This is a genomic window from Actinomyces timonensis, assembly GCF_040702965.1.
In the GTDB taxonomy this organism is placed as follows: Bacteria; Actinomycetota; Actinomycetes; order Actinomycetales; family Actinomycetaceae; genus Actinomyces; species Actinomyces timonensis_A.
Genome location: NZ_CP159989.1, coordinates 1,147,097 through 1,608,469, shown reverse-complemented (window position 1 = coordinate 1,608,469; position 461,373 = coordinate 1,147,097). Strand labels below are relative to the sequence as shown.

Below are 461,373 nucleotides of genomic sequence, written 5' to 3'. Positions count from 1 at the left end.
ATGCGCCTGCGCGAGGGCGATCGGATCACCGTGGCCGACGGCGCGGTGCGCCTCGAGGGCGAGGGCGCGATCGTCGCCGAGGGGACCGTGCAGACGCCCGCGAGCGTGGAGGCCTCCATGGAGGCGGCCAAGGAGGGCCTGGCCGTCCAGCTCGAGGCCTTCGCCGCCAACACCATGGAGTACATGAAGCGCGAGCGCGACCTGCTGCTCAACGGGATCGGCATGCCCGAGATCCGCACCTCCATGGCGGGCAAGCACGTGCTGGTCGTCGTGCGCGGCTACTCCTACAAGGAGGACCTCAAGGCCCTGCGCTCCTACATCCGCGACTGCAAGCCCGTCATCATCGGCGTCGACGGCGGGGCCGATGCCGTCATCGAGGCCGGGTTCAAGCCGACCATGATCGTGGGCGACATGGACTCCGTCTCGGATAAGGCGCTGCGCAGCGGCGCGGAGATCGTCGTCCACGCCTACCGCGACGGGCGCGCCCCCGGCCTCGCCCGAGTGGAGGCCCTCGGCGTCGACCACGTGGTGTTCTCGGCCACGGGCACCAGCGAGGACATCGCCATGCTCATGGCCGACGAGGCCGACGCCGAGCTCATCGTCGCCCTGGGCACCCACGCCACCCTCCTGGAGTTCCTCGACAAGGGCAGGGCCGGCATGTCCTCCACCTTCCTGACCCGCCTCAAGGTCGGGGGGCGCCTCATCGACGCCAAAGGCGTCTCGCGGCTCTACCGGACCCGCATCTCCAGCTGGCACCTGTTCTTCCTGGCCGTCGCCGGGCTGCTGGCCCTGTGGGCGGCGCTCCAGTCCACCCCCGCCGGTCAGACCTTCCTTGGCCTCTTCGGCGCCACCTGGGATGATTTCATCAACTTCCTGAGGTCGCTCGTGGGCCTGTCCCCGAGAACCCCGTCCCTGTGACGATCCGCCCCCGCGCTACTCGTCGATTCACGCAAGGAACGCACAATGATCGACTTCCGCTACCACCTGGTCTCCCTCATCTCGGTCTTCCTCGCCCTGGCCGTCGGGATCGTCCTGGGCGCGGGCCCCCTGCAGAACTCCCTGGGGGACGCCCTGCACAACCAGGTGGAGGCGCTGCGCGAGGACCGCAATGCCACGCACGCCCAGCTGGAGACCGCGTCGGCGGCCCTCAACGATCGCGACGCCTACATCACCGCTGCCGCGGCCTCCTACCTGCCTGGCACGCTGAGCGGCCGCAGCGCCGCCATCGTGGCCCTGCCCGACGCCCAGGACGAGGACGTCGAGCTCGTCATCTCCCAGATCGAGGCCGCGGGCGGCAAGACCACCGGGCGCGTGACCCTGACCCCGGTGTGGACGGATCCCAGCCGGGCCTCATTCCGCTCCGCCTACTCGGGACAGTTCGCCGGCAACCTGGGCCAGGCCGTGTCCAAGGACTCCAACGGGATCCTGGGCGAGGGCCTGACCAGGGCCCTGACCATGGACGACTCCAGCGCCACCGCGCTGCGCGACCTGATCACCGCCTCGGACACGCCTCTCATGACCGTCGCCTCCCAGCTCACGGCCAAGGCCGACGCCGTAGTGGTCGTGGGGCCGCGCTCGGCCCAGGCTGACGCCGCAGGCGCCACCCCGACTCCCGGCGCTGACGCCACCGGCACGGCCTGGGCGGCGGCGCTCACCGGCGTGGCCGCGGGGGGGCCCGCCGTCATCGTCGGAGGAGCCGACGACAAGCGCGACATCATCTCCGTCATGCGCGAGAACAAGGCCAGGGCGACGACGATCGACTCCGTGGGCCAGGCGAGCGCCGCCGTCTCCGTGCCACTGGCCATCGCCGCCGTCCTGGGCGGGGCCCAAGGTTCCTACGGCTTCGACGACGGCGCCGACGCCGTCATGCCCCCCATCCCGCCCAATGGGTGAGTCAGGGCCCCTCCCTGTCGATCAGCGGGGGAGCCTCCAATGCGCCAGCGACGCGCCCTCCTGCCGGTAGCCTGGGGCCCATGACCGCCGCACCGCTCCCCAGAGGCGTCAGCCGCCGCCTGAGCCGCCCTCGCTGCGCCGCCTCACCCGCCCGCCAGGCGCTCACCGCCGCGGCGAGCGGCCTGGCCTGGAGCGCCGGGGCCTCCGCGCTCCTGCGAGCCCTACCCAGGTGGAGCCGGCTCGAGCGCTCCAATTTCCATGGGCGCACGGTCTCACTGCGAGGAGGCATCGCCACCGCCATCGGCGCTACCACGGCGGCCGGGCGCGCAGGCGCGCTCGCCCGGCCGAGCGCGCTCACCGGCCGCCCCGGCGCGGCCGCGGTCATCGCCGCCTCAGCCGGAGCCACCGCCGGACTCATCGACGATCTCGACGCCGGCGCCCACGACGGCCAGGCCCCCGCCAAGGGCCTGGCCGGCCACCTCGGCGCCCTTTCCCAGGGGCGCGTCACCACAGGCGCCCTCAAGATCGCCATCATCGGCTCCGGCGCGCTCGTCGCCGGCGCCCTCCTCGCCAGGCACCGGGCCCCGGCCGCCCCCGCCCCCCGGCCGCGCGCTCTCGTCGCCGACGCCGCGGTCAGCGCCATCGTCATCGGCGCCTGGGCCAACGTCCACAACCTCCTCGATCTTCGCCCCGGGCGCGCTCTCAAGGCCAGCGCGCTCATCTCGGCCCCCCTTCTCGCCTGGCCGGGCCGGGCGGCGGCCCCAACCCGCGTCCTGGCCGCCGGCGCCCTCGGGGTCGCCGTCGCATCCGCGCCCGAGGACCTCGGCGAGCGCACCATGCTCGGCGACACCGGCGCCAACTCCCTTGGCGGCCTCGTCGGCGCTGCCCTCGCCGCAGCCCCCTCGCGCGCCTTCCGCCATGGGGCGGCGGTCACCGGCGTCGCCCTCATCCTCGCCAGCGAGCGCGTGTCCTTCTCGCGCGTCATCGACTCCACCCCGGCCCTCGCCGCGCTGGACGCCCTGGGACGCCGGGACCGATGACGGACAGGGCCGCCGACGACGCGCGCACCGAGGGCGGGACCAGCGGGGCGGGGCGAGGCCTGGTGACCGTCGTCGGCGGCGTCGCAGGACTCACCCTCATCTCCCGCGCGCTCGGGTTCCTGCGCTGGATCGCGCAGGCCGCGACCGTCGGCACAGGCGCCGTCGCCGGGGCGTACGCCACCGCCAACCAGGTCCCCAACGTCCTGTACGAGGTCGTCGTCGGCGGGGCCCTGGCCGCGACCATCGTCCCCCTCCTGGCCAGCGCCATCATGGCAGGCGACCGCGAGACGGTCTCCCGAACCGCCTCCGCGATGCTCAGCATGGTCCTGGCCGTCCTCGTGCCCCTGGGCATCCTCCTCGCCGTCCTCGCCGACCCCGTCGCCGCGCTCTTCCCCACCTCGGCCGACGCCGACCCCGGCCTCCAAACGCGACTCGTCGCCGACTTCCTGCGCATGTTCGCCCTCCAAGTGCCGCTCTACGGCATCGGCGTCGTCCTCACCGGCGTCCTCCAGGCGCACCGACGCTTCGCCTGGCCCGCCATCACTCCGATCCTGTCGAGCCTCGTCGTCATGGCCGCCTACGCCCTCTACGGAGCCATCACCCCGGAGGGGGCGGGCCAATGGACGCGGAGCGCCGACTCCGCGGGGCTGCTCGTGCTCGGCTGGGGCACCACGCTCGGCGTGGCCGCCCTCAGCCTTCCCCTCCTCATCCCCGCCTCCCGCCTCGACATCGACCTGCGGCCCACGCTCCGCCTCGACGCCGCCACCCGCCGGCGCGCTTGGAGCCTGGCCACTGCCGGCATCACCGCCCTGGTCGCCCAGCAGGCCTTCATGCTCCTCGTGCCCGTCCTCGCCCGCTCCGGGGGAGTCAGCGGCACCATCGCCGTCTACCAGTACACGCAGGCCATCTGGGTGCTCCCATACGCCGTGCTCGTCGTCCCCGTCGCCACCGTCCTCTACCCGAGGATCGCGGGCCTGCTCGGCGAGGACGCCGCCCGCCCACCGGCCCCGGCCCCCACCAGCGCTGAGGCGGGCGCGGGCGCGCCGGGCAGGCACGCGCTGAGCCCGCGTGAGGAGGCCCTGGGACTGTGCGGCGACTCCACCGCCCTCGTCACCTGCGTCTCCCTGGCCGGCATGGCGATGCTCCTGGCGGCGAGCACCGGGGCCGAGGCGTTCTTCGCGCTCCTGACCGACGACGTACGAGGGATGTCCGCCGCCCTGGTCTCCCTCGCCCCCGGCATCGTCGGCTTCAGCCTCGTCCACCAGGTCACCCGCGTCCTCTTCGCCGCTGGTCGCGCGCGCTGGGCCGCGCGTGCCACCGCGCTGGGCTGGGCCGCGGCGGCCGTCCTGTCCACGGCCGCCGTGCGGCTGCTCGCCCCGAGCGGCGCGGACGGCCCCGCCACGCTGAAGGCGCTCGGCATCGGCACCAGCATCGGCATGACGATCGCGGGTATCGGCCTTCTGACGACCCTGGCCCGCTGCCTGGAGGCCTCGGTGCTGCGCCCCATCGCCCGGGTCGTCCTCGCCGGGGCCCCGGTCGCGGCAGCCTCCGGGTGGGCAGGGAGGGCGCTCAGCCAGATGACCGGAGCGCCCTGGTCCCAGATCCTGCTCTCCGGTGCCTGGGCGCTCCTGGCCGCCCTCGCCACGATCACCGCCGCGCACATCGCCTGCCCCCAGGCCCTGGGAGCGCTGCGCCGGGGGAGGAGGTGACGGGGATGGCTGGGATCGCTGGGACGCGGCCCATGCGCGTCGTCGAGGTCAGTGGGAGCGCCGCCGGGGGAGTGCGCGCGCACCTGGGCCAGTGCTCCCGGGCCCTCAGCGGCGCCGGCCACGAGGTGATCGTCGCCGCGCCGACGGAGGTCCTGGAGGGCCTCGACACCGGGCCCGCCCGCCGGGCCGTCCTCGGGATCGGGCCCAGGCCCGCGCTCTCCGACCGCTCAGCGGTGCGCCGCCTGGCGGCCATCGCCCGGGGCGCCGACGTCGTCCACGCCCACGGCCTGCGCGCCGGCTCAGCGGCCGCCCTCGCCCTCGGCCGGCGCCGGCGAGGGCGGGCCCGCCTGGTCGTCACTCTTCACAACCTCCCCGTCGGCGGGCGCCTCACCCGGCTCGTGGGGGATCGCCTCGAATCGCTCGTGGTCAGGCGGGCCGATGCCGTGCTCGGCGTCAGTCCCGACCTCGTCGGGCGGGCCCGCGCCCGCGGGGCGGCCAGCGCCCTGCTCGCAACCATCCCCGCTCCTGAGGAGGCCGCGGGAGACGCCGGCAGGAGCCGTGGCCCAGAGGGCCGAGGCGCGGCCGAGGCGCTGGCGGGAGCGGGCGGCGGTCCCATCATCCTGACCGTCGCCCGCCTGGCCCCTCAGAAGGGTCTCGACCTCCTGCTCGATGCCGCCTCGATCCTCGCCCGGCGCGCTGGGGGGGATGGCACGCCGCTCACCTGGCTCGTCGCGGGGGAGGGGCCCGAGCGCCCGGCCCTGCAGGCGCGCATCGGCGCTGAGCGCCTGCCCGTGACCCTGCTCGGGCGGCGCGAGGATGCCCGCGCGCTCATGGCCTCGGCCGACGCCGTCGTCCAGACCAGCCTGTGGGAGGGCCAGCCGCTGACCATCCAGGAGGCGCTGAGGGCGGGCGCCGCCATCATCGCCACCGATGTGGGGGGCACGGGCGTCACGGCGCGCGGGGGCGCCATCCTGGTGGCGCCTGAGGCCCGCGCCATCGCCGACGCCATCGGCCGGCTCCTGGATGACCCCGCCGCTCGGCGGGAGTGGAGGGGCCGGGCGCGCGTCGCCGCGGTCGGGCTGCCCACCTCCGCGGACCTGCTCGCGCAGTTGAGCGCCGTCCTGGCCCCGGGATCCTAGGCCCAGGGCCCGGGATCGCCCGCCCCGCTGTCGGCGTCGCGGGCCCGCGCCAGGAGCTCCAGGACGCGGGCGTGCGCCGACGGCGTCGCCGCGAGCACTGATCCGGCGCGGCGCGCGTCCAGGGCGGAGCCGTCCACCCGGGTGACGAGCGCGCCCGTCTCCTGGGCGAGGAGGACCGCCGCCGCCATGTCCCAGGGCTGGAGGCCGCCGTGCAGGAAGGCCACCGCCCCGCCCCTGGCCACCTCGGCGATCTCCAGGGCGGCCGAGCCGTAGGCGCGAGCCGCCAGCGCGGCGCTCACGACGCCGTCGGCCCCGGGCACGCCTCTGAGCGCGCTGAACGGGACGATCGCCGCGCCCCGCTCCAGCGCCAGGTCCGGCGCGATGGGAATCGGCTCATCGTCACGGCCATCGCCGACAGGCCGAAGCGGGCCCACCCAGGCCCCCCGCCCCGCGATCGCCGTCATGAGGCGGCCTGCCACAGGATCGGCGAGGGCCGCGAGCACCGGGGTGCCGTCGTCCACCAGGGCGAGCGAGACCGCCCAGTCGCGATGCGTGGCCACGTAGTTCGTCGTGCCATCGATCGGGTCGACCACCCAGGCCGGGCCCGTGCGCTCCTCGAAACCCTCGACGCGGTGCTGCTCCTCGCCGTGCAGGGGGATGGCGGTGGGCGCGAGGCGCTCGGCGATGATCCGCTCCGCGCCGCGATCCACCTGGGTGACCAGGTCCTTGTCATGCTGCTTGGTCTCGACCCGCGGCTCAGCGCCCGGATCGAGGGCGAAGGCGGCCGCGGCGAGGACCGCCTCGCGGGCCGCGCCCAGCAGAAGGTCCAGATCCAGTCCCCCGGTGCTCATCGCCCCTCCTCGCCCGCGTCCACGGTCTCGATCCTATCCCCCACGAGACCGGTCTCGCTCGTGATAACGACCGGTCTCGCTCGTGGGTGGGGCGGGGGCACAATGGTGGGGCCAACCGCAGTCCCGATGGAGGCCCAGATGAACCGCCAGAACAACGCCGCAGGCGGCCCCGCCGATGAGCGCGACACCCGGGAGGTGCTGAGCGCCCAGCGCGTATGGGCCGGCCCCATCTGCGCCGTCGACGATGAGATGATCCGCCTGTCCCCGGGCGCCCCCGAGCCCATCCGCCGCCAGACCATCGCCCACCACGACGCCGTCAGCATCATCGCCCTGCGGGAGGGGAAGGAGTCCTCCCAGCCCGACGGCGCGGCCGAGATCCTCATGGTCCGCCAGTACCGCCACCCCGTGCGGGCCGCCCTGTGGGAGATCCCCGCCGGCCTGCTGGACATCCCCGGCGAGGACCCGGTCGTCGCCGCCGCCCGGGAAGCTCGCCGAGGAGACCGACCACGCCGCCGAGCGCTGGGAGGCGCTCATCGACTTCTACGCCTCGCCCGGATTCACCACCGAGGGCGTGCGCTGCTTCCTTGCCCGAGGCCTGTCCCCGATCCCCGTCGAGGAGCGCGCCGAGCGCGAGGCCGAGGAGGCGGAGTTCGACCCCACCTGGTTCCGCTTCGACGACGTGCTCGACGCCGTCATGGGCGGGCGGCTACACAATCCCTCCACCGTCGCGGGGGTCCTCGCTGCCGAGCACGCCCGGAAGCGCGGCTACGAGGGGCTGCGCCCCGCTGACGCCCCCTGGATGCGCAGCCCCGAGAGCATGTGACGCGTAGGACCTCAGGCCCTCGCGCGGCGAGGGGAGGGGATCCTCGGCTCAGGTGGCCGGGCGTGCGCCACGCCACGTGGCGCCACGGCGTCATCAAGTTGCGCGGTTCCAATTTAGGCACAAGGATGCTGCTTAAAATGGGTGCCAGGCCGACGGCGCCCCGGGCGCCCCGGTGGCGCCCGCGCGCAGTGCGAGGGACGGGAGAGGGGGAAGCGTGAGTCCTATTAGTCCGATGAGCCCGAGTCCGACCGGCCCGGGCGCTCCCGCGGATGACGAGTCCACCCGCGTCAAGGTCCTCGATCTCATCATTGAGAAGGGGCCCGTCTCCGCCGCCCAGCTCGCCGCCATCCTCCACCTCACGCCCGCCGCCGTGCGCCGCCACATCACCGCCCTGGAGGACAACGGACAGATCGCCGTCCACACCCCCACGGGCGTGGGCAAGCGCGGCCGCGGGCGCCCCGCGCGCCACTACGTCGCCACGGCGTCGGCGCGCACGAGCCTCGGCGAGGGCTACTCCGACCTCGCAGCCCGGGCCCTCAGCTACCTGTCGCAGGTCGCGGGGGACAAGGCCGTCGGCTCCTTCGCCGCCTCGCGGGGCAGGGACCTCGAGCGCCGCTACATGCGCATCGTCGAGGCCGCGGGCAAGGACCCTGCCGACCGGGCCATGGCCCTGGCCGATGCCCTCTCCGCGGACGGGTACGCCGCCACCATCCGCGACGTCGGCGACGGCACCTTCGCCGTCCAGCTCTGCCAGGGCCACTGCCCGGTGCGCGACGTCGCCGGTCAGTTCCACGAGCTGTGCGACGCCGAGACCCAGGCCTTCTCCCGGCTGCTCGGCGTGCCCGTCCAGCGTCTGGCCACCCTGGCCGGGGGGGACCACGTGTGCACCACCCACGTGCCCATCGTTCTGCCCGCCCTGCGCAAGCGCGCCGCGCGGACCATCGCTCACACGCGGGGCAACCGGCCCCAGCGAACGGAAGGAACCCGATGACGTCAACCACGACCGAGCCAGTCACGCGCAGCGACGACGAGATCATCGACTCGATCTCGGCGTCCTACGACTTCGGCTGGCATGACTCAGACGAGGCCGGCGCCAACGCCAAGCGCGGCCTCGACGAGCAAGTCGTCCGGGAGATCTCCGCGATCAAGGGCGAGCCCGAGTGGATGCTGGCGAAGCGCCTCAAGGCCTACGAGACCTTCGAGCGCAAGCCCATGCCCACCTGGGGCGTGGACCTGTCCCAGCTCGACATGGACGCCGTCAAGTACTACGTGCGCTCCACGGACCGGCCCGCCAGCTCCTGGGACGACCTGCCCGAGGACATCAAGAACACCTACGACCGCATCGGCATCCCCGAGGCCGAGCGGGAGAGGCTCGTCGCGGGCGTCGCCGCCCAGTACGAGTCCGAGGTCGTCTACCACCAGATCCGCGGCGACCTGGAGGAACAGGGTGTCATCTTCGTCGACACCGACACGGCCGTGCGCGAGTACCCCGAGCTCGTCCAGGAGTACTTCGGCACAGTCGTCCCCGCCGGCGACAACAAGTTCGCCGCCCTCAACACGGCCGTCTGGTCCGGGGGGTCGTTCATCTACGTCCCCAAGGGCGTTCACGTCGAGATCCCGCTCCAGGCCTACTTCCGCATCAACACCGAGAACATGGGCCAGTTCGAGCGCACGCTCATCATCGCCGACGAGGACTCCTACGTCCATTACGTCGAGGGGTGCACCGCTCCGATCTACTCCACCGACTCCCTGCACTCGGCGATCGTGGAGATCGTGGTGAAGAAGAACGCCCGCGTGCGCTACACGACCATCCAGAACTGGTCCAACAACGTCTACAACCTCGTCACCCAGCGCGCCACCTGCGCCGAGGGCGCCACCATGGAATGGGTTGACGGCAACATCGGCTCCAAGCGCAACATGAAGTACCCGGCCGTCTTCCTCATGGGCCCCAACGCCCGCGGCGAGGCCCTGTCCATCGCATTCGCTGGTGAGGGCCAGCACCAGGACACCGGCGCCAAGATGGTCCACATGGCCCCGCACACCTCGAGCCACATCGTCTCGAAGTCCATCGCCCGCCACGGCGGCCGCTCCGCCTACCGGGGCCTGGTGCAGATCATGAAGAACGCGCGCCACTCCAAGTCCAACGTGCTGTGCGACGCCCTGCTGGTCGACGAGATCTCCCGCTCGGACACCTACCCGTACGTGGACGTGCGCACCGACGACGTGGAGATGGGCCACGAGGCCACCGTCTCCAAGGTCAGCGCGGACCAGCTCTTCTACCTCATGCAGCGCGGCCTGACCGAGACCGAGGCGATGGCCACCATCGTCCGTGGCTTCGTCGAGCCCATCGCCCGCGAGCTCCCCATGGAGTACGCCCTCGAGCTCAACCGCCTCATCGAGCTCCAGATGGAGAACTCGGTCGGCTGACGGCCCCGCCGCGCCGAGCCCATCACCCACCCCGATCAGGAGCACGACATGACCGACTTGCGCACCGACCACTCGCGCGCCACCACCCAGGGCGCCCACAGCCACGGCGGCGCCCCGCTGCCCCGCTACGTGGCCTCCCGGGCTGACCGCCCCACCTCCTTCGACCCGGCGGACATCCCCGTGCCCCGAGGGCGCGAGGAGGAGTGGCGCTTCACCCCGATCAAGCGCTTCGCCCCCCTGTTCGATCTCGACGCGGTCGCCTCCGGGACCCGGGCCGGGGTCGTGGGCACCGGCGTCGACGCCCCCGACGGCGTCGTCGTCGAGGAGCTCGACCGGGACGACGCGCGCCTCGGCGGCGTCGGCGAGCCCGTTGACCGCACCGGCGTCGTCGCCTGGGCGGCCTTCTCCACCGCCACCGCCATCACGCTGAGCGCCGGCGCCCGCCTCGAGCGCGCCGCCCGAGTGGCGATACGGGGCGATGACGCCGAGCTGGCCAGCCCCAGCGCCCAGCACCTGCTCATCACCGCCGAGCCCGGCTCCGTCGGCACCGTCATCCTCGACCACACCGGTGCCGCCGCCCTGACCCAGACGGTGGAGATCGTCGTGGCCGACGGCGCAGAGCTCACCGTCGTGACCGTCCAGGGATGGGATGACGCCGCCGTCCACGCCTCCAACCACCGCGCGCGCGTCGAGGGGCGCGGCGCGCTCAAGCACGTCGTCGTCTCCCTGGGCGGGGACACGCGCATCGCCCCCGACCTCGGCTTCAGCGGCGAGGGCGGGTGCATCGACGCTTACGGCGTCTACTTCACCGACGCCGGCCAGCACCAGGAGCACCGCCCCTACGTGGCCCACACCGAGCCGCACTGCTACTCCCGCGTCACCTACAAGGGTGCCCTCCAGGGCGACGGCGCCCACGCCGTCTGGGTGGGGGACTGCCTCATCGGGGCGGGGGCGCGCGGCACCGACACCTACGAGCTCAACCGCAACCTCGTGCTCACCCCGGGCGCCAAGGCTGACTCGATCCCCAACCTGGAGATCGAGAACGGCAATATCGAGGGTGCGGGCCACGCCAGCGCCACCGGCCGCTTCGACGACGTCCAGTTGTTCTACCTGCGCGCCCGCGGCATCCCCGAGCGCGAGGCGCGCCGGCTCGTGGTGCTGGGCTTCTTCAACGAGATCGTCTCCGAGATCGGCGTGCCCGAGGTCGAGGAGCGCCTCATGACCGCCATCGAGCACGAGCTTGAGCTCACCGGCCTCATCTCGGCAGGCCCCGGCGCCCCAGCCGACGGACGGTCGTGAGCCCGTCCCCGAACAACCCCGCGCAAGCCGCGCGTCCACCAGGCACCAGAAGGCAGCAGAACAGAATCATGAGCACCCTCGAGATCACCAACCTCCACGTCCAGGTCGCCACCAACGACGGCCCCAAGCCCATCCTCAAGGGCGTCGACCTGACCATCGCCTCCGACGAGATCCACGCGATCATGGGGCCCAACGGCTCGGGCAAGTCCACCTTGGCCTACTCCATCGCTGGCCACCCCGACTACGAGGTCACCGACGGCCAGGTCCTCCTCGACGGCGAGGACCTGCTGTCCCTGAGCGTGGACGAGCGCGCCCGCGCCGGCCTCTTCCTGGCCATGCAGTACCCCGTCGAGGTCCCGGGCGTGTCGGTGGCCAACTTCCTGCGCACCGCCAAGACCGCGATCGACGGCCAGGCCCCCAAGGTGCGCCAGTGGGTCGGCGAGGTCGGCTCGGCCATGGAGCGGCTGCGCATGGACCCGTCCTTCAACCAGCGTGACGTCAACGCCGGCTTCTCCGGGGGTGAGAAGAAGCGCTTCGAGATCCTCCAGATGGAGCTGTTCAAGCCGCGATTCGCCGTCCTGGACGAGACCGATTCCGGTCTCGACGTCGACGCGCTGCGCATCGTCTCCGAGGGCGTCAACCGCCTGCACGACTCCTCCGATGCCGGATTCCTCCTCATCACGCACTACACGCGGATCCTGCGCTACATCAAGCCCGACTTCGTCCACGTGTTCGTCGACGGCCGCGTGGCCGAGCAGGGCGGCCCCGACCTGGCCGACCGGCTCGAGGAAGAGGGCTACGACCGCTACCTCAAGTGAGCTGATCATGAGCGCCCCCATGCCGATTGAGCCCCCCGCCGCCGAGCCGCTGAGCGCGGTGGAGGTGGCCCGCGCCCGCAAGGACTTCCCCTACCTGGGGCGCCCCGCGCGCAACGGGCGCGAGCTCGCCTACCTCGACTGGGCCGCTACCGCGCAGAAGCCGCAGTGCGTGCTGGACGCCGAGGCCATGTTCTACAGGATGAGCAACGGCGCGGCCGGGCGCTCCACCTACCAGCTCGCCGACGAGGCCACCGCCTCCCTGGAGGACGCGCGCGAGGCGATCGCCGCCTTCGTGGGCGCCCGGGCAGGCCAGCTCGTCTTCACGAAGAACGCCACTGAGGCGATCAACCTCGTGGCCCTGGCCATCGGGCACGCCAGTCTCGCCCGCCCCGCCGCCGGGGGGCCCGGCGCGGCCCCCGAGGCGGACCCCGCGCGGCGCCTCGCCCTCGGCCCCGGGGACGAGATCGTCGTCACCCGGGCCGAGCACCACGCCAACCTCGTGCCCTGGCAGGAGCTCGCCGCCCGCACCGGCGCCGCCCTGCGCTGGCTCGACCTCGACGACGCCGGCCGCATCGACCTGGCCACCCTCGGCGTCATCACCGAGCGCGCGCGGGTCCTCGCCCTCGGCCACGCCTCCAATGTCACCGGCGCCCTGGCGCCCCTGGGTCCCATCCTCGACGCCGCCCGGGCCGCGGGCCGCGCCGGGGGCCGCGAGCCGGTCGTCGTGCTGGACACCTGCCAGACCGCGCCGCACATGCCCCTCGACTTCGCCGCGCTGGCCGCCGCGGGCGTCGATGCGATGGCGCTGTCCAGCCACAAGATGTGCGGGCCCACCGGCGTCGGCGCACTCGTGGCCACCGAGGAGCTCCTCGACGCGATGCCGCCCGTCCTCACCGGCGGGTCCATGATCGAGGTCGTCACCATGGATTCCTCCACCTACATGCCTCCCCCGGCGCGCTTCGAGGCCGGCAGCCAGCCCCTCGCCCAGGCCGCGGGCTGGCACACCGCCGTCGACTACCTCGGGATCCTGGGCATGGACCGCCTGCGCGCCCGCGAGGCCGAGCTCACCGCCCACGCGCTGGACGGCATGAGGCGCGTCCCCGGCCTGCGGATCATCGGGCCCGACGACGCCTCCGACCGCCTCGGCGTCATCGCCTTCGTCATCGAGGGGGTCCATCCGCACGACGTGGGCCAGGTGCTCGACGCCTCCGGCGTCGCCGTGCGCACCGGCCACCACTGCGCCCAGCCGATCCACGCGCATTTCGGGGTCCACGCCTCCTCGCGGGTGTCCTTCGGCCCGACGACCACCATCGAGGAGATCGACCGCTTCCTCGAGGCCGTGGCCGGTGTCCAGTCCTATTTCCGGAGGTGACGGCTATGAACGAACTCGATCAGCTCTACCAGCAGGTCATCCTCGACCACTCCCGCGAGCGGCACGGCGAGGGCCTGCCCGCCGATCCCGCCGGCCTCAGCCACCAGGTGAACCCCACCTGCGGGGACGAGGTGGACCTGGGGCTGAGAGTCGAGGACGGGCGCCTGGTGGCCGTGGGCTGGAAGGGCGACGGCTGCTCGATCTCCCAGGCCTCGATCTCGATCATGCACGATCTCATCGATGGCGCTGACCTGACGACGGTCGCCAGGCTCTCCCGGGACTTCGATGAGCTCATGCACTCGCGCGGGCGGGGCGTCGACGGGGCGATCCTCGACGACCTGGAGGACGCCGCCGCCCTGGAGGGCGTCTCGAAGTATCCCAACCGCGTCAAATGCGCGCTCCTGGGCTGGATGGCCCTCAAGGACGCGCTCGCTCAGGCGGGGATCGCCCTGCCCGCCGTCGAGGACTGACTCGCGGCACCGAGCGGGCCGCGCGAAGAACGCGCCCCGCGCCGACTCACCCGACCCCGGACACCTCCCAGGAGGGATCATGACCGACCACCCGACCGCCGCCGAGGCCGCCACCGCCAACCCCATGGCCGCCCAGCACTCGCCCGCCCCCGTCCCGCCCGGCGTGGACGTCGCCGCCATCGAGGAGGCGCTGCGCGACGTCATCGACCCCGAGCTCGGGATCAATGTCGTGGACCTGGGCCTGCTCTACGGCGTCTCCTTCGACCCCGACGGGACGGTCGTCCTCGACATGACTCTGACGACCGCCGCATGCCCGCTTACCGACGTCATCGAGGAGCAGGCCCAGCAGGCCCTCGCCCTCATCGCCGACAAGGTGCGCATCCAGTGGGTGTGGCTGCCGCCGTGGGGCCCGGACAAGATCACCCCCGAGGGCCGCGAGCAGCTGCGTGCCCTCGGCTTCAACGTCTGACCCCTGGCATCGAGACCGGTCGAAAACAGGATCGAGACCGGTTCACTCGGGCACGGCGTCCCCTGATTCACCGGGACGGTGCTCCCGATCGCTGGCCAGCTCGGCGCCCCAGGCCCGGGCTTTCCCAGCCTGCCCGCCAGCGAGCGCTCCACTGTCTCCAGCCTCCACGAGGAAGCTGCGGATGGCGGCGCCCCGATGGCGCGAGAGCCTGGCGATCCGCTTGGCGGCGGAGCCGTTGATCCAGCCGGGCCCGGTCACCGTGTCGAACGCCGCGATGCGCGCCGAGGCCGGCAGACGCGCATCCGTGAGCCATTCCCGCAGGCCTGGATCCTCGGCCCTGCCGCCGCGCTTGACGGCGGTGGCCCGGGACCCCGGTGTCGGCAGCCCCCGGTTGTGCGTCGGCGCGCCGAGCACGAGGAGCCCCGCGCGGCCGATCGCCTCGGGGGTGGCCTCCCGAGGGGCCAGGACGGCGGCGCTCATGCCCGAGTCGCGCAGGCCCCGCGCGATCTCCTCGGCAGCGGCCAGGGTGGCGCCGAAGCAGGACTCGACGACGATCACAGCGCGCATGGTCGCTCTTCCTCTCGGTGAGGCGCGGCTGGTGGTCGGATGCCATGGGGAGGGTGGCGGCGTGAACGGGATGAGGACGCCAGCGCGAGGTCACGGCGCCTCACGCGCACGACGGCGATTCCGACCAGCGCCGCGGATGCGCCGAGCAACCACCACGAGCCGGGCCGACCGGCCTGCGCCAGAGGATTGGCGGCGCGGACGCGCTCCGGCACGTCGAGCGTGGCGCCGAACTGGATGAGGCCCACGCAGATCGGCGGCGCCAACCAGGCGATGCCGCGCCAACGGGGCAGGGCCCCGCAGATGGCGGAGGCGACCGACGCCGCGGCGAGCGCCGCGGGCCACTGCCCGGCCACTAGGCGGACAGCATCACGGGCACCGGTCCCCAACGCGCCGTCCCCGGCGCCAGCCGCCGACGCGGCGGCGCAGCACAGGGCGAACCCTGATCCGGCCGCGGCGGCGCACCACCAGGCGAGCAGGAGCCGGGCGGGTCGAACGCCGGTCGAGGCGAGTGCCTCCGCGCGCCCCACCAGCTCATCGGCCCCCGCGCGATTGGCCAGCGAAACCGCTTGGAGGGCGGTGAGCGCGCCGATGAGGGAGCCGACGTATCCCAGGAAGGCCTCGCCGGCGTCGTCGCCACCGCCGAGAATCGCCCCTAGGCCGCTGTCGGGGTCGAATGCCCCCTCCTGAGCTCGAGCCACGACAGCCCCGCCCATGTCGATGAGGAGCCAGGCGGCCGCCGACAGCGCGAGCGCCCATACGGTGATCCCGCCCCGTGAGAGCCGCAGCGCGAGGGGGACAGGACCTCCGACGCCCAAAGGGCGGCCCGCACGCGGCGATCGCATGGTGACGAGTCCCTGCCCCAGGTCCCTGCGCCGGGCGGTCAGGATGGTGATGATGACGAGGAGCATCCACGCGCAGCCTCCCCATAGCGCGGGTAGCCAGGCGTTCTGCCCGCCTGGCGAGAGGGCCTGGCGAAGATGGAAGGGGGAGAGGCGACCCGGCAGGTCGGCCCACCCCGGCTCCTGGGAGCAGGAGAGCCCGTAGACGAGGTAGGCGGCTGCTAGGACGGCCAGCCCCAGCCAACGGGCGCCCGGGGCGTCGGAGGCGATCTGGGCGGCGAGATGGGCTTGCGCGGCGAGCAGCAGGCAGGTGAGCGCCACCGCCGTCCCATAGGCGCGGGCGTCGGCCAGGGCGGCGCCGTCGAGGGCGAGCAGCCCCGTGCCCGCGCCGACCCCGATGAGCGCGCTGAGCAGGGCGAGCGTGAGGGCCTGCCCCAGGACCCGCCGCGCCGGCCCCACGGACGCGGCGTGCAGGAGCTCGGCGCGGCCCCGGTCCTCCTCGCCCCGCGTGAGGGACGCCGTGCGGAGCACCACGACGATGCTGGTCCCCAGGCAGGTCATTGCTCCCAGCTCCCACACGGCGATCTGGACGGGATCGGCGCCATGGGACAGGCTCCCGTACAGCAGGAGCATGGTGTCGTTGGCACGGGCCGACGCCACCGCTCTCGCCATGGCGGCCTCGCTGCTGTAGGCAGTGCCGTAGCTGGGGCTCAGGAGCGCGGTGAGCACCAGGACCACCGCGGGCAGGGTGATGAGCCAGGTGCGCTCGGCGCGCAGGCGCAGCCGGGCGTGGGCGCCCCACGCGCGCGTCCCGCTAAGACGGCGCGGGCTCATCGGGCATCCGCCCGGTAGTGCTCGAGGAAGAGCTCGTCGAGCGGGACCGGGGCGCAGGTGATCTCCCGCGCGCCAGCATCGATCAGGGCGGTGAGAAGCCCCGGCACCTGCTCAGCGGGCACCGACGCGGTGAAGCGCCCATCGGCGCCGGGAGCGGGCGAGGTCAGGGTCTCATGCGCGGGGAAGCCATCGGAGGGGCCGTCAGGGGGCCCGCCACGAGGCTCCCAGTCAGGGCTCACGCGGCTCCCCTGAGGCAGCCGGCAGGTGATGCGCGACGCTCTCAGGTGGCGCAGTTCGGACATGGAGCCGGATTCGACGGCGCGGCCGTCCTTGACGATCGTCACCGCGTCGCACAGCCGATCCACTTCCGCCATGATGTGGCTCGACATGAGGACGGTCCGCCCCTGGCCGGCGGCCTGGCCCACCGCCTCGGCGAAGACCTCCGATTGGAGGGGATCGAGCCCGGATGTCGGCTCGTCGAGGATGAGGAGCTCGCAGGGCGCCGCCAGGGCGGCGACGAGCATGACCTTCTGCCGATTGACCTTGGAGTAGGAGCGTATGGGCTTGGAGGGGTCGAGCCGGAAGGCCTCGATGAGCTCGGCCTCGCGACGCTGATCCCGGGCGCCGCGCAGGCCCGCCAGGGCGTCGAGCGCCTGGTCGCCGGTCAGGGCCGGCCACAGGGCGACGTCGCCGGGCACGTAGGCGGTCCTCCTGGTGATCGTCCCCGCGTCTCGCGCGGGATCGAGGCCGAGTACGCGCGCGCTGCCGGCGTCCCGCCGGTACATGCCGAGCAGTACGCGGATCGTCGTGGACTTGCCCGCCCCGTTGGGACCCAGGAACCCGTGGATCTGTCCCTGGGGGACCGTCAGGTCGAGCCCGTCCAGCGCCCTGCGGGGCCCGAAGGCCTTCACCAGGCCCGCGACCGCGATGGCTGGGGAATCGGATGCGCTCATGCCCCTAGCGTCGGGTGCGACGCCGCGTCGCACGCAAGCCCCGTGCGTGGAGGCTTCCCTCCTCGTCCTAGCCAAGGCGTCAACGGAGCCCGACAGCGCCTCCCTGAGCCGCCGTCGCCGCGTGGGCGTCAGGGCGCTGACGGCGCGCCCTCATGGTCGGTGCCCGGGCCCCGCCCCTGCCCCCAGTCGTCGATCGCCTCCAGCAGCCCGCGCTCCAGAGCACGGGCGTAGGCGGAGCCCAACTGCTCGAAGGAGGAGAAGAGCTGGAAGAGCGCGCGGATGGCCTCTCGGTCCGCGGACCGGGCCAGCGCGCGCAGGCGCTCGGGCCCCGCGCGCCGCATGAGGCGGTTGAGCATCTCGGCGGCCATCGCCTCGGCCTCCTCCTCGTCCAGCCCCTCGCCGGCCCTCCCGTAGTCCGCCAGGGTGGCGGCGTCATCATCGGTGCCCGGGTCGGGGAAGAGGAGCTCCGCCTCCGCGGGCATCTGCCCTCGGTAGCAGGCCAGGTCGACGGCGTCGCGATCCGCCCTCACCGCGGCCCGGGTCCGCTCATCCGGTGCCGCCGCCTCCATGCGATCGAAGAACGCGGCCATGCGCGGAGGCATCGGGCTCACCGACATCCCCTCACGAGCGCGCTCCAGCAGGGCGGCGAGCATGTCGCGCTGAGCGGCGACCTCCTCCAAATGGGCCTCCACGGAGGTGAGGGCAGCGGCGAGATCGCGGCTCACCGGACCATCATCGGCGCCGGTCGGCGCGTGATCGGCTCCGGGACCGCCGTTCTCCGCGCCGTCGAGCACACGGGCGACGGCGCTCAGCGGCACCCCGGCCCGCACCAGCCAGCGGATGCGCGACAGGCGCGCCACGTGGCTCAGGTCGTAGTCCCGCCAGCCACCGCGCTCGGCGGGAACCGGCAACAGCCCGAGGGAGTGGTAGTGGCGCACAGCGCGCACCGTGGTGCCCGTCAGCCGGGCGATCTCCGCGACTCGCATGCGCCCAGTCTGGCAGGGAGACGGCAGCGGCGCCGAGGAGGAGGGCGCCCGGCGCCGCGCTCCCGAGCGGCCCCTGAGCGCCCCCGGGGCGCCCGTGTGCAGCGCTCCCCATCAGTGCCCAGGCGTTTTCCGCGATCTCGCGGCACCGGATTGCTAGCCTCGAGTCATGCCCTCCCTCTACGGTCTCAAGCACTGGTACACCCGGAGACTCACCTTCCTCATCAACGCTTCGGTGAGGCACGGCATCAGCCCTGACACGTGGACCCTCGTCGGCGTGATCGCCGGGGCCCTCGGCGCCGGCGCGATCGCCCTGGGCTGGTGGCCCCTCGCCTTCCTCCTGCTGGCCGCGCGGCTGGGCGGGGCCAACCTCGACGGCGCCGTCGCCCGGGCCCGGGGCGTGTCCCGGCCCTTCGGCTTCGTTCTCAACGAGATCGGCGACCGCGCCTCCGACCTGCTCATGATGGCGGGGCTCGTCGGCCTGGGCGTGCGGATCGGGGCCCCACGCGCCACCATCGTCGCGCTGCTCATCGCGGCGCTCGCGGCCACCCTGCCCACCTTCATCAGCCTGTCCGCCGCGGGCGCGGGCGCCCCCAGGCTCAACGGCGGACCGCTGGGGAAGACCGAGAGATGCCTCATCGCCGTCGTCGCCTCCGCCGTGCCCTCGTGGCTGGCGCCCGTGGCGTGGCTGCTCATCGCCGGCTCGATCCTCACCGCCGGGGCTCGACTGGCGCGCGCCCACCGCCTGCTCCCCTCGCCCGGCCCCCTGCCGGAGGGCGTGAGCCCGCTGGGCGCCGGCCCCGCGGAGTGAGGGCCCCATGCCCGGACTACCGCTCCTCCCACTAGGACCGATATCCGCCATCGCATCGGGCGGAGCCGGATGGGCGCTCGGCGGTGATCGCTCCTGGTCCGTCACCATCCCGTGGATCGGGCTGACCCTGACGGGCAGGGCTGTTCTGCTGGCCTGTGCCACCCTGGCGGTACTGGCGCTCAGCGGTGCGGCGGTCGCGCTCTCCCACAAGGCCGAGCTGCGTGAGCGGTGGATGACCTGGGCGGTCATCGTGCCCGTCGTCGGGCTGCCGATCTGGGCAGGGAGGGGCACGACGGCGCTGCTCGCCGCTGCCCTGGCAGCGCAGGCCACCCGCGAGCTCGCCCGTCTGGCGCGGTTGCCCAGGGCCGAGACCCTCCTGCTGCTCCTGCTGGCGGCGGCATACCCGCTGTCCGCATGGCTCCGTCCCAGCCTCCTCGCGCTCGCCCCGGTGATGGTGCTCGTGTGCGCCCTGCCCGCTGTCCTTGAGGGGGACAGTGCCGATGGGCTGCGCCGGGCGAGCATCACGGGCTTTGCCTCCGTGTGGATCTGTTGGTCCCTGGCCCACCTGGTGGTCCTGTGGCACGACGCCTTCCTCATCGCCTTCGCCGCCGCGGCAGCTGACGTCGCCGCCTGGTGCGGTGGGATGGGCCTGCGCCGCTTCGCCTGGGCGCGCCGCCCGCTGTCGCCCCTGTCCCCGAACAAGACAGTCGGCGGGCTGGCGGGAACGCTCACCGGCACGGTGATCGTCCTGACCCTCCTGGGCTCGCTGAGCCCGGGGGCGGTCGTCGCCATCGGCGTGGGCGGTGTGCTCGGCGACCTCCTGGAGTCCCTCATCAAGCGCACCGCCGGCGTCAAGGACGCCGGCGCCTGGCTCCCGGGCTTCGGGGGCCTCCTCGACCGCGTCGACTCCCTCCTCCTCGTCCTCCCCCTGGCCGCGGTGCTCGCCTGATGGCCGCGGCGGGCATCCCAGCAGACCGATCAACCGAAGGATCTCCCATGCCACTGCCATCCTCCCTCTCAACCTTGCCGGGCGCCTCCGAGATCGGCAGGGCCGGCTCCCGCCTGCGCTCGGTGGTGCGCACCCCGGCGAAGGTCACCTGGCGGGCCGTCGCCCGCCAGAAGCTCTGGTCCGCCGTCATCGCGCCCTTCGGCGGGGTGCGAGTCGAGGGCGAGTTCGATTCCACCGGCCCCTACGTCGTCGTCGCCAACCACGGCTCCCACGCGGACACGATCGCCCTCATGAGCGCCTCGCCGACCATGATGCGGGTGGTGACGGTGGCCGCTCAGGACTACTGGTTCGTCAAGCGATCGCGCCGGCTGGTGGCCCGCGGCCTGCTCGGCGCCTACCCCGTCAGCCGCGACGGCGAGGGCGCCTACGAGGAGCTGCGCGGCGTCCTGGAGGACCGCGTCGCCGAATCCATGAGCGTTCTCATCTTCCCCGAGGGAACGCGCAGCGTCGACGGCGAGCTCGGCCGCTTCCACTCCGGCGCGGCCCGCCTGGCCAGGGATTTCGGCATCCCCGTGCTCCCCGTCGCGCTCGTGGGATCGCGCGAGCTCATGCCGAAGAAGGGCGGAATGCCCCGCTATTCGCCCGTCGAGGTGCGGGTCGGAGAGCCGATACCCCCGAGCGACGACGTCGTGGCGGTGAGCGAGGAGGCCCGAGCCCAGATCGCGGGCCTCCTGAGCGAGCCGCGCCGGCCCTACCCGGTCTCCGACATCCACACCATCGCCGCGCAGGCGATGAGCGGGGCGCGCGGGGACGCCGTCATGTTCGCGTGGGGGATGGCCGAGGCCCTCTCCTTCCCCGTCATGGCGGAGATGAGCCAGGTCTGGCTCGGCATCACCCAGCCCGGCCTGCTGTGGCGGCGGGGCGCCTCCGTCGTCGCCGGATCAGTCAGCGGAGTGCTCCTGGGCCACGTCCTCGCCTCCCATGGAACGCGCCTGCCCGCCCCGTGGACGCGGCCCGCCATGCGCGGGGCCACCGCGCGCTACTTGGATCGGGGCCCGAGAGGCTACTGGATGCAGGCGCTGACGGGCATCCCCGTCAAGCTCTTCGCCGCCGAGTCGGGTCGGCGCGGGCTGCCCCTCGGGCGGGTCGCCCTCCACGCGACGGGGGAGCGGGCGGCGCGCATGGCGGCGTCCACCGCCCTCATCGTCATCGCGGAGAAGCCGCTGGGCCACCTCGTGCGCCAGCACTTCGGCCCCTACCTCGTGGCGACGGGAGCGACCTTCGGCGTGCTGCTGAGCCGCGTCATCAAGCACTGGGAGCGCTGAGCCCGTCAGCGCCCGTCAGCGCTGCGGCCGCCGCGCGGTCCTCAGAGCCGGGAGGCGTCGACGGCGAAGGTGTCGCAGGCGCTGAGGTCGCCCCGCTCCAGGCCTGTCTTGAACCAGCGCACACGGGACTCGGAGGAGCCGTGCGTCCAGGAGTCCGAGTTGACGCGGGCCCCGGAGCGCTGCTGGATGTGGTCGTCGCCCACGGCGGAGGCGGCGTTGAGGGCGGTCTGGATCTCCTCATCGCTGGGCGTGTTGAGGAAGGGCCTGCCGGTCTCGGGGTCGTTGGTCGTGGAGGCGTAGTGGACCCAGGCGCCGGCGTAGCAGTCCGCCTGGAGCTCGGTGCGCACAGAGTCGGAGTCGGCGCCGGTGCCGGAGCGGTCGGTCTTGCGCATCGTTCCCTGGAGGTTCTGGATGTGGTGGCCGAACTCATGGGCGACGATGTACTCCTCGGCCAGGGGCGTGTCATTGGCGCCGAGCTGGGACTCCATGTCGGAGAAGAAGGACATGTCGAGGTAGACGGTGGAGTCGCCGGGGCAGTAGAAGGGGCCGACGGCGCTGCTGGCGGACCCGCAGGCGGTGGAGACCCTGCTGCCATCCCACAGGACGAATTCGGGCCTGGCGTAGGCGCGCCCATCCTGGGCGGGCAGCTGCTCGCCCCACACCGCGTCCAGGGACTCGGCGGTGGCCACCATGCGGCACTGCGTGTACGTGTTCGCCGCCTCGCCAGTGGTGCACATCGAGGTGTCGATCGAGGATGGGCCCGTCTGAGCGGTGCCCCCGCCGCCGTCCGGGCTGACCAGGCCGGTCAGGTCCACGCCGGTGAGCTGGGAGAGCAGCATGACGGCGATGACCGCCACCACGGACCCGCCGCCGATGGCGGCGCCGCGGCGCCCCGTCGATCGCGTCGAGACCCGGTTGGGGTCGAGCTCGATGCCAGAGTTGAAGGACACGGTTCCTCCGATGCGGTGCGGGAGCCGGACGACTGGTCCTCCGGCGCGGGACGGCACCAGGGTACTGGCAGAGCACAGGTAGGCTGGCCACGTGCTCTACGACCTGCTGTACAAGACCGTGCTGACGCGAATCGATCCCGAGGTCATCCACGACATCTGCATGGACGCGATCGAGGCCACCGGGCGCGTTCCCATCGTGCGCGACGTCGTTCGCCAGATGTGGGGGCGCCGCCCGAGCCTGCCCGTGCCCAGCGCCTCCCAGGGCGGCCCCTTCGCCCGCCCGGTTCCCGGGATCATGGGCCTGGCCGCGGGCATGGACAAGGAGGGCAGGGCCATCGAGGGCCTGGACATGCTCGGCTTCGGCTTCATCGAGGTCGGCACCTTCACCGCCCGCGCCCAGCCCGGCAACGACAAGCCCCGCATGTGGCGCTACCCCGAGATGCGCGCGATCCGCAACCGCATGGGATTCAACAACGACGGCGCTGATGAGGCCGCCCGCCGCCTGCGAGCCCTGCGCTCGACGCCGCGGGGCCGCTCGATCGTCGTGGGCGCCAATATCGGCAAGACCAAGGCCACCGCGCTCGAGGACGCGGTCGAGGACTACCGCTACTCGGCCTCCCGGGTGGCCCGCTGGGCCGACTACATCGTCGTCAACGTCTCCAGCCCCAACACCCCCGGCCTGCGTGACCTGCAGAGCGTGGAGTCCCTCAGGCCGATCCTCGTCGCCGTGCGCGAGGCCGGGGACGCCGCCGCGCGCAGGCGCGTGCCGCTCCTGGTCAAGATCGCCCCGGACCTGGCCGACGAGGACATCGACGCCGTCGCCGACCTCGTCCGCGAGCTGGAGCTCGACGGCGTGGTGGCCACCAACACCACCATCGCCCATGACCTGGGCGAGGGGGGGCTGTCCGGCTCGCCGTTGCTGCCCCGGGCCCTGGAGGTCGTGCGCCGCCTGCGCGCGCGACTGGGGGAGGGGCCCACGATCATCGGCGTCGGCGGCATCTCCTCGATCATGGACGCCGAGCTCATGCTGGAGGCCGGTGCCGACCTCCTCCAGGCCTACTCGGCCTTCATCTACAACGGCCCGGCCTGGCCCGGCCGCATCAACCGCGCCCTGGCCGTCTCCCACGCCCGCCGCCCCGTGCGCTGAGCCGCCATCTCCGACCGGAGGGGCGGGATCTGGCGCACGGGGCCAGCCGGCCCGATCAGGCGGGGCGCGTGCCCGCGGGCGGCTCCGCGCCCGGCAGGTACTTGCCGGACAGGACCCTCTGGGCCATGGGGGAGAAGACGATCTGCCCGATCCCCAGCTCGGTGGAGGCGGGGAAGGCCTCGCCCTCGATGACCCGCCACAGCGCTGAGTACTGGGGCTGGTTGGACAACAGACGGAAGCCCGTCTGGGAGGCCAGCCCCTGGCCGGCGCGGATCTGCTCGGCCGTGCATTCCGAGACCCCGACGTAGAGGGCCTTGCCCGCGCGGATCACGTCCGCGAAGGCCTGCATGGTCTCCTCCAGCGGGGTCTCGTAGTCGTAGCGGCGCGCCGCGCTGGAAGGGCTCGCGCGCTGGCGGCGAACGTGGACGGCGCGTCAGTCGGGGAACTGGCGGCGGGACACCTGCGGCCTGGGCTGGCGCATCCGGCGCATGCTGACGCAGCGGGCCATGATGTACCAGAAGACCCGGCCCTGGGACGACCACGCCTCGCGCCCGAACTTGGCGTCGAGACGGCGGCGCAGGATGAGCCAGCAGGCGATGACGTCGAGGATCATGACGAGGGTCAGCGCGTACAGGCCGACCAAGAGCCCCAGCATCAGCCCCCGCATCGACTGCCCGAAAAGGCCCAGGATCAGGACGGCGAAGGCCACTGGGATGAAGAACTCGCCCACGGAGAAGCGGGCGTCGATGTAGTCGCGGACGTAGCGTTTGACCGGTCCCTTGTCCCGCGCGGGGAGGTAGCGCTCATCCCCGGTCTCCATCGCCCGGCGCTGGCGCTCCCACGCCTCGTCGCGCCTCGCCCGGGCCTCACGCTTGGCGGCCTTGCGGTCCGTGGGCACCACCGGGTGGAGGCGCTTGGCCTGGGCGTCCCTGCGCTTGGGGGTGGGGCGGCCCTTCCCCCCGGCCTTGGACGGCGTCGTCTCGGGCTCGGGAGCGGTGGCGGGAGCCTCGTTCTTCTTGAAGAGCTTCACCGGCCCAGGGTAGCGGCTCATCCGCGATACCCTGCAAACCATGATCACCGTCGACTCGATCCGCGCCGCGGTGCGCGACGCTTTCCCCTCCATCGTCTCCGACCTGACCGATCTCGTGGCCATACCCTCGGTCTCCGCCTCCAGCCACGACCAGGCCGAGGTGCTCCGCTCCGCCGAGCACGTGGCCGGTCTCCTGCGCGATGCCGGCCTGGCGGCCGAGGTGACCAGCGTGGACTGCCCCGACGGCACGCCCGGCCGCCCCGCGGTCCTCGCTCACGCCGATGGCCCCGCCGGCTCCCCGCGCGTGCTCATCTACTCCCACCACGACGTCCAGCCCGTGGGCGACCCCTCCGCCTGGCAGCAGGCCGACCCCTTCGTCGCCGAGCGGCGGGGCGAGCGCCTCTTCGGGCGAGGGGCATCGGACGACGGCGCCGGCGTCGTCACGCACATCCACGCCCTGCGGATCCTGCGCGAGCTCGGCGGCGGGGAGCTGCCCTGCTCCGTCACCGTGTACATCGAGGGGGAGGAGGAGGTCGGCTCGCCGTCCTTCGAGGCCTTCCTCGCCGCCCACCGCGACCGGCTCGACGCCGATGTCATCATCGTGGCCGACTCCTCGAACTGGAGGGTCGGGGTCCCGGCGCTCACCACCTCGCTGCGGGGCGTCGTCCAGGTCGACGCCCGCATCGACGTGCTCGACCACGCCCTGCACTCCGGCCAGTACGGCGGCCCCGTCCTCGACGCCGTGACCACCATGTGCCGACTCGTGGCCACCCTCCACGACGACGTGGGTGACGTCACCGTCCCCGGGCTGGTCAGCGAGTCGGCCGCCGCCCCCGACTTCCCCGAGTACGCCGAGGAGGACTTCCGCGCTGACGCCGGTGTGCTGCCCGGCGTCGAGCTCATCGGCACGGGGGACCTCACCGCCCGGCTGTGGACCAAGCCGACCATCACCGTCATCGGCATGGACGTCACGCCCCTGGAGCGCTCCGGCAACGTGCTCGCCCCCTCCTGCACCGCCCGGATCTCCATGCGCATCGCCCCCGGCCAGGACCCCGGGCTGGCGATCGAGGCGCTCACCTCCCACCTGGCGTCCCACGCTCCCTTCGGCGCGCGCCTGACCGTCACCGGGCGCGAGGCCGGCCCCGCCTTCCACGGCTCCTCGGACACGCCCGCCGGCCGCGCCGCCCACTGGGCCCTCACCACCGGCTTCGGGGCCAAGGCCGTCGACATCGGCCAGGGCGGCTCCATCCCCTTCATCGCCACCCTCCAGTACACGTTCCCGGGCGCCCAGGTCCTGGTCACCGGCGTCGAGGACCCGGACACCCGCGCTCACGGCGAGGACGAGTCGATGCACCTGGGGGACCTGGAGCGCATCGTCGTCTCCGAGGCCCTCCTCCTGGCGCGCCTGGGCGGTGCCATCGAGGCATGAGGGTCCTCCTCGCCCCGGGGGCGATGCGCCCCGAACCCGGGGGCGCCCCCATCGCCGAGCTCGGGCTGGGCGCTCGCGCGGTCGCCGAGGCGCTGGCCCGCGGATGGGCGCGCGCCCGCCCGGGCGATGCCCTCGCGCTCCTGCCGATTCCCGACGGCGGCCCCGGACTCGTCGCCGATATCCAGCCCGGGGCCGTGGAGGACCACGCCGTTCTCGACGTCCCGGGCCCGCTGTGCCAGGCGCGGCAGGCGCCCCTCGTGCGCCTCGCGCACGCTGCGGGCGCGAGGGGCGGAGGCGCCGCGGGCGCCACATGGGTCCTCGACGCCGCGAGCGCCAGCGCCGTGCCCGCCGATCGCCGGGAGGCGGGCCGTGAGGCGGAGCACGGCAGCACTTGGGGCCTCGGCGAGGCCGTGCGCCAGGCGCTGGAGCGGGCCCGTGAGGGCGACGTCCTCGTCGTCGGGCTCGCGCGCGCCGCGGCTCACGACGGCGGCGCTGGGCTGCTCGACGCCCTCGGCGGGCCCGAGGGTGCCCGCGCCTTGATCGCCGGGCGCGACGTCGTCCTCGCCCTGGCCGACACCACCCCCCTGGGCGGGATCAACGGGGCGGGACAGGGCCTCGTCGCCCTGACCGGGCTCGCCCCAGCCGTGGTCCAGGATCTCGACCGCCGAGCCTGCTCCCGGGCCTCGGCGCTCCTGACCGCCCTCGCCAGGGGAGATCTCGTCCCCAAGGATCTCCTGCTCGGCCAGGCGCCAGGCGCCGGGACAGGCGCGGAGGGCCGCCGGGACGAGCCGCTGCGCCCCTCGGCGTGGGGGACGGGCGCTGGGGGAGGGGCGGCGATCATCCTCCGGGCTCTCGGGGCCAGGGCGCTCCCGGGGGCCCGTGTCGTGGCGGGGCTGACGGGCCTCCAGGCCGCCGCGGAGGAGGCCGACCTGGTCATCACCGCCGTCGGTGAGGCTTATGACATCCTGGCCGACTCTGTCGTCGACGTGGTCGGCGCGGCTGCGTCCCGACTGGCGCTTCCGGCGGTCCTCGTCACCGGGCTCTCCGCCGTTCCCCGCGGCGAGCTCGCCGGGGCGGGCATCGTCTCGCAGTACGCGCTCACCCCCGCCGGCGACGGCCGGCAGTGGTTCGACGGAGGCGCCCCCGGGATCGCCCGGGGCCTGGAGGACCTGGGGGGGGCGACTGGCGCGCACCTGGTCCCGCTGAGCGGTGGGCCGACGGCGCCGCCTCAGCGCAGCGCGGCGATCCCCGGGGCCGTGGCGGTCGAGCCCCGCACGATGAGGTCCGGGATGAAGGTCATCTCCACGTCCACGGGCCTCTCCCCGCTGATCGCCGAGAGCAGCGTGGACACGGCCGCCCGGCAGATGGCCTCCACCGGCTGGCGGACCGTCGTCAGCGGCGGGTGCGTCATCGCCAGGAGGGGGGAGTCGTCGTAACCGATGACGGAGATGTCCGTGGGGACCGCGCGCCCGGTGGACTGGATCCCCTTGATCGCGCCCAGAGCCATCATGTCCGACCCGCAGATGATGCCGGTGCATCCCTGCTCCGCCAGGGCGGCTCCCGCCGTCGCCCCGCCCTCATAGGTGTACAGGCTCTCCGCGATCCGCAGGTCCTCGCCCGGGCAGCACGCCCGCATCGCGTCCTCGTAGCCTGCGCGCTTGCGCACGGCGGGGACCATGCGCGCGGGGCCGGTGGCGAATCCGATCCGCCGGTGCCCGAGGCTGGCAAGGTGCTCCACGGCCATCACCGCCGCCGCCCGATCATCGGTGGTGAACCCGGGCGCCTTGATCATGGGCGCGTTGCCGTTGAGCGTCACCAGGGGCACGCCCCGGGACCGCAGCCTCTGGTAGCGGGTGACATTGCCCGTCGTGTCCGCGTGCCGCCCGGAGACGAACACGATGCCGGACACGCCCCGCTCGACGAGCATCTCGATGTACTCGTCCTCGCTGACCCCGCCGGGCGTCTGGGTGCACAGCACCGGCGTGTGCCCGCTGGGGGTGAGCAGCTGCTCGATCTCCTGGGCGAAGCGCGGGAAGATCGGGTTGCTCAACTCGGGGACGATGAGGCCCACCAGGCCGCGGGAACGGTTGTCCACCGACTCGGGGCGCTCATAGCCCAGCACGTCGAGTGCAGCGAGCACCTGCCGCCGGGTCTCGTCGGCCACGTTCGACTTGCCGTTGAGCACGCGGGAGACGGTCGCCGTCGAGACACCGGCCTGCTCGGCGATGTCCGTCAGCGTGATGCGCTGCGCCACAGGTACCCCTTCGCGAATGGGTGATCGGCCCGAGCCGATGCTTGGTTGCTGGGATGACTCTACGTCCCGTTGGCCCGGGAATGCTCACGATCCGGCGCCACCCGCCGAGATGAGGGCCGCCCGTGTACCCGGCGGGCAGGGGTGCGGGGACACCATTTCGTGGGGCGGGGGTCGTGGGCTGGGGCGGCGGGCCCGGCTCAGGCGACGGTGTCTGCCACGCACCACACCGTGGTCGTGGGCGGCACGACGAGGCGGCCATCGGCATGGGCGAGCTCATGCGAGGCCAGCAGCACCTCGGCGCGCTCCGGGAGGCTGATCGAGGCGCCGGTGGTGTTGGTCAGGACGAGCGTGTCCCGCACCAGGATCGACAGGGCGTCATCCGGGCACCACCCCATCCCCGAGACGAAGGCCATGGGGGCGTGGGGGAGCTGCCTCTCCCTCCGCAGATGGGAGGCGTGGCGGACGGTCGCCACCGGGGAGCCGAGCAGATCGCCCTGCTCGGCCGCGAGGCGGTTGACCTCGCCGACGAGCGCCAACGGGCTGTCGTCCTTGTCGTCGTCGAGGATGCCGACCTCGTCCCCCTGGCGGAGGTAGACGGCTCCCGGCAGCGCCAGCATGAGCGTCTGGAGGGCGGTCCCACGGCGCAGGCGCGTGGCTCGGTCCGTGACGAACCAGCGGCGGTCGTCGCTCGGCTCGAGGTCGGGACGGTATCGGTACGGGGGCATGACGCGCCAGGCGGGAGGGGCGCCGAAGCGCTCGTACTCCTCCAGTGAGGCCTTCAGGTGCCGGGCGATCGAGTCGGCGTCCCAGCGCGTGAGGAAGAGCCTGTCATTGCGCAGGTGGTGGAACCAGTCCTTCTGCAAGTGGTGGCGCAGGCTGTCCCCGTACTCCGCGGTGACGTCCGCGCCGAGGATGCCATCAGGCGTCGAGGAGCTCACGAGCATGAGCAGCTCCGCGCACGTCCGGCTCAGCACGTCGAGATTGGTCTCCTCGCTGGCCTCGGGTGGGAGGATCGCGCCCAGGTCGATGCCGTCGACACCCGCGGCGATGAAGCCCTCCGCGCGCTCGATGAGCCCGGGGCCCAGGGCCTCCTGACCGGCTGTCAGCGGGTTGTCGTCATGCGCGTGCCGACCGGTGACCGGCCCGAGAGCGCCCGAGAGCCGGGTGATGACCCGCAGGCCCCGCGCGTGGGCGGCATCGGAGAAGCGGCGGAGGTCCTCCAGGGCGGGGTCCCCCAGCCTGAAGAGGCTGGGGCGCACGAGGACACCATCGAAGCTGAGCGACTGGGCGTGGTCCAGCAGGCTGACAGCCTGGTCATGATCGACTTGGCCGATCACCGGGGCGTTGAGCTCGTAGACCTGGGCGCCTCTCCACCAAGCGCGATCGTTGCTCTGGGGACGATGGACCAGGGTTGTCGTCGTCATGACAGCCGGCTTCCTTCCATCGAGCGCGAGCGCGGCGTCGACCCGGCAGCGCGCCAAGGATAGAGTTGGAGGAGAGGACCCGTCGGGGATCAGGGCGCCTCAGGTGCACCGACCATACCAATGCCGGGCGTCCGGCGCAGGTCGTCCCATCTTTTCCCGGCAGGCGTCGCATCACGCGCCCGTCGGCGCGCGGCTCCCGGGCCCGTCGCCCCGGCACGCCCGAGTCGGTCGTCAAGGGCGCGTGCGCTACCTTGGGCGGATGACCCTGCCAGCACACAGCGATGACAGCGGCCCCCTGCCACCGGCGCCCGGCGGCCGAGCGGGCTACAGCCAGCAGGATGCCGAGCGCTTCTGGGCGGAGAGGGCGAAGAACTCCCAGCGCACCCCCTTCGAGCGCGATCGCGCCCGTGTGCTGCACTCCTCAGCCCTGCGCCGCCTGGGGGCCAAGACCCAGGTGCTCGGTCCCGCCTCGGATGACTTCGTGCGCACCCGGCTCACCCACTCGCTGGAGGTCGCGCAGGTAGGACGGGCTCTCGGTCAGGAGCTCGGCTGCGATCCCGACGTCGTCGACGCCGCCTGCCTGTCCCACGACCTGGGACATCCGCCGTATGGGCACAACGGGGAGAAGGCGCTCAACGAGGTCGCCCGCTCGATCGGCGGCTTCGAGGGCAATGCCCAGACCTTCCGCATTCTGACCCGCCTGGAGCCCAAGACCATCGACGCCGCCGGGCGCGGACTGGGGGTCAATCTCACCCGTGCCAGCCTCGACGCCGTCGCCAAGTACCCCTGGGCCAAGGGGGAGGGGCCCGGAGGGCCCGACGGGAAGAGCGCCCGGAAGTACTCCGTCTACGACTCCGACCGGGATGTCTTCGAGTGGATGCGCGCCGGCGCGCCCAGCGGTCGGCGCTGCATCGAGGCCCAGATCATGGACCTGGCCGACGACATCGGCTACTCCGTCCACGATGTCGAGGACGCCGTCGCGCTGGGGCGCATGGACCCGGGGTCCCTCGACCGCCCTGGCGAGATCGACGGCATCGTCGGCGCCACGCGGGCCTGGTACGGCTCCGCCTTCAGCGCCGACGAGCTCGGCGCCGCCTGGGAGCGCCTGGCCGGGACCCCGTACTGGATCGACTCCTACGATCACGGCGTCGCCGACGCCGCCGCCCTCAAGAACCTCACGAGCCAGCTCATCGGCCGTTTCGTCGGCGCGGTGGCCCAGGCCACCAGGGCGCTGGCCGGCGACGGCCCGCTGACCCGCTACGCCGCTGACCTCGTCATCCCCGCCTCCACGGCCGCCGAGATCCTCGTCCTCAAGGGCGCCGCCGTCCGCTACGTCATGGCCCCCCGGGAGCACGAGCGTGTCTACCTCATCCAGCGCACCGAGATCTTCGACCTGGCGGACGCCCTCCTGGAGTCGGGGGACAAGCACCTCGACCCGATCTTCGCCGGCCTCTGGCGGGCCGCGGACGACGACGCCGGGCGCGCCCGGGCGGTCATCGACCAGATCGCCTCGCTGACCGACACCTCCGCCCGCGCCTGGCACGCCCGCATCTGCGGGATGCTCTCCGAGATCCCTGACGGGCTGTGAGCGCGAGGCGCCATCAGCCGGGATCTGCCGCGCCCCCATCCCCGCCCCCTGGCGCCCGGTCCGTTCCCGTCGGCGCCCGTCGGTGCCTGTCAGCGCTCGGACGTAGGATGACGCCATGGCGGGACTGATCAAGCGCGAGGACATCGACGCGGTGCGCGAGCGCGCCCGAATCGACGAGGTCGTCGCCGAGCACGTCACCCTCAAGCCCGCCGGCGTCGGCTCGCTCAAGGGCCTGTGCCCCTTCCACGATGAGCGCACCCCCTCCTTCCACGTCCGGCCCCAGGTGGGCATGTACCACTGCTTCGGCTGCGGTGAGGGCGGGGACGTCATCTCCTTCGTCCAGAAGATCAACCACCTGCCCTTCGCGGAGGCCGTCGAGCACCTCGCGGGGAGGGTCGGCGTGCGGCTGCGCTACGAGGAGGGCGGCGGTCAGGTGCGCCGAGGCGTCGAGCCGGGCACCCGGCAGCGGCTCCTGGACGCCAACCGGCTCGCCGAGGCCTGGTTCATCGAGCAGCTCGCGACACCAGCCGCCCAGCACGGGCGGGACTTCCTCACCTCACGGGGCTTCGACCGCCTCGCCGCTGAGCGCTTCGGCGTCGGCTACGCCCCGGCTGGATGGGACAACCTCGCCCGCCGCCTGCGCGACGCCGGGTACACCGAGGCCGAGCTCGTGGAATCCGGCCTGTGCTCCCAGGGCGGTCAGGACGGCCGCCGCGTCTACGACCGCTTCCGCGACCGCCTCATCTGGCCCATCCGCGACGTCACCGGCGCGACGCTCGGCTTCGGGGCCCGACGGCTCTCCGATGACGACAAGGGCCCCAAGTACCTCAACACCCCTGAGACGGCCATCTACCACAAGGCCCAGGTCCTCTACGGCCTCGACCTCGCCAAGCGGGACATCGCCCGCGAGCACTCGATCGTCGTCGTCGAGGGGTACACGGACGTCATGGCCGCCCACCTGTCCGGCGTGCCCACCGCCGTGGCCACCTGCGGCACCGCCTTCGGCGGCGAGCACGTGCGGATCGTGCGCCGCCTGCTGGGGGACATCGCCGATCCCTCCGCGGGCGTCATCTCCGGCAACCGGGCGCGCGGCGGCGAGGTCGTCTTCACCTTCGATGGCGACGCGGCCGGCCAGAAGGCGGCCATGCGGGCCTACGCGGAGGACCAGCACTTCGCCGCCCAGACCTTCGTCGCCGTCGACCCCCACGGCTACGATCCCTGCGACCTGCGCATGGCTGAGGGCGACGAGGCCATCCCGCGCCTGCTGTCCCGGCGCATCCCCCTGTTCGAGTTCGTCATCCGCACCTCCCTGGGCAGCGTCAACCTGGACACCGCCGAGGGGCGCGTGGCCGGGCTGCGGGCCGCGGCGCCCGTGGTCGCCGGGATCCGCGACCGGGCCCTGCGCCGCGAGTACACGCGGCGCCTGGCCGGCTGGGTCGGCATGCCCGACGATGAGGCCCGCGCCGCCGTGCGCGCCCACGAGGGCCGCGCCCGGCGCATCGAGGATCCGCCTCCGGAGGACGGCGGGCAGCCGGTCACGGCGGCGCGCCCGGGACTGCCCGCGGCGGATGACCCTGTGGCCGCCCTGGAGCGCCAGGCCCTGGAGGTCATCCTGCAGATGCCGCTCGTCGCCGAGCGGGCGGGCGCTGACGACATCGCCCCGGCGTCCTTCACCCTGCCCATCCACCGCGCGGTCTTCGAGGCCGTGCAGGCCGCTGGCGGTACCAGCGTGGCGCCGGGTCTCGTCGAGCGCGCCAGCGCCGCCGGCATGGAGCCGCGCGAGGCCCGGTCCCGCGCGGTCCGCCACTGGATCGACCTCGTGCGCGGCGGGGCCATCGCCTCCGTCGACTCCGCCATCACCGAGCTCGTCGTCGCCCCGCTGCCGCTGCCCGCGCCGCGCGGCAAATCACCTGAGCCCGACGCCGAGGCGGTGCGCCGCTACGCCGAGGGGGTGCTCGCCGCTCAGGTGCGGCTCGACATCAATCGCCGCCTGGCAAGGCTACGCGCCCGGCACCGGCGCATGAGCCCCCAGGACGAGGGCTACCGGGACCTCTTCGAGGCGATCACCGGCCTGGAGCGCCGTCGCCTGCGGATCGGGCAGCGCGCATGAGCCCAGCGCGCTGGCCCCGATCCCACGGGCGCGATGAGGGGGAGCGGCTCCTGCGGCGCTGGCGGCGCAGGGGGCTCGCGCCCGCAGCCCTGCCCGCTCCCTGCCGGGGCCACCTGCCCGCGGGCAGGCTCCTGGGCGCCGTGCCGATCGATGGGGCGGGGGAGTCCTGGGCCGTCGCCATGGCGAGCGGGCTGATCATCGTGTCGGCCGACGCCCTGGTCGCCGACCACCCCTGGGACAGCATCGACAAGGGCTCCTGGGACGCCGGGGCCCGTGCCTTCACCCTCACGCTCTCCGGCGCCCCCGAGCGGCGCCTGGCCCTCACGGTCCCCGCCCGGATCGAGCAGGGGGGCGCGGTCCGCCCCGTCGCCGTCGACCGCTTCGCCCGAGCGCTGCGCCAGCGCGTGGAGGCCTCCCTCGTCCACCTCGTCACCAGGATCCTGCCCAGCGGCGCCCAGGCGAGGATCGCCATCAGGCGGGACGCGGACGGGGGCCTCCACGCTGTCGCCTCCCCGGAGCCCGCCAGCGCGGCGACGGCGGAGGACCGCGCCGAGCTCGAGGCCCTCCTACGGGAGGCCTGCGACAGTGTGGGTCTGGACACACGCTGACTTTGCCGCGGTCTGGCGCGCATTCACGGGCGCGGCGCGATTCGACGCCCCGGCTCGGTGTTGCTAGAGTTCTATCCGCGCTCAGCGCCTTTCCCGCGTAGCTCAATGGCAGAGCATCCGACTGTTAATCGGACGGTTGCTGGTTCGAGTCCAGCCGCGGGAGCGGACAGAGCCCCGGCCCCCGAGGGCCGGGGCTCTTCTCGTTTCTCTCATCGGCGAGCCGGGCCACTGGTCTGCCCGACGTCCTGCGCGGGACTCAGTCCGGACGCGGCTGGCTCGTTGAGAGCGGCTCTTGAGCGATCGGCGCCTCATCACGGCCGGCACCACTGCGACCAGCGGGGACCGTCCTATCCGCCCGCCAGCCGAGCCGTGGGGGAGAGAAGGGCGCGCCTCACACCTCTGTGAGCCATCCCCCGCCCACGCGACCGCCTCCCCCGCCCACCGGGGCGCGGGAACGCAGGTGAGAGCGCTATCGCGCGCAAGGCACCGCCTCCTACCTGGTGGTTTGGTCGATAGATCCTGAAAAGTCCCTGATCAGAGCCTTAGTTAGGGTGGTCTAGCATGGGGAGCACGACCCAGTGGTGCTGGACGGCAGGGGAGGGACCTCTCCGCCGCTCGCCGGCATCATCACGACACAGGAAGGGAACCCGTGCCACGAGCCGAAAGCCTGGGCGAGAATCCGATGAGCGATGCCCCCGCTCCAACCAGCCCCCGTCACGCGGGAGGCGCCACCGCCAGCCCCCTCGGATCGCGGCGCGCCGCGCTCGCCGCGCTGAGCACGGCGGCGGTCGGCGCGGCCGGCGGGCTCAGCGCCCTGCTGCGGGAGGGCGGCCCGGGGGGCGATGCGTCCTCCACGCCCGCGGGCGGGCCGGCCCCGGGCGAGGGCGGGCCCCTGGCCCTGCCGGACTCCCTCAAGCGAACCGTGGCCGGGGGCAACGAGGGGGACGCCGGCGACACCAGCCCTGACCCCTCCGCCGCGGGCGGCGGGGCGAATGGCGCCGACGGCGCCCAGGCCCCGTCGCCGGCCCAGGGCGGTGCCGGTGGCGCGGCCCAGGGTGGCGCTGCCCAGGGCGGCGCCAACAGCGGTGAGGCCCCGGCGTCCTCCGGCGCTGGTAGCGCCCCGGAGACGGCCAGGACCGATGCCCTCGACGTCTACCGCAGGGCCCCGGGAGCAGCGGACCTCGAGGCCTCCTCCGAGCTTCGCCCCCGGACTCCGGCTGCGCACCTCCTCGGCATGGCACCTCGCCAGACGCGCCTCCATCGCCGCCACCGCCGAGATCGCCTCCGATATCGAGTCGATGGGCGCCACCGCCTGGATCGACAGGCAGCTGGCCCCCGAGGGCATTGATGACACCTACGCCGAGAGCCTGGTCTCACGCCACTACGGGTGGTCCCGGCTCTCCGCCCTCGAGATCAAGCGCATCACCGGCGACCACTCCGCCAAGGCCTCGCCGTCGGTCATCAACGCCGCCCTGACCCGGATGCGCTTCGGCAACAGGGTCCTCGCCGAGTCCGTGGTCGAGCTCATGGCGGACCACGTCTACGTCCCGATCCACGGCAAGGGAGAGCCCTTCATCACGGAGTTCGATGTCCTGCTGCGCGAGCACGCGCTGGGCCGCTACGCCGACTTCCTCTACGCCGCGGTGACCAGTGCCGCCCTCCTGCGCGAGCTGGACAACACCGCTTCGACCAAGGAGAACCCCAACGAGAACCTGGGGCGCGAGCTCCTGGAGCTCTACACCGTGGGGCGCCACTCCTACTCGGAGGACGACGTCAAGGCCTCCACCCGCATCCTGACCGGCAACGGCATCGACTGGTCCAGCATGGGCTACGCCTACCGGCCGGAGGACCACGCCGTCGGGAGCGTTGACGTGCTGGGCTTCTCCGACGCCAACACGGATGCCTCCGCCGGTCAGGACATGCTCAAGCGCTATGTCGAGCACCTGTGCCACCTGCGGCCCACCGCTCTCAGGCTCGCCAAGAGGATCGCCCGCCGCTACATCGCCGACGAGCCCTCCGACGCCGCCGTGGAGGCGATCGCGAAGGCCTACTTGGACAACGACACATCCATCGCCCCCGCCGTCAAGGCCGCGCTCACCCATCCCGACTTCGCCGCCTCGGTGGGCAAGAAGTGGCGCCGCCCCACGGAGCTCTACATGACGATCGCCCGTGCCGCCCACGCCCAGGTCGCCGTCGCGCACGGGGACGTCAACGCCGGCGACTACTTCAACCTGGGCACCTACGGCTGGCTCATCAAGGAGGCTGGCCACGAGCCCCGGATGTACGGGAGCGTGGACGGCTACCCGGACACCGCCGAGTACTGGATGTCCGCGGGCACCACCATGGCCCTGTGGGACGGCGCCCAGAACGCCGTCGACGGCGACAAGAAGGAGTCGGGCAGGACCGACTGGCCCACGGCGCTGTCCATCACCGCCGGCCAGCCCGCGCTGGAGACGGCGCGGCGCATCAGCTGGCACCTCACGGGCTACGCCTGGACCGACGCCGAGCTCTCCGGCGTCGCCGAGCTGCTCGCCGGCCTGCCCGGCACCGGCTCCGCGGCCACGTGGACCGTCACTGGCAAGAACCTCACCGCCTTCGCCGAGCACGCGGTCCGCCTGTGCTTCTGCAGCCCTTACGCCTTCCTGCGCTGAGAGGAGACGAGACGACCATGGAGCGCTCAGAGACCAGGAACCGCAAGACCCGCTTCACCCAGGGTGCCGCCCTCATGAGGGAGGACATCGTCACCCCCGTGCACCATCACGACGAGGCCCAGGACGCGCTCCTGGTCGACGTCGACGGGCGGGTCGAGCGCATGACCGGCTGCCAGGCCGACGACTACGTCACCGAGAAGCACGATCTGCCCGAGCTCACCGAGGTCGACCACGTCGACGGCGGCCCCTCGAATGTCAAGCGCCGCCACATCCTGGCCGGCGCGGCCGCGGGCTTCGGCGCGCTGCTGACGGCCACCTCCATGCCCCGCTACTCCTTCGCGGCCCCCTCGGCCGACAGCGGGAACGAGCTGCTCGTCTGCGTGTTCATGCGAGGCGGCTTCGACGGCCTGTCCGCCGTCGTCCCCCTCAACGACCCCGCCTACTACGCGGCCCGGTCCACGATCGCCGTGCGCGCCGAGCAGACGACGCCCCTCGACCCCACCTGGGGCCTCAACAACCACATGAGGTCCCTCAGGCCGATCTGGGACGCCGGGGAGATGGCCATCATCCAGGGCTCGGGCTCGCCGGACGTCTCCCGCTCGCACTTCACCGACCAGGTCACGGTGGAGCGGGCCGCCCCGGCGTCGGTCCGCTCGGGCTGGCTCGGCCGCCACCTCCAGACCAAGTCGACGGGCACGGGGACCTTCCGGGGCGTCACCATCGGGGCCTCCACGGTCTTCTCCCTGACCACCAACAACCTCGACACCCTGGCGGTATCCTCCATCGACGAGTTCGACCTGCGGGTCTGGGGCGGGGACGACCTGAAGTCCCGCGTCCGGCGGGCCCTGGATGAGATGTACGGGGGCGCCGGGGGAGAGGTCCAGCGCTGTGCGCAGTCGGCCTTCGACGCCGCGAGCACCCTCCAGCGGGTCCGCTCCTCCTACCCCCAGGCCCTGAGCGCCGGCTACCCGGACTCCGACTGGGGCAGGGGGCTGGCGGAGATCGCCCGAATGGCCAAGGCCGGGGTGGGCATGGAGGTCGCCTGCATCGACATCGGGGACTGGGACATGCACTCCGGCCTGGGCCAGGCCGCCGACGAGCACGCCTGGTTCTCCCGGCGCGCCCGCGACTTCGCCGACGGCCTGGCGGCCTTCCGCAAGGACCTGGGGGGCAAGTGGGCGACGACGACGATCGTCACCATGAGCGAGTTCGGCAGGCGCGTCGCGGAGAACGGCTCAGGCGGGCTCGACCACGGCCAGGGCAACACGATGTTCGTCATGGGCGGGGGGATCAAGGGCGGCCGCGTCCTGGGCACGGTCCCGAGCCTGGTGGAGTCCAACCTCTCCCTGGGGGACGTCCCGATCACCCTGGACTACCGCCAGGCGCTGTCCGAGATCGTGTCGAACAAGCTCGGCAACAAGGCCTCCGTGGGAGAGGTCTTCCCCGGCTTCACCCCCGGAACCCCGCTGGGCATCGTCTGAGGAGCTCATCGGCCGTGAGAGGATGGGAGCATGGCATATCGCGACATCCGCATCATCGGCGACCCGGTCCTGCGCACGGAGTGCGCGTGGATCACTGATATCGACGACTCCGTGAAGTCCCTCGTGGAGGACCTCCTCGAGACGGTCGATGAGGATGGCCGCGCGGGCCTGGCCGCCAATCAGATCGGTGTGGGCCTGCGGGCCTTCTCCTGGAACATCGACGGCGAGATCGGTTACATCCTCAACCCCCGTCTCGATGAGCTCGTCTGGGACGAGTACCAGGACGGCGACGAGGGCTGCCTGTCCGTGCCGGGCCTGTGGTTCCCCACCAAGCGCGCGTGGTACGCGCGAGCCACGGGCATCGACCTCGATGGCAAGGAGGTCGTCGTCGAGGGGGAGGAGCTCATGGGCCGCTGCCTGCAGCACGAGTGCGACCACCTCGAGGGCCACCTCTACCTGGACCGCCTGGACCGCAAGAACCGGGCGCGCGCCATGAAGCAGCTGCGCGAGCAGGGGCTGTGAGCCCGATGCCCTCCGCGGGCGAGGCGCCTTGAGCGCGGGCCCGTATCCTGGCATGATTCAAGAGCGCGCCGCGCGCATCATGATGACCGCCCTGGAATCGCTTGGCGAGATCGTTGGGGAAGACGACCCTCGACCAATCCAGGAGGCTGTTGATCGTGAACGGTGGTTACACCCGCGGTGTACTTTTCGTGCACTCCGCCCCCCGGGCGCTGTGCCCGCATATCGTCTGGGCGGCTCAGAACGCCCTGGGTGCCGAGCTCCGCCTCGACTGGACCGAGCAGCCTGCCGCTCCTGGCATGATGCGCGCTGAGACCAGTTGGGTGGGGCGGGTCGGCATGGGCGCGGTCCTCGCCTCCGCCCTGCGGGGGTGGGCCAACCTGCGCTACGAGGTGACGGAGGAGGCCAGTCCCGGTTCCGACGGCGGGCGCTGGTCGCACACCCCGGACCTCGGGATCTTCCACGCCCAGACCGATGTCCACGGCAATGTCGTCGTCCCAGAGGACCGCATCCGCGCCGCCCTCCAGTACGCCTCCCAGCCTGAGGCCATGAGGCGGCACCTCGACCTCGCCCTGGGCCAGGCCTGGGACGACGAGCTCGAGCCCTTCCGCTACGCCGGCTCCGGCGCCCCCGTGCGCTGGCTTCACCGGGTCGGCTGAGGGGCTCGCGGTCAGGGCCTGCGCAGCACGAGGGCGGCGTTGTGCCCGCCGAACCCGAAGGAGGTCGACGCCGCGCTGCCCAGCCCCGGTGCCTCGCGACCATCCGGGCCGACGACGTCGAGCCCGAGGTCCGCGATCTCAGGGTCGATCCCGCCGGGTAGGAGCGTGGGCGGCAGGAACCCGTCGATGATCGCCATGGCGGCCAGCACCGCCTCCAGGCCACCGGCGCCACCGAGCAGGTGCCCGGTGGCTGATTTCGTGGCGCTGAGCGCCGCTCCGGGGGCGACTCGAGCGATCATCCGCGCCTCGACAAGGTCGCCCGCGGGCGTGGAGGTGGCATGGGCGTTGATGTGGCCGAGCTCGTCCGGGGCGATGCCGGCTCGGGCCAGGGCCTGGCGCAGGGCACGCTCCTGCTGGGCGCCGGTGGGGTCGGGCCGCGCGACGTCCATGGCATCAGCGGTGGTCGCGCTGCCTGCGAGACGGGCGAGCGGTAGCGCGCCCCGCGCGTGCGCGTGCGCGGCGGACTCCAGGACGACGACGCCGGCCCCCTCGCCCAGGACGAATCCATCGCGGTCCGCCGCCAGGGGGCGCGAGGCGCCGGTGGGGTCGTCGTTGCGAGTGGACAGGGCCCGCATGGCGGCGAAGGCTGCAACGGTCATGGGGTGCAGCGCGGCGTCCGTGCCCCCGGCCAGCACCATGTCGGCGCGGCCCAGGGCGATGAGGTCGGCGCCGTGGGCGATCGCCTCGGCGCCGGAGGCGCAGGCGGCCACGGGGGAGTGGATGCCCGCCCTCGCCCCGAGCTCGATGCCGACGGCGACCGCCGGGGCGTTGGGCATGAGCGCAGGCACCGCCGTGGGCGCCACCCTGCGGGGGCCCCGCTCCCTCAGCGCGTCCCAGGTCTCCATCACGGAGAGCACCGGGCCCATCCCGGGCGAGATGGACACCGCTAGCCGCTCCTGGTCGACCTCGGGGGAGCCCGCCTGGGCCCAGGCCTCGCGGGAGGCGATGAGCGCCAGCTGGCTGGCGCGGTCGAGCCGGCGCAGCTCTCGGGGCCCCAGGACCTCGGCGGGCTCGATGGCCAGGGGCGCGGCTATGCGCACCGGCAGCCCCATGCCCTCCGCCCAGTCCTCGGTGATCGCCCGCACGGCGCAGGCGCCCGAGCGCAGCGCGCGCCAGGTGCTCGCCACGTCCCCGCCCAGCGGGGTGGTGGCGCCCAGACCGGTGATGACGACCTCCCGCTCCGGGGCCTGTCCGGGTGGTTGGTCGGCTGGGCGACGGGGCTCCTCACCGGGCACGGGTCAGGCCTTGCGCGCCGTGACGTGCTCGGCGAGGGCGCCCACGGTCGGCAGCGCGGGGATGAGCGAGTCCTCAAGGGTGACCCCGAGGCGCTCCTCGACCTGCGTGGCGATGGTGAGCAGTCCCAGGGAGTCGATGCCAAGGTCCTCGGCGAAACTTCGAGCTGCTGGTGATCAGGCCGGGCGCCACGCCGGCCTCCTCGGCGGTGAGCTCGATGACGACGCCCAGGACGTCGGCGGCCTGCTCGGTGTTGTCGGCCATGGTGGTCTCCTTGGTGTGGGTCGGGGCGGCATGCGCCGCCGGGTGGGAGGAACAGTTGTGGGGCGGAGGGGGGGCGGCTGGGGCCTCGGGCCCTGCGCTGGGGCGGGGTCAGAGGCGTGAGGCGGCGGCGAGCCGACCGACGAGCACCGCCATGTGGAGCATGAGCCCGTCGCGAGGATTCGTGGCGTCCCAGCCGACCTGCTCGCTCACCCTCCCCAGCCGGTAGCGGACCGTGTTGGCGTGGACGAACAGGGCGCGGGCCGTCGCCTCCAGGCTCCCGCCGAGCGCCAGGTAGGTGGCGACGGTCTCCTCGAAGGGATCGCCCATGGCGTGGAGCGGCTCGTGGACGAGGGCGAGGATCTGCTCGTGGGCGAAGCTCGTCGCCGGACAGAAGGCGCTCGGGGAGGAGGTCATCGGCGCGCACGGGGTTGGGGGCCTCGGCCCAGCCCGGCAGCGCCCGCAGCCCGGCCAAGGCCGAGCGCAGGGAGAGCCCCGCGTGATCGACCTCGGCCACCACGGGGCCCACCACGGTCGGGCCCTCGAGCGACGCGGCGATCTCCAGGGCGATCTCATCGACGCCGCGCTCGGCGCGGCCCTCGCGGATGGGATGGCTGTGCTGACAGAGCTGGCCGTGCTGGCCAGCAGGCCCACCGGGCACCTCGGGGGAGGCTCCCAGGATGATGATGACCGAGTCCCCGCGCACCGAGACGAGGCAGTCCTCGGCCTGAGCCCGGCAGGCGTCACGCAGGCGGGAGGTGGCGATCGCGCCCAGCGCCGTTCTTGACGCGATGGCGACCACGGGGCCGCGATGGGTCCATCCGGCCGAGCCGGCGCGCGTGGCCGCCTCCGTGGGGGTGCCGTGGAGCATGGAGTCCACGGCGACCGACTCGAGGCGGGCGTCCCATGCGCCGCGGGCCTCGGCGGCGCGGGCGTAGACCTCCGCCGCGGCGAAGCCGACGTCGCGGCCGAAGGTGAGCACGAGGATGCGGACGGTGTCATGGTCCTCCGTGGGAACCGCCTGGGGCGCCTCCTCGACGACGACGTCGAGAACGGTGCGCACGAGGTCGAGGGTCTGGCCCAGGGTGATCGTGCCGGTCAGGGTCGCGGGGGCGACGGAGAAGATCTGGGAGGGCTTCGCCGCGCTCTCGGGCTCCTCGACGGAGTCGACGAACATGGTCACGCCCAGGTGGGAGACGTTCTCGATCTGCTTGCGCGAGGCCTCGGGAAGCGTGCGGTACCAGGGATGGGCTGCGCTGATGCGGTCGAGGGAGTGCTCGATGATCGTGTTCTGCGCCCGCCGGAGGGCCGCGACAGACGCCTCGCTCAACTCATCCATGATCAGATGCTACCCAGTGCGAGGCCGCCGGGGATAATGTGGGCACCCGATTGAGGCGCGATGGGGCGGGTAGAACGGGACCCACGCCGTCGGCCCTGAGATCCTGATGGAGGACATGGACATGCGACCGGCGACTCGTACTGAGGTGGATCTCCTGGGATCGCGCGAGGTGCCCCTCGACGCCTACTGGGGCATCCACACGCTGCGGGCCATGGAGAACTTTCAGATCTCCGGGACCACCATCGGCGATGTCCCCGAGCTCGTCCGGGGCATGGTCCAGGTCAAGAAGGCCTCCGCCCTGGCCAACGCCGAGCTGGGGACCCTGGCCCCCGATCTCGCGGAGGCCATCTTGTGGGCATGCGATGAGATCCTCGTGGGCGGCCGCTGCATGGACCAGTTCCCGGTCGACGTCTTCCAGGGCGGCGCCGGCACCAGCCTCAACATGAACACCAACGAGGTCGTGGCGAACCTCGCCCTGGAGCGCCTGGGCTACGCCAAGGGCCGCTACGACGTCGTCAACCCCAACGACCACGTCAACAAGTCCCAGTCGACGAACGACGCCTACCCCACCGGCTTCCGCCTCGGCCTCTATCAGGCGGTGGCCGGGATGGAGGCGGACCTGTGCGACCTCATCGACGCCTTCCTCGATAAGTCCCGCCAGTTCCGCGATGTCCTCAAGATGGGGCGCACCCAGCTCCAGGACGCGGTCCCCATGAGCCTGGGGCAGGAGTTCAAGGCCTTCGCCGTCCTGCTCGACGAGGAGATCACGCGCCTCATGCACAACAGCGCCCTCCTCCTGGAGGTCAACCTGGGGGCCACCGCCATCGGCACCGGCCTCAACACGCCCCCCGGCTACCCTGAGACCGCCGTGCGCCACCTCAAGGAGGTCACGGGCCTGCCGGTCTCCGGGGCCCAGAACCTCCTGGAGGCCACGAGCGACACCGGCGCCTACGTGTCCATGCACGCCACGATCAAGCGCCTGGCGGTCAAGCTCTCCAAGATCTGCAACGACCTGCGGCTGCTCTCCTCAGGGCCGCGCGCCGGCCTGGCGGAGATCCGCCTGCCCGAGCGCCAGGCCGGCTCCTCCATCATGCCCGCGAAGGTCAACCCCGTCATCCCGGAAGTGGTCAACCAGATCTGCTTCAAGGTGATCGGCAACGATCTCACGGTGACCATGGCCGCTGAGGCCGGCCAGCTCCAGCTCAACGTCATGGAGCCCGTCATCGGGCAGGCGGCCTTCGAGTCGATCCGCCTGCTGCGCCGGGCCATGCGCGTCCTGCGAGACCTGTGCGTCGTGGGCATCGAGGCCAATGAGGAGGTCTGCCGGCGCAACGTGCTCGACTCGATCGGCATCGTCACCTACCTCAACGAGGTGATCGGCCACCACAACGGGGACCTCGTGGGCCGCGAGTGCGCGCGGTCGGGGCGCTCCGTGCGGGAGGTCGTCCTGGAGATGGGCCTGCTGGAGGAGCCGGTTCTCGACGAGCTCCTCAGCGTGGAGAACCTGCTGCGCCCCAAGTACCGGGACGCCCAGCACTACTCGGGCGCGGATCCCTCTGCCGCCACCGAGGCCTCTGAGGCGGTGGAGGGCACCGGGGTCCCGCAGGAGGCCTGAGCCCCGTGCGGGCGGGGGCTTCCCGGAATCCGCGGCCAACGCGAGGGGCCCGGCTGGTGACAATCACCAGCCGGGCCCCTCGCGTTGGGGAGGGCGCCGCGCTCAGGCGTCGCCGCCGTCGGAGCCGGAGGTGCCGGCGTTGACATTGGTCAGATCGTAGCGGGCGATGGCCTGGGCGACGACGTCGCGCCCGAGCTTGCCCTCATCCGCCAGCGCCTGCAGCGCCTTGACCACCACGGAGGCCGAGTCGATGAGGAAGAAGCGGCGCGCGGCCGGCCGGGTCTCGGAGAAGCCGAAGCCGTCGGCTCCCAGGGTGTGGTAGCTGCCCGGGACCCACTTGCGGATCTGGTCGGCGACGAGGTGGTCGTAGTCGCTCGTGGCGATGAAGGGGCCCTGCGCCGCCTGGAGGCGTGAGGTCACGAAGGGGACCCGCTGGTCGCCGGTGGGGTTGAGGAAGTTCTCCCTCTCGGCTGCCAGAGCATCGCGGCGCAACTCGTTCCAGGACGTCACGGACCAGGTGGAGGCGCGCACGCCCCAATCCTCGGCGAGCACCCGGCGGGCCTCCTCGATCCAGGGCAGTCCCACGCCGGAGGCGAGGAGCTGGACCTCGGGTCCATCGCCGTCGGCGGGGCCGGACAGGCGGTGGATGCCCTTGATGATGCCCTCGACGTCCACGTCCTCGGGCTCCGCCGGCTGGCTGATCGGCTCGTTGTACACGGTGAGGTAGTACATGACGTCGCGGTTGCGCCCTGAGTCGGGCCCGTACCAGCGCTCGAGGGCGTCGCGCACGATGTGCCGGATCTCGTAGGCGTAGCCGGGGTCGTAGGTGATGACGGCCTCGTTCGTGGCCGAGATGAGCGGCGAGTGCCCGTCCATGTGCTGGGTGCCCTCGCCGGCCAGCGTGGTGCGACCGGCGGTGGCGCCCATGATGAAGCCGCGCGTGAGCTGGTCACCGGCGGCCCAGAACTGGTCAGCGGTGCGCTGGAAGCCGAACATCGAGTAGAAGATGTACACGGGGATCATCGGCTCGCCGTGGGTGGCGTAGCTGGTGCCCACCACCTGGAACAGTGCGGCGGAGCCCGCCTCGTTGATACCGGTGTGCATGATCTGACCGTCCGTGGACTCGCGGTAGGACAGCATCATCTCCGCGTCCACGGGCGTGTAGTCCTGGCCCTGGGTGTTGAAGATCTTCTTCGTGGGGAAGAGGGATTCCAGGCCGAAGGTGCGCGACTCGTCAGGGACGATCGGCACGATGCGCCGACCGATGCCGTCCTCCTTGATAAGCTCCTTGAGCAGCTGGACGAAGGCCATGGTGCTGGCCACCTCGCGCTTGCCCGAGCCGCCCTTGAGGACGTCGTAGGGGCGGTCGCCGGGCAGCTGGACCTGCCTGGGGGCGTCGCGGCGCTCGGGGAGGAACCCGCCGAGCTGGCGCCGACGGTCCATCATGTAGAGCAGGGCCGGGTCATCCGCGGCGGGCCGGTAGTAGGGGGGCATCTTCGGGTTGGCCTCGAGCTGCTCGTCCGTGATCGGGATGCGCAGCCGGTCGCGCAGGCCCTTGAGGTCGTCCAGGGTCAGCTTCTTCATCTGGTGGGTGGCGTTGCGGCCCGCGAAGTGAGAGCCGAGCAGGTAGCCCTTGACCGTGTGCGCCAGGATGACCGTGGGCTGCCCCTTGTGCTCAGTGGCGGCCTTGTAGGCGGCGTACATCTTGCGGTAGTCGTTGCCGCCGCGCTGGAGAGCCCAGATCTCCTCATCCGTCCAGTCCTTGACCAGGGCGGCGGTGCGCGGGTCGCGGCCGAAGAAGTGCTCGCGGACGTAGGCGCCGTCGTTGGCCTTGAAGGTCTGGTAGTCGCCGTCGAGCGTCTCCATCATGAGGTGCTCCAGGGCGTGGTCCTTGTCCGCGGCGAGGCTGGTCCCAGCCGCGTCCCCACAGGACCTTGATGACGTTCCACCCGGCACCCTTGAAGGAGGCCTCGAGCTCCTGAACGATCTTCCCGTTGCCGCGCACCGGGCCGTCGAGGCGCTGGAGGTTGCAGTTGATGACGAAGGTGAGGTTGTCGAGCTGCTGGCTGGCGGCGAGCTGGAGCATGCCGCGCGACTCGGGCTCGTCCATCTCGCCGTCGCCCAGGAACGCCCAGGTGCGCTGCTGGCTGGTGTCCTTGATGCCGGCTCCCGCGAGGTAGCGGTCGAACCAGGCCTGGTAGATCGCCTCGGCCGGGCCCAGGCCCATGGAGACCGTGGGGTACTCCCAGAAGTCCTCCATGCGGCGCGGGTGCGGGTAGGAGGGCAGGCCGCGGCCCTTGCCGCGCGCCGGGTGGGAGACCTCCTGGCGGAAGCCGTCGAGGTCGTCCTCGCTCAGGCGGCCCTCGATGTAGGCGCGGGCGTAGTTGCCGGGGGAGGCGTGGCCCTGGAAGAAGACGTGGTCCCCGCCGCCGGGGTGGTCCTTGCCGCGGAAGAAGTGGTTGAAGCCGACCTCGTAAAGGGTCGCGGTGGAGGCGTAGGAGGAGATGTGCCCGCCGACGCCGACCCCCGGGCGCTGGGCGCGGGTGACCATGACGGCGGCGTTCCAGCGCAGCCAGCGGCGGTAGGCCCGCTCCATCGACTCATCGCCGGGGAAGTAGGGCTCATCCTCCACGGGGATGGTGTTGACGTAGGGCGTGGTGGTCTGCCCCGGGACCGTGACGTTCTTCTTGCGGGCCTCGGCGAGCATCGACAGCAGGATGAAGCGCGCGCGGGGGGCGCCCTTCTCCGCGATGAGGGCGTCGAGGGACTCGCGCCACTCCCGGGTCTCCTCGGGATCGTTGTCGTTGACCTTGGTCAGGAGGCCGTCGATGAGGGGGGTGGCATCACTGGTGGGGCTCACGGAATCCTCTTCCTTGCGTCGTTCCGATGGATTGGAGGGCGCTGGCGGGCTGGTCGGCCCGGCGTCGCTCCCGCGCGCCCGGTGACCCGGTCCGCCGCGAGCCCGGGGTCGGCCCGCGTCCTGTTGGGCCCTAATCTACGGCGTTCGAAGGCGCTTCAGGACGGGCAAGGGAGGAAAGAAGTCCCAAGCGGCCTGTGAGGTCAGGCACGTGGCGTGGCGCCGTAGGGGGCGCCGCGGCGTGCCGAGGAACGGACAGGAGCTTGCGCGGGCGGCCCTCATGCGGTGGGCTATGCACAGGTCCCGCAGGGGGGCCGTAGCAGGGGCGCTGAGCCCGGAAGGACGGTAGAGGGATAGTGGCGAGCGCAGCGGGCGGGGCTTTCGGCTTCGCCTCAGGTCTCATCATCCAGGAGTTCGGGTACGACGACGATGTCGACCCCGCCCTGAGGCAGGCCGCCGAGGCTCTCACCGGCACGGAGCTGGTGGACGAGGACTACGAGGACGTGGCCGACTCCGCCATCGTGTGGTGGCGCGCCGACGACGGCGACATCGACGATCTGACGGACCTGCTCGTTGACGCGCAGGCCAACCTCGACGGCGATGGGACCATCTGGGTGCTTACGCCCAAGGCGCGCACGGCGGGCGCCGTGGCGGCGGCCGATATCGAGGAGGCGGCGGCGACGGCGGGCATGCACGCCACGTCGACGGCCTCGATGGGCGACGCCTGGAGCGGCACCCGGGTCTCCAGCCGGCGCCGCTGAGGCACTGGTGGCGGACCCCGCCCGGGCGCGCTTGGCGCGGGGAGCGCCCCACTGGACCTGTAGCTCAGCTGGTAGAGCAACGCGCTTACACCGCGTCGGTCGTCGGTTCGAGTCCGGCCGGGTCCACTATCGCGCGGAGGGAGGCGGGGCCGCTGGATCCGCATGACCGGGCGTCGGCGGCCGGGCGCGCGCCGCGCAGGCCCTGTGGGTGGCAGGCGCGGGACAGGGCCGTCGTCGTCGTCCTCGGGCACGCCGATGCCGGGCCGACAGCGGGCGGCGTCAACCGGCGCCGCGCCAGGGCCGCCGTCGCCGCCCTGCGCCCGGGGGACCTGCTCATCTGCTCCGGAGGCGCCGTCGTCGGTGAGCGCCCCGAGGCGGAGATGCTCGCCGAGCACGCCCGCGGCCTCGGTTGGCGGGGCACCACCTGGACGGAGACCGCCTCGCGCTCCACCTGGGAGAACATCGGCGCCCTGTCATCGCTGATCGAGGCCGCGGGCGGAGACGGCCCCATCATCATCGTCTCCGATCCGCTCCACGCAGCCAAGGCCAGGCTCATCGCCGGGCGCCGGTTCCCGGCCCTCGTGCGCCGGCTCGCCCCCATGCCCCCGCGCGCCGCCGCCCTGGCGCGCCCCGGGACGGCGAGCGCGGCGCTGGCCGCCGCCGACCTCGCCCTGACCTCCGCCCTCCCCGCCTGGGCGCCGCGCTCGGCCACTGGGGTGGCCGGGATCCGGGCCCTCGGCGGTACCGTGGTGGGACAATGGCGGTGTCAGCGCTCACGTGGGCGCGAGAGCGGCGCGGCGATGGAGCAGGGCGAGCGCGGGAGGGAATGACCGGTATGAGCAGGAGCGCCACCGGGGAACCCGACGGCGCCGTCGCGGGCGACGACGGCGCCGAGCAGGGGATGGAGGCGGCTGAGGCGATCGCGGCGGTCATCGAGGGGCGGCGGACGCTCATCATCACCGGCGCGGGCATGTCGACTGATTCCGGACTTCCCGACTACCGGGGCGTCGGCACCACCCCGATCGAGCCCGTCGATCTTCCCTCCTTCGCCACCGACCCCGTCTGGTACCGCTGGCTCTGGTTCCGCAACGAGACCACCTGGCGCTCCCTGGAGGCCCTGGAGCCCAACGCCGGGCACCGCGCGCTGGCGCGCCTCGAGGCCGCTGGCGCGATCATGGGCGTGGCCACTCAGAACGTCGACCGCCTCGACGCGCGCGCAGGCGTGCGCAACCTCTGGGAGCTCCACGGCTCCTACGACACGGTGGTCTGCCTGCGCTGCGGGGCGCGGAGCACCCGCGCCGAGGTCTCCGAGCGCTTACGAGCCCTCAACCCGGGCCTGATCGAGGACCTCGACCCCATGCGCCTGGAGATCACCCCCGAGGCGCGCCGCGCTGAGGCGGAGGCCTGCGACTTCCGGACTGTTGACTGCGAGGCCTGCGGTGGCCTGCTGAAGCCGGGCATCGTCATGTTCGGCGAGGGCCTGCCCGAGGAGGCGATGGAGGGCGCGCTCGCCGCGGGGCGCGAGTGCGAGGCGGTCATCGTGGCTGGGACGAGCCTGGCGGTCTCCACCGGCATGTGGGTGGTCCAGTCCGCGCTGGCCGGCGGCGCGAGCCTCGTCGTCATCAACCGCGGGCGCACCCAGGCCGATCCGCTGGCCGAGGTCATCGTCGACGGCGGATGCTCGGAGGTGCTGCCGGCCCTGGCCGACCGGCTCGCCCGAGGGGCGTGAGCCGACCAGGGCGCGCCCCCGACGGGCGCGGCGTCACCCGAGGGCGCAGTAGCCCCCGTCGGCATCCACGAGCTCCCGGTTGCAGGGGTAGGACGGGGCCGCGATGAGGACGTCGTCCCCATCGTCGACGGTGGCCAGGGTCGTCAGGAGGAGTGCCGAGGAGGTGCCGTTGGTGATGATGACGCGGGCGGGGTCCACGACGGCGCCGTGGCGCTCGCGGTAGAAGCCGGCGATGGCCTCCCGCGGCGCTGGCAGCGTAGGCAGACTGCCCGGGGCGCCTGGCCCGCTCATCCACGTGTGGACGCGGCGCCATGACTGGTAGCCTCGCTCAGGCGCGGGTCCCGCCCGCCGCCAGCCCCCATAGCTCAGCGGTTAGAGCAGCGAGCTTATACCTCGTCCGTGCCTGATAAGCACAAGGTCCCGGGTTCGAATCCCGGTGGGGGTACCGCGCCGCGTCCAGGGCCCGCGGGCCCTGGACGCGGCGCGCGCCCCCGTGGTGGAACCGGTAGACACAGCGGCTTTAAAAGCCGGTGCCGCGAGGCGTGCGGGTTCGAGCCCCGCCGGGGGCACCACGACTCCCCTCCACCAGCCCGCGCCAAACTGACCCGTCTCGGGAGCGGGCTCAGCCGAGGAAGCGCGCCCACCCGTCAGGGCGGGCGCTTCTCGTTGGGCGACGCTCGATGGTTGAAAGCGCCTCCAGGCGTTCCAGAGCACGCGCAGGCCGTTGGCGGCACCCCGTCACGGGGCGCCGCCAACGGCCTGGAGGCGCTTGAGGGGCCCTGCGGACGCTCAGGACGGGAAGCCCGCCAGCGCCCGGCCCCGGCGCGTTCTCACGCGGCGGTCAGCTCAGCGGCGCCGAAGGAGACGTCGAAGTCGTCGCACCACAGAACCACGCTCTTCCACGCGCTCGGGTCCGTCCCGGCGGGCAGGTCGTACACCTGGTTGCCGAGATTCCCCTTGATCGGCGCCACATCCAGGTGCTCGTAGTCCCCGGCCGTGAACCAGCCGTCCCTGCCCTCGATCACCGGCGCGGCGCTCAGCCAGACCCGCACATCCGGGCCGTTCGACGTCGCGAGGTTCTCCAGCACCAGCTGGTGCGAGCCGTCCGGCTTGCGCAGGATGCGCGCCGTGCCACTCGTCGAGTGCTCGTGAGAGATGAACGATCCGCTCGCCACCTGGACGGGACCCTGCTGCGCGGGCTGCTGCTGCGCGGGCTGCTGCTGCGCGGGCTCCTCGGTGGCGCCGTTGGCACTCTCCGGCCCGGCCGACCCGCTCGACTGCGCCTGGGGCGCCGTCGCCACCGAGTAGGTGGGGATCTCGTCGTTCACCGTCTCATCGATGAACAGCAGCCACGGCTTGAACACGGCTAGCCCGACGCCGGTGGCGGCCAGGACGATCACGGCCAGGGAGACTGTGAGGCGCTTGTGTCGGGAAAGGAATCGGGGCATGTCGATGGCTCCTTGGAGTCATAGGGGCCGGCGGGGTGCACCGGACATCGATGAGGTTCGTCTTATCAACGCGTCCGCGCTCTGGAATCATCGCCGCGCGCCGCATGATGCTCCTCACTTCTCGCCATGACTGTCCGAGCCCCCTGATGCCGCGGGCGAGGCCCGCATCACGGATCGCCTCGGAGGCCGACGGGTAGGCGTCGTGGAGATCGACGCGCTCGCCGCTAGCCTTGCCGCATGATCGACTCGCCGCTCCACCAGCGATCCGCCGCCGGGGAGGCCTCCTCGGCCGCTGAGGCGCTGACCGTCGCCGACGTCGCCGCCCTTGTCGAGGCTGCGGCCCCGCCCGGGCTCGCCGAGTCCTGGGACTCCAACGGGCTCATCTGCGGGGACCCCGAGGCTCCCGTGGCCTCGATCCTGCTCGCCGTCGACCCGGTGGCCGCCGTTATCGACGAGGCCATCGAGCGCGGCGCCGACATGATCATCACCCACCACCCCCTCTACCTGCGTGGAACGGACCATGTGGCCGCGACCGACCCCAAGGGGCGCGTCATCCACCGCCTCATCCGCAGCGGCATCGCCCTGCTCAACGCCCATACCAGCCTCGACGCCGCTCACGGCGGCGTCGCCGCGGCGCTGGCAGCCTCTATCGGCCTGCTCGGCACGGTCCCGCTCGAGCCCAGCCCCGCCGACCCCACCCAGGGCATCGGGCGCATCGGCTCCCTCCCCGCCCCCGTTCGCCTGCGCGATCTCGCCGACGCCGTCGTCGCCGCCCTGCCCGACTCGCCCCCCGGCATCCTCGTGGGCGGCGACCTGGACGCCACGGTGGAGACCATCGCCGTCTCCGGAGGAGCGGGCGACTCTCTCCTGGCCCGGGCCCGCGAGGCAGGCGCGGACGCCTTCCTCACCGCTGACCTGCGCCACCACCCGGCCAGCGAGCACCTGGAGGCCGGGCGTCCCTACCTCATCTGCGGCACCCACTGGGCCACGGAATGGGTGGGCCTGCCCCCGCTCGCCCAGCGGCTGGCCTCCACCGCCGAGCGCGGTGGACGTAGACTCTCCACGCACGTGTCCACGATCTGCACCGACCCCTGGGCCCTGCGCCTGAGCCCCGGCACCACTCCAGCGGGCTGACGCCCCGACATCCCTCCCCACTCTCGACGACCGGAAGGACATCCCGTGACCAGCGCCCCCCTCGCCGAGCAGCGACTCCTCATCGACCTGCAGGACATCGACACCGCGCTCGCGAGGCTCGCGCACGAGCGGCGCGCCCTGCCCGTCCTGGCGCGCATCGAGGCGACCGTCGCCCGCCTCAAGGACAACAAGCGCTCCGCCCTGCTGGCCACCGCCGCCCTGACCGAGGCCAAGCGGAGCGCCACTCACGCCGAGGACGAGGTCGGGCAGGTCGTCCGACGAGCCGCCGCCCTGCGCGAGCGCCTGGCCGCGGGCAGTGACGCCGCCCGGGACCTGGCCGCCATCCAGGGGGAGATCGATCAGCTCGGGCGCCGCCAAGGCGTCCTCGAGGACGCCCAGATCGCCGCCATGGAGGCCCTCGAGGCGGCCCAGGCCGAATCCGACCGGCTCGCCGATGAGGAGCGGGCCATCCGCGCCGCGGGCCGGGAGCTGACCGCTGAGCGCGACGCCGGGTTCACCCGGATCGATGAGGAGACCGAGCGCCTGCGCGCCCGGCGCGATGAGCTCGCCGGCACCATCTCGCCCGCCCTGCTCGCCGACTACGACGCCGTGCGCGCCGCGACCGGGGGCCTCGGCGTGCTCGCCCTCCACGGGCACCGCCTCGAGGGAGGCTCCGTCGAGCTCAGCCCCGCCGAGCTCGCCCGCATCGACGCCGCGCCGGCCGACGCCGTCATCCATGCCGAGGAGAACGACGTCATCCTCGTGCGCATGGATATCTGAGCCGGCCCGGCTCCCGCCAGGCCCATGGCTCCGGGGCCGGGGCGGACCAGGACGCCGTCGGCCCACCCGCCAGGCTGGGCTCAGGCCAGGACGAGGGTCAGGTCGCGGCGCCCCAAGCGATCTGGGGCGGACAGCTCAGCGTCTGCCACACCGTCCAGGCCGGCGCCCACCTCCGCCACGCCGTTCGCCGTCGACGGCGCGCGGCCGGCGGTGCGCCGGTCGATGAGCTCCCCGGCCAGCAGGCCTCGCGTGTGCTTGGCATGGTGGGAGATCACTTGACGTCGGCCCTCACGGACCCGGACCGCCCGGACGCGGAGCAGCTCTCCGCCCCAGGATCGATCAGGCTGCCAGGCTGCGGCATAGGCGGAGGAACGGGCATCGATGACGAGCCTCGCCTCCTCGGCGATCGGGTCGAGAACCGCGGCGAGCTCCCGCTTCCAGAACGCGCTGAGCCTCCCGCATCCCGGTAGGGAGGCGCCCATCGCCAGGCGGTGGTCGGGCAGCAGGTCCGTGGCCCGCACGGCGCCCCACAGGCCCGAGAGGATGACCACATGGCGCGACAGCGCCTCGGCCTCGCCCGGCGTGCCCGCCCCTCCGAGGCGCGCGGCCTCGTAGAGCACGCCCGTGTACAGCTCATGGGCCGGCGCGCACGGCGCTGCGTCGAGGACGAGGTTGACAGCGGTGTCCGCCCCGGAGCGCGGGCCCAGGCCGAGCACCGCGGCGGCGTCCGCGGCGGCGCTCACCCGCGCCAGCTCCTCCATCACCGCGCGGCGCGCGGTGGTGAGCCTGTCGGCCGCGAGCAGGGAGGGCATGCTGAGGCTCGGCCCGGAGTGAGGAGGGGTCTTTCCCTCGCTGGGAGGCAGGAGGATGAGCACGTGCACATGCTAGACGCTCGGCTCTCGTCTTCCGGAGGCTATGCTTGGCGCGCGGACGAGCCGACCGGGCGGCCGCGGTACCCCCATGGGGATCCATGAGGGATCGAGGAACGTCCGGGCTCCACAGAGCAGGGCGGTTGCCAACAGCAACCCGGGGCGACCCGCGGGACAGTGCCACAGAGAGAAGACCGCCACCAGGCCACTGGTGGTCAGGGTGAAAGGGTGGGGTAAGAGCCCACCAGCGCGCCGGGTGACCGGCGCGGCTCGGCAAACCCCGCCCGGAGCAAGACCGCGCAGCAGGCGCCCGAGGGCTGCTCGCCCGAGCCTGCGGGTAGGTCGCGCGAGACCGTCGGCGACGGCGGTCCAAGATGGATGGTCGCCACCGCCCGGGCCGGCAACGGCGGGCGGCAACAGAACCCGGCGTACAGGTCGACTCGTCCGCCTCCCGTCCTTCTCCTGGCAAGCGCCGGTGACGGTCGGAGAAGCGTGGTGGGCCCCTCCCGGATCGGGAGGGGCCCACCACGCTTCTCTGTGCTCGACCGCCCGTCAGGTGATCCTCGGGGCAGCGGGGCGCCGGGTCACTTCGCCGCGATGTAGCCCTCGTCGGCGGTGGAGAACGCGGTGACCGCGAAGACGCCCTGGTTGACGGAGCCCTGATCGATGAGGAAGGTGGCGTAGCCAGTGGCCTTACCGCCATCGCGGGGCATGGCCTGGTTGGTCAGCTCGCCCTTGTCGGAGTAGCTCTCCGTGGCGGAGGTGGTCGTCCCGTTGTGGACGAAGTCCACCTTGAAGGAGTACTTCGCGTACTGGCCCTTACCGTGGTACGTGATCTCGATCGGCACCCGGATGTACACCTTGCCCGCGCCGGGCTCCCTGTAGCTGTAGCTGCTCATGGTGCTCTTCACGTCGGCGGTGGCGTCCCAGTTGACCTTGCCGAACGTCACGTCGAGGCTCGCGTTGGGGTCGTTGTAGTCGTACTTGGCGGCGTGGAGGACCAGCGGGTCGCCCGTTGTCGTGTCCTTGGGGTTGGTCATCGAGGTGCCCTCGGCGCCGTCCGCCGGCTTGGCCGGGCCAGAGGGCGTGGGGGACGACGCCTTACGGGTCGGCGGCTCGGGCTCGTCACCGGTGGGCTTCGGGCTGGGCTCGTCACCGGTCGGCTTCGAGCCGGGCTCGTCCGTCGTCCCGGGCGCCGTTGAGGCCTGCGTGCTTCCGCCGGCCTTCTCATCGCCGTCGCCGCCGGTGAAGGCCCAGGCGAGGACGCCGATGAGCGCGATCACCAGAACGCCGATGATCGTGAAGAACCACCACTGCTTGTAGACGGGCTTGGCCGTGCTGACGCCGCCGGGCGCATCCAGCGGCTGCCAGCCACCGCCAGCGGCGGGGACGGGCTGGCCCTGGCCGTGGAAGGGGGTGGGGGCCTGGGCGTAGTTCATCTCCGCGGCGTAGGGGCTGCCGGGGGCCGAGGAGCCCATCGGGGCGGGCATACCGGTGGAGGCGTAGTCCGCGGACGGCGCGGAGGCCGACTGGCCGGTCGGGTCGGCCACGGGACCCGACTGGCCGGTCTGGACCGCCTGGGTCGGGGCCCAGGCGGGGTCCGAGGCGCCGGGGGCGGAGGTCGAGACGGGGGAGGCGTCGCCCGAGTCCTCGACCCAGAACTGCCAGCCCTCGGGAGCCGGGCCCCAAGCGGGGTCGGGCTGCCACCCGGCGGGTGGGACGAAGCCCTCTGGAGGGGCGGGCCAGTTCGGCGGTGGGTTGAAACGAAGAGCCATTGGGACCTCCGGGGTGGGAATGCTTGCTGAAGGAGTCGTCATGGGGCACATCTCCGGCGGCGAGCGCTCGTCCTGTCCGTGCCGTACCTGATAAGTCGAATCTACACCGAACAGCCGGAGCGGCGGGTACCGGATCAGCGCCGCGCGCGGGGCAACCGTCCACGGGCACCGCTCCCCATGCGTGGTGCCGCCTGATCCGTGGGCCGGGTGCGGCGGGGAGGCGCCCGCCGGGGCGGCTCAGGGCAGGGTGAGGACGTCCGCGCCGTCCTCGGTGACCACGAGCGTGTGCTCGAACTGGGCGGTGCGGGATCGGTCCCGGGTGACCACCGTCCAGCCGTCCTCCCACTGGTCCCACTCGATCCCGCCCAGGGTGAGCATCGGTTCGATGGTGAAGACCATGCCCGGCTCCATGACGGTGTCGTAGCGGGGGGCGGAGTCGTAGTGCGGGATGATGAGCCCCGAGTGGAAGGCCTCGCCCACGCCGTGACCCGTGTAGTCGCGCACGACGCCGTAGTCGAAGCGCTTGGCGTAGGCCTCGATGACCCGCCCGATGATGTTGACCTCGCGGCCCGGGCGGACGGCCTTGATGCCCCGCTCCATGGCGGTCCGGGTGCGCTCGATGAGCAGGCGCGTCTCCTCATCCACCTCGCCGACGGCGTAGGTGGCGTTCGTGTCGCCGTGGACGCCGTCGACGTAGGCGGTGACGTCCAGGTTGATGAGGTCGCCCTCGGCCAGCGCCGTGGAGTCGGGGATGCCATGGCAGATCACCTCGTTGATCGAGGTGCAGATCGACTTCGGGAAGCCCATGTAGCCCAGGCAGGAGGGGTAGGCGCCGTGGTCGCACAGGTACTCGTGGGCGATGCGGTCCAGCTCATCGGTGGTCACGCCCGGCGCGATCGCTTCCGCGGCGGCCCGCATCGCCCGTGCCGCGATCCTGCCCGCCGCCCGGATGCGCTCAACGGTCTCGGGGGACTTGATGTCCGAGGCCGTCACCCTCTCGGGCCCATCGTGGAACATGTACTCGGGGCGGGCGATCGACTCGGGCACGTCGCGCCGGGGCCCGACGATGCCGGGCACGAGGGTTCCACGCGGCGCCCGATCGGCGCCGGAGCGATGGGGGGATCCAGGAGGAGTAGGAGCAGTCATGCCCCCAGCATAGGAGCCGGGCGGCGGACGCACAGCCCGACTGCCGCCACTGCGGGACGCGCGCGATCCGACCCGTCCCGAGCGACTCTTCCCAGGCAGCGGCGTGACCTACGATGCGACCATGGCAAAGATCCACTTCGTGCGCCACGGCCGCACTGTCCTCAACGAGCAGCGCCGCACCCAGGGCTCAGCGGACTCGCCCCTGACCCCCTCGGGGCGCGAGGGCGCCGTGATGGCCCGCGACTTCCTGGCTGGCTACCCCCTCACCCGTGTCTACCTCAGCCCCCTGGGGCGGGTCGTCGAGACCACGGACATCCTCACCGAGGGCCGCGACCTCCCGCGCACCACCCTCACCGGGCTGCGCGAGTACGACTACGGGATCTACGACGGCGGCCCCGACCCCGAGATGATCGCCGCCCTGCCCGCGCGCACGCTGCTGCCCGGGGTCCTGTCCGGCCGCTTCGAGGGGGCGCCCGGCGGCATCAGCGCCACCGACTACCTGCGCGACATCGACGGCGCCCTCGCCCGCATCCTGGCCGACCTGCGCGCCGACGCCGATGCCGGCAAGAGCGACGCCGAGGCTCTGGCGGTCTCCCACGGCATGACGATCATGACGATCATGGCCCGCTGGATCGGCCTTGAGGTCTACTCCAAGGCGCCGATGGCCAACTGCGCCATCACCACTGTCGAGGTCGACCCGACGGCCCCCGGTGGCTCCCCCCGCCTCCTGGACTGGGCCCTCGACCCCGGCAACCAGGGCGTGACCTTCCCGACCGAGGACATGAGCGGCGTCTTCGACGGCGTCGACATCGTGCCCATCGACTTCACCCGGCCCGAGGGGCTGTGAGCCGCGCGGCCCGCGCTCGTCGCGGCGCGGAGGCGTCACGACGAGCGCCGGCCGCCACTCCGCTCGCCCCGGGCGCGATCAGGAGGCGAAGCTCTCCTCGGCGCTGGGGAAGGATCCGTCGCGCACCGCGGCGTTGAAGTCCTCGGCGGCCCGGCGCAGCGCGGCGCCCACCCCGCCGAACGCGCGGGCGAAGCGGGGCTTCCAGTCCGTCATCCCCGCCATATCCGTCCACACGAGCACCTGCCCGTCGCAGCCCGCCCCCGCGCCGATGCCGATCGTGGGAACGTCGAGAGACCCGGTGACGGCTGCGGCGAGGTCCTGCGGCACCATCTCCAGGACGAGGGCGATCGCCCCAGCGCCCGCCAGGGCCGAGGCGTCCGCCAGCAGCGCCTGGGAGGCGGCCTCGCCGCGCCCCTGTACGCGGAAGCCGCCGAGCATGTTCACCGACTGCGGGGTGAAGCCCAGGTGCCCCACGACCGGGATCCCCGCCTCGCTGAGCGCGCGGACCGTCGCCGCGCGCGGCGCGCCGCCCTCCAGCTTGACCGCGTTGGCCCCGGCCTTGACCAGCCGGGCGGCCGACTCCAAGCCCTGGGCGGGCCCCGCCTCATAGGTGCCGAAGGGCAGATCGGCGACGACGAGCGCGCGCTTCGTCGCCGTGGCCACGGCCCTCGTGGCCACGGCCATCTCATCGAGGCTCACCGGCAGCGTGGAGCCGTGGCCGAGCATGACATTGCCGATCGAGTCGCCGACCAGGAGCATGTCCGTGCCCGCCGCATCGAGGATCGACGCCGTCACGGCGTCATAGGCGGTGAGCATGGTCAGGCGCTCGCCCCGGGCCTTCGCGGCCGCGAGGTGGTGGACGCGCACCGGCTTGCCGGCCGGCGGCAGGGCGCTCGGGGGAGCGTAGGGGGAGTCCGTGGTTGCCATGATTCCAGCCTAGCCGCCACCACCGGGCCCCTCGTGCCACCCGCACCCGCCGGTCCGCCGCGCCGGTCCGCGCGCCGAAACCCGGCCGACTCCCGCTCCCGATAGAGTCGGGGCGTCCCGGCACCGCCGTCGGGATCCGAGCGCTGATCAGAGATGGGGAGCAGGCATGGACAAGCAGCAGGAGTACGTGCTCCGCGCGATCGAGGAGCGGGACGTCCGCTTCGTGCGACTGTGGTTCACAGACGTCCTCGGCCAGCTCAAGTCCGTGGCCATCGCGCCGGCCGAGGTCGAGGCCGCCTTCGAGGAGGGCATCGGCTTCGACGGCTCCACCATCGAGGGGCTCACTCGCGTCTACGAGTCCGACATGCTCCTGAGCCCCGACCCCTCTACCTTCCAGATGCTGCCCTGGCGCGATGACCGGGACCGCGTCGCGCGCATGTTCTGCTCCGTGCTCACGCCCGACGGCGAGCCCGCCCGCACCGACCCGCGCGCCGTCCTCGAGCGCCAGCTCGCGCGCGTCGCCGACGCCGGATTCACCTGCTACATCCACCCCGAGATCGAGTTCTACCTCGTCAACCGCGACGATCGGGGCCGCATCACCCCCACCGACGACGCCGGCTACTTCGACCACGTCCCCGGCGGCACCGCCCATGACTTCCGCCGCCGCGCCATCCTCATGCTCGAGCAGATGGGCATCTCCGTGGAGTTCTCCCACCACGAGGGGGGACTGGGCCAGAACGAGATCGACCTGCGCTTCGCCGATGCCCTGTCGATGGCGGACAACATCATGACCTTCCGCGCCGTCATCGAGGAGGTCGCCATCCAGGAGGGCTGCATCGCGACCTTCATGCCCAAGCCCTTCGTCGGCCAGCCCGGCAGCGGAATGCACACGCACTTCTCCCTCTTCGAGGGCGACCACAACGCCTTCTACGACCCCGCCGGCCAGTACCAGCTCTCCGCCACCGGTCGCGCCTTCATCGCCGGGGTACTGCGCCACGCCAAGGAGATCACCGCGGTCACCAACCAGTACGTCAACTCCTACAAGCGCCTGTGGGGCGGGGACGAGGCCCCGAGCTACGTGTGCTGGGGCCACAACAACCGCTCCGCCCTCGTGCGCGTCCCCATGCACAAGCCCGGAAAGGCGCAGGCCGTGCGCGTCGAGTACCGCTCCCTCGACCCCGCCGCCAACCCCTACCTCGCCTTCGCCACCATCCTCGCCGCGGGCATGAAGGGCATTGAGGAGGGATACGACCTCCCCCCCGAGACCGAGGACGACGTGTGGGCACTGACCGACGGCGAGCGCGACGCCCTGGGCATCGAGGCCCTGCCCACATCCCTCAAGCGGGCGGTAGCCGCGATGAGCGGCTCCGACCTCGTGGCGGACACCCTGGGGGAGGACACCTTCGAGTACTTCCGGCGCAACAAGAGGCATGAGTACCAGGCCTACGACGCCCAGGTCACCGACTTCGAGATCGGCCAGTTCTTCCGCCGCGCCTGAGGCGGGCCGTCGCCCGGGAGCCAGGCGCAGGAGGGATGAGCTGATGGCCAGCGAGAGTCGGCGCGCCGGCGGCATGACCCCGCTCATGGGAGCGCCGCCGCCCAGCCCGCGCCGCAGCCTCCTCGGCGCCGGCTTCGCCGAGCCCGACCGCGCCCTGCGGGCCCTGGAGGACCGGGCGCTCGCGGACCTCCTCAGCCGCGCGAGCGGGGAGGTCGCCGAGGCGAGGGACCGTCTCATCGACGCCCTGGGCGACACCGCTGACCCCGATCTGGCCCTGCTCTCGCTCCTGCGCCTGGCCGCGGTGCTCGCCCAGGAGGACGAGCCGACCGCCGCCAACGGCCTCGTGGCGGCCCTGCGCGCCGTCGTCGGCGAGCCCGTCCGGGACGGGGCGGGCGGGGGTTCCCGGGCCCACGCCGATCGGCTGCTCGCGGTCCTCGGGTCGTCCCAGGCGCTCGGCGACTTCCTCGTCTCCCACCCCGATCACATCGACGCCCTGAGCCCCGAGCGCGCCTGGAACGCGCCCGGTCAGCCCGACGCCTCCCTCCTCCTCCTCGACGCCGCGCGCGAGGCCCTCGCCGCTCACGCGGGAGCCGATCCCCCCGCCTCGGCCGGCCCCGCCGACCCCGCGGCGATCGAGGCGGCCACCGCCGCGATGCGCCGCGCCTACTACGACCGGCTGCTCGCGATCGCCGCCGACGACCTCGTCTCGACCGCCCCCGCCGCCCACGTGGGCGTCGTCGGGGCCGCGATGGCCGACCTGGCCGACGCCGCCCTCGAGGCCGCCCTCCTCATCGCCCGCGCGGGCGTGGGGGCGGGCGCGCGCAGGGTGGCCTTCGCCGTCATCGCCATGGGGAAGGCCGGCGGGCGGGAGCTCAACTACATCTCCGACGTCGATGTCATCCACGTCGTCGGGCCCGCCGCCGCCGTCGCCGGGACCGACGAGGAGCCCGGAGAGGCCGAGCTCGTGCGCCTGGGCACCGAGATCGCGGGCCACCTGCACCGCGCCACCTCCGCCTCTGGGAGCGAACCCTCCTTGTGGCCCCTGGACACAGGGCTGCGCCCCGAGGGGAAGGACGGCGCCCTCGTGCGCACCCTCGCCTCGCACGTGGCCTACTACGAGCGCTGGGCCTCCTCGTGGGAGTTCCAGGCGCTCCTCAAGGCGCGAGCCGCCGCGGGGGACCCGGTGCTCGGCCGCGCCTACGAGGAGGCCATCGCCCCCTTCATCTGGTCGGCGAGCTCGCGGCCCCACTTCGTCGACGACGCCCGCGCCATGCGCCGCCGGGTGGAGCGCGAGTCCCAGCGGATGGGGGAGGACAGGCGCATCAAGCTCGGCCCCGGTGGCTTGCGGGACGTTGAGTTCACCGTCCAGCTCCTCCAACTCGTCCACGGGCGCGCCGACGCCGAGCTGCGGGTGCGCTCCACCCTCGACGCGCTGGCGGCGCTGTCCGTGGGCGGGTACGTGGGCCGCGATGCCGCCCTCGCGCTCGACGAAGGCTACCGGGAGCTGCGCCTCCTGGAGCACCGCGCCCAGCTCCACCGCCTGCGCCGCACCCACGATCTGCCCGAGCGCGACGCCGATCTGCGCCGCGTCGGCCGGGGGATCGGCATCCTCGATCCCGGCGACCTCCGCGCTTCCTTCCGGGCCCGACGCCGGCAGGTGCGCGCCCTTCACGAGGAGATCTACTACCGGCCCCTCCTGCGCGCCGCCGCGGCCCTGTCCGCCGACGAGATGCGTCTCAGCCCGCAGGCCGCCCGGGACCGGCTGTCCGCCGTCGGCTACCTCGACCCCGACGGCGCCCTGCGCCACATCCAGGTGCTCACCGAGGGCATCAGCCGCCGCGCCGCTATCCAGCGCCAGCTCCTGCCGGTCATCATCGGGTGGATCGGCGAGGGCCCGGACCCGGACAACGGGCTGCTCGGCTTCCGGCGCCTCTCCGACGACATCGGCACCTCCCACTGGTACCTGGCGCTGCTGCGGGACTCGCCCGTGGCCGCCCAGCGCCTGTGCCAGGTGGTCTCCGGGGCCCGATGGACCACGGACCGCCTCGCCGAGCTCCCGGAGGCCGTCGCCTGGCTCGACGACGACGCCGAGCTCGCCCCGCGCAGCGGCGAGAAGCTGCGCGAGGAGATCACCAGGATCCTCGCCCGCCGCGGCATCGAGGGGGCCGCGCCCGCCCAGGCGGAGGCGCGCAGCGCCGAGGCAGTGCGCAGGATCCTGGGCGTGCGCGCCCGCGAGCTGCTGCGGGCGGCCCTGGCCGACTCCCTCGACGGCGTCAACCCGGCCCGCACCGCCCGCATCCTGACCAACACCACGGACGCTGTCATCGACGGCGCCCTGCGGGCCGCGATCAGGCTCGTCGTCGCCCAGCGGGGACAGCGGGAAGAGGCCGGTGGGGGCGGCGGCCGGACCGGCTCGCTGGCCCGGCACGCCGTCATCGCGATGGGGCGGCTCGGAGGGGAGGAGACCACCTACGCCTCGGACGCCGACGTCATCTTCCTCCACGCCCCGCGCCCCGGGGCCGACGAGCGCGCCGCCGCCCGCGAGGCCGATGAGGTGGCCCGCGCCATGATGCGCCTGCTCGCCTCCGGCCCGCACCCGCTCGCGATCGACGTGGGCCTGAGGCCCGAGGGACGCCAGGGCGCGCTCAGCCGGTCGCTGGCCTCGGCCGCCGAGTACTACGGCTCGTGGTCGGCGGTGTGGGAGCGCCAGGCGCTGCTGCGGGCGAGGGCCTGCGCGGGGGATACGGCGCTTGGCGAGGAGTTCCTGGCCCTCATCGCCCCCCTGCGATGGTCCGCCGACGGCCTGGGGGAGGAGGATCTGCGCCAGATCCGCAGGCTCAAGGCCCGCATGGAGGCCGAGCGCCTGCCGCGGGGCGCTGACCCCGCCCGGCACCTCAAGCTCGGCCCCGGGGGCCTTTCCGACGTCGAATGGGTGGCGCAGGTCCTCCAGCTCGCCCACGCCCACGAGGTTCGCGGCCTGCGCACGACCTCCACCCTCGAGGCGCTCATGGCGGCCGCCGAGGCCGAGCTCTACCGGTCGATGACGCCGGCGTTCTCATGAGCGCCTGGATCCTGGCCACCCGCATCCGGGCCGCCACGGTGCTCGGCGTGGGCCGTGACTCCGGCGAGAGGGTGGACGTCCTGCCCTCCGACGAGCGAGGAATCCGGCTGGTCGGCAGGCTCCTGGGGCTCGCCGTCGGCAGGGAGCGGGACCTTGAGGACCTCTACCGGCGCAGCGCCCGCCACGCTCGCGCCGTCGTCGAGCGCGTGCTGCGCTCGGCCGGAGGAGGACCGGGGCTGCCGGATCAGCCGGAGCGGCAGGGCCAGCGGAGCCGACGGGGATCGGCGGGCACGCGGCGCACCGCCCCCAGCCCGGCGGGCGCGGCGCTGCCGGGCCAGGCCGGTGGTGCGGGTCAGGCCGTGGCTCCCGAGAGGGCGTCGTCGTCCCGCTCGACCTCCCCGCAGCGGCGCGTCCACCGCCGCAACGCCGGACCGTACCCGTGGTCCTGAGCGGCCCTCGGCGCGCCCGGGACGGCCTGGAGGCGCCCTCGGCGCGCGCCGGACGCTGGCAGGATAAGGCCGTGAGACTCATCCTCGTGCGCCACGGGCGCACCATCGCCAATGTCATGCGGGCCCTCGATACGGCGTTCCCCGGCCAGCCCCTCGACGAGACCGGGCGCGAGCAGGCCGCCACCATCCCGGGAAGACTGGAGGACGCGGGGCTCCTGGCGGACCTCTCCTCACTATGGGTCTCCCCGATCCTGCGGGCGCGCCAGACCATGGAGCCGGTCGAGCGGGCCACGGGGCTGCGGGCGACGATCCTGCCGGGGCTGCGCGAGGTCCTCGCGGGTGACCTGGAGATGGCCACGGACGAGCGGTCGGTGGCCTGCTACGCGGACACGACGCGCGCGTGGATGGCGGGCAGGCTGGGCGCGCGCATCCCGGGCTCCCTGGAGGACGGCCTCGACACGATCGCGCGCTTCGACGGCGCTGTGCGGGCCATCGCGGAGCACTCGGCCCATGAGGCCCCCGAGGGCGGGCAGGGCGGGGGAGCGGCGCTGCTCGTCTCCCACGGCACGGTGCTGCGCCTGTGGGCCGCGCTGCGCGCGGCGCCGGGAGGTGGCGCCGATCCGCTATGGGTCGCGGAGCACCCGCTGCGCAACACCGGCATCGTGGTGGCCGAGGGCGACCCCGATGCCGGCTGGCGCCTCATCGACTGGAATGACGGCGCGTGGAGGGGCGGTGGAGGCTCCGCGTGACGCGGGGGTGGGGCCGAGACGGTATTTGGGGGCTGAGACCGTTTCCGCGGGCCGAGAGCGCTCCGCGCTGGGGGGAGCCCCTACAGCACGGAGGACAAGAATGCCCGGGTGCGCTCGTTGGCGGGGCGGTCGAGGACCTCGGCGGGCACTCCCCGCTCCACGACCGCGCCGCCGTCCATGAACAGGAGCTGATCGCCGACCTCGCGGGCGAAGCCCATCTCGTGGGTGACGACCACCATCGTCATCCCGTCCCGGGCCAGGTCCTTCATGACGGCCAGGACCTCGCCGACGAGCTCGGGGTCGAGCGCGGAGGTGGGCTCGTCGAAGAGCATGAGCTCAGGATCCATGGCGAGCGCCCGGGCGATGGCGACGCGCTGCTGCTGACCGCCGGAGAGCTGCGAGGGGTAGTGATCCATCCGCTCAGCGAGGCCCACGCGCTCAAGCAGCTCGGCGGCCCGCTCGCGGGCCTGCTCCTTGGGCGTCTTCTTGACGTGGACGGGCGCCTCCATGACGTTCTGGATCGCCGTCATATGGGGGAACAGGTTGAAGCGTTGGAAGACCATGCCGATCTTGGCGCGCTGCGCCGCCCGCTGCTTGTCCGACAGGGCGTGCAGCACGGGCCTGCCGTCACGGCCAGGGACCTCCCGCATGCCGATGAGCTCGCCGTCGATCCACACGCGCCCGGCGTCGATGGACTCCAACTCGTTGATGCAGCGCAGCAGCGTGGACTTGCCCGAGCCCGAGGGCCCCACGAGCACCGTGACGGTGCCCGCCGGGACGGTGAGGTCGACGCCGCGCAGCACGTGGAGCTCGTCAAAGAACTTGTGGAGACCGGAGACGCGGACCTTGGGCTCCACCGCCGGGGCGGCCTGCTGGGGGGATGACTGGCTCACGGGGTGACCTCCAAGAAGGGATCGGCCTTGGTGGTGTGGGCGTCGAGGATGGCCTGCTGGCGCGCCGACAGGCGGCGTCGCTTGCCACCGGCCCCCGGGCGCGAGGAGTCGAAGCCGCGCCCGTAGTAGCGCTCCAGGTAGTGCTGGCCGACCATGAGGATCGAGGTGATGATGATGTACCACAGCGCCGCCACGATGAGCAGCGGGATCGTCTGGTAGGTGCGCGAGGCGTAGGAGCTCGTCACGAAGGTCAGGTCCAGGGTGAAGGGCACCGCGAGGACCAGGGACGTCGTCTTGAGCATCGAGATCGTCTCATTGCCCGTGGGCGGCACGATCACCCGCATCGCCTGGGGCAGGACGATCCGGCGCAGGATCTGGCCCTTGCTCATCCCCAGGGCGCCGGCGGCCTCGGCCTGGCCCGGGTCCACGCTGCCCAGCCCGGAGCGCACGATCTCCGACAGGTACGCGCCCTCGTTGATGCCCAGGCCCAGCACCGCCGCCACGAAGGGCGTGAATACGGCATTCGTCTGGAAGGTGAGCAGCTCGGGGCCGAAGGGGACGCCGAGGCTCAGGTGCTGGTAGAGGGCGGACAGCGCGCCCCAGAAGACCAGCTGGGTGTAGATCGGAGTGCCGCGGAAGAACCACAGGTAGGCGATGGCGACACCGCGCAGCACCGGGTTGGTGGACTGGCGCATGATCGCCGTCGTCACCGCGAGGGTGATGCCGATGAGCATGGCGAGGAACGTCAGGAGGATCGTCCACCCGACGGCGCGGATGACGTGGACCTCCCGGAAGAAGAACCAGACGCGGTCCCAGTGGAAGCTCTCGTTGGTGACCAGCGAGTGCGCGAGCATCGCGCCGAGGACCGCGACGATCGCGGCGCTGATCCACGTCCCGGGCCGGGGCACCGGGCGAGGGTGGTTGAGGACGACGGCGTCGCTCTCAGAACTGGTCAGGGCGTTGTTCTCTGCGGCCGTCATATGGGGTCACTCCGATACGGCTGGGTTGAGGGTGGCATTCTTGAGGCCCGCGCCCTCGACACCCCAGCTCTTGAGGATGTCCGCGAGGATACCCTCATCCATGAGGTACTGGAGAGCGGCCTGGATCGCGGCGGAGGCCTGGGAGCCCTTCTGCAGGACCACTCCCTGGGGCGCGGCGTCCTCCACCTCCCCGATGGTCTCGACGGCGCCGTTCGTGGTCTCGACGGCGTAGCCGGCGACGGTGGAGTCCGCGTAGGTGGCGTCCAGGGTGCTCCCGATGAGCGCGGAGGTGGCCTCGGCCTGCTTGTCGTAGGAGCGGATGTCGATGGCGCCCTGGCTCGCGGCCGCGCAGGCCTGGGAGTCGGCCTCCAGGGCGTCGGCCTGGGCCGTGCCCGTCTGGACGCCCACGACCTTGCCGCACAGGTTGAGGTGGTCGGAGACGTCGAGGCCCTTGGGGTTCCCCTTGGCCACGTTGAACTGGCTGCCGACCTGGACGTACTGGATCATGTCCACGTTCTGCATGCGCTCATTGGTGATGGAGAACGAGGAGATGCCCGCGTCGTACTCGGTGCCCACCTTGGCGATGATCGAGTCGAAGGAGGCGGAGTGCATCGTGGCTTCGACGCCGAGGACCTTCCCAAGGGCCTGGGTGAGATCGGCGTCGTATCCGATCGGCTTGCCGTTGGCGTCCAGGAACTCGGCGGGGGCGTAGTCCGTGGCGGCGCCGATGTCGAGCCTGCCGTCGGCGCCGAGCGCGCCGGCGGGCAGGAGGGCCGCGATCTCGTCCTGCTTGGTGATGCTCGAGACGTCATAGCCCTGGGTCTTGGCCTTGGCGGACCCGGTGGCGAGGTCGTTTGCGTTCGTGCAGGCGGACAGGCTCGCTGCCAGGCCGAGCGCGGCGATGGTGGCGATGGCGCGGTTGGGGGTGGTGCGCATGGGACGGCTCCTCGGGGTAGATGACCGTGGCCCACTCTATCCACTCCGGTGCATATCTATTGCATGGAATGGGTATTGCGCGTGTCACGGCCGGGGGGGGCGGGCGCCCACGCGCCCGCCTGCCTCACATGTCGTAGTACAACTCGAACTCGTAGGGGTTCGGGCGGGCGCGCAGTGGCTCGATCTCGTTGGACCGCTTGTAGTCGATCCAGGTCTCGATGAGATCGGGGGTGAAGACATCCCCCTCGGTGAGGTAGTCGTGGTCGGCCTCCAGGGCCTCCAGGGCGGCGTCGAGCGTGCAGGGCAGCTTCTCGATGTCGAAGTACTCCTCGGGGGCGAAGCTCGTAGAGGTCCTTGTCGATGGGCTCGCGCGGCTCGATCCGGTTGCGGATGCCGTCGATGCCGGCCATGAGGACGGCGGAGAAGCACAGGTAGGGGTTTGCCGACGGGTCCGGGACCCGGTACTCCACGCGCTTGGCCTTCGGCGAGGAGCCGGTGACGGGAATGCGGATGCACGCCGAGCGGTTGCGCGCCGAGTAGACAAGGTTGACGGGCGCTTCGAAACCGGGGACGAGCCGGTGGTAGGAGTTGACCGACGGGTTGGTGAACGCCAGCAGGCTCGGGGCGTGGGCGAGGATGCCGCCGATGTACCAGCGCGCGACGTCGGAGAGCTGGCCGTAGCCGCGCTCGTCGAAGAACAGGGGGCGCCCGTCCTTCCACAGGGAGTGGTGGCAGTGCATGCCCGATCCCGCCGCGCCGAAGAGCGGCTTGGGCATGAAGGTGGCGGACTTGCCCGCCCCCCAGGCCACGTTCTTGATGACGTACTTGAACTTCATCATGTCGTCGCCGGCGGTCAGCAGCGAGGCGAAGCGGTAGTTGATCTCCTGCTGGCCTCCGGTGCCCACCTCGTGGTGGGCGCGCTCGATGTCCAGGCCCGTCTCCTGGCAGACGCGCACCATCTCATCGCGCAGGTCCGCCATCTGATCGGTGGGGGAGACCGGGAAGTAGCCTCCCTGGAAGGCGACCTTGTAGCCCTGGTTCCCGCCGGGCTCCTCGCGCCCGGAGTTCCAGGAGGCCTCGTCGGAGTCGACGGCGTAGAAGGCGCCCTGGGGGGTGGAGTCGAAGCGCACGGAGTCGAAGAGGTAGAACTCGGCCTCGGCGCCGATGAAGCAGGTGTCGGCGATGCCGGTGGAGCGCAGGTAGTTCTCGGCCTTGGCGGCGATGGAACGGGGATCGCGTGAGAACACCTCGTCGGTGAAGGGGTCGACGATCGAGAAGTTGATGATGAGGGTCTTGCGCGCGCGGAAAGGATCGAGGAACGCCGTCGTGACGTCAGGGACGAGCTTCATGTCCGACTCGTGGATGGCGGTGAACCCTCGGATCGAGGAGCCGTCGAACATCAGGCCGTCGGTGAGGGCGTCGGACTTGAACGCCGCCGCCGGGATCGTGAAGTGCTGCATGACGCCGGGAAGATCGCAGAAGCGCGCGTCGACCAGCTCAACCCCCTCCCGCTCGATGTACTCCAGTGCCTCGGTGGCGTCCTTGAACATGCGTTTGCTCCTCGACGATCGTTGGTTCCGCTGAGGGTGCGGCAGGCGATGAGCCTAGCCGCGCGGCGATGACGCGGCGGTGCCGCGCGTGTGTCCCCGGTGTTTCGGCCGGGGCGCCGTCATCCGCCGTCAGCGCCCCGGGGCCGCGGCCGGGCCGGGCTCAGCGGCCGCGCAGCGCCCGGCGGTCCGGGCGGATCTTGGACGGGTCGGTCCCCTTGGGGATCGGCAGGCCCTTGGCCCCCAGGGAGGAGAGGCGCTTGGAGACCTGGGAGATCTCGGAGTCCGTGAGGCGGGTCGGCTTGGTGGGCAGCTTGCGCAGCGCGGCCGGCAACTCGCCGAGGCGGACCTGGCCCTCATCGGTGCCGACGTTGATGACGTGGAGGGGGACCGTGGACAGGATGCGGTTGACCTTCTTGCGCTCATCGGCCACCAGTCGCTGCGTGCGGCCCGTGGGGCCCTCCACGACGAGCACGACGCCGGGGCGGCCCACCAGGCGCCAGATCACGTCCTGGGTCTTGGGGTTGACGGCGGCCGGCTGATCCTCCAGGTACCAGCCCCTGCCGACCTGGTCGAGCACGGCCTTGGCCGCGCCGGGGACGCCCTCGATCTGGGAGTAGGAGGCCCGGCGCACCGCCCACGACAGCAGGATCATGTCGAGGAGGAAGGCGAGCATGATCCCGAGGATCACCCAGTACCAGACCGCCATCCCGGTGCCCAGGGCGATCGCGATCGCCAGGAGGATCGAGGCGGCGGTGGTGCCGATCAGCGCCCAGCCGATCCACGGGTAGGTGCGCCGCGAGATCGTGTAGGCGTCCTTGAGGTTCTGGGCGTAGGCGGCCAGGCGGCGCTTCTTCTTGGGCTGGGGGCTTCGGGCTGTGCTCACGGTGAACAGGATAGACGACGCCGCAGGCGCGGCCCGGTGGTCAGTCGATCCTCGGCCGTGTCCTGCGGCTCCGGGGCCCTCGCGGGGCGGGCGCCGGCTCAGGAGGCGGCGGTCAGGGCGGGGGAGGGGGCGAGGAGGGCACTGGCCTCCTGGCGCGCGGTCGTCGGCTCGGTGAGGGCGCGCAGGTGCTCGGGCACCTCCCAGCCGCGCTTGACCACGGCCCTGCCCCACAGCATCCCGGCGCGGTAGGAGGAGCGGACCATCGGCCCGCTCATGACGGCGGCGAAGCCCATCTCCTCGGCCAGCGAGGACAGCTCGATGAACTCCTGCGGCTTGACCCAGCGGTCGATGGGGTGGTGGAGCTTGGAGGGGCGCAGGTACTGCGTGATCGTCAGGATGTCGCAGCGCGCCTCGACGAGCCCCGCCATCGCCTCCTCGATCTCCTCGCGGGTCTCGCCCATGCCCAGGATGAGGTTCGACTTGGTCACCAGGCCCGCCTCGGAGGCGGAGCGGATGACGTCCAGGCTGCGCTCGTAGGAGAAGGCGGGGCGGATGCGCTTGTGGATGCGCGGGACCGTCTCCACGTTGTGGCCCAGGACCTCCGGGCGCGAGGAGTAGACCTCGTCGAGGGCGCCCGGGTCCCCCTTGAAGTCGGGGATGAGCAGCTCGACGCCGGTGCCCGGGGAGAAGCTCGTGGATCTGCCGGCAGGTCTCGGCGTAGAGCCAGGCGCCGCCGTCGGGGCGGTCATCGCGGGCGACGCCGGTGACCGTGGCGTAGCGCAGCTCCATCTCCTTGATGGAGATCGCCACGCGCCGGGGCTCATCGACGTCGTACTCCGTGGGGCGGCCCGTGGCAATGTCGCAGAAGTCGCAGCGCCGGGTGCAGATCTCCCCGCCCACGAGGAAGGTGGCCTCGCGGTCGTTCCAGCACTCGTAGATGTTGGGGCAGTTCGCCTCGGCGCACACGGTGTGCAGGTTCTTCTCGCGCACCAGGCCGCGTACGTCCTGATAGGTCTCGGAGACGACGGCCTTGGTGCGCAGCCACGAGGGCTTGGACTCGATGGGCGTCTCGGCGTTGCGGGCCTCGACACGCAGTAGCCTGCGCCCCTCGGGGGCGACGGCCGCGCCTGTCCTGGATGTGACCTTGGGGGCGATCGTGTCAGCCACGTGCTCTCCTTCTGAGTGCGTTCGCGCGAGCCCTCGTAGTTTATTGCCCCACGCGACATTCTGGGATTGAGGTCCTATGTGATTCTCCAGCCAGCGCCTCCGCGCTCAATCCGCCCGCAGCGGGGCGAGATGGCCCTGGAGGGCGGCGACGACGCCGGAGGCGAGCGCGCCCGCCGCGAGCGCGCCCGGCGGCCTTCCGAGCCTCGGCGGCGACGGAGGTGACCCCGGCGTCCTCGATCCCGCAGGGGATGATCCGATCCAGGGCGAAGGCATCGAGGTCCGGGCTGACGTTGAGCCCGATCCCGTGCTTCGTGACGCCTCTCGCCACGCGCACGCCGAGAGCGCAGATCTTCCGCTCCGCGCGAAAGAAGGGCCCTCGGGCATCGTCGGGGCGGCCCGGTGCCCACACGCCCGAGCGGCCCTCGACGCGCGTCGTGGGGATGCCGAGATCCGCGCAGACATCCATGACCGCGGCCTCCAGCGCACGCACGTACTTGATGACGTCGATGGGCTCGGCCAGGCGCACGATCGGGTAGACGGTCAGCTGCCCCGGCCCGTGCCAGGTCACCTTGCCGCCGCGGTCGACGTCGACCACGGGCACTCGATCCGGGCCCGCGACGTCCCCCTTCGGACGCTCCCAGGAATGCGCGCGGCGCCCCACCGTGTACACCGGCTCGTGCTCCAGGACGATGATCGTCGAGCGCCGCCCCCCGGAGGCGACGGCGGCGTGGACCTCGTCCTGGAGGCGCGACCCCTCGCCATAGGGGACGAGCCGCTCGCCCAGATCAACGTCCAGGCGTTCCATGGGGAGCGCCGGGGCACCGGCTGTCATGCGCTGCACGGGACCAACAGTAGGCCACGGGCAGCGGTGGGGGCGGCGCGCGGGCCGGGGGCCGCCGGGGAGGCCCCCGGCGTAAGCATCCGATGAGTTATCCACAGATTCTCCGGGGTACTTCCGCTGGGCGCCGCGGCCGCTGACCATGGGTCCATGAGGATCGCATCACCCACTACCGCGCCGACGCGGCGCCGCGGGTTGCTGCTGGCCCCGTGGCGACGGGTCCAGAGCGAGGACGGCGCCCCCTCGCGGGGCCCGGGAGGGATCACGCGCGCCGAGGTGAGCGCCCTGGCCAGGAGGGGGATCTCCCTCGGCGAGGCGCTGGGGAGGGACGGGCGGGCGGATGGTCGCCCCATCCGGGGTGTGGACGGCGAGGGGCGCGATGTCGTCGTGCGGGTCATCGAGCTGCCGGAGCGGGGCACGCGCGCCATGCGCCGCCTGGCGGCGCTGAGGGACCTGCGGCACAGCGGCATCGCGAGGATCCGCTCCCTCGTGCCCCTGGCAGGAGGGCGACTGGCCGTCGTCACCGATCTCATCGATGGCGCTGACCTCGCCGTCGTCCTCGGATCACGGGGCCGCCTGGGCGGTGGGGAGAGCGCCGCGCTCCTCGACGGAGTGGGCTCGGCCCTGGCCGCCCTCCACGACGAGGGCCTGGTCCACGGGGACGTGTCCGCGGCGAATGTCATGATCGCCTCCTCGGGGGCCCCAGTGCTCATCGACCTGCTCGGCGGGATCATGGAGATAGGCACGCAGGGGACCGCCGCCCCGGAGCGACTGGCGGGAGGGACCGCGACGCCGTCGTCCGACGTGTACTCCCTGGCCGCCCTCGTCCTGGAGTGCCAGGGGGCCGATCCCTCCTCGCGGGAGGAGGCCGCTTCGCTGCTCGCCGACGCCCTCCGGGAGGACGCGAGGGCGCGCCCCACCGCGCGGGACCTGGCTGCCCGAGCCCCGCAGCTCGGATGGCCCGAGCCGATCAACCTGCCCGAGGGCGCCCGCCTGGCCTCGGGCGCGCTGCGCGCGGCGGCGCGCACCCCCACTCGAGTGGTTCCGTCGCGGAGGTCCCTCAGCCCCGGCGGGGTCGGGCGCGCCTCGCGCGGCCGGCTCGCCATGGCTCTGGCCACCGGGGGCGCCGTGCTCGCGCTGGGGGTCGCTGGGATCATGGCCTGGGCGGAGAGGGGCGATGATGCCGGCGGCGCAGCCCCGGCCTCCTCCGTCTCCTCCGCCGGCCGGGGTGGCGCGCCCGCGAGCGCGGGGGATGAGTCGCTGGAGGAGATCGTCACCGGCCTGGTGAGAGCGCGGGACTCCGCCCTGGTCTCCGGCGATGCCGCGGCGCTCGCCCTGACCTCTGTCGAGGGCTCGCCCGCCGCGCGCGCCGACGCCGATCTGCTGGCCTCCCTTCGGGGCGGCGACGAGCAGGTGGCGGGACTGACGACCTCGGTGACCGGCGTGAGAGAGATGGTGGGCGCCTCCTGCTCGGACCGGCAGTGGGAGGGGGCCAGGTGCGTCCGGGTGTCCCTGCACCAGGGGCCCACCACCTGGACGGGCGACGACGGCGCGCGTGAGGCGCCCGCCCCACGGGCGCGCGAGGTGGTCCTCGTCCTCGTGCCCGGTCCGTGGCGCGTTGCCGAGGTCCTGGAGGCCGGGTGACCCGGCGGGATCGCGGAGGGACGACGACGGGGGCGGGCCCGCGCGGTGATGCGGGCCCGCCCCCGCCGAGGAGGCGATCGAAGCGGTCTCAGGGCCTCACAGGCCGAGCTCGCCGGCGAAGTCGCCGTCCTCGAGGCGCTTCTTGACGGTCATGAGGTAGCGCGCGGCGTCGGCCCCGTCCACCAGGCGGTGGTCGTAGGACAGGGCCAGGTAGCACACGGAACGGATCGCGATGACCTCGTTGCCGTCAGCGTCCTTGATGACGCGCGGCTGCTTGACGATCGCGCCCAGTCCCAGGATCGCGACCTCGGGCTGGTTGATGATCGGGGTGTCGAACAGGGCCCCACCGGAGCCGGTGTTGGTGATGGTGAAGGTGGAGCCGGAGAGCTCGTCCGGGTTCACCTTGTTGTCACGGGTGCGGGCGGCCAGGTCGTTGATGCGCTTGGCCAGGCCCGGGATGTTGAGGTCCCCGGCGTTCTTGACCACGGGGACGAGCAGGCCGCGCGGGGTGTCCACGGCGATGCCGACGTGCTCGACATCGTGGTAGGTGACCTCCTTGCCGTTGATGGAGGCGTTCACCTTCGGGTGGACCTTGAGGGCCTCGGTGGCGGCCTGCACGAAGAAGGGCAGGAAGGTGAGCTTCGTGCCGTTTGCGGCCAGAAACGCGTCCTTCGCCCTGGCGCGCAGCGCGGCGATGCGGGTGACGTCCACCTCGACGACCGTGGTCAGCTGGGCGGAGGTCTGCAGCGAGTCGATCATGCGCTCGGAGATGACCTGGCGCAGGCGGCTCATCTTCTCGGTCTTGCCGCGCAGCGTGGTGTCCACGGCGGGCTTGGCCGACGGCGCCGCGGTAGGCGCGGGCGCGGCGGTGGGGGCCGGCTGGGCGGCGGCTGCCTTGGCCGCGGCGAGCACGTCCTCCTTGCGGATGCGGCCCCCCACTCCGGTGCCGGTCACCTGGGTCAGGTCGACGCCCTTGTCGCGCGCGAGCTTGCGCACGATCGGGGTGACGTAGCCCGCCGCGGCCACGGCGGCGGCCGACGGAGCCGCCGCGGCGGGGGCTGGCGCGGGCGCCTCGGGCGCGGCGGGCGCGGCGGCCTGGGGGGCCGGAGCGGCGGGGGCGGCGGCCTGGGGGGCCGGAGCGGCGGCGGGCTCTCCGATGATGGCCAGGACGGTGCCGACCTCGACGGTCTCGTCCTCGGGGACGCGGATCTCGAGCAGGACGCCGGAGGCGGGGGCGGGGACCTCGGTGTCGACCTTGTCGGTGGCGACCTCGACGAGGGGCTCATCGGCGGTGACGGTGTCGCCCACGGCCTTGAGCCAGGAGGAGACGGTGCCCTCGGTGACGGACTCGCCCAGGGCGGGCATGGTCACCTCCGTGCCCGCGCCGGCGGGCGCGGCGGTGGGAGCCGGGGCAGCCGGCGCCTCGGGGGCGGGGGCGGCAGGAGCCGCCGGGGCCGCCTCGGGGGCGGAGCCGGCCTCGCCGGGCTCTCCGATGATGGCCAGGACGGTGCCGACCTCGACGGTCTCGTCCTCGGGGACGCGGATCTCGAGCAGGACGCCGGAGGCGGGGGCGGGGACCTCGGTGTCGACCTTGTCGGTGGCGACCTCGACGAGGGGCTCATCGGCGGTGACGGTGTCGCCCACGGCCTTGAGCCAGGAGGAGACGGTGCCCTCGGTGACGGACTCGCCCAGGGCGGGCATCTTGACGGATTCAGACATGAGTGGACTCTTTCCTTGGGGATTCTCGGCAGGGCCCTCGTGGGGGACGGGCCCTTGGTTTGTCAGCCGTGGTTGTGCAGAGGCTTCCCGGCCAGGGCCATGGCGGCCTCGCCGAGGGTCTCGTTCTGGGTGGGGTGGGCGTGGACGAGCGAGGCGACGTCGTCGGCGTCGGCCTCCCAGGAGACCATGAGCTGGCCCTCGCCGACCTGCTCGCCCATGCGGGCGCCGATGGCGTGGAAGCCGAGGATGGGGCCGTCCTTGAGGGAGACGAGTTTGACGAAGCCCTGGGTGCCCAGGATCTGGCTCTTGGCGTTGCCGGCGACGTTGAACTCGGCCGTGGTGACCGCCTCCTCGCCGTGGAGCTCCTTGGCCGCGGCCTCGGTGAGGCCCACGGAGGCGATCTCGGGCTCGCAGAAGGTCACCTTGGGGACGAGGACGTCGTCGACCGGGGTGGGGTCGAGGCCGGCGATCTTCTCGGCCACGACGATGCCCTGGGCGAAGCCGCGGTGGGCCAGCTGGACGCCGGGGACGATATCGCCCACCGCCCACACGCCGGGGACGTTGGTGCGGCCGAACTCGTCGGCGAGCACGAATCCGCGGTCCATCGACACCCCGACCTCCTCGTAGCCGAGGTTCGCGGTGGCCGGGCCGCGGCCCACGGCGATGAGCAGGACCTCGGCGTAGTAGGTGGTGCCGTCGGCGGCGCGCACGGTGACGGAGTCCTCATGGCGCTCGACGGACTCGAACATCGTCGAGGTGCGGAAGGCGATCTTGCGCTTGCGGAAGGCGCGCTCCAGCTGCTTGGAGATGGCCTCGTCCTCGTTGGGGACCAGGCGGGGCAGGCCCTCGATGATCGTGACCTGGCAGCCGAGCGAGGCCCATGCGGAGGCGAACTCGACGCCGATGACGCCGCCGCCCAGGATGACCGCTGAGGCGGGGACGTGGTCGAGCTCGAGGGCCTGCTCGCTGGTCATCACCGGGCCGGAGATCTCCTGGCCGATGTCCTTGGAGTAGGAGCCGGAGGCGAGGATGACGTTCTTGCCGGTGATGCGGCGGCCGTCGACCTCGACGGCGTCGGGGGCCACGAGGCGGCCCCAGCCCTGGATGAGGTCGATCCCCCGGGAGGCGACGAGGCCCTGCAGCCCCTTGTACATGCGCGAGATGATGCCGTCCTTGTAGGTCTTGACGGCGGGCATGTCGATGCCCTCCAGGGCGGCGCGGATGCCGAGGGCGGAGGCCTCCCTGACCGTGTCAGCGGTCTCGGCGGCGTGGAGGATGGCCTTGGTGGGCACGCAGCCGCGGTGGAGACATGTGCCGCCCACCTTGTCGGCCTCGATGAGCGCGACCCTCAATCCGAGCTGGGCCCCGCGAAGCGCGGCCGCGTACCCGCCCGAACCGGCGCCCAGGATGACCATGTCGTAGACGGTGTCTGTCACAGAATCTCTCCTCGATGATGAATTGTCCGAGTCGCTCACCGCTCAGGTGGGCGGTTGGTCCCGCACGACATTGTGTCACTCATGCATGGGTGACGGACGTCGGAATGCCCTGTCGATCGCGGACATGAATCCCACGCGACATGTGAAACGAATCACTTGGCGACTGCTCGGAGGTACTCCAGGAGCGTCGCCACGCCATGGCCCGTGCCCCCTGTGGGGGTGGCTCCCCACGGGGCTCGCTCGTTGAAGGCGGGGCCGGCGATGTCTAGGTGGGCCCAGGGAGCGGAGCCGACGAACTCGCGCAGGAAGAGCCCCGCCGTGAGCATGCCCCCGGCCCGGCTGCCGACCACGGCGTTGCGCAGCGCGGCGTACGGGCTGTCGAGGCCCGGGCGCAGCTGCTCGGGCAGCGGCATGGGCCAGAACGACTCGCCGGCGCTGGTCGCCGCGCGGGCGACGGCGTCGCGGACGGCCGGCGTCCCCATGACCCCGGAGACGTGATCCCCCAGGGCCACGATCTGCGCGCCGGTGAGCGTGGCGACGTCGAGCACCGCGTCCGGGGAGTCCTCGACCGCCCGGGCCAGGGCGTCGGCCATGACGAGCCGGCCCTCGGCGTCGGTGTTGGTCACCTCCACCGTGGTGCCACCGCGCATGGTGATGATGTCGCTGGGGCGCTGCGCGCCGGGGCCGGGCATGTTCTCCGCCAGGGCGAGCCACGCGGTGACGCGCACCGGCAGCTCGAGCCGGGCGGCGGCCAGCACGGCGCCGAGCACGGTGGCCGCGCCGGCCATGTCGGACTTCATCTCCGGCATCGAGGCGGGGGGCTTGAGGGACAGGCCGCCGGAGTCGAAGGTGATGCCCTTGCCGACGAGGGCCACGTGGGCGCGCGCGTCGCTGGGCGCCCACTCGAGGCGCACGAGGCGGGGAGGATTGGCCGCGCCCTGGCCGACGGCGAGGATGCCGCCGAAGCCCTGCTCCGCCAGCCCCCGCTCATCGATCGCGTCCACCCCGATCCCCGCGGAGCGCGCCACCTCGGCGGCGCGCTCGGCCAGGGCCTCGGGGACCAGGCGGTTCGGGGGCTCGTTGACGAGGTCGCGCGTCAGGGTCACGGCCTCGCCCAGCGCCACGGCCCTGGCCCGGGCATCCTCGGCCCGCGCCCCGCCCGCCAGCGGCGAGGAGATGGTGATCGCCGCCAGGGGCTCGGTGGGCGCGGGGACCCGGCCCCCCCAGGCGTAGGCGCCCGTCATCGCGCCCTCGGCGACAGCGGTCAGGTCGTGGGCCTCCGCGCTGGGCAGCGCGAGCACGGCGCGCTCCACGCCGGCCAGCTCGCGGGTGGCTCGCCCTGCCGCGCGCGACAGCGCGCCGGCGCGCGTGAGGCCCAGGGCCGCCGCGTCGTGATCGGCGCTCTCGGCCAGGGCGAGGCCCCGCCCGGTGCCGACCACCAGGATCGTCCGCGCCCTGATCGCCTGGTCGGCGGGCGCGGCGATGGCGGAGGGGATCCTCACCACCGCGTCGAGCGAGCCGGAGAAGCCGAGGGAGGGAAGCGCCGCCTCCACGGCGCCGACATCGATCCCCTCCAGGCAGGCGCCAGCGGGCAGGATGCCGGCGGCGCCCCCATCGGGGAGCGGCGCCGCGGCGAGGACGAGGACATCGGCGTCGATCCGCGCGGCGGGGTCCTGGATGATCTCGAGAGTGCTCATGGAGGGAGATGGTATGCCCGGTGGTACCGTCATGGTGCCGGAGGAGTCCCGCGCCGCGGCAGTTCCCAGGACGCTGCCCGGAGACGCGCCTCCGGCATCCAGCAACGGGTCGGGCCGGTCGGACGAGGCCGGGCCCGCGCCGCCCGGAGCGGCGCGAGCGCGCCGCGGGCCCGGCGCCGACGAGCGAGAAGGAGCAGCATGGACGATCGCCCCGAGGTCCGATCGACGGAGGACCGTCGTCGGCCCGCGCGAGGCCTGAGCCGTATTCTCGTGGGCGTCACGGCGGTCTTCGGCCTGGTGGTGCTCTGCCCCGCCGTCGTCTCCCTCATCCGGCGCCCCGATGAGGCGCCCGTCCTGGACGCGATCGACGCCGTCGCCGGAGCCCTCTACCTCATGCTCGCGGTGTGCATGGCCCACAACGGCCGCCGCCTACGGGTGATCGGGTGGGTCTGCCTGGGCGGACTGCTCACCGGCGCGATGCTGCTGGGACTGCTGACCATCACCGGCACCGCGCCCGAGCTCGAGGCCTCCTTCCTCGCCCACGGGGGGCGCGGGCACGGATACCTCCCCCTCGTCCTGCCGATCATGGCGGCGATCTGGATGTGGATGAGCGACCCCCGCCGCATCGTCGTCCACGCCGAGATGATCACCGATCTGGCCTCGGCCCGCTCCGACAGGTCCTGCAAGGACCGCGCCAGCGGCGGGGCGCGGGAGTAGCCGCGGGTGTTCTTGACGGCTCACCGATGCCGGTCCGCCCACCACGCCTGGGCGCGCGATCCCAGCGAGGTCCGCGACTGAGAGGCCTCGAGGGCGGCGTGCTGGTGGCGGTAGAGGCGCCTCACCATCTCATCCTGATCCACCCAGCCCAGTAGCGCCCGCTCGCCCCGGGCGGCTCCCGCCTCCACCACCGGGAGGCCGGAGGCCCTGGAGTCGACGAGCTCCTTGAGGACCGCCGTCGTGCCACTGGAGGCGTCGATCACCTCCTGATCGAGCGGGAGATCGCCGACCGTCCGGGGAGCCTGGCCCTGGCGCTCCTCCAGGGCCGCCTGGGCCAGCGCCACGGCGCTCACGCAGCCGAGCAGGAGCCGACGGCCGACGATGGCGCCTGGATCGCCGTCATCACCACCCGAGCCGTCTGCCCGCCCCCGCGCCTCGCCCGAGGCGCTCGCATCGGCCACGACCGGCAGGCTCGTGCTCCCCGAGGCCCGCACGATCCTGGCGGCGCGGGCCAGGGAGGTCGAGGCCGTGAGCACCGCGGGCGGCTCATGCATGAGGTCGCGGGCGGTCGCCCGTCCGACGACGGTCGCGCCGACGGGGTCGTCGATGTCCTCGCCGCGGCGCCGCAGCTCCTCGGTGTAGATCGTGGTGCGGGTCAGGAACCTGCTGGTGACCGTCGCCAGCGCGACGGCGAGCATGAGCGGGGTGAGCAGGCCGTACTGGCCGGTCATCTCGATGATGAGGATGACGGCTGTCATCGGCGCCCGGGCCGAGCCGGTGAAGACCGCCCCCATCCCGACCACGCCGAACACGGCGACGCCGGTGGGGGTGGGGGCCACGAGAGAGCCGAGCCAGGCGCCGAGGGTCCCGCCGATGAGGAGCGAGGGCGCGAACACGCCCCCCACGAAGCCCACGCCCATCGTGAGCGAGGTGGCGGCGATCTTCGCCGCGGTGAGGGCGAGGAGCGCCGTGGTCGTGTACTCGTTGGCCAGGGCGCGGCCCAGGACGGCGGAGGACTCCCCGTACATCTCGGGCACGGCCAGGAGCAGCGCCCCGAGGGCGAGGCCGCCGACGGCCGGGCGCGCCCACTGAGGCAGGCGCGTCGCGTCGAGGAGCTCGCGGCACCCGTCGGCGGCGAGGAAGCGGCAGCGGGAGAAGGCGATCCCCACCAGGCCGCCCAGCACGCCCAGGAGCGCTACCCAGCCGAGCTGGGCATCGCCGTCGAGGGACAGCGAGGGCAGGGACAGGGACAGGGTGGTTCCCAGGAGGTGGTGGGACAGGACGGAGGAGGACACCGAGGCCAGCACGACGAAGGCGAAGGCGTCCACCGTGAAGTCCACGAGGATGACCTCCATGGCGAAGAAGGCGCCGGCCAGGGGCGCGTTGAACGCCGAGGCTATCCCCGCCGCCGTCCCCGCCGCCGTGAGCATCCGCGCCGACCTCACCGGCAGGCCGAGCGCGCGTCCGACGACGCTGCCCGCCGATGCGCCGAGCTCGGCGATCGGCCCCTCAGGGCCCACCGCCCCGCCGCCCCCGATCGTCAGGATGGCCGCTCCTGTCGAGGCGAGGGCCGGCACGGGGGCCACGGTGCCGTCGCCGCGCCGCGCCGACCAGATGACGCCTCCGACGCCGTGGCCCGTCGTCGTGCGCCCGAGGGCCGTCATGAGCGGGCCCACGAGCGCTCCGGAGATCACTGGCGCGAGGAGGACGAACCACTGTCCGGCGAAGGAGAGGACCCCCTGGGAGGGGCCCAGGGCCTCGGTGTAGTCGTCCGCCCCCGTGAGCAGGCGGGTCCAGGAGTCGATGCCGATGCGGAACAGGACCGCGCCGCCGCCTGAGACGAGTCCGACGAGGACCGCCAGGGCGAAGAGCCCCGAGCGGTGGTAGCGCATGAGGCGCAGGGCGGCCCTCCGGGCGCGGGCGGCGGTGCCGGCGCGCCCGGGCGCGGGCGGCGTCACTCCCCGCGGGGCGCGAGGTTCTCCACCGCGATGGGCGTGGCCTCGTCGTCCCGGGCGATGCCCCACACCTGGCTGTAGAAGGACAGCTCGTCGGTCAGGGCCTTGCGGATGTTCGCGCCGAGGCTGAAGCCGTGGCCCTCGCCCTGGAAGACCTCGAGGGCGACCGGCAGGCCCTTGGCCCGCGCCGCCTCGAACATGGAGGTGGCCTGATCGGCCGGGACGATGGGGTCGTTCGAGCCCTGGAGCAGCAGGAGGGGGGCGTGGATGGCCTCCACGTGGTTGATGGGGGAGCGCTCGGCCAGCAGGGGGTCTTCGGCGGAGTCCGCGCCGATGAGCTCCTGGACGTAGTGCGACTCGAACTTGTGGGTCTCCTGGATGAGCCTCCGCAGATCGGCGACGCCGTAGAGCGAGGTCGCCGCGGAGAACACGTCGGAGCGGGTGATCGCCGAGAGAACGGTGAACCCGCCGGCCGACGAGCCGCGCACCGCGACCCTGGATCCATCGACCCGGCCCGCCTCGATGAGGTGGCGGGCGCCGGCGATGACGTCCTCGACCTCGCCCACGCCCCAGGCGCCGTTGAGGCTCCGGCGGAAGGCGCGCCCGTAGCCGGTCGAGCCGCGGTAGTTGACCTCCAGGTAGGCGAAGCCGCGGGACGTCCAGTACTGCACCTTGAGGTCGTAGACCGAGCGGGACATGGCGGACGGGCCACCGTGCACCTGGACGATGAGCGGGGGCAGCGCGTCCTCGGGGCCCGCGTGGTCCACCGAGGCCGGGGGGTAGAAGAAGCCGTGCGCGGTGACGCCGTCGGAGGACTGCCAGGAGAGCGTCTCCGGGAAGGACACGCCGCGATCGGCGGGCCCGAAATCGCCTGAGCCCCGTAGCACGGTCACCTCGCCGCCGGAGATCTCGACGATCCCCGGCAGCTCGCGCTCATTGCCCGCCAGCATGACGACCCGCCCGTCGCTGGCGGCCACGTTGCCCAGGGGCTGCCAGCCGGTCGCCCACTCCTCGAGCTCGCCGTTGGCCAGCTTGATGGTGCCCAGGCGCCACACCGAGTCCCTCGTCCACGAGGCGATGAGGCGCTCGCCGTCGAGGACGTCGAAGGAGTGGGGCCCGAGCTGCCAGGCCGGCTGGGTGAAGGTCGCGTCCGTGGGGTGCAGCGGCCGGGTCCGCAGCCGCTCGCTCCAGCCGGTCTCCGCGGTGCCGCGCCGGGGGAAGCCCTCCGTGCGGTAGAGGTTCCAGAACCCCGAGGCGTCCGAGACGTGGATGAGCTCGCACTCCTCCGTCCAGCGCGGCTCGGCGGCGCCGTGCCCGTCTCCGCCGCTGATCAGCGCCTGCTCGCCCAGGGTCCCGTCGGGCAGCAGGTCACCCACGTGCAGGGCGGCGTTGTCCCAGGGCATCCACGGGTGGTCCCAGGTCAGCCAGGCGAGGTGGCGCCCGTCGGGGGAGAGCGTGGGGGAGGAGACGAAGTCGGTGCCCTCCACGATCGTGCGCACCGGGGCGTCGTCGCGCGCGGCCGAGCCGTCCAGAGGGATGGCGACCAGCGTGTTGACGGCCCTGCCCTCGCCGCGGTGGTCCTCGCGCACGGCGTAGACGAGGCCGCGCTCGGTGTCGATCTCCAGGTCCCCGTGGCGCACGTCGCCGTAGATCGTCAGGGGGACCAGGCCGCGCAGCCTGTGTGCGACGTCGAAGCGGTAGAGGCGTCCGTCGCCCGCGTGGGAGACCACGATGATCCCGGAGTCGACGGCGTAGGCCCGCCCGCCGTACTCGTGCACCCGGGTGCGCGCGTCGACCAGCTCGTCGCCGGGGGTCAGGGGCAGGACCTCCCCGATGCGGCCCGCGCCGTCGCGGCGCAGCAGCACCTGGCGACCGGAGTCGGTGGCGCGCCGCTCCACCCAGTAGGTGTCGGGGCCATCGACGCGCACCTGCGAGAGGTTGATCGTGCGGCTGGTGATCGTTCCGGGCGAAATGGGCGAGGGCCAGCTGCCATAGGGCGCGATCGTGGTCATGCTTCCTCCTCGAGGGCGGCGATGGTCGGCGTGCGGGCGCGCTCCGGGCGCGGTGCGGGGCCCTGGGGGAGCGGGGCCCGCGCCGGTCCCTGGCTAAGACTACGTGCTCGTCAGCACCGCGCGCGATGGCGCGCGGCCGCGTCGACGGCGCCTATGCTTGCCACACCGCCGCGGGGGCTCGCCCACCAGCGGCCATGCTGACCATCACCAACCATCCGCCGTCGAGTTCCTGGAGGTCCTTGGCGATGACACCTCCGACACCTCCGTCGTCCCAGCGCGATCAGGCGCGCCGGGCGGGCGCCGGCGAGGACCCCGCGCCGGCCCCGCTGCTCGCCTCGATCCGCGGCCCCGAGGACCTTCGCAGGCTGACCTCCGACCAGCTCGTGCAGCTAGCCGCCCAGATACGCGCCTACCTCGTCGCCAGCGTCTCCCGGACGGGCGGGCACCTTGGTCCCAACCTCGGCGTCGTCGAGCTGACGATCGCCCTGCACCGAACCTTCCGCTCCCCGGCCGACTCCCTCATCTTCGACACCGGGCACCAGGCCTATGTCCACAAGCTGCTCACGGGGCGCCAGGACTTCTCGGCGCTGCGCTCGCGCGGAGGGCTGTCGGGCTACCCGGACCGTGGGGAGTCCGCCCATGACGTCGTGGAGAACTCCCACGCCTCCACCGCGTTGTCGTGGGCGGACGGCATCGCCCGGGCCAACGGGCTCCGGGGCCACGAGGACCGGCACGTCGTCGCCATCATCGGCGACGGGGCGATGACGGGCGGGATGGCCTGGGAGGCTCTCGACAACATCGCGGACTCGGGGGACAAGCACCTCGTCATCGTCGTCAACGACAACGGCCGCTCCTACGCCCCGACCATCGGCGGGCTCGCCCACCACCTCGACGCCCTGCGGACCAACCCCGGCTACGAGCGCATGCTGTCCGGGATCAAGCGCGGGCTGCTGGCGCAGGGGGCCCCGGGCCGCGCCGCCTTCGACGCCCTCCACGGCCTCAAGGCCGGCATCAAGGACGTCCTCGTCCCCTCGGCGTTCTTCGAGGACCTGGGGATCAAGTACACCGGCCCGGTGGACGGCCATGACATCACCACCCTGGAGTTCGCGCTGACACGGGCCAGGGAGTACTCCGAGCCCGTCATCGTCCACGTCATCACCGAGAAGGGCCGCGGCTACACCCCCGCCGAGGAGGACGTGGCCGATCGCTTCCACGCCGTGGGCCGCATCCACTCCGAGACCGGCCTGCCCGTCGTGCCCTCCGCCTTCGGCTGGACGGCCGTCTTCGCCGAGGAGATCCTGGCGCTGGCCCGCCGCGACAAGAGGATCGTGGGGATCACCGCGGCCATGCAGCAGCCGGTCGGCCTTCAGCCGCTGGCCGATGCCATGCCCGATCGGGTCGTGGACGTGGGCATCGCCGAGCAGCACGCGCTCACCGCCAGCGCCGGCATGGCCTTCGCCGGGCTGCACCCCGTGGTGGCGCTGTACGCGACCTTCCTCAACCGGGCCTTCGACCAGGTGCTCATGGACGTCGGCCTGCACCGGGCGGGGGTGACGATCATGCTCGACCGGGCGGGCCTGACGGGCAACGACGGCGCGAGCCACAACGGCATGTGGGACATGGCGCTGCTGGGCCACGTGCCCGGGCTGCGCCTGGCCGCGCCCCGCGACGAGGACTCCCTGCGCTCCTGCGTGCGCGAGGCGGTGGGCGTCGACGACGGCCCGACGGTCGTGAGGTACCCCAAGGGGGCGCTGCCCGCCCCGCTGCCCGCGGCGCGGACGCTCGAGGGCGATGAAGGCGCCTTCGGACAGGTCGATCTGCTCCTGGAGCACCGGGCGGGAGACGATGGCGGGCAGGTCACCGGTGAGGGGGCGGGCCGGGCGCCCGGCGCCCCGGCCCTCATCGTCGGCGTGGGCGCCATGGCGCCGGCCGCGCTGGCCGCTGGCCGCGCCCTGGCCGCGGAGGGCCGTGACGTGATCGTCGCCTCTCCTCGGTGGGTGATCCCCGTGCCGAGGGCCCTGACCGAGCTCGCCCTGGCGGCCGGTCGCGTCGTGGTGGTCGAGGACGGGCTGGTCGACGGCGGTATCGGCTCGCAGCTGCGCGATGCGATGGATGACGCTCTCGACGTCCTGGCCACTAGGGGCGGGGGCGGCTCCCGGGGCGCGGCGCCGCCCCCGACCACGCGGATCGGGGTGCCGAGGCGGTTCGTGCGGACCTGCGACCGGGCGACCCTCCTGGAGGAGTTCTCCATGACCGCCGAGGGCATTGCCGAAGCGGTCCGCGCGCGGCTCTGACCGGCGGGGCACCCCCTGGCGGGCTCCCCGCCGCCGGCCCTCCGCGAGGGGCGGGGCCGGGCCCGCGGCCGCCCTGCTCAGGAGGTCTCGGCCCATGGGACGGGCGTCCTATTGAACTCATGTGCCCGCACTATCCGCGCCTGTGGGGACGGGTGAAGACCGCGGGCAATCCGATGTCTGACGGCGAGGGTCGACCCCGCGCCAGCGTGGGACTAAGGGCCTAAATCGCGGTGGTCTAGAACGCCGTGTGAGTCATCGCACCGACGCGGCCCCGATCGTCTTGGTCGCGCCGGGGCCGAAGGGCCTAGGCTTGGGCCGACGGCGCAACGATGTACCGCCACGCCTCACGAGGGCGACGACATAGCCGGGCGGGATCACCGCCCACACACAGGAGGACACGGATGACAACTGAGGTCACTTCATCCACCACCGCGGATGGGACCCGGGCCGACGCGTGGGAGGGATTCACCACCGGCCCGTGGACCGAGGACATCGACGTCCGCGACTTCATCCAGCGCAACTACACCCCCTACGATGGCGACTCCTCATTCCTCGCCGGCGCCACGGACAAGACCCTTCGCCTGTGGAACACCCTGGAGGAGAAGTACCTCAAGGAGGAGCGCAAGGTCCGCATCCTCGACGTCGACACCCACACCCCCTCGGACATCGACGCCTTCGTCCCCGGCTACATCTCCGAGGATGACGACGTCATCGTCGGCCTCCAGACCGACTCCCCGCTCAAGCGCGCCATGATGCCCAACGGGGGCTGGAGGATGGTGGCCCAGGCCATCAAGGAGGCCGGCAAGGAGGTCGACCCGGAGGTCGCCAAGATCTTCACCCGCTACCGCAAGACCCACAACGACGCGGTCTTCGACGTCTACACCCCGCGCATCCGCGCCGCGCGCTCCAGCCACATCATCACCGGCCTGCCCGACGCCTACGGCCGCGGCCGTATCATCGGCGACTACCGTCGCGTGGCCCTCTACGGCGTCGACCGCCTCATCGAGCTCAAGGAGATCGCCAAGGACAAGGTCGCCGACCAGCCCTTCTCTGAGCACTGGGCCCGCTACCGCGAGGAGCACTCCGAGCAGATCAAGGCCCTCAAGAAGCTCAAGAAGATGGCGGCCGACTACGGCTTCGACATCTCCGGCCCGGCCAAGAGCGCCCACGAGGCCGTCCAGTGGACGTACTTCGCCTACCTCGCCTCGGTGAAGTCCCAGGACGGCGCCGCCATGAGCATCGGCCGCCTGTCCGCCTTCCTCGACTGCTACTTCGAGCGCGACCTCAAGGCCGGCGTCATCGATGAGACCCGCGCCCAGGAGCTCATCGACAACATCGTCATGAAGCTGCGCATCACGCGCTTCCTGCGGACCACCGACTACGACCAGATCTTCTCCGGCGACCCCTACTGGGCGACCTGGTCCGACGCCGGCTTCTCCGACGACAACCGCCACATGGTCACCAAGACCTCTTTCCGCCTCCTCCAGACCCTGGTGAACCTCGGCCCCGCCCCGGAGCCCAACATCACCATCTTCTGGGACGAGAAGCTTCCCCAAGGGCTACAAGGACTTCTGCGCCTACATCTCCATCACGACCTCCTCCATCCAGTACGAGGCCGATGAGCAGATCCGCGAGCACTGGGGTGACGACGCCGCCATCGCCTGCTGCGTGTCCCCGATGCGCGTGGGCAAGCAGATGCAGTTCTTCGGCGCCCGCGTCAACTCCGCCAAGGCGCTCCTGTACGCCATCAACGGCGGTCGCGACGAGATGACCGGCAAGCAGGTCGTCACCGGCCTGCCCGGCATCGAGGGCGACGGCCCCCTGGACTTCGACGAGGTCTGGGACAAGTACGAGAAGATGCTCGACTGGGTCGTCGCCACCTATGTGGAGGCGCTCAACATCATCCACATGTGCCACGACCGCTACGCCTACGAGGCCATCGAGATGGCGCTGCACGACTCCGACATCGTGCGCACCATGGGCTGCGGCATCGCCGGGCTGTCGATCGTCGCCGACTCCCTGAGCGCGATCAAGTACGCCAAGGTCACCCCGGTGCGCGATGAGACCGGCCTCGTCGTCGACTACGTCACCGAGGGCGACTTCCCGATCTACGGCAACGACGACGACCGCGCCGACGACATCGCCGCCACCGTGGTCCACACGATCATGTCCAAGATCAAGGCGCAGCCCATGTACCGCGACGCGATCCCGACCCAGTCCGTGCTGACGATCACCTCGAACGTCGTCTACGGCAAGGCCACCGGCTCCTTCCCGTCCGGCCACAAGAAGGGCACCCCCTTCTCCCCGGGCGCGAACCCGGAGAACGGCATGGACACGCACGGCATGGTCGCCTCCATGCTCTCCGTCGGCAAGCTCGACTACAACGACGCCCTCGACGGCATCTCGCTGACCAACACCATCACCCCGCAGGGCCTGGGCCGCACCCTCGACGAGCGCGTCTCCAACCTCGTGGGCATCCTCGACGCCGGCTTCGTCCCGGACGACTGCGCCGAGGTCTGATCGCTCCGCGCGATCCCCTGGACCATCACGGCTCAGAACACAACTCACCACACAGAAAGGGGCAGACATGCCCACCTACGAAGAGCGCCTCGAGTCCATGAAGGCGCAGCGCCAGGGCAACGGCGGCGTCAAGGGCCTCTACCACGCCAACATCAACGTCCTGGACCGCAACACCCTTGAGGACGCGATGGAGCACCCGGAGAACTACCCGAACCTCACGGTTCGTGTCTCCGGCTACGCCGTCAACTTCGTCAAGCTGACGCGCGAGCAGCAGCTGGACGTCCTCAACCGGACCTTCCACGCCGGCGCCTGATCCGGCCGGGGCAGGGCTCAGATGACTGAGACCATGACCCCCGCGCAGACGGGCGGCCGGGACCAGGACTTCCTGGCCCCGGCCGCCCGTCTGCGCGGGGCGGGCATCGGTGGGCTCGAGGAGCTCACCGACATTCAGCGCACGGAGCGGCTGGCTCGCATGCGCGAGGGAACCCTGGGCTCCATCCACTCCTGGGAGCTCGTCACAGCGGTGGATGGCCCCGGCACACGGATGACGGTCTTCCTCAACGGCTGTCCGCTGCGCTGCCTCTACTGCCACAATCCCGACACCTTCCTCATGAAGGACGGCGAGCCGGTCGATGCCGACGAGCTCTTGCGGCGTATGAAGCGCTACAGGAATGTCTTCAGGGCCTCGGGCGGCGGCATCACCCTCTCCGGCGGAGAGGTGCTCATGCAGCCCGCCTTCGCGGCGCGGCTCCTGGCCGGCGCCAAGGCGATGGGGATCCACACCTGCATCGACACCTCCGGCTACCTCGGCCGCAACGCCACCGACGAGATGCTCGACAACGTCGACCTCGTGCTCCTGGACGTCAAGAGTGGGGACGAGGCGACCTACAAGCGGGTCACCGGCCGGGAGCTCGCACCGACCATCGAGTTCGGCGACCGCCTGGCTACCAAGGGCATTGAGATCTGGGCGAGGTTCGTCCTCGTTCCCGGTCTGACGGATGATCCGGGGAACGCGGAGAGCGTCGCGCGGATCATCGACCGCTGGGGCTCCGTGGTCAGCCGCGTCGAGGTGCTGCCGTTCCACCAGATGGGCACCGACAAATGGGACGCCCTGGGGCTGGACTACAAGCTGCGCGACACGCGGCCCCCTGAGCCCGAGCTCGTGGAGTCCACCCGCGCGATCTTCCGCTCTCACGGATTCACGGTGCACTGAGGATCGCATGCCCATCGGCGCCGGGCGGCCCGCCCCGGTGCTCACACGCGCCCGAGGATGACTCAAGCGGGCGGCCGGGCCGCTGGGGCGAGAGGAGCGCTAGACGGCCCGGCGCAGCGCTCGGGACAGGGGATCGGCGCATTGCTCGACCTGCCAGGGCCTGGCGTCGAGGTCCTCCAGTCGGGCCGAGACCGCGTCCGGGTCGGTCGCGGGGCGCTCGCCCCGGGCCATCTCATGACCGAGGTCCCAGGCGAGCCGGCGCTGAGACTCGGGGGCGAGGAGCAGCTCTTGGGGCACGCGGATCCTCTCGCCATGCGTCCGCACGCAGGAGCGGACGATCTCCAGGAGCTGCGCGGCCTCGGGGTGGCGGCGCGCCCAGGACCGGGGTTGCGGCAGCTCGCCGGGCGCGAGCGGGGCGCGCAGCGGCGGGAGTTCGTCGTCGGGAAGGCTCAGGCCCCGCTCCACCGCCCGCCACCACACCTCGGAATGCTGGCGCGCCTGGCGCGAGGAGAAGTCCTTGAGGGCGAAGAGCTTGCGGCGGGAGGTCGGGCAGGCGATCGCCGCGGACACGACGGCGCGGTGAGGAAGGATCCTCGACGGCGTCCGGTCGAGCTTGACGGCGAGATCCTCTCGGGCGGTCCACACCTCCCGCAGCACCGCCAGCGAGCGCTGGGAGCGCACGGCGGTGCCCGCGCGCGGCATCTTGCGCCAGCGATCGACCTTCGGGGCTCTCGGGCCCCGAGTGCGCACCGCCTCGAACTCCTGCATGGCCCACTCAAGCTTCCCCGCATCGGCGAGCTCTGAGGCCAGGGCGTCCCTCAGCTCGGAGAGGAGCTCGACGTCGAGAGCGGCGTAGACCAGCCAGGACTCCGGCAGGGGGCGGGTGGACCAGTCGGCGGCCGCGTGGTCCTTGGCCAGTCGCAGGCCGAGTGTCTCCTCGATGACCGCGCCGAGGCCCACGTGCTCGCGGCCGAGCAGACGGGCCGCGAGCTCGGTGTCGAAGACCTCCCGGGGGGTCATGCCGACATCGGCCAGGCAGGGGAGGTCCTGGTCGGCGGCGTGCAGGATCCACTCGGGCCCGTCCAGCGCCGCGGCGAGGGCGTCGAGGGGCCCGGCCGAGACCGGATCGACCAGGATGGTTCCAGCGCCGGCGCGCCGGAGCTGGATGAGGTAGGCGTCCTGGCCGTAGCGGAAGCCCGATGCCCGCTCGGCGTCGACGGCGACGGGGCCGGTGCCATCCTCGATCGCGGAGGCCGCCCGCGCCAGCGCCGCGGGGGAGTCCGTCAGAGGGGGGAGTCCTTCGGCCGGCCGCCGGTAGGGGACGATCTCGTCGGCGGGCACCGGCTCGTCGGTCGTTCCGAATCGGCTGACCGGTACGGCCCGCCTCACCTGGCCCATCCCGCGAGGGCAAGCACGGGGAAGGCCATCTCGGGCTCATGACCCGCCGCCGCGTGGAGCGCTTGGTACCAGGCGGCCAGGTGCGGGGCGAGATCGGTGGTCGAGGGCGACCAGGAGGCGCGGATCTCCGCGTGCGCGCAGGAGTCGGTCAGATCCAGGCCGCCGAAGGTCTCGGAGACGACCCTGGTGACGGTGCCCACGAGGGCGCGGTGGCCCGCGCCGGCCTCATCGAGCGCCTCGGACAACCACGTCCAGGCGGCATGGCCCAGGAGCGGGTCGGAGCTCACCTCGTCGTCGATACGGGACCGCACCATGACGACGACTCGCAGGTCGCCATCCCAGGCGGCCTGCCCCACGGGATCGTGCAGGACGATGAAGCGGCCCGACGCCACGGGCGTGCCGGAGTCGGTCTCCTCCGTCTCAGCGGACAGGGCGGCGGCATAGGGGGCGAGTCGACGGGGAGCGGGGACCTCTTCAAGGACGAGGCCGCGGGGCCGATCGGCCCCCCTCATCGACAAGAGCACCTCTTCGAATCGCTCAGGGATATGGGCGGCCGCCTCCGGGGATGAGACAGGGCCGTTCGTGTCGTTCACGGGCCCAGGCTACCGGCGCCTAGGCCGAGCCGGCGCTGCCACGCCGCGAGGAGCCGCAGCCGGGGGCGCGTCAGGCTCGTGAGCGGGAGGATCGCGGCGCTTCCGGCCCAGGGGCGTGGAGGCCCGGCGCGCAGTGGTGGGCGCGCGTCGGTCTCAGCGGGATCGTCAGGCGCCATCGCCGTGGCGCGTCCTCATCCCCGAGATACCGTCTCGCCCCGAAGAAACCGTCTCGTCCCGGCGTTGCGCCCTCATTCTCGCAGTTTGAGGGCGCAACGCCGGGCTGAGACGGTATTTGGGGGTTGAGACGGTATCTCCCATGGATCCGGGGTGGTTGATCCTGGGCCAGGATGTTGGCGAGGCGCCTTGCTGGGGTCCGCGGGGGCAAGGGGGCGCCCCCCTCTGCCGCGGTTCCACGGGCCTGACGGGGGATGCTCATTCACGGGAGGCCTATCCTGGGCTCTCAGGGGAATCCCTCCACTCATGGTCCTCGGCCCTGATCCATGATTTCGTGGAATACGAGCGATCGTGGAAGCGCCATGCCGCGGGCGGGGCGCGCGACGATCAACGCCGGGCGATGAGCGTCTGGCCCGCCGCGAGGGCGCCCCGGCGGGGCGAGCCGGCGCCCGCCTTCACTGGCTCCCACGAGGCGAGGGCCCCACCGTGATCCGGCGCCGGGCGCTCCTGACCAGACAGGTTGGCCACGACGATCACGTCGTCGTAGGCCACCGTGATGACGCCGTCGGCGTCCTCGATCTCGGGCCATCGCCGGCGCTGCGACCATCCCAGCTCGCGGCGCAGCGCGATCAGGCGCGTGAACCACTGGAGCATCCGGGAGTGGCCCGGCGCGGTGGGCTCGTCCCAGTCCAGGCGGGAGGAGGCCACCGTGGATGGCGCCTGCGGGTCCGGGATGTCCTCCGCCGGCCACCCGAAGCCGGCGAACTCCCGCTCGCGCCCCTGGCTCACGCCCGCCGCCAGGGCGGGATCATCGTGATCGGTGAAGAATTGGAAGGGCCGCCGCGTGCCCCATTCCTCGCCCATGAACAGCATCGGGGTGTAGGGGCTGAGCAGCACGAGGGCGGCCTGCGCCGCCAGCGCGTCGTCACCCAGGGAAGCGGCCGGCCGGTCCCCGAGGGCCCTATTCCCCACCTGGTCATGGTTGGAGGAGAAGACGACGAAGCGCCGGGGGTCCGTGCCCTCTGGGACCGGTGCGCCCCACCGGCGCCTCCGGAAGGTCGACCAGGACCCGTCGTGGAGGAAGGCGCGGGAGTACGCCTTGAGCCAGGCCCCCGCGGCGGCGAAGTCGACGTAGTAGCCCTGGGACTCGCCGGTCAGGCGGGAGTGCAGGGCGTGGTGGACGTCGTCGGCCCACTGAGCGGTCATGCCCAGTGAGGGAGCGCGCGCCGGCGGCTCCTCATCGACGGGCGTGATGACGCCGACGTCGTTGAGATCGGACTCCGCGATGAGCCCCAGCGGTCGGCCGAGCTCATCGGACAGGGCTGCCACGGCGTCGGAGAGCTCGGCGAGCACGTGGCGGGGGGAGTCGTCGACGATGGCGTGGATCGCGTCGAGGCGCAGGGCGTCGACGTGGAAGTCTCTCAGCCAGCGCAGGGCGGCGTCGATGACGTAGGCGCGCACCTGCTCGCTGCCGGCCTGGTCGAAATTGACCGCCTCGCCCCAGGGCGTGTGGTGCGCGGCCGTGAAGTAGGGGCCGAAGGCGCCCAGGTAGTTCCCCGAGGGGCCGAGGTGGTTGTAGACGACGTCGAGGCACACGGCGATCCCCTCGCGGTGCGCCGCGTCGACGAAGCGCGCCAGGCCCTCAGGACCGCCGTAGGGCTCGTGGACAGCCCACAGGCTCACGCCGTCGTAGCCCCAGCCCGAGGCGCCCGGCGACGGCGCCAGCGGCATGAGCTCGACCATGTCCACCCCGAGGCGGGCCAGGTGCTCCAGGCGCTCCGCGGCCGCGTCGAGCGTCCCGTCGGGGCTGAACGTCCCCACGTGCAGCTCGTAGATGACCGCGCCGCGCGCGTCCCTGCCCGCCCATCCGTCATCGGTCCACGCCCCGGCCCAGGCCGAGGGGTCCACGTAGCGGGAGGGGCCGTGGACGCCATAGGGCTGGCGGGCGCTGCGCGGATCGGGGCGGTCGGGGGAGCCATCGACACGGAAGGCGTAGTCCGTCCCAGGCGCGAGCGCGCGGGGGCTCATCCACCAGCCGCCGCCGACGCGGTCCATGGGCAGGGCCTCCCCGGTGGCGGGAAGGCTCAGCTCCACGCGGCTGGCGCCGGGCGCCCACACGGGGACCCGCTCGCCGACGGGCAGGGCGGGGCTCTCCCAGGGGCGGCGCGCGCCCGCACCGGGGGTCCCCGCGCCGGTCATGGCCGGGCCTCCCCCTGCTCGTGGGCCCGCGCCCCCTCGGCCGGATCACCGGATCCCCCCTCATCCGCGGCCGCGGGGGAGGCCTGGCGCGCCAGGACGACGACGGGCGCGTCGCCCATGAGATCGGCCAGGGAGAGCGCGCCCCCGCCGGTCTCGGCGTCGGTGGTCACCGACCGCCAGGTCCCCTCGGGCAGGACGATGGAGTGCTCGCGCCAGCCCCCGAGGGACGCCAGGCGCCTGCCCAGACGCCGCACGACGACGATGACGTCCTCCTCGCCGTCGAGCGTGCGGGCGAAGGCGAAGGCGTGCGAAGTGGTCACGGGGACCGCCCGGTAGCCGGAGCGCGATCCGACGAAGGTCTCGGGGCGGTCCCGGCGTAGGCGCAGCAGGGCGGCGGTCAGCGCGAGCTTCTCCTCGTCCAGGCCGCGCGCGGGAGCGCCGGAGTCCAGGTGGGAGAGCATCCGCTTGAGGCCGGCCCCGCTGTGGTAGTCCACCGGTCGGCGGTTGTCCGGGTCGACGAGGCTGGTGCGGGTGATCTCCGAGCCCTGGTAGACATCGGCCACGCCGAGCCAGGTCAGGGAGAGGGCCTTGTTCGCCAGGACGATCGCGCGGGTCTCCCGGGCGGTGAGCGAGGCGAAGGCCTCGATCTGCTCGGCGACGGCGGGATCGGTGAGCAGGTGGGCGGCGTAGCCGGTCAGAGCCTCCTCGCGGGCGGTGTCCGGACTGGTCCACGTGGTCCAGGTCTTCTGCTCACGGGAGGCCTTGATGAGATAGGCCGTCAGCCGCTCGGGGGTCATCGGGTCGGCGCCTCCGGGGGCCCAGGTGCCCCACAGCGCCTGCCACAGGAGGAGCTCGCTGCGCCCATCGAGGTCCATGGGCCGCGCCTCCGCGGTGAGGAGGCGGAGCCGGTGGACGAGGTCGGTCCACTCATCGGCGTAGGAGGCCAGCACATCGAGGCGCGCGCGCACGTCCTCCCCGCGCTTGGTGTCGTGGGTGGTGGAGGTGACCATGGTGGCGGGCCAGGTGGCCTGGGTTCGCTCGGCCCAGGCATGGGCCTCATCGGGGTCCAGGGCGAAGCCGGAGGGGCTCCCGCCGACCTCGGTCAGGCTGGTCAGGTGCGCCCATCGGTAGAAGGCGGTGTCCTCGACGCCCTTGGCGGTCACCGCCCCGCAGACCTGCTGGAAGCGGACGATCGCCTCGGCCCGCAGGGGGGAGTCGGACATGCCCTCGCTGCCCACGGGCTCGCCGAGCAGGAGCGCGACGACGAGATCGAGGGTCTCGTCCTGGTCCTCCTCCAGGCGCTCACGGGCGCGCTCGGCGGAGGCGCGCAGGACGGCGGCCTGCTCGGGGTCGGCCGGGTGGCCGGGGACGATGTAGGCGCGGTAGCGGTCCGCGGCCACGAGCAGCTCGACGAGGCAGGCGTGCAGGTCGCGCAGGGTGTGGTCGCGCAGGCGCACGTCCAGGGAGGTGAGGCGCTCGAGGATGCCTGCGAGCCGATAGACCTCCGCGGCCAGCGAGCCGCCGATGACCTCCCGCTTGGCGGTCTCGACGACGCGCGGGTAGTCGATCGGGGCCTCACCGGTGAGCTCGTGCATGAGCATGCCCAGGCGCGCCGATCCCGCGGCGTCGACCTGCAGCTGGTCGATGCGCCAGGCGGCGTCGTAGCCCGTTGTCCCGGCGACCGGCCATGAGTGGGGAAGGGACTCATCGGGTGCCAGGATCTTCTCCGCGGCGATCCACGCCTGGCCGGTGGCCTCGCTCAGGCGCGCGAGGTAGCCGCCCGGGTCGGCCAGGCCATCGGGGTGGTCCACGCGCAGCGCGTCGATCGTGCCGTTCCCGATGAGCTCGGTGATGAGCGCGTGGGAGCCCTCGAAGACGGCCGGGTCCTCCACGCGGATGGCCGCGAGGGTGCCAACGTCGAAGAAACGGCGGTAGTTCGTCTCCTCGTCGCCGACCTTCCAGTAGGCCAGGCGGTAGAACTGCTGCTCGACGAGCACGGCCATGGGCAGGGACTCGGTTCCCTCGGCGATCGGGAAGACGTGGTCGAAGTAGCGCAGCACCCACTGCTCGCCCCGCTCGGGCTCGGTGGGCACGACGATCCGCTCCAGGCGCAGCTCGTCGTCGGCCAGGACGCGGCCGATGCGCGCCCCCAGGATCGGCATGAGGATCGGCTCATCGACCGACACGTCGAACCAGTGCGCGTAGGGGGACTCGGGGCCGTCGCGCAGGACCGACCACAGGGGCAGGTTGGACCAGCAGGGAGTGGGAACGGCCATGTGGTTGGGGACGATGTCGACGATGACGCCCAGGCCCGCCTTGTGGGCGGCGCCGGCCAGGCGCTCCAGTCCCTCGCGGCCCCCCATGGGCTCGGAGACGCGGGTGTGGTCGACGACGTCGTAGCCGTGGGTGGAGCCGGGCGCGGCCTGGAGGATGGGCGAGAGGTAGAGGTCGGTGACGCCGAGGTCGACCAGGTAGGGCAGGAGGGCCCGGGCGGCGTCGAAGTCCAGGTCCGCGCCCAGCTGGAGGCGGTAGGTGCTCACGGGGGCGCGCCGCCCCTCGCCCGGCAGGTGGCCGGACCAGGGGGCGTAACCGGTCTGCGGCGCGGCCGGCGCGGGGGAGGGCGCGCCACCGGTCGGCGCGGTGCCCGCGGGGGGCCGACGCGGGTCGGCGTGGTCGGGGGAGGCGGTCGAGGTGCGGTGATCGGTCATGCTCTCGGTCCTCCTGAGGGTCAGGACTGCGTCATGGGTTGGTCAGGGCGTTCGCCCGGACCGTATCAGGAACGCCTCAGGCCCGTGCGGGCGAAGCCTCCCCGATCCTGGCGCTCCGGTCCCTGGTCCGCCCGCTTGTCGGAGACGAGGGCGAGGATCGAGTGCGCCTGGACGACGACCTGCTGGCCGGCCCGCAGCTCCCCGGGGTGGACCTCGTCCGTGGCGGGAACCGTGTCGAGGGCGATCCTCCAGGCCGGCGCGTGGTCGGCGTCGGGGATGGTGAAGGTGATGTCCTCCCCGGCGGCGTTGATGAGGATGAGGATGGAGTCGTCGACGATCCGCTGGCCGCGCTCGTCGGGCTCGGCGATGGCGTCGCCGTTGAGGAAGACGGCCATGGCGCGGGCGTACCAGGTGGCCCAGTCCTCGTCGGTCATGCGCGCCCCGGAGGGGCCGAGCCACTCGATCTCGCCCATGTCCGACTCGCCGCCGTGGCCCGCCGCCCCGGAGAAGAAACGACGGCGGCGCAGCACCGGGTGCTCCTGGCGCAGGCGGATCACGTCCGAGGTGAATCGGAGGAGATCCCGGGCCTCGCCGTCGAGGTCCCAGTGGACCCAGGTCAGCTCGTTGTCCTGGCAGTAGGCGTTGTTGTTGCCGTTCTGGGTGCGGCCCATCTCGTCGCCGTGGCAGATCATGGGCACGCCCTGGCTGAAGAGGATGGTGGCCAGGAAGTTGCGGGCCTGGCGGCTGCGCAGCTCCAGGACGGCCGGGTCGTCCGTAGGGCCCTCCGCGCCGCAGTTCCACGAGCGGTTGGCGTTGTCGCCGTCGGCGCCGCCCTCCCCGTTGGCCTCATTGTGCTTGTCGTTGTAGGACACGAGGTCGCGCAGGGTGAAGCCGTCGTGCGCGGTGACGAAGTTGACGCTGGCCACCGGCGTGCGGCCGGAGTTCTGGTAGAGGTCGGAGGATCCGGTGATCCGCGAGGCGAAGTTGCCCAGGGTGGAGGGCTCGCCCCGCCAGAAGTCCCTGACCGTGTCCCGGTAGCGGCCGTTCCACTCGCTCCACAGGGCGGGGAAGCCGCCGACGTTGTAGCCGCCGTCGCCCACGTCCCAGGGCTCGGCGATGAGCTTGACCTGGGAGAGCACGGGGTCCTGGTGGATGATGTCGAAGAACGCGCTGAGCTTGTCGACCTCGTGGAACTGGCGGGCGAGAGTGGAGGCCAGGTCGAAGCGGAAGCCGTCGACGTGCATCTCGGTGACCCAGTAGCGCAGCGAGTCCATGATCATCTGCAGGACCGCCGGGGAGCGCATGAGCAGGGAGTTGCCGGTGCCCGTGGTATCGAAGTAGTGCTCCTGGGAGCCGTCGACGAGCCGGTAGTAGGCGGCGTTGTCGATGCCCTTGAAGGACAGGGTGGGGCCCAAGTGATTGCCCTCGGCCGTGTGGTTGTACACGACGTCGAGGATCACCTCGATATCGGCCTCGTGGAAGGCCTTGACCATGGATTTGAACTCCTGGACCTGCTGGCCGTCCTCGCCGTGGGCGGCGTAGGCGTTGTGCGGGGCGAAGAAGCCGATGGTGTTGTAGCCCCAGTAGTTCGACAGGCCCTTCTCCTGCAGGTGCGTGTCATTGACGAACTGGTGGACGGGCATGAGCTCGATCGCCGTGATGCCCAGCGCCTTGAGGTGGTCGATGACGGGGCGCTGCGCCAGGCCCGCGTAGGTGCCGCGCAGCTCGGCGGGGATCTCCGGGTGCAGCTTGGTCATGCCCTTGACGTGGGCCTCGTAGATGATCGTCTCGTGGTAGGGGTGGGCCGGCGGGCGGTCGTGGCCCCAGTCGAAGAAGGGGGAGATGACGATCGAGCGCATCGTCACGGGGGCGGAGTCGGACTCGTTGCGGGTCTCGGGAGCGTCGAAGTTGTAGGAGTACAGGCTGGGGGAGGGGGACACCTGGCCGGAGATCGCCTTGGCGTAGGGGTCCAGGAGGAGCTTGGAGGGGTCGCATCGGTGGCCCGAGCCGGGATCGTAGGGGCCGTGGACGCGGTAGCCGTAGACCTGTCCGGGGCGGACCGAGGGCAGGTAGCCGTGCCAGACGCCGGCGTCCACCTCGGTCAGGGGCACGCGGGTCTCGGTCCCGGCGTCGTCGAAGAGGCACAGGTCGACGCCGGAGGCGACGGAGGAGAACAGCGCGAAGTTGGTGCCGGAGCCGTCGAAGGTGGCGCCCAGGGGGGCGGGCCTCCCCGGCCAGACGACCGGCGCGTCGGCGGGCCCGTCAAGGGGGGCGGCGGACTCCGCGGGCTCGGCGGGAATCCCGGGCGCGGGACCCGTCGCGGGCTCAGCAGCCTCGGGGGGCGGCGGCTCGGTCGCCGTCGGCAGTGGCGCGCGAGTCGGTAGGGGGGTGCCCGTGCTGGTGTCCATATGCGATACCTTGCCATGGCGGGCCGCCCATGAGCGGGACCTCGCGGCTTGATGACGCGCACGAGGCGGCGTGACGGAGGTCATGGGCCGGCGGGCGGGGCGGATTTGGCAAGGCTGCGCGCGCCCTGCTACGTTTCTGCCGCGCCGCGATGCGGTGCGAGCAACGCGGATGTGGCTCAGTTGGTAGAGCATCACCTTGCCAAGGTGAGGGTCGCGGGTTCGAGTCCCGTCATCCGCTCGGGCGATTGGCGCAGCGGTAGCGCGCTTCCCTGACACGGAAGAGGTCACTGGTTCGAACCCAGTATCGCCCACCGCGTCCCTTCTAGGCCCGGATGGCGTCGTCAGCCTCCGGGCCCTGCGCGTCTCCGACCAGTGCTCCTGGTCGCGGCCTGGCGCCACTGCCCGCCGCCCCGCGCGCCGCCTCCCTCGTCGCCCTCACGTGCTCATACGGCTCGGGTGCGGCTAGGCTGGCCCCAGTGGGGGCACGGCGCCCGCCCCGCCAGCCCTGAACCACCGACGCCGCCCGCGCCTACCGGCGCCGCCCACCACGATCCCCAGGAGGACCACGGATGACCGCACGGCACGAGCGGATCCTGCCCGTCGTCATCGGCGGCGACATCGGCGTCTACGCCATCGCCCGCCAGCTGCACGAGGCCACGGGCCAGAGGGTCACCGTGCTGGCCAACGCGCCCATCGACGCCATTCGCCGCTCCACCTACATCGACACCGCGCCCCTGCCCGCCCACGCCACCCGGGACGAGATCCGCGACGCCCTGACCGGGCTGGCCGCCGGGCGCGGGCCCCGCAGCGCCGTGGTCATGGCGAACACCGACGCCATGGCGACCATCCTCGCCTCCCTGCGGGGCGACCTCGAGCCGGTCTACGCCGTGCCCTTCCCGGACGTGGACGTCATTGACCGCGTCTCCGACAAGGGCGCCTTCGGCCGTATCTGCGACGAGGCCGGAGTGCGCAGCCCCAGGCAGGTCGTCGTCGACTTCGCGGACGCCGACAGCCCCGACTGGGCCGCCCCCGCCATCGACATCCCGTTCCCCCTCGTGGCCAAGGCAGCCGTGGGCGCCGCCTACGACGCCGTCGAGTTCCCGGGCAAGCGCAAGATCTGGTTCATGGGCAGCGCCGCCGAGCTCGACTCCCTGTGGGCCAGCCTGCGCGAGGCCGGCTTCCGCTCCACCTTCGTCGTCCAGGAGCTCATCGCGGGGGACAACACCGCCATGCGCTCCATCACGGCCTACGTCGGCTCCGACGGCGCCATGAGGCTCATCGGCTCGGCCCGCGTCCTCCTGGAGGACCACGCCCCCACGATGATCGGCAACCCCGTGGCCATGATCACCGAGGCCTTCCCCGAGCTGTGGGCCGGCGCGGAGCGCATCCTCACCGCAGCCGGGTACCGGGGCTTCGCCAACTTCGACGTCAAGATCGACCCCGCCACCGGCGAGCCCGTCTTCTTCGAGATCAACCCGCGCATCGGCCGAAACTCCTTCTACATGACGGCCGCCGGCGCCAATCCCATGGTCCCCATGCTCGCCGACCTCATCGACGGCGCGCCCCTGCCCCGCAAGGAGGTCACCACGGAGATCCTCTACTCCCTGGTGCCCACGCGGCTCCTGCTGCGCTACATCCGCGACGACGCCCTGGCCGCCCGCGTCCGCTCGCTCGCCCCCGGCGCGGACCCCCTGCGCGACCGCGCGGACCGCTCCCTGGTGCGTGCCGCGCTCGTCGAGGCCCAGCGCCTCAACCACTACCGCAAGTTCAAGCGCTACTACCCCAAGCCCACCGACCTGTCCTACTGACGCGTGCCGCCCGGCACCCGCCCAGTGGTTGCCGAGCGCCGCGGGCCCCACCCGGATCCCTGTCAACCCCGCGCGAGGAGAACGACGATGACCAGTAACGATCACTCCGCCACCGCGCGCCCCGAGACCCTCAGGAGGGTCGATGGGCGCGAGATGCGCCTGGCCATCGGCAACACGCCGGTGGGCATCGAGCAGACCGAGGCCTGGGAGCGCTTCGAGGCCTCCCAGGGCCACGCCCTGTGGGGCCGCTACCTCTACGTCGGCGAGGACGGCAAGCCCGTGGCCGCCATCGCCATCTACGCCGACACCATCGGCGGCCGCCCCTTCCTGTGGGCCAAGCACGGCCCCACCTGGCTCAAGGAGCAGTCCCCCGAGCGAGAGGCCCACCTGCGCGAGCTCCTGCGCGCCGAGATCCGCCGCCGCGACCGCGCGATCCCCTTCCTGCGCATGCACGCCCGCTACAGCGCTCCGGACCTCCACGAGCTGCTCAACACCATCACCTACGACCGCACCTTCGTCATCGACCTCACGCCGCGCACGCCCGACGCCATCGCGGCCGCCATGCCCAAGGACGGGCGCCGGGCCGTCAAGCGCGCCCAGCGCGTGGCCGAGGAGGCCGGGTGCGCCATCAGCGACGAGACGGGCCTGGAGCGGGGCGAGTTCGCCGCCGTCTACGAGGTCCTCGCCGAGACCGCCCGCCGCGATGGCTTCCGCCCCCACCCCGCCGACGTCTACTGGTCCATGCTCACCTCGCTCGGTCCCGAGCACGCCCGGCTCTTCGTGCTGCGCCGCGACGGCGTCCCGCACTGCTGGGACCTCATCACCACCTCCGGCAAGGACGCCACCGCCTACTACGGGGCATCCTCCACCGAGTCCCGCGGCTTCCGCGGCGCCGAGGCCCTCGACTGGTGGGCCGCGCGGACCCTGGCCGAGGAGGGCTACCGCGGCCTGGACCTCATGGGCGCCGACTCGCCCCGCGTGCCCGAGCTCTACCAGGTCGGCATGTACAAGAAGCGCTACGCCAAGCATCCCACCGAGGTCGATGGCGCCTGGGACGTGCCCGTCAACCAGGCCGTGTACGCCGCGCTGCGGGCCGCCAAGACCGGCAAGGGCGCCTACAGGGCCCTGCGCGATCGCCTCGGGCGGCATTGAGGGGCGCTGAAAGGCGTTGGGGCGCCGAGGCCCGGGCCGACTGTGCCGCGCTGAGCGGCGCTGGTCAGTCTGAGTAGACTGCACCGCGTGCGCCGGCGGCGCGCCCCGCCCTCACCCGACCCAAGGAGACCGCAGTGCCCTCCCAGATCCCGCAGACAATCGACGTGACCATCGACGGCGCCGCCCGCGCCATCGAGGCGGGGACGACGGGCACCGAGCTCTTCGCCGCGGAGGCCCGCCACGGCGTCGTCGCCATGCGCGTGGACGGCGAGCCCTGGGACCTCGCGCGAGAGATCCCCGCGGGCGCCGCCGTCGAGCCCATCACCCTGGACTCCGAGGACGGCCTGGCCATCCTGCGCCACAGCGCCACCCACGTCATGGCCCAGGCCGTCCAGGAGATTTTCCCCGACGTCAACCTCGGCATCGGCCCCTTCATCACCGACGGCTTCTACTACGATTTCGGGGGGATCGACGCTGTCACCCCCGAGCTCATGCGCGATATCGAGAAGCGCATGAAGCGCATCGTCAAGGAGGGGCAGCGCTTCGTGCGCCGTGATATCTCCGAGGAGCAGGGCCGCGCCGAGCTCGCCGACCAGCCCTACAAGCTCGAGCTCATCACCACCAAGGGGGCGGGCGCCGAGTCCGCCTCCGTCGAGGTCGGCGCGGGTGGCCTGACCATGTACGACAATGTCCGTCGTGACGGCACAATCGCCTGGAAGGACCTGTGCCGCGGCCCTCATCTGCCCACCACCAAGCTGATCGGCAACGGCTTCGCCCTGACCAAGTCCTCCTCCGCCTACTGGAAGGGCGATCAGTCCGGTGACTCCCTCCAGCGCATCTACGGCACCGCCTGGGCATCCAAGGAGGATCTGACCGCCTACCAGGAGCGCGTCAAGGAGGCCGAGCGGCGCGACCACCGCAAGCTCGGCGCCGAGCTCGACCTCTTCTCCTTCCCCGAGGAGATCGGCCCCGGCCTCGTCGTCTTCCACCCCAAGGGGGCGATGCTGCGCCACGAGATCGAGAGCCACGTCATCGAGCGGCACCGTCAGTACGGCTTCGACTTCGTCCACACCCCCGAGATCTCCAAGAGCGGGCTCTTCCACACCTCGGGCCACCTGCCCTACTACGCGGACACCATGTTCCCGCCCATGCTCGCCGACGAGGAGCGTGACGAGTCGGGCACCATCACCAAGGCCGGCCAGGAGTACTACCTCAAGGCCATGAACTGCCCCATGCACAACCTCATCTTCCGCTCCCGCGGCCGCTCCTACCGCGAGCTCCCGCTGCGCTTCTTCGAGATGGGGCACGACTACCGCTATGAGAAGTCCGGCGTCGTCCACGGCCTGACCCGCATGCGCGGCTTCACCCAGGACGACTCCCACACCTACTGCACCACCGAGCAGGCGGCCGAGGAGATCAAGGCGCAGATCGCCTTCTTCATCTCCATCCTCGAGGACTTCGGCCTGACCGACTTCTACCTCGAGCTGTCCACCCGCGACGAGGACGGCGCCAAGAAGGACAAGTTCATCGGCTCCGACGAGGACTGGGCCACCGCCACTCAGGCCCTGGCCGAGGCCTGCGAGGCCTCCGGGCTCGAGGTCGTCCCCGACCCCGGCGGCGCCGCCTTCTACGGCCCGAAGGTCTCCGTGCAGGTCAAGGACGCCATCGGTCGCACCTGGCAGATGTCCACCGTCCAGTACGACTTCAACCAGCCCGAGCGCTTCGACCTGGAGTACACCGCGGCCGACGGCACCCACCAGCGCCCCATCATGCTGCACTCGGCCAAGCTCGGCAGCGTGGAGCGCTTCATCGGCGTGCTCACCGAGCACTACGCCGGCGCCTTCCCCGCCTGGCTGTCCCCGGTCCAGGCGCGCCTCATCCCCGTGGCCGAGGCCTTCGACGAGTACGTCGACGGCGTGGCCGCGACGCTGCGCGCCGCCGGGGTGCGCGTTGAGGCCGATCACTCCAACGACCGCTTCGGCAAGAAGATCCGCAACGCCGCCAAGGACAAGATCCCCTTCACGCTCATCGCGGGAGGCGAGGACGCCGAGGCCGGGGCCGTCTCCTTCCGCTTCCGGGGCGGCGACCAGGTCAACGGCGTGCCCGTGGACGAGGCCGTCGCCCACATCCGCCGCGTCATCGCCGAGCGCCTCAACGACCCCGCTGACGAGAGGCTCATCGCCCATGAGTGACGACGCCGCCCCGATGGCGCCGGTCGGGCGCGCCTCGATCGAGGACCCGCCCTATCACGAGGGAGCGCCGGAGTCCTTCCAGCGGCTGTGGACGCCGCACCGCATGGCGTACATCGGCGGGGCCGACAAGCCCAAGGACTCCACCCCCGGGCAGTGCCCCTTCTGCGCCGCCCCCGGGCGGGGCGACGAGGACGCGCTCATCGTCCACCGCGGCGAGCGCGCCTACGTCATCATGAACCTCTACCCCTACAACACGGGCCACCTCCTCATCTGCCCCTACCGGCACATCTCGGAGCTGACTGAGGCCTCCGACGCCGAGCGCCTGGAGATCATCCAGCTCTCCGCCCGCTCCATGGAGGTCCTGCGCGCCGTGTGCCGCCCGCAGGGGTTCAACCTCGGCATGAACGCCGGGCAGACCGGGGGAGCGGGCATCGCGGCGCACCTGCACCAGCACGTCGTGCCCCGCTGGACCGGCGACGCGAACTTCATGCCGATCATCGGGCGCGCCAAGCCCGTCCCACAGCTGCTGGGGGACCAGCGCGACATGATCGCCGGCGCCTGGGACTCCGCGCCCGCCACGCCCCGCGAGCCCTGACTGGCGCGCGGCGCCGGCGATCCCATACCCGACTGACACGAGACACGAGGCAGCCCATGCTCGGAAACCATGGCAGAGGCCTGACCAAGGCCCTGTTCACCAAGCCGGCCCTGCTCCTGGCCAAGGCCGGGATCACCCCCAACATGCTCACCGTGGCGGGGACCACCGCCTCCGTCACCGCGGCCGTCCTCACCATCCCCCAGGGCCGCTTCGTCCTCGGCCCCATCCTGCTGACCTGCCTGCTCGTGGCCGACTCCTTCGACGGCATCCTCGCCCGCGCCACGGGCGCCTCGTCCGCCTTCGGGGCCTTCCTCGACTCCACCATGGACCGCCTCGCCGACGGCGCTGTCTTCGGCTCGCTCGCCATGTGGGCCGCCACGCACCTTGACCCCGGGCCCTTGAGGACTGCGACGATCGCCCTGGCGCTCGCGGCGGTCGTGCTCGGCGCTGCCGTTCCCTACGCCCGCGCCCGCGCCGAGTCCGTGGGCGCGAAGGCCTCCATGGGCATCGCCGAGCGCACCGACCGCCTCGTCGCCATCGGCCTGGCCGCGCTCGCCGTGGGCCTGGGCGCCCCCCAGTGGGTCATCACCGCAGGGCTCGCGCTCGTCGCCACCGCCTCCCTCATCACCGTCATCCAGAGGGTCCTCGCCGTTCGGACCCAGCTCGCCGGAGTGCCCGCGGGCGGCAGGGCGGGAGCCTCCGGGTGAGGCGGCCCCGCGTCGAGGACGCCTACCGCCTCGCCTGGCGCGGTGCCAGGCGCCTGCCCACCGGGCTCGGCTACGCCCTCGCGCACGCCGTCGGCGACGCGCTGTGGGCCCGCCAGCGGGTGCTGCCCGCCCGAGGCGGGGTGGGCCAGCTCGAGCGCAACCTGGCCAGGATCATGCCCGCCGGCACCCCGAGGCGCCAGATCCTCGCGCTGTCCCGCGCCGGGATGCGCTCCTACATGCGCTACTTCTACGAGGCCTTCGCCCTGCCCGGCGTCGGCCAGGAGCGCATCCGCGCCCGTGTCCGGGCGGACCTGCCCCCCGCGCTGCGCGAGGACCTCCAGCGCGGCAGCGTCGTCCTGGCTCTCGCCCACATGGGCAACTGGGACCTGGCCGGCGCCTGGGCCTCGTCCGAGCTCGTCGGCGTGCTCACCGTCGCCGAGCGCCTGGAGCCCGCCGATCTCTTCGACCAGTTCGTGAGCTTCCGCTCCTCCCTCGGCATGCGCGTCATCGGGCAGGGCCGCGGCGAGCGGGTCTTCGAGCCGCTCGCCGTCGCTGCCGCCGAGCAGCGCCACCTCGTCGCCCTCCTGGCCGACAGGGACCTGTCATCGGCGGGCATCGAGGCGGACCTCCTCGGCCACACGATCCGCGTGGCCGCCGGGCCCGCCGCCCTGGCGCACCGCCTCGGAGCGCCCCTGTACGCGACCACGATCCACTACGAGCGCCTCAGCGGTGAGCGTCGTCGCCGCGCCGGGGCGCGCTGGGGGATCGTCCTCACCCTCGTCAAGGTGCCCGCCCCTCAGGACCGGGAGGGTCCCCGGGGCGACGGTGATGCCCGCGCGCTCATCACCGCCTGGACCAGGGCGTGGGTGGCGGCGCTGGCCCCCGGTCTTGCCGCGCATCCCGAGGACTGGCATATGCTCCAACCCGTCTACGACGCCGATCTGGACCACGAGCGCCTGGCCAGGCGCCACGCCCGGGAGCAGGAGGAACCCGTATGAGGATCGGACTCGTCTGCCCCTACTCCATGGACGCCCACGGAGGGGTCCAGGCCCATGTCATGGACCTGGCCACCGAGCTCATCAACCGCGGATACGACGTCGGTGCGCTGGCGCCCGCCTCGGAGGGCGTCGAGCTGCCCGACTGGATGACCTCAGCCGGGGACTCCGTCGCCATCCCCTACAACGGATCCGTGGCCCGCCTCAGCTTCGGGGCGCGCGTGGCCCGCCGGGTGCGGCGCTGGCTGGCCGACGGCCAGTACGACCTGCTCCACATCCACGAGCCGATCACGCCGAGCGTCGGGATGCTCGCCCTCCAGTCGGCCACGTGCCCGGTCGTGGGCACCTTCCACGCCGCCATGGACCGCTCGCTGGCCCGGGGCCTGCTCTCCCCGATGGCCACCCCCCTCATGGAGCGCATCACCGCGCGCATCGCCGTGTCCGAGGAGGCCCGGCGCACCCTCATCCAGTACCACGGCGGCGACGCCGTCGTCATCCCCAACGGCGTCAACGTCGCCCCCTTCGCCTCCGCCCCCAAGGACGACCCGCGCTTCGCGGGCGCCCCCGGGGCCCCGACCATCTCCTTCCTCGGGAGGCTCGATGAGCCCCGCAAGGGGCTCGCCGTGCTCGCCGGCGCCATCCCCGCCGTCCTCGATGCCGTCCCGGGCGCGCGCTTCCTCATCGCTGGTCGCGGTCAGGCCGAGGACCAGCGGCGCGAGCTCGCCCGGTTCGGGGGCGCCGTCACCTTCCTCGGCGGGGTGAGCGACGATGACAAGGCCGCCATGCTCGCCTCGGCGACCTGCTACGTCGCCCCGCAGACCGGCGGGGAGTCCTTCGGCATCGTGCTCGTCGAGGCCATGGCCGCCGGTACCCGGGTCATCGCCTCCGATCTCACCGCCTTCTCCGACGTCCTCCAGGGCGGCCGGCTCGGCTCTCTGTTCACCAACGGCGACAGCGCTGACCTCGCCCGGGCCATCATCGACACCCTCAACCGGGCCGAGGCCGCGGAGGCCCGCCGCATCGCCGCCACCGAGGCCGTCGGCCGCTACGACTGGGCGCGGGTGACCGACGCCGTCCTCGACGTCTACGACATGGCGCTGTCCACCGCCCACACCCGCGTCACCGTCGCCCCGGGACAGCGCACCGCGCTCGGGCGTCTGCGGGATGCCCTCGACGACTGAGAGAGGACCCCAATGAACGGGATCGACCCCATCCTCCTGGAGGTCATCGTCGCTCTTCTCCTCCTGCTGGTCCTCGGCTGGAGGCTCTACGCGATCGCCGTGAGGGTCGACCGCCTCCACCGGCAGGTCCTCGGCGCGCGCGCCACCCTCGAGAAGCACCTGGCCTACCGGGCGCAGGCCGCGGTCGACCTCGCCTCGACAGGGCTGCTCGACGCCGCCTCGGCGACGCTCCTCCAGCGCGCCGCCCACGAGGCCCTCGACTGCGAGACCCCGATCGTCCCCGACGGCCTCGACCCCCTCGACACCTCCGGGCGGAGGGCGGTCCCCGCCGAGCCCCCCCACGGCGGCGCGGGGCGCTCCCGGGCCGGAGTCGAGTCCGACCTCTCCCGGGTCATCCGCACCGCCGTCGACGGCGAGGCCAGGGCCGAGCTGCGCGCCACCGAGATGGGCGTGGACGCCGTCGGCCGCCTTGAGCGCGCCAGCGCGCGCGTCGTCCTGGCCCGCCGCTTCCACAACACGCATGTCGCCGAGGCCCGCAGGCTGCGCTCCACCCCGACGGTGCGCCTGCTGCGCCTGGCCGGGCGCGCCCCGATGCCCAGCGCCTTCGACATTGACGACGACGCCGAGCCATCCCCTGATCAGGAGGCATCATGACCGCGCCCGGAAGCTCGGGGTGGGCGCCGCGCGCAGGCTACCGGCGCTCGGCATGGGCCCCCCGCCCCACCCGTCACGAGGACGTCTTCGCCTCACCCTCCGCCCCCGACTGGGCCGATCCCGCCGCCATGCGCCGCGCGCGCCGGCGCCGCGTCGTCGTCGGCCTGATCGTGGCGGCCGGCGTCATCGGCGCGGGCATCATGCTCTACGTGCTGGCCTCCATCGCGACCAGCGGCTCCAGCCTCGTCCAGATGACCCTCCTCGCCCTCGTGCCCCTGGCCATCGTGCTGACCACCGTGTGGTGGATCGACCGCTGGGAGCCCGAGCCGCTCGGGATGCTCCTGCTGGCCTTCCTGTGGGGAGTCGGCGTGTCCACGGCGGTCTCCATGGTGGCCAACACCAGCGCCACCATCCTCCTGGCCGGCGCCACCAACGACTTCCAGTACGTCAGCGCCGTCATCACCGCGCCCGTCGTCGAGGAGAGCACCAAGGGGCTGGGCGTGCTCCTCATCTTCCTGCTCTCGCGGCGCTCCTTCAACGGCGCCGTCGACGGCATCGTCTACGCGGCCGTCGTGGCCGCGGGCTTCGCTTTCTCCGAGAACATCCTCTACTTCCTGCAGAACCAGGACAACCTCGCCCGCACCTTCGTGCTGCGGGGCATCATGTCGCCCTTCGCGCACATCATGTTCACCTCCTGCACCGGCGTGGCGATCGGAGCCTCGGCCAGGATGCGCTCGCGCCTGGCCTGGCTGTGGTCCACCCCGATGGGGCTGGCCGGGGCGATCTGCCTGCACGCCTTCTGGAATGGCGCGCTGTCGAGGAACCTCATGCTCTACTTCGTCGTCGAGGTCCCCCTGTTCATCGCCTCCATCGCCGTCGTCCTGGCCCTGCGCTGGCGCGAGAGGCTCCGGATACGCGCGAGGCTGCGCGAGTACGGGCAGTCCGGCTGGTACCACGAGGCCGAGGTCATCATGCTCACCACCTCCGCCGGGCGCAGGGCCGCTCGTCGGTGGGCCAGGAGGCGCGGCCCGGGCGCCAAGCGCGCCATGCGCGACTTCCAGGCCGCGTCCATCCGACTGGCCAACCTCCGCCAGGGCGCCATGGAGGGCTACTCGGCGAGCGACTTCGCCGCCTCCGAGAAGGCTCTCCTCGACCGCGTCATGGGCTCGCGCGCCGCCTACATGGGGAAGCGCTGACATGGCCGCCGAGGAGGGGCCCGCATGACCCCGCGTCCGAGCGCGCCGGGCCTCGCCCCCGACGGGCGCGACCCCGCCCGAGTACCCGCCGACTGGCGGGAGCTGCTCGACTCCGAGGAGTGGCACCTCGGTCCCGAAGGGCTGCCCTCCCGACGCGCCGCCCGCGTCATCGCCCTGCGCGAGGATCCCGAGCCTGGGATCCTCCTCGTCCTGGGCCACGACTTCGCCGACGCCTCCCGCGCCTGGGCCTTCACCCCCGGCGGCGGCATCACCGACGGCGAGGGGCCCCGTGAGGCGGCGCTGCGCGAGCTGCGGGAGGAGACCGGCATCTCCCTGGCGGCCGACCGGCTCATCGGCCCCGTCGTCGAGAGATCCAGTGACTTCGTGTTCAACCTCGTCACCTGCCGCCAGGACGAGGTGATGTACCTCGCCCGCCTGGAGCGCCCCGACACCGCCGCCCTCGAGGGCCATCACGGCGAGCTCGACCGCGCCGGGTGGACGGACTTGGAGCGCGACGTCCTGGACTCGCTGCGCTGGTGGGGCCTGGACGAGCTCGACGACGCCGTCGCCGCGGGCATGACCGTCTACCCCGAGGCCCTTCCCGTCCTGGCCCGCGAGCTCATGGCCGGATGGGACGGCGCCGTCCGCTTCATCCACGAGAGGTCCTGAGGCGCGCGGGCGCGGGCAGCGGGCCCCGGCGCGCTAGGATGGGCGCGGTTCGCCGCGCTCGCTCGCGGCACGTCAGAGACATTGAGCCTGGACACCGAGCCAGTCCGCTACTGCCGAGGAGAACACATGTCGGGTCACTCCAAGTGGGCCACCACGAAGCACAAGAAGGCTGCCATCGACGCCAAGCGCGGCAAGCTGTTCGCGCGCCTCATCAAGAACATCGAGGTCGCCGCCCGCACCGGTGGCGGTGATCCCGCCGGCAACCCGACCCTCTTCGACGCCATCCAGAAGGCCAAGAAGAACTCCGTCCCCGCCGACAACATCACCCGCGCCGTCAAGCGCGGCAGCGGCGAGGAGGCCGGCGGCGCCGACTGGCAGACCATCATGTACGAGGGGTATGGCCCCGCCGGCGTCGCCTTCCTCGTCGAGTGCCTCACCGACAACCGCAACCGGGCGGCCTCCGACGTGCGCGTCGCCTTCACCCGCACCGGCGGGTCGCTGGCGGACCCCGGCTCGGTGGCCTACAACTTCACCCGCAAGGGCGTCGTTGAGATCGCCAAGGCCGACGGCATCGACGAGGACACGATTCTCATGGCGGTGCTCGACGCCGGCGCCGAGGAGGTCATCGAGGGCGCCGACTCCTTCGAGGTCGTCTCCGAGCCTCAGGACCTCATCGCCGTGCGCACCGCCGTCACTGAGGCCGGGATGGACTACAACTCCGCCGAGTCACAGTTCGTCGCGGGCACGAGGATCGAGGTCGACGCCGACGGCGCCCGCAAGGTCCTGCGCCTCGTCGACGCCCTCGAGGACCTCGACGACGTCCAGAACGTCTACACCTCGGTGGACATCTCCGCCGAGGTCGCCGCTGAGCTCGAGGCGGACGAGGACTGAGCGCCGCGGCCGTCGCCCACCCGGGCGGGCGACGGCGCGCCTCCGGCCGCGCCATCGTCGCCCAGCAGCGCGTCTTGGGCATCGACCCCGGGCTCACGCGCTGCGGGCTCGGCTGCGTGGACATCGATCCGAGGCGCCGCGCCCGGCTCGTCGAGGTCGGCGTCGTGCGCACGCCGCCCGCCCAGAGCCCCGAGCTGCGGATCCTGGCCATCGCCGAGGCCCTCGACGACTGGATCGCGCGGCTGGGACCCAGCGCGCTGAGCGTCGAGAGGGTCTTCGCTCAGGACAACCTGCGCTCCGTCATCGGCGTCGCCCAGGTCATGGGCGTGGTCATGCTCGCCGGCGCCCGCGCCGGGATCGAGGTCGCCCAGCACACGCCGAGCGAGGCCAAGGCGGCCGTCACCGGGTCGGGGGTGGCCGGCAAGGCCCAGGTTCAGGCCATGGTCGCCCGCATCCTCGGTCTGGCCGAGCCCCCCAAGCCCGCCGATGCCGCCGACGCGCTCGCCCAGGCCATCTGCCATGGCTGGCGCGGCGGGGGCACCGGGGCGGACGGCGCCACCGAGATGGTCTCCGCCGGAGGAGCCGTGCGCGCCAGCGCCCGGACCCCCGCCCAGCGCCGGTGGGCGGCCGCCCAGGCGGCGGCCCGTCGCACCGGTGCCGTCGATCCCCGCCACGCCGGATGATCGCGCGGGGCCCGCGTCGCGCGCCCCTGCTACTATCCGAACAGCTGTTCGAAGGGAGTCCCCGCCTATGATCGCCTCGCTGCGCGGCGCCGTCACCGCGGTCTCGCTGAACTCGGCGGTGATCGAGACCGGGGGAGTAGGCGTGGCCGTCCTCGCCACCCCCACCACCCTGTCCTCGTTGCGCGTGGGCGCCGAGGCCGTCCTGCACACCGAGCTCATCGTGCGCGAGGACTCCCTGACCCTCTACGGATTCGCCGACGCCGACGAGCGCGACTGCTTCCGCGTCCTGCTCGGGGCCAAGGGCGTGGGCGCCAAGCTCGCCCTGGCCATGCTCGCCGTCCACACGCCCGACGCCCTGCGCCGCGCCATCGCCGCCGAGGACCTCGCCTCCCTCAAGCGCGTCCCCGGCCTGGGGCCCAAGGGCGCGCAGAGGATCATCATCGACGTGGGCGACAAGCTCGGGCCCCCGCTCGGCCAGGATCCCTCCGTGAGCCGCGGCGGGCCCATCGCCGACGGCGCGGCCGAGGCCGGCGAGCCCCACCCCGACGTCGTCGCCGCGCTCATCCAGCTCGGCTGGAACGAGGCGAGCGCCCGCGAGGCCGTCCTCGCCGTCGAGCCCGGCCTGGCCGCCCCCGGCCAGGCCCCGGCCGTCCCCGAGATCCTGCGCGCGGCCCTGAGGTGGCTGGGCGGTGGCCGCCGTGGCTGAGGGCGTGCCGGGCCGCTTCATGGGCGGCGAGGCCGATGAGGCCGAGCGCGCCGCCGAGGCCGCCCTGCGCCCCAAGCGCCTGGAGGACTTCACCGGCCAGGAGGTCGTTCGCGGCCAGCTCTCCGTGGTGCTGCGCGCGGCCCTCGCCCGCGGCGCGGTCCCGGACCACGTGCTCCTGTCCGGCCCGCCCGGCCTGGGCAAGACGACGCTCGCCATGATCATCGCCGCCGAGGTCGGAGGGGCGCTGCGGCTCACCTCCGGGCCCGCCATCCAGCACGCGGGGGACCTGGCGGCGATCCTGTCCTCCCTGGAGGAGGGCGATGTCCTCTTCATCGACGAGATCCACCGCCTGGCCCGAACCGCCGAGGAGATGCTCTACCTGGCGATGGAGGACTACCGGGTGGACGTCGTCGTCGGCAAGGGCCCGGGCGCCACCTCCATCCCCCTGGCGCTGCCCCCCTTCACGGTGGTCGGCGCGACCACCCGGGCGGGGCTCCTCCCCGCGCCGCTGCGCGACCGCTTCGGGTTCACCGGCCACCTCGATTACTACGCGCCAGGGGATCTGGCGCGGATCCTCAACCGCTCCGCCGGCCTGCTCGGCGCGGGCCTGGAGCCCGAGGCCGCCTCCGAGCTCGCCAGCCGTTCGCGCGGCACGCCGCGCATCGCCAACCGGCTCCTGCGGCGCGTCCAGGACTGGGCCCAGGTCCACGGAACCCCCGGGCTCCTCGATCTTCAGGCCGCCCGCGCCGCACTGGAGGTCTTCGAGGTCGACGCCCTGGGCCTGGACCGCCTCGACCGGCAGGTGCTGGAGGCCCTGTGCTCCCGATTCGGCGGCGGCCCGGTGGGCCTGGCGACGCTCGCGGTGAGCGTCGGGGAGGAGCCGGAGACGGTCGAGACCGTGGCCGAGCCCTACCTCGTCCGCGAGGGCCTCGTGGTGCGCACGCCCCGGGGCCGCGCCGCGACCCCCGCCGCCTACGCGCATCTCGGCCTGGAGCCCCCCGCCGAGGGCGCCCTGTTCGCCTGAGCGCCGAGCGGCCCCGGCCGCCCCCTGCCGGGAGGCCCGTCCCGGGTGGAGGAGCGCAGTCGGGCCACGGCGCGATCACGCGTGCGTCTCGGCTCGTGCCGCCCGGCCCGAACGGGGCGCGTGTCACAGCCTGGTCGGGGTTTCGGCCTCCCCGTCGCCCCCGGCGGTGACCTAGACTCGGTGCGGTTTGCCCCACATCGGGGCGTCGTCGCCGCAGGAGCTGCGGATCACTCTCGGAACTGGAGTCCCTATGTCCATCTTGATCATGCTCGCCGCGTTCCTCATCATCATGTGGCTGTTCAGCGGTTTCGCCCGCCGTCAGCAGCAGAAGATCGTCGCAGAGCAGGACCGGCGCCGCGAGGAGGCCCTCGTGGCGGGGACCTGGGTGCGCACCACCGGCGGCTTCTACGGTCAGGTGGTCGATGTCGACGGCGACGTCGTCGTGCTCGCCACCCAGCTGGGCGACGAGTCCCTGTGGAACAAGAAGGCCATCGTCTGCGCCGAGGAGCCTCCCTTCGCCTCCTCCGGCGAGGACGGTGACGCCGACGCCGACGCCGACGCCGACGCCGACGACGCGGCCCACGTCATCGCCGAGCAGGCCACCGCCGACTCGGGGGCCGCCGAGTCCTGATCCCGACAACCCCCGGCCCCGCCCACTCCCCAGGGCCTGCCGGGCGCATCCCTCACCCCATGCATCCCGCCGCCCAGGCGGCCACCTGATGAAAGGGACCCCGTGCCCACCAAGAAGATCAAGCGCCCCGGAGCCAGGATCCTCCTCCTGCTGCTCATCCTCGCCGTCGGCTTCGGCGCCCTCGCCCTCGGCTCGGCGACGAAGCGCACCGCCATCACCCCCGGCCTCGCCCTCGACCTCGAGGGCGGTACCCAGATCATCCTCACGCCGACCACGACCGACGGCTCGGAGGTCTCTGACGAGGACGTCAACCAGGCCATCGAGGTCATCCGCCAGCGCGTCGACGCCTCCGGCGTGACCGAGGCCCAGATCTCCCGCCAGGGCGGGAAGAACATCGTCGTGGCGCTTCCCGGAACCCCGAGCGAGGCCACCCTCGATCTCGTGCGCAAGGCGGCGGTCCTCTACTTCCGCCCCGTCATCCGCACCATTCCGGTCAACGCCGCGAAGATCGCGGAGCGGCAGAACCAGTTGGCGGCGAATCAGAAGGCGCAGGCCACGGCCACCCCGACCGGCGAGGCCACCCCCAGCGCCGCTCCCTCCGCCACCCCCGCGCCGACTGACGAAGCCACCCCCTCTCCGACCGGCGAGGCCACCCCCGCCCCGACCGGCGAGGCCACCCCCAGCGCCAGTCCCTCCGCCACTCCCACCATCCCGATGACCACGCCCGAGGAGGTGGCCAAACGGGCCGCCGACGTCAACCGGGACGGCACCATCAGCGAGGACCCCCTGCCGTCCACCAGCGACGACAACTCCTCGGACTCGTGGATCACCGAGAAGATGATCTACGACGCCACCATGCTCGACTGCACCGCCCCGGAGAACCTCACCGGTGAGGCTCAGGACCCCGCCAAGGCCGTCATCTCCTGCGACAAGCGGGGCAACGGCACCGCCTACATCCTCGGCCCCGCCGACATCGCCGGCACGGACATCGACAAGGCCGTCTCCGGCACCGAGACCACCGAGAACGGGGGGGCCACCAACAACTGGGGCGTGTCCGTCGAGTTCAGCTCCGCGGGAACGGAGCGGTTCGCCGAGGTCTCCAAGCGCCTCCTGGGCTACCGCGACGCCGCCAAGGCCGCGCGGCCCACCGCGGGGGCCAACGGCGCGCCGGCCAGCAACACCACCGATTCCCAGAAGGCCCAGTTCGCCATCGTCCTGGACGGCCTGACGATCACGGCCTCCGGCTTCCGCGACTCCGTCACCTCGCCGATCACCGATGGCCGCGTGCGCATCGAGATCGGTCAGGGGGCTCAGGCCCGCGCCCAGTCCAACACGCTGGCCAACCAGCTCTCCTTCGGCGCGCTGCCCATCAACTTCACCGTCCAGTCCGAGCAGCAGATCTCGGCGACCCTGGGAACCGAGCAGCTGCGCAACGGCCTCATCGCCGGCCTCATCGGATTCCTCCTCATCATCGTCTACCTCGCCTGGCAGTACCGGGGCCTCTCGGTCGTCGCCGTGGCCTCCCTCATCATCGCGGCGGTGGGCACCTACCTCGTCATCGCGCTGCTGAGCTGGCTCATCGGCTACCGGCTGTCGCTGGCCGGCGTGGCCGGTCTCATCATCTCCATCGGTATCACGGTGGACTCCTTCATCATCTACTTCGAGCGGGTCCGCGACGAGGTCCGCAACGGCCGCACCCTCATCGCCGCCGTCGATGAGGGCTGGAAGCACGCGCGCCGGACCATCGTCGTCTCCGACGCCGTCAACCTCGTCGCCTCGGTGGTCCTCTACGTCCTGGCGGTCGGCGGCGTGCAGGGCTTCGCCTTCACCCTCGGCGTGACCACCGTCGTCGACCTCGCCGTCATCTTCGCCTTCACCCACCCGCTGATGGTGTGGATCCTGCGCCTCCGCTTCTTCGGCGAGGGGCACAGGCTCTCCGGCCTCGACCCCGAGCACCTCGGCGCCCGCTCGCTCTCCGCCTACGGCAGGGGCCGGGACGCCCTCATCGAGGGGGCCGCCGGCTCCCTGGCCCGGCGCAAGGCCCGCGCTCGGCGCGGTGAGCCCGATGGCGACGCTCACGGCGACGCCGCGATCGAGGGGGACGACGCCGTCGACTCCCAGGCCTACGATGGGAAGGACGGTGAGTCGAAGTGAAGAACCTCGCCACCCTCGGAAACGAGCTCTACTCCGGAAAGACCTCCATCCCCTTCATCGCCAAGCGGCGCATCTGGTACACGATCGCCGCGATCATCGTCATCGGCTCCGCGACGCTCCTCGGCACTGTGGGCCTCAACACCGGCATCGACTTCAAGGGCGGCTCGGAGGTGACCATCACGGGCCTGGCATCGCCCGCTGAGGGCCCGGCCAACACCGTCCTGTCCGATCAGGGCCGCTCCGCGGGCTCGACGGTCACCAAGCTCGGTTCCTCCTCGGTGCGCGTCCAGACCACCGCGCTGGACAAGGCGGACCTCGACGCCCTGTCCAGCGGCCTGGCCAGCGCCTACGGGGTCGACGCGGGCAATGTCTCCTCGACGACCATCGGCCCGACCTGGTCCTCTGACGTCACGAGCAAGGCCATCCGGGGCCTCCTGCTGTTCTTCCTGCTCGTTGGCGCCCTCATCTGGATCTACTTCCGCGCGTGGAGGATGGCGGCCGCGGCACTGCTCGCCCTGGCCCATGACATCATCATCACCGTCGGCATCTACGCCGCGACGGGGTTCGAGGTCACCCCCGCCACGATCATCGGCGTGCTCACGATCCTGGGATACTCCCTCTACGACACGGTGGTCGTCTTCGACAAGATCCGCGAGAACACCGCCTCCTTCACCTCGCAGACCCGCTCCACCTACGCCGAGCTGGCCAACCTCGCGGTCAATCAGACGTTCATCCGCTCCGTCAACACCTCGATCGTCGGCGTGCTGCCGGTGGCCTCGCTGCTCTTCGTCGGCGCCTTCATCCTGGGCGCCGGCACGCTGCGGGACATCGCCCTGACGCTCTTCATCGGCATGATCGCCGGCACGCTCTCCTCGATCTTCCTGGCCACGCCGCTCCTGGTCGACCTGGGGCGCCGGGAGAAGAGCGTGCGCGAGCAGGCCGAGCGCGTCGAGCGGGCCCGCAGGAGCCTCATCGAGGCCGCCGGCGACGACGAGGGCGCCGTCGAGGCGATCCTGGCCGCCCCCAAGGCCTCGCCCCTCACCCCCGGCCACCACCTCGGACAGGCCGCCCAGCCCAAGAGGAGGAAGAAGCGCCCATGAGCGTCCCCCCACCCCTGCCCGCCGCCCTCACCCGGCTCGTGGCCGACAACCTCCGGGAGATCCCCGACTTCCCCGAGCCCGGAGTCCTCTTCCGCGACATCACGCCGCTGCTGGTCAACGGCCCGGCCTTCGCCGAGCTCATCGACGGCCTCGCCGAGCACTACCGGGGCCGGATTGACGTCGTCGCCGGCCTGGAGTCCCGGGGCTTCATCCTCGCCGCGCCGCTGGCCGTGAGGCTGGGCATCGGGATGCTCACCGTCCGCAAGGGCGGCAAGCTCCCCGGACCCGTTATCGGCGTCGACTACGCCCTGGAGTACGGCACGGCCCGCATGGAGCTGCGCCCCGAGACCGTGCGGGCGGGGGACCGGGTCCTCATCATCGACGACGTCCTGGCGACCGGCGGTACCGCCGCCGCCTCCATCGAGCTCGTCGAGCGCGCCGGGGGCAGCGTCGAGGCGATCTGCATGCTCTTGGAGCTCGCCGGGCTGGGCGGCAGGGCCCATCTGGGCGGGCGGGACGTTGACGCCGTCGTCGTCTACTGACCTCCACTGATATCGCCGCCCGGTCCCGGCCCTGCCGGAGGCGGGATCACCCCCGGCGGGTCCCGCCCCGGCGGGCCTCAGGGCATCAGATGTCCGATGCGTGGCTCCGCTCGTGGCTATGATGTCGGAATGACCGAGACCAAGGGCGCAGCGGACACGGGGAACGACGCGATCGTGCCCGGCTCGCGCGTCCGCAGCCGCCTTGCCTGGTTCGGCTCCCGGGGGCACTCGACGCCCCCCGCGATCGACCCACTCCTGCGCGCCCTGCGGGCCAACCACCCCAAGGCGGACACCGGGCTCATCGTTCGCGCCTACCAGGTGGCCGAGAAAGCCCATCAGGGCCAGAAGCGCAAGTCAGGCGAGCCGTATATCACCCACCCGGTGGCGGTGTCCACCATCCTCGGCGAGCTCGGCATGACGCCGCAGACCCTCGCGGCCGCCCTGCTGCATGACACCGTCGAGGACACCGACTACACCCTCGACAAGCTGCGCGCGGACTTCGGCGATGACATCGCCCTGCTCGTCGACGGCGTCACCAAGCTCGACAAGCTCCAGTACGGGGAGGCCGCGCAGGCCGAGACCGTACGCAAGATGATCATCGCGATGTCCCATGACATCCGCGTGCTCCTCATCAAGCTGGGGGACCGTCTCCACAACGCCCGGACCTGGAAGTACGTCCCCGCTGAGAGCGCCGCCCGCAAGGCCAAGGAGACGCTCGAGATCTACGCGCCCCTGGCCCACCGGCTCGGGATGAACACCATCAAGTGGGAGCTTCGAGGACCGCTCCTTCAAGGCCCTCTACCCCGGCGTCTACGACGAGATCGAGCGGATGGTCCATGAGAGGGCGCCGGCCCGCGAGGAGTACCTGCGCCAGGTCCGCCTGAAGATCGAGGAGGACCTGCGGGTCAACAAGATCAAGGGGACCGTCACCGGGCGGCCGAAGCACTTCTACTCGATCTACCAGAAGATGATCGTGCGGGGGAAGGACTTCGACGACATCTACGACCTCGTCGCCGTACGCGTCATCGTGGACTCGGTGCGGGACTGCTACGCCGTCCTCGGCGCCCTCCACTCCCGCTGGACGCCGATGACCGGGCGCTTCAAGGACTACATCGCCGTCCCCAAGTTCAACCTCTACCAGTCGCTGCACACCACGGTGCTCGGGCCCGGGGGCAAGCCCGTCGAGATCCAGATCCGCACCGCGGAGATGCACCGCATGGCGGAGTACGGCGTCGCCGCCCACTGGAAGTACAAGGAGGACCCCAACGCCTCCGGGCCGGCCCCGGGCGCCCCCGGTGCCGAGGACGCCGGCGAGATGGGCTGGCTGCGCCAGCTCGTCGACTGGCAGAAGGAGACGCAGGACCCCGCCGAGTTCCTCGACTCCCTGCGCTTCGAGATGGCAGGCTCGCAGGTCTACGTCTTCACCCCCATGGGCGACGTCCTGTCCCTGCCCAGCGGCTCCACAGCCGTGGATTTCGCCTACGCCGTCCACACGGAGGTCGGTCACCGCACCGTCGGCGCCCGCGTCAACGGGCGCCTCGTGCCCCTGGACACCCGACTGGAGAACGGCGACACCGTCGAGGTCTTCACCTCCAAGGCGGCGAATGCCGGCCCATCACGGGACTGGCTCAGCTTCGTGGGCTCCACTCGGGCGCGCAACAAGATCCGCGCCTGGTTCTCCAAGGAGCGCCGCGAGGAGGCTATTGAGGAGGGCAGGTCCGCGATCGCGCGGGCGATGCGCAAGAAGGACCTCCCGATCCAGCGGCTCATGAGCCATGACTCACTCACGGACGTCGCCAAGAGCCTCGACAAGGTCGATATCGACGGGCTCTACGCCGCGGTGGGCGAGGGACACATCTCCGCCCAGCACGTCGTCGACACCCTCGTGACCGCCATGGGCGGCGAGGCCGGCACCGAGGAGACCCTCGCTGAGGGCGTCCTTCCCACCCGGGCCTCGGCCTCCTCCAGCCATCGCCGCAGTGGGGACTCAGGAGTCGTCGTCGAGGGCATGGACGCCGACGACGTCTACGTCAAGCTCGCCCGCTGCTGCACGCCTATGCCCGGGGACCCGATCGTCGGGTTCATCACGAGGGGATCCGGGCTCTCCGTGCACCGGGCGGACTGCCAGAACGTCGCCCAGCTCCAGCGCGAGCCCGAGCGGATGCTCCCCGTGACCTGGGCCGAGCACGCGCACTCGGTCTACCTCGTCCAGCTGGAGGTCGAGGCTCTCGACCGCGGCGGCCTCCTGGCCGACGTCACCCGCGTCCTGGCCGACAACCACGTCAACATGATCTCAGCGACGATCAGCACCTCCAGGGACCGCGTGGTCACAGGGAGGTTCGTCGTCGAGCTCGCCGCGGCGAGCCACCTTGACCACACCCTCGCCTCCCTGCGCAGGATCGACGGCGTCTATGAGGCCCGCCGCACCACCTCAGGCGCCCGGAACCGCGGCTCCTGAACCGCGATGGGCGGCAAGCGGCACGGTCCGCCGGCGCAGCGCCCCCGCGCGCTCGGGGAACACCCGCTCCACGCTCAGGATGAGCCGCTGGGCGCGGGGGCGGCCGCGCGCCGCCCCGCCACGGCAGTGCCCCAGGGCCAGGAGCATCCCGCGCCGCGTCGCCCCGGCGTCGTAGGCCGCCAGGATCGCCTCGACGGCCCGGGTCGGAGGCGCGGTCCTCGCCACGTCGACGGCGGCGCGCTCCAGGGTGGAGCACTCCACTCCGGCCAGGACCACCCGGTCCTCCGAGGGCAGCGACATGCGGTGGGACTCCAGGCCCCGCCACGCGCCGGGCCTCTTCGCGCCCGCCACGGACAGGACCTCGGGCGGCCTGAGCCCCGTGTGGACCCAGAGCGCGCTGGGGCCGCAGACCAGGTTGCCCCGCGGAACATGGGGGCCCAGGGCCCGGGCTCGCAGCGGGGGAGAGGTGAGCAGGTCGCTGGGGTAGTGGCCGCCCAGGAGCGGGGTGAGCAGCTCGTCGTCGAGCCCGTGGCAGCGCAGCACCCGCATGTCCTGCGGCGGGAGGGCGCCGAGCGCCGGCTCGATGGGACGGGGGCGCAGCCATGCGAGAGCCGCGCGGGCGGGGACGTGGGGATGCCTGGCCATAGGACAATGCTGGGCCCCCGCGCGGCGCCGCGGAAGGGGGCTCGGAGGATCTGTGGATAACACCAGGGGGCCTCGCGCGGGCGGCGGCCGGGCGGGACGGCTGATGCCCGGCACCTCGATCGGTGCCGGGCATCAGCCGGTTCCTGAGGCGTCGCGCGCCCGGATCAGGCCCGGGCCGAGCGCAGGACCTGGTCGAGCCAGGCGCGACGGGCAGTGAGCGCCGCCTCCGCCTCCGCGACCTTCTTGGCGTCCCCCGCGGCCTGGGCGGCGGCGAGCTCCTTCTCGAGCTCGGCGATCGAGTCCTGCAGCTGACCGGCCAGGCCCTCGGCGCGGGCCTTGGTCTCCGGGTCTGTCCGGCGCCACTCGGCGTTCTCCGCCTCGCGGATCGCGTCCTCGACGGCGCGCATGCGTCCCTCGATCCGGCGCACGGCCGAGCGCGGCACGCGCCCCGCCTCCTCCCAGGCGTCCTGGATGGGGCGCAGGGCCTTCTTGGCGGCCTTGGCGTCCTTGATCGGCAGGAGGGCCTCAGCCTTGGCCACGAGGGCCTCCTTGGTCTTGAGGTTCTCCGCGAACTCGGCGTCCACGGCCTCGTCCTTCGCCTTGCGGGCGTCGAAGAAGACCTGCTGGGCGGCGCGGAAGCGCGCCCACAGGGCGTCGTCCTCCTTGCGCGAGGCGCGGCCGGCCTTCTTCCACTCGTCCATGAGCCCGCGGTACTTGGCGGACGTGCCGGCCCAGTCCGTGGAGCCCGAGAGCTCCTCGGCCCGCTTGATGAGGGCCTCCTTGGCAGCCTTGACCTGCGACTGCTTGGCGTCGAGCTCGGAGAAGAACTGGCGGCGGTGACGGTCGAAGGCGGTGCGGGCGTGGCTGAAGCGCTTCCACAGGGCGTCCTCGGTGGGGCGGTCCAGGCGCGGCCCGCGACGCTGGGCCTCCTTCCACTTCTCCAGCAGGTCGCGCAGCTCGGCGCCGGAGTTCTTCCACTGGGTGCGCGCCGGGTCCTGCCCACTGATCTCCTCGGCGCGCTCGACGATGGCGGTGCGGTCCTTGAGGGCCTGCTCCTTGGCCGCGGCGCGCTCGGCCGCAACGGCCTCGCGGCGCTCCGCGGCGAACCCGCGCAGGGCGGAGAATCGGGCGCGCAGCCCATCGAGGTCCCCGACGGCGGCCGGCTCGACGAGAGAGGCCTCGATGGAGGCGATCGTCGTGTCGATGTCGTGGACCGAGAGGTGCGGCAGGCGCGTGGCGAAGAGGTCGATCGTCGCCTTGAGGTCGAGGTAGCGGCGCACGTAGAAGGCCATGGCCTCAGCGATCGGGGCATCCGGGAACTGGCCGACCTCGCGCTCGGCGCCGCCGTCCTGGACGTAGACCTTGCCCTCGCCGTCGACACGGCCCCACTTGGCGGCGTCCATGGCCTCCTCGGGGTCGATCGGCGCCTCACTCGTCGCCGCGGGCGAGGACTGCTCGACCGGGGCGGGGGCTGCGGCATCCGCGGCGCCGACGGCCGGCTCGATGCTCGCGGCCTCGTCAGAGCCCTCGACGGCGGCCACCTCCTGAGAGCCGGGGGCCCCGGAGGGCGCGGCCGGTTCGGCGGCCTCCTCGGCCGCCGTCCTCTCGGGCTCCGCGGCCCGGGCCGCTGCCTGGTCAGCGGGCGCCTCGGCCTGGGCGGGCTCGGCGGCGGGCGCCGGCGCGCCCGTGGGGGCGGTGGTGGTCTCGGTGGTGGCGGAGGCGGGCTCCGACTCGGACGTGGCGGTGGGCTCCAGCTCGGCGGCGGGCTGCGTCTGCTCAGTCACGTTGTGCTCCTTCGTGGTTGACGGGGCGAGGGAGGATCCTGATCCCTGTTCCGTTCGCGCCCGGCCTCGCCGGCCGGGTGGTGGTGCGCTGGCCCGGGAGGCGCCAGCACGCCGAGCCTACCCGCAACATCACTGAACTCCGAGCCCCGACCGCCCTTGATCTCGGAAGGGGCGCCTGGGTCCCCGGACCATGACTGCCGCCTCCAGCGCCCTTGATCCGGGGGCACCGCTCAGGCGGCCTATGCGAGTCGGGCCGTCGGCCCGGAGCCGAGTCGAGCGCGCGTGGGAGCCGCAATGGCGCATCTACGCGCAACTATGTAGAATTAGGTGCGCAGTGCGAAGGGGCCTTCCCTGGCCTTGGGAGGACTGCGGGAGGCCGCCGGAGCGCCGGCCGGAGAGGATGAGGAGGGCGTGAGATGACCCTGACCGTCGCGGATGTCTACGCCGAGCAGGGCCTCGACTACGACGAGGAGGCCCACGCCCGTCAACTCCGGGCCATGCTGCGCGAGGCGCCACGGGGAATGGCCGTGGGGGAGACGATGCTCGCCGACCTCGTGGAGCGCGGAGGCCTGGACGAGCCCGCGCGTCTGCGCTCCTGGTCGGGGCGGGACGCCGCGAGGCTGGCCGCGGGCCATGCCGAGATGGTCATTAATCGGACCCTCGAGCTCACGCTCTCGGCCGCGCAGGCCGCGCGGGAGCTGGGCATCAGCCCCTCCCGCCTGTCCCACCGCGCCGCCTCCACGCCGCTGGCCTCCACGGTGGTGGGCGGGCGCAAGCGCTACTGGCGCTGGCAGTTCGCCGCTGGGGGGGCATTGCCCCACCTGGGGGAGGTCGCCTCGAGGCTGCCGGGGGACCTGGCGGGGATCGACATCGCCACCATCATGACCTCGCCGGATGAGTCGCTGGCCGACCGCAGCCCCGTGGACCACCTCCTGCTCGGAGGCGACGCCGAGCCCGTCGTCGCGCTTCTCGACGCCGCCGCCCGCGCCGCCTGAGCGCCGCCGCGCCCCCGCCATGGCCCTCCACGCCCCGAAGAACCCCCGTCGCCCTCGAAGGCCGCTCTCGATCGGGCCGGAGGACATCCTCCCCTATCAGGACCTGCTGTGGCGCGTCCACCGCACGGCGGGGGAGTACCCGTCGGCCTGGAACGGCTTCCGCTCCTACGGCCCCCTGACCACCATGCGCTGGGACCCGCATCCTGGGCCCCGCGGCGATCACCCCGGGCATGGCGTGCTCTACGCGGCCACGGACCTGCGCACGGCCGTCGCCGAGTTCTTCCAGGCGCAACGCCGGGTCGACCCCATGAGGGCGGGCGTCGCCGCGACCACATTCGTCCCCGTCCGCCCGCTGCGGCTCCTGGCGCTCCTCGCCGAGGACTCGTCCTGGCTGCTGCGCAGCGGGGCCAGTCATTCGCTCATGGCGGCGCCCCGGGGCACCTGTCGGGCCTGGGCCCGGGAGATCGCGCGGGCCGAGCCCGCCGACGGCCAGGGCCCGGTGGACGGGCTGTGGGCGGAATCCACGATGACGGGGTGCCCCATGGTGGTGCTCTTCGAGCGGGCCGCCTCCGCCCTGCCCGAGGCGCCCCGGGACAGCGCCCTCCTCGCAGCGCCGGTCATGATGGCGGCGCTGGAGGATATCAGCGCCTCCCTCGGCTGGGAGCTCGCCTGGCCGACGGCGTGACGACCCGCGCTCGTACCCCCGCGCGCCCGGCGGGCGCGGATGATCACGTGAGCGGCCCGGGGCGAGTGGCTACGCTGGCCCCATGATCCTCGAGCGCACGATCGCACCCGTCTTCGCCGCCAACTGCTACGTGCTCGCCCCCGCCTCCGGGGGCCCGGCCCTCGTCGTCGACCCGGGAGCGGGAGCCGCGCGGGGCGCGATCGCCCTGCTCCGCTCCAACCGGCTCACCCTCGGCGCGATCCTCCTCACCCACGGGCACGCCGACCACGTGTGGGACGCCGCCGCCCTCATCGAGGCCGCCCGCGACGAGGGGATCCTCTCCATCGCCGATCCGCTCGCCCCGGCGGCCTCCGTCCCCGTCTACGTCCCGCAGCCCGACCTCCACCGCCTCGACGACCCCGACGCCTCCACCGCCATCAGCGCCAATGGCATGAGCTTCGCCGATATGGCCGGCACCGCATGGAAACGGCCCGCCGACATCCGAGCCTTCCCCGCCGAGGGATTCGGCGCCGCCTTCGAGATCCTCCCCGGCCTCGGCCTCCAGGCCGTCCCCGCCCCCGGCCACACCGAGGGCTCCACGCTCTTCTTCTTCAACTCCCGCCTGGCGGACAACTACCTCCTCACCGAGGCCGAGGTGATCGACGACGACCCCAGCCACGCTGATGAGGAGCACGACTACCTCATGGCGCTGGCGGGCGACGTCATCTTCAAGGGCTCCGTGGGCCGCACCGACCTCCCCGGCGGCGACCAGGTCCAGATGTGGGCGACCCTCCGCCTCCTGGCCGGCGCCGTCTCCCCGGAGACCATTCTCCTGCCCGGCCACGGAGCGGTGACCACCATGGAGCACGAGCACCACGGCAACCCCTATCTGGCCGAGGCCAAGATCCGTGGTGGCGATCGCAACGCCTGACACGCACCCCACCCGGCGAGCGCGCCATGACACAATGCCAGCCATGGCATCGAGCGTCCAGGCGCGTCAGGCGCAATCGTCCCTGTCCGGCTTCCCCGAGTGGCTCCCCGCGGGCCGCATCGTCGAGCAGTCCTTCCTGGACGCCCTGCGTGCCACATTCGAGCTGCACGGCTTCTCCAGCATCGAGACCCGCGCCGTCGAGCCCCTGTCCGAGCTCGCCCGTAAGGGGGAGACCTCCAAGGAGGTCTACCTGCTCAACCGCCTCCAGGCCGACCCCGCCGACTCCGAGGAGGCCGACCCCGCCAAGCGCCTCGGCCTCCACTTCGATCTCACCGTCCCCTTCGCCCGCTACGTCCTCGACAACGCCGGCACCCTCACCTTCCCCTTCAAGCGCTACCAGATCCAGAAGGTCTGGCGCGGCGAGCGCCCCCAGGGCGGCCGCTTCCGGGAGTTCATCCAGGCCGATATCGACATCGTCGGCGACGGCTCCCTCCCGCTGCACAACGACGTCGAGGTCCCGCTCATCATGCACGAGGCCCTGGCCGCCCTGCCCATCCCGCCGGTCACCATCCACGTGTCCAACAGGAAGGTCGCCCAGGGGTTCTACCAATCCATCGGCGTAGGCGACGACGAGCTCATCGAGGTCCTGCGCATCGTCGACAAGCTCGACAAGATCGGCCGTGACGCCGTTGCTGCCGAGCTGCACCGAGGCGGTGGGGCTGAGCGCCGACCAGGCGGCGCGCGCCCTCGACCTCGCCACCATCACCGGGACCAGCCCGAGGGCGATCGATGCCGCCGTGCGCACGGCCCTGGGCGAGGCCGCGCCCTCCGAGACGCTCCTTGAGGGCCTGGCCGAGCTCGCCGGCCTCCTCGACGCCGCCAACCTGCGGCGCCCCGGCGCGATCATCGCCGATCTCAAGATCGCCCGCGGCCTCGACTACTACACGGGCACCGTCTACGAGTCCTTCATGGCCGGCCACGAGGACCTCGGCTCGGTGTGCTCCGGCGGGCGCTACGACTCCCTTGCCTCCAACGGCAAGCGCACCTTCCCGGGCGTGGGCATCTCGATCGGGGTGTCCCGCCTCCTCGCCCGCGTCATCGGCGCCGGCCTCATCGAGGTCACCCGCGCCGTGCCGACCGCCGTGCTCGTGGCCGTCACCGACGAGGCCCACCGCGCCGACTCCGACGCCGTCGCCGACCGCCTCCGCCGGCGCGGGATCCCCGCCGACGCCGCCCCCAACGCCGCCAAGTTCGGCAAACAGATCCGTTTCGCGGACAAGCGCGGCATCCCCTTCGTCTGGTTCCCCGGCGCCCCCGGGGAGGGCGACTCCGTCAAGGACATCCGCTCCGGGGACCAGGTTCCCGCCGACGCCGCCACCTGGCAGTGCCCCGAGGATGACCTCGCCCCGCGCCTCGTGGCCCGCGGCGGCCAGGCCTGAGAGACATCATGGTCACCCCTGGCACGCCGCCTGGAGCCCCGGGCCGCTCCAACGGCATCTGCGGGCCCGCCGCCCCCGGCGTCCTGGCCGCCACCACCGCCCTGGAAGGGCTGGAAGCACGACTGGGCCTCGTCGACCTGCCCTACGCGCTGCCCGGCGCCGCCGAGGCCGCCGCGCGCGCGGCCCGGGTCGCCGACCAGCTCGGCGACTACATCCTCCCCCGCCTCGCCAGCATCGACGCCCCACTGCTCGCCGTGGTCGGCGGCTCGACGGGCGCCGGGAAGTCCACCCTCGTGTCCTCCCTCATCCGCAGGCGCGTCGCCGCGGCCTCAGCCATCCGCCCGACCACGCGGCGCCCCCTGCTCCTCCACGCCCCCGCCGACGAGCCCTGGTTCGCCTCAGACCGGGTCCTCGGCTCCCTGGCCCGCGTGCGCGTGCCCGAGGACGCTCCGCCCAGCGCGCCGATCACCACCGCCGACGGCGAGGCCCCCGCCTCCTGGAGGGAGCTGGAGGTCCGCTCCTGCCGCGAGCTGCCCCCGGGGCTCGCGCTCCTGGACGCCCCTGACGTCGACTCGGTCGTCGACGAGAACCGCGAGCTCGCCGCCACCCTCCTCGCCTCCGCCGACCTGTGGGTGTTCGTCACCACGGCGGCCCGCTACGCCGACGCCGTCCCCTGGCAGCACCTGCGGGCAGCCGCCGAGCGGGACATCGTCGTCGCCGTCGTCCTCGACCGCGTCCCCGCCGGCGCTGCCGCCGACGTCGAGGCCGACCTGCGGCGCCGCCTCGCCTCCGCCGGGCTCGCCACGTCACCCGTCATCGCCATCCCCGAGACCCCCCTGGACGCCGAGGGCCTCCTGCCCGTCCCGCTCATCGCCCCCCTGCGGGACTGGCTCACCACCCTGGCCGCCGACGCCGAGGCCCGCCGCGGCGTCGCCCGACGGACGCTCGCCGGGGCCCTGGGCAGCGCCTTGGCGCAGATCGAGCTGCTAGCCGACGAGCTCGACGCCCAGGCCCGGGAGCGCCACGAGCTCGCCGAGGCGGCCTTCGCCGCCCACGCCGAGGCCGCGCAGCGGATCAACGCCGCCTGCGCCGACGGATCCATGCTGCGCGGCGAGGTCCTGGCCCGCTGGCAGGAGTACATCGGCGCCTCCGGGATGCTCAGGGGGCTCGAGACTCAAGTCGGACGCGTCCGCGATCGCCTCAGCGCCGCCCTGCGCGGCCGGCCGGGCCCCGCCCAGCGCGTCGAGGACGCCATCGAGTCCTCCCTGGCCACCCTCATCGTCGCCGAGGCCCAGCGCGCCTCGATCGTCACCGAGCGGGCCTGGCAGCGCGCCGGCACCGCGGCTCCCGCCCTGGAGGCCGCTCGCGCGGCCCTCCCCGGCCAGGAGGCCCTCACTGAGCGGGCCACCGCCCTCGTCCACGAGTGGCAGGAAGGGCTCCTGGGCCTCGTGCGGGCCGAGGGCGCCGACAAGCGCCTCACCGCCCGGCTCATCTCCCTCGGCGTCAACGGGGTCGGCGTGGCCCTCATGATCGTCGTCTTCGCCCACACCGGGGGCCTGACCGGGGGAGAGGTCGGTATCGCCGGGGGCACCGCCCTCATCGCCCAGCGGCTCCTCGAGGCGGTCTTCGGCGACCAGGCCATGCGTGCCATGGCCGAGCGCGCGCGGATCGACCTCGACGCCCGCGTCCACGCGCTCGTCAACGAGCGGGCATCGTTCCTGGCCTCCGCCCTGCGCCAGCCCTCACCCATGGGCCCCGAGCTGAGACAGGCCGCGCGCGCCGCTGCCTCCGCTCTCGAGGCCACCAGCGGCGTCACCGAGGAGGGCCGCTCATGAGCGGGACCGCGCCCGAGCCCGCCAGGCGTGCCACGCGCGAGAACCCCGCGGCCCGGAGCCTCGCGGAGGCACTCGGGGCGCTCCGGAGGATCATCGAGCTCGGCGACGGTCTCGGCCTCGGAGAGGATCTCGACGAGGCCCGCGAGATCGTCGCGCGCGCGGGCGCGCGGGCCTCACTGGCACCGGGGCGCACCGTCATCGCCCTGGCCGGAGCGACAGGCTCGGGCAAGTCCTCCCTCCTCAACGCGCTCGCCGGGGCGCCCATCGCCCGGACCGCCGTCACCAGGCCCACCACCATCCGCCCCCTCGCCCTCCTGCCGGGCGGGCGCGCCGATGGCGAGGCGTCCGCGCTCCTGGGCTGGCTCGGCGTCGATGAGCGCGTCGTCGCGCCGCTGGCAGGGGCGGTCCCCGCCGACGCGATCATCCTCGACCTGCCCGACGTCGACTCCGACGCGCCCGAGCACAGGCTCATCGCCGAGCGCATGGCCGCCCAGGTCGACGCCCTCGTGTGGGTGCTCGATCCCGAGAAGTACGCCGACGCCGTCCTCCACAAGGACTTCATCGCGCCCATGGCCGCCCACGCGGAGGTCACCCTCGTGGTCCTCAACCAGGCCGACAGGCTCGACGCCGCCTCACGCGAGCAGGTGGGCGCCGACCTGCGCCGCCTCCTGGCCCGTGAGGGCCTGGCCGGTACCGCCCCCATCCTGGCCTCCGCCCGCACCGGCGAGGGGATCGACGCCCTGCGAGGCGCCTTGGAGCGCATCGCCCAGGCGCGCACCGCCTCAGCCCTCCGGCTGCGGGCCGATGCGCGTCGGGCCGCGACCCGGCTGCGCGAGCGCTTCGGGGGCGGCGGGGCAGGGGCGCCCATCGACGGCCGGCGCCTCGCCGAGGCGGCCTCCCGCGCGGCCGGCGCCGAGGTCGTCGCCAGCGCCGTTCGCGCGGCCACGATCCATCGCGGGGCGCTGAGCGTCGGGTGGCCGCCGGTGCTATGGGTCCGCCGATTCCGGGCCGATCCGCTCGCCGCCCTCCACCTGCGGGGCGCCTCTCCCTCGCGCTCCAGCAGGGCGGGGGAGGGGCCGAGGCCTCTCGACGCCGTCGCGCGCACATCCCTGCCCGAGCCGAGTCCCGTGGCCGTGGGGCTCCTGCGAACCGAGGCGCACCGCCTCGCCGCGGACGCCAGCGCCCACCTGCCAGGGACGGCCCGGGACGCCATGCTCCAGCGCATGGATGAGCGCGCCGAGGCGATCGGCCGTGCAGCTCGACGAGGCCATCGCCCGCGCCGACCTGGGGATGCGCGCCCCCCGCTGGTGGTCGGTCGCCTCAGCCCTCCAATGGCTCGCCCTGGCCGTGGCGATCGCCGGGGGCGTCTGGCTGGCCGCGCTGTGGGGCATGCGGGACCTGCTGCTCATCGCTGTCGAGCCACCCCGCTGGGGCCTCGTGCCCTGGCCCGTCGTCCTGCTCGCAGGCGGCCTGGCCGGCGGAGCCCTGCTGGGGGCCATCGGCGTGGCGGCCGTGCGCGCGGGCGCCAAACGGCGCGCGGCACGGGCCAGGAGACGCCTGCGGCGGGCGACCGACGCCGTCGTCGAGTCACGGCTCATCGAGCCCCTGCGCGCCGAGCGCGGGCACTGGGACGAGCTGGGCGCGATGGCCGCAGGCCTCAGCCGGCACGAGCGCTGACTGGTCTCGACCGGCGCTGCCCCACGCGCGTCAGGGCTCGACTCTGAGGACCGGGACGCGGATCGCCCCCGGCCGGAGCACCGGCCGGGGGCGATCACGCCTCATCGCTGTGAGCGCGGGCGCTCAGTCGTCATCGCGCCGCGAGCCCCAGGACCCGCGGTTGTCCCGGTTTCCGCGGTAACCGCCGCCGCGGTTCCCCCCGAAGCGGTTGCCCCCACGGTCGTCGCGCCCGGAGCGGTAGCCGCGGTCGTCCCGGAAGCCCGAGTCACGGCCGCCGCGGTCCTCCCAACGACGGCCGCCGCGATCGTCCCGGTACCCGCCGCGGCGGTCGTCGTAGCGGCCGCGATAGCCGCGATCGCCGCGGTCCTCCCAGCGGTTCCCGCCGCGATCACCCCGACCGCCGCGGAAGCCGCGGTCGTCCCGCTCCCCGCGTCGGCGGCGGTCATTGGGGCCGGACCAGCCGTGGCCCGGGCCCTCGTCGGGGCGGATGCGCAGCTCTCGCCCGGAGAAGGTCGCGTGCCGCACGGCCTCGAGCTGGTCCTCGCTCAGCGGCGCGTGGATGGTGACGAGGGAGAAGGACTGCAGGATGTCGATCTTGCCGATATCCGAACCGCTGATCCCGCCCTCATTGGCCAGGGCGCCCACGATCGCGCCGGGCATGACCCGGTCGCGATGGCCGACCTCGATCCGGTAGACGGTGCCGGGGCCCTCGTGCTCGCGGCGCCCGCCGCGCGAGGCGCCCGGCTTGCCCTCGGGGCGCTCGCGACGGCGGCTCTCGCGGCCTCCCTCGAAGCTGGCCGAGACGAAGGCGCCCTCGTCGTCGACGCTCACCTTGCGCCGCTCGCGGCCCCGGCGCGGGCGGTCGTCGTCGTGGCGGCGCTGCGGCCCCTCGTCGCCCACCGCGAGGGCGAGCAGGGTGGCAGCGAGTTCCTCGGCGTCGATGCCCAGATCGGCGGTGGTGCCGGCGATGAGCGGGGTGTACATGCCCAGGCGGCCGCGCTCGTGGCGGGCGGCGGCCTTGGCCAGGAGCTTGCGGGCGCGGTGCGCGGAGACGTCGGCGGGGGAGGGCAGGGTGATCTCCTCCAGGCGGGTGCCGGTCAGGCGCTCGATCTGGCGGAGCTTGCTCTTCTCCTTGGGGGTGAGGAAGGTGACGGCCTCGCCGTGGCGGCCGGCGCGGCCGGTGCGCCCGATGCGGTGGACGTAGGCCTCGGCCTCGCGGGGCACATCGAAGTTGACGACGAGCCCGATGCGGTCCACGTCCAGCCCGCGGGCCGCGACGTCAGTGGCGACGAGGACGTCGAGGGTGCCCGCGCGCAGGCGCTCGACGAGCCGCTCGCGCTCGCGCTGGGGGACGTCCCCGGAGATCGCGGCGGCCTGGATGCCCCGCCCGGCCAGCTCGATGGCGACATCCTCGGCGGTGGACTTGGTGCGCACGAAGACGATGGCGGCCTGCGCCTCGGTGACCGCCAGGACGCGGGAGACCGCGCCGATCTTGTGGCGGAAGGGGACCACCGCGTAGGTCTGGTGAACGGTGTCGACGGTGGAGGACTGGCGGGAGACCTCGATGCGCGCGGGGTCGACGAGGTGCTCGGCGGCCACCCGCTCGATGGCGGGCGGCATGGTGGCGGAGAACAGCGCGGTGCGGCGATCGGAGGGCAGGGAGGCGGCGATGGTCTCCACGTCCTCGGCGAAGCCCATGCGCAGCATCTCGTCGGCCTCGTCGAGGACGAAGTACTTCACCGCGTCCAGGACGAGCGCGCCCTTGTCGATGAGGTCGATGACGCGGCCCGGCGTGCCGACGACGACCTGCGCGCCGGATTTGAGCGCGCCGATCTGGGGGCCGTAGGGGGCGCCGCCGTAGACGGCGACGACGTCGAGGCCGCGCGAGCGCGACGCCATCTCCGTGATCGCGTCGGCGGACTGGAGGGCGAGCTCGCGGGTGGGGGCGAGCACGAGGGCCTGGACCTCCCCGTCGCGGGCGTCGACGGCGTCGAGGAGGGGGAGCCCGAAGGCTGCGGTCTTGCCGGTGCCGGTCTGGGCCACGCCGACGACATCGCGCCCGTCCAGGAGGACCGGGATGGCCTCGCGCTGGATGGGGGTGGGGGTCGTGTAGCCCATGTCGGTGACGGCCTTGAGCAGGTCGGCGGGCAGGCCGAGGTCGGAGAAGGTGGCCTCGGCCTGCGCGCCACCATCGTCGCGGGCGGAGTCCTCGGGCTCGTCATCGGCGTCGGAGGGATCGAAGGGCGCGTGGCCATCGACATCCTCCTCATCGATGTCGGCGCCGTCGTCAGCCTGCTCGGCCTCGTCGGGCGCGTCGTCCTCGGGGTCGGACTCGGGCAGGGCGCGGTCGACGTCGTCCTCCTCGTCCTCGTGCTCGACGTCCTCGGGGTCCTCGGGGGTGTCGGAGGAGGCCGGGGTGTCGAAGGAGGTCGCTGAGACGGCCTCGCCGCTAGCGCCGACGCGGGCCGCGGCGGGCGAGGCGATCCCCTCCGCGGAGGCGCTGAAGAGGGCGTCGATGCTGAGGGGCCCGTGCTCGTCGGAGGCGGACGGGTTCTGAGTGGTCATTGAGTTCTTCCCAGGTTCTGGCCGTGAGGCCCTCGCGGAGTGTGGGGGAGCGCCGGTCGGCCTCCTCTCTTGCCGCACCTGGCCCACCACACTCGCCCACCGGCGCCCGCCGCGCGAAGGCGCGGACACGCTGAGGGGCTTGACGCACAGACTCACGGGCACACTCGTCCGCGCCGCTTCCCAATGCGCTGCCGACCGCCGCGGGGCGGCAGGGGCCCGGGGGTGCCCGGGGAGAAGCTTGGTGAAGGGTGCGGGAGTCCCGAACGGGGTTCTCAGGACGCGGATCACTCCTGAATCCAGCGTAGATGAGGCTGGGAGGTGGACCGGGACGCGCCGCAACAGGTCACAAGTGATATAGGTCTCGGGGGTGGGTGCTGAGTCAAGTTGCGCCGATTCTCACCTGCGGGTATGTGTGGGGCTCTCGGCGAGAGAATGGCCTGGTCGATGACGATTCGCTGATGGCCGGCCCCCGTTCGGGGCTCGATCTGCCGCAGGATCACACGACTGACGCGGCTCGGACGCTACTATATGGCTGTACCCACGTGGCCGCAGCCCCGAGCGGCCTTGACGTTCCCGGGCCCGTCGGAGACGGAGGGCCCGCCTGAGACAGGAAGCGCACCCGCCGAGATGTCCCGATCCCTGTGCCGTCCGGGCCTCGAGCCCCCCCGCGCCGCGATGGTCCTACCCGCGGCGCTAGGCATCGTCCTCACAGCGGGCCTCGGCCTCGGCTCCATCGCCGTGAGCCCCACCGCCGGAGCCGATGAGCTCGGTCCGAAGGCCGCTCAGACCTCCGAGGCGGTCCCTGCCGCCGTGGACGGCGCTAAGGCTTCCACCCCCCGGGTCAACCGCCCCATCGACCAGATCGTCGATCGGTCCGGGGGCCCCGTCCAGGAGTTCGCCGATGGCCCCGCGCGCGATGCGGGAACCGCGAAGGCGACGGCCGATTCCGATGACGTGGATCCGGCCCCGGCCCCCATGAGGGCGCGGCAGGTCAACAACCTCCGCCGTGAGACGGCGGCGCCGAGCCCGGCCCCGAGCCCCACCGCCTCGCCGTCGCCATCTGCGTCCGCCGAGCAGGCCGGCTCCCCCTCGGCCGCGCCGAGCGCGCCCGCCACCGCGTCACCCTCCGCCTCGCCCACGGCCTCCTCGTCGGCCACGGCCGCCGGGGCCGCTGACGCGTCGCCCTCCGCCACTCCTTCCGCCTCTCCCAGCGCGAGCGCCGCGGCGTCCCCCAGGGCGATCACCGGGAAGCCCAGGGTCGAGCTCGGCGACGGGGGCTCGTTCAGCACGACGGCGCTCGCCGTCAAGGGCTCGAACTGGGCCGACGCGAAGGGCAACGCCCTCAACGGCACCATCAACATGACAGTCGCCCTGCGCGGCGCGGGGGGCGCGATTGACCGCCAGGCCACGATTCCGGTGAAGATGGAGGACGGCGCCTTCTCCACCACGGTCGACGCCGAGTCCCTCTTCAAGCTGACCACGAAGGATCTCGTGGACAACGGGAGGTTCCGCCTGCGGGTCTCCTCGCCCGATGGCGGCCGGGTCGAGACAAGGCTGTTCTTCTTCGTCCCGGGGGGCGCGCCCGCTCCTCGGCCGACCGGTGCGCCCACGGCGCGGCCGAGCACTCCCGCTCCCACGGGCGGGCCCACCGCTCCGGCGCCGAGCGCCGACCCCAAGCCCGCCCCCACGGCGGAGCCGACCACGGCCCCGACCACGCGGCCCGCGCCGCCGGTCCCGGAGCCCCCGGCCCCCGAGCCGTCGGCGCCCGCGCCCACCGCTCCGGCGCCGAGCGCCGACCCCAAGCCCGCCCCCACGGCGGAGCCGACCACGGCCCCGACCACGCGGCCCGCGCCGCCGGTCCCGGAGCCCCCGGCCCCCGAGCCGTCGGCGCCCGAGGCGCCCACCCCTGAGGCCTCGCCCACAGCCGGGGCGCCGACCGCCCCAGGCCCGCTCCCGGAGGCGCCCGCGACCGATCCCGCGGCCCCCGTGGCGCCGCCCACCATCATCGCCACCCTGCCCCCCGCGCCCGCGGAGGAGCCCACCCCGGAGCGGCCCGAGGCCTCGTCGAGCGCGAGCCCGTCCGCTCAGCCCACTGAGCCCAAGCCCTCGGACCCGCCCCGCAGCCCCGTGACCGACGGCAGCCAGTTGACCGCCGACAACGCCGGCTCCCTGTCCGGCGGGCGTCAGGGCGACCACGTCAGCCTCGTCCTGCCGAAGGACAAGGCGAAGGAGGGCGACTGGGTCGCGGTCTTCCGCTACCCGGGTGGCAAGAGCGCCGGTTGGGTCCAGGTGGACCACTCCAACTCCGTCAAGGTCGACATCTCCAACATCGACGCCGGATCTCACAAGCTCGCGATCGCGGGCCGCGATTCCCAGCTCCTGGGATGGGTCCAGCTGGAGATCGCCCGCACGGACACGGTCAACACCGACCTCATGGAGAAGGCGAACAGAGGGCCGGTCAATGAGGCCGTCCTCGGCGGCGACGACTGGATGCTCATCAGCGCCGCCGGGATCCTCACCGCGGGCGCGGCCGCCTACATGTTCCTGGCCCGTCCGCGCGCGAGGCGCCCAGTCCAGTGAGCGCCGGGCGAATGAGAAGGCGTCGCCGGGGGAGCGCCGTCGCACTGGCGGTGATGCTCTCCCTGGGCGTGGCCGCGGGCGTGGGCCCCACCGCCGCCCCGCCGGCGGTCGCCGAGGACTCTGTCGGCGGAGAATCAACCACGGGCACGGCATCGACCGTCAGCCCCTCGACGATCGCCTCGGGCGGCTCGCTGAGCTACACCCTCTCCGGATTCCCGCCCGGGGCCACCGTGCAGGTCCTCATCGACGACGGCGCCGTCGGGCCCGGGCAGAGCCCCACCGTGGGCACCGGCTCGCCGACGGGAGGAGCGGTCGCCCAGTTCACCGTGCAGCCCGACGGCACGCACTCCGGGGCCTTCGAGCTCCCCGGCTACGTCCCGTCCGGCACCCACTGGCTGCGGTTCCGCGTCATCGGCGGCCCGGACGTCCCGACCTCCACGGTCCGCACCGCCGACTACACCAACAAGAGCCCGTTCTTCACGGTCGGCGCCGTCACCGTCATTGGCGGCGATGCGCCCACCGCGCCAGCGGCGACCGCCTCCCCGGAAGCGTCCGACGGCGCCTCTGCGACCAATGGCGCCACAGGCGCCCCGGAGACGACCGCGGCGGCGATCGCGGAGGCCAGCAGTAATCCTGGCGACTCCGGCGACACCTCGCCGGTCGAGGTCAAGGAGGATTCGTTCCCCGTCGTGGGCGCCTGCGTCCTAGGCCTGTCCGTCCTCCTGGTCATCCTCGCCGCCACCGTGGGGACCAACCGCTGGATCCTGGCCAGGCAGCGCCGTCGCACCGACTCCGCCATCCCTGAGTACTGACGCCCCGCCGGCTGGGTAGGCTTGCCCCCGGCGCCCGCCCGTCTCGCGGTGCGCCCCGACGGGCACCGGTCTCAGTGCCCCGAATGGGAAGGAACCCAGCTCCATGCTGCGAACCCACACCGCGGGCTCACTTCGCGCCTCCGACATCGGCACCACCGTCACCCTCGCCGGATGGGTGGACCGCCGCCGGGACCATGGGGGCGTCGCCTTCATCGACCTGCGCGATTCCTCGGGCATCGCCCAGGTCGTCATCCGTGAGGAGATCGCCCACGACCTGCGCGCCGAGTACGTCCTGGCCGTCACGGGCGAGGTGAGCGCCCGCCCCGAGGGCAATGCCAACCCCAACCTCCCCACCGGTGAGATCGAGGTCGTCGTCACCGACGTCGAGGTCCTCAACGCCGCCGCCCCCCTGCCCTTCCAGGTCTCCGACCACGCCGAGGACGCCGGGCACGTCGGTGAGGAGGCGCGCCTCAAGCACCGTTACCTCGACCTGCGTCGCACGCCCATGCAGCGGGCCATCCGCCTGCGCGCCAAGGTCTCCGCCGCCGCGCGCCGCGTGCTGGACTCCCACGGCTTCGTCGAGATCGAGACCCCCACCCTCACCCGCTCCACGCCCGAGGGCGCCCGCGACTTCCTGGTGCCCGCCCGCCTGGCCCCCGGCTCCTGGTACGCCCTGCCGCAGTCCCCCCAGCTGTTCAAGCAGCTGCTCATGGTGGCCGGCATGGAGCGCTACTACCAGATCGCCCGCTGCTACCGCGACGAGGACTTCCGGGCGGACCGCCAGCCCGAGTTCACCCAGCTCGACGTCGAGATGAGCTTCGTGACCCAGGAGGACGTCATCGCGGTCGCCGAGGACGTCCTGCGCGAGGTCTGGGCCCTGATCGGTCACGACCTGGCCACTCCCATCCCGCACATGACCTATGCCGACGCCATGGAGAAGTACGGCACCGACAAGCCCGACCTCCGCTTCGGCTGCGAGCTCGTCGACCTCACCGACTACTTCAAGGACACCACCTTCCGCGTGTTCCAGAACCCCTACGTGGGCGCCGTCGTCATGCCCGGGGGCGCGTCCCAGTCGCGCCGCACCTTCGACGCCTGGCAGGACTGGGCCAAGCAGCGCGGCGCCAAGGGCCTGGCCTACGTCACCGTGGGGGATGACGGCGAGCTCGGCGGGCCCGTCGCCAAGAACATCACCGACGCCGAGCGCGCCGGCCTCGCCCGGGCCGCCGGCGCGGCCCCCGGTGACTGCGTCTTCTTCGCCGCCGGCCCCGTCGACTCCTCGCGAGCGCTCCTGGGGGCCGCCCGCCTCGAGATCGGCAAGCGCTGCGGGCTCATCGATTCCGACGCCTGGTCCTTCGTGTGGGTCGTCGATGCCCCGATGTTCAAGCCGAGCACCGAGGCCCGCGCCGAGGGCGATGTCGCGCTGGGCGCCTCGGCCTGGACCGCCGTCCACCACGCCTTCACCTCGCCCAAGCCCGAGTGCCTCGACACCTTCGACGCCGACCCGGGCAACGCCCTGGCCTACGCCTATGACATCGTGTGCAACGGCAACGAGATCGGCGGCGGGTCCATCCGCATCCACCGCCCCGACGTTCAGGAGCGGGTCTTCAAGGTCATGGGCATCGGGGAGGCGGAGGCCCACGAGAAGTTCGGCTTCCTGCTCGACGCGTTCAAGTTCGGCGCCCCGCCGCACGGCGGCATCGCCTTCGGCTGGGACCGCATCGTCTCACTTCTCACCAAGGCCGAGTCGATCCGCGATGTCATCGCCTTCCCCAAGTCCGGGGGCGGCTACGACCCCCTGACCGAGGCCCCCGCGCCGATCACCGCCGAGCAGCGCGAGGAGGCCGGCGTCGACGCCGTCCCCGGCGGCAAGGACTGACCCTGGCGCGGATCCCCACGCGGAGAACCGCGGCGGGCGGCGCGGATTCGCGCCGCCCGCCGCGGCTTCGTATGCGATGGGCGAGGAGCCGTCCTCAGGCCGCGTGGGCGCAGGTGGGGCAGGCGCAGTCCGCGCAGGCGCACGAGGAGCAGGAGTCCGAGCAGTGCTCGCACTGGCAGGTGTTGTGGTTGCAGGTGGGGCAGGCGCAGTCCGCGCACTCGCACACGGCGCAGGCATCCGAGCAGTGCTCGCACTGGCACGCGGCGCACTCGTCGTAGTGGCCGCCGTCCTCGCGGTGGGCGTGGCCGTCGTGGATGTAGTCGACGTGGTCCCCGTGGATGACGGCGAGGTGCCCGCAGTCGGGACCGTGGGTGTGGTTGTGGGCCTCAGCGGGGCGGTGCTCAATGGTGGCAGTCATGGTCATGCTCCTTGGTGTGCTTGATGGCGTCGAGAACGATGTGGGCGACGTGCTCATCGATGATCGAGTAGCTCTGCCGCCTGCCGTCGCGCCGCGCCTCGACGAGATGCGCCTCGCGAAGGACTCGCAGGTGGTGGGAGACGAGGGGCTGGGAGACGCCGGTGAGGTCGACGAGCTCGGTGACATCCGCGCTGCCCTGGGTCAGGCGGTGGATGATCGTGGCCCGAACGGGATTCGCCAGCGCCTTGAACAGACGGATGACCGCTGAGTCCTCGTCGAGCACCACAACCTGCTGCATGCGAGGAACTTTATATCAACGTGCGCGCATATGCAAGTCGATTCATGTGTCGCGCTGCCTGCCCCCCCTCCCGGATCCGCCCCGAACCGGATGGGGTAGGGGCACAATGGTCACCATGTCGCGCTACATCGATTTGCACCCGGTCAACCCCCAGGCCCGTCTCATCACGAAGGTCGTCGAGCGGCTCCGCTCCGGTGCCCTCGTCGCCTATCCGACCGACTCCGGATACGCCCTGGCCTGCGCGCCCGGGAACAAGGAGGGCCTGGACCGGATCCGCGCCATCCGCCAGCTCGACGACAAGCACAACTTCACCTTCGTGTGCGCCGACTTCGCCCAGGTCGGTCCGCTGGCGATCGTCGGCAACAACGCGTTCCGCCTCATCAAGCGGCTCACCCCCGGTCCCTGGACCTTCATCCTCAAGGGCACCAAGGAGGTGCCCCGGATGACCCTCAACGCCAAGAAGCACACGTTGGGCGTGCGCATCCCCGAGCACCCCGTGGCCCAGGCGCTCGTCGCCGAGTTCGGCGCGCCGATCCTCTCCTCCACCCTCATCCGCCCGGGCAGGACCGTTCCCGAGTCGCGCGGCTGGGAGATCGAGGAGGGCCTCGGGCACCTCATTGACGTCGTCATCGAGGGTGAGGTCGCCTCGGTCGAGCCGACGACGGTCGTGGACCTTACATCGGACGCGCCCGAGGTCGTGCGCCAGGGCTCAGGCGACCCCGGTCTCATCTGACGCGGGCGCCGAACCGCCCTCGGGCTCGCGGGCGCCAGCGGTTCCCTCTGTCGCCCCTGGGGCGTCGACCACCCTGACGCCCGCCCAGCGCCGCAGGAACGACGGCGCCCACCAGCCGCGCGGGCCCAGCAGGCTCATCGCCGCGGGGAACAGGAGCAGGCGCACGATCACCGCGTCGATGACGACCATGAGCGCCAGGATGAGGCTCACCTCCTTGACCGCGATGAGCCTGCCGGTGGTGAAGCCCGCGAGGACCACCAGGAGGAGCGACCCCGCCACCGAGAGGATCCTCCCGGTGCCCTGGAGGCCGGCCGCGATGACGGCGTCGCCCTGCTCACCGTGCGCTCTGAGGTCCCTCACGCGCGTCAGGACGATGAGCTCCCGGCTCATGGCGAGCCCGGCTCCCAGGGCGAGCGCCGTGGCGACGGCGTAGCCCTCCACGCCGCCGATCGGCGTCACGCCCAGGGCGCCCGCCAGGTAGCCGTCCTGGAACAGGAGGGTCGCCGCGCCCAGGGAGGCGGCCAGGGACAGGGCCGTGGTCAGGAGCGCCAGCAGCGGGATGATGAGCGATCCCGTCATCATGAGCATGAGGATCATGGCTGCGCCCATGCCGATGACGATCATCGTCGGCAGCGCGCCCAGGAGGGCGGAGCGGAAGTCCACCTGCGTCGCCGCCTTGCCGGTCACCCATGCGTCCGCCGGCGGGTTGAGCGCGCGAACCGCCGTGACGGCCCTCTCGGCGGATGGCGATGACGCCGAGCCCTCCAGGCTGAGGTAGGCCACCGTGTACTGGCCCGCCTTGGTCTGCGTCACGCTGGACACCCCGGGCGCGTGGGCCACCTGGTCGTCGATGAACGACGTCGCGGAATCCCCAGTGGCCTGCATGATGAGTACGGCATCGGTGGCGGCGAAGCTGGGGTACTGCTCCTCAAGGACGCGCTGGTACACCCGCTGCTCGGCGTCCGGGGGGAGGAGGTCGCGATCGGAGACCAGCAGGTGCAGGTGCCCCAGCGGCCACGCCAGCAGTGCCAGGAGAGCCGCGCAGGCCGCGAGGACCGGCCAGGGGCGGGCCTGTGCCCCGCGCGCGAGCGCCGCGAAGGCGCCCTCGTCCCGGGACGAGACGCGGACCGGGCGGACGAGGGCTCGCAGCACCGGCACCCGGCCGAGCAATGGGGGCCTGGCCATGAGTCCGTGCAGCAGGACGAGCGTGGCGGGGACGAGCGTGATCGCCGACAGGGCGGCGAGCGCCGCGACGATCGCCCCCGCGATCGCCGTCACCCGCAGTGAGGGCGCTCCCACCGCCACCAGCGCCGCCAGCGGCAGCGCCACCGCGACGGTGGTCACGAGAACCGTTCGCCCAGCCGTGAGCATCGTGCGCTCCATGGCCTCGGCGATGAGCGGGTCGCGGCGCCCGGCGCGGCGCCGCCGGCTACGGGCGGCGGGGGTCGCGGCCGTCTGCGGATCGGCGCGTCCGAGCTCCTCGCGGAAGCGGACGGTCATGAGCAGGGCGTCGTTGATCGACAGGCCCAGGCCGATCATCGTGACGACGGCGACCTCCAGCCCTCCCGAGTCCTCCGTGAGGCTCGTGAGCCAGAGCACGCCAAGGCTCGAGACGATCGAGGCGATCCCGCCGAGCAGCGGCATCCCCGCCACGAGGAATCCCCCGAGGACCAGGACCATGATGATGAGCGCCGCGGGCAGGGCGAGGGCCTCCCCGCGCGCGAGATCGGCCGCGGCCTGGTCATTGACCGCCTCCGACACGAGGGCATCCGTGGTGACGATGCCGCTGGCGCCCGGCGCGATCTGGCGCAGGTCGTCGGGCACGCGGCGCAGGCGGTCCGTGACGCGCTGGACGTCGCGGTGGAGCTTGCGGGCGTAGGCGGTGTCATCGGGGGAGGCGATGTCGCGGCCGTTGGGGTTGACGGTCACGAACATGAGGAAGCCACTGCGGTCCTGGGCGATGAAGGCCTGGACCCCCTTGTTCCCCAGGGGGTCCGGCACGACGAATGGGTCGGCCACGTTCACCTCGCCGACGAGGTCGTTGAGGTCGGCGTGGACCGGGGCCAGCGCGGCCGTGACCGCGTCGATCTGGGTGTTGAGGTCGAGGCCCGTCACCTGCAGGGTGACCGCCACCCCGTCCCCCTGCAGCGCCGAGTAGATGGCCTGGCCCTGAGCGCTCTGGGAATCGTCGATGGAGGTCTTGGTGGGGTCGAGGCGGTTGAAGAGCCCGTCGATGCCGACACCGCCGAGCGCGGCGGTGAGCAGCACGAAGGCGATGACGGCCCAGGTCGCGATGATGAACCAGGCGTCCTTGACGATGCGGCGGGCGAGCCAGGAGAGCATGGCGGCATTGTCCCACTGAATGGAACCGCCTCGCGGGCCCGGTGACGGCGCCCGGATGAGGATAGGGTCACCCTGTGGACCTGTTCGACGCCGTCGGCACCGATGAGGCGGGCCTGCCCGCCGACGCGCGCGCGCCGCTCGCCGTGCGCATGAGGCCGCGCGATCTCAACGAGGTCCTGGGCCAGGGGCACCTGCTCGGCCCCGGCTCCCCGCTGCGCAGGCTCGTCGAGCCGGCGGGCGGCGCGGGCGGCGCGGGCGTGTCGAGCGTCATCCTCTGGGGACCCCCGGGAACGGGCAAGACCACGCTCGCCTACCTCGTGGCACGCGGCTCGGGCCGGCGCTTCGTCGAGCTTCTCCGCGGTCACCGCCGGGGTCAAGGAGGTGCGCGCCGTCGTCGCCGATGCCAGGAGGCGCCTGGCGGCCTCGGGGGAGGAGACGGTGCTCTTCATCGACGAGGTCCACCGCTTCTCCAGGTCCCAGCAGGACGCCCTGCTGCCCAGTGTGGAGAACCGATGGGTGACCCTCGTGGCGGCCACCACCGAGAACCCCTCGTTCTCCGTGGTCTCACCGCTGCTGTCCCGGTCGCTGCTGCTGACCCTCCACCCGCTCGGTCCCGACGACATCCGCGCCCTGGTGTCCCGGGCGGTCACCGATGAGCGGGGGCTCGCGGGGGCGGTGGTGCTCGACGACGACGCGCGGGAGCAGATCGTGCGCGTGGCCGGATCGGACGCGCGCAAGTCGCTCACCGTGCTCGAGGCGGCCGCCGGCGCCGTCCTCGCGGCCCGGCCGCCGGGTGGGGGCGCCCCTGAGGATGGCGGGCCACCGGTGGTGGGGCTGGCCGACGTCGAGCGCGCCGCCGACATCGCCGCCGTGCGCTACGACCGCGCCGGCGACCAGCACTACGACGTCACCAGCGCCTTCATCAAGTCCATGCGCGGATCGGATCCCGACGCCACCCTGCACTACCTGGCCCGCATGATCGCCGCGGGGGAGGACCCGCGCTTCATCGCCCGGCGCATCGTCATCCACGCGGCGGAGGATGTCGGGCTGGCCGATCCCGGGGTCCTGGCCACCGCGGCGGCGGCGCAGCAGGCGGTCGCCATGATCGGGATGCCCGAGGCCCGCATCATCCTCGCCGAGGCGGCGCTCGCCGTGGCCACCGCGCCGAAGTCCAACGCGGTCATCACCGCCATCGAGTCCGCCATCGCGGACGTGCGCGCGGGCAAGGGCGGCGCCGTGCCCGCCCACTTGCGCGACGCGCACTACGCGGGCGCCTCCGGGCTCGGGCACGGCGAGGGGTACCGCTACCCCCACGACTACCCGCACGGCGTCGTCGCTCAGGACTACCTGCCTGAGGACCTGGCCGGCGCCTCCTACTACCGGCCCACAGGCCACGGCTTCGAGGCCGAGGTCGCCCGGCGCCTGGAGTCGATCCGATCCCTCACGCGCGGGGGGCGGTGATGGGCGATCGTCCGGCCGTTGGCCGACTGGCGCTCGCCGCCTGCGTCGGCCTGGGCGCGGGGGTGCTCTCGGGGCTGTTCGGCGTCGGGGGAGGCCTCGTCCTCGTGCCAGCCCTCGTGGCGATCCTGGGCATGGGCCAGCGCCGCGCGGCGGCGACCTCCCTCGTGGCGATCATCCCGGCGTCCCTGGCCGGGACGGTGACGTACGCGCTGCGCGGTGACGTCTCCCTCGCCGCGGCTCTCATCATCGTTCTCGGCTCTCTCGCGGGCGCGCGGATGGGCGCGTGCCTGCTCGCGGTCCTCCCAGCGCGGGTGCTGCCGTGGATCTTCATCGCCTTCGCCGCCTCAGTGCTCGTCATGGGGCGGGCGCGCGAGCCCGTGCGCGAGGCGGCGCTGAGCCTCGATGGAGCCCGTGAGCCTGGCGCGGTGGCGGCGCTCGTGGGCATCGGCCTCATCGCGGGGCTCCTGGCCGGCCTCGTCGGCGTGGGCGGGGGAGTGGTCATCGTCCCCGGTCTTGAGATGCTCGCCGGGGCGGGGGACCTCCTGGCGCGGGGGACATCGCTGGCGGCCATGGCGCCCACCGCCATCGCGGGGACGGTCTCGAACCTGCGCCGGGGCCTGCCGGACGCCCGCATCGGGATCGTGGTCGGGCTCGCCTCGGTGATCGGCTCGCCGCTGGGCGCCGTCGTCGCCCGGGAAGCTCAGCCCGAGGGCCGCCTCATGGCTGTTCTCCGCGTTCATCGTCGTCGCGATCGCCTCCGTGCTGGGACGGGCGCGGCCGCGCCGGGGCCCGCGGATCCCCCGCCGCGGGAGAGCGGGCGCTGAGGATCTGCTCACACGCCGGCCCCCGGGGCGGTGAGCGCGGGGCGGCCTGCGCTAGAGTACCGGCGCCGCCCAGACGCGAGCCCGTGGACCGCCCGGTCCTCAGAGCCGCGCCGGGCGCCTGGGGTCCTGGCCCGATCGCTCCGATCAGAGGCTGACCCCGCGCCGCGAGCGCCCGCCCGCGGCGTGCGATCACTCCGACAGGAAGAACACAGGTATGAGCTCTTCGCGCTCCCGCCGCCAGGTGCGCCTCTCGCGCGCCCTCGGCATCCCGCTGACCCCCAAGGCCGTTCGCTACTTCGAGAAGCGGCCCTACGGCCCCGGCGAGCACGGCCGCGCCCGCCGCCGCACCGAGTCCGACTACGCCGTCCGCCTCAAGGAGAAGCAGCGTCTGCGTGCCCAGTACGGCATCCGCGAGGCGCAGCTCCAGCGCGTCTTCGAGGAGGCCCGCCGCGAGAAGGGCCTGACCGGTGAGTCGCTCGTCGAGCTGCTCGAGATGCGCCTGGACGCCCTCGTCCTGCGCGCCGGCATCGCCCGCACGATCGCCCAGGCCCGCCAGGCCGTCGTGCACCGCCACATCGTCGTCGACGGCAAGGTCGTCGACCGGCCCTCCTACCGCGTGCGCCCCGGCCAGACCATCCAGGTCCGCAGCCGCTCCCAGGTCATGGTGCCCTTCCAGGCCGCTGCGGCCGGCGTTCACCGTGACGTCCTCCCGGCAGTGCCGGAGTACCTCAAGGTGGACCTCGAGAAGCTCTCCGCCACCCTGGTGCGCCGGCCCAAGCGCGACGAGGTCCCGGTGACCTGTGACGTGCAGATGGTCGTCGAGTACTACTCCCGCTGAGCCGATCGGGCCCGCCCAGCGCGGGATGCCCCGCGCCGGACCGCCGGTGCGGGGCATCCCGCGTTCCAGGGGTAGGCTCGCCCCTGGGCAGAACCCGGTCCTCCGGCCGCCCTCGGCCGAAGGGCCCGGGCCCCGATCAGGCCGGAACCAACCACGTCCCCGCTCCACCCGGCCGCGGGGCACCGATCACCCCCAGAGCACGAGGACCCCCCATGCGCACCTCCGAGATCCGCTCCCGCTGGCTCGACTTCTTCGCCTCCAAGGACCACGAGATCCGGCCGTCGGTGCCCCTCATCTCGCCCGATCCGTCCATCCTGTTCACCGTGGCGGGCATGGTCCCCTTCATCCCCTACATCCTGGGCACCGAGCCGGCGCCCTGGCCCAGGGCTGCCAGCGTGCAGAAGTGCATCCGCACCAACGACATCGATAACGTCGGCCGCACCACTCGCCACGGCACGTTCTTCCAGATGAACGGCAACTTCTCATTCGGCGACTACTTCAAGGAGGGGGCGATCCAGTACGCCTGGGAGCTGTTGACCACGCCCACGAGTGCCGGGGGGTACGGCCTGGACGGCGACCGCCTGTGGATGACCATCTGGGAGAAGGACGAGGTCTCGTGGGACTACCTCACCAAGACCATCGGCGTGGACCCCCTCCACGTGCAGAGGCTCCCTTTCGCCGAGATCTCCTGGTCGACCGGCCAGCCCGGCCCCGCCGGCGCCTGCTGCGAGATCCACTACGACCGCGGCCCGGCCTACGGCCCTGACGGCGGCCCGGAGGCGGACACCGTCGGCGATCGCTTCCTGGAGATCTGGAACCTCGTCTTCGACGAGTTCGTCCGCGGGGAGGGCGAGGGCCATGACTTCGAGCTCGTCGGCAAGCTCGACTCCACCGCCATCGACACCGGCGCCGGCCTGGAGCGCATCGCCTTCCTCCTCCAGGACAAGCCCAACATGTACGAGATCGATGAGGTCTACCCCGTCATCGCCGCCGCCGAGGCGATGAGCGGGCGCGCGTACGGCCGCGGAGCCGCCGGCCCGGAGGCCGGGGTGGCCTACATGGACGACGTGCGCATGCGTGTCGTGGCCGACCACGTCCGCAGCGCCCTCATGCTCATCGGCGATGGCGTGCGCCCCGGCAACGACGGCCGTGGCTATGTCCTGCGCCGGCTCATCCGCCGCGCCGTGCGCTCCATGCGCCTGCTCGGCGTGGACGAGGCCTCCCTGCCCACTCTCCTGACGGCCTCCAAGGACATCATGAAGCTGTCCTACCCCGAGCTCGAGGAGCGCTGGGGAACCATCTCGGAGGTCGCCTACGGCGAGGAGGAGGCCTTCCGCCGCACCCTCAGCGCCGGAACCACCATCCTGGACACCGCCGTCGGGCGGGCCCGCGAGCGGTCGTCCACGGCCGGCGCGCGCCCCCTGGTGAGCGGGCAGGACGCCTTCGAGCTGCACGACACCTACGGCTTCCCCATCGACCTCACCCTGGAAATGGCCGCCGAGCAGGGCGTCGACGTCGACGAGGCCGCCTTCCGCTCGCTCATGGACGAGCAGAAGGCGCGCGCCCGCGCCGACGCCCGCGCCAAGAAGACCGGGCACATCGACGTCCGCCTCTTCCAGGACATCGAGCGCTCCATGGGCGGGGGCTCTGAGTTCCTCGGTTACACCGAGGCCTCCGCCGAGGCCACCGTCACCGGCCTCCTGCTCGACGGCAGGCCCGAGCCAGTGGCCACCGCCCCCGCTCAGGTCGAGGTCGTCCTGGACCGCACCCCCTTCTACGCCGAGATGGGCGGCCAGCTCGCCGACCACGGCGTCATCCGCCTGGCCGGCGGCGGCATCGTCGAGGTGGGTGACGTCCAGGCCCCCATCCGCGGCCTGTCCGTCCACCGGGGGACCCTCACCGAGGGCACCATCGCCGTGGGGGAGAGGGCCTACGCCGAGATCGACACCGAGCGCCGCCTGGCCATCGCCCGGGCCCACACCTCCACCCACATGGTCTACGCCGGGCTGCGCCGCACCGTCGCCCCGGACTCCGAGCAGGCCGGGTCGGAGAACTCGCCCTCCCGGCTGCGCTTCGACTTCTCCCACAACACGGCGCTGACCACCGGGCAGGTCAATGACATCGAGGCCCTCGTCAACGAGAAGCTCGCCGAGGACCTCCAGGTCCGCACCGAGACCATGAGCCTCGAGGACGCCAAGGCCTCCGGCGCCATCGCCCTGTTCGGTGAGAAGTACGGCGCCGAGGTCCGCGTCGTCACCATCGGCGACGACTTCGACCGGGAGCTGTGCGGCGGCACCCACGTGCTCTCCACCGGGCGCATCGGGCGCATCGCCATCCTGGGCGAGTCCTCCATCGGCTCGGGCGTGCGGCGCATCGACGCCCTCGTGGGGGATGGGGCATACGGATTCCAGGCGAAGGAGCACGCCCTCGTCTCCCAGCTGTCCACCATGATCGGCGGGCGCCCCGAGGAGCTGCCCGAGCGTGTCGAATCCCTCATGAACCGCCTGAAGGAGGCCGAGAAGCGCCTGGCCGCCGCCGAGCAGGCCGCGATGGCGGCCCGGGCCGCCGAGGTGATCAACGGCTCCCGGCGCGTGGGCGCCTACCGCCTGGCCGCCGCCGACCTCGGCGCCGTGTCCAACGCGGACCTCCTGCGATCCCTCGTCCTCGACGCCCGCGAGCGCCTCGGCGAGGCGGAGCCGACGGTGATCGTGGCCACCGGGGTGTCGGGTGAGCGCCCCGTCATCGTCGTGGCCACCAACGCCGCCGCCCGTGACGCGGGCGCCAGGGCGGGAGACCTCGTCAAGGCGGCCGCCAAGGCCCTCGGCGGCGGGGGCGGAGGCAAGCCGGATCTCGCCCAGGGCGGTGGCCAGAACGCCGGCGCCATCCCCGAGGCGATGACCGCGATCACCCAGGCCCTGGGCGCCTGAGCCCGGGGGGAGCCATGCGCAGCGGAGTCCGCCTGGCGTTCGACGTCGGCAAGGCCAGGATCGGGGTCGCCAGGTGCGACGCCGAGGCGATCCTGGCCGTTCCGGTGGTCACGCTCAAGCGGGATCGTTACGGTGGCGACATCGATGAGGCGGCCGAACTGGTCTCCGAGCACGGGGCCATTGAGGCTATTGTGGGCCTGCCCGTCTCCCTGGGGGGCAAGCGGACCCCGTCCACGCGTGACGCGAGGGACTGGGCGCGCGCGCTCGCGCAGGCCATCTCCCCTGTGGTGGTCAGGCTCGTCGACGAGCGGCTCTCCACGGTGTCGGCGCATCAGGCGCTCCACGCCAGTGGGCGCCACGAGAAGGACTTCCGGGGCATCGTCGACCAGGCGGCCGCCGTGGTGATCCTCAACCAGGCCCTGGAGGCCGAGCGTTCCACGGGCTCGCCGATCGGTGAGACCGTCACCCCGACCAGGAGAGATTCGCGATGAGCCAGGACGACCTCTTCGAGCAGATCGGCATCACCCCCGATGACCCGCTGCCTGCCGAGCCGCCGTCCAGGCGCGGCAAGGCCCGGCGCGAGAAGGCGCGCAGGAAGCGCCGCCTCCGCCGTCGCGCGCTCACCGCGCTCATCCTCAGCGTCGTCGTGGCTGGCGCGGGCGCGGGCGCCTACTGGGGCTACGGGGTGCTGCACGGCGTTCTCGAGCGGCAGTCCGCCGCGACCGACTACCCGGGTGAGGGCGAGGGCTCGGTGGTCGTGGAGATCCCCCAAGGCGCCTCGGGCCAGATCATCGCCGATCTGCTGTACAAGAACGACGTCGTCGCGTCCTCGAAGGCCTTCATCGACGCGTTCAAGGCCAACTCGGAGTCCGCCAACATCCAGCCCGGCACCTACACGCTCAAGCAGAAGATGTCCGGCGCCTCCGCCGTCGCCGCCCTGCTCGACCCGGCCTCCAGGGCCGACCACTCCCTGACCATCCCCGAGGGATTCACCAAGGACCAGGTCAAGGAGAAGATCATGAGCGTCATGCGGGTCAGTGCGGAGGACGTCGACGCCGCCTACAAGGACCTCAGGGGCATCGGCCTGCCCGAGGGCGCGAAGGGGGACGTCGAGGGCTGGCTCGCCCCGGGCACTTACGGCCTCAAGGAGGGCGAGACCGCCACGCAGGTCGTCGCCAGGATGGTCAGCGCCACGACTGCTCGCCTCCAGAAGCTGGGCTTCGATCCTGCGAGATACGAGGACGCCCTCATCAAGGCATCCATCGTCGAGAGGGAGGCCGGCAGCCAGAAGAACTTCGGGAAGGTCGCGCGCGTCGTCGAGAACCGCCTGACGCAGACCGACGCCGAGACCGGCGGCCGGCTCGAGATGGACTCCACCATCCTCTACGGGCTCGGGCGCACCGGCGGCGTGCCCTCCAAGGAGGAGGTCGCCGACGCCTCCAACCCGTACAACACCTACCGGAACGCGGGCCTGCCCCCGACGCCGATCGGCAGCCCCGGCGAGGCGGCCCTCAAGGCCGTCGCCAGCCCGGAGGCGGGCGGCTGGCTCTACTTCGTCACCGTCGACCTCAACACGGGGGAGACGCTCTTCGCGAAGACGAAGGAGGAGCAGGATGAGAACACCAAGAAGCTCACCGCCTTCTGTCAGGCCCACCCGGATGTGTGCAATGGCGGCTCCGCCACCCCGACGCCGGCCCGGTGAGCCCGGCCCCGTGTGGGCGCTGGGAGGGCATCAGGAGGGCCGCTGAACCGATGACGCGTATCGACTCCCCCGCCGGCGCGCCGCCCGCGCCTGCTCACCGCGCGGCGGTCATTGGCGACCCCATCGCCCACTCGCTGTCCCCCGCGCTCCACCGCGCCGCCTATGAGGGCCTCGGCCTGTCCGACTGGTCCTATGAGGCGCTCCGGGTCGCGCCCGGCGAGCTGGCCGGCCTCGTCGACGCCCTGCACGCCCCTGTGGGAGAGGAGCCCGCCTGGGCGGGGCTGTCGGTGACCATGCCGCACAAGCAGGCCATCATGCCGATGCTCGACCTCATCGATCCTCTCGCCCAGGTGGTCGGGGCGGTTAACACCGTCGTCGCTCAGCGCTCCGGCTCCGGTCCCGGCCTCCTGACGGGATTCAACACCGATGTCGCTGGCGTCTCCGGCGCGCTGAGGGAGCTGAGGGAGGCGCGCGAGAGCCATGGGAGGGCGGCGCGGGCCGATGCCCCCTCTAGGGGCGCGGGGGGTCCGGCGCCCACCGCGCTCGTCCTCGGCTCCGGGGCCACGGCCTGCTCCGCCCTCGCCGCGCTCCCCGAGCCTCGGCGCCCATGGCATCACGGTGGCCGCCCGCCGCCACGCCGGCCCGGGCCGCGCGCTCGTCGCCGCCCACCGCATGGGCCTGGAGATCCAGGCCCTCAGCTGGCGGCCCGGCGAGCCCGCCTCCGACGCCGTCGTCGCCGAGGCCGTGGCCGGAGCCGATCTCGTGGTATCGACCCTGCCCCGCGGCGCCGCCGACACCCTCGCGGCACCGCTCGCCCAGGCGCTCAACGCCCGCGGCGGCGCCCGGCGCGAGGCCGTCCTCCTCGACGTCGTCTACGTGCCCTGGCCCACTGCCCTGGCCCGCTCCTGGAGCGGCGCCGGAGGCGCGATCGCGCCCGGCTGGCTCATGCTCCTGCACCAGGCAGTGGCCCAGGTCCGCCTCATGACCGGCCGCTCGCCGGATGCCAGCGCCATGCGCGGGGCCCTGCTGAGCGCGCTCGGCACTCGGTGACGGCGCGCCGGCGCGCCCGCCCTGTGCGATGATCAACCCATGCTGCGATGGATGACTGCCGGCGAGTCCCACGGCGAGGCGCTGACCGCGCTCATGGAGGGCGCGCCTGCGGGCGTGGCCATCACGAGCGCGCGGATCGGCTCTGCCCTGGCCCGGCGCCGACTCGGTCACGGCCGCGGCGCCCGCCAGCGCTTCGAGCGCGATGAGCTGAGCATCATCGGGGGCATCCGCCACGGCCTGACCATCGGCAGCCCCATCGCCCTGCGGATCGGCAACTCCGAATGGCCCAAGTGGCGTACCGTCATGAGCGCCGACCCCGTCGCCCCCGAGGACCTGCTCATCGACGCCGGCACCGGCGATGAGCGCGAGATCGCCCGCAACCGGCCCCTGACGCGCCCGCGCCCCGGGCACGCTGACCTCCCGGGCGCCCTCAAGTACGACCTCCCCGAAGCCCGGCCCGTCCTGGAGCGGGCCTCAGCGCGGGAGACCGCCGCGCGGGTGGCGCTGGGCGCCGTCGCCGAGGCCATCCTCGAGCAGGTCGCCGGCATCAGGCTCGTCAGCCACGTGGTGAGCATCGGGGAGGTCCGCCTGCCGGCCGGCGCGCCCGCCCCCACGCCCGAGGACGCCGAGCGCCTCGACGCCGACCCCGTGCGCTGCGTCGACCCGGCCACGAGCGCGGCCATGGTCGAGCGCATCGACGCCGCGCGCAAGGACGGCGACACCCTCGGGGGCGTGGTCGAGGTCATCGCCACCGGCGTCCCCATCGGCCTGGGCACGCACACCGTCGCCGGCTCACGGCTCGACGCCCGGCTCGCCGGTGAGCTCATGAGCATCCAGGCCGTCAAGGGCGTGGAGATCGGGGACGGCTTCGAGACCGCTGGACTGCCGGGCACCCGGGCCCACGATGAGATCCTCGCCCTCGTCGACGGCGCCGTCACCCGCGCCTCCAACCGGGCCGGTGGCATCGAGGGGGGCATGAGCAACGGCTCCCCGATCCGCGTGCGGGCCGCCTACAAGCCGATCTCCACCGTCCCCCGCGCCCTGCGCAGCGTGGACCTGGCCACCGGGGAGCCCGCCACCGGCCTCCACCAGCGGTCAGACACCACGGCGGTGGTGCCCGGGGCGGTCATCGCCCAGGCGGCCACCGCGCTCGTCCTCGCCCAGGCCCTCCTGGACAAGACGGGTGGTGACTCGGTGGCCGAGTGCGCCAGGAACCTGCGCGCCTACACCGAGCGCATCGCCGAGCGGACCCACTGGACCGCCTGAGCCCCGACCGATCCACCGCGGGCGCCGGGCGGCGCCACTGGACACCACCGATGAGGAGACGAGCATGAGCCACCACCGCGCGGACCCGGCCGCCACGGAGATCATCAGCCGGGAGCGCCTGCCGCTGGTGCTGGTCGGCCTGCCGGGCGCGGGCAAGACGACGGTCGCCCGCCTCCTCGCCGCCGCCCTGGGCATCCAGGTGACCGACACCGACGCCGAGATCCGGCGCCGGGCGCGCATGACGATCCCGGAGATCTTCTCCGCCGAGGGCGAGAGGGGCTTCCGCGATCGTGAGACCCGGGCGCTGCGGGACGTCCTGGAGTCCCTCGGCGCGGCCCACGGGATCGTCGCCCTGGGCGGCGGCGGCATCCTGCGCCCGGAGAACCGCGAGATGCTGCGGCACCACACCGTCGTCTACCTCTCCGCCCGGCCCGCCACCGCCGCCCAGCACGTCGGCAGCGGGGAGGGCCGGCCCCTCGTCAGCCCTGGATCGGACTCCGACGCGGCCCTCACCGCGGTGCGGGCCTCCCAGGGGGCGCTGACCGGCGTGCTGGCGCGTATGGAGGCGCTCGACGCCGAGCGCCGCCCCCTCTATGAGGAGATCGCCACCGTCACCGTGCCCACCGATGGGCTCACCCCGGCGCAGGTGGCCGCCCTCGTGCTCGTCTCCCTCGGGGCGACGCCTGCCGCCACCGCCCGGGGACTCGCCCATGCGGGCATCCGCTCGGACGCGCCCGCCTGCCGGGCGCCGTCGCCCGAGGCGCCGGCCGGCGCGGGCCCCGAGCCCGGGCGGACCGCCCGCCCCCGCGTGACCGAGGACCCTGAGGGCGTCACCACCGTCCACGTCCCCGGGAGCTCGGGGATACGACGTCGTCATCGGGCGCGGGCTCGCCCCCCGGGTGACGAGGGCGGTCCTCTCCTCGCCGGGCCAGGGCGCGGGCGGCGTCGGGATCATCCACCCCGGCGTGCTCGCCCAGGCCGCCCGGGGGCTCGCAGGGGACCTCCACGCGGCCGGGCTGCGGACGGCCCTCATCGAGGTCCCCGACGGGGAGGCCTCCAAGCGCGCCGACGTGCTGTCCTCCATCTGGGAGCGCCTCGGGCGGGAAGGGGTGGGCCGTGACGGCTGCCTCATCGGCGTCGGCGGGGGGGCGACCACGGACCTCGCCGGCTTCGCCGCGGCCACCTGGCTGCGGGGCATCCCCGTCGTCCAGGCGCCCACCACCCTCCTGGCCATGGTCGACGCCGCCGTCGGCGGGAAGACCGGCATTGACACCGCCGCTGGCAAGAACCTCGTGGGGGCCTTCCACACGCCCAGCGCGGTCGTCGCCGACCTCGGCATCCTGGCCGGCCTCCCGCTCGACGAGCTGCGCGCCGGGCTCGGTGAGGTCATCAAGTGCGGGCTCATCCACGACGAGGAGATCCTGCGGCTCATCGAGGCCGACCCGGCCGCCTGCCTGCGCCCGGACGCGCCCGTCCTGGCCGAGCTCGTGCGCCGGGCGGTCCTCGTCAAGGCCGCGGTCGTGGCCGAGGACCTCACCGAGTCCGGGCTGCGCGAGATCCTCAACTACGGGCACACCTACGGCCACGCCATCGAGCGGATCACCGGCTACGCGTGGCGCCACGGCGAGGCCGTGGGAGTCGGATGCGTCTTCGCCGCCGAGATCGCCCACCACAGGGGGCTCCTGAGCGGCAAGGGCCTTGCCCGCCACCGCGAGGCCCTGGCGGCGGTCGGTCTGCCGGTGTCCTTCCCCGACGGCGCTGAGCGCTGGGACGACCTGCGCGCGGCGATGCGCTCGGACAAGAAGAACCGCGCCGGGCGGCTGCGCATGGTGCTCGTCGAGAACCGCTTCGGCCCGTCCCGTCCCGTCCGGGGCGTCGAGCCCACCCCGGGCGAGCTTCGAGGCGGCCCACCGCGCCGTCACCGCGAGCCCGGGGGGAGCCGCATGAGCGGCGCGGCGGCGGTCGTCCTCATCGGTCCGCCCGGCGCCGGCTGCACCACCGTCGCCCGCGCCCTGGCCGGCCTGCGGGGCGCGCCCTGCCTGGACCTCGGCGCCCAGACCGCCGCCCTGCTCGGCACCGAGGAGGGGCTCGCGCTCGTGGCCACCCCGGAGGCCGAGTACCGGCGCGTCGAGGAGGCGGTCGCCCTCGAGCTCATCGAGGCCGCCCGCGTCTCCGGCGGCATCCTCGCCCTGGGATCGGGCTGCCTGGGATCGGAGCGCGTCAGGGCCGCCCTGGCCGGGCACGGGGGCGCCGTCGTCGGCCTGACCGCCTCTCTGCGGCGCCTGGCCACCCGCAACGGCCTCGACGCCCCGCGCTCGGTGGCGCTGGGCACCGTCCACCACGAGTTCACCCAGATGCTGCGCGAGCGCGAGGCCCGCTGCCAGCGGGCCGCCGGCGTCGTCATCGACACCTCGGAACGGGAACCGGCGGACTGCGCGGACCAGATCGTGACGCTCCTCGACACCCCCGCGCCCCGTCCCTAGCCTGAGCCGCATGTACGTCGCCCAGCACTTCGAGCTGCCCGAGGACTACACCCGTCGCCTCCTCACCGCGCCGCGCCGGGGCAACCTCGTCACCGTCCACGACCACGGCCCCGAGGCCAGTCTCGTCCCCTTCTACTACGACGCCGCCGCGGGCGCCCTCGTCACCCACCTGGTGAGGAACAACCCCCAGGCCGCCGAGCCGCTCGCGCAATCCACCGGGCTCGTCATCCTCGACGAGGCCGACGCCTACGTCTCGCCGGGCACGTACGCCACCAACGCGGTCATGCCGAACGTCCCCACCTGGGACTACATCACGCTTCACGTCAGCGGGCGGGTCCGCGTCGACGCCAGGCCCGACGCGGCCCTGGAGGCCGCCGCGCGGCTCACCGAGGCCATGGGCGACGCCGCCTCGCTGGACGCCGTCGGCCAGGACAAGCTGGAGCGGATGTCGCGGGCGATCGTCGCCGTGAGCGTCGAGGCGACGACGGTGCGCGGCAAGGCGAAGATGAGCCAGAACCGCCACCCCGACGACGTGCGCGGCCTCATCGCCGCCATGGAGGCCCAGGGGGAGGAGGTCCTGGCCCGGTACCTGCGAGAGGTCTCCCTCCCCTACGCCGAGGAGCGCTTCGCGACGATCACCCGCCTGCGTGGCGCGCGCCGGGCTGTCGCAGGCCCTGGCCTGGCACGGTAGACTCACCGCGTCCTAGACGTGCCGGACCCCGCGGGCAGCCCAGGGAGCCCGGCCCCCGACTTGAAGTAGAGGAAACCACTCGTGGCAACGACGAACGACCTGAAGAACGGCCTGGTGCTCAACCTGGAGGGCCAGCTGTGGCAGGTGGTGGAGTTCCAGCACGTCAAGCCCGGCAAGGGCCCGGCCTTCGTGCGCACCAAGCTCAAGAACGTCCTGTCCGGCAAGACCGTGGACAAGACCTTCAACGCCGGCCTCAAGATCGAGACCGCCACCGTCGACCGCCGTGACATGCAGTACCTGTACAAGGACGGCGACGACTACGTCTTCATGGACGTCAAGTCCTACGAGCAGACCAACGTGCCCTCCGACGTCGTCGGCGGCGCCGCCACCTTCCTCCTGGAGAACCAGGAGGTCATCGTCGCCTTCCACGAGTCCTCGGTGCTCTTCGTCGAGATGCCCCCCTCCGTGGTGCTCACCATCTCCCACACCGAGCCCGGCCTCCAGGGCGACCGGTCCAACGCCGGCACCAAGCCCGCGACCGTGGAGACCGGCGCCGAGATCCAGGTCCCGCTGTTCCTCAACACCGGTGACAGGGTGAAGGTGGACACGCGCTCGGGCTCCTACATCTCCCGCGTCAACGACTGAGGCCCGCTGTGCCAGCCGTGCCCGCTGACGACGCCGCCCAGGCGGCCGACCCGCGCGAGGAGGCCTCCGCGCCCAGCGCCGAGCCCCCGTCGGCGCCGCGCTCCTCGAGCCCTTCGGGGGCCGCCTCGAAGCACGCCGTCACCGCCCGCACGAAGGCGCGGCGGCGGGCCATCGAGATCCTCTTCGAGGCGGACCAGAAGGGCCTCCTGCGCCCCTCGCGCGACGGGGACCGATCCGGGGCGGCCGAGCGCCTGCGCGATCTCGCGGTCGAGCGCGCCGTCCACTCCGCCAACCACACCGAGGCGCCCGCCTACGCCCGCGAGATCCTCGCGGGCCTGGCGGACCACCTCGCCGAGGTGGATGACGCCATCGAGGCTTACGCCCAGGAGTGGGCGCTCGCCCGCATGCCCGCCGTGGACCGCGCCATCGCCCGCGTCGCCGTGTGGGAGATCGTCTACAACGACGACGTCGACGCCCCCGTGGCGGTCGACGAGGCCATGACCCTGGCCCGGATCCTGTCCACCGACGACTCCCCGCGCTACCTCGGCGGCCTGCTGGGCCGCGTCGTCGACCTCGCCGACACGCTGCGCTGAGCACGAACGACGGTGGGCGCAATAGCACGGCCCACAGCGTTACCTACCTGCTAGTAGTTATACGATGATGAGATGACTACCGCTCGCACCCCTGTCATCGCCATCACGGGCGCCACCGGTCACGTCGGGAGGGCCGTCGCCTCCCGCCTGCACGACGCAGGCCTGGCCACCCGCCTCATCGTGCGTGACGCCAGCCGGGCGCCCAGTTGGGCTGACGATGTCGCCGTCACCAGTTACGGCGACCGTCAGGCCGCCCCCGTCGCACTCGCTGGAGTCGACGTCCTGTTCATGGTCTCGGCCGCCGAGGCAGCCGACCGCCTGGCACAACACCAGGCCTTCATCGACTCCGCGGCCCAGGCGGGCGTGCGCCACGTCATCTACACCAGCTTCGCCGGGGCAGGACCCGACTCGGTCTTCACCTACGGACGCACTCACGGCGCCACCGAAGCGCACCTGGTGGCCTCCGGCATGACCACCACCATCCTGCGCGACTCCTTCTATCTCGACTTCCTGCCCGAGCTCGCCGTCGACGGCATCATTAGTGGTCCCGCCGGTCCCACGGGCGGCAGCGTGGGCGCCGTCGCCCGGGCCGACGTCGTGCGCTCAGCCAGCGCCGTGCTCACCGACCTTGCCGCCGGCACCAGCGCCCACGACGGCGCCGTCTACACGATGACCGGTCCTGAGGCCCTGAGCCTGACCGACGTCGCCCGCATCCTCACCGAGTTCGGCTCGCCCACCACCTACCGCGCCGAGAGCATTGAGCAGGCCTACGCCTCGCGCGCCCACTACGGCGCACCCGCCTGGGAGGTCGACGGCTGGGTGAGCACCTACACCTCCATCGCCTCCGGCGCCCTCGACGTCGTCACCGACGACGTGCGCGCCCTCACCGGCCGGGAGCCGATGTCCTTCGCCGACCTGCTCGCCGCGCGGGGCTGAGCGCCGCTCGGCCCCCTCGTCAGGGGCGCGCGGGAGCCACCGGCCACCGCATGTCACGTGGCTGGTATCACAGGCCCATGATGCGCTCGCGCCCGGCGGGGCGACCCGCGACGCGCTAATCTCAACCCGCCAGACATCCTTTAAGTCCGTCCGGAGAGGCGGGGAAGGGGGGCCTTCATGGCCATGAATCTGTCAGGCGCCACTGCTGGCGCACCCCCGAGCGGGAAGAGGATCCTCGGCGACGCCGAGATCGCGCGCTCCCTCCTGCGCATCGCGCACGAGGTGATCGAGCGCAACCGCGGACTGGAGGACGTCGTCCTCCTGGGCATCCCCAGCGGGGGAGTGCCCCTCGCGCACCGGCTGGCCGGGGCCCTCGCCGTCGCCGCCTCGACCAACACCGCGATCGATCCCGCCGCCAACGGCGATCCCAAGATCGAGGTCGGCACCCTCGACATCACGATGTACCGCGACGACCTGGGCCGCCACCCCATCCGCGTGCCGCGGCCCACCACCATTCCCGCCGGGGGCATCGACGGGCGCACCGTCATCCTCGTCGACGACGTCCTCTACTCGGGCCGCACCATCCGCGCCGCCCTGGACGCCATGGGCGCCATCGGCCGCCCGTCCTCCGTGCAGCTGGCCGTCCTCGTGGACCGGGGCCACCGCGAGCTGCCGATCCGCGCCGACTACGTCGGGAAGAACCTGCCCACAGCCCGGTCCGAGAAGGTCGTCGTCGCCCTGACCGAGCTGGGCGCCGCCCAGGACGCCGTCACGATCCAGACCATCCCGACCAGCGAGGAGGACGCCCGATGAAGCACCTGTTGAGCGCCAAGGACCTGGGGCACGACGAGACCGTCATGGTCCTCGACACCGCCGAGGCGATGGCCGCCACCCAGAAGCACGCCGTCAAGAAGCTGCCGACCCTGCGCGGCAAGACCGTCGTCAACCTCTTCTTCGAGGACTCCACGCGCACGCGGCTCTCCTTCGAGGCGGCCGCCAAGCGGCTGAGCGCCGACGTCATCAACTTCTCCGCCAAGGGCTCCTCCCTGTCCAAGGGCGAGTCCCTCAAGGACACGGCCCAGACGATCATGGCCATGGGCGCCGACGCCGTCGTGGTGCGCCACAGCGCCTCGGGCGCCGCCCACCTCCTGGCCCACGCTGGCTGGATCAACGTCCCCGTGCTCAACGCGGGCGACGGCACCCACCAGCACCCCACCCAGTCGCTCCTGGACGCCATGACCCTGCGCCGCTGGTACGCCCCCGGCGGGCCGGCCAGCGGGGCCGGGCGCGCCGCTGACGGATCGCCCGCCCCCCAGGGCCGCGACCTCGACGGGGCCCGGGTCATCATCGTCGGGGACGTCCTCCACTCGCGCGTGGCCCGCTCCAACGTGGACATGCTCACCCACCTGGGGGCCTCCGTCACCCTCGTCGCCCCGCCGACCCTCCTGCCCGTGGGCATGGAGGACTGGCCCTGCGAGGTCTCCTACGACTTTGACGACGCCATCGCCTCCGTCGAGCCCGACGCCGTCATGATGCTGCGCGTTCAGCGCGAGCGCATGAGCGCCGCGGGCGGCGGCTTCTTCCCCAGCCCCGCCGAGTACTCGCGCGCCTACGGCCTGGACGCCCTGCGCCGGGCCGCTATGCCCGAGCACGCCATCGTCATGCACCCCGGGCCCATGAACCGCGGCCTGGAGATCACCGCCGAGGCCGCGGACGACCCGCGCTCGCGCATCATCGAGCAGGTCGGCAACGGGGTCTCCGTGCGCATGGCCGCCCTCTACCTCCTCCTCGCCGACGAAGGGAACCAGCTGTGACCGCCCACCTCATCACCGGTGCCCGCCCCTACGGCGAGGACACCGCCGATATCCTCATCATCGACGGCGCCATCGCGGCGATCGGCCCTGACGCCGCCGCCCAGGCGCCCGTCGGTGCCACCCGCCACGACGCCACCGGCCTCGTCGCCCTGCCGGGCCTCGTCGACATCCACACCCACCTGCGCGAGCCCGGTGGCGAGTCGGCCGAGACCGTCTACACCGGCACCCGCGCCGCCGCCGTCGGCGGTTACACCGCCGTCTTCGCGATGGCCAACACCAACCCGGTCCAGGACAACGCCGGCGTCGTCGAGCAGGTCCTGCGCCTGGGCCAGGACGCCGGCTGGGTGGACGTCCACCCCGTCGGCGCCGTCTCCCGGGGCCTCAAGGGCGAGCAGCTGAGCGAGATGGGCGCCATGGCCAGTTCCGCCGCGCGGGTGCGCGTCTTCTCCGACGACGGCAAGTGCGTCTACGACCCCGTCCTCATGCGCCGGGCCCTGGAGTACGTCAAGTCCTTCGACGGCGTCATCGCCCAGCACTCCCAGGACCCGCGCCTGACCGAGGGCTCCCAGATGCACGAGGGCGCCGTCTCCGCCGAGCTCGGCCTGCGCGGCTGGCCGGCGGTCGCCGAGGAGTCCATCATCGCCCGCGACGTCCTGCTCGCCGAGCACGTGGGCTCCCGCCTGCACGTGTGCCATCTGTCCACCGCCGGCAGCGTCGACATCATCCGCTGGGCCAAGGCCCGGGACATCAACGTCACCGCCGAGGTCACCCCGCACCACCTCCTGCTCACCGACGAGAAGGCGCGCACCTACTCACCGCTGTACAAGGTCAACCCGCCGCTGCGCACGGCCGAGGACGTCGAGGCCGTCCGCGAGGCGCTCGCCGACGGCACCATCGACGTCGTCGGCACCGACCACGCCCCCCACCCCGTGGAGGACAAGGACTGCGAGTGGGCCATCGGCGCTTTCGGCATGACGGGCCTGGAGACGGCCCTTCCGATCATCATCGCCACGATGGTCGAGCCCGGCCGCATGACCTGGCGCGACGTTGCCCGCGTCCTGTCCACCACGCCCGCCCTCATCGGGCGCGCCGAGGACCAGGGGCAGGGGCTCGACGCCGGGGCGCCCGCGAACCTCTGCCTCGTCGACCCGTCGGTCAGGAGGGTCGTCGACCCGGCCGCCCAGTGGACGCGCTCGGCCAACAGCCCCTACGCGGGCATGGAGCTGCCCGGCCAGGTGATGGCCACCTTCCTCCACGGCCGCCCCACGGTCCTGGACGGCAGGCCCGTCGAGGCCGCCTGATCCAGCGCCCCTCCGGCGGGCGGCGCCCCTGCGCACCGCCCGCCGGTCAGGCGCGCCCCTGCCCGCGCCCAGGGCGCTCCCTGGGCCCAGGGCCCCTCCCACCCGCTCCACCACCCACCCCTTCAGGAGCCGCACATGGCAACCAATGGAAGCGCCGGGGCCGCCACGCCCCCCGGCCCGACGGGCGCCTCCGCCAGGCCCCCCGCGATCCTCGTCCTGGAGGACGGCTACGTCCTGCGCGGGCGCGCCTACGGCGCTCAGGGCCGCGCGCTCGGCGAGATCGTCTTCAACACCGGCATGACCGGCTACCAGGAGACCCTCACCGACCCCTCCTACCACCGCCAGATCATCACGATGACCGCGCCGCACATCGGCAACACGGGCATCAATGACGAGGACTCCGAGTCCTCGCGCATCTGGGCGGCCGGGTTCATCGTCCGCGACCCGGCCAGGCGGGCATCGAACTGGCGCTCGCGCGGCGAGCTGGAGGACGCGCTCATCGAATCCGGCGTCGTCGGCCTGTGCCACGTGGACACCCGGGCGCTCACCCGCCACCTGCGCGAGCGCGGCGCCATGCGCGCCGGCATCTTCTCCGGCGACGCCCTGCCCATCGGCGCCGCCCATGAGGGCCCGGGCTCGGCCGCCGCCATCGACATCTGCCTGGATATCGTCCGCAGGAGCCCCACCATGGCCGGCCGGGCCCTCGCCGGGGAGGTCACCACGCCGGCCGGCTACGTCGTCGAGCCCAGCGGCGCCTTCGCCGGGCGCGAGCCCGTCGCGATCGTGGCCGCCATCGACCTGGGGATCAAGAGCCGCACTCCCGCCCAGCTCGCCGAGCGCGGCGCGCGCGTCCACGTCCTGCCGCAATCCACCACCCTGGCCGAGGTCCTCGCCCTGGACCCTGACGGCGTCTTCTTCTCCAACGGCCCCGGCGACCCCGCCACCGCCACCGCCGAGGTCGAGCTCCTGCGCGGCGTCCTGGACGCCGGGATCCCCTTCTTCGGGATCTGCCTGGGCAACCAGCTGCTCGGCCGGGCCCTGGGCTACGGAACCTACAAGCTCGACTACGGGCACCGCGGCATCAACCAGCCCGTCCTCGACCGCGCCACCGGGAGAGTGGAGATCACCTCCCACAACCACGGGTTCGCGGTCGACGCCCCCACGGGCGCCCCCACCACGGCGCCCTTCGACTCCGGGCGCTACGGGCGCGTCGAGGTCAGCCACGTGGGGCTCAACGACGGCGTCGTCGAGGGCCTGCGCGCCCTCGACATCCCCGCCTTCTCCGTCCAGTACCACCCCGAGGCCGCCGCCGGCCCCCACGACGGCGAGCACCTCTTCGACCGGTTCATCGGCCTCATGCGCGCTCGCCGCGGCGCCCCGAGCGCCGGCGCCGCGGCCCCCGCCCATCCCGACAGCCCCGTCACTCCCGTCAAGCCCGTCAAGGAGGCCTGAGATGCCATTGCGCGACGACATCCGCTCCGTGCTCGTCATCGGCTCGGGCCCGATCGTCATCGGGCAGGCCTGCGAGTTCGACTACTCGGGCACCCAGGCCTGCCGGGTCCTGCGCGCCGAGGGGATCAGGGTCATCCTGGTCAACTCCAACCCGGCCACCATCATGACCGACCCGGGGATGGCCGACGCCACCTACATCGAGCCCATCACCACTGAGGCCCTGACGACCATCATCGCCCGGGAGCGGCCCGACGCCCTGCTGCCCACGCTCGGCGGGCAGACCGCCCTCAACGCCGCCATGGCGCTCGTCGAGGCCGGCGTGCTGGAGCGCTACGGCGTCGAGCTCATCGGGGCCAGCGCGGAGGCCATCAACGCCGGCGAGGACCGCGACGCCTTCAAGGCCGTCGTCGAGCGCTGCGGCGCCGAGGTCGCCCGCAGCGTCATCGCCCACACGCTCGACGAGTGCCACGCGGGGGTCGAGGCCCTGGGCGGCTACCCCGTCGTCGTGCGCCCCTCCTTCACCATGGGCGGGCTCGGCTCGGGCGTGGCCCACAGCGCCGAGGACCTCGAGCGCATCGCCGGCGCGGGGCTGGCCGCCTCGCGCACCACCGAGGTGCTCCTGGAGGAGTCGATCCTGGGCTGGAAGGAGTACGAGCTTCGAAGCTCATGCGCGACACCGCGGACAACGTCGTGGTCGTGTGCTCCATCGAGAACGTCGACCCCGTGGGCGTCCACACCGGTGACTCGATCACCGTCGCCCCCGCCCTGACCCTGACCGACCGCGAGCTCCAGCGCCTGCGCGACATCGGCATGGCCGTCATCCGGGAGGTCGGCGTAGACACCGGCGGCTGCAACATCCAGTTCGCCGTCGACCCGGCCACCGGCCGCGTCATCGTCATCGAGATGAACCCCAGGGTCTCGCGATCCTCCGCCCTGGCCTCCAAGGCCACCGGCTTCCCGATCGCCAAGATCGCCGCGCGCCTGGCCGTGGGCTACACGCTCGACGAGATCCCCAACGACATCACCGGCTCCACGCCCGCCTCCTTCGAGCCGGCCATCGACTACGTCGTCGTCAAGGTGCCGCGCTTCGCCTTCGAGAAGTTCCGGGGAGCCGACCCGACCCTGACGACCACCATGAAGTCCGTCGGCGAGGCCATGGCCATCGGGCGCTGCTTCACAGAGGCCCTGCTCAAGGCCATGCGATCGATCGACAAGCGCGGCTCGGTCTTCCACTGGGAGGGCCCCGCCCCCGACGCCGAGGCCACGGCCGCGCTCCTGGAGGCCGTCCGCACCCCCACCGAGGGCCGGCTCATCGAGGTCCAGCAGGCCATCCGCGGCGGCGCCACCATCGAGGCGCTCCACGAGGCCACCGGCATCGACCCCTGGTTCCTCGACCAGCTCATGGAGCTGGAGGAGATCGCCGCGGCGGTGCGTCAGGCGCCCGCCCTTACCCCCGGGCTCCTGGGCGAGGCCAAGCGCCACGGCCTGTCCGATCAGCAGATCGCCGTCCTGCGGGGCCTCGGCGAGGGGACGGTGCGCGAGATCCGCCACGCCTACGGGCTGCGGCCCGTCTACAAGACCGTGGACACCTGCGCCGCCGAGTTCGCCGCTCGCACCCCCTACCTGTACTCCAGCTATGACCTGTCCACGGAGGTGGCCCCCCGCGAGCGCGAGGCCGTCATCATCCTGGGCTCGGGGCCCAACCGCATCGGGCAGGGCATCGAGTTCGACTACTCGTGCGTGCACGCCGCCATGGCGCTGGCCGGGCGCTACGAGACCATCATGGTCAACTGCAACCCCGAGACGGTCTCCACCGACTACGACATCTCCGACCGCCTCTACTTCGAGCCCCTCACCTTCGAGGACGTCATGGAGGTCTATGAGGCCGAGGCCGCCGCGGGCCCCGTCGCCGGTGTCATCGTCCAGCTCGGCGGGCAAACGCCCCTGGCGCTGGCCGCCCGCCTCAAGGCCGCCGGCGTCCCGATCCTGGGAACCAGCCCCGAGGCGATCGACGCCGCGGAGGACCGCCAGGTCTTCGGCGGGGTCCTTGAGCGGGCCGGCCTCGCCGCCCCCGCTCACGGCACCGCCCGCTCCCACGAGCGCGCCCTGGCGGTGGCCGAGGAGATCGGCTACCCAGTGCTCGTGCGCCCCAGCTACGTCCTGGGCGGGCGCGGCATGGAGATCATCTACGAGCGCTCCGGACTGGTCGACTACCTCGCCCGCGCTGAGCAGGACGCCGGGGGGGCGGAGGCGGTGTACGCCGCCGGCCCGCTGCTCGTGGACCGCTTCCTCGACGATGCCATCGAGATCGACGTCGACGCCCTCTACGACGGCGAGGAGCTGTTCCTCGGCGGCGTCATGGAGCATATCGAGGAGGCCGGCATCCACTCCGGGGACTCCTCCTGCGTGCTTCCCCCCATGACCCTGTCCGACGCCGAGATCACCCGCATCCGGGCCGCCACCGAGGCCATCGCCGCCGGCGTGGGCGTGCGCGGCCTCATCAACATCCAGTTCGCCCTCATGAGCGGCACGCTCTACGTCATTGAGGCCAACCCGCGGGCCTCGCGCACCGTGCCCTTCGTCTCCAAGGCCACCGGCGTCGCCCTGGCCAAGGCGGCCGCCCGGCTCATGGCGGGGGAGTCGATCGCCCAGCTGCGCGAGTGTGGGGCGCTGCCCGCCGAGGACGCCTCGACGCCCGGCATCCCCAGCGTCATCGCCGTCAAGGAGGCCGTGCTGCCCTTCAAGCGCTTCCGAACCCGCTCCGGGCGCGTCGTCGACCCGATCCTCGGCCCCGAGATGCGCTCCACCGGCGAGGTCATGGGCTGCGACGTCGACTTTCCCAAGGCCTTCGCCAAGTCCCAGACCGCGGCCTACGGCGGCCTGCCCACTGAGGGTGCGCTGTTCGTCTCCGTGGCTGACCGCGACAAGAGGGCGATGATCCTGCCCGTGGCCAGGCTCGCGGAGCTCGGCTTCCAGGTCTACGCCACGAGCGGCACCGCCCAGGTGCTGCGGCGCAACGGGATCAGCGCGACGCCCGTGCGCAAGCTCAGCGAGGGCGTCGGCGAGCACGGGGAGGACACGATCGTCGGCCTCATCGAGGCCGGCGCCATCGACATGGTCGTCAACGTCCCGCAGGGCCAGGGCGCTCGCGCCGACGGCTACGCGATCCGGGAGGCCACCACCAGCGCGGACAAGCCGATCATCACCACCGTCCACCAGTTGCAGGCCACCGTCCAGGCGCTCGAGGCGCAGCTGCGGGGCGCCTTCTGGGTGCGCAGTCTCCAGGAGATGCGCGCCCCGGCCCCGGGTCCTGCTCCCGTGCATCACGATGACTGAGGAGACACGATGAGTCACGAGCCAAGCGCCGGCGCCCCCGCCCGGCCGATCCGAGCCCCCCGGGAGTCCGAGGAGCCCGGCTTCCCCGGCGCCCTCCCCTTCGGCGCCCGGCTGGCCGCCGCCATGGACGACCACGGCCCCCTGTGCGTGGGCATCGACCCGCACGGCGCGCTCCTGGCGGCCTGGGGCCTGACCGACGACGCCGCGGGGCTGCGCGAGTTCAGCCTGCGCGTGGTGGAGGCCATCGGGGGACGGGTCGCCGCCGTCAAGCCGCAGTCCGCCTTCTTCGAGAGGCACGGCAGCGCCGGCATCGCCGTCCTGGAGGAGACCCTTCAGGCGCTGAGGGACGTGGGATCCCTATCGATCCTCGACGTCAAGCGCGGGGACATCGGCTCGACCATGGACGGCTACGCCCAGGCCTATCTCGCCGACGGCGCCCCCCTGGCCGCCGACGCGATCACCGTGTCGCCCTACCTCGGCTATGGCTCGCTCGCCCCCGCGCTCGAGGCCGCCCGCAGCACCGGGCGCGGCCTGTTCGTGCTGGGACTGACCTCCAACCCGGAGGGCGCCACCGTGCAGCACGCCATGACCCCCTCCGGGCGGTCCGTCGCTGCCCGGATCGCCGACGGCGCCGCCGCCTCCAACGCGGCCGCGCGCGCCGCGGGCGCCCTGGGCAGCGTCGGCCTCGTCATCGGCGCCACCATCGGGGACGCGGCGAGGGATCTGGGAATCGACCTCGCGGCGACCAACGCGCCCCTGCTCGCCCCCGGGGTCGGCGCCCAGGGGGCCGGGGAGGCCGAGCTGGCTCGGGTCTTTGGCCGGGCGCGCGCCCAGGTCCTGGCCTCGACGTCGAGGGGCGTGCTCGGCGCCGGCCCGGATGCGGAGGCCCTCCGCAAGGCGGCCGCACGAGCGGCGATGGAGGCCGGAAGGGCCCTGAGGAGGTAAAACGACACGCCACTGACATGTGTCGCTCCTCACTTGTGTGAGGGTGTTGTGTGGATGTAACGCCCCTGACCTGCACGGGTGTCCGGAGCGTTACGGTGTCCGGAACGATACCTCGTAACGGCTTCGCAAAGCTGCCCGTAATGGGGGGTTTCGGGTCATAACCTTTCATCACCGCACAAAGTGACCGATATGAAGGAGATTACAGGTCATGGCGCTTCCCACCCTCACTCCCGAGCAGCGGGCCGAGGCCCTCGCTAAGGCCGCCGTCGCGCGCACCCGCCGCGCGGAGGTGAAGATCGCACTCAAGCGTGGTGCGATGAGCCTGTCAGAGCTCTTCGACCTCGCTGCGACCGATGAGGCGATCGGCAAGATGAAGGTCCTCGACCTTCTCCAGTCGCTCCCTCGCGTTGGCTCGACGACGGCTCACAACCTCATCGAGGAGATCGGGATCTCCGAGTCCCGTCGCGTCCGAGGCCTGGGGGCGCAGCAGCGCGCTGCCCTCCTGCGCCGCTTCCACTGAGCTTCCCCGGGTTCCCTCCCTGACGAACTCAGCACCCTGCGGCTCCCCGCGATCGCCATCGGCGACGCGGGGAGCCGTCTTCTCCGCCTATCCGCGTCGGCCTGCCGGGCGGGGGGCGGACCCGGCCAAGAGGAGCGCGACCAGCGGAAAGCGCTATAGGCGCCTCCCGAGCCCCCACGGGGTTTTCCGGTGATGGCGCCGGATGCCCCATGATGGGGCCATGACGCCCGCGACCCCCGCTCCCTCCCCAGTGACTCCGTCAGCGCAGCCGCCGGCGCGGTCGACGGCCAGGCTCTCCGTGGTCGCCGGGCCGACCGCCGTCGGCAAGGGGACGATCGTCGCCGAGCTGCGCCGCCAGCACCCCGAGCTCTTCGTCTCCGTGTCCTGCACCACCCGCCCGCCGCGCCCGGGCGAGCGCGACGGCGTCCACTACCGCTTCGTCGACGACGCGGAGTTCGACGCGCTGGTCGAGCGCGGGGACATGCTCGAGTGGGCCCTCGTCCACGGCGCCCACCGCTACGGCACCCCCCGGGGCCCGGTGGTCGAGGCCCTCACCCAGGGGCGCCCCGCCCTCCTCGAGATCGACCTCGCCGGGGCGCGGCAGGTGCGCGAGTCCATGCCCGACGCCCTGTTCGTCTTCATCGCCCCGCCCAATTGGGATGCGCTCGTCGAGCGGCTCGTGGGCAGGGGAACCGAGGGCGCCGCCGAGAGGGAGCGCCGCCTGGCGACCGCCCGCACCGAGATGGCGGCGGCCGATGAGTTCGACGTCGTCGTGGTCAATGACACGGTGGAGCGCGCCGCTGCGGAGCTTGAGCGCCTCCTCGGGCTGGGCCCCGCCCTCTCCTAGGACCGGGTCATGGCCCTCCCCGCGCCCCGCTCGCGCCCGGCGGCGGGCCCGGCCGGGGTCAGGAGCGGCGCCGACGCCCATCCGGGCGGGCGCCGCGCCTCCTCGCCACGGGCTGAGACGGGCACCACGGCGTCCCGGGGCCGGGTGGGTGGTGATTCCCCGCTCCCTGAGGCGCTAGGATGTCCTGGCTCGGCCCGTTGGCCAGCACCGGCCAGCACCACGGACGTACCCGGGCCCTCACCCCCGCTCGTCGGAGCGGGGACCCGCCGGGCCCGTCGATACCCGATCGATCCGAAAGAGGAGCTCATGCTCGGAACCTCCCCCCAGCCCGAGGGCATCACGAACCCGCCGATCGACGACCTCCTGGAGAAGGTCGACTCGAAGTACGGGCTCGTGGTGGAGGCCGCCAAGCGCGCCCGTCAGATCAACACCTACACCCAGCAGCTGGAGTCCAACCAGTTCGAGTACTTTGGCCCGCTCGTCGAGGTGGCCCCGGAGGAGAAGCCCCTGGGCATCGCCCTGCGCGAGATCGCCGAGGACAAGCTCCAGGTGATCAGCGGCGAGGAGGCCCGCGCCCGCCGCGCCGAGGCCGACGCCGCCCGCCGCGCCGCCGAGGAGGACATGTTCTCCGATATCTCGCTGGACACGGCCGTCACCTTCGACGAGACCGAGACGAGCGGCCCCGGCGTCGACAGCATCGAGTTCTGACACGAGCGCGTCCGTGCCGCAGCGCAGCGAGGGCGCCCATCGCGCCGCGACCCCCACTGGGCCGCGGCGCGTCGTCGTTGGCGTCGCAGGCTCCATCGCCGCCTACAAGGCGCCCACCGTCATCCGGCTCCTGCGCGCCCAGGGCCACGAGACGCGCGCCGTGGCGACCCAGGCCGCCCTGCGCTTCATCGGCGCCCCCGCCCTGGCGGCCGTCAGCGGCGGGCCGGTGGGAACCGGCGTCTTCGACGACCCGGCGGCCGTCGAGCACGTGGGGCTGGGGGAGTGGGCCGAGCTCGTCCTCGTCGCCCCCGCCTCGGCCGACCTGCTCGCCCGCATCGCGGCCGGCCGCGCGGACGACCTGCTCACCGCCACGATCCTGACCACCACGGCGCCCGTCGTGCTCGCGCCGGCCATGCACACGCAGATGTGGGCCAACGCCGCGACGGTCGAGAACGTCGCCACCCTGCGCCGCCGCGGGCTGACCATCATCGAGCCCGACGTCGGGCCCCTCACGAGCGGGGACTGCGGCGCGGGGCGCCTGCCCGCCCCGGAGCGGATCGTCGCCGAGGCGCTGGCCGCGCTGGCCGGGGCGGCTGCCGCCGCGCGCCGCGCCGGTGGCCCGGAGGCGGCCTCCCCCGGCTCGCTGTCCGGCCGGCGCCTCGTCGTCTCCGCGGGCGGCACCCATGAGCCCATCGACCCCGTGCGCTTCATCGGCAACCGGTCCTCCGGCCGTCAGGGAGTGGCCATCGCGAGCGCCGCCGTCGCGCGGGGCTCCGACGTCGTCCTCATCGCCGCCAACATCTCGCCCGAGGTCCTCGCCCCGCTGGGGGAGTCGACGGCGGCGCCGGGCGCCGGAACCGCCCGGATCGTCGAGGCCCCCACAGCCCTGGATATGGAGGCAGCCGTCCGCTCCGAGGCCACCAGCGCTGACGCCGTCGTCATGGCGGCCGCCGTCGCCGACTTCCGGCCGGCCCGTCCCGGGATCTCCAAGATCAAGAAGCATCGTCTGGCCGACGGCGCCGGCCCTGCCACGGGCGGCGCGGACGAGGCCGTCGGGCTCGCGGGGGGGCCGGCGCCCATCGAGCTGGTGGCCAATCCCGACATCCTCGCCGGGCTCGTCGCCGATCCTCCCCGGCCGGGACAGCTTATCGTCGGCTTCGCGGCGGAGACCGGGGACGAGGAGGGCGACGCCCTCGCGCATGGCGCGGCCAAGGCCCGCCGCAAGGGCGCGCACCTGCTCGCCGTCAACGCCGTCGGCGGCGGCAGGGGATTCGGGGACGTGCCCAACGCCGTCGTCGTCCTGGATCCCCAGGGCGCTGAGGTGACCCGGGGCGAGGGATCGAAGGCGGAGGTCGCCGAGCTGATCCTGGACCTCATCGCCGAGCGGCTCCCCCGCTGATCAGGGACTCCCCGCCCAGGAGCGCGGGGATCGGCGCGGGGCGCGAGGGGGAGCGGGCGGTCATTCCCGTCGGGGGCCGCGGGTAAGATGCGGCCGTGACTTCCCAACTGCGCCTCTTCACCTCCGAGTCGGTCACCGAGGGCCACCCGGACAAGGTCTGCGACCGCATCTCGGACTCCATCCTCGACGCCATCCTCGCCCAGGATCCCGATGCGCACGTGGCCGTCGAGACCATGGTGACCACGGGACTGGTGCATGTGGCGGGGGAGGTCACCACCTCGGCCTACGTGGAGATCCCGCAGATCGTGCGCGATGAGATCGTGCGCATCGGTTACGACTCCTCGGACGTCTGCTTCGACGGCCGCTCCTGCGGCGTGTCCATCTCCATCGGCCAGCAGTCGCCGGATATCAACGCCGGCGTCGTCAAGGCCCTGGAGGTGCGCGATGATTCCTCCGACCTCGACCCCCTCGACTTCCAGGGCGCGGGGGACCAGGGCCTCATGTTCGGCTACGCCTGCACGGACACCGCCGCCCTCATGCCCCTGCCCATCCACCTCGCCCACCGCCTCGCCGAGCGCCTGGCGGCCGTGCGCAAGCAGGGGATCGTGCCCGGCCTGCGCCCCGACGGCAAGACCCAGGTGACCATCGGCTACGACGGCGATCGCGCCGTGAGCATCGAGAGCGTCGTCATCTCCACCCAGCACGATGAGGACCGCAGCCGCGCCTGGCTCACCGACGCCCTGGCGGCCGAGGTCATCGATCCCGTCATCGCGGCGGAGCAGGCGGCGGGGATGGACGTGGCGGTCGGCGGCATCGAGCTGCTCATCAACCCCTCCGGCCAGTTCGTCATCGGCGGGCCCACCGGGGACGCGGGCCTGACCGGCCGCAAGATCATCGTCGATACCTACGGGGGCATGGCGCGCCATGGGGGCGGCGCCTTCTCCGGCAAGGACCCCTCCAAGGTGGACCGCTCCGCCGCCTACGCCATGCGCTGGGTGGCCAAGAACGTCGTCGCCGCCGGGCTCGCCACCCGCTGCGAGATCCAGGTGGCCTACGCCATCGGCGCCGCCCGCCCCGTGGGCCTCTACGTGGAGACCTTCGGCACCCACACCGTCCCCGTCGATCGCATCCAGGCCGCTATCGACGAGGTCTTCGACCTCCGTCCCGCCGCCATCATCCGCGACCTCGACCTCCTGCGCCCCATCTACGCGGGCACGAGCGCCTACGGCCACTTCGGCCGCCCGGGATTCAGCTGGGAGGGAACGGATCGCGCCGAGGCGCTGCGCGCGGCGCTCTGAGCCCGGGGGACGCGCGATGGGCGAGCCGATGACGCACCCCGCCCAGCAGGGCGAGCTCATCGCCGCGCCCGCGCGCCCCGAGCGCACGATCACCCCGCCCGACGGCGTCATCGACCCGGTGGCCAGGGTGCTCCTCGACACCCCCGTGGCCCACCTCGACCGGCTCTTCGACTACCGCGTGCCCGCCGCGATGGACGCCGACGCCCGGGTGGGCACGCGCGTGGCCGTGCGCTTCGGCGGTCAGGAGGCGCACGGGTGGGTCTGGGAGCGCGACTCGACCACCACCCACCCGGGCCCGCTCGCAACCGTGCGCAGGGTCGTGTCCGACCTGCCCGTCCTCACGCCGGCCACCATGCGCCTGGCCGAGTCCGTGGCCGAGCGCGGCGCGGGGGCGCGACCCGATGTGCTGCGCGTGGCCATTCCGCCGCGCCACGCCCGTGCCGAGGCCTCCGAGCGGGAGGGGCCCGCTCCCGTCCTGCCCCAGTGGCCCGCCCCCGAGGGCGGCGGCTGGGCGGCGTACGAGGGCGGCGGGGAGATGCTGCGCGCGCTCGCCGACGGCGGCGCCCCCCGGAGCGTGGTCACCGTGCTGCCTGGGAGGGAGGGCATCACCGCGTCCTGGCCCGAGCTCCTGGCTGACGCCGCCCAGGCGGCGCTCAGCGCCGGGAGGGGCGTGCTCGTGCTTGTCGCGACCGCCGAGATGGCCGAGGCTCTGGCGAGCGCTCTCACGGCGCTCCTGCCAGGCGAGCCCGTGGTCACCCTCGCGGCGGACCACGGCCCCGCGCGGCGCTATCGGGCCTTCACCCGCCTGCTCCTGGGGCGCGCCCGCGTCGTCGTGGGCACGCGCGGCGCCGCCTTCGCGCCCGTGGCGGACCTCGGCCTGGCCGTTATCTGGGACGACGGCGATGACCGCCTCGACGAGCGCCACGCCCCCTACGCGCACGCCCGCGCCGTGCTCGCTCTGCGCTCCAGCCTGGAGCGCTGCGGCCTGCTCATCGCCTCCCACGCGCGCAGCGTCGAGGCCCAGGCCTACGTGGAGCGCGGGTGGGCCGCGAGCCTCGCTGCCCCCAGGAGCGTCGTGCGCGCCGCGGCCCCGCGCGTGGAGGTCCCGGGCGTGGAGCTGGAGGCGGAGGGCGCCTCCGGGGCCGCGCGATTCCCCTCCTTCGCCCACCGGGCGGTGCGCGCGGCCGTCGAGGCCGGGCCCGTCCTCATCCAGGTGCCGCGCGGGGGCTACGCCCCGCTCGTGGCCTGCGATCGCTGCCGGGCGCCGGCGCGCTGCGCCACCTGCGGCGGGCCCATGACCATGGAGCGCGGGGGAGCGGTGTCCTGCCGGTGGTGCGGGAGGTCCCCCCACGGATGGCGCTGCGAGAACTGCGGGTCCGACCGCCTGCGGATGCGCTCCGTCGGCTCGGCGCGCACGGGGGAGGAGCTGGGCCGAGCATTCCCCGGAGTCGGCGTCGTCGTCTCCGGGGCGAGGGAGGATCACGGCGTCATCGCCGAGGTCGATGACTCCCCTCGGCTCGTCGTCGCCACCCCTGGGGCCGAGCCCATCGCCCAGGGGGGCTACCGGGCGGTCATCCTCATGGACGCCGGGGCCCTGTCCTCACGGGTCGACATGGGCGCCACCGTGGAGGCGGTGCGCCGTTGGACGAACGCGGCCGTGCTGGCGGCGCCCGGCGCGCGGGTCATCGTGCTGGGAGGCCCGGAGCCCGTGGCCGCGCAGCACTTCCTGCGCTGGGACCACGAGGGCTTCGCCCGCAGAGAGCTGGCTGAGCGCGAGGAGCTGCACCTGCCGCCGGCATGGCGGACCGCCTGCCTCGACGGGCCTCGCCGCGCCGTCGAGGACCTGCTCATGGCGGGTCAGGCCGAGGGCTATGAGGCGCTGGGGCCCGTGGAGGCGCCGCGCGCGGGAGCCGGGCGAGCCAGGGACTCCGCGCAGGCCTCCCAGGCGACGCACCGAGGACTACTGCGCGCGCCGGCGCCCCGGGGGCGCGAGCTCGCCGTCTGGCTGCGTCATCGCCTGCGGGACCGCTCCGCCCACCGCGAGGACCCCATCCGGGTCGAGCTCGACCCCACGCGCCTCTGGTGACGATTCGGTGACACCGGCGGATCAGCCGGAATCCGGTGCTACTTTCCTCATTGGTGGGCATCCCGGTTCCCCAGGGTGATGTCCCTGTTCCGCGTGGCGCTCACGCCGCGAGGTATTCCCTCCTTCATCCTCCCCAGGAGCCAATCCGTGCTGCCTCCTCGCCGTTCCCTCGCCATTGCCGCCTGCGCAGTGCTCGTCCTTCCCATGCTCGCCGGGTGCGACACTGACACCGCCTCGTCGACGAAGCCAACCCCGAAGGCCGTTGTGACGACTGACGCCGGCGCCGCGGAGGCGAGCCGCGCCGCCGCGGAGGCGGAGGCGTCCCGCCAGGCTGAGGCGACCAAGCAAGCGGAGGCGAAGGCCTCTCAGGACGCCGCCGCGACGAGGGAGGCGCAGGCCGAGGCGAGCCGCGCCGCCGCCGAGGCGAGCCGCGCCGCTAAGGAGGAGGCCGACCGCGTGGCCGCGGAGGCGTCCCGTCAGGCAGAGGCCTCCCAGCAGGTGGAGCAGGACTCCTCCTCCAGCCAGAGCGACCACCGGATCGCCCCATTCGTCGGCGGTGGCCGCTCATCGTCCTCCGGCCGGGGCGGCCACGCCTACTACTCCAGCTGCAAGGAGGCCAGGGCCGCCGGCGCCGCGCCGCTCCACCGAGGCGATCCTGGGTACCGGTCCAAGCTCGATCGGGACGGTGACGGCATCGCCTGCGAGTAGCGACGGGCGGCCCGTCGCGCCCTCAGCCCGCGGAAACCGTCTCACCCCGCTCCTGCGCCCTCATACGGCGAGAATGAGACGGCAACGGCGGGCCGAGGGCGCAAGAAGGGGGCCGAGGGCGCGCGACGCGCCGGGCGGCGGGCGCTACAGTCGGGGCGTGAGCACTATGAGCGCCGATCCGGCGCAGTCTCGGCGCTCGTCGGCCCGGCGGTCCGCGGGGTCGGCCCGCGCGAGTGCCGCCGGCGCCACCGGCGGGGTCGACGCGATCATCCTCGACCTGGGCAACGTGCTCTACGCCTGGGAGGCCGTCGCCGCCGTTGCCGGGCGCGTGAGCCTGCCCGCCTGGGAGGAGTTCTGCGCGGGCGCCGACTTCGCCGCCCTCAACCGCCGCTCCGATCTCGGGGAGGACTTCGACGCCATCGTCGCCGACCTCGCCACCGCCCATCCCGAGAGGCCCGACTGGGCGGATGTCCTGCGCCTCTACCGCGCCTGCTTCCGCGATTCCCTCACGGGCCCCGTTCCCGGAATGGTGAGCCTGGTCGACGAGCTCCTTGCCACCGGCGTCCCCCTCTACTGCCTGACCAACTACGACGGCCCCACCTTCGATGCCACCCGCGACCTCGTCCCGCAGCTCGACCGCTTCGCCGGGATCGTCGTCTCCGGCAAGGAGGGCCTCATCAAGCCCGACCCCGCGATCTTCCGCGTCACCCTGGAGCGCTTCGGCCTCGAGCCCTCCCGCGCCCTCTTCATCGACGACTCCCCGGTGAACACCGCCAGCGCCGCCGGCATGGGCATCCTCACCCACACCTTCACAGGCTCCGGCGCCCTGCGCGCCGAGCTCATCGAGCGCGGCATCCTCCCGGCCCGCGCGGCCCGCCCGTAGACTGGCGCTCATGCGCATCCTCTTCGCCGGGACCCCAGAGCCGGCACTCCCCGTGCTGCGGGCCCTCATGGACTCACCCGAGCACGAGATCGTCGGAGTCCTCACCCGGGCCGACGCCCGCTCCGGCCGCGGCCGGGCCCTGCGCCCCTCGCCGGTGGCCGCTCTCGCCCGCGAGGCCGGCATCGACACGCGAACCCCGGCCACCCTCAAGGACCCCGGGACCCAGGACTGGGCGCGCTCCCTGGGCGCCGACGCGGCAGTCGTCGTCGCCTACGGCCGACTCGTCCCTCCCGCCCTCCTGGACGTCCCCGCCCACGGATGGCTCAACCTCCACTTCTCCCTCCTGCCCGCCTGGCGCGGCGCGGCCCCCGTCCAGCACGCGATCATCCACGGCGACGACGTCACCGGCGCCTGCGTCTTCCGCTTGGAGGAGGGCCTGGACACCGGGCCCGTCCACGCGCGCCTGACCGAGCCTATCGGCCCCGCCGACACCGCCGGGGACCTCCTGGCCCGCCTCGCCGACGCCGGGGCCCTCCTCGTCCTCGACGTCCTCGCCCGCCTTGCCGCCGGCACCGCGAGTCCCGACCCCCAGCCCGATGACGGCGTGAGCCTGGCCCCGATGCTCACCCCCGACGACGGGCGCGTCGACTGGACTCGCCCGGCCGCCGAGATCGACCGCCAGATCCGCGGCGTCACCCCCGCGCCCGGCGCGCACACCACCTATGGGGGCGCCCGCCTCCGCCTCGGGCCCGCCACCCCCGTTCCCGGGGCCGCCGGCGCGGGCGACGACGCCGGCACCGGGGCCCTCGCGCCCGGTGAGCTGCGCGCCACCAAGCGGGAGGTCCTCGTGGGCACGGGCTCCGGAGCGCTGCGCCTGGGCCAAGTGGCGCCGGCCGGCAAGAACTGGATGGACGCGGCCGCCTGGGCCCGTGGGGCCAGGCCCGCGCCCGGCGCCCGCCTCGGCGAGCGGAACGCGTCGACGGCGATGACGGGAGGCGAGCGCTGATGGCCGGGCGGGCGCGCGGCAGCGGCCAGGATGGCCGGGGAGGCGGTCGGCGAGGCCAGCAGCGGGGGCACGCCGCCTCCCAGCGCCGAGGCCAGGGCCGTGAGCGCGGCCACGGCAACGAGGGTGGCCGCCATCACCCGGCCCGCCAGGGCCCCCAGCGGGGGCGCGGCCCGCGGGGCGACGACGGCTCCCGGCGCTCGCTCCCCAACCCCGACGCCGCGCGCCTGGCGGCCCTCGAGGCCCTGACGAGGGTCCGCGAGGACGGCGCCTACGCGAACCTCGTGCTCCCGCCGATCCTCTCCGCCGCGCGCCTCGACCGCCGTGACGCCGGTTTCGCCACCGCGCTGACCTATGGGGCCCTGCGCCTGGCGGGCCGCTATGACGCGATCCTCGCCCTCTGCGTCGACCGCCCCCTGGGCCAGCTCGACGGTGCCGTCCTCGACGCGCTGCGCCTGGGCGCCCACCAGTTCCTCGGCATGCGTGTCCCCGCCCACGCCGCCGTGTCGGCCACGGTGGAGCTCGCCGCCTACGCCGCGGGGCGCGGCGCCTCCAGCTTCGTCAACGCCGTCCTGCGGAAGGTGGCCGCCAAGGACCTCGACGCCTGGCTGGCCGAGGTGCGGGACGCCGCCCCGGACGAGTTGGCCGCCTTGGCGGCCGTCGAATCCCACCCCGCGTGGATCGCCAAGGCCCTGCGCCAGGCCCTCGTGGTCAGTGGGCGCGATCCCAGCGAGCTCGAGGATCTCCTGACGGCGGACAACGCCGATCCCGAGGTGGTGCTCTGCGCCCGGCCCGGCCTCGTCGAGACCGAGCGCCTGGCCGCCGAGGCCCGTCGGGCCGTCGGCGACGAGCCGCGGCTGGGGGACATCAGCCCCTGCGCCGTGGTCCTGCCCGGGGGCGACCCCGGCCGCATCCCCGCGGTGCGCGACAGCCGCGCGGGCGTGGAGGACGAGGGCTCCCAGCTCGTCGCCCTCATGGCCAGCGAGCCGACGATCGCCGGGCGCGACGAGCGCTGGCTCGACATGTGCGCCGGCCCCGGCGGCAAGGCGGCGCTCCTGGGCGCCCGGGCCGCGCAGCGGGGCGCTCGCCTCGTCGCCAACGAGGTCACTCCCCACCGCGCGAGGCTCGTCGAGGCTGCCGTGCGCGCCATCCCCGACGGCGTCGTCGAGGTCCGCTGCGGGGACGGGCGCCAGCTCGGGCGGGACGAGCCCGGGCGCTACGACCGGGTCCTCGTCGACGCGCCCTGCACGGGCCTGGGCTCCCTGCGCCGACGCCCCGAGGCCCGCTGGCGCCGTGGTCCCAAGGATGTCACCGAGCTCGCCGCCCTCCAGCGTGAGCTGCTCCTGTCCGCTCTGGCCGCCGTGCGGCGCGGGGGATTGGTCGCCTATGTCACCTGCTCGCCCCACGCCCTGGAGACCAGCCTCGTCGTCAAGGACGCCCTGAGCCGCGCCACGCGCGGGGGGATGAGCATCGAGACGCTCCACGCCGGCGACGCCGCTACCCGCATCGCGCCGCGGCCGCCCGCGGGGGCCGACCGCGCCCAGCTCCAGCTCTGGCCCCACCTGGACGGCACCGACGCCATGTTCTGCGCCCTCCTGCGCCGCGACCGCTGACAGCGGGCCGACCGCGCGCCACCAGACCTGATACCTCACTGAGGAGAACCCGCCATGACCGCAGCGCCAGCGATCCACCCCTCCATCCTCAACGCCGACATCTCGCGCCTGGCCGATGAGATCGCCCGCATCTCCGGGCCCGGGGGCGCCGACGGCGTCCACGTCGACGTCATGGACAACCACTTCGTGCCCAACCTGTCCTGGGGACTGCCGGTGGTCGAGGCCGTCCGGGGCCGCACGGGCCTGCCCATCGACGCCCACCTCATGATCGAGGACGCCGACCGCTGGGCCCCGGCCTACGCGGAGGCCGGCTGCGCCACCGTCACCGCTCACGCCGAGGCCACGACGGCGCCGGTCCGCCTGGCCGCGGAACTGCACCGTCTCGGGGCTCGCGCAGGCATCGCCCTGCGCCCGGCCACGCCGCTGGAGGCGGTGGCCGACGTGCTCGGCGACTTCGAGACGCTCCTCATCATGACCGTGGAGCCCGGCTTCGGCGGCCAGTCCTTCATCGAGGCGATGCTGCCCAAGATCCAGCGCGCCCGGCGCCTCGTGGGGGAGCGTGGACTGGAGCTGAGCATCCAGATCGACGGCGGTGTCTCGGCCGCCACGATCGAGCGCGCCGCCGAGGCCGGCGCTGACGTCTTCGTCGCCGGGTCAGCCGTCTACGGCGCCGACGACGCGCTGGCCGCCATCGGCGAGTTGCGTGCGCTGGCCGCCGCCCGCACGTGCTGAGGCGCCTCGGCTCGAGACGCCGCCACGGCCCGGGCCGACGCGGGACGCGGTGGAGGGGTGGCTGTCAGTCGGCGATGCCGAGCCGTCTCGTGAGACTTCTGCGTCTGCGGTGGAGGCGCCACCAACTCGCTGTGCGCTTGGCCTGGATCGTGCCCACCTCGTCGAGCGAGGGCAGCCCCAGGCTCTCCAGCTGCGCGGCTATCGCCTCGGTGTCCCCGGGCCGGTGGCCCTCGATGATCTCGTGAGCGCGCCTGACCGATGGATCGGACAGCGGGTGCGCCGCGATCAGCTCATCGACCGAGGCCAGCTCGCTTCGAAGGCTCTGCGTGGACTTGCGCCAGAACATGGTTCTCACTTTCCGAAGATGCGCGCCACCGCGCCGCGCCCGAACGCGGCCAGGATCGACCAGTACGTTCCTCTCAAGGCGATTCTTGTGATGTCCGGACCTTTCAGGCCAGTACCAACGAGGCACTTCACCATCCAAGGGGCGAGCACGATCGGAGCGGCTACGACAGGATATGTGACATCGGCTACCGATACATGATCGACCACCTGAACCAGCTGTGATCCAGATACCTCATAGTGGGTAGGAATGGATTTACCATTGGCGTCGACAGCCCAGGACGCATGGGTGATCGGGCCCGTGCTTGCGAGCGCTAGGCTAAAAGAAGCTGTGGGGAGCGCGATGCCGACGAAACGACGGAATCAAAGGGCGGTGAGAATTGGGGGAGTCCTCCCGGCCGTGGCCGGTTCGCGCTTCATCGCGCCCCTCTAGGTTAGGTTGGGCTACTCTTGACGCGCAAGTTCACTCGCAGTCATCGTCACATCTTAGTAATGAAGTTTGTCCACTGGATGGCTTGGTCGAGCCAGGCTGAGTGGTTTCAGGTGGGCGCGTGCGCTTCAGGCGGCGTCTCGCCAGTAAACAAGGTAACGGGTGACTCCGCGCCCTCCCCCCGAGCGGCGCGGTTCGCTCCGACTGGCGCGGGTGGGACTCGCCGCTCGGCGCGGGGTCGTACCAACCGATGGGCCCGTCGGCCGGACCGGCGCCAGTCCGGCCCGATGACAGATCGACGGAGCGGCGGGCGCGAGCGCCTCGACCGGGGCGGACCGGCCGGGGCGGGGGCGGCGCGGCTCGCGCCGGCGCATCCGCTGACGCCGCGATGAGCTGGGGCCCATGGGGGAATCCGCCCAGACAACGCCCTCGCCACTCTCCCGACACGCCGGGGCGGGGGCGCCCGGCGACGGGGTGAGGCGCTTGTCTCACGGCGCTGTTTCCCAGCTCTGGCGCGGAATGTCTCGGGGTGATCACGCAGCTTCAAGGTGCCCGAGCGCGTTTGTGAGGATTCCACAATCGGTTCTTGGCGGGCCTGGGACGTAGCGTGGGGCATGACCGCGGGGGCTGTCTGTTTCGACAGGCCTCCCGCGCGGTCCGCGCCCGGCGCCCGCTGGGATGCGACGTCGACACCGCCGGCAGCCCGGCCCGAGCCCGCCGCCTCCCGCGCCCACCGCCGGGAGAAGCGTCGGCGATCGGCCGGTCGCGCGACGGCCCCAAGGAGCCATTGGTGACACACGGTCAGTACCCCTCCCGCGTCCTCATCGCCAATCGCGGCGAGATCGCCCTGAGAGTCATCCGCACCGTCAGGGACCTGGGAGGGACCTCGATCCTGCCGTACACGCCCGAGGACCTCATGAGCCCGGCCGCCGAGCTCGCCGACGAGGCCCACGCCCTTCCCGAGGGCTCCGCCTACACCGACGCCGACGCCATCCTCGCCCTGGCCCGCGCCACCGGCGCCGACGCCATCCACCCCGGCTACGGCTTCCTGTCCGAGAACGCCGACTTCGCCCGCGCCGTCGCCGCCGGCGGCATCACCTGGGTCGGCCCCAGCCCCGAGGCCATGGAGGCCCTGGGGGACAAGATGAGCGCCCGCGCCACCGCCGAGCGCGCCGGCGTCGCCCCCGTGCCCGGGATCACCGAGCCCGTCACGTCGGCCTCCACCGTCATCGGCTTCGCCGCCGAGCACGGCTACCCCGTCGCCCTCAAGCGCACCGACGGCGGCGGCGGGCGCGGCATCACGGTCCTGGCGGGCGACGACGAGGCCCGCTCCACCCCCGCGTTCGAGTCGGCCAGCGCCGGCGGCGGGACCCTCATCCTCGAGAAGTTCGTCACCGCGGCCCGCCACATCGAGACCCAGTGCGCGCGCGACTCCCACGGCGCCTTCGCCGTCGTCTCGACCCGCGACTGCACCCTCCAGCGCCGCAACCAGAAGCTCCTCGAGGAGGCGCCCGCCCCCTTCTTGCCCGAGGGCATCCATGAGGCCCTCGTCGACTCCTCCCGGCGCCTCCTGGAGGCCGTCGGGTACGTGGGCGTGGCCACCTGCGAGTTCCTCCTCACCCCCGACGGCGACCTGTGGTTCCTCGAGGTCAACCCCCGCCTGCAGGTCGAGCACTGCGTGAGCGAGGAGGTCACCGGCGTCGACCTCGTCGCCCTCCAGCTGCGCGTCGCCGCCGGGGGGCGCCTCGGCGAGGTCCCGCCGGTGCGCGGGCACTCCATCGAGCTGCGCATCACCTGCGAGGACCCCGCCGCCGGGCTCGCCCCCTCCACCGGCACGATCACCCGCCTGCGCTGGCCCGCCGGCCCCGGTATCCGCATCGAGTCCGGAGTGGTCGAGGGCGACGTCGTCACCCCCATGTTCGACCCCATGCTCGCCAAGATCGTCGTCACCGGCGCCACCCGTGAGCAGGCCCTCGCCCGCGCGCGCCGCGCCCTGGCCGAGACGGTCGTCGAGGGCGTCACCGTGTGCACCGCCCTGCACGAGGCCGTCCTGAGCATGCCCGCCCTCACCCGGCCGGACGCCTCCGGGCTGCTCGGGGTCACCACCCGCTGGATCGAGAACGACGTCCTGCCCGCCCTCGCCACCGGCGCCCCGGAGGACGGCGCCGCGGTGGCCGGCCCGCTCGCCGCGGGCAGCCAGGCCCCGGCGCCGGCCACCGCCTCGACACGGACCCGCTCCACCTACGTCATCGAGGTCAACGGCCAGAGGGTGTCCCTGACGATCCCCGACGGCATCTTCGGCGGGCCCGGCCACCGCGGGGGCCGGGCGGGCTCGGGCTGCGGCTCCCGTCGCGCCCACCGGGGCCAGCCCCTGCGCGGCCGCGGCGCGCGCGCCGCCCGCGCCGGGGCGGAGGGCCCCGAGAGCGCCGAGGGCGTCATCGCCGCGCCCATGCAGGCCATCATCACCCGCATCTGCGTCGAGCCCGGCGCCCGGGTGTCCGAGGGCGACCTCCTCATCGTCCTGGAGTCGATGAAGATGGAGAACTACGTCCACGCCCCCTATGACGGCGTCGTCGAGGAGATCGCCGTGAGCGCTGGGGCGACCGTGAGCGCCGGGGACCTCCTCATCCGCTTCGCCGACGAGACCACCACCGGCCAGAAGGAGGCCTGAGCCATGACAGACACCGCCACCCCGGCGCCCGCCACGGGCGCCGCCCCCGCGGCCGGCGGGGGCTCGACGATGGCCGATTCAGCGGCCACCCAGGCCTTCCGCGAGCGCATCTCCCGCGTCGACGCGCAGGCTGAGGAGACCGCCGCGGCCCGCCAGCACGCCAAGGGCAAGCAGACCGCCCGCGAGCGCATCGACGCCCTCCTCGACGAGGGTAGCTTCCTCGAGATCGGCCGCTACACCGGCTCCGGCGCCGGCGCCAAGGCCCGCCCCAGCGGCGTCGTCACCGGCTTCGGGCAGGTCGACGGCCGCCAGGTCGCCGTCTACTCTCAGGACTTCTCCGTCTCCGGCGGCGCCCTGGGCTCGGTCGAGGGGGACAAGATCGTCAGCCTCCTCGACGACGCCCTGCGCCTGCGCATCCCCGTGGTCGGGCTCATCGACTCCGGTGGCGCCAAGATCCAGGAGGGCGTTGGCGCCCTGCGCCAGTACGGGCGCATCTTCAACCGCACCTGCGCCGCCAGTGGCCTCGTGCCCCAGATCAGCGTCATCCTCGGCCCCTGCGCCGGCGGCGCCGTCTACAGCCCGGCCCTGACCGACTTCGTCATCGCCACCCGCGAGGCCTCCCACATGTTCGTCACCGGCCCCGACGTCGTGCGCGCCGTCACCGGTGAGTCGATCAGCGCCGAGGACCTGGGCGGCGCCCGCGTCCACGGCAGCGTCTCCGGTGTCGTCCACTACGTCGCCGAGGACGAGGCGGACGCCCTCGACCAGGTGCGCACCCTCCTCGCCTACCTGCCCTCCTCGGCCGAGCTCGAGGCCCCGCTGTACGAGTACGCCCCCGCCGACCGCGAGGAGGACGCCGCCTCGGCCGCGCGGGTCGGCGCCCTCGTCCCGGCCTCCACCCGCCAGGCCTACGACGTCGTCGACGTGGTCTCGGCGATCGTCGACCACGGCGAGCTCGTCCAGGTCCAGGAGGAGTACGCGCCCAACGTCGTCGTCGGGTTCGCCTGCTTCGAGGGCCGCCCCGTGGGAATCGTCGCCAACCAGCCCCTCGTCGATGCCGGCACCCTGGACACCGCCGCCTCCGAGAAGCTCGCCCGCTTCGTGCGCTTCTGCGACGCCTTCGGCCTGCCCGTGGTCACCCTCGTGGACGTCCCCGGCTACCGGCCCGGCGCCGAGCAGGAGCACGCCGGCATCATCCGGCGCGGCGCGAAGGTCATCAACGCCTACGCCACCGCCACCGTCCCCCTGGTGACCATCATCCTGCGCAAGGCCTACGGCGGCGCCTACATCGTCATGGGCTCCAAGGCCATCGGCGCCGACCTCAACTTCTGCTGGCCCGGCGCCGAGATCGCCGTCCTGGGCGCCGCCGGGGCCGTGGGCATCATCCACCGCCGCGAGCTCGCCGCCGTGCGCGCCGAGTCCGGCGACGAGGCCGCCGCCGCCGAGCAGGAGCGCCTGACCGCCGCCTACACCGACGCCGTCATCAACCCGGACAAGGCCGTGGCCATCGGGGAGATCGACGCCGTCATCGCCCCGGAGGAGACCCGGGGAGTCATCGTCGAGTCCCTGGCGGCCCTGCGCGGCAAGCGCGGGGCGCGGGCCGAGGGCCACAAGAAGCACGACAACGTCCCCCTATGACACTCCCGAACCAGGGCGCGGCGCCGGCCAGCGGCGGCGACCGCGCCGCGCAGCCGCTCGCGCGGCGCGCCCCTCAGACCATCATGACCGCCCATTGCCGCCACTACGAGGAAGACATGAGCCACTCCACCACCCCGATCGCCCGCACCACCGCCGCCCGCCTGAGCGCCGGCGAGCCCTACGTCCTGGCCTTCGGCGGCCAGGCCACCCCCTGGCGCGCCGTCCTGTCCGAGCTCGTCGGGCTGGATCGCGGGCTCTCCGCCCGGCTGGCCTCCATCGACGCCGCCGTCGCGCAGCGCCTCGCCCCGGTGGCCACTGAGCTGCTCACCATCTCCCCGCGCGGGGCCCGCCTCCTCGACGACGACGCCGCGCCCGTCATCCCGGCCCCGTCCGGCAGGGGCGCCGCCGCCGCGGACACCGCGGACGTCTCCGTCCCCGGCATCCTCCTGGCCCAGCACGCCGCCCTGGACACCATGCGCTCGTGCGGGCTCGACGCCGTCGGCGAGGCCGCCTCGCGCCCCGCGGGCGTCATCGGGCACTCCCAGGGAGTCCTCGGCGCCGCCCTGCTCGATGCCCTTCAGGGCCCCGCTGACCAGCGCGAGGACCGCGCCGTCGAGATCCACGCCATCGCCCGGCTCATCGGCGCCGCCGCCGCCCGCACCACCCGCCGCCTCGACCTGGGCACCGTGGGTGAGTCCACCCCGATGCTCTCCGTGCGCGGCGTGACCCGCAAGGTCCTCGACGCCGTGCTCGCGCGCGTCCCCGCGGCCGCGGGCATCTCGGTCGGCGTCATCAACGGCCGCCAGGCCCATATCCTCTCCGGGCGCCCCGCCGACCTCGAGCAGGTCGTCACGGCCCTCGAGGCGGCCGCCGCCCGCAGCGCCAAGGCCCGCAAGGAGCGCCGCCTCGGTGGCGCCGTCCTCGCCCCCGTCACCGAGTTCCTGGCGACCTCCGTGCCCTTCCACACACCGCTGCTGGCCCCCGCCGTCGAGGACGCCGTGGACTGGGCCGGCCGCTGCGGCCTCGACCAGGCGGCCGCCCGCCGGCTCGCTGCCGCCGTCCTCATCGACGTCGTCGACTGGCCCGCCACCGTCACCGGCGCCCTGGAGGCCGCCAGCGCCGGGGGGGCCCCGGCGCGCACCATCGTCGACCTCGGCCCCGGCGCCGTGCTCTCCCGCCTCACCGAGGCCGTCCTGGCCGGCACCGGCTCGACCATCGTGGCCGCGGGTACCGCCTCCGCCCTTGACGAGCTCGACCGCGAGGGCGCAGAGCCCACCCGCACCGTCGACCGCTCCCGCTTCGCCCCCCGCCTGACCCGCCTGCCCGACGGGCGCGTCACCGTCGACACCGCCTTCATGCGCCTGACCGGCCGCAGTGCCGTCATGCTCGCCGGCATGACCCCCACCACCGTCGACCCGGCCATCGTCGCCGCCGCCGCCAACGCCGGCTACTGGGCCGAGCTCGCCGGTGGCGGGCAGACCACCGGCCCGGTGCTGACCGAGAACATCGCCGAGCTCACCGAGCTCCTCGAGCCCGGCCGCACCGCCGCGTTCAACGCCATGTTCATGGACCGCTACCTGTGGAACCTCCACCTGGGCGCCCAGCGGCTCCTGTCCAAGGCCCGCATCGGCGGAGCCCCCGTCGACGGCATCACGATCTCGGCGGGCATCCCCGAGCTGGAGGAGGCCGCGGCCCTGCTCAAGCGCTTCCACGCCGAGGGCTTCCCCTACATCGCCTTCAAGCCCGGCACCGTCGACCAGATCCGCCAGGTCCTGGCCATCGCCCGGACCAACGAGGACACCCCCGTCATCATGCAGATCGAGGACGGGCACGCCGGCGGCCACCACTCGTGGGAGGACCTGGACACCATGCTCCTGGCCACCTACGACGCCATCCGCGCCGTCGACAACGTCGTCCTGTGCGTCGGCGGGGGCATCGGCACGCCCGAGCGCGCCGCCGACTACCTCACCGGCCGCTGGGCCCTGGCCTACGGAACCGCCGCCGCCCCCGTCGACGGCGTCATGGTCGGCACCGCCGCCATGACCTGCCTGGAGGCCAAGACCAACGACGACGTCAAGCAGCTGCTCGTCGACACCCCCGGCATCGACCCCGAGGACGAGGGCGGCTGGGTCGCCTCCGGCGCCTCGCGCGGCGGCATGACCTCCGGCCTGTCCCACCTGCGGGCCGACCTCTACGAGATCGACAACTCCTCGGCCCGCGCCTCCCGGCTCATCCAGGAGCTCGCCGGCGACGAGGCCGCCATGGCCGAGCGCCGCGAGGAGATGATCGAGGCCCTCTCGCGCACCGCCAAGCCCTACTTCGGCGACGTCGAGGCCATGACCTACCTCCAGTGGGCCACCCGCTACGCCGAGCTGTGCGTCGCCCCCCATGACGGGCGCGCCGCCACGGAGTCCGACTGGGCCGACGAGGGCTGGTACGACCGCTTCCTCGACCTCCTGCACCGCGTCGAGGCCCGCCTGTCGAGCGTGGACCGCGGCTCCATCACCACCCTCTTCGCCGACTACGACGACGTCATCGACGCCGACGCCGCCCTGGCCGCCCTCGCGGGCGCCTACCCGGGCGCCGCCACCACCCGCGTCGAGCCCGTCGACGCCGCGTGGTTCGTCGACCTGTGCCGCAAGCACCCCAAGCCGGTGCCCTTCGTCCCGGTCGTCGACGCCGACATCCTGCGCTGGTGGGGAACCGACTCGCTGTGGCAGTCCCAGGACCCGCGCTACACCGCCGACCAGGTCCGCATCATCCCCGGTCCCGTGGCCGTCGCCGGCATCACCACCATCAACGAGCCGGTCGGCGAGCTCCTCGGCCGTTTCGAGGCCGCCGCCGTCGAGGCGCTGACGGCCGCTGGCGAGCAGCCCGGCGAGGCCGCCGGCCGCATCGGCGCCGCCTGGGGCCCGGACGGCGCCCCCGTCACCGACGCGCTCGCCCTCGTGCGCACCGCCCCGCACGTGCTGTGGAACGGTCACCTGTCCATCAACCCCGCCCGCGTCCTGCCCGACGAGGCCTACACCGTCACCGCCCGCCCAGACGTCGCGACCGACGCCTACGACCTCGACATCCACCTCGACACGCACTGGGACTCCACCCCCGGCGGGGACGCCATCCACGCCGTGCGCCGCCTCGTCATCCCGCTGCGCCTGGCCCGCGCCGCCGACGGCGCCGCCCCCCTGGTGGATCCCGGTCGCATCAGCGAGACCATGAACGACCTCCTGCGGGTCACCGCCGGCGTGGGGGCCACCTCCATCACGGGCGACTTCGTCGAGCAGCTGCCCCAGGTGCGCTCGGCCGCCCCCGGCGCCACTGACGCCCTGGGCCGCCCCGCCGCCCAGCCATTCGGCACCGTTCACGCCCAGTTCACCCTGGCGGGCACCCTCGGTCACGACCACGCGGCCGTGACCGCCGACGCGCTGCCCACGGACCTGTCCGCCGCGCCGCTGGTGCCCGATGCCCTCCTCGGCCCGGCCTGGCCCGTCGTCTACGCGGCCCTGGGCTCTGTCGTGGAGGACGGCATGCCCCTCATCGAGGGACTGCTCGGCGCCGTCCACCTCGACCACACCATCGACCTGCGCCGCCCGCTGGCCGAGCTCGAGGCCTGGGCCGGCGCCGGGGCCCGAGTGCAGGTCGACGGCTGGGTCGCCGCGCTGGAGGAGTCCAGCGCCGGCCGCGTGGTCGACGTGCGCCTGCAGATGACCGACTGCTCCGGCGGCGACGGCGACGGCGAGCTCATCGCCCTGCTGCGTGAGCGCTTCGCCATCCGCGGGCGCGCCTCCGGCTCCGCCGTCCCCTCGGCCCCCGAGCCCGCGGGCGGCACCGGCCGTGAGACCGCCCCGGCCGCCCGCCGCCTCCTGCGCCGCGCCACCGTGACCGCGCCCGCGGACATGACGGCCTTCGCCCGCGTCACCGGCGACTTCAACCCCATCCACACCAGTTACAACGCGGCGAGGGTCGCCGGCATGGAGGCCCCGCTCGTCCACGGCATGTGGCTGTCCGCCACCGCCCAGCAGGTCGCCGCCGCGGCCGCGGCCGACGGCACCCACCACGAGCTCGTCGGTTGGACCTACGTCATGACCGGCCCCGTCGAGCTGAACGACGAGGTCGAGATCAGCGTCGAGCGCACCGGGCTCGTGCGCGGCGGCGGCTACGTCCTGGAGGCCGTGTGCCGCGTCAACGGCGAGGTCGTCTCGCGCGGCACCGCCGTCACGCTGCCCGAGCCCACCGCCTACATCTACCCCGGCCAGGGCATCCAGAGCGCGGGCATGGGACTCGATGAGCGCGCCTCGTCCAAGGCTGCCCGCCAGGTCTGGGAGCGGGCCGACGCCCACACCCGCGCCGAGCTCGGCTTCTCCGTCATCGCCCTCGTGCGCGACAACCCCACCGAGATGACCGCCCGGGGCGTCACCTACCGCCATCCCGAGGGCCTGCTCAACCTCACCCAGTTCACGCAGGTCGCCCTCGCCACCGTCGCCATGGCCTCCACGGCGCGCCTGGCCGAGGCCGGGGCGCTCGTCGAGGGCGCCGCCTTCGCCGGGCACTCCCTGGGCGAGTACACGGCCCTGTCCTCCTACGGGCGGGTCATGCCGGTGGAGACCACCATCTCCATCGTCTTCCAGCGCGGCTCCACGATGCACTCCCTCGTCCCGCGCGACGAGACCGGTGCCTCCAACTACCGGATGGGGGCCCTGCGCCCCAACCAGGCCGGCATCCGCGCCGAGGACGTCGAGTCCTACGTCGCCTCCATCTCCGAGGCGACCGGTGAGTTCCTGCAGATCGTCAACTACAACCTGGCCGGTGTCCAGTACGCCATCGCCGGGACCATCAAGGGACTGGACGCCCTGGCCGCCGACGCGCGCGCCAAGGCCAAGGCCCGCGGCGGCAAGAACCCCTTCATGCTCGTGCCCGGCATCGACGTGCCCTTCCACTCCGAGGTCCTGCGCCCCGGCGTGGCCGAGTTCCGCGCCCGCCTCGAGCAACTCGTCCCGGCCGACCTCGACGTCGACCGCCTCGAGAACCGCTACGTGCCCAACCTCGTGGCCCGGCCCTTCGCGCTGACCCGCGAGTTCGCCGCCTCGATCCTCCAGGTCGTGCCCTCCGAGCAGGTCCGCGCCGCCCTGGATGACTGGGACAGCTGGTCGGCGCGCCGCACCGAGCTCGGCCGCCTCCTGCTCATCGAGCTCCTGGCCTGGCAGTTCGCCTCCCCGGTGCGCTGGATCGAGACCCAGGACGTGCTGCTGCGCTCGCGCGCCGAGGGCGGGCTCGGCATCGAGCGCGTCGTCGAGGTTGGCCTGGCGGCCTCCCCGACCCTGGCGAACCTGGCCAGCAACACCCTCAGGCTTCCGGCCCACGCCGGGCGCCACGTGACCGTCCACAACGCCCGTCGCGACGAGGCCCGCGTGCTCGCCACCGACACCGACCCCGCCGTCGAGCTCGCCGAGCCGGTCGAGGAGGCCCCCGCCCCGGCCCCCGAGACGGCGCCGGCCGAGAGCGCCCCCGCCGCCGAGCCCACTGCTGAGCCCGCCGTCGCGGCGCCCACGGCCAGCGGCCCCATCGACGACCTGGCCTTCGGCGCCACCGACGCCCTGACGGTCCTGCTGGCCCACGCCTCGCGGATCCGCCCCGAGCAGATCGGCGCCACGGACACCACCGAGACCCTCACCAACGGCGTCTCCTCCCGTCGCAACCAGCTCCTCATGGACCTGGGTACCGAGCTCCAGCTCGCCAGCATCGACGGCGCCGCCGACGCCGACATGACGGCCCTGGCCGCCACGGTCGCCAAGGGCGCTCCGGGCTACAAGGCCTTCGGGCCCGTCCTGTCCGACGCCATCCGAACGAGCCTGGGCCGCATCCTCGGCCCCTCGGGCGTGCGCGCCACGCGCGTGGGCGAGCGGGTCAAGGGCACCTGGGGCCTGGGTGACGGATGGGTCTCCCACGTCACCGCCGAGCTCATGCTGGGCACCCGCGAGGGAGCATCCGTGCGCGGCGACGACCTGGCCAGCCTCGGCTCCTCCGCGCCGCTGACCAGCGCCGGCGCCGTCGACGCCCTCATCGACTCCGCCGTCCAGGCGGTCGCCGGCGCCCACGGGGTGAGCGTCGCCAAGCCCTCCGCCGCCGGTGGCGCCGGGGGATCGGTGGTCGACTCCGCCGCCCTGGACGCCTTCGCCGCCACCGTCACCGGCTCCTCCGGCGTGCTGGCCGCCACCGCCCGCACCATCCTCGACGCCCTGGGGCTGTCCGAGAGGGTGACGATCCCCGCGGACGCCGACGACGAGGCCGCCGCCACCCGCGCCGCCCTCGCGGCGATCGACGCCGAGCTCGGCCCCGGCTGGGTCAAGTCCGTCACCCCGGCCTTCGAGCCCGCCCGCGCCGTCCTCATCGACGACCGCTGGGCGAGTGCCCGGGAGGACCTGGCCCGCCTGGGCAACGGCGAGCTCGACCTCGACGAGGCCCACCGCCTCCTGCGTCCCGAGGCCTTCACGGGCCTGGGCCAGGCCGTCGCCGATCAGGCCGACTGGTGGGCGCGGACCCTTCGGGCCGGCGAGCTCGCCGACCGCGAGGAGCGTGCGGGCCTGGCCGCCTCCCTGGCGTCCGCCGCCCGTGCCACCGCCACCCAGGGCGACGCGGCCACCCGCTGGGCCGACGACGTCGCCGTGGTCACCGGCGTGGCCCCCGGCTCCATCGCCGCCGCCGTCACCGGTGAGCTCCTGGCGGGCGGCGCGACGGTCGTGGCCACCTCCTCGCGGCTGAGCCACGAGCGCCTGGCCTTCGCCACGCGCCTGTACCGCGAGCACGCCTCCGCCGGCGCCCGCCTGTGGATCGTGCCCGCCAACCTCGCCTCGTACCGCGACGTCGACGCCCTGGCCGACTGGATCGGCAACGAGCAGGCCGTCACCGCCGGGGGCACGACCACCGTCGTCAAGGAGGCTCTCGTCCCGACCCTCCTGTTCCCCTTCGCGGCCCCCCGGGTCATGGGGACCCTCGCCGACGCCGGCCCCGCCGCCGAGTCCCAGACCCGCCTCCTGCTGTGGAGCGTCGAGCGGAGCATCGCCGCGCTGAGCGCCATCGGCACCGACACGCATGTGGACCACCGCCTGCACGTCGTCCTGCCCGGCTCCCCGAACCGCGGCACCTTCGGCGGCGACGGCGCCTACGGCGAGGTCAAGGCCGCGCTCGACGCCATCGTCAACCGCTGGTCCGCCGAGTCGGCCTGGTCCGGGCGGGTCACTCTGGCCCACCCGCGCATCGGCTGGGTCCGCGGCACCGGCCTCATGGGCGGCAACGACCCGCTGGTCGACGCCGTCGAGGCCGCCGGGGTGCGCACCTGGTCCACTGAGGAGATGGCCGTCGAGCTCATGGGCCTGTGCGACCACGACACCCGTGCCCGCGCCGCCGAGCGCCCCGTCGAGGCCGACCTGACCGGGGGACTGGGCGACGGCATCGACCTCCTCGCCCTGCGCGAGTCCGCCGCCGCCTCCCTTGCGGCCGCCAAGGCCGCCCCGGCCGAGCAGCGCGCCGAGATCCGCGCCCTGCCCTCGCCGGTGGTGCCCACCCAGCCCACCGCCCCCCAGTGGGGCGACGTGGAGGCCGACCTGGACGACATGGTCGTCATCGTCTCCACCGGTGAGATCTCCACCTGGGGCTCGGGCCGCACCCGCCGCGAGGCGGAGCTGGGCATGAGCGGCGGGGAGGACGTTGAGCTCACCGCCGCGGGCGTCCTCGAGCTCGCCTGGGGAATGGGCCTGCTCACCTGGTACGACTCGCCGAAGGCCGGCTGGTACGACACTGACGGCGAGCGCGTCCCCGAGGAGGACATCTGGGCCCGATACCGCGACGAGGTCGTGGCCCGCTGCGGCATCCGGGAGTTCGTCGACGACGGCGTCATCGCCACCATCGCCGACGAGGAGGTCGCCGTCTACCTCGACCACGACATCACGCTGAGCGTGCCCGACGAGGCCGCGGCCCGAACCATCGAGGCCTCCGACCCCGAGCACACCCTCGTGGCCCCCGACGCCGAGACCGGCGAGTGGACCGTCACCCGTCTGGCCGGGTCGCTGGCCCGCGTCCCGCGCCGCGCGGCCCTGTCGCGCACCGTGGGCGGCCAGTTCCCGGTGGACTTCAACCCCGAGCGCTGGGGCATCCCGGCGGCCATGGTCCAGGGCATGGACACCATCGCCTCCTGGAACCTGGTGACCGCCGTCGAGGCCTTCCTCGCCGCCGGCTTCACCCCGGCCGAGCTGCTCACCGCCGTTCATCCCTCCGACGTGGCCTCCACGCAGGGCACGGGCTTCGGAGGCATGGAGTCCATGCGCAAGATGTTCGTCGGCCGCCTGCTGGGCCAGGAGCGCCCCAGCGACATCCTCCAGGAGGCCCTGCCCAACGTCGTCGCCGCGCATGTCATGCAGTCCTACATCGGCGGCTACGGCTCCATGGTCCAGCCGGTGAGCGCCTGCGCCACCGCGGCCGTGTCCATCGAGGAGGGCTGGGACAAGATCGCCCTGGGCAAGGCCGACGTCGTCATCGCCGGCGCCATCGACGACATCTCGATCGAGTCGGTCGTCGGCTTCGGCAACATGAGCGCCACCGCCGAGGCGGCCGCCATGCGCGCCAAGGGCATCTCCGACCGCCACTTCTCGCGGGCCAACGACCGCCGCCGCGGCGGCTTCGTCGAGGCCGAGGGCGGCGGGACGGTCATCCTGGCCCGCGCCTCCGTGGCGGCGCGCCTGGGCCTGCCCGTGGCCGGCGTGGTCGGCTTCGTCTCCTCCTACGCCGACGGCGCTCACACCTCCATCCCGGCCCCGGGCCTGGGGGCGCTGGGAGCCGGCCGCGGCGGCGCCGACTCGCGCCTGGCGCGCGCCCTGCGCTCGCTCGGCGTGGAGGCCGACGACATCGCCGTGGTCTCCAAGCACGACACCTCCACGAGCGCCAACGACCCCAACGAGTCCGAGCTCCACACCCGCCTGGCGCGGGCGCTGGGCCGCTCCGAGGGCAACCCGATCGTGGCGGTCTCCCAGAAGACCATCACCGGTCACGCCAAGGGCGGCGCCGCGGTCTTCCAGGTCGCGGGCCTCACCGAGATCCTGGCCACCGGCATCGCGCCCGGCAACGCCTCCCTCGACGTCGTCGACGCCCCGCTGGCCAAGGACGTCTTCTGGGTGTGGCCGCGCACCCCGATGCGGCTCGCCGGTCGCGGAGGGGAGTCGGGGCGCGTGCCCGGCGCCGGCCCCGTGCGCGCCGGCCTGCTGACCTCCCTCGGCTTCGGGCACGTCTCCGGGCTCATCGCCCTGGTCCACCCCGGCGCCTTCGAGGCGGCCCTGCGCAAGGCCGGCGGCCAGGAGGCCGTTGACACCTGGCTCGCCTCGGCCAACGCCCGCCTCGCTGCGGGCACGCGCCGCCGCCGCGCCGGCATGATCGGCCGCGTCGAGCTCTTCGAGCAGCCCCAGGGGCGCCGCCTCGGCGAGGCCGGTAAGAACCGCGACCCGCACGAGGTCGAGGCCGCCATGCTCCTCGACCCCGAGGCGCGACTGGGCGCCGACGGCGTCTACCACGCGGGGGAGTGACCCCGCTCGGCGCGGGCCCGGCGATCCCTGGGGGATCGCCGGGCCCGCGCCCGTCTCCGTGTTCCTGGACACCCAGGGACTTCGGTCCTACTCTTCTCACGTGCCGGGATCCCGCGCCGTCGTCGGTGACGCGCGCCCGAGAATCGCCCAGCACCGACCACACCCTCCTGGAGGCCCCCGTGAGCGAGACCACCTATCAGGCGATCGCCATGATCATCTACTTCGCCGCGATGATCATGATCGGCCTGTGGGCCTACACCCGCACCAACGACATCGATGACTACATGCTCGGCGGTCGCGACCTCAACCCCTTCGTCGCCGCCCTGTCGGCGGGCGCGGCGGACATGTCCGGCTGGCTCCTCCTGGGCCTGCCCGGCGCCCTGTACGCCTCGGGCTTCGTGGAGGCCTGGATCGCCGTCGGCCTGACCATCGGCGCCTGGGTCAACTGGAAGGTGACCGCGCCGCGACTGCGCGCCTACACGGAGGTCGCCGGGGACTCCATCACGATCCCGAGCTTCCTCGACAACCGCCTGCACGACCCCAGGCGCCTGCTGCGCTGGGCCTCCGGGCTCATCATCCTCGTCTTCTTCACCCTGTACGTGTCCTCCGGGATGGTGGCCGGAGGCGTCTTCTTCCAGTCCTCCTTCGGAATGGACTACCGGCTCGGAATGACTCTCGTCGCCGCGATCACCGTGCTCTACACGCTCGTGGGGGGCTTCCTCGCGGTGTCCTGGACGGACCTCGTCCAGGGCCTCATGATGGTCGCCGCGCTCGTCGCCGTGCCCATCGTGGGGATCGCGCGCGCCGGAGGCCCCCTCCAGCTGGCCGACCGGGTCAGCGAGGTCGATCCCGGCTACTGGGCCCTGTGGGGGCCCTCGGTGTCCACCATCGGCATCGTCTCAGCGCTGGCCTGGGGCCTGGGCTACTTCGGCCAGCCCCACATCATCGTGCGCTTCATGGCGATCCGCACCCCGCGCGAGGCCGTCCAGGGCCGGCGCATCGGGATCGGCTGGATGCTCTTCGCCGTGGCCGGCGCCGCCGGCACTGCCGTGGTCGGCGTGGCCGAGTACGGGCGCGATCCCTCGCGCCTGACGAACCCGGAGGCCGTCTTCATCGAGCTCGGCCGGCTCATGTTCCACCCGCTCGTCGCCGGCTTCATGCTCGCCGCGATCCTGGCGGCCATCATGTCCACGGTCTCCTCCCAACTGCTCGTGACCTCCTCGGCCCTCGTGGAGGACCTCTACCGGGCGCTGCGCAGGGACCCTCCCTCGGGCGGGCACCTCATCATCATGTCGCGCACCTCGGTGCTGGTCGTGGCCCTCGTCGCGGCGGTGATGGCCTGGGAGCAGAACGACACGATCCTCGCCCTCGTGGCCTTCGCCTGGGCGGGCTTCGGGGCCTCCTTCGGCCCGACCGTCCTGCTGAGCCTCTATTGGCGCGGCCTGACCTCCGTCGGAGCCGTGGCGGGCATGGCCGCGGGCGCCCTCATGGTCATCATCTGGGGCAACGTCGACGGCGGCCCCGGCGGAATCTTCGACCTGTACGAGATCGTCCCCGGCTTCTTGGCGAATCTCGCCGTGGCCTGGGGCGCCTCCCGCCTGGGCACCCCGCACCCCGACGTCGACGAGGAGTTCTCCCGCGCCGTCGCCGCCTCCCGTGGCTGAGGCGCCCCGCCTGCCCCGGCTGACCGGCGACGGCGCGCACGGCGCCGACGGCCCAGGCGCTCGCACGGCCACCGTGGGCGCCGTGGGCGCCGTGGGCATGGACCTCGTCCACGTGCCGGGCCTGGCGCACCAGCTGACGATCCCCGGGACCGTCTTCGCCGAGCGGGCCTTCACCGCTCGCGAGCTGCGCGAGGCCCAGCGCCGCGCCGATCGCGCAGGCGCGCTGGTCGCCGAGCCGCTGGCCGCCAGGTGGGCAGCCAAGGAGTCCTTCATCAAGGCCTGGAGCCAGGCGCTCGTCGCCAGGGCCCGGGAGGAGCGGGGCGGCGGTGCCGCGCCGGTCATCGCCCCGGAGTCCGTGGACTGGCGCGAGATCGAGCTCGTCTCCGACCGCTGGGGGCGCCCGTCGCTGAGCCTGACCGGCGCCATCGCCGACGCCGTCGAGTCCAGTCTCGGGGCCGGGGCGGCCTCCCCGGAGCACTGGCCGGTCTCCCTCACCCACGACGGCGACTGGGCCGCCGCCATCGTCCTGTGGGCCGGCGCCTGATCGCCCGATCCGTGACCGCCGGGATGGTGCCGCCTGCGCGCGGAGGCCGATACTTCAGGCAGGAGGGCGAGACGGCGTCGGAGAGGGGACCACGATGACGAAACGTGCGCTCATCATCGTCGACGTGCAGAACGCCTTCTGCGAGGGCGGCAACCTGGCCGTGCCGGGAGGCGCCGCAGTCGCTGGGCGCATCGCCTCCTGGCTCGCCGGCGGGGCGGGGACCCACTACGCCTTGATCGTCACCACCCAGGACTGGCACATCCAGCCCGGTGACCACTTTTCCGCCTCCCCCGACTTCGTGGGCACCTGGCCCGTCCATGGCGCCGCCGGCACCGACGACGCCGCCCTGCGCCCCGAGATCACCTCCGCCGCGCCGGGGGCCACCGCCTTCTACAAGGGCCAGTACTCCGCGGCCTACTCGGGTTTCGAGGGCCTCGACGCGCCGACCTCCGGGACCTACCTCGACCCGTGGCTGCGCGAGCGCGGCATCGGCGCGGTCGACGTCGTCGGGCTCGCCCTCGACTACTGCGTGCGCGCCACCGCGCTCCAGGCGGCGGCCCTGGGCTACACCACCCGGGTGCTCACCGATCTCACCGCGCCCGTGAGCGAGGGCGGCGCGCCGACCGTCCTCGCCGAGCTCGCCGTCGCCGGCGTGGAGGCGCTGGACTCAGGCAGAGCGGATCCCTGAGGCCGCCCGCCCACCCCGCCGGGCCAGGCCCTCGGCGCGGACCACGGGCCCGAGCTCGGAGAGCAGCATCGCCGCCAGAGCCAGCCCGCCGCCCACCCCGAGCCGCCAGGTCATGGGCTCCTGACCGGCGAGGATCGCGAACAGCGAGGCGAAGACCGGCTCGAGGCTCATCACCACCACCGCCCGGGTCGCGCTCATCCGCGCCTGCGCCCAGGTCTGGAGGAGGAGGGCCAGAAGGCCCGAGGCCAGAGCCATCCACAGCAGCGGGCCCCACACGCCCCACGCCATCGGCACCCGTGCTCCGCCCGGCAGCGCCGCCGGCCACAGGACGGCACAGATCCCGAGCATCTGCAGCGCGGTCAGGCTCAGGGGGTCCTGCCCATGGACGAGGCGGCCCAGGAGCACGATGTGCAACGCGTAGAGGAACGCCGAGGCCAGGAGCAGCGGGATGCCCGCGCCCGGAGCGAGGCCGTCGAGGCTCAGCGCGCTGACCCCGCTGAGCGCCAGGACGGCCGCCGGCCACGTCACCCGGGGCACGCGCGTGCGTAGAAGCACGAGCGCGAGCATCGGCGTGATGACCACGTACAGGGCGGTGACGAAGCCCGCCGTCGAGGCCGGGGTGTAGCGCAGCCCCACCGTCTGGGCGATCTGAGCCAGCCCGTAGACCGCGCCCACGCCGATCCCCGCGAGCGCCTGAGCGCGGTTCAGCGCGCGCAGGCGCCGCCAGGACAGCGCGCAGGCCACGCCGCCCGCGATCGCGAAGCGCACCGCCAGGAAGTCCGCCGCCCCCACGAGGTCGAGGGCGTCCTTGAGCATGAAGAAGGTCGATCCCCAGATCGCGGTGACCAGGAGCAGGGTGGCCGTGGGGAGGATCGCGGCGAGGAGCGCCGGTCCCGCCGCGCGGGACGACGGCGTCGCGGCGCTGCGCGGCATGGCGACCTCCGGGGCGGGACGGGATAGGGGACGGCTCACTCCTCCCGATAGTAGATCTGCCAGCGGCCCACACCGCTCCCGGGGCGTCCCGGCGCGCCCGGCCTCGTCACGGGGCCGACGCGTGGATGGCGTGCCCCGACCGCGCCGTTGGGCGGCGCGGGCCCCCTCGGGGTAGAGTCACCTCAGCAACGTGCTCCGGGGTCGGTGGAAGTCCGAGCCGGCGGTGAGAGTCCGCGACCCGAGCCCTCCGCCCGCCGGGCGGATCGGCTCGGCTGAGCCGGTGGGATTCCGGCGCCGACGGTGAGAGTCCGGATGGGAGGAAGCACGGGGCGGCCGCGTGAGCCGGATCGGCCACGCGCAGGCGCTGCCAGCGCCAGCCGCCACGGGAGCCGCGCGCCGCAGGCCCATCACCCCGGAGAGCGCCCCTGGGGCCACCGGGGGAGAGCCCGGAGGAGAACCGACGTGCCAGGCGGCAGCAGCCCCAGCGTCACGAGCGCGGAACGACCCTCGTGGCGCGGCAGGCGGCGGGGCGACGAGCGCCGCGGGCCCCTGCCCGCGCTCCTGGTGGGCGCCGTCGTCCTGCTGCTCTGGCTCACCTCCTCCCGCAGCGGCGCCATCCCGCAGATCCTCCTGCCGGACCCGCTGCGCGTCCTGGAGCGCCTGTGGCTGGCCACCACGAGAGCCGGCCTGCTGGACTACGCCTGGGTGACGCTCCGCGAGGCGGTCCTGGGCTGCGCCAGCGCGGCCGCCTTCGCGATCCCCCTGGCCTGGATGCTGCACCACTGGGAGCTCTTCCGCCGCGCGGTGCTGCCCTACGTGGCGGCCAGCCAGGCGGTCCCCGCGATCGCCATCGCCCCCCTGCTCGTCCTGTGGATCGGCTACGGCACCGTGCCGATCGTCGTCCTGTGCGCCTTCATGGTCTTCTTCCCGATCACCGTCACCGTCCTGCTGGGCCTGCGCGGCCTGGACACCGACGTGCTCGACGCGGCCCGCCTCGACGGCGCGCACGGCTGGACGATGATCATCCACATGGAGGCGCCCATGGTCCTGCCGGCGATCCTCGCCGGCGTGCGCACGGCCTTCACCCTGTCCATCACCGGCGCCGTCATCGGCGAGATGGTCATGGGCGGCGACGGCATGGGACAGCTGCTGTCCATCCAGCGTGACGCCGTCGACACCACCGGCCTGTTCGCCACCATCACCCTGCTGTGCGCCATGGCCACCACCGTCCACTGGCTGCTGCTGGCCGCCGAGCACCGCAGCCGGACCGTCGCCGCCCTGCGCGGGCGGCGCGCCACCTGACCGCCCCTGACCGCCGACCGAACCGCCCCGCGACCCGTGCCGCTCGAGGAGAACACCGTGACCAGCCAGCCCTCCCGCCCCCGCCTCACCCGCAGGGGCCTCATCGCCTCCGCCCTGGCCCTGACCGGAGGCGGCACCCTTGCCGCCTGCTCGTCGGGCACCGCCTCCCAGGCCCTCAGGTCCGGCGGCGCGGCGACGGGCGGCCGGCTGACCATCGGCTTGACCTACACGCCGAACATCCAGTTCGCGCCCTTCTACATGGCCCTGGCCGATAAGGACTACGGGTCGGCCGTCGAGCTGCGCCACCACGGCGGCTCCGAGGGGCTCTTCGACGCACTGCTGGCCGGCACCGAGCAGATGGTCATCGCCGGGGCCGACGAGGCGGTGGTCGCGGCCTCCAACGACTCGCCGCTCGTGGTCATCGGCGGCTACTACCAGCGCTACCCGGGATGCGTCATCGCCCGCGAGGACTCCGCCGTCGCCTCGCTCGCCGACCTCAGGGGCCGGGTCGTGGGCCTGCCCGGGCGCACGGGGGAGAACTGGTACGCCCTCCAGGTGGCGATGCGGAACGCGGGATTGAGCGAGTCCGACCTGACGATCCTCGAGATCGGTTTCACACAGCAGGCCGCCATCGCCCAGCCCAAGCCCGACACGGGTGACACCTCCAGGCCCGACGCGATCATCGGCTTCTCGAACAACGACGCCGTCGGCCTCAAGGAGTCGGGGGTGGCCGTGCGCACCATCCCCGTCGGTGATGACATCCCCCTCATCGGCGCCTCCCTCGTCACCACGCGGGCGGTCCTGGAGGCGCGCCGCGCCGAGCTCGCCGACGCCGTCACGGCCTCCTCGCGCGGCATGGCCGCCTTCGTGGCCGACCCCGACGCCGCGGTGGCCGCGACCCGCCAGTACGTGCCCGACCTGGTGGACCACGCCCAGGCCGCGCAGGCCCGCGCCGTCGCCGTGGCCACGGCCGGGCTCATCGCCCCTCAGGGCTCCGACACCACCATCGGGGCGCTCGAGCGGGCCAGGGCGGCCGCCATGATCGAGTTCCTGGGCGGTCAGGGCATCCTCGGCTCGACGCCGGTGACCGCCGACGCCGTCTGCCAGCCGCTGCTCGCCGGCTGACGGGCGCGCTCCAGGGCCCGAGGATGCGCCCCGGGGCGCGGTCAGAGGCGGCAGGCCAGGAGCTCGGAGACGAGGATCGCGCGAGCGCCGACCTCGTAGAGCTCATCCATGAGGCGGTTCATGTCCGCGCGCGGCACCATGGAGCGCACCGCCACCCAGTCCGGGTTCTGCAGCGGTGACACCGTGGGGGACTGGATGCCCGGTGTGATCTCGGTGGCCAGGCGCAGGCGGCTCACGGGCACGTCGTAGTCCATGAGCACGTAGGAGCGCGCCCGCATGACGCCCTCGATGCGCCGCACGAGCGTGGCCAGCCCCGGCTCGCCGGCGAAGGCCTCGGTGGTGATGAGGACCGCCTCGCTGGCGAGGATCGGCTCGCCGAAGACCTCCAGCCCGGCGGCGCGCAGAGTGGTGCCGGTCTCGACGACGTCGGCGATGAGGTCGGCGACGCCGAGGTGGACGGAGGATTCCACGGCGCCGTCGAGGTGGACGGTGGCGGCCTCGATGCCCCGCTCGGCGAGGAACGCGCGCACGAGCACGTCGTAGGAGGTCGCGATGCGCTTGCCCGCGATATCGGAGAGATCGCTCATGGCTCCGGCGGGGGCGGCGAAGCGGAAGGTCGAGCGGGCGAAGCCGAGGGCCAGGTGCTCGGTGGCCGCGACGCCGGAGTCCAGGAGGAGGTCGCGGCCAGTGATGCCGGCGTGGACCGTGCCCTGGCCGACGTACACGGCGATGTCGCGGGGGCGCAGGAAGAAGAACTCGACGTCGTTGGCCTCATCGAGGAGGACCAGCTCGCGCCCGGTACGGCGCGCGCGGTAGCCCGCCTCCTTGAGCAGCGAGATGGCGGGGTCGGACAGGGAGCCCTTGTTAGGGACGGCGATGCGCAGCATGGTCGTGGTCCTCCGGCTCACAAGTACTTGTAGACGTCGTCGAGCGTGTAGCCCTTGGCGATCATCATGACCTGGGCATGGTAGAGCAGCTGGGACAGCTCCTCGCAGGCGGCCTCATCGGACTCGTGCTCGCAGGCCATCCAGGCCTCCGCGGCCTCCTCCACGAGCTTCTTGCCGATGAAGTGGACGCCGCGGTCGAGCTCGGTCACGGTGCCCGAGCCCTCGGGCCGCGTGGCGGCCAGCTCCTGCAACTGCGCGAAAAGGTCCTCGAAGCGTGTCATGGCGCCAGGCTAGTCCACGCCAGCGCGGCTCCCCTCACCGGTCTCACCGGCGCGGAGGCCCGGGGCCCGGCGGCCGGGGGAGCGGGGGAGCGGCCCGGGCCCCGTCGCACCGGGCGGTCCGCCCTACCGGGTCACGAGGGACGCCGCGTGCCTGCCTGCCGCGGCCGCCGCGATGAAGGCGGCCTCGTCGGCGTCCAGGCGCCGTCCCATGGTGGACAGGCGGACGCCGGTGGCCGCCTCCATGGCCTCCAGCGCCTCGCGCAGCCCCTCGGCTCGCGCCTCGACGAGCCGGTGCCGCTGGCCGCGCCCGCGCTCCGCGCAGACGGAGGCCGCCTGCTCGCGGGTCCGGTCCCAGAAGCCCTCCATGCCGGCGGGGTCGGGAGCGCCCACCGGGACGACCACGTCGGCGCTGGCCAGGGCGACCCGCCCGAAGGCGGTCATCGAGTGGTGGGAGACCCCCAGGTGCCGGGGCCGGGCGTCCGCCTGGGACACGCGCAGGCAGGCCACCGGGCGCCCGCGGAGGGCGGCGGCCGCGTTGATGGCCTCCCCGCAGGCCACCCCTGAGAAGCCCCAGGGGGTGCCCGTGCCCAGGTTCCCCGGGCCCTGGGTGACGACGATGACCCCCGCGCCCAGCACATGGCGGGCCGCGAGCAGGGCGTTGTGGACGGAGACCGCCTCGAGGTCCCCTCCCCAGGCCTGACCGGCGGTGACCGTGCCGGCCAGCCATCCGGCCTCGACGAGCGCGGAGACCACCCGCGAGTAGGGCAGGGGCAGGGCCCCGCCGTCGGTCATGACATAGGCGACCCGCGGTCCGGGCCCGGGAGCGGTGCCGGGGGGGCGCAGGCCCGCGAGGATCGCGGGCAGGCTGGAGTGGAGGTCCGCGACGACCACGGGCGCGCCGTCCAGCGCCCGCTCGCCGATGGGCGCGGCCAGAACGCGGTGGTGCTCGGTGTCCTGCTCATCGACGCCGGTGACCATGACCTGGTCCGGCATGTAGCGGGCCTTGACGAGGTGCCCGCCGGGCGCGGGGTCGGCGGGGAGGACGTCGAGCCGAGTCGTCACCATCGCGTGCCCGCCGGTGCCCAGGCGGCGCGCCAGCGCGGAGACCTCCAGGCGGACGCGCTCTCCGGGCTCCGGCAGGCCGCCGAGCGCCTCATAGGCGACCGCCCGGCAGGCCTCTCCCTCCACGAGCGCGGTGGCGCCCTCGGGGGCGGCGGTGATCCGCGCCTCGAGCTCGGCGCAGCGTCGGCCCGGCGCGCCCCAGGCCCTCCGCAGGGAGGCGATCTCGGCATCGCGCAGCATCATGGCGCCACCATAGATGAGTCGCGGGCGGTGGCGGGGCCTACGCTTGGAGGCGTGCCCACCACCGCCATCCCCGCCGAGGAACGGCAGATCAACCTCCTGCTCGCCCTGCGCGCCACCCGGACGGGCCTGACCGCCGCGCAGATCATCCGGGACGTGTCCGGCTACGACCCGGCCGGCGGCGCCACCGCGTCCCGCATGTTCGAGCGGGACAAGGACGCCCTGCGCGAGCTCGGCATCGCCATCCTCACCGAGGGCCCCTCCGACGCCGTCCGCTACCGGATCGACGACGCCGACTACGCCCTGCCCGCCATCCGCCTCGACTCTGCCCAGGCCAGCGCCATCGCCCTGGCCGCCTCCTCCTGGTCCGACGGCGCCCTGCCCGCCGCTGCCCGCCGGGCGCTGACCAAGCTGCGCGCCGTCGCCGAGACGGGCGGCGGCGCCATGCCGGACCTCACCGTCGACCTCGCCGGCCACGAGATCCCCCTGACGCTGCTGACCGCCATCGAGGAGCGCCGCGCCGTCGCCTTCGACTACGCCTCCTCCTCACCCGGCAGCTCCGGGGCCACGCGGGCCCGTCGGGTCGAGCCCCACCGGATCACCCGCCTTGAGGGCGCCTGGTACCTCGACGCCTGGGACCGGGACGCCGGCCAGCCCCGCAGATTCCGCCTCGCGCGCATCCTCGGGCCCATCACCCCCATCGGCCCCGCGGGCGCCTTCGAGCCACCGGCCCCCGCCGCCTCTGAGCCCAGGACCGCGCGGCTCGCCGTCATGCCCGGGAGGGCCCTCGGCCTACGGGCCCGAGCGCAAGACGCCCCGCCTGAAGGCGCGCCCGGCGAGCGGTGGCGGGGGCGCGACCTCATCCGCGTTCCCTACGCCGATCCCTTCAGCTTCGCGGGCGCCCTGGCCGCGCTCGGCGACGCCGTCGTCGTCCTCGGGCCCGCCGACCTGCGCGAGGCCGTCCTCGCGCACCTGCGTGGCGCGGCCGGGACCGCGGCCGATGCCGTGACCGAGAGGGAGGACTGACATGGCCCGCACGCCCGCCGCCGCGCGCCTCGTCCGCCTCCTCGCCCTGCCAGCGTGGGTGGCGGAGAACGACGGTGCCACCATCGCCGAGGCCGCCGCCCATTTCGAGGTCGACGAGGACGCGATCCGTCGTGATGTGGGGACCCTGTGGGTCTCCGGCCTGCCCGACGGCCTGCACGACGACCTCGTCGACTTCTCCGCGACCGCCTGGGAGGCGGGCCGTCTCAGCCTCAGCCAGGCCCACGGCCTCGACCGCCCCGTGCGTCTATCCCACGTGGAGGCCGTCTCCCTCCTGCTGTCCCTGAGGGTCCTGCGCGGCCTCCTCGGTGCCGACGCCGGGGCCGCCACCGCCCTGGGCGGCGCCGAGAGGGCGCTGGCCTCCCTGCTCGGCCCAGCGGCGCCCGCGCCCGACGACGACGCCCTCGGCGCGCCTGAGGCTCCCGGCGAGCCCGGCACCTCCGGTCCCGCCCCCGAGGCGGGCCCCGCCACGATCCTCGCCCAGGTGCGCCGCGCCCTCGATGAGGGGCGCAGGCTCCACCTCTCCTACGTCTCGGCCACCGACGCCCCCTCCGAGCGCGACGTCGACCCCATCGCCCTGCGATCCGATGGCTCCACGCTCACCCTGACCGCCTGGTGCCTGAGCGCCCGGGCCGAGCGGAAGCTTCCGCCTCGATCGCGTCCTGGCCGCGAGCGTCCTCAGCGCCCCGGGCGCCATCCACCGGAGGCGCCGCGGCGCCGGACGCGATCAGGACGCGATCGAGGCCCCCACGGCAGAGCTCGTCCTCGAGCCCACCGGTCGCTGGCTCATCGAGCAGCTGCCGCGCACCCGCGCCGAGATCCTCGACGACGGGTCCATCCGCGCCGTCGTCGAGGGGCGGGACTGGGACTGGCTGCGCGGCCTCGTCCTGTCCGCCGGGCGCCACCTGCGCTCCGTCGCCCCCGCGCGCCTGGCCCGGAGCGCGAGGGAGGCCGCCCTCGCCGCGCTCGACGCTTACGCCGACGGTGGAAACCCCCCGGCCTGAGCGAAGCGGTGAGCGGGGCCCTCACCCGGGCCCGCTACACTCGGGTGCGATCACAACGCGCATCGTCAAGCGGAAGCAGGAATCATCATGGGAGCCCTCAAGCCCTGGCACTGGATCGTGCTGCTCGTCGTCATCCTCCTCGTCTTCGGAGCCGGCAAGCTGCCCGAGATCGCCTCGAGCCTCGGCCAGTCGATGAAGGTGTTCAAGAAGGAGGTCAAGGAGCTCCGCGAGGACGACGCCCCCGCGCAGATCCAGCAGCCCCAGCAGGGCACGTACTACACCCAGCCCACCCAGCCGGGCCAGGCCGCCCCCCAGCAGAACGCCGAGGGCACCAACCAGCAGTGAGAGCCTGACGCCCCGGAGCGCACCCACATCCACCCGGATCAACGCCGCAGCAGAGCGGCCAGACACACCCGCCGTCGCAGGAAGCAGTTCATGGTCACCGTGCCCAAGGCCTCCAAGGCCCGCCGCAAGGACAACCCCGAGGCGCGCATGTCCATAGGGGATCACCTACGCGAGCTGCGTAACCGCATCGTCATCTCGGCGATCGCGATCGTCGTCGGCTCGATCGCGGGCTACTTCCTCTACGACTCCGCCTTCGCCCTCATCACGCGCCCCATCTCGCAGGCGAACGCCAAGGGCGCCAACCTGTCGCTCAACTTCGGCACGGTGCTGTCCTCCTTCGACATCCGCCTGCGCGTGTCCATCTGGCTCGGCTTCATCCTCTCCTCGCCCATGTGGATGTACCAGTTCTGGGCGTTCGTCGGCCCGGGCATGACGCGCAAGGAGAAGCGCTACGCCTGGCTGTACTGCGGCATCGGAGCCCTGCTGTTCCTCGCCGGCGTCGCCCTGGGCATCTGGATCCTCCCGCACGCCATCGACATCCTGACCGGCTTCATCCCGGCCGGGGCGACCACCGGGTTCATCGATGCCAGCCCCTACCTGTCCTTCGTCACACGGATCATCCTCGTCTTCGGCCTCACCTTCCTGCTCCCCGAGGTCCTCGTGGCGATCAATCAGCTGGGGCTCGTCAAGGGCCGCACCCTCCTGCGCGGCTGGCGGTGGGCCGTGGTGGGCATCGTGGCGCTCATGGCCGTGGCCAACCCCCTGCCGGATCCCTGGTCGATGATCTTCATGTCCATCCCGATCATCGCCCTGTACTTCGGGGCCTGCGGAATCGCCATCCGCCACGACAAGCGCCTCGCCAAGCGCCGCGCGGCCCTTGACGCCGAGCTCGACGCCGCCCTCGCCCGCCCCTCGCGATCCGCGATCGAGGCCGGGCCGGGGTCGGCCTCCTGAGCCGCGCGCTCCCGATGCCGATGACGCCGCCTCGCCACTCAGACGCCCCCGCCTCGCCCGCGGAGCGATACGCCGCCGACCGCCGCCGCCAGGCCGCCTCGCGCACCGAGCTCGCGGCCTTCGCCTCCGGGCTCGGCTTCGAGCTCGACGACTTCCAGGTCGCCGGCTGCCAGGCGCTCGAGCGCGATGAGGGCGTCCTCGTCGCCGCCCCCACCGGCGCCGGCAAGACCGTCGTCGGGGAGTTCGCCGTCCACCTGGGACTGGCCAAGGGGCTCAAGACCTTCTACACCACGCCCATCAAGGCCCTGTCCAACCAGAAGTACCTCGACCTGACGCGCCGCCACGGCGCCGAGCGCGTCGGCCTGCTGACCGGCGACACCTCGATCAACCCCCACGCAGACGTCATCGTCATGACCACCGAGGTCCTGCGCAACATGCTCTACTCGGGCTCGCGGGACCTCGACCGCCTCGGCTACGTCGTCATGGACGAGGTCCACTACCTCGCTGACCGCTTCCGCGGCCCCGTGTGGGAGGAGGTCATCATCCACCTCGCCCCCGAGGTTCGGGTCGTGTCCCTGTCCGCCACCGTCTCCAACGCGGAGGAGTTCGGGCAGTGGCTCGGTGAGGTGCGGGGGAGCACCACCGTCGTCGTCTCCGAGCACCGGCCCGTGCCGCTCACCCAGCACATGATCGTGGGCCGCAGGCTCCTGCCCCTGTACTCCCACAGCGGCGCCGCCTCCGAGGCCGCCCCGGGCGGCGCCCGAGGCGATGACGGCGCCCCGCCGTCGGAGCCCGCCCCGCCCCTCAACCCCGATCTCGTCAAGGCGGTGCGCGCCGCCCAGCGGGCCGCCGCGGCCGAGGGCGCCGCCTCGAAGAGCCGCGGCGGGGACGGCCCCCAGCCCTGGAAGCGCGGCGGCCGGGCCCCCCGGCGCGGCGCGGGGGGCGCCCGGCTGGGGCGCCTCCGCCCGCCCTCGCGCCTGACCGTCATCAGCGCCCTCGAGGGGGCCGGCCTCCTGCCCGCGATCGTCTTCGTCTTCTCCCGCGCGGGCTGCGAGGCCGCCGTCAGCCAGGCGATGGCCGGGGGAGTGGACCTGACCTCCCGGGAGGAGGCCGAGCGCATCCGGGAGGTCATCGACCGCCGCACGGCCGGCATCCCCGCGACGGACCGGGGCGTCCTCGGCTTCCACTCATGGGCCTCGGCGCTGGAGCGGGGCGTGGCCGCGCACCACGCGGGCCTGCTCCCGGTGTTCAAGGAGACCGTCGAGGAGCTCTTCAGCGCCGGCCTCGTCAAGGTCGTCTACGCCACCGAGACCCTGGCGCTCGGCATCAACATGCCCGCGCGCACGGTCGTCCTGGAGTCGCTGCGCAAGTGGAACGGCTCCGCGCATGTCACCCTCAGCCCCGGTGAGTACACGCAGCTCACCGGCCGCGCGGGGCGTCGCGGCATCGACACCGAGGGCCACGCGATCGTCCTCGCTGCCGACGACGTCGAGCCCTCCCTCGTCTCCTCGCTGGCCTCCCGGCGCACATACCCGCTCGTCTCCGCCTTCCGGCCGACCTACAACATGGCGGTCAACCTGCTTGGCCGTACGAGCCGCGAGCGGGCGCGGGAGGTCCTGGAGTCCTCCTTCGCCCAGTTCCAGGCCGACCGGGGCGTCGTCGAGCTCGCCGCGCAGGCCCGTCGCAAGCGCCACGGCCTGGAGGGGCTCGAGGCCCGGATGACCTGCCATCTCGGGGACTTCCGCGAGTACGCCGCCCTGCGCCAGGAGATCGCCGAGGCGGAGGCGGATCTGTCCTCCGAGCGCCGCTCAGCCCGCCGCGTCGAGGCGGGGCGGTCCATGGCCTCATTTCGGCGCGGCGACGTCGTCGTCTACCGCAAGGGGCGGCGCTCCCGGCACGCTGTGGTGCTCTCCGGCGGGGAGGACCGCACCGGGGCCCCGGCGCTGACCGTCCTGGGGGAGGACGGCCGCGTGGTCACCCTCAGCCCGGACACCTCGCCCGACGGCGTCATGAGGCTCGGCTCCCTGCGCGTGGCCAGCAGTGTGGACATGCGCCGCCGTGAGCACCGCGACCGGCTCGTCGGGCGCCTCATCGACGCGATCCGCTCAGGCACGCTCTCCGAGGCGCCCGCGCGCAAGCGGCGCCGCACCAGCCCCGCCCAGCGGCGCGGCGAGGCGGAGGGCCGCGCCCGGGCGACCACAGCCGAGCGCGTAGAGGACCTGAGGCGCCAGTTGCGCGCCCATCCGTGTCACGGCTGCCCGGACCGCGAGGAGCACGCCCGAGTGGGGCGCAAGTGGGCCAAGGCCCGCGCCGAGGCCGCCCGGATCATGTCCCGTATCGAGACCCGCACCGGCACGATCGCCCGGCTCTTCGACGCCGTCTGCGAGGTCCTCCTGGAACTGGGCTACCTCGAGCCCGTCGAGGAGGGGCGTCCTGAGGCCGAGCTGCGGGTCACGAGTGCCGGGCGCCTCCTCGCCCGCGTCTACGCCGAGAGGGACCTCCTCATCGCCGAGTGCCTGCGCTCCGGGCTCTGGGACGCCCTGGGACCGGCCGATCTCGCAGGGGCGGTCTCGGCATGCGTGTACGAGCCGCGCCTGAGCGCGCAGTCCCTGGGCCTGCCCGTCTCCCCTGGCAGCAGGCTGGGGCAGGTGCTGCGCGGGGAGCTGCGGGTGTCCCGGTTGATCAACGACCTGGAGGGCCTGGGACGCATCGCCCACTCGCCGGGCGCCGAGCCGGCCCTGGCCGGGGCCGTCGCCGCCTGGGCGGGGGGAGCCGGGCTGGCCGAGGTCCTCGACTCCACCGATATGACCGCCGGGGACTTCGTGCGCTGGGCCAAGCAGCTCCTCGACGTCCTGAGCCAGCTCGCCGGACTCGTCCCCGAGCCGGGCGCGGACCCGCGCGACGCGGAGGCTCTCACCTCGCTGGCGCTCACCGCCGCGAAGGCGAGCCTCGACGTCGGCAGGGGGGTGGTCGCGTGGTCCGGGGTGTGAGCGCGGGCGCTGGTCCGGGCCGGGGGGAGCGCCTCGCCCGCGCGCTGCGGGGGATGATCCTGCCCACCGCCTGGGCGACCGCCTCGGGCCTGGCCCTCGCCTCGGCCTTCGCCCCGCTGGACTGGTGGTGGGCGGCGGCGCTGGGCGTGGCCGGGCTCGGCATCATCGCGCGCGGGCGGACGTGGGGGAGGAGCGCCTGGCTCGGCTTCGTCGTCGGGCTGGCCTTCTTCGCCCCCCTGCTCCACTTCACGGTGCCCGCCATGGGCAACGCCCTGGGCTGGGTGGCGCTGACGATCACCGAGGCCGCCTACCTCGCGCTGCTCGGCGCCGCCTGGTCCTGGGTGAGCCGGCTCGGGCCGCTCGACGACGGGCGCGGGGCGGGCTGGCGCGGCGCCGCTGCCCGGGTGATCGCCCTCACGGTGCTGTGGGCCGCCGTCGAGGAGCTGAGGTCCTCCTGGCCCTGGGGAGGCTTCCCCTTCGGGCGCCTCGCCTTCGCCATGGCCGACTCCCCGCTCCTGCCCCTGGCCTCCATCGGAGGCGTGGCCGGGCTCGGCCTGCTCGTCGCGCTCATCGGCGCCCTCCTGGCCGAGGCCGCCCGCGCCCTGCGCCACGGCCCGGGCCTGGGAGCGCTGACCGCCCTCATCGTCGCGGGAGCCGCCGCCGTCGCGCCGCTGGCCATCCGCATGCCCTCCCAGGCAGAGTCCGGCACCCTGCGCCTGGCCGCCGTCCAGGGCAGCGTCGCCGACGCGCAGGCCTCCTACGACCGCGCCCTGGAGGTCACCGGCAAGCACGCCGATGAGACCGCCCGCCTCGCGGGCGAGATCGGCCCTGGGGCCGTCGACGCCGTCGTCTGGCCGGAGAACGCCGCCGACCTCGACCCGCGCGACCACTACGCATCAGCGCGGCGCATTGACCGGGCCGCCCGGGTCATCGGCGCCCCGATCCTCGTCGGAGCGGTCAAGTACGAGGACGACGCGCGCTACAACGACCTCCTCCTGTGGTCCCCGATCACGGGAGCGGGCCCGTACTACCGCAAGCACCGCCCCGTGCCCTTCGCCGAGCACGTCCCCCTGCGCCCCTGGATCAGGAGGGTGACCACCCAGGTGGACCGCATCGGCGTCGACATGCTCCCCGGGACCGGACCGACCACTCTCGCCGTGCCATCGGGCTCACAGGGGCGGGACGTGCCACTGGCCATCGGCATCTGCTTCGAGGTCGCCTACGACGATCTCCTGCGCGACGGCGTCCGGCAGGGAGGCGAGGCGATCATCATCCCCACGAACAACGCCAATTTCATCGGCACCTCGGAGACCGGCCAGCAGATCGCCCAGGGCCGGGTTCAGGCCGTCGCCCACGGCCGCGCCGTCCTCCAAGTCTCCACCACCGGCACCACCGCCGTCATCAGCCCCCGCGGGGTCGTCGAGCAGGTGCTCCCCGACAATGAGCAGTCCTCGCTCGTAGCGGATCTTCCGCTGCGCACCACGCTGACCATCGCCGACCGGCTGGGGCACTGGCCCGCGCGTCTCACGCTGATCGCTGGGGCGCTGCTCACCATCACCGGTATGGTGGCAGCTGGACGACGGCGCCGGGCCGCTCGCGCCCCGCGTGGCGGATACCGGGAGCGCCGTCGCGCGTCAGGCTCGGCGCACGGCACTGGGCGATCATCGACCACACGGAGGAAGCGGACGTGAAGGCACTCGTCGTCATCCCCACCTACAACGAGATCGAGTCACTGCCAGCGGCCCTGGACCGGGTGCGCGAGCACGCCCCGGCCGCCGACATCCTCGTCGTGGACGACAACTCCCCGGACGGCACCGGTGACCTCGCCGATGGCCGCGCCGCAGCCGACGAGCAGGTCCACGTCCTGCACCGCACCGAGAAGAACGGCCTCGGCCCCGCCTACCTCGCCGGGTTCTCCTGGGGACTGGGCGCCGGCTACGAGTTGCTCGTCGAGATGGACGCCGATGGCTCCCACCGTGCGGAGGACCTCGCTCTGCTCATCCAGCGCGCCGAGATGGCCGACGCCCCGGATCTCGTCATCGGCTCGCGCTGGGTGGCCGGGGGCGCCACCGAGGGGTGGGACGCCAAGCGCGTGGCCCTGTCCCGCGCGGGCAACCTCTACATCAACGCCATGCTCGGCCTGCGCGTCAAGGACGCCACCGCCGGCTTCCGCGCCTACCGGGCCGACTTGCTGCGGCGCATGGACCTATCGGCGATCCAGGCCCTTGGCTACGGCTTCCAGGTCAATATGACCAAGCTCGTCGACGAGGCCGGCGGGCGGATCGTCGAGATGCCCATCACCTTCCTGGAGCGCGAGGCCGGCCAATCCAAGCTCAGCGGCGGCATCTTCACCGAGGAGCTCGCCCTCGTGACCCGCTGGGGCGCCGCCAAGCGGGGCGCGCAGCTCGCCGGCCTCGTCTCCGCCGCCGCCCAGCGCCTGAGGCGGAAGTGAGCGCGGTCCTGGCTGCTGGGCGAGCGCTCCGGCGCCGGGGGACAGCCGGGGCGCGGTAGAGCGGCCCTGGGAGCACAAGGGCGGCCGGGCCGGCCCCTCATGGGAGCCGCCCGGCCGCGCCTGTCTCTTCGGGGCCTTGCTATGAGGGCGCTCAGAAGCGCTCGCGATAGATCTCGCCGGTGCGCAGCATCTCCAGGCGCTCGTCGAGGAGGACCTTGAGCTCGTCCATCTCCCGGCGCTCCAGGAGCATGTCCCAGTGCGTGCGGGGGGCCTTCTTGGGCTCATCGGACTCCGGCTCGTCCTCCTCGCCGAGGCGCACCGCGGGAAGACCGCACTCGGGGCACTCCCAGGTCTGGGGGACCTCCGCCTCCATCGCCATGGGGACCACCGTGACGTGCGCCTCGGGGCACTCGTAGGTGATCTCCTGTCGCTGGACGAACTCGACGCCCTCCTCGGACTCCATCGACTTTGCGCCGATGGTCATGCCTCGCAGTGCGCGGTCTGCCATGCCTGTGCCTCCTGGGTGCGGTGGATCGGGGCGCCGTCCCGCCCGATCACCGCGCGGGTGAGGGGCCAAGGGGCGGCCGACGCCGTGGGCCTCAACACGGGGAGGGCCGGGAGTGTTCCCGGACCGCGTCGGGCCAGCCCACATCATAGCGTTCGCGGGCGCGCGGCCCCATCACGTGAGATGCTGAGGCCATACCCTGAACGAATGGCTGGAGGAGGCCCTGATGCCCGACGCCATGACAGCCCTGCGGCCCACGGCGCGCGGATCACGGGCGCGCCTGCGGCTCTGCTGGCCCGGGCGCCGCGCCGAGCCCCTGGGTCTGTGCCTCGTGGTTCCCGGCCTCGGTTACACGGCTTCCATGCCGCTGCTGTTCTGGCCGGCCACCGCCCTCACCGAGGCGGGGTGGGCGGTGGTGGCCCTGGAATGGGACGAGCCGCCGAGCGGCCTGGAGGAGCTGGAGAGCCAGGCGCACTGGACGCGGTCCGTGTCCAAGCGCATGACCGGCCGGGAGTCGCCGATGCTGATCGTCGGCAAGTCCTTGGGTACTCGACTGGCCCCCTGGGCGGAGCGCGAGGCGATCCCCGCGGCCTGGCTCACCCCCGTGCTCGACGACGAGGCGGTCCTCGCCGCCCTTGAGCTCGGCAAGACGCCCGCGCTCGTCGCCGGTGGGACCGCGGACCCGGCGTGGCGCGGCGGTCCCCGCCCCCGGATGGACCTGGAGGTCCTGGAGTTCCCCCAGGCGGATCACTCCCTGCTCATCGCGGGCGACTGGCAGCGCTCCATGCGGATCCAGAACCGCATCACCTCGCGCGTCCTCGACCTGGCCGCCAGGGTCGTCGCGCGGGGCTAGAGGCCCTTGCAGTGCGGGCACATCCCGCCGACGACGCTGAACCGCTTGCGCTCGACGACCTTGCGCCCACCGCGCTGGGTCGTGACCGCGCCGCCGCCGGTGACGGAGAGCGCGTTGAAGGCGAAGGTCTGGGGCCGCCGATATGGGGAGCGCCGGGGCGCGCGAGGTGATGGCCGGAGCGGTGATGAAGGACGACTCCGCGCGCGACCCCTCTCATCATTCGCCGATAATGGACATTATGTCATTTCGCGTCAACGGGGGCTCCCCGCCCGCCCGTCAAGCGGCTCCCGTCCCGCCGCCTCGGCCGGGCTCCTCCGCCGTCGTCATGTCGAGCACTAGCCGACGGGCTCGGAAGGTCACCATCATGATCGTCGTCCCCACGACGAGGCCGAAGGCCCCCAGCGGCCACAGCACGAGCGCGACCGCTCCGCGCCCGAGGACGATCGCGAGCAGCCCGACGCACGCCAGGATGGCTCCCGCGCCGATCCCCGTGCGCCACACGGGCGCCAGGAGGCCGCGGCCCAGCGGATCCGGGACACCCTCGGCGAACGCGCCCGGGCGGTCGTCGAACCGGTCGTGAGGCGCCTCGATCGGCACCCCTGACTCGTCGATGTAAATCGTCTCCGACGTCCCTGTCAAGGTCTCAGTGGTCCTACTTCCGGCCATGATCGGACACTAAGGCTGCGACCTTCGTCGAAGCCCTGAGCAACCTGGGAGGAGGCTGGTAGTGATTCGCGCCGACGCGGAAATGACATAAGCGCCTCCGAGCGCGCGCCCCGCTCTCGTGGCGCCGACGCGCCCGCCCGGTCGTTCTCGGTGGCGCGCCGTCGCGAGCGGCCCTGTCGACCTGCGCGGCCCGGGCCATCGGCCTACGCTCTAGCCATGACGTCACCAGGCTCGCCCGCAGGATCCCACGGCCCAACGGTCCCCCGGCTGACAACCCACCCCACCGCCGTCTTCCTGGGAGACTCCGTCGTCACGGGCTGGACCTCGGTCAGCCACCCCCGCAACCGCTTCTCGTCACTGGTCTGCGAGCACCTGCGCTGGCGGGAGGTGAGCCTGGCGGCCGACGGCATCGGCTTCTTCAGCCGGCGCGGCGGGAAGCTGCCCGGGGGCGGCCGCTCCCCTTCCTGCCGGGACACCACCTGGTTGGAGGCGGTCCTTCGGGTCGAGCCCGATGTCGTCACCATCTGCCTCGGGCTCAACGACGCCGCGCTCCTGCCCTCCCAGCGGGACCTCGTGGAGGAGGCCATCGAGCACGACTTCGCCTTCCTGGCTGAGCGCCTCCCGGGCGTTCCCACGATCGTCGCCCCCTACTTCCCCGCCCTCGGCATAGGCCCGCGCTTCGGCATCGTCCACCGGCTCGTCCACGACCACGCCACCCGCCTCGGCCTGGCCTCGACCGACGCTATGAGCACCGCGATCGACGGCAACGAGGACAAGCTCGCGATCGACGGGATCCATCCCAACGACGCCGGTCACGCGGCCATCGCCCGCGCCATGATCGCCGTCTACCGCGAGATGGTCTCCGGCCTGGTCCCCGCTCCCCCGCCCTCCGGCGCGCCGTCGCGTGGCGCCCCGCTGTAGCGCTCCGGTGCGCGCGGGCATAGGCTTGCCCGCGGTTTCCGTCCAGACGTCAAGACATAGGAGTTGCTGTGCCTCAGCGCCGAGAGCCGACGCTCGCCGATGTCGCCGAGGTCGCGGGCGTCTCGCTGACCACCGTGTCACGAGTGATCAACAACCGCGGTTACCTCAGCGAGGCGACCAAGGAGCGGGTCGGCGCCGCCATCGCGGAGCTCAACTACCGGCCGAACCAGGCCGCCCGCGTCCTGCACGGCATGGCCACCCGGAGCATCGGCGTCATCGTCCCGACGGTGGCCCTCCCCTTCTTCGGCGAGCTCGCCGCGCAGCTCGAGATCGCATTGGCGGAGCACGGCTACCGCATCCTGGTGTGCAATTCCCAGGGCCGCGCCGAGCGCGAGCGGGAGTATCTCGACCTGCTCGTCTCGCATCGCGTGGACGGCATCATCTCGTCGGCCCACAACGAGGACCTCGCCGATTACGGCACGGTCCGCATGCCGTTGGTCATGATCGACCGCGACCTCTCCCCCACCATCCCCAACATCCGCTGCGACAACGTCCGGGGAGGCGCGCTCGCCACCGAGCACCTCCTCCAGCGGGGGGCGCACCGCCCGCTGCTGCTCACCTCGCGCACGGGCAGGCGCAACGGCCGTGAGGCCGGCTATCGGTCCACGCTGGCCCTGGCCGGCATCGAGCCCCGGATCGTGGCCGTCGACTTCAACACCCCTGAGCCGGAGCGAACCCAGCGCATCAACGACGAGCTGACCAGCCGCCTCGGTGGTTTCGACGCCGTGTTCGCCACCGATGACCTCACTGCGGCCGGCGTCGTGGAGTGGGCCCGATCGGCGGGCCTGCGCGTCCCCGAGGACCTGCGAGTCATCGGATTCGACGGCACGCGGGCGACCCGCCAGGCGGTGCCGGGGCTGACCACCATCAGGCAGCCCATCGCAGTGCTCTCGCGCCGCGCCGTCGCCGAGCTGCTGGACCAGATCGAGGCGGTCCGCGACGGCGTTGAGCTGCGCGCGCTGGAGATCGCTCCGATCGAGCTCCCCGTCGAGCTCATCGTCGGCCGGACCACCTGAGCCGTGCGCCCCCATCGGCGCCGTGAACCGGTCTCGGCGCTGCTATCGACCGGTCTCGAGCGGGGAGCCGGGCCCATCGCGGGAATGCGATGGGCCCGGCTCCTTGCCAGACGCGGGTCAGCGGCGGGCCCGCTCAGTCGTGGTTGACGCTGAACAGCGTGTCGCCGCGCGAGGCGTCGTGGATCCCGGCCTCGGAGATGCCGGAGAACCTGTCGCCGTTGGACACGACGATCGGCGTGACGATCTGGTACCCGGCCGCCTTGACCGCGTCCCAGTCGACCTCGACCAGCGGCGTGCCGCGGCGGATGACATCGCCCTGGCGGACCTTCGGGCTGAAGTGCCTGCCATCGAGCCGCACGGTGTCCATGCCGACGTGGATGAGCACCTCCACGCCGCTGGCGGCGCGGATGCCGTAGGCGTGGCCGGATGGGAAGGCCACGATGACCTCGCCGTCGACCGGGGAGACCACCGGCCCCGCCGACGGGACGACCGCCAGGCCCGGGCCGAGCAGCCCCTGGGAGAAGACGGCGTCCTCCACCTCGGACAGCGGGACCACGCGCCCCTCGATGGGCGAGGTGACGGAGAAGTCCTCAGCGGCCTCGGCGGGGAGCTCGACCTTGACCGTCTCATGGGGCTGGCCCTCGGCGGTGCGCTCGTGGATGGCCTCCGCCTCCGCCTCGAGCGCGGCCTCATCCTCGACGTCGCCATCGGCCAGGGAGGCGGCCCCCTTGGCGGTGCGCGAGTAGAAGTAGGTCCCGCTGAAGGCGATCACCGCGACGAGGGCCTCGAGGGCGAGGTAGGCCGGGATGTGCTTGGGGACCATGGATACGAAGCCCACGAATCCCGCGGCGCCGAGCGCCTGACTGCGCACGTCGAACAAGGCCACCAGGGCGGCGCCGATGGCCGCCGATCCCATGCCGATGAAGAACGGCCAGCGCAGGCGCAGGTTGACGCCGAAGATCGCGGGCTCGGTGATGCCGAGGAGCGCGGAGACGCCACCGGCGCCGGCCAGGCCCTTCATCTTGGCGTCCTTGGTGCGCAGGAAGACCGCGATGGCGACGGCACCCTGGGCGACGTTGGCCATGGAGGCGATCGGGAAGATGAAGGAGCCGCCGGTGTTGGCGATGTCGGAGATCAGCGGGATCTCGACCGCCGGGAAGGACTGGTGCAGGCCGGTGACGACGATCGGCGAGTAGACGAGGCCGAACAGCGCGCCACCCAGGGGGCCGAGCGTGTTGTAGGTCCAGTCCAGGCCGTCGGTGATCCAGATGGAGAGCTGGCGCGTGATCGGGCCGACGACGACGAAGGTGAGGAAGCCGGTGCCGAGCAACGTGATGAGCGGGGTGAGGAGGAAGTCGGCCGTGCCGGACAGGCGCTTGTGCAGCTGCTTCTCGATGACCGACAGGAGGTAGGCGACGCAGATGATCGGGATGACCATCGCCTGGTAGCCGATCTTCTGGACCTCCAGGCCGAACAGCTGCCGCTGGGCGCCGCCCCCGTGAACTCCCAGAACTTCGTGGCCGCCTCGGGGTTGCTCATGTCGTAGGCGCTCAGCAGGGAGCTGGAGACCATGGCGGCGCCCATGGCCCCGCCGAGGTAGACGTTGCCGCCGAAGCGCTTGGCCGCCGAGAAGCCCACGAGCACGGGGAGGAACGCGAAGGCTGCAGAGGAGATGAGGTTGATGAGGTCGGCGTAGTCGGCCAGCCAGGTCCACCGGTCCTTGAGCGACATCTCGCCGAAGAGGCCCTCGGCCGTCAGGACGTTGTTGATCGCCATCATGAGACCGCCGGCGATCAGGGCGGGGAGGATCGGGACGAAGATGTCCGCGATCATCTTGATGAACCGCGAGGCGAGGTTGCCGGACTGGGCGGCGACCTGCTTGGCCTCATCCTTGGAGACCTCCTTGACGCCGCCGGTCGCGATCATGCGATCGAAGACGTGGTCCACATCGCCGGGGCCGACGATGATCTGGTACATGCCGCCGGCGATGAAGGTGCCCTTGATATCGGGGTCCTTGTCGAGGGCCCTCTGGTCGACCTTGTCCAAGTCCGCGAGGACAAGTCGCAGTCGGGTCGCGCAGTGCGCGGCCGCCGTGATGTTCTCCGCGCCGCCGACGTAGGTCAGGACGTCGGTCGCCACCCGGGCGTGATCCATTGCCACCCGGTGCCTCCTCTCATTGGTCGGCACTGCCAGGCGCCATCCTCCCCGTCACCGGGAGCGGCGAGCCGCGAGACGGGGATCGTCGGGGGGATGAGGCGCGACGGGGGTCATCGATGATCCCCCTGGCAGGGCCTGTGTCAAACGTGAGTCACGCTACCTTCGCGCGCCCGCCCGGGCAAGAGCGGTCTGACTGCTGGTCGATGCGGCCGCCGACGCGGCCCACCCGCGCCCCCGATCATCGCGCCCGCGCCTGATCCTGCCTGCCCTTCGGTGGGGCTCGGCCCTATTCGCCCGGGTCACGCTAGGCTCAGCACCATGACAGCCGAGCGCCCGCGCACCTCAGGGACCCTGCCCGCCTCCTCCGCACGCGGCCGCCGAGCCAAGGCCACGGTCTCCAGCGCTGGTCGGCCCGGCCCCTCGCTCGGCATCGACTTGGGCACCACGCGGACCGTGGTGGCCCGCGTCGACCGCGGGAACTACCCGGTGGTCCCCTTCACCGATGAGCACGGCGACGCCCAGGAGTACCTGCCCTCGCTCACGGCCCTGACTCCGGACGGCCTGGTCCACGGCTTCGCTGCGCGCGCCGCCGCCCGCGAGGGCGCCCCGCTGCTGCGCAGCCTCAAGCGGCGCCTTTCGAGCCCGCGCATCACCCCGGCCACCGAGGTCGAGCTCGGTGGGCAGCGCTTCACCGTCCTGGAGATCCTCACCGACTACCTGCGCCACCTGCGCGCCCAGCTCAAGGCGGCACCCGGCATGGACGACACCGACCCCGGCGCGCGAGGATCACGCGTCTCGATCGCCGTCGCCGTGCCGGCCCATGCCTTCGGCGCCCAGCGCCTCCTGACCCTCGAGGCCTTTGGCGACGCCGGCTTCAACGTCATCGCCATGCTCAACGAGCCCAGCGCGGCCGGATTCGAGTACACGCACCGCAAGGCCCGCACCGTCTCCTCCAAGCGCACCCGGGTGCTGGTCTACGACCTCGGCGGCGGTACCTTCGACACCTCGCTCGTGGACGTGCGCGGCGTCGCCCACGAGGTCCTGGCCTCCCGCGGCCTGGGGGATCTGGGCGGCGACGACGTCGACATCCTCCTCGCCCAGCTCGCGCTCGAGCGCGCGGGCACGCGGGAGGAGGACCTCAATGATCGCGAGGTCTCCGATCTGCTCGACCAGTGCCGCGACGCCAAGGAGGCGCTCGCCCCCCAGACCCGGCGCATCGCGCTGGACGTGCGGGGCAAGGACGTCATCATCCAGACGGCCGAGCTCTACGACGCCTGCAAGCCCCTCATGGAGCGCTCACTGGACGTCATGGAGCCGCTCATCGGCCGTCTCGCCGACGGCGACCCGGATCTCACCGAGGTCGCGGGCGTCCACCTGGTCGGCGGCGGCTCCGCGCTGCCCCTCGTGCCCAGGATGCTGCGCGAGCGCTTTGGCGCGAGGGTCCACCGCTCCCCCTACCCCGGCGCCTCCACCGCGATCGGCCTCGCCATCGCCTCGGACCGCGATTCCGGCTATGACCTCATCGACCGCCTCTCGCGCGGCTTCGGAGTGTTCCGCGAGGCCGACGGAGGCCAGCGCACGACCTTCGACGCCCTCCTCGGGGAGGACGCGATCCAGGCCGGCGCCACCCGCGAGGGCACGGTCATCACCCGCCAGTACACGGCCGTCCACAACATCGGCCGCTTCCGGTTCGTCGAGTGCGCGGGCGTCGACGCCGACGGCGAGCCCCGGGGCGAGCTCGCCCCGTACCAGGAGATCATCTTCCCCTTCGACCCCGCCCTGCGCGATGAGGAGCTTCTCCGGGTGCCCTGTCGAGCGCACAGGCGCAGGGCGCCGCGTTCAGGAGCGCTACGAGATCGACTCCGCGGGACTCGTGCAGGTGACGATCACCGACCTCGAGGACGGCTTCGCGCGCCGCTACGTCCTGGGCCGCCAGACTGCCTGAGGTCCTGGAGGCCCGGTGACGCCCCGCTCTCCCCTGGACCGGGGCGGGGCTTCTCACGGTGCTGTGATGGATGGCGCGGAGCGGGCGCGGTCCAGTGGGATCCCGCCCGCGTCGCCCTTGGGGGTCGCCCTCGCGCGATCCCCAGGAGTGGATCAGCCGGCCTGTCGCTTGGCGGCCCGGCGCTTGGCGAGCTCATCCTCGACGATGGGGGCCTCGGCGTGGTCCACGGGGAGCTCGGCGAGCGATCCCTCGACCTCATGCCAGACCCGGCCGACGGCGATCCCGAAGACGCCCTGCCCGCCCTGGACGAGGTCGATGACCTCGTCGGCGCTGGTGCACTCGTAGACGGAGGCGCCGTCGCTCATGAGGGTGATAGACGTGAGGTCCTCGACCCCCCGCTCGTGGAGGGCGTCCACCGCGGTGCGGATCTGCTGGAGGGAGACGCCGGTGTCGAGCAGGCGCTTGACGATCTTGAGCAGAAGGATGTCGCGGAAGGAGTAGAGGCGCTGCGTGCCCGAGCCCTTGGCGCCGCGCACCGTCGGCTCGACCAGCCCGGTGCGGGCCCAGTAGTCGAGCTGGCGGTAGGTGATGCCAGCGGCGCGGCAGGCGACCGGCCCGCGGTACCCCGAGGAGGTGTCGAGGTCCGGAAGGGTGTCGCCGAAGAGCATGCCCTGGGCGAGCTGCGGTGCGGGTGCGTGAAGACTCGCTTCGTTCGCGCTCACAGGACTGCTCCTCACAGATCGGTTACTGGACTTCGGATCGCGACGGGCTGCCGTCAACGACCGCATGACCCACGATAGAGGGCGATCAGCTCCCGCTCAACGAAGGGCGCGCCGAGTGGGACCCCTCCACTGGATCTCAATCTCAGCCCCAACTCGAGGCCTGACGACGGGAGACCGGGTTTCGCCTGGAATTTGAGGATTTCGCCAGTGCGCCGGAGTAGGTGTGCGTGACTGAGATCACCTCAATAATCACATCTACCACATGCGTCCCGCGTGTCGCGCGGGCTCCGTCGGATCCCGCCCTCACCTGGTCGGGGGATCCTCCGGGACGGCGGTGGCCAGGCTCCGGCGCCAGCGCGCCATCCGCTCATGTGTCGTCTGCTCGCCCAGGTCCACCCCGCGCAGCCTCAGCAGCGTCTCGGAGGCGAGGACCGGCCGGTCCAGGGCGCTCGCCAGGACGAGGGCGTCGCCCGGGGCGCAGGGGACCTCCCCCACCTCTCCGCGCTCGTTCCTCCCGGCGATGGCCAGGCCGCAGACGAGGCGGGCGTCGGCGTCGACCCCGAGCCGTATCTGGAGGAGGGAGCCGCCCAGCATCTGGACGCTGCGCGCCAGTAGGCTCACCCAGCCGGGTCGCGTGGAGGGAACCGGCTCGGAGAGCACGAGTCCCTCGCGCGCGGTGACGGGAACGGCGATCATGCCAGGGCCACCGGCCTCGACGAGGATCGCGACGAGGCCGGTGGAGGCTGCGGTGGATCGGATGCCCACGAGATGCATGGGGCGCATCCCACAAGGCTACGGGTCAGCGGGGCGCCGCGTCCGGCGAATGGGTGCACCGACTCACTGGCGACTGCGGCCCTCGCCGGTGCCGGGCGCGCCGGGGAGGCCGTGCGGCTCAGGACAGGGCGCGCACGGCCAGGTGCAGCAGCTCCCCGTGCAGCTCGCCGATGAGGCCGGCGAGCCGGGTGGCGGAGTCCTCGGCCGCCGTGGCCGAGCGCCGCCGGGCGGACTGCGTGGCCTGATCGATGGAGTCCGCCGCCCGCTCCGCGCTGGTGCGCACCGATCGCAGGTTGCGCAGGGGCAGCCCCAGGCTCGCGGCCTCCAGGGCAAGGCGCGTGACGCGCAGGCTCTGGGGGGCGAAGCGCCCACGGGCGTCGGCGGCGATGAGGCCTGCTGAGATGAGCTCGTTGATATCCGCCTCGGAGGCGCCCGTAAGGGCCCTGAGGTCCTCCAGGCTCATGTCGGCTCCCTCGACGGCGCGCCCCCGCGAGGCCACCACCCGGGCGACGGGGGCGGGATCCGGCGCCGAGGCGGAGGCGTCCATGTCCTCCAGCCTCTCGCGGATGACGCCCAGCGGCAGGTACTCGTCCCGCTGGGCCGTCAGGGCGAAGCGCAGCCTGGCGACGTCGGCCTGCGAGTAGCGCCGGTAGCCGTTGCCGATCCGGTGCGGCGAGATGAGCCCCTCAGCCTCCAAGTAGCGCAGCTTGGACACCGACAGCGCGGGGAACTCGGCCCTCAGCGCCTCGACGACCTCGCTGATCTTCATCGTGGCCTCGCGGGAGACGCCGCGCGGCCACGGCCCGGGAGCCCCCGGTCCGGCGGCGGGGCGCTGCTCGCGGAATCGACTGGGCCGGCTCACTGGGCGGTCGCGGCGGGGCCGGGGTGGTAGGTCATCCGGAACTTGCCGATCTGGACCTCGTCACCGGCTCGCAGGGCCGCCTGCTCCACACGCTCCCTATTGACGTAAGTGCCGTTGAGCGACCCCGAGTCACGCACGGCGTACCCGCCGTCGACGGCGGAGAAGATCGCGTGCTTGCGGGACACCGTCACATCGTCGAGGAAGATATCCGCGCGGGGATGGCGGCCCACGGTCGTCTGCTGGGCGTCCAGGAGGAATCGCGCCCCGGTCACCGGGCCGTGCTCGACGATGAGGAGCGCCGTGCCCGCAGGCAGGGCGGCGATCGCGGCCCGGTCCTGAGCCGAGAGGCCGATGACCTGGACGTCGACATCGGCGGAGAAGTCGATCGCGCCGAGGGTCTGGGTCGACGTGGTGTCCGAATCCGATGGAATGCTCGTCATCGTGGCCCCCTCTGGTAGGGCGGCGCTCGTCGCGCCGCGATGGGCCAACCATACCGGTCCCCGCGCGCCGCCGTCGCGCCGTTCATGCTCTCTCTCCCCCATCGAACGCGGGAATACGGCGCCGGGACGGGGATGGGCGCGTGGGCGCCCGGCGCCCTCGTCCCTCTCGGGCCTCAGGCCCACTTCTCCTCGACGCGCTCGGTCGCGGACCAGGTGACGTGGTAGGTGCCCTCCGGGTCGTCCACGCGGTGGTAGGTGTGCGAGCCGAAGAAGTCCCGCTGGCCCTGGATGAGGGCCGCCGGCAGGCGCTCGGCCCTCAGCTGGTCCACGTAGGCCAGCGAGGAGGCGAAGGCGGGCGCCGCCACGCCGGCCAGGGCCGCCGTGGCGACGATGCGGCGCCAGGCGGGCAGGACCGCCTCCAGCGCGGAGGCGAAGACCGGGGCGGTCAGGAGGCTGCCGAGCGCCGGCTCCTCGTCGTAGGCGCGGGTGATGTCGTCCAGGAAGCGGGCGCGGATGATGCAGCCGCCGCGCCAGATGCGGGCCATGGCCCCCAGGTCGACCTGCCAGCCGTAGAGCCCCGAGGCCGTGGCGATCTCGTCGAAGCCCTGGGCGTAGGCGGCGATCTTCGAGCCGTAGAGCGCGTCCTTGACCGCCGCCACGAACTCCTCGCGCGCCCCTGGCGTGTCCAGGGCCGGGGGCTGGGCGCCGGCGTCGAGGGAGGCGCCGCGCACGGCCAGGCGCGCGCCGGCCGAGGAGGAGGCGGCGCGCGCGAACGTGGCCTCAGCGATGGCGGGCACGGCCACGCCCAGCTCCAGGGCTGTCTGAGTGGTCCACACGCCGGTGCCCTTCTGGCCCGCGGCGTCGACGATGGCGTCGACGAAGGGCCCGCCGGTGGCGGGGTCCGTGCGGGAGAGGACCTCGGTGGTGACGTCGATGAGGTAGGAGTCGAGCTCGGAGTCCTTCCAGGCGCGGAAGACCTCGGCGATCTCGGCCACGCTCATGCCCGCCACGCCGCGCAGGAGGTCGTAGGCCTCGGCGATGAGCTGCATGTCGGCGTACTCGATGCCGTTGTGGACCATCTTGACGAAGTGGCCCGCGCCGTCGGGGCCCACATGGGTGCAGCAGGGGACGCCGTCGACCTGGGCGGAGATGGACTCGAGCATGGGGCCGAGGCGGTCGTAGGACTCCGCCGTGCCGCCGGGCATGATGGAGGGGCCCAGCAGCGCGCCCTCCTCGCCTCCGGAGACGCCCATGCCCACGAAGTGCAGACCGCGATCGCGCAGGGCCTTCTCGCGGCGGCGGGTGTCGGTGTAGAGGGTGTTGCCGGCGTCGACGATGATGTCGCCGGGCTCCATGAGCTCGGCGAGCGCGTCGATGACCGCCTCGGTGGCGGCCCCGGCCTGGACCATGATGATGGCCACGCGGGGGCGGCGCAGGGAGGCGACGAAGTCCGCGAGCTCGGCGGCGGGCACGAAGGCGCCCTCGTCCGCGTGGCGGTCCATGAGCTTCTCGGTGCGGGCCAGGGTTCGGTTGAAGACGGCCACCTCGTGGCCGTGGCGGGCCAGGTTGCGGGCGAGGTTGGCTCCCATCACCCCCAGGCCGACGACGCCGAGGTCTGCGGTTGAGGGGGCAGGGGTGAAGCTGGTCATCGCGTTGCCTTTCGGTGGATCGCGGCCCGGGCAGCCGATGCGGCTGGCGCCTTCGGCCCCGCTGCCCGCGGGGATCGTCGCGTGGGCCGCTGCCAACAGTAGCCCGCGCGGAAGCCCGCGGCGCCACCCGCCCCGGCCCCTTACTCTCGACGTGAAACACGCCGGGGCCCAGCGCTCCGGGCGCCTAGAGTGAGTCCGGCCGCCAGAGCCCTGCGGCCGCCACCACTCCAGGAAGGCCCCCGTGCCCGCATCCACAGAACCGGCCCAGTCCCGTCCCCCTTCGGCGACGGCGCTGCTCGACAGTCGTGACCTGCGACTGCCGAGGATCGCCGATCCTTGCGCCCTGGTGATGTTCGGCATCACCGGCGATCTCGCGCGCAACAAGCTGCTGCCGGCCGTCTACGACTTGGCTAACCGCGGGCTGCTCTCCCCCAGCTTCTCCCTGGTGGGCGTGGGGCGGCGCGACTGGGACGATGGCGCTATGCGCGACTACGTCGAGAAGTGGGCGCGCGCGGGCGCCCGCACCCCGTGGCGCGACGCCACCTGGGAGCAGCTGGCGGCCGGGATGCGCTTCGTCACCTTCGCCTCCTTCGAGGACGATGACGCCTACCAGCGCCTGACCCGCGTGGTCGAGGACCTCGACGCCTCGCGCGGCACGGCCGGAAACCGAGCCTTCTACCTGTCGATCCCCCCGGGCTGGTTCCCCGCCGTCACCGAGCGCATCGCCCGCTCCGGCCTGGTGGAGCGCGATGAGCGATCCTGGAGACGCGTCGTCGTCGAGAAGCCCTTTGGCCATGACCGGGCCTCCGCGCGCGAGCTCGACGCGCTCATCGGCCGCATCGTGCGGCCCGACGACGTCTTCCGGGTCGATCACTACCTGGGCAAGGAGACGGTCCAGAACATCCTGGCGCTGCGCTTCGCCAACACGATGTTCGAGCCCCTGTGGAACCAGCGCTACGTGGACCACGTGCAGATCACCATGGCCGAGGACATCGGCATCGGCACGCGGGCCGGCTACTACGACACCATCGGCTCGGCGCGCGACGTCATCCAGAACCACCTCCTCCAGCTCCTGGCACTGGTGGCGATGGAGGAGCCGATCTCGATGGACGCCGCGGCCGTGCGGGCCGAGAAGGAGAAGGTCCTGGCCTCGGTGCGCCTGGAGCGCGACGGTGTCCTCGACCTGGACGCCACGACCTCCCGGGGCCGCTACGCCCCCGGCTACCAGGGCGGCACCGCTGTCAAGGGCTACCTGGAGGAGGACGGCGTGGCGCCGGACTCGCGCACGGAGACCTTCGCGGCGCTGCGCCTGGAGATCGCCAACCGCCGCTGGGCGGGCGTTCCCTTCTACCTGCGCGCGGGCAAGCGCCTTGCCCGCAGGGTGACCGAGGTCGCCATCGTCTTCCGCCAGCCGCCCTTCCTGCCCTTCGACGACGCCGCGACCGCCGGTATCGGCGCCAACACCATCGTTCTGCGCATCCAGCCCGACGAGGGCGTGACCCTGCGAGTGGCCTCCAAGGTGCCCGGCACCCAGATGGAGCTGCGCGACGTGACGATGGACTTCGGCTACGGCGCCACCTTCAACGAGGAGTCCCCCGAGGCCTACGAGCGCCTCATCCTCGACGCCCTCCTCGGGGACGCCCCGCTGTTCCCCCACCAGCGGGAGGTGGACCTGTCATGGAGGATCCTCGACCCGGTCATCGAGCACTGGTCGGCCTCCGGGGCGCCGCGGGACTACCGCCCCGGCTCGTGGGGGCCCGAGGACGCACACGATCTGCTCGCCCGCGAGGGCCGTGCCTGGAGGCGCTCATGATCACCACGCTCACCGCCACCACCACCGCCAAGATCACCTCGGCGATCCTGGCCGACGAGGGCGCCCACGGTCGCTCCCACGTCCTGACCCTGCTCATCGCCTGCGACGCCGAGCACCTCGAGGCCTCCCTCGAGGCGGCTCACGGGGCCAGCCGGGACCATCCCAGCCGCATCATCGCGGTGGTCCCCGAGCGCGAGGAGGCCCGGGAGCCCTCGAGGCCCCGCAGCCGGGACGGCCACGTCGCCTCCGACATCGGGGGGCACCTCGACGCCGAGATCCGCACCGGCCATGACGCCGGCGCGGGCGAGACGATCGTCCTGCGCCCCTGGGGCGAGGCCGCCGACCACATCGACACGCTCGTCGTCCCCTTCCTCCTGCCCGACACGCCCGTGGTCGTCTGGTGGCCCCATGAGTGCCCGCCCGTGCCCGCCGACGATCCCCTGGGGCGCCTCGCCACCGCGAGGATCACCAACGCCCCGGCCCTCGAGCGGCCCGAGACCGCCCTGCGCGGCCTGGCGCCGAGCTCGCGGCGCGGGGACATCGACCTGGCCTGGACGCGCATCACGCTGTGGCGCGCCATGGTGGCCTCCGTCCTGTCCCCCGCCCTGCGCGGCGCGGGCGTGACCTCGATGGTCATCGAGGGAGAGCACTGCAACGCCTCCGTGGCGCTCATGACCTCCTGGCTGAGGCTCCGCCTGGGCGTGCCCGTGGAGCGCCGCGATGTCGAGGGATTCAAGGGCATCGCCTCCGTGCGGGCCCGCACCCCGGAGGGAGAGATCACGATCACCCGTGTCGACACCGACCGCGTGCGCGTGTGCCGCCCCGATGGGCGCGAGCCGCAGATCGCCACCATGGCCCGCCGCAGCGACGTGACGACCCTCGACGAGGAGCTGCGCCGGCTGTCCCCCGATCCTCTCTACGGGGAGGTCCTCGCAGCCTTCCTCGCCGAGGGCCCCCGGGCCCAGGACCCACGGCTCTCACAGGAGGAGACGCGATGACCGAGCCCACCTCCGCGCGCCCCAGCGCGTGCCACGGCATCGAGTCCCGGGCGGCGGGCCTGCCCGCCCCGGTGGTCGATATCGCACCCACCCGCGCCGAGGCCGCCGAGCGCGCGAGCGCCGCGATCGCCTCGGCGATCGCCGAGGCCCTCACCGCCAGGGGCGCCGCTCATCTCGCGCTGACCGGTGGCTCCGGTGGCAAGGCCATCGCCCACGCGCTGCCGGCCGCTCTCGCCGACGCCGGGATCTCGCCCCAGGACCTGCGGGGGCTGCACATCTGGTTCGGCGATGAGCGCTTCGTGCCCGCGGGCGACGCCGAGCGCAACGACCTGTTCGCCGCCCCCCTGGCGGAGGCCGGCGTGCCCGAGGGGAACATCCACCGGCTGGCCGGGCCGGAGGCCGTCGCCGACGTCCGCCTCGCCGCGGAGGCGCTCGAGCGCGACCTGGCCATCGCGGGTCCCGTCGGCGGGCGCCTCGACGCGATCCACCTGGGCATGGGCCCCGATGGGCACGTCTGCTCCCTCTTCCCCGGGCACCCCGCGGCGCTGACCACGGGGAGGGACATGGCCGCCGTCGAGGACTCCCCCAAGCCCCCGCCCCAGCGCGCCACCCTCACCTTCCCGGCGCTCCACCGCTCCCGGCTCGTGGTGCTCCTGGCCTTCGGGCAGGACAAGCGCGACGCCGCCCGCGCCGGCCTGGGATCGCCCGACGCCGCGCTCGCCCCGATCTCCTGCGCCCGGGGCGAGCGGACCCTGTGGTTCCTCGACGACGCGGCCGACCCCCGAGACCGGTAGTCCTCCCTGCGGCCGCAGTGGTACGGGCTGTTCCGGTCCGCCGCGCGCATCCTGCCCTGAGCCTGTGGATCCAGGCCGGTCAGGCGCACTGTCCACAGGCCTGCGCCCAAGGGACGGCCCGGCGACGTACGGTCGGCCCATGCGCCGTCCCATCCACGCCCTGCCCCTCGGCATGGCGGCGTGCGCCCTCGCCCTGGCGGCCGCCCCTATCGGCACGGCCGCGGAGTCGGAGCCGTCGCCTCCCGCCATGCCCGTCGGCGCCCCCGCCGCCCAGGGATGGCTCGACGGCGTCGCCTGGGACGATCGGGCGAGCGCCACCCTCGATCCGGCCGCGGCGATCGCGGCGCTCGACGCGCTTCCCGCCGATCAGCCCGCCGCCGAGTCCTGGAGCACCGGGGGCAGCCGCACCGGCTGGTTCGGCAAGGCGTGGGAGGACGTCGACGGCGATGGCTGCGACACGCGCGACGAGATCCTCGCCCGTGACCTGTCCCACGCGGACTTCTCCCGCGCGGACGGGCAGCAGGGCCGTGAGGACGGCGTGGGCCAGGGCGCGGCGGTCTGCCCCGATGCCACGGTGTGGAGCGGGGTCCTCCACGACCCGTACACCGGCGCCTCGGTGAGCTTCCAGCGCGGGCGATCGACATCCGACGCCGTCCAGATCGACCACGTCGTGCCCCTCAACTACCTCTACGCCCACGGCGCGTGGGCGTGGGACGCCCGCACTCGCCTGCTGGTGGCCAACGACCCGCTCAACCTCGTGGCCGTCGAGGGCAAGGCCAACCAGTCCAAGGGGGCCTGCGGCCCGGCCACCTGCCCCATCGGCTCCACGGAGACCGGCACGTGGTCCACGGCTGCCCCGCCCGGCTGGTGGCCCTCCAACGACTCGTTCCGGTGCGCGTACGCGCAGCGCTTCGTGAGCGTCGCCGCCGCCTACCGGCTCGGCCTGCCGGACGCGGACCGCCGGGCCCTTCGGTCCGCGCTCGCCGACTGCGCGGCCGGCGGGGATGGCGCCCCCAGCATCATCGAGACCGCGAGGGACGTCGTCGCCCGGGCGCCGGGGGCGCTCCTGAGCGACGGCCGCCACCGGTCGCTCCTCATCGCGGGGATGCTGCTGCTGGGCGCCGGGATCGTGGCGCGGGCCCGCCGATCCCTCCGGCGGGCGTCATGCCGTCGGCGTCGAGGCTGAGGCGCCTGCGAGGCTAGGATGCCGCTGTGGCAACCGACGACGGCTCCGGGACGCGGGAATCCCTCGATCAGGCGCGCCGACGGGCGATCGAGGACGCCGCGGGCTCCGGCGGGCCCGCGGGCGCGCGCGTGGACGTGTGGTTGTGGAGCACGCGCCAGATTAAGTCCCGGTCGGCGGCGACCGCCGCCTGCAGGGCAGGGCACGTGCGCGTCAACGGGGAGGCGGCGAAGCCCGCCCAGCAGGTCAAGGTCGGTGACGAGATCCGCTACCGGGTGGATGGCTTCGACCGCCGACTGCTGGTCACCCGCATCCTCGTCAAGCGGGTCGGCGCGCCCATCGCCCGCACCGCCTACAAGGACTTCTCCGCCCCCAGGCCCTCCCCCCTGGACTCGCCGGCGGCGATCATCCGGGATCGCGGGGCGGGTCGCCCCACGAAACGGGAGCGCCGCAGGCTCGACGCGCTCATGGGAGGCGCTGCGGTGGGGCACGGCGAGCGGGTGATCGTCGATGAATTGGATGCCAAGCTCGCGAGAGCATTCGATGAGGAGGATTGAGATGCCGGGACTCGGCGGGCGCCCGTCGATGGGCGCCGCGGCGTTGGCCGGCATCGCCGCGATCGGCGTCGCCGCGGGCGCGGTGAGCGCGCGGCGACGGGACCTGGGCCCGGCCTTTCACGACGTCGCCTCGGAGCTGCGCGCTCCCCTGCTGGTCCTCGGCCACGGGCCGACGGGCGAGCCCCGGCCCATCACGCCTGACTCCTCCACCGGGATGAGGCGGCTGACCAGCCAGGCCCGGGTCTTCCCCCGCCGTTTGGGCCGCGAGCAGGTCATTGACTCGGATGGCCGGAGCCTGCGCCTGTGGCTCTATGAGACCTCCGCCCGGCGCGAGGGCGGGCCGAGCGGCGCGCTCATCTGGATCCACGGCGGCGGCCTCGTCGCCGGCAGCCCCGCCCAGGACCACGCCCTGTGCTCGCGCATCGCCCGCGAGCTCGGAATTCTCGTGGTCTCGGTGGACTACCGCCTCGCCCCCGAGCACCCCTACCCCGCGGCGATCGACGACGCGCGGAGCGCGCTGCGGTGGCTGCGCATGAGCGCCCCGGCCCTGGACGTGGACGCCTCCCGCGTGGCGGTGGGAGGGGCGAGCGCCGGCGGGGGCCTGGCGGCGGCGCTCGCCCAGCGCTGCCGCGATGAGGGGATCGACCTGGCCTTTCAGATGCTCATCTACCCCATGCTCGATGACCGCACCGGCGTCGGCGGGGTCGACATCCCGGGCCGGGGCGACTTCGTATGGACGGCCCGGCAGAACGCGGAGTGCTGGCAGGCCTATCTCTCGCATCCCTCAGGGGAGCCCGAGGACCGCCCCTGGGCGGCGGCGGCTCGCCGCGAGGACCTGACCGGCCTCGCCCCCGCGTGGATCGGGGTGGGGGGCCTCGACCTCTTCGTCGACGAGTGCGTCGATTACGCGGGTCGGCTGGAGGCCAGCGGCGTGCCCGTGCGCTTGCGCGTGGAGCCGGGCATGTACCACGGGGCGGACATCTGCCAGTGGGCCCGCTCGATGCGGGACTTCCGGGCGGAGTCCATCGACGCGCTCGGGCGGGCTCTGCGCGGTGCCTGACACGGGCCCTTCCCATACCCGCCGGCGGGCCCGGGCGGCTGCTCAGCCGCGGCCGGCGGGAATCCGCGCCATGAGGGCGGCGACGGAGCGCAGCACTCCGTCCTCGGTGTTGGCCGGCGCCGTGTAGTCGGCGGCCGCCAGGACGCTGGGATGGGCGTTGGCCATCGCGAAGCCGAGCTCGGAGCGGTCGTAGAGGCTGAGGTCGTTGAGGTAGTCGCCGAAGACGGCGGTCTGCGCGGGGGTGATGCCCAGGCGCTCCTGGATGGCGGCGACGGCGCGTCCCTTGTCCGCGCCGTGGGACATGAGGTCCACCCAGTGCTTGCCCGAGACGACGGTCTGGACGGTGGGCACGGCCTGGCGCATCGCCTCAGCGGTGCCGTCCTCGACGTCGTCGAAGTCGAACACGGCGACCTTGAGGACGGTGTCCAGCGGGAGGGCCAGGAGGGCGTCGACGCCCTGATGGGCGGTGTAGTAGATGCCGATCCGATCGGTGAAGGGGGCGTCGTCCCTCTCGGTGTAGGCGCTTTCCTTGCAGGCCACGACCGCCCCGAGATCGCGCCCCTCGGAGCGGAGGCGATGGACGGCGGTGATGGCGGCGCGGGCCTCGTCGGGGCTGATGGTCACGGAGTGGATCTCGGCGCCGTCGTGGATGACGAGGGAGCCGTTCTCCGCGATGAGGGGAGAGTCATCAACGGCCGGGCCCAGCACGGCGCGGAGGTTGGCCATCTGCCGCCCGGAGGCCGGTGAGAAGAGGACTCCGCGCTCGCGCATCTCGGCGACGGCGTCGTCGAGTCCCGCGGGGAGGCGCCCCTCGCCGTCGACGAGCGTGCCGTCCATGTCGGTGACCACGAGCCTGAGGTCGACGGTCTCGGGCAGGGCGGCGGACAGACGAGCGTCGAGCGGTTCGCGTTTCACGGCGCTCATCATGTCAGAGGCTCGCCACCATGACGGGAGCCGGGCTCCTTGGGTCCGGCCTCATCGGTCGAGCTCCGCCTCGGGCATGGGGCCGTCGATGCCGTCGGGGGCCTCGAGGCCTATGGTCCCGGGACGGCGGCGGTGAGGGGCCTCGGGACCAGCATCTCCGGACTCGCCGTCGTCCCCGGCATCCTCGGCACTGGCGCTCTCGGCCTGGGCGACCTGCTTGAGGGCGGACTGGCGCGAGAGGGGGACGTCCTTGTAGAAGAACCCGATGAGCATGGCCAGACCGAAGACGGGCACCATGAGCAGGAAGATCGGGGTGAGCGCGTCGGCGTAGGCGTTGGTGATCGCCGTGTGGAGGGCGTCCGGGAGCTGGTTGACGAGGGCCGGCGTGAGCGAGGAGCCGGCATCGCCGCCGTGGAAGCCCCGCAGCGCCTCCTGGATCCGCGGGTCCTCGCTCGCGGCCAGGGCCATGAGCCTGGCGCCGAGCTGATCGGCCAGGTTGTTGGAGAAGGCAACGCCGATGAGGGAGGCGCCCAGTGAGACGCCGACCTCGCGGAAGAAGTTGTTGCCGCTGGTGGCCGTGCCGAGGTGGTGCGGCTCGACGTCGTTCTGCACGAGTGTGATGAGCAGCTGGAAGAACAGCCCGATCCCCGCGCCGAGGACGAAGACGGCGGTCGAGATGATCCACACGGGGGTGGAGGCGCTGAAGGTGCTCATCCACAGCAGCGCCGCGCCGGCGATGACCGGCCCGATGACGAGGTACGCCCGGTAGCGCCCGGTGCGGGTGACGAGGATGCCGGAGCCGATTCCGGCGACCAGCATCCCCACCGTCATGGGGACCAGGAGGATGCCGGAGGCGGTCGCGGAGTAGCCGTAGCTCATCTGGAGGAAGGTCGGCAGGTAGAGGCTGGCGCCGATCATTCCGCCCATGGCCAGCATCCCCTGGACGGTGGTGAGGACGAAGGTGCGGTTCATGAGCACCGTCATGGGCAGGATCGGCTCAGCGACGCGATTCTCGACCAGGGGCAGGATGAGCCAGGCCAGCGCGCCGACGACGATCATGGCGATGAGCGCGGGGCTGGTCCAGTCGAGCTGGTTGCCGCCGAATGTGGCCACGAGGACGATGAGCACGGCCCCGAGGTTCATGAGGCCCAGCCCGGCCCAGTCGATCGAGGCCCGGAAGCTTGCGGGCCGGGAAGCTTGAGGACCACCCACACGGCGATCCAGGCGATGACGCCCAGCGGCAGGTTCACCCAGAAGACCCAGTGCCAGGAGACGGAGTCGGTCAGCCAGCCGCCGATGATGGGGCCGAGGACGGAGGCGATACCGAACATGGCGCCCATGGGGGCCATGTAGGTGCCGCGAACGCGCGGCGGGATGAGGTCCCCGGTGATGGCCTGGGAGGAGATCATGAGGCCGCCGCCGCCCAGTCCCTGCAGGGCCCGCCAGGCGATGAGCGCCGTCATGGACTCGGCGGTGCCGCACAGCGCCGAGCCGACGAGGAAGAGGGCGATGGCGACCAGGAAGAGGGTCTTGCGGCCAACGAGGTCGCCGAGCTTGCCGTAGACCGGCATGGCCACGGTGACGGCGAGGGTGTAGGCGGTGATGATCCACGCCATGTGGCTGGCGCCGCCGAGGTCGCCGACGATGGTGGGCAGCGCGGTGCCGACGATCATCTGGTCGAGAGCGGATAGGAACATGACGACGAGCAGGGAGGCGTAAACGGCCCAGAAGCGGCGGTCGGGCTTGAAGACGTCCGCTGCCCTGATGGCCTCTGGCCCCCCGACCTGCGCGATGGGGGTGTCGGTGTCGCGCTTGGTCACGCGTGGTCCTTTCTCGTGGCGGCGGCGGGCGCCTTGGGGTTGTCGAAGATGCCGCGGAGGCTGGCGGTGACGAGGTCGAGCGCCTCCGCGAGGGTCCCGGGCGCGGCCGATGCCGGGAAGGAGGACGGGGCCGTCCCGTCGCAGGTCGCATCGGCGCCGGGATCACCGCCGTCGCCGGCCCAGAGCTCGTAGGCCGCCCTGTACAACGTGATGGCCAGTGCGGCGGCCGCGATGACCTGAGGGGACCCGAGGTCCGCCCCCAGGCGCCGGGCGAGGGCGGCGCGGACGACCGAGTGGACGAGGCGCACGCGCGACTGGAGCTCGGGGACGATGCTCGGGGTGTCGCGCAGCACGCGGCGCAGCCGCTGGAACTCCTCGGCGTCGCTGCCCATGGGGGCCACGGCGTGAGTGATCAGCTGGAGGAGATCGGGCAGGAGCTCGCCGTCGGAGGCGACGAAGGCCTCGATCTCGGCCTGGGGCGGGACCTGGGGCGCCCGGAGGATGAGGTCGGCCTTTGTCGGGAAGTAGTTGAAGACCGTGCGGCGGGAGACTCCCGCGTCAGCGGCGACGTCCTCCACGGTGGTGGCCTCGTAGCCGCGCTCGGCGGCCAAGCGCAGGGCACTGGCCTGGATCGCCTCGCGGGTGCGGCGCGCGTTGGTGGCGCGCAGGCCCGCTGCGGAGGCGGCGCCGATCGCAGGTGGGAGAGTCATGCAATGAGGATTGCACTCGGTGCAGCCTTGCACCAAGTGCAAAACGTGTGCTTATGAGCACACGGCGTCAGAACGACTGGGAGATGGCGCCCCGCTCCGCCCCCCGCCTGGGAGAGTGCCTGGCTCCCCCAGGGGACGTGGTTCGACCCGCCGACCGGCCGGCGCTACGCGGTCGGGGCTGAGGATGGCGCCTAGCTCGAGCTCTCGCGGCGCCTGGAGCGGGTGCCGGTGCTGGCGCGCGCGGGCGGCCTCGTCGTGCTCGCCGGCGACTTGGCCGAGGTCGCGGGCGCCAATCCCCGGCGCCTCGACGTCGTGGTGGTGCCGGGGGCCGATGAGGTGTTCTCGATCCTCGAACCGGTGGAGATCGATTATGCGGTGAAGGGTCGCGCCTGGGACGTCGTCCAGTCGGGGGCGACCGGCGGGGCGCCGCTCGGCGGCCTGCGCTCCGTGGGAGTCCCCGACGCCGTGCTGGCCGCGATCGCCGAGGTCGCCTGGGGCGCGCTGAGCGCGGCGGCGCCTCCCGCCGGGGCGGCTCGGCCCTCCGTTCCCGCTCCTCACCGCCGTCGGCGCCGAGCCCTCGCCCGTGGCCACGTCGCGGGATGGCTGAATACGGTGGCGCTTTCAGGCCCCGTCGCCCCTATTTTCGCATACAATATGTTTATGGTTGAACGCAGGCTGCGCGGCGAGTCGGTCACTGATGAGCAGATCCAGGCTTGGGCCGATGAGGCGGAAGCCGGTTATGACGTGGGCTCACTCCCCCCACCCAAGCGCGGACGGCCTCCGATCGGCGCGGGGCGCAGCACCGTGGTGACCGTTCGCCTTGACGCGGCCACGATGAACGCGATGACCGAGCGCGCCAGGGCGGAGGGGATCACAACCCGTTCCGAGGCTGTCCGCGCCGCCGTGCGCTACTGGGCGAATGTCGCTTGAGCTGCACAGATCCGCGCGCAAGCACTTTCGTCGGGATCGTCTCACTGACTATGCGGTGCGTTACGCGTTGAGTCATGCGATTAGCTTCCGCCCCTTGGATGATGAGGATGATCCGCGACGTTGGCTTGTCATTGGTGCCGATCCCGCTGGCCGGCTTCTTGAGTTGGTCGTGCTGATATTCGATAGCGGCAACGAGCTCGTTATCCATGCGATGAAAGCTCGGCCGCACTATCTCGAAGTCATCTAGATGTGATCCACCATTCATTGTCCCAGCCGACCAGGCGCGCAGGACCAGCGATTGCATCCTCAGGGCATTGAAGGCGCCCCGTTCCCCCTACCAGGATCCCTTAACGGTCTGGGGGATCGCGGCTTATGCGGCGGTTCGTGGGCTCTTCCGATTTTTGGTGATCAGCTCTCGCGTGAGGGTCTTGCCCTTGGCCCTTTCGGGATGGCGGCGGGCGATGACCATCTTCTGGTGTGCGGTCCAGGCCGCCTCGACCCGGGTCGCAGTCGTGCGCTGGCGCACCACCACCTCCGGCGCCCGGTGCACCGCACGCCGCTACAGGCGGGTCCTGGGCCGTGCCGCCGCATGCGCGCTCTGGCGCCGCATGCGCGCTCTGGCGCCGCATGCGCCCACAGTCGGCGCGGCGGGCAGGGTCGGATTAGTCCCAGCACCACTCCCACACGTTGCCGAGAATGTCGAACAGGCCGAAGGCATTGGGTTGCTCGCGCCCCGCAGGCCGCGCACCGGCGACGGCTACGGCGCGCTCCAGGCGATGGCCTCGAGCGCGCCGTAGCGCGGGCCCGTCGTGCACGCCCGTCCTCTGTGGGCGGCCGGAACCCGTCTGCGCTCGACATCGCAACGCACCTCGGCGTCGTCGGCCTCGTATACCGGAGCGACTCCAGTCTTGGCAGACAGGTCGTCGCACCAGGACCTCCGGGATCCCTCTGCCATGCGGGGACTGGGCTCACCGTCGCGGCTGAGGAGGTTCCGCCCTCACGGCGCTCGGGCGGCCCGACGGGCGGCTCAAGAGGCATGACCCGGCCGCGCACGAGGAGATGCGACCGTGCTGTGAGCGCCGGCGCTCACAGCACGAGGGGAGCCAAGAGGAAGCCCAGCACGATGCACACGACGATTGAGACGGTTCCGGGCATGACGAAGGGGTGCGCGAACACGTTGCGGCCCACCCGTGTCGAGCCGGTGTCATCCATCTCCATCGCGGCGACCGTCGTGGGGTAGTTGGGCAGCAGGTAGTAGTTCGCCACCGCCGGGTAGGAGGCCAGCAGCGCCGTCGCGGGCAGAGAGAGGTTGACCATGAGCGGCATGAAGGCCGCGGTTGTCGCCGCGTGGGAGAACATGAGCGGCGCGGCGAAGTAGAAGAACACGGCGGCCAGCCACGGGTGGGAGGCGAGCGGGCCGGACAGGGCCGTCGCGATCTGGTCGGAGTACTCGTTGACGAAGGCGTTTCCGAGCCAGGCCAGGCCCAGGATGCACACGGCCGCGGTCATGCCCGCCCGGTAGGTGTCCTGCTTGGCGATGTCACTGGGGGGCTTGCGCGCTACCAGCCCGATGACGGCGGCGGCGGTGAGCATGATCGTCATGATCGCCGCGGTGGAGCCCATGGGCGGGTCGGTGACCAAGCCCAACTCCTTGCTCGTGACCGTGGCGTATGCGACCGCGAGGACGAGGGCGATGAGGAAGATGACCAGCGCCGGCACGGCCGCGGGCGCAGCCTTGTAGCTGCTGTCGCCGGCGGCTGAAGGCTTGACGAGGCCGGCAGCCAGGCGTTCTTGGTAGACCGGGTCCTCTTTCAGTTCCTTGCCCTGGCGGGCGGCTACCAGCGTGCCGACGAGGATGCCGATGAGCGTGGTGGGGATGACGACAGCGAGGCACTGGAGGTAGCCGACATTCAGCGGTTCGAGTGCGACGACGAGCGCCACCATGGCGGCAGAGATCGGGGATGCGGCAACACCGATCTGTGAGGCGACGACGGCGATGGACAAGGGCCGTGACGGGCGGATGCCGTGCTCCTTGGACACGTCGACAATCACGGGGATGACGGAGTAGGCGGTGTGCCCGGTGCCGCACATGAGCGACATGAGGAAAGTGACGAGGGGGGCTAGGACGACGATCTGCCTGGGATGCCTGCGCAGGAGGATCTCGGTGAGGTGGACCAAGTGGTCCATGGCCCCGGCGACCTCCATGGCCGCCACCGTGCAGATGACGGACATGATGATGCCGATGACTTCCCACGGGATGTCCTCGGTTGAGGTTGCCACGCCTGTGGCGGTCAGCACGAGGACGCCTGCGGCACCGGCCAGGCCGATGCCGATGCTGCCCAGGCGCGCACCGATGACGATGAAGGCGAGCACAACGATGAGATGGAACCAGATCATGGTTGGGGTCTCCTTTGACTCGGGGAGGCGCTCGGTCGCCTCCGAGGGCTGCGCACCGCTGAGCACGAGTGAGGTCCGAGTGGCAGTGTGGGGAGCTCACACTCACAGAACATGTGATATCTCCCATAGTGCGCGCTTCTTACGATATGGCATTGCGCCTGAGCGTCACCCGATTCGCCGAGATGTCTCACGTACCGGCGCCCACCGTGCCCGCATCATGGTGACCGATGATGCCGTCCCGGGGCGGCGGAGCAGGAGTCGGGCCCACGGTTGCGCGCGGCCGGCGCCGCCGTCGCTGACGTGCAGGGTGTCGCCTCTGGCCTGCGCTGAACCGATGTCATGAACCTGGTCGGCTCGAAGGGGCGCGCGTTGAGGATCGTCCAGGAGCACCTGGGCGTGGGCCCCGAGCAGACGGCGGTCTTCGCGACTATCTCAATGGCCTCGAGCCGTATGCGCACTCCACGCTGGGCTTCGTCATGGCCGGGGCCCATCCTGGGATCCTCCAGGCCGCGCAGTATGTTGCGCCCGCCTCGGCGACGACCTCCTCGCGCGAGGCCCGGGCGCGCCCCCTCGCGACCTCTGGCCCGGTGACCGCGCGAGGTGATGAGCCCACGCTCCCTGTCGCTCCCAGGAAGCGGCGGACTGACCCGGGCCCCGAAACGATCACGGCACTGATTGATGAGCCGGCTCATCTCGCCGTGGGGGCCGTCGAGCTCCGCCGCTAAAAGGTCAAGGCCTTGCGCGCAGTCCCGTTCGCGCTGCGTGGCTCGAGCCTCTCCCCGCGTGGCCTCCGCGCCCGCCCCGACTCATCGGCGCTCATACCTGCCATCGCCCCCTCGCCCGACACATGGACACGCAGCGCACCCACCGGTGCCATCCACACCCACCGGTGCGGGCAGGACGCACCACTCGGTGCAAGCAGCACCACTCAGCGCAAACGGCACCGCTCGATCGCCACACCACCCCTGCCTATACGTCAGTTTGTGCTGGTGTGGGTCATATGTTGATGACGTTGGCAGTTGGGGTTGACCATGTCAGCTTGTGCCAGGCGATGGCCTGGCCCCATTGCCGGCGGTGCTGCTGGTCGTGCTCGCGCTGTTGGCGGGCCGCGGCCTGCTTCAGGTCGCGGACGAGGGCGTCGGCAGGCATGGTCGCGGCGAGCGCGCCCCCCCCAGGCCACCAGCCCGCAGGCGGGCGTTAAGACCCCCTGGCCTCGATCAGCCGGCCGTGGACGTCGACCACGCGCCACATCAGAGGCGACTTCGCCGCATCGCCACGCCGCGAACCACCGATCCCACCAACAAGAACCGCCGTATAAGCCCAAGCATCAGGCGACAAGCAACAACCCGCGCCATGGTTCAACCATGGCGCGGGTTTGATGGTCGGGCTGGCGGGATTTGAACCCACGACCCCTTGACCCCCAGTCAAGTGCGCTACCAAACTGCGCCACAGCCCGTTGCCTCACGTCCCTGCGACTGGATTACCCTCCGCCGCCCGGGTCCGCTCGGAACGTGTAGAACCTTAGCCCACCGCGGCCCCGCAGGCGAAACCGGCGCGCGGTGACGCCGGTCACGGCATGGGTGGCGCCAGGTTCAGCCAGAGCCGCCGCGCCGCGATCCCGCCGCAACCACCCGAGCGAGCGCCTCAGGCGCTCTCGTACCAGGCGCGGGCGCCGCCTTCGAGGTTGGTCAGCGCTCCGGCGTATCCGGCGGCCCTGAGGGCCTCGATGGCCTTCTTGGAGCGGACGCCGACCTGGCAGGTCACGACCGTCTCCCTACCGGCGTCCAGCTCCCCGGCCCTCTCGACCACCTCCCCCAGCGGGATGTGGACGGCCCCCTGAACGGGCATGGCGGCGATCTCGGCGGCCTCGCGCACGTCCAGGAGGGTGTATGCCCCACCGGGCCTCTCCCCCGCCGCGATGCGGGCGCGCAGCTCAGATGCGGTGACGGCCCTCATCGTCTCCTCGTTCCTTAGCGGTGGTTCAGGCGCGGCGCAGGCGTCCTCCACCGCCTCAAGGCTCGTGATCGTCGGGCTCACCCCGCACAGGGGGCAGTCCGGCCTCTTGCTCACGGGCACCTCGCGCGCGCCGGCGCCCCACGCGTCCAGGAGCAGGAGGCGGCCGATGAGGGGCTCGCCTCCCCCAACGATGAGCTTGAGCGCCTCAGCGGCCTGCATGGTCCCGATGATCCCCGGCAGGACGCCGAGCACGCCGGCTTGGGCGCAGGACGGCACGGAGCCCGGTGGCGGCGGCTCGGGGTGGAGGCACCGGTGGCAGGGGCCCCTGGCGGCGTCGAAGACCCCCACCTGGCCCGTCGAGTGCAGGACCGCGCCGTGGACGAGTGGGATGCCGAGCATGGCGCAGGCGTCGCCCACGAGGTAGCGGGTGGGAAAGTTGTCGGTGCCGTCCACCACCACGTCCCAGCCCTCCAGGATGTCGAGGGCGTGAGCGGCGTCCAGCGCCTCCTCGTGGAGGATCACCTCGACATCGGGGTTGAGGGCGGTGATGGCCGACGCCGCCGATCGGGCCTTGGAGGAGCCCACGCTGGCGGTCGTGTGAATGATCTGGCGCTGGAGGTTGGAGGCGTCGACGACGTCGAACTCGACGATCCCGAGCGTCCCCACTCCGGCGGCGGCGAGGTAGAGCGCGGCGGGCGCGCCGAGTCCGCCGGCGCCGATGAGCAGGACCCGGGCGGCCCGGATGCGCTGCTGGCCCGTCACGCCGACCTCGGGGACGAGCATGTTGCGCGAGTACCGGGCGCGCTCGGCGTCGGACAGGGCCCGCAGGCGCCCGTCACTGATGACGGGCGCCCACGGGGCTCGGCCCTGAGGGGGCGCGTCAGCGCTCAATGGCGCAGCTGCCGGTAACGGGTGATCAGGGCGCGCGTGGAGGGGTCCTGGGCCTCCAGCGCGGCCTGGTCGCCCTGGACGGCTGGGGCGATCTCCAGGGCGAGCTTCTTGCCGAGCTCGACGCCCCACTGGTCGAAGGAGTCGATGCCCCACACGATGCCCTGGGTGAAGGTGATGTGCTCGTACAGGGCGATGAGCTGGCCCACCACCGAGGGGATCAGGGCCGGGGCCAGGATCGACGTCGTTGGCCTGTTGCCGGCGAAGACCCGGGCCGGGACGATCTCCTCGGGCGTGCCCTCGGCGCGCACCTCCTCGGCCGTCTTGCCGAAGGCCAGCGCCGCGGTCTGGGCGAGGTAGTTGGACAGGAACAGCTCGTGAACGTCCACTCCCCCGTCCTTGACGGGGTGGGCGGGGTTGGCCACGGCGATGAAGTCCGCGGGGATGAGCTGGGTGCCCTGGTGAATGAGCTGGTAGAAGGCGTGCTGGCCGTTGGTGCCGGCCTCACCCCAGAAGACCTCGCCGGTCTCGGTGGTGACCGAGGAGCCGTCCCAGCGCACGGACTTGCCGTTGGACTCCATGGTCAGCTGCTGGAGGTAGGCGGGGAACCGGTGCAGGTACTGGGCGTAGGGCAGCACCGCGTGGGACGCTGCCTTGAAGAAGTTGACGTACCAGACGTTGAGCAGGCCCATGAGCATGGGGGCGTTGTCGGCCGGGTCCTTGCTGGCGAAGTGCTCATCGACGGCGTTAAAGCCAGCAAGGAAGTCCGCGAAGCCCTCCGGGCCGATCGCCACTGCCAGGACGGTGCCCACGGCGGAGTCCACGGAGTAGCGCCCGCCGACCCAGCTCCAGAACCCGAAGGCGTTGTCCGGGTCGATGCCGAACTCGGCGACCTTGTCCAGGGCGGTGGACACGGCCACGAAGTGCTTGGCGATGGCGCCGTCCGTGGGGACGCCCTTGGCCTCAAGCGCGGCCAGGAACCAGTCGCGGGCCATGCGCGCGTTGGTGAGGGTCTCCAGGGTGGTGAAGGTCTTGGAGGCGATGATGAACAGGGTGGTCTCGGGGTCGAGGCCCTTGACCTTCTCCGCGCAGTCACTGGGGTCGATGTTGGAGATGAACCGGCACTCCAGACCGTCCTGGACGTAGGGCCTCAGGGCCTCATACACCATGACGGGGCCGAGATCGGACCCGCCGATGCCGATGTTGACGACCGTCTCGATGCGCTTGCCCGTCACGCCCGTCCACTCCCCGCTGCGCACGCGGCGCGCGAAGTCGTAGACGCGGTCGAGGACCTTGTGGACGTCGGCGACGACGTCCTGGCCATCCACCGTCAGACGGTCCGACGCCGGGCGGCGCAGAGCGGTGTGCAGGACGGCACGGTCCTCGGTGACGTTGATGCGCTCGCCGGCGTACATGGCGTCGCGCCGCCCGGGCACGTCCACCTCGATGGCGAGGGAGGCCAGGGCGTCACGGACCTCGTCAGTGAGGAGGTTCTTGGACAGGTCGATGGTCAGGTCCCCGACCTGGTATGTGAAGCGCTCAGCGCGCTGCGGGTCCTCGGCGAACCACGCGCGCAGGTCAGGGCGCATCCCGATGTGCAGCTCAGTGAGGCGGGTCCAGGCGGGCGTGGTGGTGGCATCAACAGGTGTCTGCATGGACCCAGACTAGCCGCTCGCTGTTGCTGAGCGCCCCTGTAGCGTCTCAGGCCGGCACCTGCCCAACGGGGCCGTTGTGGCAGACGACCTCAAGGTTGTGGCCGTCGGGGTCCAGGACGAAGGCGGCGTAGTAGCCGGGGTGATAGTGGGCGCGTTCACCGGGGCCACCGTTGTCCCGGCCTCCCGCAGCCAGGGCCGCCGCGTGGAAGGCGTCCACCTGTTCAGGGGTCGCGGCCGTCAGTGCCAGATGGAAGGTCGTGAAATCCTGCCCAGGGTGAAGCCACAGGTCGGGGACAACCGTGCCCGACTGCCCCGCGGCTCCCAGGGCGCGCACGGGCCCTAGCTCCATGAGAACGGTGTAGCCGAGCGGGGCCAGGGCCTTGGTGTAAAAGTCGGCCGAGACAGCAGGCGCGGTAACGGGCAGCGAGATATGGTCGATCACGCGTCCACTGTAGCATACATCACGGTGTGAGGTTCGCAACTCCAGTCCTGGGACGCTGAGCAGGGCTGAGGCTGACGTCAGCACGCTCGGCCATGTCCTCACGTGACAGTACCGATCCCGTCCAGTCCCCCGCCCCGCCGGGTGACGCCCGGACCAGCAGTGACACGCGGCGTCACCGGCGTCTGACCCGTCTGCGCCTGACACCGATGGCGCGCGGTGGAGCTCGTCCTCATCCTTCTCGCGCTCGTCGGCCTCCTCCTGGTATGAGCAGCCCGCTGCTCACCGCCGCTGGCGCTTCTCCCTCACCCGCACGCCGATCTGGATGGGGGTGCCCACGAAGCCGAACTCCTCGCGCAGGCGGCGCTCGATGAAGCGCCGGTAGCCGGCGTCGAGGAGCCCGGTGGTGAAGATGACGATGCGCGGCGGGCGCACCTGGGCCTGGGTGGCGAAGAGGATGCGGGGCTGCTTGCCGCCGCGCAGCGGGTGCGGTGTGGCGGCCTGGAGCTCGCCGAGGAAGGAGTTGAGGCGCCCGGTGGGCACGCGGGTCCCCCAGCCCTCCAGGGCCGCGTCAAGAGCGCGCACGAGCCTGTTCGTGTGCCAGCCGGTGGCGGCGGCGAGGTTGATGTGCGGGGCCCAGGCCACGTGCGCGAGATCGTGCTCGATCTCCCACCTGAGCATCTTCTGGCGGTCCTCGTCCACAAGGTCCCACTTGTTGTTGACCAGCACGAGGGCGCGCCCGGCGTCAACCGCCTGCTGGATGACGCGCACGTCCTGCTCCGTCAGCGGCTCGGAGGCGTCCAGGAGGACGACGGCGACCTCCGCCTTCTCAATGGCCCCCTGGGTTCGCAGGACGGCGTAGTAGTCGGCGCCCCGCGACTGGCGCACGCGGCGGCGGATGCCCGCGGTGTCGACGAACACCCACTGGCGCCCGTCGAGCTCGATGATCTCGTCGACCGGGTCCCGGGTGGTGCCGGCCAGCTCGTTGACGACGACGCGGTCCTGCCCGGCGATGGAGTTCAGCAGTGAGGACTTGCCGACGTTCGGGCGCCCCACGAGGGCGATGCGGTGCATTCGGCCCTCGGGGGCGGCGGGGGCGACGGCCGAGACCTCCGGGAGGACCTCCATGCAGGCGTCGAGGACCTCACCGCTGCCGCGCCCGTGGAGCGCCGAGACGGCATAGGGCTCGCCCAGGCCCAGGTTCCACAGCGCCGCGGCGTCGCCCTCCTGGGCCGGGGAGTCCACCTTGTTGGCCGCCAGCACGACCGGCTTGCCGCTGCGCCGCAGGAGGCGGACCACCTGGGCGTCGGCCTCGGTGATCCCCACCTGCGCGTCGACGACGAGCAGGACGGCGTCGGCGAGCTCCACGGCCACCTCGGCCTGGGAGGCGACGGAGGCCTCGAGGCCCTCGACGTCGACCTCCCAGCCACCCGTGTCCACGATGGTGAAGCGGCGGCCGACCCATTCGGCGGGATAGGAGACACGGTCGCGGGTGACGCCCGGGGTGTCCTGGACGACGGCCTCGCGACGCCCGAGAACCCGGTTGACGAGGGTGGACTTACCGACGTTCGGGCGCCCCACAACGGCGAGCACCGGCAGCCCCGCCTCGAAGGCGGCGTCACCGGAGGGGAGCTCCTCCTCGCCGTCGAGGAGGGCGACGTCCTCATCCTCGAGCTCGTACTCCTCCAGGCCCGCGCGCAGGGCGTCGGCCCGCAGCTCATCATCCTGGTCGCGCTCGGCGGCCTCGGCGCGGGCGGCCTCGATCAGGCCCAGGACGTGCTCGACGGTCTCCTCGAGCGTCATGTCGGAGGAGTCCACGAGGGTGACGCCCTCGGGGGCGGTGAGGAACTGGGAGACGGTGGCGTCGTCCCGGTCGCGGCGCACCACCTGGTCGCGCAGGGCGGCGGCGTCGACGCTCTTCCCCGCGGCCTCCAGGTCCCCCGCACGGCGGGCCAGGCGGGCCTCCTCGCTGGCCGTCACCAGGAGGCGGACATCAGCATCGGGGGCGATGACGGTGGTGATGTCACGGCCCTCCGCGACGATCCCCTCCCCCGCGCTGAACGGGCGGTAAGGACCGACGGCGTCGCGGGACTCGCCCGCGATGATCTCGCGCTGGAGGCGGGCGAGCTCGGCGCGCACGTCCAGGTTGGTGGCGACCTTTGATACGACGGAGGCGATATGCGGGTCGCGGATGGCCTCTGCGATGTCGACGCCGTCGCAGGCCACCCCCGGGGCCGTGGGATCGAGGCCCATGTCAAGGGGCATGGTGAGGACCGCGCGGGTGACGGCTCCCGCGTCCACCTCGTCGGCGGTCAGGTCAATGCCGGTGCGCTCGCACCACCAGGCGGCGGCGCGGTACATGGCGCCGGTGTCGAGATAGGCCAGGCCCAGCGTGGCGGCGACCCGCTTGGCGACGGTGGACTTGCCCGACCCGCTCGGTCCGTCAATGGCGACGACGATTCCCATGTGCTCCCGGCCCTTCCTCGCGATGCGCTAGAGCGCTCAACCGGCCAAGCGTCCCATATCCCCCCGCGCTCGCGCCAAAGCCACCCCGTCCCCTCCCCTCACCGAGACCGGTCGAGAACAGTATCGAGACCGGTCCGACGGGGGCAGCGCTCGCCCCGAGCGCTCTCTCACGCCGAAGAAACCGTCTCGGCCCGCGAACACGCCCTCACGCCGGAAATACCGTCTCGGCCCGGCGTTGCGCCCTCATTCTCGCAGTTCGAGGGCGCAACGCCGGGCCGAGACGGTTTCTGCGGGCTCAGACGGTTTCCACGGACTGAGGGCCCGCCGTGCCTCAGGCGACGACGACCCTCCAGCCCCGCTCATCCAGCGCAGCCTCCAGGGGCTGGGCGGCGCTGGGCAGCACGGAGATCATGGCCAGGCCCGCGCTCTGCCCGGCGGAGTGCTCCATGGCGAAGTCCTCGATATTGACCCCCGCCTCGCCGACATCGGTGAACAGGCGGCCCAGGTGGCCGGGCTTGTCGGGGACGAGGACCTGGACCACCGCGTAGCGCCTGGGCGCCCCGCCGTGCTTGCCGGGGATGCGGGCCTGACCGGCGTTGCCGCGCCTCATGACGTCCGTGATGGCGCTGACGGCGCCGGGCGCGATCTCCTCGGCCCTGACCGGGCCGGCGCCCTCCTCCCCGGCAGCGTCAACGGTGGCCGGCTCGATCCCTCTGATGAGCGCGTCGAGATCATCGCGCAGCTCCCGCAGCAGCCCGGTCACGGGACCGACGTTGCCCACCACGATCGCGGACCACAGCCGGGGATCGGAGGCGGCGATGCGGGTCACATCCCTAATGCCCTGGCCCGCGAGCTTCGAGCGCCGCCTCCGGCAGTGCCTCGAGACGGGCGGCGACGAGCGAGGAGACCAGTTGCGGCATGTGCGAGACGGCGGCGACGGCGTCGTCGTGCTCGGAGGCGCCCAGCCGCAGTGGCGCCGCCCCGGCGTCCATCGCCAGGTTGCGCACGGCGATCTCCGCGGCCGGCTCGGCGCCGTCGGCGACGATCACCCAGGGGCGGCCCGCGAAGAGGTCGGAGTCGGCAGCCCCGGCTCCCGAGCGCTCCCGGCCGGCCATGGGGTGCGAGCCCACGTAGCGGGAGGCGGCCGTGCCGGCCCGGGCCCTCACCTCCGCGCCCACGCGCGCCTTGACGGAGGCGACGTCGGTGACCACCGCCCCGGGGTGGGCCTCCAGGGCCCCCACGACCACTTGCGCGGCCACATCCGGTGGGGTGGCGACGACGACGAGCGCCGGCTCGGGGTCCCCCTCTCTCCTGATGGCGCCGGCGCCCATGTCCCGGGCCAGGGCGAGCGAGGTGGGCGAGGTGTCCTGGAGCTGGACGGGCACGTCGGCCGCCCGCAGGACGAGCGCGAGCGAGGTGCCGAGCAGTCCGGTGCCGATGATGAGCACAGGGCCGCGCGTGGCGGCGGGAGGGCGCGCCGTCGGGCCTCCCCCTGGCCCCTTCACGGCCTCACCCGTTCCCCGACCGGGCGGGCCCGCCTGGATGACGCGCTCCTCCCGGCTCATAGCCCGACCTCCTTCTGGAGGGCGGCGACCTCCTCAGCGGTGAGAGCCCTCATGGCTCCGGGCTTGAGGCTGCCGAGCGCCAACGGCCCGAGCCTGGTGCGGGACAGCCGGATGACGGGGTGCCCGACGGCGTCGAGCATGCGGCGCACAATGCGGTTCTTACCCGAGTGGAGGGTGATCTCGATAATGGACCCGGCGGGCCCGGAGTCCTTGACGACGACGCGGTCCGCCTGAGCGGGCCCGTCCTCGAGCTCGATGCCGCGCTTGAGCTTGCGGGGCACCCAGTGCTCGACCTCGCCCTCGACGATGGCGACGTAGGTCTTGGAGATCTCGTAGCTGGGGTGCATGAGCCGGTGGGAGAGATCGCCGTCGTTGGACAGCAGGATGAGCCCCTCGGTCTCGGCATCGAGGCGGCCGACGTGGACCAGGCGCACGGACTCGGGGTGATCGATCTCGTCGGCGTGCTCGGCGACGTAGCGCTCGGCGAGCTCGGCGACGGTGGTCCGCCCCTGAGGGTCCTCCATCGTGGTGACGACGCCGGCGGGCTTATGCAGCAGCACGGTGATGACGTCGGGGTTGGTGAGGATGCGCGATCCGTCCACGCGGATCTCCTGGGTCAGGGGGTCAACGCGCACCCCGACCTCGGTGACGACGACGCCGTCGACGCTCACTCGGCCCGCGGCGATGATCACCTCGCAGGCCCGGCGGGACGCCACGCCCGCGTGGGCAAGGACCTTCTGGAGGCGCTGCCCGGAGTCGACGTGCGGGTCATCCTCACCGCCCCGGGAGGCCCTGCGGCGCTCGTCGATGAGCCTGAGCTCCTCGTCCTCGGCCAGGGCGCCGTCGTCGAAGGCGGCGATCTCCTCGGGAGTCAGGCCCGCGTCGCCGAGCTCCTCGATGTCGTCCTCGTCGTAGAACTCCTCGGCCCCGAAGTCGCCCAGGGGGACCTGATCATTGCCGGTGCTGTGACCGCGGGTGCTCATCGCGCCTCCGTCTCGTGCTCGATGTCCTCCAGCTGGGAGGCGTCCGGGAGGTGGGGTGCCAGGGGCGGCAGCTCGTCGAGGCCGTCGATCCCCAGGTACTCGAGAAACTCGTTGGTCGTACGGTAGAGGATCGCGCCGGAGGCCTCATTGCCGGCCTCCTCGATGAGCCCGCGGGCGTGGAGGGTGCGCACGACGCCGTCGACGTTGACCCCGCGGATGGCGGCGATGCGCCCGCGGGTGACGGGCTGGCGGTAGGCGACGACGGCGAGGGTCTCCAGCGCCGCCTGGGACAGGCGCGCGGAGGCCCCGCCGACGACGAAGCCCTCGACGATCCCGGCGTGCTCGGGCGCGGAGGCGAGGCGCCAGCCCCCGGCCGAGCGACGCAGGATGAACCCCCGGCGGCGCGCGGCCGCCCCGCCCGCGGCCTCGCCCCGGTACTCGGCAGCCAAGGCCTGGAGCAGCGCCTCGGCCTCATCGGCCCCCAGGCCCAGGGCCCCGCCGAGCGCGGCGGGAGTCACGGGCTCATCGGAGACGACGAGCACCGCCTCGGCCGCGGCCAGCAGCTCATCGCTCACGGCGTCGCCGCCCCCGGGCGCCTCCTGGCCGCCGGCCCCCCGGGCGGCCCGCGCCGCCGCGGCATCCCCGCTCATGAGAACTCCTCCCCCAGGCCGTCCATGTCCGGGCCCATGATGCCTGCCAGATCGTCCTCCCCGCCGCACCACGTCACCGTGATCTCGCCCATGGCCTCGCCCTGCTCCAGGTCGACGCTGCCCTGCCGGTGAAGGATGAGCAGGCCGAGGAAGCGGGCCACGACGACGGCAACGCGCTCGGCGTCGCCCGTGAGCTCGGAGAAGGTGAGCGTCCCGGCGGCGCGCAGGCGCTGGGCGAGCACGGTGATCTGCTCGCTGACCGGGACCGCCTCGTGGAGGTGGACGGTCTGCACGCCCGGAGCGTCGGGGCGGTTGAACGCGGCCACGGCGATGCGGGCGAGATCGGCGGGGCCGACGGTGGCCACGAGCCTGGGCAGCAGGGAGGCGAGCTCGGGGGCGAGGGCGACGACTCGCGGGTGGGCGGTGGCCGCCTCGGCGGCCATGGCGGACAGGGCGGAGGCGGCCCGCTTGTAGGCGCGGTACTGCAGGAGCCGGGCGAAGAGCAGGTCACGGGCCTCCAACAGCTCCAGATCCTCGTCCTCCTCCCCGTCCGCCCGGGGCAGGAGGCGGTGGGCCTTGAGCGCCAGGAGCGTGGAGGCCACCACGACGAACTCACTGGCGTGCCCGAGGTCCCAGTCGGCGCGCATATGGGCGATGAACTCGTCAGTGACCTCGGCCAGGGCGAGCTCGGTGACATCGAGCCGGCGCCTGGCGATGAGGCTGAGGAGGAGGTCGAAGGGGCCCTCGAACTGGGGCAGGCTGACGGAGAAGCCGGGGATCCTGACAGGCCCCTCCTGCTCGGCGCCCTCGCGACCGCCGGCGCGCGCCCTGGCGTCGAGCTCGCCGCCCCCCGTGGGCTCCCCCGCGTCCTCGGGCGTCGCGTGTCTCCCGGGCGCGGCGACCTCCTCAGGCGACACAGCCGCGAGCGATGATCTCCCGTGCCAGGCGCCGGTAGGCCTCGGCGCCGACGTGCGTGGGGGCGTAGGTGTTAATGGGCTCGGCGGCCACGGAGGCGTCGGGGAACTTCACCGTTCGGCGGATCCGCGTGTCGAAGAGACGCTCGCCGAAGGCCTGCTCCAGGCGCTCCAGGACCTCCCGGGAGTGCAGGGTGCGGGAGTCCACCATGGTGGCGAGGATGCCGTCGATGTCGAGGCGCGGGTTCAGGCGGTCCTTGATCCGCTCGACGGTCTCCACGAGGAGGGCCACGCCGCGCAGGGCGAAGAACTCGGTCTCCAGCGGGATGATGACGCCATGGGAGGCGGTCAGCGCGTTGACCGTGAGCAGGCCGAGGGAGGGCTGGCAGTCCACGATGATGGCGTCGTAGTCGTCGACGACGGGGCGGAGCACCCGGGCGAGCGCCTGCTCGCGGGCCACCTCGTTGACGAGCTGGACCTCCGCGGCGGACAGGTCGATATTGGCGGGCACGAGGTCCAGGCCCGGCATGGAGGTCTGCTGGATGACGGGCAGGATGTCGGGGCGGGCGGCCACGAGGAGGTCGTAGATGGTGGTGTCGAGCTCGTTGGCGTTGACGCCGAGCCCGGCGGAGGCGGCTCCCTGCGGGTCGAAGTCGACGATGAGCACCTTGCGCCCGTACTCCACGAGGGAGGCCCCCAGGCTGATCGTGGTCGTCGTCTTGCCGACGCCGCCCTTCTGATTGCACATGGAGATGATCCGTGCCGGCCCGTGGGACTCCAGGGGCGCGGGGACAGGGAACTCCTTCTGCTCAGGGGCGGGAAGGTCGATCAGGCCGGGCTGCTTGGAGTCACTCACAGGGCCAGGGTAGCGGACGGCACTGGAATCATCAGCAGGCATCATCAGTGAGCCCGGGGGTGGCTCGTGGCGTAGACCTCGCGGAGGTGGTCGACGGTCACCTTCGTGTAGATCTGGGTGGTGGTGACCGAGGCGTGGCCGAGCATCTCCTGGACGACCCGCACGTCGGCCCCGCCCGCGAGCAGGTGGGTGGCGAAGGAGTGGCGCAGCGTGTGCGGCGAGATATGGCGGCCGGCTCGCGCGACAGCGTCCTCCCCGACGACGGCGTCGGGGGTGGCGGGGACCTCGCCGGGGAGCCGGCCGACGAGCCCGGCGCGGGCAGCGGCCTGCTGGAGGACGCTCCACGCGGTCTGGCGGGACAGGGGCCGCCCGAGCGTGTTGAGGAAGACCTCGGGCACTCCCCTGCCCTTGGAGGCCAGGCTCGGCCGCCCGCGGACGAGGTAGGCGTCGAGGGCCGCCCAGGCGTACTGGCCCATGGGGACGATCCTCTCCTTGCGTCCCTTGCCGAAGAGCCGGAGCACGCCCGAGCCGGAGTCGAGGTCGTCGACGACGAGGCCGACTGCCTCGGAGATGCGGGCCCCTGTGGCGTAGAGGACCTCCAGGAGGGCTCGGTCGCGCAGGCTCACGGGCGAGTCGTCGACGGCGGCCGCCTCCAGGAGCGCGCGAACCTCCTCGACGCTGAGAGCCTTGGGCAGGCGGCGCCCGACCTGCGGGGGGCGGACGGCCGCGGAGGGGTCGGTCGGCGTGGTGCCCTCGTCGAGGAGGAACCGGTGCCAGCCGCGCACGGCGGTGACGGCGCGGGCTGCGGAGGAGGCGGCCAGGGAGCGCCCCCCGTCCTCGCCGGTGCGGATGGCCTGGGAGAAGGCGGAGACGTCCTCCTCGGCGACGCCGCCGGGCTCTGTGATGCCGCGTCCCCGGAGGAACCCCGCGTATCGGGACAGGTCCCGCAGATAGGCGGCAAGGGTGTTCTCGCTCAGGCCCCGCTCGACCCGCAGATGCGCGAGATACCCGCGCAGGGATCGCTCGAGGGCGTCCCCACGCGGGTCTGCTGCGTGGCTGGATGGGGTGGTCAGGAGAACTTCGCCAGGAGCCCGAGGCCGATGATCGTCACGCTCCACACGAGACCCACGCCCACGGTGATCCGGTCGAGGTTGCGCTCGGCGACGCCGGAGGAGCCGGCCGAGGAGGAGATGCCGCCGCCGAACATGTCCGACAGGCCGCCGCCCTTCCCCTTGTGCAGGAGGATCGACATGATGAGGAAGAAGCTCGATAGAACGAGGAGCACCTGGAGGATGATGCGGAGGATGTCCACGCCGTCGTCCTTTCATTGATGGGGCCCGCGGGGCCCAGGAGGAGCGGATGCGCCGCTGGCGAGCGATCGCGCGGCATGACCGTGGCCGACTTTACCCGAATAGCGCGCCGGGGTCAGGGCGCACCTCCTGTGAGGCGCCCTGACCCCGATCGCGGTTGCGTCACGGGCGCCGCCCCGCCCGCGCGCCTGACGCGGCGGCGGATGGCGCGGCGCCCGATCCCGCTCAGGCGGCGTAGAAGCGGCACATGGCCGCGAAGGAGTCCGCCTTGAGGGAGGCGCCGCCGATGAGGGCGCCGTCGATGTCGGGCTGGGCCATGAGCTCGACGATGTTGCCGGGCTTGGCAGAGCCGCCGTAGAGCACGCGGGTGGCCGCGGCGGTGGCCTCGCCAAAGTCCTCGCGCAGGGCAGCGCGGATGGCTCCGCAGACCTCCTGGGCGTCGTCGGCGGTGGCGGTCTCGCCGGTGCCGATGGCCCAGATGGGCTCGTAGGCGATGACGATCTTGGCGACGTCCTCGGCGCTCCATCCCTTGAGGGCGGCGCGGACCTGGCCGAGCACGAACTCGACGTGCGTGCCGGCCTTGCGGATCTCCAGGGCCTCGCCGCAGCAAAGGATCGGCGTCATGCCGGCGTCGAGGGCCTTGCGGGCCTTGGCGCCGACGATCTCATCGGACTCGTTGTGGTACTCGCGGCGCTCGGAGTGGCCCATGACCACGTACGAGCAGCCGAGCTTGGTGAGCATGGCGGTGGAGATCTCACCGGTGTAGGCGCCGTTGTCGTGGACGGAGACGTCCTGGGCGCCGTACTTGATCTCCAGGTTGTCGGCGTCGACGACGGTCTGCACGGTGCGCAGGTCGGTGAAGGGCGGGATCACGACGGCCTCGCACTTGGCGAAGTCGTGTCCGGCGTCCTTGAGCTCCATGGCGATGCCCTGGACGAGGTGGTTGGCCTCGAGGTGGTCCAGGTTCATCTTCCAGTTGCCGGCCATGAGGGGGGTGCGGTTCGACATTGCGATGGTGTCCTTCGTTGTCAGTCGGGGTGTGGGGCGGTCGGCGTGATCAGCCCTCGAGGACGGCGATGCCCGGCAGGGTCTTGCCCTCGAGGAGCTCCAGGGAGGCGCCGCCACCGGTGGAGATGTGGGAGAACGTGGTCTCGTCGAAGCCGAGGGTGCGCACGGCCGCGGCGGAGTCACCGCCGCCGATGACGCTGAAGGCGTCGGAGTCGCTGATGGCCTTGGCCACGGCCTTGGTGCCGGCGGCGAAGGCGTCGAACTCGAAGACGCCCATGGGGCCGTTCCACACGACGGTCTTGGACGAGGCGATGGCCTCGCTGAAGGCCTCGGCGGTCTTGGGGCCGATGTCCAGGCCCATCTGGTCGGCCGGGATGGAGTCGGCAGCCACGACGGTCGCGGGGGCGTCAGCCTTGAACTCCGGGGCGACGACCGTGTCGACGGGCAGGAGGAGCTCGACGCCGTTGGCCTTGGCGGTGGCCAGGTAGCCCTTGACGGTCTCGACCTGGTCCTTCTCCAGCAGGGAGGCGCCGACCTCGTGGCCCTGGGCGACGAGGAAGGTGTAGGCCATGCCGCCGCCGATGAGGAGGCGGTCCGCCTTGGACAGCAGGTTGGCGATGACGCCGAGCTTGTCGGAGACCTTGGAGCCGCCGAGGACCACGGTGTAGGGGCGCTCGGGGTCGTTGACGGCACGCCCGAGGGACTCGATCTCCTTGACCACGAGCAGACCCGCGGCGGCAGGAAGGATCTTGGCGATGTCGTAGACCGAGGCCTGCTTGCGGTGGACCACGCCGAAGCCGTCGGAGACAAAGGCGTCGGCGAGCTCGGCGAGCTGGGCGGCGAAGGCCTCGCGCTCGGCGTCGTCCTTGGAGGTCTCGGCGGCGTTGAAGCGCACGTTCTCCAGCAGGACGATCTCACCGGCGCTCATGGCGGCGACAGCGGCCTTGGCGGACTCGCCGACGGTGTCCTCGGCCAGCACGACCTTGACGCCGGTGACCTCGGCGAGGCGCTTGGCGACGGGAGCGAGGGAGAAGTCCGGGTTGGCCTGGCCCTTGGGACGGCCGAGGTGGGCGGTGATGATGACCTTGGCGCCGGCCTGGAGCAGCTTGCGCAGGGTGGGCAGGGCGGCCTGGATGCGCCCGTCGTCGGTGATGTTCTTGTCGGCGTCGAGCGGGACGTTGAAGTCGGAGCGGACGAGGACGCGCTTGCCGGCCAGGTCGCCGAGGGACTCGATGGTCTTCATGAAACCTCTCAAGGTGTGTTGCGGGGTTCGAGTGAACGGTGGATGGGGGACGGGTGGCCGACGCCCGCGCACGCTGGGCGTGCGCGGGCGTCTTCTCATCGGGCGCTCACGGCGCTCATCACGCCGCGCCTCCCGATCGTCGGCTCAGCTCGTGCGCTGGTTCAGGCGAGCTTGGAGCCGACCAGGGCGGTCAGCTGCACGAGGCGGTTGGAGTAGCCCCACTCGTTGTCGTACCAGGACAGGACCTTGACGAGGTTGCCGATGACCTTGGTCTCGGAGGCGTCGAAGATCGAGGAGTGCGGGTCGCCGACGATGTCGGTGGAGACGATCGGGTCCTCGGTGTAGGCGAGGATGCCCTTGAGCCCGCCCTCGGCGGCGGCCTTCACGGCGGCGTTGACGGACTCGACGGAGACCTCCTTCTCGGCCTGGAAGGTCAGGTCGGTCAGGGAGCCCGTCGGGGTGGGCACGCGGACGGCGAGGCCGTCGAACTTGCCCTTGAGCTCGGGCAGGACGAGGGCCACGGCCTGGGCGGCGCCGGTCTTGGTGGGGATCATGTTGAGCGCGGCGGCGCGGGCGCGACGCAGGTCGCCGTGCGGGGCGTCGAGGACGCGCTGGTCACCCGTGTAGGAGTGGATGGTGGTCATGATGCCCTGGACGATGCCGAAGTTCTCGTGGAGGACCTTGGCCAGCGGCGCGAGGCAGTTGGTGGTGCAGGAGGCGTTGGACACGATGTTCATCGTGGCGTTGTCGTAGTCGGCCTCGTTCACGCCCACGACGAAGGTGCCGTCGACGTTCTTCGCGGGGGCGGAGATGACGACCTTCTTGGCGCCGGCGTCGATGTGGGCCTTGGCCTTCTCGCCATCGGTGAAGAAGCCGGTGGACTCCACGACGACCTCGACGCCGAGCTTCGCCCCAGGGGAGCTGGGCCGGGTCGCGCTGCTCCAGGACCTTGATGCGCTTGCCGTTGACGGTGATGCCGTCGTCGTCGAAGGAGACCTCGCCGTCGAAGCGACCGAGGATGGAGTCGTACTTGAGGAGGTGGGCGAGGGTCTTGTTGTCGGTCAGGTCGTTGACCGCAACGATCTCGATGTCGGCGCCCTGCTCAAGCGCGGCACGGAAGAAGTTGCGGCCGATGCGGCCGAAGCCGTTGATGCCAACGCGGGTGGTCACTTTGTGTCCTCCTAATGCGCCGGTGAGGCGCACGGTTACGTAATTCGAGCGCATCATCGATGCGCCCCGGCCCACCGGAAGAGCTTTCAAGAGGTTCCGTGAGCCGGCTCTCCGAGTCTACCGGCGCAGCGCGGTGAGGCGCGACTGGGATCCACGCCCTCGGCGAACGCTCCTAGGGCCACCGGCGCGATCTCGTCGCGACGGCCTCGGCATGGGGGACGGACGTCCCAGGCCCCTCCGAGGCGCGGGCGCCGGGCCGACGCCAGCGCCTACAGGTCGAGCATGTCCGGGGTGAGGACGGACTCGGTGTCGGGGATGCCCAGGTCGTGGGCGCGCTTGTCCGCCATGGCGAGCAGGCGGCGGATGCGCCCGGCGACGGCGTCCTTGGTGAGCTGGGGGTCGGAGAGCTGCCCGAGCTCCTCGAGGCTGGCCTGCTTGTTGGCGATGCGCAGTCGGCCTGCCTCGACGAGGTGGGCGGGGACGTCGTCGCCCAGGATCTCGAAGGCCCTCTCCACCCGCGCCCCGGAGGCGACGGCGGCCCGGGCGGAGCGGCGCAGGTTGGCGTCGTCGAAGTTGGCCAGGCGGTTGGCGGTTCCGCGCGACTCGCGGCGGCTGCGCCTCTCGCCCCAGGCCTTGAAGGCCTCCTTGGCGCCCATCCGGTCCAGCAGGACGCCGATGGCCTCGCCGTCGCGCACGACGACGCGGTCAGCTCCGCGCACCTCGCGGGCCTTGGCGGCCACGTCGAAGCGGCGGGCGGCGCCGACGAGCGCCAGGGCCGCCTCGGAGCCCGGGCAGGTGACCTCCAGGGACGAGGAGCGTCCCGGCTCGGTCAGGGAGCCGCGGGCGAGGAAGGCGCCCCTCCAGGCGGCGGCGGCCGAGGTGCGCACGCCGTGGACGACCGCCACGGGCATCCCGCGCACGGGGCGGCCGCGCCCGTCGACGAGTCCGATCAGGCGCGCGAGCTCCTTGCCGCGCTCGCTCACGCGCAGGACGTAGCGGGTGCCGCGGTGCAGCGACCCCCCTTGGACCACCAGGACCTCGGGCTCCATGCCGAAGAGGTCCTTGAGGTCGTGGTGGAGGCGGCGCACCGCCCCGCCGTGGTCGAGCTCGGCCTCGACGACGATGCGCCCGGAGACGATGTGGAGCCCACCGCCGAAGCGCAGCATCGACGCCACCTGGGCGCGGCGCTGCGCGGTGCTCTCCGCGCTCACGCGCGCCAACTCGTCCTTGACGGTGACGGTCAGCGACATACCTTCCGTTTCTCCTCGCTCGTGCCTGGCTGAGGGGCTGGGCCGCGCCCGGGCTCAGCACCCCGGGGATCCGCCGATGCCGACATCGCCCACCACGCCGTCGAAGGCGTCCCGGAAGGCGGCGGCCAGCCGCAGGGGGTCATGGTTGCACATGGAGTCCCCGGTGCGCACCTGCCGCAGGATCACAGTCGCGCCCATGGCCCCCGCGACCTCCTCGAGATCCTCGAGATCCTCGATGGTGGAGGGGTCGGCGAGGACCACGTCGAGGCGCAGCGCGGGCGCGTGCTCGCGCAGGACTCTCAGGAGATCGGCCGCCGTCATGCCGTCGGTCTCCCCGCTCTGCGCCGTGAGGTTGAGGACGACGGCCCGCCTGGCGCGGGTGGTGACGAGGGCCTCTCGCAGGGAGGGCAGGATGACGTGGGGCAGGACGGAGGTGTACCAGGAGCCCGGGCCTAGCACCACCCACTCGGCCTCCTCGATGGCGCGGATGGCCTCGGGATGGGCCTGGGCGCCCTCGGGGACGACGGTGACGTTCTCGAGTCGGCCGCGCGTCTTGGCCACGGCGACCTGGCCGCTCACGCGCGAGCGCTCATCGCCGTCGACGACATCGGCCTCGATGACCAGCGGGGATGCGCTCATCGGGATGACCCGTCCGTGGATGCCCAGCAGGCGGCCCACCCAGCCCAGCCCCTCGACCTCATCGTCCAGGAGCTGCCACAGGGCCAGGATGAGGAGGTTGCCCAGGGCGTGGTTGTCCAGCTCGCCCTCGCCGGAGAAGCGGTGCTGGAGGACGTCGCGCCAGGTGAGGCCCCATTCGGACTCATCGCACAGGGAGGCCAGGGCCATGCGCAGGTCGCCCGGGGGCAGGCAGTCGAACTCCTGGCGCAGGCGGCCCGAGGAGCCGCCGTCGTCGGCGACGGTGACGACCGCCGTGAGCCGGTTGGTCACGTGCCGCAGGGCCCGCAGGGTGGCCGACAGCCCGTGGCCCCCTCCCAGGGCCACGACGGCGGGGCCCTCCTCCCCGCGCCGGGGCCAGCCCCCGGCGTCGATGGTGGTCGGCATGGCTCACTCCCGTCCGAGGTCGCGGTGCTGGGTGTTGACGCGGAAGCCGCGCGAGCGCAGGTGCGCCGAGAGGCGCTCGGCGGAGGCGACGGAGCGGTGCTTGCCTCCGGTGCAGCCCACGGCGATGGTGACGTTGGGCTTGAGTTCGTCGACGTAATGGGGCAGCGCGGGCGCGAGCAGGTCGGCGTACCCGTCGACGAAGGCCGCGGCACCGGGCTGGCGGAACACGTACTCGGCCACGGGGCCGTCGCGCCCGGTGAGGTGGCGAAGCTCGGAGACCCAGTACGGGTTCGGGATGAAGCGGACGTCGAGGACGTGGTCGGCGTCGACGGGCAGGCCGTACTTGAAGCCGAAGCTCATGATGTTGACGCGCAGCGCGAGGTCTGACTCCGTGGCCACGAGGTCTCGCACGCGGCGGGCGAGGTCGTGGACGGACAGGTCGGTGGTGTCGATGACCATGTCCGCGGCGCCCTTGAGACCGCCCAGCAGCGTGCGCTCGTGCTCGATGCCGTCGAGGATGGAGGAGGTGCCCTGCAGCGGGTGGGGCCGGCGGGAGGACTCGAAGCGCCGCACCAGGACGGCGTCGGAGGCGTCGAGGAAGAGGACGCGCACATTGGTCCCGCCCTCGCGCAGCTCGGCGAGGTAGCGCATGAAGTGGGCGAAGAACTCCCGGCTGCGCACGTCGACGACGGCGGCGAGCCGGTGGACGCCCGCGCCGACGGTGGTCATCATGCCGGCCAGCGCCGGCAGCAGCTGGGGCGGGAGGTTGTCGACGACGTACCAGTCGAGGTCCTCCAGGGCGTTGGCGGCCCGGGAGCGGCCGGCCCCGGACATGCCGGTGACGATGATCATCTGGGGGCTGGTGGCGGGGGCCACGGGCGGCGCCTCCTCGTCGATCCGGGGGATCTCGATGGGCACCGTGTCCTGGCGGGGCCCAACGGCCCGGTCGCCGTCGGCGTCGTCCTCGCGCCCGGAGGACCGGGGCCGTGGCGTGCGATGATTCTCCATGGGCCAAGCATGGCATGACGGGCGGGGCCGTACCCCGCTCCCCGCCCCATCGAGACCGGTCGAAAACGGCATCGAGACCGGTCGGCCCTCCACAGACCGGGCCGAGGAGGCCCCTGTCGCGGGGCAGTGGTTCCAGGCGTCCCCGGTATCGCCCGCTACCGCCCCGCTGAGGTGGAGGAGTCGAGGAGCCGTGCGATGTGGATGGCCAGATAACTGATCTCGTCCGGCCGGACCGTGATCCCGATCCGCTCCTGGAGGAGGGAGGCCACCTCCTCGGCGAGCCTGAAGGCGTCGGGATAGCGCCCGCGCAGAGGCGCAGCGATGATATCGGCGGTTCCATCGTCGATCTGGGCGCCGGTGCGCGCGCGGGCGAGGAAGTAGCGCAAGTGGGTGGCGAACCGGGCGGCGTGGATGGAGCCCTGATCGATGCCGTCGGGCGCGGCGCCGTCGATCAGCTCGATCGCCCGGGCCACGATCCGGGACTGCGCCGCGGCCTCCTGGAGGGAGCCGGCCCCGGTGGAGGCGGCGAAGAGGTGGAGCGCGAGGGCGAAGGCCTCGCCGTCGGGCAGGCGCACGGCCTGGGAGGCGTTGAGGTCGGCCACCATCCGCTCGGCCAGGCGCAGTTCCTCGGGGTGGAGGTGGGCGACCTCGGCACGTAGGGGGTAGTCCATCCGCTCGCCGCGCCGGGCGCGCTCGAGGGCCTGGTGGACGTGGTCGACGACGGCGATGAGGCCCGCCGAGGTGATGGTGGCCCCGAGGTCCTTGACCGCCCGGGTGAAGACCTCCTCGATGAGGGTGATGCGGCCAAGCGGGATCTCGGAGAGCATCTGGCCCACGAGGCCGGCGTCCTGCGCGGTGACGTAGCGGCGGGCGATGAGGGACTCGTCGAGGCCCTGGCCCGCCTTGCGCCCGAAGGCGAGTCCCCGGCCCGTGGCGACGACCTCCCGCCCCAGGGCATCACGGGCCAGAACGACGTTGTTGTTGAACACCCGCAGGATTCTCACTCCCCGAGTCTGCCACACCGCGCTCACCCCTCCCATCGAGACCGGTCGAGAACTGGACCGAGACCGGTCCGCTCCCCACAGCCCCGGTCCCGGCCCGGGGCCTTCCCGCGCCGGCCGTGGTTCCCGGGCCGGCGCTGAGGCCGGCCCGGGAACGGTCGTCAGCCGCCGGACACCCGGAGCGTCGCCCCGTTGGACGCGATGAGCTCCTTGTACCAGCCGAAGGACTTCTTGCGGTAACGCGCCAGGCTGCCCGCGCCGTCGTCGTCGCGATCGACGTAGATGAAGCCGTAGCGCTTGGACATCTGGGCCGTGGAGGCCGAGACGCAGTCGATGCAGCCCCAGGAGGTGTAGCCCATGACCTCGACGCCGTCGGCAATGGCCTCGGCCACCTGAACGAGGTGGTCGTTCATGTAGGCGATGCGGTAGTCATCCTCGACGGTAGGCCCGTCGGGGCCCTCGATGAGCTCGTCCTTTGCCCCCAGCCCGTTCTCGACGACGAACAGCGGCTTGCCCCAGCGGTCCCAGAACTGGTTGAGGATGATGCGCAGGCCGATCGGGTCGATCTGCCAGCCCCACTCCGAGGCGCTGAGGGTCGGGTTGGGCACGCCGCCCATGATGTTGCCCGGCCCGTGGCCCCCCTCCGGGTTGGCGGTGTCGCACACGGACATGTAGTAGGAGAAGGACACGAAATCTACCGTGTGCTCCTTGAGGGTGGCCAGGTCGCCCTCGGCGATGTCGAGCTCGATGCCCTTGTCGGCCAGGGTCCGCAGGAGGTAGCCGGGGTACTCGCCGCGCACGTGGACATCGGAGAAGGCGAGGTTGGCGTGGTCGGCCTCCAGGCAGGTGAGAACGTCGCGCGGGTCGGGGGTCAGCGGGTAGATCGGCACGCCGATGACCATGCACCCCACCTTGATATCGGGGTTGATCTCGTGGGCGATCCTCGTGGCGCTCGCCGAGGCGACGAGCTCGTGGTGGATCGCCTGGTAGAGGTCCTTGGGCGCGAGACGCTCCTTGGGCGTGTTGATGCCCCCTGACAGGAGGGGCTCGTGCAGCACGGAGTTGATCTCGTTGAAGGTGAGCCAGTACTTGACGCGGTGGCCGTAGCGCTCGATCACTGTGCGGGCGTAGCGCTCGTAGAAGCCGATGAGGCGCCGGTCGGTCCAGCCGTCGTAGGCCTCCGCGAGATGCAGCGGGGTCTCGTAGTGGCTGAGGGTGACGAGTGGCTCGATGCCGTGCTTCTCGAAGCTCATCCAGGACGCGGTCGTAGAAGGCCAGGCCCGCCTCGTTGGGCTCGGTCTCATCACCGAGGGGGAAGACGCGGGACCACGCGATGGAGAAGCGGTAGACCTTGAAGCCCATCTCGGCGAACAGCGCGATGTCCTCGGCGTAGCGGTGGTAGAAGTCGATCGCCTCGAGCTTGAGGTTGTCGGGGGTCGGCCTCTCGGTGCGAGGGGCGACGATGCCCCTGGGCATGACGTCCTGGATGGACAGTCCCTTGCCGTCGGCGTCGTAGGCGCCCTCGACCTGGTTGGCGGCGGTGGCGCCTCCCCAGAGGAATCCCTCGGGGAATCGGGGCGTGAACGTCGTTGATCCTGTCATTCTGGTCTCCTTGGTCGTTCGCGGATGAGGATGGTCTGCTGGCGGGGCGTCAGTGGTCGATCTCGACGATGGCCTCACCCGCGCGCACATCGCCGTCGACGATGGGCACGACGGCGCCCAGGCCGGCGGAGGAGGTGACCACGACGATAGTGGTGGTGTCATAGCCGGCGGCGCGCACGGCCTCGAGGTCGACGTCGACGAGCGGGTCGCCGGCGATCACGCGGTCCCCCACGGCCACGCGCGGCGTGAAGCCCGCGCCCTTGAGGTTGACGGTGTCGATGCCCACGTGGATGAGGATCTCGACGCCGTCGCCGGTCCTGATGCCGAAGGCGTGCCCAGTCTCCATGGCGGTGATGACCGTCCCCGCTGCCGGTGCGCAGAGGTGGCCGGAGGCCGGGACGATGCCGACGCCGTTGCCCAGCGCCCCCGAGGAGAACACCGGGTCCTTGACCCTCTCCAGCGGGACGGCGGAGCCGCCGACGGGGGCGACGAGCGCGGTGGTGGGCTCGGCGTCGGCGGCAGCGCTGGAGCCGGTGGTCGCGGCGGGCCCGGCGGCGCCGACCGCCCGCTCCCCCGGCCCGGCATCGGCGTTGTCCTTCACGCCGAACATGAAGGTGAGGGTGAAGGCGATGGCGACGGCGACGATGACGCCGATGAGCCACAGGGTGAAGTGCGGGGTCTCCAGGTAGGCGGGCAGGGCGATGAGCGAGGGGAAGACCCCTGCCTGTGAGACCCGTCCTCCGGCGAGGGCCCCGATGGCCCCTCCGACGGCGCCGCCGAGCACGCCGAAGTAGAAGGGGAGCTTCCGGGGCAGGTTGATGCCGTAGATGATCGGCTCGGTCACGCCCGCGAGGAATCCGGACAGGGAGGCGGGGCCGGCGAGCTCGCGGACCTCGGCGTTGCGGCTGCGGAGCATGACGGCGAGGCCGGCGGCGGCCTGCGCGAGGACGGCCGCCTCGATGGGCCCGTAGATGAGGGAGTAACCGTTGGTGGTGATCTCCTGGGTCATGATGGGCACGAGGCCCCAGTGGAGGCCGAACATGACGAAGACCCGCCAGAACCCGCCGATGACGATGCCGCCGAGGAGCGGGAAGTGGACGAAGAGCCACTGGACGCCCGTGGCGATGCCGTTGGCGACGGTGGTGGTGAGCGGGCCGATGGTGAGCAGGGTGAGGGGGACCATGACGAGCACGGTGATCCAAGGGGTCATGAAGTTGCGGAAGGCGCTGGGGATGACCCGGTCGCAGGCCCTCTCCAGATGGCTCTGCACCCACACGGCCACGACGATGGGCAGCACCGAGGACGTGTAGCTCATGATGATCAGCGGGATGCCGAGGAAGCTGTGGGAGCCGCCGTCGTTCATCGCGATGATCGAGGGGTAGACCAGCGCCCCTCCGATCGCCATCGCGGTGAACTGGTTCGCCTTGAAGTGCCTGGCCGCGGTCACCGCGAGCACGATCGGGAGGAAGTTGATGAAGGCGTCGGCGGCCGCGTTGAGAACCGTGTAGGTGTCCGAGGCCCGGTCGATCCAGCCGAAGGTGGCGAACATGGCGAGGAAGGCCTTGAACAGGCCGGTTGCCGCCAGGGTCCACACCACCGGGGAGAAGATCGCTGAGACGAGGGCGATGAATGCGTCCAGCGGGTTGCGCCTCGGCGCCGTCCGGGCGTCATCGTCATCGCCCTTGCCCGCGTCGAGCCCCGGCAGGAGCGCCTGCATCTGGGCGAAGAGCAGCGGGACGTCATTGCCGATGACCACCTGGTACTGGCCGCCCGCCTGCACCACGGTGATCACGCCCCTCATGCGCTTGACCGCGTCGGTGTCCGCCTTGGAGGCGTCCTTGAGGACGAATCGCATGCGGGTGGCGCAGTGGGAGAGCGCGGAGACGTTCTCCCCTCCCCCGATCCGCTCGAGCAGGTCCGGCGCCATTGCCGCGTAATCGACTTTTGCCACGAAGAGCCTCCTTGCCTTCCCGTGATCCGCGCGAAGGCAACAAAAAAGACCCGAGGCGCTCATCACGCGACCGGCGTGAGGCGTCTCAGGTCTTGCCCCCGGAGGGTCACAATCCTGGTGGGCTATCTGCCCATGAGCAACGCTAGGAGGATCGCTCTTGGTGCGTCAAGGGCGCCCTCGCATGCCGGACATCACACCGAAGGAGGAGGGGGCATGGGCATCCCGGCCACGACCAGGATCCTCCTGATCGACGTCGACGGCGCGCTCGTCGCCCGGCCTCATCCCGCCGACTCGCCCCTGCCGCCCAGGCGCTCGTGGATGGCGGCGGCGAGCGCCGGGCCGATGCCCTTGACGCCGGCGATCTGCTCCACGCTGGCGGCGCGCAGGCGCTTGACCGATCCGAAGGCCTTGAGGAGCGCGGCCTGGCGGGCGGGCCCGAGGCCGGGGACGTCGTCGAGCGCGGAGCGGGTCATGCCGGCGGAGCGCCTGGCCCGATGGTGGGTGATGGCGAAGCGGTGGGACTCGTCGCGCAGGTGCTGAAGGAGGTAGAGCGCGGGCGAGGTGCGCGGGAGGATGACGGGGAACTCGTCACCGGGGATCCAGATCTCCTCCAGGCGTTTGGCCAGGCCGACGATCGGGGTGTCGATGCCGAGCTCGTCCAGGGCGGCGCGGGCCGCCCCGACCTGCGGCAGCCCGCCGTCGACGACGACGAGGCCGGGCGCGTAGGAGAAGCGCTTGGCCCGCCCCGTCCCGGGATCGATGGGCCCGGAGACGACGGCGACGCCCTCGGCGTCCTCGACCTGCTCGGCGGCCTCCGTCGCGCTCAGCTCCGCCGTGCTCCGGCCCTGCTCGGCGAGGAGCCGCTTGAAGCGCCGGGTGAGGACCTCGCTCATGGCGGCGGTGTCATCGGCCGCGCCACCGCCGTCCTCGCCGCGGATGATGAAGCGGCGGTAGTCGGACTTGCGGGGGGCGCCGTCCTCGAAGACCACCATGGAGCCGACCTGGTGGGTGCCCTGGGTGTGGGAGATGTCGTAGCACTCGATGCGCAGGGGCGCCTCGGACATGTCGAGGGCCTCGGCGAGCTCGTCGAGGGCGGCGGAGCGCTGAGTGAGATCGCCGGCCCGCCGGGTCTTGTGGAGCCGCAGGGCCTCCTCGGCGTTCTTGCGCACGGTCTCCATGAGGGCCGCCTTGTCCCCTCGGGCGGGGACGCGCAGGTCGACGGCGGCGCCGCGCAGCCCAGAGAGCCAGGCCTTCACGGCGGGGGCGTCATCGGGTAGGACGGGGACGAGCACCTCGCGGGGCACGGCGGTGGTGGAGGCGTGGGCGACGTCGTCGACGCTGGTGGCCGCGGCATCGGCTCGCCTGGGGACGGGCTCGTCCTCGCGTCGGGCGCGCGGGGCCGGGGAGGCGGGCGCGCGCCCGACGCCGACGGAGGTGGTGGGACCGGAGACGGGCCCGCTGGGAGCGGCGGGGGCGGCCCCCGAGCCGGCCGGCGATCGCCCGAGAGCGCCGGTGTCCCCGGGGTCGAGGAGGTCGGCGTAGACCTGCTGGATGAGGCGCTCGATGAGGTCTGAGTCCGTGGCGTCGTCCGGGGTGTCGATGACCCAGCCGCGCTGGCCACGGATGCGCCCGCCGCGGACGTGGAAGACCTGGACGGCGGCGGTGAGCTCGTCGCGCACGAGGCCGAACACGTCGGCGTCGGTGGCGTCGGGCAGGACCACGGCATTGCGCTCGATGACCTTGCGCAGCGCGGCGGCGTCGTCGCGCAGGCGGGCGGCCTTCTCGAAGTCGAGCGCGCCGGCGGCGGCGCGCATCTGGGCCTCGACCTCGCGCAGATAGGGCCCGGTGCGGCCGGCGAGGAAGGAGCAGAGGTCCTCAGCGAGGGCCCGGTGGTCGGGGGCGGAGACGCGGCCGACGCAGGGGGCGGAGCATTTGTCGATGTACCCCAGGAGGCAGGGGCGTCCGGCGGTCCTGGCGCGCCGGAAGACACCGGCGGAGCAGGAGCGCACGGGGAAGACGCGCAGGAGCTGGTCGAGGGTGTCGCGGATGGACCAGGCCTGGACGTAGGGGCCGAAGTACCGGGCCCCGCGCTTGCGCGCCCCGCGCACCACCTGGGCGCGGGGGAACTCCTCACCCAGGGAGATCATGAGATAGGGGTAGGACTTGTCGTCCTTGTACATGACGTTGAAGCGCGGGTTGAACTCCTTGATCCAGGAGTACTCCAGGGCGAGGGACTCCACCTCGGTGGCCACGACGGTCCACTCGACGGCGCAGGCGGTGGTCACCATCTTCTGGGTGCGCGGGTGCAGGGCCGCCAGGTCCTGGAAGTAGTTGCCCAGGCGCGCTCGCAGGTTCTTGGCCTTGCCGACGTAGATGACGCGGCCCTCGGGATCGAGGAAGCGGTAGACGCCGGGTGACGTAGGGATCTCGCCCGCGGCGGGCCGGTACGTCGAGGGGTCTGCCATGGCCGGTGCCTCACTCCCGCAGCCCGGGGACGGACAGAAAAACCCGGACCGTCGGGTCCGGGCGGGATGGGCTGCGAGTGGGCGATACTGGGTTCGAACCAGTGACCTCTTCCGTGTCAGGGAAGCGCGCTACCGCTGCGCCAATCGCCCGAGGTGGGTACCGGATTCGAACCGGTGTAAACGGCTTTGCAGGCCGGTGCCTAGCCTCTCGGCCAACCCACCAGTGAGATGCTGGGGGCTGGGTGGCCGCCCGGCTCCTCGGAGCGGATGACGGGACTCGAACCCGCGACCCTCACCTTGGCAAGGTGATGCTCTACCAACTGAGCCACATCCGCATGACTGCCCGCTCTCCCCGACTCAAGGCCGGATCGCTCGGTGCTGCGCAACCATATCACCACACCTCCGCGCCCACGCAAATGACATCGCGGTGACTCACCTCACCGGCCCCCCGTTTGCCGGAGGCGCCCGGTTCTGGCTAGTCTGTGCGGGCATCGGGCGATTGGCTCAGGGGTTAGAGCGCCTCGTTCACACCGAGGAGGTCACTGGTTCGATTCCAGTATCGCCCACCACGCCGAGTGGCGCCGTTCTCACCGAGCGGAGCGCCTCACTCGCGTCTCCCTCAGATCCTCGCCCCATCGGCGATGAAACCAGGTGAGCCCTCCTCCGTCACGACGGCGTCACCGGAGGCCACGACGCCCTCGCCGAAGGTCCAGTCGCCGCGCACCGTCAGCGTCCGCGCTCCCCGGATCGAGGGCACCCCGCCGGGGAACCGCGCCTCGAAGTCCTGGATCCTCTTGTAGTAGCGCGGGTCGAGGTCAACGGTGCAGGAGGTCTCGGAGACCATGCGCAGCAGGCCGTCCTCATCCACCTCGTACACGTCCGAACGCACGAGGAGGAGGTCGTTCGTCGTCTTGACCGGCAGGAATCGGCTGCGCGGCACCTCCACGGCGGTGGCGCCCTCGAAGGCCTCGACCGCCGCGCCCATCGCCGTCTCCAGCTGGTAGACCGGCGTTGAGGAGGCGTCAGAGGGGTCCACGGTCTTCTCATTGCGGATGAGCGGCAGGCCCAGGATGCCCCTCCTCTCGAAGAGCGTGGCGCGCAGGACCTCCAGGTCGAGCCAGATGTTGTTCGTGTGGAAGAAGGGGTGGCGGAACTGGTCGGTGAAGTAGCGCATCTCATCGGCCGGCGTCTGCGCGGTGTCCCTCAGGATGATGCGCCCATCGGACTTGCGCACCGCCAGGTGCCCGCCCTTGACGTCCGCCGGCGTGCGGCGGCACATCTCCGGGGCGTAGGGGGCGCCGGAGGCGGCGAACCACCCGGCGATGCGGGCCGAGGGAGCCGCGCCCAGGTTGTCCGCGTTCGACGTCATCGCGTACTTGTAGCCGCGCTCGATGAGGGCGTCGAGCACGCCGGAGGCCACGAGGCCGGTGTAGATGTCGCCGTGCCCCGGGGGGCACCACTCCAGGGAGGGGTCGGCCTCCCACTCGACCGGCTCGAGGTCGTCCTGCCGGATCTTCGGGACGCGGTTCTGGAGGAAGTCGAGCGGCAGGCCGTCGACGGCGATCCCTGGGTGACGCTCCAGCGCGGCCAGGGTGTCCTCTCGGGTGCGGAAGGAGTCCATGAAGATGAGCGGCAGGGTGGCGCCGTGCTTGGCGCGGGCTGCCTCCACCTGCCCCACGAGGAGGTCGAGGAAGGACTTGCCGTCGCGCACCGGCAGCAGGCTCTTGGCGCGGCTCATCCCCATCGAGGTGCCGAGCCCCCCGTTGAGCTTGATGAGGACCGTGCGCGACAGGGCCTCACGCGCGTCCTCGTCGCTGATCTCGACGTCGTCAATGGAGTCGATGGAGGTCAGCGGCTCGATCGTGCTCTCGGGGATGAGACCGGTGGCGCCGGCCTCCAGCTCCTCGTAGTAGTGGGTGAAGACGTCGATGGCCTCCGGGGCCGCCCCGCCCTGCCGCATCTTCTCCCGCGCCGCTCGCAATCCGCTCTCGCTCATGCGCCAGAGCCTACCCGCGCGACCGCCCGAATGGGAGCGATGCCAATCGGCGCTCCAGCAGCCGCTGGCCACGCCCGAAGGAACTCGGACGGGGCGCGGCCTCAGGCGAGCAGCTCGCTGTGGACGGTGGTGTCCCCCGTGAGCTCGGGATGGAAGGCGACCCCGATGATCCGCCCGCCCGCGCCGATCCGCTCGACGCCGACGACGCTGGGCTCCTCATCCGGCCGCCTCGGATCCGTCCACGTGGACAGCGCCTCCACGCCCTCCCCCACGCGGGTGATGCGCGGCGCCCGGATGAGGGCGGCCCGCACCTGCCCGCCGCGCCAGGGCAGGACGGCCTCGGCGGAGTCCACCTGAGGGCCGAAGGCGTTGCGCTCCACGTCGACGTCCAGCGCGCCCAGGCGCGCGAGCAGGATGAGGCCGGCGCAGGTGCCCAGGGTCGGCACCGCCCGAGCGGTGTCGACAAGGGCCTCCGTGAGGTCGAAGGCGGCGAGCAGGCGCAGGAGGGCGGTGGACTCGCCTCCGGGCAGGATGAGCGCGTCCAGGCGGGCCAGGTCGCCGGCGCGGCGCACGGGGACCGCCTCGCTCCCCAGCCCCTCCACCATCCGAGCGTGCTCAACCACCCCTCCCTGGAGGGCGAGGATGCCGACGCGCCGGCTCACCAGCCGCGCTCCGCCAGGCGGTGGGGCGCGGGCAGGTCGGCCACATTGATGCCGACCATCGCCTCGCCCAGGCCCCGGGAGACCTCGGCGATGACGGCTGGGTCGTCGTAGGCGGCGGTGGCGCGCACGATGGCGGCGGCGCGGGCGGCCGGGTCCCCGGACTTGAAGATCCCCGAGCCCACGAATACGCCATCAGCGCCGAGCTGCATCATCATGGCGGCGTCGGCCGGGGTCGCGATCCCCCCGGCGGTGAACAGCACCACGGGGAGGGCGCCGGTGCGCGCCATCTCGGCCACGAGCTCGTAGGGGGCGCGCAGCTCCTTGGCAGCGACGTACAGCTCGTCGGCGGGCAGGCCCCGCAAGCGGGCGATCTCGGCCTTGATCGCGCGGATGTGCCGGGTGGCCTCGGAGACGTCGCCGGTTCCGGCCTCGCCCTTGGACCGGATCATGGCAGCGCCCTCGGCGATGCGGCGCAGGGCCTCCCCGAGGTTGGTGGCGCCGCAGACGAAGGGGACGGTGAAGGACTGCTTGTCGATGTGGTTCGCGTAGTCGGCCGGGGAGAGCACCTCGGACTCGTCGATGTAGTCCACGCCGAGGTGCTGAAGGACCTGGGCCTCGACGAAGTGCCCGATGCGGGCCTTGGCCATGACGGGGATCGAGACGGCGTCGATGATGCCCGCGATGAGATCCGGGTCGGACATGCGGGCCACGCCCCCCTGGGCGCGGATGTCCGCCGGCACGCGCTCGAGCGCCATGACGGCGACGGCGCCCGCCTGCTCGGCGATGACCGCCTGCTCAGGTGTGACGACGTCCATGATGACGCCGCCCTTGAGCATGTCGGCCAGGCCGCGCTTGACGAGTGGGGAGCCGGTCGTGGGGGCGGGCACTGGGGGGACGGCGGGGAGCGAGGCGCTTGTGATGGTGGTCATGGCGCGATCCTCCTTGCTCGCGTGGCCCATCGATGAGTCCACATCTGAACGATTCTCATGGACCACCGCTATCCTTGCGGTCATGACTCCGAATCGACGGGCGCCCGCGGCCCGGGCGCGGCGGGAGAAGCCCTCCGGGTCGCCCCCGGGGCTTCCCGGGCGGCCGGGGCCGGAGCGGCCGGTCGCGGGGAGGTCGGTGCCGCAGCGGATCGTCGCCGATATCCACCAGCGGATCACCTCCGGCCTTCTCGCGCCGGGCGACCGGCTCCCGTCCTCCCGCCGGCTGGCCGCCGACCTGGGAGTCTCCCGAGGCAGCGTCGTGGCCGCCTACGAGCAGCTCATCGGCGAGGGCTACCTCATGGCGACGCATGGGGGCACGCGCGTCGACCCCGTACTCCCCCGGCCCGCCTCGCCCACCGCGTCCAGGGCTCGGTCGACCGCCGCGCCCCCCGGCCCATCCGCGCTGAGGCCGGGGGCGCCGGACGCCTCGGACGTGACATCGGCGCTGTGGCGGGCGGCCTGGCGCGCCGCCGCGGCCGATCCTCGGCCCCATCCGCCGCGGGGATCGGAGGAGCTGCGCGCGCTCCTGGCTGAGCACATGCGCCTGACCAGGCGCGTCACGATCGATCCCCATCGGATCCTCGTCACCGCTGGAGCCCGTGATGGTCTGCGACTCATCCTCTCCGCCCTGCGCGCCGCGGGGAGGATCGGCATCGAGAACCCCGGCTACCCCTCCCTTCGCGCCATCCCCGGCCTGCTGGGGTGGCGCGCGCGGCCCCTGGCCATGGACGCCGACGGCGCGCGGCCCGAGTCGCTGGAGGGGGTCGAGGCGGCGCTCCTCACCCCGAACCACCAGTTCCCCACCGGTGGGCGCATGCCAGCGGTACGGCGCCACGCGCTCCTGGCCGCGGCCTCGTCAAGCGGAACGCTGCTCATCGAGGACGACTTCGACGCCGAGCTCCATGAGGCGCCGGCGCCGCTGCTCGCCTCGGGGGTGGAGGGGCCTGTGGCGCTGCTGGGGTCGTTCTCGCCCAGCCTCACCCCCGCCCTGGGGCTCGGCTGGGCCGTCGTCCCCGAGGGGCTCGTCGACGACGTCGCCCAGCGCTGCGTCCCTGTGTCCGGGATCGTCCAGGACGCGATGACCCGCTACCTCCGCCAGGACGGCCTGCGCCGCCACGCGGCCAGGGCCCGCCGCCTCGACCGGAGGAGGCGCGGGGTGTTCCTCGAGGTCTTCCCCTCCGGCACGCCCATGGAGGGCGGGCTGCACGCCGTCGTGCCGCTGGCTCCGGGCGCCGATGAGGCCGCCGCCGTGGCGAGGGCCCGGGCGGCGGGGCTCGGCGTCGAGGGCCTGGGCTCCTACTGGTCGGTCGAGGGACGGGATGGTTGGCCGGGGATCGTCCTGGGACTGGGCAGTCGCTCCACGGAGCGGCTGCGCCAGCTGCTCGAAGAGCTGCGGGAGGCGCTGGGGCCTGAGAGCGTGCCGGGCTAGAGCCCCGGGCCGACGACCCCGGCGCGATTCCTCGGGGAGGGCTCACCAAGGAGATCCCGCGGAGGCCTCGCGAACGGTCCCCGGGCCCCTCCCCCGCCGCGTCAGCAGCGGCGCCGCTGGAGCACCTCGGCGAGGAACGCGCCCGTGTGGGACCCCGCCACCTCCGTGAGCTGCTCGGGGGTGCCCGTGGCCACCACGGTGCCACCGCCCTTGCCACCTTCAGGACCCATGTCGATGACCCAGTCGGCATTGGCGATGACGTCGAGGTTGTGCTCGATGACCACCACGGTGTTGCCCTTGTCGACGAGTCCCTGGAGCACCTCCAGGAGCTTACGGATGTCCTCGAAGTGCAGGCCGGTCGTCGGCTCGTCCAGGACGTAGATGGTGCGGCCGGTCGAGCGGCGCTGGAGCTCGGTGGCGAGCTTGACGCGCTGGGCCTCCCCGCCGGACAGCGTGGTGGCCGCCTGCCCCAGGCGCACGTAGCCGAGCCCCACCTCCACGAGGGTGCTGAGGTGCCGGGAGATGATGGGGGTGGAGGAGAAGAACTCGGCGGCGCGCTCGATCGTCATATCGAGCACGTCGGCGACGGTGCGGTCCTTGTAGCGGATCTCGAGGGTCTCGCGGTTGTACCGGGCCCCGTGGCACGCCTCGCAGGGGACGTAGACGTCCGGGAGGAAGTTCATCTCGATCTTGAGGGTGCCGTCGCCCTTGCAGGACTCGCAGCGCCCGCCCTTGACGTTGAAGGAGAAGCGGCCGGGCCCGTAGCCGCGGACCTTCGACTCGGGCACGGCGGCGAAGATCTTACGGATGTGGTCCCACACGCCGGTGTAGGTGGCGGGATTCGAGCGCGGCGTGCGGCCGATGGGCGACTGGTCGACGTGGACGACCTTGTCGAGCTGCTCGAGGCCGCGCACCGTCTTGTGGCGCCCGGGCACGCCGTGGGCGCGGTTGAGCCGGTTGGCGAGCACCTGGAAGAGGATGGAGTTGACCAGGGAGGACTTGCCGGAGCCTGAGACCCCGGTGACGGCGGTGAGCACGCCCAGGGGGAAGGCGACGGTGACGTCCTTCAAGTTGTTCTCCCGCGCGCCGACAACAGTCACCTGCCGTTTCTTGTCAACGAGCCGACGGGAGGGCGGGATCGGGATGCGGCGGCGCCCGGCGAGATAGTCGCCCGTGCAGGAGCCCTCGGCCTCCAGAAGGCCGGCGAGCTCGCCCGAGTGGATGACCTCGCCACCCTTCTCCCCCGCCCCGGGCCCGATGTCGACGATCCAGTCGGCGGAGCGGATGGTGTCCTCGTCGTGCTCGACGACGATGAGCGTGTTGCCCAGGTCGCGCAGCCGGGAGAGGGTCTCGATGAGGCGGGCGTTGTCCCTCTGGTGCAGGCCGATGCTGGGCTCGTCGAGGACGTAGAGGACGCCGACCAGCCCGGAGCCGATCTGGGTGGCCAGGCGGATGCGCTGGGCCTCGCCACCGGAGAGGGTGGCGGCGCCGCGCGAGAGGCTGAGGTAGTCCAATCCGACATCGACGAGGAAGCCCAGGCGGGCGTTGATCTCGGTGAGCACGGAGGAGGCGATCCGCTTGGCCTGGCCGGTGAGCTCCAGGCCGGCGAGGAAGTCCCGGCACTCCCCCACGGGAAGGTCGCAGAGCTCGGCGATGGACCTGCCCCCCACGCGCACGGCGAGGACCTCGGGCTTGAGGCGCGTGCCGGAGCAGACGGGGCAGGGCACCTCCCGCATGTAGCCCTGGTAGCGCTCCTTCGACCACTCGGACTCGGTCTCATCGTGCTTGCGCATGACGTAGTTGAGGACGCCCTCGAAGCCGGTGGAGTAGACGCGCTCGCGTCCCCACCGGTTGCGGTAGGTGACCTTGACCTCGTAGTCCCTGCCGCGCAGGATCGCGTCCTTGGCGCGCTCGGGAAGGGCTCGCCAAGGCGTGTTGATGTCGAAGCCGAGCTCGGCGCCGAGCGCGGACAGGGTCCGGTTGAAGTGCTTCTGGTGGATGGTCCAGGGGGCGACGGCGCCCTCGGCGAGAGTGAGCTCCTCGTCGGGGACGACGAGGTCGGGGTCCACCTCGAGGCGCACGCCGATGCCGGTGCACTCGGGGCAGGCGCCGTAGGGGGCGTTGAAGGAGAAGGTCCGGGGCTCCATCTCGTCCAGGGCGAGCTGGTGCTCGTTGGGGCAGGCGCGCTTCTCGGAGTAGCGGTGGAGGCGGGCGGGGTCGTCCTCGTCGCGGTCGACCTCCTCGATGATGACGATGCCGTCAGCCAGGCCGAGGGCCGTCTCCACGGAGTCGGTGAGGCGCCCCCGGATGCCCTCGCGGACGACGAGCCGGTCGATGACGACCTCGATGTCGTGCTTGAGGCGCTTGGACAGCTCGGGCGGGGCGTCGAGGCGGTGGGTGCCGCCGTCGACCCGCACCCGGTTGAAGCCGCGCGAGCGCAACTCCTCGAAGAGGTCGGCGTACTCGCCCTTCCGGCCGCGCACCACGGGCGCGAGGACCTGGAAGCGCGTCCCCTCGGGCAGGGAGCGGACGCGGTCGACGATCTGCTGGGGGGTCTGGGAGGCGATGACCGCGTCGCACACGGGGCAGTGCTGGATGCCGGCGCGCGCGTAGAGGAGGCGCAGGTAGTCGTAGACCTCGGTGACGGTGCCGACGGTGGAGCGGGGGTTGCGGGAGGTGGACTTCTGGTCGATGGAGACCGCTGGGGACAGTCCCTCGATGAAGTCGACGTCGGGCTTGTCCATCTGGCCGAGGAACTGCCGGGCGTAGGAGGACAGCGACTCCACGTACCTCCGCTGGCCCTCGGCGAACACCGTGTCGAAGGCGAGGGAGGACTTGCCGGAGCCGGACAGGCCGGTGAAGACGATCATCTTGTCGCGGGGCAGGTCGAGGCTGACGCCCTTGAGGTTGTGCTCGCGGGCTCCACGGATGATGAGGGTGTCGTTCACGGGCGCGAGTCTAGGCGCAGGCCGATGTCGTACATGTGTTCGACTCGCCACGCCAGGGCCGGCCTGTGCCACGGCTCACGCGCGCGCCCCCGAGAGGATAGGCTGCCGTCATGAGCAAGATCTTCGCCGTCGAATACACCTACGCCACCGGCCGGGACGAGGAGCTGTCCGCCATCCGCCCGAGCCACCGCGCCTTCAACGGGGCCCTCGCCGATCAGGGCCGCCTCATCGCCGCGGGCCCCTACACGGGCACCAGCAAGGCCCTCATCATCGTGCGCGCCGAGGACGCCGACGGCGCCCTGGCCCTCCTCGAGGACGATCCCTTCCAGCAGGCCGGGCTCATCGCCGAGCGCGCCCCGCGCGAGTGGAACCCCGTCATCGGCGGGATCGCATGATCATTGCCCCCAAGGGCTCCTAGCCCGCCCGGCCCAGCCCGATCACGGGCAGGCTCCTGCCGCGCGGGACGAGCAGGGGCGACCGCCTGATCGAGTGGTTCAGCCCCGCGAGCGGGCGCGGCGGCGCGCCACGTGGACCGCCTCCATGCCCGCGATGACGACCGCCGCCATGGCGACGACGATCAGCCATGTCGTGCCGGTCGGCCAGGCCAGGAGGAAGAAGCGGCGCACCGGCGGGATGACGACGCCGAGCACCGCCAGCGCTCCCATGAGGGCCACGAGCCCGAGCCGCCACCCCAGGAGCGGGCGCGCGGTGAGGGTGAGGAGGGCCAGGCCCGCCGCGACGAGAACGAGGGTGGTGCCGGAGGTGATCTGCTCGCGCGGCAGCGCCGCCCCCCACAGCCAGGCGCGCGCGGCCAGCGTCCCCGCCCCCGCGACGACGCCCGCGGGCACGGCCAGGGTGAGCACCCGCCAGAGGAACCCGGCGCGGTAGCGCTGGTTGGTCGGCGCGAGCGCCAGGACGAACGCCGGCACGCCGATGGTCAGGGAGGAGACGATGGTGAGCTTGCCGGGGCAGGAACGGGTAGGGGATCGCCGTGATCGCGACAGCGACGGCGATGAGGGAGGCGTAGACGGTCTTGGACAGGAACAGCGAGGCGATGCGCTCGGTGTTCGCCATGACGCGCCGCCCCTCGGCGACGACCCCGGGCAGGGCGGAGAACCTGCCGGTGAGCAGGACGAGGCGAGCCACGGCCTTGGTGGCCGGCGCGCCGTTGCCCATGGCGATGCCGAGGTCGGCGTGCTTGAGGGCGAGGGCGTCGTTGACGCCGTCGCCGGTCATGGCCACGGTGCGCCCGCGCGCCTGGAGGGCGGCGACGAGGGCCTTCTTCTGCTCGGGGACTACGCGGCCGAGCACCTGGGCGTCGGCGACGGCGTCGGCGAGGCGCTCCAGGTCGGCGGGGTCTTCCGCGGTGGTGGGCAGCTCACGGGCGTCGAGGACGGTGAGCTCCTCGCCGTCGGGGCGGGTGATGCCGGCGGCCCGCGCGACGGCGGCGACGGTGACCGGGTTGTCCCCGCTGATGACCTTGACATCGACGCCCTGGGCCCGGAAGTAGGAGAGGGTCTCGGGGGCGTCGGGGCGGACCTGCTCGGCGAGCATGACGAGGGCGGCCGGGCGCAGGCCGCTGGGCAGCGCGTGGTCCGCGCCGCTCTGGCCGCAGGCCTGCTCGGAGCGGGCGAGGGCGACGACGCGGGCGCCGGTGGCAGCCTCCTCGCGGGCCTGCTCGAGGGCGAGGGACCGGTGCGGGGCATCGTCGGGGCAGGCGCCGAGGACGATCTCGGGGGCGCCCATGATCCAGGTGGTCCCTTCGATCACGACAGCGGACCACTTGCGCCGGGAGGAGAAGGGAATGAGACCCTCGCTCACCGGGGCGGCGACGCGGGCGGGCCCCATGCCGGGCAGGCCCTCGCGCAGGGCCAGGGCGGTGGCGTTGGCGTCGCCGCCGGCGGCGAGGGCGTCGAGCGCGGCGAGGGCGGCCGGGTCGGCCGGCCCGCCGTCGGGGGCGGTGACATCGCGCAGGGCGATGCGGCCGGTGGTGATCGTTCCGGTCTTGTCCAGGCAGAGCGTGTCGACCCGGGCCAGGACCTCCACGGCGGGGAGCTCCTGGACGAGGACCTTCTGGCGGGCGAGCTTGAGGGAGGCCGTGGCGAAGTTGACGCTGGTGAGCAGGACGAGCCCCTGGGGGACCATGCCGACGACCCCCGCGATGCCGGCGACCATCGCGGGGCGCCATGCGCCTGACTCGATGGCGGCGGCCAGCCCCCCGGCCTGGCGCATCTGGGACCAGATGAGCAGGAGCGCCACGGGCACGATGACCCAGGAGATCCAGGTGAGGACCCGGTTGGTGCCGTCCTGGAAGCTCGGAGCGCACGGTGGAGAACTGGCGGGCCTCGCGGGCGAGCCGGTGGGCGTAGGCCTGCGCGCCGACGGCGGTGGCGCGCATGAGCGCGGAGCCGGCCGTCACGGTGGTGCCGGACAGGACCCGCCCGCCCTCCTGGGGCCGGACGGGGTCGGACTCCCCGGTGAGGATCGACTCGTCGACCTCAAGGCCGTCGGTGGACAGGATGGTTCCATCGGCGGGGATCTGCTCTCCCGAGCGCAGGCGGAGCAGGTCGTCGAGGACGACATCGGCGACGTCGATCTCGCTCTCGGCGCCGTCTCGGACGGCATGGGCGCGGGGCGCCTCCAGGACGGCGAGGCGGTCGAGGGCGCGCTTGGCGCGGATCTCGGCGATGGTGCCGGTGGAGGTGTTGAGGAGGAGCACGAAGCCGAACAGGGCATCAGCCCAGTGCCCGATGAGGAGGATGAGGACGAGCGCGGCGCCGAGGATCGCGTTGAAGATCGTCAGGACGTTGGCGCGCAGGATGTCCCACGCGGCGCGGGAGGTGGTCTCCTCGTACGCGTTGGTGAGGCCGTCTCTCACGCGCGCGGCGACCTCCTCCCCGCTCAGGCCGCCGACGGCCTCGGTGCCGGAGGCTCTCACCACGCGACCTTCTCCCGCTCGGCGGGGCCCTCGGCGGCGTCCTCGCGGGACTGGCGCTTGGAGGCGAGGACGGAGGCGATGACGGTGATGAGGATGACGACGACGATGAAGCCGAGCGAGACGGGGATGGATGGCTCGGGGATGGCCTCCCAGTGCTCGCCGCCGTTGATGAGGCCGACCTCGTTCTCATGCAGGGCGTGGTTGATGAGCTTGAGGCCGATGAAGCCGAGGATGGCGGCCAGGCCGTAGTGCAGGAAGACGAGGCGGTCGAGGAGGCCGTCGATGAGGAAGTAGAGCTGCCTCAGGCCCAGCAGGGAGAAGGCGTTCGCGGCGAACACGAGGAAGGGCTCAGCGGTCAGGGAGTAGATCGCGGGGATGGAGTCGACGGCGAACACGACGTCGGCGGTACCGATCGCGATGATGCACAGCGCCATGGGGGTGATCATGGTCCTCCCGCCGTGACGGTGGAGCACCTTTCCGCCGACGAATCCATCGGTCATGGGGATCACCCGGGCCACGAGCCGCACGAAGCGGGACGGCTCGTAGTCGTCGGCGCCGTGGTCGTCGGGGTCCTCGACGCCCTCGCGCGCCTGGGAGATCGCGGTCCAGATGAGCCAGGCCCCGAAGAGGTAAAAGATCGCGGAGAAGCTCTCGATGAGGGCGGCGCCGACGAGGATGAAGATGAGGCGGAGCACGAGCGCGATGACGATGCCCGCCAGCAGTACCTCCTGCTGGTACTTCCTGGGCACCCGGAAGGCGGCGATCATGATGACGAAGACGAAGAGGTTGTCGGCGCTCAGGGACTTCTCGACGATGTAGCCGGCGAAGTACTCGCCCCCGTAGCGGCCGCCCCAGATGGCCCAGACGATGCCGCCGAAGACGACGGCCACGGCGATGTAGGCGAGGGACCACCAGGCGGCTTCCCTCATCGTGGGCTCATGGGGGGTGCGCACGTGCCCGACGATGTCGATGGCGATCATGGTGAGGATAACGGCGGCGAGCGCCAGCCATCCGAGGGAGTGGACATCCACGCGGGTACCTCCGGTACGGACTCGAGTACCGAAGGTCTCCTCCCGCCAGCATCGCTCCCGGCTCGCGGGGCGACTGGCCTGCGGCGCCGGGGGCCGGCGGCCTGGGCCGCTGGTCCGCCGTGATGACGACGCCGCCGTTGGTGGGAGTACTCCCCTCCGACATGTGCGGTTGCGCCTCGCAGTCTAGCGGCCCGGCCACCACGGGTCGCGAGTCGATCGCGCCTCGGTCGTGTGATCCGCGCCAGGGAGCACCCTGCGGCGCTCAGCGCGGCCAGCGGTGCTGGATGCGGTCATCACGCCGCGGCGGGAGGGGCGAGGATCGCCTCGACCGAGCCGGGCCCCACGCCCTCAGGCGCCGTCGAAGCGGTAGAGGCGCCAGGTGAGGTCGCGGCCGTCCTTCCACTCCCTGACCAGGGTGGCCACGCCGGCGCCGTTCTCCCACATGCCCGGATAAGCCCTGTCCACCGCGTCCGCGGGAGCACTGTCCGGGGCGCTGATAAGCACGTAGGGGGCAGAGGAGCCGTGGGGATCCGCCAGGCGATCCTCGAAGTCGCGGTCGGTGGTGATGGTGAAGACCGTGGGCTCCTGGGAGGCGAGGACGATCGGGAATGAGTAGGCGACATCGGTGATGACCGCCCCCTCGCCGAGCCCCATGCCCTTGATGTCCCGGGCGATAGCGGCCTCCACCCCGTACTGGCCGCCGGCGGCGACCTCGCGCGCCAAGGCCTCCTCGCGAGCCAAGCGGGGGTCGCCCTCCGTGACCCAGGCGAGGGGGAGCGCCAGCACCACCGCGCCCACGAGGCCGACCACGAGGGCCCGCCGAGCCCGCCACCCGCGCGCGCCGCTGCCCACCGCCGCGACGAGGTAGCCGGCGGCGACCACGGCCAGCGGCACGGCGCAGATCTGAAAACGGATCCATCCGAAGGACAACCCCCGCAGGAAGGCGAGGTTCTGGAACAGCAGGACCGATCCGAAGACGAACACAGGGGCGAGGAGGGCCGGCTCCCGGCGCCGCCAGGCCACGACCAGGGCGATGATCGTCAGGGGGATCGCCAACGGCGCCGTGCGGAGCAGCTGCTCGGAGACATAGGTCAGCTGCGCGGCGCCGCCCGTCCCGACGATGCCATCGATGGAGGCCCGGAAGGTCCCAACCTGCGCCGAGTTGCCGTACTGGGAGGTGAAGGTCTCCAGCCAGGAGCCGACGACGATCCTGCTCGCCAGCGCCCACAGGCCGAACGCCGCCACGATGGGCGCGATGACCAGCGCGACGTCGAGGCAGGCGATGCCGAGGGCCCCGCCGGCGCCCTTCCGCCCGCGGAAGCGCAACCACGAGGCTCCTGCCACGAGCACGGCGGTGGCCGCGCCCGCCGCCAGCGCCTCGTAGCGCACGAGGTAGGCGATCCCGGCGCCCACCCCGACCTGGACCAGCAGCCAGGGCTTGGGATCGTCCAGCCACGACGCGAGCCGCAGGGCGATGAGCACGAAGATCAGAACGAGCATGGCCTCGCTGGCGCCCGTCGCCGCGCTGAGCAGCACCAGGGGATGGAGGGCGAAGGCGGCGGTGAGCAGGAGGCTCGTGGTGCCACGGGCCCCCAGGACCCCCAGCAGGCGGCGCATGAGTCCCACCGCGACCGCCCCGCACGCCGCGGACACGAGGCACCCCGCCACGGCCTTGGAGGCCAGCGCCGGCCAGATCGGCGTGAGCAGGAGGAGGGGGATGACGGCCAGCGAGGGCAGCGGGTTCCACACGAAGCCGATGGCGGCCAGGTGCGGATCCCGGCTGTGCATCGTGTAGTAGCCGTTGGCGACGCGGCTCATGGAATCGGGGAAGATGAGGTCGTGGGCACTGAGCCACCAGCCCACCCCGAGGTAGAGGACGAGCGCCGTGGCGACGACGCCCGCCTCGATCCTCCGCCGCCTCGTCCTGGCGGGATCGCGACGGCGCCCGCTCATGCCGCCACCCCCTCGGCCTGCTGCCCGGGCTGGGGGCTTCGCGCCTTGTGCAGGCCGTGCGCGGTCTTCTCCCAGTAGGAGGGCGCCGTGATGAGCTGCAGCACCGCCTTGAGCGCGGCCAGCCACATGAGGATCCAGTACAGCGGCATGAGGAGCGCGGGGATGAGGAGCCCCGGGCGCTCCATCTGCCGGGCGGTGAACAGCCCCATGTAGAGCACGGCGAGGTTGCCGAGGACGAGGCTCGCCATGCCCAGGTAGTAGACGGCGGGTGGGAACAGGGCGGCCACAGCCGGGTTGTGAGAGGTGAACCACACGATCGTCAGAGCCCAGAAGAACCCGTTGAGCGCCGAGAGCAGCGGCGTTCCCGCGATGAAGATGACGAGGCCGACCATGCCCCTCGCGCCGAGCTGGCGGCCGACGAGCCCGGGCCTGCGCACGTGGACGAGGAAGGTCTGCAGGTAGCCCTTGTACCAGCGGGAGCGCTGGCGGACCCAGTTGATGGCGTCGGGGTTGGCCTCCTCCCCCGTGCCCGAGTCGAGGACCCCCACGTGGTAGCCGGCGCGGGCCAGGCGCAGCCCCAGATCGGCGTCCTCGGTGACGTTCCAGGGGTCCCAGGCTCCGACCTGCCGCAGCACGTCGGAGCGGAAGTGGTTGGAGGTGCCGCCCAGTGGGATCGGCGCGCCGAGCGCGACGAGCCCGGGCAGGAGGTTGCCGAACCATGATCCATAGTCGAGCGCGAACCAGCGGGTGAGGAGGTTCTGGTCGGCGTTGTAGAAGCCCAGCCGGGCCTGGACGCAGGCGTAGCGGGGCCCGAGCCTCCTCATGGCGACGACGGCGCGCAGCAGCTGGAGGGGATCGGGCGAGTCCTCGGCGTCGTAGATCGTGCACATGCCGCCCTCGGAGGTGAGGAAGCCGTAGTTGCAGGCCTTCGGCTTCGTGCGCGGCTCATGGGCGGGCACTCGGACGATCCTCATGTGCCGCCCCAGGGCGATCCCGGCGGCGGCGTTGGTCTGCTCGTCGTCGGCCTCCAGGAGGAGGCGGACGTCGAGCAGGTGGCGCGGGTACTCCAGGCGCTCCAGCCTCGCTACGAGCTCTCCGAGCAGGGGCTCGTGGAACACCGGGACGAGCACGGTGTACCTGGGCAGCTCGGCGTCGGGCACGGCCCGCGCCTCCTCGTCGCTCACCGTGACCACGTGGCCGCCCTTGGCGCCCAGCTGGAACAGGGCGAGCCGGTAGACCAGCGCGATGGCGTAGACGATCGTGATGATCGCGACGACGGTGATCCCGGTGGCCCGCGGAACGAACACGAGGCCGATGATGACGAGGGCGATCACTCCGACCAGGACGGCTCTCTGCCACGCGACCAGCACCCCCCTGGCGGAGTACCCGGGAGCCGCCTCCGACAGGCCGTAGCAGGCGAGCTTCGAGCGCCCGCTCCTCCTGGCCCGCGAGCTCCAGCGGCTCCGGAAGATCGAGGATGCGCCGTTCCCTCCTCGGCAGGAGGCTCACGTTGCTCACGCGATCCACCCCCTGGCAACAGCGGCGACGGCGAAGGTGGCGAGCGCGGGGAAGACGAGTCGCGCGGGCACGATCCGCTGGAACTGCCCGCGCGGGGCGAATCCGTTGGCCACGACGAGGGCCAGGGAGGCCAGGCAGCACAGCGCCAGCGCGATCATCCCGAGCACCGCCGAGCCGAGGGAGGGGACGAGGCTGAGGACCAGGGGCACGATCGCGGGGGCGAGCCAGGAGGCCTCCCGGGTTCCCACGACCCACACCGCCAGACCCAGGCCCATCGATATGGCGGCGAGAACCGCGGCGGTCGGATGCGTCGCGGTGTCCCATTGCGCGATGATCCACACGGCGGTGGCGAGGCCACCCGCGGCGAGGATGTGGTCGAGGTCCCGGTCGTCGATCCGGGGCTGCTTGCGACGCGTCATCACGAGGGCGAGCGCGAGAATGGCGGCGCCGATCCGCCACATCCGGGCCCCCGTCGTGGCGATCGGCCCGGGGATGAGAAGAATCGTGATCAACGCGATCACGGTGAGGATGAGGAGATGCGGTACGAACCGCGGGAGCCTGGGAGCGCGTGAGGGCGGTCTCACTGCCGCCAGCGCGGGACTGCTCATGGGAGGGGCGTGCTCTTCCGTTGGAGGGGAAGCCGTCAGGGAGCAGCAGAACGAGATTGAGGAGGCGGGCAGGGCCCACGCCTACGCGGATGATACCCAACATTCCCGCATATCGCGAATATTTTGTTACCGTCCCGCGAGCCCTCCGCGCCTCCCGAGGGTCTTCGCCTCGACCCCGTTGCCCCCGGGTCGTTGCGGTCCCATTGCCGCCGACGGGTCAGCCCGTCTCGCGCATGGCGCGCAGCTCCTTCTTCAAATCCTGGATCTCATCGCGCAACCGCGCCGCGAGCTCGAACTGGAGGTCAACCGCGGCCGCGCGCATCTGGTCAGTGAGCTCGTTGATGAGAGCGACGAGATCGCCCTGCGCCGCTCCGGCGAGGCGCTCGCGGACCGTGGCCTCGGCCGCCTTCCTGCGGCCCTTCCGCGCCGAGGCCTCCTCATGCCCCCGGTACCCGCCCGCGAGCAGCTCCTGGGTGTCGACCTCCTCCCGGGCGAGCATGTCGGTCACATCCGCGATCCTCTTGCGCAGGGGCTGGGGATCGATGCCGTTGGCCTCGTTGTAGGCGAGCTGGAGGGCGCGGCGGCGCTCGGTCTCCTCGATGGCCTCAGCCATGGCCGGGGTGGTGGTGTCCGCGTACATGTGGACCTCGCCGGAGACGTTGCGCGCCGCGCGGCCGATGGTCTGGATGAGGGACCTCGTGGAGCGCAGGAAGCCCTCCTTGTCGGCATCGAGGATGGACACCAGCGAGACCTCGGGCAGGTCCAGGCCCTCGCGGAGCAGGTTGATGCCGACGAGGACGTCGAAGCGGCCCTGCCGGAGCTCACGCAGGAGCTCGACGCGCCTCAGGGTGTCGACGTCGGAGTGCAGGTACTCCACGCGCACGCCGCGCTCCGCCAGGTAGGTGGTCAGGTCCTCCGCCATGCGCTTGGTGAGCGTGGTGACCAGGACGCGCTCGTCCTTGTCGACCCGCTGGCGCACCTCCTCCAGGAGGTCGTCGATCTGCCCCTGGGTCGGCTTGACGACGATCCTGGGGTCCACGAGCCCGGTGGGACGGATGATCTGCTCGACGACGCCGTCGGAGCGCCGCGTCTCGTAGTCGCCGGGGGTGGCGGACAGGTAGACGGTCTGGCCGATGCGGTTCTCGAACTCCTTGAAGGTCAGGGGCCGGTTGTCCAGGGCGCTGGGCAAGCGGAAGCCGTGGTCGACGAGGGTGCGCTTGCGGGAGGCGTCGCCCTCGTGCATGGCGCCGATCTGGGGGACGGTCACGTGCGACTCGTCGATGACGAGGAGGAAGTCCTCGGGGAAGTAGTCGAGCAGCGTGTTGGGCGGGGTGCCGGGGCTGCGCCCGTCGATGTGCATCGAGTAGTTCTCAATGCCCGAGCACATGCCGATCTGGCGCATCATCTCCAGGTCGTAGGTGGTGCGCATGCGCAGGCGCTGGGCCTCGAGGAGCCTGCCGTCGCGCTCGAAGACGGCCAGGCGCTCGGCGAGCTCGGCCTCGATGCCCTCGATGGCGCGGTTCATGCGCTCCGGCCCGGCCACGTAGTGGGAGGCGGGAAAGACGAACACCTGCTCGGCGGGGGCGATGACGTCGCCCGTGACGGGGTGGAGGGTGGCCAGGGACTCGATCTCGTCGCCGAAGAACTCGATGCGGATCGCCAGCTCCTCGTACATGGGGATGATCTCGACGGTGTCCCCGCGCACCCGGAAGGTGCCTCGCGTGAAGTCGATGTCGTTGCGCGTGTACTGCATGCCGACGAAGCGGCGCAGGAGCTCGTCGCGGTCGATCTGGTCGCCCACGCTCAACGGGGTCATCCGGTCGACGTACTCCTGGGGCGTGCCCAGGCCGTAGATGCAGGACACCGAGGAGACCACGACGACGTCGCGGCGCGTGAGCAGGGAGTTCGTGGCGCTGTGGCGCAGTCGCTCGACCTCGTCGTTGATGGAGGAGTCCTTCTCGATGAAGGTGTCCGTCTGCGGGACGTAGGCCTCGGGCTGGTAGTAGTCGTAGTAGGAGACGAAGTACTCCACCGCGTTGTTCGGCAGGAGCTCGCGGAACTCGGCGGCCATCTGAGCGGCCAGTGTCTTATTCGGCTCCAGGATGAGGGTGGGGCGCTGCACCCTCTCCACGAGCCAGGCGGTGGTGGCGGACTTCCCGGTGCCGGTGGCGCCGAGAAGGACGATGTCCTTCTCCCCCGCGCTCAGGCGCTCGGCGAGCTCATTGATGGCGGTGGGCTGGTCGCCACTGGGCGTGTACTGGCTGACCACCTCGAAGGGCTTGTCGGTTCGACGCAGGTCGGTGACGGGGCGCATGGGGATCAGGCTACTGCGCCGGGCCCGCGCGTCGGGGCGGGAGGAGGTGAGCCCCTCCGCCAGGCCCGGGTCGTCGGTGGTGGCGGTCACGGCGCTCACCGTGCCGCGCGGCGCGGGCCCGGGCGCGCCCCCTCCACGGGGCGGGGCGACCCTCGCCCCAGTGGGGTCCGGTCAGGACAGGGCCGGCCTCACCCGGTCCTCCCACAGCCGGGCGACGGCGTCGATGAGGTCCTGCTCGCCTCGATCATTGGGCAGCACGATGTCCGCCAGGCGGCGGCGCTCCGCGTCATCGGCCTGGGCGGCGATCCGCCGCAGCGCGTCCGCCTCGTCCATGCCGCGCAGGGCGAGCCGGGCGAGCCGTGCCTCCAGGGGCGCTTCGACGACGATGACGCAGTCGAACAGGTCGGCTATGCCGCTCTCGGCCAGCAGCGGCACGTCGTAGACGGCGACCCCGCCCGCCGGGACGGACTCCAGCCGGTAGGCGGCCAGCTCGGCGATGCGGGGCAGGGTGATGGCGTCGAGGCGCGCCCGGGCGGCGGAGTCCCCGAAGACGCGGCCCGCCAGCGCGGCCCTGTCGAGAGAGCCGTCCGCGGCGAGGATGCCGCCCCCGAAGGCCGCGGCCGCTTCTGCCAGGCCCTCACCGCCGGGGGCGAGGACCTCCCGGGCGATCGCGTCGGCGTCGACGACGCCTGCCCCATGCTCGGCGAGGAGGCGGGCGACGGTGGACTTGCCGGTGCCGATGCCACCGGTCAGGCCCACGCGCAGGGCGCGCTCGCCCCGAGGGGCGGCTGGCCGGCCCGCCCCGGCGGCGAAGGCGCGCCTGCGGGCGAGGAGCCCTGCCAGCTCCCCGATGAGGGCGAGCAGGGCGCGCTCGCCCGTGCCGGGGGGAAGGGCTCCGGAGGCGGGCAGGCTGAGGATGGCGCCAGGTCGGGAGAGCGCCGCGGGATCAGCGAGGGCGAAGGGGTGGCCGTGAGCCCTCAGGCGTCCGACCAGGGAGGCCGCGATCTGCCCCTCCCACAGCCTGATCGCCGTATCAGGCCGGCGAGTCATCGGTGGCCGCTGATCCGGCGGCGCGGTGCCGGCCTCCCCGGCCGCGGCCGTAAGGGGCGATCCGCTCCTCAACGGCGCTCAGGCGGGCCTCGACGCCCTCGGGGGCGCGGCCGACCTTGCCGAGCTCGGAGCGCGCCTTCCGGCAGGTCTCACGGGTGGGGGCGGCCAGGGTGCTGTCCTCCTCGACGTTCCGGGAGGTGCGCTCGGCGAGGTCGGTGAGGAGCAGGGCCGAGCTGGCGTGGTCCCCGATGGCCTCGACGAGCACCGTCAGGCGCTCGCTCATGCGGCTGGTGCCCCAGTCGCAGAGGATGGCGCCGACCCGGCTGGCGTACTCGCTGGCGGCTGAGGCCTCGTGGCGCTCGGAGGCCGCTCGTCCGGCCGTCACATAGGAGGCGCACGCGATCTCCTGCCAGCCCTGGGAAAGGCACAGCTCCGCCGTGCGCAGCGCCTCGCCCTCAGCGCGCTCGGTGGCTCCCAGGGCGAGGAGGAGACGGGCGAAGACGACGCGCAGCTCGATGACGACCTCGAGCTGGGTCTCATCGATGCCCGCGGCGAGGGAGTCGCTCACCATCTCAGCGGTGCGCATGGCCCGCTCGCGCACCGCGCCGAGGCCGTAGCCGCGGGCGAGGACGAGCAGCTCCTGGGTCTCCTGGATGAGGGCCGCGCGGTTGGCGGCGGTCTCGGCCTGCATGCCGAAGCCACCGGTCATCGTCCCGTAGGAGCGGTTGCGCAGGCTGGAGGCCTCGGCGGCCATGCGCGTCTCGATGCGCTCCGAGACGCCGTTGCCGCCATTGCGCTCGTCGAAGGCACGGGCCAGGACACGGGCGAAGGTGGTGGCCATGTCGTAGGCGTGGGCGACGGTGTCCCAGCCTGTCAGCGCCAGCTCGGGTCCGAGCTCGGAACGCAGCTGCACGGCGGCGCCCAGCGCGTTCTGGCCGTAGCCGGCGCGCACGGCCTCGCGCAGGACGAGCGCCATGCAGGCCGCGGTGTTCATGAGGGTCCAGGCGGTGGACTGCGAGCCGTCCTTGAGACCGGTGTGCCGCATGACGGCCATGGCCCGCTCCCACTGGCCGGCCAGGGCCATGTACTCAAGGCGCCGACCGAGCACGCGCAGCCGCTGCCAGCCCGGGGTCTCGAAGGTGTCGAGGGTGGCGAGCGCGTCCTCGCCCTCGACCCGGCGGTCCTGCGCGAGATACGGCAGGAGGCAGGAGGACAGTCCCTCGGCCGCCGCGGAAGGATCGGCGATCTTGCGCAGCGTGGCGGAGGAGGCGGTACGGATGACACCGGAGAAGTCGTCGTTGAAGGTGGCCGCCGCCAGGGTGGCTCGCGGGTCGATGTCCCCCATGGAGAAGAGCCTGGCCTCGCGGAGCTCGCTGAGCGCCTCGGCCCGCTGGCCGAGCGCCGCGCACATCTCGATGCGGGCGTAGCGCGTGGGCGCCTCGGAGGCGCCCACCGCGCGCCGGATGCCGATGCAATGGCTGATCGCCGTCTCGATCTCATCCCTGCTGAGCCGCGGGTCCTCGGCGAGCGCCACGAGTGCCCCGCGGTCGGCGGCGGCGAGGGCGTCCCCCAGCCCGGAGTGGCGCAGCTCCTCCCGACTGCCGGGATCCGTGGGATCGGAGCCGTCGAATGCCGAGGTCACGGCAGCGAGGAACGCGGCCGCCCCGGAGGGGGACCTCGGTTCCTCGATACCGCGCAGGGCCTCGGAGTCGTCGAACCAGCTCATTATCCTGCCTCTCAGGAGTTGACTGCGGCGGCAGGGCACCGCCCTGGTTCAGCCTCGCACAGAGACTAGATCATTCACGATGGGGAGCACTGCCAGACGTGACGCGCTCGTGACGCGGGCGCGCCCCCGGCCGCTGGGCCGGGGGCGCGCCGTCGCAGTGCTATGCGCGTCGGCCGCTCAGTTGCCGGTCAGCTTCTCGCGCAGGGCGGCGAGGGCCTCGTCGGAGGCAAGGGTGCCCGTGGCCTCCGCGGGGGCCGAGGAGTAGGAGGTGGAGCCGGCGGGGACGGCCTCGCCGGAATCCTGGTCCTCCTCCTGAGCCTTGGCCACCTGGGCCTTGTGGGCCTCCCAACGGGCGTGGGCGGCCGCGTACTCGGCCTCCCATGCCTCGCGCTGGGCCTCGAAGCCCTCGAGCCACTCGTTGGTCTCCGGGTCGAAGCCCTCGGGGTACTTGTAGTTGCCGTTCTCGTCGTACTCGGCGGCCATGCCGTACAGCGAGGGGTCGAAGTCCTCGCTGGCGGGGTCGACGCCCTCGTTGGCCTGCTTGAGGGACAGGGAGATCCGGCGGCGCTCGAGGTCGATGTCGATGACCTTGACGAAGACGTCCTCACCGACCTTGACGACCTGCTCGGGCACCTCGACGTGGCGCTGGGCGAGCTCCGAGATGTGGACGAGGCCCTCGATGCCGTCCTCAACGCGGACGAACGCGCCGAAGGGGACGAGCTTGGTGACCTTGCCGGGGACGACCTGGCCGATGGCGTGGGTGCGGGCGAAGGCCTGCCACGGGTCCTCCTGCGTGGACTTCAGCGACAGGGAGACGCGCTCGCGGTCGAAGTCGACGTCGAGAACCTCGACGGTGACCTCCTGGCCCACCTCGACGACCTCGGAGGGGTGGTCGATGTGCTTCCAGGACAGCTCGGAGACGTGGACGAGGCCGTCGACGCCGCCCAGGTCCACGAAGGCGCCGAAGTTGACGATGGAGGAGACCACGCCGGTGCGGACCTGGCTCTTGCCGAGGGTCTGCAGGAAGTTGGTGCGGACCTCGGACTGGGTCTGCTCGAGGTAGGCGCGGCGGGAGAGGACCACGTTGTTGCGGTTCTTGTCCAGCTCGATGATCTTGGCCTCGAGCTCGCGGCCCACGTAGGGCTGGAGGTCGCGGACGCGGCGCATCTCGACCAGGGAGGCGGGCAGGAAGCCGCGCAGGCCGATGTCGAGGATGAGGCCGCCCTTGACGACCTCGATGACGGAGCCCGTGACGACGCCGTCCTCCTCCTTGACGCGCTCGATGGTGCCCCAGGCCCGCTCGTACTGGGCGCGCTTCTTGCTCAGGAGCAGGCGGCCCTCCTTGTCCTCCTTCTGGAGCACGAGGGCCTCGATCTCGTCGCCGACGGAGACGATCTCGTCGGGGTCGACGTCGTGCTTGATGGACAGCTCACGAGCGAGGATCACGCCCTCGGTCTTGTAGCCGATGTCGAGGAGGACCTCATCGTGGTCGACCTTGACGACAGTGCCCTCGACGATGTCGCCGTCGTCGAAGTACTTGATGGTCTCGTCGACGGCGGCGAGGATGTCCTCGGTCGAACCGATGTCGTTGACGGCGACCGGGGCAGGGCTGGGCGTGTTGTTGGTCATGTAGGGGTTGCTCCGAAACGGACTTGAGGGTCGGGACGGTAGATTCCATGCGTCCCCCGCGCGATGAGTCAGCCCGGACTGGCATCACCACACGGCCGGGCTGATCATCAGACCTCATGAGAGGGCGATCCGCCCGAGGGGCGCACGCGTCGAACTCTACCAGGCCGTCGGCGTTTCGGAAGCCTGAGGTTCCCACAGCCCTGGCGCGCGCGCCATCATGGATTCCCTCACAGTCGGGGCTCAGTGGGCGGCGTCGCGCCAGGTGCCGCCGCGCCCCACGGAGACGTCGAGGGGCACGGACAGCGAGACGGCCCCGCCCATGCGCTCCTTCACGAGGGCCTCGACGGCATCGGCCTCCCCCGGCGCGATCTCCAGGAGGAGCTCGTCATGGATCTGCAAGAGGATGCGACTGCCCAGGCCCTGTCCCGTCAGCGCCTCCGAGACGTCCACCATGGCGCGCTTGACGATGTCGGCGGCCGAGCCCTGGATGGGGGCGTTGAGGGCCGCGCGCTCGGCCATCTCGCGGCGCTGCCGGTTGTCGCTGCCCAGGTCCGGCAGGTAGCGGCGCCGCCCCAGCATGGTCTGGGTGTAGCCGTCGCGGCGCGCCTGGTCGACGATGGACTCGAGGTAGTCGTGGACGCGCCCGAATCGGGAGAAGTAGGCGTCGCGCAACGCCATGGCCTCGGTGTTCTCGATGCCCAGCTGCTTGGCCAGGCCGTAGGTGGACAGCCCGTAGGCCAGGCCGTAGCTCATGGCCTTGACGTGGCCGCGCTGCTCGGGGGTGACGTCGTCGACGTCGATGCGGTGCACGAGGGCGGCCACGTAGCGGTGCAGGTCCTCCCCGGAGCGGAAGGCCTCGATGAGGGCCTCGTCCCCGGACAGGTGCGCCATGATGCGCATCTCGATCTGGGAGTAGTCCGCCGTCATGAGGCACTCGTGGCCCTCGCCGACGGTGAAGGCCTCGCGGATGCGACGCCCCTCCTCGGTGCGGGCGGGGATGTTCTGCAGGTTGGGGTCGATGGAGGACAGGCGCCCGGTGGCGGCGATGGTCTGCTGGAAGGTGGTGCGGATGCGGCCATCGGGCTGGATCGCCTTGCGCAGTCCCTCGACGGTCTGGCGCAGCTTGATGGCGTCGCGGTGCTCCAGGAGCTGGGCGAGGAAGGGGTGCCCGGTCTTGGCGTAGAGCTCGGCCAGGGCGCCGGCGTCCGTGGTGTGGCCGGTCTTGGTCTTGCGGGTCTTGGGCATCCCGAGCTCGTCGAAGAGAACGGCTTGGAGCTGCTTGGGGCTGGAGAGGTTGAGCTCGTGGCCGGCGGCCTCGAAGGCGGCCGCCTGGGCATGGCTGACGCGCCCGTCGAGCTCGGCCTCGCGGGCGGCCAGGACGTCGTCGTCGACGGCGATCCCCAGCGCCTCCATCCTGCCCAGGCACTCCGAGACCGGCATCTCGAGACCGGTGAAGAGCTCCAGCGCCCCGCGCTTGCCCATCTGGGCGTCGAGGGCCTCCTGGAGCGGCAGGAGGGCGGCGGCGCGGCGCGCGGCGCGCAGGGCATCGGCGGGGATGGCGTCCGCGGCGAGGGCGTCGAGGTCGAAGCCCTGCTGGCCGCCGTCGGCGCCGGCGTCGTCCGCCATGGAGGCCGGGTCGATGCCGAGCCAGCGCTGGAGGAGGCTGTCGACATCGTAACTGCGCTGCTCGGGGCGGCACAGGTACCCGGCGAGGGAGGGGTCCGCGACCACGCCGCGCAGCTCGAAGTCCCCGGGCGGCCAAGGCGTGGGCGGCGCCCTTGGCGTCGGCGACGACGAGGCGCCGCGCGGGATCGGCCAGGAGCGCTCCGAGGGCCCGCTCGTCATCGGGCAGGAGCAGGGAGGGGTCGGCGACGACGGCCCTCTCACCGTCGGACAGGGCCACGAGGCGCGGGTCGCCCAGGCCCGGGCGCGCATCGCCGATGACGTGGAGGCCGAGAGGACCCTCGGCCAGGTCCCGGAGCGCCTCGGCGAGGCGGCCGGGCTCGACGCCGTGGCCCAGGACCCGCGGCGCGAGGGCCTCGAGGGCGGCGGCAGGGCCGTGGGGGGCGGCCGCGCCCTGGGGGCCGTGGTCGGAGGCGTCGGCGAAGGGCAGGGCGAGCTGGGCGCGCCGGAGGATGGTGCGGAGCTCCAGGGCCTCCATGACGCGGGTGAGCGCGGCGCGGTCGGCGCCCAGGTACTCCAGGTCCCGGGCGGGGTCGACGCCGAGGTCGAGGTCGGTCAGGAGCCGGTTGAGGCGGCGGTTGCGCAGCACGTCGTCGAGGTGGTCGCGCAGGGACTGGCCCGCCTTGCCCTTGATCCTGTCGGCGTTGGCGATGATGCCGTCGAGGCCGTCGTACTGGGCGATCCACTTGGCGGCGGTCTTGGGGCCCACCCCGGGCACGCCGGGCAGGTTGTCGCTCGTCTCGCCCACGAGGGCGGCCAGGTGCGGGTAGCGCTCGGGGGTGACGCCGTAGCGCTCCTCCACCTCGGCGGGGGTCATGCGGCGCAGGGTGGACACGCCCTTGATCGGGTAGAGCACGGTGCATCGCTCGGTGACGGTCTGGAAGGAGTCGCGGTCCCCTGAGCACAGGAGGACCTCCATGCCCTCCTCCTGGCCGGTGGCGGCCAGCGTGGCGAGGATGTCATCGGCCTCATAGCGCTCCTTGGTGAGCCAGCGCACGCCCATCGCGTCGAGGACCTCCTGGATGAGCTCGACCTGCCCGATGAAGGGCTCGGGCGTGGCATCCCGGGTGCCCTTGTACTCGGGGTAGTCCTCGGCGCGGAAGGTGCCGCCGGCGAGATCGAAGGCGACGGCCACATGCGTGGGGGCCTCCTGCTCGATGAGGGACAGCAGCATGGAGGCGAAGCCGTGGACGGCGTTGGTGGCCTGGCCGGTGGAGGTCGTGAAATTCTCCACCGGCAGGGCGTAGTAGGCCCTGAAGGCCATGGAGTGGCCGTCGACGAGGAGCAGGCGGCGGGCCGCTCCAGCCTGCGATGAGGATGCGGGTCTGGTCGTGGGGGTGCTCACCGTGCCAGCCTACGGGGTATGAGCGACATGAGCCCCAGCGCCCTCCCGACCGACCGCCCGGCCTCCTCAGACGCAGAGACGGCGCCCAGCCCGGTCAGCCCTGATGCGGCCGCCTGGCCCAGCGGGGCGGGCGCCAGCGGGGAATCGGCGGAGTCGCCCGAGGTGACGGCGGCGTTCCCCTCTCGGCGGGCGAGGCAGTTCCCCGTGCCCCTCCCCCCCGGCTCGGCGGTGTCGGCCACCTCCGCCATGGGAACCGCGATGGAGGACCGTGAGGCGGGAACCCTCATGGCGGCCCTGGGTATGCAGGTCATCATGCTCGGCGCCCAGCGCACGGTCGTGCGGATGCCCGTCGAGGGCGCCCGGCAGGTCTCCGGGGTCCTGCACGGGGGCGCGAGCGCCTCGCTCATCGAGACGGCGGCGTCCCTCGCAGCCCGGCGGGCGGCTCCGGAGGGCATGGTCCCGATGGGTGCGGAACTGCAGGTCAGCCACCTCCGCCCAGTGCGGCAGGGATGGGTGACGGCGGTGGCGCAGCCCGTTCACGTCGGCAGGAGGACCTGCGTCTACGAAGTGATCCTCAGCGACGACGAGGGCAGGACCACGGCCCGGGGCACGCTGCGGAGCATGTTCGTCTAGCACAGCGCCCCGGACGGCCGCTCAGGCGGGGCCGGCGCCCCCGCCCCGTGCCGCATGAGCGCTGAGGCGCGCGCGGCGCTGAGACGCTGGAGCGCCCCCGCCCGTGCCGGGCTCAGGCGTCCGCGCTCCTGGGGGCCTTGGCCGTCTTCCCGCCGCTCTTGGCGGCGGAGCCGACCTGCTCGATGACGGCGTCGGCGACCTCGCGCATGGTCAGGCGCCGGTTCATGGAGGTCTTCTGCATCCAGCGGAAGGCCTCGGGCTCGGACAGCCCCATGCGCTCCATGAGCAGACCCTTGGCGCGATCCACCCGCTTGCGGGTCTCGAAGCGCTCATTGAGGTCGGCGATCTCGGACTCGAGGGAGGCGATCTCCTCGTGGCGGGAGAACGCGATCTCGAGGGCGGGCAGGAGGTCCGCCGGGGTGAAAGGCTTGACGACGTACGCCATGGCGCCGGCAGCGCTGGCGCGCTCGACGAGCTCAGCCTGGGAGAACGCCGTGAGCATGACGACGGCGCAGCCATGCTTCTCGATGATCTGCTCCGCGGCGGTGATGCCGTCGATGACGGGCATCTTGACGTCCATGACGCAGAGGTCGGGCTCGTGCTCGCCCGCGAGGCGGACGGCCTCCTCACCGTCAGCGGCCTCGGCGACGACCTCGTAGCCGGCCTCGGTGAGGGTCTCGACGATGTCGAGACGGATGAGGGTCTCGTCCTCGGCGACGAGAACCCGGCGGGGGCTAGTGCTGGAGTCGGTACTCACGGGGGTGAGTCTAGTATGATCGCCGTACGTGGTGGGCCCAGGCGCGGTGACACAACGGGACACGAGCCGGTCACTGCCCGGTGCCACCGCGTGGCGGCCCTGGTCGTCACGCGCCTCCGTAGCCCAACTGGCAGAGGCATCCGACTCAAAATCGGAGTGTTGTGGGTTCGAGTCCCACCGGAGGTACCCCTGAGGAGCGCCTCTCGCGCCGAGAGGCGCGGAAATCGCCCACTGGTGCGTGCAGGACGCGCCAGTGGGCGCATATCGCTCCTGCGGGCGCGGAAGGCACCGGTCGGCGCGCCGCAGCACCGCGGCGGCCGCCTCAGCCGAGGTAGTCGGCCGTCTCCCCCACGGTGTGGACGCGGATGGAGTTCGTGGAGCCCGGGGTGCCCGGGGGCATGCCGGCGACGATCACCACGGAGTCGCCGACCTTTGCGAGGTGCTTGTCCTGGAGCGTCTTGTCCACCTGCGCCACCATCTCATCGGTGTGCTGGACCTCGGGGACCTCGAAGGTCTGCACGCCCCAGGAGACCGAGAGCTGGTTGCGCGTCGTCCTCAGCGGCGTGAAGGCCAGCAGCGGGATGGGCGAGCGCAGGCGGGACAGGCGGCGGGCCGTGTCACCGGACTGGGTGAAGGTGACGAGGTAGTCGGCGCCGAGCTGCTCGCCCATCTCGGCGGCGGCGCGCGTCAGGGCGCCGCCGCGCGTCTGCGGGAAGGAGCCCAGCGGGGCGATGCGCTCGCCGCCGTGCTCCTCCACGTTCTCGATGATGTTGGCCATCGTGCGCACGGCCTCGATCGGGTAGGCGCCCACCGAGGTCTCACCGGAGAGCATGACCGCGTCGGCGCCGTCGAGGATGGCGTTGGCGCAGTCCGAGGCCTCGGCGCGCGTCGGGCGCGGGTTCTGGATCATCGACTCCAGCACCTGGGTGGCCACGATGACCGGCTTGGCGTTGCGCCGGGCCAACTCGATGGCGCGCTTCTGCACCAGCGGCACGGCCTCCAGGGGCATCTCCACGCCGAGGTCCCCGCGGGCCACCATGATGCCGTCGAAGGCGTCGACGATCTCCAGGAGGTGCTCGACCGCCTGGGGCTTCTCGATCTTGGCGATGACGGGGATGCGCGTGCCGACCTCGTCCATGATCTCGTGGACGTCCTTGACATCATTCGCGTCGCGCACGAAGGACAGGGCGATGACGTCCGCGCCGACCCTCAGGGCCCAGCGCAGGTCCTCGCGGTCCTTCTCGCTGAGCGCCGGCACGGAGACGGCCACGCCGGGCAGGTTGATGCCCTTGTTGTTCGACACGTACCCGGGGACCTCGACCCTCGTCACTACGTCGGTGTCCGTGACCGCGGTGACGCGCACGGCCACGTTGCCGTCGTCGATGAGGAGGCGGTCGCCGGGGCGGCAGTCCCCCGGCAGGCCCTTGAAGGTGGTGGAGGAGCGCTTGACGGTGCCGAGCACGTCATCCGTGGTGATGGTGAACTCGTCGCCCTTGTTGAGCATGACCTTCTGGTCGCCCACGAAGCGGCCGAGGCGGATCTTGGGGCCCTGGAGGTCAACGAGGACGGCGATGGAGCGGCCGGAGGCCTCGGCGGCCTGGCGCACGCGCGCGATGACCCTCTCGTGGTCCTCGGCGCTGCCGTGGGAGCGGTTGATGCGGGCGACGTTCATGCCCGCGTCCACGAGCGCCTGTACCTGCTCGGGTGAATCTGTGGCGGGACCGAGGGTGCAGACGATCTTGGCTCTACGCATGGCCCTTATGCTAGCTGAGCTCAGTGGGGGCACGGCGAGGGCCACGCGGATCGTCGGCCTTCTCACGGGTCGGCGTGCCGGATCCCCCGGCGGGCTCCCCGCCGTCCGCCCCACCGGCCTCATCGACGACGGCGGACGGCCCGGCACCACCCGAGCCCGCCGGCGCCTCGGCCGGGCCCGCGCCGTCGGCAGTGATCGCGTCACTGGGACCGCGGCGGGTCACGACGATGAACCCGATGAGCCCGATGACGAAGACCACCAGCGAGGTCCACTCGTTGAGGCGCAGGCCGAGCACGCGCTGGGCGTCGTCGATCCTCAGGTGCTCCACCCAGGCGCGGCCGGAGGTGTAGACCATGAGGTAGGCCCACAGGAGGCGGCCACCGCACGCTCCCGCGCCGCGCAGGCGGCGCTCGAGCCAGAGCAGGGCGCACACGCCCATGGCGGACCACAGGGCCTCGTAGAGGAAGGTCGGGTGGAAGAGGGTCCCGGGCGCGTAGCCGGCGGGAAGGTGGGCCCGGTCGATCTCAAGGCCCCAGGGAAGGGCCGTAGGCCCGCCGAAGAGCTCCTGGTTGAACCAGTTGCCGAAGCGGCCGATGGCCTGCGCCGCCAGCAGGGCGGGGGCGACGGCGTCGGCGAAGGGCGCCAGGCGCACTCCCCGGTGGCGCAGGAAGAGGGCCCCGCTGATCAGGCCGCCCGCCACGCCGCCCCAGATCCCGATGCCGCCCTCCCAGGTGCGCCACACGCGCGCAAGGTCGCCATTCGGCCCGAAGTAGGCATCCGGAGAGGTGATGACGTGGTAGAGGCGGGCGCAGACGATGCCGATCGGCACGGTGAGGATCGCCGTGTCGAGGGCGAGCTCGGCCCGGCCTCCGCGAGCCCGGTAGCGCCGATCCGTCCACCACACGGCCAGGGCGACCCCGGCGAGGATGCAGATCGAGTAGGCGCGGACCGGGATCGGGCCGAGGTGCCAGACGGACTGCGGGGGGCTGGGGATCGACGCGGGGATGAGCGAGCCCCCGATGGCTGCGATGGGAAGCGGCACTCAGCTGACCTCTCGGTTGGTGGCGTTCTGGAGCGCGGGGTGGTTTCCCGCCGCGACGAGCTCGGCGACGAACTGCTGGGGGTCCTGGGAGCGGATGACGGCCTCCCCCACGAGCACCACGTCCGCGCCCCGGCGGGCATAGGACATGACGTCCCTCGGGCCGGTGACGCCGCCCGTGGCCACGCGCAGCACGGCGGAGGGCAGGACCTCGGCGACCTGCTCGAAGCGGCGGTGGTCCACCCGTCCGGTGAGGGGGCTGCGGGCATCGGCGGCCACGCACAGGGCCCCGGTCTCCACGGCGGTGATCGCCTCCCTGCGGGAGTGGGCCTCGACGACGGCGAGCATGCCCAGGGAGTGCGTGCGCTCGATGAGGGCCTCCAGGACGAGGGGCTCGAGCCGGGCGTCGAGGAGGAGGAGGTCGGCCCCGTGGACCCTCGCCTCGTGGACCTGGTAGGGCGTGACGACGAGGTCGTTGACGAGGATGGGCACGTCGATGCTGGCGCGCACGGCGTCGAGGTCCGCCAGGCAGCCGTGGGAGCGCACGGGCTCGGTGACCACGGAGACGCCCGCGGCGCCGCCGGCGGCGTAGAAGCGGGCCATGACGGACACGTCCCCGATCCCGCTGAGGTCCGCGAAGGTGGCGGTGACGCGCTTGACCTCGGCGATGACGGAGACCGAGCCGCTGCGGGCCCGCAGGGCGTCGAGGGCGTTGGTAGGGCCATCCGCCTCGCGGACCCGGTCCCGCATCTCCTCAAGGGGGACCTGGGACTCGCGCTCCGCGACAACGGCGCGGGCGGATGCGACCATCTCCTCGAAGGATGTCACCGCGCACCTCCTCGCGCCTGAGTGGGGCCCGTTGCGCCGGTTCCCGTATCGTTACCCGCCCCCATGTTCCCTAAGGCGGCGCCCGGCGCGCAAATCCTCGCGCGGGGGCGGGATCCGCGCGCCGTGCGGCGCCGTGCGCGACAAGGGGCCGCTCAGGCCTGGCGGGCCGCCTTGCGGGAGAACCAGTACATGCCAGCGGTCGCGAGGGCGAAGACCACCGGGCCGAGCCAGTAGGCGACCGTCTCGAAGCTGTCGGGGACGAGGGCCAGAGGCGCCTCCTCCCCCGAGAAGCCGACGATGCCGGCGTAGACGACGCCCCACAGGGACTCGCCGACGATGAGGCCCGTCGCGGCCAGGGTGCCCATGCGCTTGGCGCGCTCGGGATCCGCCTGCCTGGCAGCCCAGCGGTCGTGGATGAGGCCGAGCAGAGCGCCGATGGGGATCATGATGGTGATCGCCATGGGCAGGTACATGCCCATGCCGACGGCCAGGCCGGGCAGGGACAGCTTCTTGGTCGTGTGGGTCAGGACCTCGTTGATGATGATGACGACCACGCCGATGATGGCCCCCAGGCCCAGGAGGCTCCAGTCCAGGTCCCCGCCGAAGACGCCCTTGATGAGATCGGAGATGAGGGAGGCCTGCGGGGCCGCGAGGGCGCTGTCGCCCGCGCCGGGGGCGCCCTGGAACCCGAAGGCGGTCTGGATGAGGTTGAGGACCGGCGGGATGATGATGGAGCCGAATCCCACGCCGATGACGAGGGCGACCTGCTGCTTCCAGGGGGTGGCGCCCACGAGCTGGCCCGTCTTGAGGTCCTGGAGGTTGTCGTTGGAGATCGTCGCGATGCCGAAGACGACGGCCGCGGTGAACAGCGTGTAGGCGACGAGCGCGGGGAGCTGGTCGCCCTGGACGCCGCCGTGGACGGCCTTGACGAGGAGCGCGGCGGCGATGGCCACGATGATGCCGACGCCGGAGATCGGGGAGTTGGAGGCTCCGATGAGGCCGGCCATGTAGCCGCACACCGAGGCCACGGCCAGGCCGGTGAGCAGGATGAAGATGATCGAGACGATGACGAGCCCGATGACGGAGCCCGCGATGGCGGTGCCCTGGACGAAGAGCCACAGGAGCGCGCCGATGGGCAGCATGGAGGCCAGGGTGACGGCGAGGACGACCTTGGCCGACAGGTCGCGCTCGGTCAGGTCGACCTCCTGGCCGGAGCCGCGCAGCGACGTCGAGCGGATCGAGTCGCGGATGCCGGTGACGATCGGGCCCATGAGCTTGATGAGCGTCCACACGGCGGCCACGCCGATGGTGCCGGCTCCGATGAGGCGCACGTCGCTCTTGAAGACCGCGCCGACAGCCTCCGCGAGGTCCTCGACGCCGTCGAGCCCGCCCGAGGTCTGGATGGGCAGGAGCACGCCGTAGGAGATGACCAGGCCGACGATCATGGCTATGCCGACGCCCATGCCGACCAGGTGGCCGACACCGATGAGGGCCAGGGAGAGGGAGCCGGCCACCGTCGTCCCGCCCGCGCCGATCCTGAAGGCGCCGGAGACCTCGGTGGACACGGCCTTGAGGGAGCCGAGGACGGCGAATCCGGCGGAGGACAGCCCACCCCAGATGATGGCCATGAGCCCCAGGCGCGACTCATCGGCGCCCTCGTGGGTGTCGCCGACCCTGAGCACCTCGGCCGCGGCCACGCCCTCGGGGTAGGACAGGCTGGAGTGGGTGACGAGCGCGCGGCGCAGCGGGATGGAGTACATGACGCCGAGGATCCCGCCCAGGGCGATGACGAACACGGACTGCCAGTACGGGAATCCCTGCCACCAGCCGACCATGACGAGGCCCGGCAGGACGAAGATGATCGCGGACAGCGTTCCCGCCGCGGACGCGATGGTCTGGACGATGTTGTTCTCCTGGACCGTGTGGTCCTTGAAGTAGCGCAGGATCGCCATGGAGATGACGGCCGCCGGGATCGAGGTGGCGAAGGTCAGCCCCGCCTTGAGGCCCAGGTAGACGTTCGCGGCGGTGAAGATGATCGTGATGATCCCGCCGATGAGGATGCCGCGGAGCGTGAGCTCCTTGATGGGATGGGACGCGGGGGGCCGGGTGCCCGCCGCCGCGCCCGTGGTGGACGAGGAGGACATGCGAAACTCTCGTTCCTCGGTAGATGATGGAGCATCCCGGTGCCGCGCGGGCGCGCGGGATCGAGGATGCCGTCGCACCGTAGCACTGGTGCCTGGAAGCGCGCGTTCCCGCCTCAGCAGGTGGCGCGGGCGCCGACGACGGCGCCCAGGTCGCCGCCGGTGGTGAAGCAGGTGCGCTCGCCGGTGTGACAGGCGGCGCCGACCTGGTCCACCTCGACCAGGAGGGCGTCGCCGTCGCAGTCCAGGCTGACGGCCTTGACGTACTGGGCGTGCCCGGAGGCGTCCCCCTTCCGCCAGTACTCCTGGCGGGAGCGGGACCAGAAGGTGACGCGCCCCTCGGTGAGGGTGCGCCGCAGGGCCTCATCATCCATCCAGCCGACCATGAGCACCTCGCGGGTGTCCCACTGCTGGATGACGGCGCACACGAGCCCCCGCTCGTCCCGCTTGAGGCGGGAGGCGATGCCATCATCGAGATGAGGCTGGAGGGCGGTGGGCGCGTCATGGCTCATAGGCGCATCCTCGCACGGAGGAAGCCGCGCCGGGGTGGTACGGCTCGCGACCGACCGCACCCTCGCGACGACCCGCTCATCCGCCGGCCCCGACTCAGCCGGGGGGCCCGAGAAGGGGACTCACCTGCGCCCACATGCCCGGGAGGTTCCGCAGGATGAGGAACCCGACGCAGGCGGCGCCGTAGCCGACCGCCTCGGCGGGGGCAAGGAGGGGACCAGGGCGCCCGGCCAGCCGGCGGGCCATCCAGCGCGCCACGAGGAGGACCGCGACGACCTCTGTGGCCAGGGCGAAGGGGTTGTAGGCCAGGGCGGTGGCCAGGTCCCCGTGGATGAGCGAGGCCGTGGCCCGAGTCCCTCCGCACAGCGGGCACCACAAGCCGGTGAGGCGGTGCAGCGCGCACAGATCAGGCATTCCCGAGAAGCGGCCGGGCGCGAGCGCGTCGCCGAGAATGGTGAAGGCCCCCGGTAGTCCCCAGGATGCGGCGGCCGCGGCTGTGGCGATGGCGATTCCCCGACGGGAGGAGGCGCGGCCCTCCCAGGGCCCCGGTGGGTCAGCTCGCGTTGTTGATCGAGTCAATGGTCCCCTGAAGGCCGCCCGAGAGGATCACGAAAATGGTCGCCGCCACAGAGACCACGCCCAGGACCAGGCCCGCGATGGCCATTCCCTTGTTCGTGGCCTCGCCCCTGCCGGCGGCGCTTATGCCCATCGCGCCGAAGACGATCGCCGGGATGCCCGTGAGGATTCCGCACAGCAGGATGAGGCAGCCGCAGACGAGCGCGGTGATGCCCATCCAGTTCTTCTCAGTCGGGTTGGGGCCGAAGCCGTTCGGCATCCCATAGGGGTTGACTCCCTGCTCGGGGTACTGCGGCGCCCCGCCGCCGGGGTACTGGGGCATGCCGTTACCGGGGATCTGGGGGTCGGAGGGATCGGGGTGGTTGCTCATCGTAAGCTTCCTTATCAGTCGATGGCAGCGCTCCTGCCGGGGCGGGGGAGCACCGGGCCGCGGGCTCCGTGTCCGCAGCCGACCGTACAGGCTGGGGCCGCGCGGCGCCAAGCAGCGTCCAGGGCGCCTCCCGCGCCTCGGTCTCAGCGAACGGGGTGACCCGCGGCTCGCAGGGCGTCCTTGGCCTGGCCGATGGTCATCATGCCGTAGTGGAAGACACTGGCGGCAAGCACGGCGTCAGCGCCGTGGTCGGCGGCGGCGGCGAAGTGCCCGGGCTCGCCCGCGCCTCCCGAGGCGATGAGGGGGACGCGCACCGCACGGCGGACATCGTCGAGCATGGCCAGGTCGAAGCCGGCGGTGACGCCGTCGGCGTCCATGGAGTTGAGCAGGATCTCCCCTGCGCCGAGCTCGGCGGCTCGCACCGCCCACTCGATGGCATCGATGCCGGTTGAGCGGGTGCCGCCGTGGGTGGTGACCTCGTAGCCCGAGGGGGTGCTCACGCCGCCGGGGCAGCGGCGGGCGTCCACGGACAGGACGATCACCTGGTTGCCGAAGCGCTCAGCGACCTCGGTCAGGAGCCCGGGGCGGGCGATGGCGGCGGTGTTGATGCCGACCTTGTCCGCGCCGGCACGCAGGAGCCGGGCCACGTCGTCGGAGCCGCGCACTCCCCCGCCGACGGTCAGGGGCACGAAGACCTGCTCAGCCGTGGCCGAGACGACCTCCAGCATGGTGTCGCGGCCCTCGGAGGAGGCGGAGACATCCAGGAACGTGATCTCGTCGGCCCCCTGGGCGTCATAGCGGCGGGCGAGCTCGACGGGGTCCCCGGCGTCGCGCAGGCCCTGGAAGTTGACGCCCTTGACGACGCGCCCGTCCTTGACGTCGAGGCAGGGGATGACGCGGACGGCGACGCTCATGGTCTCACTGCTCCTGGGTTCGGGTGGTGGATCGGCCGGATCAGTTCCCAGCGGGCGCCGCGGGGCTGGGCGCTGAGCTCGATGCCTCGGGATCGGCGCCTGCTGCGGGAGTGGCGCCCGGGCCGGCCCCGGAGGCATCAGTCTTGGGATCCTCGATGGCCAGGACGTCGACGACGACGGCGACGGGCCTGTCCCCCCGGGCCTGATCGGCGGGCAGCGCCAGGACGACCCTGCTGCCCACGGGCACGTCCACGAGGTGGTTCCGCAGCCCGGCATAGGTCTTGGGGCTGCTCAGGTCGACGGCGACGGGCAGGGCGGTGGCGCCGTAGTCATCGGTGATGACGCTGCCGTCGGTCCAGGAGACGGCCTGGACGCGGGCGATGATGCGGCTGTCGGCGTGGACCTGCTCGCCCGTGCCCTGGATGAGCGTGGCGGCGGAGGAGCGGGTGGGGGCGGGGAGCCCGCCCACGGAGAGCGTGACCGTCCCGGTGTAGCCGGGGATGACGGTCGGCAGGCCCGCGGCGGGCGGGACAGCCGTGCCCGAGGCGGTGGTCGGCAGGACATCGATGACGGTGATCTCGGTGGACGGGGTGCCGTCGACGACGACCGGGCCGCGCAGGACGAGCCGGGTTCCCTCGGTGGTTCCGGTGATGATGTCGGCGAGGTCGTTGAGGGAGGCCTGGTCGACGCTCACGCTCACGAGGCGCCGACCGGTACGCTCGTCGCCCGAGGAGTCCGCGCTGGGGGAGGTCGTGTTCCTCCCGTCCGTGCCGGAGAAGGTCGCGATGGACAGCAGCGCGGCGTCCCCGGGCTGGAGGGCGCGGCCCTCACCGGTGATGAGGGTGTCGTTGATGAGGGAGGACGGCGCGCTCAGTGGCGCCGTCAGCTTGACCACCGGTGTGGCGCCGACGCGCCCGGAGACCGTCATCGCCTGGTCCAGCGGGGTGTCCGCCGGGAGCATGGCGGCGCCCGTGGGGCTTACCGCGGCCCTGCTGGCCGGCGACTTGCCGTTCACAGTGGACAGGGCCAGAGGGATGATGATGATCGCCGCCACCGCGAGGCAGACGAGGACGAGTGCCGCGCGCCCCCTGGGCCGGGAGCGGTTGAGCGCGGCGCCGAGGGCGCGCTGCCCGCCCGTCGCGGAGGGCGGATCCAGGGCCTCGGACGCGTCCTCCGCCACCGCGCCGTCGGAGGCGGACCGGGCTTCCGGGAATCGGGGCTCGGCGGCAGGGCGGACCGCCTCGATGCGGGCAGCGCCAGCGCGAGCCGCCTCCGCCCGCTCCGCCTCCAGGCGACGGGCCTCCCGGGCGGCACGGCGCTGCGCGGCCAGCCTCTCGGCAGCCAGCCTGTCAGCCTCCCGGCGCTCAGCGGCCAGCCTCTCGGCCTCGATGCGGGCGGCCTCGGCGCGTAGGGCCCTCAGGCGGGCCTCCTCAGCCGCGCGGCGCTCCCGAGCTCGCCGCTGCTGCTCAACGCGCGACTCCGCCACCCTGCGCTCGGCGGCGCGCTTCTCAGCCGCCCGCCGCCGCGCCTCGGCCCTCTGCTCGGCCGCGCGGGCCTCAGCCGCGCGCCTGCGCTCGGCCGCCTGGCGCTGCGCGGCCGCCCGGCGCTCGGCCTGCGCCTCTCCCAGCCGCTCCAAGCCCCTGCGCTCACGGCGGGTCAGCGGACGGGTGCTCCCGAGAGCGTCGTCGTTGTCATCGTGGTTCGTCATAGGGAAGCCTCTCGAGCGGCCCCGCGGAGGATGTCCGCGCTCTGCTGCCTCATCGCGTCCAGGGAGGACATGAGCTTATCGACTCTCTCATCCCGCGTGGCGAAGGGATCGCGAAGCGCGACGGCCGGCGCCTCCTGCCCGCCTGAGCCGGCGTCGAGGCGCAGGTTGACCCAGTCGGCGGCCAGGTCGGCGCGCAGGTCCTGGGCCAGGCCGATCGCCGCGCCCCGCAGGGCCGCCCTCGTCGTGGCCGGCGGGGCGCTCATCGCGGCCCGGCAGGCGTCGTCGTCGACGTAGCGGCGTAGCATCCCGGCGGCCTCGAGGCGGGCCCGCAGCCCATTCTCCGAGGACACGTCGTGGTAGGCCAGCGCGAGGCGGGTGACGCGCGGGTCGTCGAGCCCGGCGCCGGCGCGCTCGGCGTAGCGGGTGAGGAGCCGGTGCTTGGCGGCCCAGTCGAGCTCGGTGGCCACGGCTCCGGGGTCCTGCGCGCGCAGGGCCTCCAGGCCGCGCTCCCACAGGTCGAGGACGGCGGACTGGAGGGGGCTGAGGTCGAGCTCGGCGTCGGCGTGGGCACGCACGCGCGCCAGGTGCTCCCCCTGCAGGTCCAGGGCGGTGATGCTGCGCCCGTTCTTGCGCTCCAGGAGCGCCGTCCCGCTGAGGTCGTGGCAGGTGTCCCGAATGGCGCGCATGGGCTCGGCGAGCTCAAGGTCCGCCAGGTCGCCCCCGGACTCGAGGTAGTCCAGGAGGAGGTCCATGGCCCCGGCCTTGAGGAGCGTGGAGCCCTGGGCGATGTTGGAGTCCCCGACGATGACGTGCATGCGCCGGTAGAGCTCGGCGTCGGCGTGGGGCTCGTCGCGGGTGTTGATGAGGGGGCGCGCGCGGGTGGTGGCCGAGGAGACGGCGTCGTGCATCTGGTCGGCGCGCTGGGAGAAGACATAGCGGGCGGGGGCGCCGGTGACCGGGTCGGCGGGCAGCACGTGCCCGGCACCCACGAGGATCTGCCGGGTGACCAGGTGCGGGACGAGGGCTCGGGCGTCGTTCCAGAAGTCCCCCCGGCGGTAGACGAGGTAGTTCTCATGGCAGCCGAAGCCGCTGCCCTCGGCGTCGAGGTTGTTCTTGAGCAGGTGGATGCGCCCGGGCACGCCTGCCGACCCGAGCCGGGCGTTGGCCTGGGCGGCGAGATCGGCCATGGTGAGCTCGCCGGCGCGGTCCTGGGCGAGGAGGTCGGCGAGACGGTCGCACTCGGCGGTGGCGAACTCAGGGTGGGAGCCGACGTCGAGGTAGAGGCGGGCGCCGCCCCGGGTGAAGACGTTGGAGGAGCGGTGGGCGGCGACGACGGGGGCGAAGAACTCGCGCGCGGCGTGATCGGCATCGAGCGGAGCCGCGCCGCCAGTGGTGGAGGCGCAGGTGATGCCGTACTCGGTCTCGATGCCGATGATCCGCCGAGAGGGCGGGCGGCGCCCGCCGTCAGCCGCGGCGCCCACTCACTGACCGCCCTTCTGGACGAATCCCTGGACGAAGGCCGCGGCGTTGGCCTCCAGGACGGAGTCGATCTCGTCGAGGATGGCGTCGACGCCGGTGGCCTGGACCTGGCCGACCGCGCCGGTGGCCTCGGACTCGGTGTCGCCCTCACCGCCGGAGGTCCGGATCTGCTGCGCGTCCTGGCTGGTCATGGTCGTTCCTTCGCGTTGGCCCGGCGGTTGGGGCGGGAGTGAGGGGCGGTCACTGGGCCCAGTCTCCCCCACCTTGGGCCGCGCGCCCAATCGCCGTGAGAAGTCCCTCAGTCTCGGCCTCGGTGACGGCGACGGCGCCCGGCAGGGCGACTCGGATGAGCCGGGGGCGCTGGGGAGCATCGATGACGAGGCTGGTCCAGGAGGCAGAGACGACCTCGGGGATCGTGGCGATCGCGCGGCCCCGCACGGCGGCGCGCGTGCCCGCAGGAGGGGCGTCGGCGGCGGCCTCGATCCGCGGGGGCTCGAGGAGGCGGCGGACGCGGCAGGCGGCGTCGAGGCGATCGACGATGGACCCCGCGCGCAGGTCGCCCCAGGTGATGTCGAGAGCGGCCAGGCGCGGATCGTTCCAGTCGGTGCCCGAGCGCGCGCGCAGGCCCTCGCAGAGGCTGCATCTTGGCGGCCCACTCGATCATGGGCGCGGCGGCCGCCACCGGCTGGAGGTCCCCCGGCGCGGCGGCGATCGCCTCGAGGAGGCCCAGCGCCTCCTCCCACAGGGCCAGGGCGCGGGCGGTCTCCTCGCCGAGGCTCCGCGCGTCGATGCCCCCGTAGTCGGCGTCGAGCGCGGAGGCGATGGCCTCCAGGATCGACCGCTGGATGGCGACGGCGCTCATGGGCCCGCCCTCGGTGGTGAGCGCGTAGGCGAGGGCCGTGTCATGGGAGAGGGCCCACTGCTGCTCGACGGGGTCGCCGAGGATCCGCAGGGGCGCCAGGGCCCCGATCCCCTCGCCGCGCTCGTGGGAGCGCTCCAGGAACCACAGGAGAAGGTCGGTGGTGGCGATCTTGAGGTAGCCGGGGACGTCGAAGCGGTTGGCGTCGCCATTGATGACGTGGAGGCGGCGCCAGCGGGCCGCGTCGGCATGGGGCTCGTCGCGGGTGTTGACGATGGGCCGGTTGAAGGTGGTCTGCAGGCCGATGGGGCAGCCGATGAAGTCGGCGCGCTGACTCATCTGGAAGCCGGGGCGCTCGCTGCGCTCCCCCAGCCCCACGCGCCCGGCGCCGACGACGACTGGCCGGGTCATGAGGAAGGGCGTCAGGGCCGTGGCGAGGGCGTCGAGGGGGAGGTCGCGGCGCACGAGGTAGTTCTCGTGGCTGCCGTAGGCGGCGCCCTTGCCGTCGGTGTTGTTCTTGTACAGGACGATCTCGGGGCCGCCTGAGCGGGCCTGGGCCTCCATGGCGCGCCGGGCGATGACCTCTCCCGCGCGGTCCCAGGCCAGGGCGTCCGCCGGGGTGAGGGCCTCCGGGGCCGAGTACTCGGGGTGGGCGTGGTCGACGTAGAGGCGCGCGCCGTTGGCGAGCACAGCCGTGGTGGCCCGGGGAAGCGCGGCTTCCTCGGCGCTCGGCCTGGGGCGGGTCCCCCAGTCGAGGCCCGTGGGGCCGCCGTCGGCGGGCGCGTCGCCGGAGGGGGCGGGGGCGGTGGGGTCGTCGGTGAGCTGGCTGGGGTGGGCGGCGGCGCGGTCGATGCGCCCGCCGCGCAGGTCCGCCAGCGGGTCCTCCCCCTCGTAGTCCCAGGTCACCGGGGCGGCGCTGGGAAGGTCCGGGCGGGAGCGGGCGGCGTAGGCGTCGACGATGAGACTGGAGAGCACGACGGGGTTGGCGCGGGGGTTTCCGGGCTCGGTGACGCCGAACTCGGTCTCGAGGCCGACGGGCCTCGTCGTGGGGCCGAGCTCGGCGGTGACGGGGCCCTGGGCGGTGGCGGGCATAGGGGTGGCTGAGGTGGTCATGCGCCTTCCTGCGTCTCATGGGGCCGCGCGGCGCTGGTGCTGGCGGTGGGCGCGGCGCCGACGGCGCCCAGGCGCCGCGCGCCGCGGATCGGCTCGCGCTGGGGGCCGATGAGCCTGGCCCATCCCTCAGGACTGGTGGCACCGGTGATCTCCTCATTCTGCCGCACCTCCTCGGCCACGGCGGCCAGGAGACGGGGAGTGGAGAGCCCTCCCGCCCCACCGGAGAGCTCGTCCTTGATGGCGGCGGTCTTGGCGCGGGCAACGATCTGGGCGAGCATCGCCCCGCTGACGAGGTCGCCGAGGTGGAGGGTCCGGGTGGCGCCGGAGGCGTAGGCGACCTCGAGGACCGCGGTGGCGGGAGTTCGGGCGTAGAGGGCGTCGACGGCGGCGGCGCGCATGGCCGCGGCGGTGGTCTCGCGGTCGCCGCCATGGGCGGCGAGCTCGGCCGGGTCGAGGGGGAGTCCCGCGGTGAGGTGCCGGGCGAGGATGTCGAGGGCCTGGGCGGTATCGGGGCGGGAGACGCGGATCTTCACGTCGAGGCGGCCGGGGCGCAGGATCGCGGGGTCGATCATGTCCTCCCGGTTGGAGGCGCCGATGATGACGACGTTGCCCAGGGACTCCACGCCGTCGATCTCGGCCAGGACTTGCGGGACGATCATGGTCTCGACGTCGCTGGAGACCCCGGTGCCACGGGTGCGGAAGAGGGCCTCCATCTCGTCGAAGAAGATGACGACGGGCCGGTCCTCGGCGGCGGCCTTGCGGGCCTGCTCGAAGATGGCGCGGATCTGCCGCTCCGTCTCCCCGACGAACTTGCTGAGCAGCTCGGGGCCCTTGATGTTGAGGAAGGCGGCGGTGCGGCCCGTGGCGCGCTCCCCGCCGGCCCCGTCGCCGCCGGCGGCGAGCGAGCTGGCGACGGCCTTGGCGATGAGGGTCTTGCCGCATCCGGGCGGGCCGTAGAGGAGGAGGCCCTTGGGGGCGCGCAGCCCATAGGCGCGGTAGAGGCCGGGATGGGTGAAAGGCAGCTCGAGCGCGTCTCGGATGGCCTGGATCTGGGGGCCGAGGCCGCCGATGTCCTCCCAGGTGACGTCTGGCGTCTCGGCGACGACGAGCTGCTCGACGCTCGTGCGCTCGATGATCGCGGTGGCCACGTCCGCGCGCGTGTCGGCGGCCAGCGTGGCGCCCGGGGCGAGGGCGCTGGCGTCCAGGGCGCCGCCGAGCCGCAGGACGCGGGTCGCTCCGGAGCCGGTGGTGACGAGGGCGCGGGCGTCATCGAGGACCTCGTCGAGGACGACGGCCTCGCCGGTGTCGGGCTCGGGCAAGGCATCGACGACGAGCATGGCGTCGTTGACGGCGACGAGCTGGCCGATGCGCAGGGAGCCGGGGTCGAGGCCCGGGCGCAGGCCGAGGCTCATGGCGCGCCCGCCGAGGAGGACGAGGGCCTCGGGGGCGGGGGCGCTCGCGGGGGGAGCGTCCACGGAGGCGGCCTCGGCGCGGTCCGGGCGGGCGCGGAGGCCGGTGAGGAGGGCGAGGGTGACGGGCGGGTGGGTGACGGCGTCGAGCTGGGCGCCGAGCTCGGCGATCCGCTCTCGGGCGGAGGCGAGGGCCCGGGTGAGGCGCTCGTTCTTCTCGGCCAGGGAGATGGCCTCGGCGCGGGCCTCGCGCAGTTGGTGGCTGGTGAAGGAGGGCGCGGGCATGCCCAGGTCGGCGGTGTCAGTCATCGAGGGCCTCCTGCGGGGCGTCGACGCCCCCGGCGGTGGGGACGCCGGGCAGGACCGGGGTGGCGTCCTCGGGCTGCTTCGCGCGGCAGTCGCGCAGGACGCGGCGGACCTTCCGGTCGGTGCTCGTGCGCTCGCGCACGTCCTCGGGAACCCAGTGGCCGGCGTCGTCGTAGGCGCCGCGGGCGGGCGGGCGCTTGCGCCTCAGCGGCGCGCTGCCGGGGGCCAGGCGCCGGGCGGTGAGGAGGAATCCGGTGTGGGCGACCATGCGGTGGTCGGGGCGCACGGACAGGCCGTCGACGTTCCAGGTCCGCACCATGGACTCCCAGGCCTCGGGCTCTGTGAAGAGCAGGCTGTGGCGCAGGGCCTCGACGGCGCGCGACATCTGGGTGGTGGTGGCGACGTAGGCGAGGAAGAGGCCGCCGGGGACCAGGACGCGGGCGGAGGCCTCGATGTTCTCCCAGGGGGCGAGCATGTCCAGGACGACGCGGTCGATGGAGGCGTTCTCGACGCGAGCGGCGGTGACCTCGGCAAAGTCGCCGGTGCGCAGCTCCCAGGCGGGGTGGTGTCCCCCGAACCAGGAATCGACGTTGGAGGCGGCGATGGCGGCGAAATCCTCGCGCCGCTCGATGGACATCAGGCTCCCGGCCTCCCCGATGGCGGACAGGAGGTTCATCGTCAGGGCGCCGGAGCCGACGCCGGCCTCAAGAACGCGGGCGCCGGGGAAGATGTCGCCCAGGGCGATGATCTGACCGGAGTCCTTGGCGTAGACCACTTGGGCGCCGCGGGGCATCGACAGGACGTAGTCGGCCAGTAGGGGGCGCAGCAGGAGGAGCTCATGGCCGGAGTCGGTGGTCAGGACGGTCCCCTCCTGCCTGCCGACGACATCGCGGTGGTGGAAGGAGCCGCGCCCGGACTGGAAGTGGCCCTGGGGGTGGAGGTGGAAGGTGCTCTTGGAGCCCTTGACGTCGGTGACCTGGACGCGCTCGCCGTAGCGGAAGGGGCCTCGGCGCCCGGCCTGGCCCAAGACCTCCTGGGTGACGTGGCGCGGGGGAAGCTTCGGGGCGGCCTGCGGGTTCTGCGTGTCCTTCTCGCTCATCGGCCCCAGTCTATGCTCCCCCGTCGCGCTCCCCTCGCGAGACCGGGCGCGCGACACACCGGGCACACAGCCCCCACACGCCACTTCCGCCACAGACTTGAGCGGCCCATCCCAGCGAAGATGGCGAGGTTTGAGGATTGCTTCTCCCCCGGCTCTTCCCAGCAGCCGCCAGATCCGCGGGATCATGCGCTCCTTGAATGATCAATCACCAGGATTCAGCCGAGCAATCCTCAAACCTCGCCATTTCGCCCCGCGCGCGCCGGTGGGGACGGCGCCGATCATGCGCCCGCCGTCGATGACGATGAGCCAGCGGGAGACGGCGCGCGCCGCCTTGAGGGCATCGGCGGCCTCCTGCCCGGTCAGGGAGGTGGTGAGGGCTGCTGCGGGCAGGACGGTGCAGGCCTGCTCGGCGGTGGCGCCCTCCCCCATGGCCCCGAGATCGGCCAGGCCGGCGGCGTCGATGGCGCCGAGGATGGTGGGGCCGTTGGTGATGAGAGCGAGGGCGCTGCCGTCGTCGAGCGCGGCGGCGACCCGGGCGAGCGGGGTGGCCGCGGGGAGCGTGGCGATGGGGCGGGTGAGGGTGCGCAGGTCGAGGCGGGCGGCGGCGCGCCGGGCGCCTCCGAGGCCGAGGACGCGCCAGCTGGTGGAGCCGATGGTCCAGCCGACCATGGCGGCGAGGATGAGGCTGGTGGCGCTGGGGCGGTGGTGGTCGATGAGGAGGGGGTGGAGGAGGTAGAGCCAGGCGATCCCGCCGACAACGGCGAGCCCGCCCCAGGCGGCCGCCTTGAGCCCGGCGGAGCGGTTGCCGGTGGCCTGGGCGATGAGGGAGGCGAGGGCCTGTCCGCCGTCGAGGGGCAGGCCGGGAAGGGCGTTGAAGACGGCGAGGGCGAGGTTGAGCCAGGCGATGGCCCACAGGGCGATGTGGATGGCGGGGGTGGTGAGGGCGCCGGAGTCGAGGGCTCCGCAGCCGAGGATCCATAGGACCGCGTTGGCAGCGGGGCCGGCGAGGGAGCAGGCCGCGTCGCGCCAGGGGGACCAGGCGCGCTGGGGCGGGCCGAAACTGGTGCGCCCGCCCCACAGGAGGAGCTCGTAGCGGATGGGTGGGCGGCCGAGGGCGGCGCCGACCAGGCCGTGGGCGAGCTCGTGGAGGAGGATCGAGATGGCGGCGCCGATGACGGTGGCGGCCACGGTTCCCAGGACGACGACGGTTCCGTGATCCCCGAGGGCGCTGCTGACCAGGGGGTACCAGGAGGCGGCGATGATGAGTCCGAGGAGCAGGGAGGTGGGGGACATGACGACGGGCGCGCCGCCGAGGCTGCCCAGGATCATCTCCCCGTTGCGCGTGGCTGCGGGTGGCATGCGCCAGAGACTACCGGGGCGGGCGGCCGGTCAGCCGACGGCGTCCGGGGGCGGAGGCTGGCGCTCATCGCGGACGCGACGGCAGATCGCCAGATTCTCGGCGACCCGCTTGGTGAGCGGATGCTCGGGGCCCAGGACCCTGAGGCTCTCCTTCAGGTTCTGCTCGAGCAGCGCGATGGCCTCATCTAGGCGCCCGGCGGACTGATAGGCGGTCGCGAGGTTGTTGCGTGAGGTCAGGGTGTCGGGGTGGTCGGGGCCCAGGACCCTGAGGCTCTCCTTCAGGTTCTGCTCGAGCAGCGCGATGGCCTCATCCAGGCGCCCAGCGGACTCATAGGCGTAGGCGAGGTTGTTGCGCCAGGTCAGGGTGTCGGGGTGGTCGGGGCCCAGGACCCTGAGCCGGTCCTCCAGGACCTGCTCGAACAGTGCGATGGCCTCATCCAGGCGCCCAGCGGACTCATAGGCGTAGGCGAGGTTGTTGCGCAGGGCCAGGGCGCTGGGGTGGTCGGGGCCCAGCAGTGATGCGACACGATCAACGATTCGCTCCAACGAGACCGCGAACGACCCAAGCCCGGCCTCATCCGCGCGCCGCCCGGCCAGCAGGACAAGACCGCAGAGCCCCTCAACATCGACATCGCCCAGGTCAGCGCCCAGGTCGAGGTCACCCAAGAATGACAGGCTCTCAATCACCATGACGATCGTTCGGCGCCCCGCCCCACCAGGATCACTCATGTCGGCCCCGTCGAGCGCCGACTCCAGGGCGCGGACCACCGCCTCGACGATCCCCCCTACCGCGCCCTCACGGACCGCGTCCTCGCGAACCACTCTGGACTGAAGGCGGTGCAACGAGACGATACCCCCGCGGCCGGCATCATCCCCGGCCCTCAACACGACACCGCGCTCCAGCAGGAGCGCCAACGAGCGCCTCGCCGCATCAGGACCACCACCACCAGCGCGGTGCAGCCAGTCACGAGGAACACCCCTGTGCGGCATCATCGACAGCATCCCCAGCTGAAGACGCGCCAAACGGGCCAGATCCTCATCGCGCCGGCCCAGCGCCTCCAGGGCCGTCTGATAGCCCAGGCGCAAGGCCCGCCACACCTCGTGCGGGTAGCCATCACCGTCCCAGCGCTCCACCACCTCCTCAAGCGGCCTGCCCTCAAGGCACCCCATGTACTCCCCCGGCTCCCAGCCCATCGCCTCCATCGTCGAGGCCGCCTGGGACAGCGCCACCGGGAGATCACCAAGAACCCCGGCCATCGCGCTGGCATCGCCCTCGCTGATCCGGGCCAGCCGCTGGCGCAAGAAGCCCACCGACTGGTCCCGGGTGAAGACCCCCACGGGGATCGACTCGCCCAGCGCCCCGCCTGGGAGGTTCGTGGTCACGATGACCCGCAGACCACGGCCCCTCGGCCTCAAACCCGCCAGATCGTCAGCGCGCTCCAGGTTGTCGAGCACGATGAGCCGATCCGCCGCGCCACCCGAGTTCAGCCGGTCCATCAGGGACCTGGCCCTGCGCGCGGAAGGGTCCGACGGATCACCGATCCCGAGCTCGCCCGCCAGCTCGGCCAGCCCCACCTCCACCCCGCTGGGCCGCCCCGCCACCGGGTCACCAGCCGGAGAGGCGTCGATCCAGGCCACCAGCCCCCAGCCCTCAGCCCGGCACTCGTGCGCGAACTGCGCCGCGATCTGGGACTTGCCGACCCCCTCATGCCGCGCAGCGCCACGAGGGCCGCCCCACCGTCTCCGGTGAGCGCCCCACGAAGACGGGCGTGCTCATCGCGCGCGACATAACCCGGGACCTGATCGGGAACGGCCCCGAAGCACACCGGCTTATCACGGGAAGGAACCCTCGGACCGCCGATCCCGCTCCCGAGGCGATCGATCTTCCGATCGATCCCCTCAACCAGGGCATGCGCGCTCGACGTCAGGGTATACGTGCGCGACGTCGTCGCGTCGATCTTATCGAGCGCGTCCATGACATACCGGGCTCGCGCCACATCGAATGACGGCGACAACGGCGCCAGGCCCGCGAGCTCTTCGGCCACGACACCGATCAGGGCATCGAAAACAGGCTCAGCGGCCTCAGCGAGACCAGCCCTTTGAGCCCGCCCCCGCCTCCTGAGGAACCCGGCGAGCCCTTCCGGGCGCCGCACCGCCTCCAGCAGCGCCTCATCAGACCCCAGCGCGTCCTCCAGGACCGTCTCCACGGCGAGCGCCACGCCATCAAGCACGCCACGCCCCCGCAGCTCCAGCCGGCCCGCCTCCTCCTCCAAGCGCTCCCGGACCCGCCCGGTGATCCGATCCCTGGCGCCCTCATCACGGGCGGCAGCCCGCAACCGCTCAACGGCCCTCCACCCATCAGCGCTCAGATCAGCCGCCCCGGACAACGAGGGATCCACGCACAGATCCGCCGAACGAAGAAGCACCGCGACAACACTAGACGCCACACCACCAAGAGACACCAGACCCACGACCCCACCCTACCCCCCCCACCAGAACACCAGACCACGCAAACACACAGGCCACCCACACCACCACCCCGCCACACAACCCCCTCGTCCGGATTCATGTCGGAGCCCCGGGGTACGGTGCCACCATGACAGCAGATGCGGCGCCCGCTGCGCCCTCATCCCCCGAGGGGCCCGCCGCCCCGGCCACCTCCCGGCCTCGCGCCACGGGTCCAGGAGGCGGCCGCTCCGCGCGCAAGGGGCCGCGCCGGGCGGCGCTCTCCCCATCGCGCGCCAAGGACTTCCTCCAGTGCCCCCTGCTGTTCCGCCTGCGCGCCGTTGACGGCCTGACCGAGCCCGGATCGCTCGCCACCCACAAGGGCACGCTCGTCCACGCGATCCTCGAGCGCCTCTACGACCTACCCGCGCGCGAGCGCACCCCGGAGGCCGCCCTCGCCATGCTGCCCGAGCAGTGGGAGGCTCACCGCGCCAAGAGCCCGGAGGTCATGGGGCTCTTCGAGGAGTCCGCGCAGATAGAGGCCTGGCTCGGCCAGGCGCGTGACCTCATCGCCTCCTACTTCCACATGGAGAACCCTCAGCGCCTCGCCCCCGCCGAGCGCGAGCTCTTCGTGGAGACCGAGGTCGCCGACGGCCTGCTCATCCGCGGCTTCGTCGACCGCCTCGACATCGCCCCCGACGGCGCCATGCGCGTCGTCGACTACAAGACCGGCAGATCCCCCTCCCCCAGATTCCAGGAGGAGGCGCTGTTCCAGATGCGCTTCTACGGGCTCGTCCTGTGGCGCCTGCGCGGACGGGCCCCCGCCCGCCTCCAGCTCCTCTACCTCAAGGACGGCCGCACCCTCACCCATGACCCGCGCCCGCCCGAGTTCGAGGCCACCGAGACGCGCCTGGCCCGCATCTGGGACGACATCGAGGACTGCGCCCACGCCGGCGCCTTCATCCCCAAGCGAGGCCCCCTGTGCGGATGGTGCGCCTTCCAGGCCCGCTGCCCCCTCTTCGGCGGCGAGACTCCCCCACTGCCGGACGACGGCGTCGCCCGCCTCCTCACCGCCCGCGCCCGCGTCGCCTCGGCAGGCGCCCGCTGACGCGCCCGGCCCGCTCGGTGGGCGTCGTCATGTGGACACCGCTTGCCACAGCGGGGCCCGCCCCGATAACGTCCGGGCACGTCGCCGCGCCTCGCGGCGCCACGACTGAACGGACGATCGCATGAGCACGGACCACGCACGCCGCAACCGCACCGCCCTCGGCGGGGTTGCCATGTGTATGCGCTGCCTGGTCCAGGCGATCTGAGGGCAGCGCTCCGCACCCAGCACCCGACGAGCACCCCTCACCGGCCACGGCGCGATGACCGCGCCGGCCTCCCCGGACCAGGCGCACCGCTCACCCGACACCCCGGGTGGCGTCACCGTGCGCCCCGCGGCCACCGGCCGCGCGACGCGTCGCCGCGGCACCACCGCCGCTCCCAGCGCCTCCGCGCCATGACGCCGCACGCCCCGTCACCCGGGCCCTCCCAAATATCTGGGCGCCGCACCCGCGCCCCACACCAGGAAGGACCCCCATGATCATCACCGGACTGATCACCGGAGCCGCCCTCGGCTTCATCCTCCAACGCGGCCGCTTCTGCATCACCGGCGCGTTCCGGGACCTCTGGGTCTCACGATCCTCCTTCTGGCTCACCGCCTTCCTCATCGCCATCGCCGTCCAGGCCGTCGGCGTCCTCGCGCTCACCCTCACCGGTGCCATCGCCCCGGAGGCGCCCCAGCTCTCCGTGGTCGCCACCGTCGTCGGCTCCTTCCTGTTCGGGATCGGCATCGTACTGGCGGGAGGCTGCGCCACCGGCACCTACTACCGCGCCGGCGAGGGCCTCGTCGGGGCCTGGTTCGCCCTCATCGCCTACGCGCTATCCGCCGCCGCGGCCAAGACCGGCATCCTCGCCGGCCCCAGTCGGTGGGTGAAGGGCCTGTGGACCACCGAGCTCACCACCATCCCGGCCACGCTCCACCTGCCCCAGTGGGTCGGAGTGGCCGCCCTCGCCGTCGGAGTCGCCCTCCTGGCCCGCAGGCAGCTGCGCCTCACCGCCGCGCGCGGCCCCCAGCTCAGCCTGCCCGCCCGCCGCGCCGGCCTGGCTCACCTGCTCCTGGAGAAGCGCTGGAACCCCCTGGCCACCGGGGCGATCGTCGGGATCGTCGCGACCGCGGCCTGGCCCCTGTCCTGGACGACCGGCCGCGAGGACGGCCTGGGCATCACGACGCCGTCCGCCAACCTCGTCGGCGTCATCGTCAACGGGGACACCGGCCGCTTCGACTGGGGCGTCCTGCTCGTGCTGGGGATCCTCCTGGGCTCCTTCATCGCCGCGAAGGCCTCCGGTGAGTTCCGCGTGCGCGTCCCTGACGCCGCCATCATCGTCCGCTCCATCCTGGGTGGCGTCCTCATGGGCGTGGGCGCCGCCTGGGCCGGTGGCTGCTCCATCGGCAATGCCCTCGTGCAGACCTCCCTGCTGTCCTGGCAGGGATGGACCGCGCTGGTCTTCCAGGTCCTCGGGGTCGGAGTCGCCGCCTGGGCGCTGCTCATCCGCCCCCGCCAGAAGCGGCGCGCGGCCCGAGCCGCCCGCGCCAAGGCGACCGGCGCCACTGGCCCCTCCCCCGCCCGCGAGGCCGCGTCCGCCCCCGCCTGACCCACGCGGCGGCGCGCCCCACCCATATCCCCCTTGCACAGACACCACCACGCTGAAAGGACCCCATCATGCGCACGATCCTCGAGACGAACGGCCAGGTCTGCCCCTTCCCCGTCATGGCGGCGGAGGAGGCCATGGAGGACCTCGACGCTGGCGACGAGCTCGTCATCGCCTTCGACTGCACCCAGGGGACAGAGACCCTGCCCGCCTGGGCCGCCAAGAACGGCTACACCGTCACCGAGTTCGAGACCGTCGGCCCCGCCTCCTGGACCATGACCGTGCGCAAGTAGCGGGGCCACCGCCCAGCCCCGGCGCGCGCGACACGAGGATTCGACGCCGGTGCGGGTACCTTTGGCGGCATGGAGTACAGGAGACTGGGCCGCACCGGCCTGCGCGTGTCCGCCGTCGGCCTCGGAACGATGACCTGGGGCCGGGACACGGACGAGGTCGAGGCCAAGGACCAGCTCGGGATCTTCCTCGACGCCGGCGGCACCCTCCTGGACACCGCCGCCACCTACACCGAGGGCCTGGCCGAGCGCACCATCGGCACCCTCCTGCGCGACTACGTCAACCGCCAGGACCTCATCATCGTCTCCAAGGCAGGGGTTCGCACCTGGCGCACGGGCGATCGCCCGGCCACCGCCGACGCCTCGCGCGGCACGCTCCTGGACAGCCTCGACGCGACCCTGGAGGCCCTGGGCACGGACCATCTCGACCTGTGGCTCGTCCAGGTTCCCGACCCCGCCACCCCCCTGGAGGAGACGGCCGACGCCCTGCGCCGCGCCGTCGCCTCCGGTCGGGCCCGCTACGTGGGGGTCTCCAACCATCCCGCGTGGGCGAGCGCGCGCGTCGCCAGCCTGCTCGCCGAGGGCCCTGACGCTCCCGGGATGGCCGCCGTCGAGGTGGAGCACTCCCTGCTCAACCGGGGCATCGAGCGGGAGGTCATCCCCGCCGCCGAGGCCATGGGCTTCGGCGTCATCGGCTACGCGCCACTGGGCCGGGGGGTCCTCAGCGGCAAGTACCGGGCCACGATCCCCGCGGACTCGCGGGCCGCCTCCCCGCACCTGCGCTCCTACGCCTCCGCGTACCTGGGCAGCGAGCACCGGGGCATAGTGGAATCGGTGGCCACGGCCGCCGCAGGCCTGGACCGCAAGCCCGTCGAGGTGGCGCTCGCCTGGGCCCGCGACGCCGAGGGCATCGCCTCCACGATCGTGGGCGCCCGCACCCCGGCGCAGCTCCAAGGAGCGCTCTCAGCGCAGGACCTCGACCTGCCCACGCAGATCCGCCACGCCCTCGGCGAGGTCAGCGCCCCGAGGATCGGCTACCCCGAGAGGTTCTGACCGATCAGGCCGCCCCGACGGGGCCCGGGAGATCAGTCCTCATCGTCGTAGTCGACGTCATCGTCCTCATCATCGTCGTAGTCGACGTCGTCGTCATCCTCATCATCGTCGTCATCGATGTCGATGATGTCGTCGTCCCCGTCGTAGGTGTCGAAGGGGAGCTCGATGCCGTACACGGTGAAGAGGACGTCGTCGTAGGTGAAGAAGGCGTCCTGGAGGACGTTCTCAGCGGCGACCACTGCCGGCGAGTTCTCGTCACCCGTCGCGGCGGCGTCGAGGTGGGCCTCGAAGGCGGCGATGAGTCGGTTGAGCGCGGACCGCGGGTCGTTCGTCATGGCGCCAGCCTACCGGCATCCCCGGCGGCGCGCACCACGTCAGCGCCCTGGTCCCGCGGGAGGGGACCAGGGCGCCCGCGGCCGCGCGGAGGGCGAGGAGGTCAACCGGCCAGGCCGAGCTGCTCGCGCAGATTCTCCGTGAACAGGTCCTCGCCCTTGATGCGATTGGTGAACTCGGGGCCCTCAACCACGCTCGTCCCGTCCTTGAGCACCTGGGAGGCGCCGCCGACCGGGCCCAGCGGGAGCACGACGAGATCGGACTGGGGCGCGTAGGAGGCCGACGGCTCGCGGCCCGCCAGGACGTCCTGGATGTTCTGGGCGACGACGGCCGCGTGGTCCCGAGCGTGCTGGGCGCGGTTGGACTCGCGGACGTCTGCGATGTCCCCGATGGCCCACACGCCCGGGTGATCGATGACCCGCAGCTTGTCGTCCACACGGATCGTTCCGTCGTAGCGGCGGATCTCGTCGTAGTCCTCACCGAGGAAGCCCGTCGCGGCGGAGGCCCCGTAGGCGCGGAACCAGATGTCGGCCTCGATGGCGCGCCCACCGGTGGTGGTCACGCGGAAGGGGGCGAGCCCGCCGACGTCGATCGGGGGCAGGTAGGCCAGGGTGTCCCCGGTGATGATCTCAACGCCGCGCTCGGCGAGCTGGGCGGCGATCGAGTCGCGCAGCTCGGCCTTGTAGTCGCCCTGCGGAAGGATAGTGGGGCCGGCCTCGACGATGGTCACGCGCAGGTCCGGGAAGGCGGAGGTGAGCTCGCCGGCGAATTCCAGGCCGACGGCGCCCGCGCCCAGGATGAGAGCGCGCTTGGCGGACTCCAGGGAGACTCGCAAGCGCTCGATGCGGGCCTTGGCGATCGCCGTGGTGGACTCCATGTGCTTGGCGGGGAACGGGTAGTTGGTACCCGTGGCGAGCACGAGGTGATCGGCGTGGACATCGCCCTCGCCGGAGACCTGGACGGTGGTGCCCCTGACCGCCATGGCGGTGCCGCGCACCACGCGGCCGTTGGTCAGGAGCCTGTCGTAGGGCAGGAAGATCCTCTCCGACCACTCCTTGTCCACCGCCGCGCGCAGGGAGGCGGCGTGGTGGACGAAGGCGTCCTTCTGCTCGACCAGGGTGACCTCGGCGATGCCGTCGAGCGCCTTGGCCAGGGTGATGCCGCCGTAGCCTCCGCCGACGATGGTGACACGTGCCATGGGAGTCCTCTCAAGGGGGCCGGGCGCGGGTCCTTCCTCGGACCGGGCCGACCGATTCTGCTGTGGGCCGGGCCAGGCTATCCCGATCCCGGCGCGCTTCCCAAGACCGGCCGCCCCCGCACGGCGAGTCCCGGGCCCTCACCGGCGCGCCGGGCCGTGGGCGCCGCCGCACGCCGGGGACGCCTCCCGGCGCGCCCGGGCCGAGCGGTTGACGGCCTCATCATTGGGGCGCGGGAGCCTGAGCCCCGGCCTCAGGCCCGATCGGCCCGCACGGCGGCCCCGCGCTGCTCTCGCAGCACTCGGGCCACATCCGGCGGGAAGTAACCCGGGCCCTTGAGGACCTTGCCGTCCTCGCGGTAGATCGGGCGCCCGTCCTCGCCCAGCTTGGACATATTGGAGCGCTGCACCTCGGCCAGCACCGCGGCAAGGTCGATGCCGGTCTCCAGGGCCATCCCATAGATGACGTAGACGAGGTCCGCCAGCGCGTCCGCCGTCTCGACGAGGTCCCGGGAGCCGTCGTCGGCCGCACGCGCCCGGGCGCAGGCGGCCTCGATCTCCGCCCTGGCGGCTCGGCCGTAAACGGCACCGGTCAGCTCGGCGAACTCCTCGGCGATGAGGCTCATCCGCATGTCCAGGCTCTCGCGGTCCAGGCTCGGCCCATCGTCGCGGATGGGCAGCCCGTAGACGTGGTGGAACCGCCGCACGAGCGCCTCGGGGTCATCGCCCTCGCGCTCGCCGACGCCGTCGTGCGCGACGAGCGGGGCCTGAGCGGGCGCCGCCGGTCCGTCCCAGGGGGCCACGGGGCGCCGTGGCTCCCCGGCCAGGAGCGTGGCCGTCCACTCGTCGAGGCGGCGCCCGTCGCGGACGCGGGCCGCGCGTCGAAGCCCCTCGCGGGTGAAGCCGAGCGACCAGGCGATCCTCCACGACGGCCAGTTGGGCACACCGTCGTCGATCCAGCAGCTCCAGGACACGGCGGGAAGGGCCAGGGCACCGGGATCGAGGGCGGCATCGACGACGGCGCCCGCCGCCCGGGTGGCCACTCCCCTGCCGCGGGCCTCGGGCGCCACCCAGAAGCGGAGGTCGCCCCTGCCGGACGAGTCGACGCGCAGCCCGATCATCCCCACGGGCCTCCCGTCCGCGCCCTCCCCACCCGCGCCGCGCCGCTCGCGGATGGCCCAGGTGAGCTCGCGCCCGGTCTCCCAGCCGGGGGCGACGACGCCGGTGAGGTACTGCCTCGCGTCGTCGAGCGAGTAGGGCGAGGGAACGGGCGTCCAGCGGTGGATCTCGGGGTCCTGGCAGATCTCGTGGACCCGCTCGGCGTCGTCCATCGTGGGCGCGGACAGGAGGAGGCCCGGGCGGCCCGCCTCGGCTGGGACGGTGATCTCGAAGGGCTGCATGCCCCGATCCTAATCAGGCCGCCCGTGGGCGCCCTCAGGCGGCCTGCCGCCCCTGGGCGGGGCGGGAGCCGTGGAGCGCCGGCCAGGAGGCGATCATGATGACTCCGCCGAGGATCCCCTACCCCAGGGCCACCCAGGTGCCGTGCGCGTCGGCGAGCATCCCGACGACCGGCGGGACCGCCATCATGATGACCCGGGCGAGCCAGCTGACGATCGTCAGGCCCGCGCCGGGCGCCAGGCCCGGGATGTCGTCGGCGGCGGCGAAGGCGACGGGGACGGCGCAACCAGCCCCGGCCAGGACCATGCCCACGAGGATCCCCCCGATCCTTCCCATGACGATTCCGGCGCCCATGCCCAGGGCCACGAGCGCGCCACCCGCGGCGAGGATGAGCGCGACGCCGCCCAGATGCCAGGCGATCGGCGCCCCCGAGGCGGCCATCCGCTGGCCCAAGCGCGCCGCAGACGGCGAGTATGAGCCAGCTCCCCGCGGAGCCCGCGCCGAGGTAGGCCAGTCCTGCGAGCGCGGAGCACGGCACGGGGGCGACCGCCCAACGATGCGCGGATCGGGGGCACGGCAGGACGATACAAGTCCGTTACGATGAGCGGCGGTTCTGACGATGAGCCATCATCATCGCAGGCCGGAAGGTCTTGTCGTTCACCCACAGGAGTCATCTTGTCCGTCCCCCATGAGAGCAGCCAGCCTCCTCAGGTTCTCACCCCCCAGCCCGGCGGCCCCATGGGCGCCCCCGCCCATGGGGCGCTCCAGATGGCCGTGCTCCCCCCGAGCTCGCCGCCCTCCCCGGGGCCTCCTTCGGCGAGGCCCTGCGCCGCTTCTTCCGCCGCTACGCCCAGTTCCGGGGCACCGCCTCGGTCTCGGAGCTGCTGTGGCCCTGGCTGTTCCACCTCCTGGTCTCCGGCGGCCTGCTGATGATCGCCGGCGTCTCGCTCGGCGCCGGCGAGATCCCCGCCAAGACGGCCTACGGCGAGCCCGACGTAGCCGATTGGGCGATCGCCATCGCGATCCCCTGCCTGATCGCCGAGGTGATCTTCAACTTGGCGCTCCTCATCCCCTTGGTCGCGGTCCAGGTCCGCCGCCTCCACGACGTCGGCAAGTCCGGCGGATGGTGGTTCATCGGCTTCGTGCCGCTTGTCGGGCCGATCTGGCTGCTCGTCCTGCTGCTGTCGTCATCGAGGCCGGAGCTGTTCCGACCGAAGTGGGCCTGAGCCCCGGCCGGGAGCGATGAGGGCGGGCCCCAGGATCACTCCTGGGGCCCGCCCTTGCCGTGTCCGAGGGGGGACTTGAACCCCCACGCCCGTTTAATAAGGCACTAGCACCTCAAGCTAGCGCGTCTACCAATTCCGCCACTCGGACCTATTCAACTGCGCCGCCCGCCCGGGCCTCCCGCGCCGGCAACGCAGAGAAAGTTACCCAGGAGGAGCGCTCGCGCGCAAATCACCCCGTGGTGCTTCACCTCACAGCACCACGGCCCCTGGGCGCGTCCCCCTCCTCACAGGCGCTCGACGGCGATCGCGGCCCCCATGGCCATGGTCTCCCCCGCCCCGAGGACAGCCGCGGAACGGCCCAGCCGGGCGGTCTCGACGCACACCATCGTCGGGAACTCCTCCTCGGCCATGTCCGCCAGCGCGGCAGCGCCGCTGCTCCACGGGTTCCAGACGACGGTCTGAGCCGCCCCCGCGGGCGAGACCCGCACGCGGCGGCCGAGCGCAGGGTCGAGGACCGTCGTCGGGGCGCCGGACTCGTAGACCCTGTCCACGGGGCCGCGCACGCCCAGCGGGCCGACCTGCACCGAGGTGGCGCCCCCGGCCAGCTTGTCCGCGTACTCGCTCCCCTCCAACCCGATGATCCGCGCGGCGGTCACGTCGCCGACCCGCAGGTAGGTGTGCAGCGCCGCCTCCACGCCCCGGGGAGCCGCCCCCCGGTTGCCGATCGACAGGGACAGCCCCAGCTCCTCCCCCACGCTGATCTCGTAGAGGAGGCTCAGCCCATCATGGTCCAGGGCCATGAGGACGCGCACGGCGCCGTCGGGCCGGCTCTCGACGCAGCGCAGCTCCCACTCCCTGGTCCGGGCCCATCCGTGAGAGGGCCTCCGCGCGCCGTCGGGCCCGGAGGCGAACCAGGGAAGGCACAGGGGAACGCCGCCCCGGATGGCGGTCTCCCCGTCGAAGACGGCCTTGCGGGAGGTGAACAGGACCTCACCGCCGCCCCGGGGGATCCAGGAGGTCAGGTGCGCTCCGTGGAGGTAGACCTCGGCGGCCCCCGAGGGCGCGTCGATGAGCAGGCGGGGCTGGCCGCCCCTGCCCGGGGTCAGGGCCGCGGCGCGCGGCAGGCGGAAGGGCGGGCGGGAACCGGCACGGCGCGAGGGACTCATGGCCCCACGCTAGTAGGCTGGTCGGGCCCCGTCAGCGAGAGCGAGACGCAAGGATCATGACGAGTCCCCGAAACCCGGCGCCCCACGGCACGCCAGACACACCCGACGACGCCCCGGGCGCCCCTGGCGCCACCGCCGCCCCCGGCGCGGCGGGCGCCACGGCCCCGATGACCGAGGAGCCCCACGATCTCGCCGATCGCGGGCGCGCGCCGGCTGGCGGGGCCGCGCAGGCGGAGGGGACCCGGGAGGCGGTGGAGGCCGCTGCCGCGGATCCGGCGGCCCCGCCCACCGTCGTCGTGGCCTCGAGGCCCAGCATCCTGGACGCCCTGCCCCATTGGCTCGTGCGCGGCGGGATCGCCGCCTGGCTGGGGCTGGGGCTCCTCATCATCATCAGCCTCGTCTTCTTCGCGACCTTCAAACTCGTCCCGGTGGTCGTCGGGCTGTTCATCGCCCTCGTGTTCACCACCCTCCTGCAGCCCCTCGTCGCCTTCTTCGCCCGGGTCATGCCCCGCTACGCGGCGACCTTCCTCGCGCTCGGGGTGGCCGTCGGCGTCGTCGCCGGCCTCATGTTCTACGTCATCACCTCGGTGACGGACCAGTGGAGCAGCCTCGCCGACCAGTTCAACACCGGTATCGACACGATCGTCAACTTCCTCGAGCACGGCCCCCTGCCCCTGCACCTGACCGAGGACCAGATCTTCGCCCAGGTGCACGGCCTCGTCATCAAGGGCCAGGATTACCTGCGCACCAATGCGCCGACCCTCGTCTCCGAGGCCCTGGCCAACGCGGGCGCCGTCGTCGACGTCTTCGCCGTGCTCGCCCTGGCCCTGTTCTGCACGATCTTCTTCCTGGCCTCCGGGGGCCGCATGTGGCGCTGGTTCCTCAACGAGCTGCCCGCCCATCTGCGCGAGCCCGTCCACCGCGCGGCCGGCGCGGGCTGGTACACCTTCGCCGGCTACGCCCGGGGCACTGTGCTCGTGGCCGCCACCGACGGCATCATGGCGGGGATCTTCCTGCAGCTCATCGGGATCCCCCTGGCCGCCCCTCTGGGCGTGCTCGTGTTCATCGGCGCCTTCATCCCGCTGCTCGGCGCGCCGGTGGCCATGGCCGTGGCCATGATCGTGGCTCTGGCCTCCAAGGGCTTCCTGACGATGATCATCGTGTGCCTCGGCGTGGCGGGCATCGGCCAGATCGAGGGGCACATCCTCCAGCCCCTCATCATGGGCAAGCAGGTCTCGCTGCACCCGGTGGTCGTCATCATCGGCGTGGCGGTGGGCACGTACTCCGCGGGCCTGCTCGGCGCGGTCATCGCCGTCCCCCTCATCAGCGTCGCCTGGTCGGTCTACTCCGAGCTCCACGTCAAGGACGCGCCGGTCATCGGGGAGCTGCCCGCCTACTCCGAGATCCGCACGAGGCCCTGAGGGCACCCGGTCCTCCGACCTCGCCCATCCCGATCGCCCTCGTGCCCCGCGGACCAGGCCCGGGATCAGGCCCAGTCGCGGCTCGACGGCGCCACGATCCCGCCCAGGGCCTCCAGGCGCTCGCCGATGAGCGCCACCACGCCGTCGCCGGCCTCCACCGTCCCGCGCGCCACGAGAGCGCTGGCCCGCCGGCCGATGCCCCGGTAGCGGCGCCACATGCCCGCGGAGCACACGACGTTGAGCAAGCCGGTCTCATCCTCCAGGTTGAGGAAGACCATCCCCGACGCCGTGTGGGGGCGCTGCCGGTGGGTGACGACCCCGGCCACCCGCACCCGCTGGCCCGCCCGGCCCGCCACCTCGGCGATCGTGAGGATGCCGTCGGCCGCCAGCGCGGGGCGCGCGAGAGCCATCGGGGAGCGCGACGAGGCCACCCCGGTGAGCCGGATATCGGCGACGGCCTCCTCCGCGGGGGTCATCGGAGTGAGCTCCGGCGCGCTCGCGCCGACGGCGGTGCCCGGCAGCGGCGGCTGGGACCAGGCCTCGCCCGGGGAGGAGGCGCGGCGCCGCCCCATCTCCCCGGTGACCGCCCCCGCCGCCCAGAGGGCCTCGCGCCGATCCGCTCCGAGTGAGCGCAGCGCCCCGGCGGCGGCCAGGGACTCCAGCCTCGCGGTCGTCAGCCGCACGCGGCGGGCCAGGTCCGCCAGGTCCGCGAAGGGCCCGTTCTCGGCGCGCTCGGCGACGATCCGCTCAGCGGCTCCGCCCAGGCCCTTGACGCGGCCCAGGCCGAGGCGCACGGCCAGGTCCGGGTGGGCGTCAATGGGCGCCAGGGCGCGCGGGGAGGGCGCGAGGGGCTCCCAGTCGGGGCCTGGCGCCGCGGGGCGCTGCTCCACCCCGGCCTCAACCGCCGAGGCGTTGACGTCGGCGGGCAGGACGCGCACCCCGTGGCGGCGGGCGTCGGCCACGAGCGTGGAGGGCGACCAGAATCCCATGGGCTGGGCGCCCAGGATACCGGCGTAGAAGTCCTCGGGCCGGCGGGTCTTGAGCCAGGCGGAGGCGTAGACGAGATAGGCGAAGGAGAAGGCGTGGGACTCGGGGAATCCGAAGTCCGCGAAGCCCCTGAGCTGGGCGAAGACGGATTCGGCGTCGGCCTGGCTCACCCCGCGCCGCGTCATTCCGTCCACGAGCCGGGCGCGCAGCGCCTCCATGCGCTCGGCCGAGCGCTTGGCACCCATGGCCTGGCGCAGGGCGTCGGCCTCGGCGGGGGTGAAGCCTGCGGCGTCGATGGCGATCCGCATGAGCTGCTCCTGGAACAGGGGCACGCCCAGGGTCTTGGCCAGGGCGGGCTTGAGGGAGTCGTGGAGGTAGGTGACGGGCTCGCGGCCGAGCCGGCGCCGGATGTAGGGGCTCACGGCGTTGCCCTGGATGGGGCCGGGGCGGATGAGGGCGACCTCGACGACGATGTCGTAGAAGGTCTCGGGGCGCAGCCTCGGCAGGGTGGCCATCTGAGCGCGCGACTCGACCTGGAAGACGCCCACGGTGTCCGCGGCCCGCAGGAGCCGGTAGACCGCGGGGTCCTCCTCGGGCAGGGTGTGCAGGTCCCAGGGGCGACCGACCTTCGCCGCGCGCAGCTCTCCCCCGGGCGCGAGCTCGGGCACGGTCTCCCCACGGGCGCCCAGGCTGGTGAAGGCCAGGCGCAGCGCGGTGAGCATCCCCAGGCCGAGCAGGTCGAGCTTGACCAGCCCGGCGTCGGCGCAGTCGTCCTTGTCCCACTGCAGGACGGTGCGCCCCTCCGTGGCGGCCCAGCGCACGGGGCAGACCTCGGTGATGGGGCGGTCGGCCAGGACCATGCCGCCGGCATGGATGCCCAGGTGGCGCGGCAGGCGCAGGAGGGACTCGGCGACGTCGAGGACTTGGTCGGGAATGCCGTCGCCGCCTCCCGGGGCGCCGTTTCCCGCGCCTCCCCCACTGCCCGGAGCGCCCTCGGCCAGGTCCGCGCGCGTGGTGGACCAGCGGTCCACGAGCCCCGCCCACCGGTCCTGGAGCCCACTGGGGTGCCCCAGGGCCCGGGCGGCGTCGCGCACGGCCGAGCGCGGCCGGTAGGAGATGACGTTGGCGACCTGCGCGGCGTGCTCGCGCCCGTAGCGGGAGTAGACGTGCTGAATGACCTCCTCGCGGCGGCAGGCCTCGATATCCAGGTCGATATCCGGGTAGCCCTTGCGCCCCGGGGACAGGAAGCGCTCGAAGAGCATCTTGTGGCGCACGGCGTCCACGGCCGTGATGCCCAGGGCGTAGCAGACGGCCGAGTTGGCGGCGCTGCCGCGCCCCTGGCACAGGATGCCGGCCCCCGCGCAGAAGTCGACGATGGAGCGCACGATGAGGAAGTAGCCGGGGAAGCCGAGGGACTCGATCACGTCGAGCTCGTGGGCCAGGGCCCTCCAGGCCTCGGGCTCCTCGCTCGGGGACCCGTAGCGCTCCAGGGCGCCGCGCCGGGTGATCTCGCGAAGCCAGGTGGCCGGGGTGTGCCCCTCGGGGACGGGTGGGACGGGCAGCTCGGGGACGACGAGGGCGAGGTCGAAGGCCAGGTCCGCCCCGATGTCCGCGGCCCTGTCGACGGCGGCCGGATCATGGCGGTGCAGGCGCGCCATCTGATCGGGGCCGCGCAGGTGACGGCCGACCGCGGGCAGGTGGCCGCGCGCGGAGTCCAGGTCGGTGGCCAGGCGGGTGGCGATGAGCACATCGGCCAGGCGGGAATCGGACGGGCGGGCGCAGCGCACGGCGCCGGTGGCCACGAGCGGCAGGCGGTGGGCGCGGGCCAGGGAGCCCAGGGCCTCGGTCAGGGGCGCGTCGGTGAACGACCCGTCGAGCGCGAGCTCCACGGCGACGCCGTCAGGCCCGAGGAGATCGACGAGTCGCCCCAGGGCCGCGTCAGCCTCCGCGAGGCTCCACTCTGCGGGGCGGCGCGGGTCCCCCAGGGCCCGGCGCAGGGGGCCTTTGGCGGTGCCGGTCAGGGCCAGGGTCCCCCCACCCTCCAGGGCCGCGGCGAGATCCTGGAGGCGATGGGCCGGATCCTCACGCCGCCCGGCGGCGAGGTTGTGATGGGAGATGGCGGCGGCGAGGCGCCGGTACCCGCGGGGGTCTCGGGCGAGGATTGGCAGGTGGGAGGCGTCATCGAGGGTGAGCTCGGCGCCGTGGACGGTGGGGACGCCGTGGGAGCGGCCGGCCTGGGCGTGCTTGACGATGCCGGGCATGCCGTCGTGATCGGTCAGGGCCAGGGCCTCCAGGCCGAGCTCGGCGGCCGCGGCGTGGAGCTCGGCGGGCTCGTTGGCGCCGTCGAGGAAGGAGTAGGCCGAGTGGGCGTGGAGCTCGGCGTAGCGGTGCGCGGACGGCATGGGCGGCCCCTCCCGAGCAATGGATTCGAACAGGTGTACAGAATAGCGCGCCCGAGTCGGGGCGGCGCTCAGGCGCCCTGGGGCGGCCACGTGAGACAATCCCCGTCGTTCACCCGCGGAGTGACTACTGTGCCCGCATTCCCAATGTCGGCGACTCATCCCTGAGCGCCGAGCCACCTCGATCCAGGATCCAGCATGACCGATTCCCAGTTCTCGGGCGCCGCCGCCGAGTCCGACGGAGAGCAGGACGAGCCCCAGGAGCTGCGCCGCAGCCTGCTCAGCCGCCACCTCACCATGATCTCGATCGGCGGCGCGATCGGCACCGGCCTGTTCGTCGCCTCCGGCGCCACCATCTCCCAAGCGGGCCCCGGCGGCGCGCTCATGGCCTACGCCGCCGTCGGCATCATGGTGTGGCTCATCATGCAGTCCCTGGGCGAGATGGCCGCCTACCTGCCGGTGGCCGGCTCCTTCGGCGAGTACGGGACGCGTTTCGTCTCCCGCTCCTTCGGCTTCGCGATCGGCTGGAACTACTGGTTCAACTGGGCGATCACCGTGGCCGCCGAGCTCGTGGCGGCGGCGCTGGTGATGAAGTACTGGCTGCCGGACGTCCCCTCCCTGGTCTGGTCGGCCCTCTTCCTCATCATCCTGTTCACCATCAACGCCCTGAGCGCCCGCGCCTACGGGGAGTCCGAGTTCCTCTTCGCCTCGATCAAGGTGGTCGCCGTCGTCGTCTTCCTCATCCTCGGCACGGCGATGATCGCCGGGATCCTGGGCGGCCCCAGCCCGGGCACGGCGAACTGGACCACGGGCGAGGCGCCCTTCGTGAGGGGCGGTGAGGGGATCCTCCTCGTCCTCCTCGTGGCCGGCTACTCCTTCCAGGGCACCGAGCTCATCGGGACGGCCGCGGGCGAGGCGGAGAACCCCGAGCGCACCATCCCCCGCGCCATCCGCACGATCTTCTGGCGCATCCTGCTGTTCTACATCGGGGCGATCGCCGTCATCGGCTTCCTCATCCCCTACACCGACCCCAACCTCCTCAACTCCTCGGAGTCCAATATCTCGGTGTCACCCTTCACGCTCGTCTTCGAGCGGGCGGGCATCCTGGGGGCCGCCTCGGTCATCAACGCGATCATCCTCACCTCCGTGCTCTCCGCGGGCACCTCCGGCCTGTACTCCTCCACCCGGATGCTCTTCGCGCTGGCCGAGCGCGGGCACGCCCCGCGCTTCCTCACGCGCCTGTCCTCCCACCAGGTGCCGATGAACGCGCTCGTGGCCACGACCCTCGTGGGCCTGTCGGGCTTCATCACCTCCCTCATCGGCGACGGCGCCGCCTACGAGTTCCTGCTCACCCTGTCCGCCCTGGCGGGCTTCATCACCTGGGCGGGCATCTCCTGGTGCCACTGGCGCTTCCGCATGGCCCTCAAGGCGCAGGGGCGCCCGCTGACCGATCTGCCCTACCGGGCCCGGTTCTTCCCCGCGGGCGCCATCGTGGCCCTGCTGGCCTGCATCGCCATCATCATCGGGCAGGCCTACGGGCCGATCACCAGCGGGGAGTCCCTGGGGAAGATCCTCACGCCCTACATCGGCATCCCGGTGTTCCTGGCCCTGTGGTGGGGGCACAAGCCGTCAGCCACGCCCCCACCGTGGACCCCGCGCAGGCGGACCTGGGCCGGGAGTAGCGGGGGCGGCGGCGACCCGCGCGACGTCGGGCGGCCCGCCGGGACGGGAGGCGCCCCACGGGCTCCCGCAGTAGCGGCGCGGCGCGCGACCCTAGGATGACCTCGTGCGATCCTCGTCACCGATAGTCCCCGTGCCATCGTCGCGGTCCCTGCCGTCCAGCCGGGCCATCGCCTGGACGATGGCGGTGGCACTCACCGTCTTCGCCGTCGCGGCGCTCGCCACGCTCGCCATCGACGGCGGCGGGGGCGCCGGTACGGGCGCCCCCGGCCAGAGCCTGGCCGTCGACCTGTGGGCGGCCAGGCGGGCGGCCTCGTTGCGCGCCCCCGCGCTCACGACCCTCGCCTGGTCCCTCACCCATGTGGGAGGGACGATCGGCCTCACGCTCCTCACAGCGGTGATCGCTTCCGGTCTGGCCCTGCGGGGGCTTAGGGCGCAGGCGGTCATCCTGGTGGCATCCATGAGCGGCGCGGCCATCCTCACCGTCGTGCTCAAGGGGGCCTTCAACCGCCCGCGCCTGGACGCCGAGCTCCGCCTGGGCCCGCCCCCGCGCACCGCGGCCTTCCCCTCGGGGCACTCCCTCAACACCGCGGCCCTCATGGCTCTCCTGGTGGGATTCGTCCTCATCTCAGCGGCTTCGCGGGCAGCGCGGGCGGGCGCCGTGGCGGCGGCCCTGGTGGTCACGGCCGCCGTGGGCGCCTCCCGCGTCTACCTCGGCTACCACCGCCTCACGGAGGTCCTGGCGGGCTGGGCCCTGGGACTCGCATGGGCTTGCGCCACGGCGCTCGTGGTCATCGCGCTCAGCCGTCGGCGGTCGCGCCGCGCCATCACCCGCGCGTAGGCCCGTCGCCGCCGGTCACGGGCCCGCACGGTCAGTCGTAGACGGCGTCGAGCCACCACCTCCCGGAGCGCTCCAGGAGCAGGGGAGGGCCGCAGCGGCGGGTCACCTGCAGGTAGGCGCGCTGGTGGGCGCCGGGCCCCCACCAGCCCTCGTCGATGGCCCAGGGCCCGGCCCAGGCCAGGACCTCATCGCTCCCGTCCCACTCCGAGCGCGGGCCCCCCGGTTCCCCGATGCGGATGGTGGCGGGAGCGCCGTCGAGGATCCCCTGGGCGTCGACGCCGACCTCCTCCCCCGCGGCATCGGCGAGGACCGCGGGCACGCGGCGGGAGGGGACGGTGGCGGGGCTCGGCTCGGGGAGCATCCCGGCCCAGGGCGGCGGCCCCTCGCGCGCGGAGCCACCCGGGCGCCCCACCGAGGAGGGCTCGGCGGGCGGCTCATCCCAGCCGACGAGGCGGGCGCGGGAGCGCGGGTCCCGCCCGGGGACGAGGCGAGGGGCCAGCACCCCGCCGGTCCCGAGGAGGGACTCGACGCGCTCGGCGGCCCTACGGGCGAGGAGCCGCCCCCGCTCGCCCGGGGACCCCCACAGCCCCTCCTGGTAGGCGCCGGCGACGACGGGCTCGAGAGCGGTCAGGCGCAGGAGCGCCAGGGGCGCGGCGGGCGGGCGGCCGGAGCGGCCGGCCAGCCAGCCCTCGATCTGCCAGCGGACGCGGTCCGTGGTCCAGGAGGGGTCGGGGAAGGAGTCGAGCCTCCAAGAGCGGGCGAGCTCGGAACCGTCCTCGCAGGCGGCCTCGATGAGGATCCGCCCCGCGCCGAGGCCCGCGCCCGCCAGGCGGGCAGCCAGGCGCTCGGCGAGCCTGCGGGCCACGAAGGCGGCGGCGTCGGCCCGCTCGATGGGCGGATCGAGGCGCTCCTCGACGCCGAGGCCCGCCCGGGAGCGTGGGGCCCGAGGGGCGTCGCGCGCCTCGGCGCTGGCCAGGAGGTGGAGGAGCTCCCCAGTGAGCCCGAATCGCGCGGCGATGTCCCGGCGCGGGAGGCGGGCCAGATCCCCCAGGCGGTGGACGCCCAGGCGCGAGAGCGTCTCGATGACGGCCTTGGCCTCCTGCCCCTCCGCGCGGGAGGACAAGGCGGCCAGGGCGGAGGGCATCGGCCAGGGGGACAGGAAGTCGGCGGTGGCGCCGGGGGAGACGATGATGCCGCGCCGGGCGGCGAGGACGGCCCCGAGGAGGGAGTCGGCGATGCCGACCTGGCACTCGACGCCGGTCCCCTGGGCGACGGCCTCGACGACGGCCTCGGCGAGAGGCTCCTCTCCCCCGGCCCAGGCGGCGGGGCCGCGAGCGCCGGACAGGGCCAGGCCGGGCCGCATGACCGAGGGGTCAGCGAGGACGGTGGTCAGGGCCTCCATGACGCCCTCGAAGGCGCGGGCCTCCCGCTCGGGGCACGGGAAGATGACGGCCAGGCCGGGGCACAGGGATCGGGCCAGGCGCGGGCGCATCCCGATGCCCACGCCGGCGGCCCTGGCCGCTGGGGAGGCGGCGACGACGCCCCGAGCGCCGATGACGGCGACGGGCCCGGTGGCTGGATCGGGCGGGGGCTCCCCGGATCCCCGGCGGCTCCGGGCCTGATCGCTCCCCTGGAGGGTGAGGGCGACGACGGGCCAGTCGGGGACCCATACGGCGAGGAGCCGCGGGACGGCGGGAGTCGGGGGCGGCGAGGGGCTCATGCGCTCCCCCTGCGGGCAGGAGGGGCTCCGGGCGCGGCGGGGGCGCCGAGGCCCTTGGGCGCGGCCGCTCCCCGCCCACCGGCCCCTGCGAGATCCTCAAGCTCCATCCCGCCGCCTCCCAGGCGCAGCTCGAGGCGGGAGCCGCGGGCGTCGTCGCTCAGGCGCCAGGACAGGGCGTCGAGGTATCCGGCGGGCATCTCCTGCGCGCCCTGAGCGCGCAGGGGGACGAGGGCGCCGCGGGGCTCGGCGCGCAGGACGCGAGCGCCCTCCCAGGGGATGGGGCTGAGGATGAGGGCGCCGCGGTCCCGGGCGCGGGCCGTCAGGGTGGCGCGGTCCCGGGCGCGGAGGCGCGAGGCGGGGCGAGCGGTGACGAGGAGGGCGTCAACGCCGTCGAGCAGGGCGGAGGTGACGGCGAGGATGCTGGCGGGGGTGAGCTCCTCCCGCGCCGCGCGGGCCTCCCCGACGACCACCGCGCCGATGGGGACGGCGAGCACGCGGTCGAGGGCGAGGCCGAGGTGGGAGGCGGCGCACCAGCCGAGGTCATCCCCGCCGACCACCGCGCACCACCCCTGGGCGCCCTGGCGGTGGGCGAGGAGGGCGAGGAGGGCGCTGGTCGAGCCGGTGAGGACCACGGCCCCGCTGGTGGCGGCGCCCACGCCGAGCCAGGGGCCGGGAGGGGGATCGCCGATGAGGCCTTCCCGGGCCCGTGGGGCGAGGGGCTCGCGCGCTGAGCGCAGGCCGGCGCGCTCCTCGGCGCTGGCCAGGGCTCTCCGGGCGGCCCGGAGGCGCGAGAGTCTCTCGTCCCCGCCCATGGCTCCTCCTCACCGCGACACATTCGAACACTCGTTCGAGTTCGGCATGAGCGTAGCTCGCGGGGGCGACAGGAATGAAGCCCGCTCGTCAGGCGTCTTCAGGAGGAGGAGACCGGCGTCTAGAGTGGCCCCATAGGCTCGACCGAGAACGGAGGCACCCATGACCGACCTGCGACGCCCGCGCCCCCCTTTCCCTTATGACCTGCTTCCCGCCGTCCCCGCGTTCACCCTGGAGTCGACGGACATCGCCGCTGGCGCGCGCATCGCGGACCGTTTCACCGCCGCCGCGGGCGAGAGCGTCTCGCCCGCCCTGTCGTGGTCGGGCTTCCCCGAGGGCACCGCCTCCTTCGCGGTGTCCTGCTTCGATCCCGACGCCCCAACACCATCGGGCTGGTGGCACTGGACCATCGTGGACCTCGACGCCTCCACGTCCTCCTTGCCGCAGGGGGCGGGAGCCTCGGACCTGGCCCTCGACGGCGCCGCCTTCCACCTGCGGGGAGACTCGGGCGATCACGCCTACTTCGGCCCCTGTCCCCCGGCGGGCGACGGCGAGCACCGCTATGTCTTCGCCGTGCACGCCTTGGATGTGGAGACCCTGGGCCTCGACGATGAGGCGACGCCGGCCATGGCGGCCTTCCAGATGGCGCAGCACGCCCTGGCCCGCGCGACGCTGACCGCCGTCTACTCGCTCCCCGGCGAGGCCGGCGCCGCGCCCTTCCTCCAGGGGCCGGCATGAGCCGACGAGCGGCGGGGCCGCCCATCACCGCGCCTCCGGCCAGCCCGTCCTCCCCCGCGGGCGCGGCGAGCCCCTCGCGGGGGGCGGGTACGCGCCGCAGCCGCCGGGACGCGGCGCGCGGCGAGCTCGTGGAAGCGGTCACCGGCGCGTTCCCGGCTGCGCCGATCGGGCGCCACCAGCGTCGGCCGATCGCCGTGGTGACGGGGGCGACGTCGGGGATCGGCCTGGCGATCGCCCGAGACCTGTCCCGGGACCATGACCTCATCCTCATGGCCCGCACGCGGTCGGACCTCGATGACCTGGCCGTCGCCCTGCGCCAGCACGCGGGCACCCGGGTGCGCGCCGTGGCGGTGGATCTGACCGATGACGACGCGCTGGCCCGCGAGGTCGCGAGCCTGGGGCTGCCCCGACTCGATGTGCTCGTCCACTCGGCGGGGGTGGAGGCTCCGGGCCGCGTGGGGGACCTGGAGCCATCCCAGTGGCGCTCGGCGCTCGACCTGGACCTGGTGGCGGTCGCGCATCTGACCAAGCTGCTGCTGCCGGCCCTGCGGGTGCGCAAGGGCCTGGTGGTCATGATCAACTCCGGCGCGGGGCACCGCTCCTTCGCGGGCCAGGCCCTGTACTGCGCGGCCAAGCACGGGCTGCGCGCCCTGGCCGACTGCCTGCGGGAGGAGGAGCGCGGGGACCTGCGGGTGACCACCATCTACCCGGGCCGCGTGGACACCCCGCTGCTGAAGCGCCTTCAGGACGGAGCCGGGGAGGAGTACCGGCCAGCGGAGTACATGACGCCGGACTCGGTGGCCTCCGCCGTGCGCGTCGCCGTGGACATGCCGCAGGGCGCGGCCGTGGAGGACCTCATGGTGCGCCCCTCCCAGCTCACCTGAGTCGCGCGGTACCCCTCTCCGATCAGCGCCCGCCGGGGAAGCCGAGGACCCGCCAGGCCTCGTAGAGCCCGATGGCCGCGGAGTTGGCGAGGTTGAGGGAGCGGTTGCCCTCGACCATGGGGATGCGAACGCGGTCGGTCACGCGGGGGTGGGCCATGACCCCCTCGGGCAGGCCGGTCGGCTCGGGCCCGAAGAGGAGGGCGTCGTCGGCCCGCCAGTCCACCTGGGCGTGCAGGCGCTCGGCCTGGGCGGTGAAGGCGTAGATCCTCCCGGGGACGTGGACGAGGCAGGACTCCAGGTCCTCGTGGACGCGCGTCCGGGCCAGGTCGTGGTAGTCCAGGCCGGCGCGGCGCAGCTTGGCGTCATCCATGTCGAACAGGGGGTCGATGAGGTGGAGCATGGCGCCGGTGTTGGCGCTCAGCCGGATGGCGGCCCCAGTGTTCCCGGGGATCCGCGGCTCGAAGAAGATGACGTGCAGCACGCGGACCATCCTGCCACCCGCGGCGCCCGTGGTCCTCGACGACGGCGATGCCGCCGCGCGCCGATGCCCCGGGCAGGCTTCTCAGCCGCGGGCGAGCGAGCGCAGGACGTACTGGAGGATGCCACCGTTGCGGAAGTAGTCCGCCTCCCCGGGGGTGTCGATGCGCACGACCGCCTCGAAGACCGTCGCGGTCCCGTCGGCCCGCTCGGCGCGCACCGCCACGGTCCGCGGCGTCACGCCGTCGTTGAGGGCGGTCAGGCCCGTGATCGAGAAGGACTCCGCGCCATCCAATCCCAACGAGGCGGCCGACTGCCCCGTGGGGAACTGCAGGGGAACCACACCCATACCGATGAGGTTGGAACGGTGGATACGCTCAAAGGACTCGGCAATGACGGCCTTGACACCCAGCAGCGCCGTGCCCTTGGCTGCCCAGTCGCGAGAGGAGCCCGAGCCGTACTCCTTGCCGCCCAGAACCACCAGCGGCACGCCGGCGGCCTGGTACGCCTGGGAGGCGTCGAAGATCGACTCCTGCTCGCCGGTGAGGAAGTTGCGGGTGTACCCTCCCTCGACGCCGTCGAGGAGCTGGTTGCGCAGGCGGATGTTGGCGAAGGTCCCGCGGATCATCACCTCGTGGTTGCCGCGGCGCGACCCGTAGGAGTTGAAGTCCTTGCGCTCGACTCCGCGCTCGGACAGGTAGCGGCCCGCCGGGGAGTCCGCCTTGATCGCACCCGCCGGGGAGATGTGGTCCGTGGTCACCGAGTCCCCCAGCAGTGCCAGCACGCGCGCACCGGTGATGTCCTCAACCGGGGTCAGCTCCATCGTCAGCCCCTCGAAGAAGGGGGCCTTGCGCACGTAGGTGGAGTCCTCGTCCCAGGCGAAGGTCTGCCCCTCGGGCGTGTCCAGGCCGCGCCAGCGCTCGTCGCCGGCGAAGACGTCGGCGTAGCCGCTGGCGTACATCTGACGGTCGATGGTGGCATCGATGGTGGCCTGCACCTGCGCCGGGTCCGGCCAGATGTCGGCAAGGAAGACGTCCGTGCCGTCGGGGTCCTGGCCCAGCGGCTCGGTGGCGAAGTCGAAGTCCATCGTGCCGGCCAGGGCGTAGGCGATGACCAGGGGCGGGGAGGCCAGGTAGTTCATCTTCACGTCGGGGTTGATGCGGCCCTCGAAGTTGCGGTTGCCCGACAGCACCGAGACGACCGCCAGGTCGGCCTCGCTCACCGCCGCGGAGACCTCGGCCGGCAGCGGCCCTGAGTTGCCGATGCAGGTGGCGCAGCCGTAGCCGACGACGTTGAACCCCAGCGCGTCCAGCGCCGGCCACAGCCCGGCCTTGGCGTAGTAGTCCGTGACCACCTGGCTTCCAGGCGCGGTGGAGGTCTTCACCCAGGGCTTGGAGCGCAGTCCGCGCGCCACCGCGTTGCGCGCCAGCAGGCCCGCGGCCACCATGACCGAGGGGTTGGAGGTGTTGGTGCACGAGGTGATGGAGGCGATGACGACGCGCCCGTGGTCGAGCTCGGTGGTCGTGCCGTCGGCCAGGGTCACGTCGGTGGGCTTGTGGTCCTCGGGCGCGTAGGCGGGCAGGGCCTCGCGGAAGGCCTCCTTGGCGCGGGAGAAGCTCAATGCGGTCCTGGGGGCGCTTGGGGCCGGCGATCGAGGGGACGACGGTGGCGAGGTCGAGCTCGAGGTACTCGGAGTACACGGGCTCGCGGGAGGGGTCGTGCCACATGCCCTGGGCCTTGGCGTAGGCCTCCACCAGGGCGATGGACTCCTCGGAGCGGCCGGTCAGGCGCAGGTAGTCCAGGGTGGCGCCGTCGATGGGGAACATGGCGGCGGTGGAGCCGAACTCCGGGCTCATGTTGCCGATGGTGGCGCGGTTGGCCAGCGGCACCGCGCCCACGCCCTCGCCGTAGAACTCCACGATCTTGCCGACCACGCCGTGCGCGCGCAGCATCTGGGTGATGGTGAGGACCACGTCCGTGGCGGTGGCCGCGGCGGGGATCTGACCGGTGAGCCTGAAGCCGACGACGCGAGGGATGAGCATGGACACGGGCTGGCCGAGCATGGCGGCCTCGGCCTCGATGCCTCCCACGCCCCAGCCGAGCACGCCCAGGCCGTTGACCATGGTGGTGTGGGAGTCCGTGCCCACGCAGGTGTCCGGGTAGGCCACGGTCACCCGGGCGCCGTCGCGCTCCTCGGCGCGGGTGAAGACGGTGCGGGCGAGGAACTCGATGTTGACCTGGTGGACGATGCCCGTGCCCGGGGGCACGACGCGGAAGTTGTCGAGGGCCCCCTGGCCCCAGCGCAGGAACTGGTAGCGCTCGGCGTTGCGCTCGTACTCCCGCTCCTTGTTGCGCTCCAGCGAGCTTCGGCAGGCCGAAGGAGTCGATCTGCACCGAGTGGTCGATGACCATCTCCGCGGGGGCGAGCGGGTTGATGACGGCCGGATCCCCTCCGAGCTCGGCGACGGCCTCGCGCATGGTGGCCAGGTCCACGATGCAGGGAACGCCGGTGAAGTCCTGCATGACGACGCGCGCCGGGGTGAACTGGATCTCCGTGTCGGGCTCAGCACTGGGATCCCACGAGGCCAGGGCCCGCACATGCTCGACGGTGACGTTGGCGCCGTCCTCGGTGCGCAGCAGGTTCTCCGCCAGCACCTTGAGGGAGTAGGGCAGGCGCTCCAGGCCCGGGACGGCGCTGAGGCGGTAGTACTCGTAGGCGGCGCCGTCGACGTCGAGGGTGGCGCGGGATCCGAAGGTGTCGATGCTGGTCAACGTCGCTCCTGTTGCTCGAGGATCACCGGGGGCGGCGCGGCCCGGGCCGCGGGCCCTCCGGTGTGGCGCCCACGCTATCCGACGGCGCGTCATCGCCCGTCAACATGCCGATCCGGTGCGGTGCGCCCGTCCTCGGAGGAGGTGGGAGGGCGCCGAATATCGCGAGCCGCTCCGCACCTAACCGGCAGCGGGCCGGACCGCGCCGGCGGGCGCCGGGCTCAGGGGCGCTGGAGCACCGCGATCGTCTCGAAGTGGTGGGTGTGGGGGAACATGTCGAGGGCTCGCAGGCCCTCCAGGCGGTAGCCGCCGCGCAGGAGGGAGCCCACGTCCCTGGCCAGGGCCGCGGGATCGCAGGCCACCAGCACGACCCGCCCGGGGCCCACCTCCACGATCGCCTCGATGACGTCCCTGCCCGCGCCCTGGCGGGGAGGGTCGAGGACGACGACGTCGGCGCTCCCATCCCCACCGGGGCCGAAGGAGCGCCCGAGCTCGGCGACCGAGGCGCCCGTCACCCGGCCCGCCATCAGGCGGGCCGGCGGGGCCGGGCGCAGATTGCGGTCGGCGTCGCGCACCGCGCGCTCGGAGCCCTCCAGGGAGATGACCTCGCCGGCCAACAGGGCCAGCGGAAGGGTGAGCAGGCCCGAGCCGGAGTAGAGCTCCAGGACGCGGGGCCCTCCCGCCCGACCTGCGCCGGTGGCGCCCACCCCGCCCGCCTCATCGCCCAGGGCGCTGCGGGTCACGGCCTCCACGAGGACCCGGGGGGCGTCCCGGTGGATCTGCCAGAAGGCGTCGGCACGAACGGTGTAGCGCAACTCCCCCAGGCCGAGGCCCGAGGCGTCGACGGACTCGTCCACCCGCTGCCTGCTCAGGGGGCGACCGGTGGCCGACAGGACGGCGCCGTCGACGATGACGACGGGAGCGCCCGCGCTGGGGGCGACGGCCTCGACACGCCGCGCCCCGGCCAGGCGCCGGCGCCAGGATCCGCGGGCGGTCAGGCCCAGATCCCGGATAGCGGGGACCGCCAGTGGGAGGTCGCGCACGGGCAGGATCGTCGCCGAGCGGAAGGCGTGCATGCCGGGGGCGCCGTTCTCGTCGATGGCGAGCTCGACGCGGGTGCGGGTGCCGGTCCCCGCCAGGACGCGGGCCCGGGGGTCCTCGGCGGCCTCGGCGGCTGCCTCACAGGGCATGGGCTCCACGGGCACGCCGCCGGGAGGCGTCGAGGCGGGCAGGGCCAGGACCGCCTCGGCGGCCTCTGGCCCACCGATGCGGCGCAGGCAGTCGGCCAGGACCCATCGCTTCCAGGCGCGCTGGGCGGACAGGGCCACATGGGACAGCTCTCCCCCGCCGACCCCGCCGGGGCCGGCCTCGGGCCACACCGGCTCCACCCGGTCCGGGGAGGCGGTGAGCGCCTCGAGGGCGTCAGCGCGCCAGATCTTGGAGGTCCTGGCGGTGACGCGCGCCCGCACGGTCTCCCCGGGCAGCGCGTGGCGCACGAAGACCACGCGGCCCCCCGGTTCCCCCTGGGGCCGGGCCACGCAATGCCCGCCGTGGGCGGGGGGCCCGACGACCAGGATCATCTCCTCAGGCTCATGGGCGGTGCCCCGGGCCCGCTCCTGGCGGGCCGCGCCGCGCCCCCGCCCGCTCATGGCCTCCTCCCCGCGCCCGGGCCGGAGGCGACGACGGGCGCCCCGGCACCACGACGACGGGCCCGCGAGCCCCGGCGCACCGCCTCATCGGCGTCGACGATGCCGGCGGCCGAGGCCAGGCGCCGCTCCTTGCGGGTCTGCCGCATCCCCGGAGCCCCCAGCTGCCACGGCACCGAGGCCACCACCACCCCGGGGGTGAACAGGATCGCCGTCTTGATGCGCAGCGCCATCTGGTTGTGCAGCACCTGCTCCCACCAGTGCCGCACCAGGTACTCGGGGATGAAGACGACGACGAGGTCGCGCGGGGACTCCCGGCGCACCGAGCGCACGTAGGCGATGACCGAGCGGGTGATATCGCGGTAGGGCGAGTCGAGGACGGTCAGGGGGACCTGGAGGTCCGCCTCGTCCCAGTCGTCCAGGAGCCGCTTGGCCCGGTCATCGCCGATGTCCACGGTGAGCGCCTCGATCGAGGTCGGGTTCGTGGACAGCGCGTACGTCAGCGCCCGCAGGGTGGGCTTGTGCAGGCTGGAGGCCAGCACGATGGCGTGGATGTGAGCGGGAAGGACCCGCGAGTCATGCAGATCGGTGATGGCCAGCTCCTCGCGGACCCTGTCGTAGTGGCGGTGGATCCGGTTCATGACCAGGAAGATGATCGCCATGATCGTCAGCGTGATCCACGCGCCGCGGGTGAGCTTGGTGATGAGGACGACGATGAGCACGAGCCCTGTCGCCCCCAGGCCGATGCCGTTGACGATCCGGGAGCGGCTCATCCGGGAACGCAGCCGGGCATCGGTGGCGGTGGCCAGCTCACGGGTCCAATGGCGCACCATGCCGATCTGGGACAGGGTGAAGGAGATGAACACCCCCACGATGTAGAGCTGGATGAGGCGGTTGGTGTCGGCCTCGAAGCCGACGATGAAGGCGATCGCCCCGAGCCACAGGGCGATGATCCCGTTGGAGTAGGCAAGGCGGTCTCCGCGCTGGGTGAGCTGGCGCGGCAGGAAGCCATCGGCGGCCAGGACGCTCGCGAGCACCGGGAAGCCATTGAAGGCGGTGTTGGCGGCGAGCACCAGGATGAGGCCCGTCACCGCCGTCACCAGGTAGAACATGGGACTGAAGCCGGCGAACACGGTGGCGGCGAGCTGTCCGATGACCGGGTCCTGGTGGTAGCCCTCCCCCACGGGCATCCCGTGGGAGGTGAGCTGGGTGGCGGGGTCCTCCACCACGTGGACGCCGGTGGCCCCGGCCAGGTGGATGATGGACATGAGCATCGCCGCGGCGATTCCGCCGAGCATGAGCAGCGTCGCCGCCGCGTTCTTCGACTTGGGGCGCTGGAAGTTGGGCACGCCGTTGGAGATCGCCTCCACGCCGGTCAGGACCGCGCAGCCGGAGGAGAAGGCCCTCAGGATGAGGAGGGCGCCGGCCAGGCCCGTCAGCCCGGAGTCCCATCCGGGCCCGGCGACGACGTCGAAGGCCGAGGACTCCGCTCTGCCGAGCGTCCCCATGGCCTCCTGGACGAACCCGGTGACGGCCAGGGCGCCGATGGCGATCATGTAGATGTAGGTGGGGATGGCGAAGGCGCCGCCCGCCTCGCGCGTGCCGCGTAGGTTGAGCAGCGCCAGGATGGTGGACACGCCGACGGCGATCTCCGCCTTGTAGGGGGCGGCCGCGGGCACGGCGGTCACCAGGTAGGACGATCCCGAGGAGATCGACACGGCGACGGTCAGGGCGTAGTCGGCCAGCAGCGCGGAGGCCACGGCGAGGCCGGCGTGGGAGCCCAGGTTGGTGGAGACGACCTCGTAGTCGCCGCCGCCCGAGGGGTAGGCGTGGACGGTCTGGCGGTAGGAGGCCACCACGATGAGCAGCACGCCGACGACTGCCACCGCCACCCAGGGCGACAGGGCGGTGGCGGCCACGCCCGCCAGGGCGAGGGCCACGATCACCTGGTCGGGAGCGTATCCGACGGATGACAGGGCATCCGCGGCGAAGACCGGCAAGGCGATCCGCTTGGGCAGGAGGGTCTCGCCGAGCGCCCCACTGGGCACGGGGCGGCCGACGAGGAGCCGCTTGACGCGGTCGGCGAAGTCACGCACGACCCCGAATGCTATGCCCGCGCTCGGCCTCGGCCAAGAATGAGGGTACGGTTCGGTCGTGCACTTCGTCATCATGGGCTGCGGCCGGGTCGGCGCCACCATGGCCGCCCAGCTGGACCGCATGGGCCATTCAGTGGCCGTCATCGACCGGAGCTCCGAGGCGTTCCGGCGCCTCCCCAAGGATTTCAACGGCCGCAAGGTCAAGGGAGTGGGCTTCGACCGCGATGCCCTCGAGCAGGCGGGGATCGATGAGGCCTACGCCTTCGCCGCCGTGTCCAACGGGGACAACTCCAACATCGTCTCAGCCCGGGTGGCCCGCGAGACCTTCGGCGTGGAGCACGTGGTCGCCAGGATCTATGACGCCAACCGCGCGGACGTCTACGAGCGGCTGGGCATTCCCACGGTCGCCACCGTGCGCCGCACGGCGGACCAGATGATGCGCTGGATCCTGCCCGGGGGCTCGGCCAGGGAGGCCGAGGACCCCTCCGGCGCGGTCTGCCTCGTCCAGCCCGACGCGTCGTCGGGCTGGGTGGGCGTGTCAGTGGCGACGATCGAGGACCGCGTGGGCGGGCGCGTCGCCTGGATCTCGCGCGGCTCGGGGGCGCTCGTGCCCGAGCCCACCACCCTGCTGCAGGAGCATGACCGCCTCCACCTGGTGGTCGCCACCGAGCGCGTCACCGCCGCGCAGCGCGTCCTGTCCCGCCCGCCAGCCCAGGAGGCCTGAGCCTTGAAGATCCTCATCGCCGGAGCCGGCAGCGTGGGGCGCTCCATCGCCCGCGAGCTCATCAGCCACGGCCACGAGGTCACGCTCGTGGACCGCTCGGCGGAGGCCATGCGGCTGTCAGCCGTCCCCGACGCCGACTGGCAGCTCGCCGACGCCTGCGACGTCGAGGCCCTGGACGACGCGGGGGCCGGGGAGTGCGACGTCGTCGTGGCCTGCACGGGCGACGACAAGGTGAACCTGGTCATCTCCCTGCTGTGCAAGACCGAGTACGGGGTCCCCCGCACGGTGGCGCGCGTCAACAACCCGAAGAACGAGTGGCTCTTCGACGAGACCTGGGGCGTGGACGTCGCCGTCTCGACGCCGCGGATCATGACGGCGCTGGTGGAGGAGGCCGTGAGCGTGGGCTCCCTGGTCGCCCTGTTCACCTTCCACCAGTCCGGAGCCTTCATGCACGAGCTGACCCTGCCGGACGACTCCCCCATGATCGGCGAGCTCGTGTCCTCCGTGGTCCTGCCCCCTCACACGGTGCTCACCGCGATCCTGCGCGAGTACCGGCCGATCACCCCCGATGGGGATGAGCGCTTCGAGCGCGGGGACGAGCTCATCTTCCTCACCGCCAAGGAGGGCGAGGCCACGCTGGGGGAGATCCCGGGGATCTTCAACGCCTGACCCCCATCGCGCGCCCCGGTTCGGCGCGCTCCGGCTAGTCCCGGGGCCGCACCAGGAGCCAGACGATCCACAGGGTCAGCGCGTACAGCGGCAGCCCCAGGATGATCCTGGCCGCCCCGAGCGGCCCGACGGCGCCCGTCAGGTACAGGGGCAGCTCGATGACCAGCCGCAGGGTGAACATGCCCGCCAGCACGGCGGTGCCCCAGGTGTAGCGGCGCCGATCGGCCCGCAGCGCGGGGTCCTCGCGCCAGGCGGCCCAGCCCGCGCCGCCCTCGCCGTCGGAGGTGGCACGCCACAGGCCCATGAGGACTCCCACGAGGGGCCAGCGCAGCGCCAGGGAGCCCGCGGTGACCGCGAGCCATCCGGCGTTGATGAGCAGGCCCGTGATGTAGAAGTCCTCGGCCCTGCCCGTGCGCCAGGCCCAGGCGGCCGAGATGGCGGCCAGGGCCGCCCCGCCGATGACCTGGGTGAGGCCCTGGCGCGCGGCCAGGCGCGCCACGAGGCCGACGGCGCTGATGGCCAGGGAGGCCACGAGCGCTGGGATGAGGGCGGAGGGGCGCAGCGCGACGATGGTGACGAAGACGAGCGTGGGGGCGACGGATTCGATGATCCCGCGCCAGCCGCCCACGGCGGTCGAGACGTCGAAGGCCTGGGCGCTGATCGCACCCAGCCCGCCCGCGGGCCCCGCCGGGCCCTCCTCCCGGGCGCCGGGCCCCTGCTCCGAAGCGCGTCCGCCGCTCATCGTCGGGCGCTCAGCAGCTCGTAGGCGGGGTTGAAGATCGTGGGCCTCGTGCGGCCGGCGACGACCATGCCCTCCACGGACAGGCGCGCGCCGGGCTCGATGCCCACGATGCGGCGGCGCCCCATCCACACCAGGTCCACGCTGCCGGTCCCGTCGAAGAGCTGGCCGACGAGCACGGGGCGGGCCTCGGAGGGGCGGTAGGTGACGGCGCGCAGCACGCCGGTGACGCGCGCGCGGTGGCGGGGGGCGATGCTGGCGATCTCCACGGCGCCGAGCGCGGCGAGGCGCTCCCCCGCGGCGCGGGCCTCGTCGTCGGCGTCGAGGTCCTCCCGGCTGCGGCCGAGGGAGCGCAGGCGGGCGAGCAGGCCTGGGGCCGGGCTCATCGGACCTCGGCGATGGTGGGGCCCGGGGCGAGCGGGTCCAGGCCGGGCAGGTCCTCGGCCTGGGGCGCCACCGCGGCGCCCGGGACGTGGAGGGGGAGGATCTCGCGCGGGGGCCGGGCCGCGCCGTCGCGCACGACGACGACGCCGCGGAAGACGTCGCGCAGCTCGCGGGCGGCGGCATCGTCGACGGCGGCCGGGCCCTGGAGCACGCCTCGCAGGAACCAGCGGGGGCCGTCGACGCCGAGGAAGCGGACCCGCACGGCGCCGGTGGCCCCCTCGGCGTTGCGCACGGGGACCTCGGCGATGATCTCGACGCCGTTCTCGCCATCGACCTCCTCGGCGCGGGCCTGGGCGCGGCCGAGCTCGTCGAGGATGTCGGCGCGCAACTCGTCCCAGATCCCAGCGGTGCGGGGGGCGGCGAAGGCGCGCAGCTCCAGCGTGGAGCCGCCCAGGACGAGGGAGACGGCCTGGATGCCGCCGCCGGGGCCGGGGGACTCCATGCGCAGCTGCATGCCGTCGATGGCGGGGATCCTCAGGGACCCGAGGTCGATGCGGTTGTCATCGTCGTCGCCGGCGACCTCCTCGGAGTCCCAGGGGCCGTCGGCCGCGCGGGCGGCGGCTGCCGACGAGTCGTCGCCGAAGGCCTCGTCGCCGTCCTCGGGGGAGCCGGCGGAGCCCCCGGCAAGGGCGTCATCATTGCCGCGCTCGCTCTTGCGGCGGGAGAACAGTGCCATAGGGGGCTCCTTCGGTGATGGGGGGATCCTCGGCCGTGGTCAGCCGACGGTGGGGCGGCGGTCAGCCGGCGCAGTCGGTGCACACCGGCAGGCCGGTGGCGTCGTCGATGTGGGCGAGCTGGCTGCGGTGGTGGACGAGGAAGCACTCCGAGCAGGTGAACTCGTCCTCAAGCTGGGGCACCACGTGGACACTCAGCTCCTCGCGGGACAGATCGGCGCCGGGGAGCTCGAAGCCCTCGGCGACCTCGTTCTCATCCTCCTCGATCGCCTCGGAGGACTGATCCTTCTGCCGGGCGGCGGTCAGCTCCTCGATGGAGTCGGCTTCGGGCTCGTCATCGTGCTTACGCGGGGCGTCGTAGTCAGTCGCCATGGGCCACGTCACTCTCTCTCGTCGACGGCTCGTCACGCGGGGTCCGGCAGCAGGGGCACTACCGGGCAGGCCCGCCTCCACGCAGAGGCGGTCCCGTTCAGAGCAGGGCACGCGCACCATAGCACCGCTGAGGATCAGCGCAAGCCCCTGTGAGACGGGGCGTCCTGCCCGGTCCGGAAGCGGCTCACCGGCGGGCCTCCCCGGAATCCCCGCCCTGCGATGGCAGGCTGTGCCCTGGAACGAGAGATCCTTGAGGAGGCACATTGCCATGATCGACCTCGAGCTCCTGGGCGCGAACGGCGACACGGTCGTTCTGACGGATGCCGACGGCGAGCGCTACAGCGTTGTGATCGACGATGCCCTGCGGGCCGCGGTCCGCCGTGACCGAATCGCCGCCCTGCCGCAGCCCACGGACTCCGCGCCGACGGACTCCCCCATGCGCCCCAAGGACCTCCAGTCCCTCATGCGGGCCGGGGCCTCGGCGGAGGAGGTGTCCGCCGCCACCGGCATGGACCTGGAGCACGTGCGCAAGTACGAGGGCCCGGTCATCGCCGAGCGCCGGTGGGCCGTCCAGCAGGCTCAGGCCTGCCGCATCGGCTGGGGCAAGGACTCCCCCGTCCTGGGCGACCTCGTCGTCGACCGCCTGGCCACCCGCGCCGTCACGCCCGCCAGCCTGGAGTGGGACGCCATGCGCGAGGGGCGCGCCCCCTGGCGCATCTGCCTCACCTTCGTCCAGGGCGCCCAGGAGAAGCAGGCGCGCTGGCTCCTCGACCTCTCCGCGCGCACCGTGACGGCACTCGACGACGAGGCCCGCTGGCTCACCGAGGCGGCCTCTCCCTCGGCGCGGCGCCCCGACGTCTTCGACCAGGATGACGCCTCACCGGCGCCGAGCGCCCCCCGCTCCTCGCTGCGCGCCAGCCGCACGGTCCCCACGGGGCTGCCCGTCGTGGAGAAGCCCCTGGAGGGCGCTCGGGGCGGGGCCGCCCCCGCGCTGGACCCCACCGACGCCCTCCTGGCGGACCTGGCCTCCAGCCGCGGGCGGCGCGTGGAGGTCGATATCCCCGACGACGACCCCGCCGGCGCCGATGCCGCCGCGGATCCCGCCGCCCAGGGCCCGTCCCAGGGGGAGGCCCAGGTTCTGTCCATGGAGGGGCGCCGCCGCCGCGCCAAGGGCTCGTCCAACCACCCCGCCGGCAGGCTCAGGGGCGGCGCGGCCGAGGGCCATGAGCGCGGCTCCGACGGCGCTGAGGACTCGAAGGGGCCCGGTGAGAAGGGCTCCCGCTCCCGGCGCGGCAGGGCCGTCGAGCCCGAGGACGTCTCCGACCCCACCACGGAGGTCTCCGCGGTGGCCCGCGTCAGCGGCGTCCACCAGGAGGCGCTGCCCGAGATGCCGAAGGCCCCCGCCAGGCCCAAGCGGCGGGCGCGCCGCTCCGTGCCCTCCTGGGACGAGATCGTCTTCGGCGCCAAGCCCGAGTAGGCCGGCACCCAGGCGGTGGGCCCCGGCGTCAGGCGCGAGTGATCAGCAGGGGGACGCGCGTCTCGGCATCGGTGAAGGAGCCGTGGACGCCGGGCATCCCCAGGACGGCGTCGGCGTGCACGCGCGGGTCGAGCACCACCCAGGTACCGGCGGCCGCCACGAGCACGTCACCGGTGACGCCGCGCGCCCTCTCGCTGAGCGGGCCGAGATGCTCTCCGGCCTCGTCGCGGGTGCCGACCCATAGCGCCCTCTCCCCCAGCTCCTCTCGCCAGCGCTCGGCGACCGCCGATGCTCGCTCGGAGCGCTCGGCGCCGTCCCGGCCGCCGACGTAGAGGTGAGTGAATCGCGGCTCCCCCGCCACGCAGGCGATGTCCCGCATGAGGCGGGGCGAGTCGGTGACGAGGAGGCGGTGCTCGTCGTCGGTGTCGACCATGCCGTGGTCGGCGGTGAGCACGATCCGCGTCCCGCGCGGTACGCGGCGCCGGAGCTCGGCCATGAGGGCGTCCAGGCGCTCCAGCTGGGCCAGCCACTCCTGCGAGCGCCAGCCGTGGACGTGCCCGGCGTGGTCGAGCTCGCCGACGTACAGGTAGACCAGCGCCACGCCTTGGGCGAGGGCGCGCGCGGCGAGAGCGGGGCGGTCCTCCATCCGATCGGCCCCCCGGTGCTGAGCGCCACGCAGGCCGGCCAGGGTGAGGCCGGAGCCGGCGAAGCGCGCGGGGCCGATGGAGACGGCGAGCGGCGCGCTCTGGCCGTCGGCGCGACGGGGCCCGCCGGGGCCGCGCTCAAGGCGCTCGAAGATGGTGGGCACGTCCTGCCAGGCGCGCGGGTCCGGGCAGCGCCCCTCCCAGGAGATGAGGCTGAGCAGATCGGAGCCGTCGGGGACGTCCTCGGCAGAGGCGGGGGGCAGCAGGGGGTTGCGCACCGAGTAGCCGACCATGCCGGTCATTCCGGGCGGGGCGCCCGTGCCGAGCGCGGTGAGGGCGGCCGCCGTCGTCGAGGGCCGACAGGTCACGGCGTCGGGGCCCGGCCCCTGGCCCGCGCGGGCGGCCGCCTCGGAGTCGGCCAGCAGGCCCCGCAGGACCGGGGCGTGGCCCCGCCGCTCGCGCAACTGGCCCAGGCCGAGCCCGTCGACGAGCACGACGACGGTCGGCGAGGCCGATGCGGCCCCGCCGGCCGTCATCAGCCCCCAGCGCTCAGCGGCGTTCTCGGCCTGCGCGCGCGTGAGCGCGCCGTCGGGGCCGTCGACCAGGGAGAGCCCGGAGGCGAGGGCGGCGGCGCCCAGGACCTCGCGCAGGTTCGGGACAGAGGCGGCCGTGGGCCGGACCCCCGGGTTCTTCGGCGTCGTCATGCGGTCATTGTGCCACCGGGCACGGGTGTCGCTGCCCGGGCGGGGGGCGCACGGACAGGAGAATCCCCCCATGCCGAAGTCCGCCACCCAGACGCCCCCTCCGACCGACGGCGCGATCGTCGAGCAGGATCTCTCCAGCGAGATGCGCTCGAAGCTTCCTGGAGTACGCCTACTCCGTCATCTACTCCCGGGCCCTGCCCGACGCCCGTGACGGCCTCAAGCCCGTCCAGCGCCGCATCCTGTTCCAGATGGACCGCATGGGGCTGCGGCCGGACCGCCCTCATGTGAAGTCCTCGCGCGTCGTCGGCGATGTCATGGGCAAGCTGCACCCCCACGGCGACGTGGCGATCTACGAGGCGCTCGTGCGCCTGGCCCAGCCCTTCACCATGCGCCTGCCGCTCATCGACGGGCACGGCAACTTCGGCTCCCTCGATGACGGCCCCGCCGCCCCTCGCTACACGGAGGCCCGCCTGGCCGCGCCCGCCCTGGCGCTGACCGCGGACATCGACGAGGACACCGTCGACTTCGCCCCGAATTACGACTACACGCTCACCGAGCCGGGGGTGCTGCCCGCGGCCTTCCCGAACCTGCTGGTCAACGGCGCCTCGGGGATCGCCGTGGGCATGGCGACGAATATGCCGCCGCACAACCTGGGCGAGGTCGTCAGCGCCGCCCGCCACCTCATCGAGCACCCGGATGCCACGCTGGAGGACCTCATGGCCTTCGTGCCGGGCCCGGATCTTCCCGCGGGCGGCATGATCGTGGGCCTGGACGGCATCCGGGAGGCCTACCGCGCTGGCCGCGGCAAGTTCCTCACCCGCGCCACCGCCCGCGTCGAGAACGTGACGGCCCGCAAGAAGGGCATCGTCGTCACCGAGCTCCCCTACTTGGTGGGCCCGGAGAAGATCATCGCGGCCATCAAGGACCGGGTCGCCTCCAAGAAGCTCCAGGGCATCACCGACGTCGCCGACCTGACCGACAGGAAGAACGGGACCCGCCTGGTCATCGGGGTCAAGAACGGCTACAACCCCGAGGCGGTCCTGGCCCAGCTCTACCGGCACACGCCGCTGGAGGACTCCTTCGGCATCAACAACGTGTGCCTCGTGGACGGCCAGCCCCGCACCCTGGGCCTGCGCGAGCTCCTCGAGGTCTTCGTGGGCCACCGCCTGAGGGTGGTGGAGCGGCGCACCCGCTTCCGCCTGGGCAAGCGGCGCGAGCGCGCGCACCTGGTGGACGGCCTGCTCATCGCGATCCTCGACATCGATGAGGTCATCGCGCTCATCCGCTCCTCGGAGGACGCGGCGACGGCGCGGGAGCGCTTGCAGCGAGTCTTCGACCTGTCCGAGGCGCAGGCCTCCTACATCCTGGAGCTGCAGCTGCGGCGCCTGACCAAGTTCTCCGTCATCGAGCTGGAGAAGGAGCGTGACGAGCTCGCCCGGGAGATCGAGGCCCTGGAGGCGATCCTCGCCGACGACGCCCTCCTGCGCCGGGTGGTCTCCCGCGAGCTGGCCTCGGTCTCCGAGGAGTTCGCAACGCCGCGCCGCACCGTGCTGCTGGAGGCCCCCGGCGCCGCCAGCCCCCGCTCCGCCGACGGCGCGGGCGGCTCGGACGGGGCGGCGGGGCCGGCCCCGGTGGGCCTCATGGCGGGCGTCAAGGACATGCCCTTGACGATCCCGGACGACCCGTGCCGGATCCTGCTGTCCGCCACGGGCCTCGTGGCGCGCGCGGCGGGGGCCGAGCCGGTGGCCCGCTCGGGCGCGAGGCAGCCCCATGACGCCCTGGTCTCCCAGGTGGCGACGACGGCGCGCGGCCACGTGGGCGCGGTGACCGACACCGGCCGCCTCGTGCGTCTCGACGTGGTCTCCGCCCCCGAGGTCCCGCGCCTGGAGGGGGCGCCGTCCCTGGCGGGGGGCACCCCGGTGCGCCTCCTGGTGGAGATCGAGCCCGAGGAGCGCGTGGTGGGGCTCGTGCCGGTGGGCGACGCGGGCGCCGCCCCGATCGTCCTGGCCACGGCTGCCGGCGTCATCAAGCGCGTCAAGGTGGGCGATGAGCCCGCCAGGGGCGATTCCTGGGAGGTCATCTCCCTGGCCGACGGCGATTCCGTGGTCTTCGCGGGCACCGCCGCCGACACCGATGTGCTCACCCTCGTGGCCTCGGACGCCCAGCTGCTTCGCTTCGAGGCCTCGAAGGTGCGCCCGCAGGGCCGCGCGGCCGGGGGCATGGCGGGGATCAGCCTGCATGACGGCGCCCGCGTGGTCGCGGCATCGGCGGTGAGCGCCGATCTGCTGGCAGAGGCGGTGGTGGTGACCGTGGCCGCCAGCGCGGGCGCCCTGCCCGGAACGGGTGGCAGCGTCAAGGTGACGCCCCTGGACCGATACCCGGCCAAGGGCCGGGCCACCGGGGGCGTGCGCGCTCAGAGATTCCTGCGCGGGGAGGACGAGCTGGTCCTGGCATGGGTGGGCGTGGGCCCGGCGCGTGCCGTCGGCTCGGGGGGCCAGAGCATCACCCTGCCGGGTCCCGACGAGCGCCGTGACGCCTCCGGCATCCCCACCATCGCACCCATCACCGCCATCGGCTGATCGCCGCCGGGGGCGCGTACAGTCCTGCCATGAGCGGTCTTCTCATCCGTGGCGCTCGCCCTGTCCGCTTCCGCGGCCGCGGCGAGCTGGGGCGCCTGCGCGCCGCCGCGCGCGCCGGGCTGAACGAGCCCCCGGCCCCGGGCGGCCCCACCGATCTGAGGATCGAGGCGGGCGCCGTCGTCGAGATGGGACCGGCCCTGGCGCGCCACGACGGCGAGGAGGTCCTTGACGCGGGAGGCGCTTGGCTCATCCCCGGCCTGTGGGACGCCCATGCCCACCTGGACCTGGAGGCCGCTCGCGCGGCCCGCCTCGACCTGGGGCGCGCCTCCTGCGCGGAGGAGGCCCTGACGATCGTCGCGGCGCGGGCCCACGCTCTCCGCTCGGCCGCGGGCACGGCGGATGGTCCCGCGCTCATCCAGGGCTTCGGGCACCGCCTGTCCAGCTGGCCGCGCGTGCCCAGCGTGGCCGAGCTCGACGCCGTCACCGGTCCGATCCCCACCGTCCTCGTCTCGGGCGACGCCCATTCCGGGTGGGTGAACTCGGCGGCGCTCACGCTGCTCGGCCTGCCTCCCGCGACCAGCGCCGACCCCCGCGCGCCATTGACGGAGGGCGAGTGGTTCGCCGCCCTGAACCGCCTCGACGACATCCCCGGCTCGCGCGAGTTCGTCGAGTCGGGCTATCGCAGGGTCTTGGAGGACATGGCCGCCCGCGGCATCACCGGCGTCACCGATATGACCTGGGGGCAGGACTCCCCCGCCTGGGCCGCGCGCCTGGATCGCATGAGCGCGACCGGCGCCCTGCCGGGCCTTCCGCGCATCCGGGTATCGACCTACCGCGAGGGCCTGGAGGAGCGGATCGACGCCCATCTGCGCACGGGCGACCCCTTGCCGGGCTCCCCGGTGGGCGGCGACGGCGCGGCGCTTCTGACGCAGGGGCCCCTCAAGATCATCTCGGATGGCTCCATGGGCACGGGCACGGCCTGCCTGCGCAGCCCCTACCCCGCCGAGCTGGGCCTGGACCACCCCCATGGGGTGATGAGCGTGGGGCTGGACGAGCTCACCCACCTGCTGGGCCGGGCCCACGAGCACGGGTTGACGGCGGCCGTCCACGCCATCGGGGACGCCGCGCTCACCGACGTCGCCCGGGCCTTCGCCCGCACGGGCGCGCGGGGGCGCGTGGAGCACGCGCAGCTGCTGCCGTCTGACGCCGCCAGGCCGGAGGGCGCGCTGACGGTGCTCGTGCGGCTCGGCGTCGAGCTGAGCGTCCAACCGGCGCATCTCATCGACGACTGGGCCGCCGTGGGGCGGGTGTGGCCGGGGCTGGAGTCGCGCTCATACGCCTTCGCGGACATGGTCGTGGCCGGGGGCATGCTCGCCCTGGGCTCGGACGCCCCGGTGGCGCCGCTCGATCCGTGGCTGGCGATGAGTGCCGCCGTCGGCCGACGCGCCCCGGACGGCTCGGTGTGGTCCCCCGAGCAGCGCCTGAGCGCCGAGGAGGCCCTGGCGGCGAGTGTCGACGGAGCCGCGCCCGTCCGCGTGGGGTCGGCCGCGGATCTGGTCCTGCTGCCGGATGACCCCCTCATGCTCGGCCCGGAGGACCTGCGGGCGGTGCGCCCACTGGCCACGGTGGTCGCTGGCGCCCTGACTGCCCACCGCTGAGCATCACCGCCGGGGTCACACGTCCAGGCCGTAGAGGATCGTGCCGCGCGTGGGCTGGTAGCCGAGCCGCTCGTAGAGGCTGCCGGCGCCCGTCGGGCTCGCGGAGTCGACGCCGGCGGCGGCGTACTCCATGCCGTCGGCCGCGTAGGCGCGCATGGCCGCGGCCAGCAGGGCCGCGCCGAGGCCGCGGTCGGCGTACTCGGCGAGCGAGCCGAGCATGTCGGTGTACCCCTCCTTCCAGCCCAGCGCCTCCCAGTCCTGCTCGTACCGGCTGGATAGGAGGTACCCGGCGATCCGGGCGCGGTCGCTGGAGCGGTCCAGGGCCACGAAGGACCACTCGGGAGCGAAGAAGGCCCGGCCCGCGGCCCACCGCTCGGGGCTCATCGGCTCCGCGCCGGCGTCGTCGGCCGCCCGGTTGTGGGCCCGCAGGATCGCCTCGTCCAGGTCCTTGGACCACGGCTCGATGCTGAGGAAGCGGTCCACGGGGGCCCGCGGGATCGGCTCGCTCAGCGAGCGGCGCACCTCCCGGTACCAGCGCTGGGGCGAGTATCCGAGGTTCGCCAGATGCGCCTGCATCCGCTCATCGTCCTCGAGCACCGTGGTGATGATGTGGGCGGGGATGAGGGAGCCGTCGCCCTGCCTCCCCGCGCGCTCAGCGCCGATGAGGTGACGGGCGCGCTCGGACTGCCAGTGCAGGATCGCCCCGCCGATGCCTCGGCCCCGCCAGAGCGGGTCGACGACGCCGAGGATGGAGGCGAAGACCTCCGCGGCCGGGCGCACCCGGGCGAGCCCGAAGGCGCGCATGACGCCGTCGGCGTCCCTCCCGGCGACGCCGGAGTACGTGGGGTCGAGGAAGTACTCGGCGGTCTCCTGCTCGGTGGTGCGGTAGGGAGGGTCATCAACATCCTCGGCCCGGGCGACGAGCGCGGCCAGCTCGGCGTTGTCGGCGGGGCCCAGGGGCCTCCAGGACAGGGAGCGGGGCAGGGCTGAGCGCGCGCCCGGGCGCATCATCGACCACGCCGCCGCCGCGGTGGCCTTGGGCCGTCCGTAGTATGCCATTACCGCCTCCCTACTGCCTGATCCGATGCCCCACCGACGAAGCGCCGGCGAGCCGCCACTGCCGCCGGCCTCATCCGGGGGCGCTCGTGTCCCCGGCGACACCCGTCCCGGCACCGGGACCCGTCTCCGGCAAGGCTACCGGAGAGGCGGGGTCGGCCCCTCCTCCTGCGGGTGGAGCCGGGAGCGGCCCGGGATGGGCGGTGACGGTCCCCTCGCCGGCGCTCAGGCGTCGATGCGCTCACGGTCCACGGCGCCGGCCCCGGCGATGATGAAGTCGCGGCGCGGCTCCACGCTGGAGCCCATGAGGAGCTCGAAGACGTCCTCGGCGTGGGTCAGGGCGGCCTCGTCGGCCAGGGTGATGCGGCGCAGGGTGCGGTGCTCGGGCTCCATGGTGGTCTCGGCGAGCTGGTGGGCGTCCATCTCCCCCAGGCCCTTGTAGCGCTGGGGCTCCTTGAAGGAGCGCCCCTGCTTCTCCAGCTTGCGCAGGGTGCGCACGAGCTCGTCGTCGGAGTAGGTGTAGAGGATCTCCTTCCTGCGGCGCCCGGAGCCGGAGACCTCGACACGGTGCAGCGGCGGGACGGCCGCGTACACCCTGCCGGCCTCGATCATGGGGCGCATGTAGCGGAAGAAGAGGGTGAGAAGCAGGGTGCGGATGTGGGCGCCGTCGACGTCGGCGTCGGTCATGAGGATGACCTTGCCGTAGCGGGCCTGCTCAAGGTCGAAGGTGCGTCCGGAGCCGGCGCCGACCACCTGGATGATCGCCGAGCACTCGGCGTTGCGCAGCATGTCCGCCTGGGAGGCCTTCTGGACGTTGAGGATCTTGCCGCGGATGGGCAGCAGCGCCTGGTACTCGGAGTTGCGGGCGTTCTTGGCGGTGCCGAGCGCGGAGTCGCCCTCCACGATGAACAGCTCGGAATGGGCGACGTCGTTGGAGCGGCAGTCGGCGAGCTTGGCAGGCAGGGTGGAGGTCTCCAGGGCGGTCTTGCGGCGGGTGATCTCCTTGTGCATGCGGGCGCTCACGCGGGCGCGCATCTCCCCGACGACCTTCTCCAGCAACGAGCGGGACTGGGTCTTCAAGTCCCTCTTGGTGGAGGTGAGCAGGGCCGTGAGCTCCTTCTCCACGACGCGGGCGACGATCTGGCGCACGGGGGCGGTGCCCAGGACCTCCTTGGTCTGCCCCTCGAACTGAGGCTCAGGCACGCGCACGGTGACCACGGCGGTCAGGCCCGCCATGATGTCGTCCTTCTCGATGCGGGGGTCCTTGGCCGTCATCCTCAGGGCGCGGGAGTTGGCGTCGATCTGCTTGCGCAGCACCTTGACGAGGGCCTGCTCGAACCCGGTGAGATGGGTGCCCCCCATGGGGGTGGCGATGATGTTGACGAAGGAGCGCTCCAGGGTGTCGTAGCCGATGCCCCAGCGCAGGGCGACGTCGACGGAGCAGGCGCGCTCCACCTCCACGGGGCGCAGGTGGCCGGTGGACTTGTCGAGCTGCTGGACGGTCTCGGTGTAAGTGCCCTCGCCGCTGAGCCGGAAGGTGTCAGTCACTGAGGCGTCAGTGGCGAGGAACTCGACGAAGTCGGCGGTGCCGCCGCGCGCCTGGAAGACCTCGACGCCGTCCTCGGCACCGGTGTCGAAGAGGTCCCCCGACCCCTCGACGGCGTTCTTGGCGGCCGCCCGCAGCGAGGCCTCGGCCACGGCGTCGTCGGTGGCCCCGGCGTCCGCGGCGGGCGTGGTGGAGGCGGCGACGGCCTCGGCCGCGGGGCGCTGGTCGTCAAGGGACAGGGTGAGGCCGGGCACGAGGAAGCTGGTCTGGCGCAGGCGGGCGCGCAGGGCCCCGGCGTCGTACTCGGTGGGCTTGGGGAAGATCTGGGGGTCGGCCCAGTAGCGCACGCGGGTGCCGGTGACACCCCGCTTGACCTTGCCGATGACGCGCAGCTCGGAGGCATCGGTGAACTCGGTGAAGGGCGAGTCGGGCCCGCGGCCGCCGGAGTCGTCGAAGGAGCCCGGGACGCCGCGGTGGAAACTCATGGCGTAGGTCTTGCCACCGCGGTCCACCTCGACGTCCATGCGGGAGGCCAGGGCGTTGACGACGGAGGCGCCCACGCCGTGCAGCCCTCCGGCGGCGCCGTAGGAGCCGCCGCCGAACTTCCCGCCGGCGTGCAGCTTGGTGTAGACAAGCTCGACGCCGGTCAGCCCGCTGGAGGGCTCGATATCGACGGGAACGCCGCGCCCGTTGTCACGCACCTCGATGGAGCCGTCGTCGTGGACGATCACCGAGATGGCGTCCCCGTGGCCCTCGAGGGCCTCATCGACGGCGTTGTCCACGATCTCCCACACGCAGTGCATGAGGCCGCGCTGGTCGGTGGAGCCGATGTACATGCCGGGGCGCTTGCGCACCGCCTCGAGCCCTTCCAGGACGGAGAGGTGGCGCGCGGAGTAGTCGCCTCGGCTGGTCTTGTTCTCGGATGCGGGCACGCCCGGAATCTAGCCGATGCCGAGGCCGCGACGCTTCTGCCGCGCCGCCGGCGCGGCCCGCGGGCGCCGTTGCGGGACGAGGCTCACAGGAGACGCGCTGACATGCGCAGAGTCACAGAATCATCACAATATGACGACGAGTCAATAATAATGATGGGATTAAATAGGTTTCCTTGCGGGTTGTGAGCGTCGACAGCGCCGGGGCAGCACCGCTGCCACGTCCGGTGCAGCACATCCAGCACGGCGGTCGATCACCGCCCCGACAAGGAGGTTCCTTCACTCCCATGCACGACTCCACCACGCCCGAGCAGACCCCCCAGGCCGCTGCGCGCACGGGCTCCGACATCGTCACGTCCCCCACGGCCCGCCGCGCCCTGGCCGCCGCGCGCATCATCGTCGGCGCCTACCTGCTGTGGGCCTTCCTCGACAAGCTCTTCGGCCTGGGCTACGTGGTCCCTCCGGAGGGGGCCTGGATCCGCGGCGGGACGCCCGCCCAGGGGTTCATCAACCACATCAAGGGCCCCTTCGCCGGCGTCTTCTCAGTCTTCGCCAACCCGGTGGGGGACGTCCTGTTCATGGCCGCGCTCCTGGGCATCGGCTCCGCCCTGCTCCTGGGGATCGGGCTGCGCGTCGCGGCGGTGAGCGGCACGCTCCTCATGCTCATGCTCTACCTGGCCGAGTTCCCCCTCGTCAACGGTGGCACGAACCCGATCATCGACGACCACTGGCTCTTCTCCGCCATCATGATCACGTCGGCCCTCACCCTCGCCGGCGACACCTGGGGCCTGGGGCGCCGCTGGGCGACGAAGGTGGGCGACGGATGGCTGCGCTGAGCGACGGCGGGCCCCTCCCCCCCGCCTCCGCCCCCGGCCCCGTGCTCGTCTACGACCCGGACTGCTCGGTCTGCACCGCCTTCGTGCGCCAGCTGGGCAAGCGCGTGCACCCCTCGACCGGACTGCTGCTGATCCCCTCCTCGCACTGGGACGGGCCCGGGGCCGAGTGGACGGACCGCTCCGCGGTGTTCTACGACTCGCGGGAGGACGCCTTCCACGTGGAGGAGCAGGCCATTGGGCGCGCGCTCATGACCGCGGGGCCGCTTCCCAGGGTCGCCGGCAGCCTCATCATCCACCGGCCTCTCAAGCCGCTGGCCAGGACCGTGTACCGGGCGCTCGCCCGCAATCGGCACAGGCTCGGCTGCCAGGGCTCATGCGCCCTGCCCCGGTAACGGGCGAGCGGCCCCGGGTCGGCTGACGGCGAATGCTCTGCGCCCGGGGCGGAAACCGGCGCCCACGGGCCGGGACGGGCGCTCGCCTGTGGTGCAATCGAGCCATGACAACCGTGAGCACTTCCGTCGTCGAGCGCCCGGGCAGCGCGCCCGAGGCCGTCCCCAGCACCGAGGACGCCGCCGTCGAGCCCCGTCCTCTGACCACGGCGGACCGCTGCGACGCCTGCGGCGCCCAGGCCTGGATGCGCGTGGTCCTCACTGCGGGAGAGCTGCTGTTCTGCGCCCACCACGGGCGCGCGCACGCGCCGGCGCTCGCTGAGCGGGCGCTGTTCATCCAGGACGAGAGCTCCCGGCTCGCCGAGGGGGCCTGATCCCGGCCCCCTCCATCCCGCCCAGCGCCGCGCGCCCGGTCCCCCGCGGACCGGGCGCGCTTCGTCGTCGCCACCGGGCGCAGTCGTGCAGGACCCATCGTGACACCCCTTCGCCAGCATTGCCCGAGCAGGCTCAACGGGTGCGCTCTCGGCCTCGCGGCGCCCCGCGCCACTGACGGCGGTGGCGTCCCGGCCAGGGGCCGTGCGGCCCCTGACCGGGATGAGGACGAATGAGGGCCCCGCGCCTCAGCCGGCCTCCGCGGCCCGGACCCCCTGGCCGTGGAAGTTGGACTGGACGACGACGCGATCGCCCAGGGGCGCGGCGAGGGTGACCCTCACGGTCGCCATCTCGAGGATCGCCGGGCAGTGCGCGGGAGCGCCCGGGAGGCCCCCGACGGAGAGGTTGATGTCCACGGCGCCGGGCGACTCCCCGACATCCGTGTGGACGCCCATGCAGGTCGCCGGGCCGCTGGAGAAGGCGAGCTCGATCGTGGTCTCGTCGACGGCGCGCCACGTGTCCCACACCTGGGGCACGGGGGTGATGAGGTCGTCGCGCGAGACCCATTCACCCCCCGTGCTGGTCTGGGCGGCGGTGGGCTCCCCGGTGGCGGCGGGCTGCGGCGAAGATGAGGACTCGGAGTCCTTGTCGTCCTTCGAGTCCTTGGAGTCCTTCGACTGGGAGCAGGCGGCGACCAGCAGGGAGAGGCCGACGGTTCCGAGGCCGAGCACCAGCCGCCGGGCGGGCGGGCCGGGGCGGGATGGGGATGCGTTTCTCATGCCCCCATCCTCCCCTGGAGCAGCGCCCAGCGTCCAGGAGCCCGCAGGTCAGTGGCGGCGGGGCCCCTGACCGCGCGCCGACCGGGTCCTGGGATCAGTCGAGGTAGTCGCGCAGCACCTGGCTGCGCGAGGGGTGACGCAGCTTCGACATGGTCTTGGACTCGATCTGCCGGATGCGCTCGCGCGTGACCCCGTAGACCTTGCCGATCTCGTCGAGGGTCTTGGGCTGGCCGTCGGTGAGGCCGAAGCGCATGGACACGACGCCCGCCTCCCTCTCGGACAGGGTGTCGAGCACCGCGTGCAGCTGCTCCTGCAGGAGGGTGAAGCTCACGGCGTCGGCGGGGACCACGGCCTCGGAGTCCTCGATGAGGTCACCGAACTCAGAGTCCCCGTCCTCGCCGAGCGGCGTGTGCAGGCTGATGGGCTCGCGGCCGTACTTCTGGACCTCGACGACCTTCTCCGGCGTCATGTCGAGCTCGACGGCGAGCTCCTCCGGGGTGGGCTCGCGGCCCAGGTCCTGGAGCATCTGGCGCTGGACGCGGGCGAGCTTGTTGATGACCTCGACCATGTGGACCGGGATCCGGATCGTGCGGGCCTGGTCCGCCATGGCGCGGGTGATGGCCTGGCGGATCCACCACGTGGCGTAGGTGGAGAACTTGTAGCCCTTGGTGTAGTCGAACTTCTCCACGGCGCGGATGAGGCCGAGGTTGCCCTCCTGGATGAGGTCGAGGAAGAGCATGCCGCGGCCGGTGTAGCGCTTGGCCAGGGAGACCACGAGGCGCAGGTTGGCCTCGAGCAGGTGGTTCTTGGCCCGCTGGCCGTCCTGGGCCACCCAGTGCAGCTCGCGGCGGTACTTCGCGGGCAGGTCGTTTCCCTCGGTGGCCAGCAGGTGCTCGGCGTACAGGCCGGCCTCGATGCGCTTGGCGAGCTCCACCTCCTGCAGGGCGTTGAGGAGCGCGACCTTGCCGATCTGCTTGAGGTAGTCCTTGACCGGGTCCGCCGTGGCGCCGGCGGTGACGACCTTCTGCGCGGGCTCGTCGGCGTCGTCGGAGTCCGAGACAGTGAAGGAGCCGTCCTTGTCGCGGTCCTTGGCGCGGTTGCCGGCCTTCTTGGCGGCGGCGCGCTCGGCCTCCTCACGGCGCATCCTCTCGAGCTCCCCGGTCAGGGCGGCGATCGAGGGCTCCATCTTGATGCCCTTGATGACCCAGCCGCGGAAGATGTAGCCGTTCTCGGCCAGGAACTCCCGGGCCACCAGGGGCGCGGAGTCGCCGATGGTGAAGCGCGGGACGGGGCCGTGGCCGTAGGGGGCCAGGGTGATCGGCTCCTCGAGGGTGCCGTTGCCGTCGATCTCCAGCCCCTCGACGATCGTGTGGGAGCGCACGTAGAGGGTGGCCCCGGGGGCGAGCCTGACGCCCTTGAGGGCGGCCGGCGTGTTGAAGGGGCGCTTCTTCGTACCGTCCCCGTTCTCCTCCAGGTTCACGTCGAGGTAGTAGTCGCGCAGCTCAGGGGCCGGGCCGTCGTCCTCCTGGGCGCCATCGGCGCCCAGGGGGCCCTCATCATCCTCGTCATCCTCGACGTCCTCGGGCTCGTCCTCGTCGGAGTCCCCGTCCAAGTCGTCGTCGAGGTCCGCCTCCTGCTCATCGGAGTCATCGTCCTCGTCGGAGTCCGCATCGAGGTCGAAGTCGTCCTCGGGGATCTCATCGGCGTCATCGACGTTCTGAGCACGCTTGCGCAGGGCAGTGGAGGAGGCCACGGGGCACCTTTCACGTGGGGAGTCTGCTCGGCGGCGGGCCAGCCCCTCGGCTCCCCTCATCTCCACGCGAGCAACCAGGCGCAGTCCACCACTATCGCAGCGGGCAACCCGGCGATTGTAGCGTTTATTCCCGCCGCGCTCGGCATCGGCCCAGCGCAGCCGTGCTCGGCGCCCCCGGGGGCGGGCTCTCCCGGTATCGGCCGCCCGCCGCGGGCCCCTGCCGCCGCTCCCACGACTGCCACCGCCCTTGCCACTACCCTGGCGCCATGACGCAGATCGACCGCACGATGAGCCTCGTGCGCCAGGCAGTGGACGAGCGCATCTCGCAGGCGATCGCCGAGCGCAGGGACGAGTGGTCCGATGCCGGGCCCGCCGCGGCCGAGCTCCTCGACGCCGCCGCGGATCTGCTGCGGGGCGGCAAGCGGATGCGGGCCGTGCTGGCCGCCATCGCCCTGACCGCGACGGCCGATGGCGCGCGCCGAGAGGACGCCTTGTCCGGGCGGGCCTGCGCCGGCCTGGGCGCCGCACTGGAGCTCTACCAGGCCAGCGCCCTCATCCACGATGACGTCATCGACGCCGCGCTGACCCGCCGGGGCCTGCCCGCGGCCCACCGCCGCTTCGCCAACTCCCACCGGGGCTCCCACTGGCTCGGCGACGCGGAGGCGCATGGCCGCAGCGCGGCGATCCTCCTGGGAGACCTGCTCCTGTCCGCCGCCGGCTCCGAGCTCGGGGCGGCCCTCGCCCAGTGCCCGCAGGGGCCCCGGGCGGCGGCGCGGGCCGCCTTCGACGCCATGACGGAGGAGGTGGCGCTCGGCCAGTACCTGGACGTGCGGGCGGAGTCCCTGCCCCTGCCCGATGAGGGCGCGGATCACGCCGCCGCCGGCCGGGCGATGGAGGAGGCCGCCCTGGCCGTGGTCCTGCGCAAGTCCGCCCGCTACTCCGTCATGCGCCCCCTGCTCATCGGCGCCCTCCTTGGGGGGCTGCCGCCCCGGGGCGAGGGGGCCCGCCGTCTCGCGGAGCTGGGGGAGGCCACTGGGATCGCCTTCCAGCTGCGCGACGACGAGCTAGGGGTGTTCGGCGACCCCGCCCACACGGGCAAGCCCGCCGGGGACGACCTGCGCGAGGGCAAGCGGACGGTGCTGCTGGCGCTGGCCTGGCAGCGCTGCGGCCCCGGGGGCAGGGCGGTCCTGCGCCGCGTCCTGGCCAACGCCCGGGCGGACGCGGCAGAGATCGCCGCGGCCGCGGCGATCATCGAGGAATGCGGGGCAAGGGCCGCGCACGAGGAGAGGATCGACGAGCACGCCGAGCGGGCGCGCCGGGCCCTCGGGGCGCTCATCACCGCGGAGGCGGGTCTCTCCCAGAGCGCCGCTGCCGACCTGGCCTCCGTCATCTCCCTGCTGACCGACCGCAGCGCCTGACCCACGTGGGGAGCCCGCCCCGGCGCCGCGGTCCGGCGCGGGCTCCCGGGCCCCCTACAATGCCGTCGTGCCCCACGACCCCCTGACTGGCCGGATCGTCGACTCTCGCTACGAGGTCGGCCAGCGCGTGGCGCGCGGCGGCATGGCCACGGTCTACAAGGCTTATGACCGCCGCCTCGAGCGCGCTGTCGCCCTCAAGCTCATGCACGCCCACCTGGCGGACTCCCCCGACTTCGTCGCCCGCTTCCGCAGGGAGGCCAGGGCCGCGGCGCGGCTGTCCAATCCCGGCGTCGTCGCCGTCTACGACCAGGGCGCGATCGACGGCGTCGCCTACATCATCATGGAGTACGTGCCCGGTCCCACCCTGCGGGACCGCATCACCTCGGGCCCCCTGACGGTCGCCGAGGCCCTGGAGATGACCAGCCACGTGCTCCGGCCGCTGGGCGCCGCCCACCGCGCCGGCCTCATGCACCGGGACATCAAGCCGGAGAACGTCCTGCTGCCGGCGGACGGCTCCGTGCCGAAGGTCGCCGACTTCGGCCTGGCCCGGGCGGTCACGGAGGCCACCCAGACCTCCACGGGCAACATCCTGGGGACGGTGGCCTACCTCGCCCCCGAGCTCATCACCTCCGGGGCCTCCACGCCGCGCGCCGACGTCTACTCGGTGGGGGTCATGCTCTTCGAGCTGCTCACCGGCGAGCAGCCGTTCAGCGCCGACACCCCGATCCAGATCGCCTTCCGCAACGTCCACGAGGACATCCCAGCGCCCTCGACGCGCGCCGATGGGATACCGGCCGCCGTTGACGGGCTCGTGGCCTCGATGACCGCGCGGGACCCGCAGGAGCGGCTCGCCGATGCCGACGACGCGCTGCGCGCGGTGAGGGAGGCGGCCGCTGAGGCCGTGGATGGGGCAGGGGCCGACGGGGCGCTGGCGACCGGCGCCGTGCTGAGCGCCCCCATGGGCGCGGTCGGCGAGGAGGGCTCCAGCGGGGCCGCCTCCCCTTCGGGGGCGAGCAGCGGCGCGCTGGCGACCAGCGCGGATGCGGCGGGCGGCACCGGTAGCGCGGGCAGCGCTGATGGCGCCGACGGCTTGGCGGGCGCGCCCGGCGCGGTGAGCCCCGCCGACGCTCCGAGCCCCGCCGGCGCGGTCACGCCCACCGAGGCCTCGCTGACGGCCCGACTCCCCCAGAGCCCCCTCGATCCGGGCGCCGCTACTCCCAGCGCCGGTCTGCGCACGGTCTCCCTGCCGATCGGCTCGATCTCCGACGCGAGCGGCGATGACGCCGACGGCGAGGAGGACCCTGACGCGCGCGCGGCCGGGCTCCTCGGTCGCCGCCTCCTCATCGCGTGCGGCGCGCTCGCCATCCTCGGCGTGGCGGGCGGCACCGGCGCCTGGTACTTCGTCGCCGGCCCGGGGCGCCGGGTCAGCGTCCCCAGGATCGAGGGCATGACCGCGGAGGAGGCCAGTGCCGCCGTCTCCGGAGCGGGACTGGTGTGGGTCGAGCCGACGACGGTCCACTCCGACTCCGTCCCGGCCGGCACGATCATCTCGGCCATGCCCGCGGGCGGCACCTCGGTGACCGTCGGGGCGCGCATCCAGACCGTCGTCTCACTCGGCATTGAGCGGAAGACCGTCCCGGACGTCGTCGGCAGGACCGAGCACGACGCCCAGACCGCCATCATCGACGCCGGCCTGGCGGTGGGTCAGACCTCGAAGGAGTACTCCTCCTCCGTGGCCACCGGCATGGTGATCTCCACCGATCCGGCGGCGGGCCAGACCCTGGACAAGGGCTCGACCGTCAGCATCACGGTCTCCAAGGGGCGCGCCTCGGCCACGGTGCCCGACGTCGTCGGCAGGACCGAGGAGGAGGCGCGCAGGGCGATCGAGGCCGCCGGCCTGGTGATCAGCACCCCGACCAGGGCAAATGACAAATCGGTCAAGAAGGGCCATGTCATCTCGCAGTCGCCGAAGAAGGGCGCCAGCGGCGTCTACAAGGGTGACACCGTTGCGCTCGTGATCTCGCAGGGCCCGAAGATGGTCACCGTCCCCGATGTGACGGGCAAGTCCGAGAGCGAGGCGAGGAAGGCCCTCAAGGAGGCCGGCTTCGAGGTGCAGGTGGACAAGGCCTGGACGGGCCACGTCTTCGGCGAGGTCGACCACACCAAGCCCGCCAAGGGCGAGCAGGCCGCCGAGGGCTCCACGGTGGTCGTGCGTATCAAGTGACGCCGCCCCGGTGATCGACCGCCGCGGCGGGACGCGCCAGCGACTCCCGCGACCGGGAGGGCGCCGGGAGGCCCAGACGGCTCACTCGGCGGCCGTGCGCGCCCGGCGCGCCAGGAGGGCGATGATCCCCGTGCCGTTGCCACGCAGTTCGCGCAGCCGGTCGCGCCATGGCTCCGGCCAGCCGAGGGCCTGTCCCTGGGTGATGACGATGGCCAGGGCGAGAGCGGCGCCGGCGGCGTCCTGACGGCGCATGAGGGCGTCGGCGGTGCTGACGGGGAGGCCGGACCCGGGAAGGAGGCGCAGTCGGCGGGCGCGCTCGAGCGCCGCGGTGGCGGTGGTGACGGCTTCCCCGGCGAGGCTCACGTCACCGGCGGCTCCGGCCAGGCGCTCCAGAGAGGCCAGGCGCGCGGCCTCGTCCTCCCAGTCGGTGGCGGCCAGACGAGCGGCCCAAGGGGCGCCGAGCGGGCGGGAGTCGCGCTCGATGTCCTCGAGCAGGGCGCTCATGGCCTCCAGATGATCACGGTGCCAGCGCAGGGAGGCGCCGTCGGCAGGGATCATGGCGGCAACGAGGCTCTCCATGCGGCGAGGGTGAGGCGGATCGGCCTCGGCCTGGGAGTTGGGCCCGGCGTCGATCGCGGCGCCGCGCGCGAGTCGGCGCAGGACGGCCAGGTGCTCGCTCCAGTCGGCAGAGAGCGCGCTGTGCCCAGCGATCGCGATGATCGCGGCGGCGGACTCGGCGGGGGCGCCGTCGCGAACGATGCCCTCCAGGAGGCTGGGCAGGTCTGGGAGGACGTCGCTCCACTCCCCCAGGGCCGTGATGAGCTCGGGCTCGCGGGCGGAGGCGAGGAGGAGGCGGGCGTAGCGCTGGCGATGACGGTCGGCGATATGCCGGGGCGACGTGGCCGCCAGGGCGAGAGCGGCGTCACGGCCCTCGGTGGCCACGTGGGCGAGGATCGTCCAGGCCTCGGGGGCGTCGAGCCAGGCGACCATGGCGCGGGCGGCGTCCACGCGCACATCGGGGCGAGTGTCGCGCGCCATGGCGGCACCGGTGAGGGTGGGCAGGTCCGCGGGGCGGTGGAGGCGGGCGAGGATGCGCAGGGCCTCCTTGCGCGCGCTCATGCGGATGGGGCCGGACAGCGCGCTGGTGAGGATCTTGGAGGCCATGGCCGGGTCGAGGCGCGCCGCGCAGGCCATGGCGCCGTCGAAGGCGGTGCGGGCCCAGTCCTCCCCGGCGTGGTGGACGATCTCGCGCAGGGCGGCCTCGGGGTCGGACAGGTGGGCGAGGGCCTCCAGGGCGGAGGCGCGGGTGTCGGGGGCGTCGTCGTCGAGCCAGGGCCGCAGGTCCTCGACGGTGGTGGCCGGGATGCGCGCGAGGGAGGTCAGGGCGCGGTGGCGCTCGGGGCGGGTGGTGGTGCGCGCGTCGATGCGGCGGCGCAGGGCGGAGGCGTAGGAGGCGAGGTGCTCGGGGTCCCAGCCGTGGGAGCCCCCGGGAAGGAGCGCCAGGTAGGTGTGCTCGCGGTGCCAGAAGCGGCCCCGCAGGGGGCGGTCGAGGAAGAGGATGTCGACGAGGTCCTGCCGCATGGCGGCGATGGCGTCGGTGACGGGGCGCAGGGCGGCGAAGGACTCATCGCGGCGCACCAGCTCGGCCACGCGCTCGCCGCGGGTGGCGGGGTCAGCCAGCCAGGCGACGGCGGCCCCCTGACGGTCCGCGGCGACGGGGGAGTCGAGCGCCCGCACGAGGAGGGAGTCGAGCAGCCGATCACCGTTCGCCCGGCGTCCGAGGGCGGAGTGGAGGTCGAGGAGGAGGCCGCACTCCCCCGCGAGGGACTCCTCGCGAAGCCGCTTGGCGAGGGCCTCGACGACGGTGGCGGCCAGGGCGCGCCCAGGCGTGAGCGGCGGGTGCCACAGGCGCGGCTCATCCCCGACGGCGGCCTGGAGGAGACGCGCGGGGGCGGTGGGAGAGCCCCCGGTCGCGATCGCGTGGTCGATCAGGGACCAGGCCAGGCCCTGGAGGGCGCGCTGAGTGGCGCTGGAGGCGTCCTGGGCGCGCAGGGCCGCCCGGGTAAAGCCCTCCAGGGGCGTGAGGGGGCAAGCGGCCAGGACGGACAGCGGGACGGAGGCCAGGGTCCTGGCGACGACGAGGCGGACGGCGTCCTGCTCGTGGTCGAGGGCGCCGAGTCGCAGGAGGACATCGGTCAGCACGTCGGCGTCGCGGCTGCGCCCAGCGGAGCCGATGAGGGCGGCCCAGGCCTGGGCGCGCTCCTCGGCGCCCAGGGCGTGGAGGCGGGGCGCGGCCTGGAGGATGGCCTGCTCTGGTGGCAGGAATCCGGTGAGAGAGCTGGTCGAGGGCGCTGGCGGCCTCGGGCAGGGCCGCCATGCGCTGGGCCTCGTGCTGGCGCCGGGCGCGGGGCAGGACCTCCAGGAGCGCCTCGGAGTAGTGGCGGTGGGCGGTGTCGATGCCGTCGAGGGCGCCGTCGAGGACCTCCTCGCGATCCTGAGGGGGCAGGGCCGCGAGGATCGCGGCGAGGCGGCCGTCGTCGTCGCGGCCGGCGCGGGCGAGGGCGATGCGGTCGGGGACGGCGAGCAGGTGGAGGGCGCGGTGGAGGCTCCTGACCAGGCGGGCGCTGGCGGTGGTGAGGTGGCGCTGGCCGACGTCGTGGGGGGCGCGGGCCAGCAGGGCGCCGACGGAGGCGGGATCGTGGCGCAGGAGGCGCCCGAGGTGGGGGTCGAGGCCGTCGGGGATGACGCGGGTGGGCCCGGCGGTCAGGAGCAGGGCGATGATCCCGCCGGGCAGGCTGGCGGCGAGCGGGGCGTAGGCGGTGCGGGCCCAGGCCCAGGCGCGGTCGCGCTGGACGGGAGCGGCGTCCTCGAGGCGGCGGGCGAGCTCGTCGAGGACGACTCCGGGGTGGCGCCGGGCCAGAGGGGCGAGGCTGGGAAGGAGGTCGCCGAGGTCGGTGATGAGGGAGCGGGCTGTGGGCCCGTCGGCGGAGGCGAGGAGGCGGGCGCGGTCGGCGTCGGCCAGGGGAAGGCCGAGGAGGATGGCGGCCATGTCGGTGCGGCGCGTGGCGCGGATGCGGCGCTCCAGGGCTCGGCGCTGGTTCAGGGGAAGGGAGAGGTAGCGGGTGGCGAGGTCGTCGGTGCCGGGGACGGCGCTGCGGCTGAGGGCGCGCACGCGCTCGACGTCGCCGATCGCCCTGGCGGCGGCCAGGACGAGGCCGGCGTGGTAGTCGGAGCGGGCGGCGAGGCCGTCGAGGAGGGGGCCGAGGGCGGGATCGGCAGCGTGGTCGCGGGCGAGGCGCACGAGGGCGCGCACGCGCTCGACATGCGGGAGGGAGGGCAACTGCCGAGCCAGGGAATCGGCGTCGGGAAGGGTCATGGGGCGAGGCTACCGGGCGGCCTGCCGCTTCTTAGCGCCGACGGCGAAGCCTTGTCCCCTTCGAGACCTTCCCGGGCGCCGGGGCCCGGCTCAGCCGTGGTGGGTTTGCAGCATCTCAGCGACCTCGAAGGCCATCTCGAGGGACTGCTGGTGGTTGAGGCGCGGGTCGACGAGCGTCTCGTAGCGCTCGGCCAGGCGCTCGGCGTCGATGTGCTCACCGCCGCCCAGGACCTCGGTGACGTCGTCGCCGGTGAGCTTCGACGTGGATGCCGCCGGGGACCGTGCCCAGGGCGCGGTGGACCTCGAAGAATCCGTGGACCTCGTCCATGATGGTGTCGAACTCTCGGGTCTTGTAGCCGGTCTCAGCGGTGATCGTGTTGCCGTGCATGGGGTCCGCCACCCAGGTCAGCGGGCGGCCGTCGGCCCTGACGGCCTCGATGAGGACGGGCAGGGCGTCGCGGATGCGCTCGGCGCCCATGCGGGTGATGACGGTGAGCCTGCCGGCCTCACCGTCGGGGTTGAGGCGGTCGATGAGGCTCAGGAGCTCGTCAGGCGTCGTCGTCGGACCGATCTTGACGCCCACGGGGTTGTGCACGCCCGCCAGCAGGGCCACGTGGGCGTCCTCGGCCCCGCGGGTGCGCTCACCGATCCACAGCATGTGCGCGCTGGTGTCGTACAGGCGCCCGGTGCGCGAGTCCTCGCGCGTCATGGCGTCCTCGTACTCCAGCAGCAGGGCCTCGTGGGAGGCGTAGAAGTCGACCTGGCGCAGGGCCTCGAAGTCGACGCCGGCCGCGGCCATGAAGCACATCGCCCGGTCGATCTCCTCAGCGAAGGACTCGAAGCGCTTGTAGGCGGGGTTGGCGGTGAAGCCGCGGTTCCAGGAGTGGACCTCGCGCAGGTCCGCGTAGCCACCCATGGTGAAGGAGCGGATGAGGTTGAGGGTGGTGCCGGCCCGCAGGTAGGCGTCGAGCATGCGCTGGGGGTCGGGCACGCGCGCCTCGGGGGTGAAGGGGTGGCCGTTGACCGAGTCGCCCCGGTAGGACGGCAGGGTGACGCCGTCGCGGGTCTCGGTGTCGGCGCTGCGGGGCTTGGCGTACTGGCCGGCCATGCGGCCGATCTTGACCACCGGGGTGGAGGCGCCGTAGGTGAGCACCGCGGCCATCTGGAGGATGGTCTGGAGCTTGAGGCGGATGTTCGTGGCCGTGTTGTCCCGGAAGGACTCGGCGCAGTCACCGCCCATGAGGACGAAGGCGTCGCCTCGCTCAGCCTTGGCCATCTGCTGGCGCAGGGAGTCGACCTCGCCGGCGAAGACGAGCGGGGGCCGGGTGCGCAGGTCCGCCACGACCTCGGCGAGGTGGTCGACGTCCGGGTACGAGGGCTGCTGGGCGGCGGGGCGGTCGCGCCAGCTGGCGGGGGTCCGGGGGGCGTCGAGCTCGTTCATCACAGCGCCATCATACGGAGGGCCGGCAACGGCTCCCGCGCCCACCACCAGGCGGGACACGGGAGCCGTCGTCGTCAGTCGCGTGGGGGCTCAGTGCTCGGCGGCGGCCTCAGCGGGCTCGATGGCCTGGCCGAGCTCGCTCATGAGCTCGGTGAACCAGGGCTGGGTGATGTCGAAGGGCTTGCCGCCGGCGATGCGCGGGAACGGGATGGCGCCCAGGGCGTCACCGTTCTCCTCGTCCTGGCCGATGACGCCCGACTCGCCGCGCAGGGCGCAGTCGACGGCGAGGTCGCACATCTGCTTGATGAGGGCGAGGTCCTCGGCGTTGGCGGCGGCGGCGCGCGAGTAGTAGCCGGACTTCTGGACCATGACCTTCTCAGCGCCGATCAGCTCGGCGAACTGCTTGGCGAACCACTGGCCGGGGTTGATGGTGTCGAGCTTGACGTGGCCGAATGGGTCGCGCTGGACCTCCTCGCCCTTGGCCTCCATCTCCGCGATGATCTCGGGCACGCCGGCGCCCTCGGACAGAAAGACGTTGACGTTGCCCTGCTCGTCCATGATCGCCTTGAGGCGCTCGGCCTCAGCGGCGATGTCGAGCTTGACCTCGGGCAGGAACACGGCGTGCACGTCCCAGCGCTCCTTGGTCAGGCCCAGCGAGGGGGCCCACTGCTTGGTGCCGAGCAGCTCGTGGTAGCGGCGGGCGGTCTCCGCGGTGAGGTAGCCGCAGTTGCGGCCCATGCACTCGTGGATGATGAGCATGCGCGGGTTGGAGCGGTGCTCGCCGATGACGTTGAAGGCGAATCCGGCGCCCTCCTCGGCGGCGGTCCAGGCGCCGAGGGACTGGCGGATCGGCACGACATCGTTGTCGATGGTCTTGGGCAGGCCGACGACGGTGAGCTCGTAGTCGTTCTCCTTGAGGTAGGCGGCCAGGTCCGCGGCGGTGGTGTTGGTGTCGTCGCCGCCGATGGTGTGCAGGACGTCGACGCCGTCCTTGCGCAGCTGCTCGGCCGCGAACTCGAGGGGGTTCACGCCCTCCTCCACCAGGCCGCGCTCGACGAGGTTCTTGGCGTTGGTGAGCTTGACGCGGGAGTTGCCGATCGGGGAGCCGCCGAACTCGCGCAGGAGGCCGGCGCTCTTGCGGCCCTCGGCGTCGACGACGATGTAGTTGCCGGTGAGCAGGCCGTGGTAGCCGTACTGGTAGGCGATGATCTCGACGTCGGGGGCGACCTCGGCGTAGCGCTCGATGAGGTCGCCGACGGCGGCGGACAGGCAGGGGGCGAAGCCGCCCGCGGTGAGCAGGGCGACGCGACGGATCGTCATCGTGGGCCTTTCGGTGAAGGTTGAGAAGTGACAGCCCTCATCCTAGCCGTGCGCGCTCGGGAGGCGCTGGCGCCGCTGGCCGCCGCATCCCCGATCCCGGTCTCCCCCCAGAGCGAAACCGTCGGCTCCGGACGCGGCGAACAGGATAAAGTCCTGTTATGACAATCGCCATTGTCGTAATCGCCGCTTATGAAAGTAGATCCTCATGCGCACCCGTCGCCCCCAGATCGCGAACCTCCCCCCAGCCCCGCCCTCCCTGAGCCGGCGCGCGGCGCTGACGGGGGCGGCGGCCCTTCCAGTGGCCGCGCTCCTCGCCGCCTGCTCGTCCGGTCAAGCCCCATCATCGACCAGCGGCGCGGCGGCCACCGGCGCCACACCGCCCGCCCCAGCCGATGAGACCAGGGCCCTCGCCGTCCTGGCGGCCTGGGGGGCATCGCTGGCACTGGCCGCCTGAGACCGATCAGCCTCCGCCGTCAGCGGTCTGAGGACTCCGGGACGGGCTCCTCGCCCGGCTCGTCGGCGGGAGGCCCGGGGATGCTCACGTCAGGGGCGGGGCGGCCGCCGGGGGCCGCCACGGGGGCGGCGGGGCGGGAGCCGGCCTGCTGGGCCAGCAGGCGGTCCGTGGCCTCCAGGGCCGTGATCCTCTCGGCGTCCATCAGCTTCTTCACGTCCGCCGCGTAGACATCCACGTACTCCTGCCCCGACAGGGACATGAGCGCGTACATGACCTCATCCGTGATGGAGCGCAGCACGAAGCGGTCGTTCTCCAGGCCCCGGTAGCGTGAGAAGTCCAGCGGCTCGCCCACCACGATGCCCACGCGGTGCCGCGTCGACGGGATGACCTGGCCGATCGGCTGGGCGATGTTCGAGCCGATCATCGCCACCGGGATGATCGGCGCGCCCGTGGCCAGGGCGATGCGAGCCACGCCCGTCTTGCCCCGGTACATGCGGCCATCTGGGCTGCGAGTGCCCTCCGGGTAGATGCCGAACAGCTCGCCCGCCCGCAACCGGTCGATCCCCGCCTGGAGGGCCGCCTGCGAGGCCTTGCCGCCCGAGCGGTCCACCGGGATCGTGCCCACGGCCGTCATGAACCGCTTGACCGCCCAGCCCTTGACGCCCTTGCCGGTGAAGTAGTCGGACTTGCCGATGAACGCCACCTCGCGGTCGATGAGCAGCGGCAGGAAGAACGAGTCGATGACCGCCAGGTGGTTCGAGGCGAGGATCGCCGCGCCCTCGGAGGGAATGCGCTCCTCGCCCCTGATCCAGGGCTGGTAGAGCATCTCCAGGGCGGGGCCGGCGGCGGCCTTCATGCCTCGGTATCCCACGGGGGGCCTCCTGCGCTCTCGACTCCTACTGCTGGCGCTCGCCTCCGCCCCGCGCGCCCGGCGGGGCGGCCTTGGAGCGACTGCAGCACGAAGTCTAGCCTCGCACCGTGCCCCCACCCACACGTCCCGCCGACGGCGCCCGCGATCCGCGCGGCGCCACCGCGGCCCCCCGCCCAAGGGGCGTCACCGGGACGCAGGGCTCCTTCGAGGGCATGGGCGCGCCCCTGCGCGAGGCGACCTTCGTCGTCGTCGACCTGGAGACCACCGGCGGGGGCCCCGGCGCCCACGCCATCACCGAGATCGGGGCCGTCCGCGTGCGCGGCGGCATCGTCGTCGACGAGTTCTCCTCCCTGGCGAACCCCGGTGCGCCCATCCCCGCCCAGATCACGCTGCTCACCGGGATCACCAACGCCATGGTCGCCACCGCGCCGCCCCTTGAGGAGGCGCTCGCCGCCTTCCTGGCATGGTCCCACCGCGCCTCCTCGACCGACGGCGGGGCCGCCGACCCGATCCTCGTGGCGCACAACGCCCGATTCGACGTCGGCCACCTGCGCGGCGCCGCCCGCGCCCTGGGCCTGCCCTGGGACGAGCCCCGCGTCATCGACACCCTCGCCCTGGCGCGCAGGGCCTGGTCGCGCGCCGACGTCCCCAACCACAGGCTCGGCACCCTCGCCTCCTTCGTCGGCTCCCCCACCCGCCCCACGCACCGGGCCCTCGACGACGCCCGCGCCACCGTCGACGTCCTCCACGCCGCGCTCGAGGCCCTCGCGCCGCTGGGCATCACCCATGTGGAGGACCTGGCCACCGCGGCGGACCCCGTCCCCGCCAGGCGCCGGGCCAAGGCCCGCCTGGCCGACCCGCTCCCCCACGCCCCGGGCGTCTACCAGTTCCTCTCCCCCGCCGGGCAGGCGCTCTACATCGGCAGCGCCTCCGACCTCCACCGCCGCGTGCGCTCCTACTTCACCGCCGCGGAGAAGCGCGGTCGCATCGCCCGCATGCTCGATACCGCCGTGAGCGTGCGCCACATCGAGACCCCCACCGAGATCGAGGCCCGCGTCCGCGAGCTGCGCCTCATCGCCGAGCTCGACCCGCCCCTCAACCGCCGCTCCCGCGCGCCCCAGCGCCAACCCTGGCTGCGCGTGGACCAGGGGCGCCGGGGCGCCGGGGCGCGACTGGCGCTGACCACCGCGCTGCCCACCGGGGCCGTGGCCGAGGCCGTCGGCCCCTTCCCCTCCCGAGCGGCCGGCGTGGAGGCGCGGCGGGCCGCAGAGTCAGTCCTGCGGCTGGACGCCTGGGATGGCACCAGCCTGCGCCGGGTCTCCGGCGCGGACCGCCCGGCGGACGCCGGCACCGCGCGCCGGGCCCTGGCCGGGGACATCGACCTCGTGGCCGCGCCCATCCTGGAGCGCGTGGCCGGCCTGGCCGAGCGCGAGCGCTACGAGGAGGCGGGCACGTGGACCTCCCGCTTGCGCTCACTGCTCCTGGGCGTGCGCCGCGCGGAGACCGCCAGGCCCCTGCTCGCCTGCTCGCACCTCATCGCCGCCAGGCGCCGGGAGATGGGCGGCTGGGAGCTCGTCGCCGTGCGCTGGGGGCGGCTGGCTGGCTCGCTCGTCAGCCCGCCCGGCGCGGACCCGCGCCCCTACGTGGACGCCCTGCGCGCCACGGCCCAGGTCATCGACCGCCCCGAGCGCGTGGGACAGGCGGCCAGCGTGGAGGAGACGCTGCTGCTGGCCTCCTGGGCCCTCGACGACGGCGCCCGCCTCGTCGAGGTCGACGGCGATCCCTCCGTGCTGGCCTGGCCCATCGGCGCCGCCGCCCGCCACCAACGGGTCATCGACGCGGGTTGAGCCGGGCCCGTGAGGGGCGGGGCCCGGTCCCGCGGGGCCGGCATCGGGCCCACGCCTGAGGGCGCCTCAGCGCCCGGTGGCACCGAGGACCGGGGTCCTGGGCCCCGTCCCGGTTCAGGCCGTCTTCAGCCCTCTTGTCAACCCGCGGCGACGACGCTGCCCCGGCGGGCGCGGAGCGCCGCGACGATGCCCTCCTGGAGGGCCAGGGGCTCCAGGGGCCGGGAGACCACGGCCTCGACCTTGGACCAGGCGGCCAGCCAGTCATCCTGGGGGCGGGCGGTCAGGAGCAGCACCGGGGGGCGCCGGTCCATCTCGGTGAAGAGCTCGTGGGCCAGGCCCATGCCGCCGTACTTCTTGACCTCGCCGTCGAGAACGAGCGCGTCGAAGGGCCCGTGGCCCGCCTCGGCGCGGTCCTTCATCGCCAGGCGCACGCCCTCGGCGGTGGCCGCCTCGAACCAGGTCACGGGCGGCAGGCCCTTCGCGGGGCGGCGGCCGATGCCCTCGATGACCTCTCGGCGGACATTGGCGTCGTCGGAGAAGACGAGGAGCTCGAGGCGGTCGGCGGCGCCAGGGGAGTCATTGGTGGTCATGAGGTCCTCCAAAGGACGGTCTGGGCGGCAAGGCGTTCAGCGGTCAGTGTAATCACAGCAGGGCAGGGCGCGCTCGGCTACCAGCTCGCGGCCGGGCGACCTACGATGAGAGCACCTCCAGGACCTCAGTCCTAGCGCTTCGCCGCCGGACTGGAGCCGCCAACCGACTTGAAAGGCACGCCGCATGGCCGTCTACACCCTGCCCGAGCTCCCGTACGACTACGCCGCCCTCGAGCCCCACATCTCCGGGCGCATCATGGAGCTCCACCACGACAAGCACCACGCCGCCTACGTCGCGGGCGCGAACGCCGCGCTCGACGCCCTGGCCGCCGCCCGGGAGGCGGACGACTTCGCCGCCATCAACCTGTGGGAGAAGAACCTCGCCTTCAACCTGGCCGGCCACACCAACCACACGATCTTCTGGAAGAACCTCGCCCCGAACGCCGGCGGCGAGCCCGAGGGCGAGTTGGCCGAGGCCATCAAGGACTCCTTCGGCTCCTTCAAGCAGTTCCAGGCCCAGTTCACGGCCGCCGCCCTGGGCATCCAGGGATCGGGATGGGCGATGCTGGCCTTCGACGTGCTGTCCGGCAAGCTGGTCGTCTTCCAGCTCTTCGACCACCAGTCGAACCTCCCCGCGGGCACGCTCCCCCTCTTCCTCGTGGACATGTGGGAGCACGCCTTCTACCTCGACTACCTCAACGTCAAGGCGGACTACGTCAAGGCGATCTGGAACATCGCCAACTGGCAGAACGTCTCCGAGAGCCTCGCCCTGGCCACCGCCAAGCGCTCCGAGGTCCTCAACGCCTCCTGACCCCTGAGCGGGTTCTCGCCCCCGGCCCCGGCCGCGGGACGGAGAGGGCCCCGCGGCCGACCATTCGGCCGCGGGGCCCTCTCATCGTCATCTGAGCGGCGCGCTCGGGACGGGCGGCGGGGCGTCACCGCCGCCCTTCGCGCGCCCGCGGAGCGGTCACACGGGTCAGAGGGCCTCCCCCAGGTCCATCACGTAGGCGAACGACGGCGCCGAGCCGTCCGGGGCGGGCGGGGTCAGCACGATGACGCGCGACCCGGTAGGCACCCCTTCCAGGCCCTTGAGCTCGGCCGTCTTCACAGTCTGGAGGACGCCCTCCTTCCAGGTGGAGCCGGTCCGGGAGCCGTCCCACGTGGAGAAGGCGAGGTTCGCCGCGACGGTGGAGCCCGCGGCCAGGGGCCGACCCGTGCCGCGGGCCAGCACGATGACCTCGGGCTGGGTGGGCTCCGCGGCGCCGGAGGCCACGCTGATCGCCGCCTCGGAGCCGAGCGCTCCGGTCACTGTGATCCCGCGGGCGGCGGCCTCGTCCTCACCCTCCGCGGTGGCCGTCGAGACAGCGGAGTCGACATCCTGGGACGAGGCCTTCGAGACGATCTCGACGACGAACACCAGCGGGCCCTCGGGCCGCCCGGAGCCGGGCTTCGCGACGCCCTGGCCGTAGCCGAGCTCCGGCGGGATCGACATGAGCACGCGCTCGCCGACCCTGTGGCCGGCCAGCCCGCAGGTCCACCCCGGGACCACCTGCTTGAGACTGAAGGGCGTCGGCGCCCCGCGCTTATAGGAGGAGTCGAACGTGGTGTCGCTGCCCCACTCCCAACCGACGTAGGAGGCGGTGACGACGTCGGCGTCCGAGACCGTGTCGCCCGTACCCTCGTTGAGGGTCTTGACGGTCAGGTTCGCCGGCGCGGCCTGGCCGCTCCAGGCGAGAGTCGGCTGAGCGCCCGGATCACCGCTGACGGCCGGCAGCGCGGCGGAATCGGAGTCGATGGTCAGCGTGGAGCAGTCGACGCCGGTCAACGGCTTCACGGGCGTGGCGGTCGCTGACGGGGTGGTGGGAGCCGCGTCAGAGGCCTGCCCTGAGACGTCGCCGCAGGCGCCCAGCGCCAGGCCGGAGCTGCAGGACGAGCGCGCCGATAGCGAGGCCGCCGCGCTTCGCGCGGCCGACGGTGGGAAGGGAGGGGAAGGAAGGCACTACTCGCCTCTCGGGTCGGTGAGCGGTCCTCCAGCCGCTGATGGCGGCGGGAGGGTCCGCTCAGCGAAGGATCAGTGGAAGGACTCGCCGCAGGCGCAGGTGCCGACCGCGTTCGGGTTCTCGATGGTGAAGCCCTGCTTCTCGATCGTGTCCGCGAAGTCGATGGTGGCGCCGGACAGGTAGGGCACGCTCATGCGGTCCACGACCACCTCGACGCTCTCCATGGCGCCGCCACCGGTCGGGAAGGCGCGCACGGCGTCGCCGTCGAGGGCGCGCTCGTCGAAGTAGAGCTGGTAGACGAGGCCGGAGCAGCCGCCTGGCTGCACGGCCACGCGCAGGCGCAGGTCGTCCCGGCCCTCCTGCTCCAGGAGGGAGGCGACCTTGGCGGCGGCGGCCTCGGTGAGGAGGACCTCGTGCTCGGGCGCCTCGGTGGCCCCCATGGCCGTCTCGGCGCTCGTGGTCTCAAGAGTCTGGGTCATGACTGTCTCCGTACTGTCTCCGGATCGTCCCCGTCGGTCGACGCGGTCATTCACGACTACCCTACGTCCGCGCCCCTCGGATCACCGAGTGACGGCACTCACCGGGGCACGGACGAACGGCGCCCAGCCTCCTGCCAGGCCCTGGTCAGGCCATGGCCACAAGATCGAGGTAGCCGTCGCCCCACAGGTCCTCGTCGCCGTCGGGCAGCAGGAGCACCCGGTCGGGATTGAGAGCGGTCACCGCGCCCTCGTCGTGGGTGACGAGCACGACGGCGCCGGTGAAGGTGGACAGCGCCCGCAGGATCTCCTCGCGGCTGGCCGGGTCGAGGTTGTTCGTGGGCTCATCGAGCAGCAGGACGTTGGCGCTGGAGACCACGAGGATCGCCAGGGCCAGGCGCGTCTTCTCCCCGCCGGACAGGACCCGGGCGGGCTTGTCCGCGTCCGCCCCCGAGAACAGGAAGGAGCCGAGCACGCCGCGCACCTGGGTGTCATCCATCTCCGGGGCGGCCGAGCGCAGGTTCTCCACCACGGTGCGATCGTCGTCGATGGTCTCGTGCTCCTGGGCGTAGTAGCCGATCTTGAGGCCGTGCCCGGGCAGGACCTCGCCGGAGTCCGGGGTCTCAACGCCCGCCAGGAGTCGCAGGAGGGTCGTCTTGCCGGCGCCGTTGAGGCCGAGGACCACCACGCGAGAGCCGCGGTCGATCGCCAGGTCCACCCCGGCGAAGACCTCCAGGGAGCCGTAGGCCTTGGACAGCCCGGCGGCCCTGAGCGGCGTCTTGCCGCAGGGTGCCGGGTCTGGGAAGCGCAGGTGGGCGACCTTGTCCGCCTGCTGCTCGGCCTCCAGGCCTGCCATGAGCCTCTCGGCGCGCTTGAGCATCTGCTGGGCGGCGACGGCCTTGGTGGCCTTGGCGCGCATCTTCTCGCCCTGGGCGCGCAGGGTGGCCGCCTTCTTCTCCGCGTTGGCGCGCTCGCGGCGGCGCCGGTTCTCGTCGTCGGCCCGTTGCTTGAGGTAGGCGTCCCAGCCGAGGTGGTAGACGTCGAGGGCCCCGCGGTTGGCGTCCAGGTGCATGACCTGGTTGACGGTGTCGCGCAGGAGCTCGACGTCGTGGCTGATGACGATGAAGCCGCCGGAGTAGGCGCGCAGGTGGTCGCGCAGCCAGACGATGGAGTCGTGGTCGAGGTGGTTCGTGGGCTCGTCGAGGAGCAGCGTGTCGGGGTGGGCGAACAGGACGCGGGCGAGCTCGACACGGCGCCGCTGGCCGCCGGAGAGCGTGCCGACGGGCTGGTCGAGGACGCGGTCGGGCAAGGCGAGCGCCGCGGCGATGCGGGCGGCCTCGGAGGCCGCGGCGTAGCCGCCGGCCATAGTGAACTCGTGGTCGAGGCGGGTGTAGCGGTCCAGGGCCTTGGCCATGGCGTCGCCCTCGGTGGTGGCGATGCGCTCCTCGGCCTTGCGGATGCGGGCCAGGAGGGAGTCGATGCCGCGGGCCGACAGGATGCGGTCGCGGGCGATCTCGCCCAGGTCCCCGACCTTCGTGTCCTGCGGCAGGTAGCCGACCGTCCCGTTGCAGGAGATCGCGCCCTCGTGCTCGACGGCGCCCAGGCCGTGGCGCTCGTCGCCGTCGGCCACGGCCTGGCTGGTGCCCTGGGCCACCGAGGCGGCGGCCAGGAGCTTGGTCATCGTGGTCTTCCCGGCTCCGTTGCGGCCGACAAGACCGATGCGCATACCCTTGTCGACGCGGAAACTGGCACCGGCGACGAGCCGGCGGGCGCCGATGCGCAGGGTGAGGTCCTGGACGTTGATCACGGCGGACATGCTACGGGGCGCGGCGGCGCGCTCCTGCCGGAGCCGCGCGGACGGGGGCCGGGTCCACGCTCCGGCGCGGAGGGGTGCGCCCCGGTGGGATGCCGAGGCCCCCGAAGAATTGAGGCAGCGCTCACAGGACTGTAACATCTCAGTAATGCGGCATCCCCGTGCCCGTCCGCCCGCGCGGCTGATCCCTGGGCCCGGGGACTCGCTATGCCGACGGAACTGTCCGCCGTCGGGCCATACGTCAGAAAGGCACCCCCACGCCATGACCACCACCACGAGCACGCCCGAGGCTATCCTCGACGCGGTCGGCGCGGGGCGGACAACATCGTCCACCTCACGCACTGCGCCACCCGCCTCCGGTTCGAACTCCACGACGCCTCGGTCATCGACAAGGCCACCGTCGAGGCCATCCCCGGCGTCCTCGGCGCGGTTCCCCAGTCCGGCGACCGCTACCAGATCGTCATCGGCGGCGCCGTCCAGGGCGTGTTCACCGAGATCATGAACCTGCCCGCGATGAAGAGCGCCGGGGCCATGTCCGACGCCGACGTCAAGGCGGCCGCCCGCTCCAAGGCCCGCGGGAAGAACGCGATCGTCGACGCCTTCTTCGAGTACCTCTCCGACTCCTTCCGCCCGCTGCTCCCCGTGCTGCTGGGCGCCTCGCTCATCATCGCCTTCGAGGCGATGCTCGACGCCCTGGGCGTCGTGGACTTCCGGGATGACGCGGCCAAGGGCGCCACCTGGGTCTTCGTGGACTCCCTGTGGCGCTCGGTCTTCTACTTCCTGCCGATCATGGTGGCCTACAACGCCGCCAAGAAGCTCAACATCGACCCCTGGGTCGGCACGGCTGTCATGGCCGCGCTGATGACCCCGAACTTCATGAGCCTGAGCTCCAAGGCCTACACCGAGACCGCCGGGGGATCGGGCATGTTCACCGAGGCCCTGAAGTTCTCCGACCAGGTCACCTGCACGACGAACCACACGCTGGGCACCGAGTCCTGCGTCGCGCACATCTTCGGCCTGCCCATGCAGCTCAATGACTACGGCGGCCAGGTGTTCGTCCCGCTCATCATGGTCGCGGTCCTCGCGCCGCTGTACAAGGGCCTGCAGAGGATCATCCCGGTCAACCTCCAGATGGTCTTCGTCCCCTTCCTCTCCTTCGTCGTCATGATGCCGGTCACCGCCTTCCTCCTGGGCCCCATCGGCGTGTGGGCCGGCAGCGCCATCGGCGCCGGCCTGGCGTGGCTCAACAACAGCGCGCCGATCGTCTTCGCGATCGTCATCCCGCTGCTCTACCCCTTCCTGGTGCCGCTGGGCCTGCACTGGCCGCTCAACGCGCTCATGCTCATCAACATCGACACCCTGGGCTACGACTTCATCCAGGGCCCCATGGGAACCTGGAACTTCGCCTGCTTCGGCGCCACCGCCGGCGTGCTCGTCCTGGCCATCCGCGACAAGGACCGCGTCATGCGCCAGACCGCCTCGGGCGCTCTCGCCGCGGGCCTCCTCGGCGGCATCTCGGAGCCCTCTCTCTACGGCATCCACCTGCGCTTCAAGCGGGTCTACCCGCGCATGCTCATCGGCTGCGCCGTGGGCGGTCTCATCGTCGGCATCGGTGGTGGCCTGAAGGCCTCGACCTTCGTGTTCACCTCCCTGCTGACCATCCCGGTCTTCTCCCCGATGTTCCTCTACGTCGTGGGCATCGCGGCCGCCTTCACCACCGCGATGGTGCTCATCATCGTCACCGACTACCGCACGAAGGAGGAGCGCGTCGCCGCCAAGGCCGCTGCCGCCGGCGGCGCCGTCGAGGCCTCCGCCGAGGACACCGCCGCGGATCTGGCGCTCGAGGCCGGGGCCGCCGGTGCCACCGCTGGCGCCGCCGAGGCGCTCAAGCCCGGAGCGGTCACCGAGATCGCCTCTCCGCTCGTCGGTGACGTCGTGGCCCTGGCCGATGTGCCGGACCCGGTGTTCTCCACCGGGGCCGTCGGTGACGGCGCGGGCGTGACACCCTCGGGCGAGATCGTCGTGACGGCCCCCGCCGCCGGGACGGTCGTCGTCGCCCCCGCCTCGGGCCACGCCTACGGCATCAACCTGGACAACGGCGTCGAGCTGCTCATCCACGTGGGCATCGACACCGTCAACCTGGAGGGCAAGGGCTTTGACGTCAAGGTCAAGCAGGGCGACCGGGTCGAGGCCGGCCAGGAGCTCGTGCGCGTCGACCGCGCCGTCGTCGAGGAGGCCGGCTACTCGCTGACCACCCCGGTGCTCGTCACCAACACCGCGAAGTTCGCCTCCGTCGAGCTGGTGGCCTCCGGCAGCATCGCTCGGGGCGCCGCGCTCCTGCGCATCACCGCCCAGGACTGATCCTGGGCCTGTCCTCGCCCGGTCCTCGGGCGGGGACAGGCAGGATGGTTCGGCTCTGAGGGCCGGCGCTCCCCCGTGGGGCGCCGGCCCTCGGCCTTCGCCACCGCGTCGGAGCAAGCGGGCGGGAGCCCGGGATCGGGGGCCGGCCCCTCAGCCCTCCCCCGGGACCCGCAGCGCCCAGAAGGCGACGGCCGCCGCGGCGGCCACGTTGAGGGAATCCACTCCTCCGGCCATGGGGATGCGCACGACGGCGTCGCAGGCGCTCACGGTGCGCCGTCGCAGCCCATCTCCCTCGGTGCCCAGCACGAGGGCCACCCGGGATCCCGGGGAGGCGCAGGCGGGTGAGGCGGCGAAGGCGTCGAGGCTCATCGACTCCTCGGACAGGGCCATGGCCGCCACGGTGAAGCCCGCCGTGTGGAGGTCGGCGAGGGCCGGCCAGGGATCGATGCGCGTCCACGGCACCTGGAAGACGGTGCCCATGGAGACGCGGACGCTGCGCCGGTAGAGCGGGTCGGCGCAGCGCGGCGTGACGAGCACGGCGTCCATCCCCAGGGCGGCCGCGGAGCGGAAGGCCGCGCCCACGTTCGTGTGGTCGACGAGGTCCTCGAGGACCGCCACCCGGCGGGCGCCCGCTCCCCCGCGGGCCGCCGCGAGCAGCTGGGGGACCGGGGCGAGAGCGGGGCGGTTCATGGCGGCCAGCGCTCCCCGGTGGAGGTGGAACCCGGTGATGGACTCCAGCACGACCTCCTCGGCGACGTAGACGGGCACGGGGCCGCCCTCGGGATCGCCCTGGCAGCCGGCGGCCGCCGCGATGAGCGACGCCGTCTCGTCCAGGTGGCGGGGCGCCATGAGGAACGAGCGGGGCGCGTGCCCGGCCTCCACGGCCCTGGCGATCACCTTGGTGGACTCGGCCATGTACAGCCCGCGCTCGGTCTCGAGGCGGCGGCGCAGGGCGACGTCGGTCAGGCGCGTGTAGTCGGCGAGGCGGTCGTCATCGCCGTGCTCGACGGGGACGATCATCGAGAGGCCCCCTGGCGGAGGGGGCGGCAGGAGGCGGGATCGAGGGGAGAGCGTGAGAGGACGGGCAGCACAACGGGGAGACTAGGACGGCCGGTCGGCCGATTCCATGTCTCCCCGTTGCGCCGGTGGATTTTGGGACGCGACTCACCCTTGCCGCGGGGGCTCGGGCTCCTGGCGGTGCGCGCCGCCACGCGACGGCGGGAAGGAGGGGGCCGCCGGGCTGGCCCCACCGTTGGACTGCGGCGCCTCGGCCGCCTCCTGCGAGGCGGAGGCCGCCTCGCCGCGGGCCTGCGCCAGGGCCTCCTCGGGGGTCTGCAGGCTCGTGGCGGCCAGGTCGGAGGCGATGTCGAGACCGGTCTCCATGCCCGCCAGATCCACCTGGACCTCACCGGAGTCACCGGCGTCGGCGAAGGCGGCCGATGGGCCGTCGGCGCCCTTTCCGCCCAGCGCGCTGGCGATGCCGTTGAGAGCCGCGGTGAACTCCGTGGGCACCACCCACATCTTGGAGGACTGCCCGTTGGCGATCTTGGGCAGCGTTTGCAGGTACTGGTAGGCCAGCAGCTTGGGGTCGGCGTTGCCGCGGTGGATGGCGTCGAAGACCTGGAGGATGGCGCGGGACTCACCCTGGGCCTTGAGGATCGCGGACTGGGCCTGGCCCTCGGCCCGCAGGATCGCGGACTGCTTATCGCCCTCGGCCGTGAGGATCTGGGACTGCTTGACGCCCTCGGCCGTGAGGATGGCGGCGCGGCGGTCGCGCTCGGCGCGCATCTGCTGCTCCATGGCGCCCTGGATGGAGGCGGGCGGGTCGATGGACTTCAGCTCCACGTTGCCCACGCGGATGCCCCAGCGGCCGGTGGCCTGGTCGAGGACGCCGCGCAGCTGGCCGTTGATCTGGTCGCGGCTGGTCAGCGTCTGCTCCAGGTCCATGGCGCCGATGACGTTGCGCAGCGTGGTGACGGTGAGCTGCTCGATCGCCTGGAGGTAGTTGGAGATCTCGTAGGTGGCGCGCTTGGGGTCGTTGACCTGGTAGTAGATGACCGAGTCGATGGACACCACGAGGTTGTCGGAGGTGATGACCGGCTGCGGCGGGAAGGACACGACCTGCTCGCGCAGGTCCACGGTGGTGCGCACGCGGTCCACGAAGGGCACCAGGAGGTGCATTCCCGCGCCGTACTCGGCCTGGAACTTGCCCAGGCGCTCGACGATGATCGCGTACGACTGGGGCACGATCCTCACTGCGCGCACGATCGCCACGAGGACGAGCAGGAGGAAAAGGCCGAGGATGACGAGGATGACGTGGTCCATATCAGCTCCTTGATCCGTAGGTATGGGTATGGGGCCGCCGCGCGAGGGCGGTCAGGGCCCGGGGCGGATGATGGTCAGTCGGTGGGGGCGACGATGGCGGTCGCGCCGTCGATCGACAGGACGGTGATGGGGGTGCCGGGATCGAGGCGCGCACCGCTCCCCTGGCCCTCGGCCAGGCGGGCGCTCCACTCCGCGCCCCCCAGGATGACGCGCCCGCCCAGGGAGTCCACGGCGGTCAAGGCGCGCCCGGCGGAGCCGACGATGGCGTCGGCGTTGGTGCGCATCTTGGGCGCGGAGGAGGAGATGCGGCGCTTGAGGGCCGGGCGGACGGCGAGGAGCAGCAGGCTGGCGACCCCGGCAGCCACGATGACCTGCAGCCACAGCGGCGCGCCCAGGAGGGAGGCGATCATGCCGCCGAGCGCGCCCCCTGCGAGCATGAGGAAGGTGAGATCGGCCGAGAGGGTCTCGACGATGGCCAGGATGAGGGCGGCGCCGAGCCACCAGATCCATTCCATGGCGCCCTCGCTTTCTGCCCGATGGGACCAGGCCGTGGTTGATGAGTGGGACGGGGACGGGGCCTGAGGGGCCGATCACCCGGACCGGAACCGGGCCCGGCTCAGGCCTGGTGATCACCGGGGCGGACGGCGGGGCCGCTGATCCCGCGGGCGGCGAACCGCCCGCGGTCCCGGGTGATCTCCAAGGGCAGGCCGAAGGTGGCCGACATGGTCGAGCTGGTAAGGACCTCGCCGAGGGCCCCAGCGCCCACGGCCCGCCCGCCGCGCAGGGCGAGGGCGTGGGTGAAGCCCACCGGGATCTCCTCCAGGTGGTGGGTGACCATGACCATCGTCGGGGAGGAGGGGGTGGCCACGATCTGGCTGAGCGCTCCCAGCAGCTGCTCGCGCCCGGCGACGTCGAGCCCCGAGGCGGGCTCGTCGAGGATGAGGAGCTCGGGGTCGGGCATGAGGGCGCGAGCGATCTCCACGCGCTTGCGCTCGCCGGAGGACAGGCTCGCCCAGGGGCGCTCGATGAGCGCGCCCGAGCCGAGCGCCGTGAGCAGCGCGGTGGCGCGCTCGGTGTCCTTGTCCTCGTACTCCTCCCGCCAGACGCCGATGCGGCCGTAGGAGGCCGACAGGACGATATCGAGCACGCGGTCGCCCGCCTGGAAGGTGGAGGCCATCGCCGATGAGCTCAGCCCGATGCGGGGGTGGAGCTCGGAGATGTCCACCCTGCCCAGGCGCCGCCCCAGGACCTCCACGGCCCCCGAGGAGGGGAAGAGACGGGCGGCGGCCATGCGGGCGGCCGTCGTCTTGCCGGCGCCGTTGGGCCCGAGGACCACCCAGTGCTGGCCCTCGTCGACCCTCCAGGAGAGGCGGTCGAGGATCTGCGTGCTCCCGCGGTGCAGGGAGACGTCGTCGAGGAGAAGAACGCGGGTCATGAGACAACCCTATCCCGCCCGCGTGACCTGAGTCGCAAGCACTCGCGCGGAATCCTCCCCTCTTCGATCGAGACCGGTCGAAAACAGCGCCGAGACCGGTCGATATGACGATCGAGACCGGTCAAGAACCGCATCGGGGCCGGCCCGGCGCGCCGGCGGAGAGCCCCTCGGCGGAGGGCGTCGGCGCCTCCAGGGGGCGCCGCTGCGGTGAGGACGCCGGTCCAGCGGGGGCGGGGTACCGGTGTTTTACGTCCCCGCGGCGCGGTGCGTCCTCGCAATCGCAGCGCTCCCAACGGTTTAGGGTGCGCGGCGTGACCGACCTCGACCTCCGCCCCTCGATCCTGCTCGCCCTGTGGCTGCCTGTACCCTCCTCGCGCGGCGCCGCCGTCGTCGAGGGCGCAGACGGCGCCCACACGGTCGCCGATCCGGAGCTCGGCGGCGAGGTGCCCCTGCTGGAGTGGATGACCCTGGCGGGACGGCCCGAGCGGGTGGCGGCGGTCCTCCCCAGCCCCTCCGATCCCCTGCCAGGGCTGGGCTCGGCGCTCGACGCCGGTGAGGCGGTGCTGCTGCGGACCGCGGCGGGGCGAGGCGGCCCGCATGAGGCCCGGACGTGCCTGCTCGTCCCCGAGCCGTCAGGAACGAGCGCGGTGTGGCGCCTCGTCGATCTGGGCGCTGGGCCCACGGGTCCCGGTCCGGCGGTGCCTCCCTTCGATGCCGCGCACGCGCGCGCCCAGGTTCATGCGGCGACGGAGGAGGCCATCGAGGCGCTCACCGAGCTGGACCTGGCCCGGGAGCGCCCCGGGCTGGCCGACGATCTGACGGATCTCATCACCGCCGTCGCCGACCCGCGCCTCCTGCCACCGGGGATGGGCCAGCGGCGCCGCGAGTTCCTGGAGCGCTCGCTGCGCCTGCTGGGCGTCTGCGAGATCGCGCTGGACGACGACGGCGCCGCGGCGACGGCGCTCCAGGCGGAGCAGAGGGCGCGGGTGCTGCGACCTCTGCGGGACACCGCGCGCCGCGGCGTGGCCGCGGCGACGGACTGGTGGGCCGCGGCGCGCTGAGGGCGCCCCGGCAGGCCCAGGACCCGCGCGAGACCGAGGCGGGACCGCTATCGAGGGCTCAGCCGCGGTCGAGCACCCAGCGGTAGACCCCCATCGTGCGCTGGGCGATCGCCTCCCAGGAGAAGTGCCGCTCCACGCGGGCGCGGGCCGCCCGGCCCATGCGCCGGGCCAGGGCCTCATCCATGACGAGCGAGGTGAGGCGCTCGGCGAGGTCGTGGATGAAGGTCTCGGGCCCCACGGGGGTCCCGGTTCCGTCGGTGACCTGCTCGATGGGCACGAGGAGGCCGGTCTCGCCGTCGACGATGACATCCGGGATGCCACCCGTGGCCGAGCCGACGACGGGCAGCCCGCAGGCCATGGCCTCGAGGTTGACGATGCCCAGGGGCTCGTAGACGCTCGGGCACACGAAGACGTCGGAGGCGGACAGGACGGCGATAAGCTCGGGCCGCGGCAGCATCTCCTCGATCCACACCACGCCGGTGCGCTTCTCACGCAGCCCCGCCACGAGGCCCTCGACCTCCGCCTTGATCTCCGCGGTGTCAGGGGCGCCGGCGCACAGGACGACCTGGACCTCGGCGGGCAGGAGCTCGCAGGCGCGCAGCAGGTAGGGCAGGCCCTTCTGGCGGGTGATGCGTCCGACGAACACGATGGTGGGCCGCGAGGGGTCGATGCCCAGTCGCTCCAGGGCGGCGGTGGATGCGGCATCGGCCTCGGGGCCGGTGGGGCGCTGCCAGGCGTCGAGGTCGATGCCGTTGTGGACCACCTTGACCCGCTCGGGATCGATGGCCGGGTAGGAGCGCAGGATGTCGGCGCGCATGCCGTTGGAGACGGCGATGACGCCGGCGGCGGCCTCGTAGGCGGTGCGCTCAGCCCAGGAGGACAGGGCGTAGCCGCCTCCCAGCTGCTCGGCCTTCCAGGGGCGCAGGGGCTCCAGGGAGTGCGCGGAGATGACGTGCGGGGCGCCGTGGAGGAGGGAGGCGAGGTGGCCGGCGAGGTTGGCGTACCAGGTGTGGGAGTGGACGATGTCGGCGCCCTCGCAGCCGGCGGCGATCTCCAGGTCGACGCCGAAGGTGCGCAGCGCCGCGTTCGCCCCATCCAGCTCCGCGATCTCCGGGTAGCCCGTGACGCCGTCGTCGGCCCCCTCGCCGCCCGGCTCGCGGGGGCCCCCGAAGGCGTGGACGCGCACGTCGGCCAGGGGCCGCAGCACGCGCGCGAGCTCGTTGACGTGGACGCCAGCGCCTCCATAGATGAACGGCGGGTACTCCTTGGTGAGCAGGTCGACTCTCAGTGACGCCATGTGCCTGTGCCTCCTCGGCTGCGCGTTCGGGGCCGCCCTGCGAGCCAGGGCGCCGTCGGCCGTGATGCGGGCCTCAGCGCAACGGTAGCGGGACCGGGCGGCGCGCCGCCGGGGTTTCAGCCCTTGTCCAGCGCCTCGTGACGGGCTCAGGCGCCGACCCGCATCCCCAAATCGGTCGCATAAGTGGCCTCGATCACCGTAAGGTGGCCCCATGGCTTCCCCTCGTGTCCTCGCAATCATCCTCGCCGGCGGTGAAGGCAAGCGCCTGATGCCCCTGACCGTCGATCGGGCCAAGCCCGCCGTGCCCTTCGGCGGGATCTACCGGCTCATCGACTTCTCCCTGTCCAACATGATCAACAGCGGCTTCCTCAAGGTCGTCGTGCTGACCCAGTACAAGTCGCACTCGCTGGACCGCCACATCGCCAAGACCTGGCGCCTGTCCAACATGCTGGGCAACTACATCGCGCCCGTGCCCGCGCAGCAGCGCGTGGGCAAGCACTGGTTCCTCGGCTCGGCGGACGCGATCTACCAGTCCCTCAACCTGCTCGACGACGAGCGGCCGGACTACGTGGTGATCACCGGCGCCGACAACATCTACCGCATGGACTTCTCCCAGATGCTGGAGCACCACATCGCCTCCGGGCTGCCCTGCACCGTCGCGGGCATCCGCCAGCCCCGGTCCCTGGCGGACCAGTTCGGCGTCATCGAGTCCGACCCGGACAACCGGGGCGCCATCAAGGCCTTCGTGGAGAAGCCGAAGGACACCCCCGGGCTGCCCGACTCCCCCGACGAGATCCTCGCCTCGATGGGGAACTACATCATGAACGCCGACGCCCTCCTGGAGGCCGTGACCGCGGACGCCGCCGACGAGTCCTCCAAGCACGACATGGGCGGCAACATCGTGCCGTGGTTCGTCTCCCGGGGCGCGGCCGGCGTCTACGACTTCAAGGACAACGACGTCCCCGGCGCGAGCGAGCGCGACCGCAGCTACTGGCGCGACGTCGGGACGGTGGACGCCTTCTACGAGGCCCACCAGGACCTCATCAGCGTCAGCCCCGTGTTCAACCTGTACAACGACCGCTGGCCCCTGTTCGCCGGCTACGACGCCTCGATGCCCCCGGCGAAGTTCGTCTACGGGCACCACGAGCGCCTGGGGCACGCCGTCGACTCGATCGTCTCACCCGGCGTCATCATCTCCGGTGGTGAGGTGATCTCCTCGGTGCTCTCGCCGTCGGTGCGAGTTAACTCGTGGTCCTCGGTGCGCTCGTCGGTGGTCATGGATGGCGCGCAGATCGGGCGGAACACAGTGGTCAACCGCGCGATCCTCGACAAGCACGTGGTGATCGAGGAGGGCGCGATGGTCGGCATCGATCGCGAGCACGACCTCGAGCGCGGCTTCACCGTCACCGAGTCCGGCATCACCGTGGTCCCCAAGGGCAAGGTTGTCACGCGCTGAGGCGCGCCTCGGGGCCGGCCGATCCCAGGCCGTCCCCGGGGGCGCGCTCCGCGAGGGGCCGGGCGGCATGGACGACGTCGTTGGGAGCGGTGCGAGCCAGGGCCGGGCCTGCTGGTGATGGACGTGGACTCCACGCTCATCGAGCAGGAGGTCATCGAGCTCATCGCCGAGCGGGCGGGGACTCGCGAGGAGGTCGCCGCCGTCACTGAGCGAGCGATGCGCGGCGAGCTGGACTTCGCGGCCTCGCTGCGCGAGCGGGTGGCGACGCTGGTGGGTGTGCCGGAGACCGTGTTTGCCGAGGTCCTGGCCGAGGTGCGCCTGACGCGCGGGGCGGAGGGCCTCATCGCGGGCCTGCGTGAGCGGGGCTGCGCCGTGGGCGTGGTCTCAGGGGGCTTCGAGGAGGTCGTCCTGCCCCTGGCCGAGCGCCTGGGGATCGACCATGTGGCCGCCAACCGGCTGGAGGTCGCAGATGGGCGCCTCACCGGGCGGGTCCTGGGGAGGATCGTGGACCGACGGGCGAAGGAGGCCTGCCTGCGCCAGTGGGCGGCTGAGCGCTCGGTGCCGATGGAGCGCACGGTGGCGGTGGGCGACGGCGCCAATGATCTCGACATGATCCACGCGGCGGGTCTCGGCATCGCATTCTGCGCCAAGCCGGTGGTCCGCGAGCAGGCCCCGGCGCGGATCGACGAGCGCGACCTGCGCCTGGTGCTCGACCTCCTCTAGCCACACCGCCCCCCCCTTTTCGCGAGACCGGTCGTTGTTACGAGCGAGACCGGTTCGCTGTCCGCTGGGTGGGGCTGGTGGGGTGGGTTTTCCACAGATTTGTGGTGGGATCTTGCGCTGGGGATGGACGGGGTTCCAGGGTCGGGGTCCGACGACGATGCCGCCGTCGTCGTCTGGGGCCGACCTGGGGCCTCTCGCCCCTCCCTGGTTCAGACCGTATCGGCCTTGGAAGGCCCCAGCGCCCATGGCCCCCTCGTCCGCTCCCTCCCTGATCCGCTCTCCCCGACCCGCAGCGCTTCGACGACGCCGCGCTGCCCTCGTCCGCCCGGCCGGCGCCGTCGGCTCCTCGCAGCGCTGATGAAGCGGTGGGCGCGCCCGATCGCCCTGGCCCTGTTGGCCTGCGCCAAGGCTCCCGCCCCGCCCGAGGCCAGCGGGGCCCCCGCCCACCCAACTGGCGGCCGCAGGCCCTGCGCTGACCACCGACACGCTCGACGGTGGTGAGGGAGTGGGCGCAGGTGCCGGGCGACACGGTGGGGCTCCCATCGACGCGTGAGCCGCAGGGAAGCAATTCATCAAGGCCGGACGACACCTACCCTCAGGCATCAGGAGCGCGTTAGCGCGGACCATGAAGGCCTTTAATGGGCCATGAGTGCGGTCACCCATATCCTGCCGGAGGCTTCCGCCTGCCCACGAACCCGTTCACGGCCTTCCGAGGACCCAGGACTGGGCACGAGCACGCCCCCGTCCCTCTGCGACATCAAATCCTTCGCCGCATCCGAGATGATCCACCTCCTTCGCGATGACCGACAGATCCTACAGGCATCCCAGCGACCCTCAAGAACAATTCCAAGACGGGCAGCGGTACCATGACGCCCCCCCACCACGCCGTATGCACTATTTCCAGCAGAACCGACCAACAACCCTACAGGGTCTGGGCGCCGTACATATCGCGATAATGCGCACAGTCTTCCATTAGGTCCGCGTGCGCACCAACGCCAACGACCGCGCCATCATCGATGATGATGATCCTGTCCGCATGAGCCACTGTGGCAAATCTATGCGAGACGAGCACGACCGTCGTCTCATCCCCAAGCGCAGCCATGGCCTCGAAAAGTATCTTCTCCGAGACCGCGTCCACGGATGCGGTCGGCTCGTCAAGGACCAACAGGCGAGGCCGCTTCACCAAGGCTCTCGCAGCCGCAATCCGCTGCCATTGCCCGATAGACGGTTGATGGCCTCCCTCAAAATGCCGTCCCAGCATCGTGCTCAATCCCTCAGGAAGGGACATAGCCATTCTCTCAGCCCGACCGCCTCAAGAGAGTCCCAGAGCCGCTCATCATCAGCGGTGCCGCGATCTCGCGGATAGCCGTATTCGATATTGTCTCGCAACGACCTCTCATATTTGATGAAATCTTGGAAGAGAGCGGAGGACCATGAGTATAAATACTCTCGCGACAGCTCCCCGATGGGGCGGCCATCGACAAAAATTTCCGCTTCGTCCGGCTCATAGAACCTTAGCAGTAATTTACATATCGTTGATTTGCCGCAACCGTTGACTCCAACAAAAGCGGTGATGCTGCCGCTGTCGATCGAAAAGGAGACATCATTCAATGCGAGAACATCAGTCCCGGGGTATCGGAAGCTCACATGACGAAATTCCACCGAACCGCCGCGCTCACCGGAAGGTCCTCGGAACGCGCCTTCAGCGATACAGACGGGTTGCGTATCGACCAATGCCGCCCAATTTGACACGTAAAGAAGATGCTGATAAATGCCTGTGAAGCCGATGAACGCCGCGAGCACCAGTGGGCCGACCTGAGTAGTAGCCGAAATGAATCCCGCAAGCTCGCCCACTCTATTATGCGCCCCGGCGATAATTGCCGCGTAAACCATCGCGCCGAAGCTGGCGAGCACAGAGACCACTCCAAGCCCTCCGGCTTGAAGGAGGGTGAAACGCGCCAGGCCGATATCTTGCTGCAAGAAATTTTTCTTAATCAAGGAATACGAGTTAGCGAACAGTTCGTCCAGGCGGAACAGGCGAGTCTCCTTCTTGGCGCTATCCGACATGAGCAAGCCGCGGAAGTATCCCGCCAGCCTGGCCTTCGTGGCACGCTCGTACTCGATATCATAAGCCCTCGTTTGCACGCGAAAAGTGGCGATGCATCCAGGGATAGGGGCGACAAGAAGTATCGATGCTATAACGGGGCTCCATTGCCAGAGCGCCGCACATATACTCAGCAGCGACAGCAGCGATTGGATCGCGGATCTCGGCGTATCAAACAAGCCGTAGACATGCTCGCCCGTCGATTCATTCACACGCTGGATAATGTCATACGTTTTTGAGGATTCAAAATTTTGAACCTCCATGTCCCCCAATCGTTGAACCGCATCCATCTCTATGTCATACGACAGCCTTAAAGTTAAGGCATCTCCAAGGAATTTGATTATGTTCTCGAGAACATATTTTATGAAGACAATCACTCCGAACACGACGGCCCAAACGAGGTACCCCTATCACCGGCGCTGTCCACGACTGACGATACGAGAACTCCGACCGCATACACTTGCGCCCCAGGGAGAATACCGGACACTATCGACAATATTCCGATCACGGCAAAGCGGCGACGCGCACTCCCGTCAATTCGACTCCAAGCGATGCTCATTGTCCGCGACAAGGGAGCCGCCCCGCGCATCAATTGCCGTGACTCAAGCTCAGTCTCCACAGCAATCATCTCCTTTCCAGATAGGTGCCTCGACGGATTTTCTCCTCAGCACCCATAGAACATCGCGCTCAAACACCTCGTTCGCTGCTGTCGGTCTCGCACCTCTTGACCAAGACCTGGAGCGCCGCAGACTAAGCATCCAGCTCATCACCACTCCTCTTGATCACTCCCTTGGAACGAGCAGGCCCCCAGCGCGCCTCCACAGGCGCGCTGCCGATCCCCTCGACGCCTCTTCGCGGGCCCCTTCCCCGGAGCGCTCATGACGGCGACTAATGATCGGGGGTGAGGAGCTCGATGACCTCGGCGGCGCCGCCGGTGAGGGCGTTCCAGGGCGATTCAACCCGCAGCACGGCAGCATTGGCGGTCGACATGCCGTAGGAGACCCGCCGCCCGAGGTCGCTCGCTCCCCCATCGAGATAGGCGGCGAGCTCGGAGGTCGTCGGCTCATGCCCCACCACGATCACCGTGCGCGCGCCCGGCCCCGCCTCCCGCACCAGGTTGAGCACCGCCCGGGCTCCCCCGAAGTACACGTCCTCCTCCACGAGGGTCCGCCCCGGGGACAGCCTCTCGACGATCGGCTGAGAGGTCTGCCGCGCGCGCTCCGCGGGCGAGACGATGAGCAGGTCCGCGCTGCCCACCCTGGCGGCAAGAACCGCCGCCAGGGCCCGGGCCTGCGCCGCGCCGGAGCCGGACAGCGGCCGCTCGATATCCGTGGGCGCCGCGGCGGCGCGCGCGTGGCGGATGAGGACGAGCGTGCGGTTCTCAGCGCCAGCGGCAGCGGGGCCGGGAGCGGTCTCAGTCATGGGTCCTCCTCGCGGATTGAGAGCATGCGGATCAGTGGCAGGCGCGCCGCCGGACGGCACCCGCGATCACAGGGCCGCCCCGCCGTCGGCGTGGATCACGGCCCCGGTGGTCGCGGGCATCCAGTCGGACAGGAGGGCGACGGCGGTGCGCGCCACCGGCGAGGCGTCATTGGGGTCCCAGCCGAGCGGGGCGGCCGCCCCCCAGTCGCCCACGAGATCATCGAAACCGGGGATCGCGGAGGCCGCCGTCGTGCGCAGCGGCCCCGCGGACAGGGCATTGACCCGCGCGCCCCGGGGGCCGAGCTCGACGGCGAGAGCCCTCACCGAGGCCTCGAGGGCGGCCTTGAGCGGTCCCATCCAGCCGTAGCCGGGATAGACGCGGGAGGTGTCGAAGGTGAGGGCGAGCACCGAGCTTCCCCCGCCCCAGCAGAGGCGCCGTCGCCTCGACGAGCGCGGGGAGGGACGCGGCGGAGACGATGAAGGCGTCGCGGAGCGCCGCCATGCGCGTCTCCCCCGCTACCTCGAGGCGCTCCCGCATCCGCTCGCCGTCGTCGGCCGTCCCAACGCCCGCGGGCGGCGCGGGCAGAACCGTTCCGAGGAGGTCGTGGCTGGCGCGGGCGATCGAGTGGACGACGCCGTCGAGCTGGTCCACGCCGATTCGGTCCAGCTCCTCCGGGAGGGCTGCCAGGGACGCGGGGTTGGCCGCATCGAGCCCCACCACCGGCTCAGTCAGGCCCTGCAGCGCGGCGACGGACTCCGTGAGGACCCGGGTGCGAGGGTGCGTGGTGAGGACGACGCGTGCGCCCTGCCCGGCGGCGGCGTGGGCCACGGAGGCGGCGATCGAGGAGGGGCGCATCACCCCGGTGATGAGGATCGTGCGCCCCCGCAGCAGCCCGGGGGGAGCGCCCGGGCCCGGATCCATGGCCCCTCCCGGGCCCGTCGCAGCCGTCACAGGCACAGCCTACGGGGTGGCGCCGTCCCCGGGGCGGTGACTCCGTGCCAGCATGAGCGCGTGTCCACCCCTTCGCACTCCCCCGCCCCACTGCGCCTGGGACCCATCGAGGTGCCCATGCCCGTGGTCCTCGCGCCGATGGCGGGCGTCACGAACGCCTCCTTCCGCCGGCTGTGCCGCCAGGCCGCCGAATCCGCGCTCCCCGAGGCCGCACGCCCCACCGCCCCGGGACCGGTCCCCGCCGACGACGGCGGCCTGCGGGCGCCCGCAGGCCTGTACGTCACGGAGATGGTCACCACCCGGGCCCTCGTGGAGCGCAACGAGAAGACCCTCGCCATGGTGCGCACCGACCCCGCCGAGCGGGTCCGCTCGATCCAGCTCTACGGCGTCGACCCCGTCGTCGCGGGCAAGGCCGTGCGCATCCTCGTCGAGGAGGACCTCGCCGACCACATCGACCTCAACTTCGGCTGCCCCGTACCCAAGGTGACCCGCAAGGGCGGGGGCGCCGCCCTGCCGTGGAAGCGGGACCTGCTCGCCGCGATCCTGCGCGAGTGCGTGAGCGCCGCGGAGAGCGCCGCCCGGGCCGCCCACCGCTCACGGGAGGTGCCGGTGACGATGAAGATGCGCGTGGGGATCGACGAGTCCCACGAGACCTTCCTCGACGCCGCCCGCGCGGCCGAGCGCGCCGGCATCGCCGCCGTCGCCCTGCACGCGCGCACCGCCCGGCAGCACTACTCGGGTCAGGCCGACTGGTCCCGCATCGCCGAGCTCAAGGAGTCCACGCGCTTGCCGGTTCTAGGCAACGGGGACATCTGGGTGGGTGATGACGCCGTTCGCATGATGGCCGCCACCGGCTGCGACGGCGTGGTCGTGGGGCGCGGCTGTCAGGGGCGCCCGTGGCTCTTCGCCGATATCGTCGCCGCCATGCGCGGCGGGGCCTCCCGCGCGCGCCCGGATCTCGACGCCGTCATCGCCGTGATCCGCGAGCACGCGCGGCTGCTGGCCGATGAGATGGGCGAGGACCGGGGCGTGCGCGACCTGCGCAAGCACGTGGGCTGGTACCTCAAGGGCTACCCGGTGGGCGGGGCGGCCCGCAACGCCCTCATGCGCGTGGGGTCACTGGCCGAGCTCGACGCGGCCCTGGGGGTCATGCGCTCGCATCTCCCCGTCCAGGTGCCCTACCCCGGCGAGGCCGTCGAGGGGCCCCGTGGTCGCGCGGGCCATCCGAAGCGCCCCCACCTGCCCAACGGCTGGCTGGACTCCCCCGTGCTCGACGCCGATCAGGCCGAGCTGCTGGGCGAGGCCGAGTCGGACGTCTCGGGGGGCTGAGCCTCGGCGCCGGGGACGGCCGCTCCAGGGCCGATCAGGCCCCTCGCGCCGTCGGCTTCCTGTGCCCCACCGGTGCGGCACAGGATGGTAGCGATGGCCGTGGTCGCGGGGATCGCCAGGACGAGGCCGATGGAGGACACGAGCGTGCGCACGATCTCCTCGCTGATCTCCCCGCTGAGCAGCGTGTCGATCACAGAGCGGTCGATGAGGGAGGCCGCCAGGATCAGTGGGAGGGCGGTGCCCGCGTAGGCGAAGGCGAGGGTGTAGACGGTGGAGGCGATGTGGTCGCGCCCGATCCTCATGCCGCCGGTGAACAGGCGGCCCCGGGGCATGGCGGGGTTGGCGGCGTGCAGCTCCCAGACGGCCGAGGCCTGCGTGATGGTGACGTCGTTGAGGACGCCGAGCCCCGCCACCACCATTCCGCAGGTGAGCAGGGCCCGCAGGTCGAGGTGGACGCCGGCCTCGCGCACGAGCCCGTTGAGGGTGACGGCGGTGTCGTCGACGGCGCCGGTCAGGTTCGATGAGCTCGTCCCCCACAGCGCGAGCAGCACGGTGATGATGACGCCGGCGAACGTGCCGAGCAGCGCGGTGGTGGTGCGCACCGACACGCCGTGAGCCACGTAGACCGCCATGAGCATCATCGCCAGCGACCCGGTCAGGGTGACGGCCAGCGCGCTCTCCCCGGCGAGGAGCGCGGGGATCATGAAGCCCATGAGCACGGCGGTGGCCATGAGGAGCCCCAGGACACTGAGCGCGCCGCGCTTGCCGGCCACCACGAGCACGAGCACGAGGTAGACGGCCGCCAGCAGCCCGATCGGCACACCGCGCTGGTAGTCGACGAAGACGTAGGGCGTGCCGCCCGCCAGAGCCTGGGGCGTGTAGAGCACCCTCATGGAGTCACCGGGGTCGGCGACGCGGGCCGACTCGGCCGGGATGTGGACCGGCACGACGAGGCCCTTGCCGTCACCGCTGGTGATCTCGGCGCATACGGCGTCGGTGAGCAGCGAGCCGTCGGAGATCTTGCCGAGGGCCTTGGCGGAGTCCTCGCAGTCCTCCACGGAGGTGGAGGTGACCGTGGCGGTCTCCATGGAGGAGCCCTCGGCGGCGAAGGGCCGCGAGCCCGTGAGCGAGCTCTTCCCCGGCCACAGCAGCGCCAGCCCCACGAGGGTGGCCAGGACGATCGGCACGACGATGGCCGCCAGCACGATCCTCACGCGGCGCGCCTCACCCGCCGGGACGGGCGGAGCGCCGTGGTGGTGGGAGTGCCCCGGCATCCCTTGCGCCGTCAGCAGCCGGCGAGGCGCTCGGCCAGGTAGCGCTCGATGCCCTCCAGGGGCACGCGCTCCTGGACCATGGTGTCGCGCTCGCGCACCGTGACGGCCCCGTCCTCCGGGGAGTCGAAGTCGTAGGTGAGGCACAGCGGAGTGCCGATCTCGTCCTGGCGCCGGTAGCGGCGGCCCACCGCGCCGGCGTCGTCGTACTCGACGCTCCACAGGCGGCGCAGGCGCGAGGCGACGGCCTTGGCGGGGCCGGTGAGCTCCTCCTTGCGGCTCAGCGGCAGGACGGCGGCCTTGACCGGGGCCAGGCGGGGGTCGAGCTTGAGGACCACGCGGGTGTCGACGCCGCCCTTGGTGTTGGGGGCCTGGTCCTCGTGGTACGCCTCCACGAGGAAGGCCATCATGGAGCGGGTCAGGCCGGCGGCGGGCTCGATGACGTAGGGGACCCAGCGCTCATTGGTGGTCTGGTCGAAGTAGGACAGGTCCTTGCCGGAGTGCTCGGCGTGGGTGGACAGGTCGAAGTCCGTGCGGTTGGCGATGCCCTCGAGCTCGCCCCACTCCGAGCCGGAGAAGCCGAAGCGGTACTCCAGGTCGACGGTGCGCTTGGAGTAGTGGGAGAAGCTCTCGGCAGGGTGCTCGTAGAGCCTCAGGTTGTCGGGGTCGATGCCCAGGTCGATGTACCAGTCGCGCCGGTAGTCGATCCAGTACTGGTGCCACTCCTCGTCGGTTCCCGGCTCGCAGAAGAACTCCATCTCCATCTGCTCGAACTCGCGGGTGCGGAAGATGAAGTTGCCCGGGGTGATCTCGTTGCGGAAGGACTTGCCGACCTGCCCGATGCCGAAGGGGGGCTTCTTGCGGGCCGCGCTCATGACGTTGGCGAAGTTGACGAAGATGCCCTGGGCGGTCTCGGGCCGCAGGTAGTGCAGGCCAGCCTCGTCGTCGACGGGCCCGAGGTAGGTCTTGAGCAGGCCGGAGAACTCGCGGGGCTCGGTCCAACTCCCGGGCTGGCCGGTCTCGGGGTCGGGGACCTGGTCGAGCGTGACGGCGTCGGGGTCGAGGCCCTTGCGCTCGGCGTACTCCTCGATGAGCTGGTCGGCGCGGTAGCGCTTGTGGGTGTGCAGGGACTCCACGAGCGGGTCGGTGAAGGCGCCCACGTGACCGGAGGCGACCCAGGTCTGGCGGGGCAGGATGACCGAGGAGTCCAGGCCCACCACGTCGTCGCGGGAGCGGACCATCGCCAGCCACCACTGCTTCTTGATGTTCTCCTTGAGCTCGACGCCGAGCGGCCCGTAGTCCCAGGCGGAGCGCGTACCGCCGTAGATCTCACCGCAGGGGAACACGAAACCGCGGCGCTTGGCCAGGTTGATGACGCGATCGAGTGTGGAGGAGTTCTGTGCCACCGGGTCTCTCCTGAATCATTCCGTCGTTGTCCGCACCTGGATGGTGGGAACGAGTGCCGACAGTCTAAGCGCTGCGGGGCCCGGCCCCGGCGACGCCCCGCCCAGCCGGGCGGACCATCACCTATGACGCTGATTGCCGCGTGGACGCGCCCGTCGGTGAGATGATAGGGCGGCAGGTGCCGGGCGCGCTCCCCCGCCTGGCTCCTCGTACCCCTTGAGCACTGGCGCGATCGCGCCGCCGATGAGAAACGAGGCCTCGTTGTGAGCAGGACGGCGAGCGACACCCCCTCCAGGTCCATTGCCGGCTCGACGGCGGCCAGGCCCCGCGCCACGCGCCAGCGGGCCGCCGTCGCCGGGATCCTTCAGCGCACCACCGAGTTCCGCTCCGCCCAGCAGATCCACGCCGCCCTGGAGGCCGAGGGAACGAAGGTGGGGCTGGCCACGGTGTACCGCAACCTCACGGCCCTGGCGGACAGCGGCCAGGTGGACCAGGTGCGCAGCGCGGACGGCGAGATCCTCTACCGCTCCTGCGAGCGGGTGGGGCATCACCACCACATCGTGTGCCGCGGTTGCGGGCACGCCGAGGAGGTCGCCGGCGACGAGCTCGAGGCCTGGATCGAGAGGGTCAGCGCGGCCGCCGGGTTCACCCAGATGGAGCACGTGGCGGAGTTCTTCGGGCTGTGCCGGGACTGCTCGGCACGCGCCGAGGGCGACCCGGCCTGAGCGGGGCGGCGCCGGGCGGCGCGGCGCCGGGCCCTTGATCATCCCGGTCTCGCCAGGAGCGATGATCGTCGTCCTCCTCGTGGGCGGATGCGCCCTCGCGGCGCTCATCGATGCGATGATCTCTGCTGTTCGCCCCGCAACCCGCCATCAGGAGGCAGTTGATGATCGACGAGCGCCCGGGTCGATCCCCCCGCGCTGACAGACCCGCCCCCGCGCGACCCCTGCTCGTGGCCGTGTGCCGCGAGCCCGGGCCCATCGCCGACGACGAGCTCGCCACGCTCATCGAGTGGGGCGGTCTCGACCCCGAGCACGGCATCGAGACCATCCACCTCCTGGAGGCGGGCGCCCCCGAGCCCGAGGAGATCGACCTGGACCGCTACTGGGCGGTGGCGATCACGGGCTCCCCCTTCGGCATCCGCCCAGATCCGGCCCACGATTCCGCCCGTCCTCCCGCCGGGGGGCTGGCGGCGCTGGAGCGGATGCGCCGCCGCGTCGTCGCGCTGGCCAGGAGGCTCGTGGCCGAGGACCGGCCCACCCTCGCCCTGTGCTTCGGGCTCCAGGCGATCGGCCTCGCCCTGGGCGCCAGCCTCACGAGCGCTCAGGGCGAGGACCTGAGCGCGCCGCGCCTGGCGCCCACCGAGGCAGGCCTCGCCGATCCTGTCACGGCCGGGCTCCCCACGGCGCTGCGGGGCTATGTGGGGCACGCCGACTCCCTCGCCGTCGGGCCCGACGGCGCCCTCCCCGGGGGCGGGACGATCCTGCTGACCGGCACCACCTGCCAGGTGCAGATGGCTCGCTGGGGCGAGCACGTGTACGGCACCCAGTTCCACCCGGAGATCACCACCGAGGGCATGCGCATCCGCATCGCCCAGTACGGGGGCGCCTACTACCCGCCCGAGGAGCGCGCCGCCGTCATCGAGCGCTGCGACAGCGCCGACGTCACCGGCGCCAACGCCCTCATCACCGCCTTCGCCAGCCGCTACGCGCACAGCCCCACCACGTAGGAGGGACCCGCCATGTCCCTGAGATTCGCCGCCTCGGACCGCTCCACCATCGGGGTGGAGTGGGAGCTGCAGATCATCGACCCCGCGACGCTACGCCCCATGCCCTGCGCCCCGGAGATCCTCGCCGAGCTCGCGCGCGCCCACCCCGCCCATGGGCGGATCCATGCCGAGATGCTGCGCAACACCCTCGAGCTGGTGAGCAGGCCCCGGCGGACGGTCGCCGGGTGCGCCGAGGACATGGGCATCGCGCTGGACATGCTCGCGCCCATCGTCGAGGCCCATGAGGCCGTACTGGTGGGATCGGGCACGCATCCCTTCGTCCCACCGGCCAGCCAGGGTGTGTCCGAGTCCGAGCGCTACGGCGCGCTGGTGGACCGCACCCAGTACTGGGGCCGTCAGATGCTCATCTTCGGCACCCATGTGCATGTGGGGGTGGAGGATCGGGCCAAGGTCCTGCCCATCGGCGAGCACCTGCTCGCCCACCTGCCCCACCTGCAGTCGCTGGCGGCGGCCTCGCCGTTCTGGGACGGGGAGGACACCGGCTACGCGGACAACCGCGCCTGGATCTTCCGCCAGCTGCCCCACGCCGGCCTGCCGGAGTGGCCGGAGGACTGGGACGGGCTGGAGGCCCTCACGGAGTCGATGATGCGGGCGGGAGCGATCAAGAGCTTCAACGAGCTGCGCTGGGACGTGCGCCCCTCCCCCGGCTTCGGGACGATCGAGGCGAGGATCTGCGACGCCTCCTCCAACCTCCTGGAGGTGCGGGCGATCGCCGCGCTCACGCAGTGCCTCGTGGAGTCCGCCTCGCAGCGGCTCGATGAGGGGCTCTCCCTGGTCCGCCTGCCCCGCTGGTTCCTGGCGGAGAACAAGTGGCGCTCGGCCCGTTACGGGCTGGACGCGACCATCGTGACGAGCCCCGACGGCGAGCAGGCGCCCTTGCGCCGGTCCCTGAGCTCCCTCGTGACCGAGCTTCGAGCCGGTGGCGCGGCGACTGGGGTGCGTCGATGACCTTGCGCTCGTCGAGGGGATCCTCACCGGCGGCGCCGGGTACGAGCGCCAGCGGCGGGCCCACGGCGATTCCGGTCTGGGAGGCGTCGTCGAGCAGCTCATCAGTGAGATGAGGGCTGGGCGCCCGCTGCCCTGAGGCGGCGGCCGACGCGGCTCTACCGCCCGCCCTCCGCCTCGCCCGCGACGGCGTCGATCGCTCCCCCGAAACGGCGGTTCCTGGCGGCGTAGGCGACGCAGGCCCGCCACAGCTCGGCCCGATCGAACTCGGGCCAGGGCAGATCGGTGAAGTAGAGCTCGGCGTAGGCCGAGGACCACATGAGGAAGTTGGAGGTGCGCTGCTCTCCGGATGTGCGGATGAAGAGGTCGACGTCGCGCATGGCCGGGGAGTAGAGGTGACGCTGGATCGTCTTCTCCGTGACGGAACCCGGCTTGAGGCGGCCGGCGGCGATCTCCTCCCCGATGGCGCGGGCGGCGTCGGCGATCTCGGCGCGGCCTCCGTAGTTGAGGCACATGTTGAGCACCATGGTGGAGTTGCCCGCGGTGATGCGCTCGGCGCGGCGCACCTCCTTGAGGACGGACTTCCACAGCCTGGGCTCGCGTCCGACCCACCGGACCCGCACTCCCCAGGCATTGAGGTCGTCAGTCTGGGCGCGCAGGACAGTGCGGGCGAACCCCATGAGGAAGCGGACCTCGGCCGGGCTGCGCCGCCAGTTCTCCGTGGAGAAGGCGTAGACGCTCATCTCCTTGATGCCGAGCTCGACGCCACCGGCGATGACGTCCATCATGGTGGCCTCACCGACCCGGTGCCCCTCGGTGCGGGGCAGGCCCCGGCTGTTGGCCCAGCGGCCGTTGCCGTCCATGACGAGGGCGACGTGCTCGGGGAGCGCGGCCGCGGGGATCACCGGGGGAACGAGCCCATCGCGGTGCAGCGGAACGGACTCGGGCGCGGTGGTGGGATCGGGGGCGGCAGGCATATCAGGCTCTTTCGACGAGGGCGAGGGAGCGCAGGCGGCGCTCCAGGTGCCAGGTGGCGTAGGCGGAGACGAGCCCGGAGGCCTGGGCCCGATCCCGGGTGGTCGAGGCGTCGGCGAGGTTCCAGTCGCCGGACAGGAGGGCACCCATGAGCGCCATGGCGCTGGGGCCGACGGTGACGCTCCCGGCGGGCCGGCAGCCCTCGCAGGCGGCACCGCCGGCCTGGACGTGGAAGGCCGTGTGAGGCCCGGGGGCGCCGCAGATGGCGCAGTCGAAGCACGACGGCGCCCAGCCGGCCAGGGCGAGGGCGCGCAGGAGGTAGGAGTCGAGGACGAGGCCGGGGGCGTGGCGGCGCCGGGCCAGGGCGGCGAGGGCCCCGTAGAGGAGGAGGAACTGCTGGGGGGACTCACCGGTGCCGAGGTCCCCGTCGTCCTCGGTGAGGCGCTCGGCGGTCTCGGCCATGGTCTGCGCGCAGGTGAACATGGCGTAGTCGGTGGCGATGGGGCGGCTGAAGGGGTCGATGGTCTCGACCTGGGTGACGACGTCGAGGCTGCGCCCGGCATGGAGCTGGACGTCGATCATGGAGAAGGGCTCGAGGCGCGCGCCGAAGCGGGAGGTGGTGCGCCGCACACCCTTGGCGACGGCCCGGACCTGCCCGTGGTGCCGGGTGAGCATGACGATGATGCGGTCGGCCTCACCCAGCTTGTGGGTGCGCAGGACGAGGGCCTCGTCGCGGTAGAGCCTCTGCACGGGCCAGATCCTCTCACGCGCCGCGCCCCCGGGGGCCGCCCGGTGGGCGGCCTCAGCGCAGGGCGCGGTTGACGGCGGAGATGATCGCCTTGAAGGAGGCGGTCGTGATGGAGGGGTCGAGGCCGACGCCCCACAGGACCTGGCCGTCCACCTCGCACTCGACGTAGGAGGCGGCGGTGGCGTCGCGCCCCTCGGACAGGGCGTGCTCGGCGTAGTCGAGGATGCGGATGGACACGCCGGTCTGCTCCAGGGCGGAGGTGAAGGCGCCCACGGGTCCGTTGCCGGAGGCGGTGAGCAGGCGCTCCTCCCCCTCGTCGGTGAGCGTGACGGTGAGGATCGAGTCCTCATCATGGGCGGAGGTGAGCGTGGCGCCCTTGAGCTCGAAGCGCCCCCAGGCCGCGAGGTCCTCCAGTCCGTCGCGGTGGGTGACGGAATCGATGGGCAGGTACTCGTCGGCGAAGATGCGCCAGAGCAGCGCCGCGTCGACCTCCCCGCCGTAGGTGTCGGCATGGCGCTGGATGATGCGGGAGAACTCGATCTGGAGGCGGCGCGGCAGGTCCAGGTTGTGCCTGTTCTTGAGCAGGTAGGCGACCCCGCCCTTGCCGGACTGGGAGTTGACGCGCACGACGGCCTCGTAGGAGCGGCCGACGTCGTGGGGGTCGATCGGCAGGTAGGGCATGGACCAGGGCACTGCGGTCTCAGCGGCGTCGTCCTCGAGCCCCTCGGCGCGCTTGGCCTCGACGGCCCTGGCGCGCGCGGCGAAGCCCTTCTTGATGGCGTCCTGGTGGGAGCCGGAGAAGGAGGTGTAGACGAGGTCCCCGGAATAGGGCGCGCGCGGGGGGACGTCCATCTGGGTGGAGCGCTCGACGACGCGGCGCACCTCATCGATGTCGGACAGGTCGAGCATGGGGTCGATGCCCTGGCTGAAGAGGTTGAGGGCCAGGGTGACGAGGTCGACGTTGCCGGTGCGCTCGCCGTGCCCGAAGAGGCATCCCTCGACCCGCTGACCGCCCGCGAGCAGGCCGAGCTCGGCGGCGGCCACGCCCGAGCCGCGGTCGTTGTGGTTGTGCAGGGAGAGGCACACGTGCTCGCGGTGGGACAGGTGGCGGCTCACCCACTCGATCTGATCGGCGTAGACGTTGGGGGTGGCGCGCTCGACGGTGGCGGGCAGGTTGAGGATGATCTCGCGGTCCTCACCCGGCTCCCAGGCGCCCATGACGGCCTCGCAGACCTCCAGGGCGTAGTCACGCTCGGTGTCGACGAAGATCTCCGGGGAGTACTCGTAGCCGAAGATGGTGTCCTCGGTGAGGATCTTCTCGGCGCGGGCCATGACCATGCGGGTGCCGTCGACGGCGAGCTCGCGGATGTCGTCCCTGCCCATACGGAAGACGACCTCCCGGAAGAGGGGGGAGAGCGCGTTGTAGAGGTGGACGGTGGCGCGCGGGATGCCGACGCACGCGTCCAGGGTGCGGTCGATGAGGTCCTCGCGGGACTGGGTGAGGACGGAGATGGTGACGTCATCGGGGATGGCGCCGTCGTCGACGAGGCTGCGCACGAAGTCGAAGTCGGTCTGGGAGGCGGCGGGGAAGCCGACCTCGATCTCCTTGAAGCCGATGCGCACGAGCAGGTCGAAGATGGCGCGCTTGGCCTCGGGTCCCATGGGCTCGATGAGGCTCTGGTTGCCGTCGCGCAGGTCGGTGGACAGCCAGCGGGGGGCGGTGGTGAGGCGCTTGGTGGGCCAGGTCCGGTCCGGCAGGTCGGTGATAACCGTGTCCTGGAAGGGGCGGTACTTGGCGAAGGGCATTCCGGAGGGCTGCTGGGGCGCGGGGAGTGCGGTGCGCATGGGCGGGGCTCCTGAGGTCAGTGGTGGCGATCGGGCGCGTTGGGCGCCCGGCGGCAGGCAACGCGGATCGCCGCGGTCGGGGTGCCGGCCTGTCAGGCCCCGCCGCGGCGGCTAAGCAGGAGGCCGCCGCCCGGGCGCAGGGCCCGGCTCCGCGCTGGCATCGCCGCTGGCATCGCTCGCTTCACTGGCATGACCCTGACCGTACTCCAAAAGCGACGCCCCGTCAGGACGAACCACACTCCGGACCCGCCGCCCCTCGCCGAGACCGGTCGATAACAAGAGCGAGACCGGTCAGCCGCGCCCTCGCGCCCAGAAACCGTCTCGGCCCGGCCTCGCGCCCTCGAGATGCGAGGATGGGGGCGCGAGGCCGGGCCGAGGGCGCTCAGATGAGGCCGGCGGCGAGGTCGAGGGGAGTGCCGAAGCGGTGGTTGGTGATCGCGATGGACTGCTCGCGCAGGAAGGGCAGGAGCTCGGTGTGCGGGCAGGGGGTGACTGCTCCCGTGTAGAGGGCGACGTCGGGGCTGCCGTTGGTCAACGACGTCGCCTCCTGCCAGACGGAGGCCTCGGGGACGCCGCGCGGGGCGAGGACGCGCACGCGCGCGCCGACGGCGTGAGAGGCGCCCAGATCCGCCAGGCGGGCGGACCACACGCCCTCGGGCTCCAGCTCCACGCGGACGCCCGCCGCCTGGGCCGCGGCCGTCAGGCCCGCCTGCAGCGGCGCCTCCACGGAGAAGCTCGACGTCGGCGCCCGCGAGCACGCCCGCGGCGAGGACGCGCACGAGGTCCACCGTCTCCACGCCGAGCACGGAGCGCACGATGACAGGGGTGGGCCGGTAGCGCAGGATGTTGCGCTCGCAGACCAGCCCCGTGACATCGAGCGCCTGGCCGTAGCGCTCCTTCCAGGCGGCGGCGTCTGCGGCGAGGGCGCGGCGCAGCCAGGCGGCGTCGGCGCGGACGAGCTCGTGGCGCACGGCCTCGAAGAGCCCCGCGACGCGCTCATCGACGTCGGACAGTGAGCCGCTCTCGGCCTCAGCCTCGGCACCCTCCTCCGGGGAGACCTCCCCCAGGCCGAGCAGGTAGGAGGGACCGCCGGCCTTCGTGGTGGCGCCGATGGCGGAGCGCTTCCAGCCGCCGAAGGGCTGGCGCCGCACGATGGCGCCGGTGATGCCGCGGTTGACGTAGAGGTTGCCGGCCTCGATCCCGTCGAGCCACTGGGCGAGCTCGGCGGGATCGAGGGTCTGCAGCCCGGAGGTCAGCCCGTAGTCGACGGCGTTGACCACCTCGATCGCCTCGGCGAGCGTGTCCACCCGCATGATGCCGATGACCGGCGCGAAGTACTCGGTGAGGTGGTACTCGCTGCCGGGGGTCACACCGGCGCGGACGCCGGGGCGCCACAGGCCCTGGCCCAGGTGCTTGGGGGCGAGCACCCAGTGCTCCCCGCGCCCCAGGGAGGTCAGCGCCCGCCGCGCCTTGGGGTCGTCCGGGACGACGACGCGCCCCACCTGGGAGTCCAGGTGCTCCGGCCCCTTGACCCGCAGGGAGGCGGTGGCGTCCACGAGCTGGCGGGCGATGCGCTCGGAGTGGCCGGCCGAGCCGACGAGCACGAGGAGGGAGGCGGCCGAGCACTTCTGGCCGGCGTGCCCGAAGGCCGAGGCGACGGCGTCGCGCACGGCGAGGTCGGGATCAGCCGAGGGTGTGACGATGATGGCGTTCTTGCCGCTGGTCTCGCCGAGCAGGCGCATGGAGGGCTTCCAGGAGCGGAAGAGGCGGGCGGTGTCGTAGGAGCCGGTGAGGATGACACGCTCGACGCCCTCGTGGGTGACCAGGTGCTGGGAGACGTCACCATCCTCGATGGGGGCGAGCATGAGGACGTCCTGCGGCACCCCGGCGGCGTGGAGGGCGCTCACGATCTCGGCGCCGCAGCGGCGGGCGGGAGGGGCGGGCTTGAGGACAACGGCGCTGCCCACGGCCAGGGCGGCCACGACTCCGCCGGTGGGGATGGCCAGTGGGAAGTTCCAGGGTGAGGCGACGACGGTCACCCGCGCGGGGGTGAAGCGGGCGCCGGTGAGGTAGTCGGGATCGGCCAGCTCCAGGGACAGGCGCGCGTAGTGGCGGCAGAAGTCGACGGCCTCACTGACCTCGGGGTCGGACTGGTCGATGGTCTTGCCGGTCTCCGCGGCGGCCACCTCGATGAGCTCGGCCCGGCGGGAGGCGAGGATGTCCCCGGCGTGGTCGATGATGGCGGCGCGCTCGGCGGCCGGCAGGGCCGCCCACGCCTGCTGCGCGCTCGTGAGGTCGGCGATGGCCCTGTCCACGTCCTCGATGGCGGCCAGCAGGGCCTCGCCGGAGCGCACGTCGTCGATGCCGCGCTTGGAGCCGTCGATGGCGGCGGCGATGCGGCGCGCCCACTCGCGGTTGGCGGGCAGGGCGGGGTCGGAGTCGGGGGTGGGGGCGTACTCGGGCAGGGGGCCCGGGGCGGGCGGCCCGGGAACGGGGGCTCCCTGCTCGGCGAGGCGATCCTGGGTGCGGCGGGGCGCGGGCACGGGGGCGCCGGGGTCGAGGTCGCCGAGGGCGTCGAGGAAGCGCTGCTGCTCGCGAGCGAAGACGGCGGGGTCTGAGGCGAGGTCGAAGACGCCCGACATGAAGTTCTCGGGGGCCGCGTTCTCCTCCAGACGGCGCACGAGGTAGGAGATGGCGACGTCGAACTCGCCGGGGTCCACCACGGGCACGTACAGGAGGAGCTGGCCGACGTCGCGGCGCACGACCTCGGCGATGCCGGTGGCCATGCCGGAGAGCATCTCGAACTCGACGTCGTCCTGGACGCCACGGGCCTCGCGCAGCTCGTAGGCGAAGGCGATGTCGAAGAGGTTCTGGCCGGCCACGCCCAGGCGGATGTTGGCCAGACGCTCGGGCGTCATGGCCCACTGGAGCATCCGCTTGTAGTGGGTGTCGGTGGCCTGCTTGCTGGGCCAGGTGACCAGCTCCCAGCCGTGGATCTCGGCGTCGACGCGCTCCATGGACAGGTTGGCGCCCTTGACGATGCGGACCTTGACCCGGCTCCCGCCGGAGGCGACGCGGGCGGCGGCCCAGTCCTGGAGGCGCTCCATGGCGGCCAGGGAGTCAGGCAGGTAGGCCTGCAGGACGATGCCCGCCTCGTAGCCGCGCAGGTCGGGTTGATCGAGGATGGCGGTGAAGACCTCGATGGTCAGATCGAGGTCCTTGTAGTCCTCCATGTCGAGGTTGAGGAAGGTGCCGTGGTCGCGAGCGGTGCGGTACAGGGGTGTCAGGGCCTTGACACCGTGGGCGACGACCTCCTCGTGCCCCCAGGGGTTGTGGGGGCCGGTGACGGCGGAGACCTTGACGGAGACGTAGTCGACGTCGTCGCGCGTGACGAGGCCCGTGACCGCGGCGAGGCGGCGCTCGGCCTCCTTCTCCCCCAGGACGGCCTCGCCCAGGAGGTTGACGTTGAGGCGGTTTCCGCCCTCGCGCAGGCGGGCGAGCGCGGGTCCGAGACTGGCCTCGGTGGCGTCGACGACGAGGTCGCCGACGAGCTCGCGGAAGGTGCGGCGGGCGATCTTGGCGGCGGTGCGCGGGGCGAGGCGCGCGACGCGCCCGCCGACGCCGGTGGCGGCGCCGAGCAGCCTCGGCAGGAAGCTGGTGCGCCTGGCGGCCAGGCGGGCGAGCGCGGCCCCGGCGACGTCGAGGTCGGCGGGGCGCACGACGTCGTCGGTGAAGCGGGTGGTGAACTCCAGGCCATCGGGGTCGGCGAGGATGCCAGCCAGGAGGCGGGCGCTGCGCCCGACGGGCTCGTGGGCGGAGGCGTCGGCCCAGCGGCGGGCTCGGGCGGTGGCGCGCTGACCAATGGCCCACAGGTCGTCGGGGCAGGCGCGGGCGGGGCTCGTCGGGGCTGGGATGTCCTGGGGCGCCATGTGGGGCTCGCTCTCACTCGATGATCAGGGGCTGATCCAAGTGTGCGACACGGCGCCGTGACGCGCAGGGCTTTCGGCCCTGAGCGTCGCTGGTCCTTGCCCGGGCGGCCCGCCGGCGCCGGGGCCCCTGGGCGCGCGGCTAGAAGCCGAGCTTGGCCAGGGCCTTGGGATCGGACTGCCAGTCCTTGGCGGTACGCACGTGGAGGTCGAGATAGACCTTGCGGCGCAGGTAGTCCTCGATGCCGCGGCGGGCGCGCACGCCGATCTCCTTGAGGCGGGCCCCGCCCTTGCCGATGACGATGGCCTTCTGGGAGTCGCGCTCGACGACGAGGCTGACGCGCACCTGCAGGCGGTTGCCCGCACCCTTGACGGGGCCCAGGCTGCCGGGCGTCGTGCCGCGCGGGTCCATGACCTCGTCGACGATGACGGCAAGGGAGTGCGGGAGCTCGTCGCGCACGCCCTCCAGGGCGGCCTCGCGGACGAGCTCAGCGATCATGAGGTCGCGGGGCTCGTCGGTGATCTCACCGGTGGGGTAGAGCGGCGGCGAGGGGGGCAGGTGGCCGGCGAGGACGTCGGCGAGGACGTCGATCTGCTCGCCGCGCGCGGCGGAGACGGGGACGATGTCCGCCCAGTCCCCGAGTTGGTCGACGGCGAGGAGCTGGGCGGCCAGGGCCTCGCGGCTGACGGTGTCCGCCTTGGTGACGACGGCGACGACGGGGGCGCGCGAGTCAGCCAGGTCACGGGCGATGAAGCGGTCGCCGGGCCCGATCCTCTCGTTGGCGGGGACGCAGAAGGCGATGACGTCGACGTCGGCGAGGGTCTCGCGGACGAGGTCGTTGAGGCGCTTGCCCAGGAGGGTCTTGGGGCGGTGCATGCCGGGGGTGTCGACGAGGACGATCTGGGCGTCCCCGCGGTGGACGACGCCGCGCACGTTGTGGCGGGTGGTCTGGGGACGGTCGGACATGATGGCGACCTTCGTGCCGACCAGCGCGTTGGTGAGCGTGGACTTGCCGACGTTGGGGCGCCCGACGAGGCATGCGAAGCCAGCGCGGAAGCCCTCGGGGTAGGCGGGCAGGGAGGGCCCCGGGGCGGCGTCGCCAGTGGTCTCGGGATCCGGGCCCTCACCGTCGGCGCCCTCGGCTCCATCGTCGGTGAGGTCGAGCCCCGCCAAGGCGTTCTCGCCGGCCATGAGCTCGGCGTCGGAGGGGAAGCGGATGGGCCCAGCGGGCCCAATGGGCTCAGTGGGCTCGGCGTTGTCGTTCTCGGTGCTCTGGCCGGTCATGGGCGGTGATCGCTCTCGTCGTCGCGGGTGGTGGGGGTGCGGGTGGCCAGGAGGGTGGCGACCTGGCGGCGCCTGCCGGAGGCCTCTCCGGCGGTGAGGCGGACGCCCTGCCAGTCGCCGACGGCGCCGGGCAGGGGCACTCGTCCGATGGCCTTGGTGAGCAGGCCGATGGCGGTGCCGACGTCGTCGTCGTCGATCTCGAGGCCGAAGAGCCCTCCGAGCTCGTCGAGGCCGAGGCGCGCGGGGACGCGGTAGGCGCCGTCGCCGAGGTCCTCGACCTCGGGCTCGGCGTGGTCGTGCTCGTCAGTGAGCTCTCCGACGACCTCCTCCAGCAGGTCCTCCATGGTGACCAGGCCGGCGATACCGCCGTACTCGTCGACGGCGAGGGCCATGTGGAAGCGGCCGGACTGCATGTCGCGCAGGAGGTCGTCGGCGGCCTTGGTCTCGGGGACGTAGACGGCCTCGCGGGTGAAGCCGACGACGGCGCGGGCCTCGTGCTCGGGGTGCTCGGCGAGGCGGCGCAGGACGTCCTTGAGGTAGAGGATGCCGCGCACGTCGTCGGCATCGTCGCCGATGACGGGGACGCGGGAGTACCCCGAGCGGATGAACAGGCGCATGGCGGCGGCCATGGGCTCATCCTCCTCCATGGTGACCATGTCGGGGCGGGGGACCATGACCTCGCGCACGAGGGTCTGGCCCAGCTCGACCACGCTGCGCATCATCTCGCGGTCCTCGTCCTCGATGGACTCCGATTCGCCGATCTCGTCGATCATCTCGCGAAGGTCCTGGGTGACGGCCTCACGGGCCTCGGCCTCGGTGAGGGTGGAGGCGCGCCCGAAGTGGGACTCCAGCCAGCGCCAAGGGGCGCCGAGGGCGTCGACGCGGCGCAGGAGGCCGGCGAGGACGAGGAGGGCGCCCTCGGGGTCGCGGCGCCCGAGGCGTCGCGGGGAGATGCCCACGACGAGCCCAAGGAGGACGCCGTTGACCGCGGCGGCGGCGAGGAGGACCTGCCACCAGGAGGTGAGCAGGCCGGCGACCGCGAGGGTGACGAGGACGGCGGCGAGCATGTCCACGCCTATGCGCGCGGCGCCGATGGTGCCCAGGACCTCGCCGCGGCGCTCGGCGAGGGCCAGGACCCCGGCTGCGCCCCGACGGCCGTCCTCGACGAGGTCCTCAGCAGCGGCGCGGGTGATGCGGGCCAGGGCGGCCTCCCCGGCGGAGAGGGTGGCGCCCAGGGCGAGGATGACGACGGAGGCGGTGATGAGCAGGGCGACGGGGGTGCCGGTCATACGCCCCTGCTCGCGAGGAAGGTCAGGAGGAGGGTGCGCTGGAGATCGAACATCTCCTTCTTCTCCTCGGGCTCCGCGTGGTCGTAGCCGAGCAGGTGGAGGATGCCGTGGGTGGCCAGCAGCAGCATCTCCTCGACGGCGGAGTGCCCTGCGGCGATGGCCTGCTTGGCGGCGACCTGGGGGCAGATGACGATGTCGCCGAGGATCCCGGCGGGGGCGGGGCCGTCCTCGTCGCCAGGGCGCAGCTCGTCCATGGGGAAGCTCATGACGTCGGTGGGGCCGGGCAGGTCGAGCCAGCGGACGTGGAGCTCGGCCATGGGCTCGGGGTCGATGAAGAGGATGTTGAGCTCGGCCAGCGGGTTGACGCGCATGGCGGTGAGCACGTGGTCGGCCAGCGCGGCGAACTCGGCGCCGTCGATGGCGACCTCGGTCTCGTTGTTGATCTCGGTGGTCATGCGCGGCTCCTGGCGGGGGCGTGGTGGGTGGGGCGGGCAGCGCGATGCCCGCGAGAGCGGTGGGCGGCGGCCCCGGCGCCGCCGGTAGGGCCATCGCGGTTGGCCCGCAGGGCCTGGGCGGCGGCGGTCTCCGCGTCATAGGCGGCGTAGGCGTCGATGATGCGGCCGACGAGGCGGTGGCGGACGACGTCGGCGGCGCCGAGCTCGCAGAAGGAGATGCCGTCGACGCCGTCGAGGATCCGACGCACGACGACGAGGCCCGAGGGGCGCCCTCCGGGCAGGTCGATCTGGGAGACGTCCCCGGTGACCACCATCTTGGAGCCGAATCCGAGGCGGGTGAGGAACATCTTCATCTGCTCGGGGCTCGTGTTCTGGGCCTCGTCGAGGATGACGAAGGCGTCGTTGAGGGTGCGCCCGCGCATGTAGGCCAGTGGCGCGACCTCGATGGTGCCGGCGGCCATGAGCTTGGGCAGGGCCTCGGGCTCGAGCATGTCGTGCAGGGCGTCGTAGAGGGGCCGCAGGTAGGGGTCGATCTTGTCGGTGAGGGAGCCGGGCAGGAAGCCGAGGTTCTCGCCCGCCTCGACGGCGGGGCGGGTGAGGATGATGCGGGAGACCTGGTGGCGGGCGAGCGCGTCGACGGCCTTGGCCATGGCGAGGTAGGTCTTGCCGGTGCCGGCGGGGCCGATGCCGAAGGTGATGGTGGCGTCCTCGATGGCGTCGACGTACTTCTTCTGCCCCAGCGACTTGGCGCGGATGGTGCGGCCCCGCGCGGTCAGGACGTCCTCGGCGAGGATGTCGGCGGGGCGCGCGGCGGCCGCGAGGAGGCCGATGGCACGCTCGACCGCGTCGGCGGTCAGCGGTGTTCCAGCACGGGCGACGTCGACGAGCTCGGAGAGCAGGAGGACGACGGTGTCGACGACCGCTGGATCACCGGTGACGCGGATCTCGGAGTCGCGCACGAGGATGTCCGCGTCGGGGAAGCCCTTCTCCACGGCGCGCAGGACCTCGTCGCGCACGCCGAGGAGGGCGACGAGGGCGAGATCGGGTGGCAGGACGAGGGTGCGGGTGACCTCCGCGGCGGGGGCCGTGGGCGCGGCGGCGCCGGGCGAGCCGGGGCGCGCGGCGCCGCCGGGGGCGGCTGGCGAGGTGGTCCGCGGCGCGTGGGGAGCCACTACTGGGTCGATGGGCGCGTTGGTCATCGCGGCCGATCCTACCGGGGCGGGCAAGGGCGAGCGGACGGGGCGGCGCCGAGCCGGCCCGCGCAGGTCCACCCCCAGGACGCGCGAACGGGTCGAATCGAGGCGCGAGACAGGCGCTACAGCGCCATCGCGAGCGTGCCGGTCGTCAGCAGGGCGAGACCTCCCAGGTAGCGGCGGCCCAGGCGCTCGCGCAGGACGAGGACGGAGAAGGACGCGGTCACGAGGATGCTCAGCTTGTCGATCGGCACGATGACGCTCGCCGGGCCGTCCTGCAGCGCCCGGTAGAAGCAGAGCCAGGAGGCCCCGGTCGTCAGCCCCGAGGCCAGCACCAGCGCCAGCTCACGCCGGGGCAGGGCGTCCAGGGAGCGCCGTCGTCCGCTCACGGCGACCATCGCCCATGCCATGACCAGCACCACGGCCGTGCGGATCGCCGTGCCCAGGTTCGACTCCACGCCGACGATCCCGAGCTTACCCAGGATCGCCGTCAGCGCGGCGAACACCGCCGAGCCCAGCGCGTAGGCCAGCCACCCCTGGGAGCCGGGCCGCCCGGGAGCGGGTCTCGCGGCGCCGGCGCGGTCCAGCATGAGCAGCGTGCCCACGACCATGAGGAGCACGCCCGCTCCCCCGAGCGCCGTCAACGGCTCGCCCAGGAGGACCACCGCGAGCAGCACCGTGAGCACCGTGCTCAGCTTGTCGATCGGGGCGACCCTCGAGGCCTCCCCGAGCTGGAGGGCCTTGAAGTAGCACAGCCATGAGGCGCCCGTGGCCAGCCCGGAGGCGATGAGCCAGCCGAGGGTCGCGGCGTCGATGCTCGCGATCTGGGTCTGCGAGCCCCGGATGAGCACCATCGCGCAGGCCGCCACCAGAACCACGGGCGCGCGCAGGGCGGTGGCGAGGGTCGAGTCGATCTGCCGGATGCCCGCCTTGGCGAGCACCGCCGTCAGCCCGGCGAACAGGGCCGAGCCGCAGGCGAAGACGATCCACATGCGCCCAAGGCTAGGCCTCCTCGTTCCCCCAGCGGCCTCACCGGCAGCGCCATCCGGCCCTCAGCGGGTCCTGCGGGGCATCGTCAGCGGGGCGGCCGCCAGGACCACGAGGCCGATGGCCGCCAGGACCACCACGTCCACGACGAGGCCCCGCGTCACCGCCGATCTCGCCTGGACCTCGCCGACGGCGTTGATCGCCCAGCTCATCGGCATCACCTGGCTGACCAGTTCCAGGGCCGAGGGCAGCTGGCCGCGGGGCACGAGCATCCCGCACAGGAAGACCTGCACGCCGACGATGAGCGGCATGAACTGCACCGCCTGGAACTGCGTGGTCGACAGCGCGGAGACGAGCAGACCGATCGACACCCCCACGAAGGCGTCCAGCAGCGCGGTCAGGATGATCCACCCCCAGTTCCCTGAGATCGTCACCCCCAGCGCCCAGGCGCACACGGCGGAGAGCACGAGCGCCTGCCCCACGGCGACCACGGTGAGCGCCGTCGCGTAGCCCACGACGAGATCGGCGCGGTGCATCGGCGTGGTCCACAGGCGCTCCAGGGTCCCGCTCACGCGCTCCTGCAGCATGGTGATGCTCGTGATGAGGAACATGACGGACATCGGCAGGATCGCGATCATCTGCACGGCCACGCGGTCGAACACCGCGCCCCCGCCCGGGTAGTCCTTGTAGATGAAGTACAGGAGCGTCACCAGCAGCGCGGGGACCGCCATGATGAGCGCGATGGCGCGCTTGTCATTGAGCAGCTGGAGCAGGACGCGCTTGACGGTGGAGGCGTAGGCTCGCAGATTCATCGGTTCGTCTCCTTGCTCGCGGCGCTAGCGCTGCCGGCCGGCCCGGCGCTCTCGGCCGGCTCGACGTCGCGGATGATGGTGAGGAAGGCGTCGTCGAGGGTCTCGGCGCCGGTCCTGGCCAAGAGCTCGGGCGCGGTCGCCTCAGCCAGGATGCGACCCTCGCGCATGAGCAGGACGCCGTCGCAGCGGAAGGCCTCGTCCATGACGTGACTGGAGACGAGGATCGTGGTGCCACCCTCGGCGATGCGGCGGAAGGACGCCCACAGATCCTCCCGGGTCACTGGGTCCAGGCCGACCGTCGGCTCGTCGAGCACCAGCAGCTCCGGGGCCGCGACGAGCGCGCAGGCCAGTGAGACACGGTTGCGCTGCCCGCCGGAGAAGGAGCCCACCAGCCGTCCGGCGATGTCGGCGATGCCGACCTCGGCCAGGACCTCATCGACGCCGCGAGCGCGCGGCCCGGCCATGCGGGCGAAGTAGGCGACGTTCTGGCGGGCGCTCAGGTCCAGGTAGACCGAGGCCTCCTGGGTGACATAGCCGATGCGGCCGCGCAGCGGCTTGCTGCCGGGCACGGCCCCCAGGACCTCCAGATCCCCCGAGTAGCGCTGCACGCCGACGATCGAGCGCATGAGCGTCGTCTTCCCGCAGCCCGACGGCCCGAGCAGGCCGGTGATCGAGCCCGGGGCGAGAGCCAGGTCGAGCCCGTGGAGGATCTCATTGCCGCCACGAGTGACGACGAGGCCGGTGGCGCGCACGGCGGGCGCGGGCATCGATGACGCCGGCTCCGATGCGCGGGGTCTTGATGAGGCACCCTTGGTTTTCATCATTTGATGAATATAAGGGCGCGGTCCCTCGTCGTCAAGAGTCATCACTGGAGCCCGCCGCTTCTCGTCAGGCGGCCGACGAGGGCAGATCCCCCGTCGCGTAGCGCTGGATGGTGGGGGCGATGAGCGCCACCGCCTCCTCGACGCTGAGCGAGGCGACCTCATCGAGACGGGCCATCCAGCGCGCCGCGCCGAATCCGATGAGCTGGCTGGCGATGAGCTGGCCGCGCAGCTCGGGCCGGTCCGGATCGAGCCTGTCCATGATGCCGCCCAGGATGCCGGTCGCGATGAAGTCGCGGAAGGGCGCCAGGCTCTCGTCATCGCTCATGGCGGCGCGGATGACGGCGGAGAAGCGATCACCGCCGAGCCCGTCCCACAGCCCCACGAAGGAGCGGGCGATCCCCTCCCCCAGCTCCTCGGGAGCGAGGCGGGAGATCGCCTGGACCCGCCCGGAGATATCGACGCCGGTCCCGGCCGCCGACGCGACGACGGCCTCGGCGAAGAGCTCGGCGCGATCCCTGAAGTAGTGGTGGACGAGGGCGGGATCGACGCCGGCATCCCGCGCGACGCCGCGCAGCGAGGTGCGGTAGCCGTCCCTGGCGAATGCCGTGCGGGCGGCGGCGAGGATCGCCTCGCGCGCGTCCGGGCTCCCGGCGGGCCTGCGCCCGCGCGGGCTCATCGCCGCCTCCTCACGGGCGATACCGGCATCGACAGCATGGCCGAAGTATGCCCCAAGGGCGCCTGCGAGCGAGCCGGTGGGCGCCGCTGGGCGGTTCTCAGCCCCACAGGCCGGCGCGCTGGGCGAGGACGGCCAGGGCCACGGGGCCGGCGGAGGCCGTGCGCATGACATGCGGGCCCAGGCGCACCGCCGTCGCGCCCGCGTCCTCCAGGATGGCGACCTCCTCACCGCTGATACCGCCCTCCGGGCCGACGATCACGCCCACCACGCCGCCTCCGGGCAGCGCCGCGCCGCTGATGGGCGCCGTCGCCTCCTCATGCAGGACGAGCACTGCTCCCCCGTCGTCGACGACGCCTCTCACCCAGGCGGCGAGACCCGCGGTTCGCCTGGGCTCGGCCACCTCGGGCACACGGGCGCGGCGCGCCTGCTTCGCCGCCTCGCGGGCGGTGGCCTCCCACCGCGCCCGCCCCTTGGCGACCTTCGGCCCCGACCACACGGAGATCGAGCGCTCCGCCTGCCAGGGAAGCACGAGGTCCACGCCGACCTCGGTGGCGGTCTCCACGGCCTGCTCATCGCGGCCGCCCTTGGCCAGGGCCTGGACGAGGGCGAGCCGCACGGGCGGCGCCTCCTCCGCCGCGCGCTCGACCACCCTCACGGCCAGGCGGTCCTTCGCGCCGCCCTCGCCGGCGGCGGTCACCTCGCAGACCAGGCGCAGGCCCGTCCCATCCACGAGATCAACGCGCTCACCGGCGCGCAGCCGCCGCACCGCGACGGCATGACGGGCCTCCGGGCCAGTCAGGACGAGGGCGTCCCCCGGCCCGGCCATGGCGGCCGCGCCGTCGGGCTTGAGGGTCTCGGGGCTCATGAGGAACACGGGCGCGGTCACCCCCCAAGCCTACGGCCCGCTCCGGCCGCCCCGGTGCTAGCGTCCGGGCCATGATCCCCAGCCCGCACGACGCCCCGGACGCTCCGAGCACTCAGGACTCGCCTGCGACCTCCCCCCAGCCCGTCACCACCCCGATCACGCCGGAGGACTTCGCGCGCAACCTCGCCGCGGTCCGCTCCCGCCTGGAGGCCGCCGCCGAGCGCGCGGGCCGGGCGGCCTCTGAGATCAGGCTCCTGCCGGTCTCGAAGACCGTCCCCGAGGAGCGGCTGCGCGCCGCCGTCGCCGCGGGCGTCACCCAGATGGGCGAGAACAAGGTCCAGGAGGCCAAGCGCAAGAGCGAGAACCTGGCGGACCTGCCCATCCACTGGGCGCTCATCGGCCATCTCCAGACCAATAAGGCCAGGGACGCGGCGACCTTCGCCCACGAGTTCCAGGCGCTGGACTCCCTGCGCGTGGCCGAGGCCCTCGACCGCCGTCTCCAGGCGCTCGGCCGGCCCCTGGACGTGTACGTGCAGGTCAACTCCTCGGGCGAGGCCAGCAAGTTCGGCCTGGAGCCCGCGGATGTCCCCGCGTTCCTGACCGCGCTGCCCGCCTATTCCTCCCTGCGGGTGCGCGGGCTCATGACGCTGGCCGCCCACACCGACGACGCCGCCCGCGTCCGCGCCTGCTTCACCACCATGCGCGAGCTGCGCGACGCCGGGCTCCAGGCGGGCGCCGTGGGCGACGGCCAGCTGTCCATGGGCATGAGCGGCGACTTCGAGATCGCCATCGAGGAGGGATCCACCTGCGTGCGGGTGGGTCAGGCGATCTTCGGGGCGCGACCCGCTCCCGGCGCCCAGCACTGGCCCGGGCAGCGCCGGGGCTGAGGGCGCGGGCGGCCAGGGCCCTGACGCCGCCCGCCCGGCTCAGCGCCCGGAGAGCCTCTCCTTCAGGCGCCCCATGACGGACTCGTCGCGGTGGGACAGGTCGCCCTCCTCACCGCGCAGCTCGGCGAGCCGGCGCAGCAGGTCGCGCTGCCGCTCGTCCAGGCGCGTGGGCGTCTCGACGACGATCTCGACGTTGAGGTCCCCGCGCCCGGCTCGGCGCAGGCGCCCGACGCCGAGCCCTTTGAGGGGCAGGACCTCGCCGGGCTGCGTGCCCGGCTTGACGACGATGCGCTGGCCGCCGTCGAGGGTGGAGATGTCGTATTCGGCGCCGAGCGCGGCCGCGGTCATGGGGATGCGCAGCTCGGTCCACAGATCGTCGCCGTCGCGGCGCAGGTTCTCGTGCTCGACCTCGTGGAACTCCACGTAGAGATCGCCGGCGGGGCCGCCCGCGGGCCCGGCCTCGCCGCGCCCGGACATGCGCATGCGCGTGCCGGTGGACACGCCGGCGGGGATGCGGATCTCGATGTCCTGGTGGGTGCGCTTACGGCCCTCGCCGGAGCACTCGGGGCAGGGGGTGACGATGACGGTGCCGTAGCCGTGGCAGGTGGCGCACGGCGAGGTGGTCATGACGTTGCCGAGGAAGGAGCGCGCCATGTGCTGCACGGAGCCCGAGCCGTTGCAGGACGAGCAGGTCACCGGCGAGGTGCCGGGCGCGCAGCAGGAGCCCTCGCAGGCGGGGCAGGTGATGTGGGTGTCGAAGGGGACGGTGCGGGTAGCGCCGAAGGCGACCTCCTCCAGCTCGACGTCGACGCTCAGCAGCGCGTCCTGGCCCCGCCGTGCGCGGGACGCGGGCCCGCGAGACCCGGCCGCGGCCCCGAAGAAGGAGCTGAAGATGTCGGCGAAGCCCCCGAAGTCCCCTCCGCCGAACCCGGCGCCGCCCCCGCGCACGGCATCCTCCCCGCCGAGATCGTAGAGCTGGCGCTTCTCGGGGTCGGAGAGGGTCTCGTAGGCGGTGGAGACGAGCTTGAACTCGTCCTCGTGCCCGGGGCCGGCGACGTCGGGGTGCAGGGCGCGGGCCTTCTTGCGGTAGGCCTTCTTGATCTCATCGGCGCTGGCCCCTCGGGTCACGCCGAGCGCCTCGTAGTAGTCGCTCACAGTCGGGTCTTCCTTCAGTCGTCAGTCGATGATGGTCAGTGGCGCGGTGCGGATGGCGCGGCGGCCGCTCAGTCCCGCGGTCCGGCGAGGAACCGGGACAGGTATCGGGCGACGGCGCGCACAGCGGTCATGGTGGCCGGGTAGTCCATTCGGGTGGGGCCGATGACCCCCAGGTGGGCGACGGCGTCGCCGACGCCCGGGCCGTACCCCGCGGTGACGACGCTGGCCTCGGCCAGGGCGTCCTCATGGTTCTCCGAGCCGATGCTCACGCGCATCCCGGAGGCGTCGGCCGGGTCCCCTGAGAGCAGGCGCAGGAGGACGACCTGCTCCTCGATGGCGTCCAGGAGCGGCCCCATGGTGGTGAAATCGGGGGTGGCGCGGGCCAGGTTCGCGGTGCCGGCCACGGCGATGCGCTCCTCGGCGTCGGGACGCAGGGCGGCGATGAGCTCGCCGGTGACGGCGGCCAGCAGCGCGCGCTCGTCGGAGGGGGCCTGCTCCGCCAGGCTCGCCAGCAAGGGGGCGACGTCGTCCGCCCTCCGCCCCACGAGGGAGGCGTTGAGGCGGGTCTTGAGACGCTCCAGGGCGATGGGGTCGACGACGCCGCGCGCCCCGTCGTCCCCCAGGCCGGAGCGGTGGCCCATGAGGGTGATGGTGCGCTGCTCGACGCGCCCGGTGTCCGTGATGATGACCATGAGCAGGCGCGTGGGCGCCAGGGCCACGAGCTCGAGGTGGCGCAGCGCGGTCAGCCGCAGGCTCGGGTACTCGACGACCGCCAGCTGCCCGGTGAGCTGGGCCAAGACCCGCACGGTGCGGACCACCACCTGCTCCAGGTCCACCGCGCCGCTCAGCAGCGCGGAGATCGCCGCGCGCTCGGGGGCGGACAAGGGCTTGACGCGGGCGACCTCGTCGACGAAGAGGCGGTAGCCCTTCTCCGTGGGGACGCGGCCCGCGCTCGTGTGGGGCTGGTGGATGTAGCCCTCGTCCTCCAGGGCGGCCATGTCGTTGCGGATGGTGGCCGGGGACACGCCGAGGCGGTAGCGCTCGACGAGGGCTCGCGAGCCGACGGGCTCACGGGTGCGCACATAGTCCGTGACGATGGCGGACAGGACCTTGAGACGGCGATCATCAGCCATGGCGCTGCCCTCCTCCCGGCTCCCACGCGTTAGCACTCTCGGTCGACGAGTGCCATCCTACGCCCGGCCCGGCGGGTCTCCCGTTCGCCCAGCGTGAGCCTCGCTACCGTGCCCGGCGTGACTCCCGTTCCTCCCCACCGCCCCCAGGCCGTCCCCGGCGCGACGGCGGCCCGCCGCAAGGCCCTGCGCGAGCAGGGCGCCACCCGCGCGCAGCAGCTCGCGGCGGGTCCCGCGAGGACCGCCGCGCCCAGGTCGGCCTCCGCGCCGTCGATGTCCGACCGCTACGGGGGCGACGTGCTCGCCGCGGACCCGCATCGAGTGGGCCCGCGCGCCATCCGCCCAGGATCGGTCCATGTGGCCGTCGAGCGCGGCATGGTGCTGGAGGACCGCGAGACCGGCTTCGTGGGGGCAGCGGTCGCCGTGGAGAAGTCCGGGGGGCGCCGGATCGTCGTCCTGGAGGACCGCCACGGCACGCGGCGCGGCTTCACGCTGGGCCCGGGGTTCTGGCTGGAGGGCCGCCCCGTCATCCTCGACCCCCCGGCGCCGGCGCGCCGCGCCCCGGCCGGCCCGGTGAGCGCTGGCGGCAGGCGCCTGACGGCGTCGGGCTCCTACGCGGTGGAGGGCGAGCGCGCACGCACGGCCCGCGCCTCGAGGATCTGGGTGGAGGGCAGGCACGACGCCGAGCTCGTGGAGAAGGTCTGGGGTGATGACCTGCGCCATGAGGGCGTCGTCGTCCTCATGCTCGACGGCGTGGACAACCTGGAGGAGGTCATGGCCGAGTTCTCTCCGGGGCCGGCCAGGCGGGCGGGCGTCCTCGTGGACCACCTCGTGGCCGGCTCGAAGGAGTCGCGCATCGCCGAGCGCGTCCGCGCCATGCCAGGAGGGGACAACGTGCTCGTGCTGGGCCACCCGTATGTGGACGTGTGGCAGGCGGTGCGCCCCGGGAGGGTGGGACTGCGCGCCTGGCCCGAGATTCCGCGCGGCACGGACATCAAGCACGGGACGCTCGAGGCGCTCGGCTGGCCTCACGCCACCCAGGCGGATGTCGCCCGGGGCTGGCAGCGGATCCTGGCGACGGTGCGCTCCTACAAGGACCTGGAGCCGAGCCTGCTGGGCCGCATGGAGGAGCTCATCGACTTCGTCACCGCCCCCGGCACCGCCTGAGGGGACCGCTGGCCCCCTACCCGCCCGGGCCCCTCTCAGGCGTCCTGGATGGCCAGGCGGCGGCCGCGCCGGATGAGGGCGGCGTCCCAGGCGAGCAGGGCCGCCGTGAGCAGGCCGCCCAGGAGCTTGACCCACAGGGGCTGGGCGATGAAGATCATGACCATGGCGGCCAGGATCGGGACGAGCCGGGTGGCGGTCTGCACGACGTAGCCGCCGAAGGAGGGCATGGCGACGCCGTCGGCCTCGGCCACGGACTTGACCATGAAGTTCGGGCCGTTGCCGATGTAGGTGATGGCGCCGCAGAACACCGCGCCGAGCGCGATCGGCACGAGGTAGAGCTCAGGAACGCCCGCGACGAGCGCGCCTCCCGGGGATTCCACGACCTTGCCGACCTCGAAGAAGGTGACGTAGGTGGGGGCGTTGTCGAGCACGGAGGACAAGCCCCCCGTGAAGATGAAGAAGGTGATCTCGTTCACCGGCAGGCTCGGGGCGATCTCGTCCAAGTACTCCAGCGCCGGGATCATGGTGAGGAAGATGCCGACGAACAGGGCGGCGACCTCCGCGATGGGCCCCCAGGCGAACTGGTTGTCCTCGTAGCGCACGCGCTTGTCCCCCAGGAAGTAGGAGGCGGCCGCGGCGCCGATCATGATGGCCTCGCGGATCGGCAGCCAGTCGCTGAGCGTCGCGTAGCCCTCCTCGATGGCGTGGACGTCGATGGAGGGGGCGAGCGCGACGGCGGCGATGATGACGGCGAACCAGATGAAGTTCACGGCGCCGCGCAGGCCCAGGGGCTCGACCTCGGACTTGTCGCGCGTGATGTTTGCCCTGGGCTCCTGGGAGTGGAAGTAGGTGTCCAGGGCGAAGTAGGACGCCAGCAGCATCCCGTTGACGAACAGCCACTCGGGCACGAGGTGGAAGGTCCAGGTGAAGGGGACGCCGCGCAGGAAGCCGAGGAAGAGCGGCGGGTCACCCAGTGGCGTGAGCAGGCCGCCGCAGTTGGCGACGATGAAGATCGTGTACAGGACGGTGTGGACGCGGTAGCGCCGCTCCCGGTTGGTGGCCAGCAGGGGGCGGATCAGCAGCATGGCGGCGCCGGTGGTGCCCACGAAGGAGGCCAGGAAGCCGCCGATGGCCAGGAAGATCGTGTTGTTGCGGGGCGTGGCCTCGATATCGCCCTTGAGGTGGATCCCACCGGCGACGACGAAGAGCGAGAGCAGCAGGGCGATGAACTGCCCGTACTCGACGACGGCGGCGAAGACCCGCTGCCAGCCCAGGGCGTGCCACATCCAGGCGGCCACCGGCAGGCCGAGGGCCGAGGCCAGGATGAGCTGGTTGCGGTTCTTCTCCCACCAGTGCGCGGTGGCGGGGATGAGGGGGAGGGTGGCGATGCTCGCGAGCATCGCCATGAACGGGAGGGCGGACCACCAGGGCAAGTGCAAAACTTCTCCTCTGATTCTCGGCTTGTCCACCACCCACCATAGCCGACCGCGTGAAACCGCCCCGTCTCAATCCACCCATCCGGACAGCGCGGCACGGGCCTGCTCGGCCAGCGCGGCCACGCAGCCGGGCGCGTCATTGCCCCAGGGGATGTAGTGGAAGTCCCCTCCCCCGGCGGAGGTGAAGGCCCGCCTGTTGAGCTGGTCGATCTCCTCCAGGGTCTCCAGGCAGTCGGCCATGAAGCCGGGGCAGATGACGTCGACGCTCGGGCAGCCGGCTGCGCCCAGCTCGGCGACGGTGTCGATGGTGGCTGGCCCGATCCACCTCGCGGGCCCGAACACGGACTGGAAGGTGGTGCGGATGAGGCCCTCGGGGGCGGCGAGCCGAGCGGCGAGGAGGGCGGCGGTGCGCTCGCACTCGGAGCGATAGGGGTCCCCGGCGTCGTGCATGGCCCGGGGGATGGAGTGGAAGGACAGCAGGAGGCGCCCGCCGGCGGCGGGGTCGGGGCGGCCGTGGCGCTCCCAGTGGCTCTCGATGGCGGTGGCCAGGGCCTCGATGTAGGCCGGGGCGCCGGGGAAGGAGCGGATGGTGCGCAGCTCGGGCTGATCACGGCTGGCGAGGATGAAGCGGGCCGCCTCGTCGATGACGGTGCCCTGGCTGGAGGCGGAGTACTGGGGGTAGGCGGGCAGGATGGCGATGCGGCGGCAGCCCGCCTCCATGAGCTCGCCCATGACGCCCCTGAGGGCCGGCTTTCCGTAGCGCATGGCGATGCGGACCTGGACGGCGTCGCCGAGGGCGCTCGCGAGGAGCTCGCCCTGCCGCTCGGTGTGGTGCATGAGGGGCGACCCGGAGTGACTGGTCTCGTGGCCGGCGCGCCAGATGGTGGCGTACTTGCGGGCTGAGCGCGCTGGCCGGATGGTGAGGACGACGCCCTCGAGGACGGGGCGCCACAGGGCGGGGTGGGTCTCGACGACGCGCCTGTCGGTGAGGAACTCGCGCAGGAAGGGGCGCACGCGCTTGGCAGTGGGCGCCTCGGGCGTACCGAGGTTGGCCAGGATGAGCGCTGGGCGGCGATCAGGGCGGGGATGCGCGGGGGTCACGGGGTCCTCGACGGCGTGGGCGGATGGCTTCATGACGACGCGACGCTATTCGTCACCTCCACAAGACTACCCGATCCCGGCCAGGCTGACCGGCACGGGCGCCGGCGCGGGATGGCGGGGTTCGAGCCTCCCTCTCCGCGCGCGCCGCCGGGGTCAGCCTCAGGAGGTGAGGGCACGGGTGACGGTGTCGGCCATGAGGCGGCCGCGCAGGGTGAGGACGGCGCGCCCGCGCAGGGCGGCCGCACCGTCGAGCAGGCCATCGGCGACGAGTCGTCCCACCACGGGCACGAGCCTCCTCGGCGCGCGCCCGGCGCCGGAGCCCGGCTCATCGCCTCCCCCCTCACCCGGCTCCCCCAGCTCCGCCAGCGCGATGCCCTCGCGCAGGCGGATGCCCAGCATGACCCGCTCCAGGAGCCGGGAGTCGGCGTCGATCACCTCGTGCCCGGCCACGGGGAGCCTTCCGCCGATCACCTGCCCCGCCCAGGCCAGGGGGTGCTTGGCGTTCCACAGGCGCACGTCGCCCAGGTGGCTGTGCGCCCCGGGGCCGGCGCCCCACCAGTCCCAGTCCTGCCAGTAGGCGCGGTTGTGCCGGCACTCGTGGCCGGGCCTGGCCCAGTTGGAGATCTCGTACCACTCGTAGCCGGCGCTCGCCAGGAGGCGGTCGGCCAGCTCGTACTTGGCGGCCTCGTCGTCGTCGCTGGGCATCGGCAGCTCGCCGCGCCGCACCTGGGCCCACATGCGCGTGCCCTCCTCGATGACGAGGCCGTAGGCGCTCAGGTGATCCGGGCCGATCTCCACGGCGGCCTCGATGGAGCGCTCCCAGTCCTCCAGGGACTCCCCCGGCGCGCCATAGATGAGGTCGAGGCTCGTGCTCAGCCCCGCGCGCCGAGCCCAATCGACCACCAGCGGCACGCGGGACGGCTCGTGCGTGCGGTCCAGGACCCTCAGCACATGGGGCACCGCCGACTGCATCCCGAAGGACACCCGGGTGAAACCGCCCTCGGCCAGTGCCACCAGTCCCGCCTCGTCCACCGAGTCCGGGTTCGCCTCGGTGGTCACCTCGGCGCCCTCGGCGAGCCCGAAGGTCTCCCTCACGAGTCCGATCATCTCGACCAGGTCCGAGGGCGGGAGCATCGTCGGGGTGCCGCCGCCCACGAAGACCGTGGCGGCCTGCCGCGCGGGAAGGCCCGCGTCATCCATCGCCGCGCGGGCGGCGCGCAGCTCGGCGGCCAGGGTGCTCACGTAGTCGCCCGCGGAGGCGCCCCGCCCCATGTCGAGGCTCGTGTAGGTGTTGAAGTCGCAGTAGCCGCAGCGCACCCGGCAGTAGGGCACGTGCAGGTAGACGGAGAACGGGCGCGCAGCACCATCAGCGCGCCCCGGCCCCCCTGCCCCGCGCCGGGCTCCCGGCGCCGGCGCGGCCGCCTCGGGGGGCAGGCCGTCGACAAGGGGCGGCCCGACGGGCTGGGCCGGGCTCATGCCCCCGCCTCCCCCATGAGGCCGGCGGGGCGGGTGGCGCGGGAGGCGTCGCCCGCGGGCCATCGGGCCGCGATCTGCCCGCAGACCGTCATGAGCGCGAGCGCCGCCACCACGACGGCGAACGGCGCCTCCCAGCCCCCGGTCGCCTCGCGCGTCCAGCCCAGGACGATCGGTCCCACCGCGGCGGCGCAGTAGCCCGCCGTCTGGATCAGCGCCGTGGTGCGCCGGTTGTCATCCAGTGATTCAGCGCGCTGGATGACCAGGGAGAACAGCGCCGCGAAGAACGCGCCCTGCGCGATCCCGGACAAGAGGCACGGCACCAGCCAGGCGGTCGGCGCCACGATCATCGCCACCGGCAGCGCGAGCCAGCAGGCGCTCAGCACCCCCATCACGCGCGCGTCGGACCAGCCCAGGGCCTCAAGCATGAGGGGCACGAGCATCGGGCCCACGATCCCGGTCATCGCGAACACCGAGGACGCCAAGCCCGCGGCGGACTCGCTCATCCCGGCGGTCTGCGCGAGCGCCGTCGGCAGCCAGCCGGAGATCGCGTAGAAGGAGAAGACGTGCCCGGTGAAGGCCAGCGCCATCACCCAGGTCAGCGGACGGCGCCACGCGGGCCCGGCCGCCGTCGCCCGCCCCGAGGCGCCGGCGGCCCCATGACCGCCCCCGGCGCCCTCGTGGCCCCCGCTGGTCAGAGAGCGCTCCCCCACCCAGGCGCTCATGCCCGAGCGCCGCCGCAGGCTCTCGCGCGGCGCGGTCGAGCCCGGCGGGTAGGCCCACCACCAGGCAGCCGCCGCCAAGGCCACGGGGACCACGGTCCACGCCAGGGCGGAGCCGCGCCAGCCGATCACCGCGGCGAGGGGGACGGCCAGCGCCGTCGCGGCCGTGACGAGGACATTGCAGGTGGCCGAGTACAGGCCCGTCATGAGGGAGGCCCGGTGCCAGAAATCCCGTCCGATGACCATCGGCGCCACGAGGTTGCCGATCGTCAGCCCCGCGCCGATGAGCACGGTCCCCGCGAAGGCCGCCGCCGCGCCCCCGGCGGAGCGGAGCACGGCCCCGGCGACCACCGCGCCCATCATCACCAGGCCCGAGGCATTGACCCCCATCCGCATCACCGCGACGGAGGCCACCGGGGTGAGCAGGCCGAAGCAGAGCACCGGCACGCTGGTGAGCGCCCCGCGCGCCGCCCCGGACAGGCCCAGATCATCGCCCAGGCGCGGCAGGAGCGGCGGGATGACGCCCACTGGCACCCGCACGACGGCGCAGAGGCCCAGGAAGCCGAGCACGATGATGGCGAGCCACGCCCGCCTGGGCACTCGGGCCCCGCTCATGGGGTCACCGGCCCGTCAGCCCCTCGGGCGCGAAGAGCCTGGGGGCGCCGTCGTCCAGGCGCTCCAGCGCGGTAGGGCGGGCGGCCGGGATCCATTGCTCCTCGGTGCGCACCGCCGTCAGGTCCCGGATCGTGCGGCCCTCGTCGATGCCTCGCCGCTCGAAACGGGTCATGGCGCGCCCGGCGAAGCGCTCCGACCATCCACCGCGCGCACCCGATGGCGAGCCGGGGTCCACCCCGTTGCCCATGTCCCCGGCGACGGCGGTAGCCGCGCCCAGGTCGGGGCGCGCACCGGCGTCGTCGTAGCGGAAGTAGGGGCCGGTGGAATCGGGCTCGATGCCCTCGGGAAGGGCGGAGGCCTCCTCCAGGACGTCGCGCATCTGCCAGGCGTAGTCCGCCCAGTCCGTGGCCAGGCGCCACACGCCGCCGGGGCGCAGCACCCGGGCCACCGAGTCGGCGAACGCGGCGCTCACCAGGCGGCGCTTGCGGTGCCGGGCCTTGCGCCACGGGTCGGGGAAGAACACCCACACCTCGCTCGCGCAGCCCACGGGCAGGGCGGTGGCCAGCAGCTCGGCGCCGTCGGCGGGCACGACGCGCGCATTGCGCAGGCCCTGGCGGTGGATCGAGGTGACGAGCCGGGCGATCGCCGTCTCCCACACCTCGACGGCCAGGTGGTCGACCCCCGGGTGGGCGGCGGCGTGGGCGAGGATGGCCTCCCCCGAGCCCGAGCCGATCTCGACGATGAGGGGGCGGGCCGAGCCCTGGTGGCCGAACCGCGCCTCGGGATCGAGGCGGAGGCCGGGGGCCACGGTGCGCACGGCGTCGCGCCGGGGCACGTCCACCACGTAGCGGGGGGCGAGCGCTGCCAGGGCCTCGGCCCGCGCCTCGCTCAGGCGCCCGCCGGCGCGGGAGTAGGAACGCACTCGCGAGTGGATCGCGTGGGAGCGCGGTGGGTGCTGCTGCATTGGCCCTTCCCCTCAGCCGACCCGCTCATCAGCGGCGGCGGACACGTACTTGCGAGTGAAACCGGCCAGACGGAGGTTGCCGAAGGCCTCGGAGGCGAGCATCGCCTGGGCGTCGCGCGGGTCGTGGTGGGCGAACCAGCGGCGGCAGGTGACGCGGTGACCGGGGGTGGAGACCACCCGGACCTCGTCGCCGGCGGACACGCTCCCGTCGCGCAGCACGGAGAGGTAGGCGCCCACGCGGGCCCGCTCGGAGAAGACCTCCACCCAGTCGCCACGGCCCATGCCGCGGGCGAAGGTGGGGCAGGGGTTGCGCACGCCGGTGACCGTGACGAGGATGCCGCGCCGCGGGCTCGCCTCGCCGGGCGGGATGGGCCCCCCGGTCCCGCCGGCGGACCGCTCGCTCCCCCGTCCCGGAGCGGCGCCCGGGCCGATGGACAGGATCGCGCCGATCTCGACGTCGTCGATGCCGCCGATGGCGCCCGGCTCGATGAGCATGTTCTCGCCCATGCTCCCGGCGGTGAGGCCGCGCTCGGGTCCGAGCGCCCCGGCCCAGTGGCGGAACTCGGCGGCGTCCATGACGTAGAGGGCCTTGTCGAGGCCGCCGTGATGCTCGCGATCCGCCTGCTGATCCCCCAGCAGGCCCAGGGCATTGACCGCCACGGGGCCGTCGACGGGGGCCTTGTGGATCGCGGAGACGCCTGGGGCGCCGCAGTCGGGGCGCAGGCGCGCCACGACGCAGACGGCGCTGACGGCGCCCACGAGGTCGCCGTCGGAGAAGGGCGAGGGCTCGTCGCGGTGGCGCCCATCGGCGCCCGCGTGCGGCTCGCCCAGCACCCGGGCGAGCCCGCGGGTGAGGACCAGGTCAGCGCCGTCGTCCCTCATGACTTCCTCCTGCTCCCCGCGGCCCGGCGGATCGGATCGCCGAACCGCTGTCCGCGATTCTTCCTACTTGCCGTCCTTGCCGGTGGGGTTGTCCGCACCGAGCGCCGCGATGAAGGCCTCCTGCGGGACGTCGACGCTCCCGATCGCCTTCATCCGCTTCTTCCCCTCCTTCTGCTTCTCCAGCAGCTTGCGCTTGCGGGAGATGTCCCCCCCGTAGCACTTGGCGAGCATGTCCTTGCGCAGGGCGCGGATGGTCTCGCGGGCGATGATCCGCGAGCCGATGGCCGCCTGCACGGGCACCTCGAACTGCTGGCGCGGGATGAGCTCCTTGAGGCGCTTGGTGAGCTTGAGGCCGTAGGAGTAGGCGGCCTCCTTGTGGACGATGGCGCTGAAGGCGTCCACCTTGTCCCCATTGAGGAGGATGTCCACCTTGACCAGGTCCGCGGACTGCTCGCCGTCCATCTCGTAGTCCAGGGAGGCGTAGCCGCGGGTCCGGGACTTCAGGGCGTCGAAGAAGTCGAAGACGATCTCCGCCAGGGGAAGCACGTAGTGCATCTCCACGCGCGTCTCGGAGAGGTAGTCCATGCCCTGCATGGCGCCGCGCCGCGACTGGCACAGCTCCATGACGGTGCCCACGAACTCGCTGGGGGTCAGGATGGTCGCGCGGACCACGGGCTCCTGGACGTCGAGGATCTTGCCCTCGGGGTACTCCGAGGGGTTGGTAACGGTGTGGACGGCGCGGTCCTCGGTGGTGACCCGGTAGACCACGGAGGGGGCGGTAGAGATGATGTCGAGGTTGAACTCGCGCTCGAGGCGCTCCCGGATGATCTCCAGGTGCAGCAGGCCGAGGTAGCCGCAGCGGAAGCCGAAGCCCAGCGCCACGGAGGTCTCGGGCTCGTAGGTGAGGGCGGCGTCATTGAGCTTGAGCTTGTCCAGGGCGTCGCGCAGCACGGGGAAGTCCGAGCCGTCCACGGGGAAGAGGCCGGAGAACACCATGGGCTTGGGCTCCTGGTACCCGGCCAGCGGCTCGACGGCCGGCGCGGCGGCGGAGGTGACGGTGTCGCCGACCTTGGACTGGCGCACGTCCTTGACCCCGGTGATGAGGTAGCCGACCTCCCCGGCGCCCAGGCCCGCCGTGGGACTGGGCTCGGGGCTGATGACGCCGATCTCGAGCAGGTCGTGGACAGCGGTGGTGGAGAGCATCTCGATGCGCTCGCGGGGCTTGAGGGCGCCGTCGACGACGCGCACGTAGGTGACGACGCCGCGGTAGGTGTCGTACACGGAGTCGAAGATCATGGCGCGCGTGGGTCCGGCGGGGTCGCCCACCGGCGCGGGGACGGCCTCGACGATTCGGTCGAGCAGCTCGGGCACGCCGGCGCCGGTCTTGCCGGAGACCTTCAGGATGTCCGCGGGCTCGCAGCCGATGAGCGAGGCGATCTCGTCGGCGTGGCGCTCGGGCTCGGCGGCGGGCAGGTCGATCTTGTTGAGCACGGGGATGATCGCGAGATCGCCCTCGATGGCCATGTAGAGGTTGGCGAGGGTCTGGGCCTGGATGCCCTGGGCGGCGTCGACGAGCAGGACGGCCCCCTCGCAGGCCGCCAGGGAGCGGTTGACCTCGTAGGAGAAGTCGACGTGCCCGGGGGTGTCGATCATGTTGAGGGCGTAGGGGCGGATGGCGCCGTCGGGGCCGGGCGCGCCCCAGGGCATGCGCACGGCCTGGGACTTGATGGTGATGCCGCGCTCGCGCTCGATGTCCATGCGGTCGAGGTACTGGGCGCGCATGTCGCGGGGGGCGACGACGCCTGTGGCCTGGAGCATGCGGTCGGCCAGGGTGGACTTGCCGTGGTCGATATGGGCGATGATGGAGAAGTTCCTGATCAGCGCGGGATCGGTCGCGGCCGGGGTGACGGCGGCGGCCTGCTCGGGCGTGAGGATCGGTGACACGGATGCCTTCCGGACGGGCGCGGCGGGGCGCGCGGAACATACTGGGGTCAGTCTCCCACGCCGTCGCCCAGGGCGGCGCGACCGCGGCCGGATGCGGGCTCGTCGCCCCTGAGATGGTCGGCTGAAGTGGCGAGGTTTGAGGATCGCTCGGCCGAACCAAGGTGGTTGACCGATCAAGGACCGCATGATCCTGCGGATCTGGCCGCTGCTCGCTGGACGCGCGAGGAAAGCAATCCTCAAACCTCGCCATTCCCGTCGGCCGCGGATGGCGCTTCGCGCCTCAGGTGAGGCTCGACTAAGGTGCGAGGCGTGATCGAGCGGATCCACGAGCTCCCCTTCGCCTGGGTGCTCCTCTTCTTCTGGTGCGGCGCCATGGCGCGCTCGAACGCCATGTACTGGGCCGGGCGGTGCCTGGGCGCGGGGGCCTCGCGGAGCCGCTGGGCCCGGATCCTGCGCAGCCCGGCGTACGCGAGCGCCCAGGAGTGGGCGGCGCGCTGGGGCGTCTGGGCGGTCCTCCTCTCCTTCCTCACCATCGGCGCGCAGTCACTCGTTCAGATCTCGGCCGGGGTCGCGCACGTGCCCGTGCCGCGCTACCTGCTGGCCACGGCGGTCGGCGCCCTTCTGTGGGCGGGGATCTACACGACCATCGGCATCGCGGTGCTAGCCGGATGGATGGCCAGCCCCACGGGCCGCTTGATGACGGCCGTGGCGCTGGTGGCCGTGGCCACCGCCATCCTGCTGCGCAGGAGGGGGCCGGGGAGGAGGGCCCCCGCGCGGAGTGAGCCAGGGCCCACGCCTCAGGGAGGCCCGGCGCACAGGGACCGCCGAGGGGAGCGCGACGCCCGCGCCCACCCGCCCCCATCCCACGATATGAGCGCCGCCACGTCGGATTTGCCACCCGCTTCCCGGCTCCCCTAACTTTCCCCCATGACGACGACGCGCGCCCGCCGCTGGTGGTGGCTCCCCTGAGGGCGAGCCGCTGACACGTCGTACCCGACGCCCCGCTCGCCACGAAGGCGGGCGCGAGAGCGCGAGGAGTCCCCGGCCCGCCTTGAGAGCATGACCACCTCTCCAAGGAAAGAGCCCCGCATGAGTACCTCAGACGCCGCCCGGTCGGCCCGCTCGGCCCCGACGCCCCGGGATGCACCGCCCCGGCCCTGGAGGCCTCCCACGCCATCGCCGAGGCGCTGCGGATCGCCCGCGAGCGCCTGTCCTGACCTGCCCCGGGGATGAGCGGATACGATGAGGAGCGATAAGACGCGATGAGGAGCGCAGCATGACTATCACAGGAGCTGCGGGATCGGCGGGGCCCGCGGATCCCATCCGGCCCACCGAGCCCACGGTGCTGACCCGCGGGGTCCGCTACCCCCACGACTCCGGGGCGCTCGTGAGGCGCCTGGCGGAGGCCGGCGCGATCGCCACCACCGCGGATGCCGCGGGCGGCGCCCGCAGGCCGGTGGACGTCGTCCTGCTGGAGAGCGCGGATACCACCACGGGCTCCTCGCGCACAACGGTCCTCATGCTCGAGGCGAGCGCGCGACTGACCTGTGAGAGGGACCAGGTGCTCGTCGAGGCCCTGGACCGGGCCCGGTCCGACGGAGAGGCCGCCGTGGCGCGCATCCGCGCGTCCCTGGCGGATCGCGTCGTCGAGGAGGCGCCCGGACGCCTGGTGGTGCGGATCCCTGCGCCGGCCGACGACGCCGGGATGGAGGAGCGGGAGCGGCTGACGGCCCCCTCGACCCTGGAGCCGCTGCGGGTGCTGGCCTCACAGGGGGTCGAACACCCCCACCTGCCGCTCGTGGCGGGAGTGTTCGCCTTCGACTACCTGGCGGGCTTCGAGCAGCTGCCCCCGGTGGCCGCGGGGCCGAACACCTGCCCGGACTACATGTTCTACGCAGCGCGCATCCTCCTGGTCATCGACCACCCCACCGGTGAGGCGACACTGGTAGGGGCGAGCGTCGACACCGATGACCTCGCGCGCAGGATCGACGAGCTGGCCACCGTCATCGACGCCGCGAGGCCCTCGCCGACCCCGGATGCGGGCGGGCCGGCGCCGGTGGTGGGAGGCGCCGACCCAGTGGCCGGCCCAGCCGCCCGCCCGGTCGCCCGCGCCGTGCCGAGCGTCTCGGACAGCGATTTCGCGGGGCTCGTGGCCGGGCTCCAGGAGTCGATCGCCGCCGGGGACGTCTACCAGGTGGTTCCGTCGAGGGCGTTCACGATCGACTGCCCGGACGCGCTGGAGGCCTACCACGCGCTGCGCGAGTCGAATCCGAGCCCCTACATGTTCTACGTGGCGGCTCCCGGCTTCGAGCTCCTGGGCGCCTCCCCCGAGTCCGCCCTGCTGCACAGCGCGGCCACGGGCGAGGCGGCCATCCGGCCCATCGCCGGCACGCGGCCGCGCGGGCTGGCCCCGGACGGCTCGGTGGACCACGAGCGGGATACGCGCCTGGAGCTGGAGCTGCGCACGGACGCCAAGGAGATCGCCGAGCACGTCATGCTCGTGGACCTGGCGCGCAACGACGTCGCCCGAGTCAGCGCGCCGGGCACCCGGCGAGTGCGCGAATTGCTGCGCGTGGACCGCTACAGCCGCGTCATGCACCTGGTCTCGGAGGTGTCCGGGCAGCTGGACCCGGGCCTGGACGCCCTGGACGCCTTCCGCGCCTCGATGACGATGGGCACGCTCACCGGCGCGCCGAAGCTGCGGGCCGCCGAGCTCATCCGCGCCACCGAGGGCGTGCGACGGGGCTCCTACGGGGGCTCGGTGGGCTACTTGCGTGGCGACGGCGAGTTCGACACCTGCATCGTCATCCGCTCGGCCTTCGTGACGGACGGGCGGGCCCTGGTGCAGGCCGGCGCGGGCGTCGTCGGCGCCTCCGATCCGGCCGCCGAGGCGGCCGAGACCGTCCACAAGGCCAGCGCAGTGCTGGCGGCCGTGGCCGCCGCGCGGGGCGCTGAGCTCATCATCGAGACCGGGGAGGCCTGAGATGCGCGTCATCCTGCTGGACAACCGCGATTCCTTCGTCTACAACCTGGTCGACCAATTCGCCTCCCTGGGGGCGAGCATCGAGGTCTACCGCAACACGGTGCCGGCTTCCACGGTCCTGGCCGCGTCGGAGCCGACGGCGCGGGAGGCGGCCGCGGGCCAGCGCCCCGCCCTGGTCCTCTCCCCCGGCCCCGGGCACCCCCGCGATGCGGGCTGCATGATGGAGGTCCTGGGAGCCGCCCTGGAGCGCGGCCTGCCGACGCTGGGCATCTGCCTGGGCTTCCAGGCCATCGTCGAGGCCTGCGGTGGGAGCGTGGGCAGGGTCGAGCCGGTCCACGGCCGATCCACCCGCGCGGAGGTCACCTCCGCCGGGCGCGCCGATGCCGCCTTCGCCGTGCTCGACGGCGGGCCCCTGGATGTCGCCCGCTACCACTCGCTCGGCACCCGCGCCCTGCCCGCCGACCTGGAGTGCCTGGCCCGCACCAGCGACGGGATCGTCATGGCCTCGCGCCACCGACGACGCCCCGCCGTCGGCCTCCAGTTCCACCCCGAGTCCATCCTCACCCCGGCCGGCCCCGCGATCCTGCGGGCCCTCATCGCCGGACTGACCACTACGACCGCAAGCGCAGGAGAGAGCCGATGACGGAGCCGACAACCGTGCCAGAGCCCACCACCCCCCCGGTCCCCCAGGCGTCGGCCGTCGCCGGGGCCGAGGACGCCCACCGACTCCTGCGCGAGGTCATCCAGGGCCGCCGGCTCAGCCGCGAGGAGACCGGTATCGTCTTCGCCGCACTGGGCGCCGGGGACCTCTCCGAGGCCGAGACCGCCGCCCTGCTCGCCGCCCTGCACTCGCGCGGAGAGACCGCCGACGAGGTCGCGGGAGCCGCGAGCGCCTTCCGCCGGGCCGCGCGTCCCTTCCCGGCCGTCGCCTTCCCCCTCGTGGATGTCGTGGGCACGGGCGGCGACGGCGTGGGCACGATCAATATCTCGACGGCCGCCGGCCTCGTCGCGGCGTCGATGGGCATCTCGGTGGCCAAGCACGGCAACCGGGCGGTGTCCTCCAAGACGGGGGCGGCCGACGTCATCGCGGCCCTGGGACTGCCCCTGGACGTGACGGCGGAGCAGGCCGTCGAGCTGCTGGAGCGCGACCACTTCACGTTCCTGTTCGCCCAGGCCTACCACCCGGCGATGAAGCACGTGGCGCCGATCCGCCGGGCCCTGGCCACGCCCACGATCTTCAACGTGCTGGGTCCCCTGCTCAACCCCGCGCACCTGACCTACCAGCTCATGGGCGTGTGGGATCCCTCCATGCTCGACATGATCGCCGAGTCCATGGTCAAGCTCGGCCGCAAGCGCGCCCTCATCGTGCACGGGGCGGGCACCGATGAGATCGCCGTCCACGGCGCCACGCAGGTGCGGGAGGCCACCCCCCGCGGGGTCAAGGCCTACGAGGTCACCCCCGCTGACCTCGGGGTGAGGCGCTGGGAGCTGTCAGACATCCTGGGCGGGCGGGCCGAGGAGAACGCCGCCGCCCTGCGCGAGGCGCTCGCGGGCCGGGGAGAGCCGGCCCACCGCGATGCCATCGCCGTCAACGCCGGCGCCCTGCTCTACCTCGCGGGGCCCGCGGACGACCTCGCCGATGGCACCCGCATGGCTCTGGAGCAGATCGCCTCAGGGGCGGCCGGCAGGCACCTGGACTCCATGACCACCGCGGCGCGGCTGGCGGCCGGCTCCGGGCGGGCCCACGAGAGGAGCGGCGAGAGCAGTGACAGCGCTGAGGAGGAGCGCGCATGAGCACGGGCCCCGCCTCGCGCGGCGCGGCGGCGCGCCCCGAGCGCGCGCCGATGGAGGAGCGCCTCATGGCCACCGGCACGGTGCTGGATGCGATCGTGGCCGGGAGGCGCCGTCGCCTGCCCGAGCTGCGTGAGCGCTTCGGCCACCTGGAGGCCTCGGCCCTGCCCCGCTCCGGGCGCTCCTTCGAGGAGGCCCTGCGGCGCCGCACGGGCCCCGCCGCCAGCCCGCGCCCGGCGATCATCATGGAGTGCAAGGCGGCCTCGCCGTCACTCGGCTCGATCCGGGCCGACTACGACCCAGCCGAGCTGGCCTCCGCCTACGCCCCCCACGCGGCGGCGATCTCCGTGCTCACCGAGCCCGACCGCTTCAACGGCGAGTACGAGGACCTGGCCCGGGTGCGCGCGGCGGTGGGCCTTCCGGTCCTGTGCAAGGACTTCATCGTCGACCCCGTGCAGGTGCTCGCGGCCCGCCACCTGGGGGCGGACGCGATCCTCCTCATGCTCTCCGTGGTGCCCGACGACGTCTACCGGGAGCTGGCGGGGCTGGCGGCCTCCCTGGGCATGGGCGTGCTCACGGAGGTCTCCACCCCCGGCGAGATGAGCCGGGCGGCTGCCCTGGGCGCACGGGTCATCGGCATCAACAACCGTGATCTGCGCACGCTGGAAACGGACCTGGCGCGCACCGAGGAGATGGCGCCCCTGGCGCCGGCCGGGGCCGTCCTCGTGGGAGAGTCCGGGGTCCATGGGCCGGGGGACGTGCGGCGCCTGGCCGGGATCGTGGACGCCCTGCTGGTGGGATCGAGCCTGTCGGGCTCGGCGGATGCCGGGGCAGCGGCCCGGGCGCTCGTCGACGCCGTGCCGCTGCCGGGCAGGCCCTCCGGGGAGCGGGCCGGCGCCGGCTCCCCGGCGCCCGCGGAATCCCCGGTCTCCCCCGCGCTGAGGCGCGCGCGCCTGGCCGAGGTCGCCGCGACGCCGCCGGGCCCGGACGGCCGCTGGGAGCACCCCCGCCTCGACCCCTACTTCGGGGAGTATGGGGGCCAGTTCGTGCCCGAGCTGCTCATCCCCGCGCTGGATCAGTTGGAGGACGCCTTCATCGCCGCGAGCGCGGACCCCGGCTTCACCGCCGAGCTCGACGAGCTCCTGCGGCGCTACTTGGGGCGCCCCACGCCGATGACCGAGCTGCGCAACCTTCCGCTGCGGGGCAATGCGAGGATCCTGCTCAAGCGCGAGGACCTCGTCCACGGCGGCGCCCACAAGGGCAACCAGGTGCTTGGCCAGGCGCTCCTGGCCAAGCGGATGGGCAAGCGGCGCGTCATCGCCGAGACCGGCGCGGGCCAGCACGGCACCGCCACCGCGATGGTCTGCTCGCTGCTGGGCCTGGAGTGCACGATCTACATGGGCGCCACCGACGTCGTTCGCCAGGCCGCCAACGTGGAGCGCATGGAGCTCATGGGCGCGCGGGTGGTGCCCGTGGCCAGCGGCGCGGGCACCCTCAAGGACGCCGTCAACGAGGCGTTGAGGGACTGGACGGCCTCGTTCAAGGACACCCACTACCTGCTGGGCACTGCCGCCGGCCCGCACCCCTTCCCCACGATCGTCCACGCCTTCCACCGGGTCATCTCCACCGAGGCCCGCGCCCAGGCGCTCGCGCTCACGGGGCGCCTGCCCGACGAGGTGATCGCCTGCGTGGGCGGGGGGTCGAACGCCATCGGCATGTTCTCCGACTTCATCGATGACGCCTCCGTGGGGCTCATCGGCGTCGAGCCCGCGGGCGAGGGCCTGGACCGCCGCCACGGGGCGCCGATCAACGCCGGCAGCATCGGGATCCTCCACGGCGCCCGCTCCTACCTCATGCGCGACGACGACGGCCAGGTCGAGGAGTCCTTCTCCGTGTCCGCCGGCCTGGACTACCCCGGGGTCGGCCCTGAGCACGCGCGCCTGGCCGATGCGGGACGGGCCCGATACGTCGGCATCACGGATGAGGAGGCCCTGGAGGCCTTCCGGCTGCTCAGCCGCCATGAGGGGATCATCCCGGCCCTGGAGTCCTCCCACGCCCTCGCCCAGGCCCTCAAGATCGCCGAGGCGGTCCCCGACGGCGCCGAGCCGCCCATCCTGCTCGTGTGCCTGTCCGGGCGCGGGGATAAGGACCTCGACCAGGTGCGGGCCCGCATGGGTGGCTCCTTCAGCGACGACGGCGCGGTGGCCCGGGCGGCCGGGATGCTGCGGCGGATGGGCAAGCGCGGTGAGTACGAGGCCCTGGCCGCCCAGGCCGGGGCCGCCGGCCGGGCGGCGCCCGGAGCGGGCTCGAGTGATGAGAGGGAGCGCTGATGGATCGCTACGAGTCGATGTTCACTGCCCTGCGCGAGCGGGGCGAGGGGGCCTTCGTCCCCTTCGTCATAGTGGGCGACCCCAGCGCGGAGCTGTCCGAGGAGGTCATCGAGGCGCTCATCGCCGGGGGCGCGGACGCCCTGGAGCTCGGGGTCCCGTTCAGCGACCCCGTCGCCGACGGGCCCACGATCCAGCGCGCGCATATCCGCGCCCAGGAGGCCGGGGCTGCCCTGGCCGACTGCCTGGGGGTGGTGGCGCGCGTGCGCCACCACCACCCGGAGACGCCCATCGGCATGCTCATCTACGGGAACGTGCCGTTCGCCGTGGGGCTGGATTCCTTCTACGCCCGGTGCGCCGAAGCGGGGATCGACTCGGTCCTGCTTCCCGATGTCCCCGTACGAGAGTCGCCCGCCTTCTCCGCCGCCGCGGCGCGGGCGGGGATCGCCCCGGTGTACATCGCCCCGCCGTCGGCCGCGCCCCACACGCTCGATGCCGTGGCGAGCGCCTCGCGGGGCTACGTGTACGCGGTCTCGCGCGTGGGGGTCACCGGCGCGGAGCAGGCCGCCTCGACCGCGGGGCTGGCCGAGTCGGTGGCCAGGCTGCGGGCCGGCTCCGCGGCGCCGGTCATGCTCGGCTTCGGCATCTCCCGCCCCGAGCAGGTCGCCGAGGCGATCGCCTCGGGGGCCGATGGAGCGATCTCCGGGTCGGCGACGGTCCAGATCGTGGAGTCGCACGCCCCGGCCATCGCCCAGGCGCGGCCGGGCACCGCCGCGTGGGAGGACGCCGTCGAGGCGATGCGCCAGGAGCTGCGCGGCTTCGTCACCGCAATGAAGGCGGCCACTCGGCCGCGATGAGCCGGCACAGGACGGGGATCGGGGTGCGGACAAGGCCTTGTGACGAGGGAGGATGGGGAGGACGACCCATTGATTAGCAGGCAAGCCTCTCTTCACAAGTGATGCTCGCCACGTTACATTGATGACGTGTCCTTAATCGTTTCGAGACATTGTGAGAGCAGGCCCGCCATGCGCCGAACACGTTCCATACCATCGTCCCCACTGCGCCGGATCCTCGGCGCCGTCCTGGCCCTGCCCCTGTCGCTCGTCGCCCTGGTCGCCGTCCCCGCCGGCGCGGAGACGGCCGCTCCCAGCGGCGGCAACGACGACATCAGCGTCACCGGCTTCTACGCCCCGGGAGGCACTGGCTGCCAGGGCGCGGGCGATGCCGCCCACTGCCTCTTCTGGGGCGTGCGCATCCCTGACACCGTGGCCCCGGGCAGGCTGATGACCCTGACCTTCGAGGCCGACTCCCAGCCGGGCCAGTGGACCTGGAACTGCCCCTCTGAGCTGGGGGTCGCCGGCGCGGCCGCCCTCTACACCAGTGACAACCCGGAGGGTCCGATCCGCCGGTACGGGTCGTCGGGGCTCGGGCTGCTCTCCCGCATCCACAACCCGTACTCGAGGCACGGCGACTACTCCGCCTCCGTCGATCGCATCTCCTGCTCCCCCGAGCACCTGAGCCTGACCTACATGGTCGACTTCTCCGACCGCCCCTCGGGCTCCTACCTCGACCTGAGCATCGGGACGCTGGTCAAGGCGCCGGGCGACCAGGCCCGCGACTACACGCTCACGCCGACCCTGACGACCACGGAGGACGCCACGCCGCACAGCCCCACGGCCAGGGCGGCCAAGGAGCCGGCGAGCGCCACCCACGCCACCGTGACCACGAGCAAGCAGGACCTGCCCGAGGACGCCGCCAAGGACGCCGGCCGCTACACGGCCACCATCCACAACGACTCCACCACCCCCCTGTCGGGCTTCACGATCGCGGCCGCGAGCACGGAGGGCCCGGCCACCATCACGAGGCTGAGCTGCGACCTGACCGCCTTCGGGGGCGGCGTCGTCACCACGGGGGGCTCGGGCACGAGCCTGGAGGTCCCGGGCGGCAGGGCCACCATCCCAGGGGGGCAGGAGGCCACCTGCCAGGTGGACCTGAGCGGCGTCGTCGGGCACAACACCATCTCCACGTCCGTCACCGCCCAGGACGGCAAGATCTTCTCCTCCCTCTACGAGGACGACCGCGCCCGCGGCGAGGCCTCTGCGACGGTCGCGCGCAGCAGCGTCACCGTGCAGGGCCCGGACGCCGTGCACGAGGCGCCCCACGTCGTCGTCGACTACACCGTGACCCTCTCCAACACCACTGACGTGGTGGGCTCGACGCCGGACTTCTTCCTGACCGCGAAGCCGCCGACAGGGGTGAGGCTCGAGTACGCCGAGCCCGGCGGCCCCTGGTGGCTGCGCGACACCCTGTGGCCCGACGCCAATGGCACCATCCGTGTAGGGATGTCGAGTCCGCTGTACGGCAACTCCGACCGCACGGTGAGGCTGTCCGCGGTCTACTCGGTGGACACCGCCGCGATCACCCCGGACGGCTGGAAGGCCCTGGGGACCTGCGACCCGGATGACCCGTCGAAGGGCCTGAGGGCCACGATCGACGTCGAGGACAGCGGCACGATCGACGCGGCCTCCCTCCCCCTGTGCACCACCGTGACCCAGGTGAAGGAGTAGGAGCCGGGCCTACCAGCGCCGTCGGCGCGATCCACCAGGGGCGCCTCCAGCCGCGGGCTGGGGGCGCCCCCTCGCGCCCGGCGGCGGACTGTAGAGTGGCGCCCATGGCCAGCCTTCTCGACGGGATCCTGCGCGCGGTCGGCCGCGCCGCCGCGGACGCCCTCGCCTCCAGCCTGAAGCAGCGCGCCAGCCGCGCCGACAGCACCACCCGCCCCCCGGCCCCCACCGCGCCCCCCGCGCCCCGCCGCCAGGGCGCGACCACCCCGGCCCCCACCGGCCGGGGCGCCGGGATCAGTGCCTACGACGTCGCGTCCGCCGGGCTACCCTCCTTCGACTACGCCCCCAACCCCGACGGCGACGCCGACCCCGGCGAGGTCGTGTGGACCTGGGTCCCCTACGAGGAGGACGCCACCCAGGGCAAGGACCGCCCCGTCCTGGTCCTGGCCCGCAGCAGGGATCGCCTCATCGTGACCCAGATGACGTCGAAGGACCATGACCGCGACGCCGCCCAGCAGGCCAGGCACGGCCGCTACTGGTTCGACGTCGGCTCAGGCGCCTGGGACCCGAGGGGCCGTCCGAGCGAGGTCCGGCTCGACCGCCTCCTCGCCGTCGACCCGTCCGCCATCCGCCGCGAGGGAGCCACGATGAGCCGGGGGACCTTCGACGCCGTCGTCGCCGCGCTGCGCGAGCACTGGGCCTGACGAGCGCGACGCACCTCACGCCGCCCGCCCTCGCGCGGCGGGCGCCGAGGGCCGCCGTTTTGCTAGAGTGCGTTCCTGGACCTCTGGCCTGGCCGGCTTCGGGGTCCGGCGACCGGGCATCGCCGGGTGCTTCCACCACCTTCTCACGCCTGCGGCGCGAACCCTCTTTCCGGCCAATGACCAACTGACGATCGAGAAAGCAACACTGAGCAGTGGCGAACATCAAGTCCCAGATCAAGCGCATCAAGACCAACGAGAAGGCCCGTCTGCGCAACCAGTCCGTCAAGTCCGAGCTCAAGACCTACGTGCGCCGCGTGCGCCAGGCCGTCGAGTCCGGGGACAAGGCCGCCGCCGAGGAGGGCCTCAAGAAGGCCTGCCGCAAGCTGGACAAGGCCGTCTCCAAGGGCGTCATCCACAAGAACCAGGCCGCGAACCGCAAGTCGAAGCTGGCCAAGCGCGTCGCCTCCCTCTGAGGCCGCCGCTTCCGGCGATCAACGGCTCGGGGCGCCTCCCTCGTGGGGAGGCGCCCCGAGCCGTTCTCCATCCGCCTGCCCACCGATCACCCGCCTCCTGACGGTGATTGGTCACAGGACGCCGCTAACGGCGCGGTGTCACGCCGTCGTCATCATCGCGGGGGATACGATTGCGCGCGGCCTGCGGCCGAACCGGCCGGCAGGCGGTTCGACCACCGCGACCCCAGGAGCCCCAATGCCCATGCGAATCGGATTCGACCGGGACAAGTACCTCAGGATGCAGTCCGAGCACATCGCGGAGCGGCGCAGGCAGTTCGGCGGCAAGCTCTACTTGGAGTTCGGCGGCAAGCTCGTCGATGACATGCACGCCTCCCGCGTGCTGCCCGGCTTCACCCCAGACAACAAGATCGTCATGCTGGCCGAGCTCATCGACGAGGTCGAGATCATCGTGACCGTCAACGCCCGCGACTTCCAGCGCCGCAAGGTCCGCGCCGACCTGGGTATCGGCTACGAGGACGAGGTGCTGCGCCACATCGACGCCTTCCGCGACTACGGGCTGTACGTGGGCAGCGTCGTCGTCACCCAGTGGACCGATGACAACCGGGAGGCGCAGGCCTTCAAGACCAAGCTTCGAGCGGCTCGGCATCACCGTCTACCGGCATTTCCCCATCCCCGGCTACCCCGGCGACGTCGCCCGGATCGTCTCGGCCCAGGGCTACGGGCGCAACGAGTACATCGAGACCGAGCGGGACCTCGTCGTCGTCACCGCGCCGGGACCGGGCAGCGGAAAGATGGCGACCTGCCTGTCCCAGGTCTACCAGGACCACCAGAGGGGGCTGTCCTCGGGCTACGCGAAGTTCGAGACCTTCCCCATCTGGAACCTGCCTCTGGACCACCCGGTGAACATCGCCTACGAGGCCGCCACCGCCGACCTCGACGACGTCAATATGATCGACCCCTTCCACCTGGCCGCTCACGGGGTCCAGACCGTCAACTACAACCGCGACGTCGAGATCTTCCCCGTGCTCGTGCGCCTCTTCGAGCAGATGCTCGGAACGTGCCCCTACGCCTCCCCCACTGATATGGGCGTCAACATGGCCGGCCACTGCATCAGCGACGACGAGGCCTGCCGCGAGGCCTCCAGGCAGGAGATCATCCGCCGCTACCTCAAGGCCCTGGTTACGGAGAAGCAGGATGCGATCGACCCGTTCCAGTCCGAGCGGATCGCCTTGTCCATGGCGAAGGTCGGGGTGACGGTGGAGGACCGCCCGGTGGTGCCGCCCACGCGAGAGCTGGCCGCCTCCACGGGCGCGCCCGCCGCCGCGATCGAGCTGCCCGACGGGCGGATCATCACCGGCAAGACCACCGCCCTGCTGGGCTGCTCGTCGGCGATGCTCCTCAACGCCCTCAAGGCCCTGGCGGGGATCGATCAGGAGGTGCTGCTGCTCTCGCCCGAGTCGATCGAGCCGATCCATACCCTCAAGACGACGCACCTGGGCTCGCGCAACCCGCGCCTGCACACCGACGAGGTGCTCATCGCCCTGGCCGTCTCGGCGTCCACGGACCCCAACGCCGCGCGCGCGATGGAGCAGATCGCCACCCTGCGGGGCTGCGACGTGCACACCTCGACGATCCTGGGCAGCGTGGACGAGGGGATCTTCCGGTCCCTGGGCGTTCAGGTGACCAACGAGCCCATCTACGCCACGAAATCGCTCTACCGTAAGCGCTGAGGCTGCCGGGCCGGGGGTCAGCGGCGGGCCGCCAGGCGCCCCCGGCGGGCGGAGCAGATCGCCAGGACGGCACGCTCGACAGCGTGCTCGGGGTCGCGGCTGGCGCCCTTGGTCTCGGCGTCCGCGCGGGCGACGGCGATGATCGCGGTGGCGAGTGCGTCGTCGGACCAGCCGGCGAGATCGGCGCGGGCGCGCTTGGCCTGCCAGGGTGACATCCCGAGCTCCTTGGGACCCATGCCGGGACGGCCGCCCGCGGCGGCGACGCGGGCCAGCTGGCGGAGCTTGGTGGCCAGGGCGGACACGATGAGCACTGGCGCTACGCCGGTGGCCAGGGCGTGGCGCAGGAGGGTGACGGCCTTGGCGACATTGCCCGAGATGGCGGCGTCGGCGACGCTGAAGCCGGTGGCCTGGATGCGGCCGGCGTAGTAGGTGCTGACGTGGGCGACAGTGATGGTTCCCTCGGTGTCGGCCATGAGTTGGGCGACGGCGCTGGTGAGCTCGCGCAGGTCGGAGCCCAGGGCGTCGACGAGCGCCCCGATGGCCTCGGCCTCGATGCGGCGGCCGGCGCGACGCGCGTCGGCGTTGACGAGAGCCGCCTTGTCCCCGTCCTTCTTGATCGGGTCGCAGGTCACGACCGGGTAGGGGGAGGCGGTGAGGGCGTCGAGGAGCTTCTTGCCGCGCTGGCCGGAGTTGTGGCGCAGGATGACGACGACGTCGGGGTCGGGGGCGGCGACGTAGGCGAGCAGGTCGGTGAGGAGCGCGTCCGTCATCTGCTCGAGGTTGGGCACGTGGACGAGCTTGGGCTCGCCGAAGAGGGAGGGCGAGACGAGGGTGTCGAGCATATGGGGCTCGTAGGTGGCCGCGTCGAGGCGGACGACCTCCGTGGTGGGGTCCTTGGCCCTGGCCTGGGCGAGGAGTCGGTCGACGGCGCGCTCGCCGAGGAGCTCCTCCCCTCCGCGCACGAGGACGACAGGAGCGAGCTCCACCTGGTCCCACGACGGGCCCGCGGGGCGGGAGCGCTTCGAGGCGGTGGGTCGGGCGGGCGGCACGCCCCAATCCTAATCGCGAGACCGGTCGTTGTTAGGAGCGAGACCGGTTCGCTGTCCGCAGGTTGAGGCTGGTGGGGTGGGGTTGGTGGGGGTTTTCCACAGATTGGTGGTGGGGTCTGGTGCTGGGGGTGGGTGGGGTTCTAGGGTTGGGGTCCGACGGCGATGCCGCCGTCGTCTGGGGCCGACCTGGGGCCTCGCGCCGCTCCCTGGTCCACGTCCGCCCGCCCCGCCGTCTTGGAAGGCCCCAGCGCCCATGGCCCTCTCGTCCGTTCCCTCCCTGGTCCGCTCTCCCCGGCCCGCGGCGCTTCGACGGCGCGGTGCTGCCAGTCGCCCGCCTGGACGGCGTCGTCGGCTCCTTGCGGCGCTGATGAGGCGCTGGGCGGCCCCGATCGTCGTGGCCCTGGCGTCCTGCTGCGCCCTGGGCCCGGTGCTGCTGGCGGCCTGCGCCAAGGACCCCGCACCGCCCGAGGCCAGCGGGACCCTGCCCACGCAGTTCGCGGCCGCCACCCCCACCAGCGCGGCGGCCACCCCCAGCGTCAGCGCGCCGGCCTCTCTGAGCCCCGAGCTGGCCGCCCAGAGAGCCACCGCCCTGGCCATGCCCAAGCCCCCCGTCCCGACCGAGGCCACTGAGAACACCCAGCAAGGAGCCGTCCGCGCCGCCGTGCACTTCATCGAGCTCTACCGGTACGCCTTCGTCACCGGCGACACCACCGACCTGGCCGCCATGAGCGAGGAGCGCTGCGTCTTTTGTAAATCCGCCATCGACGACGCCACCGAGCTCCACGCCGCAGGCGGATGGGCCAACCCATGGACCCAAAAAATCACGAACATCGAATACAACCCCCCAGGGGAAGGAAAAGAGTACTGCGGGATTAGAGCCACTGTGACATCGGAAGAGTCGACAACGATGAACCGTCATGGAAAGCTGGTCGAAGAGTCAGTCGAAGAGGCGAAGATCTTTATGATACTACGATACCGTGATGGCATGTGGTACGTCGGAGGGGTGTCGGTGAAATGATGCTGCGAACAGTCCTGGTGGCCGTCTCGATAATCTGCCCCTCACCTCTCATGGCCCCATTCGAAGGTCATGGCTCGAAAGATGAGGAACGGAAATACGTCGGTAAAGTTTCCGACAATGAAGTCACCGTGATGTCCTCGTCGTATAAGGAGGTTCGGGTTGGGGTCGGTTCCCCGTCGTCGGCCGGCGGGGGCGGTGGTGGGGGTGGGTCTCAGGGTGTGGTGGTCACGGCCGGGCAGCCCCAGGCCGGGCCCGTGGAAGCCGACTACATCTGCGACGGGCAGGACACCCAGGGCGACAACACCGTCGCGTGCCGCCTCCAACCAACCCCCACGCCACCCGCGGCCGACCCCGGCCCCGGCCCGGCCCCGGCCCGGCCCCGGCGCTGATCGTGGTGACCTCCCGTGACGTGGCGACCCTCATCGTCGACGGCCCGGGCATCACCCTCCAACCACCCGGGAGCACCATCCTGGTGCACATGCCGCTGATCGCCTACACCAACCCCGCCACCCGCTCACTATCGACCACCGTGGGCGGCGTCAGCGTCGACGTCGAGGCCACCCCCACCACCTACGCCTGGCACTGGGGCGACGCCACAACCACGACCACCACCGACCCCGGGCACCCCTACCCCCACCACACCACCACCCACCTGTACACCACCACCGCCAACAGCGTCACCGTCACCCTGACCACCACCTGGACCGCCCGCTACCGCCCCACCGGCACCACCAACTGGCAGCCCGTCAACGGCTACCTCACCACCACCCAGACCTCCCCGCCCTTCAACATCCGCCGCCTGGTCCCCTACCTCACCGACGACGCCGAACACCACCACAACCACTAACCCACCCCCGAACCAGCCCCACCCCCAACAACAACCAGCCTCACCCCTCACAACAACCGGTCTCACCCAAAACTACAACCGGTCTCGCTCCTGATTTCGACCGGTCTCGATGAAAGGGGAGAGGCGGGGCGGGGAGGGATCAGTCGGCGCGGGCGGAACCGGCGATCTCCAGGGCCTCCTCCAGGGTGAAATTGCCGTTGTAGAGGGCCTTGCCGACGATCGCGGAGTCCACCCCGGTCCCGACCAGCTCCGTGAGCGCGCGGATGTCGTCCAGTGAGGAGATCCCTCCGGAGGCGACGACGGGGGCGCTGGTGCGGGCGGCGACCTCGCGCAGCAGGGTGATGTTGGGGCCCTGGAGGGTGCCGTCCTTGGTCACGTCGGTCACGACGTAGCGCGCGCAGCCGGCGGCGTCGAGCCGCGCCAGGGTCTCCCACAGGTCTCCACCGTCACGGGTCCAGCCACGGGCGGCCAGGGTCCGGCCGCGCACGTCGAGGCCGACAGCGATCTTGTCCCCGTGCTCGGCGATGACTCTCTCGGTCCACTTGGGGTCCTCGAGGGCCGCCGTGCCGAGGTTGACCCGGGCTGCACCGGCGCGTAGGGCGCGGGCGAGGGAGGCGTCGTCGCGGATGCCGCCGGACAGCTCGACCTTGATGCCGACCTCACCAACGATGCGCTCAAGCAGGTCGGCGTTGGAACCGCGTCCGAAGGCGGCATCGAGATCCACCAGGTGGATCCACTCCGCCCCGGCGCGGACCCAGTCGAGGGCCGCGTCGACGGGGCTGCCGTAGTCGGTCTCGCTTCCGGCCTCGCCCTGGAGCAGGCGGACGGCCTTGCCTTGGGCGACGTCGACGGCGGGAAGGAGCGTGAGCATGAGGGGCCTCCTGGGTGGTCTCGGGACGACGCGCGGGAAGCGCGGCGTGATGCGGCGGATCGGGTCAGTGGTGAGGGCTCATGAGCCGGTCAGAGCGCGCCCAGCCAGTTGCGCAGGAGCTCGGCCCCGGCGTCGCCCGACTTCTCGGGATGGAACTGGGTGGCGGACAGGGGGCCGTTCTCGACGGCGGCCAGGAAGTCCTCGCCGTGATGAGCCCAGGTGGGCAGCGGCGGGCGCGTCGCGGATGGCCCCAGCCCCGCCCCCGGATCCGTTTTCACGGCGTAGGAGTGGACGAAGTAGAAGCGCTGGTCGGCGACGCCGTCGAACAGGAGGCTGCCAGCGGGCGGGCGGACCTCGGACCATCCCATGTGCGGGACCACGGGGGCGTCGAGGCGGCTCACCTCCCCCTCCCACTGGGCGAGCCCCGGGATGGTGGAGCCATGCTCCTGACTCGACTCGAACATGACCTGCATGCCCACGCAGATTCCCAGCACGGGGCGGCCGCCGGCCAGGCGGCGCTCGATGAGCCGGGGGGCGTCCACGGCGCGCAGCATCTCCATGACGGCACCGAAGGCCCCCACGCCGGGGACGAGGAGCCCGTCGGCGGACTCGACGGCACCTGCGTCGGCGGTGAGCTCGACCCGCGCGCCGACGCGCTCCAGGGCGCGAACGGCCGAGCGCACGTTGCCGGAGCCGTAGTTGAGGACGACGACGCGGGGTGAGGGCATACGCTGGAGTCTACCGGCGTCACCGCCCACGGCCGCTCAGGGGTCCGGGGAGCGTGCGCGCCCGTGGTGGCCCCAGCCCCTGGGACGGCCACCCGCGAGCCCGCGCCAAGCGACGGGCTCAGGGCAGGATGCGACCATGAGCCTTCCCGAGCGGTCCCCGTCGAGCGCGCCGACCTACGACCCGCCGTCCCTGGACCGGCAGCCGGTGGCTCACCCCCGTGCTCGGCCCCTCGGAGACGGCGTGGCAGGCCGGCAGGCGCGGGTTCTCCTGCCTCGTGGCCACCGGCTGACGCCACGCCGCCCGGGCGGCGCTCCTCAGTCCGCTCCGGGGCGGCGCAGGCCGCGCCCGATCCAGCGCATCGCGCGCCCGGTCTTGACCTCGCTGGTCAGCACGGCACCGGGGGCTTCCTCCGGCCGGGTGATACCGAGCAGCACGTCCTCGACGACCTGATCCATCTGGGACAGGATGAGGCCGGCGGAGGCCTCCTCGCCCGGCTTGCCGCCGGCGAAGCAGCGCGCGGTGATCGTTCCGGACAGGCCCTCCTCGATGCCGACATCGGTGGCCAGGTCCGCGGTGAGCAGCACGGATCCGCCGCGGCTGAGGCGGGACAGGGTGGCGGCGAGCTCGGCGGCCTCGGCCGGCTCGTTCTCCGAGCCGCCCAGGAGCTCCGCGATATCCCATTCGGCGTGGGCGGAGGCGAACTCCTTGACGGCGAAGGCACCCGTGGAGGCGGGCACGACGACGCAGTCGAGCCCGCTCATGGCGCACAGGGAGGCGAGGGCCTCGGCGGTGGGCAGAGGCGTGAGGACGACGGCGATCTTGAGGGCGCGCGCGGCCGGGGAGCCAGTCGGCGCGGGATCCGCGGCGGTGGGGCTCTCGGGGCTCTCCCCGGTGGCGCCCTCGGCGCCGCTCAGGTCGAGGCCCTCCACGAGGGCGGCGAACTCGTCGTCGATGCGGTCGGCGTCGTCGGGGCGGGCGCCATCGGGGGTGGTCTGGTCGCTCATCACAGGGCTCCCTTCGTGGAGGGGATGCCGTCGACCCGCGGGTCGGGCTCGACGGCGGCGCGCAGGGCTCGCGCGAGAGCCTTGAACTCGGCCTCGGCGATGTGGTGGGGGTCGCGCCCGGAGATGACGCGCACGTGCAGGCAGATCCCCGCGTGGTAGGCGATGGCCTCCAGGGCGTGGCGGACCATGGAGCCGGTGAAGTGCCCGCCGATGAGGTGGTGGGCGAAGGCCTCGGACTCGCCGTCGTGAACGAGGTAGGGGCGCCCGGAGATGTCGACGACGGCGGTGGCCAGCGCCTCGTCGAGCGGGACGGAGGCGTCGCCGAAGCGGCGTATGCCGCTCTTGTCCTCCAAGGCTCGGCGCAGGGCCTCACCGATGCAGATGGCGGTGTCCTCCACGGTGTGGTGGACGTCGATGTGGGTGTCCCCCGTGGCCCGCACGGTGAGGTTCATGAGCGAGTGCTTACCCAGCGCGGTGAGCATGTGGTCCCAGAAGGGGACGGTGGTGGAGATGTCGGTGGCGCCGGTGCCATCGAGATCGAGGTCGACGACGACGCTGGACTCGCTCGTGGTCCGCTCGACGCGGGCCGCACGGGCGGCTCTGATGCGGCTGGCAGGGCTGGGGGTGCTGCTCATGCGGGCTCCTGGGGGTCGGGGCCGACGGCGCGGGCGCCGCTGAGGGCCTTGGTCAGGGCGGTGCGGAAGGCCGCCATCTCCTCGGGCTTCCCGACGCTGACGCGCAGGAACCCCTCGGGGCCGACGACGCGGATGAGCACGCCGTCGTCAAGGAGATCCTGCCAGACGCGATGGCGATCGGCGAAGGGGCCGAAGAGCACGAAGTTGGCGTCGGACTCATGGGCGGTCAGGCCTTGGGAGCGCAGCCAGGCCACGAGGGAGTCGCGCTCGTCGCGCAGGGAGGCGACCTGCCCCATGAGCTCCTCCCGGTGGGCCAGCGCCGCCAGGGCGGCGGCCTGGGTGACCGCGGAGAGGTGGTAGGGCAGGCGCACGACGCGCAGCATGTCGACCAGCTCGCGGGAGCCAGCGAGGTAGCCCAGGCGCAGGCCGGCGGCGCCGAAGGCCTTGCTCATGGTGCGGGACACGGCCAGGTGCGGGTTGCCCTCGAGGAGCTCCAGCGCGCTGGGCACGCCGGGCCTGCGGAACTCCGCGTAGGCCTCATCGATAACGACGACGCAATCGGTGGGGGCGCCGTCGGCCGCGGTGGGCCCGTTGCCGCGGGAGGCCTCCAGGAGGGCACGCGCGGCGGCCAGGGGCAGGGCGGTCCCTGTGGGGTTGTTGGGGCTGGCGGCGATGAGCACGGCTGGGTGGCGCTCGGCGATGGCTGCCGCAGTGGCATCGACGTCGATGGTGAAGTCCTCCCGGCGCGGGATCGTCGCGTACTCGGTGAGGGTGTCACGGGCGTACTCGGGGTACATGGAGTACGTGGGGGTGAGGGACAGGCAGGCCCTCCCGGGCCCGCCGAAGGCCTGGAGGAGGTGGAGCATGACCTCGTTGGAGCCGTTGGCCGCCCAGATCTGATCCGCCCCCAGGCACGCGCCGGACTCGACGGCGAGGTAGTCGGCCAGGGCCTGGCGCAGGGCGGGGAAGTCGCGGTCCGGGTAGCGGTTGAGGTCGGACGCCGCCCTGGCGACGGCGTCGGCGATGTCCGCGACGACGGCGCCGCTGGGGGCGTAGGGGTTCTCATTGACGTTGAGGCGCGCGGGCACGTCCAGCTCCGGGGCGCCGTAAGGGGTCTCACCCTCGAGCCCGGGGCGGATGGGAAGGCTGCTCACGGGAAATGAGTCTACGGCGCCGTCGACCGCACCGCGTGACCGCCCGATGCCGCCACGACGACCGGAGCCGGCGGCGCCTCATTGACGGCCCCCCGGTAGACCAGGGTGATCTCCTCGTAGTCGAGGCGGGTCAGGGCGTACTCGATGAGCCCGGCGGAGTAGAGGCCGAGCTCGCCGGCGTCGAGCAGGGCCTGGCGCTGGGCCCGGACCATGTCGAGCGAGAGCGCCCGCGCGCGCGCCTGATCCGCGCGCCGCGCGGCCCAGCCGACATCCTCGCCACCCTCGAGCGCCTCCTCCCGGGCCGCGTGGGCCACGAGGGCAGAGGCTCCCTGGGCGGCCAGGACGATGCGCCTGCGGCCGTCGTCGGTGAGCAGCTGGTCCTCGCTCTCCGGGATGACGCCCTTGGCCGCCGAGATGAGGAGCCCCATGAGCTCGCGGCGCTCGGCCTCATCGGCGGGGCCCTCCATCGTCGGTCTGACGGCCCTGACCACCCACGGCAGAGTCAGTCCCTGGACGACGAGGGAGCCGGCGGCGACGAGGATCGCGATGAGCACGAGGAAAGGGCGGTTGGGGGCGTCGGCGGGGAGGGTCTGGGCGGCGGCGAGCGTGACGGCGCCGCGCATCCCCGCCCACACGATGATCGTCCCCTCCCGGGCCCCGAGGGGGGCCTGCTGGTAATAGGCCATGTCGGCGTCGACCCGCCGGATCCTGTCAATGGCCTCCGCTGCGCGGACCTGCGCGTGCGCGTGCCCCACCTCTCGGCGCCCCTTGGCGATGCCCTTGGCGAGGCCCTTGAGCCTGCGCCTCACGCCGCGGCGGCTGCTGTCCCAGGGAACGAGCATGTCCTCGGGGATCTCCCCGCGGGCGATCGCCTGGCAGCGCTCCTCGAACGCCTGGCGGGGCTCGCTCATCCCATCCCATCTCTCGGCCCGGCGCGCTCCCCGGCGGCGCAGCCACAGGATCATCGGGGCGACGATCGCGGCCCGCACGGCGACGGTCAGCACCCCGGCCAGGACGGTGAGCCAGACAGCGGTGGCCATGGGCGGACCCTCGGCCCGGACGTCCTCCACGACCCCGAACAGCTGCAGGCCCATGACCAGGAAGATGAATCCCTCGAGGACGAGCTCGACGGTGTGCCAGGTCTCGTTTCCGGCGATGCGGTGGTCCGGGGGCAGGAGCCGGGGCGAGCGGTGCCCGGTCACCAGGCCGGCGACGACGGCCGCCACCAGGCCGCTACCACCCATGTGCTCGGCGGGGATGGCGGCGAGGAAGGGCACGGCGAAAGAGATGACCGTGTCGACGCTGGCGTCGGTGACGCGGGCGCGCAGGTGCAAGGTGAGCTCCCCAACGATCCAGCCCACGGCCAGGGCGACGACGACGGCGAGCACGAAGCTGCCCAGGACCTCCCCCGCGCTGGTCCGCCCGCCCACGGCGGCCGAGATCGCCGAGGAGAGCACCACCAGGGCGGTGGCGTCGTTGAGGAGCCCCTCACCCTCCAGCACGGTGATGACACGCTGGGTGACCCCCAGGCGCCGGGCGATGGAGATGGCCACGGCGTCGGTGGGGCTGAGCACCGCGCCCATGGCGACGGCCCAGGCCACGGGCAGGCTGGGCAGGACGAGGGTGAGCACTCCCCCGATCACCGCCGAGGAGACGGCGACCAGGAGGACGGCGAGGATCGCGACGGGGGCGAAGCTCCCGGCGGAAGTTGATCGCGGAGATGGACACCGCCGTCGCGTACAGGAGCGCCGGGAGGACGCCCTCGAGGATGACCTCCGGCCCGATCTCGATCGCGGGCACCACCGGCAGGAACCCGACGGCGATCCCCACGGTCAGGAGCAGCAGCGCCGGCGCCACCCGGAGGCGGTCACTGATCTGGCTGGCGCCGGCGATCGCCAGGAGTCCCGCGACGATGATGATGAGGTTCATGGGGCGATTCTGCCACCCACGGCCCTCAGAGCCGCTCGCTGGCCAGACGGGCGCCCTCGGCCAGGGCCTCGAGCTTCGCCCAGGCGATGGAGGGGTGGACGCGCCCGCCCAGGCCGCAGTCGGTGGAGGCGACGACCCTCTCGGGGCCCACGAGGCCCGCGAAGCGCCCGATGCGCTCAGCCACGAGCTCGGGGTGCTCCACGACGTTGGTGGCGTGGGAGACGACGCCCGGGATGAGGTACTTCTCGGCGGGGAGCTCGACCTCCTCCCAGATCCTCCACTCGTGCTCGTGGCGGGCGTTGGCGGCCTCGAAGCTCAGCCCGTTGGCGTTGACGCTCAGGGCGAGGTCCACGATGTGCTTGAACTCCAGGTCGGTTGCGTGCGGACCGTGCCAGGAGCCCCAGCACACGTGGTAGCGCACGAGGGCGGGATCGATGCCCTCCAGGGCGTGGTTGAGGGCCTCGATGCGCGCGGCGGAGAAGGCCCGGTAGTCCTCGAGGCTCGGCTCGGTGACGAACTGGTCCCAGGACTCGGCCAGGTCCGGGGCGTCGATCTGGACGGTGAGCCCCGCGTCGGTGATCGCCTTGTACTCCTCGCGCAGTGCCTCCGCCCAGGCCCAGACGGCGGCCTCATCATCCTCGTAGTAGGTGTTGCCCACGCGCGCCGCAGACGCCGGGGACAGGGCCGCGACGAAGCCCTCTGAGAGAGGCTTGCCCACCGCTTCCAGGCCGCGCTTGGTCAGGGCGATGTCGCGGGCGACGAGGTCGGCGCCGGTGTAGGCCAGAGGCCCGGTGACCGTGGGGAAGACCCAGGGCTGGCGGTTGGCGATGTGGATGCCGCTGTCCGGGTCGGCGTAGGCGTCGGCGAAGGCCACCCAGTCGCGGCGGTCGGTCATCGCGTCGAGCTCGAGCTTGTCCGAGGGCTTGCGCGCGGGGGGCTCGGGGAGGACCTCGAGGCCTGAGAAGCGCAGGAAGGAGTAGCCCCACCAGGCGCCGTAGTCGACGGACTGGGTCATGAGGTGCCCGTACTCGCCGTCGTTGACGATGTCGATACCGATGGAGGCCTGCCTGGCGATGACGGAGTCGACGGCCTCGGTAATGACGGCATTGAAATCGGCGTCGGGCAGAGCCCCGTCCTGGTGGTCCTTGTTGGCGGCGATGAGGGCGTCGGTGCGGGGAAGGGAGCCGACGTGGGTGGTGCGGATGCGTGTCATGGTGCGGTCCTCGATGATCCTGGCGGCAGCGCCGCCGTCCGGGGTGGGGTGGTTGGGACCGGAACCGCGCCGGGCGCGGCTTGGGGCTGAGGCGTCCGGGCGCCTCAGCGGCGCATGACAGCCCCTGCGAGGCGCCGTGGCGCGCGCAGGGGGCACTCCGTCCTGGTGGGGGCGTGCGCCCCATCCCTTGGTGTCATCACTGGCCTTTCCCCACCGCGAGTAGTGGTGGGCCAAGGTTAGTGCACGGCTCGGCCGTCGCTCCCTCCCCGTCCCAGGGAGTGAGCCGCGGCAGGGCCGGGCCGCGCCGCCCCGAGGGCCTGGGTGATGCGCGCGCCCGTGACAGAGCCCCGGGCTACCGTGGTCCCATGAGCGCCACAGCATCGTCCACGCCGTCCTCGGCGCCACCGGCCGCTCTGCGCGAGCGCGCGGAGGACGTGCTGCGCGCGCTCGTCGGCAGCCCGGCCGCACGGCTGCGCCCCGATCAGTGGCGGGCGATCGAGGCGCTGGTGGTGGGCCGCCGCCGAGCCCTCGTGGTGGAGAGGACGGGATGGGGCAAGTCCGCCGTCTACTTCGTGGCCACCATGCTGCTGCGCGAGGGCTGGGGCGGCTGGCACGAGGGAGGCCCCCTTCCGCCCCGGGGGCAGCCGGGAGCGGGCGGAACCGGGCCCACGATCATCATCTCCCCGCTATTGGCCCTCATGCGCGACCAGGTCGCCGCTGCCGAGCGCGCCGGCATCCGCGCCGTCACCATGAACTCGGCCAACAGCGCCCAGTGGGGTCAGGTCGAGGATGAGATCCGTGCCGGGCGCGCTGACGTCCTCCTCGTCTCGCCCGAGCGCCTCAACAACCCCGTCTTCCGGGATGAGGTCCTCCCGTATCTGGCGGCCTGCGCAGGCCTCGTCGTGATCGATGAGGCGCACTGCGTCTCGGACTGGGGGCATGATTTCCGGCCGGACTACCGGCGAATCCGCTCCCTGCTCACCGGCTTGCCTCCCCGCGTCCCCGTCCTGGCGACGACGGCCACGGCCAACGAGCGCGTGACCACGGATGTGGCCGAGCAGTTGGCCGGCCGCGAGACGGGTGGCCGGGCGCCCGAGGTGCTCGTGCTGCGCGGGAGCCTCCAACGGGACTCCCTGCGCTTGGGCGTAGCGCACCTGGAGGACTCGGCCACGCGCTTGGCCTAGCTCGCCGATTACCTCCAGCGCGCCCAGGGCTCCGGGATCGTCTACTGCCTCACCGTCGCCGCCGCGGGCGAGACCGCCCAGGTCCTGCGCGGCGCCGGCCTGGAGGTGTCCTCCTACACCGGCCAGACCGAGCCAGCGGAGCGCGAGCGCCTCGAAGCCGATCTCAAGGCCAACCGCGTTCGCGCGCTCGTGGCCACCAGCGCCCTGGGCATGGGATTCGACAAGCCCGACCTCGGATTCGTCGTCCACATGGGCGCGCCCGCCTCGCCCGTGGCGTACTACCAGCAGGTGGGCCGCGCGGGGCGCGGCGTCGAGAGGGCCGAGGTGGTCCTGCTGCCGGGAGCGGAGGATCGGGCGATCTGGGACTGGTTCGGCTCCTAGGGCTTCCCGCCGCCCGAGCAGGTCCGCGAGGTCCTCGACGCCCTGGGGGCGGCCGATGGCCCCCTGGGGATCGGCGCGCTGGAGACGGTGACGAGCCTGCGGCGGGCCCGCCTGGAGTCGATGCTCAAAGTGCTCGACGTCGACGGCGCCGTGCGCAGGGTGAGGGGCGGCTGGCTGGCCACGGGCGAGCCCTGGGCGTACGACGCCGAGCGCTACGCCCGCGTGGAGGCGGCCAGGCGATCCGAGCAGGAGGCGATGCTCGCCTATGAGCGCCTGCGCTCCCCTGAGTGCCGGATGGCCTTCCTGCGCGCCGCGCTCGATGACCCGGAGATGCCTGATGGCTGGCGCTGCGGCGCCTGCGACCTGTGCGGGGGCCTCACCCTCCCGCAGGGGCCGGATGCGGAGCAGGTAGGGGCGGCCCGGGGATCGCTGGCGCGCATCGGCGTTGAGATCACCGCCCGGCGCCAGTGGCCCGTGGGCATGGAGAGGCTGGGGCTGGGCGCCCTGCGGGGCAGGATCCCGCCCGAACGGCGAGCGGGCACGGGCATCGCCGTCGGGAGGCTCGATGGCCTGGGCGTCTCGGCGGCGCTTCGTGACCTCTTCGCCTCCGGCGAGGACGGGCTCGTCCCTCCCGGGCTGCGGGCCCCCGTCATGGAGGCGGTGGACCGCCTGGACGCCCTCGCCCGCGCCGAGGGCGGGGCCGGCACCGCCGCGGGCGGCGCGGGCGCGCCCGAGGGCCGGGTCGGCGCGGTGGGCGCCAAGGGGATCATCGACGCCGTCGTCATCATCGGCTCTCACCGCCGCCCGCGGCTGATCCGCCACCTGGGAGGCGCGGTCGCGCACCGTCTGGGCGCCGAGCGCCTCGGCGTCATCGCCACGAGCGGGCAGCCGGGGCGCCATGACGTCAACTCCGCGACCCGCCTGGCGGCGGTGGCCAGGAGCCTGAGCCTCGACGGCTGGGGGCCCGATGCCCTGGAGCGCCTGGGCGGCGCCCGGATCGCCCTGGTTGATGACTCCACGGACTCCGGCTGGACCCTCACGGTCGCGGCCGATCTCCTTCGGGGCGCCGGCGCCGCCGCGGTCCATCCCCTCGTTCTCGCCCAGGAGTCCTAGCCCTACGGAGGCGGCACCCAGCGCTCGTGGGGCCGCGCTCAGGATCCGGGGGCCGAGGCGCGCTCCGAGGCCTGCTTGAGCGAGCGCCCGACCGCTCCGAGGCCCCCACCCTCGGGCGCCCCGGAGTAATCCGCTCCGCCGCCACCGGCACCGCCCTCGCCAGCCGCCTCATCGCCCAGGAAGTACCACCAGAAGGGCGCCCCCCAGGCCTGCGGCCGCCCCAGGGCGGCGCCCGTTACCTGGGCTATGAGGGCGCTCCGGGCGGCGTCGACGTCCTCGCGGGAGCCGAACCACCAGGGCCCGTCGTCCAGGTCCTCCCCGCCGTAGCCGAGCTCGGTGACGGCCACGCGCTTGCCGGGGAAGCGATCCGCGAGGGCGCTCATGACCCGATCGGCCGCGGTCCCCAGCGGGTGGGACTGCGGGTAGACGGAGATGCCGACGACGTCGACGAGCCCCATGAGCTCGCCAGCCGCGAGCGAGGCAGCGACGTTGAACAGCGCCCCCTGCTCCCCCGCCTGCCCGAGCTGGTAGTAGAGGGTCAGGACGGTGAGCGCGCCGGTGCGCTCCTTCACGGCCCGTGCCGCGCGCGTCGCGCGCCCCACCGGGTCCTCCCCCAGCCAGTCGCCCCCGAGCTCGTTGCCCACTTCCCAGGAGTCCAGCCCCGGCAGGGCGGTCAGCAGGGCGTCGAGCCTCATGTCGAAGTCGGGGTCGCTCAGGGCGGCCAGCGCCTCGGAGTCGCAGATCTGCCCCATGACGTGGATCCCGGCGCGCTGGAGGGCGTCGGCCGTCTCCCGCCAGGCAGCCAGGGCGGGGGCGCTCACGTCGTCGAGGACGAGTCGCACAGCGCCCTGCCTCCCGGGGCCGGTGGCGGCGACGACGGCGCCCCGCTGCTCCGGGCTGGGCGCCTCGGTCAGCGTCGCGCCGATGAGCGCGCCCGGCGGCGCCGCGCCGATGAGGGCGGTGTCGATGGCGATCTGGGCGGTGGCGGCGAACTCGAGGAGGCGCGCCCCCTGCTCGTCTCCGATGCCCGAGTCGATCGCGGACTGGGTCGCCTCGTGGGCGGCGCGCGCGGCCCCGAGGGCGCTGGTCGAGGCGCTGGCAGGGCCGCCCCGACCGGCCAGGGCGGCGAGGGCCGCCCGCTGCCGCTGGTGCAGGCCCCTGGCGGCCAGGGCGAGGACCTCGGCGCTGCCATCCCGGGGCAGGTCGGCGATCAGCGCGGAGTAGCCCTGGGACGTGGGCCAGGACAGGCACAGGGCGCAGTCCCTGCCCCCGGGGACGTCAACGAGGATCGCCCCGTCCTCCTCGTAGAGAGGACCGATCGCGATGACCTCGAGGGTCGTGGAGTCCAGGAGGGCGTCGTCGTAGCCGTCCTCACCCCTGCCCGCGGACTGGATGGCACGCGCCTGGGCCAGGGTCATCGGCGCGCCATCAGTGCCGCGCAGCACCAGGGTGATGGTGGTGGAGGGGCCCACCTCGTCCGGGCCGCGGCAGGTCATCAGCGCGCCCGCGGCCCCGCCCGCGAGCGCCAGGCCCCCGGCGGCGAGCAGCGCCCGACGACGCGTGATCCGCCCCCGCCCGGCGGCCTCCGGAGCGCCGGGCGGGCCCGGGAGGCGGCTCGCGCCGTCCCCCGGGCCCGCTGGGGCGCTGGCGGGATCCGTCATCGAAGGTCCTGGGCCGCCACGAAGGTGTAGCCCTGGGACTTGATGCCCTCGACGATCGTCTTGAGCTCGCTCAGCGGGTAGTAGGGGTGGAAGAAGAAGCTCGCCGTGGCGTGCGTCACCGCCAGGTTGAGGCGGGCGGAGTCGATCACCTGCTGGGCTGAGCGCGGCGGGTGGTTGTTGATGTCCTTCGGCTCGTAGTTGCCCAGGTTCTCAGGCAGGACGTGGGTGCCGTAGGGGTCGTTCACCGAGTAGGGGAAGAACTGGCCGATGTAGTCGTGAGGCCCGCCCGGGTTGCCGGTGAGGGTGCCCGCGTACATGAGCTCGCGCTCGTAGCGGGTCGAGTAGACCTTGTTGATTCCCTCGTAGCCGCTGCGGGAGGCCGAGTAGTGGGGGGTCTCGAAGATCCTGGGCGTGGGCAGGCCGACCTTCTTGAAGTACTTGCGGCCCTCCTTGACGCGCTTCTTGGCCCACTTGGCGCTCGCGCCGGGCAGCTCCCCGCCGATCTGCACCCAGGAGTTCTGCTTGCAGGGCGCCACCGGCGCGTCAGGGGAGTTCTCATCCGAGCACCACGAGCGGATGAACTCGAAGTCGTCGCTGGACACGCCGTTGTAGGGGTTGTTCAGGTTGCCGAACTGGTGGGTGGTCCCATGCTGGATGATGGTGCCGCCCTTGCGGACGGCGTCCTTGAGGACGGCGACGAGCCCAGTGGTGTCCTTGAGCGTCATCGACTGCGGCGTTCCGTCGTTCTTCGCCCCGGAGGGGTCGTTGTACACGGGGAAGACCGCCATCTGGAAGGGGACGCCCTGGGAGAACAGGTAGTCCACCATCGCCTGGAGCTCGGCGGGATCGGTGTCGGGGCCGACGTCCTCGATGCGCACGGCCGCCTGCCGGATCTTCTCGGCTCCGGGCTGGAGGGAGTCCAGGACGATACCGGCCGCCGCGATGTAGCGGTCCTGCTCGCTCATGTAGGTGACGGGGACCTCGCCGATGAAGGTCAGGCCGCCGGAGGACACCGCCCAGGGGAAGGACTCCGTGCCCGACTGGGCGATGCTGGCGCACCGGGCGGCGGCGCCGTCGGCCGAGGAGCACAGGGCCTTGCCGAGCACGGTGACCGCGCCCTGATCAGTGATGTGGGGCGCGGTGATGCCGCCCTTGTTCAACTCGTTGCGGCCGAAGACCCGGCCCTTGTACTCCACCTGGGTGACGCGGTCGGTGGCGTCGATGTAGGACGTGGCGGCGTCCCATCCGAAGCGGGCGGTGAAGGCCGCCCGGTCGGCATCGGTCTTGACGAGCTGCCAGATGTTGAACCCGGACCACAGGACGGGCACGTCGCCGGTGAGGACGTCATCGATGAACGCGCGGGGCAGGGGCTCGTCGTAGGTCGACCCGGTGTAGATGACGTTGGTGTAGCGCCCGGCCAGGCCGGCCTGGTAGTCGGCCACCGGCAGGGCGGTGACGAGCCCGGAGTGGCTGGCCAGGTTGCCCATGGCCATGGCGTAGTACTCGCCCAGCTTGCTCCAGTCCCCGGTGGTGTCGTAGAGGACCAGTGTGGAGGCGGGGCCCGCGTCCCGCTTGGAGTAGGTCACGGCCCGGCGCGGAACCGCTGGCGGGTTGGCCCCCAGGTGGCGGATCTGGGGGGCGGCCCGGACGGGCGCGGGCGCGGCGAGATCGACCTCCGCCTCCTTGTCGTTGGCCAGGGGCAGCGCCTCGGCCTGGGCCGCGGCAGGCGCGGGCGGAGCCTCGAGCGGGGTGTCGGCCCAGCCGAGATCGTCGGCGGGCCTGTCCGCCGCCGGCGCGAGGGCCGCGCCGCTCGCGGTCGGGGCTGCTCCCGCCGCTTGGGCGGAGCCGACGAGGCCGATCGAGGCGCTGAGAGCCACGAAGGCCGTCAGGACCGCTCTGCGCCGGCGCGCGCGGGTCGTCGTTGTCATGGGGGATCTCCTTGTCAGGGTGGGGGTCGGTCAGAGGTCGGTCAGGGGCGTGGGCTCAGGCGCGGGAGGGCTCGAAGTCCGGCAGCGGCTCCCCCCTGCCGAACAGGGCGGCGATCGCCGCCATGACTCTCTCGCAGGCCCGGCCGTCGCCATAGGGGTTGGCGGCCCGGGCCATGGCCTCGTAGGCGGCGTCATCGGTGAGCAGGGTGGTCACGGCCTCGACGATCCGCTCCTCGTCGGCTCCGACGAGCCTGGCGACGCCGTAGTCGATGGCCTCGGGGCGCTCGGTGCTCTCGCGCATGACGAGCACGGGCTTGGACAGCGCGGGGGCCTCCTCCTGGACGCCCCCGGAGTCGGTGAGCACGATATGCGCCCGGTTCATGAGCGAGCAGAAGGCCCCGTACTCCAGGGGGTCGGTCACCACCACGTTGGACAGCCCCTCGATGCGGGGCAGGAGGGCCTGGCGCACGATCGGGTTGCGGTGGGCGGGCAGGACGATGAGCGCGTCGGGATGTGCTCGGGCCAGGCGGGCGATCGCCCGCCCGATCCCCTCCATGGGCTCCCCCCAGGACTCGCGCCGATGCGCGGTCACCAGCACGACCCGCCGGGAGGAGTCCTCGAGGGCCTCGCGCAGCGCCGGGTCGGCGGGCGGCGTCGGCCTCGCGACGGCCTCCAGGAGCGCGTCGATCACCGTGTTGCCCGTGACGCGCAGCGAGGCGGGATCGACGGACTCCCGCAGCAGGTTGTCCCGGCTGGTCGCGGTCGGGCACAGGTGCAGGGAGGTGATCTGCCCGACGAGCTTGCGGTTGGCCTCCTCGGGGAAGGGCGAGGTGATCGTGCCCGTGCGCAGGCCGGCCTCGAGATGGAGGACGGGCGTGGAGTGGTAGAAGGCGGCCAGCCCCGCCGCGAACACCGAGGTGGTGTCGCCCTGGACGAGGACGGCGTCGCAGGGGAGGTCCTCCAGGGCCCTTCCCACGCCCTCCAGGCACCGGGTGGTGACCTGGGTGAGCGTCTGGCCCGGGGAGTGGATATCGAGGTCGATATCGGGGGTGATGCCGAAGAAGGCGTTGACCTGGTCGAGCATCTCGCGGTGCTGCCCGGTGACGACGATGACCGGGTCGAAGCGCTCGTCGGCGCGCATCCGGTTGATGAGGGGGGCGACCTTGATCGCCTCGGGCCTCGTGCCGTAGACCAGCATGATCCTCAGGGGCGCGCCCTGCGGCCGCTGATCGGATGGGGTCGCTGGCTCGGTGGTCATCGGTGCTCCTTGGTGTCGTGTCAGTTGCGTGGGTGTCGTGAGTACGTGGTCGCGGCGAAGGTGACGATGGCGTCCTCGGTGTAGGCGCCCACCGGGCCGCTGCGATAGGGGCTGTCGGCGTCCACGATGACGCCGAGGTCCTGGCCGTCCGCCGTGACGGTGAAGGAGACGGCGTCACCCGTGGTGTCGACCCGCACCTGGGCAAGGTGGGCGATGCCGACCTCGAAGGACGGCTCGCGGGCGGAGGCGAGGAATCGCTGGTTGCCGGGGTAGGCGGGGTCCTGCTTGGAGACCTCCCAGCCGTTGGGCTTGAGAGCGAGGGCGTAGAAGTGCTCGTTGTCCTGGAAGGACCACAGGAGCCAGGCGACCTCCCAGGGGTTGGGCGCGATGCCCTCGCGCAGCTGCTTCTCCGTGGTCATCATGGAGGTGATGGTCTGCGTGGCCCGGTCGGCGACGGCGGCGGAGGTGGAGATGGCCAGGGCGGCGTGCGTGTGCTCGTCCTCGGTGGCCGGGTTGGGGGCGAGCCGCAGGGCACCGCCCTGGCACGTGGTATCCCCGTAGCCGTCGAAGAGGACCTGCCAGTCGTCGCAGCCCGTCTCCTGGGCGGAGAAGTAGCGGTGCGCGAGCGCGGCCCCTCCCCCGATGAGCGACACGAGGGCTCCCCCGAGCACGAGGCGGCGGCGCAGCAGCGCGGACCTCGCTCCCTCCTCCGGGTCCGACGGCGGGGCGGGCGCTCGGCGGGGATCCTCCGGCGAGGGGCTGGTCCGGGGGGAGGTCTCCGGAGCGCTCATGCGGCCACCTCATGCTCTCGGGGGACCGGCGGGCGCGGTGAGCGCTGGGGCATGGGCGGGATGGCGGCGGTCGACGGCGAGGGCCGATCGACGCGCGCGAGCGCGGGCTGGATGCGGAAGCCCTGCGGGACCGGGCCGGCCTCCGAGCGCGCCGCCCCCGGCGCCGGGGTGGCCGGCTCCGCCGATGCGGTCGCCCCCACCGGGTCCTCGGCCTCCCGGGCGGTCTTGGCCCACCCGGTGCGCCCGGCGATCTCGCGCAGCAGGGCCCGCCACCCGAAGAGGGCGGGGAGGAGCCCGTAGAGGACGAAGACGTGGGCGTAGGCGAGGGCCTTGAGCGGGCCGAGCCCCTCGGAGCGCTCGATCCTCCAGTACAGGAGGCCGAAGACGACGCCGGGGCCGAAGGCGAGGAGGTAGGCGCTGAGCAGCCACCACCATGTCTGGCTGTGGCCGAGGACAACCTTGGACAACACGATGAGCACGGTGATGCCGAACGAGGCCATGAGCAGCGAGGCCGCCAGGAGGACGTAGGGGGTGAGGATCTGCCAGGTGGTATCCGCCCTGGCCAGGCCACACTGCTCGCGCGCCGCGCGCCCGAGCAGGTTGAGGGACTGGATGTTGCCCTGGAACCAGCGCGTGCGCTGCCGCAGGAGCCTCCTGAGGCTGGTGACGCCCTGCTGGTGGACCGCCGCGGTGGGCCGGAAGTCATTGACCCACCGGGTGCCGTTGAGCCGGATGCCGAGGTCGAAGTCCTCGGTGAGCGACTTGGTCCAGGGCTTCTCACCCAGCGCGCTGAGGGCGTCGAGGCGGGCGAACTGCGCGTTGCCGCCCATGCCGACGCTGTGGAGATGGCGCCTTCCCCTCTGGAAGACCTCGGTGAAGATGACGAACTCCATGTCCTGCATGCGGGCGAGCAGCGAGGAGAAGCGGTTGTTGATCCGCACGCCGAACTGCACGGCGCCGATGCGCCGATTGCGGAAGGCCCGCCGGACCTCGTCAATGGCCTGCGACTCGAGGCGGCCATCGGCGTCGACCACCCCGACCACCACGTCGGTGCCCGGATCACCGCCCCACATGTCGCGCACATGGACCAAGGCGTCGTTGAGGGCCTCGCCCTTGCCGAGGCGGGCGCGCGGGGGGACCCTGCGCATGACGCTCACGCGGGGATCCGGGATCGCCCGCACCACGTCGGCGGTCCCGTCGTCGGAGCCGTCGTCGATGACGAGGACGCGTAGCCTGTCGTCGGGGATAGCGAGGAGACGGCCCACGCTCGCGCCGATGACTCCGGCCTCGTTGAGGCACGGCATGAGGATGACGACGAGGATGTCCTTCGCCCGGGAGCTGCCGCCGTGCCGGGGCCGCTCGATCCGCGGCGACCGCCTGGAGATGAGGAGGAGGAAGAGCGCGTAGAGGAGGCCCGTCCCGATCATGATCACCGCGCCCCAGTGGCCCACCAGCGCGACAGGGTCGCCTGCGCCGCCGCCGATCATGCGCCCCTCCTGCGGCCCGGCCCCCTGTACCAGCCGATGAGGGTCCGCCTGAGGGCCCCGGCGAGGTTCACCCACAGCCAGGCGAGGGCCACGACGGCGAAGAGGAATCCGGCCAGGAGGGAGAGGACGTGCGCGATTGTCCCAGCGATGGAGAGAATGCGCGCCATGGCGCCCGGACCTGGCAGCCACGGGGAATGCGCAAGAATCAGGGAGCAACTGCTCATCGCACCGTCATTTCAACTCAAGGGATCAGGGCGGAACCACGATGATGATCGTTCGCAGTGGAACACATCCAGATAGGGTCCGGACGCATCTAGAACCAAAGATAACGATTTGATATAGGAGAATGAAACTGTGTAAATATACAATCTGAACGCCCCTGAATTGGGGGAACTCACATGTCCGTTGGAGTATCAGCCATGGTCGGCGGCCTATTCGACTCCAGTGGACAGAATTCAGTTGTGTCTATCACATTGTCAAGATTATTTGATCGCCACCATCAAAAGCGCGATGGAATCGCAGCGACGACCGCTCCCCCACGAATCCCGTCAGCGCGGACGGAGGAAAACTAGGGGACTCATTCCCGCCCTGGGACGAGAATCCGCGCCGAGCACCCATCCATGGGCGCTCGGCGCGGATTCCAGGCACAGGTTCAGTCGCGGCCGCGAAGACGCGCACCGACAGCCTCGGCATGAGCGGGAAGATCCTCCGCCTGGGCCAGCGCGGCGAGCGGGCCGGACATCGCCCCCAGGGCCTCGGCGCTGTACTCGACCATCTGAACGGGCTTGAGGTAGACCATCACGCTGAGCCCCGCGGCGAACCGCGCCGTGCCGCCGGTGGGCAGGACGTGGTTGGAGCCGGCGAGGTAGTCGCCGAGCGGGACGGGGCTGTAGGGGCCGACGAACACCGCCCCGGCATTGCGGATGCGGCGCGCCACGTCGGGCGCCTCCTCGGTCTGGATCTCAAGGTGCTCGGCGGCGTAGGCATCGGCCACGGCGATGCCCTGCTCCAGGTCCCGCACGAGCACCACCCCCGACTGGGCGCCCCCCAGGGCGGTCGCGGCGCGCTCCCGGTGCCGCGTCGCCGCGAGCCGGCGCTCGAGCGCGGCGTCGACGGCATCGGCGAGACCGGTGCTGTCGGTGATGAGCACTGATCCCGCGTTCGGGTCGTGCTCGGCCTGGGAGAGGAGGTCGGCCGCGACGTACTCGGGATTTGCGGAGGCGTCGGCGAGGATGGCGATCTCCGTGGGACCGGCCTCGGCGTCGATGCCGACGTCCCCGAGCACGGCGCGCTTGGCCGCGGCGACGTACACATTACCGGGCCCAGCGATGACGTCGACGGGCTCGCACAGAACACCCTCGGTGCTCGTCTCCTCATCGACCCCGCTCCCTGCCCGGGCGCCGTACGCGAGCATGGCGATGGCCTGAGCACCACCCGCGGCGTAGACCTCGGTGACGCCGAGCAGGCCGCAGGCCGCCAGGATCGTGGGATGGGGCAGCCCTCCGTGCTCGGCCTGGGGCGGCGAGGCGAGGACGACGCTCTCCACCCCGGCCACCTGGGCCGCGACGACGTTCATGACTACCGAGGCTCGGGTAGACGGCCAGGCCCCCTGGGACGTACAGGCCGACCCGCCGGACGGGGATCCAGCGCTGGGTGATGATCCCGCCATCGGTGATGCGCGTGACCCGCTCGGACGGCATCTGGGCAGTGTGGCCCGCGCGGTTGTGGGCGATCGAGAGCTCCAGGGCCTCTCGGACGGCGGGGTCGAGGCCGTCGACGGCGCGCTGGATAGCCTCCTGCGGCACGCGCAGGCGCTCGGGGCGGACGCCGTCGAATCTCTCAGCCAGGTCCCGCAGGGCGGTGGCACCCCGCGCCCTCACATCACTGATGATCGGCGCCACGGTCTCCAGGGCGGCGGCGACGTCCAGGGCCGCTCTCGGCAGGCGCTGGGCGAGCTGGTGGGGGGTGAGGTCGGTGTCGCGCAGGTCGATGCGGGTCAGCATGGGCCCAGGTTATCGGCAGGGACGGGCGGCTCACGCCCCTCACCGGGGACTGGATGCCGCCTGGCCCCCCGCCAGCGGGGGCGCGCCGCTCGACGGGGCGCGCCAGGGGCCGAAGGGGCAATGCGAATGATTACGAAACGATAACCTTATGGCCATCTAGTCCCCCACTATCCCTGACGACGAGGAGTCCCGCCATGAGCATGCCCCGCATGCCGTTACCCGCGATGCCCGGTGGGCGGGACTGGGCGGGGATCCTGCCCCCGATCATCGGCGTCCTCCTCGGCGCAGCCGCGCTGTGGGCGGGCGCCTCCCAGCTGGCGGGGCCCCGGTACGCCGCACCGCTCATCGTCGCCGGTGCGGCCGTAATGGGACCCTTCGCGCTGTGGGCCTCCGTCAGGCTGGCGGGACTGCTGCGCCTCGCGTGGCGAGCCCACCGCTTCCACTCCGGCCATCCGAGCGCCGCGGAGTCCCGGGAGCTCGAGTGGCGCGCGGGGCTGGCCGCCTCCCAGGATCAGGCCAGGGCCGTGGCGCGGGGCCTCGCCATGGGCGGGACCTTCGACCTGGGTCGCCCCTGGGACGTCGCGATCGACACGAACGAGCAGGTCCTGGCCGATTGCTCCTCCGACTACGCCCGGTACTACAGCGAGGACGCGCGCCCCCTCCAGCCCGGTACCGGGGTCGTCGGCGGACCCGGCGGGGCATCATCGGGACTGGACGCCACGCCGACGGCGCAGCGCCGTCGGCCGTGGGCAAGGGGGTCTCAGGGTTACCAGTGGCGCGAGAACCAGTCCGTGCGCGCGCTGGTCACCCAGCGACGCGTGCTCGTGCAGCGCAACGACCTCCATTGGCTAAGCTTCCACTACGACGCGATCGTCGCGATCCGCCCGCAGCTGCCAGCCGGCGTGCTCATCCTGGAGTTCGAATCGGCCTCACCCCTGCGCCTGGCCGGCCCCGCCTCAGCGGTGACCGCCGTGGCGGCGGTCTACGCGCTCTTCGGCGCCCGGGGGCTGCGCGACCATCCGGGGCTGGAGCCCCTGCGCGTCCGCGACGCCGACGATGCGGCTGGCGATCGCGGCGATGACGGCGGCGATGACGGCGCTGACTCGCCGGCGGCCCCCGCCTCGCCGTCCTGAGCGGCGGCGCTCTCGCGGCAGCGGGTCCCACCCGGGACGGCGCTCTGGAGGCGACCGGACCACAGGTCCCAGCAGGCCTGGCGGTTGGGGGGTGCCCACCGCGCATCCGGGGTCGAGACCTCGCCCGTCCCGGCGGACACCACGAGGGAGGCCAGGCTGGGCTCGTCACGGGCGGAGCAGTCATGGGCGATCATCGATAGCAGCGGCCCCATGTGGCGGGGCAGAACCGCCCCCGCGATCTCGTCGCTGAGCTCGCCGTAGGTGATGACCTCCCGGTGCTCGGCCACCTCGATGAGCGCCTCCCGGCAACGCGCGACGGCGCGCGCCAGCCGCTCGGAGAGCAGGTACTGCCGCTCCCCCACCGGATAGCGCGCGCCGACGGCGATCGCCAGGGGCTCCTCCCCCGATGCGCTCATGCGCGCATCGACAGGAGCCTGCGCCGCAGGTACGGGCCGAGGATGCTGATCAGGAGCGAGAGCAGGGCTCCGCCGGCCATGACCGTGCGTGCCTTGGGCTTGACGTCCTTCGCGATCTCCGCCCTTGCCTCGGCTGCGCGGGCGCCCGCGGTCGGGGCCTGCTTGGCGGGGGATCCCTGGGCGGCACCGCCGGCGGGGGCCGGAGCGGCGGCCGCCGGCGCCTCGGTGGTCGGCGCGGCCGACGGGGCCTGGGCCGGAGCGGCAGGCGCTGCCGGCTGCTCGGCGGCGTGGGGAGCGGACGCCTTGGCGGCGGGCTGCTCGTCATTCCACGCGGCGTTGACCAGGGCGCCCATGTTCACGGCCCCGCCCGCGTCGGTGCCGAGCTTCTTGGCGATCGCGG

The 461,373-nt window shown here is 72.7% G+C and carries 340 protein-coding genes, 13 tRNA genes, 1 other RNA gene and 38 pseudogenes (2 of these 392 only partly in view); 192 read left to right on the top strand and 200 right to left on the bottom strand.

The genetic code is table 11. The features are described from left to right. From steA to ABXS69_RS06970, 5 genes are all read left to right on the top strand, one after another. A protein-coding gene (gene steA / locus ABXS69_RS06990) for a putative cytokinetic ring protein SteA (protein ID WP_366180009.1) crosses the window boundary here: on the top strand, positions 1-918 show its 3' portion. It extends 285 nt beyond the left edge of the window; 918 of the gene's 1,203 nt are visible here — the last part of the coding sequence; its start codon lies off the left edge, out of view; its stop codon occupies positions 916-918. A gap of 45 nt (positions 919-963) precedes the next feature. Next, positions 964-1,893: a copper transporter gene (locus ABXS69_RS06985; protein ID WP_366180008.1), complete on the top strand. Its 930-nt coding sequence runs from the start codon at positions 964-966 to the stop codon at positions 1,891-1,893. Between the two features lie 80 nt (positions 1,894-1,973). Continuing rightward, positions 1,974-2,933 (top strand): hypothetical protein, encoded by a 960-nt coding sequence (locus ABXS69_RS06980; RefSeq protein WP_366180007.1) that lies wholly within the window; start codon positions 1,974-1,976, stop codon positions 2,931-2,933. Continuing rightward, positions 2,930-4,642, top strand: a complete 1,713-nt coding sequence (locus ABXS69_RS06975; protein ID WP_366180006.1) for a lipid II flippase MurJ — start codon at positions 2,930-2,932, stop codon at positions 4,640-4,642. Before ABXS69_RS06980 ends, ABXS69_RS06975 begins: the two co-directional genes overlap by 4 nt. Positions 4,643-4,647: 5 nt before the next feature. Continuing rightward, positions 4,648-5,781, top strand: a complete 1,134-nt coding sequence (locus tag ABXS69_RS06970) for a glycosyltransferase family 4 protein (protein ID WP_366180005.1) — start codon at positions 4,648-4,650, stop codon at positions 5,779-5,781. Here ABXS69_RS06970 and ABXS69_RS06965 read toward each other — a convergent pair. Next, positions 5,778-6,632 carry an inositol monophosphatase gene (locus ABXS69_RS06965; RefSeq protein ID WP_366180004.1) on the bottom strand — a complete coding sequence of 285 codons (855 nt, stop codon included), beginning with the start codon at positions 6,630-6,632 and terminating at the stop codon, positions 5,778-5,780. The two genes, ABXS69_RS06970 and ABXS69_RS06965, sit on opposite strands and share 4 nt — an antisense overlap. 138 nt (positions 6,633-6,770) lie before the next feature. Here ABXS69_RS06965 and ABXS69_RS06960 point away from each other — a divergent pair. The 8 genes and pseudogenes from ABXS69_RS06960 (at position 6,771) to ABXS69_RS06925 (ending at position 14,310) form a co-directional block, all read left to right on the top strand. After that, a pseudogene (locus ABXS69_RS06960) lies at positions 6,771-7,455 on the top strand (NUDIX hydrolase). 232 nt (positions 7,456-7,687) lie between these two features. Further along, positions 7,688-8,446 carry a helix-turn-helix domain-containing protein gene (locus ABXS69_RS06955; protein WP_366180003.1) on the top strand — a complete coding sequence of 253 codons (759 nt, stop codon included), beginning with the start codon at positions 7,688-7,690 and terminating at the stop codon, positions 8,444-8,446. Further along, the gene (sufB, locus tag ABXS69_RS06950; RefSeq protein ID WP_366180002.1) at positions 8,443-9,882 is read left to right on the top strand and encodes a Fe-S cluster assembly protein SufB; all 1,440 of its coding nucleotides are present in this window, start codon (positions 8,443-8,445) and stop codon (positions 9,880-9,882) included. Before ABXS69_RS06955 ends, sufB begins: the two co-directional genes overlap by 4 nt. Before the next feature lie 48 nt (positions 9,883-9,930). Beyond that, positions 9,931-11,181, top strand: a complete 1,251-nt coding sequence (sufD, locus tag ABXS69_RS06945; protein ID WP_366180001.1) for a Fe-S cluster assembly protein SufD — start codon at positions 9,931-9,933, stop codon at positions 11,179-11,181. A 68-nt stretch (positions 11,182-11,249) separates the two neighbouring features. After that, the gene (gene sufC, locus ABXS69_RS06940) at positions 11,250-11,999 is read left to right on the top strand and encodes a Fe-S cluster assembly ATPase SufC (RefSeq protein ID WP_366180000.1); all 750 of its coding nucleotides are present in this window, start codon (positions 11,250-11,252) and stop codon (positions 11,997-11,999) included. A 19-nt stretch (positions 12,000-12,018) separates the two neighbouring features. Then, a complete protein-coding gene (locus ABXS69_RS06935) occupies positions 12,019-13,371 on the top strand; it encodes an aminotransferase class V-fold PLP-dependent enzyme (RefSeq protein ID WP_366179999.1) in 1,353 nt (450 codons plus the stop codon). A 5-nt stretch (positions 13,372-13,376) separates the two neighbouring features. After that, positions 13,377-13,841, top strand: coding sequence for a Fe-S cluster assembly sulfur transfer protein SufU (gene sufU / locus ABXS69_RS06930; protein ID WP_366179998.1), 465 nt, complete (start codon positions 13,377-13,379; stop codon positions 13,839-13,841). Positions 13,842-13,920: 79 nt separating this feature from the next. Continuing rightward, on the top strand, positions 13,921-14,310 hold the full coding sequence (locus ABXS69_RS06925) for a metal-sulfur cluster assembly factor (RefSeq protein ID WP_366179997.1): 390 nt from the start codon (positions 13,921-13,923) through the stop codon (positions 14,308-14,310). A gap of 42 nt (positions 14,311-14,352) precedes the next feature. Here the strand turns inward: ABXS69_RS06925 and ABXS69_RS06920 are convergent, their stop codons facing one another. The 4 genes from ABXS69_RS06920 to ABXS69_RS06905 all read right to left on the bottom strand — a co-directional run bounded on the left by ABXS69_RS06920 (position 14,353) and on the right by ABXS69_RS06905 (position 18,489). Further along, complete coding sequence (locus ABXS69_RS06920; RefSeq protein ID WP_366179996.1) at positions 14,353-14,877, bottom strand: flavodoxin; 525 nt, start codon at positions 14,875-14,877, stop codon at positions 14,353-14,355. Continuing rightward, entirely contained in the window at positions 14,865-16,550 is a 1,686-nt protein-coding gene (locus ABXS69_RS06915; RefSeq protein WP_366179995.1) for a hypothetical protein, read from the bottom strand. Before ABXS69_RS06915 ends, ABXS69_RS06920 begins: the two co-directional genes overlap by 13 nt. Continuing rightward, positions 16,547-17,503 (bottom strand): ABC transporter ATP-binding protein, encoded by a 957-nt coding sequence (locus ABXS69_RS06910; RefSeq protein ID WP_366179994.1) that lies wholly within the window; start codon positions 17,501-17,503, stop codon positions 16,547-16,549. Before ABXS69_RS06910 ends, ABXS69_RS06915 begins: the two co-directional genes overlap by 4 nt. A 128-nt stretch (positions 17,504-17,631) precedes the next feature. Continuing rightward, positions 17,632-18,489: a MerR family transcriptional regulator gene (locus ABXS69_RS06905; RefSeq protein WP_366179993.1), complete on the bottom strand. Its 858-nt coding sequence runs from the start codon at positions 18,487-18,489 to the stop codon at positions 17,632-17,634. A gap of 166 nt (positions 18,490-18,655) precedes the next feature. Here ABXS69_RS06905 and ABXS69_RS06900 point away from each other — a divergent pair, with 166 nt between their 5' ends. Genes ABXS69_RS06900 through ABXS69_RS06890 form a run of 3 tightly spaced genes read left to right on the top strand, consistent with a single transcriptional unit; the run spans position 18,656 to position 21,571 of the window. After that, on the top strand, positions 18,656-19,297 hold the full coding sequence (locus ABXS69_RS06900; protein ID WP_366179992.1) for a CDP-alcohol phosphatidyltransferase family protein: 642 nt from the start codon (positions 18,656-18,658) through the stop codon (positions 19,295-19,297). A 7-nt stretch (positions 19,298-19,304) separates the two neighbouring features. Continuing rightward, positions 19,305-20,246: a phosphatidate cytidylyltransferase gene (locus ABXS69_RS06895; RefSeq protein ID WP_366179991.1), complete on the top strand. Its 942-nt coding sequence runs from the start codon at positions 19,305-19,307 to the stop codon at positions 20,244-20,246. Positions 20,247-20,293: 47 nt separating this feature from the next. Continuing rightward, positions 20,294-21,571, top strand: coding sequence for a lysophospholipid acyltransferase family protein (locus ABXS69_RS06890; protein WP_366179990.1), 1,278 nt, complete (start codon positions 20,294-20,296; stop codon positions 21,569-21,571). Positions 21,572-21,612: 41 nt separating this feature from the next. On the opposite strand, the gene ABXS69_RS06885 is transcribed toward ABXS69_RS06890, so the two are convergent. Continuing rightward, entirely contained in the window at positions 21,613-22,521 is a 909-nt protein-coding gene (locus ABXS69_RS06885) for a neutral zinc metallopeptidase (RefSeq protein WP_366179989.1), read from the bottom strand. Positions 22,522-22,612: 91 nt separating this feature from the next. On the opposite strand from ABXS69_RS06885, the gene ABXS69_RS06880 reads away from it, so the two are divergent. After that, positions 22,613-23,668, top strand: coding sequence for a quinone-dependent dihydroorotate dehydrogenase (locus tag ABXS69_RS06880; RefSeq protein ID WP_366179988.1), 1,056 nt, complete (start codon positions 22,613-22,615; stop codon positions 23,666-23,668). A gap of 55 nt (positions 23,669-23,723) precedes the next feature. Here ABXS69_RS06880 and ABXS69_RS06875 read toward each other — a convergent pair. Together ABXS69_RS06875 and ABXS69_RS06870 are read right to left on the bottom strand one after the other, a co-directional pair. Continuing rightward, positions 23,724-24,035: pseudogene (locus ABXS69_RS06875) on the bottom strand (aldo/keto reductase); the annotation flags it as partial. Between the two features lie 66 nt (positions 24,036-24,101). After that, positions 24,102-24,719 carry a DUF3043 domain-containing protein gene (locus tag ABXS69_RS06870; RefSeq protein ID WP_366179987.1) on the bottom strand — a complete coding sequence of 206 codons (618 nt, stop codon included), beginning with the start codon at positions 24,717-24,719 and terminating at the stop codon, positions 24,102-24,104. Between the two features lie 19 nt (positions 24,720-24,738). Between ABXS69_RS06870 and ABXS69_RS06865 the strand changes: the two genes are divergently transcribed. Together ABXS69_RS06865 and ABXS69_RS06860 are read left to right on the top strand one after the other, a co-directional pair. Then, positions 24,739-26,127 carry a dipeptidase gene (locus ABXS69_RS06865; RefSeq protein ID WP_366179986.1) on the top strand — a complete coding sequence of 463 codons (1,389 nt, stop codon included), beginning with the start codon at positions 24,739-24,741 and terminating at the stop codon, positions 26,125-26,127. Continuing rightward, positions 26,124-27,170, top strand: a pseudogene (locus ABXS69_RS06860) (glycerate kinase); the annotation flags it as partial. The gene ABXS69_RS06865 and the pseudogene ABXS69_RS06860, both read left to right, overlap by 4 nt. A 185-nt stretch (positions 27,171-27,355) precedes the next feature. On the opposite strand, the gene ABXS69_RS06855 reads toward ABXS69_RS06860, so the two are convergent. Both ABXS69_RS06855 and ABXS69_RS06850 read right to left on the bottom strand, forming a co-directional pair. After that, positions 27,356-28,381: a LacI family DNA-binding transcriptional regulator gene (locus ABXS69_RS06855; RefSeq protein ID WP_366179985.1), complete on the bottom strand. Its 1,026-nt coding sequence runs from the start codon at positions 28,379-28,381 to the stop codon at positions 27,356-27,358. A gap of 197 nt (positions 28,382-28,578) precedes the next feature. After that, entirely contained in the window at positions 28,579-29,805 is a 1,227-nt protein-coding gene (locus tag ABXS69_RS06850; protein ID WP_366179984.1) for a glycosidase, read from the bottom strand. Positions 29,806-30,064: 259 nt separating this feature from the next. Between ABXS69_RS06850 and ABXS69_RS06845 the strand changes: the two genes are divergently transcribed. The 9 genes from ABXS69_RS06845 (at position 30,065) to ABXS69_RS06805 (ending at position 39,421) form a co-directional block, all read left to right on the top strand. Continuing rightward, entirely contained in the window at positions 30,065-31,393 is a 1,329-nt protein-coding gene (locus tag ABXS69_RS06845; protein ID WP_366179983.1) for a deoxyguanosinetriphosphate triphosphohydrolase, read from the top strand. A gap of 115 nt (positions 31,394-31,508) precedes the next feature. Beyond that, complete coding sequence (gene dnaG / locus ABXS69_RS06840; RefSeq protein ID WP_366179982.1) at positions 31,509-33,503, top strand: DNA primase; 1,995 nt, start codon at positions 31,509-31,511, stop codon at positions 33,501-33,503. After that, positions 33,500-34,111 (top strand): hypothetical protein, encoded by a 612-nt coding sequence (locus ABXS69_RS06835; RefSeq protein WP_366179981.1) that lies wholly within the window; start codon positions 33,500-33,502, stop codon positions 34,109-34,111. The genes dnaG and ABXS69_RS06835 overlap by 4 nt, the downstream gene beginning before the upstream one ends. A 91-nt stretch (positions 34,112-34,202) precedes the next feature. Further along, positions 34,203-34,274 (top strand) — tRNA-Asn (locus tag ABXS69_RS06830). Positions 34,275-34,793: 519 nt separating this feature from the next. Next, positions 34,794-35,459: a hypothetical protein gene (locus ABXS69_RS06825; RefSeq protein ID WP_366179980.1), complete on the top strand. Its 666-nt coding sequence runs from the start codon at positions 34,794-34,796 to the stop codon at positions 35,457-35,459. Then, positions 35,410-36,762, top strand: coding sequence for a DUF1800 family protein (locus ABXS69_RS06820; RefSeq protein ID WP_366179979.1), 1,353 nt, complete (start codon positions 35,410-35,412; stop codon positions 36,760-36,762). Before ABXS69_RS06825 ends, ABXS69_RS06820 begins: the two co-directional genes overlap by 50 nt. 17 nt (positions 36,763-36,779) lie before the next feature. Then, a complete protein-coding gene (locus ABXS69_RS06815; protein WP_366179978.1) occupies positions 36,780-38,243 on the top strand; it encodes a DUF1501 domain-containing protein in 1,464 nt (487 codons plus the stop codon). Between the two features lie 30 nt (positions 38,244-38,273). Next, positions 38,274-38,765: a peptide deformylase gene (locus tag ABXS69_RS06810; protein WP_366179977.1), complete on the top strand. Its 492-nt coding sequence runs from the start codon at positions 38,274-38,276 to the stop codon at positions 38,763-38,765. A gap of 155 nt (positions 38,766-38,920) precedes the next feature. After that, positions 38,921-39,421 carry a DUF3145 domain-containing protein gene (locus ABXS69_RS06805; RefSeq protein WP_366179976.1) on the top strand — a complete coding sequence of 167 codons (501 nt, stop codon included), beginning with the start codon at positions 38,921-38,923 and terminating at the stop codon, positions 39,419-39,421. An 11-nt stretch (positions 39,422-39,432) separates the two neighbouring features. On the opposite strand, the gene ABXS69_RS06800 is transcribed toward ABXS69_RS06805, so the two are convergent. From ABXS69_RS06800 to ABXS69_RS06790, 3 genes and pseudogenes are all read right to left on the bottom strand, one after another. Continuing rightward, positions 39,433-40,716, bottom strand: coding sequence for a beta-ketoacyl-[acyl-carrier-protein] synthase family protein (locus ABXS69_RS06800; protein ID WP_366179975.1), 1,284 nt, complete (start codon positions 40,714-40,716; stop codon positions 39,433-39,435). 3 nt (positions 40,717-40,719) lie between these two features. Then, a pseudogene (locus tag ABXS69_RS06795) lies at positions 40,720-40,978 on the bottom strand (acyl carrier protein). Positions 40,979-41,086: 108 nt separating this feature from the next. Continuing rightward, a pseudogene (locus tag ABXS69_RS06790) lies at positions 41,087-42,314 on the bottom strand (helix-turn-helix domain-containing protein). 121 nt (positions 42,315-42,435) lie between these two features. Between ABXS69_RS06790 and aspA the strand changes: the two are divergent. Then, the gene (gene aspA, locus ABXS69_RS06785) at positions 42,436-43,929 is read left to right on the top strand and encodes an aspartate ammonia-lyase (RefSeq protein WP_366179974.1); all 1,494 of its coding nucleotides are present in this window, start codon (positions 42,436-42,438) and stop codon (positions 43,927-43,929) included. A 102-nt stretch (positions 43,930-44,031) separates the two neighbouring features. Here aspA and aceE read toward each other — a convergent pair. Further along, positions 44,032-46,789 (bottom strand): annotated as a pseudogene (gene aceE, locus ABXS69_RS06780) (pyruvate dehydrogenase (acetyl-transferring), homodimeric type). 353 nt (positions 46,790-47,142) lie between these two features. Here aceE and ABXS69_RS06775 point away from each other — a divergent pair. From ABXS69_RS06775 to ABXS69_RS06760, 4 genes are all read left to right on the top strand, one after another. Then, positions 47,143-47,547, top strand: coding sequence for a DUF3052 family protein (locus ABXS69_RS06775; protein ID WP_366179973.1), 405 nt, complete (start codon positions 47,143-47,145; stop codon positions 47,545-47,547). Positions 47,548-47,600: 53 nt separating this feature from the next. Beyond that, positions 47,601-47,673: transfer RNA gene (locus tag ABXS69_RS06770), tRNA-Val, on the top strand. A 2-nt stretch (positions 47,674-47,675) separates the two neighbouring features. Then, the gene (locus ABXS69_RS06765; protein ID WP_366181560.1) at positions 47,676-48,377 is read left to right on the top strand and encodes an ElyC/SanA/YdcF family protein; all 702 of its coding nucleotides are present in this window, start codon (positions 47,676-47,678) and stop codon (positions 48,375-48,377) included. A gap of 71 nt (positions 48,378-48,448) precedes the next feature. Then, a complete protein-coding gene (locus ABXS69_RS06760; protein WP_366181559.1) occupies positions 48,449-49,276 on the top strand; it encodes a Sir2 family NAD-dependent protein deacetylase in 828 nt (275 codons plus the stop codon). Between the two features lie 33 nt (positions 49,277-49,309). On the opposite strand, the gene ABXS69_RS06755 is transcribed toward ABXS69_RS06760, so the two are convergent. Continuing rightward, the gene (locus tag ABXS69_RS06755; RefSeq protein WP_366179972.1) at positions 49,310-49,567 is read right to left on the bottom strand and encodes an aminotransferase class I/II-fold pyridoxal phosphate-dependent enzyme; all 258 of its coding nucleotides are present in this window, start codon (positions 49,565-49,567) and stop codon (positions 49,310-49,312) included. A 63-nt stretch (positions 49,568-49,630) separates the two neighbouring features. Between ABXS69_RS06755 and ABXS69_RS06750 the strand changes: the two genes are divergently transcribed. After that, positions 49,631-49,721, top strand: a tRNA-Ile gene (locus tag ABXS69_RS06750). 42 nt (positions 49,722-49,763) lie between these two features. Further along, positions 49,764-49,848: transfer RNA gene (locus ABXS69_RS06745), tRNA-Leu, on the top strand. A 258-nt stretch (positions 49,849-50,106) separates the two neighbouring features. Here ABXS69_RS06745 and ABXS69_RS06740 read toward each other — a convergent pair. Beyond that, on the bottom strand, positions 50,107-50,724 hold the full coding sequence (locus ABXS69_RS06740; protein ID WP_366179971.1) for a DM13 domain-containing protein: 618 nt from the start codon (positions 50,722-50,724) through the stop codon (positions 50,107-50,109). Positions 50,725-50,961: 237 nt separating this feature from the next. On the opposite strand from ABXS69_RS06740, the gene ABXS69_RS06735 reads away from it, so the two are divergent. Together ABXS69_RS06735 and ABXS69_RS06730 are read left to right on the top strand one after the other, a co-directional pair. Further along, on the top strand, positions 50,962-51,858 hold the full coding sequence (locus ABXS69_RS06735) for a Nif3-like dinuclear metal center hexameric protein (RefSeq protein ID WP_366179970.1): 897 nt from the start codon (positions 50,962-50,964) through the stop codon (positions 51,856-51,858). A gap of 45 nt (positions 51,859-51,903) precedes the next feature. Further along, complete coding sequence (locus ABXS69_RS06730; protein ID WP_366179969.1) at positions 51,904-52,638, top strand: hypothetical protein; 735 nt, start codon at positions 51,904-51,906, stop codon at positions 52,636-52,638. An 80-nt stretch (positions 52,639-52,718) separates the two neighbouring features. On the opposite strand, the gene yaaA is transcribed toward ABXS69_RS06730, so the two are convergent. Next, positions 52,719-53,513, bottom strand: a complete 795-nt coding sequence (yaaA, locus tag ABXS69_RS06725; RefSeq protein WP_366179968.1) for a peroxide stress protein YaaA — start codon at positions 53,511-53,513, stop codon at positions 52,719-52,721. Between the two features lie 56 nt (positions 53,514-53,569). On the opposite strand from yaaA, the gene rnpB reads away from it, so the two are divergent. Next, positions 53,570-53,954, top strand: an RNA gene (gene rnpB / locus ABXS69_RS06720) — RNase P RNA component class A. Positions 53,955-54,091: 137 nt separating this feature from the next. On the opposite strand, the gene ABXS69_RS06715 is transcribed toward rnpB, so the two are convergent. Both ABXS69_RS06715 and map read right to left on the bottom strand, forming a co-directional pair. Next, complete coding sequence (locus ABXS69_RS06715; RefSeq protein ID WP_366179967.1) at positions 54,092-55,282, bottom strand: hypothetical protein; 1,191 nt, start codon at positions 55,280-55,282, stop codon at positions 54,092-54,094. Positions 55,283-55,519: 237 nt separating this feature from the next. Further along, on the bottom strand, positions 55,520-56,299 hold the full coding sequence (gene map, locus ABXS69_RS06710; protein ID WP_366181558.1) for a type I methionyl aminopeptidase: 780 nt from the start codon (positions 56,297-56,299) through the stop codon (positions 55,520-55,522). Positions 56,300-56,549: 250 nt separating this feature from the next. Between map and ABXS69_RS06705 the strand changes: the two genes are divergently transcribed. Then, entirely contained in the window at positions 56,550-57,275 is a 726-nt protein-coding gene (locus ABXS69_RS06705; RefSeq protein ID WP_366179966.1) for a histidine phosphatase family protein, read from the top strand. A 78-nt stretch (positions 57,276-57,353) separates the two neighbouring features. Here ABXS69_RS06705 and panB read toward each other — a convergent pair whose 3' ends face one another. Then, entirely contained in the window at positions 57,354-58,202 is an 849-nt protein-coding gene (panB, locus tag ABXS69_RS06700) for a 3-methyl-2-oxobutanoate hydroxymethyltransferase (protein ID WP_366179965.1), read from the bottom strand. A gap of 166 nt (positions 58,203-58,368) precedes the next feature. Here panB and glnA (ABXS69_RS06695) point away from each other — a divergent pair, with 166 nt between their 5' ends. The 3 genes and pseudogenes from glnA (ABXS69_RS06695) (at position 58,369) to ABXS69_RS06685 (ending at position 63,959) form a co-directional block, all read left to right on the top strand. After that, a complete protein-coding gene (glnA, locus tag ABXS69_RS06695; protein WP_366179964.1) occupies positions 58,369-59,700 on the top strand; it encodes a type I glutamate--ammonia ligase in 1,332 nt (443 codons plus the stop codon). A 73-nt stretch (positions 59,701-59,773) separates the two neighbouring features. Continuing rightward, positions 59,774-63,210: pseudogene (locus ABXS69_RS06690) on the top strand (bifunctional [glutamine synthetase] adenylyltransferase/[glutamine synthetase]-adenylyl-L-tyrosine phosphorylase). Between the two features lie 71 nt (positions 63,211-63,281). After that, positions 63,282-63,959 (top strand): histidine phosphatase family protein, encoded by a 678-nt coding sequence (locus ABXS69_RS06685; protein WP_366179963.1) that lies wholly within the window; start codon positions 63,282-63,284, stop codon positions 63,957-63,959. 80 nt (positions 63,960-64,039) lie between these two features. On the opposite strand, the gene ABXS69_RS06680 is transcribed toward ABXS69_RS06685, so the two are convergent. The 7 genes and pseudogenes from ABXS69_RS06680 to lipB all read right to left on the bottom strand — a co-directional run bounded on the left by ABXS69_RS06680 (position 64,040) and on the right by lipB (position 71,173). Continuing rightward, on the bottom strand, positions 64,040-64,852 hold the full coding sequence (locus tag ABXS69_RS06680) for an amino acid ABC transporter ATP-binding protein (RefSeq protein WP_366179962.1): 813 nt from the start codon (positions 64,850-64,852) through the stop codon (positions 64,040-64,042). Then, complete coding sequence (locus ABXS69_RS06675) at positions 64,849-65,832, bottom strand: amino acid ABC transporter permease (protein ID WP_366179961.1); 984 nt, start codon at positions 65,830-65,832, stop codon at positions 64,849-64,851. The genes ABXS69_RS06680 and ABXS69_RS06675 overlap by 4 nt, the downstream gene beginning before the upstream one ends. Before the next feature lie 6 nt (positions 65,833-65,838). Then, positions 65,839-66,768: a transporter substrate-binding domain-containing protein gene (locus tag ABXS69_RS06670; RefSeq protein ID WP_366179960.1), complete on the bottom strand. Its 930-nt coding sequence runs from the start codon at positions 66,766-66,768 to the stop codon at positions 65,839-65,841. A 124-nt stretch (positions 66,769-66,892) separates the two neighbouring features. Next, positions 66,893-68,318, bottom strand: a pseudogene (glnA, locus tag ABXS69_RS06665) (type I glutamate--ammonia ligase). A gap of 160 nt (positions 68,319-68,478) precedes the next feature. Next, positions 68,479-69,201, bottom strand: coding sequence for a DUF4191 domain-containing protein (locus ABXS69_RS06660; RefSeq protein ID WP_366179959.1), 723 nt, complete (start codon positions 69,199-69,201; stop codon positions 68,479-68,481). A 98-nt stretch (positions 69,202-69,299) separates the two neighbouring features. Further along, positions 69,300-70,368, bottom strand: a pseudogene (lipA, locus tag ABXS69_RS06655) (lipoyl synthase). Between the two features lie 105 nt (positions 70,369-70,473). Then, positions 70,474-71,173 (bottom strand): annotated as a pseudogene (lipB, locus tag ABXS69_RS06650) (lipoyl(octanoyl) transferase LipB). A 183-nt stretch (positions 71,174-71,356) separates the two neighbouring features. On the opposite strand from lipB, the gene ABXS69_RS06645 reads away from it, so the two are divergent. After that, positions 71,357-72,850, top strand: a complete 1,494-nt coding sequence (locus ABXS69_RS06645) for a protein kinase (RefSeq protein ID WP_366179958.1) — start codon at positions 71,357-71,359, stop codon at positions 72,848-72,850. A 96-nt stretch (positions 72,851-72,946) separates the two neighbouring features. Here the strand turns inward: ABXS69_RS06645 and sucB are convergent, their stop codons facing one another. From sucB to ABXS69_RS06630, 3 genes are all read right to left on the bottom strand, one after another. Continuing rightward, positions 72,947-74,569 carry a 2-oxoglutarate dehydrogenase, E2 component, dihydrolipoamide succinyltransferase gene (gene sucB / locus ABXS69_RS06640; protein ID WP_366179957.1) on the bottom strand — a complete coding sequence of 541 codons (1,623 nt, stop codon included), beginning with the start codon at positions 74,567-74,569 and terminating at the stop codon, positions 72,947-72,949. A 62-nt stretch (positions 74,570-74,631) separates the two neighbouring features. Then, positions 74,632-76,005, bottom strand: a complete 1,374-nt coding sequence (gene lpdA, locus ABXS69_RS06635) for a dihydrolipoyl dehydrogenase (RefSeq protein ID WP_366179956.1) — start codon at positions 76,003-76,005, stop codon at positions 74,632-74,634. Positions 76,006-76,157: 152 nt separating this feature from the next. After that, positions 76,158-77,702, bottom strand: coding sequence for a leucyl aminopeptidase (locus tag ABXS69_RS06630; RefSeq protein ID WP_366179955.1), 1,545 nt, complete (start codon positions 77,700-77,702; stop codon positions 76,158-76,160). A gap of 198 nt (positions 77,703-77,900) precedes the next feature. On the opposite strand from ABXS69_RS06630, the gene ABXS69_RS06625 reads away from it, so the two are divergent. Further along, a complete protein-coding gene (locus ABXS69_RS06625) occupies positions 77,901-78,419 on the top strand; it encodes a hypothetical protein (RefSeq protein WP_366179954.1) in 519 nt (172 codons plus the stop codon). A 20-nt stretch (positions 78,420-78,439) separates the two neighbouring features. Here the strand turns inward: ABXS69_RS06625 and ABXS69_RS06620 are convergent, their stop codons facing one another. Next, a complete protein-coding gene (locus ABXS69_RS06620; protein WP_366181557.1) occupies positions 78,440-80,311 on the bottom strand; it encodes a chloride channel protein in 1,872 nt (623 codons plus the stop codon). 62 nt (positions 80,312-80,373) lie between these two features. Further along, positions 80,374-82,386, bottom strand: coding sequence for a prolyl oligopeptidase family serine peptidase (locus ABXS69_RS06615; protein WP_366179953.1), 2,013 nt, complete (start codon positions 82,384-82,386; stop codon positions 80,374-80,376). A gap of 245 nt (positions 82,387-82,631) precedes the next feature. Between ABXS69_RS06615 and dxs the strand changes: the two genes are divergently transcribed. From dxs to pflA, 4 genes and pseudogenes are all read left to right on the top strand, one after another. Beyond that, entirely contained in the window at positions 82,632-84,680 is a 2,049-nt protein-coding gene (gene dxs / locus ABXS69_RS06610; protein WP_366179952.1) for a 1-deoxy-D-xylulose-5-phosphate synthase, read from the top strand. 401 nt (positions 84,681-85,081) lie between these two features. Further along, a pseudogene (locus ABXS69_RS06605) lies at positions 85,082-87,200 on the top strand (pyruvate formate lyase family protein). Between the two features lie 67 nt (positions 87,201-87,267). After that, entirely contained in the window at positions 87,268-87,513 is a 246-nt protein-coding gene (grcA2, locus tag ABXS69_RS06600; RefSeq protein WP_080463415.1) for an autonomous glycyl radical cofactor GrcA2, read from the top strand. A gap of 21 nt (positions 87,514-87,534) precedes the next feature. Continuing rightward, positions 87,535-88,413, top strand: coding sequence for a pyruvate formate-lyase-activating protein (pflA, locus tag ABXS69_RS06595; protein ID WP_366179951.1), 879 nt, complete (start codon positions 87,535-87,537; stop codon positions 88,411-88,413). 99 nt (positions 88,414-88,512) lie between these two features. Here pflA and ABXS69_RS06590 read toward each other — a convergent pair whose 3' ends face one another. The 5 genes from ABXS69_RS06590 to glgX form a co-directional block, all read right to left on the bottom strand. Beyond that, a complete protein-coding gene (locus ABXS69_RS06590) occupies positions 88,513-89,754 on the bottom strand; it encodes an HRDC domain-containing protein (RefSeq protein ID WP_366179950.1) in 1,242 nt (413 codons plus the stop codon). 44 nt (positions 89,755-89,798) lie between these two features. Beyond that, positions 89,799-90,404, bottom strand: a complete 606-nt coding sequence (locus ABXS69_RS06585) for a DUF3000 domain-containing protein (protein ID WP_366179949.1) — start codon at positions 90,402-90,404, stop codon at positions 89,799-89,801. Positions 90,405-90,965: 561 nt separating this feature from the next. Continuing rightward, positions 90,966-92,777: a malto-oligosyltrehalose trehalohydrolase gene (treZ, locus tag ABXS69_RS06580; protein WP_366179948.1), complete on the bottom strand. Its 1,812-nt coding sequence runs from the start codon at positions 92,775-92,777 to the stop codon at positions 90,966-90,968. Next, on the bottom strand, positions 92,774-95,485 hold the full coding sequence (treY, locus tag ABXS69_RS06575) for a malto-oligosyltrehalose synthase (protein ID WP_366179947.1): 2,712 nt from the start codon (positions 95,483-95,485) through the stop codon (positions 92,774-92,776). The genes treZ and treY overlap by 4 nt, the downstream gene beginning before the upstream one ends. A gap of 65 nt (positions 95,486-95,550) precedes the next feature. Continuing rightward, on the bottom strand, positions 95,551-97,893 hold the full coding sequence (gene glgX, locus ABXS69_RS06570; protein ID WP_366179946.1) for a glycogen debranching protein GlgX: 2,343 nt from the start codon (positions 97,891-97,893) through the stop codon (positions 95,551-95,553). 165 nt (positions 97,894-98,058) lie between these two features. Here glgX and ABXS69_RS06565 point away from each other — a divergent pair. The 21 genes and pseudogenes from ABXS69_RS06565 to ABXS69_RS06465 all read left to right on the top strand — a co-directional run bounded on the left by ABXS69_RS06565 (position 98,059) and on the right by ABXS69_RS06465 (position 119,231). Beyond that, positions 98,059-98,131 (top strand) — tRNA-Gly (locus ABXS69_RS06565). Position 98,132: 1 nt separating this feature from the next. Then, a tRNA-Val gene (locus ABXS69_RS06560) sits at positions 98,133-98,204 on the top strand. Between the two features lie 258 nt (positions 98,205-98,462). Further along, a complete protein-coding gene (locus ABXS69_RS06555; RefSeq protein WP_366179945.1) occupies positions 98,463-99,701 on the top strand; it encodes a carboxylate--amine ligase in 1,239 nt (412 codons plus the stop codon). Positions 99,702-99,788: 87 nt separating this feature from the next. Then, positions 99,789-100,853: a GNAT family N-acetyltransferase gene (locus tag ABXS69_RS06550; RefSeq protein ID WP_366179944.1), complete on the top strand. Its 1,065-nt coding sequence runs from the start codon at positions 99,789-99,791 to the stop codon at positions 100,851-100,853. 134 nt (positions 100,854-100,987) lie between these two features. Beyond that, complete coding sequence (gene thrS, locus ABXS69_RS06545) at positions 100,988-103,045, top strand: threonine--tRNA ligase (RefSeq protein WP_366179943.1); 2,058 nt, start codon at positions 100,988-100,990, stop codon at positions 103,043-103,045. Then, the gene (locus ABXS69_RS06540) at positions 103,038-103,640 is read left to right on the top strand and encodes an HIT domain-containing protein (RefSeq protein WP_366179942.1); all 603 of its coding nucleotides are present in this window, start codon (positions 103,038-103,040) and stop codon (positions 103,638-103,640) included. The genes thrS and ABXS69_RS06540 overlap by 8 nt, the downstream gene beginning before the upstream one ends. A 56-nt stretch (positions 103,641-103,696) precedes the next feature. Continuing rightward, positions 103,697-104,347 carry a phosphatidylinositol phosphate synthase gene (pgsA, locus tag ABXS69_RS06535; RefSeq protein WP_366179941.1) on the top strand — a complete coding sequence of 217 codons (651 nt, stop codon included), beginning with the start codon at positions 103,697-103,699 and terminating at the stop codon, positions 104,345-104,347. Further along, positions 104,344-105,345, top strand: a complete 1,002-nt coding sequence (locus ABXS69_RS06530) for a phosphatidylinositol mannoside acyltransferase (RefSeq protein ID WP_366179940.1) — start codon at positions 104,344-104,346, stop codon at positions 105,343-105,345. Before pgsA ends, ABXS69_RS06530 begins: the two co-directional genes overlap by 4 nt. Next, positions 105,342-106,523: a glycosyltransferase family 4 protein gene (locus ABXS69_RS06525; RefSeq protein ID WP_366179939.1), complete on the top strand. Its 1,182-nt coding sequence runs from the start codon at positions 105,342-105,344 to the stop codon at positions 106,521-106,523. Before ABXS69_RS06530 ends, ABXS69_RS06525 begins: the two co-directional genes overlap by 4 nt. 12 nt (positions 106,524-106,535) lie before the next feature. After that, positions 106,536-107,177 (top strand): hypothetical protein, encoded by a 642-nt coding sequence (locus ABXS69_RS06520; RefSeq protein WP_366179938.1) that lies wholly within the window; start codon positions 106,536-106,538, stop codon positions 107,175-107,177. Next, positions 107,174-108,373 carry a PrsW family intramembrane metalloprotease gene (locus tag ABXS69_RS06515; protein WP_366179937.1) on the top strand — a complete coding sequence of 400 codons (1,200 nt, stop codon included), beginning with the start codon at positions 107,174-107,176 and terminating at the stop codon, positions 108,371-108,373. Before ABXS69_RS06520 ends, ABXS69_RS06515 begins: the two co-directional genes overlap by 4 nt. A 24-nt stretch (positions 108,374-108,397) precedes the next feature. Further along, positions 108,398-109,042, top strand: a complete 645-nt coding sequence (locus ABXS69_RS06510; RefSeq protein WP_366179936.1) for an NUDIX domain-containing protein — start codon at positions 108,398-108,400, stop codon at positions 109,040-109,042. 126 nt (positions 109,043-109,168) lie between these two features. Beyond that, the gene (locus ABXS69_RS06505; protein ID WP_366179935.1) at positions 109,169-109,933 is read left to right on the top strand and encodes a YebC/PmpR family DNA-binding transcriptional regulator; all 765 of its coding nucleotides are present in this window, start codon (positions 109,169-109,171) and stop codon (positions 109,931-109,933) included. A gap of 80 nt (positions 109,934-110,013) precedes the next feature. Continuing rightward, positions 110,014-110,616 carry a crossover junction endodeoxyribonuclease RuvC gene (locus ABXS69_RS06500; RefSeq protein WP_366181556.1) on the top strand — a complete coding sequence of 201 codons (603 nt, stop codon included), beginning with the start codon at positions 110,014-110,016 and terminating at the stop codon, positions 110,614-110,616. 67 nt (positions 110,617-110,683) lie between these two features. After that, on the top strand, positions 110,684-111,322 hold the full coding sequence (ruvA, locus tag ABXS69_RS06495) for a Holliday junction branch migration protein RuvA (protein ID WP_366179934.1): 639 nt from the start codon (positions 110,684-110,686) through the stop codon (positions 111,320-111,322). A 19-nt stretch (positions 111,323-111,341) separates the two neighbouring features. Continuing rightward, complete coding sequence (gene ruvB, locus ABXS69_RS06490) at positions 111,342-112,346, top strand: Holliday junction branch migration DNA helicase RuvB (protein WP_366181555.1); 1,005 nt, start codon at positions 111,342-111,344, stop codon at positions 112,344-112,346. Between the two features lie 250 nt (positions 112,347-112,596). After that, positions 112,597-112,977 carry a preprotein translocase subunit YajC gene (locus ABXS69_RS06485; RefSeq protein WP_366179933.1) on the top strand — a complete coding sequence of 127 codons (381 nt, stop codon included), beginning with the start codon at positions 112,597-112,599 and terminating at the stop codon, positions 112,975-112,977. 102 nt (positions 112,978-113,079) lie between these two features. Next, positions 113,080-115,131: a protein translocase subunit SecD gene (gene secD, locus ABXS69_RS06480; protein WP_366179932.1), complete on the top strand. Its 2,052-nt coding sequence runs from the start codon at positions 113,080-113,082 to the stop codon at positions 115,129-115,131. After that, on the top strand, positions 115,128-116,231 hold the full coding sequence (gene secF / locus ABXS69_RS06475) for a protein translocase subunit SecF (protein WP_366179931.1): 1,104 nt from the start codon (positions 115,128-115,130) through the stop codon (positions 116,229-116,231). The genes secD and secF overlap by 4 nt, the downstream gene beginning before the upstream one ends. After that, on the top strand, positions 116,228-116,773 hold the full coding sequence (locus ABXS69_RS06470) for an adenine phosphoribosyltransferase (protein ID WP_366179930.1): 546 nt from the start codon (positions 116,228-116,230) through the stop codon (positions 116,771-116,773). Before secF ends, ABXS69_RS06470 begins: the two co-directional genes overlap by 4 nt. 129 nt (positions 116,774-116,902) lie before the next feature. Next, positions 116,903-119,231, top strand: a pseudogene (locus ABXS69_RS06465) (bifunctional (p)ppGpp synthetase/guanosine-3',5'-bis(diphosphate) 3'-pyrophosphohydrolase). Here the strand turns inward: ABXS69_RS06465 and ABXS69_RS06460 are convergent. Then, positions 119,205-119,876, bottom strand: a complete 672-nt coding sequence (locus tag ABXS69_RS06460; RefSeq protein ID WP_366179929.1) for a hypothetical protein — start codon at positions 119,874-119,876, stop codon at positions 119,205-119,207. The pseudogene ABXS69_RS06465 and the gene ABXS69_RS06460 overlap by 27 nt on opposite strands. Positions 119,877-120,040: 164 nt before the next feature. Beyond that, positions 120,041-121,660: a DUF349 domain-containing protein gene (locus ABXS69_RS06455; RefSeq protein ID WP_366179928.1), complete on the bottom strand. Its 1,620-nt coding sequence runs from the start codon at positions 121,658-121,660 to the stop codon at positions 120,041-120,043. A gap of 416 nt (positions 121,661-122,076) precedes the next feature. Here ABXS69_RS06455 and ABXS69_RS06450 point away from each other — a divergent pair, with 416 nt between their 5' ends. The 6 genes and pseudogenes from ABXS69_RS06450 (at position 122,077) to ABXS69_RS06425 (ending at position 129,248) form a co-directional block, all read left to right on the top strand. Further along, complete coding sequence (locus ABXS69_RS06450) at positions 122,077-122,655, top strand: hypothetical protein (RefSeq protein WP_366179927.1); 579 nt, start codon at positions 122,077-122,079, stop codon at positions 122,653-122,655. A 19-nt stretch (positions 122,656-122,674) separates the two neighbouring features. Further along, entirely contained in the window at positions 122,675-123,340 is a 666-nt protein-coding gene (locus ABXS69_RS06445) for an RES family NAD+ phosphorylase (protein ID WP_366179926.1), read from the top strand. Positions 123,341-123,422: 82 nt separating this feature from the next. Continuing rightward, positions 123,423-124,250, top strand: a complete 828-nt coding sequence (locus ABXS69_RS06440; RefSeq protein WP_366179925.1) for an MBL fold metallo-hydrolase — start codon at positions 123,423-123,425, stop codon at positions 124,248-124,250. Positions 124,251-124,293: 43 nt separating this feature from the next. Then, positions 124,294-125,689, top strand: a pseudogene (hisS, locus tag ABXS69_RS06435) (histidine--tRNA ligase). Positions 125,690-125,697: 8 nt separating this feature from the next. Beyond that, entirely contained in the window at positions 125,698-127,524 is a 1,827-nt protein-coding gene (locus tag ABXS69_RS06430) for a dynamin family protein (protein WP_366179924.1), read from the top strand. Then, positions 127,521-129,248 (top strand): GTPase, encoded by a 1,728-nt coding sequence (locus ABXS69_RS06425; protein WP_366179923.1) that lies wholly within the window; start codon positions 127,521-127,523, stop codon positions 129,246-129,248. Before ABXS69_RS06430 ends, ABXS69_RS06425 begins: the two co-directional genes overlap by 4 nt. Before the next feature lie 76 nt (positions 129,249-129,324). Here the strand turns inward: ABXS69_RS06425 and ABXS69_RS06420 are convergent, their stop codons facing one another. Continuing rightward, on the bottom strand, positions 129,325-131,766 hold the full coding sequence (locus tag ABXS69_RS06420) for a DEAD/DEAH box helicase (RefSeq protein ID WP_366179922.1): 2,442 nt from the start codon (positions 131,764-131,766) through the stop codon (positions 129,325-129,327). Positions 131,767-132,393: 627 nt separating this feature from the next. Here ABXS69_RS06420 and ABXS69_RS06415 point away from each other — a divergent pair. The 3 genes from ABXS69_RS06415 (at position 132,394) to aspS (ending at position 137,037) form a co-directional block, all read left to right on the top strand. Continuing rightward, positions 132,394-134,346, top strand: coding sequence for a hypothetical protein (locus ABXS69_RS06415; RefSeq protein ID WP_366179921.1), 1,953 nt, complete (start codon positions 132,394-132,396; stop codon positions 134,344-134,346). 11 nt (positions 134,347-134,357) lie between these two features. Next, positions 134,358-135,158, top strand: a complete 801-nt coding sequence (locus ABXS69_RS06410) for a hypothetical protein (protein ID WP_366179920.1) — start codon at positions 134,358-134,360, stop codon at positions 135,156-135,158. 103 nt (positions 135,159-135,261) lie between these two features. Further along, positions 135,262-137,037, top strand: coding sequence for an aspartate--tRNA ligase (gene aspS / locus ABXS69_RS06405; protein ID WP_366179919.1), 1,776 nt, complete (start codon positions 135,262-135,264; stop codon positions 137,035-137,037). A 94-nt stretch (positions 137,038-137,131) separates the two neighbouring features. Here the strand turns inward: aspS and ABXS69_RS06400 are convergent, their stop codons facing one another. Beyond that, positions 137,132-137,455 (bottom strand): hypothetical protein, encoded by a 324-nt coding sequence (locus ABXS69_RS06400; RefSeq protein WP_159523848.1) that lies wholly within the window; start codon positions 137,453-137,455, stop codon positions 137,132-137,134. Then, the gene (locus ABXS69_RS06395; RefSeq protein WP_366179918.1) at positions 137,439-137,753 is read right to left on the bottom strand and encodes a metalloregulator ArsR/SmtB family transcription factor; all 315 of its coding nucleotides are present in this window, start codon (positions 137,751-137,753) and stop codon (positions 137,439-137,441) included. The genes ABXS69_RS06400 and ABXS69_RS06395 overlap by 17 nt, the downstream gene beginning before the upstream one ends. Positions 137,754-137,868: 115 nt before the next feature. Between ABXS69_RS06395 and ABXS69_RS06390 the strand changes: the two genes are divergently transcribed. Beyond that, a complete protein-coding gene (locus ABXS69_RS06390) occupies positions 137,869-138,486 on the top strand; it encodes an L-threonylcarbamoyladenylate synthase (RefSeq protein ID WP_366179917.1) in 618 nt (205 codons plus the stop codon). Here the strand turns inward: ABXS69_RS06390 and ABXS69_RS06385 are convergent. Next, positions 138,463-140,829: an MMPL family transporter gene (locus ABXS69_RS06385; protein ID WP_366179916.1), complete on the bottom strand. Its 2,367-nt coding sequence runs from the start codon at positions 140,827-140,829 to the stop codon at positions 138,463-138,465. The two genes, ABXS69_RS06390 and ABXS69_RS06385, sit on opposite strands and share 24 nt — an antisense overlap. A gap of 74 nt (positions 140,830-140,903) precedes the next feature. On the opposite strand from ABXS69_RS06385, the pseudogene ABXS69_RS06380 reads away from it, so the two are divergent. The 31 genes and pseudogenes from ABXS69_RS06380 to rpe all read left to right on the top strand — a co-directional run bounded on the left by ABXS69_RS06380 (position 140,904) and on the right by rpe (position 176,890). Further along, positions 140,904-142,290 (top strand): annotated as a pseudogene (locus tag ABXS69_RS06380) (replication-associated recombination protein A). Next, positions 142,290-143,114, top strand: coding sequence for a sulfite exporter TauE/SafE family protein (locus ABXS69_RS06375; RefSeq protein WP_366179915.1), 825 nt, complete (start codon positions 142,290-142,292; stop codon positions 143,112-143,114). Before ABXS69_RS06380 ends, ABXS69_RS06375 begins: the two are co-directional and overlap by 1 nt. 214 nt (positions 143,115-143,328) lie before the next feature. Further along, positions 143,329-143,952 (top strand): 30S ribosomal protein S4, encoded by a 624-nt coding sequence (rpsD, locus tag ABXS69_RS06370; RefSeq protein ID WP_080463396.1) that lies wholly within the window; start codon positions 143,329-143,331, stop codon positions 143,950-143,952. Between the two features lie 212 nt (positions 143,953-144,164). Then, a complete protein-coding gene (alaS, locus tag ABXS69_RS06365) occupies positions 144,165-146,879 on the top strand; it encodes an alanine--tRNA ligase (protein WP_366179914.1) in 2,715 nt (904 codons plus the stop codon). A gap of 14 nt (positions 146,880-146,893) precedes the next feature. Next, positions 146,894-147,370 (top strand): Holliday junction resolvase RuvX, encoded by a 477-nt coding sequence (ruvX, locus tag ABXS69_RS06360; protein ID WP_366179913.1) that lies wholly within the window; start codon positions 146,894-146,896, stop codon positions 147,368-147,370. Then, entirely contained in the window at positions 147,367-148,581 is a 1,215-nt protein-coding gene (mltG, locus tag ABXS69_RS06355; protein ID WP_366179912.1) for an endolytic transglycosylase MltG, read from the top strand. Before ruvX ends, mltG begins: the two co-directional genes overlap by 4 nt. Before the next feature lie 50 nt (positions 148,582-148,631). Next, positions 148,632-149,631: pseudogene (locus ABXS69_RS06350) on the top strand (shikimate dehydrogenase). Between the two features lie 39 nt (positions 149,632-149,670). Next, positions 149,671-150,897 carry a chorismate synthase gene (gene aroC, locus ABXS69_RS06345; protein ID WP_366179911.1) on the top strand — a complete coding sequence of 409 codons (1,227 nt, stop codon included), beginning with the start codon at positions 149,671-149,673 and terminating at the stop codon, positions 150,895-150,897. 64 nt (positions 150,898-150,961) lie between these two features. Further along, positions 150,962-151,501: pseudogene (locus tag ABXS69_RS06340) on the top strand (shikimate kinase); the annotation flags it as partial. Between the two features lie 295 nt (positions 151,502-151,796). Next, complete coding sequence (aroB, locus tag ABXS69_RS06335; protein ID WP_366179910.1) at positions 151,797-153,380, top strand: 3-dehydroquinate synthase; 1,584 nt, start codon at positions 151,797-151,799, stop codon at positions 153,378-153,380. A gap of 10 nt (positions 153,381-153,390) precedes the next feature. After that, on the top strand, positions 153,391-154,071 hold the full coding sequence (locus tag ABXS69_RS06330; RefSeq protein WP_366179909.1) for an FMN-binding negative transcriptional regulator: 681 nt from the start codon (positions 153,391-153,393) through the stop codon (positions 154,069-154,071). 81 nt (positions 154,072-154,152) lie between these two features. Further along, complete coding sequence (gene efp / locus ABXS69_RS06325; protein ID WP_366179908.1) at positions 154,153-154,716, top strand: elongation factor P; 564 nt, start codon at positions 154,153-154,155, stop codon at positions 154,714-154,716. Between the two features lie 17 nt (positions 154,717-154,733). Further along, positions 154,734-155,309: a transcription antitermination factor NusB gene (gene nusB / locus ABXS69_RS06320; RefSeq protein ID WP_366181554.1), complete on the top strand. Its 576-nt coding sequence runs from the start codon at positions 154,734-154,736 to the stop codon at positions 155,307-155,309. Positions 155,310-155,381: 72 nt separating this feature from the next. Continuing rightward, on the top strand, positions 155,382-156,245 hold the full coding sequence (locus ABXS69_RS06315) for an SDR family oxidoreductase (RefSeq protein WP_366179907.1): 864 nt from the start codon (positions 155,382-155,384) through the stop codon (positions 156,243-156,245). Positions 156,246-156,422: 177 nt separating this feature from the next. Next, complete coding sequence (pyrR, locus tag ABXS69_RS06310; RefSeq protein ID WP_366179906.1) at positions 156,423-157,058, top strand: bifunctional pyr operon transcriptional regulator/uracil phosphoribosyltransferase PyrR; 636 nt, start codon at positions 156,423-156,425, stop codon at positions 157,056-157,058. Beyond that, entirely contained in the window at positions 157,055-158,059 is a 1,005-nt protein-coding gene (locus ABXS69_RS06305; RefSeq protein WP_366179905.1) for an aspartate carbamoyltransferase catalytic subunit, read from the top strand. Before pyrR ends, ABXS69_RS06305 begins: the two co-directional genes overlap by 4 nt. Continuing rightward, on the top strand, positions 158,056-159,360 hold the full coding sequence (locus ABXS69_RS06300) for a dihydroorotase (protein ID WP_366179904.1): 1,305 nt from the start codon (positions 158,056-158,058) through the stop codon (positions 159,358-159,360). The genes ABXS69_RS06305 and ABXS69_RS06300 overlap by 4 nt, the downstream gene beginning before the upstream one ends. A gap of 135 nt (positions 159,361-159,495) precedes the next feature. After that, positions 159,496-160,812, top strand: coding sequence for a glutamine-hydrolyzing carbamoyl-phosphate synthase small subunit (gene carA / locus ABXS69_RS06295; RefSeq protein WP_366179903.1), 1,317 nt, complete (start codon positions 159,496-159,498; stop codon positions 160,810-160,812). A 1-nt stretch (position 160,813) separates the two neighbouring features. Further along, a pseudogene (gene carB / locus ABXS69_RS06290) lies at positions 160,814-164,148 on the top strand (carbamoyl-phosphate synthase large subunit). A 9-nt stretch (positions 164,149-164,157) separates the two neighbouring features. Continuing rightward, positions 164,158-165,093, top strand: coding sequence for an orotidine-5'-phosphate decarboxylase (gene pyrF, locus ABXS69_RS06285; RefSeq protein WP_366179902.1), 936 nt, complete (start codon positions 164,158-164,160; stop codon positions 165,091-165,093). Between the two features lie 208 nt (positions 165,094-165,301). After that, positions 165,302-165,613 carry an integration host factor, actinobacterial type gene (gene mihF / locus ABXS69_RS06280; RefSeq protein WP_159523802.1) on the top strand — a complete coding sequence of 104 codons (312 nt, stop codon included), beginning with the start codon at positions 165,302-165,304 and terminating at the stop codon, positions 165,611-165,613. 220 nt (positions 165,614-165,833) lie between these two features. Further along, complete coding sequence (gmk, locus tag ABXS69_RS06275; RefSeq protein WP_366179901.1) at positions 165,834-166,460, top strand: guanylate kinase; 627 nt, start codon at positions 165,834-165,836, stop codon at positions 166,458-166,460. A gap of 306 nt (positions 166,461-166,766) precedes the next feature. Beyond that, positions 166,767-167,168: a DNA-directed RNA polymerase subunit omega gene (gene rpoZ / locus ABXS69_RS06270; protein ID WP_366179900.1), complete on the top strand. Its 402-nt coding sequence runs from the start codon at positions 166,767-166,769 to the stop codon at positions 167,166-167,168. A gap of 13 nt (positions 167,169-167,181) precedes the next feature. Further along, positions 167,182-168,567: a bifunctional phosphopantothenoylcysteine decarboxylase/phosphopantothenate--cysteine ligase CoaBC gene (coaBC, locus tag ABXS69_RS06265; protein ID WP_366179899.1), complete on the top strand. Its 1,386-nt coding sequence runs from the start codon at positions 167,182-167,184 to the stop codon at positions 168,565-168,567. A 95-nt stretch (positions 168,568-168,662) separates the two neighbouring features. Then, positions 168,663-169,865, top strand: coding sequence for a methionine adenosyltransferase (metK, locus tag ABXS69_RS06260; RefSeq protein WP_366179898.1), 1,203 nt, complete (start codon positions 168,663-168,665; stop codon positions 169,863-169,865). A gap of 28 nt (positions 169,866-169,893) precedes the next feature. Next, positions 169,894-171,951, top strand: a complete 2,058-nt coding sequence (locus ABXS69_RS06255; protein WP_366179897.1) for a primosomal protein N' — start codon at positions 169,894-169,896, stop codon at positions 171,949-171,951. A 147-nt stretch (positions 171,952-172,098) separates the two neighbouring features. Beyond that, the gene (locus tag ABXS69_RS06250; protein WP_366179896.1) at positions 172,099-172,659 is read left to right on the top strand and encodes an excalibur calcium-binding domain-containing protein; all 561 of its coding nucleotides are present in this window, start codon (positions 172,099-172,101) and stop codon (positions 172,657-172,659) included. Positions 172,660-172,825: 166 nt separating this feature from the next. Further along, the gene (locus ABXS69_RS06245) at positions 172,826-173,542 is read left to right on the top strand and encodes an HAD family phosphatase (RefSeq protein WP_366181553.1); all 717 of its coding nucleotides are present in this window, start codon (positions 172,826-172,828) and stop codon (positions 173,540-173,542) included. A 10-nt stretch (positions 173,543-173,552) separates the two neighbouring features. Further along, positions 173,553-174,548 (top strand): methionyl-tRNA formyltransferase, encoded by a 996-nt coding sequence (fmt, locus tag ABXS69_RS06240; protein ID WP_366179895.1) that lies wholly within the window; start codon positions 173,553-173,555, stop codon positions 174,546-174,548. After that, the gene (locus ABXS69_RS06235) at positions 174,548-176,158 is read left to right on the top strand and encodes an RsmB/NOP family class I SAM-dependent RNA methyltransferase (RefSeq protein ID WP_366179894.1); all 1,611 of its coding nucleotides are present in this window, start codon (positions 174,548-174,550) and stop codon (positions 176,156-176,158) included. Before fmt ends, ABXS69_RS06235 begins: the two co-directional genes overlap by 1 nt. A gap of 54 nt (positions 176,159-176,212) precedes the next feature. After that, a complete protein-coding gene (rpe, locus tag ABXS69_RS06230) occupies positions 176,213-176,890 on the top strand; it encodes a ribulose-phosphate 3-epimerase (protein WP_366179893.1) in 678 nt (225 codons plus the stop codon). A 64-nt stretch (positions 176,891-176,954) separates the two neighbouring features. Here rpe and ABXS69_RS06225 read toward each other — a convergent pair whose 3' ends face one another. Beyond that, a complete protein-coding gene (locus ABXS69_RS06225; protein ID WP_366179892.1) occupies positions 176,955-177,245 on the bottom strand; it encodes a hypothetical protein in 291 nt (96 codons plus the stop codon). A gap of 1,207 nt (positions 177,246-178,452) precedes the next feature. Between ABXS69_RS06225 and ABXS69_RS06220 the strand changes: the two genes are divergently transcribed. The 6 genes from ABXS69_RS06220 (at position 178,453) to ABXS69_RS06195 (ending at position 194,436) form a co-directional block, all read left to right on the top strand. After that, positions 178,453-180,333, top strand: coding sequence for a biotin carboxylase N-terminal domain-containing protein (locus ABXS69_RS06220; RefSeq protein WP_366179891.1), 1,881 nt, complete (start codon positions 178,453-178,455; stop codon positions 180,331-180,333). A 69-nt stretch (positions 180,334-180,402) separates the two neighbouring features. Further along, on the top strand, positions 180,403-181,971 hold the full coding sequence (locus tag ABXS69_RS06215; protein WP_366181552.1) for an acyl-CoA carboxylase subunit beta: 1,569 nt from the start codon (positions 180,403-180,405) through the stop codon (positions 181,969-181,971). 116 nt (positions 181,972-182,087) lie between these two features. Next, positions 182,088-191,540 carry a fatty acid synthase subunit beta domain-containing protein gene (locus tag ABXS69_RS06210; RefSeq protein WP_366181551.1) on the top strand — a complete coding sequence of 3,151 codons (9,453 nt, stop codon included), beginning with the start codon at positions 182,088-182,090 and terminating at the stop codon, positions 191,538-191,540. Positions 191,541-191,719: 179 nt separating this feature from the next. After that, entirely contained in the window at positions 191,720-193,204 is a 1,485-nt protein-coding gene (putP, locus tag ABXS69_RS06205) for a sodium/proline symporter PutP (RefSeq protein WP_366179890.1), read from the top strand. 97 nt (positions 193,205-193,301) lie between these two features. Next, positions 193,302-193,748, top strand: coding sequence for a holo-ACP synthase (locus ABXS69_RS06200; RefSeq protein WP_366181550.1), 447 nt, complete (start codon positions 193,302-193,304; stop codon positions 193,746-193,748). A gap of 94 nt (positions 193,749-193,842) precedes the next feature. Next, positions 193,843-194,436 (top strand): isochorismatase family protein, encoded by a 594-nt coding sequence (locus ABXS69_RS06195; protein ID WP_366179889.1) that lies wholly within the window; start codon positions 193,843-193,845, stop codon positions 194,434-194,436. On the opposite strand, the gene ABXS69_RS06190 is transcribed toward ABXS69_RS06195, so the two are convergent. Beyond that, entirely contained in the window at positions 194,416-195,408 is a 993-nt protein-coding gene (locus tag ABXS69_RS06190; RefSeq protein WP_366179888.1) for a DMT family transporter, read from the bottom strand. The two genes, ABXS69_RS06195 and ABXS69_RS06190, sit on opposite strands and share 21 nt — an antisense overlap. Positions 195,409-195,831: 423 nt before the next feature. Here ABXS69_RS06190 and ABXS69_RS06185 point away from each other — a divergent pair, with 423 nt between their 5' ends. Together ABXS69_RS06185 and ABXS69_RS06180 are read left to right on the top strand one after the other, a co-directional pair. Continuing rightward, on the top strand, positions 195,832-196,671 hold the full coding sequence (locus ABXS69_RS06185) for an ABC transporter permease (protein ID WP_366179887.1): 840 nt from the start codon (positions 195,832-195,834) through the stop codon (positions 196,669-196,671). A gap of 57 nt (positions 196,672-196,728) precedes the next feature. Then, on the top strand, positions 196,729-197,796 hold the full coding sequence (locus ABXS69_RS06180) for an ABC transporter substrate-binding protein (RefSeq protein ID WP_366179886.1): 1,068 nt from the start codon (positions 196,729-196,731) through the stop codon (positions 197,794-197,796). 41 nt (positions 197,797-197,837) lie between these two features. Here ABXS69_RS06180 and hisG read toward each other — a convergent pair whose 3' ends face one another. The 3 genes from hisG to ABXS69_RS06165 form a co-directional block, all read right to left on the bottom strand. Next, on the bottom strand, positions 197,838-198,683 hold the full coding sequence (hisG, locus tag ABXS69_RS06175) for an ATP phosphoribosyltransferase (RefSeq protein WP_366179885.1): 846 nt from the start codon (positions 198,681-198,683) through the stop codon (positions 197,838-197,840). 17 nt (positions 198,684-198,700) lie between these two features. Further along, entirely contained in the window at positions 198,701-198,964 is a 264-nt protein-coding gene (locus ABXS69_RS06170) for a phosphoribosyl-ATP diphosphatase (protein ID WP_366179884.1), read from the bottom strand. 123 nt (positions 198,965-199,087) lie between these two features. Beyond that, positions 199,088-200,269 carry a DUF3866 family protein gene (locus ABXS69_RS06165; RefSeq protein WP_366179883.1) on the bottom strand — a complete coding sequence of 394 codons (1,182 nt, stop codon included), beginning with the start codon at positions 200,267-200,269 and terminating at the stop codon, positions 199,088-199,090. A 51-nt stretch (positions 200,270-200,320) separates the two neighbouring features. Between ABXS69_RS06165 and ABXS69_RS06160 the strand changes: the two genes are divergently transcribed. The 8 genes and pseudogenes from ABXS69_RS06160 (at position 200,321) to ABXS69_RS06125 (ending at position 209,055) form a co-directional block, all read left to right on the top strand. Next, a complete protein-coding gene (locus ABXS69_RS06160) occupies positions 200,321-201,292 on the top strand; it encodes a WYL domain-containing protein (protein WP_366179882.1) in 972 nt (323 codons plus the stop codon). Position 201,293: 1 nt separating this feature from the next. Beyond that, positions 201,294-201,893, top strand: a pseudogene (locus ABXS69_RS06155) (WYL domain-containing protein); the annotation flags it as partial. 79 nt (positions 201,894-201,972) lie between these two features. Continuing rightward, positions 201,973-202,314 (top strand): WYL domain-containing protein, encoded by a 342-nt coding sequence (locus ABXS69_RS06150; RefSeq protein WP_366181549.1) that lies wholly within the window; start codon positions 201,973-201,975, stop codon positions 202,312-202,314. 87 nt (positions 202,315-202,401) lie between these two features. Next, positions 202,402-202,659, top strand: coding sequence for a Sec-independent protein translocase subunit TatA (gene tatA, locus ABXS69_RS06145; protein WP_073451972.1), 258 nt, complete (start codon positions 202,402-202,404; stop codon positions 202,657-202,659). A 90-nt stretch (positions 202,660-202,749) separates the two neighbouring features. Continuing rightward, positions 202,750-203,613: a twin-arginine translocase subunit TatC gene (gene tatC, locus ABXS69_RS06140; protein ID WP_366179881.1), complete on the top strand. Its 864-nt coding sequence runs from the start codon at positions 202,750-202,752 to the stop codon at positions 203,611-203,613. Positions 203,614-203,633: 20 nt separating this feature from the next. Next, positions 203,634-206,603, top strand: a complete 2,970-nt coding sequence (locus ABXS69_RS06135) for a DEAD/DEAH box helicase (protein WP_366179880.1) — start codon at positions 203,634-203,636, stop codon at positions 206,601-206,603. 53 nt (positions 206,604-206,656) lie between these two features. Continuing rightward, a complete protein-coding gene (gene lnt, locus ABXS69_RS06130) occupies positions 206,657-208,294 on the top strand; it encodes an apolipoprotein N-acyltransferase (protein WP_366179879.1) in 1,638 nt (545 codons plus the stop codon). Next, the gene (locus tag ABXS69_RS06125; protein ID WP_366179878.1) at positions 208,291-209,055 is read left to right on the top strand and encodes a polyprenol monophosphomannose synthase; all 765 of its coding nucleotides are present in this window, start codon (positions 208,291-208,293) and stop codon (positions 209,053-209,055) included. Before lnt ends, ABXS69_RS06125 begins: the two co-directional genes overlap by 4 nt. Positions 209,056-209,206: 151 nt before the next feature. On the opposite strand, the gene ABXS69_RS06120 is transcribed toward ABXS69_RS06125, so the two are convergent. Further along, the gene (locus ABXS69_RS06120) at positions 209,207-209,563 is read right to left on the bottom strand and encodes an RNA polymerase-binding protein RbpA (RefSeq protein WP_159522924.1); all 357 of its coding nucleotides are present in this window, start codon (positions 209,561-209,563) and stop codon (positions 209,207-209,209) included. A gap of 223 nt (positions 209,564-209,786) precedes the next feature. On the opposite strand from ABXS69_RS06120, the gene ABXS69_RS06115 reads away from it, so the two are divergent. Then, entirely contained in the window at positions 209,787-210,413 is a 627-nt protein-coding gene (locus ABXS69_RS06115) for a hypothetical protein (RefSeq protein WP_366179877.1), read from the top strand. 276 nt (positions 210,414-210,689) lie between these two features. Here ABXS69_RS06115 and ABXS69_RS06110 read toward each other — a convergent pair whose 3' ends face one another. Then, positions 210,690-211,079 (bottom strand): hypothetical protein, encoded by a 390-nt coding sequence (locus ABXS69_RS06110; protein ID WP_366179876.1) that lies wholly within the window; start codon positions 211,077-211,079, stop codon positions 210,690-210,692. Between the two features lie 216 nt (positions 211,080-211,295). Between ABXS69_RS06110 and ABXS69_RS06105 the strand changes: the two genes are divergently transcribed. Both ABXS69_RS06105 and ABXS69_RS06100 read left to right on the top strand, forming a co-directional pair. Then, positions 211,296-212,000 (top strand): SGNH/GDSL hydrolase family protein, encoded by a 705-nt coding sequence (locus ABXS69_RS06105; RefSeq protein ID WP_366179875.1) that lies wholly within the window; start codon positions 211,296-211,298, stop codon positions 211,998-212,000. Positions 212,001-212,068: 68 nt separating this feature from the next. Beyond that, positions 212,069-213,076 (top strand): LacI family DNA-binding transcriptional regulator, encoded by a 1,008-nt coding sequence (locus tag ABXS69_RS06100; RefSeq protein ID WP_366179874.1) that lies wholly within the window; start codon positions 212,069-212,071, stop codon positions 213,074-213,076. A 133-nt stretch (positions 213,077-213,209) separates the two neighbouring features. Here ABXS69_RS06100 and ABXS69_RS06095 read toward each other — a convergent pair. Continuing rightward, positions 213,210-215,230 (bottom strand): annotated as a pseudogene (locus ABXS69_RS06095) (glucose PTS transporter subunit IIA). Positions 215,231-215,551: 321 nt separating this feature from the next. On the opposite strand from ABXS69_RS06095, the pseudogene ABXS69_RS06090 reads away from it, so the two are divergent. Then, a pseudogene (locus tag ABXS69_RS06090) lies at positions 215,552-217,178 on the top strand (Hsp70 family protein). A gap of 152 nt (positions 217,179-217,330) precedes the next feature. Here ABXS69_RS06090 and ABXS69_RS06085 read toward each other — a convergent pair. The 5 genes from ABXS69_RS06085 to gndA all read right to left on the bottom strand — a co-directional run bounded on the left by ABXS69_RS06085 (position 217,331) and on the right by gndA (position 221,625). Next, positions 217,331-217,846: a MerR family transcriptional regulator gene (locus ABXS69_RS06085; protein WP_366181548.1), complete on the bottom strand. Its 516-nt coding sequence runs from the start codon at positions 217,844-217,846 to the stop codon at positions 217,331-217,333. Positions 217,847-218,203: 357 nt separating this feature from the next. Then, a complete protein-coding gene (locus ABXS69_RS06080; protein ID WP_366179873.1) occupies positions 218,204-218,683 on the bottom strand; it encodes a bifunctional nuclease in 480 nt (159 codons plus the stop codon). Positions 218,684-218,792: 109 nt separating this feature from the next. Further along, positions 218,793-219,443 carry a MerR family transcriptional regulator gene (locus ABXS69_RS06075; RefSeq protein WP_366179872.1) on the bottom strand — a complete coding sequence of 217 codons (651 nt, stop codon included), beginning with the start codon at positions 219,441-219,443 and terminating at the stop codon, positions 218,793-218,795. An 89-nt stretch (positions 219,444-219,532) separates the two neighbouring features. Beyond that, positions 219,533-219,976, bottom strand: a complete 444-nt coding sequence (locus ABXS69_RS06070; RefSeq protein ID WP_366179871.1) for an FHA domain-containing protein — start codon at positions 219,974-219,976, stop codon at positions 219,533-219,535. 173 nt (positions 219,977-220,149) lie between these two features. Then, the gene (gndA, locus tag ABXS69_RS06065) at positions 220,150-221,625 is read right to left on the bottom strand and encodes an NADP-dependent phosphogluconate dehydrogenase (RefSeq protein WP_366179870.1); all 1,476 of its coding nucleotides are present in this window, start codon (positions 221,623-221,625) and stop codon (positions 220,150-220,152) included. A gap of 241 nt (positions 221,626-221,866) precedes the next feature. Between gndA and zwf the strand changes: the two genes are divergently transcribed. From zwf to ABXS69_RS06035, 6 genes are all read left to right on the top strand, one after another. Beyond that, positions 221,867-223,438, top strand: a complete 1,572-nt coding sequence (gene zwf, locus ABXS69_RS06060; protein ID WP_366179869.1) for a glucose-6-phosphate dehydrogenase — start codon at positions 221,867-221,869, stop codon at positions 223,436-223,438. Then, a complete protein-coding gene (locus ABXS69_RS06055) occupies positions 223,435-224,436 on the top strand; it encodes a glucose-6-phosphate dehydrogenase assembly protein OpcA (protein ID WP_366179868.1) in 1,002 nt (333 codons plus the stop codon). Before zwf ends, ABXS69_RS06055 begins: the two co-directional genes overlap by 4 nt. Further along, positions 224,433-225,230 (top strand): 6-phosphogluconolactonase, encoded by a 798-nt coding sequence (gene pgl, locus ABXS69_RS06050; RefSeq protein WP_366179867.1) that lies wholly within the window; start codon positions 224,433-224,435, stop codon positions 225,228-225,230. Before ABXS69_RS06055 ends, pgl begins: the two co-directional genes overlap by 4 nt. 139 nt (positions 225,231-225,369) lie before the next feature. Continuing rightward, entirely contained in the window at positions 225,370-226,416 is a 1,047-nt protein-coding gene (locus ABXS69_RS06045) for an HNH endonuclease family protein (RefSeq protein WP_366179866.1), read from the top strand. Positions 226,417-226,502: 86 nt separating this feature from the next. Beyond that, on the top strand, positions 226,503-226,970 hold the full coding sequence (locus ABXS69_RS06040) for a S4 domain-containing protein (protein ID WP_366181547.1): 468 nt from the start codon (positions 226,503-226,505) through the stop codon (positions 226,968-226,970). 1 nt (position 226,971) lies between these two features. Beyond that, positions 226,972-228,030 carry an alpha/beta hydrolase gene (locus tag ABXS69_RS06035; protein WP_366179865.1) on the top strand — a complete coding sequence of 353 codons (1,059 nt, stop codon included), beginning with the start codon at positions 226,972-226,974 and terminating at the stop codon, positions 228,028-228,030. A gap of 42 nt (positions 228,031-228,072) precedes the next feature. On the opposite strand, the gene ABXS69_RS06030 is transcribed toward ABXS69_RS06035, so the two are convergent. The 4 genes from ABXS69_RS06030 to ABXS69_RS06015 are packed head-to-tail and all read right to left on the bottom strand — an operon-like array spanning position 228,073 to position 231,484. Beyond that, positions 228,073-228,945 carry an HAD family hydrolase gene (locus ABXS69_RS06030; RefSeq protein WP_366179864.1) on the bottom strand — a complete coding sequence of 291 codons (873 nt, stop codon included), beginning with the start codon at positions 228,943-228,945 and terminating at the stop codon, positions 228,073-228,075. A gap of 60 nt (positions 228,946-229,005) precedes the next feature. After that, positions 229,006-230,097, bottom strand: coding sequence for an MFS transporter (locus tag ABXS69_RS06025; protein WP_366179863.1), 1,092 nt, complete (start codon positions 230,095-230,097; stop codon positions 229,006-229,008). Continuing rightward, the gene (locus tag ABXS69_RS06020; RefSeq protein WP_366179862.1) at positions 230,094-230,774 is read right to left on the bottom strand and encodes an MFS transporter; all 681 of its coding nucleotides are present in this window, start codon (positions 230,772-230,774) and stop codon (positions 230,094-230,096) included. The genes ABXS69_RS06025 and ABXS69_RS06020 overlap by 4 nt, the downstream gene beginning before the upstream one ends. After that, complete coding sequence (locus ABXS69_RS06015) at positions 230,771-231,484, bottom strand: TetR family transcriptional regulator (protein ID WP_366179861.1); 714 nt, start codon at positions 231,482-231,484, stop codon at positions 230,771-230,773. The genes ABXS69_RS06020 and ABXS69_RS06015 overlap by 4 nt, the downstream gene beginning before the upstream one ends. Before the next feature lie 228 nt (positions 231,485-231,712). On the opposite strand from ABXS69_RS06015, the gene ABXS69_RS06010 reads away from it, so the two are divergent. Then, on the top strand, positions 231,713-232,414 hold the full coding sequence (locus ABXS69_RS06010) for a ribbon-helix-helix protein, CopG family (RefSeq protein ID WP_366179860.1): 702 nt from the start codon (positions 231,713-231,715) through the stop codon (positions 232,412-232,414). Next, complete coding sequence (locus tag ABXS69_RS06005; protein ID WP_366179859.1) at positions 232,404-232,661, top strand: toxin; 258 nt, start codon at positions 232,404-232,406, stop codon at positions 232,659-232,661. Before ABXS69_RS06010 ends, ABXS69_RS06005 begins: the two co-directional genes overlap by 11 nt. A gap of 415 nt (positions 232,662-233,076) precedes the next feature. On the opposite strand, the gene ABXS69_RS06000 is transcribed toward ABXS69_RS06005, so the two are convergent. The 28 genes and pseudogenes from ABXS69_RS06000 to ABXS69_RS05865 all read right to left on the bottom strand — a co-directional run bounded on the left by ABXS69_RS06000 (position 233,077) and on the right by ABXS69_RS05865 (position 262,588). Then, complete coding sequence (locus ABXS69_RS06000) at positions 233,077-233,229, bottom strand: SUMF1/EgtB/PvdO family nonheme iron enzyme (RefSeq protein ID WP_366179858.1); 153 nt, start codon at positions 233,227-233,229, stop codon at positions 233,077-233,079. Positions 233,230-233,500: 271 nt separating this feature from the next. Next, the gene (locus ABXS69_RS05995) at positions 233,501-234,811 is read right to left on the bottom strand and encodes an anaerobic C4-dicarboxylate transporter (protein ID WP_366179857.1); all 1,311 of its coding nucleotides are present in this window, start codon (positions 234,809-234,811) and stop codon (positions 233,501-233,503) included. Positions 234,812-235,807: 996 nt separating this feature from the next. Beyond that, positions 235,808-235,960, bottom strand: coding sequence for a hypothetical protein (locus ABXS69_RS05990; RefSeq protein ID WP_366179856.1), 153 nt, complete (start codon positions 235,958-235,960; stop codon positions 235,808-235,810). Positions 235,961-236,190: 230 nt separating this feature from the next. Beyond that, positions 236,191-236,267, bottom strand: a tRNA-Pro gene (locus ABXS69_RS05985). A gap of 188 nt (positions 236,268-236,455) precedes the next feature. Further along, the gene (gene moeB, locus ABXS69_RS05980) at positions 236,456-237,658 is read right to left on the bottom strand and encodes a molybdopterin-synthase adenylyltransferase MoeB (RefSeq protein WP_366179855.1); all 1,203 of its coding nucleotides are present in this window, start codon (positions 237,656-237,658) and stop codon (positions 236,456-236,458) included. Further along, on the bottom strand, positions 237,655-239,310 hold the full coding sequence (pgi, locus tag ABXS69_RS05975; RefSeq protein ID WP_366179854.1) for a glucose-6-phosphate isomerase: 1,656 nt from the start codon (positions 239,308-239,310) through the stop codon (positions 237,655-237,657). Before pgi ends, moeB begins: the two co-directional genes overlap by 4 nt. A 46-nt stretch (positions 239,311-239,356) precedes the next feature. Continuing rightward, positions 239,357-239,752, bottom strand: a complete 396-nt coding sequence (locus tag ABXS69_RS05970; RefSeq protein ID WP_366179853.1) for a VOC family protein — start codon at positions 239,750-239,752, stop codon at positions 239,357-239,359. 279 nt (positions 239,753-240,031) lie between these two features. Beyond that, positions 240,032-242,215, bottom strand: coding sequence for a bifunctional cytidylate kinase/GTPase Der (der, locus tag ABXS69_RS05965; protein WP_366179852.1), 2,184 nt, complete (start codon positions 242,213-242,215; stop codon positions 240,032-240,034). Between the two features lie 331 nt (positions 242,216-242,546). Continuing rightward, positions 242,547-243,720, bottom strand: a pseudogene (locus ABXS69_RS05960) (prephenate dehydrogenase). A gap of 56 nt (positions 243,721-243,776) precedes the next feature. Further along, a complete protein-coding gene (locus ABXS69_RS05955) occupies positions 243,777-244,763 on the bottom strand; it encodes a pseudouridine synthase (protein WP_366179851.1) in 987 nt (328 codons plus the stop codon). Next, positions 244,760-245,338: an SMC-Scp complex subunit ScpB gene (scpB, locus tag ABXS69_RS05950; RefSeq protein WP_366181546.1), complete on the bottom strand. Its 579-nt coding sequence runs from the start codon at positions 245,336-245,338 to the stop codon at positions 244,760-244,762. The genes ABXS69_RS05955 and scpB overlap by 4 nt, the downstream gene beginning before the upstream one ends. A gap of 71 nt (positions 245,339-245,409) precedes the next feature. After that, positions 245,410-246,192: a ScpA family protein gene (locus ABXS69_RS05945; RefSeq protein WP_366181545.1), complete on the bottom strand. Its 783-nt coding sequence runs from the start codon at positions 246,190-246,192 to the stop codon at positions 245,410-245,412. A gap of 127 nt (positions 246,193-246,319) precedes the next feature. Next, complete coding sequence (locus tag ABXS69_RS05940) at positions 246,320-247,183, bottom strand: ParA family protein (RefSeq protein WP_366179850.1); 864 nt, start codon at positions 247,181-247,183, stop codon at positions 246,320-246,322. Between the two features lie 44 nt (positions 247,184-247,227). Next, positions 247,228-248,199, bottom strand: coding sequence for a site-specific tyrosine recombinase XerD (locus tag ABXS69_RS05935; protein WP_366181544.1), 972 nt, complete (start codon positions 248,197-248,199; stop codon positions 247,228-247,230). Between the two features lie 53 nt (positions 248,200-248,252). Next, positions 248,253-248,495: a preprotein translocase subunit SecG gene (gene secG / locus ABXS69_RS05930; RefSeq protein WP_159522980.1), complete on the bottom strand. Its 243-nt coding sequence runs from the start codon at positions 248,493-248,495 to the stop codon at positions 248,253-248,255. 223 nt (positions 248,496-248,718) lie between these two features. Next, the gene (tpiA, locus tag ABXS69_RS05925; RefSeq protein WP_366179849.1) at positions 248,719-249,501 is read right to left on the bottom strand and encodes a triose-phosphate isomerase; all 783 of its coding nucleotides are present in this window, start codon (positions 249,499-249,501) and stop codon (positions 248,719-248,721) included. Positions 249,502-249,550: 49 nt separating this feature from the next. Beyond that, positions 249,551-250,744: a phosphoglycerate kinase gene (locus ABXS69_RS05920; protein ID WP_366179848.1), complete on the bottom strand. Its 1,194-nt coding sequence runs from the start codon at positions 250,742-250,744 to the stop codon at positions 249,551-249,553. A 161-nt stretch (positions 250,745-250,905) separates the two neighbouring features. After that, positions 250,906-251,914 (bottom strand): annotated as a pseudogene (gene gap / locus ABXS69_RS05915) (type I glyceraldehyde-3-phosphate dehydrogenase). A gap of 269 nt (positions 251,915-252,183) precedes the next feature. Beyond that, on the bottom strand, positions 252,184-253,164 hold the full coding sequence (gene whiA / locus ABXS69_RS05910; RefSeq protein ID WP_366179847.1) for a DNA-binding protein WhiA: 981 nt from the start codon (positions 253,162-253,164) through the stop codon (positions 252,184-252,186). A gap of 54 nt (positions 253,165-253,218) precedes the next feature. Next, entirely contained in the window at positions 253,219-254,226 is a 1,008-nt protein-coding gene (yvcK, locus tag ABXS69_RS05905; RefSeq protein WP_366179846.1) for a uridine diphosphate-N-acetylglucosamine-binding protein YvcK, read from the bottom strand. Between the two features lie 3 nt (positions 254,227-254,229). Continuing rightward, positions 254,230-255,234, bottom strand: a complete 1,005-nt coding sequence (gene rapZ / locus ABXS69_RS05900) for an RNase adapter RapZ (protein ID WP_366179845.1) — start codon at positions 255,232-255,234, stop codon at positions 254,230-254,232. 155 nt (positions 255,235-255,389) lie between these two features. Further along, positions 255,390-256,238 carry a PRD domain-containing protein gene (locus ABXS69_RS05895; protein WP_366179844.1) on the bottom strand — a complete coding sequence of 283 codons (849 nt, stop codon included), beginning with the start codon at positions 256,236-256,238 and terminating at the stop codon, positions 255,390-255,392. Between the two features lie 158 nt (positions 256,239-256,396). Next, positions 256,397-257,837, bottom strand: a pseudogene (locus tag ABXS69_RS05890) (glycoside hydrolase family 1 protein). 49 nt (positions 257,838-257,886) lie between these two features. Beyond that, positions 257,887-259,788: a beta-glucoside-specific PTS transporter subunit IIABC gene (locus ABXS69_RS05885; protein WP_366179843.1), complete on the bottom strand. Its 1,902-nt coding sequence runs from the start codon at positions 259,786-259,788 to the stop codon at positions 257,887-257,889. Positions 259,789-260,066: 278 nt separating this feature from the next. Beyond that, on the bottom strand, positions 260,067-262,253 hold the full coding sequence (uvrC, locus tag ABXS69_RS05880; RefSeq protein WP_366179842.1) for an excinuclease ABC subunit UvrC: 2,187 nt from the start codon (positions 262,251-262,253) through the stop codon (positions 260,067-260,069). 78 nt (positions 262,254-262,331) lie between these two features. Continuing rightward, positions 262,332-262,403, bottom strand: a tRNA-Val gene (locus ABXS69_RS05875). A 1-nt stretch (position 262,404) separates the two neighbouring features. Then, positions 262,405-262,475 (bottom strand) — tRNA-Cys (locus ABXS69_RS05870). Positions 262,476-262,515: 40 nt separating this feature from the next. Further along, a tRNA-Gly gene (locus ABXS69_RS05865) sits at positions 262,516-262,588 on the bottom strand. A 158-nt stretch (positions 262,589-262,746) separates the two neighbouring features. On the opposite strand from ABXS69_RS05865, the gene ABXS69_RS05860 reads away from it, so the two are divergent. Further along, positions 262,747-262,822: transfer RNA gene (locus tag ABXS69_RS05860), tRNA-Val, on the top strand. A gap of 50 nt (positions 262,823-262,872) precedes the next feature. Here ABXS69_RS05860 and ABXS69_RS05855 read toward each other — a convergent pair. The 3 genes from ABXS69_RS05855 to pdxS all read right to left on the bottom strand — a co-directional run bounded on the left by ABXS69_RS05855 (position 262,873) and on the right by pdxS (position 265,840). Further along, complete coding sequence (locus ABXS69_RS05855; RefSeq protein ID WP_366179841.1) at positions 262,873-264,249, bottom strand: UTP--glucose-1-phosphate uridylyltransferase; 1,377 nt, start codon at positions 264,247-264,249, stop codon at positions 262,873-262,875. Between the two features lie 101 nt (positions 264,250-264,350). Further along, the gene (gene pdxT / locus ABXS69_RS05850) at positions 264,351-264,911 is read right to left on the bottom strand and encodes a pyridoxal 5'-phosphate synthase glutaminase subunit PdxT (protein WP_366179840.1); all 561 of its coding nucleotides are present in this window, start codon (positions 264,909-264,911) and stop codon (positions 264,351-264,353) included. Next, positions 264,908-265,840, bottom strand: a complete 933-nt coding sequence (gene pdxS / locus ABXS69_RS05845) for a pyridoxal 5'-phosphate synthase lyase subunit PdxS (RefSeq protein WP_366179839.1) — start codon at positions 265,838-265,840, stop codon at positions 264,908-264,910. The genes pdxT and pdxS overlap by 4 nt, the downstream gene beginning before the upstream one ends. Positions 265,841-265,922: 82 nt before the next feature. Here pdxS and ABXS69_RS05840 point away from each other — a divergent pair, with 82 nt between their 5' ends. Next, complete coding sequence (locus tag ABXS69_RS05840; protein ID WP_366179838.1) at positions 265,923-267,329, top strand: PLP-dependent aminotransferase family protein; 1,407 nt, start codon at positions 265,923-265,925, stop codon at positions 267,327-267,329. 101 nt (positions 267,330-267,430) lie between these two features. Here ABXS69_RS05840 and uvrA read toward each other — a convergent pair whose 3' ends face one another. After that, entirely contained in the window at positions 267,431-270,277 is a 2,847-nt protein-coding gene (gene uvrA / locus ABXS69_RS05835) for an excinuclease ABC subunit UvrA (protein WP_366179837.1), read from the bottom strand. Positions 270,278-270,387: 110 nt separating this feature from the next. Here uvrA and ABXS69_RS05830 point away from each other — a divergent pair, with 110 nt between their 5' ends. Further along, positions 270,388-270,672, top strand: coding sequence for a YciI family protein (locus ABXS69_RS05830; RefSeq protein WP_366179836.1), 285 nt, complete (start codon positions 270,388-270,390; stop codon positions 270,670-270,672). 99 nt (positions 270,673-270,771) lie between these two features. Here ABXS69_RS05830 and ABXS69_RS05825 read toward each other — a convergent pair. The 10 genes and pseudogenes from ABXS69_RS05825 to polA form a co-directional block, all read right to left on the bottom strand. After that, positions 270,772-273,218: pseudogene (locus ABXS69_RS05825) on the bottom strand (HAD-IC family P-type ATPase). Then, positions 273,212-274,246, bottom strand: a complete 1,035-nt coding sequence (locus ABXS69_RS05820) for a TerC family protein (protein WP_366179835.1) — start codon at positions 274,244-274,246, stop codon at positions 273,212-273,214. Before ABXS69_RS05820 ends, ABXS69_RS05825 begins: the two are co-directional and overlap by 7 nt. 348 nt (positions 274,247-274,594) lie before the next feature. Next, positions 274,595-276,199, bottom strand: a complete 1,605-nt coding sequence (locus tag ABXS69_RS05815; protein ID WP_366179834.1) for an ABC transporter — start codon at positions 276,197-276,199, stop codon at positions 274,595-274,597. Next, entirely contained in the window at positions 276,196-277,533 is a 1,338-nt protein-coding gene (locus tag ABXS69_RS05810) for a glycosyltransferase family 2 protein (RefSeq protein ID WP_366179833.1), read from the bottom strand. Before ABXS69_RS05810 ends, ABXS69_RS05815 begins: the two co-directional genes overlap by 4 nt. A 180-nt stretch (positions 277,534-277,713) precedes the next feature. Continuing rightward, complete coding sequence (locus ABXS69_RS05805; protein ID WP_366179832.1) at positions 277,714-278,238, bottom strand: hypothetical protein; 525 nt, start codon at positions 278,236-278,238, stop codon at positions 277,714-277,716. Between the two features lie 304 nt (positions 278,239-278,542). Beyond that, positions 278,543-280,639 carry an excinuclease ABC subunit UvrB gene (gene uvrB / locus ABXS69_RS05800; RefSeq protein WP_366181543.1) on the bottom strand — a complete coding sequence of 699 codons (2,097 nt, stop codon included), beginning with the start codon at positions 280,637-280,639 and terminating at the stop codon, positions 278,543-278,545. A 171-nt stretch (positions 280,640-280,810) separates the two neighbouring features. Beyond that, positions 280,811-281,689: a dephospho-CoA kinase gene (coaE, locus tag ABXS69_RS05795; RefSeq protein WP_366179831.1), complete on the bottom strand. Its 879-nt coding sequence runs from the start codon at positions 281,687-281,689 to the stop codon at positions 280,811-280,813. Beyond that, positions 281,673-283,415, bottom strand: coding sequence for a hypothetical protein (locus tag ABXS69_RS05790; protein ID WP_366179830.1), 1,743 nt, complete (start codon positions 283,413-283,415; stop codon positions 281,673-281,675). The genes coaE and ABXS69_RS05790 overlap by 17 nt, the downstream gene beginning before the upstream one ends. Positions 283,416-283,592: 177 nt before the next feature. Then, positions 283,593-285,044: a 30S ribosomal protein S1 gene (rpsA, locus tag ABXS69_RS05785; RefSeq protein WP_366179829.1), complete on the bottom strand. Its 1,452-nt coding sequence runs from the start codon at positions 285,042-285,044 to the stop codon at positions 283,593-283,595. A gap of 240 nt (positions 285,045-285,284) precedes the next feature. Beyond that, positions 285,285-287,991: pseudogene (polA, locus tag ABXS69_RS05780) on the bottom strand (DNA polymerase I). Positions 287,992-288,090: 99 nt separating this feature from the next. On the opposite strand from polA, the gene ABXS69_RS05775 reads away from it, so the two are divergent. Further along, positions 288,091-288,705 carry a PaaI family thioesterase gene (locus ABXS69_RS05775; protein WP_366179828.1) on the top strand — a complete coding sequence of 205 codons (615 nt, stop codon included), beginning with the start codon at positions 288,091-288,093 and terminating at the stop codon, positions 288,703-288,705. 112 nt (positions 288,706-288,817) lie between these two features. Here the strand turns inward: ABXS69_RS05775 and ABXS69_RS05770 are convergent, their stop codons facing one another. Continuing rightward, positions 288,818-289,462, bottom strand: a complete 645-nt coding sequence (locus ABXS69_RS05770; RefSeq protein WP_366179827.1) for a response regulator — start codon at positions 289,460-289,462, stop codon at positions 288,818-288,820. Between the two features lie 112 nt (positions 289,463-289,574). Between ABXS69_RS05770 and ABXS69_RS05765 the strand changes: the two genes are divergently transcribed. After that, a tRNA-Leu gene (locus tag ABXS69_RS05765) sits at positions 289,575-289,648 on the top strand. Positions 289,649-289,784: 136 nt separating this feature from the next. Here ABXS69_RS05765 and pyk read toward each other — a convergent pair. The 16 genes and pseudogenes from pyk to ABXS69_RS05685 all read right to left on the bottom strand — a co-directional run bounded on the left by pyk (position 289,785) and on the right by ABXS69_RS05685 (position 308,563). Continuing rightward, positions 289,785-291,215, bottom strand: a complete 1,431-nt coding sequence (gene pyk / locus ABXS69_RS05760; RefSeq protein WP_366179826.1) for a pyruvate kinase — start codon at positions 291,213-291,215, stop codon at positions 289,785-289,787. Positions 291,216-291,225: 10 nt separating this feature from the next. Continuing rightward, positions 291,226-292,257, bottom strand: a complete 1,032-nt coding sequence (gene lgt / locus ABXS69_RS05755; RefSeq protein ID WP_366179825.1) for a prolipoprotein diacylglyceryl transferase — start codon at positions 292,255-292,257, stop codon at positions 291,226-291,228. Next, positions 292,258-293,082, bottom strand: coding sequence for an indole-3-glycerol-phosphate synthase TrpC (locus ABXS69_RS05750; protein WP_366179824.1), 825 nt, complete (start codon positions 293,080-293,082; stop codon positions 292,258-292,260). A gap of 152 nt (positions 293,083-293,234) precedes the next feature. After that, entirely contained in the window at positions 293,235-295,226 is a 1,992-nt protein-coding gene (locus ABXS69_RS05745; RefSeq protein WP_366179823.1) for an oligopeptide transporter, OPT family, read from the bottom strand. A 113-nt stretch (positions 295,227-295,339) separates the two neighbouring features. Beyond that, the gene (hisI, locus tag ABXS69_RS05740; RefSeq protein WP_366179822.1) at positions 295,340-295,735 is read right to left on the bottom strand and encodes a phosphoribosyl-AMP cyclohydrolase; all 396 of its coding nucleotides are present in this window, start codon (positions 295,733-295,735) and stop codon (positions 295,340-295,342) included. 94 nt (positions 295,736-295,829) lie between these two features. Then, the gene (locus ABXS69_RS05735; RefSeq protein ID WP_366179821.1) at positions 295,830-296,147 is read right to left on the bottom strand and encodes a DUF2752 domain-containing protein; all 318 of its coding nucleotides are present in this window, start codon (positions 296,145-296,147) and stop codon (positions 295,830-295,832) included. Positions 296,148-296,286: 139 nt separating this feature from the next. Further along, positions 296,287-296,679, bottom strand: a complete 393-nt coding sequence (locus tag ABXS69_RS05730; RefSeq protein WP_366179820.1) for a DUF4190 domain-containing protein — start codon at positions 296,677-296,679, stop codon at positions 296,287-296,289. Positions 296,680-296,822: 143 nt separating this feature from the next. Continuing rightward, positions 296,823-297,593, bottom strand: a complete 771-nt coding sequence (gene hisF, locus ABXS69_RS05725) for an imidazole glycerol phosphate synthase subunit HisF (protein ID WP_366179819.1) — start codon at positions 297,591-297,593, stop codon at positions 296,823-296,825. A gap of 40 nt (positions 297,594-297,633) precedes the next feature. Continuing rightward, positions 297,634-299,301 (bottom strand): hypothetical protein, encoded by a 1,668-nt coding sequence (locus ABXS69_RS05720; protein WP_366179818.1) that lies wholly within the window; start codon positions 299,299-299,301, stop codon positions 297,634-297,636. Continuing rightward, positions 299,298-300,782: a Pup--protein ligase gene (pafA, locus tag ABXS69_RS05715; protein WP_366179817.1), complete on the bottom strand. Its 1,485-nt coding sequence runs from the start codon at positions 300,780-300,782 to the stop codon at positions 299,298-299,300. The genes ABXS69_RS05720 and pafA overlap by 4 nt, the downstream gene beginning before the upstream one ends. Beyond that, positions 300,783-300,971, bottom strand: coding sequence for a ubiquitin-like protein Pup (locus ABXS69_RS05710; protein ID WP_366179816.1), 189 nt, complete (start codon positions 300,969-300,971; stop codon positions 300,783-300,785). Between the two features lie 49 nt (positions 300,972-301,020). Beyond that, a pseudogene (locus tag ABXS69_RS05705) lies at positions 301,021-302,731 on the bottom strand (proteasome accessory factor PafA2 family protein). Between the two features lie 17 nt (positions 302,732-302,748). Beyond that, positions 302,749-304,470: a proteasome ATPase gene (arc, locus tag ABXS69_RS05700; protein ID WP_366179815.1), complete on the bottom strand. Its 1,722-nt coding sequence runs from the start codon at positions 304,468-304,470 to the stop codon at positions 302,749-302,751. Continuing rightward, positions 304,463-305,566 carry a tRNA (adenine-N1)-methyltransferase gene (locus tag ABXS69_RS05695; RefSeq protein WP_366179814.1) on the bottom strand — a complete coding sequence of 368 codons (1,104 nt, stop codon included), beginning with the start codon at positions 305,564-305,566 and terminating at the stop codon, positions 304,463-304,465. The genes arc and ABXS69_RS05695 overlap by 8 nt, the downstream gene beginning before the upstream one ends. 201 nt (positions 305,567-305,767) lie before the next feature. Then, entirely contained in the window at positions 305,768-306,925 is a 1,158-nt protein-coding gene (locus ABXS69_RS05690; protein ID WP_366179813.1) for a site-2 protease family protein, read from the bottom strand. A gap of 30 nt (positions 306,926-306,955) precedes the next feature. After that, positions 306,956-308,563, bottom strand: coding sequence for a tetratricopeptide repeat protein (locus tag ABXS69_RS05685; protein WP_366179812.1), 1,608 nt, complete (start codon positions 308,561-308,563; stop codon positions 306,956-306,958). 958 nt (positions 308,564-309,521) lie between these two features. Here ABXS69_RS05685 and ABXS69_RS05680 point away from each other — a divergent pair. The 4 genes from ABXS69_RS05680 (at position 309,522) to ABXS69_RS05665 (ending at position 313,407) form a co-directional block, all read left to right on the top strand. After that, on the top strand, positions 309,522-310,478 hold the full coding sequence (locus tag ABXS69_RS05680) for a PD-(D/E)XK nuclease family protein (RefSeq protein WP_366179811.1): 957 nt from the start codon (positions 309,522-309,524) through the stop codon (positions 310,476-310,478). Between the two features lie 473 nt (positions 310,479-310,951). Then, positions 310,952-312,067 carry a YeeE/YedE family protein gene (locus ABXS69_RS05675; RefSeq protein WP_366179810.1) on the top strand — a complete coding sequence of 372 codons (1,116 nt, stop codon included), beginning with the start codon at positions 310,952-310,954 and terminating at the stop codon, positions 312,065-312,067. Between the two features lie 68 nt (positions 312,068-312,135). Beyond that, positions 312,136-312,357, top strand: coding sequence for a sulfurtransferase TusA family protein (locus tag ABXS69_RS05670; RefSeq protein ID WP_366179809.1), 222 nt, complete (start codon positions 312,136-312,138; stop codon positions 312,355-312,357). Positions 312,358-312,426: 69 nt separating this feature from the next. Next, the gene (locus ABXS69_RS05665) at positions 312,427-313,407 is read left to right on the top strand and encodes an aldo/keto reductase (protein WP_366179808.1); all 981 of its coding nucleotides are present in this window, start codon (positions 312,427-312,429) and stop codon (positions 313,405-313,407) included. A 32-nt stretch (positions 313,408-313,439) separates the two neighbouring features. Here the strand turns inward: ABXS69_RS05665 and ABXS69_RS05660 are convergent, their stop codons facing one another. The 4 genes from ABXS69_RS05660 to ABXS69_RS05645 form a co-directional block, all read right to left on the bottom strand. Next, positions 313,440-313,742 (bottom strand): DNA primase, encoded by a 303-nt coding sequence (locus ABXS69_RS05660; protein ID WP_366179807.1) that lies wholly within the window; start codon positions 313,740-313,742, stop codon positions 313,440-313,442. 101 nt (positions 313,743-313,843) lie between these two features. Beyond that, positions 313,844-314,938, bottom strand: a complete 1,095-nt coding sequence (locus tag ABXS69_RS05655) for an FAD-dependent oxidoreductase (protein ID WP_366179806.1) — start codon at positions 314,936-314,938, stop codon at positions 313,844-313,846. Between the two features lie 251 nt (positions 314,939-315,189). Beyond that, entirely contained in the window at positions 315,190-316,335 is a 1,146-nt protein-coding gene (locus tag ABXS69_RS05650) for a GNAT family N-acetyltransferase (protein ID WP_366179805.1), read from the bottom strand. Positions 316,336-316,453: 118 nt separating this feature from the next. Next, positions 316,454-316,774, bottom strand: coding sequence for a hypothetical protein (locus ABXS69_RS05645; RefSeq protein WP_366179804.1), 321 nt, complete (start codon positions 316,772-316,774; stop codon positions 316,454-316,456). A gap of 383 nt (positions 316,775-317,157) precedes the next feature. Here ABXS69_RS05645 and ABXS69_RS05640 point away from each other — a divergent pair, with 383 nt between their 5' ends. Continuing rightward, entirely contained in the window at positions 317,158-317,559 is a 402-nt protein-coding gene (locus tag ABXS69_RS05640; RefSeq protein WP_366181542.1) for a DUF805 domain-containing protein, read from the top strand. A 60-nt stretch (positions 317,560-317,619) separates the two neighbouring features. On the opposite strand, the gene ABXS69_RS05635 is transcribed toward ABXS69_RS05640, so the two are convergent. Beyond that, positions 317,620-317,707 (bottom strand) — tRNA-Leu (locus tag ABXS69_RS05635). A 136-nt stretch (positions 317,708-317,843) separates the two neighbouring features. After that, positions 317,844-318,725: a D-hexose-6-phosphate mutarotase gene (locus tag ABXS69_RS05630; RefSeq protein ID WP_366179803.1), complete on the bottom strand. Its 882-nt coding sequence runs from the start codon at positions 318,723-318,725 to the stop codon at positions 317,844-317,846. 56 nt (positions 318,726-318,781) lie between these two features. Between ABXS69_RS05630 and ABXS69_RS05625 the strand changes: the two genes are divergently transcribed. Beyond that, complete coding sequence (locus ABXS69_RS05625) at positions 318,782-320,146, top strand: AI-2E family transporter (protein ID WP_366179802.1); 1,365 nt, start codon at positions 318,782-318,784, stop codon at positions 320,144-320,146. Between the two features lie 65 nt (positions 320,147-320,211). Here the strand turns inward: ABXS69_RS05625 and ABXS69_RS05620 are convergent, their stop codons facing one another. Next, positions 320,212-323,535, bottom strand: coding sequence for an error-prone DNA polymerase (locus ABXS69_RS05620; protein WP_366179801.1), 3,324 nt, complete (start codon positions 323,533-323,535; stop codon positions 320,212-320,214). Positions 323,536-323,730: 195 nt separating this feature from the next. Here ABXS69_RS05620 and ABXS69_RS05615 point away from each other — a divergent pair, with 195 nt between their 5' ends. Then, positions 323,731-325,314, top strand: coding sequence for an amino acid permease (locus ABXS69_RS05615; protein ID WP_366179800.1), 1,584 nt, complete (start codon positions 323,731-323,733; stop codon positions 325,312-325,314). 4 nt (positions 325,315-325,318) lie between these two features. Further along, positions 325,319-326,053 (top strand): phosphatase PAP2 family protein, encoded by a 735-nt coding sequence (locus ABXS69_RS05610; RefSeq protein ID WP_366179799.1) that lies wholly within the window; start codon positions 325,319-325,321, stop codon positions 326,051-326,053. A 31-nt stretch (positions 326,054-326,084) separates the two neighbouring features. On the opposite strand, the gene ABXS69_RS05605 is transcribed toward ABXS69_RS05610, so the two are convergent. Further along, on the bottom strand, positions 326,085-327,773 hold the full coding sequence (locus ABXS69_RS05605) for a DNA polymerase Y family protein (RefSeq protein ID WP_366179798.1): 1,689 nt from the start codon (positions 327,771-327,773) through the stop codon (positions 326,085-326,087). Then, positions 327,770-328,585 carry a hypothetical protein gene (locus ABXS69_RS05600; RefSeq protein ID WP_366179797.1) on the bottom strand — a complete coding sequence of 272 codons (816 nt, stop codon included), beginning with the start codon at positions 328,583-328,585 and terminating at the stop codon, positions 327,770-327,772. The genes ABXS69_RS05605 and ABXS69_RS05600 overlap by 4 nt, the downstream gene beginning before the upstream one ends. A gap of 160 nt (positions 328,586-328,745) precedes the next feature. On the opposite strand from ABXS69_RS05600, the gene ABXS69_RS05595 reads away from it, so the two are divergent. Both ABXS69_RS05595 and ABXS69_RS05590 read left to right on the top strand, forming a co-directional pair. After that, on the top strand, positions 328,746-329,321 hold the full coding sequence (locus ABXS69_RS05595) for a YbhB/YbcL family Raf kinase inhibitor-like protein (protein ID WP_366179796.1): 576 nt from the start codon (positions 328,746-328,748) through the stop codon (positions 329,319-329,321). Continuing rightward, positions 329,318-330,205: an SDR family oxidoreductase gene (locus tag ABXS69_RS05590; RefSeq protein WP_366179795.1), complete on the top strand. Its 888-nt coding sequence runs from the start codon at positions 329,318-329,320 to the stop codon at positions 330,203-330,205. Before ABXS69_RS05595 ends, ABXS69_RS05590 begins: the two co-directional genes overlap by 4 nt. A 22-nt stretch (positions 330,206-330,227) precedes the next feature. Here ABXS69_RS05590 and ABXS69_RS05585 read toward each other — a convergent pair whose 3' ends face one another. From ABXS69_RS05585 to ABXS69_RS05570, 4 genes and pseudogenes are all read right to left on the bottom strand, one after another. Next, positions 330,228-330,686, bottom strand: coding sequence for a tRNA (cytidine(34)-2'-O)-methyltransferase (locus tag ABXS69_RS05585; RefSeq protein WP_366179794.1), 459 nt, complete (start codon positions 330,684-330,686; stop codon positions 330,228-330,230). An 81-nt stretch (positions 330,687-330,767) separates the two neighbouring features. Next, positions 330,768-333,454: pseudogene (gene acnA / locus ABXS69_RS05580) on the bottom strand (aconitate hydratase AcnA). A gap of 218 nt (positions 333,455-333,672) precedes the next feature. Continuing rightward, positions 333,673-335,100 (bottom strand): TRAM domain-containing protein, encoded by a 1,428-nt coding sequence (locus ABXS69_RS05575; protein WP_366179793.1) that lies wholly within the window; start codon positions 335,098-335,100, stop codon positions 333,673-333,675. After that, positions 335,097-337,193, bottom strand: coding sequence for an APC family permease (locus tag ABXS69_RS05570; protein ID WP_366179792.1), 2,097 nt, complete (start codon positions 337,191-337,193; stop codon positions 335,097-335,099). Before ABXS69_RS05570 ends, ABXS69_RS05575 begins: the two co-directional genes overlap by 4 nt. 58 nt (positions 337,194-337,251) lie before the next feature. On the opposite strand from ABXS69_RS05570, the gene ABXS69_RS05565 reads away from it, so the two are divergent. After that, positions 337,252-337,917, top strand: a complete 666-nt coding sequence (locus tag ABXS69_RS05565; protein WP_366179791.1) for a TrkA family potassium uptake protein — start codon at positions 337,252-337,254, stop codon at positions 337,915-337,917. Positions 337,918-337,920: 3 nt separating this feature from the next. After that, positions 337,921-338,586, top strand: a complete 666-nt coding sequence (locus tag ABXS69_RS05560) for a TrkA family potassium uptake protein (protein ID WP_366179790.1) — start codon at positions 337,921-337,923, stop codon at positions 338,584-338,586. A 34-nt stretch (positions 338,587-338,620) separates the two neighbouring features. Here ABXS69_RS05560 and ABXS69_RS05555 read toward each other — a convergent pair whose 3' ends face one another. From ABXS69_RS05555 to ABXS69_RS05540, 4 genes are all read right to left on the bottom strand, one after another. Next, on the bottom strand, positions 338,621-339,328 hold the full coding sequence (locus ABXS69_RS05555; protein ID WP_366179789.1) for a DUF3159 domain-containing protein: 708 nt from the start codon (positions 339,326-339,328) through the stop codon (positions 338,621-338,623). Further along, positions 339,325-339,711 carry an OB-fold nucleic acid binding domain-containing protein gene (locus ABXS69_RS05550; protein WP_366179788.1) on the bottom strand — a complete coding sequence of 129 codons (387 nt, stop codon included), beginning with the start codon at positions 339,709-339,711 and terminating at the stop codon, positions 339,325-339,327. Before ABXS69_RS05550 ends, ABXS69_RS05555 begins: the two co-directional genes overlap by 4 nt. Further along, positions 339,708-340,445 carry a DUF3710 domain-containing protein gene (locus ABXS69_RS05545; RefSeq protein WP_366179787.1) on the bottom strand — a complete coding sequence of 246 codons (738 nt, stop codon included), beginning with the start codon at positions 340,443-340,445 and terminating at the stop codon, positions 339,708-339,710. The genes ABXS69_RS05550 and ABXS69_RS05545 overlap by 4 nt, the downstream gene beginning before the upstream one ends. Positions 340,446-340,506: 61 nt before the next feature. Beyond that, the gene (locus tag ABXS69_RS05540; protein WP_159523104.1) at positions 340,507-340,815 is read right to left on the bottom strand and encodes a DUF4193 domain-containing protein; all 309 of its coding nucleotides are present in this window, start codon (positions 340,813-340,815) and stop codon (positions 340,507-340,509) included. A 268-nt stretch (positions 340,816-341,083) separates the two neighbouring features. Between ABXS69_RS05540 and sepH the strand changes: the two genes are divergently transcribed. Next, positions 341,084-342,292, top strand: coding sequence for a septation protein SepH (sepH, locus tag ABXS69_RS05535; RefSeq protein ID WP_366179786.1), 1,209 nt, complete (start codon positions 341,084-341,086; stop codon positions 342,290-342,292). 28 nt (positions 342,293-342,320) lie between these two features. Here sepH and ABXS69_RS05530 read toward each other — a convergent pair whose 3' ends face one another. Then, positions 342,321-343,640: an alkaline phosphatase family protein gene (locus ABXS69_RS05530; protein ID WP_366179785.1), complete on the bottom strand. Its 1,320-nt coding sequence runs from the start codon at positions 343,638-343,640 to the stop codon at positions 342,321-342,323. A 70-nt stretch (positions 343,641-343,710) separates the two neighbouring features. On the opposite strand from ABXS69_RS05530, the pseudogene ABXS69_RS05525 reads away from it, so the two are divergent. Beyond that, a pseudogene (locus ABXS69_RS05525) lies at positions 343,711-346,219 on the top strand (DNA topoisomerase (ATP-hydrolyzing)). Positions 346,220-346,248: 29 nt separating this feature from the next. Then, positions 346,249-347,877, top strand: coding sequence for an amidohydrolase family protein (locus ABXS69_RS05520; RefSeq protein WP_366179784.1), 1,629 nt, complete (start codon positions 346,249-346,251; stop codon positions 347,875-347,877). Between the two features lie 15 nt (positions 347,878-347,892). On the opposite strand, the gene ABXS69_RS05515 is transcribed toward ABXS69_RS05520, so the two are convergent. Continuing rightward, positions 347,893-348,936, bottom strand: a complete 1,044-nt coding sequence (locus tag ABXS69_RS05515; protein ID WP_366179783.1) for a GNAT family N-acetyltransferase — start codon at positions 348,934-348,936, stop codon at positions 347,893-347,895. A gap of 222 nt (positions 348,937-349,158) precedes the next feature. Next, complete coding sequence (locus ABXS69_RS05510; RefSeq protein ID WP_366179782.1) at positions 349,159-351,411, bottom strand: DNA topoisomerase IV subunit B; 2,253 nt, start codon at positions 351,409-351,411, stop codon at positions 349,159-349,161. A 284-nt stretch (positions 351,412-351,695) separates the two neighbouring features. Here ABXS69_RS05510 and ABXS69_RS05505 point away from each other — a divergent pair, with 284 nt between their 5' ends. The 3 genes from ABXS69_RS05505 to ABXS69_RS05495 all read left to right on the top strand — a co-directional run bounded on the left by ABXS69_RS05505 (position 351,696) and on the right by ABXS69_RS05495 (position 353,007). Next, on the top strand, positions 351,696-352,244 hold the full coding sequence (locus ABXS69_RS05505; RefSeq protein WP_366179781.1) for a DoxX family protein: 549 nt from the start codon (positions 351,696-351,698) through the stop codon (positions 352,242-352,244). Continuing rightward, positions 352,232-352,636, top strand: coding sequence for a DCC1-like thiol-disulfide oxidoreductase family protein (locus ABXS69_RS05500; RefSeq protein ID WP_366179780.1), 405 nt, complete (start codon positions 352,232-352,234; stop codon positions 352,634-352,636). Before ABXS69_RS05505 ends, ABXS69_RS05500 begins: the two co-directional genes overlap by 13 nt. A 104-nt stretch (positions 352,637-352,740) precedes the next feature. Continuing rightward, a complete protein-coding gene (locus tag ABXS69_RS05495) occupies positions 352,741-353,007 on the top strand; it encodes a hypothetical protein (RefSeq protein WP_366179779.1) in 267 nt (88 codons plus the stop codon). Between the two features lie 246 nt (positions 353,008-353,253). Here ABXS69_RS05495 and ABXS69_RS05490 read toward each other — a convergent pair whose 3' ends face one another. Next, on the bottom strand, positions 353,254-353,784 hold the full coding sequence (locus ABXS69_RS05490; RefSeq protein WP_366179778.1) for a hypothetical protein: 531 nt from the start codon (positions 353,782-353,784) through the stop codon (positions 353,254-353,256). Between the two features lie 94 nt (positions 353,785-353,878). Then, complete coding sequence (locus ABXS69_RS05485; RefSeq protein WP_366179777.1) at positions 353,879-355,537, bottom strand: RNA polymerase sigma factor; 1,659 nt, start codon at positions 355,535-355,537, stop codon at positions 353,879-353,881. Between the two features lie 266 nt (positions 355,538-355,803). Between ABXS69_RS05485 and ABXS69_RS05480 the strand changes: the two genes are divergently transcribed. Continuing rightward, positions 355,804-356,955 (top strand): polyprenyl synthetase family protein, encoded by a 1,152-nt coding sequence (locus tag ABXS69_RS05480; protein ID WP_366179776.1) that lies wholly within the window; start codon positions 355,804-355,806, stop codon positions 356,953-356,955. Positions 356,956-357,022: 67 nt separating this feature from the next. After that, positions 357,023-359,179, top strand: a complete 2,157-nt coding sequence (locus ABXS69_RS05475) for a PASTA domain-containing protein (RefSeq protein WP_366179775.1) — start codon at positions 357,023-357,025, stop codon at positions 359,177-359,179. Between the two features lie 81 nt (positions 359,180-359,260). Here ABXS69_RS05475 and ABXS69_RS05470 read toward each other — a convergent pair whose 3' ends face one another. The 3 genes and pseudogenes from ABXS69_RS05470 to ABXS69_RS05460 form a co-directional block, all read right to left on the bottom strand. Continuing rightward, entirely contained in the window at positions 359,261-361,381 is a 2,121-nt protein-coding gene (locus ABXS69_RS05470) for a hypothetical protein (RefSeq protein WP_366179774.1), read from the bottom strand. Between the two features lie 1,264 nt (positions 361,382-362,645). Next, positions 362,646-363,996 (bottom strand): annotated as a pseudogene (locus ABXS69_RS05465) (class II 3-deoxy-7-phosphoheptulonate synthase). Between the two features lie 90 nt (positions 363,997-364,086). Continuing rightward, positions 364,087-365,316, bottom strand: a complete 1,230-nt coding sequence (locus ABXS69_RS05460; RefSeq protein ID WP_366179773.1) for a pyrophosphate--fructose-6-phosphate 1-phosphotransferase — start codon at positions 365,314-365,316, stop codon at positions 364,087-364,089. Positions 365,317-365,521: 205 nt separating this feature from the next. Between ABXS69_RS05460 and ABXS69_RS05455 the strand changes: the two genes are divergently transcribed. Then, positions 365,522-365,770, top strand: coding sequence for a hypothetical protein (locus ABXS69_RS05455; RefSeq protein WP_366179772.1), 249 nt, complete (start codon positions 365,522-365,524; stop codon positions 365,768-365,770). Positions 365,771-365,789: 19 nt separating this feature from the next. Here ABXS69_RS05455 and ABXS69_RS05450 read toward each other — a convergent pair whose 3' ends face one another. Then, positions 365,790-366,641 (bottom strand): lysophospholipid acyltransferase family protein, encoded by an 852-nt coding sequence (locus ABXS69_RS05450; protein ID WP_366179771.1) that lies wholly within the window; start codon positions 366,639-366,641, stop codon positions 365,790-365,792. Positions 366,642-366,748: 107 nt separating this feature from the next. Between ABXS69_RS05450 and ABXS69_RS05445 the strand changes: the two genes are divergently transcribed. Next, complete coding sequence (locus tag ABXS69_RS05445; protein ID WP_366179770.1) at positions 366,749-368,488, top strand: DEDD exonuclease domain-containing protein; 1,740 nt, start codon at positions 366,749-366,751, stop codon at positions 368,486-368,488. Between the two features lie 137 nt (positions 368,489-368,625). Here ABXS69_RS05445 and ABXS69_RS05440 read toward each other — a convergent pair whose 3' ends face one another. Then, on the bottom strand, positions 368,626-369,078 hold the full coding sequence (locus tag ABXS69_RS05440; RefSeq protein WP_366179769.1) for a hypothetical protein: 453 nt from the start codon (positions 369,076-369,078) through the stop codon (positions 368,626-368,628). A gap of 184 nt (positions 369,079-369,262) precedes the next feature. Between ABXS69_RS05440 and ABXS69_RS05435 the strand changes: the two genes are divergently transcribed. Next, positions 369,263-369,889 (top strand): superoxide dismutase, encoded by a 627-nt coding sequence (locus ABXS69_RS05435; protein ID WP_366179768.1) that lies wholly within the window; start codon positions 369,263-369,265, stop codon positions 369,887-369,889. A gap of 165 nt (positions 369,890-370,054) precedes the next feature. Here the strand turns inward: ABXS69_RS05435 and ABXS69_RS05430 are convergent, their stop codons facing one another. From ABXS69_RS05430 to ABXS69_RS05420, 3 genes are all read right to left on the bottom strand, one after another. Beyond that, entirely contained in the window at positions 370,055-370,912 is an 858-nt protein-coding gene (locus ABXS69_RS05430; RefSeq protein ID WP_366179767.1) for an FKBP-type peptidyl-prolyl cis-trans isomerase, read from the bottom strand. Between the two features lie 237 nt (positions 370,913-371,149). Further along, entirely contained in the window at positions 371,150-371,557 is a 408-nt protein-coding gene (locus ABXS69_RS05425) for an iron-sulfur cluster assembly accessory protein (RefSeq protein ID WP_366179766.1), read from the bottom strand. 145 nt (positions 371,558-371,702) lie between these two features. Next, positions 371,703-373,361: an ABC-F family ATP-binding cassette domain-containing protein gene (locus ABXS69_RS05420; protein ID WP_366179765.1), complete on the bottom strand. Its 1,659-nt coding sequence runs from the start codon at positions 373,359-373,361 to the stop codon at positions 371,703-371,705. 268 nt (positions 373,362-373,629) lie between these two features. Here ABXS69_RS05420 and ABXS69_RS05415 point away from each other — a divergent pair. Beyond that, positions 373,630-375,728, top strand: a pseudogene (locus tag ABXS69_RS05415) (glucose PTS transporter subunit IIA). Positions 375,729-375,878: 150 nt separating this feature from the next. Here ABXS69_RS05415 and ABXS69_RS05410 read toward each other — a convergent pair. From ABXS69_RS05410 to ABXS69_RS05395, 4 genes are all read right to left on the bottom strand, one after another. Continuing rightward, positions 375,879-376,748 carry an RNA methyltransferase gene (locus ABXS69_RS05410; protein WP_366179764.1) on the bottom strand — a complete coding sequence of 290 codons (870 nt, stop codon included), beginning with the start codon at positions 376,746-376,748 and terminating at the stop codon, positions 375,879-375,881. 144 nt (positions 376,749-376,892) lie between these two features. After that, positions 376,893-378,053 carry an SPFH domain-containing protein gene (locus ABXS69_RS05405; RefSeq protein WP_366179763.1) on the bottom strand — a complete coding sequence of 387 codons (1,161 nt, stop codon included), beginning with the start codon at positions 378,051-378,053 and terminating at the stop codon, positions 376,893-376,895. A gap of 74 nt (positions 378,054-378,127) precedes the next feature. Then, positions 378,128-378,568, bottom strand: coding sequence for an NfeD family protein (locus ABXS69_RS05400; protein WP_366179762.1), 441 nt, complete (start codon positions 378,566-378,568; stop codon positions 378,128-378,130). A 101-nt stretch (positions 378,569-378,669) separates the two neighbouring features. Beyond that, positions 378,670-379,488, bottom strand: a complete 819-nt coding sequence (locus ABXS69_RS05395) for an ABC transporter ATP-binding protein (protein WP_366179761.1) — start codon at positions 379,486-379,488, stop codon at positions 378,670-378,672. 311 nt (positions 379,489-379,799) lie between these two features. Between ABXS69_RS05395 and ABXS69_RS05390 the strand changes: the two genes are divergently transcribed. Next, a complete protein-coding gene (locus ABXS69_RS05390) occupies positions 379,800-380,549 on the top strand; it encodes a hypothetical protein (RefSeq protein WP_366179760.1) in 750 nt (249 codons plus the stop codon). Positions 380,550-380,607: 58 nt separating this feature from the next. Here the strand turns inward: ABXS69_RS05390 and glgA are convergent, their stop codons facing one another. Then, positions 380,608-381,837: a glycogen synthase gene (gene glgA / locus ABXS69_RS05385; RefSeq protein ID WP_366181541.1), complete on the bottom strand. Its 1,230-nt coding sequence runs from the start codon at positions 381,835-381,837 to the stop codon at positions 380,608-380,610. 220 nt (positions 381,838-382,057) lie between these two features. Between glgA and glgC the strand changes: the two genes are divergently transcribed. Then, positions 382,058-383,302: a glucose-1-phosphate adenylyltransferase gene (glgC, locus tag ABXS69_RS05380; protein WP_366181490.1), complete on the top strand. Its 1,245-nt coding sequence runs from the start codon at positions 382,058-382,060 to the stop codon at positions 383,300-383,302. A gap of 108 nt (positions 383,303-383,410) precedes the next feature. Continuing rightward, positions 383,411-384,025, top strand: a complete 615-nt coding sequence (serB, locus tag ABXS69_RS05375) for a phosphoserine phosphatase SerB (RefSeq protein ID WP_366181540.1) — start codon at positions 383,411-383,413, stop codon at positions 384,023-384,025. 922 nt (positions 384,026-384,947) lie between these two features. On the opposite strand, the gene ABXS69_RS05370 is transcribed toward serB, so the two are convergent. The 5 genes and pseudogenes from ABXS69_RS05370 to ABXS69_RS05350 form a co-directional block, all read right to left on the bottom strand. After that, a complete protein-coding gene (locus ABXS69_RS05370) occupies positions 384,948-385,286 on the bottom strand; it encodes an ATP-binding cassette domain-containing protein (RefSeq protein ID WP_366181539.1) in 339 nt (112 codons plus the stop codon). A gap of 5 nt (positions 385,287-385,291) precedes the next feature. Then, entirely contained in the window at positions 385,292-386,419 is a 1,128-nt protein-coding gene (locus ABXS69_RS05365) for an ABC transporter ATP-binding protein (RefSeq protein ID WP_366181489.1), read from the bottom strand. A 598-nt stretch (positions 386,420-387,017) separates the two neighbouring features. Then, the gene (locus ABXS69_RS05360) at positions 387,018-387,551 is read right to left on the bottom strand and encodes a histidine phosphatase family protein (RefSeq protein ID WP_366181488.1); all 534 of its coding nucleotides are present in this window, start codon (positions 387,549-387,551) and stop codon (positions 387,018-387,020) included. 66 nt (positions 387,552-387,617) lie between these two features. Next, complete coding sequence (locus ABXS69_RS05355; RefSeq protein ID WP_366181487.1) at positions 387,618-387,959, bottom strand: SDR family oxidoreductase; 342 nt, start codon at positions 387,957-387,959, stop codon at positions 387,618-387,620. Between the two features lie 235 nt (positions 387,960-388,194). Further along, a pseudogene (locus tag ABXS69_RS05350) lies at positions 388,195-388,407 on the bottom strand (SDR family oxidoreductase); the annotation flags it as partial. Positions 388,408-388,563: 156 nt separating this feature from the next. Between ABXS69_RS05350 and dusB the strand changes: the two are divergent. Continuing rightward, positions 388,564-389,832 carry a tRNA dihydrouridine synthase DusB gene (gene dusB, locus ABXS69_RS05345; RefSeq protein WP_366181486.1) on the top strand — a complete coding sequence of 423 codons (1,269 nt, stop codon included), beginning with the start codon at positions 388,564-388,566 and terminating at the stop codon, positions 389,830-389,832. On the opposite strand, the gene ABXS69_RS05340 is transcribed toward dusB, so the two are convergent. Together ABXS69_RS05340 and ABXS69_RS05335 are read right to left on the bottom strand one after the other, a co-directional pair. Continuing rightward, positions 389,784-391,106 (bottom strand): YibE/F family protein, encoded by a 1,323-nt coding sequence (locus tag ABXS69_RS05340; RefSeq protein ID WP_366181485.1) that lies wholly within the window; start codon positions 391,104-391,106, stop codon positions 389,784-389,786. The two genes, dusB and ABXS69_RS05340, sit on opposite strands and share 49 nt — an antisense overlap. 11 nt (positions 391,107-391,117) lie before the next feature. Then, positions 391,118-392,509 (bottom strand): glycine--tRNA ligase, encoded by a 1,392-nt coding sequence (locus tag ABXS69_RS05335; RefSeq protein ID WP_366181484.1) that lies wholly within the window; start codon positions 392,507-392,509, stop codon positions 391,118-391,120. 261 nt (positions 392,510-392,770) lie between these two features. Here ABXS69_RS05335 and ABXS69_RS05330 point away from each other — a divergent pair, with 261 nt between their 5' ends. The 4 genes from ABXS69_RS05330 (at position 392,771) to ABXS69_RS05315 (ending at position 395,380) form a co-directional block, all read left to right on the top strand. Further along, on the top strand, positions 392,771-393,232 hold the full coding sequence (locus ABXS69_RS05330; protein WP_366181483.1) for a Fur family transcriptional regulator: 462 nt from the start codon (positions 392,771-392,773) through the stop codon (positions 393,230-393,232). Positions 393,233-393,393: 161 nt separating this feature from the next. After that, a complete protein-coding gene (locus ABXS69_RS05325; RefSeq protein WP_366181482.1) occupies positions 393,394-394,236 on the top strand; it encodes a glutamine amidotransferase in 843 nt (280 codons plus the stop codon). Between the two features lie 12 nt (positions 394,237-394,248). After that, positions 394,249-395,244 (top strand): YbdK family carboxylate-amine ligase, encoded by a 996-nt coding sequence (locus ABXS69_RS05320; RefSeq protein ID WP_366181481.1) that lies wholly within the window; start codon positions 394,249-394,251, stop codon positions 395,242-395,244. Beyond that, the gene (locus tag ABXS69_RS05315; protein ID WP_366181480.1) at positions 395,216-395,380 is read left to right on the top strand and encodes a hypothetical protein; all 165 of its coding nucleotides are present in this window, start codon (positions 395,216-395,218) and stop codon (positions 395,378-395,380) included. The genes ABXS69_RS05320 and ABXS69_RS05315 overlap by 29 nt, the downstream gene beginning before the upstream one ends. A gap of 19 nt (positions 395,381-395,399) precedes the next feature. On the opposite strand, the gene uppS is transcribed toward ABXS69_RS05315, so the two are convergent. The 13 genes and pseudogenes from uppS to ABXS69_RS05250 form a co-directional block, all read right to left on the bottom strand. After that, entirely contained in the window at positions 395,400-396,218 is an 819-nt protein-coding gene (gene uppS / locus ABXS69_RS05310; RefSeq protein WP_366181479.1) for a polyprenyl diphosphate synthase, read from the bottom strand. A gap of 1 nt (position 396,219) precedes the next feature. Then, complete coding sequence (gene recO, locus ABXS69_RS05305) at positions 396,220-396,966, bottom strand: DNA repair protein RecO (protein ID WP_366181478.1); 747 nt, start codon at positions 396,964-396,966, stop codon at positions 396,220-396,222. Between the two features lie 52 nt (positions 396,967-397,018). Then, positions 397,019-398,809: a 2-isopropylmalate synthase gene (leuA, locus tag ABXS69_RS05300; protein ID WP_366181477.1), complete on the bottom strand. Its 1,791-nt coding sequence runs from the start codon at positions 398,807-398,809 to the stop codon at positions 397,019-397,021. 382 nt (positions 398,810-399,191) lie between these two features. Next, positions 399,192-402,738: pseudogene (locus ABXS69_RS05295) on the bottom strand (proline dehydrogenase family protein). Positions 402,739-402,877: 139 nt separating this feature from the next. Further along, entirely contained in the window at positions 402,878-404,020 is a 1,143-nt protein-coding gene (gene era, locus ABXS69_RS05290; RefSeq protein WP_366181476.1) for a GTPase Era, read from the bottom strand. Continuing rightward, positions 404,017-405,309: a hemolysin family protein gene (locus ABXS69_RS05285; RefSeq protein WP_366181475.1), complete on the bottom strand. Its 1,293-nt coding sequence runs from the start codon at positions 405,307-405,309 to the stop codon at positions 404,017-404,019. The genes era and ABXS69_RS05285 overlap by 4 nt, the downstream gene beginning before the upstream one ends. Then, positions 405,306-405,764, bottom strand: a complete 459-nt coding sequence (ybeY, locus tag ABXS69_RS05280; RefSeq protein WP_366181474.1) for an rRNA maturation RNase YbeY — start codon at positions 405,762-405,764, stop codon at positions 405,306-405,308. Before ybeY ends, ABXS69_RS05285 begins: the two co-directional genes overlap by 4 nt. After that, positions 405,761-406,963, bottom strand: coding sequence for a PhoH family protein (locus tag ABXS69_RS05275; protein ID WP_366181473.1), 1,203 nt, complete (start codon positions 406,961-406,963; stop codon positions 405,761-405,763). Before ABXS69_RS05275 ends, ybeY begins: the two co-directional genes overlap by 4 nt. Before the next feature lie 116 nt (positions 406,964-407,079). Then, positions 407,080-407,949: an EamA family transporter gene (locus tag ABXS69_RS05270; protein WP_366181472.1), complete on the bottom strand. Its 870-nt coding sequence runs from the start codon at positions 407,947-407,949 to the stop codon at positions 407,080-407,082. A gap of 60 nt (positions 407,950-408,009) precedes the next feature. Next, positions 408,010-408,756 carry an ABC transporter permease gene (locus ABXS69_RS05265; protein WP_366181471.1) on the bottom strand — a complete coding sequence of 249 codons (747 nt, stop codon included), beginning with the start codon at positions 408,754-408,756 and terminating at the stop codon, positions 408,010-408,012. After that, positions 408,753-409,523 carry an ABC transporter ATP-binding protein gene (locus tag ABXS69_RS05260; RefSeq protein WP_366181470.1) on the bottom strand — a complete coding sequence of 257 codons (771 nt, stop codon included), beginning with the start codon at positions 409,521-409,523 and terminating at the stop codon, positions 408,753-408,755. The genes ABXS69_RS05265 and ABXS69_RS05260 overlap by 4 nt, the downstream gene beginning before the upstream one ends. A gap of 121 nt (positions 409,524-409,644) precedes the next feature. Further along, positions 409,645-410,256 carry a TetR family transcriptional regulator gene (locus ABXS69_RS05255; RefSeq protein ID WP_366181469.1) on the bottom strand — a complete coding sequence of 204 codons (612 nt, stop codon included), beginning with the start codon at positions 410,254-410,256 and terminating at the stop codon, positions 409,645-409,647. Positions 410,257-410,353: 97 nt separating this feature from the next. Continuing rightward, the gene (locus ABXS69_RS05250) at positions 410,354-411,142 is read right to left on the bottom strand and encodes a 16S rRNA (uracil(1498)-N(3))-methyltransferase (RefSeq protein ID WP_366181468.1); all 789 of its coding nucleotides are present in this window, start codon (positions 411,140-411,142) and stop codon (positions 410,354-410,356) included. A gap of 50 nt (positions 411,143-411,192) precedes the next feature. On the opposite strand from ABXS69_RS05250, the gene ABXS69_RS05245 reads away from it, so the two are divergent. Then, positions 411,193-412,008: a YggS family pyridoxal phosphate-dependent enzyme gene (locus tag ABXS69_RS05245; protein ID WP_366181467.1), complete on the top strand. Its 816-nt coding sequence runs from the start codon at positions 411,193-411,195 to the stop codon at positions 412,006-412,008. Between the two features lie 39 nt (positions 412,009-412,047). On the opposite strand, the gene dnaJ is transcribed toward ABXS69_RS05245, so the two are convergent. Together dnaJ and hrcA are read right to left on the bottom strand one after the other, a co-directional pair. Next, positions 412,048-413,163 carry a molecular chaperone DnaJ gene (dnaJ, locus tag ABXS69_RS05240; RefSeq protein ID WP_366181466.1) on the bottom strand — a complete coding sequence of 372 codons (1,116 nt, stop codon included), beginning with the start codon at positions 413,161-413,163 and terminating at the stop codon, positions 412,048-412,050. Positions 413,164-413,231: 68 nt separating this feature from the next. Then, entirely contained in the window at positions 413,232-414,296 is a 1,065-nt protein-coding gene (hrcA, locus tag ABXS69_RS05235) for a heat-inducible transcriptional repressor HrcA (protein WP_366181465.1), read from the bottom strand. Positions 414,297-414,566: 270 nt separating this feature from the next. On the opposite strand from hrcA, the gene ABXS69_RS05230 reads away from it, so the two are divergent. Further along, complete coding sequence (locus tag ABXS69_RS05230) at positions 414,567-415,460, top strand: DUF3097 domain-containing protein (protein ID WP_366181538.1); 894 nt, start codon at positions 414,567-414,569, stop codon at positions 415,458-415,460. Between the two features lie 35 nt (positions 415,461-415,495). Here ABXS69_RS05230 and ABXS69_RS05225 read toward each other — a convergent pair whose 3' ends face one another. The 7 genes from ABXS69_RS05225 to lepA all read right to left on the bottom strand — a co-directional run bounded on the left by ABXS69_RS05225 (position 415,496) and on the right by lepA (position 424,597). Further along, on the bottom strand, positions 415,496-416,899 hold the full coding sequence (locus tag ABXS69_RS05225; protein WP_366181464.1) for a sodium:proton antiporter: 1,404 nt from the start codon (positions 416,897-416,899) through the stop codon (positions 415,496-415,498). A gap of 66 nt (positions 416,900-416,965) precedes the next feature. Then, positions 416,966-418,030 carry a ferrochelatase gene (gene hemH, locus ABXS69_RS05220; protein WP_366181463.1) on the bottom strand — a complete coding sequence of 355 codons (1,065 nt, stop codon included), beginning with the start codon at positions 418,028-418,030 and terminating at the stop codon, positions 416,966-416,968. Positions 418,031-418,156: 126 nt separating this feature from the next. Continuing rightward, positions 418,157-419,473 carry a radical SAM family heme chaperone HemW gene (gene hemW / locus ABXS69_RS05215; protein WP_366181462.1) on the bottom strand — a complete coding sequence of 439 codons (1,317 nt, stop codon included), beginning with the start codon at positions 419,471-419,473 and terminating at the stop codon, positions 418,157-418,159. Then, positions 419,470-420,807 (bottom strand): MFS transporter, encoded by a 1,338-nt coding sequence (locus ABXS69_RS05210; RefSeq protein ID WP_366181461.1) that lies wholly within the window; start codon positions 420,805-420,807, stop codon positions 419,470-419,472. Before ABXS69_RS05210 ends, hemW begins: the two co-directional genes overlap by 4 nt. 4 nt (positions 420,808-420,811) lie before the next feature. Continuing rightward, positions 420,812-421,771, bottom strand: coding sequence for a tRNA (guanosine(46)-N7)-methyltransferase TrmB (trmB, locus tag ABXS69_RS05205; RefSeq protein WP_366181460.1), 960 nt, complete (start codon positions 421,769-421,771; stop codon positions 420,812-420,814). A gap of 12 nt (positions 421,772-421,783) precedes the next feature. Further along, positions 421,784-422,653 (bottom strand): MOSC domain-containing protein, encoded by an 870-nt coding sequence (locus ABXS69_RS05200; RefSeq protein ID WP_366181459.1) that lies wholly within the window; start codon positions 422,651-422,653, stop codon positions 421,784-421,786. A 63-nt stretch (positions 422,654-422,716) separates the two neighbouring features. Continuing rightward, complete coding sequence (gene lepA / locus ABXS69_RS05195) at positions 422,717-424,597, bottom strand: translation elongation factor 4 (protein ID WP_366181458.1); 1,881 nt, start codon at positions 424,595-424,597, stop codon at positions 422,717-422,719. Positions 424,598-424,906: 309 nt separating this feature from the next. Here lepA and ABXS69_RS05190 point away from each other — a divergent pair, with 309 nt between their 5' ends. The 10 genes and pseudogenes from ABXS69_RS05190 (at position 424,907) to ABXS69_RS05145 (ending at position 437,169) form a co-directional block, all read left to right on the top strand. Next, positions 424,907-425,515: a VTT domain-containing protein gene (locus ABXS69_RS05190; RefSeq protein ID WP_366181457.1), complete on the top strand. Its 609-nt coding sequence runs from the start codon at positions 424,907-424,909 to the stop codon at positions 425,513-425,515. A 358-nt stretch (positions 425,516-425,873) separates the two neighbouring features. Further along, positions 425,874-427,580, top strand: coding sequence for an anthranilate synthase component 1 (locus tag ABXS69_RS05185; protein WP_366181456.1), 1,707 nt, complete (start codon positions 425,874-425,876; stop codon positions 427,578-427,580). 1 nt (position 427,581) lies between these two features. Continuing rightward, positions 427,582-428,223 carry a gamma-glutamyl-gamma-aminobutyrate hydrolase family protein gene (locus ABXS69_RS05180; RefSeq protein ID WP_366181455.1) on the top strand — a complete coding sequence of 214 codons (642 nt, stop codon included), beginning with the start codon at positions 427,582-427,584 and terminating at the stop codon, positions 428,221-428,223. Beyond that, positions 428,220-429,374, top strand: a complete 1,155-nt coding sequence (gene trpD, locus ABXS69_RS05175; RefSeq protein WP_366181454.1) for an anthranilate phosphoribosyltransferase — start codon at positions 428,220-428,222, stop codon at positions 429,372-429,374. Before ABXS69_RS05180 ends, trpD begins: the two co-directional genes overlap by 4 nt. Further along, positions 429,371-431,701: a tryptophan synthase subunit beta gene (gene trpB, locus ABXS69_RS05170; protein WP_366181453.1), complete on the top strand. Its 2,331-nt coding sequence runs from the start codon at positions 429,371-429,373 to the stop codon at positions 431,699-431,701. Before trpD ends, trpB begins: the two co-directional genes overlap by 4 nt. Continuing rightward, a complete protein-coding gene (gene trpA / locus ABXS69_RS05165; protein WP_366181452.1) occupies positions 431,701-432,555 on the top strand; it encodes a tryptophan synthase subunit alpha in 855 nt (284 codons plus the stop codon). The genes trpB and trpA overlap by 1 nt, the downstream gene beginning before the upstream one ends. Positions 432,556-432,723: 168 nt before the next feature. Beyond that, positions 432,724-434,265, top strand: a complete 1,542-nt coding sequence (locus ABXS69_RS05160) for a hypothetical protein (RefSeq protein WP_366181451.1) — start codon at positions 432,724-432,726, stop codon at positions 434,263-434,265. A 104-nt stretch (positions 434,266-434,369) separates the two neighbouring features. Beyond that, positions 434,370-434,966: a type II toxin-antitoxin system PemK/MazF family toxin gene (locus tag ABXS69_RS05155; protein WP_366181450.1), complete on the top strand. Its 597-nt coding sequence runs from the start codon at positions 434,370-434,372 to the stop codon at positions 434,964-434,966. A 212-nt stretch (positions 434,967-435,178) separates the two neighbouring features. Beyond that, the gene (gene rpsT, locus ABXS69_RS05150; RefSeq protein ID WP_366181449.1) at positions 435,179-435,439 is read left to right on the top strand and encodes a 30S ribosomal protein S20; all 261 of its coding nucleotides are present in this window, start codon (positions 435,179-435,181) and stop codon (positions 435,437-435,439) included. Between the two features lie 241 nt (positions 435,440-435,680). Next, positions 435,681-437,169 (top strand): annotated as a pseudogene (locus tag ABXS69_RS05145) (DUF1846 domain-containing protein). Positions 437,170-437,186: 17 nt separating this feature from the next. Here the strand turns inward: ABXS69_RS05145 and holA are convergent. Further along, a complete protein-coding gene (gene holA, locus ABXS69_RS05140; protein WP_366181537.1) occupies positions 437,187-438,155 on the bottom strand; it encodes a DNA polymerase III subunit delta in 969 nt (322 codons plus the stop codon). Between the two features lie 316 nt (positions 438,156-438,471). On the opposite strand from holA, the gene ABXS69_RS05135 reads away from it, so the two are divergent. From ABXS69_RS05135 to ABXS69_RS05125, 3 genes are all read left to right on the top strand, one after another. Then, positions 438,472-439,236 carry a DUF6318 family protein gene (locus tag ABXS69_RS05135; protein WP_366181448.1) on the top strand — a complete coding sequence of 255 codons (765 nt, stop codon included), beginning with the start codon at positions 438,472-438,474 and terminating at the stop codon, positions 439,234-439,236. 254 nt (positions 439,237-439,490) lie between these two features. Beyond that, positions 439,491-439,625, top strand: a complete 135-nt coding sequence (locus ABXS69_RS05130; RefSeq protein ID WP_366181447.1) for a hypothetical protein — start codon at positions 439,491-439,493, stop codon at positions 439,623-439,625. A 5-nt stretch (positions 439,626-439,630) separates the two neighbouring features. Next, entirely contained in the window at positions 439,631-440,083 is a 453-nt protein-coding gene (locus ABXS69_RS05125; protein ID WP_366181446.1) for a zinc transporter, read from the top strand. Positions 440,084-440,222: 139 nt separating this feature from the next. Here the strand turns inward: ABXS69_RS05125 and priA are convergent, their stop codons facing one another. The 7 genes and pseudogenes from priA to ABXS69_RS05090 all read right to left on the bottom strand — a co-directional run bounded on the left by priA (position 440,223) and on the right by ABXS69_RS05090 (position 447,618). Continuing rightward, positions 440,223-440,954 carry a bifunctional 1-(5-phosphoribosyl)-5-((5-phosphoribosylamino)methylideneamino)imidazole-4-carboxamide isomerase/phosphoribosylanthranilate isomerase PriA gene (priA, locus tag ABXS69_RS05120; protein WP_366181445.1) on the bottom strand — a complete coding sequence of 244 codons (732 nt, stop codon included), beginning with the start codon at positions 440,952-440,954 and terminating at the stop codon, positions 440,223-440,225. Between the two features lie 89 nt (positions 440,955-441,043). Then, positions 441,044-441,682, bottom strand: coding sequence for an imidazole glycerol phosphate synthase subunit HisH (gene hisH / locus ABXS69_RS05115; protein WP_366181444.1), 639 nt, complete (start codon positions 441,680-441,682; stop codon positions 441,044-441,046). A gap of 315 nt (positions 441,683-441,997) precedes the next feature. Beyond that, positions 441,998-442,519: pseudogene (locus tag ABXS69_RS05110) on the bottom strand (hypothetical protein); the annotation flags it as partial. A gap of 167 nt (positions 442,520-442,686) precedes the next feature. Continuing rightward, positions 442,687-443,322, bottom strand: a complete 636-nt coding sequence (gene hisB / locus ABXS69_RS05105) for an imidazoleglycerol-phosphate dehydratase HisB (protein WP_366181443.1) — start codon at positions 443,320-443,322, stop codon at positions 442,687-442,689. Next, the gene (locus ABXS69_RS05100) at positions 443,319-444,476 is read right to left on the bottom strand and encodes a histidinol-phosphate transaminase (protein ID WP_366181442.1); all 1,158 of its coding nucleotides are present in this window, start codon (positions 444,474-444,476) and stop codon (positions 443,319-443,321) included. Before ABXS69_RS05100 ends, hisB begins: the two co-directional genes overlap by 4 nt. Positions 444,477-444,487: 11 nt before the next feature. Then, positions 444,488-446,405 (bottom strand): annotated as a pseudogene (locus tag ABXS69_RS05095) (sodium:proton antiporter). A gap of 25 nt (positions 446,406-446,430) precedes the next feature. Further along, positions 446,431-447,618 carry a cobalamin-independent methionine synthase II family protein gene (locus ABXS69_RS05090; protein WP_366181441.1) on the bottom strand — a complete coding sequence of 396 codons (1,188 nt, stop codon included), beginning with the start codon at positions 447,616-447,618 and terminating at the stop codon, positions 446,431-446,433. Positions 447,619-447,983: 365 nt separating this feature from the next. Between ABXS69_RS05090 and ABXS69_RS05085 the strand changes: the two are divergent. Continuing rightward, a pseudogene (locus tag ABXS69_RS05085) lies at positions 447,984-450,296 on the top strand (DEAD/DEAH box helicase). 38 nt (positions 450,297-450,334) lie between these two features. Here the strand turns inward: ABXS69_RS05085 and ABXS69_RS05080 are convergent. From ABXS69_RS05080 to hisD, 7 genes and pseudogenes are all read right to left on the bottom strand, one after another. Then, the gene (locus tag ABXS69_RS05080; protein WP_366181440.1) at positions 450,335-451,957 is read right to left on the bottom strand and encodes a Tat pathway signal sequence; all 1,623 of its coding nucleotides are present in this window, start codon (positions 451,955-451,957) and stop codon (positions 450,335-450,337) included. Further along, positions 451,954-453,885 carry a polysaccharide deacetylase family protein gene (locus ABXS69_RS05075; protein ID WP_366181439.1) on the bottom strand — a complete coding sequence of 644 codons (1,932 nt, stop codon included), beginning with the start codon at positions 453,883-453,885 and terminating at the stop codon, positions 451,954-451,956. The genes ABXS69_RS05080 and ABXS69_RS05075 overlap by 4 nt, the downstream gene beginning before the upstream one ends. A 55-nt stretch (positions 453,886-453,940) precedes the next feature. Beyond that, on the bottom strand, positions 453,941-455,143 hold the full coding sequence (gene wecB, locus ABXS69_RS05070; protein WP_366181438.1) for a UDP-N-acetylglucosamine 2-epimerase (non-hydrolyzing): 1,203 nt from the start codon (positions 455,141-455,143) through the stop codon (positions 453,941-453,943). Positions 455,144-455,163: 20 nt separating this feature from the next. Continuing rightward, a complete protein-coding gene (locus ABXS69_RS05065; RefSeq protein ID WP_366181437.1) occupies positions 455,164-455,934 on the bottom strand; it encodes a hypothetical protein in 771 nt (256 codons plus the stop codon). Next, positions 455,931-457,421: a glycosyltransferase gene (locus tag ABXS69_RS05060; protein ID WP_366181436.1), complete on the bottom strand. Its 1,491-nt coding sequence runs from the start codon at positions 457,419-457,421 to the stop codon at positions 455,931-455,933. The genes ABXS69_RS05065 and ABXS69_RS05060 overlap by 4 nt, the downstream gene beginning before the upstream one ends. Continuing rightward, positions 457,418-457,588, bottom strand: coding sequence for a hypothetical protein (locus tag ABXS69_RS05055; protein WP_366181435.1), 171 nt, complete (start codon positions 457,586-457,588; stop codon positions 457,418-457,420). Before ABXS69_RS05055 ends, ABXS69_RS05060 begins: the two co-directional genes overlap by 4 nt. Positions 457,589-458,073: 485 nt before the next feature. Next, a pseudogene (gene hisD / locus ABXS69_RS05050) lies at positions 458,074-459,424 on the bottom strand (histidinol dehydrogenase). Between the two features lie 194 nt (positions 459,425-459,618). Between hisD and ABXS69_RS05045 the strand changes: the two are divergent. Then, complete coding sequence (locus ABXS69_RS05045) at positions 459,619-460,557, top strand: hypothetical protein (protein WP_366181434.1); 939 nt, start codon at positions 459,619-459,621, stop codon at positions 460,555-460,557. A 68-nt stretch (positions 460,558-460,625) separates the two neighbouring features. Here the strand turns inward: ABXS69_RS05045 and ABXS69_RS05040 are convergent. Together ABXS69_RS05040 and ABXS69_RS05035 are read right to left on the bottom strand one after the other, a co-directional pair. After that, positions 460,626-460,973 (bottom strand): annotated as a pseudogene (locus ABXS69_RS05040) (hypothetical protein); the annotation flags it as partial. After that, positions 460,970-461,373, bottom strand: partial view of a hypothetical protein gene (locus ABXS69_RS05035; protein ID WP_366181433.1) — the 3' portion only. It continues 160 nt past the right edge of the window; the window shows 404 of its 564 coding nt (coding positions 161-564); its start codon lies beyond the right edge, outside the window — the gene reads right to left on this strand; the stop codon is at positions 460,970-460,972. The pseudogene ABXS69_RS05040 and the gene ABXS69_RS05035, both read right to left, overlap by 4 nt.

Excerpts from the sequence above, each read along its gene's own strand:
- dxs (WP_366179952.1), top strand. The coding sequence starts at position 82,632 with ATGACACCTCCGACACCTCCGTCGTCCCAGCGCGATCAGGCGCGCCGG.
- ABXS69_RS05160 (WP_366181451.1), top strand. The coding sequence starts at position 432,724 with ATGCGCCGAACACGTTCCATACCATCGTCCCCACTGCGCCGGATCCTC.
- ABXS69_RS05265 (WP_366181471.1), bottom strand. The coding sequence starts at position 408,756 with ATGAATCTGCGAGCCTACGCCTCCACCGTCAAGCGCGTCCTGCTCCAG.
- ABXS69_RS06935 (WP_366179999.1), top strand. The coding sequence starts at position 12,019 with ATGCCGATTGAGCCCCCCGCCGCCGAGCCGCTGAGCGCGGTGGAGGTG.
- priA (WP_366181445.1), bottom strand. The coding sequence starts at position 440,954 with ATGCTCACGCTCCTTCCCGCCGTCGACGTCGCCCAAGGCAAGGCCGTC.
- ABXS69_RS06035 (WP_366179865.1), top strand. The coding sequence starts at position 226,972 with ATGCCGGGACTCGGCGGGCGCCCGTCGATGGGCGCCGCGGCGTTGGCC.
- whiA (WP_366179847.1), bottom strand. The coding sequence starts at position 253,164 with ATGTCGCTGACCGTCACCGTCAAGGACGAGTTGGCGCGCGTGAGCGCG.
- ABXS69_RS06305 (WP_366179905.1), top strand. The coding sequence starts at position 157,055 with ATGAAGCACCTGTTGAGCGCCAAGGACCTGGGGCACGACGAGACCGTC.
- sucB (WP_366179957.1), bottom strand. The coding sequence starts at position 74,569 with ATGTCTGAATCCGTCAAGATGCCCGCCCTGGGCGAGTCCGTCACCGAG.
- ABXS69_RS05670 (WP_366179809.1), top strand. The coding sequence starts at position 312,136 with ATGCGCACGATCCTCGAGACGAACGGCCAGGTCTGCCCCTTCCCCGTC.
- arc (WP_366179815.1), bottom strand. The coding sequence starts at position 304,470 with ATGACTGACACCGCCGACCTGGGCATGCCCGCGCCCTCCTTCACCAGC.
- ABXS69_RS06895 (WP_366179991.1), top strand. The coding sequence starts at position 19,305 with ATGCCCGGACTACCGCTCCTCCCACTAGGACCGATATCCGCCATCGCA.
- trpA (WP_366181452.1), top strand. The coding sequence starts at position 431,701 with ATGGATCGCTACGAGTCGATGTTCACTGCCCTGCGCGAGCGGGGCGAG.
- ABXS69_RS06740 (WP_366179971.1), bottom strand. The coding sequence starts at position 50,724 with ATGCCCCGATTCCTTTCCCGACACAAGCGCCTCACAGTCTCCCTGGCC.
- ABXS69_RS05500 (WP_366179780.1), top strand. The coding sequence starts at position 352,232 with ATGGCTGCGCTGAGCGACGGCGGGCCCCTCCCCCCCGCCTCCGCCCCC.
- aspS (WP_366179919.1), top strand. The coding sequence starts at position 135,262 with ATGCTGCGAACCCACACCGCGGGCTCACTTCGCGCCTCCGACATCGGC.
- ABXS69_RS05630 (WP_366179803.1), bottom strand. The coding sequence starts at position 318,725 with ATGAGTCCCTCGCGCCGTGCCGGTTCCCGCCCGCCCTTCCGCCTGCCG.
- ABXS69_RS06515 (WP_366179937.1), top strand. The coding sequence starts at position 107,174 with ATGACCGCGCCCGGAAGCTCGGGGTGGGCGCCGCGCGCAGGCTACCGG.
- ABXS69_RS06410 (WP_366179920.1), top strand. The coding sequence starts at position 134,358 with ATGAGAAGGCGTCGCCGGGGGAGCGCCGTCGCACTGGCGGTGATGCTC.
- ABXS69_RS05710 (WP_366179816.1), bottom strand. The coding sequence starts at position 300,971 with ATGACCAGCCAGGACGCGCAGCAGATCCGGACCTCCGGCGGTGAGGGC.
- ABXS69_RS05645 (WP_366179804.1), bottom strand. The coding sequence starts at position 316,774 with ATGGCCGCCTCGGGGGCGCCGATCGCCTGGCATCTGGGCGGCGTCGCG.
- coaE (WP_366179831.1), bottom strand. The coding sequence starts at position 281,689 with ATGACTCGCCGGCCTGATACGGCGATCAGGCTGTGGGAGGGGCAGATC.
- ABXS69_RS05745 (WP_366179823.1), bottom strand. The coding sequence starts at position 295,226 with ATGTCCTCCTCGTCCACCACGGGCGCGGCGGCGGGCACCCGGCCCCCC.
- ABXS69_RS05060 (WP_366181436.1), bottom strand. The coding sequence starts at position 457,421 with ATGATCGGCGGCGGCGCAGGCGACCCTGTCGCGCTGGTGGGCCACTGG.
- ABXS69_RS05675 (WP_366179810.1), top strand. The coding sequence starts at position 310,952 with ATGATCATCACCGGACTGATCACCGGAGCCGCCCTCGGCTTCATCCTC.
- treZ (WP_366179948.1), bottom strand. The coding sequence starts at position 92,777 with ATGACCGGCGCGGGGACCCCCGGTGCGGGCGCGCGCCGCCCCTGGGAG.
- tatC (WP_366179881.1), top strand. The coding sequence starts at position 202,750 with ATGGTCACCGTGCCCAAGGCCTCCAAGGCCCGCCGCAAGGACAACCCC.
- pgi (WP_366179854.1), bottom strand. The coding sequence starts at position 239,310 with ATGCAGACACCTGTTGATGCCACCACCACGCCCGCCTGGACCCGCCTC.
- rapZ (WP_366179845.1), bottom strand. The coding sequence starts at position 255,234 with ATGGAGAATCATCGCACGCCACGGCCCCGGTCCTCCGGGCGCGAGGAC.
- pgl (WP_366179867.1), top strand. The coding sequence starts at position 224,433 with ATGACCGAGCCCACCTCCGCGCGCCCCAGCGCGTGCCACGGCATCGAG.
- tpiA (WP_366179849.1), bottom strand. The coding sequence starts at position 249,501 with ATGTCGAACCGCACCCCCCTCATGGCCGGCAACTGGAAGATGAACCTG.
- ABXS69_RS05090 (WP_366181441.1), bottom strand. The coding sequence starts at position 447,618 with ATGACACGCATCCGCACCACCCACGTCGGCTCCCTTCCCCGCACCGAC.
- ABXS69_RS06330 (WP_366179909.1), top strand. The coding sequence starts at position 153,391 with ATGTACGTCGCCCAGCACTTCGAGCTGCCCGAGGACTACACCCGTCGC.
- ABXS69_RS05620 (WP_366179801.1), bottom strand. The coding sequence starts at position 323,535 with ATGCCGTCCGCGCACCGCTACGCCGAGCTCCACGCCCACTCGGCCTAC.
- ABXS69_RS05370 (WP_366181539.1), bottom strand. The coding sequence starts at position 385,286 with ATGCTGGGACGGCATTTTGAGGGAGGCCATCAACCGTCTATCGGGCAA.
- sufC (WP_366180000.1), top strand. The coding sequence starts at position 11,250 with ATGAGCACCCTCGAGATCACCAACCTCCACGTCCAGGTCGCCACCAAC.
- ABXS69_RS05340 (WP_366181485.1), bottom strand. The coding sequence starts at position 391,106 with ATGCCGGGGCACTCCCACCACCACGGCGCTCCGCCCGTCCCGGCGGGT.
- ABXS69_RS06510 (WP_366179936.1), top strand. The coding sequence starts at position 108,398 with ATGACCCCGCGTCCGAGCGCGCCGGGCCTCGCCCCCGACGGGCGCGAC.
- ABXS69_RS06540 (WP_366179942.1), top strand. The coding sequence starts at position 103,038 with ATGAGTGACGACGCCGCCCCGATGGCGCCGGTCGGGCGCGCCTCGATC.
- ABXS69_RS05360 (WP_366181488.1), bottom strand. The coding sequence starts at position 387,551 with ATGACTGAGACCGCTCCCGGCCCCGCTGCCGCTGGCGCTGAGAACCGC.
- ABXS69_RS05135 (WP_366181448.1), top strand. The coding sequence starts at position 438,472 with ATGGCCCTCTCGTCCGTTCCCTCCCTGGTCCGCTCTCCCCGGCCCGCG.
- ABXS69_RS06985 (WP_366180008.1), top strand. The coding sequence starts at position 964 with ATGATCGACTTCCGCTACCACCTGGTCTCCCTCATCTCGGTCTTCCTC.
- ABXS69_RS05045 (WP_366181434.1), top strand. The coding sequence starts at position 459,619 with ATGAGCATGCCCCGCATGCCGTTACCCGCGATGCCCGGTGGGCGGGAC.
- uvrB (WP_366181543.1), bottom strand. The coding sequence starts at position 280,639 with ATGCGCCCCGTCACCGACCTGCGTCGAACCGACAAGCCCTTCGAGGTG.
- ABXS69_RS05550 (WP_366179788.1), bottom strand. The coding sequence starts at position 339,711 with ATGAGCCCGGCCCCAGGCCTGCTCGCCCGCCTGCGCTCCCTCGGCCGC.
- ABXS69_RS05395 (WP_366179761.1), bottom strand. The coding sequence starts at position 379,488 with ATGACCCGCGTTCTTCTCCTCGACGACGTCTCCCTGCACCGCGGGAGC.
- ABXS69_RS06085 (WP_366181548.1), bottom strand. The coding sequence starts at position 217,846 with ATGCTCTTCGGCGACACCCTTCCGGACCTCGACACCTCCTCGGGGTAC.
- ABXS69_RS05600 (WP_366179797.1), bottom strand. The coding sequence starts at position 328,585 with ATGGGCGGGGACGAGAGACTCTCGCGCCTCCGGGCCGCCCGGAGAGCC.
- ABXS69_RS06505 (WP_366179935.1), top strand. The coding sequence starts at position 109,169 with ATGTCGGGTCACTCCAAGTGGGCCACCACGAAGCACAAGAAGGCTGCC.
- ABXS69_RS05425 (WP_366179766.1), bottom strand. The coding sequence starts at position 371,557 with ATGACCCAGACTCTTGAGACCACGAGCGCCGAGACGGCCATGGGGGCC.
- ABXS69_RS05590 (WP_366179795.1), top strand. The coding sequence starts at position 329,318 with ATGAGCCGACGAGCGGCGGGGCCGCCCATCACCGCGCCTCCGGCCAGC.
- ruvA (WP_366179934.1), top strand. The coding sequence starts at position 110,684 with ATGATCGCCTCGCTGCGCGGCGCCGTCACCGCGGTCTCGCTGAACTCG.
- ABXS69_RS05615 (WP_366179800.1), top strand. The coding sequence starts at position 323,731 with ATGACCGATTCCCAGTTCTCGGGCGCCGCCGCCGAGTCCGACGGAGAG.
- pyk (WP_366179826.1), bottom strand. The coding sequence starts at position 291,215 with ATGCGTAGAGCCAAGATCGTCTGCACCCTCGGTCCCGCCACAGATTCA.
- ABXS69_RS06520 (WP_366179938.1), top strand. The coding sequence starts at position 106,536 with ATGAACGGGATCGACCCCATCCTCCTGGAGGTCATCGTCGCTCTTCTC.
- ruvX (WP_366179913.1), top strand. The coding sequence starts at position 146,894 with ATGCGCAGCGGAGTCCGCCTGGCGTTCGACGTCGGCAAGGCCAGGATC.
- ABXS69_RS06470 (WP_366179930.1), top strand. The coding sequence starts at position 116,228 with ATGAGCGTCCCCCCACCCCTGCCCGCCGCCCTCACCCGGCTCGTGGCC.
- ABXS69_RS05520 (WP_366179784.1), top strand. The coding sequence starts at position 346,249 with ATGAGCGGTCTTCTCATCCGTGGCGCTCGCCCTGTCCGCTTCCGCGGC.
- hisF (WP_366179819.1), bottom strand. The coding sequence starts at position 297,593 with ATGAGCGTCGCCGTCCGCGTCATCCCCTGCCTCGACGTCAAGGACGGG.
- ABXS69_RS06925 (WP_366179997.1), top strand. The coding sequence starts at position 13,921 with ATGACCGACCACCCGACCGCCGCCGAGGCCGCCACCGCCAACCCCATG.
- panB (WP_366179965.1), bottom strand. The coding sequence starts at position 58,202 with ATGGCAACCACGGACTCCCCCTACGCTCCCCCGAGCGCCCTGCCGCCG.
- uvrC (WP_366179842.1), bottom strand. The coding sequence starts at position 262,253 with ATGGCAGACCCCTCGACGTACCGGCCCGCCGCGGGCGAGATCCCTACG.
- ABXS69_RS06550 (WP_366179944.1), top strand. The coding sequence starts at position 99,789 with ATGACCAGTAACGATCACTCCGCCACCGCGCGCCCCGAGACCCTCAGG.
- ABXS69_RS05665 (WP_366179808.1), top strand. The coding sequence starts at position 312,427 with ATGGAGTACAGGAGACTGGGCCGCACCGGCCTGCGCGTGTCCGCCGTC.
- leuA (WP_366181477.1), bottom strand. The coding sequence starts at position 398,809 with ATGCGCACCGCACTCCCCGCGCCCCAGCAGCCCTCCGGAATGCCCTTC.
- ABXS69_RS06315 (WP_366179907.1), top strand. The coding sequence starts at position 155,382 with ATGACTACCGCTCGCACCCCTGTCATCGCCATCACGGGCGCCACCGGT.
- dnaG (WP_366179982.1), top strand. The coding sequence starts at position 31,509 with ATGGCGGGACTGATCAAGCGCGAGGACATCGACGCGGTGCGCGAGCGC.
- ABXS69_RS06385 (WP_366179916.1), bottom strand. The coding sequence starts at position 140,829 with ATGCTCTCCTGGCTCGCCCGCCGCATCGTCAAGGACGCCTGGTTCATC.
- ABXS69_RS05440 (WP_366179769.1), bottom strand. The coding sequence starts at position 369,078 with ATGACCACCAATGACTCCCCTGGCGCCGCCGACCGCCTCGAGCTCCTC.
- ABXS69_RS06615 (WP_366179953.1), bottom strand. The coding sequence starts at position 82,386 with ATGACCACGATCGCGCCCTATGGCAGCTGGCCCTCGCCCATTTCGCCC.
- ABXS69_RS06005 (WP_366179859.1), top strand. The coding sequence starts at position 232,404 with ATGTCGCTTGAGCTGCACAGATCCGCGCGCAAGCACTTTCGTCGGGAT.
- ABXS69_RS06975 (WP_366180006.1), top strand. The coding sequence starts at position 2,930 with ATGACGGACAGGGCCGCCGACGACGCGCGCACCGAGGGCGGGACCAGC.
- ABXS69_RS05650 (WP_366179805.1), bottom strand. The coding sequence starts at position 316,335 with ATGCAGCCCTTCGAGATCACCGTCCCAGCCGAGGCGGGCCGCCCGGGC.
- ABXS69_RS06905 (WP_366179993.1), bottom strand. The coding sequence starts at position 18,489 with ATGCGAGTCGCGGAGATCGCCCGGCTGACGGGCACCACGGTGCGCGCT.
- ABXS69_RS06625 (WP_366179954.1), top strand. The coding sequence starts at position 77,901 with ATGGACGATCGCCCCGAGGTCCGATCGACGGAGGACCGTCGTCGGCCC.
- ABXS69_RS06395 (WP_366179918.1), bottom strand. The coding sequence starts at position 137,753 with ATGCAGCAGGTTGTGGTGCTCGACGAGGACTCAGCGGTCATCCGTCTG.
- ABXS69_RS06170 (WP_366179884.1), bottom strand. The coding sequence starts at position 198,964 with ATGACACGCTTCGAGGACCTTTTCGCGCAGTTGCAGGAGCTGGCCGCC.
- map (WP_366181558.1), bottom strand. The coding sequence starts at position 56,299 with ATGTTCCACGATGGGCCCGAGAGGGTGACGGCCTCGGACATCAAGTCC.
- ABXS69_RS06835 (WP_366179981.1), top strand. The coding sequence starts at position 33,500 with ATGAGCCCAGCGCGCTGGCCCCGATCCCACGGGCGCGATGAGGGGGAG.
- ABXS69_RS05080 (WP_366181440.1), bottom strand. The coding sequence starts at position 451,957 with ATGACGGATCCCGCCAGCGCCCCAGCGGGCCCGGGGGACGGCGCGAGC.
- ABXS69_RS05830 (WP_366179836.1), top strand. The coding sequence starts at position 270,388 with ATGAGCAAGATCTTCGCCGTCGAATACACCTACGCCACCGGCCGGGAC.
- ABXS69_RS05495 (WP_366179779.1), top strand. The coding sequence starts at position 352,741 with ATGACAACCGTGAGCACTTCCGTCGTCGAGCGCCCGGGCAGCGCGCCC.
- ABXS69_RS05660 (WP_366179807.1), bottom strand. The coding sequence starts at position 313,742 with ATGACGAACGACCCGCGGTCCGCGCTCAACCGACTCATCGCCGCCTTC.
- glgX (WP_366179946.1), bottom strand. The coding sequence starts at position 97,893 with ATGGACACCAGCACGGGCACCCCCCTACCGACTCGCGCGCCACTGCCG.
- ABXS69_RS06115 (WP_366179877.1), top strand. The coding sequence starts at position 209,787 with ATGCCCGACGCCATGACAGCCCTGCGGCCCACGGCGCGCGGATCACGG.
- ABXS69_RS05410 (WP_366179764.1), bottom strand. The coding sequence starts at position 376,748 with ATGATCGTCCCCGTCGAGCACGGCGATGACGACCGCCTCGCCGACTAC.
- ABXS69_RS05990 (WP_366179856.1), bottom strand. The coding sequence starts at position 235,960 with ATGCCTGCCGACGCCCTCGTCCGCGACCTGAAGCAGGCCGCGGCCCGC.
- ABXS69_RS06195 (WP_366179889.1), top strand. The coding sequence starts at position 193,843 with ATGACGAAACGTGCGCTCATCATCGTCGACGTGCAGAACGCCTTCTGC.
- ABXS69_RS06760 (WP_366181559.1), top strand. The coding sequence starts at position 48,449 with ATGGAGGCGGCTGAGGCGATCGCGGCGGTCATCGAGGGGCGGCGGACG.
- ABXS69_RS06255 (WP_366179897.1), top strand. The coding sequence starts at position 169,894 with ATGACGCACCCCGCCCAGCAGGGCGAGCTCATCGCCGCGCCCGCGCGC.
- pyrF (WP_366179902.1), top strand. The coding sequence starts at position 164,158 with ATGAGTCACGAGCCAAGCGCCGGCGCCCCCGCCCGGCCGATCCGAGCC.
- aspA (WP_366179974.1), top strand. The coding sequence starts at position 42,436 with ATGCGACCGGCGACTCGTACTGAGGTGGATCTCCTGGGATCGCGCGAG.
- ABXS69_RS06400 (WP_159523848.1), bottom strand. The coding sequence starts at position 137,455 with ATGACTGCCACCATTGAGCACCGCCCCGCTGAGGCCCACAACCACACC.
- ABXS69_RS05775 (WP_366179828.1), top strand. The coding sequence starts at position 288,091 with ATGAGCGACATGAGCCCCAGCGCCCTCCCGACCGACCGCCCGGCCTCC.
- fmt (WP_366179895.1), top strand. The coding sequence starts at position 173,553 with ATGCGCATCCTCTTCGCCGGGACCCCAGAGCCGGCACTCCCCGTGCTG.
- ABXS69_RS05155 (WP_366181450.1), top strand. The coding sequence starts at position 434,370 with ATGGCCAGCCTTCTCGACGGGATCCTGCGCGCGGTCGGCCGCGCCGCC.
- era (WP_366181476.1), bottom strand. The coding sequence starts at position 404,020 with ATGACCGGCCAGAGCACCGAGAACGACAACGCCGAGCCCACTGAGCCC.
- ABXS69_RS05955 (WP_366179851.1), bottom strand. The coding sequence starts at position 244,763 with ATGAGCACCCGCGGTCACAGCACCGGCAATGATCAGGTCCCCCTGGGC.
- ABXS69_RS05680 (WP_366179811.1), top strand. The coding sequence starts at position 309,522 with ATGACAGCAGATGCGGCGCCCGCTGCGCCCTCATCCCCCGAGGGGCCC.
- treY (WP_366179947.1), bottom strand. The coding sequence starts at position 95,485 with ATGACCGATCACCGCACCTCGACCGCCTCCCCCGACCACGCCGACCCG.
- ABXS69_RS06825 (WP_366179980.1), top strand. The coding sequence starts at position 34,794 with ATGAGCGATGCCCCCGCTCCAACCAGCCCCCGTCACGCGGGAGGCGCC.
- ABXS69_RS06910 (WP_366179994.1), bottom strand. The coding sequence starts at position 17,503 with ATGAGCGCATCCGATTCCCCAGCCATCGCGGTCGCGGGCCTGGTGAAG.
- ABXS69_RS05515 (WP_366179783.1), bottom strand. The coding sequence starts at position 348,936 with ATGGCATACTACGGACGGCCCAAGGCCACCGCGGCGGCGGCGTGGTCG.
- ABXS69_RS05815 (WP_366179834.1), bottom strand. The coding sequence starts at position 276,199 with ATGAGCGGGCGCCGTCGCGATCCCGCCAGGACGAGGCGGCGGAGGATC.
- ABXS69_RS06820 (WP_366179979.1), top strand. The coding sequence starts at position 35,410 with ATGGGCGCCACCGCCTGGATCGACAGGCAGCTGGCCCCCGAGGGCATT.
- uppS (WP_366181479.1), bottom strand. The coding sequence starts at position 396,218 with ATGCCTGCCGCCCCCGATCCCACCACCGCGCCCGAGTCCGTTCCGCTG.
- ABXS69_RS06705 (WP_366179966.1), top strand. The coding sequence starts at position 56,550 with ATGGCAAAGATCCACTTCGTGCGCCACGGCCGCACTGTCCTCAACGAG.
- ABXS69_RS05405 (WP_366179763.1), bottom strand. The coding sequence starts at position 378,053 with ATGGACCACGTCATCCTCGTCATCCTCGGCCTTTTCCTCCTGCTCGTC.
- ABXS69_RS05540 (WP_159523104.1), bottom strand. The coding sequence starts at position 340,815 with ATGGCGACTGACTACGACGCCCCGCGTAAGCACGATGACGAGCCCGAA.
- ABXS69_RS06870 (WP_366179987.1), bottom strand. The coding sequence starts at position 24,719 with ATGAGCCGCTACCCTGGGCCGGTGAAGCTCTTCAAGAAGAACGAGGCT.
- hisH (WP_366181444.1), bottom strand. The coding sequence starts at position 441,682 with ATGCCCTCACCCCGCGTCGTCGTCCTCAACTACGGCTCCGGCAACGTG.
- glgC (WP_366181490.1), top strand. The coding sequence starts at position 382,058 with ATGGCTTCCCCTCGTGTCCTCGCAATCATCCTCGCCGGCGGTGAAGGC.
- ABXS69_RS05575 (WP_366179793.1), bottom strand. The coding sequence starts at position 335,100 with ATGAGCGGGCGGGGGCGCGGCGCGGCCCGCCAGGAGCGGGCCCGGGGC.
- ABXS69_RS06850 (WP_366179984.1), bottom strand. The coding sequence starts at position 29,805 with ATGACGACGACAACCCTGGTCCATCGTCCCCAGAGCAACGATCGCGCT.
- ybeY (WP_366181474.1), bottom strand. The coding sequence starts at position 405,764 with ATGACCACCGAGATCAACAACGAGACCGAGGTCGCCATCGACGGCGCC.
- ABXS69_RS05625 (WP_366179802.1), top strand. The coding sequence starts at position 318,782 with ATGACGAGTCCCCGAAACCCGGCGCCCCACGGCACGCCAGACACACCC.
- ABXS69_RS06200 (WP_366181550.1), top strand. The coding sequence starts at position 193,302 with ATGGACCTCGTCCACGTGCCGGGCCTGGCGCACCAGCTGACGATCCCC.
- hemH (WP_366181463.1), bottom strand. The coding sequence starts at position 418,030 with ATGAAGCCATCCGCCCACGCCGTCGAGGACCCCGTGACCCCCGCGCAT.
- ABXS69_RS05200 (WP_366181459.1), bottom strand. The coding sequence starts at position 422,653 with ATGAGGGACGACGGCGCTGACCTGGTCCTCACCCGCGGGCTCGCCCGG.
- ABXS69_RS06055 (WP_366179868.1), top strand. The coding sequence starts at position 223,435 with ATGATCACCACGCTCACCGCCACCACCACCGCCAAGATCACCTCGGCG.
- mihF (WP_159523802.1), top strand. The coding sequence starts at position 165,302 with ATGGCGCTTCCCACCCTCACTCCCGAGCAGCGGGCCGAGGCCCTCGCT.
- sepH (WP_366179786.1), top strand. The coding sequence starts at position 341,084 with ATGATCGACCTCGAGCTCCTGGGCGCGAACGGCGACACGGTCGTTCTG.
- ABXS69_RS06120 (WP_159522924.1), bottom strand. The coding sequence starts at position 209,563 with ATGGCAGACCGCGCACTGCGAGGCATGACCATCGGCGCAAAGTCGATG.
- ABXS69_RS05455 (WP_366179772.1), top strand. The coding sequence starts at position 365,522 with ATGCGCACCCGTCGCCCCCAGATCGCGAACCTCCCCCCAGCCCCGCCC.
- ABXS69_RS06915 (WP_366179995.1), bottom strand. The coding sequence starts at position 16,550 with ATGAGCCCGCGCCGTCTTAGCGGGACGCGCGCGTGGGGCGCCCACGCC.
- ABXS69_RS05260 (WP_366181470.1), bottom strand. The coding sequence starts at position 409,523 with ATGCCCGCGCCCGCCGTGCGCGCCACCGGCCTCGTCGTCACTCGTGGC.
- ABXS69_RS05400 (WP_366179762.1), bottom strand. The coding sequence starts at position 378,568 with ATGGAATGGATCTGGTGGCTCGGCGCCGCCCTCATCCTGGCCATCGTC.
- ABXS69_RS05185 (WP_366181456.1), top strand. The coding sequence starts at position 425,874 with ATGACTATCACAGGAGCTGCGGGATCGGCGGGGCCCGCGGATCCCATC.
- gmk (WP_366179901.1), top strand. The coding sequence starts at position 165,834 with ATGACGCCCGCGACCCCCGCTCCCTCCCCAGTGACTCCGTCAGCGCAG.
- ABXS69_RS06890 (WP_366179990.1), top strand. The coding sequence starts at position 20,294 with ATGCCACTGCCATCCTCCCTCTCAACCTTGCCGGGCGCCTCCGAGATC.
- trpB (WP_366181453.1), top strand. The coding sequence starts at position 429,371 with ATGAGCACGGGCCCCGCCTCGCGCGGCGCGGCGGCGCGCCCCGAGCGC.
- ABXS69_RS06900 (WP_366179992.1), top strand. The coding sequence starts at position 18,656 with ATGCCCTCCCTCTACGGTCTCAAGCACTGGTACACCCGGAGACTCACC.
- carA (WP_366179903.1), top strand. The coding sequence starts at position 159,496 with ATGGCAACCAATGGAAGCGCCGGGGCCGCCACGCCCCCCGGCCCGACG.
- wecB (WP_366181438.1), bottom strand. The coding sequence starts at position 455,143 with ATGACCACCGAGCCAGCGACCCCATCCGATCAGCGGCCGCAGGGCGCG.
- ABXS69_RS06525 (WP_366179939.1), top strand. The coding sequence starts at position 105,342 with ATGAGGATCGGACTCGTCTGCCCCTACTCCATGGACGCCCACGGAGGG.
- ABXS69_RS05605 (WP_366179798.1), bottom strand. The coding sequence starts at position 327,773 with ATGAGCCCCTCGCCGCCCCCGACTCCCGCCGTCCCGCGGCTCCTCGCC.
- ABXS69_RS05695 (WP_366179814.1), bottom strand. The coding sequence starts at position 305,566 with ATGAGCGAGAAGGACACGCAGAACCCGCAGGCCGCCCCGAAGCTTCCC.
- ABXS69_RS05840 (WP_366179838.1), top strand. The coding sequence starts at position 265,923 with ATGACTCCGAATCGACGGGCGCCCGCGGCCCGGGCGCGGCGGGAGAAG.
- hisB (WP_366181443.1), bottom strand. The coding sequence starts at position 443,322 with ATGAGCAGCACCCCCAGCCCTGCCAGCCGCATCAGAGCCGCCCGTGCG.
- ABXS69_RS05855 (WP_366179841.1), bottom strand. The coding sequence starts at position 264,249 with ATGAGCGAGAGCGGATTGCGAGCGGCGCGGGAGAAGATGCGGCAGGGC.
- rpsA (WP_366179829.1), bottom strand. The coding sequence starts at position 285,044 with ATGACCAACAACACGCCCAGCCCTGCCCCGGTCGCCGTCAACGACATC.
- sufU (WP_366179998.1), top strand. The coding sequence starts at position 13,377 with ATGAACGAACTCGATCAGCTCTACCAGCAGGTCATCCTCGACCACTCC.
- ABXS69_RS06415 (WP_366179921.1), top strand. The coding sequence starts at position 132,394 with ATGTCCCGATCCCTGTGCCGTCCGGGCCTCGAGCCCCCCCGCGCCGCG.
- gndA (WP_366179870.1), bottom strand. The coding sequence starts at position 221,625 with ATGACCAGCTTCACCCCTGCCCCCTCAACCGCAGACCTCGGCGTCGTC.
- ABXS69_RS05055 (WP_366181435.1), bottom strand. The coding sequence starts at position 457,588 with ATGGCGCGCATTCTCTCCATCGCTGGGACAATCGCGCACGTCCTCTCC.
- ABXS69_RS05530 (WP_366179785.1), bottom strand. The coding sequence starts at position 343,640 with ATGACGACGCCGAAGAACCCGGGGGTCCGGCCCACGGCCGCCTCTGTC.
- ABXS69_RS05690 (WP_366179813.1), bottom strand. The coding sequence starts at position 306,925 with ATGCCACCCGCAGCCACGCGCAACGGGGAGATGATCCTGGGCAGCCTC.
- ABXS69_RS05460 (WP_366179773.1), bottom strand. The coding sequence starts at position 365,316 with ATGACGATCCGTCGCGTCGCCCTGCTCACCGCGGGCGGCTTCGCCCCC.
- ABXS69_RS05075 (WP_366181439.1), bottom strand. The coding sequence starts at position 453,885 with ATGACAACGACGACCCGCGCGCGCCGGCGCAGAGCGGTCCTGACGGCC.
- lnt (WP_366179879.1), top strand. The coding sequence starts at position 206,657 with ATGATCCTGCCCACCGCCTGGGCGACCGCCTCGGGCCTGGCCCTCGCC.
- ABXS69_RS06165 (WP_366179883.1), bottom strand. The coding sequence starts at position 200,269 with ATGATGCTGCGCGATGCCGAGATCGCCTCCCTGCGGAGGGCCTGGGGC.
- ABXS69_RS06075 (WP_366179872.1), bottom strand. The coding sequence starts at position 219,443 with ATGAAGATCAGCGAGGTCGTCGAGGCGCTGAGGGCCGAGTTCCCCGCG.
- ABXS69_RS06460 (WP_366179929.1), bottom strand. The coding sequence starts at position 119,876 with ATGGCCAGGCATCCCCACGTCCCCGCCCGCGCGGCTCTCGCATGGCTG.
- ABXS69_RS05230 (WP_366181538.1), top strand. The coding sequence starts at position 414,567 with ATGTCCGACCGCTACGGGGGCGACGTGCTCGCCGCGGACCCGCATCGA.
- trmB (WP_366181460.1), bottom strand. The coding sequence starts at position 421,771 with ATGCAGCAGCACCCACCGCGCTCCCACGCGATCCACTCGCGAGTGCGT.
- ABXS69_RS06755 (WP_366179972.1), bottom strand. The coding sequence starts at position 49,567 with ATGAGCGGGCCAGGCGCCCCGGGCAGTCTGCCTACGCTGCCAGCGCCG.
- ABXS69_RS06715 (WP_366179967.1), bottom strand. The coding sequence starts at position 55,282 with ATGGCTCTTCGTTTCAACCCACCGCCGAACTGGCCCGCCCCTCCAGAG.
- ABXS69_RS06845 (WP_366179983.1), top strand. The coding sequence starts at position 30,065 with ATGACCCTGCCAGCACACAGCGATGACAGCGGCCCCCTGCCACCGGCG.
- ABXS69_RS06445 (WP_366179926.1), top strand. The coding sequence starts at position 122,675 with ATGGCCCTCCACGCCCCGAAGAACCCCCGTCGCCCTCGAAGGCCGCTC.
- alaS (WP_366179914.1), top strand. The coding sequence starts at position 144,165 with ATGCGCACCTCCGAGATCCGCTCCCGCTGGCTCGACTTCTTCGCCTCC.
- ABXS69_RS05555 (WP_366179789.1), bottom strand. The coding sequence starts at position 339,328 with ATGAGCGGCGGACGCGCTTCGGAGCAGGGGCCCGGCGCCCGGGAGGAG.
- ABXS69_RS05595 (WP_366179796.1), top strand. The coding sequence starts at position 328,746 with ATGACCGACCTGCGACGCCCGCGCCCCCCTTTCCCTTATGACCTGCTT.
- pyrR (WP_366179906.1), top strand. The coding sequence starts at position 156,423 with ATGGCCATGAATCTGTCAGGCGCCACTGCTGGCGCACCCCCGAGCGGG.
- ABXS69_RS06555 (WP_366179945.1), top strand. The coding sequence starts at position 98,463 with ATGACCGCACGGCACGAGCGGATCCTGCCCGTCGTCATCGGCGGCGAC.
- rpsD (WP_080463396.1), top strand. The coding sequence starts at position 143,329 with ATGAGCTCTTCGCGCTCCCGCCGCCAGGTGCGCCTCTCGCGCGCCCTC.
- ABXS69_RS05180 (WP_366181455.1), top strand. The coding sequence starts at position 427,582 with ATGCGCGTCATCCTGCTGGACAACCGCGATTCCTTCGTCTACAACCTG.
- ABXS69_RS05255 (WP_366181469.1), bottom strand. The coding sequence starts at position 410,256 with ATGAGCCCGCGCGGGCGCAGGCCCGCCGGGAGCCCGGACGCGCGCGAG.
- ABXS69_RS05730 (WP_366179820.1), bottom strand. The coding sequence starts at position 296,679 with ATGAGCAACCACCCCGATCCCTCCGACCCCCAGATCCCCGGTAACGGC.
- ABXS69_RS05920 (WP_366179848.1), bottom strand. The coding sequence starts at position 250,744 with ATGAAGACCATCGAGTCCCTCGGCGACCTGGCCGGCAAGCGCGTCCTC.
- ABXS69_RS06045 (WP_366179866.1), top strand. The coding sequence starts at position 225,370 with ATGCGCCGTCCCATCCACGCCCTGCCCCTCGGCATGGCGGCGTGCGCC.
- ABXS69_RS06210 (WP_366181551.1), top strand. The coding sequence starts at position 182,088 with ATGAGCCACTCCACCACCCCGATCGCCCGCACCACCGCCGCCCGCCTG.
- ABXS69_RS05545 (WP_366179787.1), bottom strand. The coding sequence starts at position 340,445 with ATGGCACTGTTCTCCCGCCGCAAGAGCGAGCGCGGCAATGATGACGCC.
- mltG (WP_366179912.1), top strand. The coding sequence starts at position 147,367 with ATGAGCCAGGACGACCTCTTCGAGCAGATCGGCATCACCCCCGATGAC.
- ABXS69_RS06025 (WP_366179863.1), bottom strand. The coding sequence starts at position 230,097 with ATGAACCTCGGGGCCGTGCTCATCGTCCTCGTGGCCACATTCGGCGGC.
- ABXS69_RS06965 (WP_366180004.1), bottom strand. The coding sequence starts at position 6,632 with ATGAGCACCGGGGGACTGGATCTGGACCTTCTGCTGGGCGCGGCCCGC.
- ABXS69_RS06735 (WP_366179970.1), top strand. The coding sequence starts at position 50,962 with ATGATCGACTCGCCGCTCCACCAGCGATCCGCCGCCGGGGAGGCCTCC.
- ABXS69_RS05325 (WP_366181482.1), top strand. The coding sequence starts at position 393,394 with ATGATCGACGAGCGCCCGGGTCGATCCCCCCGCGCTGACAGACCCGCC.
- yvcK (WP_366179846.1), bottom strand. The coding sequence starts at position 254,226 with ATGCCGACCACCATCGACGCCGGGGGCTGGCCCCGGCGCGGGGAGGAG.
- ABXS69_RS05490 (WP_366179778.1), bottom strand. The coding sequence starts at position 353,784 with ATGAGAAACGCATCCCCATCCCGCCCCGGCCCGCCCGCCCGGCGGCTG.
- ABXS69_RS06450 (WP_366179927.1), top strand. The coding sequence starts at position 122,077 with ATGACCCTGACCGTCGCGGATGTCTACGCCGAGCAGGGCCTCGACTAC.
- ABXS69_RS06620 (WP_366181557.1), bottom strand. The coding sequence starts at position 80,311 with ATGCGCTACCACCGCTCGGGGCTCTTCGCCCTGGCGGTCCTCGTCGGA.
- glnA (WP_366179964.1), top strand. The coding sequence starts at position 58,369 with ATGGACAAGCAGCAGGAGTACGTGCTCCGCGCGATCGAGGAGCGGGAC.
- aroC (WP_366179911.1), top strand. The coding sequence starts at position 149,671 with ATGCTGCGATGGATGACTGCCGGCGAGTCCCACGGCGAGGCGCTGACC.
- ABXS69_RS05270 (WP_366181472.1), bottom strand. The coding sequence starts at position 407,949 with ATGTGGATCGTCTTCGCCTGCGGCTCGGCCCTGTTCGCCGGGCTGACG.
- ABXS69_RS06955 (WP_366180003.1), top strand. The coding sequence starts at position 7,688 with ATGAGCCCGAGTCCGACCGGCCCGGGCGCTCCCGCGGATGACGAGTCC.
- ABXS69_RS06670 (WP_366179960.1), bottom strand. The coding sequence starts at position 66,768 with ATGCGCACCACCCCCAACCGCGCCATCGCCACCATCGCCGCGCTCGGC.
- ABXS69_RS06675 (WP_366179961.1), bottom strand. The coding sequence starts at position 65,832 with ATGACGGCCGCAGAGAACAACGCCCTGACCAGTTCTGAGAGCGACGCC.
- sufD (WP_366180001.1), top strand. The coding sequence starts at position 9,931 with ATGACCGACTTGCGCACCGACCACTCGCGCGCCACCACCCAGGGCGCC.
- ABXS69_RS06425 (WP_366179923.1), top strand. The coding sequence starts at position 127,521 with ATGAGCGGGACCGCGCCCGAGCCCGCCAGGCGTGCCACGCGCGAGAAC.
- ABXS69_RS06015 (WP_366179861.1), bottom strand. The coding sequence starts at position 231,484 with ATGACTCTCCCACCTGCGATCGGCGCCGCCTCCGCAGCGGGCCTGCGC.
- ABXS69_RS05790 (WP_366179830.1), bottom strand. The coding sequence starts at position 283,415 with ATGAGCTGGTTCGACGACTCCGAGGCCCTGCGCGGTATCGAGGAACCG.
- ABXS69_RS05210 (WP_366181461.1), bottom strand. The coding sequence starts at position 420,807 with ATGAGCGGGGCCCGAGTGCCCAGGCGGGCGTGGCTCGCCATCATCGTG.
- ABXS69_RS05435 (WP_366179768.1), top strand. The coding sequence starts at position 369,263 with ATGGCCGTCTACACCCTGCCCGAGCTCCCGTACGACTACGCCGCCCTC.
- sufB (WP_366180002.1), top strand. The coding sequence starts at position 8,443 with ATGACGTCAACCACGACCGAGCCAGTCACGCGCAGCGACGACGAGATC.
- ABXS69_RS06970 (WP_366180005.1), top strand. The coding sequence starts at position 4,648 with ATGGCTGGGATCGCTGGGACGCGGCCCATGCGCGTCGTCGAGGTCAGT.
- hisG (WP_366179885.1), bottom strand. The coding sequence starts at position 198,683 with ATGCTGCGCATCGCCGTCCCTAACAAGGGCTCCCTGTCCGACCCCGCC.
- ABXS69_RS05480 (WP_366179776.1), top strand. The coding sequence starts at position 355,804 with ATGACGCAGATCGACCGCACGATGAGCCTCGTGCGCCAGGCAGTGGAC.
- ABXS69_RS06235 (WP_366179894.1), top strand. The coding sequence starts at position 174,548 with ATGGCCGGGCGGGCGCGCGGCAGCGGCCAGGATGGCCGGGGAGGCGGT.
- ABXS69_RS05995 (WP_366179857.1), bottom strand. The coding sequence starts at position 234,811 with ATGATCTGGTTCCATCTCATCGTTGTGCTCGCCTTCATCGTCATCGGT.
- ABXS69_RS05735 (WP_366179821.1), bottom strand. The coding sequence starts at position 296,147 with ATGCCTGATCTGTGCGCGCTGCACCGCCTCACCGGCTTGTGGTGCCCG.
- trpD (WP_366181454.1), top strand. The coding sequence starts at position 428,220 with ATGACGGAGCCGACAACCGTGCCAGAGCCCACCACCCCCCCGGTCCCC.
- hisI (WP_366179822.1), bottom strand. The coding sequence starts at position 295,735 with ATGAGCCATGACGCGCCCACCGCCCTCCAGCCTCATCTCGATGATGGC.
- ABXS69_RS06815 (WP_366179978.1), top strand. The coding sequence starts at position 36,780 with ATGGAGCGCTCAGAGACCAGGAACCGCAAGACCCGCTTCACCCAGGGT.
- ABXS69_RS05655 (WP_366179806.1), bottom strand. The coding sequence starts at position 314,938 with ATGGCACGTGTCACCATCGTCGGCGGAGGCTACGGCGGCATCACCCTG.
- tatA (WP_073451972.1), top strand. The coding sequence starts at position 202,402 with ATGGGAGCCCTCAAGCCCTGGCACTGGATCGTGCTGCTCGTCGTCATC.
- ABXS69_RS06440 (WP_366179925.1), top strand. The coding sequence starts at position 123,423 with ATGATCCTCGAGCGCACGATCGCACCCGTCTTCGCCGCCAACTGCTAC.
- ABXS69_RS05320 (WP_366181481.1), top strand. The coding sequence starts at position 394,249 with ATGTCCCTGAGATTCGCCGCCTCGGACCGCTCCACCATCGGGGTGGAG.
- ABXS69_RS06215 (WP_366181552.1), top strand. The coding sequence starts at position 180,403 with ATGGCCGATTCAGCGGCCACCCAGGCCTTCCGCGAGCGCATCTCCCGC.
- ABXS69_RS06110 (WP_366179876.1), bottom strand. The coding sequence starts at position 211,079 with ATGGCCGGAAGTAGGACCACTGAGACCTTGACAGGGACGTCGGAGACG.
- ABXS69_RS05065 (WP_366181437.1), bottom strand. The coding sequence starts at position 455,934 with ATGAGCGCTCCGGAGACCTCCCCCCGGACCAGCCCCTCGCCGGAGGAT.
- ABXS69_RS05365 (WP_366181489.1), bottom strand. The coding sequence starts at position 386,419 with ATGGATGCGGTTCAACGATTGGGGGACATGGAGGTTCAAAATTTTGAA.
- ABXS69_RS05505 (WP_366179781.1), top strand. The coding sequence starts at position 351,696 with ATGCACGACTCCACCACGCCCGAGCAGACCCCCCAGGCCGCTGCGCGC.
- ABXS69_RS06245 (WP_366181553.1), top strand. The coding sequence starts at position 172,826 with ATGAGCGCCGATCCGGCGCAGTCTCGGCGCTCGTCGGCCCGGCGGTCC.
- hrcA (WP_366181465.1), bottom strand. The coding sequence starts at position 414,296 with ATGGCTGATGATCGCCGTCTCAAGGTCCTGTCCGCCATCGTCACGGAC.
- ABXS69_RS05285 (WP_366181475.1), bottom strand. The coding sequence starts at position 405,309 with ATGACCGGCACCCCCGTCGCCCTGCTCATCACCGCCTCCGTCGTCATC.
- hemW (WP_366181462.1), bottom strand. The coding sequence starts at position 419,473 with ATGAGCCCGGCCCAGCCCGTCGGGCCGCCCCTTGTCGACGGCCTGCCC.
- rpe (WP_366179893.1), top strand. The coding sequence starts at position 176,213 with ATGACCGCAGCGCCAGCGATCCACCCCTCCATCCTCAACGCCGACATC.
- ABXS69_RS05245 (WP_366181467.1), top strand. The coding sequence starts at position 411,193 with ATGATCCCCAGCCCGCACGACGCCCCGGACGCTCCGAGCACTCAGGAC.
- ABXS69_RS06135 (WP_366179880.1), top strand. The coding sequence starts at position 203,634 with ATGACGCCGCCTCGCCACTCAGACGCCCCCGCCTCGCCCGCGGAGCGA.
- rpoZ (WP_366179900.1), top strand. The coding sequence starts at position 166,767 with ATGCTCGGAACCTCCCCCCAGCCCGAGGGCATCACGAACCCGCCGATC.
- ABXS69_RS06080 (WP_366179873.1), bottom strand. The coding sequence starts at position 218,683 with ATGCGCCCCATGCATCTCGTGGGCATCCGATCCACCGCAGCCTCCACC.
- ABXS69_RS06070 (WP_366179871.1), bottom strand. The coding sequence starts at position 219,976 with ATGACGAGCATTCCATCGGATTCGGACACCACGTCGACCCAGACCCTC.
- ABXS69_RS06645 (WP_366179958.1), top strand. The coding sequence starts at position 71,357 with ATGAGGATCGCATCACCCACTACCGCGCCGACGCGGCGCCGCGGGTTG.
- ABXS69_RS06105 (WP_366179875.1), top strand. The coding sequence starts at position 211,296 with ATGACGTCACCAGGCTCGCCCGCAGGATCCCACGGCCCAACGGTCCCC.
- ABXS69_RS06920 (WP_366179996.1), bottom strand. The coding sequence starts at position 14,877 with ATGCGCGCTGTGATCGTCGTCGAGTCCTGCTTCGGCGCCACCCTGGCC.
- ABXS69_RS06980 (WP_366180007.1), top strand. The coding sequence starts at position 1,974 with ATGACCGCCGCACCGCTCCCCAGAGGCGTCAGCCGCCGCCTGAGCCGC.
- ABXS69_RS06865 (WP_366179986.1), top strand. The coding sequence starts at position 24,739 with ATGATCACCGTCGACTCGATCCGCGCCGCGGTGCGCGACGCTTTCCCC.
- pflA (WP_366179951.1), top strand. The coding sequence starts at position 87,535 with ATGACTGAGACCATGACCCCCGCGCAGACGGGCGGCCGGGACCAGGAC.
- ABXS69_RS06420 (WP_366179922.1), bottom strand. The coding sequence starts at position 131,766 with ATGACCACTCAGAACCCGTCCGCCTCCGACGAGCACGGGCCCCTCAGC.
- ABXS69_RS06485 (WP_366179933.1), top strand. The coding sequence starts at position 112,597 with ATGTCCATCTTGATCATGCTCGCCGCGTTCCTCATCATCATGTGGCTG.
- pgsA (WP_366179941.1), top strand. The coding sequence starts at position 103,697 with ATGCTCGGAAACCATGGCAGAGGCCTGACCAAGGCCCTGTTCACCAAG.
- ABXS69_RS06630 (WP_366179955.1), bottom strand. The coding sequence starts at position 77,702 with ATGAGCACTCTCGAGATCATCCAGGACCCCGCCGCGCGGATCGACGCC.
- ABXS69_RS06375 (WP_366179915.1), top strand. The coding sequence starts at position 142,290 with ATGGGCGATCGTCCGGCCGTTGGCCGACTGGCGCTCGCCGCCTGCGTC.
- ABXS69_RS06430 (WP_366179924.1), top strand. The coding sequence starts at position 125,698 with ATGGTCACCCCTGGCACGCCGCCTGGAGCCCCGGGCCGCTCCAACGGC.
- der (WP_366179852.1), bottom strand. The coding sequence starts at position 242,215 with ATGGGAATCGTCGTCGCCATTGACGGACCGAGCGGGTCGGGCAAGTCC.
- ABXS69_RS06810 (WP_366179977.1), top strand. The coding sequence starts at position 38,274 with ATGGCATATCGCGACATCCGCATCATCGGCGACCCGGTCCTGCGCACG.
- ABXS69_RS05720 (WP_366179818.1), bottom strand. The coding sequence starts at position 299,301 with ATGACGAACCACGATGACAACGACGACGCTCTCGGGAGCACCCGTCCG.
- ABXS69_RS06390 (WP_366179917.1), top strand. The coding sequence starts at position 137,869 with ATGTCGCGCTACATCGATTTGCACCCGGTCAACCCCCAGGCCCGTCTC.
- pdxS (WP_366179839.1), bottom strand. The coding sequence starts at position 265,840 with ATGACCACCATCACAAGCGCCTCGCTCCCCGCCGTCCCCCCAGTGCCC.
- ABXS69_RS05275 (WP_366181473.1), bottom strand. The coding sequence starts at position 406,963 with ATGACCAACGCGCCCATCGACCCAGTAGTGGCTCCCCACGCGCCGCGG.
- grcA2 (WP_080463415.1), top strand. The coding sequence starts at position 87,268 with ATGCCCACCTACGAAGAGCGCCTCGAGTCCATGAAGGCGCAGCGCCAG.
- ruvB (WP_366181555.1), top strand. The coding sequence starts at position 111,342 with ATGGGCGGCGAGGCCGATGAGGCCGAGCGCGCCGCCGAGGCCGCCCTG.